The 383,198-nt window shown below is 41.7% G+C and carries 355 protein-coding genes, 6 tRNA genes, 5 pseudogenes and 2 riboswitches; of the genes and pseudogenes, 288 read left to right on the top strand and 78 right to left on the bottom strand.

What is annotated here, in order from left to right; all coding sequences use genetic code 11:
- Positions 1-367: 367 nt before the first annotated feature.
- The 8 genes from ACYP5M_RS15860 to dnaA all read right to left on the bottom strand — a co-directional run bounded on the left by ACYP5M_RS15860 (position 368) and on the right by dnaA (position 10,817).
- Positions 368-1,378: an HD-GYP domain-containing protein gene (locus ACYP5M_RS15860; protein WP_459735242.1), complete on the bottom strand. Its 1,011-nt coding sequence runs from the start codon at positions 1,376-1,378 to the stop codon at positions 368-370.
- A gap of 261 nt (positions 1,379-1,639) precedes the next feature.
- Positions 1,640-4,192, bottom strand: coding sequence for a DNA gyrase subunit A (gene gyrA / locus ACYP5M_RS15855; protein WP_459735238.1), 2,553 nt, complete (start codon positions 4,190-4,192; stop codon positions 1,640-1,642).
- Between the two features lie 97 nt (positions 4,193-4,289).
- Positions 4,290-6,215 carry a DNA topoisomerase (ATP-hydrolyzing) subunit B gene (gene gyrB, locus ACYP5M_RS15850; RefSeq protein ID WP_063577547.1) on the bottom strand — a complete coding sequence of 642 codons (1,926 nt, stop codon included), beginning with the start codon at positions 6,213-6,215 and terminating at the stop codon, positions 4,290-4,292.
- Positions 6,216-6,289: 74 nt separating this feature from the next.
- Positions 6,290-6,553 (bottom strand): extracellular matrix regulator RemB, encoded by a 264-nt coding sequence (gene remB / locus ACYP5M_RS15845; RefSeq protein ID WP_101223983.1) that lies wholly within the window; start codon positions 6,551-6,553, stop codon positions 6,290-6,292.
- A 12-nt stretch (positions 6,554-6,565) separates the two neighbouring features.
- Complete coding sequence (gene recF, locus ACYP5M_RS15840; RefSeq protein ID WP_048687943.1) at positions 6,566-7,684, bottom strand: DNA replication/repair protein RecF; 1,119 nt, start codon at positions 7,682-7,684, stop codon at positions 6,566-6,568.
- 21 nt (positions 7,685-7,705) lie between these two features.
- A complete protein-coding gene (gene yaaA / locus ACYP5M_RS15835) occupies positions 7,706-7,918 on the bottom strand; it encodes a S4 domain-containing protein YaaA (protein WP_034316192.1) in 213 nt (70 codons plus the stop codon).
- Positions 7,919-8,138: 220 nt separating this feature from the next.
- Positions 8,139-9,275, bottom strand: coding sequence for a DNA polymerase III subunit beta (dnaN, locus tag ACYP5M_RS15830; RefSeq protein WP_101223982.1), 1,137 nt, complete (start codon positions 9,273-9,275; stop codon positions 8,139-8,141).
- Positions 9,276-9,467: 192 nt separating this feature from the next.
- A complete protein-coding gene (gene dnaA, locus ACYP5M_RS15825) occupies positions 9,468-10,817 on the bottom strand; it encodes a chromosomal replication initiator protein DnaA (RefSeq protein WP_057914144.1) in 1,350 nt (449 codons plus the stop codon).
- Positions 10,818-11,749: 932 nt separating this feature from the next.
- Between dnaA and rpmH the strand changes: the two genes are divergently transcribed.
- The 11 genes from rpmH (at position 11,750) to ACYP5M_RS15770 (ending at position 22,145) form a co-directional block, all read left to right on the top strand.
- Positions 11,750-11,884: a 50S ribosomal protein L34 gene (rpmH, locus tag ACYP5M_RS15820; protein ID WP_034316183.1), complete on the top strand. Its 135-nt coding sequence runs from the start codon at positions 11,750-11,752 to the stop codon at positions 11,882-11,884.
- A gap of 80 nt (positions 11,885-11,964) precedes the next feature.
- Positions 11,965-12,321 (top strand): ribonuclease P protein component, encoded by a 357-nt coding sequence (gene rnpA, locus ACYP5M_RS15815; RefSeq protein ID WP_101223981.1) that lies wholly within the window; start codon positions 11,965-11,967, stop codon positions 12,319-12,321.
- Between the two features lie 175 nt (positions 12,322-12,496).
- Entirely contained in the window at positions 12,497-13,285 is a 789-nt protein-coding gene (gene spoIIIJ, locus ACYP5M_RS15810) for a YidC family membrane integrase SpoIIIJ (protein WP_048687953.1), read from the top strand.
- Positions 13,282-13,902, top strand: a complete 621-nt coding sequence (gene jag, locus ACYP5M_RS15805) for an RNA-binding cell elongation regulator Jag/EloR (protein ID WP_101223980.1) — start codon at positions 13,282-13,284, stop codon at positions 13,900-13,902. Before spoIIIJ ends, jag begins: the two co-directional genes overlap by 4 nt.
- Before the next feature lie 331 nt (positions 13,903-14,233).
- The gene (gene mnmE / locus ACYP5M_RS15800; protein WP_101223979.1) at positions 14,234-15,619 is read left to right on the top strand and encodes a tRNA uridine-5-carboxymethylaminomethyl(34) synthesis GTPase MnmE; all 1,386 of its coding nucleotides are present in this window, start codon (positions 14,234-14,236) and stop codon (positions 15,617-15,619) included.
- 21 nt (positions 15,620-15,640) lie between these two features.
- Positions 15,641-17,527, top strand: a complete 1,887-nt coding sequence (gene mnmG / locus ACYP5M_RS15795; protein ID WP_101223978.1) for a tRNA uridine-5-carboxymethylaminomethyl(34) synthesis enzyme MnmG — start codon at positions 15,641-15,643, stop codon at positions 17,525-17,527.
- Positions 17,528-17,557: 30 nt separating this feature from the next.
- Positions 17,558-18,274: a 16S rRNA (guanine(527)-N(7))-methyltransferase RsmG gene (gene rsmG / locus ACYP5M_RS15790; RefSeq protein ID WP_101223977.1), complete on the top strand. Its 717-nt coding sequence runs from the start codon at positions 17,558-17,560 to the stop codon at positions 18,272-18,274.
- A 378-nt stretch (positions 18,275-18,652) separates the two neighbouring features.
- Positions 18,653-19,513, top strand: a complete 861-nt coding sequence (gene noc / locus ACYP5M_RS15785) for a nucleoid occlusion protein (RefSeq protein ID WP_076368506.1) — start codon at positions 18,653-18,655, stop codon at positions 19,511-19,513.
- Between the two features lie 262 nt (positions 19,514-19,775).
- On the top strand, positions 19,776-20,537 hold the full coding sequence (locus ACYP5M_RS15780; protein WP_034316249.1) for a ParA family protein: 762 nt from the start codon (positions 19,776-19,778) through the stop codon (positions 20,535-20,537).
- A complete protein-coding gene (locus ACYP5M_RS15775) occupies positions 20,530-21,390 on the top strand; it encodes a ParB/RepB/Spo0J family partition protein (protein WP_101223975.1) in 861 nt (286 codons plus the stop codon). The genes ACYP5M_RS15780 and ACYP5M_RS15775 overlap by 8 nt, the downstream gene beginning before the upstream one ends.
- A gap of 53 nt (positions 21,391-21,443) precedes the next feature.
- Positions 21,444-22,145, top strand: a complete 702-nt coding sequence (locus ACYP5M_RS15770; protein ID WP_427573207.1) for a DUF554 domain-containing protein — start codon at positions 21,444-21,446, stop codon at positions 22,143-22,145.
- Between the two features lie 54 nt (positions 22,146-22,199).
- Here ACYP5M_RS15770 and yyaC read toward each other — a convergent pair whose 3' ends face one another.
- On the bottom strand, positions 22,200-22,835 hold the full coding sequence (gene yyaC, locus ACYP5M_RS15765; protein ID WP_402943058.1) for a spore protease YyaC: 636 nt from the start codon (positions 22,833-22,835) through the stop codon (positions 22,200-22,202).
- A 391-nt stretch (positions 22,836-23,226) separates the two neighbouring features.
- On the opposite strand from yyaC, the gene ACYP5M_RS15760 reads away from it, so the two are divergent.
- From ACYP5M_RS15760 to rlmN, 25 genes are all read left to right on the top strand, one after another.
- Entirely contained in the window at positions 23,227-24,063 is an 837-nt protein-coding gene (locus ACYP5M_RS15760; protein ID WP_101223972.1) for a mechanosensitive ion channel family protein, read from the top strand.
- A gap of 20 nt (positions 24,064-24,083) precedes the next feature.
- Positions 24,084-24,281, top strand: coding sequence for a DUF951 domain-containing protein (locus ACYP5M_RS15755; RefSeq protein WP_034316158.1), 198 nt, complete (start codon positions 24,084-24,086; stop codon positions 24,279-24,281).
- A 167-nt stretch (positions 24,282-24,448) separates the two neighbouring features.
- Positions 24,449-25,549, top strand: a complete 1,101-nt coding sequence (ychF, locus tag ACYP5M_RS15750) for a redox-regulated ATPase YchF (RefSeq protein ID WP_034316156.1) — start codon at positions 24,449-24,451, stop codon at positions 25,547-25,549.
- Between the two features lie 193 nt (positions 25,550-25,742).
- Positions 25,743-26,027: a 30S ribosomal protein S6 gene (gene rpsF / locus ACYP5M_RS15745; RefSeq protein WP_034316153.1), complete on the top strand. Its 285-nt coding sequence runs from the start codon at positions 25,743-25,745 to the stop codon at positions 26,025-26,027.
- 68 nt (positions 26,028-26,095) lie between these two features.
- Entirely contained in the window at positions 26,096-26,620 is a 525-nt protein-coding gene (ssb, locus tag ACYP5M_RS15740) for a single-stranded DNA-binding protein (protein ID WP_057278276.1), read from the top strand.
- A gap of 48 nt (positions 26,621-26,668) precedes the next feature.
- Positions 26,669-26,908: a 30S ribosomal protein S18 gene (gene rpsR, locus ACYP5M_RS15735; protein WP_053348323.1), complete on the top strand. Its 240-nt coding sequence runs from the start codon at positions 26,669-26,671 to the stop codon at positions 26,906-26,908.
- A gap of 237 nt (positions 26,909-27,145) precedes the next feature.
- Positions 27,146-28,093 (top strand): YybS family protein, encoded by a 948-nt coding sequence (locus ACYP5M_RS15730; protein WP_434168228.1) that lies wholly within the window; start codon positions 27,146-27,148, stop codon positions 28,091-28,093.
- Positions 28,094-28,134: 41 nt separating this feature from the next.
- Entirely contained in the window at positions 28,135-30,105 is a 1,971-nt protein-coding gene (locus ACYP5M_RS15725; protein WP_063595549.1) for a DHH family phosphoesterase, read from the top strand.
- Positions 30,102-30,551, top strand: coding sequence for a 50S ribosomal protein L9 (gene rplI, locus ACYP5M_RS15720; RefSeq protein ID WP_101223970.1), 450 nt, complete (start codon positions 30,102-30,104; stop codon positions 30,549-30,551). Before ACYP5M_RS15725 ends, rplI begins: the two co-directional genes overlap by 4 nt.
- A gap of 140 nt (positions 30,552-30,691) precedes the next feature.
- Positions 30,692-32,056 (top strand): replicative DNA helicase, encoded by a 1,365-nt coding sequence (gene dnaB, locus ACYP5M_RS15715; protein WP_034316139.1) that lies wholly within the window; start codon positions 30,692-30,694, stop codon positions 32,054-32,056.
- 279 nt (positions 32,057-32,335) lie between these two features.
- Complete coding sequence (locus ACYP5M_RS15710; protein WP_076368493.1) at positions 32,336-33,628, top strand: adenylosuccinate synthase; 1,293 nt, start codon at positions 32,336-32,338, stop codon at positions 33,626-33,628.
- A gap of 275 nt (positions 33,629-33,903) precedes the next feature.
- A tRNA-Lys gene (locus ACYP5M_RS15705) sits at positions 33,904-33,979 on the top strand.
- 8 nt (positions 33,980-33,987) lie between these two features.
- Positions 33,988-34,059 (top strand) — tRNA-Glu (locus tag ACYP5M_RS15700).
- Positions 34,060-34,082: 23 nt separating this feature from the next.
- Positions 34,083-34,158, top strand: a tRNA-Asp gene (locus ACYP5M_RS15695).
- A 29-nt stretch (positions 34,159-34,187) separates the two neighbouring features.
- Positions 34,188-34,260, top strand: a tRNA-Phe gene (locus tag ACYP5M_RS15690).
- Between the two features lie 412 nt (positions 34,261-34,672).
- Positions 34,673-36,091: a peptidoglycan DD-metalloendopeptidase family protein gene (locus ACYP5M_RS15685; RefSeq protein WP_459735237.1), complete on the top strand. Its 1,419-nt coding sequence runs from the start codon at positions 34,673-34,675 to the stop codon at positions 36,089-36,091.
- Between the two features lie 281 nt (positions 36,092-36,372).
- Positions 36,373-37,080, top strand: a complete 708-nt coding sequence (gene yycF / locus ACYP5M_RS15680; RefSeq protein ID WP_034316131.1) for a response regulator YycF — start codon at positions 36,373-36,375, stop codon at positions 37,078-37,080.
- 5 nt (positions 37,081-37,085) lie between these two features.
- Positions 37,086-38,918: a cell wall metabolism sensor histidine kinase WalK gene (gene walK, locus ACYP5M_RS15675; RefSeq protein ID WP_434168226.1), complete on the top strand. Its 1,833-nt coding sequence runs from the start codon at positions 37,086-37,088 to the stop codon at positions 38,916-38,918.
- Positions 38,915-40,246, top strand: a complete 1,332-nt coding sequence (locus tag ACYP5M_RS15670; protein ID WP_377394638.1) for a YycH family regulatory protein — start codon at positions 38,915-38,917, stop codon at positions 40,244-40,246. Before walK ends, ACYP5M_RS15670 begins: the two co-directional genes overlap by 4 nt.
- A complete protein-coding gene (locus ACYP5M_RS15665) occupies positions 40,233-41,030 on the top strand; it encodes a two-component system regulatory protein YycI (RefSeq protein WP_101223965.1) in 798 nt (265 codons plus the stop codon). Before ACYP5M_RS15670 ends, ACYP5M_RS15665 begins: the two co-directional genes overlap by 14 nt.
- 6 nt (positions 41,031-41,036) lie before the next feature.
- Positions 41,037-41,831, top strand: a complete 795-nt coding sequence (locus ACYP5M_RS15660) for an MBL fold metallo-hydrolase (protein ID WP_076368488.1) — start codon at positions 41,037-41,039, stop codon at positions 41,829-41,831.
- Between the two features lie 272 nt (positions 41,832-42,103).
- A complete protein-coding gene (locus ACYP5M_RS15655) occupies positions 42,104-43,324 on the top strand; it encodes a S1C family serine protease (RefSeq protein ID WP_434168225.1) in 1,221 nt (406 codons plus the stop codon).
- A gap of 176 nt (positions 43,325-43,500) precedes the next feature.
- Positions 43,501-43,662, top strand: a complete 162-nt coding sequence (locus tag ACYP5M_RS15650) for a CxxH/CxxC protein (protein WP_101223962.1) — start codon at positions 43,501-43,503, stop codon at positions 43,660-43,662.
- Between the two features lie 362 nt (positions 43,663-44,024).
- Positions 44,025-44,504 (top strand): 23S rRNA (pseudouridine(1915)-N(3))-methyltransferase RlmH, encoded by a 480-nt coding sequence (gene rlmH, locus ACYP5M_RS15645; RefSeq protein ID WP_101223961.1) that lies wholly within the window; start codon positions 44,025-44,027, stop codon positions 44,502-44,504.
- A 79-nt stretch (positions 44,505-44,583) separates the two neighbouring features.
- Positions 44,584-45,651 carry a dual-specificity RNA methyltransferase RlmN gene (gene rlmN, locus ACYP5M_RS15640; protein ID WP_101223960.1) on the top strand — a complete coding sequence of 356 codons (1,068 nt, stop codon included), beginning with the start codon at positions 44,584-44,586 and terminating at the stop codon, positions 45,649-45,651.
- A gap of 61 nt (positions 45,652-45,712) precedes the next feature.
- Here rlmN and ACYP5M_RS15635 read toward each other — a convergent pair whose 3' ends face one another.
- Positions 45,713-46,045, bottom strand: coding sequence for a heme oxygenase (locus ACYP5M_RS15635; protein WP_230176032.1), 333 nt, complete (start codon positions 46,043-46,045; stop codon positions 45,713-45,715).
- Positions 46,046-46,338: 293 nt separating this feature from the next.
- Between ACYP5M_RS15635 and ACYP5M_RS15630 the strand changes: the two genes are divergently transcribed.
- Together ACYP5M_RS15630 and ACYP5M_RS15625 are read left to right on the top strand one after the other, a co-directional pair.
- Complete coding sequence (locus ACYP5M_RS15630) at positions 46,339-47,787, top strand: DEAD/DEAH box helicase (RefSeq protein ID WP_452445202.1); 1,449 nt, start codon at positions 46,339-46,341, stop codon at positions 47,785-47,787.
- 337 nt (positions 47,788-48,124) lie between these two features.
- Entirely contained in the window at positions 48,125-50,194 is a 2,070-nt protein-coding gene (locus tag ACYP5M_RS15625; RefSeq protein WP_459735236.1) for a catalase, read from the top strand.
- Positions 50,195-50,253: 59 nt separating this feature from the next.
- Here the strand turns inward: ACYP5M_RS15625 and pepT are convergent, their stop codons facing one another.
- The 5 genes from pepT to ACYP5M_RS15600 all read right to left on the bottom strand — a co-directional run bounded on the left by pepT (position 50,254) and on the right by ACYP5M_RS15600 (position 56,590).
- Positions 50,254-51,489, bottom strand: a complete 1,236-nt coding sequence (gene pepT / locus ACYP5M_RS15620) for a peptidase T (protein WP_459735241.1) — start codon at positions 51,487-51,489, stop codon at positions 50,254-50,256.
- Between the two features lie 141 nt (positions 51,490-51,630).
- On the bottom strand, positions 51,631-53,094 hold the full coding sequence (locus ACYP5M_RS15615) for an alpha-amylase (RefSeq protein WP_101223956.1): 1,464 nt from the start codon (positions 53,092-53,094) through the stop codon (positions 51,631-51,633).
- A 293-nt stretch (positions 53,095-53,387) separates the two neighbouring features.
- The gene (locus ACYP5M_RS15610; RefSeq protein WP_459735235.1) at positions 53,388-55,109 is read right to left on the bottom strand and encodes a CotH kinase family protein; all 1,722 of its coding nucleotides are present in this window, start codon (positions 55,107-55,109) and stop codon (positions 53,388-53,390) included.
- A gap of 69 nt (positions 55,110-55,178) precedes the next feature.
- The gene (locus ACYP5M_RS15605; protein ID WP_459735234.1) at positions 55,179-55,874 is read right to left on the bottom strand and encodes a DUF4956 domain-containing protein; all 696 of its coding nucleotides are present in this window, start codon (positions 55,872-55,874) and stop codon (positions 55,179-55,181) included.
- 32 nt (positions 55,875-55,906) lie between these two features.
- Positions 55,907-56,590, bottom strand: a complete 684-nt coding sequence (locus ACYP5M_RS15600; protein ID WP_459735233.1) for a polyphosphate polymerase domain-containing protein — start codon at positions 56,588-56,590, stop codon at positions 55,907-55,909.
- 256 nt (positions 56,591-56,846) lie between these two features.
- On the opposite strand from ACYP5M_RS15600, the gene ACYP5M_RS15595 reads away from it, so the two are divergent.
- The 12 genes from ACYP5M_RS15595 to rbsB all read left to right on the top strand — a co-directional run bounded on the left by ACYP5M_RS15595 (position 56,847) and on the right by rbsB (position 71,415).
- Positions 56,847-58,199: an aspartate aminotransferase family protein gene (locus tag ACYP5M_RS15595; protein ID WP_101223952.1), complete on the top strand. Its 1,353-nt coding sequence runs from the start codon at positions 56,847-56,849 to the stop codon at positions 58,197-58,199.
- Between the two features lie 7 nt (positions 58,200-58,206).
- On the top strand, positions 58,207-59,715 hold the full coding sequence (locus ACYP5M_RS15590; protein WP_434168220.1) for a pyridoxal phosphate-dependent decarboxylase family protein: 1,509 nt from the start codon (positions 58,207-58,209) through the stop codon (positions 59,713-59,715).
- Positions 59,716-59,717: 2 nt separating this feature from the next.
- On the top strand, positions 59,718-61,520 hold the full coding sequence (locus ACYP5M_RS15585) for an IucA/IucC family protein (protein ID WP_434168219.1): 1,803 nt from the start codon (positions 59,718-59,720) through the stop codon (positions 61,518-61,520).
- Positions 61,510-62,094, top strand: a complete 585-nt coding sequence (locus ACYP5M_RS15580; protein WP_459735232.1) for a GNAT family N-acetyltransferase — start codon at positions 61,510-61,512, stop codon at positions 62,092-62,094. Before ACYP5M_RS15585 ends, ACYP5M_RS15580 begins: the two co-directional genes overlap by 11 nt.
- Entirely contained in the window at positions 62,069-63,397 is a 1,329-nt protein-coding gene (locus ACYP5M_RS15575; protein WP_260358840.1) for a lysine N(6)-hydroxylase/L-ornithine N(5)-oxygenase family protein, read from the top strand. Before ACYP5M_RS15580 ends, ACYP5M_RS15575 begins: the two co-directional genes overlap by 26 nt.
- A 22-nt stretch (positions 63,398-63,419) precedes the next feature.
- Positions 63,420-65,231, top strand: a complete 1,812-nt coding sequence (locus ACYP5M_RS15570) for an IucA/IucC family protein (RefSeq protein WP_459735231.1) — start codon at positions 63,420-63,422, stop codon at positions 65,229-65,231.
- Positions 65,232-65,776: 545 nt separating this feature from the next.
- Entirely contained in the window at positions 65,777-66,763 is a 987-nt protein-coding gene (locus ACYP5M_RS15565; protein ID WP_202190609.1) for a LacI family DNA-binding transcriptional regulator, read from the top strand.
- Positions 66,760-67,644: a ribokinase gene (gene rbsK / locus ACYP5M_RS15560; RefSeq protein WP_459735230.1), complete on the top strand. Its 885-nt coding sequence runs from the start codon at positions 66,760-66,762 to the stop codon at positions 67,642-67,644. The genes ACYP5M_RS15565 and rbsK overlap by 4 nt, the downstream gene beginning before the upstream one ends.
- Entirely contained in the window at positions 67,641-68,033 is a 393-nt protein-coding gene (gene rbsD, locus ACYP5M_RS15555) for a D-ribose pyranase (protein ID WP_063234273.1), read from the top strand. The genes rbsK and rbsD overlap by 4 nt, the downstream gene beginning before the upstream one ends.
- Before the next feature lie 18 nt (positions 68,034-68,051).
- Positions 68,052-69,533 carry a sugar ABC transporter ATP-binding protein gene (locus ACYP5M_RS15550; RefSeq protein ID WP_434168217.1) on the top strand — a complete coding sequence of 494 codons (1,482 nt, stop codon included), beginning with the start codon at positions 68,052-68,054 and terminating at the stop codon, positions 69,531-69,533.
- 1 nt (position 69,534) lies between these two features.
- The gene (locus ACYP5M_RS15545) at positions 69,535-70,479 is read left to right on the top strand and encodes an ABC transporter permease (protein ID WP_101223945.1); all 945 of its coding nucleotides are present in this window, start codon (positions 69,535-69,537) and stop codon (positions 70,477-70,479) included.
- A 15-nt stretch (positions 70,480-70,494) separates the two neighbouring features.
- Positions 70,495-71,415, top strand: a complete 921-nt coding sequence (gene rbsB, locus ACYP5M_RS15540; protein WP_230176045.1) for a ribose ABC transporter substrate-binding protein RbsB — start codon at positions 70,495-70,497, stop codon at positions 71,413-71,415.
- 183 nt (positions 71,416-71,598) lie between these two features.
- Here the strand turns inward: rbsB and gdhA are convergent, their stop codons facing one another.
- Entirely contained in the window at positions 71,599-72,981 is a 1,383-nt protein-coding gene (gdhA, locus tag ACYP5M_RS15535; RefSeq protein WP_434168216.1) for an NADP-specific glutamate dehydrogenase, read from the bottom strand.
- Between the two features lie 160 nt (positions 72,982-73,141).
- Here gdhA and ACYP5M_RS15530 point away from each other — a divergent pair, with 160 nt between their 5' ends.
- The 3 genes from ACYP5M_RS15530 (at position 73,142) to ACYP5M_RS15520 (ending at position 76,762) form a co-directional block, all read left to right on the top strand.
- Positions 73,142-74,047: a LysR family transcriptional regulator gene (locus tag ACYP5M_RS15530; protein ID WP_434168215.1), complete on the top strand. Its 906-nt coding sequence runs from the start codon at positions 73,142-73,144 to the stop codon at positions 74,045-74,047.
- A gap of 411 nt (positions 74,048-74,458) precedes the next feature.
- Positions 74,459-75,451, top strand: coding sequence for a PTS transporter subunit IIC (locus tag ACYP5M_RS15525; protein ID WP_101224027.1), 993 nt, complete (start codon positions 74,459-74,461; stop codon positions 75,449-75,451).
- A gap of 111 nt (positions 75,452-75,562) precedes the next feature.
- Entirely contained in the window at positions 75,563-76,762 is a 1,200-nt protein-coding gene (locus ACYP5M_RS15520) for a class I SAM-dependent rRNA methyltransferase (RefSeq protein ID WP_459735229.1), read from the top strand.
- A gap of 85 nt (positions 76,763-76,847) precedes the next feature.
- Here ACYP5M_RS15520 and ACYP5M_RS15515 read toward each other — a convergent pair whose 3' ends face one another.
- Entirely contained in the window at positions 76,848-77,519 is a 672-nt protein-coding gene (locus tag ACYP5M_RS15515) for a lysoplasmalogenase (RefSeq protein ID WP_434168213.1), read from the bottom strand.
- Positions 77,520-77,633: 114 nt separating this feature from the next.
- Positions 77,634-78,902: a dicarboxylate/amino acid:cation symporter gene (locus ACYP5M_RS15510; protein WP_434168212.1), complete on the bottom strand. Its 1,269-nt coding sequence runs from the start codon at positions 78,900-78,902 to the stop codon at positions 77,634-77,636.
- Between the two features lie 166 nt (positions 78,903-79,068).
- Here ACYP5M_RS15510 and ACYP5M_RS15505 point away from each other — a divergent pair, with 166 nt between their 5' ends.
- The 3 genes from ACYP5M_RS15505 to ACYP5M_RS15495 all read left to right on the top strand — a co-directional run bounded on the left by ACYP5M_RS15505 (position 79,069) and on the right by ACYP5M_RS15495 (position 81,373).
- Positions 79,069-79,875, top strand: coding sequence for an alpha/beta fold hydrolase (locus ACYP5M_RS15505; RefSeq protein WP_434168211.1), 807 nt, complete (start codon positions 79,069-79,071; stop codon positions 79,873-79,875).
- Positions 79,876-80,151: 276 nt separating this feature from the next.
- Entirely contained in the window at positions 80,152-80,907 is a 756-nt protein-coding gene (locus tag ACYP5M_RS15500) for a threonine/serine exporter family protein (RefSeq protein ID WP_230176051.1), read from the top strand.
- A gap of 16 nt (positions 80,908-80,923) precedes the next feature.
- Positions 80,924-81,373: a threonine/serine exporter family protein gene (locus ACYP5M_RS15495; RefSeq protein ID WP_170973997.1), complete on the top strand. Its 450-nt coding sequence runs from the start codon at positions 80,924-80,926 to the stop codon at positions 81,371-81,373.
- A gap of 107 nt (positions 81,374-81,480) precedes the next feature.
- On the opposite strand, the gene ACYP5M_RS15490 is transcribed toward ACYP5M_RS15495, so the two are convergent.
- The gene (locus ACYP5M_RS15490) at positions 81,481-83,019 is read right to left on the bottom strand and encodes a solute symporter family protein (RefSeq protein WP_101223936.1); all 1,539 of its coding nucleotides are present in this window, start codon (positions 83,017-83,019) and stop codon (positions 81,481-81,483) included.
- 13 nt (positions 83,020-83,032) lie between these two features.
- Entirely contained in the window at positions 83,033-83,353 is a 321-nt protein-coding gene (locus tag ACYP5M_RS15485; protein WP_434169746.1) for a DUF485 domain-containing protein, read from the bottom strand.
- Positions 83,354-83,626: 273 nt separating this feature from the next.
- Here ACYP5M_RS15485 and ACYP5M_RS15480 point away from each other — a divergent pair, with 273 nt between their 5' ends.
- The 9 genes from ACYP5M_RS15480 (at position 83,627) to ACYP5M_RS15440 (ending at position 92,491) form a co-directional block, all read left to right on the top strand.
- Positions 83,627-84,595 (top strand): efflux RND transporter periplasmic adaptor subunit, encoded by a 969-nt coding sequence (locus tag ACYP5M_RS15480; RefSeq protein ID WP_101223935.1) that lies wholly within the window; start codon positions 83,627-83,629, stop codon positions 84,593-84,595.
- Between the two features lies 1 nt (position 84,596).
- Complete coding sequence (locus tag ACYP5M_RS15475) at positions 84,597-85,337, top strand: ABC transporter ATP-binding protein (protein WP_101223934.1); 741 nt, start codon at positions 84,597-84,599, stop codon at positions 85,335-85,337.
- The gene (locus tag ACYP5M_RS15470) at positions 85,264-86,454 is read left to right on the top strand and encodes an ABC transporter permease (protein WP_434168210.1); all 1,191 of its coding nucleotides are present in this window, start codon (positions 85,264-85,266) and stop codon (positions 86,452-86,454) included. The genes ACYP5M_RS15475 and ACYP5M_RS15470 overlap by 74 nt, the downstream gene beginning before the upstream one ends.
- 110 nt (positions 86,455-86,564) lie before the next feature.
- Complete coding sequence (locus ACYP5M_RS15465; RefSeq protein ID WP_101223933.1) at positions 86,565-87,236, top strand: response regulator transcription factor; 672 nt, start codon at positions 86,565-86,567, stop codon at positions 87,234-87,236.
- A 10-nt stretch (positions 87,237-87,246) separates the two neighbouring features.
- Positions 87,247-88,485 (top strand): sensor histidine kinase, encoded by a 1,239-nt coding sequence (locus ACYP5M_RS15460; RefSeq protein WP_459735228.1) that lies wholly within the window; start codon positions 87,247-87,249, stop codon positions 88,483-88,485.
- 125 nt (positions 88,486-88,610) lie between these two features.
- Complete coding sequence (locus ACYP5M_RS15455) at positions 88,611-89,060, top strand: hypothetical protein (protein ID WP_459735227.1); 450 nt, start codon at positions 88,611-88,613, stop codon at positions 89,058-89,060.
- Positions 89,061-89,324: 264 nt separating this feature from the next.
- Positions 89,325-90,509: a NupC/NupG family nucleoside CNT transporter gene (locus ACYP5M_RS15450; protein ID WP_101223930.1), complete on the top strand. Its 1,185-nt coding sequence runs from the start codon at positions 89,325-89,327 to the stop codon at positions 90,507-90,509.
- Positions 90,510-90,654: 145 nt separating this feature from the next.
- A complete protein-coding gene (msrB, locus tag ACYP5M_RS15445) occupies positions 90,655-91,614 on the top strand; it encodes a peptide-methionine (R)-S-oxide reductase MsrB (protein WP_434168207.1) in 960 nt (319 codons plus the stop codon).
- A 22-nt stretch (positions 91,615-91,636) separates the two neighbouring features.
- Complete coding sequence (locus ACYP5M_RS15440) at positions 91,637-92,491, top strand: STAS domain-containing protein (RefSeq protein WP_434168206.1); 855 nt, start codon at positions 91,637-91,639, stop codon at positions 92,489-92,491.
- A gap of 64 nt (positions 92,492-92,555) precedes the next feature.
- On the opposite strand, the gene ACYP5M_RS15435 is transcribed toward ACYP5M_RS15440, so the two are convergent.
- The 6 genes and pseudogenes from ACYP5M_RS15435 to ACYP5M_RS15410 form a co-directional block, all read right to left on the bottom strand.
- Positions 92,556-94,208 carry a glutamine--tRNA ligase/YqeY domain fusion protein gene (locus tag ACYP5M_RS15435; RefSeq protein ID WP_459735226.1) on the bottom strand — a complete coding sequence of 551 codons (1,653 nt, stop codon included), beginning with the start codon at positions 94,206-94,208 and terminating at the stop codon, positions 92,556-92,558.
- Between the two features lie 299 nt (positions 94,209-94,507).
- Complete coding sequence (locus ACYP5M_RS15430) at positions 94,508-95,248, bottom strand: amino acid ABC transporter ATP-binding protein (protein ID WP_095390614.1); 741 nt, start codon at positions 95,246-95,248, stop codon at positions 94,508-94,510.
- Between the two features lie 11 nt (positions 95,249-95,259).
- Complete coding sequence (locus ACYP5M_RS15425) at positions 95,260-95,925, bottom strand: amino acid ABC transporter permease (RefSeq protein WP_048685680.1); 666 nt, start codon at positions 95,923-95,925, stop codon at positions 95,260-95,262.
- A gap of 26 nt (positions 95,926-95,951) precedes the next feature.
- The gene (locus tag ACYP5M_RS15420; RefSeq protein WP_230176058.1) at positions 95,952-96,731 is read right to left on the bottom strand and encodes a transporter substrate-binding domain-containing protein; all 780 of its coding nucleotides are present in this window, start codon (positions 96,729-96,731) and stop codon (positions 95,952-95,954) included.
- Positions 96,732-97,870: 1,139 nt separating this feature from the next.
- A pseudogene (locus ACYP5M_RS15415) lies at positions 97,871-98,139 on the bottom strand (DUF3969 family protein).
- Between the two features lie 425 nt (positions 98,140-98,564).
- Complete coding sequence (locus ACYP5M_RS15410; protein ID WP_459735225.1) at positions 98,565-99,317, bottom strand: hypothetical protein; 753 nt, start codon at positions 99,315-99,317, stop codon at positions 98,565-98,567.
- A 684-nt stretch (positions 99,318-100,001) separates the two neighbouring features.
- Here ACYP5M_RS15410 and purU point away from each other — a divergent pair.
- On the top strand, positions 100,002-100,901 hold the full coding sequence (gene purU, locus ACYP5M_RS15405) for a formyltetrahydrofolate deformylase (protein WP_260358827.1): 900 nt from the start codon (positions 100,002-100,004) through the stop codon (positions 100,899-100,901).
- Positions 100,902-100,960: 59 nt separating this feature from the next.
- Here the strand turns inward: purU and ACYP5M_RS15400 are convergent, their stop codons facing one another.
- The 3 genes from ACYP5M_RS15400 to ACYP5M_RS15390 all read right to left on the bottom strand — a co-directional run bounded on the left by ACYP5M_RS15400 (position 100,961) and on the right by ACYP5M_RS15390 (position 103,588).
- Positions 100,961-101,623: an SIMPL domain-containing protein gene (locus tag ACYP5M_RS15400; RefSeq protein ID WP_452445197.1), complete on the bottom strand. Its 663-nt coding sequence runs from the start codon at positions 101,621-101,623 to the stop codon at positions 100,961-100,963.
- 138 nt (positions 101,624-101,761) lie between these two features.
- The gene (locus ACYP5M_RS15395) at positions 101,762-101,956 is read right to left on the bottom strand and encodes a YwbE family protein (RefSeq protein ID WP_260358825.1); all 195 of its coding nucleotides are present in this window, start codon (positions 101,954-101,956) and stop codon (positions 101,762-101,764) included.
- Positions 101,957-102,067: 111 nt separating this feature from the next.
- The gene (locus ACYP5M_RS15390) at positions 102,068-103,588 is read right to left on the bottom strand and encodes an FAD-dependent oxidoreductase (RefSeq protein ID WP_459735224.1); all 1,521 of its coding nucleotides are present in this window, start codon (positions 103,586-103,588) and stop codon (positions 102,068-102,070) included.
- 364 nt (positions 103,589-103,952) lie between these two features.
- Between ACYP5M_RS15390 and ACYP5M_RS15385 the strand changes: the two are divergent.
- Positions 103,953-104,265: pseudogene (locus tag ACYP5M_RS15385) on the top strand (ParM/StbA family protein); the annotation flags it as partial.
- Positions 104,266-104,357: 92 nt separating this feature from the next.
- Here the strand turns inward: ACYP5M_RS15385 and ACYP5M_RS15380 are convergent.
- Positions 104,358-104,672, bottom strand: a complete 315-nt coding sequence (locus ACYP5M_RS15380) for an FAD-dependent oxidoreductase (protein ID WP_434168199.1) — start codon at positions 104,670-104,672, stop codon at positions 104,358-104,360.
- 341 nt (positions 104,673-105,013) lie between these two features.
- On the opposite strand from ACYP5M_RS15380, the gene ACYP5M_RS15375 reads away from it, so the two are divergent.
- The 12 genes from ACYP5M_RS15375 to ACYP5M_RS15320 all read left to right on the top strand — a co-directional run bounded on the left by ACYP5M_RS15375 (position 105,014) and on the right by ACYP5M_RS15320 (position 118,089).
- Positions 105,014-106,207, top strand: a complete 1,194-nt coding sequence (locus ACYP5M_RS15375; protein ID WP_048680510.1) for a ParM/StbA family protein — start codon at positions 105,014-105,016, stop codon at positions 106,205-106,207.
- Between the two features lie 8 nt (positions 106,208-106,215).
- Entirely contained in the window at positions 106,216-106,758 is a 543-nt protein-coding gene (locus ACYP5M_RS15370; protein WP_452445195.1) for a hypothetical protein, read from the top strand.
- 473 nt (positions 106,759-107,231) lie between these two features.
- Entirely contained in the window at positions 107,232-108,950 is a 1,719-nt protein-coding gene (locus ACYP5M_RS15365) for a right-handed parallel beta-helix repeat-containing protein (RefSeq protein WP_434168197.1), read from the top strand.
- A gap of 166 nt (positions 108,951-109,116) precedes the next feature.
- A complete protein-coding gene (locus ACYP5M_RS15360; protein ID WP_434168196.1) occupies positions 109,117-110,289 on the top strand; it encodes a glycosyltransferase family 4 protein in 1,173 nt (390 codons plus the stop codon).
- A 99-nt stretch (positions 110,290-110,388) separates the two neighbouring features.
- Positions 110,389-111,513 carry a DegT/DnrJ/EryC1/StrS family aminotransferase gene (locus ACYP5M_RS15355; protein ID WP_230176061.1) on the top strand — a complete coding sequence of 375 codons (1,125 nt, stop codon included), beginning with the start codon at positions 110,389-110,391 and terminating at the stop codon, positions 111,511-111,513.
- Positions 111,503-112,480 carry a Gfo/Idh/MocA family protein gene (locus tag ACYP5M_RS15350; protein ID WP_434168195.1) on the top strand — a complete coding sequence of 326 codons (978 nt, stop codon included), beginning with the start codon at positions 111,503-111,505 and terminating at the stop codon, positions 112,478-112,480. Before ACYP5M_RS15355 ends, ACYP5M_RS15350 begins: the two co-directional genes overlap by 11 nt.
- Positions 112,480-113,106: a PIG-L deacetylase family protein gene (locus tag ACYP5M_RS15345; RefSeq protein WP_459735223.1), complete on the top strand. Its 627-nt coding sequence runs from the start codon at positions 112,480-112,482 to the stop codon at positions 113,104-113,106. Before ACYP5M_RS15350 ends, ACYP5M_RS15345 begins: the two co-directional genes overlap by 1 nt.
- Positions 113,107-113,838 carry a WbqC family protein gene (locus tag ACYP5M_RS15340; RefSeq protein ID WP_434168193.1) on the top strand — a complete coding sequence of 244 codons (732 nt, stop codon included), beginning with the start codon at positions 113,107-113,109 and terminating at the stop codon, positions 113,836-113,838. It begins immediately after the preceding gene.
- 34 nt (positions 113,839-113,872) lie between these two features.
- Complete coding sequence (locus tag ACYP5M_RS15335) at positions 113,873-115,144, top strand: oligosaccharide flippase family protein (RefSeq protein WP_459735222.1); 1,272 nt, start codon at positions 113,873-113,875, stop codon at positions 115,142-115,144.
- The gene (locus tag ACYP5M_RS15330; protein WP_459735221.1) at positions 115,141-116,424 is read left to right on the top strand and encodes a hypothetical protein; all 1,284 of its coding nucleotides are present in this window, start codon (positions 115,141-115,143) and stop codon (positions 116,422-116,424) included. Before ACYP5M_RS15335 ends, ACYP5M_RS15330 begins: the two co-directional genes overlap by 4 nt.
- Complete coding sequence (locus tag ACYP5M_RS15325; protein ID WP_459735220.1) at positions 116,421-117,542, top strand: glycosyltransferase family protein; 1,122 nt, start codon at positions 116,421-116,423, stop codon at positions 117,540-117,542. The genes ACYP5M_RS15330 and ACYP5M_RS15325 overlap by 4 nt, the downstream gene beginning before the upstream one ends.
- A 10-nt stretch (positions 117,543-117,552) precedes the next feature.
- On the top strand, positions 117,553-118,089 hold the full coding sequence (locus tag ACYP5M_RS15320) for a serine O-acetyltransferase (protein WP_402943184.1): 537 nt from the start codon (positions 117,553-117,555) through the stop codon (positions 118,087-118,089).
- Positions 118,090-118,173: 84 nt separating this feature from the next.
- Here the strand turns inward: ACYP5M_RS15320 and ACYP5M_RS15315 are convergent, their stop codons facing one another.
- Positions 118,174-119,466: an NCS2 family permease gene (locus tag ACYP5M_RS15315; RefSeq protein WP_101223911.1), complete on the bottom strand. Its 1,293-nt coding sequence runs from the start codon at positions 119,464-119,466 to the stop codon at positions 118,174-118,176.
- A gap of 295 nt (positions 119,467-119,761) precedes the next feature.
- Between ACYP5M_RS15315 and ACYP5M_RS15310 the strand changes: the two genes are divergently transcribed.
- From ACYP5M_RS15310 to ACYP5M_RS15300, 3 genes are read left to right on the top strand one after another with little or no spacing between them, the layout of a single operon-like run.
- Positions 119,762-121,411: a DEAD/DEAH box helicase gene (locus ACYP5M_RS15310; protein ID WP_459735219.1), complete on the top strand. Its 1,650-nt coding sequence runs from the start codon at positions 119,762-119,764 to the stop codon at positions 121,409-121,411.
- A 15-nt stretch (positions 121,412-121,426) separates the two neighbouring features.
- Positions 121,427-122,335 carry a phosphotransferase gene (locus tag ACYP5M_RS15305; protein WP_459735218.1) on the top strand — a complete coding sequence of 303 codons (909 nt, stop codon included), beginning with the start codon at positions 121,427-121,429 and terminating at the stop codon, positions 122,333-122,335.
- Between the two features lie 33 nt (positions 122,336-122,368).
- Positions 122,369-123,556 (top strand): class I SAM-dependent methyltransferase, encoded by a 1,188-nt coding sequence (locus ACYP5M_RS15300; protein ID WP_459735217.1) that lies wholly within the window; start codon positions 122,369-122,371, stop codon positions 123,554-123,556.
- Between the two features lie 107 nt (positions 123,557-123,663).
- Here the strand turns inward: ACYP5M_RS15300 and ACYP5M_RS15295 are convergent, their stop codons facing one another.
- Positions 123,664-125,214, bottom strand: coding sequence for an ABC-F family ATP-binding cassette domain-containing protein (locus tag ACYP5M_RS15295; protein ID WP_034316019.1), 1,551 nt, complete (start codon positions 125,212-125,214; stop codon positions 123,664-123,666).
- A gap of 233 nt (positions 125,215-125,447) precedes the next feature.
- Here ACYP5M_RS15295 and ACYP5M_RS15290 point away from each other — a divergent pair, with 233 nt between their 5' ends.
- Positions 125,448-127,640, top strand: coding sequence for a DNA topoisomerase III (locus tag ACYP5M_RS15290; RefSeq protein WP_459735216.1), 2,193 nt, complete (start codon positions 125,448-125,450; stop codon positions 127,638-127,640).
- Positions 127,641-128,537: 897 nt separating this feature from the next.
- Positions 128,538-130,526, top strand: a complete 1,989-nt coding sequence (locus ACYP5M_RS15285; RefSeq protein ID WP_459735215.1) for an acyltransferase family protein — start codon at positions 128,538-128,540, stop codon at positions 130,524-130,526.
- A 189-nt stretch (positions 130,527-130,715) separates the two neighbouring features.
- On the opposite strand, the gene ACYP5M_RS15280 is transcribed toward ACYP5M_RS15285, so the two are convergent.
- Positions 130,716-130,789: transfer RNA gene (locus tag ACYP5M_RS15280), tRNA-Arg, on the bottom strand.
- A 229-nt stretch (positions 130,790-131,018) separates the two neighbouring features.
- On the opposite strand from ACYP5M_RS15280, the gene ACYP5M_RS15275 reads away from it, so the two are divergent.
- From ACYP5M_RS15275 to ACYP5M_RS15165, 23 genes are all read left to right on the top strand, one after another.
- Positions 131,019-131,867 carry a polysaccharide deacetylase family protein gene (locus ACYP5M_RS15275; RefSeq protein WP_459735240.1) on the top strand — a complete coding sequence of 283 codons (849 nt, stop codon included), beginning with the start codon at positions 131,019-131,021 and terminating at the stop codon, positions 131,865-131,867.
- An 86-nt stretch (positions 131,868-131,953) separates the two neighbouring features.
- A riboswitch (cobalamin riboswitch) is annotated at positions 131,954-132,128 on the top strand.
- Between the two features lie 163 nt (positions 132,129-132,291).
- Positions 132,292-133,257 carry an ABC transporter substrate-binding protein gene (locus ACYP5M_RS15270; RefSeq protein ID WP_459735214.1) on the top strand — a complete coding sequence of 322 codons (966 nt, stop codon included), beginning with the start codon at positions 132,292-132,294 and terminating at the stop codon, positions 133,255-133,257.
- Positions 133,220-134,275, top strand: a complete 1,056-nt coding sequence (locus ACYP5M_RS15265) for a FecCD family ABC transporter permease (protein ID WP_402943207.1) — start codon at positions 133,220-133,222, stop codon at positions 134,273-134,275. Before ACYP5M_RS15270 ends, ACYP5M_RS15265 begins: the two co-directional genes overlap by 38 nt.
- 6 nt (positions 134,276-134,281) lie before the next feature.
- Complete coding sequence (locus ACYP5M_RS15260) at positions 134,282-135,754, top strand: heme ABC transporter ATP-binding protein (protein WP_459735213.1); 1,473 nt, start codon at positions 134,282-134,284, stop codon at positions 135,752-135,754.
- A complete protein-coding gene (gene cbiB / locus ACYP5M_RS15255; protein ID WP_459735212.1) occupies positions 135,751-136,716 on the top strand; it encodes an adenosylcobinamide-phosphate synthase CbiB in 966 nt (321 codons plus the stop codon). Before ACYP5M_RS15260 ends, cbiB begins: the two co-directional genes overlap by 4 nt.
- Positions 136,691-137,764: a threonine-phosphate decarboxylase CobD gene (gene cobD, locus ACYP5M_RS15250; RefSeq protein ID WP_459735211.1), complete on the top strand. Its 1,074-nt coding sequence runs from the start codon at positions 136,691-136,693 to the stop codon at positions 137,762-137,764. Before cbiB ends, cobD begins: the two co-directional genes overlap by 26 nt.
- Positions 137,737-138,312: a bifunctional adenosylcobinamide kinase/adenosylcobinamide-phosphate guanylyltransferase gene (locus tag ACYP5M_RS15245; protein WP_459735210.1), complete on the top strand. Its 576-nt coding sequence runs from the start codon at positions 137,737-137,739 to the stop codon at positions 138,310-138,312. Before cobD ends, ACYP5M_RS15245 begins: the two co-directional genes overlap by 28 nt.
- A complete protein-coding gene (gene cobS / locus ACYP5M_RS15240; RefSeq protein WP_459735209.1) occupies positions 138,309-139,100 on the top strand; it encodes an adenosylcobinamide-GDP ribazoletransferase in 792 nt (263 codons plus the stop codon). The genes ACYP5M_RS15245 and cobS overlap by 4 nt, the downstream gene beginning before the upstream one ends.
- The gene (locus ACYP5M_RS15235; protein WP_427573338.1) at positions 139,058-139,675 is read left to right on the top strand and encodes a histidine phosphatase family protein; all 618 of its coding nucleotides are present in this window, start codon (positions 139,058-139,060) and stop codon (positions 139,673-139,675) included. Before cobS ends, ACYP5M_RS15235 begins: the two co-directional genes overlap by 43 nt.
- Positions 139,591-140,055: a bifunctional adenosylcobinamide kinase/adenosylcobinamide-phosphate guanylyltransferase gene (locus tag ACYP5M_RS15230; protein WP_459735208.1), complete on the top strand. Its 465-nt coding sequence runs from the start codon at positions 139,591-139,593 to the stop codon at positions 140,053-140,055. Before ACYP5M_RS15235 ends, ACYP5M_RS15230 begins: the two co-directional genes overlap by 85 nt.
- A gap of 14 nt (positions 140,056-140,069) precedes the next feature.
- On the top strand, positions 140,070-140,654 hold the full coding sequence (locus tag ACYP5M_RS15225) for a cob(I)yrinic acid a,c-diamide adenosyltransferase (protein ID WP_101223890.1): 585 nt from the start codon (positions 140,070-140,072) through the stop codon (positions 140,652-140,654).
- 2 nt (positions 140,655-140,656) lie between these two features.
- A complete protein-coding gene (locus ACYP5M_RS15220) occupies positions 140,657-141,151 on the top strand; it encodes an ECF transporter S component (RefSeq protein ID WP_101223889.1) in 495 nt (164 codons plus the stop codon).
- On the top strand, positions 141,148-141,846 hold the full coding sequence (locus tag ACYP5M_RS15215) for an ATP-binding protein (protein ID WP_459735207.1): 699 nt from the start codon (positions 141,148-141,150) through the stop codon (positions 141,844-141,846). Before ACYP5M_RS15220 ends, ACYP5M_RS15215 begins: the two co-directional genes overlap by 4 nt.
- A gap of 7 nt (positions 141,847-141,853) precedes the next feature.
- A complete protein-coding gene (locus ACYP5M_RS15210; RefSeq protein WP_459735206.1) occupies positions 141,854-142,102 on the top strand; it encodes a GntT/GntP/DsdX family permease in 249 nt (82 codons plus the stop codon).
- 27 nt (positions 142,103-142,129) lie between these two features.
- Positions 142,130-142,258 carry a hypothetical protein gene (locus tag ACYP5M_RS15205; protein ID WP_434168174.1) on the top strand — a complete coding sequence of 43 codons (129 nt, stop codon included), beginning with the start codon at positions 142,130-142,132 and terminating at the stop codon, positions 142,256-142,258.
- Positions 142,255-142,380: a hypothetical protein gene (locus tag ACYP5M_RS15200; protein ID WP_459735205.1), complete on the top strand. Its 126-nt coding sequence runs from the start codon at positions 142,255-142,257 to the stop codon at positions 142,378-142,380. Before ACYP5M_RS15205 ends, ACYP5M_RS15200 begins: the two co-directional genes overlap by 4 nt.
- A gap of 190 nt (positions 142,381-142,570) precedes the next feature.
- Positions 142,571-144,115, top strand: coding sequence for a gluconokinase (gene gntK / locus ACYP5M_RS15195; RefSeq protein ID WP_230176087.1), 1,545 nt, complete (start codon positions 142,571-142,573; stop codon positions 144,113-144,115).
- A gap of 97 nt (positions 144,116-144,212) precedes the next feature.
- Positions 144,213-144,689, top strand: a complete 477-nt coding sequence (gene ybaK, locus ACYP5M_RS15190) for a Cys-tRNA(Pro) deacylase (RefSeq protein ID WP_101223884.1) — start codon at positions 144,213-144,215, stop codon at positions 144,687-144,689.
- Between the two features lie 89 nt (positions 144,690-144,778).
- Positions 144,779-145,897, top strand: coding sequence for a PRK06851 family protein (locus tag ACYP5M_RS15185; protein WP_101223883.1), 1,119 nt, complete (start codon positions 144,779-144,781; stop codon positions 145,895-145,897).
- A 165-nt stretch (positions 145,898-146,062) separates the two neighbouring features.
- A complete protein-coding gene (locus ACYP5M_RS15180; RefSeq protein WP_459735204.1) occupies positions 146,063-146,929 on the top strand; it encodes a Cof-type HAD-IIB family hydrolase in 867 nt (288 codons plus the stop codon).
- 27 nt (positions 146,930-146,956) lie between these two features.
- Entirely contained in the window at positions 146,957-148,045 is a 1,089-nt protein-coding gene (locus ACYP5M_RS15175) for a PQQ-dependent sugar dehydrogenase (protein ID WP_459735203.1), read from the top strand.
- Between the two features lie 286 nt (positions 148,046-148,331).
- Positions 148,332-148,751 carry a MarR family winged helix-turn-helix transcriptional regulator gene (locus ACYP5M_RS15170; RefSeq protein ID WP_252279258.1) on the top strand — a complete coding sequence of 140 codons (420 nt, stop codon included), beginning with the start codon at positions 148,332-148,334 and terminating at the stop codon, positions 148,749-148,751.
- A gap of 18 nt (positions 148,752-148,769) precedes the next feature.
- Positions 148,770-149,975, top strand: a complete 1,206-nt coding sequence (locus ACYP5M_RS15165) for an MFS transporter (protein ID WP_101223881.1) — start codon at positions 148,770-148,772, stop codon at positions 149,973-149,975.
- Positions 149,976-150,124: 149 nt separating this feature from the next.
- Here the strand turns inward: ACYP5M_RS15165 and bshB2 are convergent, their stop codons facing one another.
- From bshB2 to pdxK, 3 genes are all read right to left on the bottom strand, one after another.
- A complete protein-coding gene (bshB2, locus tag ACYP5M_RS15160) occupies positions 150,125-150,790 on the bottom strand; it encodes a bacillithiol biosynthesis deacetylase BshB2 (protein WP_101223880.1) in 666 nt (221 codons plus the stop codon).
- A 97-nt stretch (positions 150,791-150,887) separates the two neighbouring features.
- Positions 150,888-151,235, bottom strand: a complete 348-nt coding sequence (locus tag ACYP5M_RS15155; RefSeq protein ID WP_096339115.1) for a YojF family protein — start codon at positions 151,233-151,235, stop codon at positions 150,888-150,890.
- A 124-nt stretch (positions 151,236-151,359) separates the two neighbouring features.
- Positions 151,360-152,187 carry a pyridoxine/pyridoxal/pyridoxamine kinase gene (gene pdxK / locus ACYP5M_RS15150; RefSeq protein ID WP_230176092.1) on the bottom strand — a complete coding sequence of 276 codons (828 nt, stop codon included), beginning with the start codon at positions 152,185-152,187 and terminating at the stop codon, positions 151,360-151,362.
- Positions 152,188-152,557: 370 nt separating this feature from the next.
- Between pdxK and mobA the strand changes: the two genes are divergently transcribed.
- From mobA to ACYP5M_RS15130, 4 genes are read left to right on the top strand one after another with little or no spacing between them, the layout of a single operon-like run.
- On the top strand, positions 152,558-153,193 hold the full coding sequence (mobA, locus tag ACYP5M_RS15145) for a molybdenum cofactor guanylyltransferase (protein ID WP_459735202.1): 636 nt from the start codon (positions 152,558-152,560) through the stop codon (positions 153,191-153,193).
- Positions 153,183-153,647, top strand: coding sequence for a molybdenum cofactor biosynthesis protein MoaE (locus tag ACYP5M_RS15140; protein WP_427573370.1), 465 nt, complete (start codon positions 153,183-153,185; stop codon positions 153,645-153,647). The genes mobA and ACYP5M_RS15140 overlap by 11 nt, the downstream gene beginning before the upstream one ends.
- Positions 153,640-153,873 (top strand): molybdopterin converting factor subunit 1, encoded by a 234-nt coding sequence (moaD, locus tag ACYP5M_RS15135; RefSeq protein WP_101223877.1) that lies wholly within the window; start codon positions 153,640-153,642, stop codon positions 153,871-153,873. The genes ACYP5M_RS15140 and moaD overlap by 8 nt, the downstream gene beginning before the upstream one ends.
- A gap of 24 nt (positions 153,874-153,897) precedes the next feature.
- A complete protein-coding gene (locus ACYP5M_RS15130) occupies positions 153,898-154,917 on the top strand; it encodes a MoeB/ThiF family adenylyltransferase (protein ID WP_230176094.1) in 1,020 nt (339 codons plus the stop codon).
- 62 nt (positions 154,918-154,979) lie between these two features.
- Here ACYP5M_RS15130 and ACYP5M_RS15125 read toward each other — a convergent pair whose 3' ends face one another.
- The gene (locus ACYP5M_RS15125) at positions 154,980-155,327 is read right to left on the bottom strand and encodes a YflT domain-containing protein (RefSeq protein ID WP_053536921.1); all 348 of its coding nucleotides are present in this window, start codon (positions 155,325-155,327) and stop codon (positions 154,980-154,982) included.
- 135 nt (positions 155,328-155,462) lie between these two features.
- A complete protein-coding gene (locus ACYP5M_RS15120; RefSeq protein ID WP_459735201.1) occupies positions 155,463-156,896 on the bottom strand; it encodes a phospholipase D family protein in 1,434 nt (477 codons plus the stop codon).
- Between the two features lie 151 nt (positions 156,897-157,047).
- Here ACYP5M_RS15120 and ACYP5M_RS15115 point away from each other — a divergent pair, with 151 nt between their 5' ends.
- The 3 genes from ACYP5M_RS15115 to ACYP5M_RS15105 all read left to right on the top strand — a co-directional run bounded on the left by ACYP5M_RS15115 (position 157,048) and on the right by ACYP5M_RS15105 (position 158,648).
- A complete protein-coding gene (locus ACYP5M_RS15115; protein ID WP_459735200.1) occupies positions 157,048-157,728 on the top strand; it encodes a uracil-DNA glycosylase in 681 nt (226 codons plus the stop codon).
- A 270-nt stretch (positions 157,729-157,998) separates the two neighbouring features.
- Positions 157,999-158,256 (top strand): YwdI family protein, encoded by a 258-nt coding sequence (locus ACYP5M_RS15110; RefSeq protein ID WP_076368544.1) that lies wholly within the window; start codon positions 157,999-158,001, stop codon positions 158,254-158,256.
- Positions 158,257-158,279: 23 nt separating this feature from the next.
- On the top strand, positions 158,280-158,648 hold the full coding sequence (locus ACYP5M_RS15105; protein ID WP_098370223.1) for a DUF423 domain-containing protein: 369 nt from the start codon (positions 158,280-158,282) through the stop codon (positions 158,646-158,648).
- 108 nt (positions 158,649-158,756) lie between these two features.
- Here ACYP5M_RS15105 and gerQ read toward each other — a convergent pair whose 3' ends face one another.
- Entirely contained in the window at positions 158,757-159,272 is a 516-nt protein-coding gene (gene gerQ, locus ACYP5M_RS15100; RefSeq protein WP_434168165.1) for a spore coat protein GerQ, read from the bottom strand.
- Positions 159,273-159,683: 411 nt separating this feature from the next.
- Positions 159,684-160,433, bottom strand: a complete 750-nt coding sequence (hemQ, locus tag ACYP5M_RS15095) for a hydrogen peroxide-dependent heme synthase (RefSeq protein ID WP_101223873.1) — start codon at positions 160,431-160,433, stop codon at positions 159,684-159,686.
- Positions 160,434-160,687: 254 nt separating this feature from the next.
- Here hemQ and pta point away from each other — a divergent pair, with 254 nt between their 5' ends.
- Genes pta through ACYP5M_RS15080 form a run of 3 tightly spaced genes read left to right on the top strand, consistent with a single transcriptional unit; the run spans position 160,688 to position 162,733 of the window.
- Positions 160,688-161,674 carry a phosphate acetyltransferase gene (pta, locus tag ACYP5M_RS15090; protein WP_434168164.1) on the top strand — a complete coding sequence of 329 codons (987 nt, stop codon included), beginning with the start codon at positions 160,688-160,690 and terminating at the stop codon, positions 161,672-161,674.
- Positions 161,675-161,709: 35 nt separating this feature from the next.
- Entirely contained in the window at positions 161,710-162,558 is an 849-nt protein-coding gene (locus tag ACYP5M_RS15085) for a lipoate--protein ligase family protein (RefSeq protein WP_101223871.1), read from the top strand.
- A 1-nt stretch (position 162,559) separates the two neighbouring features.
- Positions 162,560-162,733 (top strand): hypothetical protein, encoded by a 174-nt coding sequence (locus ACYP5M_RS15080; RefSeq protein ID WP_434168163.1) that lies wholly within the window; start codon positions 162,560-162,562, stop codon positions 162,731-162,733.
- A 62-nt stretch (positions 162,734-162,795) separates the two neighbouring features.
- On the opposite strand, the pseudogene ACYP5M_RS15075 reads toward ACYP5M_RS15080, so the two are convergent.
- Both ACYP5M_RS15075 and ACYP5M_RS15070 read right to left on the bottom strand, forming a co-directional pair.
- A pseudogene (locus tag ACYP5M_RS15075) lies at positions 162,796-163,095 on the bottom strand (hypothetical protein); the annotation flags it as partial.
- Between the two features lie 167 nt (positions 163,096-163,262).
- Positions 163,263-163,542 (bottom strand): annotated as a pseudogene (locus ACYP5M_RS15070) (RsfA family transcriptional regulator); the annotation flags it as partial.
- A gap of 269 nt (positions 163,543-163,811) precedes the next feature.
- Here ACYP5M_RS15070 and ACYP5M_RS15065 point away from each other — a divergent pair.
- The 3 genes from ACYP5M_RS15065 (at position 163,812) to ACYP5M_RS15055 (ending at position 166,119) form a co-directional block, all read left to right on the top strand.
- Complete coding sequence (locus ACYP5M_RS15065) at positions 163,812-164,033, top strand: YuzB family protein (RefSeq protein ID WP_048683566.1); 222 nt, start codon at positions 163,812-163,814, stop codon at positions 164,031-164,033.
- Between the two features lie 236 nt (positions 164,034-164,269).
- Positions 164,270-165,577 (top strand): HD domain-containing protein, encoded by a 1,308-nt coding sequence (locus tag ACYP5M_RS15060; RefSeq protein WP_101223869.1) that lies wholly within the window; start codon positions 164,270-164,272, stop codon positions 165,575-165,577.
- Positions 165,578-165,609: 32 nt separating this feature from the next.
- Entirely contained in the window at positions 165,610-166,119 is a 510-nt protein-coding gene (locus ACYP5M_RS15055; RefSeq protein WP_098185024.1) for a YwgA family protein, read from the top strand.
- Between the two features lie 29 nt (positions 166,120-166,148).
- Here ACYP5M_RS15055 and ACYP5M_RS15050 read toward each other — a convergent pair whose 3' ends face one another.
- Entirely contained in the window at positions 166,149-166,334 is a 186-nt protein-coding gene (locus ACYP5M_RS15050; protein WP_034315897.1) for a 2-hydroxymuconate tautomerase, read from the bottom strand.
- Positions 166,335-166,474: 140 nt separating this feature from the next.
- Between ACYP5M_RS15050 and ACYP5M_RS15045 the strand changes: the two genes are divergently transcribed.
- Complete coding sequence (locus tag ACYP5M_RS15045) at positions 166,475-167,149, top strand: site-2 protease family protein (RefSeq protein ID WP_289314278.1); 675 nt, start codon at positions 166,475-166,477, stop codon at positions 167,147-167,149.
- A gap of 38 nt (positions 167,150-167,187) precedes the next feature.
- Positions 167,188-167,697 carry a YwhD family protein gene (locus ACYP5M_RS15040; protein WP_434168160.1) on the top strand — a complete coding sequence of 170 codons (510 nt, stop codon included), beginning with the start codon at positions 167,188-167,190 and terminating at the stop codon, positions 167,695-167,697.
- Between the two features lie 150 nt (positions 167,698-167,847).
- Here ACYP5M_RS15040 and ACYP5M_RS15035 read toward each other — a convergent pair whose 3' ends face one another.
- Entirely contained in the window at positions 167,848-169,917 is a 2,070-nt protein-coding gene (locus ACYP5M_RS15035) for a transglycosylase domain-containing protein (protein WP_459735199.1), read from the bottom strand.
- A gap of 207 nt (positions 169,918-170,124) precedes the next feature.
- Here ACYP5M_RS15035 and speE point away from each other — a divergent pair, with 207 nt between their 5' ends.
- The 4 genes from speE (at position 170,125) to argS (ending at position 174,240) form a co-directional block, all read left to right on the top strand.
- Positions 170,125-170,952 (top strand): spermidine synthase, encoded by an 828-nt coding sequence (gene speE, locus ACYP5M_RS15030; protein ID WP_101223866.1) that lies wholly within the window; start codon positions 170,125-170,127, stop codon positions 170,950-170,952.
- Between the two features lie 14 nt (positions 170,953-170,966).
- The gene (gene speB / locus ACYP5M_RS15025) at positions 170,967-171,845 is read left to right on the top strand and encodes an agmatinase (RefSeq protein WP_101223865.1); all 879 of its coding nucleotides are present in this window, start codon (positions 170,967-170,969) and stop codon (positions 171,843-171,845) included.
- A gap of 280 nt (positions 171,846-172,125) precedes the next feature.
- Positions 172,126-172,566, top strand: a complete 441-nt coding sequence (locus ACYP5M_RS15020) for a YwiB family protein (RefSeq protein ID WP_434168158.1) — start codon at positions 172,126-172,128, stop codon at positions 172,564-172,566.
- Positions 172,567-172,569: 3 nt separating this feature from the next.
- Entirely contained in the window at positions 172,570-174,240 is a 1,671-nt protein-coding gene (gene argS, locus ACYP5M_RS15015; RefSeq protein WP_101223863.1) for an arginine--tRNA ligase, read from the top strand.
- Between the two features lie 49 nt (positions 174,241-174,289).
- On the opposite strand, the gene uvsE is transcribed toward argS, so the two are convergent.
- A complete protein-coding gene (gene uvsE / locus ACYP5M_RS15010) occupies positions 174,290-175,243 on the bottom strand; it encodes a UV DNA damage repair endonuclease UvsE (protein ID WP_101223862.1) in 954 nt (317 codons plus the stop codon).
- A gap of 29 nt (positions 175,244-175,272) precedes the next feature.
- Positions 175,273-176,475 carry a cardiolipin synthase gene (gene cls / locus ACYP5M_RS15005; RefSeq protein WP_459735198.1) on the bottom strand — a complete coding sequence of 401 codons (1,203 nt, stop codon included), beginning with the start codon at positions 176,473-176,475 and terminating at the stop codon, positions 175,273-175,275.
- Positions 176,476-176,768: 293 nt separating this feature from the next.
- On the opposite strand from cls, the gene ACYP5M_RS15000 reads away from it, so the two are divergent.
- From ACYP5M_RS15000 to ACYP5M_RS14955, 10 genes are all read left to right on the top strand, one after another.
- Positions 176,769-178,898: a (Fe-S)-binding protein gene (locus tag ACYP5M_RS15000; protein WP_101224012.1), complete on the top strand. Its 2,130-nt coding sequence runs from the start codon at positions 176,769-176,771 to the stop codon at positions 178,896-178,898.
- Between the two features lie 200 nt (positions 178,899-179,098).
- Positions 179,099-180,289: an acetyl-CoA C-acetyltransferase gene (locus ACYP5M_RS14995; protein WP_402943295.1), complete on the top strand. Its 1,191-nt coding sequence runs from the start codon at positions 179,099-179,101 to the stop codon at positions 180,287-180,289.
- Positions 180,290-180,325: 36 nt separating this feature from the next.
- Positions 180,326-181,177 carry a 3-hydroxybutyryl-CoA dehydrogenase gene (locus ACYP5M_RS14990; RefSeq protein ID WP_434168156.1) on the top strand — a complete coding sequence of 284 codons (852 nt, stop codon included), beginning with the start codon at positions 180,326-180,328 and terminating at the stop codon, positions 181,175-181,177.
- Between the two features lie 34 nt (positions 181,178-181,211).
- A complete protein-coding gene (locus ACYP5M_RS14985) occupies positions 181,212-182,348 on the top strand; it encodes an acyl-CoA dehydrogenase (RefSeq protein WP_434168155.1) in 1,137 nt (378 codons plus the stop codon).
- A 27-nt stretch (positions 182,349-182,375) separates the two neighbouring features.
- Positions 182,376-183,515: an acyl-CoA dehydrogenase gene (locus ACYP5M_RS14980; RefSeq protein WP_101223858.1), complete on the top strand. Its 1,140-nt coding sequence runs from the start codon at positions 182,376-182,378 to the stop codon at positions 183,513-183,515.
- A 112-nt stretch (positions 183,516-183,627) separates the two neighbouring features.
- The gene (locus ACYP5M_RS14975; protein WP_101223857.1) at positions 183,628-184,278 is read left to right on the top strand and encodes a TetR/AcrR family transcriptional regulator; all 651 of its coding nucleotides are present in this window, start codon (positions 183,628-183,630) and stop codon (positions 184,276-184,278) included.
- Positions 184,279-184,289: 11 nt separating this feature from the next.
- Positions 184,290-187,556, top strand: a complete 3,267-nt coding sequence (gene icmF / locus ACYP5M_RS14970; protein WP_434168154.1) for a fused isobutyryl-CoA mutase/GTPase IcmF — start codon at positions 184,290-184,292, stop codon at positions 187,554-187,556.
- A gap of 137 nt (positions 187,557-187,693) precedes the next feature.
- Positions 187,694-187,855, top strand: coding sequence for a hypothetical protein (locus ACYP5M_RS14965; protein ID WP_157831069.1), 162 nt, complete (start codon positions 187,694-187,696; stop codon positions 187,853-187,855).
- 210 nt (positions 187,856-188,065) lie between these two features.
- Positions 188,066-188,656, top strand: a complete 591-nt coding sequence (gene rpoE, locus ACYP5M_RS14960; RefSeq protein WP_402943309.1) for a DNA-directed RNA polymerase subunit delta — start codon at positions 188,066-188,068, stop codon at positions 188,654-188,656.
- A gap of 402 nt (positions 188,657-189,058) precedes the next feature.
- The gene (locus ACYP5M_RS14955) at positions 189,059-190,666 is read left to right on the top strand and encodes a CTP synthase (RefSeq protein ID WP_101223854.1); all 1,608 of its coding nucleotides are present in this window, start codon (positions 189,059-189,061) and stop codon (positions 190,664-190,666) included.
- Positions 190,667-190,713: 47 nt separating this feature from the next.
- Here ACYP5M_RS14955 and ACYP5M_RS14950 read toward each other — a convergent pair whose 3' ends face one another.
- Positions 190,714-191,241: a DUF2529 domain-containing protein gene (locus ACYP5M_RS14950; protein WP_434168153.1), complete on the bottom strand. Its 528-nt coding sequence runs from the start codon at positions 191,239-191,241 to the stop codon at positions 190,714-190,716.
- Positions 191,242-191,541: 300 nt separating this feature from the next.
- On the opposite strand from ACYP5M_RS14950, the gene ACYP5M_RS14945 reads away from it, so the two are divergent.
- The 15 genes from ACYP5M_RS14945 to ACYP5M_RS14875 all read left to right on the top strand — a co-directional run bounded on the left by ACYP5M_RS14945 (position 191,542) and on the right by ACYP5M_RS14875 (position 205,487).
- Complete coding sequence (locus ACYP5M_RS14945; protein ID WP_101223852.1) at positions 191,542-191,913, top strand: response regulator; 372 nt, start codon at positions 191,542-191,544, stop codon at positions 191,911-191,913.
- 246 nt (positions 191,914-192,159) lie between these two features.
- On the top strand, positions 192,160-193,017 hold the full coding sequence (locus ACYP5M_RS14940) for a class II fructose-bisphosphate aldolase (RefSeq protein ID WP_101223851.1): 858 nt from the start codon (positions 192,160-192,162) through the stop codon (positions 193,015-193,017).
- Between the two features lie 172 nt (positions 193,018-193,189).
- Complete coding sequence (gene fsa, locus ACYP5M_RS14935) at positions 193,190-193,840, top strand: fructose-6-phosphate aldolase (RefSeq protein ID WP_063234171.1); 651 nt, start codon at positions 193,190-193,192, stop codon at positions 193,838-193,840.
- 209 nt (positions 193,841-194,049) lie between these two features.
- Entirely contained in the window at positions 194,050-195,333 is a 1,284-nt protein-coding gene (locus ACYP5M_RS14930) for a UDP-N-acetylglucosamine 1-carboxyvinyltransferase (RefSeq protein WP_101223850.1), read from the top strand.
- Positions 195,334-195,432: 99 nt separating this feature from the next.
- On the top strand, positions 195,433-196,395 hold the full coding sequence (gene glpX, locus ACYP5M_RS14925; RefSeq protein WP_101223849.1) for a class II fructose-bisphosphatase: 963 nt from the start codon (positions 195,433-195,435) through the stop codon (positions 196,393-196,395).
- A gap of 318 nt (positions 196,396-196,713) precedes the next feature.
- Positions 196,714-198,003, top strand: coding sequence for a transcription termination factor Rho (rho, locus tag ACYP5M_RS14920; RefSeq protein ID WP_034315849.1), 1,290 nt, complete (start codon positions 196,714-196,716; stop codon positions 198,001-198,003).
- A gap of 149 nt (positions 198,004-198,152) precedes the next feature.
- Positions 198,153-198,353: a 50S ribosomal protein L31 gene (gene rpmE, locus ACYP5M_RS14915; RefSeq protein WP_034315847.1), complete on the top strand. Its 201-nt coding sequence runs from the start codon at positions 198,153-198,155 to the stop codon at positions 198,351-198,353.
- A gap of 138 nt (positions 198,354-198,491) precedes the next feature.
- Positions 198,492-199,097, top strand: a complete 606-nt coding sequence (locus tag ACYP5M_RS14910) for a thymidine kinase (protein ID WP_101223848.1) — start codon at positions 198,492-198,494, stop codon at positions 199,095-199,097.
- Positions 199,098-199,286: 189 nt separating this feature from the next.
- On the top strand, positions 199,287-199,742 hold the full coding sequence (locus tag ACYP5M_RS14905) for a hypothetical protein (RefSeq protein ID WP_101223847.1): 456 nt from the start codon (positions 199,287-199,289) through the stop codon (positions 199,740-199,742).
- A 160-nt stretch (positions 199,743-199,902) separates the two neighbouring features.
- Positions 199,903-200,973, top strand: a complete 1,071-nt coding sequence (prfA, locus tag ACYP5M_RS14900) for a peptide chain release factor 1 (protein WP_101223846.1) — start codon at positions 199,903-199,905, stop codon at positions 200,971-200,973.
- Complete coding sequence (gene prmC, locus ACYP5M_RS14895; protein WP_434168152.1) at positions 200,966-201,835, top strand: peptide chain release factor N(5)-glutamine methyltransferase; 870 nt, start codon at positions 200,966-200,968, stop codon at positions 201,833-201,835. The genes prfA and prmC overlap by 8 nt, the downstream gene beginning before the upstream one ends.
- Before the next feature lie 150 nt (positions 201,836-201,985).
- Complete coding sequence (gene spoIIR, locus ACYP5M_RS14890) at positions 201,986-202,918, top strand: stage II sporulation protein R (protein WP_434168151.1); 933 nt, start codon at positions 201,986-201,988, stop codon at positions 202,916-202,918.
- Positions 202,919-203,207: 289 nt separating this feature from the next.
- A complete protein-coding gene (locus ACYP5M_RS14885) occupies positions 203,208-204,257 on the top strand; it encodes an L-threonylcarbamoyladenylate synthase (RefSeq protein ID WP_459735197.1) in 1,050 nt (349 codons plus the stop codon).
- Positions 204,258-204,332: 75 nt separating this feature from the next.
- Positions 204,333-204,899, top strand: a complete 567-nt coding sequence (locus tag ACYP5M_RS14880; protein WP_434168149.1) for a manganese efflux pump MntP — start codon at positions 204,333-204,335, stop codon at positions 204,897-204,899.
- Between the two features lie 144 nt (positions 204,900-205,043).
- The gene (locus ACYP5M_RS14875; RefSeq protein ID WP_260358793.1) at positions 205,044-205,487 is read left to right on the top strand and encodes a low molecular weight protein arginine phosphatase; all 444 of its coding nucleotides are present in this window, start codon (positions 205,044-205,046) and stop codon (positions 205,485-205,487) included.
- Positions 205,488-205,526: 39 nt separating this feature from the next.
- Here the strand turns inward: ACYP5M_RS14875 and ACYP5M_RS14870 are convergent, their stop codons facing one another.
- Positions 205,527-205,715 carry a hypothetical protein gene (locus ACYP5M_RS14870; protein ID WP_459735196.1) on the bottom strand — a complete coding sequence of 63 codons (189 nt, stop codon included), beginning with the start codon at positions 205,713-205,715 and terminating at the stop codon, positions 205,527-205,529.
- Between the two features lie 145 nt (positions 205,716-205,860).
- Here ACYP5M_RS14870 and rpiB point away from each other — a divergent pair, with 145 nt between their 5' ends.
- From rpiB to spoIID, 30 genes are all read left to right on the top strand, one after another.
- Positions 205,861-206,307, top strand: coding sequence for a ribose 5-phosphate isomerase B (gene rpiB, locus ACYP5M_RS14865; RefSeq protein ID WP_101223842.1), 447 nt, complete (start codon positions 205,861-205,863; stop codon positions 206,305-206,307).
- Between the two features lie 69 nt (positions 206,308-206,376).
- The gene (locus ACYP5M_RS14860) at positions 206,377-206,970 is read left to right on the top strand and encodes a TIGR01440 family protein (RefSeq protein WP_101223841.1); all 594 of its coding nucleotides are present in this window, start codon (positions 206,377-206,379) and stop codon (positions 206,968-206,970) included.
- A gap of 370 nt (positions 206,971-207,340) precedes the next feature.
- The gene (locus ACYP5M_RS14855) at positions 207,341-208,582 is read left to right on the top strand and encodes a serine hydroxymethyltransferase (protein WP_434168148.1); all 1,242 of its coding nucleotides are present in this window, start codon (positions 207,341-207,343) and stop codon (positions 208,580-208,582) included.
- Positions 208,583-208,819: 237 nt separating this feature from the next.
- Positions 208,820-209,449, top strand: coding sequence for a uracil phosphoribosyltransferase (gene upp / locus ACYP5M_RS14850; protein WP_101223839.1), 630 nt, complete (start codon positions 208,820-208,822; stop codon positions 209,447-209,449).
- Between the two features lie 23 nt (positions 209,450-209,472).
- Entirely contained in the window at positions 209,473-210,615 is a 1,143-nt protein-coding gene (gene wecB / locus ACYP5M_RS14845; RefSeq protein ID WP_434168147.1) for a non-hydrolyzing UDP-N-acetylglucosamine 2-epimerase, read from the top strand.
- Positions 210,616-210,698: 83 nt separating this feature from the next.
- Positions 210,699-212,927: a S8 family serine peptidase gene (locus ACYP5M_RS14840; protein ID WP_434168146.1), complete on the top strand. Its 2,229-nt coding sequence runs from the start codon at positions 210,699-210,701 to the stop codon at positions 212,925-212,927.
- A gap of 459 nt (positions 212,928-213,386) precedes the next feature.
- A complete protein-coding gene (locus ACYP5M_RS14835; RefSeq protein ID WP_101223836.1) occupies positions 213,387-213,755 on the top strand; it encodes an ATP synthase subunit I in 369 nt (122 codons plus the stop codon).
- 22 nt (positions 213,756-213,777) lie between these two features.
- A complete protein-coding gene (gene atpB, locus ACYP5M_RS14830) occupies positions 213,778-214,473 on the top strand; it encodes a F0F1 ATP synthase subunit A (RefSeq protein WP_137017338.1) in 696 nt (231 codons plus the stop codon).
- A 64-nt stretch (positions 214,474-214,537) separates the two neighbouring features.
- The gene (gene atpE, locus ACYP5M_RS14825) at positions 214,538-214,762 is read left to right on the top strand and encodes a F0F1 ATP synthase subunit C (protein WP_048685857.1); all 225 of its coding nucleotides are present in this window, start codon (positions 214,538-214,540) and stop codon (positions 214,760-214,762) included.
- Positions 214,763-214,929: 167 nt separating this feature from the next.
- Positions 214,930-215,451, top strand: a complete 522-nt coding sequence (atpF, locus tag ACYP5M_RS14820; protein WP_048685855.1) for a F0F1 ATP synthase subunit B — start codon at positions 214,930-214,932, stop codon at positions 215,449-215,451.
- A complete protein-coding gene (locus ACYP5M_RS14815; protein WP_434168145.1) occupies positions 215,448-215,984 on the top strand; it encodes a F0F1 ATP synthase subunit delta in 537 nt (178 codons plus the stop codon). The genes atpF and ACYP5M_RS14815 overlap by 4 nt, the downstream gene beginning before the upstream one ends.
- Positions 215,985-216,008: 24 nt before the next feature.
- Complete coding sequence (gene atpA, locus ACYP5M_RS14810; protein ID WP_048685849.1) at positions 216,009-217,517, top strand: F0F1 ATP synthase subunit alpha; 1,509 nt, start codon at positions 216,009-216,011, stop codon at positions 217,515-217,517.
- Between the two features lie 37 nt (positions 217,518-217,554).
- The gene (locus ACYP5M_RS14805; RefSeq protein WP_101223833.1) at positions 217,555-218,415 is read left to right on the top strand and encodes a F0F1 ATP synthase subunit gamma; all 861 of its coding nucleotides are present in this window, start codon (positions 217,555-217,557) and stop codon (positions 218,413-218,415) included.
- An 87-nt stretch (positions 218,416-218,502) separates the two neighbouring features.
- Positions 218,503-219,900 carry a F0F1 ATP synthase subunit beta gene (gene atpD / locus ACYP5M_RS14800; RefSeq protein WP_101223832.1) on the top strand — a complete coding sequence of 466 codons (1,398 nt, stop codon included), beginning with the start codon at positions 218,503-218,505 and terminating at the stop codon, positions 219,898-219,900.
- 25 nt (positions 219,901-219,925) lie between these two features.
- Complete coding sequence (locus ACYP5M_RS14795; RefSeq protein ID WP_048685840.1) at positions 219,926-220,327, top strand: F0F1 ATP synthase subunit epsilon; 402 nt, start codon at positions 219,926-219,928, stop codon at positions 220,325-220,327.
- Positions 220,328-220,672: 345 nt separating this feature from the next.
- Positions 220,673-221,047: an NADH-quinone oxidoreductase subunit A gene (locus ACYP5M_RS14790; RefSeq protein ID WP_076368347.1), complete on the top strand. Its 375-nt coding sequence runs from the start codon at positions 220,673-220,675 to the stop codon at positions 221,045-221,047.
- Positions 221,048-221,073: 26 nt separating this feature from the next.
- Positions 221,074-221,550: a NuoB/complex I 20 kDa subunit family protein gene (locus ACYP5M_RS14785; protein ID WP_170946902.1), complete on the top strand. Its 477-nt coding sequence runs from the start codon at positions 221,074-221,076 to the stop codon at positions 221,548-221,550.
- Complete coding sequence (locus ACYP5M_RS14780; RefSeq protein ID WP_452444703.1) at positions 221,551-222,807, top strand: NADH-quinone oxidoreductase subunit C; 1,257 nt, start codon at positions 221,551-221,553, stop codon at positions 222,805-222,807.
- Positions 222,808-222,812: 5 nt separating this feature from the next.
- Positions 222,813-223,910, top strand: coding sequence for an NADH-quinone oxidoreductase subunit D (locus tag ACYP5M_RS14775; protein ID WP_048685832.1), 1,098 nt, complete (start codon positions 222,813-222,815; stop codon positions 223,908-223,910).
- Entirely contained in the window at positions 223,911-224,918 is a 1,008-nt protein-coding gene (nuoH, locus tag ACYP5M_RS14770; RefSeq protein WP_427573438.1) for an NADH-quinone oxidoreductase subunit NuoH, read from the top strand.
- A gap of 33 nt (positions 224,919-224,951) precedes the next feature.
- Positions 224,952-225,371, top strand: a complete 420-nt coding sequence (gene nuoI / locus ACYP5M_RS14765; protein ID WP_101223827.1) for an NADH-quinone oxidoreductase subunit NuoI — start codon at positions 224,952-224,954, stop codon at positions 225,369-225,371.
- Positions 225,368-225,886: an NADH-quinone oxidoreductase subunit J gene (locus ACYP5M_RS14760; RefSeq protein WP_101223826.1), complete on the top strand. Its 519-nt coding sequence runs from the start codon at positions 225,368-225,370 to the stop codon at positions 225,884-225,886. Before nuoI ends, ACYP5M_RS14760 begins: the two co-directional genes overlap by 4 nt.
- Entirely contained in the window at positions 225,883-226,197 is a 315-nt protein-coding gene (gene nuoK / locus ACYP5M_RS14755; RefSeq protein ID WP_459735195.1) for an NADH-quinone oxidoreductase subunit NuoK, read from the top strand. The genes ACYP5M_RS14760 and nuoK overlap by 4 nt, the downstream gene beginning before the upstream one ends.
- A 34-nt stretch (positions 226,198-226,231) precedes the next feature.
- Positions 226,232-228,103, top strand: a complete 1,872-nt coding sequence (gene nuoL, locus ACYP5M_RS14750) for an NADH-quinone oxidoreductase subunit L (protein WP_459735194.1) — start codon at positions 226,232-226,234, stop codon at positions 228,101-228,103.
- Positions 228,100-229,623, top strand: coding sequence for an NADH-quinone oxidoreductase subunit M (locus ACYP5M_RS14745; RefSeq protein ID WP_434168141.1), 1,524 nt, complete (start codon positions 228,100-228,102; stop codon positions 229,621-229,623). Before nuoL ends, ACYP5M_RS14745 begins: the two co-directional genes overlap by 4 nt.
- A 3-nt stretch (positions 229,624-229,626) precedes the next feature.
- On the top strand, positions 229,627-231,153 hold the full coding sequence (nuoN, locus tag ACYP5M_RS14740) for an NADH-quinone oxidoreductase subunit NuoN (protein WP_434168140.1): 1,527 nt from the start codon (positions 229,627-229,629) through the stop codon (positions 231,151-231,153).
- A 149-nt stretch (positions 231,154-231,302) separates the two neighbouring features.
- On the top strand, positions 231,303-231,545 hold the full coding sequence (locus ACYP5M_RS14735; protein WP_101223821.1) for a DUF1146 family protein: 243 nt from the start codon (positions 231,303-231,305) through the stop codon (positions 231,543-231,545).
- Positions 231,546-231,703: 158 nt separating this feature from the next.
- Positions 231,704-232,453 carry a YwmB family TATA-box binding protein gene (locus ACYP5M_RS14730; RefSeq protein WP_230176119.1) on the top strand — a complete coding sequence of 250 codons (750 nt, stop codon included), beginning with the start codon at positions 231,704-231,706 and terminating at the stop codon, positions 232,451-232,453.
- A 32-nt stretch (positions 232,454-232,485) separates the two neighbouring features.
- Positions 232,486-233,787: a UDP-N-acetylglucosamine 1-carboxyvinyltransferase gene (gene murA, locus ACYP5M_RS14725; protein WP_098371638.1), complete on the top strand. Its 1,302-nt coding sequence runs from the start codon at positions 232,486-232,488 to the stop codon at positions 233,785-233,787.
- Between the two features lie 202 nt (positions 233,788-233,989).
- Entirely contained in the window at positions 233,990-235,027 is a 1,038-nt protein-coding gene (gene spoIID / locus ACYP5M_RS14720; protein ID WP_230176120.1) for a stage II sporulation protein D, read from the top strand.
- Positions 235,028-235,046: 19 nt separating this feature from the next.
- Here the strand turns inward: spoIID and ACYP5M_RS14715 are convergent, their stop codons facing one another.
- On the bottom strand, positions 235,047-235,472 hold the full coding sequence (locus ACYP5M_RS14715) for a VanZ family protein (protein WP_101223818.1): 426 nt from the start codon (positions 235,470-235,472) through the stop codon (positions 235,047-235,049).
- A gap of 152 nt (positions 235,473-235,624) precedes the next feature.
- Between ACYP5M_RS14715 and ACYP5M_RS14710 the strand changes: the two genes are divergently transcribed.
- The 8 genes from ACYP5M_RS14710 to ACYP5M_RS14675 all read left to right on the top strand — a co-directional run bounded on the left by ACYP5M_RS14710 (position 235,625) and on the right by ACYP5M_RS14675 (position 242,193).
- Positions 235,625-236,602, top strand: coding sequence for a peptidoglycan DD-metalloendopeptidase family protein (locus tag ACYP5M_RS14710; protein WP_434168139.1), 978 nt, complete (start codon positions 235,625-235,627; stop codon positions 236,600-236,602).
- 435 nt (positions 236,603-237,037) lie between these two features.
- Positions 237,038-237,310 carry a sporulation transcriptional regulator SpoIIID gene (spoIIID, locus tag ACYP5M_RS14705; RefSeq protein WP_034315767.1) on the top strand — a complete coding sequence of 91 codons (273 nt, stop codon included), beginning with the start codon at positions 237,038-237,040 and terminating at the stop codon, positions 237,308-237,310.
- A gap of 307 nt (positions 237,311-237,617) precedes the next feature.
- Positions 237,618-238,619 (top strand): rod shape-determining protein, encoded by a 1,002-nt coding sequence (mreB, locus tag ACYP5M_RS14700; RefSeq protein ID WP_101223816.1) that lies wholly within the window; start codon positions 237,618-237,620, stop codon positions 238,617-238,619.
- A 278-nt stretch (positions 238,620-238,897) separates the two neighbouring features.
- A complete protein-coding gene (locus tag ACYP5M_RS14695; RefSeq protein ID WP_434168138.1) occupies positions 238,898-239,737 on the top strand; it encodes a flagellar hook-basal body protein in 840 nt (279 codons plus the stop codon).
- Positions 239,738-239,790: 53 nt separating this feature from the next.
- Positions 239,791-240,633, top strand: coding sequence for a flagellar hook-basal body protein (locus tag ACYP5M_RS14690; protein WP_434168137.1), 843 nt, complete (start codon positions 239,791-239,793; stop codon positions 240,631-240,633).
- A gap of 163 nt (positions 240,634-240,796) precedes the next feature.
- On the top strand, positions 240,797-241,051 hold the full coding sequence (locus ACYP5M_RS14685; protein ID WP_101223813.1) for a DNA-directed RNA polymerase subunit beta: 255 nt from the start codon (positions 240,797-240,799) through the stop codon (positions 241,049-241,051).
- Between the two features lie 129 nt (positions 241,052-241,180).
- Positions 241,181-241,609: a 3-hydroxyacyl-ACP dehydratase FabZ gene (gene fabZ / locus ACYP5M_RS14680; protein WP_230176123.1), complete on the top strand. Its 429-nt coding sequence runs from the start codon at positions 241,181-241,183 to the stop codon at positions 241,607-241,609.
- A 296-nt stretch (positions 241,610-241,905) separates the two neighbouring features.
- Positions 241,906-242,193 carry a hypothetical protein gene (locus ACYP5M_RS14675; protein ID WP_434168136.1) on the top strand — a complete coding sequence of 96 codons (288 nt, stop codon included), beginning with the start codon at positions 241,906-241,908 and terminating at the stop codon, positions 242,191-242,193.
- A 114-nt stretch (positions 242,194-242,307) separates the two neighbouring features.
- Here ACYP5M_RS14675 and ACYP5M_RS14670 read toward each other — a convergent pair whose 3' ends face one another.
- Positions 242,308-242,742 (bottom strand): YwpF family protein, encoded by a 435-nt coding sequence (locus ACYP5M_RS14670; protein ID WP_101223810.1) that lies wholly within the window; start codon positions 242,740-242,742, stop codon positions 242,308-242,310.
- Between the two features lie 360 nt (positions 242,743-243,102).
- Between ACYP5M_RS14670 and ssb (ACYP5M_RS14665) the strand changes: the two genes are divergently transcribed.
- From ssb (ACYP5M_RS14665) to ACYP5M_RS14625, 9 genes are all read left to right on the top strand, one after another.
- Complete coding sequence (gene ssb, locus ACYP5M_RS14665) at positions 243,103-243,465, top strand: single-stranded DNA-binding protein (RefSeq protein WP_101223809.1); 363 nt, start codon at positions 243,103-243,105, stop codon at positions 243,463-243,465.
- Positions 243,466-243,933: 468 nt separating this feature from the next.
- The gene (locus ACYP5M_RS14660; RefSeq protein ID WP_157831068.1) at positions 243,934-244,938 is read left to right on the top strand and encodes an ABC transporter ATP-binding protein; all 1,005 of its coding nucleotides are present in this window, start codon (positions 243,934-243,936) and stop codon (positions 244,936-244,938) included.
- Positions 244,919-245,887 carry an ABC transporter ATP-binding protein gene (locus ACYP5M_RS14655; RefSeq protein ID WP_402943378.1) on the top strand — a complete coding sequence of 323 codons (969 nt, stop codon included), beginning with the start codon at positions 244,919-244,921 and terminating at the stop codon, positions 245,885-245,887. The genes ACYP5M_RS14660 and ACYP5M_RS14655 overlap by 20 nt, the downstream gene beginning before the upstream one ends.
- 42 nt (positions 245,888-245,929) lie before the next feature.
- On the top strand, positions 245,930-247,546 hold the full coding sequence (locus tag ACYP5M_RS14650; RefSeq protein ID WP_101223806.1) for an ABC transporter substrate-binding protein: 1,617 nt from the start codon (positions 245,930-245,932) through the stop codon (positions 247,544-247,546).
- Positions 247,547-247,661: 115 nt separating this feature from the next.
- On the top strand, positions 247,662-248,666 hold the full coding sequence (locus ACYP5M_RS14645) for an ABC transporter permease (RefSeq protein WP_434168134.1): 1,005 nt from the start codon (positions 247,662-247,664) through the stop codon (positions 248,664-248,666).
- Between the two features lie 12 nt (positions 248,667-248,678).
- Positions 248,679-249,581 (top strand): ABC transporter permease, encoded by a 903-nt coding sequence (locus tag ACYP5M_RS14640; RefSeq protein ID WP_101223804.1) that lies wholly within the window; start codon positions 248,679-248,681, stop codon positions 249,579-249,581.
- Positions 249,582-249,787: 206 nt separating this feature from the next.
- A complete protein-coding gene (locus tag ACYP5M_RS14635; protein WP_459735193.1) occupies positions 249,788-253,525 on the top strand; it encodes a S8 family serine peptidase in 3,738 nt (1,245 codons plus the stop codon).
- 317 nt (positions 253,526-253,842) lie between these two features.
- Positions 253,843-253,998 carry a hypothetical protein gene (locus tag ACYP5M_RS14630; protein WP_434168132.1) on the top strand — a complete coding sequence of 52 codons (156 nt, stop codon included), beginning with the start codon at positions 253,843-253,845 and terminating at the stop codon, positions 253,996-253,998.
- Positions 253,999-254,277: 279 nt separating this feature from the next.
- A complete protein-coding gene (locus ACYP5M_RS14625; RefSeq protein ID WP_402943391.1) occupies positions 254,278-254,694 on the top strand; it encodes a hypothetical protein in 417 nt (138 codons plus the stop codon).
- 133 nt (positions 254,695-254,827) lie between these two features.
- Here the strand turns inward: ACYP5M_RS14625 and ACYP5M_RS14620 are convergent, their stop codons facing one another.
- Positions 254,828-256,273: an aminotransferase-like domain-containing protein gene (locus tag ACYP5M_RS14620; RefSeq protein ID WP_434168131.1), complete on the bottom strand. Its 1,446-nt coding sequence runs from the start codon at positions 256,271-256,273 to the stop codon at positions 254,828-254,830.
- Positions 256,274-256,397: 124 nt separating this feature from the next.
- Here ACYP5M_RS14620 and ACYP5M_RS14615 point away from each other — a divergent pair, with 124 nt between their 5' ends.
- Positions 256,398-257,006, top strand: coding sequence for a LysE/ArgO family amino acid transporter (locus ACYP5M_RS14615; RefSeq protein WP_459735192.1), 609 nt, complete (start codon positions 256,398-256,400; stop codon positions 257,004-257,006).
- Positions 257,007-257,164: 158 nt separating this feature from the next.
- Here the strand turns inward: ACYP5M_RS14615 and ACYP5M_RS14610 are convergent, their stop codons facing one another.
- The 3 genes from ACYP5M_RS14610 to ACYP5M_RS14600 all read right to left on the bottom strand — a co-directional run bounded on the left by ACYP5M_RS14610 (position 257,165) and on the right by ACYP5M_RS14600 (position 263,348).
- A complete protein-coding gene (locus ACYP5M_RS14610; RefSeq protein ID WP_452444696.1) occupies positions 257,165-260,137 on the bottom strand; it encodes a DEAD/DEAH box helicase in 2,973 nt (990 codons plus the stop codon).
- On the bottom strand, positions 260,130-261,755 hold the full coding sequence (locus ACYP5M_RS14605) for a hypothetical protein (protein WP_459735191.1): 1,626 nt from the start codon (positions 261,753-261,755) through the stop codon (positions 260,130-260,132). The genes ACYP5M_RS14610 and ACYP5M_RS14605 overlap by 8 nt, the downstream gene beginning before the upstream one ends.
- A 699-nt stretch (positions 261,756-262,454) precedes the next feature.
- Entirely contained in the window at positions 262,455-263,348 is an 894-nt protein-coding gene (locus ACYP5M_RS14600) for a helix-turn-helix domain-containing protein (protein ID WP_101223796.1), read from the bottom strand.
- A gap of 548 nt (positions 263,349-263,896) precedes the next feature.
- Here ACYP5M_RS14600 and ACYP5M_RS14595 point away from each other — a divergent pair.
- A complete protein-coding gene (locus ACYP5M_RS14595; protein ID WP_101223795.1) occupies positions 263,897-264,214 on the top strand; it encodes a hypothetical protein in 318 nt (105 codons plus the stop codon).
- Between the two features lie 28 nt (positions 264,215-264,242).
- Here ACYP5M_RS14595 and ACYP5M_RS14590 read toward each other — a convergent pair whose 3' ends face one another.
- Positions 264,243-264,386 carry a hypothetical protein gene (locus tag ACYP5M_RS14590; protein WP_157831067.1) on the bottom strand — a complete coding sequence of 48 codons (144 nt, stop codon included), beginning with the start codon at positions 264,384-264,386 and terminating at the stop codon, positions 264,243-264,245.
- Positions 264,387-264,845: 459 nt separating this feature from the next.
- Here ACYP5M_RS14590 and ACYP5M_RS14585 point away from each other — a divergent pair, with 459 nt between their 5' ends.
- From ACYP5M_RS14585 to ACYP5M_RS14575, 3 genes are all read left to right on the top strand, one after another.
- Complete coding sequence (locus tag ACYP5M_RS14585; RefSeq protein ID WP_230176132.1) at positions 264,846-266,282, top strand: magnesium transporter CorA family protein; 1,437 nt, start codon at positions 264,846-264,848, stop codon at positions 266,280-266,282.
- A gap of 371 nt (positions 266,283-266,653) precedes the next feature.
- Positions 266,654-268,660 (top strand): penicillin-binding transpeptidase domain-containing protein, encoded by a 2,007-nt coding sequence (locus ACYP5M_RS14580; protein WP_452444694.1) that lies wholly within the window; start codon positions 266,654-266,656, stop codon positions 268,658-268,660.
- 257 nt (positions 268,661-268,917) lie between these two features.
- Positions 268,918-270,987: a SpoIID/LytB domain-containing protein gene (locus ACYP5M_RS14575; RefSeq protein ID WP_459735190.1), complete on the top strand. Its 2,070-nt coding sequence runs from the start codon at positions 268,918-268,920 to the stop codon at positions 270,985-270,987.
- Positions 270,988-271,048: 61 nt separating this feature from the next.
- Here ACYP5M_RS14575 and ACYP5M_RS14570 read toward each other — a convergent pair whose 3' ends face one another.
- Both ACYP5M_RS14570 and ACYP5M_RS14565 read right to left on the bottom strand, forming a co-directional pair.
- Entirely contained in the window at positions 271,049-271,279 is a 231-nt protein-coding gene (locus ACYP5M_RS14570) for a hypothetical protein (protein ID WP_434168125.1), read from the bottom strand.
- Positions 271,280-271,382: 103 nt separating this feature from the next.
- Positions 271,383-272,798, bottom strand: a complete 1,416-nt coding sequence (locus ACYP5M_RS14565) for an alkaline phosphatase (RefSeq protein WP_434168124.1) — start codon at positions 272,796-272,798, stop codon at positions 271,383-271,385.
- A 256-nt stretch (positions 272,799-273,054) separates the two neighbouring features.
- Between ACYP5M_RS14565 and secA (ACYP5M_RS14560) the strand changes: the two genes are divergently transcribed.
- The 4 genes from secA (ACYP5M_RS14560) (at position 273,055) to ACYP5M_RS14545 (ending at position 277,920) form a co-directional block, all read left to right on the top strand.
- Positions 273,055-275,430, top strand: coding sequence for a preprotein translocase subunit SecA (secA, locus tag ACYP5M_RS14560; protein ID WP_434168123.1), 2,376 nt, complete (start codon positions 273,055-273,057; stop codon positions 275,428-275,430).
- On the top strand, positions 275,430-275,879 hold the full coding sequence (locus tag ACYP5M_RS14555; protein WP_434169742.1) for an SLAP domain-containing protein: 450 nt from the start codon (positions 275,430-275,432) through the stop codon (positions 275,877-275,879). The genes secA (ACYP5M_RS14560) and ACYP5M_RS14555 overlap by 1 nt, the downstream gene beginning before the upstream one ends.
- A 12-nt stretch (positions 275,880-275,891) precedes the next feature.
- Entirely contained in the window at positions 275,892-276,047 is a 156-nt protein-coding gene (locus ACYP5M_RS14550; protein ID WP_434168122.1) for a hypothetical protein, read from the top strand.
- Between the two features lie 76 nt (positions 276,048-276,123).
- Complete coding sequence (locus ACYP5M_RS14545) at positions 276,124-277,920, top strand: LTA synthase family protein (RefSeq protein ID WP_434168121.1); 1,797 nt, start codon at positions 276,124-276,126, stop codon at positions 277,918-277,920.
- A gap of 21 nt (positions 277,921-277,941) precedes the next feature.
- On the opposite strand, the gene ACYP5M_RS14540 is transcribed toward ACYP5M_RS14545, so the two are convergent.
- From ACYP5M_RS14540 to tagD, 4 genes are all read right to left on the bottom strand, one after another.
- Entirely contained in the window at positions 277,942-278,868 is a 927-nt protein-coding gene (locus tag ACYP5M_RS14540) for an LCP family glycopolymer transferase (RefSeq protein ID WP_459735189.1), read from the bottom strand.
- A gap of 285 nt (positions 278,869-279,153) precedes the next feature.
- Complete coding sequence (locus tag ACYP5M_RS14535) at positions 279,154-280,194, bottom strand: C40 family peptidase (RefSeq protein WP_101223785.1); 1,041 nt, start codon at positions 280,192-280,194, stop codon at positions 279,154-279,156.
- A gap of 280 nt (positions 280,195-280,474) precedes the next feature.
- Positions 280,475-281,638: a CDP-glycerol glycerophosphotransferase family protein gene (locus ACYP5M_RS14530; protein WP_459735188.1), complete on the bottom strand. Its 1,164-nt coding sequence runs from the start codon at positions 281,636-281,638 to the stop codon at positions 280,475-280,477.
- Positions 281,631-282,029, bottom strand: coding sequence for a glycerol-3-phosphate cytidylyltransferase (gene tagD / locus ACYP5M_RS14525; protein WP_057278149.1), 399 nt, complete (start codon positions 282,027-282,029; stop codon positions 281,631-281,633). The genes ACYP5M_RS14530 and tagD overlap by 8 nt, the downstream gene beginning before the upstream one ends.
- Positions 282,030-282,980: 951 nt before the next feature.
- Between tagD and ACYP5M_RS14520 the strand changes: the two genes are divergently transcribed.
- The 5 genes and pseudogenes from ACYP5M_RS14520 (at position 282,981) to tagH (ending at position 290,912) form a co-directional block, all read left to right on the top strand.
- On the top strand, positions 282,981-286,310 hold the full coding sequence (locus tag ACYP5M_RS14520) for a CDP-glycerol glycerophosphotransferase family protein (RefSeq protein WP_452444687.1): 3,330 nt from the start codon (positions 282,981-282,983) through the stop codon (positions 286,308-286,310).
- 102 nt (positions 286,311-286,412) lie between these two features.
- Positions 286,413-287,951, top strand: a complete 1,539-nt coding sequence (locus ACYP5M_RS14515) for a glycosyltransferase family 2 protein (protein ID WP_459735187.1) — start codon at positions 286,413-286,415, stop codon at positions 287,949-287,951.
- Positions 287,952-288,090: 139 nt separating this feature from the next.
- A pseudogene (locus ACYP5M_RS14510) lies at positions 288,091-289,296 on the top strand (CDP-glycerol glycerophosphotransferase family protein); the annotation flags it as partial.
- A 3-nt stretch (positions 289,297-289,299) separates the two neighbouring features.
- Entirely contained in the window at positions 289,300-290,097 is a 798-nt protein-coding gene (locus tag ACYP5M_RS14505) for an ABC transporter permease (protein WP_101223780.1), read from the top strand.
- Positions 290,098-290,114: 17 nt separating this feature from the next.
- Positions 290,115-290,912, top strand: a complete 798-nt coding sequence (gene tagH / locus ACYP5M_RS14500) for a teichoic acids export ABC transporter ATP-binding subunit TagH (RefSeq protein WP_101223779.1) — start codon at positions 290,115-290,117, stop codon at positions 290,910-290,912.
- Positions 290,913-290,949: 37 nt separating this feature from the next.
- On the opposite strand, the gene ACYP5M_RS14495 is transcribed toward tagH, so the two are convergent.
- The 3 genes from ACYP5M_RS14495 to ACYP5M_RS14485 are packed head-to-tail and all read right to left on the bottom strand — an operon-like array spanning position 290,950 to position 295,102.
- The gene (locus ACYP5M_RS14495; RefSeq protein WP_101223778.1) at positions 290,950-292,116 is read right to left on the bottom strand and encodes a glycosyltransferase family 4 protein; all 1,167 of its coding nucleotides are present in this window, start codon (positions 292,114-292,116) and stop codon (positions 290,950-290,952) included.
- 24 nt (positions 292,117-292,140) lie between these two features.
- Complete coding sequence (murJ, locus tag ACYP5M_RS14490) at positions 292,141-293,667, bottom strand: murein biosynthesis integral membrane protein MurJ (RefSeq protein WP_434168117.1); 1,527 nt, start codon at positions 293,665-293,667, stop codon at positions 292,141-292,143.
- Positions 293,668-293,671: 4 nt separating this feature from the next.
- Positions 293,672-295,102, bottom strand: a complete 1,431-nt coding sequence (locus ACYP5M_RS14485; protein WP_434168116.1) for an O-antigen ligase family protein — start codon at positions 295,100-295,102, stop codon at positions 293,672-293,674.
- A 111-nt stretch (positions 295,103-295,213) separates the two neighbouring features.
- On the opposite strand from ACYP5M_RS14485, the gene ACYP5M_RS14480 reads away from it, so the two are divergent.
- The 3 genes from ACYP5M_RS14480 to ACYP5M_RS14470 all read left to right on the top strand — a co-directional run bounded on the left by ACYP5M_RS14480 (position 295,214) and on the right by ACYP5M_RS14470 (position 298,277).
- Positions 295,214-295,957 (top strand): WecB/TagA/CpsF family glycosyltransferase, encoded by a 744-nt coding sequence (locus tag ACYP5M_RS14480; protein WP_434168115.1) that lies wholly within the window; start codon positions 295,214-295,216, stop codon positions 295,955-295,957.
- 18 nt (positions 295,958-295,975) lie between these two features.
- Entirely contained in the window at positions 295,976-297,079 is a 1,104-nt protein-coding gene (locus ACYP5M_RS14475; protein WP_230176141.1) for a glycosyltransferase family 4 protein, read from the top strand.
- Between the two features lie 88 nt (positions 297,080-297,167).
- Complete coding sequence (locus ACYP5M_RS14470; protein WP_452444717.1) at positions 297,168-298,277, top strand: glycosyltransferase family 4 protein; 1,110 nt, start codon at positions 297,168-297,170, stop codon at positions 298,275-298,277.
- A gap of 164 nt (positions 298,278-298,441) precedes the next feature.
- Here ACYP5M_RS14470 and ACYP5M_RS14465 read toward each other — a convergent pair whose 3' ends face one another.
- Together ACYP5M_RS14465 and ACYP5M_RS14460 are read right to left on the bottom strand one after the other, a co-directional pair.
- On the bottom strand, positions 298,442-299,464 hold the full coding sequence (locus tag ACYP5M_RS14465; RefSeq protein ID WP_101223773.1) for an LCP family protein: 1,023 nt from the start codon (positions 299,462-299,464) through the stop codon (positions 298,442-298,444).
- Between the two features lie 178 nt (positions 299,465-299,642).
- Complete coding sequence (locus ACYP5M_RS14460; RefSeq protein WP_402943445.1) at positions 299,643-300,278, bottom strand: YigZ family protein; 636 nt, start codon at positions 300,276-300,278, stop codon at positions 299,643-299,645.
- Between the two features lie 615 nt (positions 300,279-300,893).
- On the opposite strand from ACYP5M_RS14460, the gene ACYP5M_RS14455 reads away from it, so the two are divergent.
- The 14 genes from ACYP5M_RS14455 to ACYP5M_RS14390 all read left to right on the top strand — a co-directional run bounded on the left by ACYP5M_RS14455 (position 300,894) and on the right by ACYP5M_RS14390 (position 312,732).
- Positions 300,894-302,036 carry a sensor histidine kinase gene (locus tag ACYP5M_RS14455; protein WP_101223771.1) on the top strand — a complete coding sequence of 381 codons (1,143 nt, stop codon included), beginning with the start codon at positions 300,894-300,896 and terminating at the stop codon, positions 302,034-302,036.
- Between the two features lie 47 nt (positions 302,037-302,083).
- On the top strand, positions 302,084-302,767 hold the full coding sequence (locus ACYP5M_RS14450) for a response regulator (RefSeq protein ID WP_101223770.1): 684 nt from the start codon (positions 302,084-302,086) through the stop codon (positions 302,765-302,767).
- Positions 302,768-302,960: 193 nt separating this feature from the next.
- Positions 302,961-303,803, top strand: coding sequence for a DegV family protein (locus tag ACYP5M_RS14445; protein WP_452444685.1), 843 nt, complete (start codon positions 302,961-302,963; stop codon positions 303,801-303,803).
- Positions 303,804-303,929: 126 nt separating this feature from the next.
- Entirely contained in the window at positions 303,930-305,321 is a 1,392-nt protein-coding gene (locus ACYP5M_RS14440) for a DEAD/DEAH box helicase (RefSeq protein ID WP_452444716.1), read from the top strand.
- Positions 305,314-306,006 carry a ComF family protein gene (locus ACYP5M_RS14435; RefSeq protein WP_452444684.1) on the top strand — a complete coding sequence of 231 codons (693 nt, stop codon included), beginning with the start codon at positions 305,314-305,316 and terminating at the stop codon, positions 306,004-306,006. The genes ACYP5M_RS14440 and ACYP5M_RS14435 overlap by 8 nt, the downstream gene beginning before the upstream one ends.
- Positions 306,007-306,104: 98 nt before the next feature.
- The gene (locus ACYP5M_RS14430; RefSeq protein ID WP_230176145.1) at positions 306,105-306,524 is read left to right on the top strand and encodes a TIGR03826 family flagellar region protein; all 420 of its coding nucleotides are present in this window, start codon (positions 306,105-306,107) and stop codon (positions 306,522-306,524) included.
- A gap of 219 nt (positions 306,525-306,743) precedes the next feature.
- The gene (flgM, locus tag ACYP5M_RS14425) at positions 306,744-307,007 is read left to right on the top strand and encodes a flagellar biosynthesis anti-sigma factor FlgM (protein WP_230176146.1); all 264 of its coding nucleotides are present in this window, start codon (positions 306,744-306,746) and stop codon (positions 307,005-307,007) included.
- Between the two features lie 76 nt (positions 307,008-307,083).
- Positions 307,084-307,572: a flagellar protein FlgN gene (locus ACYP5M_RS14420; protein ID WP_452444683.1), complete on the top strand. Its 489-nt coding sequence runs from the start codon at positions 307,084-307,086 to the stop codon at positions 307,570-307,572.
- Positions 307,573-307,602: 30 nt separating this feature from the next.
- Positions 307,603-309,162, top strand: coding sequence for a flagellar hook-associated protein FlgK (flgK, locus tag ACYP5M_RS14415; RefSeq protein WP_452444682.1), 1,560 nt, complete (start codon positions 307,603-307,605; stop codon positions 309,160-309,162).
- A gap of 15 nt (positions 309,163-309,177) precedes the next feature.
- The gene (gene flgL / locus ACYP5M_RS14410) at positions 309,178-310,056 is read left to right on the top strand and encodes a flagellar hook-associated protein FlgL (RefSeq protein ID WP_452444681.1); all 879 of its coding nucleotides are present in this window, start codon (positions 309,178-309,180) and stop codon (positions 310,054-310,056) included.
- Between the two features lie 44 nt (positions 310,057-310,100).
- Complete coding sequence (locus ACYP5M_RS14405; RefSeq protein ID WP_101223761.1) at positions 310,101-310,676, top strand: DUF6470 family protein; 576 nt, start codon at positions 310,101-310,103, stop codon at positions 310,674-310,676.
- An 11-nt stretch (positions 310,677-310,687) separates the two neighbouring features.
- The gene (gene fliW, locus ACYP5M_RS14400) at positions 310,688-311,143 is read left to right on the top strand and encodes a flagellar assembly protein FliW (RefSeq protein ID WP_452444680.1); all 456 of its coding nucleotides are present in this window, start codon (positions 310,688-310,690) and stop codon (positions 311,141-311,143) included.
- Complete coding sequence (gene csrA / locus ACYP5M_RS14395; protein WP_260358761.1) at positions 311,131-311,364, top strand: carbon storage regulator CsrA; 234 nt, start codon at positions 311,131-311,133, stop codon at positions 311,362-311,364. The genes fliW and csrA overlap by 13 nt, the downstream gene beginning before the upstream one ends.
- Positions 311,365-311,502: 138 nt before the next feature.
- On the top strand, positions 311,503-312,732 hold the full coding sequence (locus ACYP5M_RS14390) for a flagellin N-terminal helical domain-containing protein (protein WP_459735186.1): 1,230 nt from the start codon (positions 311,503-311,505) through the stop codon (positions 312,730-312,732).
- 486 nt (positions 312,733-313,218) lie between these two features.
- Here the strand turns inward: ACYP5M_RS14390 and ACYP5M_RS14385 are convergent, their stop codons facing one another.
- Positions 313,219-314,031: a DNA endonuclease gene (locus tag ACYP5M_RS14385; protein ID WP_459735239.1), complete on the bottom strand. Its 813-nt coding sequence runs from the start codon at positions 314,029-314,031 to the stop codon at positions 313,219-313,221.
- A gap of 207 nt (positions 314,032-314,238) precedes the next feature.
- Here ACYP5M_RS14385 and flaG point away from each other — a divergent pair, with 207 nt between their 5' ends.
- From flaG to ACYP5M_RS14350, 7 genes are all read left to right on the top strand, one after another.
- A complete protein-coding gene (flaG, locus tag ACYP5M_RS14380) occupies positions 314,239-314,601 on the top strand; it encodes a flagellar protein FlaG (protein ID WP_459735185.1) in 363 nt (120 codons plus the stop codon).
- 14 nt (positions 314,602-314,615) lie between these two features.
- Complete coding sequence (locus ACYP5M_RS14375) at positions 314,616-316,127, top strand: flagellar hook-associated protein 2 (RefSeq protein ID WP_452444677.1); 1,512 nt, start codon at positions 314,616-314,618, stop codon at positions 316,125-316,127.
- A gap of 24 nt (positions 316,128-316,151) precedes the next feature.
- Positions 316,152-316,553: a flagellar export chaperone FliS gene (gene fliS / locus ACYP5M_RS14370; RefSeq protein ID WP_452444676.1), complete on the top strand. Its 402-nt coding sequence runs from the start codon at positions 316,152-316,154 to the stop codon at positions 316,551-316,553.
- The gene (locus tag ACYP5M_RS14365; RefSeq protein WP_230176151.1) at positions 316,553-316,897 is read left to right on the top strand and encodes a flagellar protein FliT; all 345 of its coding nucleotides are present in this window, start codon (positions 316,553-316,555) and stop codon (positions 316,895-316,897) included. Before fliS ends, ACYP5M_RS14365 begins: the two co-directional genes overlap by 1 nt.
- Before the next feature lie 253 nt (positions 316,898-317,150).
- Entirely contained in the window at positions 317,151-317,708 is a 558-nt protein-coding gene (gene hpf / locus ACYP5M_RS14360) for a ribosome hibernation-promoting factor, HPF/YfiA family (protein ID WP_137016562.1), read from the top strand.
- A gap of 297 nt (positions 317,709-318,005) precedes the next feature.
- Positions 318,006-318,203, top strand: coding sequence for a hypothetical protein (locus ACYP5M_RS14355; protein ID WP_157831063.1), 198 nt, complete (start codon positions 318,006-318,008; stop codon positions 318,201-318,203).
- A gap of 163 nt (positions 318,204-318,366) precedes the next feature.
- A riboswitch (cyclic di-GMP riboswitch) is annotated at positions 318,367-318,452 on the top strand.
- 31 nt (positions 318,453-318,483) lie between these two features.
- A complete protein-coding gene (locus ACYP5M_RS14350) occupies positions 318,484-318,624 on the top strand; it encodes an anti-repressor SinI family protein (protein WP_452444675.1) in 141 nt (46 codons plus the stop codon).
- Positions 318,625-318,772: 148 nt separating this feature from the next.
- Here ACYP5M_RS14350 and ACYP5M_RS14345 read toward each other — a convergent pair whose 3' ends face one another.
- Entirely contained in the window at positions 318,773-319,096 is a 324-nt protein-coding gene (locus tag ACYP5M_RS14345) for a helix-turn-helix domain-containing protein (protein ID WP_063233922.1), read from the bottom strand.
- Positions 319,097-319,516: 420 nt separating this feature from the next.
- On the opposite strand from ACYP5M_RS14345, the gene secA (ACYP5M_RS14340) reads away from it, so the two are divergent.
- The 9 genes from secA (ACYP5M_RS14340) (at position 319,517) to ACYP5M_RS14300 (ending at position 331,028) form a co-directional block, all read left to right on the top strand.
- A complete protein-coding gene (secA, locus tag ACYP5M_RS14340) occupies positions 319,517-322,030 on the top strand; it encodes a preprotein translocase subunit SecA (protein ID WP_459735184.1) in 2,514 nt (837 codons plus the stop codon).
- A gap of 171 nt (positions 322,031-322,201) precedes the next feature.
- Positions 322,202-323,300 (top strand): peptide chain release factor 2 gene (gene prfB, locus ACYP5M_RS14335; RefSeq protein WP_230176154.1). Its coding sequence is split into 2 segments (ribosomal slippage): positions 322,202-322,264 and positions 322,266-323,300, totalling 1,098 coding nucleotides; the frame shifts between segments, so codons are not numbered across the junction.
- Between the two features lie 156 nt (positions 323,301-323,456).
- Positions 323,457-324,320, top strand: coding sequence for a YitT family protein (locus tag ACYP5M_RS14330; RefSeq protein ID WP_434168100.1), 864 nt, complete (start codon positions 323,457-323,459; stop codon positions 324,318-324,320).
- A gap of 49 nt (positions 324,321-324,369) precedes the next feature.
- Positions 324,370-324,711 carry a cytochrome c551 gene (gene cccB, locus ACYP5M_RS14325; protein ID WP_434168099.1) on the top strand — a complete coding sequence of 114 codons (342 nt, stop codon included), beginning with the start codon at positions 324,370-324,372 and terminating at the stop codon, positions 324,709-324,711.
- Positions 324,712-325,004: 293 nt separating this feature from the next.
- Positions 325,005-325,691, top strand: coding sequence for a cell division ATP-binding protein FtsE (gene ftsE, locus ACYP5M_RS14320; RefSeq protein WP_061141190.1), 687 nt, complete (start codon positions 325,005-325,007; stop codon positions 325,689-325,691).
- Positions 325,681-326,574, top strand: coding sequence for a permease-like cell division protein FtsX (ftsX, locus tag ACYP5M_RS14315; RefSeq protein ID WP_434168098.1), 894 nt, complete (start codon positions 325,681-325,683; stop codon positions 326,572-326,574). Before ftsE ends, ftsX begins: the two co-directional genes overlap by 11 nt.
- A 94-nt stretch (positions 326,575-326,668) precedes the next feature.
- Entirely contained in the window at positions 326,669-328,057 is a 1,389-nt protein-coding gene (locus ACYP5M_RS14310; RefSeq protein ID WP_434168097.1) for a murein hydrolase activator EnvC family protein, read from the top strand.
- Between the two features lie 141 nt (positions 328,058-328,198).
- Positions 328,199-329,623 (top strand): S41 family peptidase, encoded by a 1,425-nt coding sequence (locus ACYP5M_RS14305; protein ID WP_434168096.1) that lies wholly within the window; start codon positions 328,199-328,201, stop codon positions 329,621-329,623.
- 211 nt (positions 329,624-329,834) lie between these two features.
- The gene (locus ACYP5M_RS14300; RefSeq protein WP_260358756.1) at positions 329,835-331,028 is read left to right on the top strand and encodes a PDZ domain-containing protein; all 1,194 of its coding nucleotides are present in this window, start codon (positions 329,835-329,837) and stop codon (positions 331,026-331,028) included.
- A 168-nt stretch (positions 331,029-331,196) separates the two neighbouring features.
- On the opposite strand, the gene ACYP5M_RS14295 is transcribed toward ACYP5M_RS14300, so the two are convergent.
- Positions 331,197-332,186, bottom strand: a complete 990-nt coding sequence (locus ACYP5M_RS14295) for an ABC transporter substrate-binding protein (RefSeq protein ID WP_434168095.1) — start codon at positions 332,184-332,186, stop codon at positions 331,197-331,199.
- Positions 332,187-332,626: 440 nt separating this feature from the next.
- Complete coding sequence (locus tag ACYP5M_RS14290) at positions 332,627-333,616, bottom strand: ABC transporter substrate-binding protein (protein ID WP_434168094.1); 990 nt, start codon at positions 333,614-333,616, stop codon at positions 332,627-332,629.
- 180 nt (positions 333,617-333,796) lie between these two features.
- Here ACYP5M_RS14290 and ACYP5M_RS14285 point away from each other — a divergent pair, with 180 nt between their 5' ends.
- Positions 333,797-334,801: a FecCD family ABC transporter permease gene (locus ACYP5M_RS14285; RefSeq protein ID WP_452444673.1), complete on the top strand. Its 1,005-nt coding sequence runs from the start codon at positions 333,797-333,799 to the stop codon at positions 334,799-334,801.
- Entirely contained in the window at positions 334,798-335,853 is a 1,056-nt protein-coding gene (locus ACYP5M_RS14280; protein WP_101223743.1) for a FecCD family ABC transporter permease, read from the top strand. The genes ACYP5M_RS14285 and ACYP5M_RS14280 overlap by 4 nt, the downstream gene beginning before the upstream one ends.
- 55 nt (positions 335,854-335,908) lie before the next feature.
- Here the strand turns inward: ACYP5M_RS14280 and ACYP5M_RS14275 are convergent, their stop codons facing one another.
- Together ACYP5M_RS14275 and ACYP5M_RS14270 are read right to left on the bottom strand one after the other, a co-directional pair.
- Positions 335,909-336,442 (bottom strand): YceI family protein, encoded by a 534-nt coding sequence (locus ACYP5M_RS14275; RefSeq protein ID WP_101223742.1) that lies wholly within the window; start codon positions 336,440-336,442, stop codon positions 335,909-335,911.
- A 195-nt stretch (positions 336,443-336,637) separates the two neighbouring features.
- On the bottom strand, positions 336,638-338,860 hold the full coding sequence (locus tag ACYP5M_RS14270) for an MMPL family transporter (RefSeq protein WP_434168093.1): 2,223 nt from the start codon (positions 338,858-338,860) through the stop codon (positions 336,638-336,640).
- A gap of 260 nt (positions 338,861-339,120) precedes the next feature.
- On the opposite strand from ACYP5M_RS14270, the gene ACYP5M_RS14265 reads away from it, so the two are divergent.
- From ACYP5M_RS14265 to ACYP5M_RS14220, 10 genes are all read left to right on the top strand, one after another.
- A complete protein-coding gene (locus ACYP5M_RS14265; RefSeq protein ID WP_434168091.1) occupies positions 339,121-340,698 on the top strand; it encodes a catalase in 1,578 nt (525 codons plus the stop codon).
- 190 nt (positions 340,699-340,888) lie between these two features.
- Positions 340,889-341,119, top strand: coding sequence for a CsbA family protein (locus ACYP5M_RS14260; RefSeq protein WP_101223739.1), 231 nt, complete (start codon positions 340,889-340,891; stop codon positions 341,117-341,119).
- Positions 341,120-341,337: 218 nt separating this feature from the next.
- Positions 341,338-343,323 (top strand): excinuclease ABC subunit UvrB, encoded by a 1,986-nt coding sequence (gene uvrB / locus ACYP5M_RS14255; protein ID WP_101224004.1) that lies wholly within the window; start codon positions 341,338-341,340, stop codon positions 343,321-343,323.
- A gap of 6 nt (positions 343,324-343,329) precedes the next feature.
- Positions 343,330-346,209: an excinuclease ABC subunit UvrA gene (gene uvrA / locus ACYP5M_RS14250; protein ID WP_101223738.1), complete on the top strand. Its 2,880-nt coding sequence runs from the start codon at positions 343,330-343,332 to the stop codon at positions 346,207-346,209.
- Positions 346,210-346,710: 501 nt separating this feature from the next.
- Positions 346,711-347,811 (top strand): DUF4097 family beta strand repeat-containing protein, encoded by a 1,101-nt coding sequence (locus tag ACYP5M_RS14245; protein ID WP_402943519.1) that lies wholly within the window; start codon positions 346,711-346,713, stop codon positions 347,809-347,811.
- 551 nt (positions 347,812-348,362) lie between these two features.
- On the top strand, positions 348,363-349,298 hold the full coding sequence (hprK, locus tag ACYP5M_RS14240) for an HPr(Ser) kinase/phosphatase (protein ID WP_101223736.1): 936 nt from the start codon (positions 348,363-348,365) through the stop codon (positions 349,296-349,298).
- Between the two features lie 26 nt (positions 349,299-349,324).
- Positions 349,325-350,137: a prolipoprotein diacylglyceryl transferase gene (lgt, locus tag ACYP5M_RS14235; RefSeq protein WP_434168090.1), complete on the top strand. Its 813-nt coding sequence runs from the start codon at positions 349,325-349,327 to the stop codon at positions 350,135-350,137.
- Positions 350,138-350,164: 27 nt separating this feature from the next.
- Complete coding sequence (locus ACYP5M_RS14230; RefSeq protein ID WP_459735183.1) at positions 350,165-351,109, top strand: nucleoside recognition domain-containing protein; 945 nt, start codon at positions 350,165-350,167, stop codon at positions 351,107-351,109.
- The gene (gene ppaX, locus ACYP5M_RS14225) at positions 351,099-351,767 is read left to right on the top strand and encodes a pyrophosphatase PpaX (protein WP_434168089.1); all 669 of its coding nucleotides are present in this window, start codon (positions 351,099-351,101) and stop codon (positions 351,765-351,767) included. Before ACYP5M_RS14230 ends, ppaX begins: the two co-directional genes overlap by 11 nt.
- Positions 351,764-352,282 (top strand): acyltransferase, encoded by a 519-nt coding sequence (locus ACYP5M_RS14220; protein WP_434168088.1) that lies wholly within the window; start codon positions 351,764-351,766, stop codon positions 352,280-352,282. Before ppaX ends, ACYP5M_RS14220 begins: the two co-directional genes overlap by 4 nt.
- Before the next feature lie 35 nt (positions 352,283-352,317).
- On the opposite strand, the gene ACYP5M_RS14215 is transcribed toward ACYP5M_RS14220, so the two are convergent.
- The 3 genes from ACYP5M_RS14215 to ACYP5M_RS14205 form a co-directional block, all read right to left on the bottom strand.
- Positions 352,318-352,461, bottom strand: coding sequence for a hypothetical protein (locus tag ACYP5M_RS14215; protein WP_434168087.1), 144 nt, complete (start codon positions 352,459-352,461; stop codon positions 352,318-352,320).
- A 63-nt stretch (positions 352,462-352,524) separates the two neighbouring features.
- Positions 352,525-353,166 (bottom strand): class D sortase, encoded by a 642-nt coding sequence (locus tag ACYP5M_RS14210; protein ID WP_452444672.1) that lies wholly within the window; start codon positions 353,164-353,166, stop codon positions 352,525-352,527.
- Between the two features lies 1 nt (position 353,167).
- A complete protein-coding gene (locus tag ACYP5M_RS14205; RefSeq protein ID WP_434168085.1) occupies positions 353,168-354,226 on the bottom strand; it encodes a processed acidic surface protein in 1,059 nt (352 codons plus the stop codon).
- A 487-nt stretch (positions 354,227-354,713) separates the two neighbouring features.
- Here ACYP5M_RS14205 and ACYP5M_RS14200 point away from each other — a divergent pair, with 487 nt between their 5' ends.
- The 15 genes from ACYP5M_RS14200 to ACYP5M_RS14130 all read left to right on the top strand — a co-directional run bounded on the left by ACYP5M_RS14200 (position 354,714) and on the right by ACYP5M_RS14130 (position 368,511).
- Positions 354,714-355,898, top strand: a complete 1,185-nt coding sequence (locus ACYP5M_RS14200; RefSeq protein WP_101223729.1) for an ATP phosphoribosyltransferase regulatory subunit — start codon at positions 354,714-354,716, stop codon at positions 355,896-355,898.
- Positions 355,891-356,520 (top strand): ATP phosphoribosyltransferase, encoded by a 630-nt coding sequence (hisG, locus tag ACYP5M_RS14195; RefSeq protein ID WP_034311625.1) that lies wholly within the window; start codon positions 355,891-355,893, stop codon positions 356,518-356,520. The genes ACYP5M_RS14200 and hisG overlap by 8 nt, the downstream gene beginning before the upstream one ends.
- 26 nt (positions 356,521-356,546) lie before the next feature.
- Positions 356,547-357,827, top strand: a complete 1,281-nt coding sequence (gene hisD / locus ACYP5M_RS14190) for a histidinol dehydrogenase (RefSeq protein WP_260358751.1) — start codon at positions 356,547-356,549, stop codon at positions 357,825-357,827.
- Positions 357,828-357,927: 100 nt separating this feature from the next.
- Positions 357,928-358,515: an imidazoleglycerol-phosphate dehydratase HisB gene (hisB, locus tag ACYP5M_RS14185; RefSeq protein WP_063233950.1), complete on the top strand. Its 588-nt coding sequence runs from the start codon at positions 357,928-357,930 to the stop codon at positions 358,513-358,515.
- A 2-nt stretch (positions 358,516-358,517) separates the two neighbouring features.
- The gene (hisH, locus tag ACYP5M_RS14180) at positions 358,518-359,150 is read left to right on the top strand and encodes an imidazole glycerol phosphate synthase subunit HisH (RefSeq protein ID WP_137016666.1); all 633 of its coding nucleotides are present in this window, start codon (positions 358,518-358,520) and stop codon (positions 359,148-359,150) included.
- Positions 359,147-359,881, top strand: a complete 735-nt coding sequence (gene hisA / locus ACYP5M_RS14175; RefSeq protein WP_101223726.1) for a 1-(5-phosphoribosyl)-5-[(5-phosphoribosylamino)methylideneamino]imidazole-4-carboxamide isomerase — start codon at positions 359,147-359,149, stop codon at positions 359,879-359,881. Before hisH ends, hisA begins: the two co-directional genes overlap by 4 nt.
- The gene (gene hisF / locus ACYP5M_RS14170; protein WP_434168084.1) at positions 359,882-360,640 is read left to right on the top strand and encodes an imidazole glycerol phosphate synthase subunit HisF; all 759 of its coding nucleotides are present in this window, start codon (positions 359,882-359,884) and stop codon (positions 360,638-360,640) included. It begins immediately after the preceding gene.
- Positions 360,637-361,293, top strand: coding sequence for a bifunctional phosphoribosyl-AMP cyclohydrolase/phosphoribosyl-ATP diphosphatase HisIE (hisIE, locus tag ACYP5M_RS14165; RefSeq protein ID WP_101223724.1), 657 nt, complete (start codon positions 360,637-360,639; stop codon positions 361,291-361,293). Before hisF ends, hisIE begins: the two co-directional genes overlap by 4 nt.
- 429 nt (positions 361,294-361,722) lie before the next feature.
- Complete coding sequence (locus ACYP5M_RS14160) at positions 361,723-363,225, top strand: tetratricopeptide repeat protein (protein WP_101223722.1); 1,503 nt, start codon at positions 361,723-361,725, stop codon at positions 363,223-363,225.
- Between the two features lie 103 nt (positions 363,226-363,328).
- Positions 363,329-364,276 carry a thioredoxin-disulfide reductase gene (gene trxB, locus ACYP5M_RS14155; RefSeq protein ID WP_434168083.1) on the top strand — a complete coding sequence of 316 codons (948 nt, stop codon included), beginning with the start codon at positions 363,329-363,331 and terminating at the stop codon, positions 364,274-364,276.
- Between the two features lie 556 nt (positions 364,277-364,832).
- Complete coding sequence (locus tag ACYP5M_RS14150) at positions 364,833-365,291, top strand: NUDIX hydrolase (RefSeq protein WP_101223721.1); 459 nt, start codon at positions 364,833-364,835, stop codon at positions 365,289-365,291.
- Between the two features lie 45 nt (positions 365,292-365,336).
- Complete coding sequence (rapZ, locus tag ACYP5M_RS14145; protein ID WP_101223720.1) at positions 365,337-366,236, top strand: RNase adapter RapZ; 900 nt, start codon at positions 365,337-365,339, stop codon at positions 366,234-366,236.
- Positions 366,226-367,212: a gluconeogenesis factor YvcK family protein gene (locus ACYP5M_RS14140; RefSeq protein WP_101223719.1), complete on the top strand. Its 987-nt coding sequence runs from the start codon at positions 366,226-366,228 to the stop codon at positions 367,210-367,212. Before rapZ ends, ACYP5M_RS14140 begins: the two co-directional genes overlap by 11 nt.
- 67 nt (positions 367,213-367,279) lie before the next feature.
- Entirely contained in the window at positions 367,280-368,233 is a 954-nt protein-coding gene (whiA, locus tag ACYP5M_RS14135; protein WP_101223718.1) for a DNA-binding protein WhiA, read from the top strand.
- A 20-nt stretch (positions 368,234-368,253) separates the two neighbouring features.
- Positions 368,254-368,511 carry an HPr family phosphocarrier protein gene (locus ACYP5M_RS14130; RefSeq protein WP_101223717.1) on the top strand — a complete coding sequence of 86 codons (258 nt, stop codon included), beginning with the start codon at positions 368,254-368,256 and terminating at the stop codon, positions 368,509-368,511.
- A gap of 96 nt (positions 368,512-368,607) precedes the next feature.
- Here ACYP5M_RS14130 and clpP read toward each other — a convergent pair whose 3' ends face one another.
- Entirely contained in the window at positions 368,608-369,216 is a 609-nt protein-coding gene (gene clpP / locus ACYP5M_RS14125; protein ID WP_063233960.1) for an ATP-dependent Clp endopeptidase proteolytic subunit ClpP, read from the bottom strand.
- A 289-nt stretch (positions 369,217-369,505) separates the two neighbouring features.
- On the opposite strand from clpP, the gene ACYP5M_RS14120 reads away from it, so the two are divergent.
- From ACYP5M_RS14120 to ACYP5M_RS14050, 15 genes are all read left to right on the top strand, one after another.
- Positions 369,506-369,577, top strand: a tRNA-Arg gene (locus ACYP5M_RS14120).
- A 316-nt stretch (positions 369,578-369,893) separates the two neighbouring features.
- Positions 369,894-371,231 carry an RNA polymerase factor sigma-54 gene (rpoN, locus tag ACYP5M_RS14115; protein WP_434168082.1) on the top strand — a complete coding sequence of 446 codons (1,338 nt, stop codon included), beginning with the start codon at positions 369,894-369,896 and terminating at the stop codon, positions 371,229-371,231.
- Between the two features lie 9 nt (positions 371,232-371,240).
- A complete protein-coding gene (locus ACYP5M_RS14110; RefSeq protein ID WP_397315546.1) occupies positions 371,241-371,489 on the top strand; it encodes a glutaredoxin family protein in 249 nt (82 codons plus the stop codon).
- Positions 371,490-371,628: 139 nt separating this feature from the next.
- Complete coding sequence (locus ACYP5M_RS14105) at positions 371,629-372,663, top strand: sugar-binding transcriptional regulator (RefSeq protein ID WP_101223715.1); 1,035 nt, start codon at positions 371,629-371,631, stop codon at positions 372,661-372,663.
- Between the two features lie 31 nt (positions 372,664-372,694).
- A complete protein-coding gene (gene gap, locus ACYP5M_RS14100) occupies positions 372,695-373,702 on the top strand; it encodes a type I glyceraldehyde-3-phosphate dehydrogenase (RefSeq protein WP_207438313.1) in 1,008 nt (335 codons plus the stop codon).
- A 246-nt stretch (positions 373,703-373,948) separates the two neighbouring features.
- On the top strand, positions 373,949-375,133 hold the full coding sequence (locus ACYP5M_RS14095) for a phosphoglycerate kinase (RefSeq protein ID WP_230176168.1): 1,185 nt from the start codon (positions 373,949-373,951) through the stop codon (positions 375,131-375,133).
- A gap of 45 nt (positions 375,134-375,178) precedes the next feature.
- A complete protein-coding gene (gene tpiA / locus ACYP5M_RS14090) occupies positions 375,179-375,940 on the top strand; it encodes a triose-phosphate isomerase (protein ID WP_434168081.1) in 762 nt (253 codons plus the stop codon).
- A complete protein-coding gene (gene gpmI, locus ACYP5M_RS14085) occupies positions 375,933-377,468 on the top strand; it encodes a 2,3-bisphosphoglycerate-independent phosphoglycerate mutase (protein ID WP_230176169.1) in 1,536 nt (511 codons plus the stop codon). The genes tpiA and gpmI overlap by 8 nt, the downstream gene beginning before the upstream one ends.
- Before the next feature lie 30 nt (positions 377,469-377,498).
- Complete coding sequence (eno, locus tag ACYP5M_RS14080) at positions 377,499-378,794, top strand: phosphopyruvate hydratase (RefSeq protein WP_034309992.1); 1,296 nt, start codon at positions 377,499-377,501, stop codon at positions 378,792-378,794.
- A gap of 331 nt (positions 378,795-379,125) precedes the next feature.
- Complete coding sequence (locus ACYP5M_RS14075; protein WP_434168080.1) at positions 379,126-379,515, top strand: hypothetical protein; 390 nt, start codon at positions 379,126-379,128, stop codon at positions 379,513-379,515.
- 111 nt (positions 379,516-379,626) lie between these two features.
- Positions 379,627-379,953, top strand: coding sequence for a hypothetical protein (locus ACYP5M_RS14070; RefSeq protein ID WP_459735182.1), 327 nt, complete (start codon positions 379,627-379,629; stop codon positions 379,951-379,953).
- Between the two features lie 20 nt (positions 379,954-379,973).
- The gene (locus ACYP5M_RS14065; RefSeq protein WP_101223709.1) at positions 379,974-380,168 is read left to right on the top strand and encodes a hypothetical protein; all 195 of its coding nucleotides are present in this window, start codon (positions 379,974-379,976) and stop codon (positions 380,166-380,168) included.
- 59 nt (positions 380,169-380,227) lie between these two features.
- Complete coding sequence (locus ACYP5M_RS14060) at positions 380,228-380,407, top strand: hypothetical protein (RefSeq protein WP_141992828.1); 180 nt, start codon at positions 380,228-380,230, stop codon at positions 380,405-380,407.
- Entirely contained in the window at positions 380,404-380,568 is a 165-nt protein-coding gene (locus ACYP5M_RS14055; protein ID WP_157831060.1) for a hypothetical protein, read from the top strand. The genes ACYP5M_RS14060 and ACYP5M_RS14055 overlap by 4 nt, the downstream gene beginning before the upstream one ends.
- 59 nt (positions 380,569-380,627) lie before the next feature.
- Positions 380,628-380,939 carry a hypothetical protein gene (locus tag ACYP5M_RS14050; protein WP_459735181.1) on the top strand — a complete coding sequence of 104 codons (312 nt, stop codon included), beginning with the start codon at positions 380,628-380,630 and terminating at the stop codon, positions 380,937-380,939.
- A gap of 311 nt (positions 380,940-381,250) precedes the next feature.
- Here ACYP5M_RS14050 and ACYP5M_RS14045 read toward each other — a convergent pair whose 3' ends face one another.
- On the bottom strand, positions 381,251-382,081 hold the full coding sequence (locus ACYP5M_RS14045) for a M15 family metallopeptidase (RefSeq protein ID WP_459735180.1): 831 nt from the start codon (positions 382,079-382,081) through the stop codon (positions 381,251-381,253).
- 56 nt (positions 382,082-382,137) lie between these two features.
- Positions 382,138-382,680 carry a hypothetical protein gene (locus ACYP5M_RS14040; RefSeq protein WP_101223706.1) on the bottom strand — a complete coding sequence of 181 codons (543 nt, stop codon included), beginning with the start codon at positions 382,678-382,680 and terminating at the stop codon, positions 382,138-382,140.
- 177 nt (positions 382,681-382,857) lie between these two features.
- Here ACYP5M_RS14040 and secG point away from each other — a divergent pair, with 177 nt between their 5' ends.
- Positions 382,858-383,091, top strand: coding sequence for a preprotein translocase subunit SecG (gene secG, locus ACYP5M_RS14035; protein WP_034309999.1), 234 nt, complete (start codon positions 382,858-382,860; stop codon positions 383,089-383,091).
- Positions 383,092-383,198 lie beyond the last annotated feature (107 nt).

Here is a 383,198-nt window from a genome sequence, read left to right as displayed (position 1 = left end):
TTGCTTTTTTGATAGTGTGTGCTCACTTAAAATTTAACGTTGGCGCTTTGTTTTGTTCAGTTTTCAAAGAGCAATTTATCGTCGTTCGTTTGGAAACGACTTTAATAATATATCAACTATATTATTTTTTGTCAACAACTTTTTTTCTTTCGCTGTCGACTTAGTTATTATATCTAGTATCAGGAATAAAAGCAATAGTTATTTTAAAATAAATAATATACATGAATTCATAGATTTCAAATCCTATGACTGTACACCTAATCAAGAAGAAAAAGCATACATTTTAAGAGTAAACTTTTTCTTTGAACTTTATAGTATTTCTTCTATATATAATTCACGATTAATCCCTAAATTGATTATTTGTCCACTATCCATCACCTTTATGACCGGTTTTGTTTTTCGAGACGGCATCAATAAAAATGATTTCAGCGATGAATCCATTGTTCAGTTTGACCATGCTTCCTATGGAAAAATTAGCGAAGCTTGATAACAAGGTTTTAACTACCCCAATATCGAATTTACCAAAGTCATCATGTAAGATCATCTCCAATACCTTAAACGGTGATTGTTTCTTTCTATATGTCCTTTCGGAAGTCATGGCGTAAAATACATCTGCAACAGCAATGATTTTTGAGAATAGATTCATGGGCTTTGTTTTCAATCTTTTGGGATAACCCGTTCCATCTAACCTTCCATGATGCTCTAGAACGGCTAACTTCACACTATCCTTTATGCTTGAACTATCTTTAATCATCTTATAGCTAAAAATAGGATGAGCATGTATCTCCTCATAATCATCCGCTGTCAGGCTTTCCGTTTTATTTAATAACCTTGGTGACAGCTTTGCCATCCCGCAATCTGCCAGACATCCGCCAATTGCCGCTTGGTAGACATCAGCCATATTGCATTTCATTTTATATGCAATATATCCTCCTATCAATCCAATGGAAATGGCATGATGATATACATATTCTTCTTTAGTGCAATAGTGGTGCAGCATCAAAATGTTTCCTGGTTCCTCTAAAGCCTTATAAATAAGGGGAATCATGATTAAACGAATCATGGCCACCTCGACTTTACTGCCCGCCTGCCAATTTTTAAATAATCGTTTATATGTTTCTACTGACTTAAGATACAAATCCGTAAAATCCAATGACTCTTCGATTTCATCCAATTCTGGATCCATTACTTCTTTCGGCAGAAATTTCTTTCCATCAATCAAAGTTTTTTCAACGCTTACCACTGTTATTAAAAAGGCTTGCAAAGCCTCAATCAATCGCTTGGTCAATATTGTTTTTTCATACATAATGGGGTGGTTCGAAAGACCTCTAATTTCTTTCGAGAGGATGCAGCCTTCAATTAAATAGCGAGTTTTCACTAGCAAAACGTTTCACCTCGGTAGTATTAATGAGTATCATTTTACTTGAAAAACATGGTAAAAACTATCTTTATTATGATTAAATACCTAAAAAAATTCAATTTATTAGCAAGATTATGCGAAACTAAAGAGTCTTTTTACCCATATTATCATTTTGAAATCCGCTAATGCGCAAAAAAAAGACCCAGCTTAATTGCTGGGTCTACAGTTTTTTTACGGTCTTCAGAATTAAAATTCCGAACCCCTTTTTTTATGAAAAGATTATTCTTCCGTATCTTTTTCAGTTTCTTCATTTTCTTCAATTACGGTAGGTTCAGGATCAGAATCCGGATCTAGAGTCGTGACCGTTTCTATTTCCAGGTCTTTTTCTTCTTCTTCTTCCCTTCCTACGATGGCAACCGTCGAAACATATTCATTATCTGCGGATTCGAGTCGGATGAGCTTAACACCCTGTGTATTACGGCCCGTTTTAGAAATGCCTTCGACTTCCATTCGGATCAATACACCAGCTGCTGTAATCAGCATTAAATCTTCCTCTACACCCGTAACTGTTTTCACAGCTATAAGTTCACCATTTTTCTCAGTGACATTACATGTTTTTATTCCTTTTCCTCCACGGCTTTGAATACGGTATTCTTCCGCAGAGGTCCGTTTTCCATAGCCGTTTTTCGTAACGATCAGGACTTCTTCATCATCTTCAAGAATTTCCATTCCGACAACTTCATCATTCGTCCCTAAGGAAATCCCTTTTACTCCCGCTGCAGTACGTCCCATTGTCCGTACATCCGTCTCAGGGAAACGAATCATCATACCGGACTTCGTTCCAATTATGATCTGTTTCTCTCCATTCGTAAGTCGGACAGAGATCAATTCATCATCTTCACGTAAACCAAGGGCAATTAAACCGTTATTACGGATATTTGCAAAAGACGATAAAGGTGTACGCTTTGATATCCCATGTCTGGTCGTAAAGAATAAATACCAATCGTCCGCAAATTCCTTCACAGGTATGATTGCATTGACCCACTCGCCTTTATCGACTTCCAACAGGTTGATAAGCGGCAATCCTTTTGCCGTCCTGCCATATTCAGGTATTTCATATCCTTTTGAACGATAGACTTTACCTTTGTTGGTGAAGAATAATAGAGTGTCATGAGTCGAAGTGGTTAACAAGTGACCGACAAAGTCATCTGTATTCGTGCCCATACCCTGTATTCCGCGCCCCCCGCGTTTTTGACTGCGGTATGTGGTTGCAGGCAAGCGTTTAATATAACCGTTATGCGTAAGTGTCACGATTATATTTTCCTCTGGGATTAAATCTTCATCTTCCAGGCTTTCAAAGCCGGCTAATGTGATTTCAGTTCTCCGTTTATCATCAAAACGTTCTTTAATTTCAAGAAGTTCTTCACGGATAATTTCAAGAACCTTTTCCTCATCAGCAAGAATTGCTTTATATTCTGCAATTATAGCCATTAATGCCTGATATTCATCTTCAATTTTTTCACGTTCCAGACCTGTCAAGCGCTGTAAACGCATATCCAGGATAGCTTGCGCCTGTTTTTCGGAAAGTGAGAATTGTGTCATTAAGCCTTCACGGGCAATATCTGTCGTTTGGGAACTGCGGATCAACGAGATGACTGCGTCCAAATTATCAAGTGCAATACGCAAACCTTCTAAAATATGGGCACGGGCCTCCGCTTTCCGCAGTTCAAATTCAGTCCTGCGACGTATGACTACCTGCTGATGCTCCAAGTAGTAGCGTAGGCATTGTTTTAAATTCAGCACCTTTGGCTGACCGTCCACCAAAGCAAGCAGATTGATTCCGAAGGTGGTCTGCATCGCGGTATGCTTATACAGGTTGTTTAAAAGGACATTCGCATTAACATCCTTTCGAAGCTCCATGACAATACGCATGCCATTGCGATCCGATTCATCGCGTAAGTCGGTGATGCCTTCGATTTTCTTATCTCGGGCAAGTTCTGCAATTTTTTCAATCAATCTTGCTTTATTCACTTGATAAGGGATTTCCTTAACAAGGATTACCTGTTTACCATTCGGTTTCTCTTCAATCTCGACTTTCGCCCGTTGAATGATTGACCCTTTACCGGTTTCATAGGCCTTTCTGATTCCGCTTCTCCCTAAAATCAAACCGGCTGTCGGAAAGTCCGGACCAGGAATATATTCCATCAACTCTGGAATTGTAATTTCAGGATTCTTACTTAAAGCCAATACGCCGTCAATTACCTCACCTAATTGATGGGGCGGAATATTGGTTGCCATTCCTACCGCTATTCCTGATGAACCATTCACCAACAAGTTCGGGAACCGGGCAGGCATGACGGCTGGTTCTCTTTCTGAACCATCGTAGTTATCCTGGAAATTGACCGTATCTTTATTTAAATCGCGGAGTAACTCCATCGAGATTTTAGACATTCTCGCTTCGGTGTACCTCATTGCGGCAGCTTGGTCACCATCGACCGAACCGAAATTCCCATGTCCATCTACAAGCATATAGCGATAGTTAAAAGGCTGCGCCATCCGTACCATCGTTTCATATACTGCCGAATCACCATGCGGGTGATATTTACCGATGACTTCCCCGACAATACGGGCTGATTTCTTAAATGGTTTATCCGAAGTCATTCCAAGATCGTTCATTGCATAAAGAATTCTTCGGTGTACCGGTTTCAAACCGTCCCTTACATCAGGCAAAGCCCGCGACACGATAACGCTCATCGCATAATCCAAAAACGATGTCCGCATCTCGGTACTTATATTTATTTCTTTTACACCTGATCTTTCATTTTCTGACATGGAGCCAACCTCCTATTAAAAGCTTATACTCTCATTTAAATTTAACTGTTCGTGCACTATGTAAAGAACAGGATGTAAAAAGCATCCTGTCAAAAAATCAGATATCAAGATTTTTTACATAAATTGCATTTTCTTCAATGAAGTTACGTCGCGGCTCGACCTTGTCGCCCATCAGCATCTCGAAAGTTTCATCTGCCTCGGCAGCATCTTTCAAACTGACTTGAAGCAGCGTTCTCGTTTCTGGGTTCATGGTCGTTTCCCACAATTGCTCCGGATTCATTTCCCCCAGCCCTTTATAACGCTGCAGGTTAGGCTTTGGAGTACTTGGCAAACTTGCCATGATTTCTTCAAGCTCGCGGTCATTATAAGCATAATCCACTTTTTTCCCTTGCTGAATCTTGAAAAGTGGCGGCTGAGCAATATATATATATCCATACTCGATGATTTTTCGCATATACCGGTAGAAGAATGTCAACATCAGTGTTCTGATATGGGCACCATCCACATCCGCATCGGTCATGATAACAATTTTATGGTATCTGGCTTTTTCAGTATTGAATTCATCACCAATGCCTGTTCCAAGTGCTGTGATGATCGTACCTATTTCTTCATTATGCAGGATTCTGTCCAATCGCGCTTTTTCAACATTCAGGATTTTACCCCTTAGCGGCAAGATAGCTTGGAAATGGCGGTCCCGCCCTTGTTTTGCCGATCCTCCCGCAGAGTTTCCTTCAACGATGTATAATTCGCTGATACTCGGGTCCTTAGAAGAACAATCTGCCAATTTACCTGGTAGATTGGATACTTCCAAAGCACTTTTCCTCCGGGTCAATTCACGTGCTTTCTTCGCAGCCATTCGGGCTCTCGCTGCCATTTGCCCTTTATCTACTATTTTTCGGGCCACGGCAGGATTTTCGTATAAGAAGGCATCAAGTCGTTCCGAAAGAATGGAATCAGTAACCGTTCTTACCTCAGAGTTTCCGAGTTTGGTTTTCGTCTGACCTTCAAATTGCGGATCAGGATGCTTAATCGAAATGATTGCCGTTAAACCTTCCCGGACATCTTCACCTGAGAAATTGGCATCCGCTTCTTTTAAAAGACCATTTTTCCGTGCATAATCATTGATGACACGGGTCAAAGCAGTCTTGAATCCCGATTCATGTGTACCGCCTTCATAGGTATGAATATTATTGGCAAAAGAAAAGACATTGCTGATATAGCTGTCATTATATTGCAAAGCCAATTCAACGGAAATTCCATCTTTCTCGCCTTCCATGAAAATCGGTTCCTCATGCAATACCTCTTTAGAACGGTTCAAATGCTCAACATAAGATTTGATACCGCCCTCATAGTGGAACTCCCTGATTTTTTCTTCTTCTTCACGTTTATCTTCAATGATCAGCTTCAACCCTTTATTCAGGAATGCAAGCTCACGGATTCGTGTGGCTAATGTATCAAAGTCATATTCCAAGGTATCCGTGAAGATTTCACCATCAGGAATGAAGTGTACAGTCGTTCCGGTATGATCGGTTTCCCCGATGATTTTCAAATCTTCCTTTGGGATACCGCGGTTAAATTGCTGATAATGGATTTTACCTTCACGATGAACGTAAACTTCCAATACCGTGGATAAGGCATTAACTACTGATGCCCCCACACCATGCAGACCGCCGGAGACCTTATAACCTCCGCCGCCAAATTTACCGCCCGCATGAAGGACCGTCATGATTACTTCTACAGCTGGGCGTCCCATTTTTTCATGGATCCCCACTGGAATTCCCCGACCATTATCGACTACGGTTATGCTATTGTCTTCTTCGATCGTCACTTTGATTTCCGTACAGAAACCAGCCAGTGCCTCATCAATACTATTATCGACAATTTCCCAAACAAGATGGTGAAGTCCTTTTGCAGAGGTAGTGCCGATATACATCCCCGGACGTTTACGAACTGCTTCTAAGCCTTCTAAAACCTGTATCTGATTCTCATCGTATGCCTGAGCTTGTACTTCTTTTTGTTCCATTGTCATACGTATCACCTACACTTTTCTTTTGGCATTTATCAATTTTCAGGAGTAATTATACGTTTAGCTACAATTCAAAGAATATCTATATCATCGATTAAGAGCGATGGCTGCAGTGAACGCTTTTTCAAAGTGGACGACGCAAGCGGTGAATAATATACCTGTTTGTCCGTCACTACAATCGATTTAACCGAGTTTTTTGCTAAATGGTAAGTTACATCAGACTTTTTCTCCAAAAATTCACTCATGATTGGAGAGGCCTGAAGCAGCTTCTTATCTAAAATGGCTATGACATCGTCCGTTTTCACAAGAATGTCTTCACCAATATGGAGATACATACATTCACCTCATCATTTAACCTTTTTTATACTTCCTTGACTAACATAAAAGGTGGACGCTTCTCTTAGGGTTTGATGATCGATTCCATCAACGGAGGGTGTCGTCACGAATGTTTGCACTTTCCCTTGTATTGTATTCAGTAAATGGGATTGGCGGAAATCGTCAAGTTCCGATAACACATCATCCAATAATAAAATGGGATACTCGCCGATTTCTTCATGGATCAGCTCAATTTCGGCAAGTTTCAAAGACAGGGCCGTCGTTCGCTGTTGTCCTTGTGAACCGTATGTCTGGACATCCCGGTCATTCACAAAAAAAACCAGGTCGTCACGATGAGGACCTACCAGTGTTACACCCCGTTCAATTTCCCTTGTTTTTATTTTATCAAATTTTTCTGTGTATACTTCTATCATTTTCGTCAAATCCATAGATTCTGATACATCAAGCGACGGTTTATATTGGATTTTCAATACTTCTAGATTTCTGGAGATCCCCGAATGAATCGGCTCTGCCCATTGCTGGAGCTTTAAAAGAAACTCGTATCTTCTTTCGACAATTTTCGCTGCATACTGAATAAATTGATCGGTCAGCACGTCAAGCATCGTCGTATCCGTTTGTTTTCGGGTCTGCAGAAGCTTTAAGTAATGATTTCTTTGTTGAAGTATTTTATGATATTGGCTCATATCATGAAGGTATACGGGAGAAACCTGGCCAATTTCCATATCTATAAAACGGCGTCTGACTAGAGGACTTCCCTTTACAAGGTTTAGATCCTCAGGCGCAAACATGACCACATTCATATTTCCGACATATTGACTTAACTTTCTTTGTTCAATATGGTTGCACTTCGCCTTTTTCCCTTTTTTTGAAATGGTCAGCTCAAGTGGTATTGAGGTATTTCTCTTTCTAACTCTTCCCTCTATTTTAGCATACTCTTCATCCCAGCGAATAAGTTCTTTATCATTTGAGGTGCGATGAGATTTTGCCATTGCTAAAACAAAAATAGATTCCATGACATTTGTTTTTCCTTGAGCATTTTCGCCGAGGATTACATTGACTTTATTCTCAAAAGTCAGATTCAATTCGGTATAGTTGCGGTAATTTTTCAAACTTATATTTTCAATATACATATTCCGCTCTTCCCTTATGTTTTAGCTTGTAATTGTGTAGGTGCCAAATCCAGGAATCTCTATTTTATCACCTGATCTTAATTTTCTGCCTCTTCTCACGTCTAATTCGCCATTAATGTAAACCTCGTATTCACTTAAGAACCATTTCGCCATTCCGCCGCTTTGGATTAAATCGGCCAATTTCAGGAATTGTCCAAGCGTAATATATTCAGTATTGATTTTTATGGAGTCCATTTCATGCCTCACTCATTTCTAAGTAGTCTTTAATATTTCATTTTACTAAATTAATCCCATTAAGACAAAGTATAGCTTTTTCAGTTCTTATTTTTAGCGATTCACCGTTCCGTACAGCATTAAAAAAACGACAAGAACCCTTTGGAAACCTATGTTTAAATATAAAAAAATTAAAGACCTGCTATACAAGCCTTTAATTTTTTTGAAATATTATTTTAGCTTAATAAGTTCTTACTGGGAGAATTAATTGCAGCATGGAATCATCATGTAGCGGACGAATGACAAACGGACGCATTGCCCCTGTGAAATTAATTTTTATATCGGAACCTTCCAATGCCTTTAGAGCATCCATTACAAATTTGGCACTGAATGAGATTTTCAGGTCTTCACCTTCAATGGCTTCTGCCTGAACCTCTTCAATTACTTTACCAATTTCAGGAGTATTGGAAGAGACTTCGATGATACGACCTTCCAGGGTTGTCAATTTGACGACATTATTTCTTCCTTCTCTCGCCAATAAAGAAGCCCTGTCGATCGCTTGCAGGAAATCCTTGGTGTGAACAGTCACATCGGTTTTGCTATCTGATGGAATCAAGCGTGATGTATCAGGGTAATTCCCTTCAAGAAGTCTTGAGAAGAATAATAAATTTTCAGCTTTGAAAAGTACTTGGTTTTCGGTAATGACGATTTCAATGAGTTCGTTTGTATCATCAAGGATCTTACTTAACTCATTCAAACTTTTACCTGGGATGACAACGCTATAGGTCCCGTTAATTTTATTTTCTATTTTGGCTGTCCTCATTGCAAGCCTATGACTATCTGTTGCAATACAGGTCAATTCGTCATCTTGAACCTTCAAGTTTACACCTGTTAAGATGGGGCGTGTTTCTGACGTGGACACTGCAAAGCCAGTTTGTCTGATAAGGGTCTTTAAAAGGTCCGTTGGAAGTTTGAAAATATTTTCTTCTTCAATGATCGGAAGATGTGGATATTCCTCAGGATCCAGTCCATTTAGATTAAACTCAGCTTTTCCAGAGCGAATAATCGTTTGGAAGTTGTTCTCCACTTCAATTTCTACAGTATCCATCGGCAGCTTTTTGACAATTTCACTGAAAAAACGGGCATTCAGGACAATACCGCCGCTGCTTTTAACTTCAACGATTTCATCTCCGTCAACCTCAGCCGGAATGAATGATTGGATGGAGATATCAGAATCACTTCCTGTTAGAGTGACACCCTCACTAGTAACGCTTATTTTTATCCCCGTTAGAATCGGAATCGTCGTCCTTGATGTGACTGCTTTCATTACTTCTTGGACACTATGAACTAATCGATCTCTTTGGATTATAAATCTCATGTTTCATCCTCCAATTTTTTATTGCCGAATAGGCATATTTATTAATAATTTTTATTAAAAAAGATAGTAGTAATAGTAGTAGGTCCTGTTGATATGTGGATAAGTCCACTCAACCTAAGGAAAAACAGTCTATCCACATGTGGACAGACTGTGTGTAAGTAGTCGTCAGTTATTCACATTATCCAGAATCCATTATACCCTCAGCTGGTCCTGGATTTCTTTAACCTGACGTTGAAGCTGGGTGTCCGTTTGCATGAGTTTGGAGATTTTTTCATGCGCATGGATAACGGTCGTATGATCGCGACCTCCAAATTCATCACCTATCTTGGGCAGGGATGAGTCCGTCAACTCCCTGGAAAGATACATGGCGATCTGTCTCGGAAAGGCCACGGATTTAGTCCGTTTTTTCGCCTTGAAATCCTCAAGTTTGACACTATAATGTTCACCGACCGTTTTCTGGATTTCCAAGATGGTGATTATTTTAGGTTTTGAGCTAGGGATGATATCTTTTAATGCTTCAGCTGCCAAATCGGCATTTATATCCTTATTAATCAATGAAGAATAAGCGACGACACGAATAAGTGCTCCCTCAAGCTCACGAATATTGGAATCGATTTGATTGGCGATATAGAGCATGACTTCGTTCGGGATATCAAGACCCTCAGCTTTTGCCTTTTTACGCAATATGGCAATCCGCGTTTCTAGATCAGGTGGCGTGATATCCGTGATCAAGCCCCACTCAAACCTTGAACGGAGGCGATCCTCTAGTGTAGGTATCTCTTTTGGCGGGCGGTCACTCGAGATGACGATTTGTTTGCTTTCTTCATGCAACGCATTGAATGTATGGAAAAACTCTTCTTGAGTTTGTTCTTTTCCCGCAAGGAATTGAATATCATCAATTAATAAAACATCCACGCTTCGATATCTATCACGGAATTCCCCAGCTTTATTGTCCCGGATCGAGTTGATGAATTCATTCGTGAACTTTTCAGACGATAAATAAACGACCTTCGCATTCGGATTATGCTCTAGAACATAATGCCCGATTGCATGCATTAAATGAGTTTTTCCAAGGCCGACGCCCCCGTAAATGAATAAGGGATTATAGGCTTTGGCCGGAGCTTCTGCGACAGCGAGAGACGCGGCATGGGCAAAACGATTGCCGGAGCCGATGACAAATGTATCGAATGTATTTTTCGCATTAAGCATATGCTGTGGAAATGCAGCATGCTCTTTATCCTGCTTTTTTATCTTTTTAGGCTGAACAGGAACGGTAAAATCATCATCTTCTTGATTGGGGGGAATGATGAATTTTGCTTCCAATTCCTCACCGGTAAGTTCAAACAATACATCGGAAATAAGATGGGAATAGCGTTCTTCAAGCCAATCCCTGGCAAATTCATTGGGAGCGGTGACTGTTAAAGTATCACCTTGCAGTAAATAGGCCTTGGTTGATTTAAGCCAAGTCTCAAAGCTTGGTTTACTGATTTTTTTTTCGATTTTTCCGAGCGCCTGGTTCCAGAGGCTATCGATGTTATCCAAACTTATCCCTCCTTTGCAAAATATTTTTAATAATTGTATCTAAATGTATAGGCACAAATAAACTCATCGATTGCCGTCTTTATATTAATTTTGACAGCAAAGGTTCGGTGAGCTGTATTAAGGGATTTTTGTGTTGTGTAATGAAGTGCCTAAAAACTATATCTTGCGCTGTACAACCTTTGTACAGACTACATCTGGTGAGCCAGAGTAGATTTGAATGTTTATTCATCAACAGGTATTTTAAGAAATATATAATAAAGAAGAAAAAAGGGTTTTCGACAATATCCACCATCTGTGGACAGATTAATATACACAGGTCGGATAAACTATCCACAAGTTATTCACAGTCTGTGGATAAACCTTACCTGTTGATAAAGTTATTCAGAGTGAAAACACAAATATAATATCAGAAATTCAGGCGTCTTGCAATGGGTTAGAAAACTTTATCCACAACTTACCGAGCTTGTGGGAAAAACTTTTCCACAGGCCATTGTTATGTGCAAAAGTCCATGAAATGGGATGTGGATAGAAAAAAACATGTCGAAATTTATCCACAGACCGTGATTATCGGCTGAACTAATTTGTTTTGAACGAAGTTGTTCAAGCCGAAAGTACTGCATGGGACAGATCGAAAGATGATTCACGTCCATTCTTATTATTTGTCGAATGTTGTTTCGATCAAGGAAGGATTCATTGCGAATCTCATATTTGTGCTCATGGATAAAATGATGGAAATTTGCCTTTCCCCAAAAATTTCTATATCAGTTCGGAGCAAAATCATTTACAATAGGCTAGGTAGTAAAAAAAGGCCAACTGGACATTGAGCATTAAAAAAGAAATATTTTTATGGATGAGGTTGACAAGTAGAAACCTCCATCTATATAATTGTAAAGACTGTCTTTAACTGTTATTCCTCAGGGAGGTGTCATATAATGAAAAGAACTTATCAACCGAATAACCGCAAACATAGTAAAGTTCACGGTTTCCGTGCACGTATGAGCACGAAAAACGGACGTAGAGTAATCGCTGCACGTCGCCGTAAGGGCAGAAAAGTATTATCTGCATAGACCACTGAAAAGTCTCAGTGGTCTTTTTTCGCAAAATAAGGGATTTACTGAGACTCAATTCATGTAATGAAGGTGTAAAAATGAAAAAAAAGTTAAGGATTAAGAAAGAGGACGAATTTCAGCTTGTGTTTAAAAAAGGTGAATCTTCTGCTAATCGGCAATTCGTTGTCTATGTCCTTGAAAAGCCAGGTCAGGATTATTTTCGGATCGGCCTTTCAGTCAGTAAAAAAATCGGGAACGCCGTTGTAAGGAACCAAATCAAAAGATACATACGGCAAGCGTTTTTAGAATTGAAAGAAGATATAGAAGAGGGTAAGGATTATATTGTGATTGCTCGAAAACCAGCGGCGGAGATGGACTTTAGCCAGGTGAAAAGCAGCTTGATCCATGTCCTTAAACGTTCTAAATCACTAAACTTTAAAATGAAAAAACAATAAAGTCCCCTTAATATCGAATAAGCACTCCTCGGATCATGTGGTTACTTGAGAAAGATGACATAGAAAATCCCGATTGTAACTGTGGAAAAAGTGGATTACTTTTCCTTGAAATCTTCTATCAAACAGTTCACAATTGTTTCAAAAAAGATTGATTGAAGTTAGGAGGAAATTACGGTTGAAAAAACGAATATTACTCATTATTGGACTAGCCTCGATAATGATGTTGTTAGCAGGGTGTACGGAAATTAAAGAACCTATTACTGCGGATAGTGAAGGTTTTTGGAATTCATACATTGTCTATCCATTATCAGCCCTGATCATCTGGCTTTCTGAAGCATTTGGCGAGAACTATGGTTTGGGAATCATCGGTGTTACACTAATCATTCGCTTAGCGTTACTTCCATTAATGATTAAACAGGTGAAAAGCTCGAAAGCCATGCAGGCCATTCAGCCTGAAATGAAAGAACTTCAAGCAAAATACAGCTCAAAAGATGCTGCCACACAACAAAAACTACAGCAAGAAACAATGGCTCTATTTTCAAAATATAATGTGAATCCATTGGCGGGATGTTTGCCGATATTGGTGCAAATGCCGATTTTGATCGGATTTTACCATGCAATCAGCCGTACGGAAGAAATTGCTTTACATAGTTTTCTTTGGTTTGATTTAGGTTCCCCGGATCCTTATTATATTTTACCGGTCGTTGCAGGTATCACGACTTTCATCCAGCAAAAGATGTCCATGGTAGGAATGAACTCCAATCCACAAATGGCGGCACAAATGACGATGATGCTTTACATCATGCCAATCATGATTGTTGTATTTGCTATTAATTTCCCCGCTGCTCTTTCTCTTTACTGGGTAGTTGGTAACATTTTTGGTATCGTTCAAACATATTTCATCAAAGGTCCGGATCTTAGAAAAGCAGCTGCGGAAAACGCGGGAGGGGCAAAGAAAAAGTGAAAAAAGTGACTGCTACAGGACAATCTGTCGAAGAAGCAGTAAATTTAGCTTTAGCTCAATTGAACAGCACTAAGGATCGCGTGGAGATTGAAATAGAAGATGAAGGCAAAAAAGGATTTTTTGGTTTATTTGGTGCAAGGAAGGCAATCGTCCATGTGACGTTGCCTCCGGATCCCATTGAAGAGACACTGGGATTTTTGAAGAATGTCAGCGTGGAAATGGGAGTCAATGCACAAATTGATGTCACCCGTAAAGGTAAGAATGTAACATTCCATTTATCAGGTGATAAAATTGCCTTATTGATTGGAAAAAGGGGTCAAACACTAAATTCACTTCAGTATTTAGCACAGCTGGTAGCAAATCGATATTCGAAGCAGTTTTTGAATATTACTGTAGATGCAGAAGATTATCGAAATCGCCGCAATGACACCTTAATCCAATTGGCCGAAAGAATGGCAAATAAAGCCTTGAAAACAGGTAAAGCTGTTTCACTTGAGCCGATGCCATCCTATGAACGAAAGGTCATCCATAATGCTCTCCTGGATTATCCAAAAATAAAAACGACTTCGAGTGGGACGGAACCATATCGCCACTTAGTCATTACTCCACTTAAATGAACCTTCTGCTTTTAAGCAGGGGTTCTTTTTTTAGGCCTGCTATCAATGTGTGTCGAATATTTTTTTACAAAGTATCAATTCAACAATAAGTGACATATTTCTTTATATATTCTTGATCCGTAAAGGGATGCGGACGATATTTGTTATTCACATGTGGATAAGTTAAAATGGATGTTACAGAATATGGATTAATGGCATGTGGATAACTCTCGAGAGGAAGGAGTATCTACTTTTTTTCATCTATATACTATGGTATTGTAGTAATTTAGGGATTCGACGATTTTGTTATCAGAATAAAAAATAGAAACATCAATATATAAGAGGTGAAAGCATGGAATTCGATACAATCACCGCTATCTCTACTCCCTTAGGGGAAGGGGCAATCGCCATCGTTAGGATCAGCGGTGATGAGGCCATAGAAATAGCCGACAGGATCTTTAAAGGGCCAGGTGGTAAAGGATTGCTTGATGTGAAATCACACACGATTCATTATGGCCACCTTATCCAGCCTAAAACAGGTGAAATCATAGAGGAAGTCATGGTTTCGGTCATGATGGGTCCAAAGACATTTACAAGGGAAGATGTAGTTGAAATAAATTGTCACGGTGGAATCGTTTCGGTCAATCGGGTATTGCAGCTCATTCTCTCACAAGGTGCTCGTTTAGCGGAACCTGGTGAATTCACGAAACGGGCTTTTTTGAATGGCAGGATCGATCTTTCGCAAGCTGAGGCCGTTATGGATTTAATCCGCGCTAAAACGGATAAAGCGATGAATGTTGCATTAGGTCAAATGGAAGGCCGGCTTTCGAAATTAATCCAAAACCTGCGACAAGAAATTTTACAGACCCTCGCACAAGTCGAGGTTAATATAGATTATCCGGAATATGATGATGTCGAAGAAATGACGCATCGTTTATTTTTGGAAAAGGGCAGTTATGTGAAGAATGAAATAGAGAAGCTGCTTCACACGGCCCAACAGGGCAAGATACTTAGGGATGGGCTTGCGACCGTTATCATAGGGCGCCCTAATGTCGGAAAATCTTCTTTGCTTAACAGCTTAGTTCATGAAAATAAAGCGATTGTCACTGATATTCCAGGTACAACACGTGACGTAATTGAAGAGTATGTCAATGTTCGCGGTGTACCGCTTAAACTTGTCGATACAGCAGGAATTCGCGAAACGGAAGATATTGTTGAACGAATTGGAGTTGAACGGTCTCGTGCAGTATTAAAAGAGGCTGATTTAATATTGCTTGTATTGAACTATTCGGATGATTTCACTGCCGAAGATGAGAAACTGTTTCAAGCGGTTGAGGGTATGGATGTTATCGTTATCATCAATAAAACAGACCTTCCACAAAAAATCGATATGGCAAAGGTTAAGGAAAAGGCGGCATCCCATAAAGTTGTTTCCACCTCATTACTAGAGGATCGAGGAGTCGATGAATTGGAAGAAGCCATCGCTTCTTTATTTTTTGAAGGTTCTTTAGAAACGGGAGATCTGACGTATGTTTCCAATGCCAGGCATATAGCTTTGCTTGGACAGGCATTACAGTCTATTGAAGATGCAATCGATGCTATTGAAATGGGTACGCCGGTTGATTTGGTTCAAATCGATTTCACGAAAGCCTGGGAGCTACTTGGAGAAATCATTGGCGAAAGCGTTCAGGATAATTTGATCAACCAATTGTTCTCTCAATTTTGTTTAGGAAAATAAGCGTAAAAGGAGGAAAAGGATATGCAATACGAAGCAGGTAGCTATGATGTCATTGTTATTGGTGCCGGTCATGCTGGCAGTGAGGCAGGCCTTGCAGCTGCAAGAGTAGGAGCTAAAACGTTGATGATCACCATTAACTTGGATATGGTCGCCTTTATGCCATGCAATCCCTCCGTTGGCGGGCCGGCAAAAGGGATAGTCGTTAGGGAAATTGACGCTTTAGGCGGTGAAATGGGAAGAAATATCGACAAGACCCATATTCAAATGAGGATGCTCAATACGGCAAAAGGTCCGGCTGTTCGTGCGCTGCGGGCGCAGGCAGATAAATTTCTCTATCAACAAGAAATGAAAAAGACGATAGAAGACCAAGAAAATTTGACATTGATTCAAGGAATGGTAGAGGAATTAATTGTTGAAAACGACGTATGTACGGGTGTCATCACTAAAACAGGCGCGGTTTACCGTGCGAAAACAGTCGTAATCACGACGGGAACATATTTACGCGGTGAAATCATTTTAGGGGAATTGAAATATTCAAGCGGCCCAAATAATCAGCAGCCTTCCATCAGGCTTTCTGAGCATTTAGAGCAGTTAGGATTTGACTTGGTCCGTTTTAAAACAGGAACGCCGCCACGTGTGAATAGCTCTTCCATAGATTACAGCAAAACGGAAATTCAGCCTGGCGATGAAGTGCCACGCGCATTTTCTTATGAAACGACAAAGTTCATAACGGATCAATTGCCATGCTGGTTAACGTACACGAATGAGGGGACACATCAGCTCATTGATGAAAATCTGCACCGTTCGCCAATGTATTCCGGAATGATAAAAGGAACCGGACCGCGTTATTGTCCATCGATAGAAGATAAAGTCGTTCGTTTTAATGATAAACCACGGCATCAGATCTTCCTGGAGCCTGAAGGCCGTAATACAAAGGAAGTTTATGTGCAAGGTTTATCCACCAGTCTGCCTGAAGATGTACAAGTGAAAATCCTGCAAACAATTCCAGGACTTGAAAAGGCGGAAATGATGCGTGCTGGATATGCAATTGAATATGATGCTATCGTTCCTACGCAGCTATGGCCCACACTTGAAACGAAGAAAATCAAAAATCTGTATACTGCTGGCCAAATTAACGGGACATCCGGCTACGAGGAAGCAGCAGGACAAGGGTTGATGGCCGGTATTAATGCAGGATTGAATGCAATGGGTAAAGAAGAACTGATTTTAAGCCGTTCGGATGCCTATATTGGTGTTCTCATTGATGATCTTGTGACGAAAGGTACGAATGAACCATACCGTTTGCTGACTTCACGTGCAGAATACCGTTTATTATTGCGCCATGATAATGCCGATTTACGCTTAACGGAAATTGGATTCAATATCGGGATGATCAAAGAAGAACGCTACAATCGTTTCCTTATGAAAAAAGAAGCGGTTGAAATGGAAAAGGAACGACTGAAAACAAACTTCATCAAACCGACCAAAGAGGTTCAAGAAGTCATTACTGCAAGCGGCGGCAGTGAGTTGAAGGATGGAATCCGTGCCTCCGATTTATTGAAACGGCCTGAAATGGATTATTCCCACATTCAGAAGTTGGCGCCAAGTGATGTCGAACTGAGCGATGAAGTGACGGAACAGGTCGAAATCCAGATCAAGTATGAAGGATATATCGAAAAATCCTTGCAGCAAGTCGATCGCCTGAAAAAAATGGAGAATAAAAAGATTCCAGAGAATATCGATTATGATGCAATTTCTGGTCTTGCAACGGAAGCACGTCAAAAATTAAAGCAGGTCCACCCGCTATCAGTAGCTCAGGCTTCAAGAATTTCAGGTGTGAATCCCGCTGATGTTTCCATTTTGCTTGTTTATTTGGAACAAGGTAAGATCGCCAGAGTATCTCAGTAATGGAAATACCCGAAAAGGATTGAAGCAGACATGAATATTGAACAGTTCCAACAAGCACTGCTGGAGAAAGGAATCGAGCTTTCTCCTCAACAGCTTGATCAGTTTGACACTTATTATCGATTATTGGTGGAATGGAACGAAAAGATGAACTTAACAGCCATCACTGATAAAGAAGAAGTTTATCTGAAGCATTTTTATGATTCAATCAGTGCAGCCTTCTATTTTGACTTTAATAAATCATATCGAATTTGCGATGTTGGGGCTGGAGCTGGATTTCCGAGTATTCCATTGAAGATTTGTTTCCCTGATATCCACGTCTCGATTGTGGATTCCTTGAATAAGCGAATTTCTTTTTTGAATCACCTTGCGGATTCCTTGCAATTAAAGGGAGTTTCCTTCTATCATGACCGGGCTGAAACCTTCGCCCAAAAACCGGAGCATCGCGAATCCTATGATATTGTCATGGCGAGGGCGGTAGCCAGGATGTCCGTTTTAAGTGAACTATGTTTGCCGCTTGTTAAACCGGATGGGACTTTCATTGCCATGAAAGCGGCTAGTGCACAAGATGAAATGGACACTGGGAAGAAGGCCATTTTTACGTTAGGCGGAGAAATCGAAGAAATTCATCCTTTCACATTGCCAGAGGAAAATAGTGAAAGAAACATCATTACTGTAAAAAAAGTGAAGAAGACTCCTAAAAAGTACCCGAGAAAACCAGGGACACCAAATAAACAGCCTATTGAATAATCCTTGAAAGAGGAGTATGTTTTCATAGTAAGCGCAGATGATTCAGATATATGGCTGGTACTTGCCCTTATTTTCTTTTACTATAAATGTATGAACTTATTATTTTCACTCAATACTGCATTTGCTAGCAAAAAGACATTTAGGTACATGTTAAAACGTGTGCCCTGTGCTGGCTGATTCAGGGAAATAGTCTAGGGCATGCCGGCCGATATTCATAATAACCGGCCTTCCATTCCTCATTATTGCCTTGATGGCGCCAGTCGACATGTTTTTTACAGTGAAGGGCAATATGTATAACCATGTCGGGAAATGTATGCAGGACTTGTCCTATAAATAGAGAATATGTTATTTGGGAGTTTTAAAAGGTGGTGTAGGAAGATGAAGCATCCTTTTTCGCGGTTCTTTGGGTTTGGCGAAAAAGAAGAAGAGCAACTAGAGATGGAGACACCTAGCAATAATAATGAAGAGATAAGAAAAATTTCCATTTCTGATATTGTGCCTAATCGATTTCAACCAAGGACCGTTTTTAATGACGATAAAATTGCTGAATTGGCTCAAACGATTCATACTCATGGGATCATTCAACCAATTGTAGTAAGGGCTTATGGTCAGGGAAAATATGAAATCATTGCAGGTGAGCGACGTTTCCGGGCCATGCAAAAGCTTGGCTGGGAATTGGCACCTGCTATAATCAAGGATTTCACCGATACAGAAACGGCTTCCGTCGCGCTGATAGAAAACCTTCAGCGTGAAGAACTGACACCGATTGAAGAAGCTTTGGCTTACGGAAAACTATTGGAGCTGCATAGTTTAACCCAAGAAGCTCTGGCACAAAGACTGGGAATAGGTCAATCTACCGTGGCGAATAAGCTTCGGCTGCTTAAGCTGCCACAGGAGGTTCAGGATGCACTTCTTCAAAAGCAAATTACGGAACGCCATGCCCGCTCGTTGATACCGTTAAAGAGTCCTGAAAAGCAGCTTAAACTGCTTTTGGAAATCATCGAAAAAGGGTTGAACGTCAAGCAGACCGAAGAGCAGGTCGTCAAGCTCCTGACGGGTACTGTGCAGAAGCCGAAACCTAAGCGAAAAGCGTTTAGTAAAGACATGAGGATTGCCGTGAATACCATACGCCAATCACTCAATATGGTTACAGACAATGGAATAAATTTGGATGCAGAGGAAGAAGAATTCGAGGAGTATTATCAGTTCACGATTAAAATACCCAAGAAAAAAACTTGATTCCCTATCCTTAGCCCGCTTGGTAGTCTTCGATTACCAAGCTTTTTTATTTCTCTCCAAAACTGGCATTTTCCTCCTTGAAAACATTCAACTTTCCCCGGATTTTTAATGCTTTTAAGTGTATTTGAAATTTTAAGAGGAATTTCAGAAAACGATTTCTTCCAGTAACATTCATGATAAAATAGAAAGAAATAAATGGATTTACGGTACAAATCAATAGATTTATATAGCGTGATGAAGATAGTTGAAAGCAGGTGAATTCGTGGGGAAGATTCTCGCCATTGCCAATCAAAAGGGCGGTGTTGGAAAAACGACAACTTCTGTCAGTCTAAGTGCTTGTCTTGCATATATAGGACAGAAAGTCTTAATGGTCGATATTGACCCGCAGGGAAATGCGACAAGCGGTGCAGGTATCGACAAGGCAGATGTGGAACAATGTATTTATGATGTATTGGTTGATGATGTCGAGGCCAGTACCGTTATCATGGAAACAAAGGTAGAAAACCTATATGCCATACCTGCGACAATTCAACTTGCAGGTGCAGAAATTGAACTGGTTCCAACCATCTCAAGGGAAGTCCGATTAAAAAGGGCATTAGAAGAGGTGCAAAGCCAATATGATTACATTGTGATTGACTGCCCTCCGTCATTGGGGTTGCTTACGCTTAATGCCTTAACGGCTGCTGATGCAGTTTTGATTCCGGTACAATGTGAATATTATGCATTGGAAGGTTTGAGTCAGCTGTTGAATACGGTCCGCCTCGTCCAAAAGCATTTGAACCATGATTTGAAAATCGAGGGTGTGCTTTTGACGATGTTGGATGCAAGAACAAATCTAGGTCTCCAGGTCATAGAAGAAGTAAAAAAATACTTTCAGGATAAAGTCTATCAAACCATCATTCCCCGCAATGTCCGTTTGAGTGAGGCACCGAGCCATGGAGAACCGATAATTATATATGATCCAAAGTCACGTGGGGCGGAGGTCTATCTAGAACTGGCAAAGGAAGTGGTATCAAATGGCTAAAGGACTTGGCAAAGGACTTAACGCACTTTTCAACAGTGGGGAGATCAGTAAAGATGAAATCGTGCGCGAAATCAAAGTAAGGGAATTAAGGCCAAATCCTTATCAGCCCCGAAAGAGCTTTCGGCTTGAAGCTATAGAGGAATTAAAGCAATCCATCATGGAACACGGGATATTACAGCCGATTATTGCCCGGGAAAGCATTAAGGGCTATGAAATCGTGGCTGGGGAAAGGCGTTACCGTGCTGCCAAGGAAGCAGGTTTAAAGACAGTTCCGGTCGTTGTGAGGAAATTGAGCGAACAGCAGATGATGGAACTGGCGATTTTGGAAAACCTGCAACGGGAGGATTTGAATCCGATCGAGGAAGCCGTCGCTTACCAAACACTTCTTGAAAAATTGGAATTTACCCAGGAGCAGTTGGCCAATCGGCTGGGTAAAAGCAGGCCCCATATAGCAAACCATGTTAGATTACTTTCTTTGCCTGAAGGGATTAGGAGATATATCTCCGATGGGGAAATTTCCATGGGCCATGGACGGGCATTGCTAGGTTTAAAGAAAAAAGAGTTGCTTAAGCCGGTAGTGGATAAAATCCTCAAAGAAGGTATGAATGTCAGACAGCTAGAGCAATATATACATCAATTGAATGATACCGTTTCACGTGAAACCAAAACTAAGAAACAAGAGAAAAAAGATATATTCATAAAGCAACGGGAGACAAGTCTGCGTGAAAGACTAGGAACGAGCGTAACGATAAAACAAAGCAAGAAAAAAGGAAAAATAGAAATAGAATTCTTTTCAAAAGAAGATTTAGAGAGAATTTTGAACTTGATCGATCAAGAGAACCTTTCCTCTTAGATTGCCTTTATGAAAAGATCGTGACGACTTATGCAGAAAATTAGGTGGATGAGATGGTATTATTAGGGGCCTTGGTGAATGGTGCCTGCATTTTAATCGGTTCGATTTTAGGAAGGTTTTTACAACATATACCTGAAAAGATAAAAGAAACGGTCATGAGCGGCATTGGTTTGGCTGTCATGGTCTTAGGTTTACAGATGGGGTTTAAAAGCGATAATTTCCTTGTTGTCATTTTAAGTATTGTCGGAGGGGCTGTCCTAGGTGAATGGTTGAATCTTGAGGGTAGGCTTAATTCTTTAGGCAATTGGCTTGAACGCAGAATGAAAGCGAAGGAAGGAACTTCGATATCCCAGGGGTTTGTAACGGCTACACTCATATTTGGCATTGGGGCGATGGCCATTATTGGTGCCCTGGATAGCGGCATCCGGAATGATCATGACGTTTTGATAACAAAAGCGATCATCGATGGATTTACAGCATTGGTCCTCGCCAGCACGCTCGGCATAGGTGTACTTTTTTCAGCATTTCCGATTATTCTATATGAGGGGTTAATGGCGATTTTTTCAAGGCAGATCAATACGATGGTCCCAACTGCTTTAATGGATTCCTTCATATTGGAAATGACGGCAACTGGGGGAGTCATGATTTTGGCAATTGGTTTGAATATTATCGGTGTTACCAAAATAAGGGTGGCGAATCTGCTTCCAGGCATAATGATCACCGCCATTCTGGTTACTTTCATGTATTATGTATAAAAAAGAAGGAAGGGGATGACCCCTTCCTTCTTTTTTATCATAAGCAAAAATCCATCAAAGGGTTTTTTCTTGCTTGAATGACCATGTGAAAGGAGTGATGGTAGGTTTTATTGGATAATGATTTTGTGCTTCATGAATTCCCTCGGCAATGGTTTTGGCCATTTTTAGCACGAGATTAAGACGAGTGTTCTGCAAGACCATGAACTCCATGAATCCACTTACATTCACGATTCCTGTAATATGGGCATTTCCAACGGAAGGAAGATCTTTATTGACCCCAGCACCTGGCTTCACTGGTCCCTGGCCGATTTGAACTATGCCGACGCTTTTCATTTTCCCTAAGCAAGCATCGATTCCGACTATAAATGGATTGGTATGCATCTTTTTGATTTCATTTAATTTTTCCTGTAAATTCATCGCATGTATAGGGTCATCCAGAGTACCATAAACATGGAATGAAGAAGAGCTGTTTTCAGCTTTTTCACTAAGCAGAGTGCCAACAAGTGGTCCGAGTGAATCGCCTGTGGAACGGTCTGTGCCTATACAGACGATGACGATTGGTTGGAGCTTTCCGGTAGGTAGGAGGTTGATCAATTCCTGGGAAATTTGTTTGGGTGCATCCGTATCTTCATGCAGGATGCGACTCAATCTATTTTTATTATTATTAAATAGACTAGAATTCAGATTCATCGGCTCAACTCCTTTACTTTATTTGGTATTACAGTATACGGATAAAAAGGGGAAAATATACGGTATTTAACATAATGGATGAGGGAATTTTTTGTAGAACATGCAAACAGGTGAAGGGGATATGAATCGACGTTCTTCCTCTACCAATTGCTTTCATTTATACTTTCTAGTAAATAATTACTTGAATATTTGGGGAAAAACTTCTAATTCTTTTACCTATATACCCATAATTTTTTTGTACAGAAACCATTATTTATTGATAAAATAGAGAAAATCTCTCTAATTCATGGTTATCTCCATGCATGAAGGGTAGAGGAATACGTCTATATGGGAAAAATCATATATAAGATATAATAGTTTTGCAGTTATTTGCATTAAGCAGGAGGAAAATATGGATCGCATTTATGATAGCGTTACAAAAGAGATATTGGATGAAAAGATATGGCTGCTGATGGGCGAGGGCATTATTAAAATCTTCCTTGTTCTGTTGTTATCGCGTATTATTATTACAATAGGAAAGACTATTCTGAATAAATTTTTCAAAGCTCGTTTAAGAAGTCCAATTCGGGTATCGGAGCGCAGGGAAGCGACACTCATTAAATTGCTGGAAAATATCATTACTTATGTCATCAATTTCATTGCCTTGTTGATGATTCTGGAGATTTTTGGACTTCATGTGATGCCATTACTCGCTGGTGCTGGTGTTCTCGGTTTGGCCATTGGATTTGGCGCACAAAGTTTGGTCAAGGATATAATTACCGGGTTTTTCGTTATTTTTGAAGATCATTTCTCGGTTGGGGATTATATTAAAATCAATACTTTTGAAGGGGAAGTCATTGAAATCGGGCTTCGTACAACAAAAATCAAAAGCAGTGCAGGTGAATTACACTTCATACCTAACGGCAGCATCATCCAGGTCACGAATTATTCGATTTTAAACAGTATGGCTGTTGTTGATGTGACCATACCTAATGATGGATCGGTCGAGCGTGCCGAGAAGGTGCTGATTGATCTTTTAAACAGTATGGAAGGCAGATACGAAGCCCTGGTCAAAGCACCAGAATTTTTGGGAATTGAAAAAATCAGTCCTGAAGAAATCGTCTTTCGGGTTAAAGCGGAAACGAAGCCGATGCATCACATCGAAATCAGCAGGATATTAAGAAATGAAATAAGTGCTGCGCTTGATTCAAGTGGGATTAAATCTACGTACAATGGCAGCGAGTCATAGGAGTTAGGGGGCTCATGGTTATGGAAGAAAAGGAATTTGCACTTAAGGATATTGTGGAAATGAAGAAACCACATCCGTGTGGAGTGAATAAGTGGAGAATTATACGGCTCGGTATGGATATCCGGATAAAATGTGAAGGGTGCGGTCATAGCGTGATGCTGCCCCGACGTGAATTCGCAAAGAAAATGAAAAAAGTTCTGCAAAAGCATGAGGAGTGATCATGCTTTTTTTTGGGGAGTGAAAGTAGTCCTGCGTTTCTCATGATTTACTTGTCTTTTTAGGAAGCGAAATCTATAATTGGGAAAGGTTTAGGTTATTGGATGGTCTTATAGAAGATCAGTTCTTTTCCCATATGTACGAATCATCTTGAAGGAGTGAAATATAAATGGCTTTAACAGCTGGTATAGTCGGTTTGCCTAACGTAGGTAAATCCACTTTATTTAATGCAATTACTCAGGCAGGTGCGGAATCTGCCAACTATCCTTTCTGTACGATCGACCCTAATGTCGGGATCGTGGAAGTCCCAGATCACCGTCTGCAAAAATTGACTGAATTGGTTAAACCGAAAAAAACGGTTCCGACAGCATTTGAATTCACGGATATCGCCGGTATTGTAAAAGGAGCAAGTAAAGGAGAAGGATTGGGTAATAAATTCCTTTCCCATATCCGTCAAGTTGATGCCATTTGTCAAGTCGTCCGTTGTTTTGCAGACGATAACATTACCCATGTTTCCGGAAAAGTAAATCCAATCGATGATATTGAAGTCATCAACCTTGAATTGATCCTTGCCGATTTGGAATCTGTTGTCAAACGCATCGACCGTGTCGGAAAAATGGCCAAGCAAAAAGATAAAGCCGCTGTTGCAGAACATGAAATCCTTGTGGCTTTAAAAGAAGCACTGGAAGATGAAAAGCCTGCACGTTCCGTTGAGTTTACTGAAGAGCAGCAAAAAATCGTGAAGGGCATGCATTTACTTACGGCGAAGCCGACGCTTTACGTAGCGAACGTGAGCGAAGATGAAGTGGCGAATGCTGACGATAATGAATATGTACAGCAAGTTCGTGAATATGCTGCGAAGGAAAATGCCGAAGTAATCGTGATTTGTGCCAAAATCGAAGAAGAAATTGCAGAGCTTGAAGGTGAAGAAAAGGAAATGTTCCTATCTGAACTTGGCATCGAGGAGTCAGGTCTTGATCAGTTGATCCGTGCTTCTTATAATCTGCTTGGATTGGCAACATACTTTACAGCTGGTGTACAGGAAGTGCGTGCTTGGACATTCCGAAAAGGAATGAAGGCCCCTCAATGTGCAGGCGTCATTCACACGGACTTCGAACGTGGTTTCATCCGTGCCGAAACGGTTTCTTATACCGATTTACTTGAAGCGGGCAGTCATGGTGCTGCAAAAGAAGCGGGTAAAGTCCGTTTGGAAGGAAAAGAATACATCGTTAACGATGGCGATGTTATCCATTTCCGTTTTAACGTTTAAGATTCAAAGACCCTACCGTTCCATATGTAGGGTCTTTTTTGCGATTTGAATCATCAGATTACAATTAATTGTAATAAGTCGAACCGTTCGTTGCAAAGCCTCTTTAACTATGCTATAATTTTATCTTGTGAGTAATTATAAATAATTGCTCCTTGCCCAATTGGGCCGCTTAGACCAAAAGGAGGTGACAGTGATGAGAAAATACGAAATTATGTATATCATCCGTCCAAACATTGAGGAAGAAGCTAAAAAAGCTTTAGTTGAACGTTTCAACACAATCCTTTCTGATAATGGTGCGGAAGTAGAAGCAAAAGAATGGGGTAAACGCCGTCTTGCATACGAAATCAATGATTTCCGTGATGGTTACTACATGCTTCTTAAAGTTAACGCTGAAAGTGCTGCGATTCAAGAATTCGATCGTCTTGCTAAAATCAGTGAAGACATTATTCGCCACATGGCTACTAGAGAAGAAGTTTAATTCAATATTTATATAAATTCTAATCTTGTTTCACATGAAACAAGCTTGAAACCTAGGGGTTGATTCTGATGATGAATCGCGTAGTTTTGGTAGGACGCTTAACTAAAGATCCTGAATTACGATATACACCTAATGGGGTTCCCGTAGCTACCTTTACTTTGGCTGTGAACCGTAGTTTTACGAATCAGCAGGGTGAACGTGAAGCGGATTTCATTAACTGTGTAGTTTGGCGTAAACCGGCAGAAAATGTAGCTAACTTCTTGAAAAAGGGCAGTTTAGCTGGCGTGGATGGACGTGTCCAAACACGTAATTATGAAGGACAAGACGGCAAACGCGTATATGTGACGGAGATTCTGGCTGAGAGCGTTCAATTCCTTGAACCACGAAGCAGTTCAGCGGGTGAAAGAAATGAAGGCGGTTCTTACGGTGGAGGTCAAAGAAGTTATGGTAATAACGGAAATGACAACAATTCGTATGGACAAAATCCTAATCAGAATCAACGGAGCAATAACAACTACACTCGTGTAGATGATGATCCATTTGCAAATGACGGTAAGACAATCGACATTTCAGATGACGATCTTCCGTTTTAAACAGCCGTTTAAAATGAAAATTCAAAAAAGCAGGGAGGGAAATATATTATGGCAATGGGTGGACGTAAAGGACGCGGTAAGCGTAAAAAGGTTTGTTATTTCACATCTAACGGAATCACTAAAATTGATTACAAAGATACAGATCTTCTTAAAAAATTCGTCTCAGAACGCGGTAAAATTTTACCACGTCGTGTAACTGGCACAAGCGCTAAATATCAACGTAAATTAACGATTGCTATTAAACGCTCACGTACTATGGCATTACTACCATACGTATCTGGTGAATAATAAATTGGCACATTGAGGAGTTATCCTTAATGTGCCTTTTTTATAAGTTATCGCTTATGCCTGAAAACTGCTGAATTGCGGTTTTTTTTATTTCAGAAGGAAGTTATCCGCGCGTTTTCCTCAGAAAAAATAATCATATCCTAAAAAAGAATGTGATGTTTGAAATATCCTGGCCGTAACGGATACAATATAAAGATGGAGATAAAGACATCAATAATAACAGGGGGTGAAATAAAGATGAATAGCGGGAGACGAATTGCCGAGGGCGGAGCACTTCTGGCACTATATTGCATTTTATTGTTCATCACCATTCAAATCCCACTATTGGGTATTTTCACTACTTTCTTTTTACCCATTCCATTCATACTGGTCACAATCAAACAAAAGTTATCGTGGAGCCTTGGTTACTTATTTGTAGCCTCACTATTGTCGATCCTCATCGGGACGATATTGTCTGTTCCGCTGACCTTGCTCATGGGGGCGACGGGAATTGCGATCGGCTATTTTTTGAAAAAGGACAAACCGATGGCACCTATGTTCATAAGCGCAGTCCTTGTCTTTCTGGGGGGCATTTTATTAATGTATGCAGCTTCAGTTTTGATTACGGATGTTAATTACATAGAAGAATCGATGAACATTCTTGAGGGGTCCATTGAAAATTCAATCGGCATCATGGATTCTTTTGGACAGGCACCGACGGAACAAGTCAAAAAGCGGATGTATGAATCAATCGATATGATGAACACCCTGATGCCAAGTTTGTTCGTCTTGATGTCCGTCATCATGGTTTTATTGATTTTCCTTGCGGCGCACCCCATTGTGAAGAGATTCAGTGATAAGGCGTTAAAATGGCCACATTTTCGAGATCTGCGACTCCCGAAAAGCCTTTTATGGTATTATTTAATTACGATGCTTCTTGCTCTTTTTGTGAATACGGACAAGAACAGTTTTGTATATATGGCCATAACGAACCTATTTTTCATACTGCAGTTCTTCATATTATTACAAGGGTATTCCCTGATATTCTATATTGCTCATGTTAAGTCATGGGTTAAGGCCATACCTGTTTTAATCGTGGTTTTTTCTTTGCTTCTGCCGATTCCGATTATTACGACGGCCGTCCGGTTTTTAGGTATAATAGATTTAGGATTTCCATTTAGGGAGACAATCAAGAAAAAGGAATAGAAGACTTTTTTGTAAAACAGATGCTTTTAGGAGCTGAAACTATGCCATCTTATTTGAAAGAATACTCGATTAAGTCCCCATTATATGGGGTGCTCGCCGCGGTCGTTTTACTATTGGGCGTCCTGGCTTATTATAATTGGGTTATTGCACTTGTTGGATTATTGATTCTTGCTGGTTTATTTTATTTAACATTAAGAATGGTAGAAAAAAAGCAACGGAAGACAGAAGAGTATATAACGACTTTATCTTACCGTTTAAAGAAGGTAGGCGAAGAAGCGTTATTGGAAATGCCGATTGGGATCATGCTCTTTAATGAGGATTATTACATTGAATGGACCAATCCATTCCTGGCATCCTGTTTTAGTGAAGACTCCTTGGCAGGAAGATCGCTATACGATGTTGCGGACTCGATAGTACCGTTAATCAAGCAAGAGATCGAGACAGAGACACTTACGCTCCACGATCGGAAATTCAAGGTGGTCCATAAGCGTGATGAAAGGCTTCTTTACTTTTTTGATGTGACGGAGCAAGTGGAAATCGAGAAATTATATGAAGATGAGCGAACGGCAATTGCGATCATTCTTCTTGATAACTATGATGATTTAACCCAGGGTATGGATGATCAGCGTAAAAGCAGCATTAATAGCTTGGTTACCTCACTTCTTGATAAATGGGCAAGGGATAATGGCGTTTTCTTTAAACGGGTTTCCTCGGAACGATTCATCGCTGTCTTTAATGAGCATATCCTTCAGCAGCTTGAAAAGGGGAAATTCTCGATTTTGGATGAAATCAGGGAAACGACGGCCAAGCAAAATGTGCCATTGACCTTGAGCATCGGTGTCGGCTCGGCCGTGTCATCCTTGCCGGAACTAGGTACGCTTGCACAGTCCAGCTTGGATCTCGCTTTAGGACGTGGCGGTGACCAGGTAGCCATAAAGCAAGCGAATGGAAAAGTGAAATTTTATGGCGGCAAAACCAATCCGATGGAAAAACGCACGAGGGTCCGTGCCCGTGTTATTTCGCATGCATTGAAGGATATAGTACTTGATAGCGATAAAGTCATTGTCATGGGCCATAAAAACCCGGATATGGACGCAATCGGTTCAGCGATCGGCATCTTGAAGGTTGCCCAAATGAATGAACGTGAAGGCTATATTGTCATCAACACCCAGCAGCTCGATAGCAGCGTCCTTCGTTTAATGGAAGAGATCAAAAATAAAGAAGAGTTGTATGCCCGGTTCATAACACCTGATGATGCATTTGAAATGATTACGGATGAGACGCTGCTGGTTGTGGTTGATACGCATAAACCTTCCATGGTAATTGAAGAGCGGCTATTGAATAGGATCGATAAGGTTGTGGTCATCGATCATCATCGCCGGGGTGAGGAGTTCATCAAGAACTCATTGCTCGTCTATATGGAGCCATATGCGTCTTCAACCGCAGAACTTGTGACCGAACTGCTTGAATATCAGCCGAAACGCTCAAAGATTGATATGCTGGAGTCGACGGCGCTTCTTGCGGGTATCATCGTCGATACGAAAAGCTTCACCTTGAGAACGGGTTCACGCACTTTCGATGCCGCCTCTTATCTAAGGGCGCATGGGGCTGATACGGTACTTGTCCAGAAATTCTTAAAAGAAGACGTGGACACTTATATCAAACGTTCGAAGCTCATTGAAGAAGTCATCTTTTATAAAAAGGGAATTGCCATTGCAGCGGCAAAAACCGATCAGGTTCATAATCAGGTGCTCATCGCTCAGGCTGCGGATACCCTATTGACCATGGATGGCGTTGTCGCTTCCTTTGTAATGGCTAAGCGATCTGATGATACAGTTGGCATAAGTGCGCGCTCTCTCGGTGATATCAATGTACAGGTGATCATGGAAATGTTGAATGGAGGCGGACATCTAACAAATGCCGCCACCCAGCAGGTATGCTCCATTGATGAGGCCGAAAGTCGATTGAAAGCAGCTATTGATGAATATTTAGAAGGGGGACATAAAGAATGAAAGTGATATTTCTTAAAGACGTAAAAGGTAAAGGGAAAAAAGGGGAAGTTAAAAATGTTGCAGATGGTTATGCACATAATTTCCTGCTTAAACAAGGATTGGCGGTTGAAGCAAATAATTCAAATGTAAAAACTTTGGAAGCCCAGAAAAATAAAGAAGAATCACTTGCAGCAGAAGAGCTGCAGCAAGCTGAAGAATTGAAAGTGCAGCTGGAGAAGTTAACGGTTGAACTATCAGCCAAAGCCGGTGAGGGCGGGCGTTTATTCGGTTCAATCACGACTAAACAAATTGCCTCCGAGCTTCAGAAAAAACACGGTATCAAGATTGATAAACGTAAAATGGAGCTTGCTGATGGCATCCGTTCTTTAGGGCATACAAAGCTTCCAGTTAAGCTTCATCCTGAGGTCACTGCGACACTGACTGTGCATGTGAAAGAAATTAACTAATTTTAGCTGTTTCATATCTGTGAAAAATTGATAAAATAGAGATAGACGAAAAATGTGATTGGGCATGTTGTCCTTTCACTTTTTTCTTTTTTACTAGAAACATATAAAAGGTATCCTCTTAGATTGGGAGGTTTTAAGATATGATAGAACAATTTCAGGATAGGATTCCACCTCAAAATATAGAAGCCGAACAGGCTGTACTGGGAGCCATTTTTCTAGAGCCCTCTTCATTGACCGTTACATCGGAAGTTTTGATTCCGGAAGACTTTTACAGAAGCTCTCATCAAAAGATTTTTAATGTGATGCTTAAATTGAATGACGAAGGAAAAGCTGTCGATTTGATTACGGTGACAGAGGAACTGGCTGCGACAAAAAACCTTGAAGAAGTTGGCGGTGTTTCTTATTTAAGTGAATTGGCCGGATCGGTGCCTACCGCCGCCAATATTGAATATTATGCCCGCATCGTCGAGGAGAAGTCATTGCTGCGTCGTTTGATCAGGACAGCGACCAACATCGCTCAGGAAGGCTACAGTCGCGAGGACGAGGTCGAGGAGCTGCTCGGGGAAGCAGAAAAAACGATCATGGAAGTGGCCCAGCGTAAAAATTCCGGGTCTTTTCAAAATATTAAAGATGTATTGGTTGCGACTTACGATAACATAGAAATTTTGACTACCCGTAAAGGGGATGTCACGGGAATACCGACAGGGTTTGCTGAACTGGATCGAATGACAGCAGGGTTCCAACGTAATGACCTCATTATAGTGGGTGCCCGTCCTTCGGTTGGTAAAACCGCTTTTGCATTGAATATCGCTCAAAACGTTGCGACCAAAACGGAGGAGAATGTAGCGATTTTCAGTCTTGAAATGGGTGCAGAGCAGCTCGTTATGCGTATGCTCTGTGCTGAAGGGAATATCAACGCTCAGAATTTACGGACAGGTTCCTTAACTGATGAGGATTGGCGTAAACTGACGATGGCGATGGGAAGCTTGTCGAATGCCGGCATTTATATCGATGATACGCCAGGTGTGAGGATTGGTGAAATCCGTTCAAAATGCCGTCGTTTGAAGCAGGAACATGGCCTTGGCATGATATTGATCGATTACCTGCAATTAATTCAAGGAGATGGTCGTTCAGGCGACAATCGTCAGCAAGAGGTATCCGAGATTTCACGTTCACTCAAAGCGCTCGCTCGTGAACTTAAAGTGCCCGTCATCGCCCTTTCCCAGCTATCGCGGGGAGTGGAGCAGCGTCAGGATAAGCGCCCGATGATGTCTGATATCCGGGAATCCGGGAGTATCGAGCAAGATGCGGATATCGTCGCATTCTTATACCGTGATGATTATTATGATAAAGAATCCGAGAACAAAAATATCATTGAAATCATTATAGCGAAACAGCGTAATGGTCCAGTTGGCACGGTTTCGCTTGCATTCGTGAAAGAATATAATAAATTCGTTAACCTTGAACGCCGCTTCGATGATGATTCGATGTCTCCCGGCGCATAGAAAACTGCCTGCCATTATGCAATGGCGGGCTTTCTCTGTTTCGGGAAAAAGAAAGTGCGTTATGATAATAGAAAAAGAAATCAGAGGGTACAATAATGTTTGACAATCCAAAAAAACCGGAAAGAAATTTCTCATATTTACGAACAAAGAATTTTTTAAAAAGTGTATTGTTCGGATTTTGTATTGACTTCCAGTTTGGATTATTGATAAAATAGGTTTGTTTGATAAGAACCGGTTAATGATCGGTATTACGTGAACCTTTGGAGGTGCTTTATTCAGATGTCATCAGTTGTAGTAGTCGGTACACAATGGGGAGACGAAGGTAAAGGTAAAATAACAGATTTTCTATCCCAGAATGCGGAAGCCATCGCTCGTTATCAAGGTGGGAATAATGCAGGACATACAATAAAATTTAACGGCGTTACCTATAAACTGCATTTAATTCCGTCAGGGATTTTTTATAGTGATAAGATTTGTGTCATTGGAAATGGTATGGTGGTTGATCCAAAAGCTCTTGTAGAGGAGCTTGCTTATTTACATAGCCATGGGGTGAGTACGGATAATCTTCGTATCTCGAACCGTGCACATGTCATTCTTCCTTACCATATCAAATTGGATGAAGTCGAAGAAGACCGTAAAGGCGCCAACAAAATTGGAACGACTAAAAAGGGAATCGGCCCTGCATATATGGACAAAGCTGCTCGTAACGGAATCCGCATGGCAGACCTTTTGGACCGTGAAATTTTCGAGGAAAAATTGTCTCAAAATCTTGTCGAAAAAAACCGTATGTTTGAACGTTTCTATGAAACGGAAGGTTTCAAAATCGAAGATATCTTGGAAGAATACTATGAGTACGGACAACAAGTGCAGAAATATGTTTGTGATACATCCGTTGTATTGAATGACGCACTTGATGAAGGAAAACGGGTATTATTCGAAGGCGCACAAGGTGTTATGCTTGATATCGATCAAGGAACATACCCATTTGTCACTTCATCTAACCCGGTTGCAGGTGGAGTTACGATCGGTTCTGGTGTAGGTCCTACGAAAATCAACCATGTGGTTGGAGTATGTAAAGCATATACAAGCCGTGTGGGCGATGGTCCTTTCCCTACAGAATTACATGATGAAGTCGGCAACCAAATCCGGGAAATTGGCCGGGAATATGGTACAACTACAGGCAGACCACGCCGTGTAGGCTGGTTTGACGCTGTTGTCGTTCGCCATGCTCGCCGTGTCAGCGGGATTACCGATTTATCATTGAACTCTATTGACGTATTATCAGGTCTTGATACGGTCAAAATTTGTGTGGCTTATGACTACAAAGGCGAGATCATTCATGAGGTTCCAGCGACTTTGAAAGCGATTGGCGAATGTAAACCAGTCTATGAAGAGCTGCCAGGCTGGTCAGAAGACATCACAGGCTGCAAATCATTGGATGAGCTTCCAGAGAACGCTCGCCATTATGTAGAGCGCGTATCTCAATTGGTAGGCATTCCTTTGACCACTTTCTCTGTCGGTCCTGACCGCAACCAAACTAATGTCGTGAGAAGCCCTTGGCGTCTAGCGTAATTCATGAAAAAGGAGCTGGCTTTTTTTGCCGGCTCTTCTTTCGTTATTAAGATCAATGCATCATCTGTCACGTTCGGGAGGTCCAGGATACCGAATGAATGGATTAAACTGTAGGGAAAATGAAAAAGATAAGAAAAAAAATTTTTTATTTCAAAAAACTATTGCCTAAACTATACTAACCATGATATTATCAAAAGCGTCGTCACAATAGAACAAGCCATTAACAAGCTGCAGATGTTAAGTTCACATCATGCAAAGAAACATTTCATTAGAACGAGCCATTAGCTCAGTTGGTAGAGCATCTGACTTTTAATCAGAGGGTCGAAGGTTCGAATCCTTCATGGCTCACCATTTTTTCCGGCCCATTGGTCAAGCGGTTAAGACACCGCCCTTTCACGGCGGTAACACGGGTTCGAATCCCGTATGGGTCACTTCTTTATATAAATGCTTTACTGGTCCCGTGGTGTAGCGGTTAACATGCCTGCCTGTCACGCAGGAGATCGCGGGTTCGATTCCCGTCGGGACCGCCATTTTATTTTTATACTAAAATAGAATATTTGGCTCAGTAGCTCAGTCGGTAGAGCAAAGGACTGAAAATCCTTGTGTCGGCGGTTCGATTCCGTCCTGAGCCATCCTTTAATAAACGCCTTTCCTTTAGGGCGTTTTTTTGTTTTGCATTCAGATGTATTTTGAATGAAATACTGTTAATGGATTGTTAACGTTTTGTAACATACCAATTTAGACCAATTCGTCATATAAACCGCTTTTAGCCTTGCTGGGCTTAGGTCCACTCCCTTTTCTGCAGTTTATTGAAACTTTCCCATTACCATATTTATTGGTACATGTTGTCACCATTTATACAGTTCTATTACATTATGAAGTCTGTTTCTTGTTTTTTTTCTTAATATGGTAGAGTTATGAGTGATAAAAAATCATTATAGCAATCAGTCATGAGCATGTTGATATTTAAAATGGACTAATAAAACTCGAAATAAATTTGATTAGTTTCTTAATTGGTGACTGAGCCGTTAAGGAGGACAATATATGTTTAGCTCAAAAGGTAAGGGGATCATCCTGTTGATGGTTTCCGTCATTTTAGTGCTTGCAGGAAATCGGGCAACTGCTGCTGGGCTACCGGAAACTGCAACCATACAGCATGTTTATCTTAACGATGAGTTCGTCGGAAGTGTCACGGATGAAACGGAGATCGAAAAGATCGTAGCCGATAAAGTAGAAGAAGCACAGGAAGACTATCCTGACTTTACATTCGATAAGGAGGCACAGCTGACTTTTGTACCTGAAGAGGTATTCGATGAAGAGGTAAAAGAGGATCAGGCTGTTAAGGGAATTCAAGATCAGTTGAATGTGAAGGCAGAGGCGTATGAAATCGACATAGATAATCAGGCGGTCGCTTATGTTGCGTCAAAGGAAGATGCCGAGGACGTTCTGGAGAAAATCACTTTATTATATGTAGATGAAGAGGAATACGCTGAATACGAATCAGGTAAAAAAGAAAGTGAAAAAGATTTGGATCCGTTAAAAGAGTCAGGAAGTAGAATTCTGGACATCGAATTTTCACTTCCAGTTACGTCTATAAAGACAATGGTATATCCAGACGAAATCAAGAGCGTCGATGAAACCCTCTCCATGATAGAAGAAGGAAAGGAAGAAACGACAATCTATGAGGCTAAGGAAGATGAAGATCTTGAAGCCATTGCCACTAGGCATGATATGGACCTGGATCAACTGCTGGAGCTGAATCCGGGACAGGATGAGAACAAAGATGTTAAAGAGGGCGAACGTCTCTATGTGACCCAGCGTACCCCCTATTTGAACGTAATGGTAGAAAGAGAAGTATTTAAGGAAGAGAGAATTCCTTTTCAAAAGAAAGTGAAGGAGGATGACGAACTCCTTAAGGGCGAGATCATTACTGAACAAATAGGGAATGAGGGAATTCTTGCGTTCACCTATAATGTATCTGAAACAAACGGAAAGAAAATCAGTGAAACGATCGTAAAAAAAGAAGTCACGGAAAAAGCCAAAACAGAAATCACCAGAAAAGGCACCAAGGTCATTCCTTCACAGGGAAGCGGTACATATTCATGGCCTGCAGATGGGGGCTATATTTCCAGTAAGCAGGGCCAGCGATGGGGGAAACTTCATAAAGGTATTGATATTGCCCGGCCAACCACCAGGACAATAACGGCAGCAGATCATGGGATAATCGAAACTGCAGGAAACTCCGGAGGATATGGAAATAAGATAACGATCAATCATAATAATGGATATAAGACAGTGTATGCCCATTTGGATTCAATAGATGTAAAAGCAGGACAAAAGATTGAAAAAGGCATGAAAATCGGCATGATGGGTTCAACAGGGCACTCGACTGGTGTCCACCTCCATTTTGAAATATATAAAAATGGGTCTCTCGTTAATCCGCTAAACTTTATAAGTCAGTAACCGGTGGAAGTCTTCGAAAAATATTCGAAGACTTCTTCTGCTTCATAAATAGATGAGAATAATAGGAAAAAGGTGATTTAATGCCTATAAAATGATAAAGTAGAATAGAGACAATTTGCTTTCATTTCCGGTGTTCAGCCCCTTTTATTGGGTATATATATGTAAGTTTGCTGAACTAGGTTGCGAAGATTGGTGCAAGCAGAAGGAAAAGTGAATAAGGTCCCGGATAAGGACACGGTTTTTAATAGATTCAGTTCAGTTATTAAAAAGGAGATAAGTACATGGATAAAAAGATTCTGGTAGTGGATGACGAAAAGCCAATTGCTGATATATTACAATTCAATCTAAAAAAAGAAGGCTATGAAGTTTTTTGTGCTTATGATGGCAATGAAGCCCTCAAAATGGTAGAAGAACGGCAACCTGATTTGATTTTACTTGATATCATGCTGCCGCAGCGCGATGGGATGGAAGTTTGCAGGGAAGTAAGGAAGAAGTATGAAACGCCGATCATCATGTTAACGGCAAAAGATTCAGAGATAGATAAGGTCTTAGGATTGGAGCTTGGTGCAGACGACTATGTGACAAAGCCATTTAGTACCCGGGAAATAATTGCCCGCGTTAAGGCGAACCTAAGACGTCAGCAAGCTGTTCCGGTTCCCGATCAAGAAAATGAACCGAAGGAAATTACGATAGGAACGCTCACAATCCATCCGGATGCCTATGTGGTTTCCAAACGGGGCGATACGATTGAATTGACGCATCGCGAATTTGAGTTGCTTCATTACTTAGCGAAGCACATCGGTCAGGTCATGACAAGGGAGCATTTATTGCAAACCGTGTGGGGCTATGATTATTTCGGGGATGTGAGGACGGTCGATGTAACGGTCAGACGTCTTCGTGAGAAGATTGAAGACAATCCAAGCCATCCTGGCTGGATTGTAACTAGAAGAGGGGTCGGTTATTACCTGCGTAACCCTGAACAGGAGTAGTTTCTATGAAAAAGGTTGGTTTTTTTCGCTCAATCCATTTTAAATTTGTTCTGATTTATGTTTTGCTCATTTTCGTAGCAATGCAAATAATCGGGGTATATTTTGTTGGGGAATTGGAAGAAAATCTTGTTGGGAACTTTACGAAATCGATAAAAGGCCACGTTAACCTGCTTACCTACAGCATTGGTGAAGAAATGGAAAAAGAGAGGGGAGAGGAAGATCCAACCCTCGAAGAAGCGATTGATACGATATTGAGAGACCGGGATAATTCATCGAATGATATTTCGGAAGTACGTGTCATCGACACCCGCAGCAGACGCGTGATCGGAACTTCAGCCCCAGGTAACCAGGATATTGTAGGGAAGAAGACAACAGAGGTCCTTATTAAGAATACGCTCATTTATGGAAAAGAAGATAATGATATATTCCGGGATAAGAAAACAGGCAGACGGCTCTGGGTCCTTTCGACACCCGTTGAAGCAAATGGGGAGGTCATTGGCGCCGTCTATGTAATAGCTGAGATGGAAAATGTCTTTGAGCAGATGGATGAAATCAATAGCATCTTCATGACGGGTACGGCCATCGCCTTAGTCATTACGGCCATCTTGGGGATCCTGCTCGCACGAACGATCACTAGGCCAATGTCTGATATGAGAAAACAGGCACTGGTGATGGCGAAAGGGAATTTCTCCAGAAAAGTCAGGGTATATGGCGATGATGAAATTGGCCAGCTTGCCGTCACTTTCAATAATTTGACCAAAAAGCTTCAAGAGTCGCAATCAAGTACAGAAGGAGAGCGGCGTAAGCTATCATCTGTACTTGCCAATATGACGGATGGCGTAATTTCAACGGACAGGCGCGGTCGGGTGAACTTGATTAATGAACCGGCGGCACAATTATTGAATGTCTCGCGTGAAACCGTCATGAATCAACCGATCATTGAGGTTTTGGGTCTTGAAGAAGAGTATAAATTTGAGGATTTACTGGAAGAGCGAGAGTCCGTAATACTTGATTACAGCAAAAAAAACCGGCCTTTCATTTTGAGGGGGAACTTTTCGGTCATTCAAAAGGAAACGGGATTCGTTAATGGTTTGATTACTGTTTTGCATGATATAACAGAGCAGGAAAAAATCGAGAGTGAACGCAGGGAATTTGTTGCCAATGTATCACATGAATTGCGAACTCCTCTAACGACGATGAGAAGTTACCTGGAGGCATTGGCTGAAGGTGCATGGAAGGACGAGGAGATCGCTCCATCCTTTTTAAGTGTTACCCAAAATGAAACGGAGCGGATGATCAGGCTTGTTAATGATCTGTTACAGCTTTCGAAAATGGACAGTAAAGATTACAGGCTTAAAACAGGCTGGGTGAATTTCAATAAATTCTATGACCACATCATCGATCGTTTTGAAATGACGAAAAATGATGACATCACGTTTAAGCGTGATTTGCCGAAGGAAGCTTATTTTGTGGATATTGATGAAGATAAAATTACCCAGGTTCTCTATAATGTAATCTCCAACTCATTAAAGTACTCACCTGAAGGGGGTCAAGTGACTTTCCGCGTCAGGGCATCTGATGGCTTTATCATTGTGAGCATTACAGATCAAGGAGTGGGTATCCCGAAAAACGTCATTGATAAAATTTTCGACCGCTTCTACCGTGTGGATAAAGCAAGGGCCCGTAACTTAGGCGGGACAGGGCTTGGTTTAGCGATTGCAAAAGAGATGGTCGTGGCGCATGGCGGGAAAATATGGGCGGAAAGTGTGGATGGAAAAGGAACTACCGTGTTCTTTACACTTCCTTACGAACAGGAAGAAGAGGATGATTGGTCATGAATTTTGAACGTGCAAAAAGTATCATACTGATTATTTTGGTTGGGACAAGCATTTTTTTGACATGGAGCATTTGGACTTACGAGCCTGAATATGATCCATTTGAACAATCGTCGGAATTTATAAAGATTAAAAGCGATGTCCAGATTGTCAGTGATGTCATTAAACCAGTCAGTATCCTTTTCCATGGTAATGGGCAGCATTTCCAGACTTCCAATCCGGCAGAAATGAATGAAATGGAAAAAGAATTTACGCAATGGCGTTTCAGAGGCTTAAAAGAGGTATCCGTAAACAGGCTGCAAAGGAAATTTGATGATTTTGTCCATGAAGATGGGTCGATTGAAATCGAATTTTCCGATGATATACCCATCGCTCTTTATAAAACGGTATTGAATATTACGGATAAGGAAGTGCCTGAATTTTCATTTGACCGAATCATCATTAAACAAAAGGATATCAGCGGAAATGAATCTGCCGTTTATTTTGTTTCCTACGATAAAGAGAAGATTTATCAAGGCATGGTGAACTCTAAAAAACTTAGGAATTTCATGGATTCATTTTATAGGGATTCCTACGATAAGCACCCTGAATACACGGCCGAAACGATAAACAGCAAAAGGACGCTGTTCGTCCCGGAAAATCCAGTGGAGATCAACAGACTTGAGTATTATATTGACTATTTGGATATTGGAAACTTGAAAAATGCATTATTTAATTATCCGAAGTTCGTACGCCAGGAATCCGTTTCGGTCGGTGAGGAATACACGGATGGAACAAGACTAATGACGGTCAATAAAGAGAATTACTTAATTTCTTATATCAATCCGGCACAAAAGAGCAAGTTTATCGGCAGTTCCAGTGACCTTCTGCAAAAAAGCATCGATTTCATCAATGATCATGCTGGTTGGGAAGATAACAATTACCGCTTTGCCTACATGTCTGAGATTGAACAACGAGTGGTATTCCGCTTGTTCGTGAATGGTTATCCAACCTTCAATGATTACGGAATGACTGAAATCGAGCAAATTTGGGGGAAAGAAGAAATTTATAGCTATGACCGCCCGTACTTTTCACTTGACTCAGTCCTCCCGTCAGAAGGAGCCGCAGTGACCTTAGCAAGCGGAAAAGAAGTATTGAAACAGCTGAAATCGAAAGATAATATCGATTTCAAAAGCGTGGAGGACATCTCGATTGGTTATAGATTGAATAAATCCCTCGATTCCAAACTTGTGACTCTAGTTACACTAGAACCCACTTGGTATTATCGTGTAGGCGATAAATGGTTTATTGTGCCTTTTGAAGAAGGAGGCGATCAAAGTGGATTGGAATAATACAAAGTCGATATTCATCATGGTTTTCTTCATTTTGAATATTTTTCTTCTTTATCAATTCCTGGAAAAGATTAATGACTCCCAATTAGAAAGCTTTACGGAGCCTCTTACGGATGAACTTTTGAAAGAAGATGAGATTTCAATAGAAACCCCACTTCCGAAACAAAAGTTGAAGGATCAATTCCTGATAGCCCAAAGCAAGACCTTCGAGAAGAAAGATATACAGCACCTAAAGAATCAAAAAGCAAAAATCATCGATGATAAGAACCTTGTGGGTACATTTAAGATACCGGTTGGCATGAAAGCGGAAATTAATGCTGCAGACGTGGATATATTCCTGAAGGAGTATATATTAAATGGAAGTGAGTATCATTTTTGGAGCTATGATGAAATCAGCCAGACCATAATCTGCTATCAGGTGGCAGATAAAAAGATGTTTTATAATAATAGTAAGGGGAAGGTCACTTTATATCTGAACAAGAAGGGTGAAATCGTCTCCTATGAACAGATGTATTTAGAGGGGATCGAAAAATTCAACAAACCTAAAGAATTGGTATCTGCTTTAACTGCTATTGGAGAATTGTATGATAATGGTGATATCGCCCCCAAAAGCAAAGTCACGAATGTAAAATTAGGTTTTTACAATTCGCTGCAGACGACATCTGTGTCACATTTACTTGTGCCAACATGGTGGGTGGTCATTGATGACGAAACGGATCTCTTCGTGAACGCTTTTGATGGAGAGGTCATTGAATTGAATACAGAAGAAAAAATACTGGAGTGAGTATAGATGACAATGCATTTTAGTGTTCTCGCAAGCGGGAGTACAGGAAATGCCTTTTTCGTGGAAACGGAGGATCAATCATTCCTTGTCGATGCCGGCTTAAGCGGTAAAGCCCTGGAAGCGTTGTTTCAGGATATAGGCCGTGATATGTCAAAGCTATCCGGTATCCTTGTTACCCATGAACACAGCGACCATATTAAAGGTCTTGGCGTGGTTGCCAGAAAACATAAACTCCCGATATATGCGAATGCAAAAACATGGAATGCCATGGATCGATCAATCGGTGAAATTGCAACCGAACAAAAATTCACATTTGAAATGGAACAGGTCAAAACATTCGGCAGCCTTGATATAGAATCTTTTGGCGTTTCACATGATGCGGCAGAGCCGATGTTTTACGTCTTTCATCATGAAGATAAAAAACTTGTGGTCATTACCGATACAGGGTACGTAAGTGATCGGATGAAAGGAATCATTTCTAATGCCGATGCATATGTATTTGAAAGTAACCATGATGTGTCCATGCTGAGGATGGGAAAATATCCATGGAGCATCAAGCGCCGAATTTTAAGTGATGTCGGACATGTTTGTAATGAAGACGCCGCCCTAGCCATGAGTGAAGTGGCTGGTGATAAGACCAAGCGGATTTACTTGGCCCACTTAAGCCTAGATAACAATATGAAGGATCTAGCAAGAATGTCGGTGGAACAAACGTTAAAGACAAAGGGGATCATTGTCGGGGAACAGTTTTCCTTATATGATACTGACCCGAAAAGACCAACGGAACTTGTTACATTATAAAATATAAGGAATGGATGAGGGATACCTTGTTCATTCCTTTTTATTTTTAATAATTTCGAATCGTAAGTTACGAATCGGATTAAAAGGGGTATCGTTTGGTTAGAACTGTATAGGTAAAAGGTGAATGGCTGTATATTAGTCAATTTTAAGTTTCCCTTAAATAAAAGCATGCATTTTTTTAGAAAAATTTCGGTAATTGAGTATAATTGAGGGAGGATACCAAACAATAGAATTGCTATAATTCATTCCTAAAATGAGAGGATGGGGCGGTCTTGGGTTATTATGATCAGAATGATGAGAACCAAAATAAACGGAAAAAGAGCCATACGAGCTATTTTCTAGCAGGCTTGGGGGGCGCCATTATCGGGGCCTTACTTATTTTATTAGCCTTTCCGGGAAGTGGACTGTTAAATAACGATGATAACGAAATTACAACGGAAAAATCAACGGGAAGTGAGTCCACGGAGCAGGCTCAGCAAAACCTTACTGTTGATGTAACAAGTGCCGTCACCAATGCCGTTGATAAAGCCAGCGACGCAGTGGTCGGCATCACTAACATTCAGGAAACGAACTTCTGGGGTCAAGGGAACAACGCCGAGGACAGTTCGGCAGAAGCCGGCACAGGTTCGGGAGTCGTCTACAAAAAAGATGGCGGCAAGGCCTATATCGTCACGAATAATCACGTCATTGAAGGCGCTAATGAACTGGAAGTGACATTAAGTGATGGCACTAAATTGCCAGCTGAATTACAAGGCAGTGACCCATGGACAGATTTAGCCGTCATTGTCGTGAATGGTGATAAAATCAAAACCATTGCAGAATTCGGAAAATCCGGCAAATTGAAACCTGGTGAGCCCGTAATTGCCATTGGTAACCCATTAGGCCTTCAATTCTCTGGATCGATCACACAAGGGATCATCTCCGGTTTGGAGCGCACGATAGAGGTGGATATCAATGAGGACGGCCAAGTGGATTGGAATGCGGAGGTCATTCAGACTGATGCAGCGATTAATCCTGGTAACAGCGGGGGGGCACTCGTTAATATGTCAGGGCAGGTCATCGGAATAAATTCGATGAAGATTGCAGAAAATGCAGTGGAAGGAATCGGTCTTTCCATCCCAATCGATTCAGTTATCCCGATTATTAATGATATAGAGGAATTTGGTGAAGTGAAACGTGCTTTCTTGGGTGTGAACTTGGCATCTGTAGAAGAAATTTCCCAATACCATCAACAAAATACATTAAAGCTGCCAAGGAAAGTTACATTTGGCGTTGCGATAACAGGCGTTCAAAGCAACTCACCAGCATCCAAAGCAGGATTGAAGGAATTTGACGTCGTAGTTGGAATGGATAATGAAAAAATCCATGATGTCGTGGAATTAAGAAAATACCTTTACAATGAAAAACAAATCGGTGATAAAGTTAAAATCACTTATTACCGTGACGGAAAGAAAGAGACTACGGAAGTCACGCTTTCAAGCAGCGAAATTTAAAGCATAAAAGGACAGGGGGCAGAAAATGCCTGCTGTCCTTTCTATTTCCTTGCGCTTTTCTTATTTTTTGTTACGATTACCTGTGGATATATCCTGAAATTAAGAATCTCAAGTAACTTGTGGATAATTGGGAATGGAAGTACTGGGAATAATGAAGAGGAAAGGAGACATGAAAGATGAAATTATATTGCTGTCAGGAACACGTGGACATGGCGCTGGATGAAGTGGTATACGAATGTGAAACCTATCCTGTTTTAACGCTGGTTTCCGAAGAAAACCAGTTATCAACAACCTGTGAATATTGTCGAAACGTGGCAATATATCTAGTAGGGAACTAATATTCCCATACAAGATGTGGATAGATTTTGTGGATATGTGGATAACTTTTGTGGATAACATGTTTGTAACCTGTTCTTAACATTTTCCGAAGAATAAACTGGAGGGTTGAATTGTTTAAATCAAGCTTTTGGTTGTACGAATAATCTACCATAAATCCAAACTAAGTCCAGCCCAATTTCTTCAATATACATTAAAAAATAATGAAAGTTACCGTTGCCGCTTTCAGGGGCAGCGGTTTTTATTTTTTAAAAAATTGGAAAGGATATGCTTGTTTTGCTTATAGGTCACTGTAAGGTATGATAATAGGTAGGCAAATCCAACAATTGATAGTAAAAACATTAATGAAAGCTAGAGGATATATATGAAAATAACGATTATTACTGTTGGCAAGCTAAAGGAAAAATACTTAAAGCAAGGAATTGCTGAATATACAAAAAGGTTAAGCGCCTATGCTAATATAGAACTTGTCGAAGTACCGGATGAAAAAGCTCCGGAGAACCTGAGTGCAGCGGACATGGACATTGTAAAGCAAAAAGAGGGTGAACGAATCCTGGCGAAAGTCAGCCCGGACACCTACGTAATAACGCTTGAGATCAGTGGAAAACAGCTTACTTCAGAGCAGCTGGCCACTCATATGGATCAGCTTGCCACCTATGGAAAGAGCAAAATTGCTTTTATCATTGGCGGGTCGCTTGGGCTTGGCACCGAGGTGTTATCAAGAAGTGATTATGCCCTTTCCTTCTCGAAAATGACCTTTCCTCATCAATTAATGAAACTGGTTCTAGTGGAGCAGATATATCGGGCTTTTCGGATAAATAGAAATGAACCGTATCATAAATAAGAACTGATTCCGGGGGAATTCCCCGTAAGGTTAAAGAGTTAACATTTTAAATTTTAATGTAATGAAAAGAGGGTAACGAATGAATAAAGAGTCCATTTATGGTTTAACATTCGAACAATTGACAGCATGGCTTTTGGACCATGGCCATAAAAAATTCAGAGCTTCCCAAGTCTGGGAGTGGCTTTATAGAACACGTGTGACGAATTTCTCTGAGATGACAGATGTTAATAAAGACTGCATAAAATTACTTGAAGAGCATTTTGTCATCCAGACTTTGACTGAGCACGTTAAGCAAGAATCAGCAGATGGTACGATCAAGTTTCTGTTTAAATTACAGGATGGAAACCTTATCGAAACGGTTATGATGAGACATAAATACGGAATTTCAGTTTGTGTCACCACCCAAGTGGGCTGCAATATTGGCTGCAGTTTCTGTGCCAGTGGATTATTGGCCAAAAGCCGTGATTTATCCAGCGGGGAAATAGTGGAACAAATCATGAACGTTCAACTGCATCTGGATAAATTGGAACAAGGGGATGTTGTAAGCCATGTAGTTGTAATGGGTATTGGCGAACCGTTCGATAACTTTGAAAATATGATAGACTTTTTGAAGGTGCTCATGGACCATAAGGGTCTTGCCATCGCGGCTAGGCGCATTACTGTTTCGACGAGCGGTCTTGCCAATAAGATTTATGAATTCACCGATACCCAATTACAGGTGAATCTGGCCATCTCATTGCATGCGCCGAACAATGAACTCAGGACACGAATCATGAAAATAAATCGAGGTATTCCGATAGAAAAGTTGATGAAATCTCTTGATTATTATTTAGAGAAAACGAATAGGAGAATTACGATTGAATATATCCTATTGAAAGATGTCAATGACCACCAAGAAGAAGCCGAGCAACTCGCCAATCTACTTGAGGACAAAAAACATCGCCTCTATGTCAATCTGATCCCATATAATCCTGTAGATGAGCATAGTCAATACCAAAGAAGTGAAAAAGAGTCCGTTCTCTCGTTTTATGATACGCTGAAAAAGAGAGGCGTAAATTGTAAAATTCGCCAAGAACATGGAACGGATATTGATGCGGCTTGCGGTCAGCTTAGAAGCAAACAAATCAAGAAGGCTGAAGCTAAGTAAATCCATTAAGATAAAACAAAAAGAGGTCGCATATTTTGCGGCCTCTTTTGGCGTGATTTCATTATTTGGCTATTTCCTTTACCGAGGCGACTTCATACGTTGTAAGCTCGCTGCCTAGAATTGGAGATTCTTTTTTTGCATCACCGGAACCAGGTTCAGGCCGTTTATGTGCAGCTTTGAATGCATCGCTATTTCTCCAAGCAGTAAAGTTATCAAGGTTTTCCCAATACATATTAACGCTCAGTTCATCGTAATCCGACAAATTCTGCGTTAATAATACTTCAACTTTTACGAAGCCTTCCATAGTATCAAGTGGACCTGGTGCAGTAAATCCTGGGGCCATGACTGCGCCCATCCCTTTTTTGACTCTGATTCTATTCGTTACGATTATCATAAATCAGCTCTCCTCTTGGACTTCGGTTAGAATCTACACCCTATTTTCCGCAATTTCATACATATTTTAGCATATTGAAAGAAGCAGGGTCCATTTTGATTAACTCGGATCATGAGATCCTGATGACCCTTGTTTTAATGAAGACGGACGCTACATTATATTGAAATAAGGTAATTGGATTTGGATATTACAAGGTTTATCGATGCATATCGCGTATAATAGAACTCTGTATAAGGAAATTACGATTATGGAAACAATAAGGCAACATACTAAACAACAAAAGAGGCTGTTATATGAATGAATTGAGTTTTACTGATTATACATTAAGCGATGAAATTGTAAGGGCATTAGAAAGCTTGGGATATCAACATCCAACCGAGGTGCAGCGTGAAGTGATTCCAGTGGCGCTGAAAAGGCGTGATCTTGTCGTTAAATCACAAACGGGAAGCGGCAAGACCGCTTCATTCGGCATACCGATCTGCGAAATGGTCGATTGGGAGGAGAATAAGCCTCAGGCACTTATTTTAACACCGACACGTGAGCTTGCCGTGCAGGTTAAAGAGGATATCACGAATATTGGCAGATTTAAGAGGATAAAGGCTACTGCGGTTTATGGAAAACATCCATTCGCACTCCAAAAAGCGGAATTGAAACAAAAAAGCCATGTAGTCGTTGGAACCCCGGGACGTGTTCTGGATCATATCGAAAAAGGGACATTCGCCTTGGAACGCTTAACTCATTTAGTTATTGATGAAGCGGATGAAATGCTGAATATGGGCTTCATTGAACAAGTGGAAGCCATTATTAAAGAGCTTCCGAAAGATAGAGTAACCATGCTGTTCTCTGCTACGTTACCTGAGAGTATAAAAAAGCTATGCAAGCAATATATGAAAGATCCTTTGGATATTGAAATCAAAGCAAAGGGATTAACGACGGAGAAAATTGAACATGCTCTTATTGAAGTGAAGGAAGATGATAAGTTTTCCCTGCTTAGGGACGTCACCATCACGGAAAACCCCGATAGCTGCATCATTTTCTGCCGGACAAAAGACAGGGTGGACCAAGTATGTGAACAACTGCTGGAGCTGGAATATCCGTGTGATATGATTCACGGCGGCATGCTTCAGGAAGATCGCCTTGCAGTGATGAATGAATTCAGAAGAGGTGAATTCCGCTATTTGGTTGCGACAGATGTTGCTGCACGTGGAATTGACATCGACAATATAACCCATGTGATTAACTATGACCTGCCATTGGAAAAGGAAAGTTACGTACATCGGACTGGAAGAACGGGCCGTGCCGGCAAAAAAGGAAAGGCCATTACTTTTGTGACGCCGTACGAAGATAAATTCCTTGCTGAAATCCAAGGATATATCGGTTTTGAAATCCCTAAGATGGCTGTTCCTTCAAAAGAGGAAGTCTCCAATAAAAAAATGGAATTCGAAGCGAAATTGGAAGCTCGTCCAAAGATCAAAAAAGATAAAAGCGAACAATTGAATAAACAAATCATGAAGCTGTATTTTAATGGCGGCAAGAAAAAGAAACTCAGGGCTGTGGATTTTGTCGGAACCATCGCTAAGATTGATGGAGTGAATGCAGAGGACATCGGGATCATTACGATTCAGGACAATGTTTCTTATGTGGAAATATTGAATGAAAAGGGACCGCTTGTCTTGAAAGTGATGAAAAATACGAAAGTAAAAGGCAAACTTTTGAAGGTTTCAGAGGCCTTTAAGAACTAAAGGGTGTTGAATGTAAGAAGCGGGAAGACCAAAGTCGGTCTTCCCGCTTCTTTTTATTCAAAACTGGGGACAGGAAGAATTCGACCTATCTAAGACATAATTCGACCTACCCCGGGAAGAATTCGACCTACCTCCAGAATAATCCGACCCACGCCAAAATGATCCGTCCAGGAATAATAACCTTTGTTTAATGAGGTAGTTAAGATTCTTTTTCTGAATTCTGTTTATCCATCAAAACAGAGTGGTATATGAGGAAGGATAATGCAGTTATTATGAATCAATAAATACATACAACACGATTTAATCTGAATTCATAGACATGGAGGGATTGAGTGGGATGACGAAAGCAAATGAAAGCGGAAGAATCGATGAGCAAAGTAAGCAGCGGCAGTTGGATCAATATCGAGTGGACGATAATGGGGAAAAGATGACGACTAACCAAGGTTTGCGTGTTTCTGAGGATGAGCATTCTTTGAAAGCGGGAACCCGTGGTCCAACTTTGATGGAGGATTTTCATTTTCGTGAAAAAATGACTAATTTTGACCATGAGCGTATTCCTGAGCGGATTGTCCATGCGCGGGGATCTGGTGCACATGGATATTTCCAGGTATATGAACCGATGACCGAATATACAAAAGCCAAGTTTCTTCAAGACCCTTCAGTCAAGACACCAGTATTCGTTCGTTACTCCACTGTGGCAGGTTCCCGAGGTTCGGCAGACTCGGTCCGTGATGTAAGGGGATTCTCTACAAAGTTTTATACGGAGGAAGGAAACTATGATTTGGTCGGAAATAATATTCCGGTATTTTTTATCCAGGATGCCATTAAGTTCCCGGATTTAATTCATGCGGTTAAACCGGAGCCTCATAATGAAATACCTCAGGCCGCGTCTGCCCATGATACTTTTTGGGATTTCGTAGCCAACAATGAAGAAACGGCACATATGGTCATGTGGCATCTATCTGATAGGGCCATACCGAGAAGTTTCCGGATGATGGAAGGGTTTGGTGTCCACACATTCCGTTTTGTAAATGAGCAGGGCGTGGCCCATTTCGTAAAATTCCATTGGAAGCCTGTACTGGGAGTTAAATCCCTTGTCTGGGATGAGGCACAGAAAATTGCAGGGAAGAATCCTGATTTTCACCGCCAAGATTTGTGGGAAGCGATAGATACCGGAAATTATCCTGAATTTGAATTTGGCGTCCAAATGATTAAGGAAGAAGATGAATTCAAATTTGACTTTGATATCCTTGATCCTACTAAACTATGGCCGGAAGAACAAATCCCGGTTAAAATAATCGGAAAAATGGTTTTGAACCAAAATACGGATAACTTTTTTGCAGAGACGGAACAGATAGCTTTCCATCCGGGGCATGTTGTACCTGGTATTGACTTTTCAAATGATCCGCTGCTTCAGGGACGTTTATTCTCATACACCGATACCCAGCTATCCCGATTGGGAGGACCGAACTTCCATGAGCTTCCGATTAATAGGTCGGTTGCCCCCGTTCATAATAATCAGCGCGATGGCATGCACAGAATGTCAATAAATCCAGGGCCGGTCAGCTACCACAAAAATTCCCTTGCAGGCAACTCTCCTGAACCTGCTTCGGAAGAGGAAGGCGGCTATGCACATTACCAGGAAAAAGTCGATGGCAGAAAGGTCCGGCAGCGCAGTGAAAGCTTCAAGGATCATTACAGCCAGGCTAAACTATTTTGGAATAGCATGACGGAAGTGGAGAAGGAGCATATTATACAGGCTTTCCACTTTGAAGTGGGAAAAGTGAAAAATAAGGACGTTCAGCAGCAAATTGTCGAGATGTTCAGCAATGTAGATGTCGAACTGGCCAAAACGATCGCTATTGGAGTGGGCGTGAAGCCTCCATCCAACAAAAGTGAGGTCAAAATGGACTTGGCTTCTCCAGCTTTAAGCCAGGAGCAAATGAAAGTGAACACGGCCGCAACAAGAAAAGTGGCAATCCTGGCCGCAGATGGTTTCAACGGGCCGGAGGTTGATCAAGTCTTGGAATCATTTAAATCTGCAGGTATAACGGCTGAAATCATCAGCATTAATCGTGGATTGATTACAAGTTCTGAAGGACAGCAGGTCGAGGTGAATCAGACATTCCTGACAGCCGATTCGGTACTTTTCGATGCTGTATATGTGGCAGGAGGCCAGGAGAGTGTCGATGCCTTAAAGGCGTCCAAGGAACCCATTTACTTTGTTGATGAAGCCTACAATCATTTCAAAGCGATTGGAGCGGGAAAAGAAGGAGCCGAGATCTTATCGAAGGCAGGCATCGTTTCCAATGATCCAGCCGGAGGCATTGTAGCTATTACGGATAAAAATAGTGGTTATGCCTTTATCGAGGCAATTGCCAAGCACCGTCACTGGACACGCGCTTAATATTGAATCAAAACCCCCAGACTTGGAGTCTGGGGGTTTTTCAATAAACAGGTATCATGCTACTTTGCCTTTTCTTCAAAAAGCGATGCAATGCCAACGATAACCTTAGTGGCCAGTATCATATTATCGACGGAAATAAATTCATATTTGCCATGAAAGTTCTCCCCGCCCGTAAAGATGTTGGGTGTTGGCAGTCCCATATAAGATAATTGAGAACCGTCCGTACCACCGCGTATTGGTGAGATTTTCGGTTTTATATCGAGTTTCTCCATTGCTTTATGGGCAATATCCACGATTTCCTTAACGGGCTCAATTTTTTCCTTCATGTTGAAGTATTGGTCGTGTAATTCAAGCTGGATCCGGTTTTGCCCATATTTTTCTTTTAAATCCTCGCTTACTTTTGTTATATATTCCTTGCGGTCATTAAATTTTTGGCGGTCGAAATCCCTGATGATGTAAGAAAGCTTGGTCTCTTCCACATCACCGTGAAATGAAAGCAGATGATAAAATCCTTCGTAACCCTCCGTATATTCCGGTGCTTCCGCCACTGGGAGCCTATTATGGAATTCCATTGCGATTTTGGCTGAATTGACCATTTTTCCTTTAGCCGTACCAGGGTGAATATTCGTCCCTTTGATCAGGATTTTGGCCGATGCTGCATTGAAGCTTTCATATTCAAGTTCTCCAAGTGGGCCGCCGTCCACGGTGTAGGCAAATTGGGCACCAAAAGCATCTACATCAAACTTATGGGGTCCCCTTCCGATTTCCTCATCGGGAGTAAAAGCAACACGGATTTTTCCATGCTTGATTTCCGGATGCTGAATCAAGTAATCCATGGCAGTCATGATTTCGGCAATTCCAGCCTTATTATCTGCTCCCAACAGGGTTGTCCCATCCGTCGTAATCAAGGTATGCCCTTTATAGTTCTTAAGCGAAGGAAAATCATCAGGTGAAAGAATGACATCCAATTTTTCATGTAAAGTAAGATCTTTGCCATCATAGTTGTCAACGATTTGCGGTTTTACATCTTTTCCAGTGAAATCCGTTGCTGTATCGACATGGGCCAAGAAACCGATTGTCGGGACATCCTTATTTGAATTGGCTGGCAAGGTTGCCATGACATAGCCGTTCCCATCAATTGTCACATCCTTCATCCCAATGGATTGAAGTTCCTTGACCAGTGCATTTGCCAAGGTCAGCTGTCCGGGTGTAGAAGGGCATGAGGGATTTTCCTCATTCGATTGGGTATCCACTTTCACATAAGAAGTGAATCTTTCAATGATTTCATTTTTCACTTTTCCTTCAACTCCTTTTTCCCTTATCTTACCATGATTGACCGTAATGGAAAAATTATCTTTTTCCAAATCTTCTTGGGTGGTGTAATCAGCAAAGAACAGCATATCTGCAAAAGACATGCCGTTCCTTGCTATCTCTTTTTAGAGTGGATTATTCAAGGCCCATACGGATACGCTTTTTCCATGAACGGGGAATGTCGCGAACCCATCTTCTTCAATGGTGATGTGGTCATCTCTATGATAGGTTAAATCACTCCAGATTTCACCAGCCCGATGTTCACCGACGAACATCCTTTTTTCACTGTTGTGATCTCCATTAGAGATAATGACCGCACACCCCGAGCCTTCTAGCTCTTCAACTCCGTGCCGGACCCAGCCTATTGTATTTGGATCATCAAAGTAATCGGTTTGTTCTCCGTAAGCTTTTTCATACCTAGCGAATAATAGGCGATCCAGGATATCCTTTTTCCCAGGCACCGGAGAAGGTCCGCCGATTCCATAATAGTCTCCGTAAAAGACACACGGATAACCGCAAAGTCTAAGCAAGGTAAGTGCATATGCCGATGGCTTGAACCAGTCCTTTACCCAAGACTCCAGTGATTCATGAGGCTGGGAGTCATGGTTATCGACAAAAGTGACAGCCTCTGCTGGATTGGTTTGGACGAGGGTATCATCAAAGATGGTTGAGAGGTCGAAGTCTGTTCCTGCGTTTGAGGCCTCATGAAATTTATAATGCAGGGAAACATCGAACAAGTTGAGGTCATGATTGGTTTGCTCTAAGTAAGTTTGACAGGCTTTAACGTCCGCCTTCCAAAATTCGCCGACCATGAAAAAATGTTCCTTTGTATAAGGAATGAGTTCTTGGAGAAATTCGTTGATGAATTCATAATCGATATGTTTAACGGCGTCCAAACGAAAACCATCACACTTTAACGTATCAACCATCCATTTTCCCCAGCTAATCATTTCCTTACGAACTTCCGGCAGGCTGTAATCGATGTTGGCAAACATTAAATAATCGTAGTTTCCGAATTCATCGATGACATGCTTATTCCAGTGCTTATTTTCGCCTGTGATGCGAAATACACCCATTTTGTCGTTTTCGGCATCATAGTCTGTACCATTGAAATGAGTATGGTTCCACTTAAAGTCAGAGTATTTATTTTTACGTCCCGGAAAATCGAATTTGGTCCAGCCTTCCATTTCGAATGGTTCTGAAATATCTTCCATACGGTTGTCTGGATTGACTTCAATCACCTCAAATTTTTCGGTTCCGTCAGCTCCTGCCTTATGGTTCATGACTAAATCGATATAAACGCAAAGTCCGTAGTTATGACAGGTGGCTATTGCTTGCAGCAATTCATCTTTGGTTCCGTATTTGGTACGAACGGTTCCTTTTTGGTCAAATTCCCCCAAATCATAACCGTCATATATTCCATATCCATTATCCCCAACGGATTGCCCTTTGGTGACTGGCGGAAGCCAAACGCAGTCAATTCCTATATCCTTCAACTTTGAGGCTGAATATTTCAATCTTTCCCAATGAGAACCATCTGCCTCAAGATGCCACTCAAAAAATTGCATCATCGTATGATTTCTTTTCATCCGTTCCCCCCCTGACACCGACCTGTTTTTAACAAAAGTGAAACTAATGCGATCGGATAAAGTAATAATGGAAATCTTTACCCACTAAAATCAAATGATAAACAAGTGAACAATCCTCAGGATAGAGGTTCATTTACCTCTCTATTTTACTATTTTATACCAAATAAGGGTATTTTATATTGATTAGTAGCTAAAAATAATTCAAATGTGGAGGAATAACCCGGAGAATGCCTATACGCCATTCAAAAAAGGTATCCCGAATTTTAGGGATACCTCAGTTTTTCGTAAGTCTATTATCCTTTTTTACCTCTTCGTTTAAAGAAGTGGGCGAAAGCCATTGCACCTAATAGTAAGATTAGAAGCACGGAAGATAGAATGATCGTATCTTTTGATGAGGCGCTGTTACCTGCCCCCTTTTGGGCCATGTTCCCGGTTAAACCAGGAGGTGCACCATTCCCGCCCCGGTCCATGTCCGGTGGCTGCATCGCAGCCCCATTCTCGCCGCCCATGTTTGGCGGTTGCTGGCCTGCATTTGCGTCATCGCCGATATTAGGAGCTCCGCCGCCCATACTGCTTTCTGTCTCGGCTTTCACGACCAGATCTCCTGAAAGCTGTGCCAATATTGATTCAGCACGTTTGACAGCGAAGTCAACCAGGGTTTCCTCGCCTGACGTTGCTTCTGTATACTCGTCCATAGTATAAAACTTGGTCGGGTCCTTTTTCACATATGATGTGATCAATTTAGTAATTTCAGTGGTCATTGCTGTCATATTTTCTTCAGAGAAAAAATCTGTGGCAATGTCATTTAGATAATCATAATATTTTTCACGGTACTTGTCGTTGGAAAGCAGGGCATTCAATAAAGGGCGCTCTTCAAGGGTTGTACCTGAAACAGGCTCGGTAATGCTGAAGTTGATATTACTTTCATTCATGAAATTTGAGCTCATATCCATCATTCCGCCACCGTTCATATTCGGTGCCCCTCCAAGGGATTCCTTGTCATCCTGCTTAGCGGCATCGGCGTTACCCTCAGCAGCCGTTCCATTTTTTTGGTCAGCGGTTTCTTGATCAGAGTCGCCCGCCAGTCGCCCGCCGCCTCCGGAATAACCGCCAAATGACATATTATAGTCCCAGGGCAATATCGAAAAGACCCCGTTCTCTTCATACAGGTAGTAATTGTGCTTTTTATCTCCTTGATAGTGATCGAGGTTGACAAGGGCAGTATTGGCTGCGAAATAGCGCAGCATCTCATCGACATCCAGGACTTCCTCCAGATTCCCGCCATTATTGATGGCATCGAGCATTTTGATCATGGAGGATTGGTCCGAATTATCGTTTGTTTTCAAGTTTAATCCTGTGTAGTCATCAATGTCTTCGCTGATCCACTTTAAATCGCTTCCCGTACCATCCGGATAATAGAGATCGCCTGTGCCATCAGTGAAGTTGGTATTTAGAAAGGTTTCTTCTATAGCTTCCACCCCTAGATAAAGGCCCCATTCCTTTCCGTTGATGGTCACGTACATATAGGAATGTCCTGGAGTCGCTATGTCCATCTTATCCATTAATTCATAGGAAAGGTATTCTCTCATATAGGTTGGATCACTGTAATTATTGTTTAGGGCCAACTTCTTCAGGCCGTGAAAATCTTGATCTTCCTGATAATAATCAAAGTCTATCTTCCAGCTGTAACGATCGGAATCTCCCATTTGAACAACGGAATTCAAGGAAAGGTTTCCCTTGGTGCGAAATCCCACGTTTTTAACCGTCTCCCCATCTATCGTTACATCGGCATTAACGATTTCCTTTTCAGTGGGGTTATCCAGGATGGAATCCAAATCCTCATCAGCCAATGTTATATCCACGGTTGTCACCTTACTTTGATCAAATACAGATTCTGTATAAGTATTTCCTTTAGTGGCTTTTTCAACTTGAAGATTGGGAAGGAAGAACATCACTGCTATAAAAATCATTATCAATAATCCAATGGTCGCTACAACATATCTTGTTTTTAACATGCCTTGGCTCCTTCCTCCTGTAGTCTTATATAGAGGGGTGGGCATGGATATTTATGTCCGCCATCTATCTTAAGCTGTGAAGTTGCCATCATAACTTAACATGATGGCAGAGTGAACGCTGTTCATGTCCTTGACTTGATTAATGAATTCGGCATTATTATCTTTTAATCGAATTTCATATGTCACTTCGAGGTTATTATCCGCCATGACGGATTTCGATTTGACGGAATGCTTTTTCACCTTGTTGGCTATCATTTCTTCCAACGTTTTTTCAATTGAAGCATCTGAATATTTAACGATTAATAAAAATGGATTTTCAACAGTGATCCGATTGGCAAATATGAGCATGACGATACCTATTAAGATGGCACCGATAATAACCAGCGGAATTAGTCCTGCCCCGCATAAAATCCCGGAGGCCGCTGCCCAGAATAGGAAGACCAAATCCATGGGATCTTTGATAGGCGTTCTGAATCGTACGATTGAGAGTGCACCGACCATACCAAGGGAGATAACGATATTCGTTGAGATGCCCATGATGATCAAAGCCGTGGCCATTGTCATGATGATGAGGGATATATTGAAATTGTGTGAGTACATCACACCTGAAAAGGTCTTCTTATAAATGACGTAAATGAACAACCCGATGGCAAATGCCAACAGTAATCCAATTAGGGAGTCAATGATTGAAAAGCTCTCGGTCTTGTCCAAAAAGCTTGATTTGAAAATATCATTAAAGGTGGTGCTAGTTGTCGTCGTATCCATTTACTATTCCTCCAAATATTATGTTTGCTCAATCAGCCGTATCTTCTGCTTAGTTGGTATTTTGAAAAAGCCGTTTTTCTAGTATCGATGATGGATAACAATTGTTTGATGATATCCGGAAGAAATTCGTCAAACTTTATTTCCAGGATGACACAATTCGGGTCTAAAGCATCAACCACGATTAATTCGGGATTCAGGAAGTCCGTATCCCGATAGCTCGTTTTCACATTACTGTCAAAGGTGACCCGCACATTTCCGTACTCATAGATGAATACCTCCCTTTCATAGTCAACGACGGTTGTCGGCTTGATTTGGAAAAGGGTCATTTGAACGTATAAGTCCCTGAGTATATCCCTTGAATCTTCGGACATCCAATCTATATCCCCAGAACGGATCCGTTCGTATTCCTCGGCAGAAAGCCTGCACTTCTGTTTATAGGTAAGGTTATTCCGCTTACTCTTTTTTTCTAGATTGATGAAATCGGTATTGTGATCATAAAGTCTAGCCCTGAACTTATCCCTGTGATAGAATCCTTCTGTTTTTTGCCGCAGGATTTTATTGTCAGAGTTATCGAAATAGACACTTCGAATTAAATATTTCCCATCCAGCCCATGCGGATCAAGCCTCATGAAGTTTTGCAGATTTTTTCTTAATAAATGACAATCCGCCTTGGTGATTGCATGTTTGAGCTCCCGCCTTCCCTTTAAACCATTCATTGTTGTTCCTCCCTTTCCTTGATTTTTGACTGCATTCAGCTTATAAACAGAATCTTAATAAAACCTTAACAACATTTTTATATTCAATAGATTAATAGAGAATAGGCCCCAGTTTTAACCTTTTCTTAATTTTATTGGAATTTACTAGAAGAAAAATGAGTGAATTTACTCATTGAGAATAATTATCATTATCATTAGAATAAGGTCCATGATAATGATAATTATTCTCAATTAATTCAATACATGGAGGTTCACTATGGTAACGAATATGCTTACAAAAAATGATCAACTACTGGAACAACAAAATACAAGGGAATCAAATGCCCGATCTTACCCTAGAAGATTACCCATGGCGATCGATCAAGCGGAGGGAATTTACCTAACGGACATGGATGGAAAACGATATATTGATTTTCTTGCCGGGGCTGGAACATTAGCGCTCGGACACAATCATCCGGCTGTGCTTGAAGCAATGGAAAAAGTTCTTAAGGATAAGCGTCCTTTACATACATTGGACTTTACGACGCCGATCAAAGAGCAGTTCGTCGATGAAATTTTTGAATGCCTGCCTGAGGAATTCAGGAAAAATGCAAAAATTCAATTCTGTGGTCCTACTGGCGGAGATGCCATTGAGGCAGCACTTAAACTGGTTAAAACAGCGACAGGCAATAGAAGCATATTATCCTTCCAAGGAGCTTACCACGGGGCAACGCATGCAACGATGTCAATCAGCGGCAATACAAAGCCAAAGGAAAAAATACAAGGGTTGATGCCGGATGTACAATTCCTGCCATATCCCTATCAATATCGCTGTCCCTTTGGAATAGGCGGAGAAGAAAGCCATAAAATCAGCAGCCAGTATATCGAAAATCTATTGAACGATCCCGAATCAGGATTATTGGCGCCTGCCGGAATGATTTTGGAGGCAGTACAAGGCGAGGGAGGTTCCATTCCAGCTCCAATTCCATGGCTTAAGGAAATCAGGAGAATAACGAAAGAGAAGGGCATTCCGCTAATCATCGACGAAGTTCAATCAGGTATCGGCCGTACAGGGAAAATGTTTGCGTTTGAACATGCAGGTATCGTTCCGGATGTTCTTGTACTATCCAAAGCAATAGGCGGAAGTCTTCCATTATCGGTGGTTATTTATAACAAAGAGCTGGATTTATGGTCTCCAGGTGCCCATATCGGTACATTCCGCGGAAATCAAATGGCGATGGCAGCGGGAACAGCAACTTTAAAATACATGAAAGAGACGAATCTTGTGGAGCATGCCGCTAAAATGGGAGAAATCTTAAAGGATATTCTTAAAGATTTGCAAAAAGATATTCCGCAGATCGGGGATGTCAGGGGCCGGGGATTAATGATCGGTGTGGAAATGATCAATCATGAAGAACCGCAAAATGCGAATGGGAGCCATCCTGCTGATTCGCAACTTGCCAGTGCCATTCAACAGGAATGTTTTCAAAGAGGGTTGATTCTCGAAGTTGGCGGCAGACATGGAAGTGTAGTGAGGTTCTTGCCTCCATTGATCGTTACGGAATCCCAGCTTCGCGAGGCCACTGCAATTTTTGAACAAGCTGTTCGTGCAGCTGTTGCAAGAGGGTGAATGATCAATGATCGAAATGATAAATAAAACGGATTTTGCCTATTCTCGATTTTTCCTGAATAACGAAGAAGGCTTCAATAACTACAGCCAGTCATTAAACATCATTGAAAAAAAGCTGACCAGCTTTTTAAACGGGAATAATTCACCATACTCTGGGAAAAAACCCTATGAAATCGAAGCAAGATTAAACGAGCTGACACTCGCTTCTCCAAAAGGGAAGACACTTGAAGCGGTAGCGGATGAGCTGGAAGAGTTTGTTATTAATGACAGCATCAATGTACATAGCCCTGCTTGTATCGGACATTTGCATTGCCCGACATTAATACCTGCGGTGGCTGCCGAAATGATTATCGGTACGTTGAATCAATCCATGGATTCATGGGACCAAAGCTCGGCGGCAACCTTCGTTGAAGAGCGTTTAATAGATTGGCTTTGCAGTCAGGTAGGGTTGCCGGAACAAGCGGATGGGATTTTCACAAGCGGTGGAACCCAATCTAATTATATGGGCCTGCTATTGGCTAGGGACGCTTATTGTAAGAAATTCTGGGGTGTTGACGTTCAACAGCATGGCTTGCCGGTCGAGGCGAAAAAATTGCGGATCTTATGCTCCGAGGCTGCCCACTTTACGGTTCGTAAATCAGCGGCACAGCTGGGGCTTGGTGAACAGGCCGTAATCACGATTAAAACGGATTCAAATCACCGTCTGTCCGTAGCTGAATTAAATCAACAGCTGCTGCATTTAGAGGAACAGGGTTTACTGCCATTTGCCATCGTTGCAACTTGTGGAACAACGGATTTTGGTTCAATCGATCCGTTACACGAATTGTCCGAAGCTGCAAGGAAGAGTGGGATATGGCTGCATGTCGATGCCGCATATGGAGGCGCGATGATTTTAAGTAAGGATTACAAAGAGTTAATCAGCGGAATTGAACGGGCGGACTCGATTACGGTCGATTTTCACAAATTATTCTATCAACCCATCAGTTGCGGTGCTTTTCTTGTCTCTGACAGCAACTCATTTCAATATATCCAGCATCACGCCGATTACTTGAATCCACAGGAAGATGAAGCGGAGGGCATGGTTCACTTAGTCAATAAATCGGTTCAAACGACGAGAAGGTTCGACGCACTGAAACTCTGGATGTCATTGAAGGTCGTTGGACTGGATGCCTTTGCCGAAATGATCGACTATACTTGTCACCTTGCACGTGAAGTGGCTGTGAAGATCGATAAAGAGGAAGGGTTCACAGTATTGAATAAAGAACCTGAATTGAATGCGGTTGTATTCCGTTATAATCCCGAAGGAGAAAGTGAACAGTTAGTAAATCTATTAAATAAACAGATTCAGCAAGAATTACTGAAAAGCGGACGTGCATTTTTAGCAAAAACACGTTTTGAAGGCCAGGTATATTTAAAAATGACACTATTGAATCCAATGACGAGGCTTGAACACATAGAGGAAATTTTAGACGAAATTCGAGTATTAGGTGAAATGTTCAAGATGATGGAGGAATGAATATGAATGGTAAGCAAATAGCTGAAAGGGCGACGATGCAAAGCTTTCTGAATTGTTATTTCCGGGAAACCGGAAATTGCAGTTTAGAAGAAACGAAAAACTGGCCGAATTTGGAGGGATCCATTTCGGATTCATTAATGGTCAGTAAGCTCATATCCCAAGATATTGAATTGCTTGTTCCGCTTAAATATTGGTCGGAAACGGGGCGTCATATTTTTAACTTCCCGATTTACTATCAAATGGCATCCAAACAAGTGCATGAATTAGATTACGTGACAATGGTCTCGATTGTTTCTAAAGAATTATTGAATGAGCAGGGCCGGACGGATAGTGAAGATGAATTGATGCTGCGCGTAATCCTAAGCAGCCAAAATATTCAACGGTATGTTGAAGCCAGGACGGAAGACGTTGATGCACTTCAAAGTCCTGAATTCACCTACATCGAAGCAGAGCAGTCTCTATTATTCGGGCACCTGTTCCACCCGACACCGAAAAGCAAGCAGGGAATTTCAGAAAAAGATGAATGGATCTATTCACCAGAATTAAAAGGGGAGTTTCAGCTGCACTACTTCCTGGCAGAACCCTCAATTGTCATCCAGGATTCCAGTGAAGTCACATCGGCAAGTGAGATCATTAAACAGGAATTAGCCGGTGACCTAGAGATTTCCAGTGAATTCCGAAGAACTTATTGCCAAAAGGAAAGCCAATATATCATCATCCCGGCACACCCGCTCCAGGCAAAAGTGCTTATCGAAAAAGAAGAGGTCAAGAGGCTACTCGAGCAAGGGACACTAGTTTATGCCGGACCGCTTGGAAAAAAATTCACGGCCACCTCTTCATTTAGAACGGTATATAGTCCGACATCGAAATATATGTACAAATTTTCCGTTCCGGTTAAAATCACGAATTCTTTACGTGCAAATCTGCAAAAAGAATTGGATCGTGGTGTCGAAATTGCAAAATTAATAGATTCTAAAGTGGGCGACGATCTAAAAGAACGGCACCCCTCCTTCCGTATCATCAAGGACCCTGCTTACCTAACGATCAAAACAACCGAGGAAGAATCAGGATTCGATGTTGATATTCGGGAAAACCCTTTTTATGAAAACGATAAACAAGCAATCCTGATTGCCGGCTTATGTCAGGATAATGCCTATGGTGCCCCATCAAGACTTGGAGCGATCATCCGCAAATTATCAGCTGATGAAAACCGCAGTACTGAAGAAGTGAGTAAGGATTGGTTCAAAACCTATCTGTCAACGACATTGAAACCGATGCTTTGGCTATTTGAAGAGTATGGAATTGTTTTGGAGGCCCATCAACAAAATTCCATCATTCAGCTTCAAGATGGGTATCCAGCCACTTTTTATTATCGTGATAATCAAGGGTATTACTACTGTGAGTCCAAAGTGGACAGGCTGCTGAAGATCTTGCCTGAACTAAGTGAAAAAAGCTTCACGATTTGTTCTGATGAAGTCGCTGAAGAAAGACTTCAATACTATTTCTTCTTTAATCACTTATTAGGCCTGATCAATAATTTTGGTACGGAAGGATTAGTATCAGAAAAAACACTGTTACAGCTCGTTCAGGAACAACTGGAAACATTCAGTACGGAAAGCGGAGATGAAGGTTTGAATCGAGTTGTTTCAAAATTGCTTCATGCCCGGGAATTATCTTGTAAGGCTAATTTACTGACACGTTTTCATGATATGGATGAGCTTGTCGGTTCACTTGAGACACAATCCGTTTATACGACGATTGATAATCCGTTCGCACAGGGGGTTATGGCCGTCCATGAAAAATAGTTATGAAGAAATGCTTAAGGACTGTAATCAGCAGCTTTCATTTGTCAAAGTTGAATTTGAGAGGGATTTGGATACATTGCATAAATGGATGCATGAAGATCATGTGATACCCTACTGGAATTTGAATTTCACAAAAGAAAAATTCGCTGTTCATTTAAAAAAGGCATTGGCTGATACACACCAAACACTCTATTTAGGCTGTCTGGACTCCATTCCCATGAGCTATTGGGAATCGTATTGGGTAAAAGGCGATATCATCGAAGATTATTATGAATCCGAAGAGGGAGATCAAGGCATTCATTTACTCATTGGTGATTCGGATTACCTTGGAAAAGGACTGGCTTTGCCGTTTTTACGTGCAATGGTGAAATTCCAACTACTGACTTCAACAACAAACAAAGTGATGGCAGAACCGGATATCAGGAATGCAAAGATGATTCATTTATTTGAAAAATGCGGGTTTACCCCAATTAAAGAAATTAAGCTCCCAGATAAAACGGCATTGCTAATGTCATGTACACGGGAGAATTTCGAGAGGAAGTGGAACTATGGAGAAGCAACAATCTATCTATGACCTGGTAGGGATAGGGATAGGTCCCTTTAATCTTGGACTTGCGGCCCTTTTGGAGAAAACCCCGGAGTTGAATGCCGTCTTTTTTGAGAAAAAGCGGGAATTTAATTGGCATGAAGGGATGCTGTTGGAAGGGACAACTCTGCAGGTACCGTTCTTTGCCGATCTGGTTAGCATGGCAGATGTGACAAGTCCATATAGTTACCTGAATTATTTACAGCAGCATGATCGGCTTTATCATTTCTACTTCCTTGAAAAATTCTTGATTCCACGAAAAGAATATAACGATTATTGCCGCTGGGCTGCCCATCAACTTGATAGCTGCCGTTTTGGAAAAGCGGTGGAGGCGGTTGAATATATAGGGGATCAAGATGAACCCTGCTATCAAATCAGTGTAAGGGATGCACAATCACAAAAGATCGAAGTCTATTATAGCCGTCATGTAGTCATGGGAATTGGCAGCGCCCCGACTGTTCCATCGGCTTTTCATCCATATATGGGAGAGAGCATCCTGCATTCGGCCGATTATTTACGGAATAAAGAAAATATCTTAAAGAAAAAATCCGTAACGGTTGTCGGATCTGGACAAAGTGCAGCCGAGGTCTTTCTGGATCTGCTTAATGAGCAGGAGGAAAATGGCTACCAGCTAAACTGGTATACAAGATCCAAGGGATTTTTCCCTATGGAATATTCAAAACTCGGATTGGAATATTTCACGCCGGATTACCTTGATTTCTTTTATCGGCTGCCTCAGGAAAAAAAGGATGAAATCCTGCCAAAACAGGATTTATTGTATAAAGGCATCAGCGCCACTACAATCGCAGCAATTTTTGACAAGATGTATGAAAAATCGATTGGAAATGCGGAACTGTCCATTGAACTTCGGGCAATGACCGAAGTTGCAGCGGTTACCCCTGCTGAAAATGGCTGGGAATTGAAATGCCGACAGTGGGTAGAAGATAGCGAATTTGATGTGGATACAGAGGCGATCGTTTTTGGGACGGGCTATAAATCAACCCTTCCGGCATTCCTTGAAACCATGGAGGACCATTTAGTCCGCGATGACTTGGGTCGACTTGCAATAACGAAAGACTATCGGGTAGGAATGGCCATCTCTACACCGAATCATCTTTTTATTCAAAATGGCGAGATACATACACATGGTGTGGGTGCACCGGATCTAGGCTTAGGAGCATTCCGAAATTCTATTATCATCAATCAATTGGCAGGTAAAGAAGTTTATCCATCCGAGCCAAAGGGTGCATTTCAGTCATTCCGTGTAAAAACACCCGTCATGGCTTACTAAGAGAAGGGAAGGGAGAATTTATATGCAGTTCATAAATGAAGTGGAACAGGCAGTTTCAGAAAAAAATTGGTCGATAGTAAACCAAAACCTGCTGGCCAAGATGATTTCTGAGTATATGTATGAAGATATGATCCATCCAGCTGTCCTGAACGAAAATACAGCAGGAAACTTATATGAGTTAAAGATAAATAAGGGGAAATCTTATCGGTTTTTGGCGAGGCCCCGTCTTTTTGACAGCTACGAAGTACAGGCTGAGTCGATCCAGGTATGTGAAACGGAAGGCTTTACACAGGCCAAGGATGCCATTCAATTCATTTTGGACATCCAGCCGTTAATTGGGATGACTGCAGAAACAACAGGACATTTAATCAAAGAATTCCATCATACGCTGCTTGCGGATCTCCAACTGCTTTCCAAACCTGAACAGGATGCGGATGATTTAGTCGAACTGGATTATGCATTACTTGAAGGAGAAATGAGCGGTCACCCTTGGATTGCTTATAACAAGGGAAGAATCGGTTTCGGTTATGATGATTATTTGCAGTTCGCTCCAGAAAACCAGAAGGAAGTTCAGTTATCTTGGATTGCCGTCCATAAAACGAGGGGTGAATTCAATTCAGTCGAAACGTTATCTTATAAGCAATTGATGGAGAATGAACTGGATGGGGAAACCCAAAAATCATTTGCAAAGATATTGACGGAAAAAGGGCTGAACGCAGAAAACTATTACTACCTCCCTGTTCATGAATGGCAGTGGAAGAATGTAATCATCCAAAACTTTACCGATGACCTGGCTAAAGGGCTGATCGTAGCTTTGGGAAATGGTCCCGATAAGTATTTGCCGCAACAATCCATCCGGACATTTGTTAATGTATCGAACAAGGATAAAAACCATGTCAAGCTGCCAATGAGCATTTTAAATACGCTAGTCTACCGTGGATTGCCAGCTGAACGCACAGTCATTGCCCCAAAAATCACAGCGTATATAAAGAACATTTATGAAAATGACTCATTCTTGAAAGAACAATGCAAAGTAGTGCTTCCTGGTGAAGTGGCCAGTTTAAATGTTGATCACCCGTATTATTCCAAGCTAGAGAATGTACCGTATCAATATTTAGAGATGCTTGGGGGGATTTGGAGAGAAAGTATTTACAGTTATATGGAGGAAGGCGAAAAGCCCATTACGCTTGCATCCCTTTTACATGTGGACAGCAAAGGTAAACCATATGTGGAAAGCCTTATTGAAAAATCGGGATTGACTGCAGAAGCCTGGACAGCTCAATTATTCGACGTCATCCTATCACCATTACTACATTTTATCTATCAATATGGATTGGTCTTCTCACCGCATGGTCAAAATACCATATTAGTTTTGAAGGATTACAAGCCTCACCGTTTGGCCATCAAGGATTTTGTAGATGATGTAAACGTCAGTGATCAGCCGCTTCCTGAATTAAGCAGCCTTCCTGATGATTTAAGGAAAGTACTAAGAAGTGAGACTCCCGAGGGGCTTGTTCAATTCATTTTCACGGGACTATTCATCTGTCATTTCCGATACTTGTCAACACTTCTGATGAAGAGGTCCCTTTTGGATGAGAATGCTTTCTGGGAAGGCGTCGCCCTAACAATCCTGACACATCAGAAAAAATTCCCTATGTTACAGGATCGTTTCGATACATTCAATTTCTTTGCGCCAAAATTAACAAAACTCTGCCTGAATAGAAATCGGATGCTTCAATATGGGTATAGCGATGGTGAAGACCGTCCACATGCATCTGAGTTTGGGCAAGTGAATAATGCCCTTTATGAAAAGTTACCTGCAAAAACGCTATAAAGTTAAACTGGCTCAGACTTTTGAGCCAGTTTTCTTATGGGGTTTATCAATTTGACCGTTGATTTCCGCTCAAGGCACTCGCTTTCCGCGGGCGGTCAGGGAGCCTCCTCGGCTTACGCCTGTGGGGTCTTCCCTAGACACGCTTTTCCCGCAGGAGTCTCGTACCTTCCACTCCAATCAACTTTGTTATTAAATTTAGATAGAATCCATATCTAAGGAGTTGAAGATGTTAATTTGTGTTCCGACCACCTTTCCACAGTATTATTATGGCCCTTACAATTTGACCGTTGATTTCCGCTCAAGGCACTCGCTTTCCGCGGGCGGTCAGGGAGCCTCCTCGGCTTGCGCCTCCTAGACATGCTTTTCCCGCAGGAGTCTCGTACCTTCCGCTCCAATCAACTTAGCTTTAACGGTTAGGTAGAACTGTTGTCTTCGATTTTGGGTCAAATTCCCAAAAAAATATCTTTGGAAGAGGGCTTGCCGTGCATTTAAATTGGTGATAAGCTATGTGTAAACGGTTACACAAAATTATTGAGGGTGATATATTGGCAACTATTCGGGATGTGGCAAAGGAAGCTGGGGTTTCTGTGGCAACGGTTTCCAGAGTTATGAATGGCAGTGGTTATGCACATGAGGACACAAAAAAGGTAGTCATGGCAGCTGTTGAGAAATTAAATTATAAACCGAATGAAGTGGCAAGATCCCTCTACAAACGTAAATCCAAATTGGTTGGTTTGATTTTGCCGGACATTACGAATCCTTTCTTCCCAGAAATGGCTAGAGGTGTGGAGGATTATCTTCAGCAATTTGGTTATCGGTTAATTTTTGGAAATAGTGATGAAAAGAGAGATAAAGAAATAGAATATATCGACACATTCCTGCAAAATAATGTAGTGGGCATGATTGCTTCAACTAGTGAAGAAGCCAATGAAAATTTCGATAATCTGGATATTCCAGTTGTCCTTCTCGACCGTACAGCAGAGAAATTACCAGCTGTTTATTCCGATCAAAAGACAGGCGGTAAGCTGGCAGCACGCGTATTGCTGGATAGAGGCAGTACGAATATCGTCCTCATTAGGGGGCCAGTCGAAATAAAGCCTGTTTATGAACGGTACATGGCAGCATACGAAGAATTGAAACAAGCAAAAGTTAACGTGCAAGTCATGGATTCATCCCTAACTCTTCAAGGCGGCCAAACTTGCGTGAAGCAGCTGTTCGAGCAATATCCGGAAACGGATGGAATCATAGCTTGTAATGATATTGTTGCAGCCGCCGCACTTCAAGAGATTTTAAAACGGGGAATACGGATACCGGAAGACATACAATTGATCGGCTATGATGATATCGCCTTCACAGCGTTATTGCACCCGCCGTTATCTACAATTAGGCAGCCAGCCTATGAGATGGGGGCACAAGCCGCGGAAATGCTAATTAAAAGGATCAATCAAGAAAAATTGGAAGTAACACATGAAAAGCTCCCTGTTTCTTTTGTGGAGAGACAAACAACGAGAAGGAAGGCGGAGAAGACATGATTAGAATTGCTGTAGTGGGAAGTTCCTCAATGGACTTAGTTGTGACATCAGCCAAGCGGCCAATGGCTGGTGAAACGGTTTTAGGGGAGTCATTTATCACGGTTCCTGGAGGAAAGGGAGCCAACCAGGCTGTTGCAGCGGCACGTCTTGGTGCAGAAGTGTCGATGGTTGGATGTGTAGGAGATGATGTGTATGGAGAGATCATCTTAGATAACCTGAAAAAAAATCATGTAAACACGAAGTATGTGGAACCGGTTACAGGTTCCGCTTCAGGGACAGCACACATTACCCTTTCGGAAGGTGATAACAGCATTATTGTCGTAAAGGGTGCGAATGATTTCATTACTCCTGAATATGTACAAAAGGCGAAAAAGGTAATAGAGGAATCGGATATCGTGTTGGTTCAGCAGGAAATACCTGAGGAAACGGTGGAATATCTGGCTGAGTTGTGCAGCACGCTTCAAAAGAGATTACTTTTGAACCCAGCTCCCGCCCGCAAGCTAAGTGAGGCTGTCATTCAACAGGCATCATTCCTTACTCCAAATGAACATGAATTCGAAATACTATTCAATGGGAGAGATAGAACAGAAGTCTTGACTGAGCATCCCAATAAATTATTCATTACCGAAGGAAAAAATGGCGTCCGTTATTTTGACGGACATGAAGAAAAGGTTGTTCCAAGCTTTGAAGTGGAAGCGGTGGATACGACAGGCGCAGGGGATACATTCAATGCTGCCTTTGCCGTGGCTGTTGCAGAAGGAAAAAGTTTTGACGAATGTTTGGTATTCGCGAACCGGGTAGCATCCATTTCCGTGACGAAGTTAGGAGCCCAAGGCGGCATGCCGCAAAGGATAGAGGTCGAGAGGGGCTTTGAAGCATGAAACGTCAAGGAATCATCAATAGTTCAATAGCCAAGGTCCTGGTTGACCTTGGTCATACCGATTATATTGTCGTAGGTGATGCCGGGCTGCCGGTGCCACCTGGAGTTTGTAAGATAGACTTAGCATTGACACCTGGAACACCATCATTTCAAGATGTCGTCCGGGCAATTCACGAAGATATGGTTGTTGAAAAAGTTATCGCTGCCACAGAAGTGAAGGTTAAAAACCCGGAACAGCATCAATATATGGAGCAGCAATTCGGAGCAGCGATTGAATATGTTTCCCATGAGGATTTTAAAAGGCTGACAAGCAACGCAAAAGCAATAATCCGGACCGGGGAGACGACGCCATATTCAAATTGCATATTGCAGTCTGGAGTATTCTTTTAAAGAAATGAGATGATGAGCATGCAAATCGAAATGCACAATATTTATAAAGCATTTGGTCAAAACAAGGTATTGGAAGGTGTTCATTTTTCTTTAGAGGCTGGGGAAGTACATGCGCTAATGGGAGAAAATGGTGCGGGGAAATCAACCTTGATGAACATTTTGACCGGGCTGCATAAACAAGATCAAGGAACGATCAAGATTAACGGTAAAGAAACCTCATTCAAGGATTCAAAGGAAGCGGAAGAGGCGGGAATGGCCTTTATCCGTCAGGAATTGAATATTTGGCCAGAAATGACCGTGCTGGAGAATCTATTTATCGGCAGGGAAATGGTGAATGCCTTCGGTGTACTGAAGACGAAACAAATGAAAGCGCGTGCAAACGAGATTTTTAAAACACTTAATATTTCCCTTCCTTTTGATAAGGAAGCCGGATTTTGTTCTGTCGGGGAACAGCAAATGATTGAAATTGCCAAGGCGCTCATGACGGATGCCGAAGTCATCATCATGGACGAGCCCACAGCAGCTTTAACTGATAGGGAAATAGAGAAGCTCTTTGAAGTGATGAAGGGTCTTACCAAAAAGGGTGTATCGCTTGTTTATATTTCTCATCGGATGGAAGAAATATTCGCCATTTGTGACAGGATCACCGTAATGCGTGACGGAAAAACCGTCGATACGAAAAGAATTTCAGATACAAATTTCGATGAAGTCGTTCAAAAAATGGTAGGGCGGGAGCTGGAGGATCGTTTTCCTCATCGTGAAGCGAACCTTGGCGACATAGTCCTTGATGTAAAAGGTTTAACTAAAAAGGGGCTTTTTGAAGATATCCATTTCGCGGTTCGCCAAGGTGAGATTGTCGGTGTCGCCGGATTGATGGGAGCAGGAAGAACAGAAATAATGCGTGCCCTTTTTGGTGTCGACCAAATAGACAGGGGTGAAATCGCCATTGAAGGCAAGAAGGTTTCCATACGAAAACCAACGGATGCAGTTCGACACGGCCTGGCTTTCATTACGGAAAATCGTAAAGAAGAGGGATTGATCCTGGACTTTTCCGTAAGGGAAAATATCGGCTTGCCGAATCTCAAAAGTTTTGCTCCTAACGGAATCGTAAAAACGGAAGATGAGATGAACTTTGCCGAAATGATGATTAAGCGGCTTCATGTAAAGACATCTTCTGCTGAAACGGTAATCGGCAATCTATCCGGAGGAAATCAACAGAAGGTGGTAATAGCCAAATGGATCGGGACTTCCCCTAAAGTTTTAATTATGGATGAACCGACCAGAGGCATAGATGTTGGCGCAAAACGTGAAATTTACGAGTTGATGAATGAATTGACGGAGCGAGGCATCGCCATCATCATGGTTTCGTCAGAGCTTCCGGAAGTCATTGGAATGAGTGATAGAATCCTTGTCGTTCACGAAGGTGAGATTGCTGGGGAATTGTTAAAGCAGGAAGCGACGCAAGAAAAAATTATGGCATTGGCGACAGGAGGGAACTAGGATGAAACTTGAGGCTACAGGGAAAAGCGGGATTTGGCAGAAATTCGGTCCTTTACTCGCCCTGGTACTTTTATTTATCGTAATAACCGTTTTAAATCCATCATTCATGGAACCGAATAATATATTGAATTTATTGCGTCAAACCTCCATCAATGCACTTATTGCATTTGGAATGACCTTTATCATATTGACAGGTGGCATCGACTTGTCCGTCGGTTCCATTTTAGCTCTATCCAGCGCACTTATGGCTGGTATGATGGTCTCGGGATTAGATCCGATTTTAGCAATATTAGTAGGCATTCTACTAGGTGCAATAATGGGTGTAATCAATGGGATACTCGTTTCAAAGGGAAAAATGGCACCATTCATCGTGACACTGGCCACCATGACGATTTTCCGGGGATTAACGCTTGTGTATACGGATGGAAAGCCGATTACCGGAATTGGCGATTCCGTTATGTTCCAGATGCTTGGGAGAGGTTACTTCCTTGGAGTGCCAGTACCGGCCGTTGTGATGGTCATCGCTTTCTTAATCCTGTGGTTCCTGCTTCATAAAACATCCTTTGGCCGTAAAACTTATGCCATTGGAGGAAATGAAAGGGCTTCCCGTATTTCGGGGATTAAAGTTGACCGAGTCAAGGTGGCCATCTATGGTCTGGCCGGTACGATGGCGGCCATTGCCGGTGCCATTTTGACATCCCGTCTGAATTCGGCACAGCCGACGGCAGGCCAATCCTATGAAATGGATGCCATCGCAGCCGTGGTGCTGGGCGGAACGAGCCTTTCAGGCGGTAAAGGTCGGTTGTTCGGAACGCTGGTCGGTGTCCTGATCATCGGTACCTTGAATAACGGCATGAATTTACTTGGTGTATCCTCTTTTTACCAGCAAGTGGTGAAAGGTGCAGTTATATTAATCGCGGTCTTACTTGACCGTAAAAAATCATAAGAAGAGGTGTAATCAATGAAAAAATTAGTATCGATCATCATGGTTCTTTCTTTAATGGTCTTGGCTGCCTGTTCAATGGATTCTGGTCTAACAGATGATAAAAAGGAAAAGAAAGACTCCATGAAAGACGTGAAAGTCGGAGTCAGCATCTCTACTTTAAACAATCCATTCTTCGTTTCCTTAAAAGATGGTATTGAAAAAGAAGCAAAAGAAAAAGGCATGAAAGTCACAGTTGTTGACGCCCAAGATGATACGGCAAAACAAATCAGCGGAATTGAAGATCTAATCCTTCAAAAGGTTGATGTCCTTCTTGTGAATCCTACTGACTCTGCGGCAATATCTTCAGCCGTTCAATCAGCTAATGAAGCGGGCATTCCCGTTATCACGATTGACCGCTCTTCAGACGAAGGGGATATTGAAACGTTCATCGCTTCCGACAATGTGGCTGGCGGGGAAATGGCTGCAGAATATCTAGTTAAGGAACTTGGCGAAAAAGCGAAAGTAGTGGAACTTGAAGGGGTATCCGGTGCATCTGCAACTCGTGAACGCGGGAAAGGTTTCCACAATATTGCGGACAAGCAGTTAGATGTCCAGACAAGCCAAACGGCGGAATTCGACCGGACAAAAGGGCTTAACGTCATGGAAAATATCCTGCAAGGCAATAAAGACATCCAAGCGGTATTCGCCCATAATGATGAAATGGCACTAGGAGCCATTGAAGCAATCAAGGCAGCTGGAAAAGACATCATCGTGGTTGGTTTTGACGGAAATGATGATGCATTGAAAGCAGTTGAAAACGGTGAACTAAAAGCTACAATCGCCCAACAACCGGCACTTATCGGTGAAGAAGCGGTTAATGCGGCTGAAAAAATCTTAAAAGGCGACAAAGTGGATGACACAATATCCGTTCCATTGAAATTGGTCACCAAAGAATGATTGTCAAACAAACAATGAGGGTGCCGGAACTTTTCCGGCACTCCTTTTTTAATTCCATTGATGTTATCTGATTGTGGATATTCAGCTTGAATTGATATGAATGAGAGAGTATAAGAAAGTGAGATCCTTCTTTTACAAAAGTAAGGCGGCCCATGTCGGACCGCCTCCTAAATCAACTGATTGCTAGAGTATACCTTGAGTCAGCATCGCATCCGCCACTTTAAGGAATCCGGCAATATTGGCCCCAACAACTAAGTTGCCAGGCTCACCATATGCTTCTGCAGCCTCTACACTGTTTTTATAGATGTTTTTCATGATTTCATGCAGCTTGGCATCGACTTCTTCGAAAGTCCAAGGCATCCTGGCGCTGTTTTGGGCCATTTCGAGTGCAGACACGGCTACACCGCCAGCATTGGCCGCTTTTGCTGGTCCAAAAAGGATGCCGTTATTAAGGAATACATCAATGGCCTCAAGGGTTGAAGGCATATTAGCACCCTCACCGACCGCCTTCACATTATTTTTGACCAGTAGTTTTGCTGCTTCTTCATCGATTTCATTTTGTGTGGCACAAGGCAGTGCGATGTCGCATGGTACAGACCAAATACCGTAGCTCCCTTCATGATATACAGCTTCCGGATGCGCATCGACATATTCACTCAAGCGTTTTCGTTCCACTTCTTTTAACCGTTTAACTGTATCCAGGTTAAGACCATTTTCATCATATATGTAGCCATTTGAATCGCTGCATGCAACCACTTTTGCGCCTAGCTGTGTAGCTTTTTCAATGGCATAAATGGATACATTGCCAGATCCGGAAATAACGGCAGTGCTGCCATGGAATTGTAACCCTTTGTCATTGAGCATCTCCTCGACGAAGTAAACCGTTCCATATCCAGTCGCTTCTGTACGGGCCAAGCTTCCTCCGTAACTTATACCTTTACCAGTTAGAACACCGGCATGGTAGCTGCCTTGCATCTTTTTATATTGACCGAACAGGTATCCAATCTCTCTTGCACCGACTCCGATGTCACCAGCTGGTACGTCTGTATCAGGGCCGATATAGCGAGATAGTTCCGACATGAAGCTTTGGCAAAAACGCATGATTTCTGCGTCCGATTTTCCTTTTGGATCGAAGTCCGACCCGCCTTTTCCCCCGCCGATCGGCTGGCCAGTAAGAGAGTTTTTAAAGATTTGCTCGAAACCAAGAAACTTTATGATGCTGGAATTGACAGTGGGATGGAATCGGAGACCGCCTTTGAATGGTCCGATTGCACTGTTGAATTGCACACGAAAACCACGGTTTACTTGAACATTGCCCAGGTCATCAACCCAAGAAACACGGAAGGTGATCATTCTTTCGGGTTCAACCAGCCTCTCCAATATCCCGCTTTTCATATATTCAGGATGTTTTGCAAAAACAGGGATCAGTGAAAGGAATATCTCCTTTACGGCTTGATGGAACTCATTTTCGTGAGGATTACGCTCCTTTACCTGTGCGTATACTTGACTTACAAACTCTTTGGCAACTTGTAATTCCTCATGCTCGACTTCTTGTGAAGTGGTCATTGTTCTCTCTCCCTTAAGGTAATATAGTAGTTTTAAAATACTAATTGAATAAGATATCGGTTTTTATATGATACTTTCATGATATAATTTAAAAATAAAACAAACAATCTGAATATTAGATAAGTAGCATGCTGTTTTGATATGGAAGAGGGAGCTTAGAGTGGAATTAAGGCAAATCGAATATTTCATTGAAGTGGCAAAGCGTGAACATATGACGGAAGCAGCAGTGAACTTGCATGTTGCCCAGTCAGCTGTCAGTCGTCAAATCTACAATTTAGAAGAAGAATTAGGCGTGCCACTATTTATCAGGGATGGCCGAAAGATTAGATTGACGCCTATCGGACATACCTTTTTAGCGAATATGGAGCAAGCTATGGATATAATCGATCGTGCCAAACGTGAGATGGCTGAAAGCCTGCACCCAGAAAAAGGGACAATCCGGATTGGCTTTCCCAGCAGTTTAGCTTCTTATGTATTGCCAAGGGTCATTTCCGACTTCAGGGAAAGTTATCCGCAGGCAAAATTCACATTGAAACAAGGTTCATATCGATACCTGATAGATTCGGTAATAAAAGGTAACATTAACATGGCCTTGATCGGTCCTCTGCCGATGAATGAAAAGAAAATCAAAGGTGAAACGCTATTTATTGAGAAGTTAGTTGCCCTTTTACCAGAGAGTCATCCTTTGGCCTTGAAGAAATCACTACACTTGAATGAGCTTCAAGGAAACCCGTTCATCTTATCTCCAAAGGGTTATGTATTAAGGGATCTCGTTATGAAAGCTTGCAAACTGCATGGCTTTGAACCGGAAGTGGCATTTGAAGGAAAAGATACTGATGCCATAAAAGGCCTGGTGGCAGCAGGTCTGGGTATAACCTTGATACCTGAGATTTCCTTAGTCGATAGCTTGCCGCGTTTTACGGTTAAATTGCCGCTGGAGGAACCTTCTGTTACCAGGGCTGTAGGTGTCATCGTTCCAACTGATAGGGAACTGATGCCCACGGAGAAATTGTTTTACCAATATTTGAAGGAAACTTTTGCTAAATTGGAAGGTTTTCAAAAATAGGATGGGTATCTATTAGAAAAGTCATAAATCCAGCTAATGGGAGAATCCTTAATCGGGTTCTTTTTTTTTTGTCGCAAATGTACCGAAATATCTCCATATAGACATCTTAAAATGGGGATAAATTATTTTGGAATAATAAATCATTAGTTTTTATTGAATAGTAATGTGTTAAATCTTTATTTTTGAAAGCGCTTTTATTTTTTTAGAATAAAAATATCACTTACATTATCAGAAAATTCATGTTATTATACGAACAGACATTAGCAGACATTTAGGCAGCGGTACGATATACTTGATAGGCTTTTTTAATGAAGACCTTTATTTTTTTTTTCGTTTTTCCTAAATTGAATATTCAGATAATTAATAAGGAGTGGAGATAAAGTGAGCAGGAAAGAATACATCAGCGATCGAATGTACAAGGCATCAACAGGGATAGCCAACGCAGTCTTGGTTACATTAGGGATCGGGTTATTGTTTGAATCCATAGGGGGCTATTTAGGCTGGGAGGTCTTCATGGCAATAGGCGGGGCTGCCAAGGTCTTGCTAGCGCCAGCTTTAGGAGCAGGTATCGCATATCAGCTCGGAGGAAATTCATTAATTATCTTTAGTGCCATGGCTTCAAGTGCTGTTGGAGGTGCTGCCATTCACAGAACTGCTGAGGGTGCCTTCACGATTGTAACGGGTCAGCCACTAAGTGCTGTCTTGGCGGCAGTGATTGCAACATATATAGGTAAGCGCCTTATCGGCAAAACGAAGTTGGACATCATGGCCATCCCAATGGGCGCTGTTCTGGTCGGTGGAGTTTCTGGATATGGCCTGGCTCTTGTCACCACTCCGCTCCTAACATGGATAAGCAGTCAAACCACCGCTGCGGTCGAGGGTTCTCCCTTAATCGGTTCCATGGTCATAGCCTTGGTATGGAGCATTTTATTGATGACACCGGCGTCTTCCGCTGCACTGGCGATCGCCCTGCAATTAGATCCCGTTTCCAGTGCTGCAGCTCTAATCGGATGTACCGTTCAGTTTGTCGGGTTCACTGTCATGTCTTATAAAGATAATGATATGGGCGGGTTCCTGGCACAGATGGTCGTTACACCAAAAGTCCAATTTCCTAACTTGATCAAAAAGCCATTATATGTAATTCCTCCTTTTGTGGCGGCAATCATCTGTGCGCCTATCGCTACCCTGGCATTCGATTTTCAAGTGCCGTATGAGCTTGGAGGCATGGGGTTAAGTTCAATGATTGCCCCGATTGCCATCATAACTGGTCAGGGGCTGTACACGTTCTTGGTTTATGTGGCAGTGGGTATGGTATTGCCAGCTGTAATCACACTTGCCTTGCATCGGGTATTGAAGATGATGGGTAAAGTTAAGCCAGGCGATCTTCATTTGGAAGTTTCATAATCAAAGTTTTCTTAAGAAACCAGCCTGGTTAAGGAACCGGGCTGGTTTTTATTTATAAAGGGATTAGGGTAAAATGGGGAGGAAAGCAATTGCATAGATAGGATGATATAGATGGTAAAAGAAATCGATATAAAAGTGAAAGCTAAGTTCGTGAGTAAAATCGCCAAGGGTTTTCCCTTGATTGTTAAAGAGTCGATAGCCAACCTTAATGACCTTCAGGAAGAGGGGTCCTTGGTGCGTTTGGTGGATGAAAACAACCGCTTTCTGGCAAAAGGTTATTATGGTAAACAGAATAAGGGCTATGGCTGGGTATTGACCCGAAGAGAAAATGAAAAGATCGATCAATCCTTCTTCAACGGCAAAATCCAGGCAGCATATGAATTCCGAAAGTCTTTTTTTGAAGATGGGGAGACTACAGCTTTCCGCTTGTTTAATGGGGAAGGTGATGGAATTGGCGGTTTAATCATTGATCATTATGATGGTCACTATGTCATTAGCTGGTATAGCAAAGGGATATATTCCTTTAAGGACTACATCATTAAGGCATTGCAGGAAACGGTCGAGGTCAAATCGATTTATCAGAAGAAACGCTTTGATACAAAGGGGCAGTACGTGGATGAAGACGATTTTGTCATGGGCGAACAGCCGGCATTTCCGCTTCTTGTAAAGGAGAATGGAGTCCATTTTGCTGTTTATCTGAATGATGGGGCAATGGTCGGTGTCTTCCTTGATCAACGCGATGTCAGAAGGAAAATCCGGGATGAATACGCAAAAGGGAAAACCGTGTTGAATATGTTCTCCTATACGGGAGCATTCTCCGTGTTTGCCGCTTTAGGCGGTGCTGTTAAAACAACTAGTGTCGACCTGGCGAATCGCAGTTTACCAAAGACGATCGAGCAGTTCAGTGTGAATGGAATAGATCCCGAAGCTCACAATATCGTGGTGATGGATGTTTTCAAGTATTTTAAATATGCAGTGAAGAAGGCTTTGAAATTTGAAATGGTCATCCTCGATCCGCCCAGCTTTGCCAAATCGAAGAAGTTTACTTTCAGTGCCGGGAAAGACTATGCCAATCTATTGAAGGATACCATTTCCATTACGGAAGACAATGGGATCATTATCGCCTCAACTAATTGCAGTACGTTTGACATGAAAAAATTCAAGAGCTTCATTGATGTTGCTTTTAAGGAAATGAATGGAAAATATGAGATCATGGAAGAATTCTCATTACCGGCTGATTTTAAAACGATAAGGGAATATAAGGAAGGGGATTATTTAAAAGTAGTCTTCATTAAGAAAATTAAAGGTTAAATAAAGGCGTCACAGTTCAAGCAGGGCTGTGAACGCCTTTTTTTGTAATATAAATGTTTCATGTGGAACGATTGGACATTCAGATTCACTGGATAGGCCGTTCACTTTTCAAACCTTTCGATAAATGAAAGGAAGGTTTCATGCGAATGCTGTTAGCGATGCAAAACTGGGCTGCATAGTAGGTAAGCATGATAATTGGGCCAGAATAGGCAACATCATCGATAAATTTGTTCCAAGATAAAATGGAGTCGGAAATCACGAATAGGACCCCGCCGATGATTGCGGCCGTATTTCCGGTCATAAATGCCGCCCAGCCCATGAGGGAGATGACCGTTACATAACAGATCACAGGGATGATGAGGTTATGTTCACCTTTTTCAATTAACGAATGTACAATTTCACGGCTAATCCAAGTGGAGTAAATGCTAATCGGAACAATCGTCGCAAATCGGAGCCATGAAAAGTTCCATAGTCCAAAGAATGCCGTAATATAGAAAAGGTGGCCGATCAAGAAGGCGGAAAGCCCGATGACGAACCAAATCAACAAACCATCTCCAAGCATGCAAAAGAATAAACCAAGAAAGATTAAGGATTGGTAACGATCCCGTCTTCTCACATTTGTCCGGGCGTAGAGCAAAATCAATAACATGGGGAGTATCTTGAACAGTATTTTGATGATCAAAGGCTCTTCCGGTATAAGAAAAATATATGCTAGTCCCGTGATAAGGATTGCGGCAGGTAGGCATTTCATTAACATTCCATTCCCTCCTTCAATCTTTAATTCTATGTAAGGGGAAGGAACCCCTTGTCAAAAGTCGTGAAAATGAAAAAACTGGCTCCTGTTTAACCAGGAGCCAGTCAGTTATAAGAATCATACAGCTGAGTTTTCTTTAACGAAAGTTTGTTTTAACCAGTTTTTCCCCTCAACAAGCCTTGTGACAAGCATGGCACAAACCGTGTTTCCTGTTGAGTTAAGCAGTGTAGCGGGAGCATCGATGATTGTTGATATAACGGCAATGATAGGCAGGACTTCCACAGGGAAGCCGAAAACACTAAGAATCAGCATTTCCCCAATCATGCCGCCTCCAGGAATGGCACCCATAACAGCTCCAACCAAAAAGGCAACAGCAAGTATACTTAAAATGCTTGAAATACTTGTCATATCCTTTCCAAATAAGCTGAATAGGAAAACGATTTTCAATACCCCGCCGAATACCGAACCATCTTTATGAGTGTTGGCTCCGAGTGGGATGACAGTCTCCGCTATATCCTTAGGCACGCCCATTTTCTTGACCGATTCCAGATTGACTGGAATGGAAGCGGCACTAGAACAAGTGGCGATGGCTGTAATGGATGGTGTCAGGGCATTTTTCCAAAATAACTTAACTCCATCTTTCCCGCCTGCGATAAAGGCATACAAAGTGAAGAAGCCAAAATAATAAATCAAGGCCAAGACTAGATAAAGAATGAAAGTGCGAGCATAGCCTTCTAAAATCTGCGGCCCAAGCTGCCCGATAATCGCCGCAAAATAAGCACCAAGTCCAATTGGAGCATAGTACATCACGATTTTGACGACCTTCATCATGACAGCTGTACCCGCTGTCAAAAACTCAGTAATCGGTCTTGCTTTCTCACCGACCAGTGCAGTGGAAAGTCCGATTAGTACTGAGAAAACGATAAGCTGAAGCATATTGCTTCTGGAGAACAGTTCTGGGAAATCGGAAACGGTTACCGTGTTGACCAGTTGACTGAAGAAAGATACTTCTTCTATGGTCTCTTCAGGGGAACTGTTTTCCATCAGTTCTTTAATGGCTGTCGTATCTGTGCCTTCCAACGGATTGACAATGGTTGTCCCAATAAATCCAATGACGGCAGCCAAAGCGGCTGTTGTCAGGAATACGAGAACGATACTTCCCATGATTTTTCCGAGACGCTTCATTCCGCTCATATTGGCAATCGCTGAAGCAATGCTGAAAAATACCAATGGCACGATGATCGTGAACATCAGATTTAAGAATAAGTCCCCTAGAGGCTGTATGATCGAGGTTTTATCCCCGAAAACTACACCCGCTATCCCGCCGATAATAATGGCAGTGAGCAGTATTAAAGAGGATCGATAGTTTTTGATAAAACTCTTCATTAAAATTCCGTCCTTTCAGGATGAAGATATCAATAAAAATATACTTCATTATCAACTCTAAAATCAGGTTTGACAATATATTTTTATAGGAAGGAATGTTAAAAGAAGAAATGCAATAAATAATAATGGGGAATGAATGGTGAAAATATCAAGAAGGAGGGATAGAATGGCATTTATTGAGGTGGAAGAAGGCGTTCGGTTATTTTATGAAGAAAAGGGACATGGGAAACCGATTATCTTTATCCATGGTGTGTGGATGAGCAGCCGGTTCTTTAAAAGGCAGCTTCCGTACTTTTCAGAAAAATATAGAACGATCTTACTTGATTTAAGAAGCCATGGCCAGTCAAATCATGTACATTACGGAAATACGGTCTCCGTTTATGCAAAAGATCTTCATGCGTTCATAGTTGAACTGGGATTAAGGGATGTCATACTTGTAGGCTGGTCGATGGGGGCATTTGTCGTCTGGGAGTATCTTAAGCAATTCGGTGAGGAAAATATTCATTCAACCGTGATTGTGGATGAATTGGCATCTGATTTCAAGTGGCCCGATTTCAAGATCGGCGCATTTGATATGGATACGTTGATTGCCTTCATGACTGAAATACAAACGAATCGTTCCTCGTTTTTGCAAAGCTTCCTTGCTTCCATGTTCAACAATGAATTAACTGCAGAGGATGCAAGCTGGATGCTTAAGGAAGTGACCAAAATGCCGGAATCCATCGCCAGTAGCATTCTATTTGACCAATCGATTGTGGACTATCGTGAATTCTTGCCAGAAATCAATATTCCGACACTACTCTGTTTTGGAAGGCATGAAAAAGTCATTCCTGTAGCTGCAGGCGAACATTTGCATAAAAACATTCCTAACTCCAAACTAGTAATCTTTGAAGATAGTTGTCATTGTCCATTTATGGAAGAAAGCGATTTGTTTAATGAAACAGTGAATTGCTTCATTCAAAAGGGAGTATAGCCGTACAGGATAGGAAAAGGGGGATGCAGTGCCTGCATTCCTTTTAATTATGAATATAATTGAATTTTCTTTTAACTAAACGGTTTTGGCAGGAAATAAAGGGAATACTGGTACTAAGAAAGATAGTAGTGAAGGTTAATGGAATTGATAAATTAAATAGGTAATATTTTTATATCCTTTTCACAGGAATTGGGCTATTATGAGGTGGATTTAAATTGGTGTGATCGTTATCTGTTATTGAGAGAAACTCATGCAGGAAGTGATGGAGAGGATAAAATGGATGATCGTTTACCATACAATGAAATTATAGATGTATGTTTACTTGCGGGAAAAATCATGCTTCAGAACGGAGCGGAAACATCAAGGGTGGAAGATACGATGGTTAGGATCGCTGCAGCGTTTGGGTGCGGTGAATCACACAGTTTTTCGACCCCTACTGGAATTATTTTTTCGCTGGATGGCATGCATCCAGCTTCAAAATTGATCCGAGTTTCCCAACGATCTACAGATTTACATAAGGTAACGCTGGTTAACAGTATATCCCGAAGCATTTCCAGCAAGGAAATGACACCCGAGGAAGCATATTTACGGTTAAAACAAATCGAAAAGGCCGGGATGGGGTATCCCATGTGGGTACAGGTCTTTGCTGCATTTATAGCGAGCGGCTGCTTTTTAATCATGTTCCAAGGACAGTGGAGTGATTTCATCTGGTCCTGTATAGCTGGAGGAATGGGATTCTCTTGCCTGCTTTATTTGCACTGGTTACTGGAAGTTCGTTTCTTTGCTGAATTCATCGCCTCTTTAGTCGTAGGATTAGTAGCTATGTTCTTTGTCCAGATTGGAGTTGGAAGTCATCTGGACACGATAATCATTGGAGCGGTGATGCCGCTTGTGCCAGGGCTGTTAATTACGAATGCAGCCAGGGATTTAATTGCAGGGCATTTGGTTTCGGGTCTATCCAAGGGTGCGGATGCAGGTTTGACTGCTTTAGCCATTGGGGCAGGAATATCGGCTGCGTTTGTTTTCTTATGATTTTAGGGGAGGAAGAATGATGATTGCACAGCTTATTACCAGTTTCATTGCCTCAGCCGCCTTTGGAGTCATCTTCAATGTACCAAAAAATTCATTGTTTCAATGTGGTTTCGTAGGGATGTTGGGGTGGATCTTATACTTTGCTTTGGTTGAAAATGAGATAAACAGCATCATTGCAACTTTAGCGGCTGCATTTATCGTTGCGGTCATCAGCCAGTATTTTGCTAAGAGGTATAAAACGCCGATTACGATTTTCAATGTATCGGGAATCATCCCCCTAGTGCCTGGAGGTTTGTCATATGATGCGATGAAGCATTTTGTCGGAAATGATTTTTATGTCGCCGTTCAGCTGGCGGCCAAGGTCTTCATGCTGGCTGGTGCCATTGCGATGGGGCTGATCTTTGCAGAAGTCATGAACCAGTTAGTAACTAAGTACAATAGAAGGAAGTTAAGATTGAGAAGCTAGCGGGAATATTCCTGATGAATATGTTCTGAATAAAAAGAAAGGAGAGCAGGTCGAACACCCTGATCTCCTTTCTTTTTTTGATATTTTAAAATAATAATAAATCTAGCTTATATGGGATCTTTCATCCCAGTGTTAGCAGTGACCAAGATTTCGTCGTATTTTTTGGCATCAGCTTTCTTGCTTGACAGAAGTGTTCCGGCGATGGCTGCGATAAAACCAATCGGGATGGAGATGATGCCTGGATTGGCAAGCGGGAATAATGGCTCCCCAACGAATATTGCCGCTCCCTCTACCGGTGACCAGACATTGGGACTTAGGAATACAAGCAATAAAGAACTGACCAGTCCAACTATCATGCCCGTGACAGCCCCGGCAGTGTTAAAACGTTTCCAGAATACCGTGAAGACAATGATTGGCAGATTGGCACTGGCAGCGACGGCAAAGGCAAGTGAAACAAGGAAGGCGACATTCATGTTTTGGGCAAATAAGGCAAGGATGATGGAAAGGACGGATACTCCGATGGATGCCCAACGAGCTGCAACGACTTGTTCCTTGTCAGTGGCTTGGCCTTTCCGGATGATGTGGCCATAGAAGTCATGGGCAAAAGCAGATGCTGCCGATAGGACGAGACCTGCTACAACCGCTAAAATGGTTGCGAAAGCAACAGCAGAGACGAAGGCGAACAGGAAGTCACCCCCAATAGCTTCGGCAAGTAGCGGAGCAGCCATATTACCGGCTGCATTCGCGGCTATGATTTTGTCGTATCCAACAAAAGCTGCCGCTCCAAAGCCGAGGAAAATGGTCATTATATAAAAGATGCCAATGATCCACGTGGCATATACTACGGACTTACGGGCTGTGATGGCGTCTTTCACTGTAAAGAAACGGATGAGAATGTGAGGCAGTCCAGCTGTACCGAGTACAAGCGCTAAATTAAGGGATAAAGTATCCAAAGGATCCTTGAATTTGTTACCTGGGTTGAGGAAATCCCCGCCCAAAGGAGTGGCTGTTTTCATTTGCTTGAACATCTCGATCACGCTAAAGTCGAATTTCGCCAACACGATGATGGAGATGATGAATGTACCTGCCATCAATAAAACGGCTTTAACGATTTGGACCCAACTGGTGGCCGTCATACCGCCAAATACGACATAGACGGTCATTAAAATACCTACAATGATGACGGAGTAAAGATAATCAATTCCAAGTAAGAGTTTTATAAGTGCACCTGCACCGACTAATTGGGCGATCATATAAAAGGTTGAAATCGAAATGGTGTTAAGGGCAGCAACCCCGCGTACTTTCTTTTCATTGAAACGGGCAGCGATCATGTCCGCCAATGTATACTTGCCAAGGTTACGGAGCGGTTCGGCCACGATATAAAGAACGACCAGATACGCAACGAGAAAACCTATGCTATAGAAAAAACCATCAAATCCGGAGAGTGCGACCATGCCAGCTATCCCCAAAAATGAGGCGGCGGACATATAATCTCCCGCAATGGCCCAGCCATTCTGCCAGCCAGTAAGGCTGCTGTCAGCCGTATAAAAGTCCGCGGTCGTTTTGGTGCGCCGTGAAGCAAAATAGGTAATGACCAATGTTAGTCCGACAATGATTAGAAATAAAATAAAAGCAAGTATATTCATTGTGAATTCACCTTTATCCTTTCGCTTCTTTAACGATTTTTTCTACTAATCGGTCAAATGTCGCAGCTTTTTTGGAATAGAGGATGCATAATGTCCAGGTCATGATAAATTGAGCGAAGGCAAAGATCCAGGCCCAGCTGATTGCCCCGAAAGCATAGGAGTTAAGAACTTTAGAATAGGAAGTTAGTATGGGTAGGGTGAAATAAAAGACCATGAAAAAGATGGATAGCGGGACGATGAAATTGCGTTTTTTCCTTAAGAGTTCTTGAAAAGATTGTGATTGGACGATCTTGGTGTAGTCCGTGGAAGCGCTTACCTCGGTTTCCTTAGCGATTGAATCGTTTGATGCCAAGTTGGTTCCCCCTTCATCATCATTGATTTGGTTTTCATTACCAATTTCCGATAACAGTATCAGTATATATTTTTCAGAATATATTGTAAATTTAAATGCTGAAAATAAACCATTTTTCGTTCGACATAGTTTTTTATTGTTACGTACAAGCAAAAGCTGCTTGCTGATTGATATCAAACACATGGCCATTAAGGAAAAGTTAAGCTTCTTTCACGATACTGGTTTCAATGAAGGAAATCTGAAAGGAGAAAAGTGATGAAAAAGTTGATAATGATAGGCACGGTTTTAGTTCTTGCGATTGGTGGATGCGTTTGGTTTTTCATGAAGGACAATGCTGAGCCTGTAATTGCAAAGTCGGTGACGGCTACAGTTGAAAAGGGAGATCTTGAAGTTCAAATAAGCGGTTCCGGATCGGTCGCCGCAATCAATAGTGAGGACATCACTTCCTCGGTAACGGATGAAGTGGATGAAGTCCTTGTAGCGAAGAATGAATTGGTTGAGAAAGGCGATGAACTCATTACCTTCACGGATGGAAGTGACCCGATAACGGCACCATTCGATGGTACCGTGACAACATTGGATGTAGAAGAAGGAGATCGCGTATCAAGCAGTGAAGTGGTGGCACATGTTACGGATTATAAAAAATTGAAAACCACGATCAGTGTTGATGAATTGGATGTTCCAAGTGTTAAAAAAGGACAAACAGTTGAAATTAAAGCCAGTGCTTTTGAAGATGAAACGTTTACGGGTGAAGTGACCAGTGTAGCAAAGGAAGGTACATATGAGAATGGAGTTTCTACGTTCGATGTCACTATCAAAATTGACAAACCCGGCGATATAAAAATTGGGATGTCGACTGAGGTGAGCATTTTGACGAATAGTGTAAAAGATGCTTTATATGTTCCGATTGAAGCAGTCCAAATTGAAGGTGAAGAGAAATATGTGAATATACAACAATCCGGTACAACTGAAGGAGCTGCCAGTACAAAAAAAGTGGTTGAGACTGGGATCAGCAACGATAAGTATATTGAAATAACTTCGGGTCTTGAAGAGGGACAGTTCGTTTCCTTGCCCATCACCATCAATGAAAGCTCCACTGGCAGTGGCGGCGAAGGAATGAGGGGAGGCCAAGGAGGCGAAATAAGAATGCAGAGCGGCAGCGGAGTTCCGAGCGGCGGGATGCCAAGCGGTGGCGGAATGCCGAGTGGCAAGGGAGGTCAGTAAAATGGCGAAACCCATCATAAAAATTAAGAACATGTCTAAATCTTATGAATTAGGCGGTGAAACGGTCAACGCCCTTCAAGATGTCTGTCTTACAATCGATAAAGGCGATTTCATTTCAATCATCGGTCCTTCCGGATCAGGGAAATCGACGTTCATGAATATGATTGGCTGCCTTGACAAGCCTGACATAGGTGAATATCTTCTCGATGGAAAAGAAGTGGAAAAGATGAAGGATAATGAGCTGGCTGCCATTCGTAATATTAAAATCGGATTTATCTTTCAAAATTTCAACCTGTTGGCAAAACTGACAGCGTTGGAGAATGTCGAACTTCCCCTGGTTTATAGAGGGGCAAGCGTGAAGGAAAGAAGGGAAGTGGCCAATGCATGCCTTGATATGGTCGGCCTGAGTGACCGGAAGAATCACCTGCCGACCCAACTGTCGGGTGGACAGCAGCAAAGAGTTGCGATTGCAAGGGCACTTGCCGGTAACCCTCCCGTTTTATTGGCGGATGAGCCGACGGGGGCACTTGATAGTAAAACGAGTAAAGAAGTGCTGCAGATGCTGAAAGAATTGAACGGAAAGGGACAAACAATCATTCTTATAACCCATGACTTGGAAGTTGCTAAAGAAGCGACTCGTGTCGTCCGGATACAGGATGGTCAGCTATTTGAAAACGGAGGTGATTGGATTGAACCTGAGCGAATCTATGAAGATGGCTATACGCAGTATCAAAACCAATAAAGTCAGAGCATTTTTAACCATGCTTGGGATCATAATTGGAGTTGCCTCCGTAATCGTCCTTGTTTCGATTGGGCAGGGTTCCTCACAGTCCGTTCAGGATGAGATCAATAGCCTGGGAACGAACCTGATAACGGTAAGTGTCACGGATACCGACTCCGTGGAGCTGACGGATGATACAATTGAACAGTTTAAAGAGCTGAACGGGATATCGGAAGTGGCGCCTGTGGTCACTGGACGCGTTTATGCTAAGAATGGAGAAGCTACGGCACAGGTTTCAATGACCGGTGCAACTTCATCCTACTTATCAGTCAGGGATCTGGAGCTCAGTCAAGGCCGGTTTTTGACGGATATGGAAACGGAATTACGCTCCAAGGTCGTTGTCCTGGGATCAGATACAGCCGCCACGCTTTTTGAAAATCAAAAAGCCGTGGACCAGAACGTTCTCATCGGCGGCGTTTCTTATCGCGTGATCGGTGTGCTGAAATCTGTAGGCACCTCAATGGGATCGAGCGGGGATGATGTAATCATTGCCCCGATCACCACTGCCGAAAGGGCTACAGGCAGCACGACAATCGGAACCGTCTATTTAAAAGCGGAGAACGAGAATATCATAGATAGGGCGATGTACCAGGTACAAGGTACGATGACCACATCATTCCCGGAACAGAGTGATAACTATTCGGTGTCCAATCAAGAAGATCTGATGGATACAATGAGCTCCGTGTCGGACACGTTCACACTCATGCTTGGCGGTATTGCGAGTATTTCGTTACTGGTAGGCGGAATCGGGATCATGAATATCATGCTGGTTTCCGTCTCGGAGAGGACGAAGGAAATCGGGATTAGAAAAGCAATTGGGGCAAATCGGAAATCGATCCTTCTTCAGTTTTTAATTGAAGCGATGGTCTTGAGCTGCTTCGGAGGACTGTTGGGAGTTGGAATTGGCTTGGGAATCGCAAAATTGATTTCAGCTTTTTCAAGCTTAACGATTAGTTATTCATGGTCGGTGACATTGTTTGCCTTCTTATTCTCCATTTTAATCGGGATAATATTTGGTGTATTTCCTGCCAATAAGGCATCCAGGTTAAATCCAATTCAAGCACTGCGTCACGAATGAACATACAATTTGAGAGAAAGCAGGCGATTAAAAGCCCGCTTTCTTTTGCATATGAAAAAGGATAAAATCAACATATATATCACAATTGAAGCGGCTGGGAGGTACCCTGAATGAAGGTTTTGGTGGTAGAGGATAATGTTTCATTATTAGAATCGATCCGACAGATTCTGACTGATGAATATGAAGTCGATACAGCAGACAATGGGGAAGATGGGCTATTCATGGCTCAGCAAAGTATATACGATATCATCATTTTGGATGTAATGCTTCCGGGAATCGATGGATTTGAAATCGTACGGAAAATCAGGGACGCAAAAATCGATACAAGTGTCTTGTTTTTGACGGCAAAAGATGCTCTTGAGGATCGTGTCAAAGGATTGGAAATGGGTGGCGATGATTATTTAGTCAAGCCGTTCCAGGCACCGGAACTTAAGGCCAGGATTCGTGCCCTGCTTCGAAGGAGCGGCATTATATCGCTTGCGCAGCATGTAAAATACCGTGGTATTGAACTGCTGGAAAAGGAAAAGGATATTTTAGTTGATGGAAAGGTCATTAAAATGACCTTGAAACAGTTTGAATTACTGGAGTACCTAATTCAAAATAATGGGAAAATATTGACCCGTGAGCAAATTTTCGACCGTATTTGGGGGTTTGATTCAGATACGACGATTGCCATTGTCGAAGTGTTCATCCATCACCTTAGAAAAAAATTGGAACCTTTCAATTATCATAAAGATATTCAAACCGTACGCGGTATTGGTTATATGCTAAAACAACCATAAGGGGATCATTATGTTCCAAAAAACACGGCTTCAACTAACATTATTGAATTCTATCGTCTTTATTGTCTTAATAGCCATATTAAGCAGAACGATTTATTTCTATACGGAAGACCAGATCTATAAGGATGTAAATGATTCACTTATAAAGGATTACAGGGATTTCAATAATGGCGGCATGCCAGGCGGACGTCCGCAAGGTGAGTTTCTCTTAGGTCCGGGGCCAAGTGTCATCGTTTGGGGACCGGATGATACGATCATTGAGCCAAGACTGAGTGTAGACAATTTTTTTAAGGTCAATGAACAACAATTTTTCCCTAAAACATTTGATGACATTGAAGAAATATCAGTGAATGGATACACGTATCGGGCCCTTTCCACCCAGGTCGATACGGGGTATGGAGAGATGGCCGTACAATTCATCAGGAATGTGGATACAGAAAAGGAAATGCTCGATCGCTTGCTGCTCATATTGTTTGTTGGTGGAGGAATTGGAAGTCTAGTGGCGGTTGGCGCAGGCTATCTTCTGGCAGGACGGGCTTTGATCCCGGTCAAGAAATCCTGGGATCAGCAGCAGCAGTTTGTCTCGGATGCTTCGCATGAAATTAGAACGCCTCTTGCTGTCATTCAATCGCGGGCTGATTTGCTGTTTCAATCACCGAACGCGACAATCGAGGAAAAAGCCGTTGATATATCCATCATTTCGAAAGAAGTCCGGCGATTGAATAAGCTTGTAAACGGACTTTTGACCTTGACCAGAACGGATTCAAATCAAATGGAGGTTAAGAAATCAAACTTTTTCCTTGATGACTTACTTATGGATATCGTGGAACAGTATACGGATATAGCATCTTTTCAAGAAAAATCAATCATTAGCCATGCTCCCGAACAGGTGGTGTTTCATGGTGATAAAGAGAGAATTCATCAGCTGTTGGTGATATTGGTGGATAATGCCATGAAATTCACCGAGGAAGGCGGGAAGATTTCCCTATCCTGCATCAAGAATGCTTCTTCCATCATTCTTACTGTGGAGGATAATGGAAAAGGCATTCCGCAGGAAGATCTCCCCTTGATTTTTAACCGTTTTTATCAAGTGGAGCAATCCCGTTCAGCAAATGAAGGCTCAGGCTTAGGTCTATCCATAGCCAAATGGATTGTAAACACACATCAAGGGAACATCAAGGTTACGAGTGAACTGAATGAACGCACCCGTTTCGAAATCACTTTTCCGAGAAATCAAAGGAAAAATTAATCCGCCTTAAGAAGTCATCCAATAGTAAAAGACCCTTAATTTTTTCCTTGTTGCTTAAGGAAAAGTTAAGGGTCTTTTTAGATAATCATCTTATAAATACAGTTATTTTCGGAGGGGAATCATTAATGAAAAGACTTGGCAAGTTACACTTTTTGGTTGGAATATTGGCTTCTATCCTTTTAATGGCCCAAGCAGTCATCGGGATCATGATGTATGTGGATGGCAGCGGCACTGAACCCATGAACCGACAGGCGGTGATGGGTCAGCCTGCCGATCGCAACACAACAGAAACGGATGATACGGAAGAATCGGCTAATAGCAGTACGGCGACCGATGATTCATCTACGGAAACGGCATCTAATGATACGCAGGGCACTCCACAAGGAGGGCCAAATGGTTCCGGGACTCCAGGGGAGATGCCAAGCGGTGGCGGTTTCCAAGGCAGAGACTCTTTTGCAGGGAAATTCATCGACTTTTACCAGGGGGCAGGTGGCTTGGCCGCATCCATCATCATCTTTGTAATTGGAGGCGCTGGATTAACGACAACCATGATATCCAGAAAAACAGCTGCCTAAATAGTCGAAACTATTTAAGGAAAGAGAAGGTTCCCTTCGATGGGGAGCCTTCTTTTTTAATTCACGAAACGCTTATTGTCACTAATTGTTATTTTAAAAAGGGAAATAATAATTGCACTTAAAAAAATATTAGTTTAATATAGACTTCTGGAGAGGTACGTACATGTATTTTGGATGAAAGAGAAAACGTTTGCATAAATTTTTTGAGGGTATCCTACTATTAATGCACGAACATTAAATTCACCCTTAGTGGAGGCAGAATATATGAAATTTCTGATTGCAATTTTAGGACTGCTTATTGTTTTTGGACTAGCTATCTTAGCCAGCAGTGACCGGAAGAAAGTTAAAATTAAACCGATCATCCTCATGGTGGTCATTCAGCTTATTTTAACTTATTTATTATTAAACACGAAGTTTGGCTTAGTGATCATCAATTCGATTGCCGATGGTTTCGGAAAACTCTTAGAATGGGCAAATGAAGGGATAACCTTTGTATTTGGCGGGATTGTGAACGAAGGAGCGTCGCCTTTCTTTTTAAATGTCCTTCTTCCTATCGTATTCATCTCAGCATTAATCGGGATTTTACAGCACTTCAAGATCCTTCCGTTCATCATGAAGTGGATTGGATTCCTTCTAAGTAAGGTGAATGGAATGGGTAAATTGGAATCTTACAATGCGGTAGCATCAGCAATAGTGGGCCAATCCGAGGTTTTCATAACCTTGAAAAAACAACTCGGTGCCATTCCGCCATCTCGCATGTATACGCTTTGTGCATCAGCGATGTCAACTGTATCGATGTCGATCGTCGGCGCATATATGACGATGATTGAACCAAAGTACGTTGTGACGGCAATTGTTATTAACATGTTTGGTGGATTTATCATCGCATCCATTATCAATCCTTATACCGTAACGGATGAAGAGGATATTCTCCCTGTTGAAGAAGGGGCAGAGAAGCAGTCTTTCTTCGAAATGCTTGGGGAATATATCATGGATGGATTTAAAGTTGCTATCACTGTAGCAGCGATGTTAATTGGTTTCGTTGCATTAATCGCAGGGATCAATAGCTTATTCGACATGATTTTCGGCATCAGCTTCCAAGACATCATGGGGTATATCTTTGCACCGTTTGCCTTTATCATGGGTATACCGATTTCCGAGACCGTGACTGCTGGCGGAATCATGGCGACGAAACTGGTAACCAATGAATTCGTTGCCATGCTGAGCTTAGGGGACGCATCAGCAGCCTTGAGTGAAAGAACGATAGGGATCGTTTCGGTTTTCTTGGTTTCATTCGCCAATTTCTCATCAATTGGAATCATTGCCGGTGCAGTCAAAGGACTTCATGAAAAACAGGGAAATGTTGTAGCCCGTTTCGGCTTGAAGCTGCTTTACGGTGCGACTCTTGTCAGCATCCTATCAGCGATCATTGTAAGTGTGATACTTTAAATAACGAATCTAAAATAAAAGGGCACTTGGGTTTACTCCTAAGTGCCTCTTTTATATTTGTACAGCAAAGATACAATATTTTGAAGGTGTTTGGCTTGCTGGTATATAATACATAAAATGACAGGCGTGAAAGGGGAGTTTTAGCATGACGATGGATGGAAAAGAAACGGCTATCTTTGCAGGAGGCTGCTTTTGGTGCATGGTTGCTCCCTTTGATGAAATGGATGGTATTATTTCAGTGACATCGGGTTATACAGGCGGTAAATTTGCCGCACCTAGTTATAAACAAGTGATTACCGGTTCGACCGATCATGTTGAAGCGGTTCAAGTGGTATTCGATCCATCAATCATTTCATATAAAACCTTATTGGAGATATTCTGGCATCAAATTGATCCTACGGATGACGAGGGGCAGTTCTCGGATAGGGGAAAGCAATACAAAGCAGCCATTTTCTATCTTAATGAATTTCAGAAACAGGAGGCAGAACAATCGAAGGAAGACTTAATGATGAGCGGGCGGTTTAAGAAACCTATTGTTACGGGTATTCTACCATCGGGGAATTTTTACGCCGCTGAGGAGTATCATCAAGAGTTCTATCGAAAAAATCAATTTCGCTATGCATTATATCGTAAAGGCTCAGGACGGGATGCTTTCATTAAAGAAAATTGGCCAAAGGATAATGCACACCTTAGAAAAACCTTAACGGAGAGTCAGTTTCATGTCACCCAGGAAAATGGCACGGAGCCGCCTTTCGATAATGCCTATTGGGATCACTTTGAAGAAGGCATCTATGTGGATGTCGTTTCTGGGGAGCCTCTATTCAGTTCGCGGAATAAGTATGATAGCGGCTGTGGGTGGCCTAGCTTCACGAAGCCCATCATGTCGGCAAGTGTCAATGAAAAAATCGATCTCAGCCACCGAATGACCCGGACCGAGGTGCGCAGCAAGGACGCCGATTCCCACCTTGGACATGTTTTTCCTGATGGCCCAAGCCCTAAAGGCACAAGATATTGCATAAACTCTGCGGCCCTTCGATTCATTCCTAGAAATGAAATGGAGAAAGAGGGATATGGTGACTTATTATTACTTTTTAAAATGAAATAACTAGGGAGATAGGGGAACACAAATGGATAAAATAGATGAAAATTTATATCAATATATCCTTGATAACTCGTCGAAGATTACGGAAAACTGGCTGGCTTTAAGGGAAAAGCAGTCTGGATCCATCTATTCAATGGATTCTAATGAGGAAATCGAAAAGCTGCTTAGGGAACAGAATACATTGACGATCAAGACAGTGACCAGTGCTTTGCTTGAAGATAAAACTGCCTTTATTGAAACGATGGAGCAGTGGGCCACACTTGTCGCGAAGAGCAGGGTTGAATCTGACACCCCTATTTACGAAGTGTTGGAAGCGCTTAATAAGGTTCGCGAAACATATTGGGCCTTCATCACTGATTATATGCTCATGGATACGAAGATAACGAAGGATACAATCATCCGGTGGAGCCGGCTTATTAATCGTGCCTTCGATCAATTGAACCGTGAGTTCACAGAGCAGTATTACCTTTTGACAAAAGAACGACTCCTTGCTCAACAGGAGCTGATTAATGAACTGGGCGCACCTGTCATTCCCATTGTTGATGCCATTGCGGTATTGCCGTTAATCGGTGAAATCGATACCTATCGGGCAAAGGAAATATTGAATGGGACTCCAAGCAAATGCATTAGCAAAAATATCACACACTTATTCATCGATTTATCGGGGGTCTCCCTTTTGGATACGATGGTTGCCCAACAGATCTATCAATTGATAAGTACCCTGAACCTGTTAGGCATTCAATCGACCATTTCCGGGATTCGTCCTGAAGTGGCCCAGACATCGATTCAGTTAGGTCTTGATTTTAGTCAGGTTTCGACACATAGTACTCTTAAACAGGCTCTTTCCAAGCAAGGGATCAAACTTTACGAGAAAAAATGATATAAGGGTGCAGAAAATGAAAAAGAACCAGATCCCGCTAGGAATCTGGTTCTTTTTCGTGATTCTATAACTTGAATGAACTTTTCAACCCGACGATTTGGTTGAAGACCAAGTGATCGGCCGCAGTGAGTTTTGAATCAACATTATAATAGCCATGCCTGAAGAATTGGAATTTATCCTGAGGCTTAACATCTTTCATGTTAGGCTCGACAAATCCTTGTAAAATTTCTATAGAATCAGGGTTTACCCGGTCCAGGAATGATTTTTCTTCCTCTTCATCATTTTCCTTATCCAGGATTAAAGGCTGATAGTTGCGGAATTCCGCTGAAACGGCTTGTGAAGCTTCTACCCAGTGCAATGTACCTTTTACTTTACGGCCAGTGAAACCCGATCCGCTTTTCGTTTCAATATCGTATGTGCAGCGAAGTTCAATGACGTTACCGGCATCGTCTTTTATCACTTCTTCACATTTAATGAAATAAGCATGTTTCAAACGAACTTCATTGCCCGGGAAAAGTCGGAAATACTTTTTCGGCGGGTTTTCCATGAAATCGTCCTGTTCGATATATATTTCACGTGAAAACGGGATTTGGCGTGTGCCCATTTCCGGAACTTCCGGATTGACCTCAGCATCCAGCCATTCTATCTCGCCCTCCGGATAGTTGGTGATGACCACTTTAAGCGGGTTCAGGATGGCCATAGTCCGTGGAGCCTTCAGCTTCAAGTCTTCCCGCACGAAATGATCAAGCATTTGAGAGTCCACGACACCGCTTGTTTTGGCGACGCCTATCTCTTGGCAGAATGCACGAATCGCTTCTGGTGTATACCCGCGTCTCCGCAAGCCTGAAACAGTAGGCATCCTCGGGTCGTCCCAGCCGTCCACGAAGCCCTCATCGACAAGCTGCTTCAGTTTACGCTTGCTCATTACTGTATTGGTCAGGTTAAGACGGCCAAATTCATATTGTTTTGGCTTGCTTTCCATTTCACAATTCTCAACGATCCAGTCATAAAGAGGGCGTTGATCTTCGAACTCAAGGGTACAAATGGAGTGTGTGACTCCCTCGATGGCATCTTCAATTGGGTGGGCAAAGGCATACATTGGGTAGATGCACCATTTGTTGCCGGTATTATGGTGTTCAGTATGGGAGATACGGTATATGACGGGATCACGCAAATTAATGTTAGGTGAGCTCATATCGATTTTTGCACGCAATACTTTTTTGCCGTTTTCGAATTCGCCGCTGCGCATCTTTTCAAATAGTTCAAGATTTTCCTCGACGGTTCTATTTCGGTAGGGGCTGTCTTTCCCCGGCTCTGTCAGCGTTCCGCGATATTCACGGATTTGGTCGGCATTAAGGTCGTCCACATATGCCAGTCCTTTTTTGATGAGCAGCACAGCTCTTTTATACATTTCATCAAAATAGTCGGAAGCGAAGAAAAGGTTATCCCAGTCGTAACCGAGCCATTTTACATCTTCCTTTATGGAGTTAACAAACTCAATATCCTCTTTCAACGGATTCGTATCATCGAAACGAAGGTTAGTTTTCCCATTGAAATCATCAGCCACCCCAAAATTCAAAATGATTGATTTGGCATGTCCGATATGTAAATATCCGTTCGGCTCGGGAGGGAAGCGGGTGATGACATGATCATGTTTTCCGGACTCTAGGTCATCTTTTATAATATTTTTAATAAAATTCGAAGAGTTATTTTCCAACTGAATTCGACCTCTTTCATTTATATACTTCTTTTAATTTTACCTGTATATATACCATAAATACAGATATTTTTCCATGTTCAAGCCGGAATCAGGGTTTATCTGAAACAATTCATCAAGTATTTAGTTTGTACAATCGGAGCCGAAATATCCCTGAAACTTTAATCAGGTAATTTAGGGAACTACCTAACTGGATATTAAGGAAACCAATAAATCCTTTTTCATTCAAAAAAAGCAATACAGGAATTCACGCCTGTATTGCTTATAATCTCGCTAGCAGACAGATTTTAGAATTGAAATCAAAAGACTGTCGTTTGCAAAAATTCTTTTGTACGCTCTTCCTTTGGATTGGTGAAGAATTCTTTTGGCGGTCCGCTTTCGACAACCCTACCATTATGCATGAAGACAATCCAATCCCCGACTTCACGTGCAAAGCTCATTTCATGTGTAACGACTACCATTGTCATCCCTTCCAAGGCAAGTTCCTTCATCGTGGCAAGAACTTCACCGACAAGTTCGGGATCCAGAGCCGAGGTGGGCTCATCAAAGAGCAGGATATCAGGTTTCATGGCAAGGGCGCGGGCTATGGCAACACGCTGTTTCTGGCCACCTGAGAGCTTGCTTGGATAGACATCCGCTTTATCTGATAAACCGACTTTTGCAAGCAATGCCTTTGCTTCTTCAATCGCTTGGGCCTTAGGGACCTTTTTGACGTGTGTCGGTGCTTCGATGACATTCTCCAGTACGGTCATATGAGGAAAGAGGTAGAAATGCTGAAATACCATTCCGACTTTTTCGCGGATTTTATTAATATCATGGGTACCCGGATTGATTTCCGTTCCTTCAATGAGGATTTGGCCGCTGTCTTTCTTCTCTAAATAATTCAAACAGCGGAGTAGGGTGCTTTTTCCGGAACCGCTTGGTCCGATCAGACAGACAACATCGCTATCGAGTACCTTCATATCAATATCTTTAAGTACATGCAGATTTCCATACGATTTATTTAAATTCCTTATCCGAATCATTTCTTTTTGTTCCATTTCAATTCCCCCTATCGATCACTAATGGACAGTTTCTTTTCGAATAAATTGACGATAATGGTCAGGAATGCCACTAGAATCAAGTAGTAGACCGCTACAATCAATAAATAAGTCATTTCATCGAAATTATTCGAGCCTAACGTAGTCGCCACATTAAACAGCTCATTCATGGATATGAAGGCTGCAAGTGATGAATCCTTCAGTCCGATGATGAATTGGTTGCCAAGCGGCGGCAATGCGCGGCGGAAGGCTTGAGGCAAGATGATCCTCCTTAAGGTGAGCGAATTGCTCATGCCAAGGGAGCGTCCGGCCTCCATTTGGCCTTTGTCGATGGATTGAATCGTCCCACGTAAAATCTCTGAGATATACGCTCCATTATGGAAGGCCAGGGCAAGTGACGCCGCCCAGAAGTCCGGCAGTAAGAAGAGATTGCTGATACCGAAATAGAGTATGAATATCTGTACGATTAAAGGTGTTCCACGTACCAGGAATACATATGTATCTGAAATCCATGCAAGAATTTTTATATTGGATATTTTTAAAAGTGCAAATAGCAAACCGATGACGATACCTACCAATATGGAGACTACCGTCAGTTCCAATGTGAGGAGCATGGCTCGGATGAATACGTCCGAGGAGCTAAATAATGTATCAAAAAAATGTGAAAAACTTGGCAATGTAATGACTCCCTTTCTATCAATCTTTATTCAGGCTTAGTTGTGATGTCCTCACCGAAGTATTTTTTGCTGATTTTCGCAAGAGTTCCATCTTCCCGAAGGTTTTCAAGTGCTTCGTTGATGCGTGCAAGCAGCTGAGGGTTGTCGTTAGGCAGTACGATGGCCTGCTCGCTTCGTTCGATCAATTGCCTTCCTTCGATGTCGAAACCTTCCTTGGTCGCTTCCTTGCCGGTTACGAAGTCGGTGATGACGGCATCATGACGCCCTCCGCTCAATGCTTTCAGGGCGGTGATATCACTGTCATAGGTTTTTACATTGGTTGTATATTTTTCTGCTGTGGTTGCGTACGTAGAGCCTTTAGAAGCCGCAACTTCCTTACCCTTTAAATCTTCAACCGTTTTAATATCACTATCCGAACGGACAAAAATTTGAGGACCTGAATAGTAATAAGGGGTAGAGAAGGCAACATGTTTACTTCGTTGTTCATTGATTGTATGACTGGCAACCGCGGCATCTGCCCGACCGGTTTTAACACCTTCCACGATACCTTTGAACTTTATCCGTTTAGGCACTGGCTCTAGGTCGAGTTCCTTTGCAATTGCATCGCCAACTTCAATATCGAACCCGGTTACGGTCATGTCATCATTGACATAACTGAATGGCTTGAATTCACCTGAAGCAGCGAAAACAAACTGGTCCTCATTGATCAGCTTACTCCCGTCCTCCAGCTGGTCCTTTTCAGCACAGCCGGACAGAAGACCAAGAACAGCCAGAATGGATACAATGAATGTAACTGATGATTTCATGATAATTTCATTTCCCCCTTTGAAAAAAACTAATAGAATGGTCTATACCCTTATAAGGCAGTGAATAACCTTATTAACTAGGAAAAATAAAAACTGAAATAAAAATGGTTGTCCAGATCATGCCGACATTTCATTCAAGAATCCCCCTTAACTATGCATTTCATAAAGGTTCTCGGCCTTTGCCTTCATTTCCTTTAAATTCACCAGTTATTTATTGGAAGAATGATAGCGCCTATTAATAGAGGGTGGGAACTAATGGTATCTTTTCAATTCCATATAGGTAATTTCTATTTCAATATAAAAAAGCCGACCGTGATCAGGCCGACTTTTCCGCGATTAAAACCTATGAAATATGACTAGAGGATACCTTTATCAAATGGAAACTCCATTTGATTTTGCAAGTGTTACAAAGTAGAACTAGTGACTCTTGGAATAAAAGACCCTCATTTCATATCATCACTTTCTCTTTATTTACTCAAAAATGAAACCCATTGTTCCAAAGTAGGAATGTATAACAAGTTCCTCTTATATACGATTAAATTATTACAATTCAATTTTCATTAATAAAAGATATGTAGGCTGAATTAAAAGCTGATGCTTCATTTAAATCCCATGTATCAAGTTCAAAAGAAGGAAGAATAAAAGATTTGAAGTAAGAGGTGATTTCATATGTTTAGCAGTTCGAATCAAGCAATATATGAGCCAGATTATATTTCTCTACTGTTACTGCTTTTAGGAATTGTTTATGTGATCTACTTCGGATTAACTATCGTTAAAATCAAATTAGATACACTAGCTATAAGTACCCTGGCTATTTCCCTTCTAACTTATTTACTAGTTGGATTTTATATGGCAGGCTTTGGCTTTATATTGATGAGGAAACCCCGAACAACCTAGTATTTGAGAAATACGGATTCCCGGATTTAATTTTATTGGCGTTCCCTTATATCTTTTTATCTCTAGCGGCAAGTTTAGGTGAAAAAAACAAAATAAATAATAAATAAAAAATCATCTCTAAACTGAGACACATTTACCATTTATTCCTTAGAATTCAAATAATTTAAAGGGTCCACTAGTTGTTTTCATAACAATATCGAGTTTGGTATTAAATAATATTTACACATCCAACAAATGTTCTGTTAATTGAAATTGCCTTTTCCGCTCGCAGATAAAGTATTGACTTGTATATCTTCAATCTTATTAGTAATTGTTTCAGGTATTATTGAAAGTATATCTTCTAATTCCGTTCCCTGATGTATTAAATCAACAAAATGGGATCTAAATTATATTCACTTAATAAATCTATAACATAAGGACTGAAAATTAGTTTTTCACCTTCATCTGTAATTATTTGTTTCTTTAACCCAGTTGTTATTCCCAAGATTAACAAAAGTATAGCTTTCTCCATATGTTCTTTCTCTTTAGTTTTTAATTTTAAGGTAACCATTTTATTTTTTCACACTCCATCCTTGTTTTAACGTCAAACACTAAACCTGATTTACTTTGGAAATATAGTTTAATTTTCATGATTAATGAAGTTTTCATATAAAAATTAAACTTATTCCAAAAGTAACACGCGTAAAGTCTTTTAGAGTTTCAATAATTGTAATTACTATTTTACTAGGCATAGCGATACTTGTAATGGGAGATTATTTGCAAAAAAAAAAGAATGAGCAGCTAATTTTAGCGGCTTATCCCAATTTGTCACATTTAAAACTTATTCTTATCTTTTGAATCTTCTTGCAATTTTAAAAAGAAGAAAGCCTATTAAAGTTATTATAACTATTGTTATTAAAGCTCCTATTGGACTAAAGGTTTTCATATTATTTCTCCTTAGAATGCATATAAGTTGAAGGACCCACTAGTTGTTTTAACTTCTACATAAGCATCAGTGTATGTGTATACTACAGCAATTGCACTATATTTTACAGTCTTATCCATTGCCCATGATGTTTTTTTTGTGGTTGTGCTACTTTGTGCGGAACCACTATAAACTATGCCTACGTAAGTTCCGCTTTTTCCTAGTACGCCATAAGCAACATTTGTTACAGCAGTTTTTATTCCTTTAACTTTTGAACTTCCGGCAGGAATCGTAGCTTTAAGGTTTCCTCGATAACTATGATTTAATACATTTATATTTGTATAAACTTTTCCAGTGAATTTAACAGTGACACCATATTTTGATTTTGATTTACTAAAAGATTGGCTATTTGTATTACCAAATTTCAGTGAAATTGGTTGAATTAAGTTAGTTGGTTGGACGGCAATGTCCTCCGTTTCGTTTGTACTTGAAGCATAAGCTCTTATAAACTCTGTATCTTCCAATGAAAAGGGTTCATTTATATTATATTTTGAATTAATTTCTTTAAATCTATCAATGATTTGTTCGTCTGATAAATTTTTATTAATTTTAAATTTAATTTCCTTAATTTCAATCGGGTCTAATGATGTTGGTTGTCTTTCAACTGGCTTTTCCTCCGTTACAGTTGAGTTACCCTCAGCTGCAAATACATGAGATGGGAGTAGAGCGGCTCCTAAAACTAGAATCAAGGATAAAAATAGTAAAGATTTCATTTTTTGTATCATTGTTATTTCTCCCTCCATTTAGTTTGTGTATTCTATGTTAAATGAAAAGAGAGACGTGCATTTCTCAAAATTGAAATCAAATGTTTTAACACTGAAACAACCAAAAGATTACGTGATTTCGAATCTCTTAAGAAAACAGCCATTTAGTTTTTAATTTTAAAGTAGCCATATCTTATTTTCCCCACTCCATCATTGTTTTGTTTTAACGTCAAATAGGAATTAGTTTAAATTGGAAAGAATAATATCCACTGTGCTTCCGGAATATGTATAGCTCAGAATAAGAGAGGTTGTAATAATGCTGCCTGCAAGTGGTTGGATAGTTTTTTAATATTGCCTAAAATCATCCCAAACGTAACATAAGAAATGATTTTTAGAGTTTCAATATATAAATAATTTATTTCATTATTGGAACTTTATTAATTTCTATTAAATATAAACACCAATTTTTTTTACAGGATAAAGATGTTATAGATAGGATATTAAGGTACAAATCCTTGTAACCAAAAATTTTTAAATATGTTTGTACTTATTCCTACTGTGTAATCTGTGTATGTTGGAATAAAAGTGGAATGTTTCGAATCGTCGTGGCTACCAACAAAATCCCGAATTGATTGACTGACTTTAATTTTTGCCATGAATTGAAGTATAATATAGCAAAATAGAAGAAGGGCAGTTGGGAAAATGGTGAGCAACTTTGTGCAAGAGCAGTTACAGGAATTTCGCGAAAGAAATCAAGATAGAGGCCGTTTGATTATAAAATGTCCGGACCAGCCGGGAATTGTTTCGACAGTTACGGCTTTTCTTAAAGAATATGATGCAAATATTGTTGAATTGAGTCAGTATTCGATGAATCCTGAGGGCGGTACCTTTTTCACCAGGATCGAGTTCGATTGTCCAGGATTGAAGGATAAGGCAGCGGATATGCAACTGGCATTCCAGGAAGTTTCGACAGCATTCTCGATGCAATGGACATTTAACCATGTCAGTGATTTGAAGAGAACGGCCATCTTTGTTTCCAAGGAGCCTCATTGCCTTTTGGAATTGCTATGGGAGTGGCAAAGCGGGGATTTATTGGCTGACATTGCGCTAGTCATCAGCAACCATGAAGATACGAGGGAAATTGTCGAATCGATGGGCATCCCGTTTTATTACATTCCTGCCAATAAGGATATACGCAAGGAAGTGGAGACTAAACAGCTTGGACTTCTGGAAGAATTCAAGGTGGACCTTATTGTATTGGCCAGGTATATGCAGATATTGACGCCGGACTTCGTAGCGGCCCATCCGAACAGAATCATCAATATCCATCATTCATTTTTACCTGCCTTCATTGGAGCACGGCCTTATGAACGAGCTTATGACAGAGGTGTTAAGCTGATTGGGGCGACTTCCCATTATGTGACGAATGATTTGGATGAAGGTCCAATCATCGAGCAGGATATCGAACGGGTGGACCATCGTGATTCTGCCGCGGATATGAAGAAAATCGGTCGTTCAGCTGAACGCAGGGTGCTGGCCCGTGCCGTTAAATGGCATTTGGAGGACCGCGTCATTGTTCATGAAAATAAAACGGTAGTCTTTTAAAATGAAAAACCCCCCTTTGGGTTGCCAAGGGGGGTTTTTAGGATGGAATTTAGTGAGTGTTAGTACGTGTATTCCACCCTTACTGAGGCAGTGATGTTCAGTTCACCAGGCTGAATCGGGGTAGTCGTCGCCATTTTTGAAAAGGTACTTGTTTGATAAAGCATTGGGGTTGCCGTTTCGGATAGCTCTTCAACCTTATTAGGAACTGGGTTCAATGAGATTCCCAGTGTTCGAGCCATGGAGAGTGCTTTTTCATATGCATTTTTTAAGGCGAGAGAAAGTGCCTGGTTATAGTATGCATCTGGATTTGATAAAGAGAAGCGGATGCTGGTGATTGAATTGGCGCCGCTTCTGACGGCCGTGTCGATTATGCTGCCTATTTTCTCGATGTCGGACGTTTGGGCTTGTATGATGTGCTGGACTTTATAGTTCTTGAACAATTCCTTTCCGTCAATATAATCATATTGTGGATCGATTCTGTAATCACTCGTTTTCAATTGCTCTTCGGGAATGCCTGCGGATTTAAGTGATGCGATGACATTTGCGATTGCTTGGGAATTGGCTTGCTGGGCCTTTTGCGGATCCTTATCCTCTGTTATGACTCCAAGGGTGATCGTGGCTTGATCCGGAGCAGCAGATAGCGTCTCTGAGCCGGAAACTTTCAATGTATGATCATCATTGCGGTAATAATCCCTTTCGGGGGCATTGTATTCTTGATTCATTTTGACACCAGCCTTTATAAGAGATAATCTCACCCCTATTGTACGAATTATGAACGGGAAACATGATTGAAATATCCCCATCGTCATTAATTCGTTCGAATGATCATAAAAAAACACTCGGCCAAGACCGAGTGCGCATTACTTATGAATGACTTGAACCCTGCCAACCTGCCCATCAGTCAACCTTACTTTAATTCCATGAGGGTGAGTGCTGGAGTTGGTTAAAATATCCTTTACAGTGCCGCTTGTCAGTTTTCCGGTGCGTTGATCTGCTTTAAGTACAATGTCCACAGAGGCACCTGGGGTAACATCTTTCCGGTTTTTACCGTTCATGTTCAATTCAATCCTTTTCAGAGTTATTTGCAACCATTCAATCATGCAGTAACTTCAGTATAAGGAAAACGACGGGCCCAGTCGACTTTTAGATAAAATCACAATTGGCACTTAGCGAATTTTTTTCAATGGTTCGACAGCAGGGCCATTCAACACTTCACCAGCGATGGAGTAGCGGGAGCCATGACATGGGCAATCCCAAGTACGGTCGCCGCTATTCCAGGCAACTTCACACCCCATGTGTGTACATGTGGAATCAACGATATGAAGCTGGCCATCATGATCACGGTAACACCCAGCTTTGTCTCCATCCACCTTCACGATTGCTCCTTCATCAATTCCTAAGTCTTCCGGCGTTTTTTGAATGACGGCCAATTTGCCTTTAATCAGATGCTTCGCCACATCAGCATTATCTTGGACTATATTCTTCACGCCTTTTAAACGGGCAGGATCATACAATTCCGCATACCTGTTATCTATTTGCAAAATCCGGTCAGTTAAGATCTTGGCGGCAATCGATCCATTCGTCATTCCCCATTTCGCATAGCCGGTAGCTATCAGGACGTTTTGTTGGTTGGCTGTCACTGGACCGACGAAGGGGATATTATCCGGTGTCACGATATCCTGTGCCGACCAGCGGTAGGGAATGTCCTTCACATCGAAATACTGGGAACTGAAGTCCTTCAGTGCTTCATAATGCTCGATCGTCGAGATTCCCTGGCCTGTCTTATGGCCATCTCCGCCAACAAGTATAAGTTTTTCCCCATTGTCCAATTCCGTATAGCGAAGGGAGCGGCTAGGGCTGTCTGCACTGTAATACATCCCGCCTGGATACTCCTGTTCAGTCCTGATGCCAAGCACATAGGACCTACTTACATGAACACGGGCAAAGTATAAGCCCTTTTCATCATTGAAAGGGAAGTGGGAGGCCACGATAACCTGATTGCTTTTGATTGTATGTCCATTATCGGTCAGAACGGTCGGTGGATCGCCGTCTTCAATTTTCATTGCCGTTGTACGTTCATAAATGGTGCCTCCTGCATCGAGAATTGTCGAAATGAGGGCCGTTAAATATTTTAATGGGTGAAACTGTGCTTGATCTTTCATTATCACAGCAGCTGTACATGGAATGGAGAAAGGGATATTCTCCGCATAATCCCCCCGAATGCCAAGTTTTTGATAGGCTCTCAGTTCTTTTTGGATTTTGCTTAGATATTCGTCCGTATTTGCGTACACATAGGCATCCTGTGCTGTCAAATTACATTCAATGGATTGTTCTTCTACCAAGTCTTTAATCAGCTTCATTCCATCTGTATTGGCTTCATAATAAAGTTTGGCATTCTCTTCACCATGGTCAGTGATCAGCTGGTCGTAAATCAGGCCATGTTGGGCCGTGATTTTTGCTGTAGTGTGTCCTGTCGTTCCAGTAAGGATTTCGCCTGCTTCAATCAGTGTGACTTTAACACCTTGTTTAGCTAGTAGGTAAGCAGATGTGATTCCGGTAATTCCGCCGCCTACTATTAAGACATCAGTGGTTAAATCTGTATCTAATTTAGAAAAAGTAGGGAATGTCAACGCACTGCGCCAATAAGGTTCCGGAAATCGGGGAAGGTCTGTATTTTTTTCAGTCATTTGAATACCTCCATACAGTTCATTAGTGAATCGTCCATTTATTACCATACCCAAATCCGCTATTTATACGCTTATTTTTGTAAGAAGAAAGACTAAAAAAATACATTATTTGGTTTGTTTACAATTATGTATACATGTAAACAAAAATAGATGGTTTGTACACAAATATGTATATATGTTTACAAGTACGTACACATGGCTATATATAAGGTGTATACATGTTTGTTCCTAATGTGTACAAAAATGAATACAATTCGACAAATGAAAATAAAGCTACAGCTTATGTAGCATCGACTAATATAGAAATCTCTTCTATCGAGAGTGCTCCACCTAATTTTTTCTATGAAAAAGGGGGTGTTTTTAGATGAGTTCTAGAATCGCAGCAGTAGACGTAGGAAATGATGCAATTAAAACTATTTTTGGAAAGCTAGAGCCTAAAACTATATATACCAAATGTCATTGCAAAAGACATGAAGATCGGCCAGTCATAGGAATCGAAGAACTCGATGAAAAAAACCTTGGAAGGGATACATAATAGAGTCCATTCACCAGCATTGCAAGACAATAATGCCATTAATCGTGTCGGAAATTTAGCGACAAAAAGTGATAACCCAACAGAACTAGATTTGGGGAGCAGTAACTCAGAGGAGGACCAAACATTAGTATTTGCGTATACATAAGCATCTTGTACATTCAATAGAATGTTCTTCTATCAAACCTTTTGATAGCTCCGTTCCTTCAGTGTTGGCCTCATATAGTATAGTCTGGACTATTCCTCACTGTGATCAGTAATAAATTGGTCGTAAATCAAGCCGTGCTGGACCGTGATTTTTGCGGTTGTGTGGCCTGTTGTTCCATTAAGGGTCTCATCTGCCTCAGTGAATGTGGCTTTCACACCTTGCTTGGCTAATAGATAAGCTGAAGTGATACCCGTAATTCCGCCATTAACAATTAAGACATCAGTTGTTATATCTGTTTCTAGCTTAGAAAACGAAGGAAGGATAAAGTGCTGCGCCAATATGGCTACGGATATTGAGGAAGTTCTGTGTTTTTTCGGTGATTTTAATATCTTCCTACGTTTCATTAGTGGTTTGACCAATTTATTACCATGATCAAATTCTTCTTTTTACGCTTTCTTTTATATGAAGAAGATTATTAAAAGTTAGTTTTTTTGTTTGTTTGCAATATCGTATACATGTAAACAAAAATAGTTGGTTTGTACACAAAAAAGTAAACACGTTTACAAATGAGTACACATGGCTATATATAACGTGTGTACATATTTGTTCCTAATGTGTACACAAATGAATACAATTCGACAAATAAAGCTACAACTTATGAAGCATTGACTAATATAGAAACCTTTTCTATGCTTAATAGAGTGCTCCACCTAAATTTTTTTATGAAAAAGGGGATGTTTTTTAGATGAGTTCTAGAATCGCAGCAATAGACGTAGGAAATGATGCAATTAAAGCTATTTTTGGAAAGCTAGAGTCTGAACTATATATACCAAATGTCATTGCAAAAGACATTGAAGATCGTCCGGTCATAGGAATCGAAGAACTCGATGAAAAAAACCCATTGGAAGGGTTACATATTAGAGTCCATTCACCAGCATTGCAAGACAATAATGCCATTTATCGTGTCGGAAATTTAGCGACAAAAAGTGATAACCCAACAGAACTAGATTTGGGGAGCAGTAAATCAGAGGAAGACCAAACATTAGTCATGCTTTTTGCGGCTATTGCATTGGATGCTGCCAAGCAAGGGAATAATGATAAGTTCAAAAAAGTAAATAACGTTGTCGAAGCGAATTATACGCTTGGAACAGGTCTACCTCTTCGGGAAGTTAAGGAAGGGAAAGATGTTGGGTACCGTTCGAAGCTACTGGGATCCGTTCACCAAGTAGAATTTTTAATTACACCTAAATACCAAGGTATTAAGGTTAATATCAAATTTGATGAAGTGAAAGTCTATCCAGAGGGCTTCGCCGCATACATTAATTTAGTCATGGACAATGATTTGAATATCATTAACCGTGAATTAATAGATAGAAGAATTCTCATTCAAGATATTGGCGGACTATCGACAGATATCGCGGTCATTAAAAACCGTAAAGTTGACGATGATAAGGCGCAAGGATTCAATCTAGGAGTAGCTGAGGCTCTTGAATCTATTCGTGAAGAAATCAGAAAAAAACACGGTGTCGAGCTGGATAGCAGACGAGATGTCGTTGAAATCATCACGAAGAAAAACGATCGTAACCATATTATGGTTCGCGGAAGCCGGACAAGCGTCCATGATATCGTCGACCGGATTTTAGGAGAACTTGCCAAAAAGCAATATCGCCATCTGCGCAACGTATGGCAGAAAAACTCGCAAACGGAAATCTGCTATTTTGTTGGCGGAGGTTCGATTGTCTTGAAAGATTACCTGAAAACGCTCAATCAGAATTTTGATGGCTACAATATCGACTTTTTTGAAGATGAACGGGAAAGCGTTTGGATGATGGCCAACGCCTATTATAAATTGATTTCGGATTTTAATCGCCGGAATTCAAAGGAACAGCAGCAATCCCACCAAAAGAAGAAAGAACAAAGATCAGGTGCTGTTAAATAGGTGAGAGAATGAAAAAAACAGCTTCTTCTGAAATCAAAAGAGGACAAGCCATCACTTTTCGTATCCCTTCAGATGTATCAGATTATACGTTAAGGCAGCTGCAGAAATTGAAGGAAACGGAAAGAAGGAATTTTTCCAGTAAAATTGCCGAGTATGTTCTCGATGGAATCGGACAATCGACCCATCAGGAACGGGAAATGATTGCCCTGCCCATGCCGAACAAGCTTAGCAAATCTCAGCGTGACTGGCTCAAGCATTCCCACTCAGAAGCTATGCTTGGAACGATTATGTACCATCTTTTATCCGATCCTTTACGCGCAACAGCCTTGCTAGCCTCATTAGACAGCAATGTAATTAATGAGGAGATTTATTTGCAGGATGAGCCCGAAGAACAGGATAATGAAGTGGTGCAGGTAGAAATATCTAAGAAAAATTTGGATGACTTTGATTGGAGTTTGGAAAAAACCACTCAACAAGTGGAGGAACCAGAACCTGAAGAGGAAAATCTTGATGATCTTCTTGGTGATTTTCTCGATCAAATGAACCAGTGAGTGAACATATAGGAGGATATCCGGCGACAAGTCGGATATCCTCCTTTTTCTTTGCGGGGGTTATGAGGAATGAAACATAAAAAAGAATATATCAAGCTGCAGCCTTTTCCCGGCAAACATCGGGGAAAGGCTTTTTCTGTCGAATGACGAGTCCCCCAAGTAACACCGGACACATTCCTCCTCTTTTCAATAGTGGCGCAAGGAGGTTTGTTTTCCCATTACAATCCGGTTTACCCCTGAGCTATTGAAGGTTTTTTGTATGGGGAAATTGTCGAATGAACTATACGTTTAAGCGACTGTTCCAAGATTAAAACATCTTATGTTGATTTTGAGAAACTCACATCTCAAATCCCTTGTAACATTAGATAGGCACCACTCTTTTCTAGGTCGACTAGGGTGTCGTGTCTGGTTTCTGCCCTGGAAAATGCAAAACAACTGTAGAAAAAATGAATAAAAGACATAGGAGTATTCAGATGAAACGATTATATGAAATAACAGGAATATTTACTGTGTTTATCGTGGCGCTCTTCTCCCTTCAATCAACTGCAGTCGGGGCAAACGAGATCTGCAGTCCCACAACGGGCACCGCGATTCAGTTATTGGACAATAAAGGGGAGTTAAAACAAACGCTGTCACTAGACGCAAACCATTCCGGCACATCGATCCGGACGATCCTTAATAATGCCATTACAAAGGTTTCCGCCTATCCGCAAGATGTATCGAATGGGAAAAGGGGAACGGTCCGTTTGTCAAAAGGCCAGTTTACGGCGAGTGCCTTTATTGCAATGAAAGAAGGGGTCATTTTAGAAGGGACGGTTGAGAACGATCGCCCCGTCACGACAATGTGTACCCAGCCCTCAAGCAATTCTGTCACGATTAAAATCATGGTGAGCCATACTGGTGTCAAAAACCTGATACTAGAAGGAAAACGAAGGACGGAAGACCCCAAAACTGGGAAACCGAGAAATTATTTTGAAGCAAGGAACAGGGGCATTGAGGTCACTGCAATCGATCAATCCAAATCCACGGCGGATTTGGTGTCTGTCTATTCGGCTGTGAATGATTTGCACAGGCTTCAAAATATCCTGATCGAGGATGTTCAAATTTCCGGGTATGAGGGATATGGCATTTACTTAGAACATGTGAATGGAGTCATGATTAAAGGGTCTGATTCAAGAAAAAGAAACAAAATGGCCATAAAGGATATTGGATATGCAGGCATCGGCGGTTATTCCGCGAGTAACGTGACTGTAAGGCATGCGACGGTGAGAAACCTTGGGCCCGGGGAGACGGTGGGCAATACCAAACAAAGCTATGGCATCGCCTTTAGTCACCGGAAAGACAGTGCCGGAGATGCAATGACTCAATCAAAGTTCCAGCGAAGTGACACAATCGCAGTCGAGGGGAATGTGGTGGCGAACAACCCTGGATGGGAAGGGATTGACACCCATTCAGGCCAAAATGTTTCCTTCACGAATAATGTCATCTTAAACACGCGTTTTCCAATCATTGTCGGCGGAATGGATTACAAGGGAGGAGCTATCTCAGCTTACCCACCCGGCAATATTACGATTGAGGGGAATAGAATCAATTCTTTTAATGATTATGCGTATTACGATATAGGTAAAAATGCAACAGTCAGCGAACGGGGCATTACAGTCAACGGAACGCAATACCATGATCTTACTGAAACAAAGATGGGCTTCCTGCAAAAGGTCGTGATTAAAGGCAATTATGTGAATGATATCCGGGCTGCTGTCGAGGAATGGGGAGGCATCAGTATTCATGTGACCAAAAATGCCCTTATTGAAAGCAATATCATTGAAAATAGCCTCAACAATGGGATCGCGATGCTTAGCTCCAACAAGTTCACCAAAATCAAAGGAAACATCATAAACCAAATTCATAAATCCGATGAAAAGTTCATTTCAGCGGGCATTGGTATCAGAGGGTCGCATAATAACGGCAGCCCTACAAATGACTATGCCATCACCTCTTTGAACATGAAAAACAACGTCATTGAAGGGGATAACAGATTTACCGAAGTTGGGCATGAAATCCATGTACATGATAAAACGGTTTATAACCGCCTGGATGACTGGATTGCCATCTCGGCATTCCTTGATTGGAACAAACCTAATGTGAAAAACATCATGGAAGATGGTGAAACACATCTGAATTATCTAGAGTAAGGGAGGGCTGTACAAGATGCTAGTGGGTTTCAAAGTTAAAACGCCTCATTCTAAAAAAGGGACATGCCTCACCTATATTAAGTGTTACATTTGTTTTCTGGGGTGAAGCAAAGCATTACTCTGTAAGTCAAATTGAATCACAGTGGGTAAAAGAGGAAGTGGAAAAGTGAAGATTCTTTATTTGCATCAATATTTCAATACCGATAAAGGCAGTACCCGATCTTATGAAATAGCTAAATTTTTAGTCTCTAAAAATAATAAAGTCACCATCATCACCGGGAATTCCATAGATTCGCGAGAGGGAATAAAGATAATCTCAACCAAAACTAAATATAAACAAGAATATAGTTACCTGAAAAGATTACTATCGTTTGTTCATTATATGTATAAAAGTTTTTTTATTGGGGTGAAGGAGAAGGAGGTAGACGTTGTTTATGCTTCCTCGACCCCTTTGACAATTGGATTGATAGGTATGCTTCTTGCAAAGGTGAAGCGCAGCGAATTTGTTTTTGAAGTAAGGGATTTATGGCCAGATATACCTATTGAGCTGGGAATCATCAGACATGAATGGTTAAAGGGAATTTTATTGAAGCTAGAAAGCATGATTTATTCTTCAGCTGATAAAATCATCGTGCTTTCGCCTGGAATGAAAGAAGATTTATTGAGAAAAGGAGTCAAACGGGAAAAAATTGCTACGGTTACTAACTTTGCGGATATAAACTATTTTTCTCGAATTCGTTCCGAAGATAAAGAAGAGGCATTGGATAAATTAGGTTTAAAAGCGAAGTTTATCTGTTTATATGCAGGCACATTAGGATTTATCAATAATATCGATTATATTTTACAGCTTGCCGAAAAGACGGATGACCCCGATATTGTCTATCTAATTGTAGGTGATGGAAAGGAAAAAGAACGCTTAATTCAAGTGAAAGAGAGCAAAAGATTAAACAACGTCATTTTCTTGGATCAGGTATCTAAAAAAGAAGCGTACTTATTAATGGCCATATCTCATATTGGTCTGTGTTTTGTACGTGATAATGAAATATTGGATAGGAATAGTCAAAATAAACTTTTTGATTTTTGGGCAGCCGGAAAACCAACATTAATAAACTATAAAGGCTGGCAGCATGAGGTCATGACAAAATATGATGCAGGTCACGGTTTTGAATATAGTGAAGAATCACAGATGATAGAGTATGTAAAAGCAATGAAAAATGACAAACGAATGTATCTGAAAATACAAGAAAATATAAAGCGTTTAACCCTGAATTATGAGAAAACCAAATTGATTTCAAAACTGGAGCGAACACTGTCGGAATTGGTTGTTAATGATCATTGAATATTCATGAACAATGGGTCATACAGAATTTGATATATTTGTCTGCATCTCACTTAAGGTCTATTGAAAGATCTAATTTTGGAAAAAGGATGGAGTTCCATGGAGACTATCGTAAATACAAAGCCAGTGATAACAGGTTGGGTAAAACGGGAATACCTTAAGAACATCGAGCGGATTTTGGATTCTGGCAGGTTAATTTTAGGTGAGTATACTCGGAAATTTGAAGAAAGCGTCAGACAATACAGTGATTCTAAGTATGCTGTCGCACTTTCCAGTGCAACGGCCGCCATTGAAATTATTTTAAAATATCTAGATGTTGAAGGAAAAGAAGTGATCATGCCAAGCAATACGTTCATTTCTCCAGTATATGCGGTGAAAAATGCGAAAGGAAGGGTCGTTCTTTGTGACATTAATTTAGAGGATTTCAATTTGGATTTAAATAGCCTGAAGAACGCCGTGACTCCTAAAACGAAAGTTGTCCTAATTACGTATATTGCCGGAAGGATTCCTGATAACATCTTTGAGATTAAAGAGTTTTGTGATGAGAATGATCTTTATCTAATCGAAGATGCTTCACATGCTTTTGGTGCCACTATAAATGGATATAAAGCAGGCACAATTGGATTTGCTGGGGTTTTTTCAATGTACCCCACTAAAATTGTTACAAGTGCAACAGGCGGTGTCATTACATCGGATGATATAGATTTAATCAAATACTGTGAGTTGTTAAGGCACCATGGGAATGAAAATGGTGCAGTCAATCAAGTATTATCCGGTGACATGCTTCTTAGTGAATTTAATGCATTGCTTGGTTATCTGCAAGTTCAGGAAGCTTATGGGATGATTCAGGTCAGGCAGGAAATCTTCAGTTTCTATCAAGAAAACTTGAATGAGATTTTTCATGAACACGGTCTTTACTTCCAAGCTTCATCTGACCATAATATATCTTCATTTTATAAAATAATCGTCATGTCTAAAAGCAAAGAGCAATGCGAAACATTTAAAAAGCATTTAAACGAGTGTCATATAAGCACCGGGCATTGTTATGGGGTCCCATTACATTTACAGCCCACATTGCTAGAGGAATATCCCCTTGCGTCTCTCCCGAATGCCGATAGATTTCGTGAATCTCATTTCACGTTGCCATGTCACTTGGATTTGTCAGATGAGGATCTGAAATACATTGTAGCGAAATGTAAACAGGCAGTGGAACATGGCGATTAAAAATAGGATTGGAGTGGTGGGGTCAGGTCCAATAAGCTGTGCCATGATTGATGCCATTAATGAAAGTTCAAATGGAGAGGTGATGGGAATTTGGGGGAGAAGATTTCATTTTGCCAAGGAGCTTGCAAAAGAAAAAGGAGTTTCTAAAGTTTATGGATCCCTGAATGAAGTGTTTGAAGATGATGAGCTGGATACTGTTTATATAGCCACTCCAAATGCTTCCCATTATGATCAAGCGATGGCTGCCATTGAGCATGGAAAGAACGTTATTGTGGAGAAAACGGCATTCATGACAGCCGATCAGGCCAACCGAGTTTTCGATGCTGCAGAAAAACAAAATGTTTTTGTGTTTGAGGCGGTTAGATCCATTTATGAACCCAACTTTCAAATTTTAAAGAAAGCTATTAAAAAGTTAGGGAAGATCCATGGGGCAACCCTAAAGTACCAAAACTATTCCAAGCAGTATTCGGCCTTATTAAAAGGGGAGAAAGCTCCACTTTTCGATGATAATCATGGTGGCGGGACATTAAGAACGATTGGAATTTATCCTATTTATGCGGCCATCCAATTATTTGGTGTTCCCGTTAAAAGTTATTATTTTAAACAACTGATCGTAAAAAACATTGATTTAGGCGGTACGTGCATCTTTGAATATGAAGATTTTAATATAACGATGTTGATTTCAAAAATTAACTTAACGAATGATTCAATATCGGAAATTTACGGAGAGAACGGAACCTTGCGTTTTCACTCGTTATACGATATCCGCACAATAAGTTACCGCAGTATCATTAATGACAATGAAGATACGATAAGTGAACCTATCAGTGATAACAGTTTGCATTATGAAATCACTGAATTTTCAGAATGGGTTTTAAAGAAAAATGTAACGGCCTACATGGAACAAAAGAACATTACGCTTAAAGCGATATCTATCATTGAACAAGCTTTAAATGGAGGAACATGATGAAAAAAATATTGCTAGTAACAGCACACCCGGATGATGCCGAAATTAGTATGGGCGGTACCGTTCGTAAGCTGTTGAACCAAGGACATTACATTATCAACATCATATTTTCCATCCCTTCGAATATCGAGGTCAGGAAAAAAGAGGCAATGGAGTCATCAAAGAATTTCGGATATGAGGTACAGTTTTCTAAGTACTGTGAGGGTAATAACGTTGAGGATATCCCTCTCCATAAATTAATAAAAGAGCTCGACGATATCATCGAAAAGATGGAACCAGACGAAATCTACACACATTGGATGAATGATAGTCATCAAGATCATCAAAAGTTATCAAAGGTGGTAAGAAGCTGTTTCAGGAAAAAACAATTTACACTATATGAATTCGAACAAATCAACCAAAATAATAACATCGCTGCCAATCAATTTCACCCGAATATTTATAGTGATATTACAGATTTCATGGAAGATAAAAAACGTATGATTACCGTGTTCCAATCACAGCTAACCGGGTATATGGGGCATTATTTAGTGAATGCGGAGCATATCGGCAGTTGGAGGGGTTCCCAAGTGAATTGTAAATACGCGGAGACATTCCTATTAATTTTTTCAAAAGAGGTTTTGTAGGTGGAAAAAAAGAAGATAGTCACAATTCACCAGCCCAATTTCCTGCCCTGGATTGGTTTGATTCATAAGGTTTTCCAATCGGACGTTTTTATATATTTGGCCGATGTGAAATACTCTTCAAGTAATTTTCAAAATAAAACATATATTCTAGGTGCTGATGGAAAAGAGTCAAGGCTAACTGTACCGCTTCAAAAAAAGCCTGAAATGTTACATGAAAAATTAATCAGTTATCATACCCCGAATCAAAAATGGAAAAGGAATCATTTGAAGCAAATATCCGAAGTTTATAAAAAAACTCGGCACTTTCAAGATTTCTTCCCGTTGTTGGATGAAGCATATCAAAAAGAACACGCTTTGTTAGTCGATTTAAATATTCATTTATTTGAATTGATTTTAAAATATTTAAATTATGAAGGAGAAACACACCTTTCCAATGATTTTAACACTTCCTTTGGAAAAACAGAGAGATTAGTCAGCTTAGTTAAGCAAACCGGAGGTACATGCTATTTAAGCGGGAAAAGCGGAAAGGATTATTTGGAAGAAGAATTGTTTCATAATGAAGGTATTGAAGTCGTTTATCAAAAGTTCATACATCCCGTGTATTATGTGAAAAATGAAAAAGAATGTGTAAAAAATTTATCGATTCTAGATTGGATCATGCACTATCCGGCGGATCAAATAAAAGAAACGTTAACGGAAGATAATGTAGGCAAATCAGAACAATTTAAATGAGTATATAAAATAGAGATGTGGCGTGGTTGAAAATATGAAAATAAAAAATGAATTTATGAATAAAATCCTTTTATTATTAACAGGGAATTCACTTGCACAGCTTATTCTATTCGCAAGTTCCCCCATACTGACAAGAATATATACACCAGAAGATTTTGGTGTGTTTTCAACCTATACGTCACTTTTGGCCATTCTCATGTCATTTTCATCTCTTTGTTTAGAAAAGGCGATTCCTTTAGAAAAAAAACATAGTAATACGGTTCACTTGATGTACATTAGCATGTTTACGATTGCCGTCGTTTGTATCCTGAATATAGGTTTAGGCTTCCTTAATCTATCATTATTTCGATTATACGGTATAGAAGCTTCGATAATGAATGACTTTTTGCTTTCAATGGGCCTGTTTTTTGCTGGAATCTATCAAGTGATGAGTTACTGGATGTTAAAAGAAGATAAGTTTAAAGGGTTAACTCACTCTAAACTGCTTCAATCGATTAGCAATGTAATAAGTCAGTTCTCACTTATATCCATTAATCATCAAGGAATAGGTTTAATAGCGGGAGATATGATTGGACGGGGAATAACCCTTGTGTACATTTGGCGATATTTCTTAAAGCGAATGCATTGGCCAAAAGTGAACTATAGGAGAATCGGTTATTTGCTTAAAAAATATGAGAAATTCGCCAAATACTCCACATGGTCAACCCTCTTAAGTTCCTTATCTATGCAAATCATATTTTTGTTATTGATGCGTCTATACGGACCTGACGTGACAGGGCATTTTTCCATGGCTACAAAAACGATCGGTTTACCCATTAGTTTGTTGGGAGCGAGTATTTCGACAGTATTCTATGCCGAAGTGGCAAAAAGCATTTCAAATGAACCGGGAAGAGTTTTACATTTGTATAAGAGCATTATTACTAAAACGGCCATGTTAGGTGTGCCGATAATGGTAATTTTGGCATGGATGGCACCCGGTCTCTTCAGCTTTGTTTTTGGAGGCGAGTGGCGTGTTTCCGGTGAATATGTGACATTGATGTCTTTTATGTTTTTAAGTCAAGTGATTGTCATGCCAGTTTCCCAAATATTGTTTTTAATCAAAAAACAACGGACTCAGCTCTTATGGGATGTTTCAAGGCTGTTACTGTCTTCTATTGGAGTACTGGTCATATTCATTTCAGGGGGTTCAGCTGAAACAGCCATTTTATACTTTAGCATTTGTATGGGGGCCAGCTACTACTTTTTTGCTCTCCTTGGCTATAGGGCGATACATTCCATAGATCGAGAGGATAATCTAATAAAATGAAGCTGATTCAACTGGGTCTGGTAGGATTATACGTCTGGTTACTGGATATATCCTACGTTTACTTTATTTCCCCTGAATATGCTTATATGGGGTATATATATCGGCAACATCCAAGTGCAGTCATGATAGTAATTTCCATGTTTTTTATTATATTGCCAGCCATATTCATAAAAAAGGAACTGGATAAGCCGTCGGAACTCGTTTTCTGGATTTTGTATTTTATTGTCTATATACCGGTAGTATGGGTTCCGAACTATTTATTTACGCTGCAGCCTGATTTTATATATACGAATGTTCTTTTGTTTTTTTGTTTACTTATCATTGGAAATGTAAATAGATTGCCAGCCATGAAGATTACACCTCCTAATGTTAATCTCGGTCTATTAAAAATCATTTTTGTTATAACATTATTGATTTTTTTTCTTTACATCTTCAAAGTTTCGGGCGGAATTAGTCTAAAACCTCCTATAAATTCCGAGGATATCTATGATAAGCGAATGGCCTTTCGAACGAAACTAACCCCTCTTGCAGGCTATATTATACAGTGGCTTGCAAAAGTATGTAATCCATTAATCGTGACCATTGGCTTATGCAATAAAAAATATACCTATGTGGTTATCGGACTAGGGCTGCAATACCTTTTGTACACCGTCAATGGCTTGAAGTCCACTCTTTTATCGACTGGATTATTAATCATTGTATTCATTGCTTTTCGGAAGAAGGGAAGGGATTTTTCCATACTTTTTTGTATAAGTCTTTGTTCGCTGTTAGGCATCAGCATTTTTCTTGATTTTATCCTTGATCAGGCATATTTTTCTAATTTATTTGCCAGAAGGATGATCATCACACCGGGCTTGCTGACAACCTATTATGTAGACTTCTTTTCAACTCATCCAAAAGCCTTGCTGTCGTATAGCATTTTAGAAAAATTCATAGATCCTGTTTATGACAAGAGTCCGCCATATATTATCGGTACAGAGTACTTTGGCCGACCTGAAATGGCTGCCAATGCCAATATGTTCGCCGATGCTTTTGCTAATTTCGGTTATATTGGATTCTTGGTTTATACAGTGATCTTGGCAGCGATATTATGGTTTTATGATAGCTTGACGCAAAATGAAAAGTGGCAAGGTGTCGGCATAATCCTGTTTGTTGTACCTGCATGGTGTTTAGCGGATACTGCGCTTACAACAACGTTTGTGACAGGCGGGATGTTTTTTACTTTCGTTATCATGTATTTATTGTTAGGGTCAGATTTACAAAAGGGAGATAACAGATGAAGTTATTTTATAATATTAGTTCGGTGCACCCATGGAATGATACGAGGATTTATTTTCGGCAAGCCTTTTCTTTTGGAGAAACAGGAATGTACAAGGTGAAGCATATAGCGATTGAAAGTGACCTAATCCCTGATCATATACCTGCAAATATAGAAGTTGAACTGTTGCCTAAGAAATCCAGGAAAGGGCGTATGTTAAATTGGACTGCCCTGTACCGGAAGATTAAGAAGGATAAACCTGATGTGATTCAGTTTCATGATCCGGAGCTGCTGATTTTAATGAGCTTCATAAGGAGAATTCCCCGTTATCATCCAGTCATTGTTTATGACATGCATGAAAATGTACCAAAGGTCCTTATGAGAAAAAAAATACCCGGAATTGCATTGAGTATATATCGTCATTTGGAGAAACGATTGCTAAGTGCATGCAGCGGGGTCGTGTTTGCAGAAATGACGTATAAAGAGGATTATCAGTTCTTAACTTGTCCAACAACAGATGTTTACAATTACCCGAAAATTCCCGAAATGAAAGAAAACAAAGGAAAAGAAGATGTTTTCACCTTTATCTACCTAGGAAGCATCTCTGATATACGTGGCGGGGAAACCATGCTGATTCTTGCAAAAAGATTAGTAGAATTAAAGAAAGTGTTTCATATGAAGATCATTGGAACGGGCAGTGAAGGATACATCGAAAAATTGAAAACTTTCATCCTGGACAACGGCTTGGAAGATTATATCAGTCTAGAGGGTGTAATGGCCTTTGATAAAGCATTCGAATCCATCCAGAAAGCACATGCAGGCATGGCATTTTTAGTTCCTGATCCTAATTTCATGGGTGGTAAAACAACAAAGTGTTTTGAATATATGGCCGCTGGCATTCCATTTATGGTTTCTGATTTTCTTATTCAAGATGTAATGGATAAATGGAACTGTGGAGTGTCGGCCGATGTAGCAAACATGGATGATATGGTTCAAAAAGCGGTTTATTTACTGGAATCCCCTGAGGAATCCGCAAACATGGGGAAACGAGGAAAAGCTGCATATAGACAAGAATATAATTGGGAGAATGAAAAGGAAAAACTACTATCTCTGTTTGATGAATTAAATTCATGCTCCTAGGAGGTTTGCTATGGGATTATTTAAATGGATAAATAAATTGGCATTTATTAGTAACTGGGGGAGATTGGGCGGAATCCATGGAATAATCGTCATGTTTGTTTACCGGATAGGCAATATAATTTACTATAAAGTGAACGTTCCAATCTTAAAACAAGTATTATGGATTTTGTACCGCATGATAGATTTGTTAATTATAAGACTCTTCATGAACTGTGAATTTCCTGCGCAATCTCAAATAGGAAAAAAATTGCATCTCCCACATGGAGCTAAAGGCATTATAATAAATCCGTTTACTAAAATAGGGGATCATGTTACAATATTGCATCAAGTAACGTTCGGGCAAAGTAAAGAAATCAGAAAAGCTCCTGAGGTTTGTGATTATGCATATATTGGAGTGGGCGCTAAAATATTGGGCGGCATCCGAATTGGCACGAATTCGAAAGTGGGGGCAAATGCAGTTGTTTTGACATCCGTTCCCGATAATTGCACGGCGGTTGGGGTGCCAAGTGTGATTAAAGGTAAGCAGAAAGAAAACGTTATAAAATAATTGCACGTAAACAAATAAAGGAGTGTTCAATTAGCCTAATTGAACACTCCTTTTTATTATCCCATGGTGCCCTTCATGAGATGATCAAGCCAGGAAAATCAGTTGATAAAGAAATAGGGCAGCAAACATGTACACGAACGGATGCACTTCACGGAATTTGCCTCTTGCCATTTTTAAAATGGGGTAGGCGATGAATCCGAGTGCTATCCCGTTGGCGATGCTTGATGTCAAAGGCATGGCGACAATGACCAAAAAGGCTGGGAATGATTCATCAAAGTGTGTCCAGTCAATTTCATTAATGCTCTTAATCATCATGCTTCCCACGATGATCAAGCTAGGTGCCGTGATTGCCGCTACATTTGAGACAGCTCCTATCAATGGACTGAAGAAGGCTGTTATCAAGAAAAGGATGGCCACTACCAAAGCGGTTAAACCTGTCTTGCCGCCCGCTCCTACACCAGCTGATGATTCAACCGAGGCAGCGGTCGGGCTTGTACCGAACATGGCACCGACAGTAGTGCCGACGGAATCTGCAAAGAAGGCACTGCCGGATTTTTCAAGCTTGTTCTCCTTCAGCAATCCAGCTTGACGGACAATTCCTAATAAAGCACCGGTCGTATCAAATAGCATTACAAGCAATATGGAGAAGACGACGCCATATAGCCCGTAGTTAATGACATCGGCGATAGATGTGATGGGATTGGCGACTATAATGCCTTCAGGTAATGAAGGGGTGGAAACCAGGCCGTTAATTTCCAATTGGCCTGTAAAGAAAGCGATTATGGCAGTCACGATCATTCCGATGAATATCGCTCCCTGCACATTGCGAACGATCAGTACGATCGTTATGACCAAACCAACCAATGTAAGCGCCACGCTGGGATCCCTGAAGCTTCCAAGGGTAACCAGGTTGGATTCATGCTGTGTGACGACACCTGACAAACGCAGTCCGATGAAGGTGATGAAAAGCCCGATTCCGGCACTGATAGCATGTTTCAAGTTATTTGGTATGGCCTCGATCAATTTTGAACGGAAAGAGGTTAGGGATAAAAGGATAAAGATGATGCCTGTAACAAAGACTGCAGAGAAAGCAACTGTGTATGAGATATCATGGGTTCCCAATACCGAGTATGCAAAATAAGCATTCAATCCCATTGCCGGTGCTATGACAATTGGGTAATTGGCTAAAAGGGCCATGCATAGGGTACCGACTATTATTGCGATTATGGTTGCTGTGAATGCCTGGTCGAATGGAACACCGGCATCAGAAAGGATCATGGGGTTTACAACGATGATATAAGCCAGTGTTAAAAAGGTTGTAAGCCCCGCAAGTACTTCCGTCTTAATATTTGAATTCCGTTCTTTTAATTTAAACATGCGGTCACTCCTTTTTTCTATGCAAAAAATCCTTGCAAAAATCTACAAGGAGGAGATGCTTACCCTTTTTCAAGTAAGTAGCTCGATGAAAATAAATCTTATAAATTATATTAGAAAAATAACTAAAGTACAATAGCATGAAAAATTTTAAGGTACAGGTTTTCTCGAAAATAGATAATGATATACTAACAAATAGCTTAGACTAAGGATAATGACATGAAGTGAAAGAAGCTGTTACCATTAAAGTGGATTTATCAGTCAATTAAATGAAGAAATTCAGAAAGTAGGCCCATACATGACAGAATTCATCGACCTTGGCGTCAGCCCGGCGATTAATAACATATTAAAGCAAATAGGAATATCCGCCCCTACCCCGATTCAGGAGAAATCGATACCAGATATCCTTGCTGGAAGGGATGTCATCGCGAAGGCGCAGACGGGAACGGGGAAGACTTTGGCATTTTTGCTGCCAATCTTGGAAAAGGCCGATCCCGCCGCATCCCACATACAATCATTGATCGTCACGCCAACCAGGGAATTGGCTTTGCAAATCACTGCTGAATTGAAAAAATTCGCTGATGAAATCGAGGGACTTCAAGTGCTTGCAGTTTATGGCGGACAGGATGTCGAGCAGCAAATGAAAAAGCTGACAAGAAACATCTCCGTGGTGGTCGCCACGCCAGGAAGGTTATTAGATCATTTACGAAGAGGCACCATTGATCTCTCACAAACTCAAACACTTGTGCTTGATGAAGCTGATCAAATGCTTCATATTGGGTTTTTACCAGAAGTGGAAGAGATCATGGGACAGCTTCCAGATGAGCGCCAAACGCTGCTCTTTTCAGCAACGATGCCTGAACAGGTGCATCAATTGGCAAAACGCTACATGACTAAACCATTAACTGCCGCTGTGAAGGCAGAGCAAGTAACGGTCGAGAAAATCAGGCAGCTTGTCATCGAGACGACCGATCGTGCCAAACAATCTTCATTAATCAACATGATCAAAGAAGAACAGCCATACCTTGCGATCATATTTTGCCGTACAAAACGGCGTGTTTCGGTTTTGAATGATGCCCTGAAGGCAGCTGGATTCAATTCTGAAGAGCTTCATGGTGACCTTTCACAGGCAAAGCGGGAACGTGTGATGAAAAACTTCAGAGACGCAAAGCTTCAATATTTAGTGGCAACGGACGTTGCTGCACGAGGGCTTGATGTAGAAGGCGTGACCCATGTGTTTAATTATGATGTTCCCGAGGATGCAGAAAGTTACATCCACCGAATTGGCCGGACGGGCAGAGCGGGTGAGAACGGCTTGGCTGTAACCTTCATAGCAACGAAGGATCTTCAGCTTTTAAGCGATATTGAAAAAGGGATATCCATGAAAATCGAAAGAAGGACGATTGAAGGAGTGAAAATGTTCCAACCCGATGAGGTGAGGCAAAAAAGGAAGCGTCATGATGACTCTTCCGATGAGGGTACCCGCCGCCCGCGTTCGGGAGGGGGAAGGAAACATCGGGAACGGATAGATACGAGAGGACCGAATCGGGGCAGTCACCGTTCTGTAAATCAAGCGGACAATCGTGAAGTCGAGAGGGAGAAACCACGTGGAGGCCGGATGGAAAACAGCCGCGGGCCTATACGTGAGGATTCACGGGGAGTTCGTTCGGAAAACGGCCGCGGACCTATACGTGAGGATTCACGGGGAGTTCGTTCGGAAAACGGCCGCGGACCTATACGTGAGGATTCACGGGGAGGCCGTTCGGAAAACAGCCGTGGACTAAGGCGAGAGAATCCGCGGAGTGGCCGCTCGGAAGACAGCCGTGGACAAAAGCGTGACAATCCACGAGGAGGTCAAAGAGACGGCCGTAGATCAACTAGTACACAAGGGGCGAGTAATCGCAGAGGTGGATCTGGCAGCAGCCCCAATAGAGGGAGAAACCGGTAAAAGGGGGAGACGGGAGTGAACAAGCCTTGGTTGGCAGAATATCCAGTTTCTCTGGATCTGGCAGGGAAATTGATCATGCTGCAGTTTCCGGAAATTGAGTTGAAAGAAATCAAGCAACTTGGGGAGGGTTTCGATAACACGGTCATACAAATCAATGGGCAATTTGTATTCCGTTTTCCCCGCCGCCCTATTGCAGTTACGTTGATTCAAGTGGAAAATCAGCTTTTGCCTTCCATTGCAGGCACTTTTCCGCTTGCTATCCCTGAACCAATCTTTTTTGGGAAACCAAGCACTTTGTATCCTTATCCTTTTACCGGTTATAAAATGGTGAAGGGACACTTGCCTGTAGAAGGAACAAAAGCAAATAAGGTCGAATCGGCAAAAAGATTTGCCCGCTTTTTGAAGGTTCTTCACAGTATCCCTGTCGAAAGGGCTATGCGTTTAGGTGTGCAGCCTGATGGGATGATGAGGCTTGATGTACCCTATCGAAAGAAATCACTTATGGAAAATGTCTCGAATCTAATAAACCTAGGATACTTTGAACAGGCGCATGCAGTTAAGGATTTTGTTGAAACCTTACGTGAATTGGACGTTCAGCATCCGATTTCACTCGTTCACGGAGACATTCATATCCGGAATGTTTTACTTGATGACGAAGGCGTTCTCGCAGGTGTTATTGATTGGGGAGATGTTCATATCGGGAATCCAGCCATTGATTTCTCCTTTTTATACAGTTATTTCCCAAAAGAGGTGCGCAGGGTTTTTTTTGAAATCTATGGTGAAATCGAAAAGGAAACAGAAAGCCTAGCCCGGTTCAGAGCCATATATATGCTTGTTACATTACTCGTTTATGGCATAGATCGCCACGATGAAGAGCTGATTGCCATTACGAGTACCGGTTTGGAATTTGCTATAGAAGAATAATTGTCATGCTCTTTTGATGTTTAGGAGGTACATATGAAGGCAAGTTATTATCAAACAATCACATTAATGGCGAACATATTGGATCAAGCTAATATTCCCTACCAATATTCAGGTCGATCTGCTCTTTTCGTACAAGGAGTGGATATCGATGAATATAAGAAAATCGACATGGATGTACAATGGGATGTCTTTAATGAGGCTTTGGATCTTTTTTCCGAATACGCGCCAACAAAGCCTGAAAGAAGTCCTGAGACTGCATTCTTTCTAATGGATGTCGAGGGGATTTCTGTCACTGTTCGCTGCCGGTTTAACACGACCATTAAAACGGACCCTTATCGTTTATCCATAAAGATGGGGGATATGGAGGTTTGGTGCAGGTCGTTATACAGTTATTTATACGAAGAAGAAATGAGAAAGTTCAGTGCCGAGATTCATGCTTACTTATCAGCCGAGCAGAAGGGGTTCACAGCGGAAAATGAACAGGCGTGGAACCAGAATAATTATTTAGCGCTTGTCAATCGTTATGGAGATCCCGTTGAATTGGCATCAAAAATCAAACAGAACCCAAAATGGAGACTGCACCCTTTTTATAAATATATGGGGGAAATATCCGGCAAAAAAATCACTCATTTGATGGGATCGAACGGTGTTAAGGCAGTTGCACTGGCCATATTGGGAGCAGAAGTGAAAGTCGTTGATTTTTCCCAGGAAAACGCAATGTTTGCAAATAAGCTGGCAAGTGGCGCCAAAGTCTCCATCGAGTATATAGTTTCGGATGTCCTTTCGCTATCATCCGAGCATGAATCGGGGAATCAGGATTTGGTTTTAATGGAGCTCGGTGTACTTCATTACTTAATAGATCTGCAGCCGTTATTTGAAAAAATTAAAATGATGCTGAAACCTGGAGGCCGATTCGTACTGCATGAATTTCACCCGATTTCAACAAAGCTCATTACTTCAAATGGTAAAAAACACAAAGTCACAGGCAACTATTTCGCTCCGGCAATCGAAAATAATGAGGTCGCTTTTTCGAAGCATATGCCGGATGAGGAAAAAGGGAGCCTTTCAAGAGTTGTACAGCGTAAATGGACAATCGGGGAACTTATAACGTCAATAGGTCAATCAGGGCTCGTTATTAAAGTGCTCGAGGAAGAACCGAATCATAAAATCCATGATATTGGGCTTCCGAAAACATATACCTTGGTGGCGGAACGAGTTTAAGCTGCATGATGAGGAAATGAAAGCTGACTGAAGGAGCCTTTTCAGTCAGCTTTTTTATTTATTCCTTAATAAAGAGGATGCCGCTTCTGCGACATCCCCGAAAAAGATTAATTTTGGGCCGACCACTCTTCTACATCCCATACTTTGGTAACCCAATCTTCATAGAAATCAGGTTCATGGCATACGAGGACAATCGTTCCTTTATACTCTTTCAATGCACGTTTCAGTTCTTCTTTTGCAACGACATCCAAATGGTTCGTCGGTTCATCGAATAACAGCCAATTGCTTTCGGTAAGCATGAGTTTACATAGGCGCACTTTAGCTTGTTCTCCACCGCTTAGATGGCTCATCGGACGTGTAATGTGCTCATTTTTCAAACCGACACGGGCAAGAATCGCACGTACCTGCGGTTGGTCCAGATGCGGAAATGCATTCCATACTTCATCGATCGGCGTCGTATCGCCTGCTTTCACTTCTTGTTCAAAATACGAAGAAAAAAGGAAATCGCCAAGTGATCTTTTACCGCCTAGAGGATCGATTTTACCCAAAATCGTTTTTAATAGAGTGGATTTACCAACTCCGTTACAGCCGACCACGGCAATTTTTTCTCCCCGCTCGATGGTCATGGACAACTTCGGAAGCAATGGGCGGTCATATCCGATTTCTAGATCTTCACCTTCAAAGACATAACGGCTGCTCGCACGTGACTCTTTAAAGTCAAAGGTAGGTTTCATTGCAGTTTCCGGACGATCGATGCGTTCCATGCGATTCAATTGCTTTTGACGGCTCTTTGCCCGTCCGGTCGTTGAATAGCGTGCTTTATTCTTTGCAATGAAATCTTCTTGCTTTTTAATGAATTCGCGCTGTTTTTCATAGGCGTTAATATGTTGGTTTTTATTCAATTCAGCCAGCTCAAGGAATTTTTCATAAGTTGCCGTGTAACGGGTCAATTTAGAAAATTCAAGATGGAAGATGACGTCGACGACGCCGTTCATGAACTCGGTATCATGCGAAATTAATAAGAATGCATTAGGATATTCCTTTAAGTAGCTGCTCAGCCAGCGGATATGCTCCACATCCAAGTAGTTCGTCGGTTCATCAAGGAGCAGTACTTCAGGCTGTTCCAAAAGTAGCTTGGCTAGTAAAACCTTTGTCCGTTGTCCGCCGCTTAGGGCAGAGACATCACGGTCCAAACCTATTGCATCCAACCCTAAACCGCGTGCCGCTTCTTCAATTTTAATATCCAGATTGTAAAAACCGCCGGCTTCCAGCTTGTCCTGGATTTCACCCATTTGTTCCAAGAGTTCTTCAAGTTCCTCCGGAGTGGCAGTACCCATTTTCTCTGTAACTTCATTCAGTGCTTTTTCCTGCTCGAATAAAGGTAAGTATGCATCCCGTAAGACGTCGCGAATCGATTTACCTTTTGAAAGTATCGTATGTTGATCAAGATAGCCATATTCGACACCAGGTGTCCATTCGACCCGTCCATCATCATGGATAAGTTGCCCTGTAATGATATTCATCATCGTTGATTTCCCGACACCATTTGCCCCGACCAGACCAACATGTTCGCCGGCCATCAGGCGGAACGAGACATCCTTGAATAAGGTACGGTCGCCAAAGCTGTGTGCTAATTTATCTATAGAAAGTAAGCTCATTTTATATTGAACCTCCCAATTAATTTGAAAAAATCCCTACGTTTCATCATACTAAAATCTGCACGGGAATGCTATCTAATCTATTAATTTACATATATGTGGGTACAGGGAGCCCCTCGAAGGGTAATCCTTAATGTGAACCAATGGATCCAATGCCATGCCGTGCATTATCGCCCTGTCTTAAATTATATGAGATAATGGAGGAACCAGTTTAAAAGCGAAAGGATGTTATTATGAGTAAAACAGTCGTACTGGCCGAGAAACCTTCGGTCGGCAGAGATATAGCAAAAGTACTGAATTGCGGGAAAAAGGGTAATGGCTTTTTTGAAGGAGATCAGTATATCGTCACTTGGGCACTAGGTCATTTGGTCACCCATGCAGATCCGGAATCTTATGATGAAAAATATAAAACTTGGCGCCTTGAGGACCTGCCCATGCTGCCGCCTGCTTTGAAATTGGTCGTGATCAAGCAATCAGGCAAACAATTTCAATCGGTTAAAACACAATTAAATCGCAATGATGTCAAGGATGTCATCATTGCAACGGATGCAGGCCGTGAAGGGGAACTTGTTGCACGCTGGATTCTCGAAAAAGCGAATGTGAAGAAGCCGGTCAAACGGCTTTGGATTTCCTCTGTAACGGATAAAGCGATCAAAGATGGATTCAAAAATCTGAAGGATGGCAAGGAGTATGAAAACCTATTTGCCTCTGCTGTAGCAAGGGCGGAAGCGGACTGGATCGTTGGGATGAACGCGACACGTGCCCTAACAACGAAGCATAATGCCCAGTTATCCTGCGGGAGGGTCCAAACGCCGACACTTGCGATGATTGCAAAAAAAGAAGAGGAAATAAAACAGTTCCAGCCTAAGAAATTTTATGGCGTTTCGGCAATTGCAGAATCCAATTTGCGCCTGATCTGGCAAGATGCCCAATCAAAAGATATCCGCACATTCGATAAAACCAAGGCAGAAGAGGTTCTTGCAGCCGTTAAGGGGAAAAGTGCAGAAGTGGTTGAAGTGAACAAGGCACATAAGAAAAGTTTTGCCCCTTCATTATATGATCTAACAGAACTTCAACGGGACGCCAATAAGAAATTCGGCTATTCGGCGAAAGAGACGTTATCGATCATGCAGCGCTTATATGAAAGCCATAAGGTCTTGACTTATCCAAGGACGGATTCACGCTTTTTATCAACGGATTTGGTTGATACGCTAAAAGAAAGATTACAGGCTGTAAGCATTAAACCATATGCCCAGTATGCATCTAGGATTCTGCGCAGCCCGATTAAAACCAATAAATCGTTCGTGGACGATAGCAAGGTTTCTGATCACCATGCAATCATCCCCACTGAGCAAACGCCGCTGCCGGGAAAACTGAGCGACAAAGAATTGAAAATCTATGATTTGGTCGTTAAAAGGTTCCTTGCTGTATTGATGCCGCCTTTTGAATATGAACAAACGACCATCACCGCAAAAATGGGGCAGGAAACGTTCATGGCAAAAGGGAAGGTCGTCCTGAAATCAGGATGGAAGGAAGTCTATGATCACCAATTCGATGAGGAAGAAGCTAAGGATGGCCTTGCTGAGCAACTGCTTCCGAATGTTCAAAAAGGTGACAGTTTAACCATTTCAACTGTGAAACAAACAGAGGGTGAAACGAAACCGCCGGAACCATTCAATGAAGGGTCGCTTCTTTCGGCGATGGAGAATCCTGCACGTTTCATGGCAGGGGAAAGCAAAGAGCTCATTAAGACTCTTGGTGAAACTGGCGGGATTGGAACTGTGGCAACGCGGGCTGACGTTATTGAAAAATTGTTCAATAGCTTCCTGATCGAGAAGAGAGGAAAGGGCCTTCATGTCACCTCGAAAGGAAAACAACTTCTTCAATTGGCACCTGAAGACTTGCAATCTCCAGCTTTGACAGCCCAATGGGAGCAAAAGTTAAATGCGATAGCAAAAGGGAAGCTTCCAAAACAGGCCTTCATCGGCGATATGCGCGCTTATGCCAAAAATATCGTTTTTGAAATCAAAAATAGTGACCAAAAATTCAAGCATGATAACGTGTCAGGAACGAAATGCCCTGATTGCGGCAAGCTGATGCTAGAAGTGAATAGTAAAAAGGGTAAAATGCTCGTCTGCCAAGATCGTGAATGCGGCCACAAAAAAAGTGTTTCACGTGTAACAAATGCCAGATGCCCACAATGTCACAAAAAGATGGAAATGCGCGGTCAAGGAGAAGCACAGACATTCACCTGTAAATGCGGTTTTCACGAAAAACTTTCTTCTTACAATAAACGAAAAGGGCAAAATAAGAATCAAAAAGTATCCAAAAATGAAGTATCCAATTATATAAAAAAGCAAAATAAAGAAGAGCCGATCAATACTGCATTGGCGGATGCCTTGGCAAAACTGAAATTCGATAAATAAAAGAAAGAGTCCTTCACTTTTAGTTCCAAGGTGAAGGGCTCTTTTTTATGGAGTTAATTGCATGGCGGTATGGGGAAATTTCCTTGTCGGCAGGCCCGTCTTTCCAGACAACAAGGTTGTAGCTTTATGAACGCAAAATTGATATAAAAGAAAAAGACGGCAGAAAGGGATGGAGCGCTCGCTCCATCCCTTTCCATATATCGCTGCATCTGTTAAATTTCATTCAGTACGGTGCCATGTAATTCATATTCAAGTGTTTTGTCAGTGTGTGTGTTTATCCGAATCTACTCGTATGAGCGTACTGAATGGCTTCTGATCACCCGGACTGAAAATTGCTTCATCATTCTCTGGATTCCATAGGCTGTAAATACTCATGATCGTATCCTCCTCCTTTGGATGAGAAGACTAGTAATTCCCATATTTGATTATCATCCAACTCTTCAATTGATTCTAACGCTGATCACCGGGACTAAACACCGCTGCGTCATTCTCTTTGTTCCATTGGCTTCTGATTGTACTCATCATGCACTATCATCTCCTTTGGTGAGAATGTCTTACAGTATTTATATACCCGGATGGGACAGGATAAAACATATATTTTTAAAAAAACATGATTATGTTTTTAAATAACAAGTTGTAACATGACGAGTTTGCGTCTGCTTCCAAATATCCATAATGCCCCATGGTGGACTGACGTTTTTTCATAAAGTAACGTTCTGCTGTAGGCTTCGTGCCCAGGCAACGACATTTTCTGTAAGGGGCCTTGGTTGAAAAGTTGGAAAAAAAATCCGTACTTGTGAAAATTAAAGAACCTTTTCTACTATGTTGACAAATCATTATTGTAAAGTGATATAATTTTAAATTGTATGCATGACAAAAGGTAGGAGATAGAATCAAATGAATCAAAAATTAATTAATACTGAGAGTAAGTTCAGACCCGAAATCGAAGGGTTACGTGTTGTTGCCGCACTGCTGGTGGCGGTTTATCATATATGGCTTAATCGTGTTTCTGGCGGGGTTGATGTATTCTTTGTAATTTCAGGTTTTCTTATTACTACTTCAATTGTTTCCACAATTAATCGAACAGGGGAATTTCGTTTTCTTCCATATGTCACAAAATTAATGAAAAGATTACTTCCTTCTGTATTTTTTATTCTTGCAATTGTTCTGGTTTTAAGTTGGTTTTTATTACCTAAATCAATTTTAGATAAAACTATACATGAAGTATTTGCTTCCATGTTTTTCTATCAAAACTGGCAACTGGCTTTTTCGAGCACGGATTATTTAGATTCCAGTCAAATGAAAACACCTGTTGAACACTTTTGGGCTTTGTCTATACAAGGACAATTTTATATAATTTGGTTTTTATTATTCACTTTGATCTTATTTTTAATAAAAAAATATAAATTAACTAAAGTTAAAACATTAATTAATACGATTTTAGGAATATTATTTGTTTCTTCTTTTATATACTCCATATATTTAACTTCTGTCAATCAGCCATGGGCTTATTTCATAACGATGACACGTGTGTGGGAATTTGCTTTAGGCAGTTTGCTCTGTATCAATTTATCATTAATTAAGGTAAATAAATATATAGCAACAGTGATAGGGTGGCTTGGGTTAATCGGTTTAATTTTAACGGGAATAGTTTTCAATGTATCTGAAATGTTTCCGGGTTATATTGCCTTATGGCCAATGACCTGCGCATTATTCATTGTTTTGTCTGGTACACGCGATACAAAATATGGTGTCAAACGCTTTTTAGGTTCACCTGTAATGGTGAAGCTAGGTGGAATCGCTTTTGGTATCTACTTGTGGCATTGGGTATTATTGGAGTTCTATCGTTATAATGTCCAAGAAACTCCAGGATTCATCGTCGGAACTCTTATTATCATTTCATCAATTGCCCTTTCTTTTTTAATGACTCGATATATAGAAGAACCAATCCGAAGCTCAAAGGACAATAAATTTTCATTCAAGAGACTCGGGATAATGGGCAGTGTGAATGTACTCTTGATTGCATCTCTTTTAATTGGAGTATATATAGATAAAAATAGGCTGGAAAATAATATAAACGATAAAAATTATCCAGGAGCGTTAGCTGTAAAAAACCCTGATGATATACCTGATCAGGAACCAATTCCATCATATTCTGAAGTCTTTGATGATTTACCACAAGCGCATTTGGACGGCAGTAACCAAGGGTTGAAGGAAAGTGACTTGAAAATTGGGGAATATGGCGAAACTGAAAATTACGATGCTACAATTGCCCTGATCGGCAGTTCCCATTCAGAGCATTGGTTAGGTGCCATATTAGAAGCAACAAAAGATGATAATTATCGTGTATTGAATATGACCCGTTCAGGTACACGTTTTTCAACAGGTTATACGGATGATGATTTGAAAGGTATCTGGGTCAATAATGTTCTCGATTATCTAAAGGATGCAGATGTAGATCTTGTCATTTCTCACGCCACAGCTTCTGATACGCCTAATAATAAAATACAACAACAGATGGTTGATCAGCTGCAGTATGTTAAAGATGAATATGGTATTGAAGTGTTAGCGGTTCGTGATGATCCAAGATATAGTTTTAATGTACTGGAATCATTAGAAACACATGGAATAGAAGAAACAACAAAAAAAATGAATTCAGTAGATAATCAGAAAGACGAAAGCTTTTGGAGACAATTTGAAAAAGAGAATAAATCATTGCATAAAATTGACTTAACAGATTACTTTAAAGTGAACGGTGAATTTCAGCCCATTATTGGTAATGTTATAATTTACCGGGACAATAGACATTTAACGAATACTTATTCTGAAAGTTTCGGACCTATTTTTGAAGAAAAAATCAACGAGATAGGCTTAGATAGAAAGTAAGTATAGCTAAAGGGAATTTTGTTTGGGTCTATTGGTTATCTTGATATAAAAAATCTGAGTTCTGTGTTTTACAGGGCTCGGATTTTTTTATATGAACTTGTGATTAACTTTGTCTAACCGCCCCATAAATCACAGAAAAAACCCTGTTACTACGCGGAAGAACCGCATTGTAACAGGGTTTTTAGTTAGCGTCCCAGATAGGAATCGAACCTACGACCTACAGCTTAGGAGGCTGTCGCTCTATCCTGCTGAGCTACTGGGACATATAAAAAAGTCGACGACTTATTTATTATATTTCTTATAGGCAAACTTTTCAAGCTAATAGCACATACTTATTAAAAAAAATCCTCATAAATGCTTAACAGGTCACTAAGCTCTCGTCTTTCCCTTTTTTTCATTTAATGGAATACTTTATTAATCACTAGTTTTCTGGTACTATTTTACTATAAAAAAATTAGGAGAATGATAGTGGGGAAATATAGAGTGTTAAGGATGGTTGCAATGCTGGGGATTTTGATTTTACCTGCATGCTCACAAGAGATTTTAGAAGGTATAGGCACAAAAACAGCTGCACCGATTGCGGAAGATGACATCGAAGTGGTCGAAGCGGCGGATAATGGGGCAGGGCAGGAATTGGAGGGCCAGATCGATACGGGAGACTGGATAACGGCCGAGTCCGCCGTCCAGCTTCCGATCTTGATGTATCACAGCATTTCTGAAGGTAATCGCCTTCGGGTTCCAAGTGAGGAATTCCGGTCACAGATGGTTTGGCTTCGGGAGAATGGCTACTATACATTATCTCCTGAAGAGGCATTCCTCGTTTTAACCGAGAATCGGATGCCAAGTGAGAAGTGTGTCTGGCTTACTTTTGATGATGGCTATACAGATAACTTCACGGAGGCATTCCCGATATTAAAAGAAAATGATATGAAAGCAACTGTCTTCATGATCGGGAAGTCCATTGATAAAGGTCATCACCTGACTGAAAATCAAATGATGGAGATGAGCAGGAATGGGATTTCAATCGAAAGCCATACTATCAACCATTTGGAGCTGAACCGCATGACGGCAGAGCAGCAAGAAGCTGAAATGGTCCAGTCTAAGAAGCTATTCGACCGTATTCTCGACCAGGACACGACAGTGCTTTCCTACCCGGTTGGCCGGTATAACGAAGAGACTCTCAGGCTGTCAGATGAAGCCGGATACAAGATGGCAGTCACTACCGAACCTGGGGGAGCTTCAAGGGAACAAGGGATGCATGCCCTGCATCGAGTTCGGATTTCACCCGGTTTATCAGTCGATGGGTTTGCGTCATTGATTGAAAATGCTTCAAATCATTGAGTGTGGAAGGGTCATTTCGAACCTGTTCAGAAAAATCATATAATAATCGATTCTTACATGGTGTATAATGAAGGCAATGAAAATTATATACATATGAACGATTTGGTGTCGTAATGACTTAAAAGGGAAGCTGGTGAAATGCCAGCGCGGTCCCGCCACTGTATATGGGAGCTGACGGCTGTGTACCACTGTATGAAATATGGGAAGGTGCCGTTGACGATGACCATGAGCCAGGAGACCTGCCAAAATTCGTACACCTGTAACCTACGCGGATGGGAAGGTGTGTGGCAGACCCTAAGAAGTCCGTAATGATATTGTTGCCATACAAGCACCTTCCGTTTAACGGGAGGTGCTTTTGTTTTGGGGGCATCTTCCGAGATTATTGGGTGAAAGAAATTAAATAAAAAGATTGTGGGGAATGAAAATGAAGAAAATTTTTGGTCTGATATTGTTGATGTTGCTTACTGCAGGCATGATGGTCGGCTGCAGTGGAGCTACTGATGAAGGAAAAGAACAGCAGCAAACGAAACATGCTCAACACAAAACTTTCCCGATTACGATTAAAGATGCAACTGGGGAAAAAGTAACGATAGAAGAAAAACCGAAGAAAATCGTTTCGTTAATACCAAGTAATACGGAAGTGGTCTTTGCACTTGGTTTGGGTAAAAAGGTCATTGGTGTTTCCGATAATGATAATTACCCGGAAGAAACGAAAGAAATTGAAAAAGTTGGCGGAATGGAAATGAACACGGAGCTGATTGTCTCCATGAAGCCTGACCTTGTTCTTGCCCATGCATCAAGTGCCCATAATTCGAATGAGGGTTTACAGCAGCTAAAGGATGCTGGAATAGATGTCCTCGTAGTCAATGATGCACAAAGCTTTGACCAAGTCTATGAGTCTATTGAAATGATTGGACAGGCAACGGGTGAACATGACAAGGCAAACGAAATCGTTGCGGATATGAAAACGAAGCTCAAGGATATCGAGGAAAAAGCCAAATCCGTAAAGGAAGAGGATAGGAAGACCGTTTTAGTGGAAGTTTCGCCTTCACCGGAAATATACACACCGGGAAAAAATACTTTCATGAATGAGATGCTTACTATTATTTCAGCGGATAATGCTGCTGCTGAATTGGACGGTTGGGCAAAGATTGATGAAGAGTCGATGATTGCTGCAAATCCTGATGTCATCATTACAACTTATGGTTATTATACGAAAGATTCAGCAAATGAAGTGAAGGGCCGAAAAGGATGGCAAGACGTAAATGCTGTTAAGAATAACAAAGTCTTTGATGTCCATTCTGACTTGGTGACCCGTTCCGGTCCACGCTTGATAGAGGGAGTAGAGGAACTTGCCAAATCAGTCTATCCGAACCAATTTAACAACTAAATGGACGTTTGCCTATTTGATTGCGTTTTTAATTTTGTTATTCGCAATGACGGTAGGCATTTCCTTTGGTTCGGTGTCAGTACCGATTCCCGTACTTTTACAAATAATCGGCAAGGAGATCTTTCATTTGCCGATTTCCGCTGATCCGGATGTGATGCTGACGAATATCGTGATGAACATCCGCTTGCCGCGTGTGTTGCTTGCGGGGTTGGTCGGGGCATCGCTGGCGATTGCGGGTGCGGCATTTCAGGGGCTGCTCCGGAACCCGCTCGCTGATCCTTACACATTAGGTATTTCATCAGGAGCATCGGTCGGCGCCGTATTGACAATATTCTTGAATATATCACTGCCGTTCATCGGTTTATACACTCTTCCGGCATTGAGCATTTTATGCTCAGTGCTCACGATGCTCTGCGTATTGACTTTTGCAAAAAAAATGGATCGATCGATGAAAGTGGAAACGATCATTTTAACGGGAATCATTTTCAGCTCGTTTTTAAGTGCCTTCATTTCATTGATGATTGCGCTGACGGGTGATGAATTAAGACAAATCATCGGCTGGCTGATGGGAAGCGTTTCAATGCGCGGATGGAATTATATTGCAATCATTTTGCCATTTTTTATCATTGGTTCGTTGATCTTGATCATGAATACAAGTGAATTGAATGCGATGACTTTCGGGGAAGACCGGGCAAAACACTTAGGTGTGAATGTTAAGCGGCGGAAAATGTGGATCTTGATAGCCGGTTCGACATTGACGGGGGCGGCGGTAGCCGTTTCAGGGGCGATTGGCTTTGTAGGGTTGGTCATTCCTCATTTTGTCCGAAAGATATGGGGACCTGATCATAAACATTTGCTTCCGCTGTCATTGCTGATAGGAAGCGGATTTTTAATTTTGGCAGACTTTGTAGCACGGACGGTCATTGCCCCATCGGAACTGCCGATCGGGGTGATTACCTCACTTATCGGGGCACCTGCATTTGCGCTGATTTTATTAAAGAGACGGAGAGAAGGGTAAAAACGAATGCTTGAAGTTAAAGGATTAACAGGTGGATATGACAACAAAGCTGTTTTGGACTCTGTCTCTTTTGATGTACATAAAGGAGAATTATTCGGGATTCTTGGTCCTAATGGAAGCGGAAAAACGACGCTCTTAGGTATGCTTAGCGGGGTGCTCGATTATAAGGGCGGAAGCGTACGGATAAGAGGTAGGGATTTGAAGGATTATTCGTCAAAACAACTTGCACAGGTCATTGCTGTGCTCCCTCAACATTCCTCATTAGCTTTCTCCTATACAGTTAAAGAGACAGTCTCGCTTGGGCGATATGCCCATCAATCAGGTTGGTTCCATAGTTGGTCCGCAGATGATGAAGCGATTGTTCAACGGGTTATGGAACAAACGGGCGTAGCCGATTTTCAGGATCTGCATTTTGAACGATTATCAGGAGGGGAGAGGCAGCGGGTTCTGCTGGCACAGGCACTTGCCCAAGAACCTGAAATTCTTTTTTTGGATGAACCTACGAATCACTTGGATCTTTCCTATCAAAAAGACCTTCTTGATTTAATGAGGAAAATGGCAAAAGAGCAGAACTTGACCGTTATTTCAATTTTCCATGACCTGAATTTGGCTGGGTTATATTGTGATCGGCTGATGTTGCTTGAGAAAGGGAAAATTCAGGTTGTTGATGTGCCGAATGAAGTGCTTCAACAGGAACGGATTCAGGGGGTATATCATACGACGATCGAAAAACATCCACATCCCGCCCTTCCGAAACCGCAGATGTTCATCGTTCCGGAAAAGTATGGCCATGATACTATTGCATTGGAAATTGATGAATCCTATCTGACAGTCGGACCTGAGATGATTCAATTGGATTCGCCGATCCCGCTTAGAACGATGTCTTCCGGAGTGACTGGTTCGGGGACGGGCTGGCATAAATATTTTGTGAATAGGCACGTACATCATGGATATGACTGCGAGGATCATCATGTTGAAATGGCCGAGTATTTAAAGGCTCATGGTTTTGAACCTCAGGAGACAGTAGGGATGATGACAGCTGTCTTTCTCGATACGGTTGCTTTCAAGCTTTTAAGAGCTGAAGATTTCTCTGTTTTCATTATCGTGACGGCTGGTGTAGGAAATGCCATCGACGCTTCTTTAGCTGACCGGCATTCTTGGAGTTTCGCTCCGGGAACGATAAATACATGGATATTCGTAAATGGTCATTTGGCAGAAGAGGCTTTCGTCCACAGCATAGTTACTGCTACCGAGGCAAAAGTAAAAGCCCTTCATGATTTGCATGTACTGGATAAGCTGACAAATACATGTGCAACAGGAACGTCGACTGACAGCATTTTAATTGCGGCTGCGCAAAGAGGGGCAAAGCTTCAATATGCAGGCACCATTACTCCGTTAGGGAAGCTGATCAGTCGCGGTGTATATGATTGTACAGTGGAAGCATTAAAGAATAATCGGAAACGGATTGAGGATTTATGATCTATCATCATCTTTTTGCGGTTACGCTGGCATTTTTCCTTGATCTATTAATCGGTGATCCGCCAAATTGGCCGCATCCAGTCAAATGGATAGGAACGATGATAAGCAAGCTGGATCTGGCATTCAATAAAGGGGCATATAAGAAACGGAATGGACTCTTCATGTTGATCATCGTCTTATCGGCGGTGTTATTGATTACGGGTCTTACCGTCTATTTGGCTTATCTAATCCATCCGCTTGCAGGTATCCTTTGGGAAGCTGCTGTCATTTCAACTACGATAGCTCAGAAGGGCTTGAAGCAAGCTGGGATGGATGTTTGCCTTCCGCTTAATGAACGCGATTTTCCTGAAGCGAGACTAAAGCTTTCCTATATCGTGGGCCGTGATACGGCTGATCTTGATGAATCCGAAATCGTCAGGGGCACCGTGGAAACTGTAGCGGAAAATACCAGCGATGGGATTACAGCCCCAATGTTTTGGGCAGCTATTGGCGGTGCGCCGCTCGCTATGGTGTATAGGGCGATTAATACATGCGATTCCATGGTAGGGTACAAAAATGATAAATATGGGCAATTCGGCTGGGCTTCAGCCAAGCTCGATGATATCGTGAATTGGATTCCCAGCCGCCTCACCGGTTTCCTGATGTTACTGAGCTCAAAGTCCCGCTATCATGGATTTGGTGCTAGATGGAAGATATTATTCAATGACGCAAAAAAACATCCAAGCCCGAATAGCGGATGGTGTGAAGCAGGCGTTGCTGCGATTTTGGGAATACAGCTTGGAGGCCGTAATATGTACAAAGGAATTGTTTCCGACCGTGCGAGGATGGGAGTTCCGCTTGTTCGATTGGAAGCAAAACATATACCAAAAACGATTACCATCATGCATCGGTCATCTTTTCTATTTCTGCTGATGCTATGGCTAGGGGGGCTTATTCTTGACATTACCTTCTCATGGCTCTAATCCTCATTATCTTTATGAAGCGCTGAAAATCGAGATGCCTGAAGGGGTTCTCGACTTCAGTGCTAACATCAACCCATTGGGTCCGCCTTTACGCATAAAGGAACAGTGGGCTGGATTTTTCGAAGGAATCCTTCAATACCCAGATCCGCATGCCATTGAACTGACAAAATCCATTGCGAAAAAAGAAGCTCTTCCTGAGCAATCCGTTTTGATGGGGAACGGTGGTGCTGAAATAATCATGCTGGTAGCGAACGGATTAGCCAATCAAAGGGTGCTGATCATTCAGCCGGCATTTGCGGAATATGCTGAAGCTTGTTTGGCGGCAGGATGTAAGGTCGATTTCCACCAGCTTGATGCTCCTGAGTGGCAATTGGACTTGGAGCGATTGATTCCCCGATTACCCGAATATGATGCAATTTTCTTATGTACGCCTAATAATCCGACGGGTGTTTCATTTAAGCGGGATGCAGTCAGGGAATTGATCATGGAATGCCAAAAAGCGGATTGCCTGGTTGTATTGGATGAGGCTTTTTATGATTTTACGGAAGATGCTTTTAGTTATGCTTCTTTAATCAATGCATTTCCACATTTACTCATTCTAAGATCAATGACTAAAATCTTTGCAATCCCGGGTTTGAGACTAGGCTACTTGCTTGCGGCACCTGACATCATAAAACGGGTAAGAAACTATAAGCCGCATTGGAGCGTCAACAACGTGGCGCTTGAAGTGGGGAAAATCTGTCTTGCGGAAGAAGCCTATATGAGAAAAACAAGAGACTATATTGCATGGCAAAAGCAAAAACTATTCCGGTTTTATGAGGAGCAGGGGTTGGATGTCTCCGCTAGCACAGTCAATTTTTATTTGGTGAAGGATGAATCTCTATCCCTTTTCCCCTTTTTGCTGAAAAAAGGAATCGTGCCGCGCCATACCAATAATTTTCCGGGTTTGGACGGAGTGTGGCTTCGGTTTGCAGTGAAGAGTGAACATGATAACGAAGCACTGATGGAGGGGGTAAGACAGTGGAGAAAGCAAGGCTCTGTTTTATAACCGGGGGTGTCCGTTCCGGAAAAAGCAGCTTCGCAGAAAGAAAAGCCTTGGAGTATGCACTCCAGATGGATGGAAACTTGCATTACCTCGCCTGCGGCCGTGTCAGTGATGTTGAGATGGGTGAACGGATCCTTAGGCATCGGAAAGATAGAGAAAGCAGCCCGATTGCTTGGAAGACCTCTGAATACGCAACGGATATTACAAGAATAGAGGCTCACATTGATCATGATTCCATAATTCTGCTCGATTGTCTGACAACCCTGCTTGATAACGAGCTATTCGGCCCTGGCATTCCGCTTGAAGAAGAATTCTTAAATAGCGTTTTTTCAAAAATAATAACCGGGATCAATGAGATTAGAAAACAATCCAATTGTTTAATTGTCGTGAGCAATGAATTGGTGCAGGAGCCGATTTTCCAGGATGATTTCCTCCATTTATACGGAAAAACACTGGGCCTGCTTCATCAAACGATCGTCGGGCAGGCCGATGAAGCCTATCTTGTCGAAGCGGGAATTCCATTGCGGAAGAAAGGGTGCATGGAGGAATGAGCGGAGTGGTCGGATTTTTAATTAACCTGCAGTTCTTTACGGTCTTTCCAATAAAGAAGCAGCTTCCGATGGAGAAGAAATATATTCACCGTGCCATTCAAACCTTTCCATTAGTAGGTCTTTTGCTAGGCTTGATATTGGGCGGTGTTTTGTATGCACTAGTGGAATGGACCCCATTGTCATCGCTTGCGATTGCCTTTTTCCTCTGGTTTTTGGCGATGGCATTAACGGGTGGTTTGCATCTTGATGGCTGGATCGATGCAAGTGATGCTTTTTTTTCCTATCAGGATAAAGAGCGGCGTTTGGAAATCATGAAGGATTCCAGGACAGGTGCCTTCGGTGTCATCTCCGTCATAGTCCTATTGGCCGCCCGGTTTCTATTTATCTATGAAATTGTCGAAAGGATAAATGAATGGACATACTTCTTGATCATAGCCCTTCCGCTCTTAAGTAAATGTGTGATGGGTTATTTACTCATCCAGATGCCGCTGGCTAAAAAAGAGGGGCTCGGCGCTTTTTTTCAAAGTGCAGTAACGAAAAGCAGTTTGCCCATTTATTGGCTATATCTCCTTGTAAGTCTGGCGATTGCCTGGACAATCGATTTTAAGCTTGTCACCTTATTTTTCATCATGTGCCTGGCTGCAATGATTTTCCTGGTTTATATAAAACGTAAAGTCATCAGTTGGTTCGGTGGGATAACGGGGGATGTGCTGGGGGCGTCCGTGGAAGGGGTTGAGCTTTGGTTATGGCTGATATTGTGGCTATTACACTACTTCGCCATGGGCTGACAGTAGCAAATGAGCGAAGGGCCTATTTAGGCTGGACGGATTCTCCATTAAGTACCGAAGGAGAAAAGGAAATATTGGACTTAAGGGGTTCTTACCCACAGTATGAAAAAATTCACAGCAGCGATTTGCCCCGCTGTGTGGAAACTGCACGACTTCTGTTTCCAGATGCAGTTCCGATCAAAAACCCTTCGTTCCGTGAGATGAACTTCGGCTATTGGGAAGGACGGACGTATCATGAGTTGAAGGCAGATGGAGATTATCTTAATTGGCTGGAACGTCCCATGGAGGCACTGGTGCCTGGGGGTGAAAGTTATCCGGCATTTTCCGAGCGTGTTAATAAGGGCTGGAACGAATTGATTGCCTGTAAGGAGAGCCGGTTTGCCATATTGACGCATGGAGGGGTAATCCGTGATTTATTGGTTCGCTATGCCCCGCAGGAGAAGTCTTTTTTTGATTGGAGGATTTCCCATGGCAGGGGATATGAGCTGATATGGGAAGACCGGAACAGCTTAAGGAGGGGAGAACGCTGCACTTTGTTACAGGAGGCGCCTATAATGGCAAAACTAAATGGGTAAAGCAATTGTATGGTTTGGAAAATGATGTCCTTTGGCTATCCGGTTATCGAAAAGAAGAGCCGGAAATGATTGATTTTCAAGGCAAGACTGTTGTATTGCAAGGGTTGGATGCATGGATTCAACAAGATGCAGAAAAGATGGATTCTAATTCGATTCGAAAAAAATGGAAGGAAATCATGGCTGATTGGCGAATATGGGAGAAAGAAAGAGATGACCGTAACTGCATTGTGATCGGTTCAGATATCACCAAAGGCATAGTGCCGATGGAAGCAAGAGATCGCAGATGGCGCGATGCCTGCGGATGGGTCTTTCAAGATGTAGCATCCGTATCAAGGCGCGTTGATATCATCTGGTATGGAATTGACCAGCGAATAAAGTAGAGGAGGTAATTGGGATGAAAATTTATACACGTACAGGGGATAAGGGCCAAACAAGCGTAATCGGAGGTCGGCTTGACAAGGATGACATCCGTGTCGAGTCTTATGGTACGGTTGATGAAGTTAATAGCTATATCGGTCTAGCGGTGACAGAATTGGATCCAGCGATATTTAAGGATATACTGGCCGACCTAGAGAAAATCCAGCATGAGTTGTTTGACTGCGGCGGTGATTTGGCAACCGTTTCCGAGAAGGCCCCACAAAAGCTGACGGATGAGGCCATTACCTATTTGGAAGAACGGATAGATGCCTTCATACTTGAAGCGCCGGAATTGGAAAAGTTTATCCTGCCTGGCGGCTCAAAAGCGGCTGCAACCATTCATATTGCCCGAACCGTTACAAGAAGGGCAGAACGATTGGTCGTTTCATTGATCAAGTCGGGTGCGGCTGTTTCACCATTATCACTTCAATATTTAAATCGTTTGTCGGATTACTTCTTTGCTGTTGCACGTGTGATCAATTTCCGTGTTGGTGTGAAAGATGTGGAATATATCCGCAGCGCAAATGTGTTCCGTGGAGGGAAAAGAAAGGAAAAAGAGTAAACATGGACGTAAGAAAAATTAGTGCAACCGCTATATTCATTGCCTTATCGGCAGTAGGGGCAATGATTAAAATCCCTTCACCGATAGGGAGCATCGCTTTGGATAGTTTTCCGGCCCTTTTGGCTGCTGTCATACTTGGCCCGGTATCGGGGGCTATAGTAGCTGGGCTTGGTCATATCATTTCAGCGTTCATCGGCGGCATGCCGCTTGGGCCATTCCACTTTTTGATCATGGTCGAAATGGCAGTCCTGGTATGGATGTTTGGCATTTTATATATACACGGAAAAAAAGTAGGCGCATTTTTCCTCTTCTTTATCGGTAATGCCTTCGTTTTAGCCCTGCCTTTCGCATTTCTGATCAGCCCTGGTTTTTACACGTTATTGGTTCCGGGATTAACGGCAGCGACTGCGGTAAATGTAGTATTGGCTGCCCTTTTACTGCCACGCTTGGAGCCTGTTTTGAAAAAGATGCTTTTTAAAGATGGATTCGTAGAATGAGTGATTCGTTGATTTTGCCATTTTCAGAATCAGATTCATTGATTGTTTCTAGTGATAATAGCGGCGGTATCGGGCTGAAGGAAAAGGACCTTGTCCATGTCCCTTATGAGGTCGTTGGCTATTATTCCTTTCGGGTTGCCGTCATGGAGTGTTTGGGAGTTGGCGGAAGACCCGTATCCGTCGTTCTAAATAATTTCTGCGGTGATGAAGCCTGGGGGGACTTGACCAGGGGTGTCAAAAAGGGGCTGGGTGAATTGGGAATGGAGGACCTTCCGATTACTGGCAGCACAGAAAGTAATATGCCGCTTCTTCAATCAGCACTTGGTCTTATGGTGATTGGTAAGCGAGTGAACGAACGTGTTAAAAAGCAGCATCCTTCACGGAAAATCGCTTTGATCGGCAGGCCGCTCGTTGGAGAAGAAGTAATGGAACAGCAAGATTGGGTCGCGCCATTATCTTTATATAAAAGCCTATGTGAAATGGAAGACGTTCAGGCACTTCCGGTCGGCTCAAAAGGGATAGCATATGAATGGAAGCACCTGGATCAAAGTGGTGAAGGTGTTTCTGTGCATATAAGTGATAAAGTCGATATCGAAAAATCATCAGGACCATCCACCTGCTTCCTCATTGCCTATCCTGAACATATGGAGAAAGAAATCAAGCACATATCCGGTCCTCTTTTCATTGGAGAATGATGTTCTCATGACTGAATCAGGCGTCGAGTTTAGTTCTCAAATGAACGGGTTCGATGCTTTTTTCATTAAGATCTTACTTTTATTGATTGTTAGCCATAACAATGGTTTGCTCTTGATCGTTATCATAGCCAAGGCGAAATGGTCCGCACTTATTGCGTTACTTCTCGCTTCCATCATTTTAGGGATTATCGCAGGTATGGATATTCGGGATGTTGCAGATGCTGTTCAGATAGGGATAGGTAATACTCTTCGTTAGTTGGCACTCATTTTCGGTTTAGGTAACATGCTTGGAAAGATGATGGCAATGCCGGTCTTTTTATTGTTGATCGAGGCTTTTGGTGCTTTGTTTGCAGAAGATTCATATGAATTGCTTGGAATGCCTTCATTGGAAAGGCAATCATCGCCCCCATGATTTCTGTGGCATTAGGATGCGCTAGAGGTTTTAATAAAGAAGAACTAATCCAATTCATGTCCGCCTGCCTCGTCCCAACTGCGTCCATCATCTTGGTTATCGGGGCGTGCAGTGCATTTTAAATTGTATTGATCACGAGCGGGGTGGATGAAGCCGTTGCAGCTTATGATCCATGTCGCTAAAGATTTAGTTTGACAGGCGCACAAATGTTAAAGTCTTGTACGGTTATGGAAACGATTATATCAGTCGTTTCACTTATCCTAATCTTACTATTGAATTCAATTGTTTAAGAGAAAGGAGCATGTTGTAAATATGGGGCATTCAGGTTATATGATGGGGATAGATATTGGTACGACGAGTACGAAGGTTGTTCTTTTTTCAAAAGGGGGGGAGGTTGTCCAATCTTGTTCGAGGGGATATCCTCTACACAGTCCAACCCCTTCCGTGGCGGAACAAGATCCCGAAGAAATTTATAAAGCGGTCATCATTGCTATAGGCGAGGTTATGATTGCAAGCGGGATAGAAAAGCAAGAACTGGGCTTGATATCGTTCAGTTCGGCGATGCATAGCTTGATCGCCATGGGTAAAGACGGCAGACCGCTGACAAATAGCATTACATGGGCTGATAATCGAAGTGTTGCCTATGCGAAGAAACTGAAGGCTTCGGAACAGGGGATGCAATTGTATCACAGGACCGGAACACCCATTCACCCGATGTCCCCAATCACGAAAATAATGTGGTTAAAAAATGAGCATCCCGGGATTTTTAACGAAACGGACAAATTTATAGGAATTAAAGAATACATCATCTATAAATTTTTCAATGAGTATGTGATGGATTATTCACTCGCTTCTGCAACGGGCATGTTCAACATGAATGACCTGAAGTGGGATGAAGAGGCACTCACCATTGCTGGAATTGGGGCTGAAAAGCTGCCGATGCTTGTCCCTACAACGCATATCCTCTCAGGCATAAGTGAGGAATTAGCTGCAAAAATGAATATTCAGGCTGGTACCCCGTTTGTGATTGGCGCGAGTGATGGTGTGCTTGCCAACTTAGGGCAAAACGCAATCAAGCCAGGCGTTCTGGCAGTGACAATCGGAACGAGCGGTGCGGTAAGAACCGTCAGTGACCGACCGCTTACCGATCCGAAAGGCAGGACATTCTGCTATGCCCTTACTGAGAATCATTGGGTAATCGGCGGACCGGTCAACAATGGGGGAATCACCTTCCGATGGGCACGCGATCAATTGGGCCGTGTGGAAATCGAAAAAGCGAAGGCTTCGGGACAGGACTCCTATGAGATTCTGACGGATATGGCTTCCAATATTGCACCTGGTTCTGATGGGTTGATATTCCATCCGTATATGGCAGGGGAACGGGCACCATTATGGAGTGCCGATGCAAGGGGCTCCTTCTTCGGACTGGCGCTTCATCACACTCGTGACCATATGGTCCGGGCAGTGCTGGAGGGTGTGATGTATAACTTGTACAGTGTCCTTCTTGCTGTTAAGGAATTGACGGGTGCCCCCGAGAAGATCCATGCAAGCGGCGGATTTGTCCGCTCAAAGCTCTGGCGCCAAATCATGGCTGACATATTCAATCAAAACGTGACAATTCCTGAAAGCTTCGAGAGTTCAAGCTTAGGTGCAGCCGTTCTTGGATTATATGCTTTAGGCGAAATCCAAAGCCTTGATGAGGTTGAAGGTATGGTTGGTGAAACGAATGAACTTATCCCGATCGAAGAGAACGTTAAAGTATATGAAGAATTAATGTCGATTTATCTATCCGTGAGCAGGCAATTGGAAGGCGACTACAAGAGAATCGCTGATTTCCAAAGACGTCATTTAGAATGATCTTTAGGGAAAGCACAGATGCATCAGGCACTGTGCTTTTCTTTTTGCCTGATAATTAAAATGGTAAGATGGAAGAAAACGATAAGGGGAATTTTCAATGGGAGCCAGTAAAACGAATGCAATGCGAATTCTTGATAACAAACGTATAGAGTATGGCATGATGAGTTATGATGCCCGCGACGGAAAAATCGATGGGATCACTGTTGCGGACAAAATTGGAAAAGCGCCAGAAACCGTTTTTAAAACGCTTGTTACCCATAACGGACCGCAGCAGCTTTACGTATTTGTCATTCCTGTAGCCACCGAACTGGACTTGAAAAAAGCAGCGAAGGCCGCAGGTGCAAAAAAAATTGAAATGCTTGCGGTTAAAGATCTGCAAAAATACACAGGGTACATTCGGGGAGGCTGTTCCCCGATCGGAATGAAAAAGCAATACCCGACCTTTATTGACGAAAGTGCAGCAAACCTGCCTGAAATCATCGTAAGCGGAGGAAAGATCGGTACACAGATCGTGTTAAAACCGTCAGAATTCCTGGAGGTCACACAAGCGGAATCTGCTGCCCTAATAAAATAGACTGTTAACCTGTAGGCATTCACCTATTAGTTCATTTCTGCATACGCTGTCTTGAAGATCACATCTGTATTGTGAGGGAGAGTGTGAAAGTGACAGGAAAAGAGATGCATTATTTCGCAGGAGGCAATACGGCTAAAGGTTTTTATAGTTTATATGATTCCAATTTGGCAGGTCTGGAAAGATTGTTCATTTTAAAAGGCGGACCTGGTTCCGGTAAATCGACCATTATGAAAAAAATCGGCCAAGAATGGCTGGATAAAGACTATGACATCGAGTATTTACATTGTTCGTCCGATAATGATTCCATTGATGGAGTGATCATTCCCGCTTTGAAAATCGGACTCGTGGATGGGACCGCGCCGCATGTGATTGAGCCGAAGGCACCTGGGGCCATTGAGGAATATGTCAATCTAGGGGCTGCCTGGAATTCCCAGCAGCTGGCTTCTGAAAGAGCGGCCATCATTAGATTGACGAATGCGAGAAGCAAGAGTTTCGAGAAGGCATATGCCCTATTTGCTGAAGCATTGAAGATACATGATGAATGGGAAGACATTTATAAAGCAAATATTGATTTCGCTAAATTGAATGGGTTGACCAATAAATTGATAGAAGGCTTTTATAGAGATATAACCCTTAATAAGAAGTCAGATGTTCGTCACCGATTCTTAGGGGCAGCTACACCAAAAGGTGCAGTTGATTTCATCCCCAATATTACTGAGGGAATACAAAAACGATACTTTTTAAAGGGACGTCCAGGTTCCGGTAAATCAACGATGCTGAAGAAGATTGCAAAGGCTGCGGAGCAAAGGGGCTTTGATGTGGAAGTATATCATTGCGGATTCGATCCTCATAGCTTGGACATGGTAATCGTCCGGGAGGTAGGGATTGCCATTTTTGACAGCACATCACCGCATGAATATTTCCCGAGTTGTGAAGGTGATGAAATCATAGATATATATAAAACAGCTATCCTGCCTGGAACAGATGAAATTTATGCCGATCAGATAAAGGATGTTTCCACCAGGTACCGGACAAAAATGAATGAAGCGACAGCAAATCTGGCTAAGGCGAAAGAGCTGCATGACGAACTTGAAAAGATTTATGTAAAAGCAATGGACTTTACAGCCATCGATGACATTCAAAGAGACATCCAAGAACAGATCATTGAACGGGCACAAGATGTCGATAGCCAAACGATTCTGCATTAAGAAAACAAACTGCACCTATTTTAATTAGGTGCAGTTTATTTATATACATAAGACTATTTTTTAACGACGGAAGTCACACAAGAATAGATACGGGTTTGTTAAACGTGTTTATCCACGTCCTTTCGGTTAAAATAGGGATTATATTGAAAAAAGGAGCCGGTTGAATTGATAAAGACGATTGCGATTGATATGGACGGAACATTGTTAAACAAAATGCAAAAGGTCAGTGAGGAAAATAAACACGCTATCCAGAGGGCGCAAAGTGAGGGAGTGGAAGTGATCATTGCTACTGGAAGATCTTATGTGGAAGCAAGGTTCGCTTTAGATGAAGCAGGCATCGTATGCCCTGTCATTTGTGTAAATGGTGCTGCGCTCTTCACGGAGGATGGAAATATTGCCGCTTCCAATCCAATGTCAGCTGCCACTGCTAAAATGGTCGCTGGATTCCTCGAAGAACAAGGGATTTATTTCGAAATATATACGAGTCAGGGAATTTATTCTAAAGACTATGAAAACGCAATATCTGTTTTGGTTGATGTATTCGTTACAGCCAATCCGGACATTGACCCTGAGAATATGCGGAAATATGCGGAGGAGCGTTTACAGCTTGGACAGGTAACTTCCATTCCCGATTATTCCGAGTTATTCAGCCGTTCGAATGAGGAATATTATAAAATTCTCAGCTTCTCAAAGGATTTAAATTTATTAAATGAAATTGCTTCGAAATTGGAAGGACAGGGAGTTACAGTCACTTCATCGGGACGTGAAAATGTGGAAATCATGAGTGAAACGGCTCAAAAAGGTACGGCACTTGAAACATATGTGAATGGAAAATCCGGATCGATGCAGGAAACGATGGCTATTGGGGATAATTATAATGATGTATCCATGTTTGAACGGGTAGGTTTGTCTGTCGCAATGGGAAATGCCCCGCTCGAAATAAAAAAACTGTGTGATGAAGTAACAGGCAAGAATGATGAATCCGGTGTAGCGGAGGCCATTTTAAAGGTACTTAAACAGTCAGCCTATTAAACTCATGAATCGAAGGGAGAAAGACTTTTGAAAAAATTGCTCTTATTTTTCCTTATGGCTGCATTGATTTTAACTGGTTGTAACATGAATGATGATGACACTGAAACCGAGCCGAATCCTGAAAAGGAAGTGACGGGCACTTTAGGCGAAAATCCGGATGTGCTGGTAACGAACTTGCATGCCCCATGGTCGATTCAGAAGAATGGGGACACAATGTATGTTTCGGAGCGGACGGGAACTATCGTTGAATGGGACAAGGGTAAGATGACACGGCAAAAGGTCAACCTAAAAAAGACATTGTCGTCAAAAGCGGAAGCTGGGTTGCTTGGATTTTTATTAGCTCCCGATTTCTCTAAGAGAGGTAAAGCTTTCGCTTATTATACGTATGAAGAAGGCGGGAATCCCATCAATCGAATCGTCATTTTAGAAAAAAATGATGATGTGTGGCAGGAGATGGAAACCTTAATCGACGGAATACCAAGCGGGGACTTCCACCATGGCGGCAGGATCAAGATTGGTCCGGATGATAAGCTATATGCAACGACAGGTGATGCAAGAAGGGCTGAGATCGCACAGGACACAGATTCTTTAGGCGGGAAAATTCAGCGCATGAACCTGGATGGCACCATTCCGAACGATAATCCTTTCGCGAATTCATACGTCTATTCATACGGTCACCGCAATCCACAAGGCCTTGCTTGGGATGAAGCAGGACAGTTGTATGAAAGTGAGCATGGAGATTCGGCTCACGATGAATTAAATAAAATTGATCCGGGTAAGAACTATGGCTGGCCTGAGATACAGGGCGATGAGCAAAAAGCTGATATGGTAAAACCATTGATTCATTCCGGTGAAAATACATGGGCTCCTTCTGGCATGGCCTATTTTGACGGAAAGCTCTATTTTGCAGCCTTAAGGGGCGAAGCGCTTAAAAGTTATGATGTAAAAAGCGGAAAACTGACTAATATCATTACGGGCTCAGGAAGGATACGCGATGTATTCGTTGATGAAAAATCTCTTTATTTCATAAGCAACAATACGGACGGCCGAGGAAATCCTGATGAAAAGGATGATAAGCTTTATCGTTTGCCGCTATCTCAGTTAAATATGCCTTGATGTAATCAATCAGGAGAAAAGAAGCATATAAAAGGAAACCTCGCTAATAGCGGGGTTTCCTTTTTGGTTTATGTCCTATAAAATCACGAGTAAAAGCGCGAAACTCTTGAGTAAAAGCCCCAAATTCACGAGTATTTCCTCCAAACTCTCAAATAATAGCCCCAACCTCCTGAAAAGAGGTTTTTTCACAGTGTGTCTACGATTATTTTCGTTCCTCCGAAGGCTAGACATTTTTACTGAATAGGTGTATAGTTACCTAGGTAACTACTTTACAGGAGGAATACCTTTGTCCTTTCAAAATGGTTTTTTTCATCATAACTTACAATTTTCAAGGTCATTTACGAAAAAGTTAAATGAACAATTGGCCAAGGTTGATCTTTATCATTCCCAATGGTCGATTGTATATTATCTGAGTCAGTTCGGCTGTTCTACGCTTGTTGAAATAAGCACTTATTTAGATGTGGAGAAACCGACGGTAACCAGGACGGTAAACCGATTGGAAGAACTTGAGTTGATTGAACAAGTTCCTGGAAAAGATAAACGGGAACGGAGAATACAGTTAACGGAGTCAGGTTTAAGGACTTATCAAGAGGCCAAAAAGGTAGTTGAGGAATTTGAACTTCAATTATTGAGCGGTTTGGCTGAAGAAGACCGGGAGGCAACGTTACGAACGTTGATTTTCCTGAAGGAAAAATTAAAACAATAGTAAGGAAGAAGGATTGAAATGAATCAAAAACCGAAATTGTGGACGAAAGACTTTCTGATTGTTTCGTCTGCGAACTTTTTTCTATTTTTAACTTTTTATGTCTTGATGGTGACATTGACCATTTATACGATGGATAATTTTCATGCTTCGCAAGCACAAGCAGGGCTTGCTTCAAGTATCTTTGTTCTCGGTGCTGTGCTTGTCAGACCGATTGCAGGGAAAAAAATTGACAAGATCGGCCGCAGAAAGATGTTGCTTGGCTCGTTGGTGCTATTCCTGATTGCGTCCATTGGCTATTTCCTGGTGAATGGTTTATCCCTCTTATTGATCGATCGGCTTATTCACGGTTTTGCTTTTGGCCTTGCCACTACGGCAACTGGAACGATTGCTGCAGATATCATTCCGAATGAAAGACGCGGGGAAGGCACAGGTTACTTTGCCATGAGTACAAACTTGGCAATGGCTTTCGGTCCGTTTATTGGATTGCTGATAACACAGCATTTCAGTTATTCCATCATTTTCTATGCAGCCTCTTTATTTGCCGCGTTTTCTTTAGTTGCATCGTTATTCATGAATGTGCCTGAAGGGGAAAAGGTCGGAGCTTCACCACAAAAAGGATTTAAAATCAGTGATTACTTTGAAAAAAGGGCACTTCCCATTGCCGTTTTTATCGGATTTGCCGGATTTACCTATTCGAGCATCTTGTCCTATTTAACGTCTTTTGCAAAGGAAATGGATTTAATGGATGCGGCTAGCTTTTTCTTTGTCGTATTTGCTGTATTCCTTTTGGCGTCCCGTCCGTTTACAGGCCGGATGTTTGATGTGAAGGGGGAAAATGCAGTTATTTACCCATCGCTCTTGCTATTTGCCATCGGTATGGTCATCTTGAGCCAATCCCATCATGGTATCACGCTTCTGATTGCCGGCGCCTTTATCGGAGTGGGTTATGGTACTTTCCAATCTAGCAGTCAAGCGATTTCCATCAAGGAAGCCCCCTCAAATCGGATGGGATTAGCCACATCCACATTTTTTACAATGTATGACTTCGGTATTGGTGTGGGCCCGTTCCTATTGGGATTCCTTATTCCATATACAGGGTTCAAAGGGTTATTCATAGGAATGTCTATCTTTGCGTTCATACTTATTGGCATTTATTACTTGGCGCATGGAAAAAAAGCCTCGGCAAGAGTGAAAATGCAGCATGAGGAACGCTTGTCTGCTTAATTTTTTGAATATGATTGTATAAAATGAAGAATTTTGGGGATGCTTATATTATAATTGATTTTCCAAAGTATCCCCCTTTTCTCCGCCTGTATCCCACAGGCGTTTTTTTTATGCCATAAACAAAGAAAACCGCCATATTGGCGGTTTCTTTAAAACTTATAGGTCCATAATCTTTCTTTGCGGATCCAGTCTAGAAAATCGGCATCCTGATTTTCGAATTTTTCTTTCCAATCGATCACCATTGCCTGAGTTTGCGAACGGTGGGCAGTGAATGTGGCTACCTTTTTTTCTTCGACGGCAGAGATATCATGAATGATGTCAGGTTGCCCTAATTCGTCAATGCAGTTATTCGAGAAGGCGACACAATGAAGTTTAGGCCTCTCTTTCGCTTCCATTCTTTCAACGGCCCGCACCACAGCCCGTGCTGTCGCTTCATGGTCAGGATGGACACTGTATCCTGGGTAAAACGTAATGATCAATGAAGGATTCAATTCATTGATGGCATCGGTAAATAATGAAGTCAGCTTTTCATCATCTTCGAATTCAATTGTCTTATCACGCAATCCAAGCATGCGTAAATCTTGGATGCCAATCGCATTTGCTGCATCGATTAATTCCTTTTTACGAATTTTAGGGAGCGATTCCCTTGTTGCAAATGGAGGGTTTCCTAAATTACGTCCCATTTCTCCTAAAGTTAAGCATAAATAGGTGACAGGAGTGCCCGCTTCTCTATGAAGGGCAAGCGTTCCGGAGACCGAGAAGGCTTCATCATCGGGATGTGGGAATATAACTAATACATGGCGTTCTTTTTCCAAGGTATATTTCTCCTTCCGTTCTACTTACAGTGAGTATGGTTATCGGTAAATGGGAGTTTTCATCGGAATTATATGATATATTTCAAGCAAGTTGCCATCATTCAAAAGGAGTGGGACTGAGCTGCATGGAGACAGCAAGCTTTCCGGAAAAATCAAGGCCTGCCAATAGCAATCTTCCTTGTTCATCCATTTCGAAGTGGTTAACGCCTTCTGCATATACCCAGCCAATATTGAGCTTCAAGCCGATGCGGTAGGGTCCATCCCCAACTATCTTCCCATGTTCATACTGTATAAGAGCATTACGAATATAAGCGCCTGCCGAAAAGAAAGCTTCATCTACATGAGTGGCATAGGCACCATTTGTCGTTTCAAGGTGAAGATATACATCTTGTCCTGCGAAAGAATCAATGGCATTTTGCACCTCTGTACGGTCTATAGGTTTCATACTATAATTTCCTCCTTAACTGGGCGGCTAGATAAGCTTTTCCTTCTTTCTATTTTACTAAATAAAAACGAAAAAAGCGAAAAAGGCCGCTCGATGAATTTGAGCGGCCATTAAACTTGATGTTTTATTTTTGTGTTTTTTCAGCGATTCCATATTTATGGTATGCACCATGATTGACAGGTCCAACATAGTCATTCATCTTCCAAGAATGGCGAACGGCCTCGGTGATGAAGTCTTTAGCAATGAGGATAGCCTCACGCGGGCTTTTACCTTCAGCCAATTGAGCTGCAATGGCTGCTGAAGATGAACAGCCGGCACCATGTGTATTGGTCGTTTCGATTTTTTCTGATTCAAGGATTTCAAATTCAGTTCCGTCATATAAAAGGTCAATGGCTTTATCATGATCCAGCTTATTACCGCCTTTGATCAAGACATATTTTGCACCAAGTTCATGAATCTTTTTGGCTGCAGCCCTCATATCGTCAATCGTCTTGATAGGCGCAGTTCCCGCTAACTGAGCGGCCTCGAACAGGTTTGGCGTGACTACAGTTGCACGTGGAACAAGCAGTTCGCGCAGAGCTACAGCCGTTTCAGGGTGCAATACTTCATCTTCACCTTTACATACCATAACTGGATCGATTACGACCTTGTCCAGCTTCAACTCGTCTATTTTACGGGCAACAAGTTCAATGATTTCCACTGATCCAAGCATTCCCGTTTTCATGGCATCGATGCCGATTGATAGAATCGTTTCGATTTGGGCTTCTAAAACCTCGACCGGTGTAGGGAATACATTATGGGACCAGCCATTCTTTGGATCCATCGTCACGATTGTCGTTAAAGCGGACATACCGTAAACGCCGAATTCTTGGAATGTCTTTAAATCTGCTTGAAGACCCGCACCGCCGCTCGAATCCGATCCGGCAACTGTCATAGCTCTTTTCATAGTCATTATGTGACCTCCTCAGGAGAATTAGATTTCGATATTATCAGCATACCAGTTTATATGCTATTTTTAGAATATACCAAAATTTCTTTTATGTAAAACTTAGTTTTCACCTTAATATGAGTACCTTAAGAAAGGTAATGGAATGGCCACGCATGAGTCATTTTTTCAGACATGGAATTCAGAAAATAAAATGGGTGGGTGGCCTGCTTTTTAGCTTTTGATCCTACTTTCCATCTTTTGATATGCAAAGCAAAGTTTGTGAAGGTGTCATTATTTTCAAAGTTGATTTAAAATATTTAAATATAGTGGATACATTTAGTATAGCTTTACCGTTCGATGCTGGATTAAACCTAAAAAAGGGAGGGTGATTTCTATGGAATGGACAATGTTGCTTTTAGCTGGTGGGAAATCAAGCCGTATGGGCGTGAATAAGGCCCTGTTGACCATAGGCGGCATTGTGAACATTTCAAGAGTGGCATCCGAATTGAAAAAGGTGTCAGAAAACATTATGGTCATTACGAATACAGTTGAAGAATATCGTTTTCTGCAGCTGCCGCTAATTCCGGATTTACATAAAGATCTAGGACCTCTTGGCGGATTGCATGCAGGGTTGACCTCATCGGAAACGGAGCTTCAGTTCCTTGCAGCCTGTGATATGCCGTTTGTGAGTGCAGATGCCATAAAGGATATCATTTCCCATTATGAACCTGAATTCGATGCAGTCATTCCAGAAATAAATGGCAGGCTCCAGCCGCTTTTTGCTGTTTACCATAAAAGGTGTCTTCCTGTACTGACGGACTGTTTATTAAAACATGAATTGAAAATGAGACTATTTTTGGAAAAAATTTCGGTGAAAATCATGAAAGAAACCGAATTTAAGTTATATCGCGAGAATCCTGAACATTTTCACTACCTTTTTTTCAATATGAATACGATGGAAGATTATCAAGAGGCAGGTTATATTGATCGAACTGAATTATATATAAAGGATGGTAGACATGAATTATAATATTTCAAAAGAGCCGATTGTCATCCAGGAAGTGATTGATAAAGTAGTCAGTCGAAATGCGGGTGCCGTCACGACCTTTATTGGTACGGTGAGGGAAATGACGAAAGGAAAAAAGACTCTCTTCCTAATATACGAAGCGTATGAACCGATGGCCATCAAGAAATTGGAGCAAATCGGATCAGAGATCAAGGAGCGTTGGCCTGATGCAGAAGCGGCTATCACCCATCGTGTAGGTAAACTTGAAATCACGGATATCGCAGTGGTTATTGCCGTTAGTACGCCACATCGGAATGATGCATATGAGGCAAACAGGTATGCGATTGAAAGAATTAAAGAAATCGTCCCGATTTGGAAAAAGGAACACTGGGAAGATGGGGAGACATGGGTCGGAAACCAGTTGGAAACCGTTCCATATCCAACGGGGAAACCTGAAGAGGAGGATATTGATGATTAATGTACTTTTATTTGCCCAATTGAAAGATGAGCTAGGTAAAGAGACTGTTACTATAGAAGGAAATGGAATGAGTGTAGCCCAGCTAAAAGGAAAAATGAAGGTGGATTTTCAATTGGAAGGTCTTGAAACCGTGATGACAGCGGTCAATGAAGAATTTGCCGATGATGACACAATTCTATCTGATGGAGATACTGTAGCTTTCATTCCGCCAGTAAGTGGAGGCTAAAGCATTTGGAAGGGAGGGCTCACGGTGAAAGAGCGATTTTCAAGGCAGACTTTATTCGCCCCCATTGGTGAAGGGGGCCAATTGAAAATTATGAAGAAGCATGTATTGCTTCTTGGTGCAGGGGCTTTGGGATCTGCTAATGCCGAGGCCCTTACTCGTGCAGGAGTAGGGAAGCTTACCATTGTCGACAGGGATTATGTCGAGACCAGTAATTTACAGCGCCAACAAATGTATACGGAACGGGATGTCGAGGAGAAACTGCCAAAGGCAGAAGCGGCAAAGCGTCATTTATTTGATATCAATCATGAAGTTGAAGTGAATGCCATCATCATGGACGCAACAGCCCAGAACCTCGAGCAGCTGCTTGGTGATGTTGATTTGATCATGGATGCAACCGATAATTTTGAGACACGGATGATAATTAATGATTTATCACAAAAGCTTCATATACCATGGATTTATGGGGCATGTGTGGGGAGTGTGGGGATGACTTTGACGATCCTTCCCGGACAGACACCATGTTTGCACTGTTTGCTGAAAGCGATCCCCATTCAAGGTATGACCTGTGACACAGGAGGAATCATATCACCAGCAGTAACGATGGTAGTGGCACACCAAACTGCCGAAGCTTTGAAAATCCTTGTAGAAGATTGGGAATCTGTACGGCCTGCACTTGTTTCTTTTGATCTGTGGAGAAATCAATACCAAACCGTTAAATTGACAAAAGCGAAAAAGAAAGATTGTCTCTCATGCGGGGAGCAGAGGACATATCCCTTTTTAACAATGGAGAATGCAACGAAAACGGCTGTTCTTTGCGGGAGGGATACTGTACAGGTAAGACCGCCAAAACCTTTGAAACTGCAACTCGAGAAATTAGCCAAGGATCTGGACGGCAGCGGCTATTTGGTGAAATTCAATCCATTTCTTCTCTCTTGTGAAAAAGCTGGGGAGCGTATCGTCATTTTCAAGGATGGACGGGCGTTGATACACGGTACGAAGGACATGGTCCATGCAAAGGCCACGTACCAAAGCATCCTGGGATAATGATTATAAAAAACGAGGCCACAGGTTTTGGGGCCTCGTTTTTTATGAATTCATATAGGGTTTTAGTGTGTAACCCCGTCTTTATTGTCTTGTTTGGAAGCGACGATGACTACTTTTCCTTCGTCAAGAACTTCCTCGTAACGTTCTGCCTCCATATCACTAAGGCCAAGGTTGCTCATTCGATTACGAAGTTCATCTCCGCGTGATTTAAAGAGATTTCCGACGGTATCAAGGAAACCTTGTTCCTTCATGCCTACACCTTCTGTATTTGTATTCTCGGTAAGGTGTTTTGAACGGGTTTTATCATGGGCAAACAAATATACATCGTCTTTCGTATAACCTGATGTAACTAATTCATCGATTTTTTCCTTTGCTTGTAAACCGTTTTCTACTACATGTACTTGATACATATAAACTCCTCCTTGAATTTCAGTGAGATTCTCTTGAAAATAGGTAAATGGAATCTTGCTTATTACAGTTGCTGATTGGCTATAGTAGTATATAACCTTGTTTGGGCACTGATAAACATTTTTATCGAAGAATATTTAGTAAGTGGTGAAGCGGAATACCTTTTGAATGCGGTAGGTCAGGTATTTGAAGACAGGCAGTTTCTTTTGGTATTCACTGTAATCCACCGTGTAGGTTCCGTCTTGATTTGTCCAAAGTCTTTGAAAATAGCTATCGACATCCTTGGAAACGCCGGCATCATTTGGAGCATGGATTTCAACATTCGCTTCAAGATTATAGTCATCTAGATTGCGGGAGGTATAATTAGCCGATCCTCCCAGGATAACCGTTTCATTAGCCTTTTGGATCATCATCAGCTTTGTATGGAACTGTTCTTTATCTGTTTTGTACCAGCGGATCGAGATGTTTTCATCGCCCAATTTTTCAAATTCGGCGGCAACCGGAAGATTGGGAAGCCCGATTTTTTCACTTCCGAATGCGTTTTGATTCGGATCCAATATCATTTCAATCTTCACACCCCGTTTAGCTGCATCCGTTAATGCCTCGACAACCTCGCGATCGGCAATGTAGAACATGGCAAGATGGATCTTGTCCCCCTTTTTTGCATCCTTAATTGCCTTAAGGACATGTTTATTGATTTTTCCTTCCGTTAGCAGTTGTACCGATATCGGTCCTTTATCTGCCGATGTCCCTTTGAACTCAGGAAATGACTTTGGTCCTCCCGAGAATTTCGAAGCGGCTTCTTCTGCGTTAACAAAATCGCCGATGATATTCCCTTCCATCTGGAACGCAATATTGGAATGGAATCCACTTGCGTCATGAGGATTGGCAGATGAGATAATGGCCGTTTTTTCAGTAGCGACCACTTTTCTGTGATTGGCTTTGATATTCATCAATCTAAGATAAGAACGTAAGGTGACCTTTGGTGCGCTTTTAGCCATTGGATTCACAATCCAGCCTTTCCCGCTTTCACCGAACCATTGGAAAAATGTCCGATACACACCTGAATAGAGAGGATTCGGATCCCGGAGGCGGTCTAAGTTGGTAACAATGACATCAATTCCATTTTTCTTCATCGTTTCCAATGCCTCTAACTGGTAGGCATTATAGGAAGTATTCACTTCATCAGTAATGAATATAACCTGGAGGTCCGGTTTCTTTTTCTTCTGTTCAACCAGATTATCCTTCAGAGTCTCGGTTAACTTCGGGAAGTTTATCTTTTCATCATAAAAAGCATTAAACAAAAACATATCGATTACGATATAAGAATCAGCCTCTTGTATGGCTTGATTTATGGTTTGGAAAATTCGCTGCTCATGTTGCAGATTCCCTTGTTCATCGTGATAGGAAAGGTCATAGATGAAATCGATATCCTCGACATGATGAACCTTCCCTTCATAGGAAATACCATCGGGGAGAGGTTTGTAGCTGTTATAGACGATTACGATTACAATGACAATCAAAATGCTAACAAGGAGATAAAATCGTTTTCTTTTGTACCATTTTTTCATAGGGAATCCTCCAACATGGTAAAATTGCTTGCTAACTTTCTACTTTCCCACTTTTGGGGTATATAGAAACATAAATCGTAATCTATGGAAAAGGCAAGGCGATTAAGTTTGATATAATATAGTTTCAAAAAGTGGAAAGGGGCTGTGGCAGATGGAAAAGCAGTTATTGACAAATGATTGGTGGCCTCTATTGAAAGAGGAATTCAAAAAAGAATATTACCAGGAGCTAAGGGAATTTATAAAGCAAGAGTACAGCCAGCAAGTCATTCATCCTGATCAGGACGATATTTTCAATGCGTTTCACTATACTCCTTATGAAGACGTAAAGGTTGTCATCCTTGGACAGGACCCTTACCATGGCCCTGGTCAAGCGCATGGCCTTAGTTTTTCAGTTAAGCCGGAAGTTCGCATCCCACCCTCTTTAAGAAATATCTTTAAAGAGTTAAACACCGATCTAGGCTATGAGGTTCCGGATAATGGTTACCTTGTTGAATGGGCAAAACGGGGAGTGCTTCTATTGAATACCGTCTTGACTGTGCGTGAGGGGGAGGCGCACTCACACCGCGGAAAAGGATGGGAAATCTTTACGAATCAAGTTATTCGCCTATTGAATGACCGTCCGAAACCGGTTGTATTCATCCTGTGGGGAAAACCTGCTCAAACCAAAATCCCTTTGATTGATGAAACCCGCCATAAAATCATTAAGTCCGTACATCCAAGTCCGCTGTCGGCTTCCCGTGGTTTCTTTGGCACAAAACCTTTTTCCAAAACAAATCAATTGCTGTTGGAAATGGGGGAATCCCCAATTGATTGGAAAATCACGAACCGATGATATGGGCAGGAAAACGAAACGGGTGAATTGTATGGCGTGCAGTCATTTCTATATAACTTGGGATCCCAGTTTTCCAAAGGGCTGCCGTGCTTTTCAATTCAAAACATCAAACCAGCCTTCTCTTGATGTCTTTCATTCCTCAGGACAGCCATGCTTGAAATTTCAAGCCAAGCCAATGAAAAGGTAGGAAATATGCAAGGTGTTTTCTTCTCTGATTTTTGCTATGCTAGTTATGATAGTTTTGACCTGTATATAGACGAGGTGGTAAAGTTGGATATTTCATCAAGACAAATGTTAGATAAAATCGAAGAGCTTGTTTTAAAAGCGAAACAGGCAAATTCAGAGGATAAGGTGCAGGGGTATGTAATCGCCATTAAGTCCCTTTGTGAAGTAATGGTGGATGAAAAAGCAGCGAACATCAGCATGCCGAAGCCAATCACATTGACCCAGCCCGTTATGTCGGCTACACCGAATGTAGAACCGGTTAAAATGGATGAGGCCAATGGGGAGTCCTTGTTCGATTTTTAAATTAGGGAAGGGGAGCGAAATAATTGAAACTGTTCATCATTTTAGGTGCATTGAATGGGTTTATTGCTGTGGCACTAGGTGCATTCGGTGCACACGGGCTGGAAGGGAAAATTCCTGATAAATATTTAGAAACCTGGCAAACCGCTGTTCAATATCAAATGTTCCATGCGGTTGGTTTATTGGTAATCGGAATATTGGCTGGGAAGATTTCAAGTCCGCTGATCAACTGGTCCGGCTGGCTTATGCTAATAGGAATTATCCTGTTTTCCGGAAGCCTATTCGTTCTAAGCGTTACGCAAATCAAAGTCCTAGGGGCCATCACACCGCTTGGCGGGGTTTCATTCTTGGTTGCTTGGGTCTTAATGATCATTGCTGCATATAAATACTTGTAATGAAGGTAGCTGACCTTCTGGGTCAGCTCTTTTTGGGAAAAAGTCATTCCAATATAAGAAGAGCCTCAGAATCAAATAGATTCTGAGGCTCTTCTATATAGGATTTTTTTACCTTGGCGAATAGGTGGTAAGCCCAGTGCCTCCAAATGGATATTCATATTCGATTTCTTCATCAAACGTTATATAATCTAAGTATACCATCGGGATTAAGTATCGTTTTCCCGTTTGAGGATCGCTTATGATTAAGTGATCGCGTCCCGCAGCCTCGATGATTCCTTTGAAGATCTTGGCATTCCATTCCTTGTTGTTTTCAAACGTTGTATAAACAGTGGCCAATTTCCCTTTATTCAAACGCAAGATGTTCTCGATGTACGACTGTTCGACCGGAAGCATGCCAGGTATCTGTGGTCCGGAAGGGGGTTGACCCATCGTCATCGGCACTTGTTGTGGCGTGCCTGCCATAGTGGGCTGTTGTGGCTGGTATGATGGCTGTTGGTATCCTTGCTGTTGGTAACCTTGTTGCTGGTTAGGATTCTGCTGCCTTAGTTCAGGCTCATTATTCTCATAGGGGTAATAAGGGCTTCCTCCGTACGGATAATTACCATAAGGATTATTTTGTGACATTGCATTCCCTCCTAAATTCAAGGTTTAGTTGATGCTGTGGAATTTGGACAATCCGAGAGAGTGGACTGGAAGAAACAGTGCGATTTATAGCGACCGGTAGTATTGTATATGTTTATTGGACAATCCCCGGGTGGCTTAAAAAACCACAATGAATGTTAAGCGATACATAACGGCTGCCGTTCATGATATAAGCCATATCCTCTTGTCGGCTAATTAATAGAAGTAACGTTCCTTCACCTCGCTGGAGTCAGGAATTGCCTTGATCAATTTTCCTGAAGCTGAATGGGACTGTGAAAAAATGAATTCATCACTATTGAAAATGTATGGGATATGGATTGAATTTATTCCAAAGCCGGGAAAAAATAAGGAGGGGACGCAAAAAAAGCCTCCGGAAACCGGAAGCTCTTCGTCTTATACGTATAGGAATGAAGGTACGTTTTCTTCCGGCAGGATATTGCCTACAAAGAAAGAACCAAATGCAGCGTAACGTGCACTCACTTCATCAAAACGCATTTCATAGATTAATTTTTTAAATTGAAGGACATCATCTGCGAATAGTGTTACGCCCCATTCATAATCGTCAAAACCGACAGAACCCGAAATGATTTGTTTCACTTTACCTGCATAACTGCGGCCAATCAAGCCGTGGGAACGCATTAAGCCTTTGCGCTCTTCCATGGAAAGCATATACCAGTTATCATCGCCATCACGACGCTTGTCCATTGGATAGAAGCATACATGTTTCGCTTTTGGAAGTATCGGATAAAGTCTGGAACGGACATGAGGGTTCTGGTATGGATCCTCATCATCTCCGCCAGCTAAGTAATTGCTTAATTCCACGACGGAAACGTATGAATAAGCGGGAATTGTATATTCGGCAAGCTTCGTTTTGTTGAATTCGTTTTCAATTGCATTCAATTCTTCCATGGTTGGGCGGGCAAACATAAGCATGAAGTCCGCTTTCTGACCAACGATTGAATATAGGGCATGGCTGCCTTCATTGTCGCTTTGTGTCATATTCCATTTATCCAGTAAACCTTGGAACTCTGAGATGGCCAATTGGCGTTCGTCACTTGATAACGTTTTCCAAGAAGACCAGTCAATTAGACGGAAATCATGTAAACAATACCAGCCGTCCAGTGTTTGTGCTGCTTCACTCATTACGATCACTCCTAAGTCTTATTATAACTTTAATATAACATAGTTTCAGTATAAGGAAATTTATATCAACCCGCAAACACCATCACTGTTTTCGGCGTTCTGCAAATTTCAGATTTGCGGATTGGGAGGGACCGAAGTGGCTGGAATTTACCTGGCTCCTGGAGTATTCTTAAAAGAAGACGGCAATGGATTTTCATCGAATGGTTAAATATAAAAAAAATGGGGGAAACGTATCTAAAAAGGAGGAATAGCCAATGAGTGATTTATTTGAAATATTGGAATCGAAAATTATGGGGCATAATTTAAAGATCGTTTTTCCAGAAGGGTTGGATGAACGGATTTTGGGAGCGGCAGGCAGGCTTTCCAAAGCTAAACTGGTGACACCTGTATTGATTGGGGATATCGGGTTGATTCAAGAGAAGGCAAAAGATTTAAAGGTCTCCCTTGATGCAATCGAAATATATGATCCGAAGAATTATATCATGATGGATGAAATGGTAGAAGCATTCGTTAAGGTCCGTGATGGTAAAGCGACCGATGTACAAGCACGTGAAATCTTAATGGATGAGAACTATTTCGGAACCATGCTCGTCCAAATGAAACTGGCACATGGAATGGTCAGCGGCGCAACTCATTCGACTGCCGATACGGTTCGGCCCGCCCTAAGGATCATTAAAACAAAGCCAGGCGTCCAAAAAACATCGGGAGTATTCATCATGGTCCGGGATGAAGAAAAATATGTGTTCGCGGATTGTGCCATCAATATAAACCCCGATTCCCAGGACCTGGCTGAAATTGCTATAGAAAGTGCGAAGACTGCACTAATGTTCGACATCGAACCGCGTGTGGCGATGCTGAGCTTTTCGACGAAGGGATCCGCAACATCCCCCGAGACCTTAAAAGTGGTTGATGCTGTCGATTTGGCAAAAGAAATGGACCCTGAAATCATCCTTGATGGGGAATTTCAGTTTGACGCGGCCTTCGTTCCTTCGGTAGCAAGAAAAAAAGCACCGGATTCCCTTATTCAGGGGGATGCGAATGTTTTTATTTTTCCAAGTCTCGAAGCAGGGAACATCAGCTATAAGATGGTACAGCGCTTGGGCGGCTTCGAAGCGGTCGGTCCGATCCTTCAGGGCCTGAATCGTCCGGTGAATGACCTTTCGAGGGGATGCAGTGAAGAGGATGTATATAAACTGGCTGTCATTACAGCGGCACAGGGGTTTGTGGCGCAGTATCAATAGGCAGCTTGAGGATTAAATGTTAGAGGGAGATTCGTATGGGTGAAATAGATTCATTATTAATGCAGCAAGAGTGGAGGATTATTGATCAATCTTCCGTCGGACCTCAGTTTCCTGCTCTGGAGTCCTTTGCGATGGATGATACATTTTGTGCTTCCGTAGGGTCAGGTGAATCAGCGGCCGTAGCCAGAGCGTGGGTACACCACCGAACCATCGTCATGGGTATACAGGATACGAAGTTGCCTTTTCTTAAAAAGGGTTTGGATCATTTAGAAGAACATGGCTTTCAGGCCATCGTGAGGAATTCCGGAGGGCTGGCAGTCGTGCTGGATGAGGGTGTCCTTAATTTGTCGCTCATTTTTCCTGAAAACGAGCGGAAAATTGAAATCAATCGTGGATATGATGCGATGTGGGAGCTTGTCCAATTGATGTTTTCCGATTTCCCAGTCACGATGGAAGCAAGGGAAATCGTCGGTTCCTATTGTCCTGGAAGTTATGATTTAAGTATAAATGGGCAAAAATTTGCCGGTATTTCCCAACGTAGGATCCGCAATGGCGTAGCGGTGCAAATCTATTTGTGTGTCAATGGAAGCGGAGCTGAACGTGCCAGTCTCGTGAAGGGTTTTTATGATGCAGCTAAAGGAAATGCAGAAACCAAATTCGTTTATCCTGATATCGTCCCTTCGGTGATGGCGTCCCTAACTGAATTGTTGGGTGTGCAATTGAGTGTTCAGGACGTGATGCTCAGATTCCTGCATGTATTGAAGGAACATAGCGAAAGGATATTCTCTGACACTCTTTCCGTTCAGGAATGGCCGATGTATGAGGCATACTTGACAAGAGTGGTGGAACGCAATGATAAAGTATTTGATGCATTAAAGGATTAAAATGAACGAAGCCGTTCCATTAAGTCAGGAACGGCTTCGTTCATTTAATACGACTTTAGCATTCACTGAAACTGTAAAAGGACTGGATGATAGGCAGCGGCGTCCAGGGAGATATTATTCCTTCTTTCTTGAAACAATGAAAAAAAGAGCCTTATTGGCTCCCTTTTTCGGATAAACATGGGTGAAACGGCCTTTATCATGTGGTTGATCTATGTAACTTATCCCCACATTATCTTATTACTCGGCCATTTTTTCCAAATTGCCATTCCGGTCCATCTTGAATTTAGTTGCCGGACGTTCCTCTTCCTCTAACAATACCAGCTTTCTTGCTCGATTCATGATATTCATCAAAGTTTCATAATCTTCCTGCATCAAGCCGCTGTTTTGCTCTAGGTGGCTGATTTTATTCTCCAATTCTTCATTTCGCTTTTTCAGCCCTTTAATTTCAAGCTTCAATCTTTCATTTTCGGTTTTTAATACTTCGGCTTGGAGCATGCGGCCGTTCATAGATTCCAAATAGGCGATGACGGTATCAAGGCTCATGGCCGTTTCCAAGGTAACTGGTGTGTGCTGTGTCTTAGGAGCGAGGGCTTCTGCCACAACGAATTCCTCTGCTGCTTCATAATTGGTAATATCGACTTCGGATTTCAACTCTAGTTCCTCTTCTTGTACATGGGGAACCATTATGTCGGAAATCGTTGGGGACGGCGGTGTATAAAGAAGTCGTTTTTTTCCTCCTTGATCTTTTCCAAGGATCCTTTGTCGCTGCTTACGCTGTTTCTTGGCAAGGGAAAGCGCTTTATCATAATTATGCCGGACAACTGCATTCCAGCGGAATCCGCATGCTGCAGAGGTGCGATTCAACTTATCTCCTACCTCTTCAAAAGCATTGAGCTGAGTGCTGCCTTCCCGCACATGGCGCAATACCGTTTCTGCCAAAAGCAAATCATCTTCTTCTGTCCAGGCGTCTTGACGAACCTTCATTTCTACATACTCCCTTTCTGGTAATTTTTTAAATAAATAACTATATAAAATATCGTGTGGCAGTGATTTATGGAGTGTTCTACTAGCATTTTGGACAAAATATGGATTTTTTATACAAAAAGGTTAAAAGGATACTAGTTTTTTGATTATTTACATGCTTTTCACATCATCCAGCCCTCTTGATATTCATAAGTAGAAACGGTAAAATACCCTTTAGTCGTATAAATGGATGAAAAATAGTTTGTCATGGAAAGGATGGTGACCGGAGGATGTCCAATGAATTCAGAGTGTGCGATGACTGCTTGGCGGTAAACATTAAAACGTTGATCCCGCGTCTTGAAAAGCTTGATCCCGACGCGAAAATTGAAGTGGGCTGTCAATCCTATTGCGGTCCTGGCAGAAAGAAGTCTTTTGCCTTTGTAAATAACCGTCCAGTTGCTGCACCGACAGAAGACGAGTTACTAGATAAAATCAATAAAAAACTAAAGTAGGATCCATGATATATAGTTAGAGTGGATTGTTTGCTTATGATAAATGAAACAAGTAATCATCACCCAGATTCGACACACTGCGGTGATTTTTTATTTCTTTAATTTCAAGACAAAATCGGACTGAAACTTCCGTTTTCTTACAAAATGACCCCTCTTACTAGCAAGGTGGAAGTTAGGGTTTTTTGTCAAAACACGCTATAATGAGTGCATCGAGATTACGAAAAAGAGGGTAGTTCATGGAATATTCCGGTGAAAAATTACAAGAAGAAAAAGTATTCAAGGACCCGGTGCACCGATATATACATGTTCGCGACCGGGTTATATGGGATTTAATAGGGACGAAGGAATTTCAGCGTCTTCGAAGGATCAAACAGCTGGGAACGACTTATTTAACCTTTCATGGTGCGGAACATAGTCGGCTTAGCCATTCGCTTGGAGTATACGAGATTGTTCGGAGAATCGTGGATGATGTTTTCGAGGGCAGACCCGAATGGAAACCTGAGGAACGGTTACTATCCTTGTGCGCAGCACTTCTGCATGATTTGGGTCATGGTCCTTTCTCTCATTCTTTTGAAAAAGTGTTTGACCTGGATCATGAGCAATTCACGAGGCAGATAATCCTCGGCGATACGGAAGTTAATAGGATCCTCCTTAGGGTTGGACGTGATTTTCCTAAGAAAGTGGCAGAAGTCATAGCGAAAACCTATAAAGGCAAATTAGTAGTCAGCCTGATTTCAAGTCAGATCGATGCTGATAGAATGGACTATTTACAGCGTGATGCTTACTTCACTGGCGTGAGTTATGGACATTTCGATATGGAAAGGCTTTTGCGTGTAATGAGGCCAAGGGAAGAACATGCCGTCATAAAACAAAGCGGGATGCATGCGGTTGAGGATTATATCATGAGCCGATACCAAATGTATTGGCAGGTTTATTTCCATCCAGTTACGAGAAGTGCGGAGGTCATACTTACCAAGATTCTACATAGAGCGAAACATTTATATGAATCCGGTTATGAGTTTGCACAAGAACCACACCATTTTTATTCATTGTTCAGGGGAGAAGTGACTTTAACTGACTACTTGAAAATGGATGAATCGGTGATGCTCTATTATTTCGAAGCATGGGAAGACGAAAACGATGCGATTTTAAAAGATTTATGCACTCGCTTCGTTAACCGTAAACTATTTAAATATGTGGAATTCCATCCATCGAACAGTCAAATGAACAGGTTGATGGAGTTAAGGACGCTATTCAAGAAGGCGGGCATTGATCCGGATTATTATCTCGTCGTCGATTCTTCATCAGATCTGCCGTATGATTTTTACCGGCCAGGTGAGGAAGAGGAGAGATTGCCGATTCACTTGCTGAAAAATAATGGCGAAATTCGTGAATTATCGCGTGAATCCGAAATTGTCGATGCAATTTCAGGGAAAAGAAGAACGGATCATAAGTTGTATTACCCAGCGGATTTATTGCGTGATGAATCTACGAAGAAAAATATAAAAAAACAGATTCGTAAGCTTTTGGAGCTATCGGATTAAAGTGGTACATTTTTGGTGAGGAGTGACGAGCCTTGTTTAAGGATCATGCAAACATTATCAATGCAATTTCTACTGCCGGTGAAATCTCGGGTCGGAAAAAATTACAAAAGATCGTTTATATCGCGAAGAAGCTGTCCTTCCCATTTCATGAAAAGTTTCAGTTTCACTTTTACGGACCATATTCGGAGGAGTTGACCTTACGGATTGAAGAGCTCTGCGAAATGGGCTACTTGAATGAAGTAAGGGAAAAAAAAGCAGGCTATTATCAATATTGTTATTCGATAACGGATGCAGGCCGGGATTTCCTATCCATCCAGGAAGTGGAGATGCCTGCTCTTGAGGCATGCTTACAGGATATGAACGAACAGAATGCCAGGTTTTTGGAGCTGGTTTCAACGGTATTATACTTCGACACGCTTGAAAAAGAGGAAGTCACCGAGAAAATTTTCACGCTGAAAAGCAAACAAAAATATACGCTTGAAGAAATTGATGAGGCATATGAATATATTGAGCAGCTAAAAACAAAAGCTAAGCCGAATTGATGGCTTAGCTTTTCCCCATTATGTAAAACTTATAAATCGCTTTTACGGACACCGGCTACTGCTAAATGATTTTTTGACATTTCTTCAATGAAAATCGTCACGGCTTCAGCTGGTGCTCCAGTTGTTTCCGTAACGGCTGCAGTCACCTTTTCGACTAAAGCCTTTTTTTGTTCGTCTGTACGGCCTTCAAGCATTTTGACTGTTACATATGGCATCTATTTTTCCCCCCTTCCTATCTTATCTTGTAGTGTTTCACAATGGAAAAAGAATTGCAAGACACGGAAGTCAGAGTTTTTTCACTTCTTGAACTTTTGATGTATACTAACGGTATTAAACAATGGGGGAGAAGCTATCGATGCAATTCTTGGAGCAAATAGAACGGTTTTTGGTTTATCCTTTGGAAAAGCTTCCATATGTCATTGTGTCACTGTTAATCGCATTTACGGTTCATGAATTTTCCCATGCCTATGTAGCCTATAAGTTCGGTGACCCGACTGCAAAGAATGAAGGAAGAGTCACATTGAATCCGATTTCGCATTTGGATCCAATCGGAACTCTGTTGATATTGATAGCCGGATTTGGTTGGGCGAGACCCGTACCGGTTAATCGTTTTCATTTCAAGAATCCAAAATTGGCAGGGGTGCTCGTCTCTTTTGCCGGTCCGTTCAGTAATTTGCTTGTTGCAATTTTGGGGTACTTGATTTTTTATGGGTTGCTGGCGGCAGGCGTTGGACCTGATTTACCGTTCTTCGTTCAGCCATTCTTCGAGGTGCTCATCAACTTGAATATCCTTTTGTTTGTATTTAATCTGTTACCGCTGCCGCCGCTCGATGGTTATAGGATCGTACAGGATCTTGTTTCAGCTGACTTGCGGGCAAAAATGACCCAGTATGAACAATATGGCTCACTGATTTTTTTGATTCTGATCATCACACCGCTGAGCAAGTATACAATTGGCCCGATTTTGAACAATGTTGTACCATTGGTAGGCGACGTCCTGAGTCGGTTCTTTACACTTTTGCTTTTTTAAACGATAGGAAATGACAAACCATTAAGGGGGATATAAGCATGGATGAACAACCAAAGAAAAAGGTAGGCTTCAATATTATAAAAAACGACCCAACAGAAGGTCATGGCGGATATGGAGCAGGGGTATTAACGCTCGATAATATTTCCCCGGTCATCATCGATGTGGATGCAGGTGAAGCAGAGGTCGATATCGGCGCGATGCATGCAAGAAGTGCAGTGGAAAAAGGGATCAAGTTTTTAAAGACTAAAGAGGAGGTCCCGAATGCCAAACCTTACTGGCTTGTTTGGGTGACCATTGAAGCCACTCAAAATGGCCCGCACTATGCAGGTGTGACAGCATGTGAAATGATGGTTGACAGGTCAATTAGACGCGGTTACAAATCGCTCCCGGAGCATGTTAACCGGATGGATAAATCGCTAAAGCGAAAAATCATCGTCGAGGACATGGACGATAAATCAAAGCTTGTGCTTGCAGACTTCCTGAAAAATCATGATGCAGGAATGTGGGAGCGTTCTTCAGATCTGCTGAAGGAGTCATTGACGGTTTGAAACTCGATTAATGGGTGAAATGTTAAGTTTAGTGAAAAATGCACTTGTAGGAAAGCGATAAAATCAGTAAACTTAAAGACAGCAGTTTAGTCACTGTGGAACTAGGACAGAAAAACCCCCGAAGCCGATGCCGGCTTCGGGGGTTTTTCGTTATCCCCAAGGTTTTAAGACTTTTTTGTACCATGGGGCCTTTTTATGTTCTTCTTCTTTTGGGGCATGTTTCGGATTCTCGCCCTTAAAGTGCTCGGCACAGTATTCGATAGGTTCGGTCCCTTTAACATAATAAGTCAATCTTGATGCAGGACAGTCCTTTGTGGCCAATTTTCCGCTAACGGGGTTCACGTTTACCCCGATTACGTTTTTGGTTTCCTTAAACGATTTTGCCGGTTTTCCTTGCAGGCCCCTTTCCATATAGGAAGCCCAAATTTTCTTTGCATAGCCTTTTTCAGCAGGGATCTCGATTTTTTTACCTTGATCATATCCAGTCCATACCCCTGCTACAAGCTCCGGTGTGTAACCGATCATCCAGCTATCAGTCGGAGTGGAGCCTGATTTGCCGGCATATGGGCGGGACAGCTGGGAAGTGATGGTGCTGCCGGTCACTTTCGTATAGCCATTTAAGGTTTCATCGAAAACCCCTGTAAGCATCTGGGTCATGACAAATGCCTTATCCTCATCCAAAATCTGTTCCGGTTTATCATTTTCATCAAAAATCACTTCACCTTTTTGATTTTCAACCTTTTTGATAAACACGGGTTCAACCTTCTTGCCGCCGTTAGCCAGAATGCTGTATGCGTTCACCATTTCAATCGCCCTTACACCTGACGTACCGAGTGCCAGGGAAGGAACCGCATCCATCTTTGCCGTGATGCCGAAACGGTGCGCGGTATCGACCAATGTCTGTTCCCCAAGGAACAAGTGCGTTTTTACGGCGAAGATATTATCGGAAAGAGCAATGGCCTGAGCCATCGTGATTTCGCCCTCCGCATATTGATGGTTGTAATTATGCGGTGTGTAAGATGAGTGACCATCATCGAAAGAAAATGTAGTTGTCTCGCTTTTTAAGGTGGTGGACGGTGTGAAACCATTCTCCAGAGCTGAATAGTATAGCAAGGGCTTCATGGTTGAACCAGGCTGGCGAACGGCCTGTGTTGCCCGATTGAATGGCGACTCGGAGTAATCTTTCCCTCCGACCAGCGCACGGACCTCCCCGGTATCCGGATCCATTGCCACTATCGAGGCTTGAATGCCTGAAGACTTGGGTATGGTATTGGAAAGAACTTCTTCGGCAGCGTCCTGCTGGGTTTCGTCCAGTGTTGTATAGACCTTAAGCCCGCCAAGCTCGATCGTCCTGTCATCTAAATGAAGCTGAGTTTTTAAAGCCTGCTTGACGGCATCCTGGAAATAGGGAGCGGTCTTCTTGGTGACCGTTCCGTGTTCTCCCTTTAATGTAAGGGATGTTTGCAGCGCTTCCGTGATATCCTTTCCTGAAACATAGTTCTTGCTTTTCATGGCTTGCAGGACGATTCTCTGCCTTGATTTGGCTTTTTCAAAGTTATCCAATGGAGAATAGTTTGACGGCCCTTTTGGTATTCCGGCCAGCATGCTAGCTTCAGGAAGGGTCAAATCCTTGGCATCCTTGCCAAAGTAATATTGGCTTGCAGCTTGAGCTCCATAGGCACCATGGCCATAATAAATCGTATTTAAATAGCCTTCTAGAATTTCCTTTTTGGAGTAGTTCATTTCTAAACGTATCGTATAAAAGGCCTCATTAAATTTACGCGACCACGTTTTGTCATGCCCAAGAAACAGGTTCCTGGCATACTGCTGGGTAATGGTGCTCGCACCCTGGACTTTGGACATTGCCTTAATATCAGCAAGGATGGCTCCGCCGATCCGCTTTATATCAAATCCATTATGTGTGTAAAATTGACGGTCCTCAACGGCTACAGTCGCTTTGATGAGCTCTGGTGAAATCGACTCCATTCCGGCCCAATAACGTTTCTGGCCATTATCGGTTTCACCGATCACATTTCCATTATCGCTATAATAGAGAGTGGACTGCGGCACGACCAAAGGAGGCGGACCTAATATTTTTGCATAAATCAGTAAAGAGAGAAGCAATACAAAGAGTATTGTGAGCCCGATTGTGGCAAGGATAATGAAGGCCCGTACATATTTAGTTGTCCTTTTAAATCGTTCGCTTGGAATCAATTCCATTGCTTTCACCTCTCTTATCACGTAAGAATCTAGTATCTATTACTATTATGGAAAAAAAAGAAAATTTTAAACATAAGAACTGCATTTAAGAAATTTATCTTGCAATTCTGCTAGATTCGTCTATAATTTTTCTAGCTAATGACTATACCGATTTTGGGGAACCTATAAGGTGACTGACAATATGAAATGGAAAAGGAGCGTTAATAAATGAGCATTTGGTTTACTGAAAAACAAACAGAGAATTTTGGTATTACGATGAAAGTGAATCGTACTTTACATACGGAGCAAACTGAGTTTCAAAAGCTGGATATGATTGAAACGGAAGAGTGGGGCAATATGCTGTTGCTGGATGACATGGTAATGACTTCACAGCGTGATGAATTCGTGTACCATGAAATGGTAGCCCATGTTCCTTTATTTACCCATCCTAATCCAGAAAACGTTTTGGTTGTAGGAGGAGGGGACGGAGGAGTTATCCGTGAAATCCTAAAACACCCAAGCGTAAAAAAAGCTACATTGGTGGATATCGATGGGAAAGTTATCGAATACTCAAAGAAATTCCTGCCTGAAATCGCAGGCATGCTTGAAGATCCGCGTGTAGACGTACAAGTTGGGGATGGCTTCATGCACATCGCCAAAAGTGAAAATGAATATGACGTGATCATGGTTGACTCGACTGAACCAGTCGGACCTGCTGTCAATTTATTCACTAAAGGTTTTTATGCCGGGATTTCCAAGGCTTTGAAAGAAGACGGGATTTTTGTGGCACAATCCGACAATCCTTGGTTTAAAGCGGACTTAATTCGTGATGTACAACGTGATGTAAAAGAAATATTTCCAATCACCAGCTTGTATTTAGCGAATATCCCGACGTACCCAAGCGGCCTTTGGGCGTTCACGATCGGATCGAAAAAATATAATCCATTAGAAGTGACTGAAGATCGTTTCCATGAATTAGAAACGAAATATTATACAAAAGAACTTCATAAAGCAGCTTTCGTTCTGCCTAAATTCGTTCAAGATTTAGTGAAATAAGGGAGGCATGGACCATGAAATTCGATGAAGCCTATTCAGGCAATGTATTCATTAAAAGCCATCCTGTTTTTGAGGAATCGGAAGCTGTGCTATACGGCATGCCGATGGACTGGACGGTAAGCTTCCGTCCGGGTTCCCGCTTCGGCCCTACCCGAATTCGTGAAGTTTCGATTGGTTTGGAAGAGTACAGCCCGTATTTAGATCGTGAATTAGAAGAAGTTAAATTCTTTGATGCCGGGGATATACCATTACCATTCGGCAATCCGCAGCGCAGTATCGATATGATTGAAAAATATGTCGACAGCTTGTTGGATGCAGGTAAGTTCCCAATAGGTATGGGAGGGGAACATCTTGTAACATGGCCTGTCATCAAAGCCATGTTCAAAAAGTATCCCGATATGGCCATCATCCATATGGATGCCCATACAGATTTACGTGAGGATTATGAAGGAGAGCCGCTTTCCCATGCGTCCATCATCCGTAAATCCGCAGAACTTATCGGCCCGAAAAATGTATACTCTTTCGGCATTCGTTCCGGTTTGAAGGAAGAATTCCAATGGGCAAAAGAAAATGGCATGCACATCTCTAAATTTGAAGTTCTTGAACCTTTGAAAGAAGTACTGCCGCAGTTAGCTGGCCGTCCTGTATATGTGACGATCGACATCGATGTTCTTGATCCTGCGCACGCGCCGGGAACAGGCACCGTAGATTGTGGAGGCATCACCTCCAAAGAGCTTTTAGCTTCGATTCATGAGATAGCACGGTCTGAAATTAATGTAGTCGGCTGCGATTTAGTAGAAGTGGCACCGATTTATGATCCATCCGAGCAAACTGCGAACACTGCGAGCAAGCTGATTCGCGAAATGATTTTAGGTTGGGTTCAAAAAGGTTAATGGATGTAAGACCTGACTTGACTGTTCCTGTTTTTTGGCGGGAATGGTCTTTTTTTATCCATTCAGGAAAAGAATTTTACATCTGATGGACTCTATTTGAATAATTCCGCCCCGATGAGTCATTATTGTGTTAAATTCAAATGAATTGCAACAACATGATTTCGACAGTTTATCCTCACTTTTTTTGATTTACACTTTATTTTCCGCTCCAAGTTGAAACTTCCTTGAAGAATATTTATACTTATAAAGTTAAGAACGACATGATGAAGGAAGTGTAGCTTTGACTCTTCATGATATAGATAAGCAAGCGATTAAAGTGTCTTTACAGACAAAAATCAAGCACGGCTCAGAAACGGAAACGTATGAGCTGGTCACATTTGGTACAAAAATGTATAAAGGTGCAGATTTATATTTGCAATATAAAGAGGAAAATGAAGCCGGTCAAACACAAACGACCATCAAGCACAAACTGGATGAAACGATCCTGCTTAGAAATGGTGCCATTAAAATGAGGCAGCTTTTCCGCCTAAAGGAAGCGACAAATGGACATTACGAAAGTATATATGGCAGGTTAGGGTTACGGACGACAGCGAAGAAGATACATCATCAATGGGATGAGCAGACCAAACAAGGGAAACTCGTCCTTAAATATACGTTACATATGCAGGGAAGCGAACCCGGTCAATATGAGATGACGATTTCCTACAAGGAGGAAGCATAGCGAATGAATATAGTAAAAGAGGTACAGGAAAAACTGAAAGAAGAGATTAAAGCGGCAGTCATTAAAGCTGGTTTAGCAACGGAAGAGCAGATTCCAAATGTTGTATTGGAGCTGCCAAGAGATAAGACACATGGAGATTATTCCACGAATATGGCCATGCAATTAACGAAGATTGCAAGGAAAGCACCAAAGATGATAGCAGAGGCAATCATCGAAAACTTTGACAACTCAAAAGCATCCATCGAAAAAATTGAAATTGCAGGACCAGGTTTCATCAACTTCTACATGAATAATGCCTATTTGACAGAATTGGTTCCGGTCATTTTGAAAGTGGATGAAGCATATGGGGAAAGTGACTTTGGAAAAGGGGAAAAAATCCAAGTGGAGTTCGTTTCCGCGAATCCAACCGGTGATCTCCATCTTGGTCATGCACGTGGTGCAGCAGTAGGTGATACGCTATGTAATATCCTCTCTAAAGCAGGTTACGATGTTTCACGTGAATACTATATCAATGATGCAGGAAACCAAATCAATAATTTGGCCATTTCCATAGAAGCCCGCTATTTTCAGGCACTTGGCCTCGAAAAGGATATGCCTGAGGGCGGTTATCATGGCGAAGATATCATTGGCATCGGTAAGACGCTTGCAAGTGAATATGGGGATAAATATGTAAATGCCGATGAGAAGGAACGTTTTGAATTTTTCCGTGAGTATGGCTTGAAATACGAAATGGAAAAACTGAAAACGGACTTGGGTAATTTCCGTGTCGGTTTTGATGTATGGTACTCCGAAACATCCCTCTATCAAGACGGTAAAATTGATGAAGCACTTAAAGTGTTGAGGGAAAGGGGCCATGTTTACGAGGAAGATGGTGCTACATGGTTTCGCTCTACGGAATTAGGCGATGATAAAGACCGGGTGCTTATTAAACAGGATGGGTCTTACACATATCTGACACCGGATATTGCTTATCACCGTAATAAATTGGAACGCGGCTTTGAAACACTGATCAATATCTGGGGTGCAGATCACCACGGCTATATCCCGCGTATGAAAGCGGCTATCGAAGCATTAGGGTACAATAGAGAGCAGCTTGAAGTCGAAATCATCCAGCTTGTACACCTGTACAAGGATGGCGAGAAAATGAAGATGAGCAAGCGTACAGGTAAAGCAGTTACGATGCGTGACCTTATTGATGAAGTAGGTCTGGATGCAACACGGTATTTCTTTGCGATGAGAAGTGCGGATACTCATATGGACTTCGACTTGGATCTTGCGGTCTCACAATCCAATGAAAACCCGGTTTATTATGCACAGTATGCCCACGCCCGTATTTCCAGCATTTTGCGCCAAGGTGTGGAACAAGGGATCAGCTATGAAGGAGTAACTGATTTCTCTGCCCTATCTACTGAAAAAGAAGTGGAACTTTTGAAGAAATTAGGAGAATTCCCGCAGGCAATAGCGGAAGCAGCCGAAAAAAGGATGCCTCACCGCATGACGAATTATATATATGACCTGGCTTCTACATTCCACAGTTTCTATAATGCAGATAAGGTTCTGGATGTTGAAGAGATGGAAAGAAGTAAGGCACGTCTAGGACTGGTCAAATCCGTCCAAATTACTTTAAAGAATGCATTGGCCATCATCGGGGTTTCGGCACCGGAAAAAATGTAATGGAAAAAGCGGCTGTTTCTTGCGAAACAGCCGCTTTTTTTTAGGTTAATTAACACTCGACGGCACCGCCGCTCACCCTTTTTACACCACGAACCTTAGCTATATCTTCAATCAGCTGCAGCATCGCCCGGTCCTTCATCTTGGCCTCGATCATGAAATCAACGTCCTGTCCAAGATCCTTAAGCACTTTAAAGAGGGGCATGATGAACTCCAAATCGATATAATCTGCATGTGAGCGAAATTCACCTGCCGATTTTGGGGAGGAAATATGAATCTTTGGTACCGCCCCTGCCTGACTCCAAGTGGTGAACACCTCGGTGAGCAGCTCGTTAAGCGGCTCATCTGAAAGGTTTGCGAGATGATGGTGGTAATCGAATACAAGTGGGATACCCTCCCTCTTACATACACCCAGGGTTTCAGATGCTGTATAGGTTTTATCATCATTCTCCAAAGTCATTCTTTCCTTGACGTGCATAGGCAGCGATTTAAGGTTGTCATGAACCCTTACAAGGGCGGACTCTTTATCACCATAAGCTCCACCGACATGGATATTGATGAAAGAGGTGTCCGCTATGCCCATTGCATCAAGCATTTTATAATGGAACTCCATATCTTTTACGGCATTTTGTGTAATCTCGGGTTTTGGGCTGGTAAATAGCGTAAACTGATTCGGATGAAAGCTGAGCCTCATCTTGTGTGCAGTGGCCCAATCGCCAAGCTGTTTCCACTCTTTTTTAAAAGGAGTAACGAAATCCCATTCTATTTCGGGGTGTGTGGCTAAAGGAACAATGGAACTGGACATCCGGTATATTTCAATTTGGTGTGCCGTGTTATATTGAAGGACCCTTAAGGTATTTTCAATGTTCTGCCTGGTCACATCCAGGAGTTTTTCCTTTCCTTTTTCTGGGCCAAGTGTGCTATATCTCTTGAAAGTAAGTGTCTTAGCCGGAGAAGCTTCCCATAAACAGGTGGCATTGGATACGAATCCAAATCTAATTTTCATTATATTTTTTCTCCTTGAGCAACAGGTTGTCAAAGAAAAGGAGAAAGGATGGAAGCCAGCGATTCTTTTGCTGAACGGACTACATTCATGCTGGAAAGCTCGTCCCCGTTTAGCGGCTTGGATTCGGCCAGGTCCACTGCCAATTCCTTTTCTACATCTTTTATAAATGTCCGGTCAAATATGATGCAGTTTATTTCACTATTTAAAAAACAACTGCGTTTATCAAAATTAGCCGTACCGATATCACACATGATATCATCAATCAGAATCACTTTAGAATGGTAGAACCCTCTTTGAAATTGCATGATTTCAGCCCCGTCTTTTATTAGTACCCGGAAATAGGGAAAAGAAGCTTCCTTGACAAGGGCATGGTCTGAAATTTCAGGTACGATGATCGTAACGGAAACATTGCGTGCAAGAGCTTCCCTTAATTCTTGAAATAAAGTTTCACTGGGAATGAAGTATGGAGTCCCGATAATGATTTTCTTAGTGGCTTGACGAATCATGTGTGTCAATGACTGTTCAAGATCACTGCCATTCGTGACGAAAACCTGATGAGCCTGCGTCCCGGGAGTCAATGTCGGGAAATAGGCAGGTGCTCCTCTGTAATCCTCATTTGTATCATAGAACCAATCCGAAAGAAAGACTTCCTGAAGGTCCTTTACACCCTCACCGGTCATTTTTAAATGGTAATCTCTCCATGGGTTCAGCTTCTCCCCCTGGTTTATATACTCCTTACCGATATTAAAGCCGCCAAGATAGCCAATTTTTCCGTCTATCACCGTAATCTTACGGTGGTTTCTTTTTTGTATTGTATAGAAAAGGAAGGGGAGCTTTGGTTTAAAGCTGAAAGAAAAATGAACACCGCTTTCAGTCAGCTCCTGAATGGTTTGACGGGACATCTTTTTACTTCCTATCCAATCGACTAAAAGCCGCACTTCCACGCCCGCTTCCGCTTTTGACTGCAGTAACTTCAAAAAGTCCTTACTGAATTTATCATTTTTTACTATATAAAAAAGGATATGGATGGAATCCTGAGCTTGCCTGACTTCCTCAATATAATCTTCAAACAGGATTTTCCCTGATGTGAATACAGTCATTTCGCTTTTCCGAGGCGGATATTTAATGTTGGTTGCGTGCTTCAAATAACGCTTATGCCCTACCTTAAGATCAACCCAGCACCAAGAGAAGATCAATAAAAATATAGAGGCAATCGTAGTGATTATCTTCAAAAAAAATCCCCCCTAAATGATTATATTTAGTTTGGCTCTAATTCCCTGTCAGTAACCATTAAAAAGCGGAGAAAGGGTCCTCATTTTTTCAGAATGAAGAAGGGTAATACACAGAATTGTCGAATTATATAATCAAGTAACCGAAAAATTAAATTGATTTAGAAAGAAAAAAGTTGACTGAATGCTCATTCATTATATAATGGAGTTAATCAAATTTCAGAAAAATGCCAAATTTCCCATAATGGTTCCTGGCATTTTACAATTTACTAAAGAGGGGGAAAGACTGCATGGAAATGAATGGCCTACTGTGGATCAACTTAGTTGCATTCCTGCTTGTAACCGCTTACGCCGCCGGTTTATTTGTCTATTTGATAAAGACTCGTATAGCTTATATAAAACTTGGCAAAAAAGTGGAATTCGATAACCGTGTGAAAGATCGTCTTGTTAAAATTGGGGTTTATGTATTTGGACAGAAGAAGCTCTTTAAAGATAAAAAGAGCGGGATCATTCATGCCTTGTTATTTTATGGTTTCATCTTAGTGCAATTTGGCGCACTTGACTTTTTCGTTAAAGGCTTAAGACCGGGGTGGCATTTACCGTTTGGCCCTGTTTATCCGGCCTTTACTTTCTTCCAGGAAATTGTGACGCTTACCGTTCTTGTTGCAATCCTATGGGCGGCATACCGTCGTTATGTCGAAAAGCTCGTTCGCTTGAAAAGGGATTTCAAAGCAGGCCTGGTTGTCATCTTCATTACCGGAATCATGATTACCGTATTGCTGGGAAATGGAATGGGAATGATCTGGCATGGACACGATGCAACTTGGTCAGAGCCAGTCGCATCAAGCATCGCTTTCCTATTCGGCTGGATGGGGACAACAGCGGCAACCGTCGTTTTTTATGTAGCTTGGTGGCTGCATTTACTGATCATATTATCTTTCCTTGTTTATATCCCGCAATCTAAGCACGCTCACTTGATTGCCGGTCCGATAAATGTATTCCTGAATCGCCTGGACAATCCCGGGAAATTGAAACCGGTAGATTTGGAAGAAGAGATTCTCGACAAAGAAGGAAATCAATATTATGGTGCCAAATATATCGAAGACTTGACGCAATATCAAATGGTGGACCTCTATGCCTGTGTGGAGTGCGGGCGCTGTACGAATATGTGCCCTGCTACAGGTACCGGTAAAATGCTGTCACCGATGGATATCATAATCAAGATGCGTGACCATTTAACAAATACAGGCGCTGCCGTTACTACGAAGCAGCCATGGGTGCCATCTTTTGTTTTTGGGAATACGAAAGGAAATAAGATCGCTTTGGCTGGTGCCGCGCAGGGGGCGCAGGAATCAGCTGCAGCAACAGAAGCTTACAGTCCGAGCCTGATTGGCGAAGTCATTACGGAAGAAGAACTTTGGGCTTGTACCACATGCCGGAACTGTGAAGATCAATGCCCGGTAATGAATGAACATGTTGACAAAATCATCGATATGCGCCGTTATCTAGTGTTGACGGAAGGCAGACTTGATCCTGATGCGCAACGTGCCATGACGAATATTGAGCGTCAAGGGAACCCGTGGGGACTGAATCGTAAAGAGAGAGAAGATTGGCGAAGCCTTCGGGAAGATGTCAGCGTCCCAACCGTAAAGGAATTAAAAAAGGCAGACGAAGAATTCGAGTATTTATTTTGGGTGGGTTCAATGGGGTCGTATGATAACCGGAGCCAGAAGATTGCCCTTTCCTTTGCTAAATTGTTGAATGAAGCAGGCGTTAAATTTGCAATTCTCGGAAATAAGGAGAAAAACTCAGGGGATACTCCGCGTCGATTGGGTAATGAGTTTGTTTTCCAGGAGCTTGCAATGAAAAATATAGAAGAATTCCAGAAGAATGAAATCAGGAAAATCGTTACGATTGATCCGCATGCATACAATATCTTTAAGAATGAGTATCCGGATTTTGGCTTGGAAGCTGAAGTGTATCACCATACTGAATTGTTAGCCAAACTTGTCAGTGAAGGCAGGTTGGTCCCTCAGTATCCTGTTAATGAGACGATTACATTCCACGATTCCTGTTACTTGGGAAGGTACAATGAAGTTTACAGCCCGCCGCGTGAAATCTTGCAATCCATTGCTGGTGTGAAACTTATTGAAATGGAGCGTAACCGTGAAAAGGGTATGTGCTGTGGAGCAGGAGGCGGTTTGATGTGGATGGAAGAGGAAACAGGAAATCGCATTAATGTGGCCCGTACCGAACAAGCTCTGGCCGTCAGTCCAACAGTGATCAGTTCAGGATGTCCTTATTGCCTGACCATGCTATCCGATGGGACGAAAGCAAAAGAGGTTGAGGAAAATGTTAAAACGTATGATGTAGCAGAACTGCTCGAAAAAGCGGTCATTGGTGAAAACAAATCGATTGCCTCTTAATTTAAATTGAATTGCCTGCTTCTTTTATAAAAGATGAAACAAAAGGGAGCAGGCAATTTTTTTCAATATTTATAAACTAAATATTTTCATTTTTGAGAAAAATGTGTAATATATTATAATATTAAGCGCTTACAAAACTATTTTTTTAACTCCAAATTGAGCGAGCGTTCAATCAATGTTACTTATAGGGGGAAATAATGATGGCGAAAACAGTGATTATTAGCGGTGTGAGAACACCTTTTGGTAAATTTGGCGGTGGCCTTAGCAGTTTGACGGCATCACAACTTGGTGGAATAGCAATCAAAGAGGCACTTGTTCGGGCAGGGATTGAAGGCAGCCAAGTAGATGAGGTCATCATGGGGAATGTGCTTCAGGCTGGCCAAGGCCAAATACCGTCCCGCCAGGCAGCCCGCCATGCTGGATTGCCATGGGAAGTGAAAACGGAAACCATTAATAAAGTATGCGCATCAGGACTTCGCAGTGTGACATTGGCTGATCAGATCATTCGTTTAGGTGAAGAAGAAATCATTGTTGCAGGCGGAATGGAATCGATGAGCAATGCTCCTTATATCCTTCCGAAAGCAAGGTGGGGCCTAAGGATGGGTGATGGAGAGCTTAAGGATACGATGATTTCGGATGGACTTAGCTGCAGCTTTACGGGCGTGCATATGGGGACTTACGGAAACAGTACTGCCGAGGACCTTGAAATCACCCGTGAGGAACAGGATAGCTGGGCTTACGAAAGTCATCAAAAAGCGATAAAAGCAATCGATGGCGGTATCCTTGCAGAAGAAATCATTTCCGTACAGGTGCCTGTGCGGAAAGGCGAGCCAATTACCGTTGAACATGATGAAGCCCCAAGAAAAGATACCTCTGCCGGGAAGTTAGCTAAATTAGGTCCAGCTTTCAGTAATGAGGGGACCATTACGGCAGGTAATGCACCAGGTGTCAATGATGGGGCAGGTGCACTCGTATTGATGAGTGAGGAACGTGCGGAAAAGGAAGGGAAAACGCCTTTTGCCTATATTTTAGCTCATGCAGAAGTGGCAGTGGAAGCAAAGGACTTCCCTAAAACGCCAGGTTTGGTCATAAATGAACTCCTGAAGAAGACAGGTAAATCGATAGAGGAAATTGATTTGTTTGAAGTGAACGAAGCATTTGCTGCGGTTGCGCTGGCCAGTGGGAAAATTGCCAACATCGAGCCGGGAAAAGTGAATGTAAACGGAGGGGCTGTAGCATTAGGTCACCCGATCGGGGCGAGTGGTGCCCGCATAATCATTACGCTGATGCATGAACTGAAACGCCGCGGAGGGGGATTGGGCATCGCAGCGATCTGCAGTGGCGGCGGTCAGGGAGATGCCATTTTAATTGAAGTGCCTAAGCAAGGATAATAGTTTCATAGATAGATACATGAGGAGGGAATTTTCATGGGCATTCAAAAAGTGATGGTCATTGGTGCTGGACAGATGGGATCTGGCATTGCCCAGGTCTGTGCAATGAGCGGTTATGAAGTTCTTTTACATGATTTAAAAGATGAATATGTAGAAAAGGGGTTAGGGACAATTACCAAGAACCTTTCCCGGCAGGTTGAAAAAGGAAAAATGGAAGCTGAAGAAAAAGGTGCAATCCTTTCCCGGCTGACTTCATCGACGGATTTAAATAATGCGGCTGTGGTGGATTTAGTGATTGAAGCTGCAGTTGAAAACATGGAAATAAAAACAAAAATATTCGCCGATTTGGATGAAATCACGCCACAACACGTCATTCTTGCATCCAATACTTCTTCGCTTCCGATTACCGAGATAGCCGCTGCCACGAAAAGGCCGGAAAAGGTAATTGGCATGCACTTTATGAACCCCGTTCCAGTCATGAAGCTGGTTGAGATCATCCGTGGCCTGGCTACAGCGGATGAGGTTTATAAAGAAGTTGAAGAGATGGCTGAATCCTTGAACAAGGTACCGGTGGAAGTTAATGATTTTCCAGGTTTTGTAGCGAACCGGATTTTGATGCCGATGATCAATGAGGCCATCTATACCCTTTATGAAGGCGTCGCCACTAAAGAGGCGATTGACGACGTGATGAAGCTGGGAATGAACCATCCGATGGGCCCGCTTACGCTAGCTGACTTCATTGGACTGGACACATGCCTTTATATAATGGAAACGCTTCACCAAGGTCTCGGAGACGATAAATACCGACCGTGTCCGCTGTTAAGGAAATATGTAAAGGCTGGATGGCTAGGCAAGAAATCAGGACGGGGCTTTTACGAATATAACTAATCTTAGAAAGATGTGCAGCTAGGGAGGGATAAGGATGGATTTCAAGTTTACAGAAGAACAGGAAATGATGCGGAAAATGGTAAGCGCTTTTGCGGAGAATGAGATTACCCCTCATATCGAGGCAATGGAAACAGGCGTGTTTCCAAAAACGATTCTGCAAAAAATGGGTAAGCTTGGTTTGATGGGAATCCCGATTTCAGAAGAATACGGTGGCGCGGGTATGGACTTCATGTCTTATATCATCGCCATCAATGAGATTTCCAAAGTTAGTCCAACTCTCGGTGTCATACTGTCCGTTCATACTTCTGTTGGAACAAATCCAATCGTTTATTTTGGAACGGAAGAGCAGAAGCGGAAGTATGTGCCTAAGTTAGCCGCTGGTATATATTTAGGCGCCTTTTGCTTGACTGAGCAAAGCTCAGGTTCCGATGCTGCGAGTTTGAAATCGAAGGCAGTGGCAGTAAAGGAAGACGGAAGATATCGAATAAATGGGTCCAAGGTTTTTATCACCAATGGCGGGGAAGCGGATGTATTCATTGTTTTTGCTTCAACCGACCCTCAGAAGGGAAGCAAGGGAATCTCTGCTTTTATTGTAGAAAAAGGGACGCCAGGCTTAATCATCGGTAAAGATGAACGTAAAATGGGCCTTCATGGCTCGAGCACCGTACAGGTGACGTTCGAGGATATGAAAGTGCCTGCAGCCAATCTCCTTGGAAAAGAAGGAGAAGGCTTTAAGATCGCAATGGCCAACTTGGATGCTGGAAGGATAGGCATTGCTGCTCAAGCGCTGGGAATTGCAGAAGGCGCCATGGAACATGCTGTCAAATATGCAAAAGACAGAGTTCAATTCGGCAAACCTATTGCAGCACAACAGGGGATTGGTTTCAAGCTTGCTGAAATGGCAACGAGTATAGAAGCTTCAAGGTTACTTGTCTATCGAGCGGCGTATTTACGCTCACAGGGATTGAAGTGCGGTAAAGAGGCGGCAATGGCTAAGCTATTCGCTTCGAGGACGGCTGTTGATGTGGCGATAGAAGCAGTCCAGGTGTTCGGAGGCTATGGATACACGACGGAATATCCTGTCGAACGCTATTTCAGGGATGCAAAGGTAACTGAAATTTATGAGGGTACCAGCGAAATACAGAGGATGGTCATCAGTAAGAATCTCTAATTCACGAAATGCTTAGGAGGCATAGACATGCAATTTAAACTAACGGAAGAACATGAAATGATCAGGAAAATGGTGCGCGATTTTGCCCAGAATGAAGTGGCTCCGACAGCTGCCGAGAGGGATGAAGAAGAACGATTCGACCGTGAAATCTTCGATAAAATGGCCGAACTTGGATTGACTGGGATTCCTTGGCCTGAGGAATACGGCGGTATTGGAAGTGATTATTTAGCGTATTGCATAGCGATTGAGGAACTTTCCCGCGTTTGCGCTTCCACTGGGGTGACTTTATCAGCCCATACTTCCCTTGCAGGATGGCCAATATATAAGTTTGGATCTGAAGAGCAAAAACAAAAATACCTTCGTCCAATGGCACAGGGTGAAAAAATCGGTGCATATGGGCTGACCGAGCCTAGCTCAGGCTCTGATGCAGGCGGTATGAGAACGACTGCTAAGCTTGTAGGTGATGAATATATTATCAGCGGTTCAAAAATCTTCATTACGAACGGCGGGATTGCGGATACATATGTCGTCTTTGCATTGACGGATCCAGAATCCAAACAAAAAGGAACGAGTGCCTTTATCGTTGAAAAGGACTTCCCGGGTTTTAGTGTCGGCAAAAAAGAGAAGAAGCTTGGAATCCGTTCATCACCGACCACGGAAATCATTTTTGATGAATGCCGAGTGCCTAAAGAAAATCTCCTTGGAAAAGAAGGAGAGGGCTTTAAAATAGCGATGATGACGCTAGATGGCGGCCGTAATGGGATTGCAGCCCAGGCAGTGGGCATAGCCCAAGGTGCATTGGATGCCGCAGTTGATTATGCAAAAGAGCGCGTCCAATTCGGCAAGCCGATTTCTGCACAGCAAGGAATCGGTTTTAAATTGGCGGATATGGCAACGGGTGTTGAAGCTTCAAGGCTATTAACCTATCAGGCTGCCTGGTTGGAATCAGTGGGCCTTCCTTATGGAAAAGAGTCGGCCATGTCCAAACTTTTTGCTGGAGATACAGCCATGAAAGTGACGACAGAAGCAGTGCAGGTCTTTGGAGGTTATGGATATACAAAGGATTATCCTGTAGAACGGTATATGCGTGATGCGAAAATCACCCAAATCTATGAAGGTACACAGGAAATTCAAAAGCTGGTCATCTCACGGATGATTACTAAATAGGATTGAAATTGAGGTTTTCCGATGAGGCATTGCCTTTACCGGAATTCCCTTTTCAATTTCTTTAGAATGTCTTTGGCAATTAAATGATGGGCTTTTTAAAAGGAGTTTGAAAATGGAAAAAAGAGAGGTTCTTGCATCTGTAAAGGATGAACGCCTGGTTGAAAAAAGGCGTACACAAATGATTAAAGGGGCGGTGACCCTTTTTAAGGAAAAGGGATTTCATCGTACGACTACCAGGGAAATTGCCAAAGCGGCCGGCTTTAGTATCGGCACGTTATACGAGTATATCCGAACAAAGGAAGATATATTATATCTCGTTTGCGACTTTATCTACGATGAAGTACAGGAAAAGCTTCAGAAAGAAATAGATCAGAGCGATGGGACACTTGAAAGCTTGAAGCTTACGATCGCCTATTTTTATAAAGTGATGGATGATATGCAGGACGAAGTGCTGGTCATGTATCAAGAGGTGAAGGCACTGACGAAAGATGCTTTACCTTATGTATTGAATAAAGAACTTCGGATGGTCGGCATGTTTGAAAAGGTGATTACGAAATGTGTTGAGAATGGGGAGCTATCGTTGACGGCAAAACAAATAAGCCTTGTTTCTCATAATATTTTCGTTCAGGGACAAATGTGGAGTTTTAGAAGATGGGCTTTACACAAAGAGTATACGCTTCAAGAATATGTTGAACTGCAGACGCAATTATTGATTCAAAATATATCGCTTCAGAAAAATACTGAGTTAAATTCGTTTCAATAAGGAGGAGCTCAATGGGTACAGTTGAGGTGTATAAACCGAAGAACCATATTAGATTCGTTACTGCTTCGAGTTTATTTGATGGACATGATGCATCTATCAATATTATGAGGAGAATCCTTCAGTCCAGCGGTGCAGAAGTCATTCATCTAGGTCATAATCGTTCGGTGGAAGAGATCGTGAATGCGGCCATCCAGGAAGATGTTCAAGGCATAGCCATGTCATCTTACCAAGGCGGACATGTGGAATATTTTAAATATATGTATGACCTGCTGAAGGAAAAGGGAGCCGGGCACATTCGTATTTTTGCCGGCGGCGGCGGGGTCATCATCCCAAGGGAAATTAAAGAACTCCATGATTATGGGATAGCCCGGATCTTTTCTCCTGATGAAGGGCGGGAATATGGGCTTCAAGGAATGATAAACGTATTGATGGAGGAGTGTGATTTCTCGACAGTCAAACCATCTTTACAGGAACGTTTTGATGAATTGGTTGCTGGGGGAACAAATGCCATTGCCCAATTCATTACCTTTGCCGAAAACAGACTCGATGCTTCACAGGAATCAGCGGCAGCGGTTGAGAGTCTTTTTGAGCAGATCAAGACTTCCGAAAAGAAGGTTCCTGTTCTAGGGATTACGGGAACTGGCGGTGCTGGAAAAAGTTCATTGACTGATGAATTGATACGAAGGTTCATTAACGAAATACCAGACGAGAGAGTTGCCATTTTATCTGTAGACCCGACCAAACAGAAAACGGGCGGTGCCCTGCTTGGTGACAGGATTAGAATGAACTCGATTTTTTCAGAGCGTGTTTATATGCGGAGCCTGGCCACGCGTCATTCAAAAAGTGAGTTGTCTTTGGCGATAAAAGATGCCATTTCAGTCGTGAAGGCAGCTGGCTTCGATTTAATCATCGTTGAAACGAGCGGAATTGGTCAGGGAGATGCAGAAATTGCTGAGATATGCGATGTATCCATGTATGTAATGACGAGTGAATTCGGAGCACCTTCGCAACTTGAAAAAATCGATATGATTGATTATGCAGACTTGATAGTCATTAACAAATACGAGCGCAAAGGCTCAGAGGATGCAAAAAACCAAGTTCAAAAGCAATACCAAAGAAGCCGTACACTTTTCGATCAAGATCCATCTGAAATGCCGGTATACGGTACCATCGCTTCTCAATTCAATGATCCAGGCACCAATGCATTATTCGCTGCACTGATTGAAAAGCTTAATGAAAAATCAGGGACGGTTTGGAGTACCGCCTTTTCGAAGGAAGCGGATGTTTACAAGCAAAATGTCATCATCCCTACTGACCGTCGGTATTATTTACGTGAAATCAGTGATACGGTCAGATCTTATCATAAGCGTGCGGCTGAACAAGTACGTATTGCCCGCAGGCTTTTCCAGCTTGAAGGAGCAATTGAAGCAATTAAGGAAAATGATAACAACGAAGATATGGTGGCTTCTTTAGAAAAACTGAAAAAGGAAACCGCTTCGAATTTATCACCTGAATCTAAAAAAATACTTTCTGGATGGATGGAATTAAAAGAAAAGTATGCAGGAGAGCAGTTTGTAACGAAAGTCAGGGATAAAGAAATCGTCACAAAGCTGAAAACTAAAAGTTTATCAGGTTTAATGATTCCGAGAGTGTCACTGCCTAAATATGTGGATTATGGAGAGATCTTAGGATGGGTATTCCGAGAGAACGTTCCGGGCTTCTTTCCTTACACAGCGGGAGTCTTTCCATTCAAGCGTGAAGGAGAGGACCCGAAGCGGCAATTTGCCGGTGAAGGATCACCCGACCGAACCAACAGGCGTTTTCATTATTTGTCAAAGGATGATAATGCAAAACGGCTAAGTACGGCTTTCGATTCGGTAACTTTATATGGCGAGGATCCCGATCACCGGCCTGATATCTATGGAAAGGTAGGGGAAAGCGGAGTCAGCATCTGTACGTTGGATGACATGAAAAAGCTGTATGCAGGCTTTGACCTTTGCCACCCCTCAACCTCTGTATCGATGACCATCAATGGACCGGCACCAATCATTTTGGCCATGTACATGAATACGGCAGTCGATCAGCAGATTCAACGGAAAGAAGAAGAGTTAGGCCGTCCCCTTACGGACGCAGAAGCTGAAGAAGTGCAGGCTTATACCCTTCAAACGGTACGCGGAACTGTTCAAGCGGATATTCTGAAAGAGGACCAAGGCCAGAATACTTGCATCTTCTCTACGGAATTTGCTTTAAGGCTAATGGGGGACATTCAAGCATATTTCATTGATCGAAAAGTCAGGAACTACTACTCTGTATCCATTTCCGGCTATCACATTGCAGAAGCGGGTGCCAATCCCATTTCACAGCTTGCTTTTACATTAGCGAATGGCTTTACTTACATCGAATATTATTTAAGTCGCGGAATGAATATTGATGACTTTGCCCCGAATTTGTCGTTCTTCTTCTCAAATGGGCTCGACCCGGAATATACGGTTATCGGGAGAGTGGCAAGAAGGATTTGGGCTACGGTCATGCGGGATAAATATGGTGCGAACGACCGCAGCCAGAAGCTCAAATACCATATACAGACTTCAGGGCGCTCACTTCATGCGCAAGAAATTGATTTCAATGATATCAGAACGACACTTCAGGCTTTAATGGCGCTGCAGGACAACTGTAATTCCTTGCATACTAATGCGTACGATGAAGCCATCACGACGCCTACTGAAGAGTCCGTGCGCCGGGCAATGGCCATACAAATGATCATTACAAAGGAGCATGGGCTCTCAAAAAATGAAAACCCGATGCAAGGAGCCTTCATCGTAGAGGAATTGACGGATCTCGTTGAAGAGGCCGTACTGCAAGAGTTCGATCGCATCAATGATCGGGGCGGTGTGCTGGGTGCAATGGAGACGCAGTATCAGCGCGGGAAAATCCAGGATGAATCGATGCATTACGAAATGAAAAAGCATACGGGAGAATTGCCGATCATCGGTGTCAACACGTATTTGAATCCAAATCCTCCTTCCGAAGAAGCGGTGAACAGCATGGAAATTGCCCGTGCAACAAAGGAAGAAAAGGAAGGGCAAATCATAAATCTCCGGGCATTCCAAGAAAGAAATAAGGAGTTCACGGATGAGGCGCTAACTAAACTGAAATTGGCAGCCATGAATGGGGAAAATATCTTTGCTGAACTCATGAACTGCGTCAGAGTGGCCAGTCTTGGTCAGATAACGAGGGCGCTATATGATGTAGGCGGTCAATATCGAAGGAATATGTAAACTGAGAAGGGGCTCCGAACGTTTAGGGGCCTCTTTTTTAAATAATTTCCGCATTTTTTAACAAAATGAAGATTTTACCTTATAATTATTTGGAAAAGGGGCAAAAATGAAGAATCAGCCCTATTGGAGTTGAGAAAATGAACCTGAAAATGATTGGATCGATCATAGGGTACATTCTTGCCATCATTATTTTATTTGAGCTGTATGAGCATCAATTGGGTGCCATCTCTTTTTTTATCCTGACTATTGTCTTTTTTACGGCAGCCTATCGACAGAAATCGAAAAAGGAAAGTGAATGATTTTTAGCTTTTGGTTTCCTGAATGATAGACAATAAGGTAAATCTGTGAAAGTATCAGATAGAACTAGCATAAACCCATTTAGATTGTTTATAATGGAGTATATGTCTAGCAGGAATTGTCGTTATTTTATCGAACTACTGTTTTAGATTATTTTTTTATGTGAAAAAACACGGAATTCAGTGTTTGAATAGAGAAGGGAAGTGCGGAATTTGAGTTTAAAACAATACTCAAAAGAGCAGTTATTGGAAATGTCCTTAATAGAGATGGCATATGATTTGTTAGTGGAAAGAAATGAACCGATTCCATTTAAAGACTTAATAAGTGAATTAGCTTCGCTGCACCATTTATCTAAAGCGGAAGTGGAAAAGAAAATTGCACAATTCTATACGGATTTAAATGTGGATGGCCGCTTCACTTCACTTGGGGACAACCGCTGGGGATTGAAAACATGGTACCCGGTTGACCAAATCGAGGAAGAAGTCGTACATGTTGTAAAACCTAAAAAGAAAAAGAAAGCCAAAAAGGCTGCTGCCGTTATCGACGATTTCGATGAACTTGAAGACGAAGATCTTGACTTTGAAGAAGATATCGATGATCTGGACGAGGATGAAGATGATGACGATGATGATATTCTAGGTTCTCCAGTCATCGACGAAGTGCTTTTGGATGATGACGTGGATGATGACGATGATCTGGAAGAAGAAATAATCGAAGATGATGCATTTGTCCTGGAAGATGATGAGGACGAAGACGAAGATGAAGATGACTTGGATGACTTGGATGAAGAGGCTGAGAAATAAATAATCGCCCTTGACTTTTTGAGGCGAAATTTGTAGAATCATTTTTGGGCTCCTTAAAAAAGGACACAATGATTAAATTATATCGCTCCCTTACTTTTATTGTAAGCGGAGCGTTTTTGTTTTTAATGATGGAATGAATAAATGACATCATTTTTTTATTTTTAAAAATGATTTCTCGTAGAATTGTAAAAACTATAGAGAACATATTTTTGTTTACTGTCATTTAAGGAAATTTATTCTTGTTCATGTATCCTGCATGACTCTCACTAAAGACCTTTAAGTGATTAATGGTTTGTACTGGTTTACGATTTTTTAGCTTTTAACCGCTCATGTGGCGGAAGATTTGATTCAGTTCCGATTAAGAACAGAATTGGAAGAAAACATTCTATAGGAGGATATAAAATGACAAAATATATTTTTGTGACAGGTGGAGTAGTTTCTTCCTTGGGAAAAGGGATAACGGCCGCTTCTTTAGGTAGATTATTAAAAAATAGGGGATTGAATGTTACGATCCAGAAGTTTGACCCTTATATTAACTTGGATCCAGGTACGATGAGTCCATACCAACACGGTGAAGTGTTTGTAACGGATGATGGTGCTGAAACGGATTTGGATTTGGGGCACTATGAGCGTTTCATTGATATCAACCTTGGCAAACACAGCAATGTGACTACGGGCAGAATTTATTCAACGGTCCTGAGAAAAGAACGCCGTGGCGATTATCTAGGTGGAACAGTTCAAGTCATTCCGCATATCACGAATGAAATTAAAGAACGGGTTTTCCGTTCAGGCAATGAAACGAATGCCGATATAGTCATCACTGAAATCGGCGGTACTGTAGGGGATATCGAGTCTCTTCCATTCCTTGAGGCGATTCGCCAAATCAAGAGTGATATCGGAATCAATAATGTTATGTATATCCACTGTACACTGGTTCCTTACATCAAAGCTGCTGGTGAAATGAAAACAAAACCGACACAGCATAGTGTAAAAGAATTACGCAGTCTAGGCATTCAGCCGAATATCATCGTTGCACGTACAGAAAGTCCAATTTCACAAGATATGAAGGATAAAATTGCTTTATTCTGCGATATCGATAAAAATTCCGTTATAGAATGTCTTGATGCGGATACTCTTTACTCCATCCCACTTGCGCTTCAAGCACAAAATATGGACCAAATCGTTTGTGATCACTTGCAATTGGACTGCGGCGAAGCGGATATGGAAGATTGGAAGGAACTAGTCAAAAAGGTTACTTCTTTATCAAAGAAAACAAAAATCGCTTTAGTCGGAAAATATGTTGAATTGCAAGATGCTTATCTTTCTGTAGTGGAAGCACTTAAGCATGCAGGTTACGCATTTGATGCAGATGTTGAAATCGACTGGGTGAATTCCGAAGATGTAACAAAAGAAAATGTTGCTGAACTTCTGCAAGATGCAGATGGAATCCTTGTTCCAGGCGGTTTTGGAGATCGTGGAATCGAAGGGAAAATTGCTGCTACCGAATTTGCCCGCACTACGAAAAAACCATTCTTCGGAATTTGCTTAGGCATGCAGTTGGCGTCAATTGAGTATGCTCGCAACGTCCTGGGATTGCCAGAAGCTCATTCAGCTGAAATTAATGAAGATACTCCAGATCCAATCATCGATCTTCTTCCTGAACAGAAGGATGTAGAAGATTTGGGCGGTACACTGCGTCTTGGTCTGTATCCATGTAAGCTTATCGAAGGAACTAAAGCATACGAAGCGTATAATGACGAGGTTGTTTATGAGCGTCACCGTCACCGTTATGAATTCAATAACCACTACCGTCAAGCAATGGAAGAGGCAGGATTCATCTTCTCTGGTACTAGTCCGGATGGCCGTCTAGTTGAAATCGTTGAATTGAAGGATCATCCTTGGTTTGTGGCTTCTCAATTCCATCCGGAATTCACGTCACGTCCTAACCGTCCGCAGCCGCTATTCCGTGATTTTGTCGGCATGTCTTTAAAGCGCAGCGAAAAACTTTAATAAACAAAAAAACAGCCCAATGTGGCTGTTTTTTTTTAGATGAATAATCATTCTTCTTCATACTCTTTTATGATTTCTTCAAGAGTGAATTTAATCCCATAATAAGCGAAAAGAGCGGCAATGAGGGTAGGATACCCATATCGATTTCCGGTTTCATCAGGAATCAAGCCCCGTTGGATACGTAAATCAATATGAACGTCTGCCAACTCCAAAAGAGAATCCCCTTCAGAAGGGACGGATGTAGAAACCGCAACAAATGGGATATCCTTTTCCTTGAGTTGTTTTGCCAGCAACAATGCTTCTGCATCATCCGAATGGCGGCTGAATATGAGAAACCGATCTTCCCTGGAAATAGTTTCTCCTGATTCATATCTTTTTACCTTCGGAAAGGGTTCTGCCCCATCCAAAGCCTCGGCAGTGACACCCTGCATTTCACCAAAACCGTGAATGTACACCGCACCGTCCCCAACCGCAGCCTGAGCCAGCAAGCGTCCGGCATCCTCCATTTCAAAGGCTTCATTTTCAATCATTTTCTTAAATATACCGCTTATCTGTGTCGAAAAAATTTTTAACATGGTCAGGGACTCCTTTAAAAAATAATATACCCATTATAAAGGACTTTCCTTTGCAATGACAGGTTTCTGGGATTTTGATCCGGAAGGTCCGAATTTACTAAATCGGTCGAAAAAACAAAAAAATTAAAATTCCTCTTAGCCATACAGCAGGAATTTTGTTACAATTATCGAATATGAACAATAAATGCGTTGGACCTAAAAGTCATATGACGCAATCTATGTAACTACCCTTTTTCGGGTAATATGGCCTTATAGGCCAGTATATTTAATGGATGAATCGGGAAGGGGAGAGGTGATAAAATGCCAGGGAAAATATTGATTGTTGATGATCAGTTCGGGATTCGTATTTTATTGAACGAGGTTTTACATAAAGAAGGGTATGAAACATTTCAAGCCGCTAATGGAATTCAAGCCTTGGATGTGCTAAATAATCATTCACCTGATCTTGTATTGCTGGATATGAAGATTCCGGGAATGGATGGCATTGAGATCTTGAAAAGAATGAAAGTCGTCGATCCGGACATCCGGGTCATAATCATGACGGCATATGGTGAACTTGATATGATTCAAGAAGCAAAGGATTTAGGTGCTATGACACACTTTGCAAAGCCGTTTGATATTGATGATATTAGAAAAGCGGTTCGTGAATACTTACCGATTCAATCAAGTTAAATGTCTTGAAAATTTAATATTACTGATGGAGTAATTGCTGCGGCTATCTTTTTTTAGATGGGCCGTGTTTTTTTGGAATAAAATTTGAGGCTCGGTATAGTGTATTTGTTGCTGTTTTTTTGATGTATTGATATGCTAAAAGAGGAGAGATATTCTGATTTATAAGCGTATGCTACTTTCGTTTTAGGGAATATCTAGAAAGAATTAACTTTAAAATAATAACATCCACTAGTAGGAGGAAATCAAATGCCTTTAGTTTCTATGAAAGATATGCTGAATAAAGCCCTTGATGAAAAATATGCAGTAGGTCAATTCAATATCAACAACCTTGAATGGACTCAAGCTATTCTAGCTGCTGCAGAACAAGAAAAATCTCCAGTCATCCTTGGTGTTTCCGAAGGTGCTGCCCGCCATATGGGTGGTTTTAAAACGACTGTGATGATGGTTCAAGGATTGTTGGAAGACATGAAAATCACTGTTCCTGTGGCCATTCACCTTGACCATGGTTCAAGTTATGATAAATGTAAGGAAGCTATCGAAGCCGGATTCACTTCAGTAATGATCGATGCTTCACATCATCCGATCGAAGAAAATATCGAAACAACCAAGAAGGTTGTCGAATTCGCTCACGCACGGAATGTTTCTGTTGAAGCGGAAGTGGGCACGGTTGGCGGACAAGAAGATGATGTAATTGCTGATGGAGTCGTATATGCAGACCCTCAAGAATGCGAACAGTTGGTTAAAGAAACAAATGTCGACTGCTTTGCTCCAGCTTTGGGATCCGTTCACGGACCATACAAAGGTGAACCTAACCTTGGGTATAAAGAAATGGAAGAAGTGCGTGATTTAACGAAAAAACCTCTTGTTCTTCATGGTGGTACAGGCATCCCTACGAAAGATATCCAAAAAGCGATTTCGCTTGGAACATCAAAAATCAATGTGAATACGGAAAACCAAATTGTATTCACAAAAGCGGTTCGTGAAATTCTGAATAACGATACTGAAGTGTACGATCCTCGTAAATACATCGTTCCTGGCCGTGAAGCGATTAAAGAAACTGTCATCGGCAAAATTCGTGAATTCGGTTCAAACGGCAAAGCATAATAAGGGTTCCATCCCTTTAAATGTAAGATGATAAAGGCAATATTCCCATTGGGGGGCTCCCCCCTAATGGTTTCTTTTAGATGCAGGGCTGAATCCGGGCTCTATTTTTAGAACAATTAGAATTCAGATGCATATAGGAAAATAAAAATCGATTACATACGGAGGCTATTTTATGAAATTCTTTATAGATACAGCAAACATGGAAGAAATCAAACAAGCGCATGAACTTGGCGTTTTAGCAGGTGTTACGACTAACCCATCCCTTGTTGCTAGGGAAAAGGGAGTTTCTTTCCATGATCGGCTAAAAGAAATCACAAGCCTTGTTAAGGAATCCGTTTCTGCTGAAGTCATTGCGCTTGATTTTGAAGGAATGATGGCTGAAGCCAAGGAACTAGTTGCGATTGCACCGAATATCACGATTAAAGTGCCAATGACTCCGGACGGCCTGAAGGCTGTTTCAGCACTTACAAAACAAGGTGTCAAAACAAACGTCACCCTTATTTTCAGTGCAAACCAAGCATTATTGGCAGCTAGGGCAGGAGCAACTTATGTATCGCCATTTTTAGGTCGCTTGGATGACATCGGCCAAAATGGTTTGGATCTAATTTCGGATATTGCTGACATTTTTGCGATCCATGATATCAATGCCGAAATCATCGCAGCTTCCATCCGCCATCCGATGCATATTACTGAAGCGGCTCTTAAAGGGGCGCATATTGCAACGATCCCTTATAAAGTTTTAATACAATTATTCCACCACCCATTAACGGATAAAGGAATTGAAGCTTTTTTGAACGATTGGAATTCACGTACTGAAGCATAATGCCTTGCCGCTAAGTCGCTATAGATTGCACCGTTTAAATAAAATTAACATAAATTAGAAATTTTTCTCTTTTTTTTACATGAATTTTCTACTTTTGTGTAAACTAAAGAACTAGATAGTAAATGTTGTCGGATTATGCAATTTTCTTGTGGTAAAATATTACTTTTTGGAAGTAGCTTCTAAGTGCTTAGCGTGGAAGGGAGTTTATTATGGAAAAACTTAAAATTGCCGGTGGCTATCCTCTAAAGGGAAGCATTCGTGTCAGTGGAGCAAAAAATAGTGCGGTCGCCCTTATTCCTGCAACAATTTTAGCGGACTCTCCCGTAACGATTGAAGGCCTGCCTGATATCTCGGATGTACAGATGCTGAAAGCGTTAATGGAGGAGATTGGCGGCGAGGTATCCTTTGATGAAGGAGAAATGACAGTCAACCCCAGCAGGATGATTTCAATGCCTCTTCCCAATGGAAGGGTCAAGAAGTTACGTGCCTCTTATTATTTAATGGGGGCAATGCTTGGTAAATTCAAAAAGGCAGTGATCGGCTTGCCTGGTGGCTGCCATTTAGGACCTCGCCCGATAGATCAGCATATTAAGGGGTTTGAAGCACTGGGCGCACAGGTGACGAATGAACAAGGAGCCATTTACCTTAGGGCGGACGAGCTAAGGGGAGCACGCATATATTTGGATGTCGTTAGTGTAGGGGCAACGATCAATATCATGCTTGCCGCCGTTTTGGCCAAAGGCCGCACTGTGATAGAAAATGCTGCGAAAGAACCTGAAATCATCGATGTTGCCACATTGTTGACCAATATGGGAGCGAAAATAAAGGGTGCAGGGACGGATATCATTCGTATTGATGGTGTGGAAAGTTTGCACGGGTGCAAGCATACGATCATACCGGATCGGATTGAAGCCGGCACTTTCATGATTCTAGCGGCTGCTGTCGGAGAAGGAATTCTGATTGATAATGTCATTCCCCAGCATTTGGAGTCATTGACTTCCAAGTTGAGGGAAATGGGGATTAATATTGAAGCGGGTGATGACCAGATATTTGTCTCACCGGGAGAACAATATAAATCCGTTGATATCAAGACATTGGTTTACCCTGGATTCCCAACGGATCTTCAGCAACCTTTCACTTCCCTCTTAACAAAAGCAACCGGTTCTAGCATGGTCACCGATACGATATACGGGGCCCGCTTTAAGCATATTGATGAACTGCGACGCATGAATGCGAAGATAAAGGTCGAGGGCAGAGCGGGCATCGTCGATGGTCCTGTCCAACTTCATGGGGCAAAAGTGAAGGCAAGCGATTTACGTGCCGGAGCGGCTCTTGTAATAGCCGGTTTAATGGCTGAAGGGATTACAGAAGTGACCGGGCTTGAACATATAGATCGCGGATATAGCCATCTTGTTGAAAAACTTTCAGGTTTGGGAGCAACGATTTGGCGTGAAGAAATGACGCAAGAAGAAGTGGAGCAGCTTAAAAGCTGATCCCTTTTCTTGTTACCTCATTGTGTTACTATATATGATATAATGTGTTATACTAATATATAAATAAATCATGCTAGTGTACATGAGGGGGAACCGGAAATGGAAAGAAGTTTATCGATGGAGCTTGTCCGCGTAACAGAAGCGGCGGCACTGAATTCAGCTCGTTGGATGGGAAGAGGAAAGAAAGACGAAGCAGATGATGCAGCAACAACTGCAATGCGGGATGTTTTCAATACTATTCCCATGCAAGGAACGGTTGTAATCGGTGAAGGGGAAATGGATGAAGCGCCAATGCTTTATATTGGCGAAAAACTTGGTACCGGTCTTGGGCCAATGGTGGATGTTGCGGTTGATCCATTAGAAGGAACGAACATCGTTGCATCCGGCGGCTGGAATGCATTGGCTGTATTGGCGATAGCCGATAAGGGGAACTTGCTTCATGCCCCGGATATGTATATGGATAAAATAGCTGTCGGACCAGAGGCTGTCGGTCAGATTGATATCAATGCCTCCGTGTTGGACAACCTGAAAGCGGTAGCCAAGGCAAAAAATAAAGATATCCAAGACGTGGTTGCAACAGTATTGAACCGCGATCGTCATTCGAAGATCATTCATGAACTTCGTGAGGCAGGGGCACGTATCAAGTTGATCAACGATGGAGATGTAGCGGGAGCCATAAATACGGCCTTCGATCTTACCGGTGTTGACATCTTATTCGGATCTGGCGGAGCTCCAGAAGGAGTTATTGCAGCCGTTGCCCTGAAATGCCTTGGAGGGGAAATTCAAGGCAAGCTCATTCCTCAAAGTGATGAAGAAGTGGAGCGCTGTGGAAAAATGGGCCTTGAATTAGGAAGAGTCCTCAGAATGGAAGACCTTGTTCGCGGAGATGATGCAATTTTTGCAGCAACAGGTGTGACAGATGGAGAGCTTTTACGCGGCGTACAATTCAAAGGGCATTACGGCGAAACACAATCCGTAGTCATGCGTGCTAAATCTGGTACAGTTCGTTTCATTGATGGTCGTCACAGTCTTAAGATTAAACCGAATGGTTTGATTGACTGATAGCGTTTTTTAGAAAAATCACTTTTAAAAAGCGAGCGGTTTCATCGCTCGCTTTCTCTTTTAAAAAATTTAAGTTGAATAATTAAAATAAAAAAAGTAAAATAAAGCTTGGTCTACTATTAATAATTTAGAATCTGCCCTTTCACTCCAAACTTCAAGAAGCCTTCAATTAATTTTCTTCTTTACATGTAAAAATGTATCATCCTTTCTAAGAAAACTCTGGTCGGGTACATGGATTGCGGTTTTTCTTCCATCTAACAAACCATTTCTTTTTCAGTATGGGTGAAAACGTTTAATTAATAAAAGTGTGGTGTCATAATGAATTTAACTATTTCTAATTTAGAAAACATGAAACTAAAGGATCTCTATGAGCACGCGCGTGAATATAAAGTTTCCTATTACAGCAAACTTTCAAAAAAGGAACTTATTTTCGCTATCCTGAAAGCACAAGCTGAGCAGGATGGTCTCCTATTCATGGAGGGCGTTTTAGAAATCATCCCTTCAGAGGGCTTCGGTTTCCTGCGTCCAATTAATTATTCTCCAAGCTCGGAGGATATTTATATTTCTGCTTCACAGATCCGCAGATTCGATTTGCGGAATGGAGATAAAGTGTCCGGTAAGGTAAGGCCGCCAAAAGAAAACGAGCGCTATTATGGATTACTGCATGTTGAAGCAGTCAATGGCGATAATCCGGAATCAGCAAAAGAGCGTGTCCACTTTCCAGGTCTAACACCGCTGTATCCAAACAGGCAAATTAAACTGGAAACGACACCGAAGAACTTATCAACCAGGATTATGGATGTCCTGGCACCGGTAGGTTTTGGACAGCGTGGGCTAATCGTCGCACCGCCAAAAGCCGGTAAAACGATGCTCATCAAGGAAATTGCCAATGCAATAACCACAAACCATCCCGAATCGGAATTGATCGTGCTGTTGATTGATGAACGCCCGGAAGAAGTGACTGACATTGAACGGTCCGTTGCTGGGGACGTGGTAAGTTCAACGTTTGATGAAGTGCCGGAAAACCATATCAAGGTGGCTGAGCTAGTGTTAGAACGAGCGATGCGCCTTGTGGAGCATAAACGTGATGTCATCATTTTAATGGACAGCATCACTCGACTTGCCCGAGCTTACAACCTTGTCATTCCGCCGAGCGGACGTACACTATCAGGGGGTATTGACCCCGCTGCATTCCACCGTCCAAAACGCTTTTTCGGTGCGGCGAGGAATATTGAGGAAGGCGGCAGCCTGACGATCCTTGCTACAGCATTGGTAGATACGGGTTCAAGAATGGACGATGTCATTTATGAAGAATTTAAAGGTACGGGTAATATGGAGCTGCATTTAGATCGTGCCCTTGCCGAAAGACGCATCTTCCCGGCAATCGATATTCGCCGCTCAGGCACTCGTAAAGAAGAATTGTTAATTCCGAAAGATCGCCTGGATAAACTATGGGCCATCAGGAAAACAATGTCGGATTCGCCTGATTTCTCGGAGAAATTCCTTCGCCGTCTAAAACAGACAAAGGGTAATGAAGAATTTTTCAGTAAGCTGGATGAAGAGATGTCAGAAATGAAAAAGGGGCCGGCGAGCGTAAAACGTTCTTAAACCCTGTAAGAAACAAACAGTTGCACAACTAGTCTTAAGTTGTTATAATGAGTTCATGTGTTTTTACAATAAATGTGAGGGTGTTTTTCCCTCAACTTGAAGTATATAACTCTGTTTCGAATGATTCAGGGCATAAGGAGCTGAAAAGAATGAAAACTGGAATTCATCCAAATTATAAGCTTTCAAAAGTAATTTGCTCTTGCGGAAACACTTTTGAAACTGGTTCAGTTAAAGAAGAGATCAAAGTTGAGACTTGTTCAGAATGCCATCCATTCTACACTGGTCGTCAAAAATTCGCTGAAGCTGGCGGACGTGTTGATCGTTTCAACAAAAAATACGGTATTAAATAAGCCGGACTTTTTAAAAAACAGGCAAGTATTTTTCTTGCCTGTTTTTTCTTTTCCATAAACAAGTAAGAATTTATATAAAGCCGGGTCGACTTCAATTATGGCCAAGGGATCGACAGGTGGAAGGGAGTAGCTGTTTCCATGTATGTAATGAAACAAACAGGCTGGATCGAGCTTATTTGCGGAAGCATGTTTTCGGGTAAATCCGAGGAATTGATTAAACGAGTCAGCCGTGCTCAATTTGCTAAAGAGCAAATAGCTGTATTTAAACCAGCTATTGATAATCGCTATGCGGAAGAGGCTGTCGTATCACACAATGGCTCTTCTGTGATGGCAAAACCGATTGCCCATTCAACGGATATTTTTAAGTATTTGGACAAGCCCCTGGATATTATTGCAATAGATGAAGTGCAATTTTTTGATCATGAAATTATCGGGGTTGCCCAGCATCTTGCGGACAGCGGTTATCGAGTGATTATGGCTGGACTCGATCAAGATTTCCGAGGTGAACCATTCGGTCCTATGCCTGTTCTATTATCGCTGGCAGAATCGGTGACTAAGCTGCAGGCTGTGTGTGAAGTGTGCGGATCACCTGCAAGCAGGACGCAGCGCTTGATAGATGGGGAGCCGGCCTCCTATGATGAGCCGATCATCCTTGTGGGTGCATCGGAATCATATGAGCCCCGCTGCCGCCATCATCACGAAGTTCCGGGTAAGCAGCCTGTTGGGATTAAAGAACGTATTTGAATGCTGGTGCCCTATGATCCAATGTGGTCGTAGGGTGCTTTTTTTTTGTTGGGAATAATAATAAAGGGTGGACTTATTCAAGTGGTATGACCAATACATGGAAGCGAAATAAAAGATAAATATTGCCCCATTTTGGGTAGGCTAACGAGGAAATGTTCTTCTTAACCAGTCAAAATGGAGGGAAAAAATATGAAATCAAAACTGCTTATCATGACAGCCTTTTTACTTGCTGCACTAACGGCATGCGGTCAAAATGACAATGCGATAAATAATGATTCGGAATATGGGGATCAATCCCGGGATGGCAAGGATTTTGTTGGCAATGGTTTAAAACGTGTATCCAATAATGATTGGGACAATGAAGCGGAACGGCCGTCAGATCAAATCCTCAATACACCGCATCATACATCCAATAATTCACCATCCATGGGGCAGCAAATTGATGATATCCGAGGGGCCATTGAATCGGAAACCAATTATGAGGCGGGCTCCGTTTGGTTTAATGGAAATACCATACATGTTACGGTCCATGATAAAGGCAAAATCAAGACGGAAAAAGAGAGACATAAGGAAATGCAGCGAATACAAGGCATTATAAACAGGGCTGTGCCTCAATATAATATAGATGTAAAATTAAAGAAATAACGACATTTTTGAATCCTCTTTGACGTTGATTATTCACCTATACTATAATTAACCTAGAAGTGAACTGAGCTGGGGCACTGAACTACTTATTTATAGTTAGAAAAGATGGATTACTTCCAATTCGTTTCAGATGTTTTGGAAAATTTATGAGGTGAATAATTTGTTTGATCGATTGCAAGCAGTAGAAGATAGATATGAAAGATTGAATGAGCTATTAAGTGACCCGGAGATCATTAATGACTCCAAGAAGCTAAGGGAATATTCTAAGGAGCAATCCAGCATACAAGAGACTGCTTCGACTTATAAAGAATATAAAGCGGTTCGTGAGCAACTCCAGGAAGCGAAGGCGATGCTTGAGGAGAAGCTTGATGCGGAAATGCGTGAAATGGTAAAAGAAGAGATCAATGAACTTGAAGATACCATACAAGGCCTTGAGGATAAACTGAAAATATTGCTTATTCCGAAGGACCCTAACGATGATAAAAACGTAATCATGGAGATCCGCGGAGCGGCAGGCGGAGATGAGGCAGCCTTATTTGCTGGTAGTCTATACCGCATGTATAGTCGTTTTGCCGAGGTGCAGGGTTGGCGGACTGAAGTCATTGAAGCAAGTCCTACAGGGCTTGGCGGCTATAAGGAAATCATATTCATGATTAATGGCAATGGCGCTTATTCAAAATTGAAGTTCGAAAATGGAGCACATCGCGTTCAGCGAGTACCTGAAACTGAATCAGGCGGACGGATTCATACATCTACAGCCACGGTTGCCGTTTTACCCGAAGCTGAGGAAGTGGAAGTTGAAATTCATGATAAGGATATTCGTGTCGATACCTTTGCATCGAGCGGTCCTGGAGGGCAAAGTGTCAATACGACAATGTCAGCGGTGCGCTTGACTCATATTCCGACGAATACGGTTGTATCCTGTCAAGATGAAAAATCACAAATCAAGAACAAAGAAAAAGCAATGAAGGTTTTGCGTGCCAGGGTGTACGATAAAATCCAACGCGAAGTACAGGCGGAGTATGATCAAAATAGGAAGCTTGCTGTTGGAACGGGCGATCGATCTGAACGGATTCGCACTTATAACTTCCCACAAAACCGCGTTACCGATCACCGAATTGGTTTAACGATTCAAAAGCTGGATCAAATCATGGAAGGTAAGCTGGATGAAGTGGTTGATGCATTAATCATGGAAGACCAATCTTCAAGGCTGGAAAATGCAGATGAGTAATTCTGCCGTGAAAGTGTTTGAAGCCCTTAAATGGGCTTCTTCTTTTTTAAAGGAAAATGATCGTGATGCCAATGCTGGGGAAATCCTGTTACAGCACTTTTTAAACCAAACTCGCTCCCAAATGCTGGCCAACCTTCATGATGAGCTTAGTGAAGCGGATTTTGGGCAATTTAAGGCCGCTATTGAGCTGCATGCTGAGGGGACGCCAATCCAATATATAATCGGCAGTGAAGAATTTTATGGACGGACCTTCTTTGTTAATGAAGAAGTGCTCATACCGAGACCTGAAACAGAAGAATTGATTTATTATACATTACGTAAACTCCCAGCCATTTTTATGGAGGGACAGAAGCTTCATTTAGCTGATATTGGGACCGGCAGCGGCGCAATCGCCATAACGATGAAACTTGAAAAATCAAACCTGTTGGTGACGGCCACGGACATAGCGGAAACGTCACTTGAGGTGGCGAGGAAAAATGCAGAATCACTTGGTGCCGAAGTTCAGTTCATGCAAGGTGATTTGCTTTTGCCTTTCTTGAACATGAACCAGAAGGTGGACATCCTTTTATCGAATCCGCCATATATACCAGATGATGATCATAAATCCATGTCAGTAGTCGTGACAGGACATGAACCGCATCGTGCATTATTTGCCGGTATCGATGGGCTGGATTTTTACCGCCGCTTTATGGAGCAGTTACCTTTGATCATGAAGGTGCCTGGACTGATCGGTTTTGAAGTGGGCACTGGACAGGGTGAGGCGGTTGTCGATTTATTGAAGCGAACCTTTCCTGCCGCAGAAGTATCCATTGTAAATGACATAAATGAAAAAGATCGAATGGTCTTTGCTGCATTAAAGTGATCCGTCTCCTTCCGTGAGGCGGATTTTTTTATGGGCACCACCCTCATTATCCTTTGGAATCTATATTTCCAGCTATCAACTTTTTTTATTTTTACTAGTTTAAGATAGCTTGAAAATGGTGAGACTAATTCATGTGAGGGGGCGAAGGCGATGAAAACAAAACATTTAGCCATTATCTATCTATTAATCTTAACTATAGGAACGATCGTAAGTATATATATGCCTAAAGCGGAGATGGTCGGTGCAGAAGATACGAAGGTGATCCCGGATGAGGCGATTCGTCTGCGGATACTTGCTAATAGTGATGCAGAAAAGGATCAAGCGGTTAAACGTCTTATTAGGGATGAGGTAAATGAAGATATCACAAAGTGGGTCGAGGAGCTTACTTCTTTGGATGAAGCGAGGGATGTGATCACCTCGCATCTACCGGATATCCAGGCGACAGCTGAGGCAGTTATAAAGGAACAGGGTTTGGAGCAGTCAGTAAAAGTCGATTTTGGACAAGCGGAATTTCCGACAAAACTCTACGGGCAGTATTTATATCCGGCAGGGGATTATGAAGCGGTGATTATCACACTTGGTGAAGGGGAAGGCGCTAATTGGTGGTGTGTTCTATTTCCGCCATTATGTTTCTTGGATTTTTCAAATGGGACGGCTGTAAGTCAAAGTCCGATTGTCGAGGAAGAAGATGAAGGATCCCTGACTTCGGATGGGAAAGCGTATGCAGCAACGAATGAAGAGAGTGAACCTGTTGCAGAGGGAGAAACTGAAGTAGTGTTGGCTGAAAAAGAAAAAGGGCCCGAGGAAGAAGTTGAAGAAGAGGTAATGGAGGAGAGTGTAAAAGAGGAAGTAACGGAAGAAACGGTAAAAGAAGAGGTTGCTGAGCAAGAGGTAAAAGAAGAAGTGATGGCAGTAAAAGATAAGGAACAAGTGGCGGAGGAAGTCAATGATGGGAGTGTTGAAGATAACAAGGTTGAAATTGCGGCATCCAATGAACAAGGTCAGCGATTATATGAAGGGGAAAAGGAGCCTGAGGTGGAAGTGAAGTCCTTGTTTGCAGAAATCTTCAATGATCTATTTTAAAAAGGGGGCAGCGGCCCTTTTTTTTACTTTCAGATAATTATAAAAACATATCCACAGGGTTATTAACAAAAAATCAAAAAAATCTGTCATTAATCTTTAATATCCACAAACTTATCCACGGATTCGATATGGTTATCCCCAATTTGTGGATAACACTTGAATTATGTGTATACTTCTTTTATACTTTCAAAGTATCTTTTAAGTGAAATTAGTACGTTAAATTGAAAATATCCTTCATATTAAAGCGATTATATAAAATAAGAAATGTTAAAAGGCGATGATGTTCAAAATGAAAACGAAAATTTGGTCAGTGGATAAAAATGTGGATAATTTACAAAGTTATCCCCAGATTACACAATCAGCTGAATTATTAAAGGCTAACCAAGTGGTTGCTTTTCCTACAGAGACTGTTTATGGACTAGGTGCGAATGCCAAAAATGACGAGGCGGTCAAAAAAGTGTTCGAAGCAAAAGGGCGTCCGAGTGATAATCCTTTAATCGTTCATATAGCCTCTGAAGAGCAGCTGTCAGGTATTGTAGAAGAGATTCCGGAACAGGCCAGGAAGCTAATGGCAGAATTTTGGCCGGGTCCTTTGACTTTGATCATGAAACGAAAACCGGGCCAGCTATCAAATGTTGTGACAGCTGGATTGGAAACGGTGGCTGTCAGGATGCCGGATCACCAGGTTGCCCTCGGCCTTATTCGTGCGAGTGATTTGCCCATTGCGGCTCCAAGTGCAAATACTTCTGGGAAACCGAGTCCCACTTCAGCTAAACATGTTGAAGCTGACTTAATGGGCCGGATTGCAGGCATAGTCGATGGCGGGACTACCGGTGTGGGCGTAGAATCCACAGTACTTGATTGCACTGTTGAAATTCCTGTTATATTAAGGCCCGGCGGAGTGACCCTGGAACAGCTGGAAGCTGTGATAGGGGAAGTCCGGCAAGATGTCGCTTTGAAGAATCAGGAAACGGCGCCAAAAGCCCCGGGCATGAAATATACCCACTATGCTCCGAAGGCCCCTCTATATTTAGTCAAGGGTAATCAAGCTTTCCTTCAGAAGCTTGTGGATGAGAAAAGAAGTGACGGGTTAAAGGTGGGCATCATAACTGCTTATGAACATCAACAGGATTATAAGGCCGATTATGTGGTCGTCCCAGGTTCATTAGCTGATTTACATACTGTTGCGACAGGCTTATATGATGCTTTAAGACAGTTTGATGAGCTGGAGGTCGATGTCATTTTTAGTGAAATGTTTCCTGACCATGGAATAGGAGCAGCGGTCATGAACCGGCTTGAGAAGGCTGCAGGTCATCAAATCATCAAGGAACATGTGTAATAAGGACTGATTTATTCTTCTATTTCTTTTCGGACATGCATAACATGTAGTAGGCACGTCCGAGGGAGGATTGGAATGAATACATTTGCTGGAGAAATCATCACCTTATTGCTAATGGCATTCGCGTTGGGAATGGATGCCTTTTCAGTCGGCCTTGGAATGGGAATGTTTAAGCTAAGGTTGAGGCAAATTCTTTTTATAGGGCTGACAGTTGGCTTTTTTCATATTTGGATGCCCTTGCTTGGAATGGGGGCAGGCCGTTTCATTTCAGAAAAATTCGGGACCTTCGCTACATACGCCGGCGGTCTATTGTTGGTCATTCTTGGTATACAGATGTTTATCCCTGGTAAAAAGGATGGAGCTGGTATCAGGGAAAATAAGATGCTGGCTCCTGTCGGGAAAGGTCTATTCATTTTTGCTTTAGGGGTAAGCCTGGACAGCTTCTCGGTAGGATTGACCCTGGGGATCTACGGTGCAAAAACGATTTTAACCATTCTCTGCTTTGGGTTTGCTGCCACCCTATTAACGTGGGCAGGGCTTTTGCTGGGTAGAAAAATTCAGGGTTTGCTAGGCGTGTATAGTGAGATTCTTGGCGGAAGCATTCTATGTGCGTTTGGATTGAAATTATTGTTCTCTTTTTGAGCCGCTTGACTTCATATCTATCCTTCCTCAACTGTTCCGATTACCGGGGCGGTTTTATTTTTTCCTAAGACATGTTGAGAGTGATTTTTTTGACTATAATAAACGGGCGATAGCTTATAATGAATAAAAAAGGAGGCATCATAAATGATCCGTGTATTATTTGTATGTACAGGCAACACATGCAGAAGCCCGATGGCAGAAGCGATATTGAAAAATAAGAATATTGCGGGCGTTGAAGTGAAGTCCGCTGGCGTGTATGCTTCATCAGGCCAGGATGCTTCAACGCATGCAAAAAATGTATTGGTTGAAAATGATATAGTGCATAATCATCATTCAACGCCTTTATCCGAGAAGGAAATGGAATGGGCGACTCATATTTTCACCATGACGGAAGGGCATAAATCGGTCATTACCCGTGCATATCCCCAGATGGCCGATAAGACTTTTACTTTAAAAGAATTCATTATTGATGATAATTATGATAAGGACATAATAGATCCGTTTGGCGGTTCTGAAGGCATTTATCGGGAAACGTTCAGGGAGCTGCAGGAATTAATTGAAGAATTAGTCTTAAGGCTTAAAAAGTAAACAAAGTACATAATGTGGTCGCTGCAGTAAAAGATATTACTAAGCTTGTTGACCGTCAATTGGAAAGTGTACGATCGAGGCAGCACAAGAAGTTGATGATATTGCAGAAGAAACATCTGCTGGAGCGGAAGAAGTGACAGCTGACAAGCGAACAAGCTCATAGTCATGGGAAATGTTAAAAATCGGCAATGGAATTAAAGTGCAAGCGGAAAAGTTAAACAGGATCATTACCCGCTTCACTCTTGACATTTTACAGCAGGAAACCCAAGGCGGTTTCCTGCTTCTTTGAGGGGGAAAAAGGATGGACATCCTTTATCTTTTCATAATTTTGTGACACAATAAAATCAATTGAAAAAGCTAGAGGAGGATTATGATGAAAGTTGCGATTGCTTCTGATCATGGTGGTATACATATCCGTGAAGAAATAAAGAATTTAATGAATGAGTTACAGATTCCATTTGAGGACTTTGGCTGTGAATGCACTACTTCGGTGGATTATCCTGATTATGCCTTGCCGGTTGCTGAAAAAGTGGCACGCGGTGAGTTCGATCGGGGCATTTTAATCTGTGGAACTGGAATTGGAATGAGCATCGCTGCTAATAAGGTCAAAGGAATTAGATGTGCGTTGGTTCATGATGTCTATAGTGCGAAGTTGACCCGCCAGCATAATGATACCAATATGTTAGCGATGGGGGAACGTGTCATTGGCCCGGGTCTGGCCAGGGAAATTGCACAAACATGGCTGACTTCGGAATTTGAAGGCGGACGTCATCAAAACAGGATCGGTAAAATTGCGGAGTATGAAGGTAAACAAAGCTAATTTTTATGGTTTTTGGAGAGACCCCTTTTCTTTTGATAGCAAGTTTTCTTTTTGAAAGGATGCGTTTTCATGATAAGTGATGCTACATTTTCAAATGAGCTAGAGATATGGGAAAACCAGTTTCGGGAGCTTTTACATGAGTTTCAAGAACAGACGGCTTTAAAAGAGAAACAGCTACTGGTAATCGGCTGCAGTACAAGTGAAGTGATCGGGAAAAGGATCGGTACTGAAGGGACGCTCGATGTTGCAGGGATGATTTTTTCCGTAGTGAGGGATTTTCAAGTGAAAACGGGTGTTCAGGTTGCATATCAATGTTGTGAGCATCTTAACAGGGCGTTGGTTTTGCAAAGGGAAACCGCGATTCGATATGATTATGAAGAAGTTTCGGTTGTACCTGTAAGAACAGCTGGGGGATCGATGGCGACGTACGCCTATCAGCAATGGAAAGATGCTGTCGTCGTTGAACATATTAAAGCGGATGCGGGGATAGACATTGGGGACACCTTCATTGGCATGCATCTGAAGCATGTGGCGGTTCCAATCCGCTCTGCCATTAAAGAAATAGGGCATGCACATGTGACCATGGCCAAAACCCGCCCGAAACTGATTGGCGGGGAACGGGCCGTTTATCAGGACATCTCTGAAAACAAGAGTTGTACTTAAGGTAAGTGAGACAGCATTTCTCGGATGGGGAATGCTGTTTTTTAATAGAATCTGTTCAAAATCGTAAAGCTAAAGCTAAGGTTCACAAGAAAAATCTCTATTTGGGAGTGCTAATAGAATGGAGATTTCGCTCGTTAAATATAGGGTGAAAGGGCTATTTACCATGATTTTGATGTCAAATACGAACATTTTTAAATGAAAAAACATTTAATGTTCGATAAAATTAGACTATCACTTCTAAATTAGACATGTTAAAATGGAGTAGAATTTTCTAATAATTATTGGTAAGGCTTTTTCATGCTTTTTTGAAGGCATGTTGCACATAAATACTAAAAAGCGAATCACGCACAATTTGAGGAGGAATTACGGAATGAATCGTTTAGCAAAGCAAGATGAGCAAGTGTTTAACGCAATTCAACTGGAATTAGGGCGTCAAAGAAGTAAAATTGAGCTTATTGCTTCTGAAAACTTCGTGAGTGAAGCTGTCATGGAAGCACAAGGGTCGGTCTTAACTAATAAGTATGCAGAAGGATACCCTGGAAAACGTTACTATGGCGGATGTGAGTATGTAGACATCGTTGAAGATCTAGCACGTGAGCGTGCGAAAGAAATTTTCGGCGGGGAGTATGTGAACGTACAGCCGCACTCTGGAGCTCAAGCCAATATGGCCGTTTACTTTACAGTGCTTCAAACCGGCGACACAGTGCTTGGAATGAACCTTTCGCATGGAGGTCATTTAACACATGGAAGCCCAGTTAACTTCAGTGGTGTTAACTACAACTTCGTTGAATATGGTGTAGACGAAAAAGATCACCGTATCGATTACAATGATGTTTTGGAAAAAGCGCGTCAGCACAAACCGAAATTGATCGTAGCGGGTGCAAGTGCATACCCACGGGAAATTGATTTCAAGCGATTCCGCGAAATTGCAGATGAAGTCGGTGCTTATTTAATGGTCGATATGGCACATATCGCAGGTTTGGTTGCGGCTGGTTTACACCAAAGCCCAATTCCTTATGCTGACTTTGTAACGACAACTACTCATAAAACACTTCGCGGACCACGCGGCGGAATGATCATCTGTAAAGAAGAATTCGGTAAGAAGATCGATAAATCCATCTTCCCTGGAATTCAAGGCGGTCCATTGATGCATGTTATATCAGCTAAGGCTGTTGCATTCGGAGAAGCGCTTCAAGATGATTTTAAAGTGTATGCACAACAAATCATCGACAATGCTAAACGTTTGGGCGAAGGTTTGAAGAAAGAAGGGTTCACACTTGTTTCTGATGGAACGGACAATCACTTGATTCTTCTTGATGTTCGCTCTACTGGGTTAACGGGAAAAATCGCAGAGCATGTTTTGGATGAAATCGGTATTACCGTTAACAAAAATGCGATTCCTTATGACCCGGAAAAACCATTCGTTACAAGTGGTATTCGTATTGGGACTGCGGCAGTGACATCACGTGGCTTCGGATTGGAAGACATGGATGAAATAGCTGCAATCATCGGACTTGTTTTGAAAAATAATGAGGACGCAGCTAAACTTGAAGAAGCAAAACAGCGTGTTGAAACATTAGCGAACAAATTTGAATTATATCCTTCATTGTAATATTCTTGAGCCGCTTCCTTCTAAAGGGAGCGGTTTTTTTATACTTTATGGGAGTCAGTATGTGAGAAGAATCCGAATAGTGAAAATAGGTCTGACATCTAAACCTTTATTGAAGATTGAATCGTTTTTCTGTAAAATAGGTTGAAGTGAATTTAAAAAGACACGAAAATTTTTCTATTCGATTAGGGAAATCATAAAAAAGCGCAAAACTAAGCAATGGAATTGGAGAGATGCTAAATGGGAAAAGTTTATGTTTTCGATCACCCGTTAATTCAACACAAATTAGCCTATATACGTGATATAAATACAGGAACAAAAGAATTCCGTGAACTAGTGGATGAAGTCGCTTCATTGATGGCATTTGAAATCACGAGGGATATGCCGCTCGAAGAGGTGGAAATCCAAACGCCTGTAAGCACGGCGAAAGTGAAAATGCTTTCTGGTAAAAAAGTGGGAATCGTCCCGATTTTACGTGCAGGCATCGGGATGGTGGACGGAATCATTAAGCTGATTCCTGCTGCAAAGGTCGGACATGTTGGCCTTTACCGTGATCCTGAAACTTTGAAACCTGTTGAATATTATGCGAAAATGCCAAGTGATTTGGCAGAAAGGGAATGCATTGTCGTTGACCCGATGTTAGCCACTGGCGGATCAGCCATCGAAGCGATCCATTCCATTAAAAAGCGCGGTGCAGTGAATATTAAATTCATGTGTTTGATTGCAGCTCCAGAGGGTGTGGACGCATTAAAAGAAGCCCATCCAGATGTTGATATTTATATTGCTGGCCTTGACGAAAAACTGAATGAACATGGTTATATCGTTCCAGGTCTTGGAGACGCAGGAGATCGTTTATTCGGCACAAAATAAGGAAAGAAGCTGAGGTGTCACGAATGAACAAACCGATAAAAGTCATGACCATTTTCGGGACGAGACCAGAAGCTGTCAAAATGGCTCCCTTAGTACTCGAATTTCAAAAACACCCAGAACATTTCAAGCCGATCGTTGCTGTTACGGCTCAGCATCGTCAAATGTTAGATCAAGTTCTCGAACTATTTTCCATTCAGCCGGATTATGACTTGGACATAATGAAGGAAAGGCAAACGCTTGCTGACATTACAACAAGGGCATTAAATGGTCTTGATTCCGTAATGAAGGAAGCTAAGCCTGATATTGTTCTTGTACATGGAGATACAACCACAACGTTCGTCGCAAGTCTGGCTGCCTTTTATAATCAGATTGTCATTGGGCATGTAGAAGCAGGGCTGCGCACCTGGAATAAGTATTCCCCTTATCCGGAAGAGATGAATCGACAGCTTACCGGTACGCTGGCGGATTTGCATTTTGCACCGACTTCGAAGGCGGAGGAGAATCTGCTTAATGAAAACAAGAAGGATAATATTTTCGTGACGGGAAATACGGCAACCGATGCTTTGAAAACGACTGTACGGTCCACTTATTCACATCCGGTTTTAAATGGACTTGGAGAAGACAGGCTCATTTTGCTTACCGCCCATCGCAGGGAAAATCTAGGTGAACCCATGAGGAATATCTTCAGGGCCGTGAAGAAAATCATTGCTGAGCATGATGATGTTCAAGTGGTATATCCGGTCCATTTAAATCCTCTTGTTCAGGAATTGGCGAACGAAATTCTCGGCGACGATCCGCGGGTTCATTTGATCGAGCCGCTGGATGTTCTGGATTTCCATAACTTCGCTTCAAGAGCCTATCTGATTTTGACTGATTCTGGAGGAATCCAGGAAGAGGCACCGTCACTTGGTGTACCTGTCCTGGTTTTAAGGGATACGACGGAACGTCCTGAGGGGATTGCGGCTGGAACCTTAAGGTTGGCGGGTACTGATGAACAAACCATTTATAATTTGGCACATGAATTACTCACGGATCAAGAGGTGCATGAAAAAATGTCCAAAGCTTCAAATCCATATGGGGACGGAAACGCTTCGGTCCGCATAGCTGAAGCCATCCGTTACTATTTTAAGCAAATAAATATGCCACCAACTAGATTTGACTCATAAAAAAGGAAAAGCCATGCGCTTTTCCTTTTTTTATTTGCATACTCCAAGGTTGTTGAGAAAAGATAACTGCTAAGGGGATGATTATGTTGGGAAAGAAAACGTTTCTAGTGTTTGTTTTCCTTTTTGTATTTATTTATCAAAATGAAAAGGGATTGGCATCCGTCATTCTGCCGCCTTTACCAAAACTATCAGAATCTAAGGAAGTAACAGTTGTTGTCACGATGGATAAGGCGTTTCAACGGGAAAAGATCGAAAAACTGCTTGAAAAATACCCATCCCTTCAATTACGGAATGTTTATTCGGTTGCCCTGAATGGATTTTCCCTTCACGGGAAGATGAATGAGATAGAACAACTTAAAAAGGAGGACGAAATCCAGGCTGTAACGGAAGTATCCGTTTATCAAGCCGTGTTGGATGAAAGTGTCCCGTACATAGGAGGAGGCAGGGTCAGGGGTTTCTTTGATAAGGAGAATCACCGGATAACCGGGAAAGGGGTAAAAGTAGGGATAATCGATACTGGCATTGATTATACACATCCAGATTTGCAACGAGCATATAAAGGTGGCAAGGATCTGGTTGATGGTGATGAAGACCCGATGGAAACCAAAAATCAAGGCGACCTGAATACATTACACGGTACTCATGTGGCAGGCATCATTGCAGCCAATGGAAAAATGAAAGGTGTCGCACCAGAGGCGGAGATATATGCATATCGAGCTTTGGGACCAGGTGGAGCAGGAGATACGGATCAAGTCTTGACGGCTATTGAGTCAGCCATGAAGGATAAGGTGGATGTATTGAACCTCTCTCTTGGCAATAACGTCAATGGCCCTGATTTGCCTATCTCCCTTGCATTGAATAAGGCTGTGGAAAGCGGAATAGTTGCCGTGACATCAAATGGGAATTCCGGTCCGGCTGTATGGACCGTCGGCTCACCCGGAACAGCGGAAAAAGCGATTTCCGTTGGGGCATCGACTCCTCCCTTAAGGGTTCCGTATATGATTTACGGACTTGGATCGAAAAAGCATCAATCGCATTTAACCTTGTTTCAAGGCTCTAAAAAATGGAACCTGACGTTTTCCGAGGATGTCATATATGGGGGACTGGGTAATGAAAAGGACCTGAAACATGTTCGGGATAAGATTGTTTTGATGGAACGAGGCACACTTACCTTCCAGCAGAAAGTATCCAATGCAGAAAAGGCAGGTGCAAAGGGGGTAATTGTTTATAATAATACGAGCGGTACCTTTACTGGAAGCTTGGAAAAGGAAATGAACATCCCAGCTGCTTCTATTAATAGAAGAGATGGAATGCAGCTTAAGCAAATCATGGAGCAAGGGCAAAGCAAAACCGTTCAATTTGTTTATAAGAACGAGCAGGATAGGCTCGCTGATTTTAGCTCAAGGGGACCGGTAACTGTATCATGGGGAATAAAGCCTGACGTATTGGCACCGGGAGTGGAAATTGAAAGCACCGTTCCTAAAGGATATATGTCCTTGGATGGAACAAGTATGTCCGCACCGCATGTTGCAGGAGCAGTCGCGTTAATCCTGCAAAAACACCCGGATTGGACTCCTGATCAAGTGAAATCTGCATTGATGAGCACTTCAAAGCCATTGAGGAAATCTGCAAATCAATTTTATCACACATATGAACAGGGGGCTGGACGCATTCAGGTCGACGAAGCATTAAAAGCGGACACGCTCTTGAATCCTAGCTCATTGTCCTTTGGAATGTACACAAAGAAAGAAGGAATTGAAGAGCATCATGAAACGATAGTCATAGAAAATACCGGAACGAAAATGAGGAAGTACTCTTTTATGGTCCCATTAAAAGAGACAGGGCTCACTTGGGAATTGCCGAAATCCCTTACATTAAATCCAAAGGAAAAGAAACAGATTAAAGTGGGACTGCAGGTCAACCCAGCCGAGCTTAAAAAGGGAGTCTTTGATGGATACCTCATAATAATGGAAGGAACCAAAAGAATATCACTTCCTTATTTATATGTAAAAGAAGAGCCTGATTATCCAAGGGTAATGGGATTTGATTTTGGCCAAGGGGACCAGGCTGGCACATATCGATACGAAATGTACCTTCCGCGGGGGGCTGAAGAATTCGGTATTGCCCTATATGAGGAGGATAGCTTGAAATTCGCTGGATATTTGGATTGGTCGAGATCGGCACCTTCCGGTTTGATCAAAAAAGATGTATTGAAAAAGGACTTGCCGCCTAAAGGAGTGTATAAAGCGATAATATTTGCGAGAAGGGGCGGAAGGGAAGATCGGATAGAAAAGACGTTACTTATTGAGTGAACAGAGGACAATAAGTAAAATAAAACGGATGTCAATAGAAGAAAAAAGATAATTTGTGAACAATTCGTTAATAATTACAAACCTGTGACAAATTTCACTAACCACTCATTGACATTGATTCTAGCCTATTGTATGCTAACAAAGGATGTAAAATGAGAGGGTTTTCAGTAGCCCGGCATGCAGATTTTTACAGCATGAAATGTTTTCTATCCTCCACCAAATTCAACCGCGAGGATGCAACTTGCGTCAAATGATTTGCCGGCTAAAATGGCTATGACTTTGATGTCAGCGATTCTTTCTCAAATAGTCGGATCAGTTTTGTTCGGTATCTTCATTTACTTGTCAGAACCTAAGATTCGAACCGCTGCTATTAGTAATTGGCCTTCTTTGTGGACTTGCTATGTTTACAAGCAATGCTTCATTCAGTACGAAAATATTTCTCAGGAGATTAAATGAAAAATGCCAGAAATGAAAATCATGTTCAACAGGCAGAGTAAATATATAATTTTTCTTCTGGCGGTTTATGTTGTTGGATGGGGACTTACGAGTTATCAAGCCGTTTTTGCTGGGCTTATACTGGGTACGGGTTTGAGTTTATACAATTTATGGCTGATCAATCAGAAAATGAAAAAGTTCAGTCAGGCGCTCGATGAAGGAAAGAAAACTAAATCTCTTGGGACGATGACTCGAATGGCATCCGCAGGTCTAGCGGTACTCATTGCATTGGAATTTCCGGAGCATTTTCATCTGATAAGTGTTGTATGGGGATTAATGACAGCTTATATTGTCATTTTTATAGATTTTTTCATCCAATTAATACGTCGATAGCGGGGAAGAGAGGTGAATATAGTTGAATCATGAAGCACCCTTACAAGAATTTATGGGTCTTACCTTTAACTTGAGTAACGTCCTAATGATTACAGTTGCCAGCCTAGTTGTGTTCATACTTGCTGTGCTTGGTACACGTAAGCTTGCAATGAAGCCAACTGGCATGCAGAATTTCATGGAATGGATTATGGATTTCGTTAAGGGTATTATTAATAGTAACATGGACTGGAGAACAGGTGGTCAGTTTCAACTGCTTGGTATGACTTTGCTGATGTACATTTTTGTGTCCAATATGCTAGGTCTTCCGTTTGCAATTAGTTACGATGGTGTGCTTTGGTGGAAATCACCAACAGCCGACCCAGTTATCACATTGACTCTTGCAGTCATGGTTTTAGGTTTAACGCATTATTATGCTATAAAAATGAAAGGCGCCAAGGGTTACTTTAAAGCTTATAAAAACCCAATGACACTTGTAGAGGAATTTACAAACTCCTTGACACTTGGTCTGCGTCTATATGGTAACATTTATGCTGGTGAAGTTTTGCTTAGTCTATTAGCGGGATCTCTAGCATTTAGTGGAGCTGCCGGATTTATTGGTGCAATTGTGCCTACATTAGTATGGCAAGGCTATAGTATTTTCGTCGGTAGTATCCAAGCGTTTATCTTTGTCACGTTAACAATGGTTTATCTGTCTCATAAAGTCAGTGACGACCATTAATTATAAGTTCATTTAGAACTAAAAAAATAATAAATTTTGATACAATCTAAGGAGGATATTTATAATGACAGGTTCAGTAGGTCTTCTTGCAGCAGCAATTGCAATTGGTTTAGCAGCACTAGGTGCAGGTATTGGTAATGGTCTTATCGTTTCAAGAACAGTAGAAGGTATCGCTCGTCAACCAGAAGCTCGCGGTATGCTTCAAACAACAATGTTCATCGGGGTAGGTTTAGTTGAGGCGATGCCTATCATCGCGGTAGTAATTGCGTTTATGGTATATGGTGGTTAATAGAACCTTCAAAAAGTTCAAAAATGGCGAAGTTCGTTCCATGTGAACCTTCGCCTTTCCTTTATGTCCACAATCCTGTTTTTATACAGTTTAAGAGCATAGTTTTCTAAAGTTCATATATAATGAACGCTTTAAGAAGTGAAACTCGTGAAGGGAGTGAACCAAGCGTGTTAACAAGCAGCTTTGTACTTGGGTCAACGTCTCATGGCTTTAATGGCGGAGACATGTTATACCAATTAGTAATGTTTATCATTTTGTTAGCGTTGCTGAAGAAATTTGCATGGGGTCCTCTAATGGGCATCATGACTCAACGTGAAGAACATGTTGCAAATGAAATTCAAGCAGCTGAAGCTAGCAGACAAGAAGCACTTAAATATTTAGAAGAACAACGTGAAATCGTAAAACAATCTCGCACTGAAGCGGGACAACTTATAGAAAACGCGAAACTTCAAGGTGAAGCACAGCGTGAAGAAATCGTGAATCAAGCACGTCTTGAAGCAGAACGCGTCAAAGAAACAGCTAAGCGCGAAATCGTACAGGAAAAAGAAAAAGCCATTACGGCATTACGCGAGCAAGTGGCATCTTTATCCGTACTTATTGCTTCTAAAGTAATAGAAAAAGAATTATCCGAAGCAGATCAAGAGCAATTGATTAATGACTACATTCAAGAGGCAGGAGAAGGGAAATGAGCGATATAACAGTAGCAAAGCGTTATGCCGTTGCCCTTTTCCAAATTGCGAAAGAGCAAAATCTCATTAACCAACTTGAAGAAGAGCTTCGCATAGTGAATGAAGTTTTTACAAAAGATAATGAGCTATTAAGCTTTCTGGCTCATCCTAAAATGACTAAAGATGCAAAAGCCGCTTTGATTGCAAATGCATTTGCAAGCCTTTCTTCTTCCGTTCAAAACACTGTGATGTTAATGGTGGAGCGTCATCGTACAGATGAAGTGACAGCAATGGCACAAGAGTTCATTGAACTTGCGAATGAAGAAAACTCAGTAGCTGATGCAACGGTCTATACAGTACGTCCATTGACTGAAACGGAAGTGGAAGCTGTGTCTTCATCTTTTGCAGCGAAAATAGGCAAAAGAAATTTACGCATTACTAATATTACGGATAGCAATATCCTTGGCGGCATCAAATTACAAATCGGTAACCGCATTTATGACGGGACGATTAGCGGTAAGTTAGATCGCCTTAGCAAACAACTATTAGGTTAATATTCACAGATAGGGGTGAAATTCATGAGCATCAAAGCTGAAGAAATCAGTGCGCTGATTAAAAAGCAGATTGAAAACTATCAGTCGGAAATTAAAGTAAGCGATGTTGGTACGGTTATCACTGTTGGTGATGGTATCGCACGCGTTCATGGTTTAGATAATGCAATGTCTGGGGAGCTCCTAGAATTTTCCAATGGTTCAATGGGATTAGCACAAAACCTTGAGCAAAATAACGTGGGTGTTGTTATTCTTGGACCATTCAGAGACATTAAAGAAGGCAGTGAAGTACGCCGTACTGGCCGCATCATGGAAGTGCCAGTTGGAGAAGAATTAATCGGACGTGTCGTGAATCCGCTTGGACAGCCTTTAGATGGCCTAGGCCCGATCGCTACGACAAAAACTCGTCCAATCGAAAGCCCTGCAACAGGTGTAATGGACCGTAAATCGGTACATGAACCTTTACAAACAGGTATTAAAGCAATCGATGCATTAGTTCCAATCGGTCGTGGACAACGTGAGTTGATCATTGGTGACCGTCAAACTGGTAAAACATCAGTTGCGATCGATACAATTCTTAACCAAGCTGACCAAGATATGATCTGTATCTATGTGGCTATCGGTCAAAAAGAATCTACGGTTCGTGGAACTGTTGAAACGCTACGTAAAAATGGTGCTTTGGATTACACAATCGTTGTATCTGCATCAGCTTCTCAACCAGCACCACTTTTATACCTAGCTCCATATGCTGGTGTGACTATGGGTGAAGAGTTCATGTTCGCTGGCAAGCACGTTCTTGTGGTTTACGATGATCTTTCTAAGCAAGCATCTGCATACCGTGAACTTTCCTTGCTACTTCGCCGTCCTCCAGGTCGTGAAGCATTCCCAGGGGATGTATTCTACTTGCACTCCCGTTTACTTGAGCGTGCAGCAAAATTGAATGACACTTTAGGTGCCGGTTCGATCACTGCGCTTCCGTTTGTTGAAACACAAGCAGGCGACATCTCTGCTTACATTCCAACAAACGTAATTTCCATCACTGATGGACAAATCTTCTTGCAATCCGATTTGTTCTTCTCAGGTGTACGTCCTGCGATTAACGCTGGTCTATCCGTATCCCGTGTTGGTGGATCTGCACAAATTAAAGCGATGAAAAAAGTTGCCGGTACATTACGTCTTGACTTGGCTTCATACCGTGAATTGGAGGCATTCTCTCAATTCGGTTCTGATTTGGATGCTGCTACACAAGCAAAACTTAACCGTGGTGCCCGTACAGTTGAAGTCCTTAAGCAAGATCTAAACAAACCGATCAAAGTAGAAAAACAAGTCATGATTTTCTATGCATTGACTAAAGGTCATTTAGATGATATTCCAGTATCGGATATCCTTCGTTTTGAAGAAGAGTACTATGTGTTCCTAGATCGTTCTCATCCGGAATTATTAGATCACATTCGCACAACAAAAGGTCTTCCTGAAGACGCTGCTATCGTTGCTGCAATTAACGAATTCAAAAAGAACTTCGTTATTTCTGAATAATAAGGTCTAACTAATTTATAAAGGGTGGTGAGAATGAATGGCCTCTTTACGCGATATTAAGTCTCGGATTACTTCAACGAAAAAGACGAGTCAAATTACAAAAGCGATGCAGATGGTATCTGCTTCTAAAATGAACCGTGCAGAAGCTAATGCTAAAGCATATGTTCCATATATGGAAAAAATTCAAGAAGTGGTATCTAGTATTGCGAACGGAAGCACGGATGCATCTCATCCAATGCTTACTTCACGTCCAGTTAAGAAAACCGGTTACTTGGTAATCACATCGGACCGTGGATTGGCTGGGGCTTACAATAGTAGCATCCTTCGCCACGTTCATAAAACTATTCTTGAACGCCATAAATCCAATGATGAGTTCGTCATTATCGCAATCGGAAGGGTTGGCCGTGATTTCTTTGTCAGCCGTAACATGCACGTAGAGCTTGAAGTAATTGGGGTTCCTGATCAGCCGTCTTTCGCTGACATTAGCTCCCTTGCAAAATCGACAGTGAATTTATATCTGAATGAGCTGTGTGATGAGCTTTATATGTACTATAACCATTATGTCAGCCCAATCCAGCAGGATGTAACGGAAAAGCAAGTCCTTCCGTTAGCTGACTTCAATACTTCCAATGCAACATTGACTTCTTATGAATTTGAACCGAATGCAGAAGAAATTCTTGAGGTATTACTGCCTCAATACGCAGAAAGTTTGATTTATGGTGCTTTATTAGATGGTAAAGCAAGTGAGCACTCTGCACGTATGACTGCAATGAAAAATGCGACCGATAATGCAAAAGAGTTGATTGACTCACTTTCATTACAATATAACCGTGCACGTCAGGCAGCGATCACTCAAGAAATTACAGAGATTGTCGGCGGTGCAGCAGCTTTAGAATAAAATCATTAAAGGGGCGGTCGGCCCGGACGAAGCTTGGCCGTTCCATAAACTCGATAGTCGTTATAAGCAACGTTAGGAGGGAAAACGATGAATATAGGACGCGTTACTCAAGTTATGGGTCCGGTTGTTGACGTGAAATTCGAAGACGGACAACTTCCTAAGATCTATAACGCGTTAAGAATCGAAAATACAGCGTCTGGTACAGGACTAACTCTTGAAGTGGCCCTTCAACTAGGTGATAATACAGTTCGTACTGTAGCAATGTCTTCCACTGATGGTTTAACTCGTGGTGCAGAGACTGTTGATACAGGAGCTCCAATTTCAGTACCTGTAGGTGAAGTTACTCTAGGTCGTGTTTTCAACGTATTAGGGGAAAACATTGACCTATTTGAACCACTTACAGCAGAGGTGCGTCGTGATCCAATTCACAGACAAGCACCAACTTTCGAGGAATTATCAACATCAGTTGAAATTCTTGAAACGGGTATTAAAGTAGTAGATTTACTTGCACCTTACATCAAAGGTGGTAAGATCGGTCTCTTCGGTGGAGCCGGTGTTGGTAAAACTGTACTTATTCAAGAACTTATCAATAACATCGCACAAGAGCACGGCGGTATCTCGGTATTCGCTGGTGTAGGTGAGCGTACTCGTGAAGGGAATGACCTTTTCTACGAGATGACTGATTCTGGTGTTATTAAGAAAACGGCGATGGTATTCGGACAAATGAACGAGCCACCAGGTGCACGTATGCGTGTTGCCCTAAGCGGTTTGACAATGGCTGAATATTTCCGTGACGAACAAGGACAAGATGTTCTTTTCTTCATCGATAACATCTTCCGTTTCACACAAGCAGGTTCTGAGGTTTCCGCCCTACTAGGACGTATGCCTTCAGCGGTTGGTTACCAACCAACGCTTGCTACTGAAATGGGTCAATTACAAGAACGTATCACTTCAACAAATAAAGGTTCTGTTACATCCATTCAAGCGATCTATGTACCTGCCGATGACTATACGGATCCGGCTCCAGCTACAACTTTCGCTCACTTGGATGCTACAACTAACCTTGAGCGTAAGCTTTCTGAAATGGGTATTTACCCTGCAGTTGATCCATTGGCGTCTTCTTCTCGTGCCCTTAGCCCAGAAGTCGTTGGCGCTGAGCACTATAAAGTTGCTCGTCAAGTGCAATCAACTTTACAGAAATATAAAGAACTTCAAGATATTATTGCCATCTTGGGTATGGACGAACTAAGCGAAGACGAAAAAGTAATCGTTGCCCGTGCTCGTAGAATTCAAAACTTCTTGTCACAAAACTTCCACGTGGCTGAACAATTCACTGGTCAAAAAGGATCTTATGTACCAGTTAAAGAAACAGTCCAAGGATTCAAAGATATCCTAGCTGGAAAATATGACGAACTTCCTGAAGATGCTTTCCGTCTAGTTGGCCGCATCGAAGAAGTTATTGCTAAAGCAAAAGAAATGGCTTAATTAAAGGGACCTAGGAGGGAATGAAATGAAGACCATTAAAGTCAATGTTGTTACTCCCGATGGCCCAGTATATGATGCAGAAGTTGAAATGGTAAGCACTAAAGCTAAAAGCGGTGAGCTGGGAATCATGGCTGGACACGTTCCAACTGTAGCCCCGCTTACCATTGGTGCTGTCCGTCTTAAAAATGGAAGCAACACAGACTATGTAGCTGTAAATGGTGGCTTCTTAGAAGTTCGCCCTGATGTGGTAACCATTTTGGCTCAATCTGCTGAAAGAGCTGAAACTATCGATCTTGCACGTGCTCAAGCAGCAAAAGCCCGTGCTGAACAAAGATTGCAGAACAATGATGGATCAAATGATGCCAAAAGAGCTAATTTAGCGCTTAAACGTGCCATCAACCGAATCCAAATTGCAGAAATGCGATAACTTTAATTGATGAAAACACCTGATCGAGCCATTCGTGGTAAGATTAGGTGTTTTTTTTTACCAAAAGGTTTTTGAGGATAGTAATTTTAATAAAAAAGGTTGTAGGATGAAAAAAAAGTCGAATTATAGAGTAAAGTATTTTCCATTTTAATCCTTAACTCGTCGACATGCTTTTAGCCTAATGTTATAATGTATACGCTTACAATTATTGCTTCATACCCCCTCCTTTCACGTTGCTTCTAAAAGAATGTCACCCTGCATAATATTTAAAAGGTATCCAAAAAGAAGACAAGCAAATCTAAATTGAACCCATTTAACATGATTTATCCATAAAGGGAGATGAACATGGGACAGCTGCATATTTACCAAAATAATTATTTAATTGTATTTGTTTTCCTTTGTCTCGGCATTTTATTGCCTGTGATTGCTTTATTTCTTGGTAGACTGCTAAGGCCTTATAAACCGACAGATATGAAATATACGACTTATGAAAGTGGAATCGAACCTTTTCAGGATTCGAGGGTTCAATTCAATGTCAGGTATTATCTTTTCGGATTGATGTTCGTCATATTTGATGTGGAAACGGTTTTTCTTTACCCATGGGCGGTCGCTTATGATGAACTCGGACTGTTTGCATTGATTGAAATGCTGTTTTTCGTCCTGATCCTTATGCTAGGGCTAATCTACGCTTGGAAAAAGAAGGTGTTAAAGTGGAATTGAAATTGGATGAACTTACCCCCGCAGAAATGGAAGAAATGCGACACAGTATTTTTTTATCCACACTTGAACAAATAAAAGGCTGGGCTAGAAGTAACTCACTCTGGCCAATGACTTTCGGTTTGGCATGCTGTGCAATTGAAATGATGGGTGTCGGCTCATCACATTATGATTTGGACCGATTCGGTTCATTTTTTCGGACATCACCCAGGCAATCGGATGTCATGATTGTTTCAGGAACTGTAACGAAAAAAATGGCTCCAATAATAAGTAGATTATATGAACAAATGCCAGAACCTAAATGGGTAATTGCAATGGGATCCTGTGCAACTGCTGGGGGGCCTTATGTTCACTCATACTCAGTGGTCAAAGGGGTAGATCAAATTGTACCTGTCGATGTATATATACCGGGTTGTCCCCCAAACCCAGCCGCACTTATTTATGGAATCAATAAGTTAAAAGAAAAAATCCGTTACGAGGCGAAAACCGGAAAGCGGGTGATATAGATGAGTGAAAAGGAAGACTTAGCGAAACAGAAGGCAGCGGCAGCGGCCAAGGCGAAGGCTGTAGCTTTGGCCCGAAAACAGGCGAAAGCTGAAAGTGCGGATGCAGAAGATGAAACGGATATTGCGAAGCAAAAGGCAGCGGCAGCGGCCAAAGCGAAGGCTGTAGCTTTGGCCCGAAAGCGGGCGAAAGATGAAGCTGCGGAGAAGCCGGAAGATGAAATGGATATAGCGAAGCAAAAGGCGGCGGCAGCGGCCAAGGCGAAAGCGGCAGCATTGGCCCGAAAGCGGGCGAAAGAAGAAGCTGCGGAGAAGCCGGAAGATGAAATGGATATAGCGAAGCAAAAGGTGGCAGCGGCGGCCAAAGCGAAAGCAGCAGCATTGGCCCGAAAACAGGCGAAAGAGGATGCGACTGAAAAACCGGAAGGCGAAATGGATGTAGCGAAGCAAAAGGCGGCGGCAGCGGCCAAGGCGAAAGCGGCAGCATTGGCCCGAAAACAGGCGAAAGCTGAAAGTGCGGAGAAGCCGGAAGATGAAATGGATATAGCGAAGCAAAAGGCGGCAGCGGCGGCCAAGGCGAAAGCAGCAGCATTGGCCCGAAAACGGTCGAAAGAGGATGCGACTGAAAAACCGGAAGGCGAAATGGATGTAGCGAAGCAAAAGGCAGCGGCAGCGGCCAAGGCGAAGGCAGAAGCGGCGGCCAAAGCGAAAGCTGCTGCTGCTGCAAAGAACAGGACTGCTGTAAAGGAAAGTGAAGAAGTTATCATCCCTAACGAGCTTTCCCCAAATCAGTCAAAACTCGATCAAATTGTTTCTGCTATTGAAAGCCATTTAGGACAAGGGGCATTATTAGAGCACTATATTAATAGATTATCAAAAGATGTACCCACTTTAGTGGCTAATCCGGATACATATTTCTCAATAGCAAAATTTATGCGATACGATGAACAGCTTGACTTTTCGTATTTATCGGAACTTCATGGTACGGATTTTGAATCCCATATGGAAATTTATGTACATTTACATTCATTTAAAATGAACCAATCAGTTGCCTTGAAAGTGAAGCTTGATAGGGAATCTCCCGTTATTCCATCTTTGGTCTCATTATGGTCAGGAGCAAATTGGCCAGAATGTGAGGCATATGATTTATTAGGGATTAACTTTTATGAACACCCTGATCTAAAACGGATTTTACTTGGTGATGATTGGAAAGGGTATCCCCTTAGAAAAGATTATCAGCCTTATGATGTGGAGGTGTAAGCCCAATGTTAAGGACGGAAGAAATGCTTCTCAATGTCGGGCCGCAGCATCCGAGTACACATGGTGTTTTTCGGCTTGTCATCAAGATTGACGGTGAAATTATAAAAGAGGCTACACCTGTTATTGGGTATCTGCATCGCGGTACGGAAAAATTAGCGGAAAATCTGCAATATACACAAATAATCCCATATACCGATCGGCTCGATTATCTAGCGGCAATGACAAATAATTATGTGCTTTGCCATGCTGTTGAGACAATGATGGGGGTGGAGATCCCCGAAAGGGCAGAATATTTGCGGGTTATCGCAATGGAATTGGGCAGAGTTGCAAGCCACCTTGTCTGGTGGGGTACATACTTGCTGGATATAGGTGCGACGAGCCCTTTCCTATACGCCTTTCGAGAACGTGAAATGATCGTTAATTTATTGACTGAATTGTCAGGGGCACGCCTTACATTCAATTATATGCGTGTTGGAGGCGTGAAATGGGATGCTCCTGAAGATTGGATTGCGAAGGTTGCCGAGTTTGTCCCTTATATGAGGGAGCAGCTTGCCGGTTACCATGAGCTTGTGACAGGGAATGAAATCTTTGTTAATCGGGTTAAGGGGGTGGGCATCTATACGAAGGAAGAAGCCCTGCAGTATTCGCTTAGCGGTGCCAACTTAAGATGTACAGGTGTGAAATGGGATTTACGAAAAAATGAGCCATATTCCATTTACGACAGGTTCACATTTGATGTTCCTACAAGGGAAGAGGGTGATGCCTTTTCTCGCTATCACTGTAGAATGGAAGAAATCGAGGAATCACTGAAAATCATCGAGCAGGCGGTTGAGCAATTTCCAGAAGGGCCAGTCCTTGCAAAGGTCCCCAAAATAATAAAGGTTCCTAAGGGTGAAGCATTTGTCAGAATTGAATCACCAAGAGGGGAAATCGGCTGTTATATCGCGAGTGAAGGGAAAAAGGAGCCATACCGTTTGAAATTTCGCAGACCTTCATTTTATAATCTGCAAATTCTTCCGAAATTATTGGAAGGGGAAAATATGGCGAACTTGATAACGATATTAGGTGCAATCGATATCGTTTTAGGGGAGGTGGATGGATAAATGATCAAGGACCTTCTCCACTCCGCTCCAAGCCTGCTGAATTTTGGCATTTTTTTTGGTTTGGCAGTCCTGCTCCTGTTCGTCGTATTAGGGTTTGTAACCTATGGAATCCTTTCAGAGCGAAAAATCATGGGATTCATGCAGATGCGTGTCGGCCCAAACCAAATTGGGGGGAAATGGGGTCTCTTGCAGACCGTTGCCGATGTTTTGAAACTTCTGATCAAGGAAGATACGATACCCAAAAAAGCTGATAAGCCGTTATATATTTTAGCTCCGGTAATTGCTTTTGCTCCTGCTTTCATGGTCCTTGCCACCTTGCCGTTCACCGATGCCTTCCAATTTGCGGATATAGGTGTCGGACTGCTTTATTATATGGCGATTTCCGGCATATCGACCATCGGCATCGTCACTGCGGGTTGGGCATCCAATAATAAATATTCTTTGATTGGCGGGATGAGGGCAGCCGCGCAAATGATATCTTATGAAATCCCATTGGTGATGTCACTAGTGGGAATCGTCCTCCTAACAGGCAGTTTAAACTTGAATGATATAGTTGCAGCCCAGGAAAGGGTTTGGTTCATTTTTCTTCAGCCGATTGCGTTCATCGTGTTTTTCATTGCATCGGTTGCCGAGTTGAACAGGGTTCCTTTTGACCTTCCGGAAGCGGAATCCGAACTTGTTGCAGGCTATCATGTTGAATACTCTGGATTTCGCTGGGCCTTCTTTATGTTATCTGAATATGTGTATATGTTTGCAATGGCAACGCTAACCACTGTATTATTTTTAGGGGGATGGAATTCTATTCCGTTTTTGGATTTTATTCCGGCAGCCATCTGGTTCGGTCTGAAGTTCAGTGCCGTATTCTATGTATTGGTCTGGATTCGTGTAACCTTTCCTCGTATAAGGGCCGATCAATTGATGGAATTCGGATGGAAGGTGCTGCTTCCGGTTGCATTGGCTAATATATTTTTGACGGCACTTATAAAAGAATTGATTAACCTTTTTTAGAAACTTAAGCTGGTCGGAAAGCGAGGGATTTATATGCTTGGTTTAGCAAAAGGTTTAACCTATACATTAAAGAACTTGACGAGGAAAAAAGTGACCTATGACTACCCGAATGAGCCGCTTCCACTTCCTGACCGATTCCGCGGAATCCAGAAATTCTATCCTGAAAAATGTATTGTATGCAATCAGTGCGTGACGATTTGCCCAACGGATTGTATTCAATTAACAGGTAAGAAGCATCCGGACCCGTCGAAAAAAGGGAAAATCATCGATACGTATGACATCAATTTCGAGATTTGCATTTTATGTGATTTATGTACGGAGGTCTGCCCTACAGAAGCAATCGTGATGACGAATCAATTCGAGCTGGCCGAATATAGCCGTGATCATCTATTTAAAAATCTGGAGTGGCTGGATGAAAATGATGAAAATGTCCGGAAGGTGAATAAAGTATGAGTTTGTCGGGTGAATTAATTGCCTTCATTGGTTTGGCACTCGTCTCGATAGTAGGCGGGGTGCTGCTGATTACCTTAACAAAAGTGGTGCACATGGTAATTGCACTTGTTTTTACTTTCTTGGGCATTGCAGGCATTTATATGTTGCTTTCGGCCGAGTTTGTCGCCATTGTTCAAATCCTTATTTATTCAGGGGCTATTACGATCGTGATGCTATTCGGGATTATGCTGACAAAACACCAAGAAAATGATGCACCCGCTAAAGGGGGCTGGGGAAATTTCTCCTTGCTGGCGGCGATTGCTGGATTTGCCGTGGCGGTGTATCTGGGGATTTATAATCTTGATATACCTGTACAGCCAACGGCCTTGCATGAGGAAAATACAAAGCAAATAGGAATCGAACTTTTTTCAAAATATGTAATTCCATTTGAAGTGATGTCGGTACTCCTGCTTGTTGCTTTAGTCGGTGCCATCGTATTGGCTAAAAAAGATGATGAGGAGGGAGATCGATCATGACGGGAGTTCCCTTGTCGGCTTACCTTGTATTGGCACTCGTTTTATTTTGTATGGGGCTGTATGGTGCCTTGACGAAAAGAAATGCGGTCATTGTTTTGATTTCAATCGAGCTGATGCTGAACGCTGCAAATATCAATTTAGTTGCCTTCAGTAAATTGGGGGTAACACCATCCATTACGGGTCAAGTTTTTTCCTTATTCACGATTACGATCGCTGCGGCCGAGGCGGCTGTAGGGCTGGCTATACTAATGTCCCTTTATCGCAATCGGAAGACGGTCAATGTCGATGAAATGGAAATTATGAAGAATTGAAGGTTTATATAAATGAAGAAGGGGATTTGATACGATGATGGAGTACGCATGGCTCATACCGGTCTTTCCACTCGTCACGTTTCTGGTTCTGCTTCTATCAGGCGGGCGGTTGCGGGAACGAGGGGCATTTATAGGAATAATATGTACATTGGCTTCGTTTGTTTTATCGTTGCTCGTCCTGATGGAACGATTTAAAGAACCTACTTATAATATATCGATAGATTGGCTTTCCTTCGGGGGGACGCAACTTTCAGCTGGATTCGAAATCAATCAGCTTAATGCCTTGATGCTTGTGGTCGTTTCCCTTGTCAGCCTGCTTGTCCAGATATATTCGAAGGGGTATATGAAGGGTGAAGTGCGATTCTCCATTTTTTATGCTTATCTGGGCTTCTTCACCTTTGCCATGCTTGGACTTGTCATGGCACCCAATTTATTACAACTTTATATCTTCTGGGAATTGGTCGGGGTGGGTTCTTTCCTGCTCATTGGGTTTTACTTTTATAAACATGAAGCTAAGGCTGCAGCGAAGAAGGCATTCATCATGACCAGGATTGGGGATGTAGGGCTCTTAATCGGCATCATTCTGCTATTCTGGGAAACAGGCAGCTTTGAATATGGAGAGATCTTTCAAGCCGTTCAATCGGGCATGATATCAAGCGGAAAACTGACTTTAATCGCTATTTTGATTTTTATCGGAGCGGTTGGGAAGTCTGGACAATTTCCTCTTCACACGTGGCTTCCGGATGCAATGGAAGGACCGACTCCGGTTTCCGCATTGATACACGCAGCAACCATGGTTGCTGCAGGGGTTTACCTGGTGGCGGCCATGTTTCCGCTATTCATGGCAAGTTTTGCTGCGATGCAGGTCGTAGCGATAACAGGTGGAATTACAGCCATATTCGCCGCAAGCATTGCCATCGTGCAAAAGGATGTTAAGCGTGTATTGGCATATTCGACAATCTCTCAGCTTGGCTTTATGATGCTTGCTTTGGGTACTTCGGGATATGTGGCCGGGGTGTTCCATTTAATGACCCATGCCTTTTTTAAAGCATTGCTGTTTTTGGCAGCAGGCAGTGTTATTCACGCTATACATACACAGGATATGGAAAAGATGGGCGGCCTATGGGGTAAGTTGAATTGGACTGGGCCGCTGTTCTTGACTGGCACGTTGGCGATATCGGGGTTTCCGTTACTCTCAGGTTTTTTCAGTAAAGATGAAATTCTAATGGCAGCCTGGGAGAATGGTAGTTATATATTGTTTGGTCTAGCGGTGGTTACCTCCTTTTTAACTGCTTTTTATATGTTCCGGCTGTTTTTCATGATGTTTGCAGGCGATTCGCGCAGTCAAGTAAAACAGGTCAAGGAATCACCTTCCATCATGCTAATTCCCATGCTCGCATTGGCTTTGTTTGCTGTAATCGGCGGGTATATCCAAACACCGTGGTTTGGAACTTTCCTTGGGGAGTGGCTTGTGGAGGGAAATGAAGCTGCTCTAGGCGCCAGCCATAGTGAGGGACCCGTTTGGATAATGTTGCTGGCCGTGCTTGTATCGCTGGCCGGGATATACCTTGCTTATATGATATACGCTAAAAAGAAGTTACCTCGGGACTGGCTTGTCAAAGAAAACTCCGGGGTATATCGGGTTTTGGAAAATAAGTATTATATTGATGAGATTTACTATTACACTGCAGGCTATGCAGTCAAGGGCTTTAGTATATTCCTATCTTATATGGAAAGGTTCATTGTCGGCGGCCTGGTTTCCACTGTAACAAGTTCGATAGAAGGATTAGGAAAAATAGGGTCTAAACTGCAAACAGGACAGGTACAGCAATATGGCATGATAGCCTTTCTGGGACTTGCGGTACTGTTGGTGATTTTTGCAGTAACTGGGGGGTATCTAAGATGAATGTCTATTTGCTCTCGCTTTTAGTGTTTTCACCGCTGCTGGGCATAGTGATGGTTGCCCTCATGCCGAAAAAAGAGGGAAGGACGATTAAACAATTTGGCTTTTTCGGAACACTGCCTCCTCTTTTCATATCGTTCTTTCTATGCAGTCAATATTATTCGGGTGTGGGCCTATCCTTATTTGACATTAAGTTGAATTGGATCAGGTTTGGGAATTTGGAGATGTATGATCCCAAGCTCTTCACGGTTGACTTTGAGTTGGGGCTGGATGGATTAAGTCTCATCTTCATATTACTGACAACAATCATTTCAACACTGGCCGCAATCGCATCCATTAATATAAAAAAGGAATGGAAAGGGTATTATTTGTTATTTTTGATCCTGGAGATTGGGATGCTCGGTGTCTTCACCGCAGAAAATTTAATCCTTTTTTTCATCTTTTTTGAAATGACTTTGATTCCTGCTTTCTTTTTAATTGGCAGATGGGGCTTCCTGGAGAGGGAGAAAGCTTCTTATAGTTTTCTGATTTATAATGGCATTGGTTCGGCTGTTTTATTAGTGGCTATTTTGATTTTGTTTGCCAGGACGGGTACGACCAACATTGCAGCATTGACACAGATGATGACAATGGGCGGTGTTTCACTTTTTGCACCAATATCCGGTTCGATGAAATATGGTTTATGTCTCGCCTTTCTCGTAGCATTTGCGATAAAGCTGCCCGTCTTTCCCTTTCACAGCTGGATGGTGCGGGTCCATGCAGAAGCACCTCCATCCATAGTCATGATACATGCGGGTGTCCTATTGAAAATAGGGGCGTACGGAATCATCCGGTTTGGAATGGGGATATTTCCTGAACAATATAAAAGCTTGGCCTTTACCATTGTCCTATTTGGGGTCCTCAGTTTTTTATATGGTGCATTTCTAGCTTTGGTACAAACGGATTTCAAGCTCGTTTTAGCCTACTCATCAATCTCACATATGGGTATCGTCATGATGGGGCTGGGAGCCTTGAATGAAGCGGGCATTCAGGGAGCTATTTTTCAAGTCATCTCACACGGGCTAATTGCTGCTTTGTTGTTTTTCTTGGTGGGAGTGTTGTATGAGCGTACGGGAACCACGATGCTTCCTAAGCTTGGGGGGCTGGCCAAGTCGATGCCGATTTTTTCAGGGTTTATGTTAGCTTGCGGGATGGCTTCACTCGGTTTGCCTGGCATGTCGGGCTTCATCAGTGAATTCATGGTATTTCTTGGCTTATTCAAGAGTCAGCCGTTGCTAGCGGCAATTGGGGTGATCGGGCTGGTTTTAACAGCTGTTTATGTATTGAGGGCGGTCATGCAGATGACTTTCGGGAAAAATGATAGTTTGATAGAAAAAGAGAAATGGGACCTAAGGGGCTGGGAGTTTTTTCCCGCGTTGGTTCTTCTCGCTTTGATAATATCTGTTGGGGTATACCCAAATTTGTTAGGCGGGCCTCTTCAAGGAACGATTGAAGCCATGATGCTTGCTCTAGGGGGGCGATGAAGGATGGATTGGAACACGATGCTTTCTTATGATTGGGGAGCGATGATGCCAGAATTCATCATCCTTGGAACAACCATGATTCTTTCGATATTGGATTTATTCTGGCCAAAGCACTTTAATCGGAGAAAACTGGCATGGCTCGCGCTAACCGGAATCATTTTGGCATGTTTGTCACTGATTAGCCTGCTATCCTTTGAGACAGTCAGTATCTTATCCGATACGTTTCGTTTGGATTCATTTGCAAAAGCTTTTAAGCTGCTGCTGTTATTAGGAGCGGCCCTAATCATCCTTCTGGCTGAAGGATATGAACCGCAAGAGGGGCTGCGGGAGCACCGGGGGGAATTTTATTATCTGTTCCTGACCGCTTTGCTTGGAGCGATGGTCATGTCCTCAAGCGGTGATTTGATAACGCTGTTCGTTGGACTGGAACTGCTTTCACTTTCATCTTATATATTGGTCGGAATACGCAAGCATGATCGGAAGTCCAACGAAGCGTCCATGAAGTATGTAATAAACGGAGGCATTTCCACAGCGATCACTTTATTTGGGATGAGCTATTTATATGGAGTGACCGGTTCCGTCAATCTAGGCGAAATGAGCCGGACGATGGCTGCGATGACGGACGGACAGCTGCAATACATCATGGGTCTCGCTTTCTTCATGGTGTTTGTAGGTATAGCCTTCAAGATAGCTGCCGCTCCATTTCATATGTGGGCGCCGGATGTGTACGAGGGGGCACCGACACCGGTCGCAGCCTTCTTGAGTGTAATTTCGAAAATGGCGGGTTTCGTCATCATCCTGCGCATTTTTCTCTCATTGTTCCTAACAGCTTCCGGTGATACGTTCGGAGCGCTCGACTTTTTGGAAAAAAATAATATCTATATAGCTTCGTTGGCGGGCCTGACGATCATCATTGGAAATGTGGTTGCGTTAAGGCAGCAAAATTTAAAACGATTATTCGCTTATTCAAGCATCGCCCATGCGGGTTACCTGCTTGTAGCGGTGGCCACATTGGGCGGGGGATATTTTCTCCTGGATACTGTCTGGTTTTACCTGATGGCTTATGTATTAATGAATATCGGTATATTCGCAGTCATTCAGCTTCTATCCAGCCAAAGTGGGTCAGAAGATATTAGCATTCTTGCAGGAATGGGGAGGAAATCACCTTATCTTGCCATGGCATTCACCGTATTTATCCTGTCGCTTGCTGGAATCCCCGGTACGACAGGTTTCATTGGCAAACTTAATATTTTTCTTGGAACATTCATAACGGAGCCTGGACATTTTGTCCTTGCGGGAATCATGATTGCAGGTACCATTGTATCCTATGTGTATTATTTCGGCTTATTGGTTCAGGTCTTTTTCCGACCGGTTCATTCAGAGAAGGTCATTAAAATCCGTCCGGGTCTTTACATTGTGTTGATCATTTGCGTAATAGGCACCATACTTTTCGGGGTGGCGCCCAATATTGCCTTTGATTTTATTCATGATCAATTTGGCGAATTTACAGACTTTATTTCAAGTAAATGATATAATGCCTGTATCAGAGGCTTGTTCCATTGGATCAAGCCTCTATTTACAGTTTTAAAAAGATATTTTGCAATTCTTCCTTTTAAATTCCAAATATGAAGGGGTTTTGTGTTAGAATAGAATTCGGGTGTCTTTTAGGAGGTATGTACATGTTTTCAGCAATGGGACAGCAGGCTTTAACAGGAATAATTGCACACTTGTTTTTCATCGCAGTTACCTGGTGGGCTCTCCAGGCATTACATTTTGATAAAATATTAAGATCCAATTCTGTCATCAAGGCAAGGGTTTTATATATTTTATTAACGGTTGCCATCGGTTCAGTTGTAAGTAATTTCTTCCTCGACTACCTGGGATTTGCAAATCAACTTCCGTATATGTTTAGTAATGACTGATATGCTGTAAGAATTTTCTTATAGCAAAATATGATTCTACTCTTGTATTCGCTTTTGCTTCCTGCCAGTATAAGGGGAAGTTGTCACCAATTGTCGGAAAACTCGAAGTATGATCTCTCTCCTTATGGAAAGAATGTGTAAAAGGGGAGGGATTTAACATGTTTAATTTAAACAAAAAAATGTTATCATACATAGTATTTCTCGGTTTGATGGTGATTTTAATAGGGAATAGTACGATTGTGGCAGAAAGCAAACCAGATATAGTTAAATTGGTGGGACTGTTACAAAAAGATAAAGATTTAGACATAGGCGATTGGTCTGTACTCACTAGAGAAATAAATAAAGAGATTACAACTAAACAAGAGTTTGAAAACGAAGTTACAGCTTTAAAACGAAAATACCCTCAATTTCAATGGCACCGGAAAGATGATGCTTCCGGCTGGAAGGCAGAGGCGTTAACTTACAATGTCGATTCAGGTCTGACCGAGTCTATCAAAATAATGACAACGGAAGAGAAATTTGATAAAGTTACCTATGTTATTTACGAAGTGGAGGGGAAAAAGTGGAAGAAAGCCAATGCGGCATTTTTTACTGCTACGTTCCAAAACAGGGTGAATGACCTATTTATAGGAACTCCTTCAATTTTTTCTTGTATTAAAGGGTCTATCAATGATAATATGGATTCGGTTTTAAGCTCTAAAACTGAAGACCTGTTAGATATGTTCCAAGCAAGGGAAATTGAGAGTGTGCATGAAACAAACTTTACATCTATATCTGCACATTCAACATTGTTTAAACAACCTTTGACAAAAGAAAAATTAAATTTGCAGTTTGGGCTACGGACAGAAGGATTGGGTGACCGAACGAACTTTGTAGTTGGCACACCAATCATAACGTTTGAATATTAATATAGAGAAAATGGACGCGGAGGGGAATACTTTTGGAAAAAATCATCGTCCGCGGCGGAAAAAGGCTTAGCGGGACAGTTAAAGTAGAAGGTGCTAAAAACGCCGTTTTGCCAGTTATCGCTGCAACATTATTAGCAAGTGATGGGAAAAGTATCATTAAAGATGTTCCTACGCTCTCCGATGTATATACAATCAATGAAGTATTGCGCAACTTAAATGCAGATGTTGCCTTTCATGACAATCAAGTAACTGTAGATGCATCAAGAGAGTTATTAGAAGAAGCACCATTTGAATATGTACGCAAAATGAGAGCTTCCGTTTTAGTGATGGGCTCATTACTAGCAAGGAATGGCCGGGCCCGCGTTGCTCTTCCTGGTGGCTGTGCCATCGGATCACGTCCTATCGACCAGCATTTAAAGGGCTTTGAAGCGATGGGAGCAAAAGTGAAGGTCGGCAATGGTTTCATTGATGCCGAGGTTGAAGGCAGACTTAAGGGTGCAAGAGTGTATCTTGACTTCCCGAGTGTGGGTGCCACTGAAAACATCATGATGGCAGCAACACTTGCTGAAGGTATAACTATTCTTGAAAATGTGGCCAAAGAGCCTGAAATTGTAGATCTTGCGAATCTCCTTAATAAAATGGGTGCCAAAGTCAGAGGTGCCGGTACTGGTACGATGAGAATCGAAGGTGTCGATAAATTATATGGCACTGAACATACGATTATACCTGACCGTATCGAAGCTGGTACATTCATGACTGCGGCCGCTCTTACTGGCGGAAATGTTCTTGTTCAAGGAGCTGTACCTGAACACCTTACTTCCCTTATTGCCAAAATGGAGGAAATGGGTGTTGAAATTCTTGAAGAAGAAGATGGATTACGCGTTATCGGTCCAAAAACCTTGAAGGCCATTGATATCAAAACAATGCCACATCCTGGTTTCCCGACTGATATGCAATCGCAAATGATGGCATTACTACTTCGTGCTGAAGGAACAAGCATGATTACGGAGACCGTTTTCGAAAACCGTTTTATGCATGTTGAAGAATTCCGTCGCATGAATGCCAATATTAAAATAGAAGGTCGTTCCGTTATCGTTAACGGACCAACTAACATTCAAGGTGCTGAAGTAGCTGCAACAGATTTACGTGCCGCGGCAGCGCTCATCCTGACTGGATTGGTTGCAGATGGCATTACACGTGTTACAGAATTGAAGCATCTTGACAGAGGGTACGTGAATTTCCATGGTAAATTGGCATCTCTAGGTGCTGATGTGGAACGTATTAACGAAGATGTACCTGCTGAAACAAAAAAAATCGCAGATTTAAACGCATAAGTTAGCTTATGAAACCATTCACGTTCGAGTCATTGAACCGTGAATGGTTTTTTTTGTCTTGTTCCTGGTTCATCGCCTACAGTTAAATAGTTGTCGTTTTTCTATTCATAAAAGCTTGTCCTTCGACATACATTTGTTATGTAAAGATACCTGCTGAATGCGATTTACGGCAGAGAAAACAAGTGTAGGGAGGCTCAGGAATTTGAAAGCAATCAAACCGATGATCGTACTATTCATAGCAGTAGCATTCGTAATTATCATGATTCCAGCAGTGCTTGTGCTTCCATTTTCAAATGAAAAGACAAGTGGGCAATTGACCGAAGAGTTGGAAAAGAAAGTGAAGAATGAGGGTAAAGAGGTAGCTGCAAATGAAATGAGTTCCGTAGAAGTTGCCGTTTACCGCACATCTGCAAAAAAGATTGAAAAACTGCCGATTGAATCGTACTTGACTGGTGTGGTTGCAGCTGAAATGCCAGCAGATTTTGAAGAAGAAGCGCTGAAGGCACAAGCATTGACAGCGAGAACCTACATTGTCAATCAGCTCATAAGCGAAAGTCGATTAGGCTTGCCTGAAGGTGCCGATGTAAGCGATACGGTCATGCACCAAGTTTATAAGAATAATGATGAGCTGAAAAAACAGTGGGGCTCTGATTATAAATCGAAGATGCAAAAAATCAACAAGGCTATAAAGGAAACGGCTGGTCAAATCTTAACCTATGAAGGAAAACCGATTACTGCCACTTTTTTTTCGACCAGCAATGGCTATACGGAGAATTCAGAGGACTATTGGCAAGCTGAATTTCCCTATTTAAAAAGTGTATCCAGTCCATGGGATAAAGAAGAATCACCAAAATTTTATAATAAAGTTGTTGTCGATACTGCAGATTTTGAAAAAAAGCTGGGTGTAAGTCTTTCTTCGGGAACATCTATAGGGACTGTCATTGAAAGAACATCGGGTAATCGCGTAGGTGTAGTGGAAATCGGAGGAAAGAAAATGACAGGAAAACAGATTCGTGAGAAGCTCGGGCTGACATCGTCCGATTTTGACTGGGAGCGTCAAGGCAACCAGATTGTCATCACGACAAAAGGATCCGGACACGGAGTTGGAATGAGCCAGTACGGTGCTAATGGCATGGCCAGGGAAGGAAAAACCTATGAAGACATCGTTAAATATTATTATAAAGGCGTCAAAGTTCAGTCTTCAAGTAAGTGGCTGAATACGATGACGGCAAAAAAATGAGAGATGGGGATCCCATCTCTCATTTTTTTTCGTTTAATTTTTCTATAATCGTCAAAAAGCCCCGTTTACGCTTGAAATAATGATATTGGACATGAAAATAGACTGCAGCCACTCCAATGATATCCTTAATGACATCTATTAAGGTAGAGGAGCGGTATGGGACGAAAGATTGGTGGTATTCATCAATAACACCGTAAAGGCAAGCTACAAGGGCAGCCAACAGGCTTAAACCTGCTTTCATTTTTTGGTTTGCGGCAAGGGCCGAAACTAATAATATATACAAAAGGGCAAATTCGACCAGATGAAGTGCCTCTTTGATAAATCGGTCAATTGAGGATGAGGGAAGATCAAGAATCATATCATCGGGGTTGCTCGACATTATCCAAATGGCAATCATATATAGGAAAGGCAATAACGTTAACACAAGTTTAAAAGCTTTTTTCATGATTTAAACATCCTTCAACAGTAAGATATCAAACATTTTACCATTCTGCGAATAAAATCGGTTTCATTTCCACAAAATAAATCTAAAAAAATTTTTTCCTGAATGTATATAATCTTGGCAAAATGTTCAGAATGATTGCTGAGGTGATTAATATGAGAGAGGAAGAAAAGAAACCAACTTCCACAATCCGACGTATACTAAAACAACGTTGGGCATTATCAGCAATCTATATCGCAAGTGCAGCCATAATCTTAGCCGCGGCCTTCTTATTACAAAATAGTTTTAATGATTCAGCTAAAGATGGCAATGAGGAATCAGCTGAAACAGGAAAAAACTATGGTGAGCCTTCTGTAGAGGTTAATAGTAATCTTGAGACAATCAAGATGCCTGTAGCCAATGCAGATAAAACGGTTATCAAGAAACAGTTTTATGATGTGAATGCGGATGAAAAGGCACAAGAAGAAGCATTGGTTTTCTACAACAATAGATATGAGCAAAATAAAGGTATAGACATTGCAATGGAAGATGGAAAGTCTTTCGATGTAAAAGCTTCCTTAAGTGGAAATGTAACGAAAGTTCAAGACGATGCGTTGCTTGGAAATTTAGTTGAAGTTGAGCATGAAGATGGTGTCGTTACCCGTTATCAATCTGTTAAAGACATTAAGGTTGCAGTCGGTGACAAAGTGAAACAAGGACAAGCAATTGCTACAGCTGGAAAAAGCCAAATCAATGAAGAGGCTGGCGTACATGTCCACTTCGAAATCAGAAAAGATAACATTGCGTTAAACCCACTTGATTTTGTTGATAAACAAGCTTCTGCGATCCAATCGGCAACTGAAGCCGAGGGCAGTGAACTTGAAAATTCAGGTAATAAAGAAGAAACACCTGCAGTCGAAGGATCTGAAGCTGATAAAGAAGAAACGCCTGCAGTCGAAGAGTCTGAAACTGGCACAGAAGAAGCTCCTGCAGTCGAAGAGTCTGAAACTGGCACAGAAGAAACTCCTGCAGTTGACGAATCTGAAGAGGGCACTGATTTAGAGAATGGCACTGATGAGGAAGGCTCTGTCCCTGGTGAAGATACAACTGAAGAAAGCGATTCCTTAAAAGATTCGTTAAATCAATCTAATTAAAATTAAGATTTTTAATAAAATCAAAACAAAAACCTAGAACGTTACGAATGACAACAACTGAAAATTTGGTAAAAGGAAGCCGTTCACTTTGAACGGCTTCCTTTTTTTCTTTCGAGGAAATATTGGACAATATGCTGAAACCTTTGAATTTCTGACAAATTTCTCGGGAAATAATTTGCTCTTAAGGAAAAGAAACAGATGAAAATCATAAATAAATCCAAACCTCCTGTCCCATTAGGCATATATTCTTAACCAAGCTAATAAGATGTTATAAACCATGCAAAGAGAGTGTTTGAGGTGAGGAATCGTTTATTACAAATTATCTAATAGGTGAATAATTCTATCTTTCATTGTTTATAGGGCAGCGGTATTCGATTCGAAAAATACGAATCTCATTTCACACTTCTCACATCCAATTTGGGGAGGTCGAGTGGTGTGCACGATTACATCAAAGAAAGAACTATCAAGATAGGAAAGTATATCGTGGAAACTAGAAAAACAGTCCGCGTCATTGCAAAAGAGTTCGGGGTCTCTAAAAGCACAGTGCATAAAGACTTAACTGAGAGGCTGCCAGAAATTAATCCTGATTTGGCTAACGAAGTGAAGGATATATTGGATTATCATAAATCCATTCGTCACCTTAGAGGCGGAGAAGCGACAAAATTAAAATATAAACGTTCTGAAAGAGAAGAAGAAATCGTTAAATGATACTTGAATCATTCCGGCAATTGGAAGTGAATCGGGCAATCGGGTAATGAATGAGGGGACATGAAAGTGAGTGTCAGCTCTTTTCTCAACCTTGTTGCGGTTCCGTGCCGGGATTTTTTTATGGGTAAATAAGGAAATGTAGTACATAAGGCACCGGATTTTTTTACATATTGGCAAATTAGGAAATAATAGTCTATATTAGTGTTTATTTATAATTCATACTTACTTGTGTCAATGCAATATGGTAAAATAAACAATTAGGACAGAAGTAGGTTATATGTGAGGATATTCAAGGAGGATTTAAGAAATGTTTGCTAGAGATATTGGGATAGACCTTGGAACAGCCAATGTTCTTATACATGTCAAAGGTAAAGGAATTGTGTTAAATGAGCCTTCGGTAGTTGCGATTGATAAGAATACGAACCGTGTTCTTGCCGTCGGTGAGGAAGCTCGTAAAATGGTAGGCCGTACTCCAGGAAACATCATCGCAATCCGACCTTTAAAAGACGGTGTCATTGCGGATTTTGATGTAACAGAATCGATGCTTAAGCATTTTATCAATACATTGAATGTGAAAGGCTTCCTTTCAAAGCCTAGAATTTTAATCTGCTGCCCGACCAACATAACAAGTGTCGAACAAAAGGCGATTAAAGAGGCTGCCGAAAAAAGCGGTGGAAAGAAAGTATTCCTTGAAGAAGAACCAAAAGTGGCTGCAATCGGTGCCGGCATGGATATTTTTCAACCAAGCGGCAATATGGTCGTGGACATTGGCGGAGGTACAACGGATATTGCCGTTCTTTCAATGGGGGATATCGTTACATCTTCTTCTATCAAAATGGCCGGTGACAAATTCGATAATGAAATTTTAAATTATGTCAAACGGAAGTATAAGCTCCTCATTGGTGAACGTACAGCGGAAAACATTAAAATCCAGGTTGCGACCGTCTTCCCTGGATCTCGTAATGAAGTCATCGATATCCGTGGGCGCGATATGGTATCGGGATTGCCTAGAACCATTTCGGTCAATTCAGAAGAAATTGAGGAGGCTCTCCGCGAGCAGGTTTCCATCATTGTACAAGCTGCAAAAAGCGTACTTGAGCGGACGCCGCCAGAACTTTCTGCTGATATCATCGACCGCGGCGTCATTTTAACAGGCGGGGGAGCATTGCTTCACGGGATTGATTTACTTCTTGCCGAAGAGCTTAAGGTCCCAGTACTCGTTGCCGAGCAGCCAATGGATTGTGTAGCAATCGGAACCGGTATCATGCTTGATAATATGGATAAATTGCCACGGCACAAGTTCAACTAAAAAGCGGATGGAAATCCGCATCATAAGATAGGGGTCTAAGGTTCAGACAAACGTGAGGCATAGTGAAAGTCGTGCAGTTCTAGTACTGATGAGCAATAGGCCCTCTTCTTTTAGTCGAAAATTTAACACCATTCCTTTAAATTTGACCTTGCCTACGATATAGACAAATTCTTCTGCCTAATGCTTTTCCCTTTCCTTAACATACTGATGTTCATGTCCGATAAGATAGATATGAGAAATCGAACGGAATAAGTTATGTAGATTGAGGAGTGAAGAAGATGTTAAGAGGTTTTTATACGGCTGCTTCCGGGATGCTTACACAGCAAAGGCGCACAGAATTGCTCACAAACAATATGTCCAATGCGAATACAACAGGGTATAAAGCGGATCAAATGAGCGTAAGGTCTTTTCCGGAAATGCTCATAAGCAACATAGGTGGTAAAACGGTTCCTACGGAGAACAAATTGAACATGACTAACTTATCCCAGGTTGGAGGGCTCAGTACGGGTGTTTACGTACAGGAGGCGAATCCTTTATTTACCCAGGGTACATTGGAGGAAACTCAGCTTAATACGGATATTTCCTTAGTTGATGACAATCTGCCGATCAATGTAGAAACGGGTCGGCAAGGATCGGTGTTTTTTACTGTCCAGGATGGGGATGGTGCTATCCGTTATACGCGTAACGGCAGTTTCACCCTGGATGGGCAAGGTTATCTGACCACGCCTTCGGGTCATTATGTATTGAACGAAAATAATGAAAAGATCAAGCTTGATAGCGATCAGTTCACAGTAGCGGAAAACGGTGTTATTTTAGAAGGAAATGTTCAAACCGCACGTATGGGCATCGGTTATTCGAATGCTCCGTCATTAGAGCTCATGAAGGATGGGGAAGGCCTATATAAGGCTGTGAATGATGGGGATTTACCTAGCGCATACGTGGCTGCAGATGTCGGTTTTTCTACTAAGCAAGGCTTTCTTGAAGGCTCCAATGTTGACCAATCGAGAACGATGACAGAAATGATGTCGGCATACCGCTCTTTTGAAGCGAATCAGAAGGTTCTTCAAGCCTATGATAAAAGTTTGGATAAAGCAGTCAATGAGGTTGGCAGGCTTTAATTGAACAGTAGAAAAAATGATTTTGGAAATTTGAACATGTAAGGGGAAAAACCATGAATCGGACGATGATGACGGCGACGAATACGCTGAGCCAACTTCAAAGTAAAATCGATCATATAAGTAATAATATCGCGAATGTGGACACGACTGCCTACAAAAAGACCCAAACGAGCTTCAATGACTTATTGACACAGAGTTTCAATAATCAACCGAGTGAGACCAAGGAAAAAGGAAGGTTGACCACACCGGGCATCCGGCAGGGAACAGGTGCCAAGATAAGCCAATCTCAATTGGTGCTTTCACAGGGACCCTTAAAGACGACGGATCGCAACCTTGATGCTGCATTCACCCGTGAGGACCAATTCTTCACAGTAAGCGTTCAGGGTGAAAATGGGGTCAATACAAGGCTAACAAGGGATGGTGCCTTTTATTTATCTCCTAATGGTAACGACCAAATGTTGCTCGTTACCTCTGCAGGACATAAAGTCCTTGATGAAAATGGTGAACCGATCCTCATTGAGGGAAATATTAAAGACATTAAGATTTCGGAAACTGGTTTATTGATAGTGGATACAGAAGAATATGGAAAACGTAGTTTTGGTCTCGGGATCGTCTCGGTAAAAAACCCCCAATTTCTTGACCGCTTAGGCGGAAATTTACTTGGTATGCCCGAAAACTTCAATGCCTTGGGTGTTACTGAAGACGATATCATGACTGCGCTAACAGGGGATTCCCGTAACCAGGCAGCAGTTCAACAAGGCACTCTGGAGTCCTCGAATGTCGATCTTTCCAAAGAAATGACGGATCTAATCAATGTTCAGCGGTCTTACCAATTTCAATCCCGAGCGGTAACGATGGCTGATCAAATGAGCGGATTAGTCAATGGAATACGTTAAGGTATCTGGTAAATAAAATGTCTCCCTGCGGAATTAGAGCAAATCGGTTATAATGAATTCATAACAAAGGAAATCATCGTGCCGATCATTTTGCATAGCTGCTGAATTTCTGATAGTGAAAATCAGTCGGCGAGTTTTCTTAAAAGGAGCTTTCACATTCTATATGGAACAAAATCGTGTAATGAGACAACAAATTGAAGAAGAGATAAAGGAAGTTGAGGCGAAACCGAATCGAAGAGTCAAGGTCCGTCTTTTACCGATTTGGCTTCGTTTACTCATTGTTATCGGATTGATTTTCATTGCTGTATTATCCGGGGCACTATTAGGATACAGTGTGATTGGTGGAGGACATGCAATGGATGTTTTCCAAAAATCCACATGGACCCATATTATTGATATAGTGAACAAGGGCGCGTAGTTCCATGTTTTTTTTGAAGTAGTTGCTGTCGTTATCGGATTTATATTACATGGCAACTACGCCTCTGTCTTCATGACAGGGGCGAGTTTACGTTATGTTTGAAATATTTAAGTCATAGGAGGAACAAGTATGCTTGACATCACACAAATAAAGGAAATTATTCCGCATCGTTACCCATTCTTATTAGTCGACCGTATCATTGAAATAGATGAAGGGAAAAGAGCGGTAGGATTGAAGAATGTCACAGCAAATGAAGAATTCTTTAATGGCCATTTCCCCGATTATCCAGTTATGCCTGGAGTTTTGATTGTAGAGGCATTAGCGCAAGTTGGCGCTGTAGCCGTTTTAAAACAGGAAGAATACAAAGGGCGGCTTGCATTTTTCGCTGGGATAGATAATTGCCGCTTTAAAAAGCAAGTAAAACCAGGTGATCAGCTGCGTCTGGAAGTGGAAATAGTGCGTATGAGAGGTTCAATGGGTAAAGGGAAAGCAGTGGCAACGGTAGATGGAGAAACAGCATGTGAAGCCGATATCATGTTTGCTTTTGGTGACAAATAGGATTCATTTTACGCGAAAGGGAAATGGGGTATTTTAACTATATATTTCAAATTTCAAAAATGGTTTAAGGAATCGTGAAGCGGTGTATATAAATAGCGCCGCATGCTTTTTTAAAGCAAGCGCGGTTTTAAGAACTATCTATCTCCCTTTGAATGCCGGACATTTTTATGTCCGGCATTTTTTAATGATTAAATTCAAATTAGAGGATTTTCTTTTTAAATTTAAAATAGGACGCAAGTTATTTTCACATTCGGGCAAAATAACTAATGATAAAGAAAGAAGGGAGGTTGCCAAAAATGATGAAGAAAATTTTTGCACTAATTGGGGGATCTTTATTATCTATTATGTTCCTTGCTGGATGTGGAACGGATAATGATGACAACAACAATCCCGCTCCAGAAGAAGATAACAACATCATTGAAGATGATAACAACAACGATAACGATGATGGCATGCTTGATAACGACAACAATAACGATGATGACATCCTTGAAAACGACGATAATAACAACGATAATAACGTCGATAATGATGCCGATGACTTGATTGAAGACGCTGAGAAAAAAGGCGACAACAATAAGTAATTAGCACGGAATGGCAAAGACTGGCTTAGGTAAGAAGAGGATTAATATCCTTCTTCAGCTAAGTCAGTCTTTTTATATGCATTCGTTTAGGGGATGGGAATTAAAGGAAGGTTTTTATTTATTGGTTGCTAATTTAGGCTTTGAGCGGATTTTTTGCTTGAACTCATTTATTAATTCATCGCCGACGAGACCTTTTTGAACCAAATCTTCAAGAAGAAGTTCTGCATATTTGCTCCGTGTTTTTTGGATGTGACCAACGAATAGAAGGCTATAATGGCTGCCGACTTTTCTTATTGTGCGTAGTACAGTGTGAAACAAAGCCGGTTCATTATCCTTGTTGGTAATGACGGCCTGGATATACACCTCTCCGTTTATATCGGGAAGTGAAGGTTCAAGCTCTTTGAAATGATTTTCATCTACAAAGGCTTCCAGTAACCACGATCTAGCGTCGTTTTCTTTATTTATAATCAATCCATCTGTTAATACAATATCAATCAAGTTAAAATTTTCAGTTACAATTTGCAACGAGATCAATTTAAATGATTTCATCTAATTCCTCCGTTTCTTGCAAGAAAGAGCTGTAATTACCTCTCTTAAACGTAAATTTTGAAATAGTACATATCGATAAATCCTTTTAAAGGTAATTATATCATACTAAAAAAAAGTTCCTTAATGAAATGAATACCCAACATTTGTCTAAATTATGAAGGATAGAATAAAAATTTGCAAAATATTTAATTTTGTTAACTATTCGTTTTTCACCTAATTTTAATCAATAAAAAATGGTTTTGCATCATTTCAAACGGTTTTTTATGAAGAAAAATGGTGTATTAAGGCTATTTCCTTCATTTTTTAATCGATGGAAGAAAGAGTATGATAAAAGCATATTAAAGAGGAAGGAGTGAAAAAATGATTAACCAAGTTACCCTCGTCGGCAGGCTTACGAAGGATCCCGAATTAAGACACACACCTGATGGCAAGGCTGTTTCCAATATCACTTTAGCAGTCAACCGGAACTTTCGTAATACTGTCGGTAACTATGAGGCAGACTTTGTACAGTGTATCATATGGAAAAAGTCTGCTGAAAATACTGCTCAATATTGTAAAAAAGGTGCCATAATCGGCATAACTGGCAGAATACAAACAAGGAGATATGAAAATCAGGAGGGTAAATATGTATATGTAACTGAAGTGGTCGCCGAGAGGGTTCAATTCATTGGGTCTAAACAAAATGATGTTAAGCCCAAGGAATTTGAACATATTGGTTTATAGTTTTGGGCATGACGACAGGACAGAAGCAAGATTGTTATGCCGTAGTGGAAAAAACATTAGTGAGATATATATTCCTTCAATAATAGGAACGATCAATTTTATGCTTAAAATATAGGGAACAAAAAAAGTATTTATATGACCATAATGAAAAATAACTGTACAGAATTTCAACACTATTTATAAAATTCATTTTCATCAATTCATTCCCCCTAAGCTAATATAGCCTCTTCCTCGGCTGGAAACCCCGATTTACCCTCAATAAAATCGATTTATCTGTTTCCCCTCTTGTAATGACTGTAAATTTGCAGTCATTTTTTTTGTGCCAAAAAGTGCGTAAATAGGAAAATATAAAAAAATAATTCTGTTAAATTAGAATTTTTAGAAAATATATTGTAATATTTTAATTTTGATGCAATAATAAACCCAATAATATAATTGGAAAAAAAGTTATATATAGGAAGTGATTTGATGGACGAACCAATTATTAAGGTGAATGGGCTGCAAACCAGTTTTCGTACGGACGATGGGGTGATCCCTGTCGTGAATTCAATCGATTTTCATGTCAATCCTGGTGAGGTTTTAGGGATAGTGGGAGAATCGGGGTGCGGAAAAAGCGTTACTTCTCTGTCCATCATGGGTCTCGTTTCTTCACCGGCTGGTAAGGTGGAGGGAGAAATCCTTTTTAAAGGAGAGAACATCGCAAATGCCTCTGAAGCGAAAATGAGAAAAATTCGCGGGAATGATATAGCGATGATATTTCAGGAACCGATGACAAGCTTGAATCCCGTGTTCACTATTGGCGAGCAGTTGGTTGAGACGCTTCGGATACATAAAAAATGGAACAAAAAACAGGCCCGCCAAAGAGCGGTGGAAATGTTGAAGCTGGTTGGGCTTGGCCGTGCCGAGGAATTGCTCGATGAATATCCTCATCAGCTTTCAGGCGGAATGAGACAAAGGGTCATGATAGCAATGGCCATGATCTGTGAGCCGAAACTCCTAATAGCCGATGAACCGACAACGGCTTTGGATGTGACGATCCAGGCACAAATTCTAGAATTAATGAAGAATTTAAATAAAGAAACAGACACGGCAATCATGATGATTACCCATGATCTTGGGGTAGTTGCGCAAATGTGTGAACGTGTCATTGTCATGTATGCCGGCAAGGTAATAGAGGAAGGAAATGTGCAAACGATTTTCCAAAATCCTAAGCACCCTTATACGGTCGGTTTACTACAATCGATTCCGGATATGCGAATAAAGAAAGAGCGCCTTTACTCAATACCTGGTAATGTGCCAAAACCTGGGACAAGTAACCTCGGGTGCCAGTTTGCCCCTCGATGCTCACATGCCATGGAGCAATGTATAAATGAGACCCCGTCTCTATTGAAATTCGATGAGGGTCAGCATGTTCGCTGCTGGCTGTATGAAGATGGGAAAGGAGCTGCCTTGCATGAGTCAAACATTGGTTAAGGTAGAAAACCTAAAGAAGCATTTTCCGATTAAAGGAGGGGTTCTGGGAAAGACCATTGGAGAGGTCAAGGCAGTTGATGGTTTGTCTTTTTCCATATATAAAGGGGAAACTTTAGGCCTTGTCGGTGAAAGCGGTTGCGGAAAGTCGACGACGGGAAGATTATTGCTTCGATTGCTTGAGCCAAGTGAGGGTAATGTTTATTTTGAAGGAAAGGACCTGACGGCTTTATCTGCCGGTGAAATGAGAAAGATGCGCCGTGAAATGCAGATGGTCTTTCAGGACCCATTCGCTTCTCTCAATCCCAGGCATACAATTGAAAAAATATTGGAAGAACCGCTCATCGTTCATGGGGTTAAAGATAAAAAGGCACGAAAATCCCGTGTACAGGAACTTCTTAGGGTTGTTGGCTTAAGCAGTTACCATGCTAAAAGGTATCCTCATCAATTCAGCGGGGGCCAGCGGCAGCGTATTGGCATCGCGAGGGCACTTGCAGTCAACCCTAAACTGATCATTGCAGATGAGCCGGTATCTGCACTGGATGTGTCGATTCAGGCCCAGGTCTTGAATCTGTTGCAGGATTTGCAGGAAGATTTTGATTTGACCTACTTGTTCATTGCCCATGATCTTGGGGTGGTAAGGCATATCTCCGACCGTGTCGGCGTCATGTATCTTGGACATATAGTTGAATTGACGGAAAGTGAAGGACTTTATGAAGATCCGCTTCACCCATATACGCAGGCTTTATTATCAGCGGTGCCGATCCCGGATGTGGAATACAAGGGGGATAGGGTAATCCTGCAGGGAGATGTTCCAAGCCCATCAAACCCGCCCGGCGGCTGTCCATTCCATACGAGATGTCCGAAGGCGATGGAAGAATGCAAAACGGACAAGCCAATTCTGAATGAACATAAACCTGGTCACTACGTTGCTTGTCATTTATACAATTGACACGACGTATACATAAATTCGCAAATAATAAGGGGGAAGAATATGAAGAAAACATGGGCATTATTGCTGACTGGTATCCTTGCTCTTTCACTAGCGCTTGCGGGATGCTCCTCGTCTACATCAAAAGAGAAAGATGATGGTAAAGGGGGATCGAGTGAAGCGAAGGGCGGCGTATTGATATACGGTAAAGGCGGAGACGCTGTCGGTCTTGACCCAGCCATCGTAACCGATGGTGAATCATTCATCGTCACACAGCAGATCTTTGAAACGCTTGTGAAATATGGGGAAGATGATACGGAAATCAATCCGGGTCTTGCAGAATCATGGGAAGTGTCCGATGACGCAAAAACATACACATTCAAATTGAAAACCGGAATCAAGTTCCATGATGGTACGGATTTCAATGCAGATGCTGTCGTAAAAAACTTTCAACGTTGGGCACAAAGTAAGGATGAGGGTAAATTTGCGTACTATGCCTCCATGTTCGGAGGATTTGAAGGTGATGAAGGCCATGTTATCAAAGAAGTAAAAGCGATCGATGCCAGCACGGTGGAATTCACTTTGAACCGTCCGCAGGCGCCGTTCCTGAAAAACCTTGCCATGCCTACATTTGCAATAGCCAGTCCGGCTGGAATTGAAAAAGAGGGTGACGATTTCACTAAAAATCCATCTGGTACAGGTCCTTTCAAATTCAAATCATGGAAACCTGGCGATACGATTGAAGTGGTGAAAAACGATGACTATTGGCAAGATGGACTGCCAAAACTTGATGGTATCACGTTTAAGGTCATTAAAGATAACTCTGCGCGTTTAAATGCTGCAATCAAAGGTGAAATCGACCTGATGGACGGGTTGAACCCAAGTGATATCAGTAAAGTTACAGGAGATGAAAACCTGCAAATATTCGAACGTGCATCCATGAATGTCGGGTACTTTGCTTTCAATGTTGAGAAGGCACCATTCGACAAGAAAGAAGTGCGTCAAGCCATCTCGCATTTGATCAATAAAAAGGAAATCATTGATAATTTTTATGAAGGCACAGCAGAGCCTGCCAAGAATCCTATGCCGCCATCCGTTTCTGGCTACAATGACAAAGTCGAAGACTATGATTACGATGTAGAAAAAGCGAAGGAACTGCTGAAAAAAGCTGGACTTGAAGACGGATTTAAAATGGACCTATGGGCAATGCCGGTACCGCGCCCATATATGCCAGATGGTCAAAAAGTGGCTGAAGCCATTCAAGCAAGCCTAAAACAAGTCGGCATCGAAGCGAATATCGTTTCATACGAATGGGCTGCATATTTAGAGAAAGTGCAGGCCGGTGAAGCCCAATCCTTCATGATGGGCTGGACAGGCGATAATGGGGATGCGGATAACTTCCTTTATACATTATTGGATAAAGATAATATCGGCTCCAACAACTATGCCCGTTACGCTAACGAAGAAGTCCATAAACTGCTGATCGAAGCTCAGTCCACGGCAGATGAAGCCAAGCGTAATGAGTTGTATGGAAAAGCCCAGGAAATCATTCATGATGAAGCTCCATGGGTTCCGCTTGTACATTCTTTACCGCAGTTAGCCGGATCTAAGACGGTCAAAGGGTTTGTTCCACACCCAACTGGTTCACAATCCCTTGTTAATGTTTCTCTAGAAAATTAACCGTACGAACCGGGTAGTATGGAGTCTTGCATGCTTCCCGGTTTTGTTATGGAATGCATTTCAAAATGATCGAGGGCGCTTTTAAGGCCCCTTATTTAAAAGGCGGGTGATTGTTTTGTTTTCCTATACCGTACGACGTTTAGGATCTCTCATTCCAGTGTTACTAGGAATGGCGTTTATTGTATTCATGATGATCCGGGCTATTCCAGGAAATCCAGCACAGGTAATTTTAGGGCAGCAAGCAACGGAAGAGGCAGTCGCTGCAATGACAAAGGAACTTGGTCTGGATAAACCTTGGTTCATTCAATTTTGGGATTACTTATCAGGCCTGTTAAAGGGAGACCTGGGTGTTTCCTTAAAAACGAATAGTCCGGTTTCCGAAGAAATTGGGCCATACCTCATGGCTACGATAGAACTGGCCTTGATCGCCATGATCATCGCCGTGGTCATAGGCGTTAATGCAGGGATTATATCAGCTTGGTTCCAAAACTCATGGTTTGATTATGTCGCCATGGTGATTGCGTTGATTGGTTTGTCCATGCCTATTTTCTGGCTGGGATTAATGGAACAATATATCATTTCAATTCAATGGGATTTACTTCCGACGACAGGGCGGGACAATATCAGGGATCCCGTTGATGCCATAACCGGACTGTATTTGATAGATACACTCATGGCGGGCAGGGTGGATCAGTTTTTCGAAGTGATAAAACATCTCATCTTGCCGGGAATTGCGCTGGCGACCATTCCGATGGCCATTATTGCAAGGATGACACGTTCTTCCATGCTGGAAGTTATGAGATCGGATTTCATTCGTACGGCTCGTGCTAAAGGAATGAGAATGTTTTGGGTTGTTTACAAGCATTCCTTTAAGAATGCCCTGATTCCAGTGGTGACGGTTATCGGACTGCAAACAGGATTACTTTTAGGCGGCGCCATATTGACGGAAAACATTTTTGGGTGGCCAGGTATCGGTACATATATTTATGATGCAATCCTATCTCGGGATTATCCGGTGATACAGTCCGGAATTCTCGTCATCGCCTTTTTGTTTGTCATGATCAATCTAGTTGTGGACTTGTTGTATGCAGCGATCGATCCTAGGATTAAGTATAAATAGGGAGGGAAACTCATGCCTGAAATAGCAACGAATACTTCGCCAATCCTTCCTCCAAAAGAGGCAGAGGAAAAAGTCATCTCTCCCTGGAAGGAAGGCTGGAAAAGTTTTAAGAAAAATAAGGTAGCCCTTGTGGGTCTGGGGATTGTTTCATTTTTCATCCTAATCGCCATCTTCGCACCCGTTATAGCACCTTATTCATTTGAGGGGCAAAAGCTAAGTGATAAACATTTGGCCCCGTCTGCGGAGCATTGGTTCGGAACGGATGAATTTGGCCGGGATATTTTGAGCAGGGTCATTTATGGCTCGCGCATATCAATAGGGGTCGGCTTTTTATCTGTTGCCGGATCTGTTGTGGTCGGGTCTTTTTTAGGAATCATTGCCGGTTATTACGGCAGGTGGATAGATACGATCATATCGAGGATCTTTGATATTATTCTGGCCTTTCCAAGTATCTTGCTTGCCATTGCTGTCGTTGCCGTTTTGGGGCCCTCCCTTCGCAACGCACTTATCGCCATAGCCATCGTCAATGTCCCGATATTCGGCCGGCTTTTACGTTCACGGGTCTTAACGGTGAAAGAAGAGGAATATGTAACGGCTGCAAAGGCAATTGGAATGGGGGATGGCCGCATTCTCCTTCACCACGTCCTTCCGAATAGCCTTGCACCGATTATCGTTCAAGGTACGTTAGCGATTGCAACTGCCATAATTGAGTGTGCAGCACTCGGCTTTCTCGGTCTTGGTGCACAGCCGCCAGCACCAGAGTGGGGGAAAATGCTCGCCGATTCCAGGGCGTTCATCATTCAAGCACCATGGACGGTTCTTTTCCCTGGGCTTGCAATCATGCTTACGGTACTCGGCTTTAACCTAATGGGGGATGGGCTGCGCGATGCTTTGGATCCAAGAATGAAAAACTAGAAGTTAAAGGGTGATGTTAGATTAACATCACCATCTTTTTGTCGTTTATCTGTAAATCTATCAAAATATGAAAAATAATAACAAAATCCTAGTTCGGAATAGGAAAATAGTGACTATTATCTCTTAAAATCACCCCAAAAGTTGTGATACTTTTATACTCAGTAAGAATATTCCAAAAATTGCTTATTTTAGAGGAGGAAAGTTCATTGATTAAACGTAGCTTGTCCATTCTAGCAATCTTTCTATTAGTATTTACTGCAAGCGTTTCCGCAGCCAAGCTCCCAGACCCCCCGGCAGGTTCGGGCGGTGCAGGTAAGAAGAATCAGGAAAGTATTATAAAGCTGAAGAAAAATGATTTGGATAAGAAATACAAAAGCAATGAGAAGGTCAGGGTCATCGTAGAGATGAAGGAAGCCCCGGCAATAGAAACAGCTTCGAAGGAAGGGAAACTTTTTAAACAGTTATCGAAAAATAAGAAACAACAATTAAAGTCCGAAAAGCTAGCTAATCAGAAGAAATTGAAAAAAAAGGTGAAAGAGAAAAAAATAGCTTTCAAGGAGCTTGAAAGTTTTACGACAGTCGTCAATGGGTTCAGCGGTGAACTTCAGTATGGTGAAATCAAAAAGGTGGAAGCCATGCCGGAAGTTGCTGAAGTACATATTGCGAATGAATATGAACGTCCTGTAGAAAAACCCGAAATGCTTTATAGTAAAGAACTAGTCCAAGCCCAGGAAGCTTGGCGGGAATATGGATATAAAGGGGAAGGGATGGTCGTCGGGATTATCGATACTGGAATCGACCCATCTCACCGTGATATGGTCCTGAATAATGATAATAAGGCAGAACTGACTGAAAATGAAATTAGCGGAATGAAGGAATCTAACCATCTATTAGGCAATTATTATACGGCGAAGGTTCCTTATGGATACAATTACATGGATGAAAATGAAGAAATCCTTGATCTTGGTGAAGGGGCGTCAATGCATGGAATGCATGTAGCAGGTACAGCCGGTGCCAATGGAGATGAAGAGAATGGCGGCATTAAAGGGGTTGCTCCTGAAGCCCAGCTGCTTGCTTTAAAGGTCTTCGGGAATGATCCCGACATGCAGACAACATGGGGCGATATATATATCAAGGCAATTGACGATGCCATCATCCTTGGGGCGGATGTGTTGAATATGAGCCTTGGCTCCACTGCAGGTTTTGTATCTGCAGAAGATCCGGAGCAGCAGGCGGTATCCAGGGCTGTTGATAATGGGATCCTCATGTCGATTTCAGCAGGAAACTCAGCACATTTTGGAAATGGATTTGCAAACCCATCAGCGTCGAACCCGGATATTGGCGTTTCAGGTTCACCTGGACTTGCATACGATTCTGTACAAGTGGCGTCGGTAGAGAATAACTATATGGATTTGGATGCAGCGACTTATGATATAAATGGACAAGTAGGGAAAGCCCCGTTCATGTCGGCTTCAAGCGTACATCCCAATACTTTAAAGGAAAAAACACATGACTTGGTGGCTGCAGGTCTTGGGACGCCAGAGGAGCTTTCCAAAGTGGATGTTAAAGGCAAGTTCGCCCTCATCGAACGCGGCACGCTTTCTTTTATAGAAAAGGCGCAAAATGCCCAGGCAGCAGGTGCGACAGGAGTCATTATTTACAATAATGCTGACGGATATATTTCCATGGCCACAGATCCAAGCATCACCATTCCCCAGCTGTTCATGTTGAAATCGGATGGTGCAAAGCTGAAAGCGGCCTTAACGGATGGAGAAAAGGTGAAGATTACCTTTAATGGTGATAAAACAAAAGCTGTAAATCCAGAAGCAGGGAAAATGAGCTCATTCAGTTCATGGGGAGTCGCACCAAACCTGGATTTTAAACCGGAAATCACTGCTCCGGGAGGACAAATTTATTCGACGCTGAACAACGATGAATATGGAATGATGAGTGGTACTTCGATGGCGGCACCACATGTTTCCGGCGGCTCGGCACTTGTTCTTGAAAGAGTGGATAAAGAATTTAAATTAAATGGTTCTGCCCGGGCAAATTTAGCGAAGAACCTGATGATGAATACTTCAAAACCACTAGCGGATCAAGGTGTCGTCAATAAAGCCCTTGACTGGGAAAACCCTTACTCGCCTCGCAGGCAGGGAGCCGGGGTCATGCAGCTGCAATCCGCATTGTCCACACCTGCTGTCGTGACCGAGGCATTCACGAAAGAAGCGAAGGTTGCAATGAAGGAGATTGGCAATAAGTTCGCCTTTACTTTAAAGGTTGAAAACTTCAGCAACAAAGCGGTCAAGTATGATGTAAAAGGTAATATCCAAACAGACTATGCAATCCAGGGACAACTCGGTTATACCGCTAACGAACTGGAAGCACAGGAAATTAAGAACGCTTCGATTAAAATCAATAATAAAAGCACAAATAAGATTACCGTTCCCGCAAAAAAATCGGTTACATTCGAAGTGAAAGTTGACATATCCGATGCAAAAGTACTCGGTGATGACCTTCAGACTCTTGTAGACATTGACGAGGTCTTTCCAAACGGATATTTTGTTGAAGGGTTCATTTCATTGAAGGATCCAGCCGATACGAATCCGGAACTGAATGTACCGTATGTAGGGTTTAAAGGGGAGTGGGACAAAGCCCCTATCCTGGATGGCACTAAATATGATAAAGAGTCCTTCTATGGCATGGCAGGTGGAGTTTCTACAGCAGGTGAGGATTTCACTTATCTTGGCTATGACCCTGCGGGAAAAACATTCAATGGCAAAAATATTGCGATTTCCCCAAATAATGATGGTGCACAGGATGACTTCGTGCCTGTCCTATCATTCTTAAGGAATGCGAAAAAGGTAGAATACAATATATTGAATGGTGAAAACAAATCAATCCGGAAACTTCGCACAGAGAATAATGTGCGCAAGGACTATTATGATGGCGGACAAGGGACCGCGTACACCCTTGATCCGGTCCGTAAATGGGACGGTAAAATCAATAATGCACTCGCTAAGGATGGGGTCTATTATTTTGAAATCAAAGCGATGATAGATTACGAGGGTGCAAAATGGCAGACGTTTAAAATGCCTATCAAAATCGATACGGTAAAGCCGACAGTCAAAATTTCGAAAAAAGGCAATGTATTAACCATCCAAGGCAAGGATAATTTGAATGGTTCAGGACTTGCTTATTACGATGTACAAGTCGATGGAGCATCCATCATGGAAGAGCCGCTCCCGGCGAGTGCGAAGCAATTCACTTTACCTGATGTAAAAGGGGAAAAGGTTCAGGTTGTGGCAATTGACTATGCAGGTAATGAAAAAACGGCTGAAACTGAATTAGCCAGTGATTCAGCTCCAATCGATAATCATGCACCAGCTGTAAAGATCAAGAGTCCTGAAGCCTTGAGCGTGAACAATAAAAATAAAATCAAAATAACAGGGGAAATTGAAGAAGCGTCGGAAATAAAGGAGTTTAAAATCGACAATAAAACGGTACCTGCAACGTATAACAAGGCGAATAACAAATATGAATTCTCATATGAAAAGAAATTTGAAGAGGGTGTTCAAAGCTTCACTGTTAAAGCAACAGATAAATGGGATAACACGGTTTCCTTTAAACGGACGATTATGGTCGATGCAACAAAGCCAAGTTTAAATGTGAAGGGTGTACCGAAAACTGTGGGAGCCAAAGGGAAAAATCCAAAAGTGGACGTGACAGTGGAAGATAATTTCGATGAAATCCGCCTTTACCTGAACGGAAGCGAAGTATTCTATCATGAATTCAAGGAACCATACAAAATGCGTGCCTATAAGAAGAAGATAGAGGATTTGGAACTGCCGCTTAAAACAGGCAACAATAAGATTGAGTTTAAGGTGACCGATCTTGCAGGAAATGAAATGAAGAAATCCTTTAACATCAATAAAGCAAAAAAATAACGAAAGGAAGCCCTCTTACCCAGGAGGGCTTCAGTTTGTAGACATACTTGATTTGTACCTACAGTTTTTTTGAGGGTTTGTACAATTCGAACATTGGTTGGGATGTAGGGCACTCGCTTTCAGCGGGCGGTCCGCTCTCGGCGCTCGTTGCGCCTTGGACACGCCATTCCCGCATGAGTCTTGTACACCCGCTCCAATCAACTGGAATGTCTTTCAAAATAATACTGTAGGCAAACTTGCCTTCCTTCGTACAAAAAGGGGGTTCCGAATGGACTACCCCGAACCATGACTATAAAAAGAAGACTTGGTTATCCTTCATGAATTTTTACCTTTTAATATGGAATGAAACCACCATTAAATTGAAGAAATTTGCGACACTCCTGCCGAATACCTGGCTAGCCGAGACCCCCACAGACGCTTGCGTCGAGGAGGCTTGGCAGACAGTCGGCGGCGGAAAGGGAGCGGATTTCTGAAATAAACTGGACGTTTTCAAAGAAAAAACTGCGGGCAAACTCGTTCGAATTTGTCTACAGTATGAGCCCTCTTATCCAAGAGGGCTGTTTTTGCATAATAAGCTTTCCTGAGTATGGATTTGATGAATGAATTCTTTAGTAGATTATGGTGTAGTTCCTTGCGTTTTCACCGTGCTAATATGGAAATCTCTTAGTGAGGAAGTTTTTTCATTATCCGGCAGGTATATCGAATAGGATAAAAGAATTAGGTATAAAGGTCTTATTGGAAGGAGGGTATCTATGAATTATAAGAAGAAATCTAGCAATAAAGTAACTAGTATTGCAATTACAGTGAAATTCGAAAGGAGAGGAAGCGACAGGTCATATCTTACAAAACCGAGTTTCTTTGATGCACTTCAGCACGTCCATTCTCCCTTTGAAAAGGATCTCCGCTCTGATTCACCTTATCAGGATTTTCCTCTATGTCAGGAGGTAACCCTTTCTTTTTTTGAAGAAGGTGCTAAAACATCTATTAATTATGACCCCCACCAAGAAAAAATCATCATTGAAGAAAGTTCAGAGACATATCAGCCGAATAAGGGTGAGGCGCTTACTGCAATCCTCGATCATATCATGATCAATCATGGCTATCACCATTCTTTTTTCATCATCCAGCAAAAAGAGAGGAACGTAAAGATGAAAGCTGCTACGCCATGAAATCCCTAACATTTTTAGGCAGGACGTTGTAAGGTATGAGATTTCCGAATAATTAATACGAAAAGTTACTTTACTCAATAAGGATGGAGCTGCCACGGCAGCTCCATTAATGCCTCTCCAATCCTTCAAGATGTCAAACCAACCGCCGAATGATCTTTGAAAGGGTTTGGATGCCATAAGCTAATTGTTCCTCCGAGGCGTATGAATATGAAAGCCGTATATGTGTATGGTTATTTGGTTCGTATATGTATCCCGGATTAAGAAGTATGTTTTCCTTTAACGCTTGCCTGAAAAGGTTTGAATTCACGATTGGTTTACATAATTTTAACCATATATAAAATCCTCCTTGAGGTATTTGCCATTCAGCCAGTCCCTTAAAATATTGATTGAGAAGAGTTAATATAAAATCTCTGCGTCCTATCAACTCATGCCTTAGCCACTCTAAATGCTTTGAATATTGCCCATTTGCTAACCATTCCGCCACAAGGTGCTGGGAAAGTGCACTTGAACCATAATCCATTTGCATTTTAATGTCCGCTAAACGTTCAATCACAGTTATTGGGCCAGCAATCCATCCGATACGCAATCCTGGGCTTAATGTTTTGGACATGCTGCCAATATGCAATACAAGGCCATCTGCATCAAGGGATTTTAATGGAGGCGGTGGTTCATTATCAAACCACAAATCACTATATACGTCATCTTCAATAATCGGGATCTGTTCCTTTTTGCATAGTGATAGGAGGTTAAGTCTTTCTTCTTTTGACCATGTAGTATTCGTTGGATTGTTAAACGTTGGAACAGTATAAAATAGTGACGCTTTCTTCCTTCCGTTGATGTGCTTTATTTGTGTCGGGATACTTTCCCGGCCTTGTATTGATAAACCTACTAAGTGCATGCCCGCAGATTGAAAAGGGTGAACGGAATTTAAATAGGAAGGGGATTCATGTAAAATCATCGATCCCTTTTGAAGTAAACCGACTGATATCAACTGGAGTGCCTGAAGCCCGCCAGAAACGACCATGAGGGAGCTGGGACTCGCGTTGATCCCTTTTGTTTCTAAATAAGCACTTATACATTGACGAAGTCTCTTATCACCCTTGGGTTCGGAATAGCCTAAAGAGTGGGCATCAAAAGAAGTGGATCGCAACGTCTTTTCGATTTGTTTTGCAGGCAATAGATCTGGAGATAGTTCGCCCGTGCCTAATCTGATGATGGCAGTGTCCGTTTCATACTGATTAATGTCCTGAATCGTTTTTAAATTAGGTTCATAGAGTCCATTCCGGACATAGTTTTTCCAGTCGGGCTGTTTGCTTGAGACGAGCACATTCCATGTATTATTGGAAACGAATGTGCCGGACCCAACCTTAGTTTCCAATAATCCATCAGCAATCAACTCATCAATGGCTGTGATGATGGTACTTCGGTTTACCCCAAATGAGTCGGCCAATGAACGTTGTGATGGAAGCTTGGTACTAACTGGCCATTCCCCTCGTGTAATTTGTTGTTTGATCCAATCCACTATTTGCAGGTGAAGTGATTGGTCGGAAGTACGGTTTGGTCTCCATTCGATAAACATACGAAAACCACTCCTTTCATGTTCTGTATTCAATATAAATTGGTTGGTTTGAAAGCCAACCAATTGGATGGTCAATTCCTTTGTTTTTTTCATTATACTGAATTTGAAAGGAGGGGGTATTCGTATGGGGCCATTTTTTCATGGATTATTATTGGCATTGGGGCTGATACTTCCGTTGGGAGTGCAAAATGTATTCATTTTTAATCAAGGAGCAATCCAACCTACAATAAAAAAAGCATTGCCAGCAACGATAACAGCTGCAATTTGTGATACACTGCTCATTTTGTTAGCTATTTTAGGTGTTTCGTTGGTTGTCATGCAATATGATTGGTTGCGCCTTACATTAATCATAATCGGAGTTATATTTTTATTGTATATGGGTTTTCAGATTTGGTTTGCCAAATCGAACTCACAGTCAGGTGCCCAATCCATGCAGATGTCGACCAAAAAACAAATTGTAATTGCTCTATCCGTATCATTACTGAATCCGCATGCAATCTTGGATACGATAGGTGTAATCGGTTCGAGCTCACTTGTTTATTCAGGAAAAGATAAAATGATTTTCACCGCAACGTGCATCTTTGTGTCATGGTGCTGGTTCCATGGATTATGTCTTGCGGGACGATTGCTGAAAAAGGTTGATACATCTGGTAAATTCCTTGGAATATTAAATAAAATTTCTGCAATCATCATTTGGATCACAGCTCTTTATATGGTTAAATCGATTTTTTGATAAAAGACATGCATTTGAACCTGGCCATACCAGGTATTCAATAAAGTTACAGGACGCTTATGTATAAAAAAGGGGAATGCATATCGAATTGCATTCCCCTTTTTTTCCTTATAAGTTAACAACCTGACCTCATTCTTCTTCAAATCGTGAGAGCGGGTTTATTGAAGAGCAACCAGGTCCTTGATTTCCTCTGTGGAAAGTTCGGTGATCCAGTTGTCACTGCTGATGATCTCGTCGTTCAGGGCTTGCTTTTTATCAAGCATCTGGTCGATTTTTTCTTCCAGGGTCCCTGTGCAGATTAGCTTATGAACGTGAACGAAACGCTGTTGCCCAATTCGGTAAGCACGGTCGGTGGCTTGATTTTCAACAGCTGGGTTCCACCAGCGATCATAGTGAATCACGTGGTTTGCTTCTGTAAGATTAAGCCCAGTGCCGCCTGCTTTCAACGAGAGTATGAAAATAGGGAAATCCCCATCCTGGAATCGCGTAATCATTTCATCACGCTGCTTCTTGTTCGCACTCCCGTTCAGGAATGGCACTTCAAAGCCATATCGTTTTTCCAGCAATTCTTTAATCATATTGCCCATCCCGATATATTGTGTGAAAATGAGACAGCTTTCATCCTGTTCGCGGACAGCATCGATAAGCTCGGTCAGCTTCTCGAGTTTGCCAGATCGGTTAGGTGCCTTCATGATGTTTTCCTTTTCCATTTCTTTTAAGTAAAGAGCTGGATGATTGCAAAGCTGCTTTAGCTTATTCAGCATCTGGAGGATGATGCCTTTTCTTTCAAAGGCAGATAGTTGTTCGATATCAGTGAATGTATCTTTAATCAGTTGCTCATACAACGATGCTTGCTCGGTGGTAAGCGGTACGAATTCCTTTTGTTCTTGCTTATCCGGAAGATTAAGAGCGACTTCTTTATCACGCTTTGTACGGCGAAGCAAAAATGGCTGTATCAAACGCTGCAATTCCTTGATTTTATCCTTCTGATCATCACGCTCGATGGTCGCCACATATTTTTCCTGAAACTGACCTAGCGTTCCGAGATAACCTTTGTTGATGAAGTCGAAAATCGCCCATAGCTCACTTAAACGGTTTTCCATCGGCGTACCCGATAGGGCGATATGATGTCTGCCATTTAGCTTGCGGACCGCTTTGGATTGCTTCGTTTGGGCATTCTTGATGTTTTGTGCTTCATCAAGGATAACGCTGCTCCAATGGATGGAGGTCAGTTCAGCCACATCTTGGTGGGTCAGTCCATATGATGTTAAGACAATATCATGATCGGCTGCCAGTTTAGTAAATGCCTCACCTTTAGCACGATTCGATCCGTAGTGTAGGTGAACTTTAAGTGATGGAGCGAATTTTTCCAATTCTTTTTGCCAGTTGCCAAGTACCGATGTCGGGCAGACGATGAGCGCCGATTGTACAGGGACGGATTCAGGGGCAGTGGTAATGACTTCACCCTCATCACTGCTCTCCGCGCTACTATCCTCTTCGACGATGATCGGTTCACTCTTTTGTTCATCCTTGGGCGCAGTGGGCAGCTCTTTACCGACCCTTTCTTTGCCTTTAACATGAAGTAGGTAGGCAATCATCTGGACGGTTTTTCCAAGTCCCATATCGTCGGCTAGACAAGCACCAAAACCATGCTCCCTTAAAAAAAGGAGCCAGCTCATGCCCAGTTTTTGATAGGGGCGTAAATCACCTTGAAGTGCATTAGGGACGGGCAGGATGGATATGTTTTTGGTTTCCCGGAGCCTTCCCACCATTTTACGGAGCTCCTGGTTCAATTCAAATTGAATCCGGAGCATTTCATCGTTTTCAGAATCGGCATCGCCATCTTCATTCACGCCATTCAACAGTTCCTGCTGCAGCAAGTCAGTCAGTTGGATGCCTTTTTCATTCGCTGTTTCCATCAGCTCCTGAATTTGCTTAATGAAAGCAGGGTCAAGCTTGACCCATTGGCCGCGGATGAAGACAAGCCGCCTTTTTTCATTGACGAGCTCCTCGAACTCCGCCTCAGTGAGCTCCTTGCCATTTAATGAGAACCGCCAATCAAAGTCCATTAAAGCTTTTAACCCGACATAAGAAGGGCCGCGGTTCGATTGGCTCTTCACTTTCGCTTTGACCTTCAATGAGGACTCCTTCAAGGCAAGCCACCACGATGGAAGGAGAATTTCGACGCCAAGAAACAGGAGCTTTTCGCTTGCATCGGTCAAGAACTCCCATGCATCCGTTTCTGAAATCTCCCTTTTCAGACGGCCATTCTCCCCAAGCCAGGGCACGACGAGTTGCCAGCGTTTCGTAGCACGCACCACATCACTTGCATACTTATTCCAGCCGCGCGGAAGTTTTTTTCCTGTATATGTTTCAATGATATTCTCATCCCTTTTGGAACGAAGGGTAACATCGAGCATCCAAGGCCCGTTTCCATCTGGAGGCTCAGTTAAACGGAGACCTATAGTGAATGGTTTTGGATCGGGCAGGGTACCGAGCCATTCCTGCCAGCTGTCCTTGTCAAAAAAGGCCTGCAATTCTTCGGGAGAAAGTCGAGTATCCTTTAATGCCCCGACGGCTTCACTCCATTTATGCTGCATGGGTGAATAGTTTTTTAAATACATATTAGCGGCACCGTTATACCACTTTTCGATAAAAGTACGGTTGGTTTCCAGTTCAGGTGAAGGAAGATCCAAAGATATTTCTTCTTCCCAAAAGGAAGGGACGAATTCCTCTTCCACTTCCTCCGGCAGCTTCCAGCCGATGGAGTCCAATTGAAGATTGGTGAAATCCGGTACGGGGATTCCAGCTTCAATGGATTCATGAAGAACGGGAGCTGCTGACAGGCAAAGGGAGGATATCTCGGACCATTCCCATTCTATGAAGGAGTTGAAGCTTTCCCTCGCAAAAAAATTGAGAAGTCCCCAAGCGTCAAGAATGAATACTTGATTTCCATCCACTATATCCGTAGTCATTTTAGTGCCATAAAAGCTTGCGTCATCCCAGTTGAATAACAGCCTGCGTATATAATTCGTGGTGAGGAAGGTATTTTCTTCATTGACGACACCAAGGGCGTAAGTTCCGTTTTCGAGAGCGGCTATTTTGATTTTTAATTTCCCTGGATTAAACATCGATAAGCTTACCCCTTTTTAGTTCTTCTTGGAAAGCGCGAAGCCGTTTGGTCGAATCTGCTACATAAAGTATATAACGTTCGAATACGTCTTCCTTTTTGCTCTTCTTATAGATGGTGCGCATCCTTTTCAAATAACGGACAGCTTGCTTATAAGCAGGCCGATTTTTCAAAGAAACTTTTTCCTGGACCGCATGATAATAAAGCGGCAGGATTAGTTCCGGTTCTTTTGAGACCACTTCTTTGATGGATTCACTGCTGATTAAGTCAATGCTGATTTCTGAGTAAATATGCATCTCCACCCATTTTTTATATTGTCCTTGTTCAAAAAGGAAGTTTGCATAGTTCCAATAGCTGTGCGGAAGGGTGGCCCTGTAAAATTTCTCAAGCAAATCGGTCCGTTTTAATTTATAACAGCTACTGTTAATTAAAGTCGTAAAGGTCCGGACGAAATCTACCCGTTTATAATAATCGGATAAACCGGCAAGGAACTCCTGGACATTATTATTGATGAATTCAATGAAAGGGATAGCCCGTGCCCGGTTGTCGGATTCAGCCAAGAGATTCAGCCAATAAAAAATGTATGGACAGGCTTCGTTCTTCAATTCAGAAAGAAGCCCAATCGCTTGTTTATCATGGTTCTCCAAAAGGGATAGGTGAATCGCTGCGAGGGAATAGGACGTCCTCTCAGTGGTGCCCATATACTTCTCGGGAAGTTCTTTATTGATTCGTTCCAGTTCCTCTTTACGCCATGAGGAGTTGGAGAATAAGTAGCTCCATATCTCCCGGTAAAGGTCGATCTTTTCGTATTCGAGGCCTTCTCCTCCATCCAGCAGTTTAGCTACATCTTCCTTGATGCTAAAAACGAAGGGATCAAAGGCGAAGGGCCTCGCTTGCCTGCTAAGCGGCTGTACCGTTTCATGAAGCTCCTCTGCAAGGTCGACGGCAAGTGCATAAAAGACCCTGATCGTTTGCGTCTCACTTTTATGCAGCTGAATCATTCTCAGTGTCTGCTGCATCGTGCAAAATTGGGTAACGAAATGATAAAGTAATTTCCATTCCCTTTCCATTGGAGCTTTTGAGCTAAGGCGTTTAAAGTAAGTTTGTATGTGATTTTCAATCATATAAGTAGCCTCGCCTATATGAGGCTCCACATGTTCAGCAAATTCATCATTCACGAATTGCTTCCATGATGGATAGCTTTTATCTAAGATGATGGATTTCCCTGCCGCCTGTTTAAGTAATTCACTTGCCGGTTTCACTTGCTGCAGTGCTTGGGCCGTTGAGGTTTTTTTTGGTGCTTTCCAATCGCTCAGCCATTCGGAAACACTAGCGTGTTCAGAATATGCAGAAAAGAAAACGGCCATTTGATGCCGGCAAATGAACCTTGAATCACATGTACAGCTTCCATCCTGAGGGAAGAGCAGATTCAGCCTGGCCTTAAAGCGTGTCACATCCTGTACCTCAGCTGCAATCGTATCCGCCGCTTCTTCTTTAATATCAACGAGCCCCTGACGGTATAACTGGAGCCCTTGATTCACCACATCCGAATCTTCCGGATCCCCGGCCTCCAAAAATTCCGCCAGCCGCTCCCCAACTAACAACAACTCCCGCTCCATACTCTCCTCCTTCAGGGACAAGCCCTGTATACCAAAATTATATTTTTGTATGATCATGAACCATCAGTTCTTTAACTTATCGTAATCCCGCCTGGGCTTATTTCTTTGGGTGCATAAATTACATCCCAGATCGAATGCCGGACTATGGCCGTTCTCTTTACGTTCTAATCCATTTAATCGAACAAACCATCAATGCTTCTAGCCGTATATTCATAAAAACCCTGTAAAAGTCAATATCGTCAAAAATCCCCTTGAATATAAGCGGTTCGGATATAAACAGGAATAACTGGCAATCACTTTAACATGCCTCAAATCCTTCATCCTCATCACGCTTCACAATACCAAGTGATGAGGCAGGAATCTTTTTTAAAATTGCTTTTTTGAAGCATCTCTTTATTATACTTCATTTTGGCTTGGAATTTAAAATGTAGATTAGAGGTTTTGGTAATGATGAGTGTGAGAAATTATATACTCCTGTTGAATGGCTCAATTTGTAGACAAAAGGGGTTCTATATATAAATTTAATACAAAGTAGATTGGAACAATGTGCGAGACTCCTGCGGGGGAAGAGCGTCAAGTGGAGACCCGCAGGCGCATAGGACCCGAGAACGGACCGCCCGCGGAAAGCGAGTGACTGGAGGCATCGAGTTTGTCTATAATTTGGAGCCATTCCCGGGGAAATGGCTCCAAATTATAGAATTAGTTTATTTTCATTTCGTTCTTCCAACTGTCCAGCTTTTTGTTGATGAATGTAACAAAGGTATGGTTTTTTTGTAATTTGAATAGAAACGCAGATTTTTCCAAGTACTCTTTTGCCTCTTCAAAGTTACCTACGAGTTCAAAATTGTATCCTAAATGGTAATGTAAATCCGCTAAAGCATATAATTGATCATGTTCGAGGCACCACTTTATGGCATCTTGGCAGCAGGCAATGGACTCTCCGTATCGGCCAAGGCGTGTTAGCACTCTGCCAAAATTATAGGATAGGCGCGTCTTTAGCGTTTTATCCGTCAAGAAGGGCAGGGCTTTCAAGTGATCTAAAGCTTTCCTTAACAAGGCAAATGCATTTTCGTATTGTTCTTCGGCAACATACATTACACCAAGACTGCTTAGGATTTCAAGCTCCCGTTCCGAATAAATTTTATCGGTCGTATGAGTAATGGAGATGGCCTTATTGATGAATTCTATGGCTTTATCTAAATCTTTATTTTTTTCATATTCGTATATTCCCTTGTGCCAAAGAATCAATTGATGATTCTTTTTATTTTGAAGAAAGAGGGGACTGTTTTCCTCAGCCTTTACAATTTGCTGCATTTCCTCATAATTTCGGGTTCTTCTGGCTATTTTTAATTGATAAATCACTTCTTCCACGTAATCCAGCCTAGGGGTCATTCCAATATCGAAAAAATAGTTTACATCAACGCCTAAACGTTGGGAAATTAAGTAGAGAGTGGATGCATATGGATAGACATCGCCCTTTTCAATCTTACTGATCTGTGCTTGTGTACAAATACCGGTTGCCAACTCTTCCTGGGAAAGCCCGATTTGTTTACGTAGCTCTTTGATCTTTTGTCCAACTGCAAAAAAATCCATTTTGATTCTCCTTAAAATATGCCTAGAGTTATATTTTGTTATGAAAAATCGGTGAAAGCGGTATGTACAGGTCCTGAACGGTTTAAATAGATTCTTTAGTCGAAATATATGACTTTAAGAATTGTGGTTAAATATAACTATAGAATTATTTTCTATTTTAACCAATATTTTTTTAAAAGAAAAGGAGGAATGACCTATGAAAAAAAGTACTAAAGCATTAGTCGTATCTTTTCTTATCATCGCTGCTTTTGTTATTGTCCCAAGCGAATTACCAGGCCTTTACGCAGAACTTCCAGGTTTATATAAATAAATAAATGAAGCTTCTTATCAATCATTCAAGCATCTTCAATTGAAGATGTTTTTTTTATTATTATTAAATGATGATTATTCTTTTGCGCATATTCCTGTAGTTATAATTATCTATGAATGGGGGGTGTAAGGTCCATTTGGTAGGTGTTGAAGAAACGTGAGCGTAGTTTGTAACGCCTATTTCCTTTTAATGCTTTTGTTATAGTGTATATAACAAAACGGAGAGAGGTGTAAGGTTAATGATTGATATTAATATGAAAGTTCAACCCTCTTTTTACGATGATGAATGTGCCATTGTGTTTTCTTTTTATTTTGATAAGGCAACCAGGAAAATTGGTGAAGCTGTGGTGTACACATGCAAAAAATCAGATGATAAAGAATCCAGCCAAGATCATATAGATACAGATGTACAAGAAAAAATCGCTTATCTTAAAGAGTTTTCCATTGTAGATGAATATCAGGCGACCTCGATGAAGAAGATTCAACATTTTTTGAATGTAATCGGTATCAAGAAATGTGTGAAGCACAATCTTCAAGGTAATGAAATCGCATTTTAAAAGATAAAAACTCATGACATCCCACATGTCATGAGTTTTTGCCATTTAAATGACTGTTTTGAGCATTCATTTTCTTTTTAATGAAATCGCTCATTTGTTTCCGCTTACTTGGTTTAGCGTTATTTGTTCTTTCAAAAAATTTAAAATGTTGTTTATTGCTATCGGATTTCATGATGTCTCTCCTTTGCTTTTTTTTATTTACCCATTTTTTTCTTAGTTAAAACGTGATTTTAATGATAAAGGGATGAACAGAAGATCTTGCAAATATTCCTGTAGTTATATTTTCTTCTGTGAATGCCTGCATATAAGGATTTATTAGATGATAATAAGAGGTAAAGCCCAAATATGGAGGAATTTCGTATTTTATCATACTTAAAATAAATGTTAAAATGGTCCGAATATCGGATTTTTCATTAGAAACATCAGTTTCTAGTACCCTAAAGTGAAGAGGGTTGAAGAACTCTTTTCGATGGCCCCCATGCATATGCTTGGGGGATCTTTTTTATTTGGATAATTTGTCCACTTTTTTTCTATAATATGTTTCGTTTTGTTTGTATATACATGGGTAAATATAAGAAACAAGATGAATTAAACCTGTGTTAATCGCAGTTTAATCGGAGGAATATATTTTATGGATGTGAAAGTAAAGAATGATCCGACGAAGCGAACTTTCCAGCAGTACATTTTTCCATTTACGCTTGAAGGAAATAAGATTGAAAAGTTTGTGGAAAAGTTGTTTGAGGACAATTTCGTTTTTTTGAACTTGAAAGATATGGAACAACAAAATCAATTTTACGGTGGCCATAAAGTTTCGCACCGTAAACTGGAAAAGTATTTCATGCCTTACATCGAGCCAATTTTATTTCCGAGTAATGCCAAACAGAAGGAAGGCTTGCGGCGTTTCACGAAAAAACTGGATATTGATTGTACCTTCGAATCACCCTATCTAAATACCCCATTCATTATTAACTCTATCGATATCTTCATATGCCCATTTCATATTGGCATGATGAACCTTCGTGTTACTTTACCTGAAGGGCTTTCACATGATGATGTGCTCTATTTTGGCGATACATTCCGAATCCTTGAACCGATTGCTGATGATGAGGAAAAAACGAAAGTCGGCTGTCGGGAAAATCAGTATGAACAAGTGAAGGATTTCATCTTCAATGAACTATTGCCGCCAATTGAGGAATATATGGATGAAGAACAAGCGGACCCGACCTATTTTGGCAGTTTGCCCTTCTTCATCGATGAAAGGATGTACGTGATCAGTTATACGGCATTCCCTGAGGATCGTGATATATCTAAAAATGACTTATTCCGGATCAGTGAACTGAATGGGTATGACAATGATGGTGAACCATATATAGGTGCATTAAATCCTGATTATATAGAAAAGTATTATCAAGAAAGAGTATATGACAGGTGGGGCAAGGAAACCTATTATGTAACTAGCATGTATCATTTCGCGTGTGTCACGAAAGCGACAGGTAAACTGGAACAGGAACTGGCAAGCGAAATGTATGGCCAGCATTTTTATTCATTGTTGCTTTTCTTCTATTATAAAATCGTACTGCTCAAATTGGCTCATGAACATTCCCAGATAGATGTGGAAAAAGATCAATCGGATACAGAACAGCTGATTTTCATGATCACTCAGTTTTCTGCAAAGTACTTATTCACTGAAGTGAATAGTACGGCAATCGGTAAAGAGCTTTTCAAAAAAACGGATGAAGCCTTCAGGATTGCCCCTCTCTACAGTGAGGTGAAGGAAACACTTTCCTACCTTTATCAAAATCAGGATAAACTGTCTGGGAAAAGAAGTAATTATCTTTTGCAAATACTAACGATTTATACGGTAGTCTCCGGGATATTCGGAATGAATCTATATATTGAAGATTGGAAAGGGAAATTACCATGGAAAGCGTATATGGATTACACCTTATACGAATGGGTAGCTGTCATTGTAACGACAAGCGGTCTCATCATTTCGGCCATCCTGGGCTTTATCTTCCTGAAAAAATGGCTCCAAGAGAAAAAAAGCCGAAAAAAAAGAATGCTCTAGAATCCTGAACATTATGATGACCCAGGCTGTAGGCAAACTCGATGAAGATTGAGTTTGCCTACGTTTTTTAGGGTTTGTACAATTTTGAACGTTGCCTCTAGGCGCTGGTTTTCCCCCTGCGGGTTTCCTTTGTTAGCAGACCCGGCAGAAAGGGAGCTGATTCCTTAAATCAACTTGATCTTTTTTGTGAACTGGGCCTTCATCTATTTTTTCTAAAACAAAAGTCCTGTACATAATGTACAGGACTTTTGTTTTAGAAAATACATGGTTAATTAGAAAAATGAAGAAATTCGGCATGTAAAATCCCCCATTCCCCTAATATTTTGCTAAACTATAGGTATATCATTCTAACTATTCATTAGGAGGAAATCATGAAGAAACTAGCTTTAGTTTCCAGCTTATTGTTGTTGAGCGTATTGTTTCTGGCCGGATGCTCGGATGAGCCAAGCCCGGAAGATCGCTTTGCGGCATACACGAAGCTTTGGAATAAACAGGATTTTGCGAAGATGTACGAGTATCTGTCGCCTGAGACAAAGAAGAAAATCAGTGCGGATGAATTTGCTAAGCGTTATGAGAAAATCTATACGGGCATAGAAGCCGACCAATTAAAGGTGGACTATAAACAGCCAAAAGAAGAGAAAGACCATAAAGATGGGGAAAAGGTAAGCCTTTCATATACCGTTGATATGTCCACTATGGCGGGTGCCGTCAGCTCTGATCATAAAGCGACACTTGTCAAGGAAGGGGAAGGCGAGGAAGAAAATTGGTATATCAAGTGGGATGAAAGCTACATATTCCCTCAATTGAAAGCTGGCGAGAAGGTATCGGTTGAATCGTATCCAGCCATTCGCGGGGAAATTGTCGATAGAAATGAACGCGGCCTTGCCATGAATGGAACGGTTGCAGAAGTGGGAATCGTGCCAGAGAAAATGGCCAATGAATCCGAAACGGTTAAAAAGGTCGCTGGAATCCTTAATATGTCCACCGACGAAGTGAATCAGAAATTAAAACAAACATGGGTAAAGCCAAGCTATTTCGTGCCCATCAAGAAAATGTCAAATGATAATACTGCAACCTTGGAAAAGCTATTAAGCATTGCTGGTGTATCTGTCAATAATACGGAAGAACGCATATATCCATATAAAGAGGCTACTGCCCATCTAATTGGATATGTCGGTGAGGCATCGGCCGAAGATCTGGAGAAATTGAAAGGAAAAGGATATACAGCAAGTGATGTTATTGGCAAACGCGGTCTTGAGGAAGTTTTGGAAGCGCGGCTTAAAGGCAAACCTGGCGGTAAAATCTTTATTAGAGCCGAAGATGGCGAAGAAAAAGTGATTGCTGAAAAGCCTGCTGAAGAGGGAGAAACAATTACATTGACCATCGACGCCGAGCTGCAAAAGGATATCTTCAAACAATATAAGAACGAAGCCGGATCGGCATCGGCAATTGATCCGAAGACAGGCGAAACGCTTGCACTTGTTTCAAGTCCGTCATTCGATCCTAATAAATATATTTTCGGAATAACGAAAGCGGAACAAAAAGCGCTTGAAGAAGACCCGGAAAAACCACTTTTGAACCGTTTCAGTTCGACGTTTGCACCTGGTTCAACCATTAAGGCCATCACTGCGGCAATCGCTTTGAAAAATGGCGTGGATCCGAAAGAGTCGATCAATATTCAAGGGAAAACATGGGCCAAATCAACATGGAAAGATCATTCCATTACAAGGGTTTCGGACCCTGGGGTTCCAATCGATATGGAAAAGGCTTTAATTTATTCAGACAATATTTACTTTGCCCAAAAAGCTCTGGGGCTTGGTAAGGAAAAATTCACAAATGGACTCAAGGCATTCGGATTTGATGAGCCTTTGAATTACGATTATCCGATCAAAGCATCGAGCATCGGTAAGATCGATAGTGAGGGACGTTTGGCTGACGCTGGATATGGTCAAGCGCAAGTCCAAATGAGTACGCTTCATCTCGCCATGACCTATTCAGCCTTTTTGAATGCAGGGAACATCCCGGCACCTTCGTTAATAACAGGTGATAAAATAGAAAAGAAAATATGGAAAGAAAATGCGATATCAGCTGACCAAGCAAATCAGGTCACCAAGATGCTGACACAAGTAGTGGAACATCCTAAGGGAAGCGGACATGGAATAGATGATCTTGGCATCAAAATCGCCGCTAAAACAGGAACTGCTGAAATCAAGGCATCCAAAAATGCGGACGGAACAGAAAATGGCTGGTTCGTTGCCATGGACACAGAAGACCCGGAACTTCTCATGGCATGGATGATTGAAGATGTAAAAGGCCGAGGCGGCAGCCATGTCGTTGTCGATCAAATGAAACCGGTGTTGAAGAAGTATTTGAAGTAAAGAAAAAAGTCACCCATCAGCAAGCATTTACCAAAATAAAAGCAGGACATGGTTTCTTCCATGTCCTGCTTTTATTTTGGTTGTGGATTCCGATTAACAATAAAGCCGGATTTGAAGGATAATGCGGCGTACATACAGAATGTAAAAAGAGAGTTCAGTAACCTACAAGTAAATAGTTTTCTCATGCCAAAAGATTGAACAGGGTTAATTCAAAAGTCTTGAAAAGATAAATAGAAAAGGAATGAGGATGAAGGGGAATGAGAAGTTTAAAGTATTTGTTTATCGCTTTCTTTATCACTTTTTTTGCATTTCCTTCTCATGAAGCAACGGCTGTGGAAGAGAATACAACAATGGAAGTGAAACTGAAGAATTATTTGGGGAATAGAACCAGTGTTAAAATAACGGCAACCGGGGACTACCGTAATTCAGGGGGAGAGATAGTCATCAAGGCGGGTGAAAGTCTGACTCTGAAAGCGGAGTCGGCTGAACTTGCCGTTTACAAAGGTTCTCAGAAAACGGGATCTTATGCTTCCTTTAAGGTAATGCCAGTTAAACCTGAAGCTTCATTGTCCATAAACGGCCGTCCGTATCAAGGCTCAATGACATTTACAGTGGAGGACGGTTACATCCGGCCAATCAATGCTGTTTACATTGAAGATTATCTAAAGGGCGTTGTCCCGCTGGAGATGCCCGCACTATGGCATGCCGAAGCCTTAAAAGCACAGGCGATTGCCGCCCGGACGTATGCACTTCGCCATCAATCGTCAATCATTGATGATACAGTTTCTTACCAAGTATATGGCGGGGCTGCCGGTCATTATCGAACTGATTCAGCCATTGATCAGACAAAGGGCATGGTAATCAAACATGATGGCGAAATAATCGAAGCGTTCTTTTCATCAAGCAATGGAGGGATGACCGAATCGAATTCAAATGTTTGGTCAAGAGGCAACCCTCTTGCATATTTATCTATCAAAAAAGATTTCTATGATTCAAAAACCAATTGGTCGATAACGCTGGACAAGCAGCAAATCGACCTGTCAAAAATGGATTTATCTAAACCTGAAGAATGGTGGACAAGTGTAGAGGAAAAAGATAAAACGGTTGTGCCGAAGCTGAAGGCTTGGCTGACGAATAATGGATATGCGAAGAAAGATATTAAAATAACGGAGATTCCCTTGTTAACTTTTACAGATGAAAAAACGGGAGGTCGGGTTACGAAAGGCTCCATACAAATGAATTTCTATGTAAGGGATCTCGTTGATGATAGGGGAAAACTTTTGCAGCAAACGGTTAAGCTTACTAATGTAGCGGCTTCCAAAATCAGGGGCATGGTGGGGCAAGAGGTGATGAAAAGCTATTTGGTTGACCATTCATCTTCCGATCCTTCCAAAATTGCAATCGAAGGATCAGGATATGGGCATGGGGTCGGACTAAGTCAGTTTGGAGCGAAAAACAGAGCGGAAGCTGGACACTCATATCAAGATATTTTGGGTTTTTATTATCCTGACACAATTATAGAAAAGGAATATGGACCAGGCGCTGGATCTAAAACGGATATTGTTGTAAAGGAAGAACCGAATTCAGTAAACATGAAAGCGAAGACGGATCATTTAAATGATGAGGTTGGAATCACATACTCCCTAAAAGAAGATGCTGTGGTAACTCTCACGATTAAAGATAGGAAAGGTAATGCCTTAGCTAGCCCAGTCCGTGATCAAACAATGAAAAAGGGTACCCATTCAGCTATCTGGAACATAATAGCGGTAAGTAACGGGACATATGAAGCAGAATTATCAGCAATGGAACGAGGCGGGAATGAAGGTTTGGAAACAATGGCGATAAAAATCAGTAGAGATTCGTCGGCACCTAAAATCACGGATGTCAAAACATCGGGTGATTACAGTACAGAGAAAGCGAACATAACGTATTCAATTAATGAAAACGCTAATGTAACGGTGGAAATCAAGAACAGTAAAGGTAAGGTTGTCGGCATCCTTTCTGAAAGGCAGTTCCATAAAGGCAGTCAATCGGCAACCTGGGATTTCAAAAATATGTCCAACGGGATATTTACGGTAAAAATCTCCGCTAAGGATGAGAGTGACAATCAGAAAACCATTTCAACGAAAATCTCGATTAGGAAGACGACGGGAATAGTGAAAGCAAACGAATTATCTATTAAAGAAAGTAGAAATGCAGCTTCTGAAACGATTGGCACTCTTCACAGGGAACAAGCCGTAACGATACTGGCTCAACAAGATGAATGGTATAAAGTGAAAAAGGGAAGCCAAATTGGGTATGTATTAAAAAAGCACATAAAAAAATAAATGAGTAGGACGCCATGTATGGCGTCTTTTTTTGACCTTATAAAGAGTAGAAGCACTACACTTACAAGAAAACAGCACGAATTCGCGAGTAAATCGCAAACTCACGAGTAAAAGCACTAAACTCACGAGTAAAGGGCGCAAACTCACGAGTAAAAGCACCAAACTCACGAGTAAGCGCCTCAAATTCACGAGTAAAAGCACCAAACTCACGAGTAAACGCCTCAAACTCACGAGTAACAGCACTAAACTCACGAGTAAATCGCAGATCAATGAGCAGATTCACCAACCTCATGAGTAAATGCTCCAAAACTTCAAAGAAATACCCCAAAACTTGAGTAAACGCATCTCAAAAGAAAGGTTAATGAGGAAGAAACTTAAAAGAGGATGTAATGATGTCATTCCTCTTTTGTTTTATGCTGCCCGGGTGTGAACGGAACACCGGCGGCTTTTGTGATGATTTTCGAAATATCCGTATTTTCAATGACTCCATCAAAGGCTTCACTGCCTGGACCCGAAGCGAAAACGGGAATCATATTGGCTGTGTGCCCTCCTGTGGAACTGGCCGCCCGTATGCTTCGATCAGCTATACCCGCCTTATAATGCCTGGCGATGGTGCTTCCGATTTCCCAATCTATTTGATGCTGTGGATAGACAAGCGTTTTATTTTTTCTTACGTTATCGATGAATTGATCGACTTCCTGATCCGTAAGGGATATATGTGCATACTTTTTGAATGTGGAAACGACGCTTTCTGGATTGATTTCATTATTTTTATCGAATGTAAGCTGTTTGGACATATATTCAGATGAAACCCTGATTTTTTTTAATGCCGTGATATCCATTGTTTCAGAAGCGGAGGTCCCCATTGTTTCGTGGTCTGCAAGTACAACGATCAACGTATCATTTCGATTTTTTGCCCAATTTACAACCTCTTTCACCGTTTGGTCAAATTCAATCGTTTCTTTCCATATTCCAGTGATATCGGCTGCATGCTCCATATGGTCAATACGCGCACCTTCGGCCATCAAGAAAAATCCCTTATCACCCCGTGATAAAATATCCAACGCTTTGGATGTCATTTCGGTTAGAGATGGCTCTTGAGAATGTAATACTTCTTTATCCAGTTTAAAATTCATATAGGTAGGGTGAAATAACCCTAAAAGTTTTTCCGGTTTATTTATGGAACTAAGTTCTTCTTTAGTCGTCGTAATCCCATAGCCAGCTTGTTTAAATTTACCGATTAAATCCTCGCCTTTCTGCTTATCCGCCTCGAAATAGCTGGCACCTCCGCCGAGGATGACGTCGATCCGGTTATCAAAGAGCTGCCTCGCGATATTTGCGCCGCCTGTCCAGCGGTTAGGAACACTTGCACCAAAGGCAGCGGGGGTGGCATCGACTACCATATTGGTTGAGATGATCCCGACTTTTTTTCCATTGTTCTGAAAGGCATCCAATACACTATCGACCTCTGAACCATTGGCATCGACTCCGATCGATTCATTGTTCGTTTTTATACCAGTGGCAATCGCGGATCCTCCTGCTGCCGAGTCAGTGACGTATTTATTGGCGGAATACGTGCGCATCAGGGCAACATGCTCCAGTTTTTCCAAATGCAGTGCACCTGTCTTTCCATATTCCAATTGCCGGGCAATTTCTATCGCCCCTAACCCCATGCCGTCGCCAATCAGCAATATGACATTCTTGGGGGTATTTTTTGATTCTGCTTGAATAGGGGAGCTCATGCAAATAAAACAAATCATAAGAACGCATAATCCAAAGCGATGTGGTTTATGTCTGGATTTTTTATTCATCTGTAATCCTCCATTGGGTGAAAGTCTTCCTATTATTTGTCTAAATCGATAAAAAAACCCCTCCCTGATATTCAGGATGGAGCTAATCTTTTTAGCACTGTTACCGGCAACCAGTCGGTTTTTGCGTAATTTATCTTTCAAAAAAAGAAAGAATTTCTATATAATTACAATATGAAGTTGATAATTTATAAACAGTAAATACTTAACTGATATAATTTCACTAAAGGTCAATTCAAATAATGGGAGAGAGAACCCTATGCTATCCAGTATGAAAAAGTTCTTCAAAGAAGGTTCTAAAGACTTGAAGAGAATTTATAAGTTGGTAGAAGAAGTGAATCGGCTAGAGGGTAAATATGAAAGATATTCAGATCTGGAATTAAGCGGAATGAAGGATAAATTTAAAAGCGTATTGGATGCTGGTGACAATATATTGGATATACAAGCCGAAGCTTTTGCGGTCGTGAGGGAGGCTTCCAAGCGAGTATTGAATCTTAGGCACCATGATGTTCAGATTGCAGGCGGTTTTGTCCTGAGTGAAGGGGGCATTGCACAAATGAATACGGGCGAGGGGAAGACGCTTGTCTCCACTTTGCCTAGCTATTTACATGCACTGTACGGTAATGGTGTGCATATTATTACGGCCAATGAATATTTGGCCAGACGTGATAAAGAGTTGATGGGAAAAATTCTAGAATATCTAGGACTGACGGTTGGTTTGAACATTTCCCAAATGGGGACTTCTGCAAAACGTAATGCGTATGCCGCAGATATCACATATGGGACGGCAACAGAGTTCGGTTTTGATTATTTGCGTGATAATATGGTCTACCGAAAAGAAGACAAGGTTCAAAGAGGACACCGATTTGCCATTGTCGATGAGATTGACAGCATCTTGATTGATGAAGCGAGGACACCATTAATCATTGCGGGCAGGGCAAGCGACGGAACCGAGCTTCACCAGATCACGGCACAAATCATGAAGTCATTTGTAGAAAATGAGGATTACGAGATTTACATCGATTCAAAGTCCGTCTTTTTCACGGATCAAGGGGCTTCCAGGATTGAAGCGGCCTTTGGTATCGACAATCTGTATGGAATGGAGCATCAAGAGCTATTACATAATGTTACACAGGCGCTAAAAGCCCATGCAATCATGAAATTGGATGTCGACTACATTGTCGTCGATGAAAAGATTGCAATCATCGATAAATTCACAGGCAGGGTGATGGAAGGGCGAAGTTTCAGTGAAGGGCTTCATCAAGCGATTGAGGCAAAAGAGGGCTTGGAGATTTCCGAAGAGAATGAAACACAGGCTATGATTACTGTCCAAAATTATTTTCGATTATATCATTCAATGTCTGGGATGACAGGCAGTGCCATGCCATCCAAGTCTGAATTCTGGGAAATATATCAGCTCCCAGTCATTGAAATTCCAACTAATGAGCCTATTATTCGAGTTGATGAGGTTGATTTGATTTATAAAGATGAAACAAGCAAAATCAACAAAATCGTCACGGAAGTAAAACGGATTCATGATGGAGGCAGACCCATTCTGATCGGGACGACCTCCATTGAGCAATCTGAAAAAATTTCGGTTCAACTAGAGAAGGGGAGAATTAAACATCAAATCCTTAATGCGAAGACGGAAGAGGATGAAGCGGAAGTCATCGCGAATGCCGGGCAAAAAAATCAAGTGATGCTGGCTACGAACATGGCTGGTAGAGGAACGGATATAATACTTGGAAATGATGTCAAGGAATTGGGCGGCCTTCATATTATCGGTACGGAGCGACACGAGAGCCGTCGGATCGATATGCAGCTAAGAGGACGTTCCGGCCGGCAGGGTGGTCCTGGTTCAACACAATTCATCATTTCTTTGGAAGATGATTTGTTTGATTACTATGATGAAGAAGAAATCGGACGTTATATCAAGAAAATCAAAACGGATGAAAATGGATTGGTGCTGAGCCCTGCACCCGATAAATTCGTTAAATTGGTTCAGGAAACGGTAGAGCAAATGCATCAATCAAGCCGTTACCATTTATTGAAGTTAGAGCATGCATTAAATGAGCAGAGTAAAATCATCTATGCAATGAGAGATCGTATTCTTGAAATGGAGCCTGAACGGATGTCGGCCATTTTACTTGAATATATCAAAAAATACATTACTCGGCTCACAGTGAAATATTCCCCTGAACATAAGATGGAACCTGATTCCTCTGCCTTAATTGAAGAGCTTTCCCCTGTTTTCCAGGCGTTAGGTTGGCAGGCAAGTGATTTGCAGTATTTAGATGGCCAGATCCAAGGAAAAGCGTTGGATGCTTTTGGTGAATTGGAATCGAGATTGGTGATCTTTCAGGACGATGCAGAATGGGGAAACCAGTTGCGCGCTTTCATGCTGCAGCATATCGATACAAATTGGATGAACCACCTGGATCAAATGAACAGTGTGAAGGAAGGCGTTGGTTTAAGCGGATACGGTCAGCAGGACCCATATACGTTGTTTGAAAAAGAAGCTCGCAATCAATTTAACCTTCTATTAAGTAAAATTGAGTCGGAGATAAGCATCCGCTTTATGGAATATATGAATGGCAATCAGGAAGATGAAGCTGCTTTGGAGGGTGAGGAGTGATGAGTTTATTTGAAAAAAGGGATAATACACAAAAGTTATCAGATCAGGATGACACCGTTAATACTTCCTTGATGTTTCACAAGGGGTGGGAAGTTTCCAAGCAAGAGGAATATGTATATAAATTCCACCATCAAAGGCTTCCTGCATTAAAACCGAACCAAATTTCATTATCCGGCATCAAGCTGACTAGGGTGGAAGATGATGTAATCATAGAGGCTTTTCTACGAAATTCAATAGGAAAAGCTGTCAGTTTTGATATCGTGGATTTACTGTTAGTTGATGGAGATGGAAAATTCCTCGCAAAAAAGGCATTCGATCTTTCAGAGCTTGGTGAGCTTCCAGCACTTTCAAGCATCCCCTGGCGTTTCTTATTCGAGGAAGGGGATATGTTGGTGGAATCGATTCCTGATGAAGGTTGGAAGATTGCTTTCGAATGGAAGAGAAAATAGGGAAGTACCCGCATGAGTCTAGCGTCAACCGGCAGCTATTTTGCCGGAGATCCAAAGCAAAGCCCTCATCCTGTTAGTGATGAAGGCTTTTTGTTTATAAAGGAAGTCATTAGTGCCAAATATTTATGCCGTTTTCTGTGTGCAATTTCTCATAAATGGCAACGCTAAGTAATATTTATAAGTAATCTTCCGCAATCAGGCTTAACTAAGGCTTGGAAATAATGAAGAGGAAAGTGGCAGGAGCATGAAGAATAACCGTAATCAACGATTGAAGGAGAGACTATTTGAGTTATTGTCATTCTCAATCGTGGCCATGCTTTTCATTTATACGAATGATAGGATGGGTAACGATCTTTCTATTGGGATAATTACGATAATCATCGGTGTTGCCGGTTTTATTGTTTATCTGAAGGAATGGATACCGAATCAAATCGTAAAGGGCATCATTTTTTCAGTTTTCCTTCTTTCGATCATGGTCTTTTTCCTTGGGGACATCTGGTTTTACCGTTATTATTCGACACCTATAACATCCTATATGTGGATGCAAAAAAGCAACCTGAATGGGCTTGGTGAAAGTATATTCAGTATGATGGAAATGAAGGATGCAATCTTTCTTCTGGCAGGCATTCCAATTGCTGAGTCTTTTGTGAAGAAAAAATACCCCCTCAAGCATATGGCACTCGTCCCGGCCTTAATATTCCTGATGATAGCAGGTTTGAAGCCGGTCAAGAACATCTTTATCGACAAAGTAGATATAACCAGGCGTTATGAGGCAAATACCTTCTTGCGAAACTGGGGCCCGATCGGTCATCACGCATTGGATACGTATGCCTACTTTACTGACTCGGGAAGGCCTGGAATGTCTTCACAAGAAAAGATGGCCGTTTCTGATTACTTCAATAAAAAGAAAAGAAAGGGAAACGGGCATTCAGGCTCCTTGGAGGGGAAGAATCTCATTATCATCCAGGTGGAATCTTTACAGGCGTTTCCGCTCTTTCAAAGCACTGCCGGGCAGGAGGTCACTCCATTCATGAATGAACTGGCGAAAGGTGGGTTGTACTTCCCCCATGTTTATCCGCAGACGGTATTTGGGAATTCATCTGACGGAGAGCTTATCGTGAATACCGGATTATTTCCTTTAAAGCAGGGTGCGACCTTTTTTCGATTCCCATATAATGATTTTCCGGGTCTTGCTAAGGAATTAAAAAAGTCGGATTATCAAAGTTTTGCTTTCCACGGAGATGAAGAAGACTTTTGGAATAGGCAGCATGCATATCCCTCGCTAGGGTTTGATGACTACCTTTCCATAGAGGATATGTCGCAAGATGAGATGATTTCGATGGGGTTGGGAGACCGCAGTTTCTTCAATCAAAGCTATGATTTCCTAAAAGATAAACAAAATCCCTATTACGCTTTTTTCGTTACATTGACCAGCCATGTACCTTTTTCACTGCCAAAGGAACAGATAACATTGAAGTCTGAAGTTGGAAAAGAGAACAGTTACCTGACTAAATATTTTGAAGCAATTCATTATACAGATTCAGCCATCGGGGATTTCGTAAAGAGGTTGAAGGATGACGGGAAATTGAAAGACAGCGTGATTGTCATTTACGGAGATCATGATGGGCTATTTTTAAAAGATAAACACGAGGTAGAAGCGTATTACGGTAGTAAAATTAGCGATGAAGAGTGGATTGAAAAATATATGCCCATTCCTGTGATCATTTATCAGGAGGATATGAAAGGGAGAACGATTGATAAGGTAGCGGGCCAAATCGATATTTTACCAACTCTATATGATCTGTTCAATATTAAGAGTTCTTCATACTTTGGAGAGAGTATGCTGAATGGCGAAAATGGTGATGCTTTGATATTAAAAGGGGATTATGGTACTCAAATGAAAATAAATGGGGAAGGTAAGGTCGAAGAATTTTCACCTGAAGACCAAAAGGAGATTGATCTGAGTGATCAAGTGATACGCTCTGATTACTTTAAACAAATGAAGGAAGAGAAAAAAGGTGAAAAAAAAGAGGATGACTGATAAAAGCCATCCTCTTTTTTCTTATAATCCCAAATGCGTTTTCACACGATTTTGGGCTTCAAGCTTTGTATCTTCCGGAACGATGTTGTACCAAACGCCATCTACCCGTTGATTGTCACCTTCAAGTGTATATTGTTCAATATTTTTGAGGGATGATTTGTAGTTATTTTGGATGCTCAACATTTCATTGAAACTTAAATTGGTTTCCACGTTTTTACCTAAAGCTTCGAATATATCGTCATAATTGGTAAGTGTCGATAGGCTTGACCCTTTTTTCATGACAGCTTGGATAACCTGGCGTTGCCGCATTTGCCGTCCATAATCCCCGCGGGGATCTTCCTTACGGATTCGGGAATAAATCAAGGCCTCTTTACCATTTAAGTCTATTGTGCCTTTATTGAAAGTATAGCCTTTATAGGCAAGGTCCATATCATTATCGACTGTGACGCCACCAACAGCATTCACAATATCCTGAAAGCCTTCCATATTCATTTTGACGTAATAATCAATCGGAATATCCAAATAGGCTTCCACTGTATTTATCGACATGGCAACTCCGCCATATGCATAGGCATGGTTCATTTTATCATTTATACCTTTACCGATGATCTCTGTACGCGTATCCCTCGGTAAACTCAATAACTCGATCGATTCTTTTTTAGGATTAACCGTCATGACAATCATCGTATCTGATCGACCTGAGTCATTTTCTCTTTCATCCACACCAAGAATCAGCAATGAAAATGGATCTTTGCTCTTGAACTTGATGTCCTCTACCCGTTTATCCGTTTTATGGGCTGTCCCCTGCATAGTGCTGATCGCACCAGCTAATGATTGATAAACTGAAGCGCTATAAACACCTGCGCCAATGAAAAGGATTAAAAGGGTGAAGCCGATTATTTTAAACGTTTTGCGTTTCTTTTTCTTTTTTTTATGTTCGGATCTCATTTTATATTCCTCCCTTAACCATCCCACAAAATGGAAGGTGTGAAAAAGTACCTAGTCGGTATTTTTAACTATACCTTTTTTTTGTCAAAAATAGAATAGTTTCTTTTTGTACTTAGAGTACATATTTACCTTTTTTCATCCAAAAAAACGAAGGATTCCAGAGAAACCGAATTCCTTCGTTAGTACAACATTAGAATGTTTCGTTAATAGTAACCTCTGAAAAGGATGCTATGATTCTTTTACATGAAATTGCCAGACTTCAAGGGAAAGTCTGGCAATTAAATCTTATAGACTTCTATAACCGATGATTTTACTCTTGAAATAAGAGTTTGAAGTAGTACTGATTGTTACTCCCTTGCTTGATGAGGCATGAATGAATTCCCCGCCGCCCAAGTAGATTCCCATATGGCTTATCACTGATTTATTGGAACCCGTTGCAAAGAATATAAGATCGCCGCTTTTCGGTGAAGTAACCTTTTTACCCATATCATAATATGTGGAAGATGAAAGCCTCGGCACGTCATACCCAGCCTTCTTGAATGTATAGTAAATGAATCCGCTGCAATCGAAACCTGATGGGGAGGAACCCGCCCACGAATATGGTGTACCAATTAATTTTTTTGCTTCGGAAACGAGCTTGGCCACTTTGTTCCCCGAACTTGGGGCTTCCACTTTTCCCTCATCGTTTTTATCCGCTGGGGCAGTACTTGCCGATTTACTTAGTTTTAGCTTTTGACCCACTCTGATTAAATCGGACTTTAAAGAGTTGATTGATTTAAGCTGAGTTACAGTCAAGTTGGTTTTTCTGGATATCTTGGAAAGAGTGTCACCTTTTACCACAATGTATGTAGACGAATTGACTGGGGTCTGTGTAACATTGGATGGTTTGGAGCTGCCGGGTAAATCAATGGTAGTGGTAGTGGTTGATTTAGATACGATAAGTTTGTTACCTGCATAAATTCTATCGGATTTTAAGTTATTCAGTTTCATCAATTCAGCAAGTGTAAGGTTATGCTTGTTTGCTATCCTGGTTAAGGTGTCACCTGAAACAATGGTATATGTGGTTTTCTTTGTTTTTTTCACGGAAACTGAAGAAGCATTGGATGTTGTTTTGGAGTTGGGTGTAATTAATTTTTGATTGATTTTCAAAAAGTCTGATTTTAAGTTATTAAGCTGTTTTAAGTCTTTTACCGTCGTATGATGCTTCTGGGCGATTTTACTTAAGTTATCACCGCTTTTGACAGTATATGTACCGGCAAGGGCAGGAGAAACAAAAGTCGAAGATAAAATGGCTAATGTCGAAAATGCGACAACACTTTTTTTCACAATTTTCCACCTCTAATATGTCTTTTTCCCTATTCTAACAAAATAAACAGGTTTAAACATATTACATTTTTGTTACAAGGGGAAAATAGTAGTATTTTACTGGTTTATATTGGCGAACTTTGAGTAATGTAATCTACAATATTTTCTATATTGTGAGTCTTTTTTCACATTGAGGGGTTTTGCGTTTTCTTTTGTAATTATATGTAAAAATAACCCTGTTTTTGGATGCGCATTTCCGTTTAAAAAATGAAAACCCACTTCGTAAAACGAAGTGGGTTTTTTATTTAAAAAGGAAATCAACTAAATTCCTGCTTGAATTTCCTGTGGAGTATTCATTCCATTTTTGGTTAAAGGAAGCGATCTTCAGTAATGAATGATCGGCGGCACGGATTTTCTTTAAGAGCTCTACTGTGGTAGATACCACGGGTCCGGGCATGGAAGAGGAGTAATCCTCCCAGAATCCCCGTTCCTGCACATACTTTTCTAAGTCATATGCAAAGAATATCATGGGTCTTTCCAAGAAAGAGAATTCAAATGGTATCGATGAGTAATCGGTTATTAAAAGATCCGTACTGATAAGCAGTTGGTTAACGTGAAATTCACTATCGACAGGATAAATGAATCCCGGGAATTTATCTTGTAAATCATGCTCTGCTTTAACTGCTGGATGCAGTTTTAGTAATAACGCATAATTTTCGCCCTGAAGTTCCTTGTAGAGCAATTCCAAATCAAGTGCAATCTCTCCGCTGTTCAAACCGTCATTACGGAATGTAGGGGCATACAGCATGATTTTCTTATGCTCAAGTTCTGGATACCTGTCCAGCAAAGAATTGCGGGCATTTCTTTTTGATTCATCATTGAAAAAGAAATCGGTCCGAGGTATCCCTGTCCTTAGGATATGCGATGCCGGCAGTTGAAAACTTTCTTGAAAAATCTCGGCCATTCTCTCTGAACCTGCCGTAACATAATCGAATTTGTTATATACCTCAAAAAATCTTTTCCTTGCACCGGCTGAGCGGTTTTGAATGGAAGGGTCTTTTGCCCCGAATTGCTTAACGGCACCGGCTGCATGCCACACTTGGACACATGTCACTTGCTTTTTGAATGCAATGGCTGAAAGAAAGCCAAAATAATTATCGATGATGATCCATTTTGATGTAGCCAGATGATAAATCGATCGGATCATGGCCATGATATTTTTTGATTCAAACGGAAGGACGATGGTTTCCCCATCGTCCTTAACTTGCATGGAACTGCTCGATTTCATTAAAAATATTTTTTGAACGGAAATGTCCTGCTTGTCCATTTCATCTGCGATATATTGGCAATTGTCCCCGAATGATGTGACAAAGGTCGTTTTGTCATATAAAGGGAAAAGTTTAAAGATAGAGAATAAAACTTTGAAACAAAAAAGATAAATCCCTATCGCGAATTCTTTAGCCATTAGTAACTTGTAAAAGGTCATCTTTAATTTGGGAAGTCGAAATGCCGATAGTTCTTGGAAGGTAGACCACTTCACAAACTTCGGATAATTCATCGAATTGGCCTTTCCAGTCATCGCCCATTACAAAGATATCTACACCTTCACGAACGATGTCTTCCCTCTTTTGTTCCCAATTGTCTTCCGGTATGACTTCATCCACATAGCGGATTGATTCAAGGATCATTTTTCTGTTTTCAAAACTATGATAAGCTTTTTTATCTTTTAAAGCATTGAATTCATCCGTGGAAATGGCAACGATCAGATAATCCCCTAAATCTTTAGCGCGTTTTAATAGATTGATATGACCCCAATGAAGCAAATCAAAGGTTCCGTAAGTGATTACTTTCTTCATCTTTATTCCTCCTTTAAGACTCTTAAACTGTTATTCAATCAAATTAATATATATTTGGTCTATTAGAATATGAAATGGAACAATAAAACAGAATATGAAATGGAACAATAAAACAGGCAACTAGCATTTAAATTTCTGCTTGTTGTTTTCCTATATTTTTAGGCAATGACATTCTCTAACTAATTATAACTTAATAGCTTTACAAATAAACCACAATTTTTTTACAAATAAACCACAATTTTTACATTGATGATTATTGTAAATATTATTTTTTAAGCTAAAATTAAATGTTGACTATTTTGTAGGGCATAATAAGGTGTCTATATGAATGTATGGTTTATACTGAATGGTATTTAAAAATAATTTCTCTTCACTTTACTTAAAGTAAGCTGATGAACGATTGATAAGAAAAATTATTATTCTTGCTGCAATCAGAATAAGCCATTCACAATTTTACCACGTTTAGGAGAGAACAACTAGAGGAGCTTCATTAATCCCTGTTTTCTAATAGTGAAGGTGAAGCGACAGAATTGTATGAAGGACAGATGATGGGCATATATTAGCCATAAATCTATCGCCTAACATTTTTTAAGTATCCAATTAATGAAGTGCAAGTATTGATTTGAAAGCGTTAACTTTGATGTCATGAAGACTTCTTTGCAATTAAGAGAATTGTTTTTGCTATTCCCTTTCCATTCTGGCAACATGGAAGAACGGCAGTACTTCCTTGGAAGTCTTATATTTACGAATTTTTTTAAGTTTTAGTATGTTTGTTTTCGACTATGTACTAACCAATATTGTCTTTTTTGTTCATTAGAGGATTTATAGTAAATATATGGGCAGTTCGCCTGTCTGTTAATGATATTGAGGAAAAACCTAAAAAAGTTTATGATTTTAAAGTACATTGAATGATTCGTTTTTATTTAAATAATTTGTAATAGGTGGTCTAAAATGATTAAAAAGCTTCTTGGAAAAGGGAAAGCAAAAAAAACTCCTAAAATTAAGCTGAAACAAGTTCTGACCATTGCGCAAGAGAAAGATACACTGTTGATAAAAGGTGAATTTTCAATAGAACATTATTGCGCAAAAGAACTATGGTTATATTCTAGGGATTACGAAGATCAAAAAATAAAAATAGCTGAGTCGGTGAGTTCATCTAAATTTGAGTTTAAAGTAGATTTGAAAGATTTAATGCGGAAATTAGACGGTGATGAACCGACTGTTTATGACTGTTATATAAAGGTTTCCGTTCCAGTTGAAAAGCTGAGCAAAAAAGCGATACTTAGTATCGAGCATAAAGCTGAATATGTAGAAGAGAACGAACAGGTTAATATCGAATATCCAATTCGTCTAGGGCGTTTCCAGGAAACGCACATGAACAATTTGAGTATTTATAACTATGAAGATAAACAAAGTATATTCTCTATAACAAATAAAGGGAATTTATCTCTTTACTTCAATAAAACCCCTAAAATTTCGATTAAGTCTCAAATTGAAAAAATCAAAAGCAAATCGAAGGCCATGCAAATTAATGGTCAAATTTTCACCAAGCATTCAAGGATCATAAAAGGTGAGGGCCTTGTAAAAGGAAGACAAAGTGACAAAGAATATCAGGCAAATATCTCTTTTATTCATAATAAGGAAATGAATATTAAGAAATATGGACTGAATCGTTATATATATGATTTGAGAGTGGATTTAGAACAATTAGTCAGTGCGGATTTGGAAGATGATGTATATGACATTTACATGAAATTACATTTGCATGATCAGGAAGAGCCGAAAATGGTACGCGTCGGAAGACCAACCACCAGAACTAAATTATTTACTAAAGAGACCGATGTCAGCTCGAATAATGGAGTTGCTATCGTCAATCCATACTATACCTTTAAAGCATCCAATTTATCATTGGAAGTGTTTAACTTCTCTACGGAAAGTTATCGATATTTAAAAAGGATGATGGGGTGGAGGCGGTTTTTGGCCTTATTTAAAAAGAAAAAGGATGTCTGGCTAATTGGAGAAAGAACGTATAAAGCCCAGGATACCGGATATCACTTTTTTAAATATATGAGGGAAAATCACCCAGAAAAAGAAGTGTATTATGTAATAGAAGAAAATTCAGTGGAAGCCAAGAACGTCGAGCCCTTTGGAAATATACTTTATTTCAAATCAAAGGATCATATTAAAAAGACTATGGAATCGACCCGTATCATTTCATCACATCATCCGGATTATTTATATCCTTTAAGAACTTCTGAATTTAAAAATCGTGTTAAGGGAGTTAAGGTATTTCTTCAACATGGTGTTATGGGCACGAAGAATATGGTGGCAAACTACGGGAAAAATGCAGTCTCAGGCTTTAGTACGGATGTTTTTCTGGTAAGTTCAGATTTCGAAAAGGATATGATTGTAACAGATTTTGGATACAACGAAAAAGAAGTATTCACGACGGGACTTTCGAGGTTCGACTCGCTGTTCAAGGATGATGTTTTAACTAAGCGGCAATTATTGATCATTCCAACATGGAGAGATTGGATTACATCCGATGAAATCTTTTTGGAAAGCGAGTATTTTGAAAGGTATCAGAAATTAGTGAATCACCCGGTTTTACATGAGTTATCTAAAAACAATGGATTCGAAATCATTTTTTGCCTTCACCCTAATATGCAGAAGTTCACGTCTTATTTCAAGGATGCCCCTGTCAGGGTGATCAGTCAGGGTGAAGTGGATGTCCAAAGATTAATTAAGGAAAGCGCGATTATGATCACGGACTATTCAAGTGTAGCGTTTGATTTTAGTTTCCTGCATAAACCGGTAATTTACTATCAATTTGATAGAGACCGTTTCATAGGGAAAAGACCGTCACATTTGGATTTGGATAACGATCTTCCGGGTGAAATCGTTGATGAATTGGATGAATTGTTAGGTGTATTAGCCGAATATGCCAACACTGATTTTGTCATGAAGAAAAAGTATATGGATAAGGCCAATCGTTTTATTAAATATCGCGATGTCCATTCTAATTCAAGGATATTCGAAGTGATTCAAAATGCAGAAAAAGATCAAAATTCAATAATTAAATTATATAACCATCCGATATCGAAACTCATTATGAATCGGTTCAGGAAAAGTGATAAGTATTTCCCTGTCATGAAAAAGGTTTATAAAATCATGTCCAAGGTTATCCCGGTTGACCGGAACCTTATTCTTTTTGAAAGTGGGATAGGGAAGCAATTCGCCGATAGCCCGAAGTATATTTATGAAGAACTGGTCAAAAGGGATAATAAATATAAAAAAGTTTGGGTGTATAATGGTAATTTACCAATAAAAGGTAAGAACACAAAGCTGATTAAACGCTTAAGTCCGGAATACTATTATTATTTAGCCAAAGCAGGTTATTGGATAAATAATCAAAACTTCCCTACCTATTTAAGCAAAAGGAAGGAAACGACATATATCCAGACTTGGCATGGTACCCCTTTGAAAAAAATGCTATTTGATATAGATAATATTCAGGGAAGAGACGATGGGTACTTAGATCGAGTGCATGGTGCAACGAGAACTTGGGATTATTTAATATCACCAAGTCCATACGCATCCAATGCATTCAGAAGCGCTTTCAAGTATGAAGGGGAAATTTTAGAAACGGGATATCCAAGAAATGATTTGTTTTACAGGGAAGATGCTTCAATGATTTCCAAGTCAGTGATGGAAAAACTGAAGATACCAAAAGGAAAAAAAGTCATCTTATATGCTCCTACATTCCGGGATAATCAAACTTCAAAAAACAATAAATTCATTTTCGAACTGAAATTTGATTTGGAAAGAATGAAGGAAGAATTAGGGGATGAATATATCCTGTTGTTAAGGATGCATGTTGTTATAAGTAATAATCTAAGCATCCCGAGTGAATTTGAGGATTTCGTGATAAATGTATCCAATTATTCAGATATTCAGGAACTTTACCTGATTTCTGATATATTGATCACGGATTATTCTTCAGTAATGTTCGATTTTGCTAATACTGCTCGGCCGATTTTGTACTACACTTATGATTTGGAAGATTACCGAGATAACATCCGTGGATTCTATATGGATTTTGAAAAGGAAGCACCAGGTCCATTTTTAAGTACAACTGAGGAGATTATCGAAACTATTACCAATATCGATGATATAAACATGCAATATAAAGAAAGATATGGTTTATTTAGAGAGAAGTATTGTGGAATAGAGGACGGTAAAGCTACCCGGAGAATCGTGGATAAATTTTTTAATGATTGATTCCTAAAATAAAGGGTATTGTTGCTTAAGTAACTGGTGAATTTGGCTGCCCAAGTCGAAACGTCTATGTTACCTCTAGACATAAAAGGAGAGAGGAATCGTATGAATTTCTTGGTACGTCAAAAAGCGAGGGAACTTTTAAAGAGCGGTAATATTCAATTGAAAAATAGTCCTGTAAGCTTAAGAAATAAATTTTTAGGAAAAGAAAAAAAAGTCACGGTAGTCACTGCTGCATATAATGCTGAAAAATTCATCAGAAAAACGATTGAATCAGTAATCAATCAAACCATCGGTATTGATCAGATTGAATACATCATTATTGATGATTGTTCGACAGATGGCACCAATAAAATCATTCAAGAGTATGCAGCCAAATATAAGAATATCTGTTCAGTTACCCTTCAAGAAAATAATGGGTCACCCGGGACTCCGAGAAACATTGGAATAGAATTGGGAACATCCAAATATATAACTTTTTTAGACGCGGATGACTGGCTTGCACATGATGGATTGGAAAGCCTCTATAACATCCTGGAGGAAACCGGTGATGATTATGTGGTGGGCAAAACGGTAAAAGTAGAATCCGGGTCAGAGAGCGTCATCGGTGAGTTTGCTTCCATTAAAGAAAGAAGAAGCATCACCCCTCTGGATGTTCCGCACTTTTTTTATCATATGGGTCCAACGGCAAGGATGATGAATCTGCCTATGGTTAAAGAAAATGAAATTGGTTTTCCGAATATGAAATTCGGTGAGGATAAATGGTTTTTTACTGATGTTTTCTTTAAAGTTAGAGCAGTATCAACTACTAAAAAACCTATTTATTATGTCAATAGAACGTCTGAAAACCCCTCTTCTTTAACACGTGTCACGAATGTGTTGGACAAAAGGAAAGCGGATATTGAAATAATAAAGTATATTCAATCCAAGGATATTGCCATTGAATTGAAAAAGGTGGCTCTTAACCGGATTTATGAGTACGATATTGTAAAAACGTTCGACAGTCAAACCTTTGTGAAAGCCAAGAATAAAGAAGATTTTATAGAAATATTAAAGGAAGCTGTCGAAACAGCGAAAAACTTGTCATATGACTTCAAGAATGAATTTAAAGTACCTATTTATAAATTGGCACTTGAATTATTCATGGAGGATCGTGTTGATGATTTCATAAAGTTGTTTGAATGGTTAAAGCGAGATTCCAATAAAAAATATCATATAAAAGATGGTTTACCTTATTACGAACTTCCATTTCTGGAAGGTGAATATCGCTTTGTCAGGATACCGATGCTTGCCCGTGCACTGGATTCTTATATTATGGATAATGTCTACCACCAAAGGTTTGAGATTTATGGTGATGATATAAACAACATAGATTCTGTATTGATACGTGATAGGACAAGAATCGACAATGAAATCAATTGCGGAGTTCAAATAGAAGGTAATAGAGGCCATTTCACTGTTTCATTGGATGAAATTGATAAAATGGAAAAGTCCTTATTTACGTTGTTCATTCGCTACAATGATTATCAATTGGTGAATATTAAAAGGATCCTGAAAAATAAGATGACGTATAATAAGAAAAATGTGGAGTTTTATACAACAGTGGCAAATAATTTGGGACTGGCAATAAAGTCTTTGGAGTAGCTGTTAGAAGCACACCAAAAATAAGCTCTCCCTTCTATTGGGCGAGCTTATTTTTAATTCGATTTATTAACATGGTTCACTTATCATTAATCAATAAAAAGGGAGATCGGATATGTCAAATGAAAAAATACAAACCTCAAAGAGACCTTCCTTTCTATCGCTAGTTAAAAATAAGGCTAAAGCAATTATTTTAAGAGGATATAAAATGGCCTTTGCATTGGTGGGGACAGTATTGCCAGTGGACCGGAAGCTGGTTATTTTTGAGAGCTTTTTGGGCAAGCAGTATAGCTGCAATCCCCGGGCGATTTATGAATACTTGCAGAGTAACCATCCTGAATATAAAATGTATTGGAGCGTAGATAAAAGATATACAGCTCATTTCGAAGAGGCAGGCATCCCATATCTCAATCGCTTTTCATTTAGTTGGTTGCTCAAAATGACAAGAGCCCAGTATTGGGTAACGAACAGCAGGCTCCCGCTTTGGATTCCGAAGCCGAAGCACACGATCTATCTGCAAACGTGGCATGGTACTCCATTAAAGAAACTTGCGGCGGATATGAATGAGGTTCATATGCCTGGAACAACGACGGATAAATATAAAGAAAATTTCCATGCCGAATCAAGTAAATGGGATTATTTAATTTCACCGAACGCTTATTCAAGTGAAATTTTTGCACGTGCCTTCAATGTCGATACTGCTAAAATTCTGGAAACCGGTTATCCTCGCAATGATATACTTTACAATGGGAATAATCGTGATACAATCGACTCATTGAAACAGAAGTTGGGTATACCAATAGAGAAAAGGATCGTTTTATATGCACCAACTTGGAGGGACGATGAGTTTTATAGCAAGGGAAAATATAAGTTTGAAATAAAACTCGATCTGAATCGAATGAAACAGGAATTGGGGGAGGAGTATGTCATTTTGCTCCGTCTTCATTACTTGGTTTCCGAGAACTTGGATTTATCGGCGTATCAAGGATTCGCTTATGATTTATCCAGTTACGAAGATATTAGTCATTTGTATCTTATTTCGGATTTATTAATAACTGATTATTCCTCCGTATTCTTTGATTACGCAAATTTACAGCGTCCGATGCTTTTCTATGTATATGATATTGAAAATTACAGGGACAAGCTTCGCGGTTTTTACTTTGATTTCGAAAAGAGTGCACCTGGTTTGTTAGTCAAAACATCTGATGCGGTCATTGATAGTATCAAGACGATGAAATATGAAAATACCAATGATATCAATCATTTTCACGAGCGGTTTTGTGCACTCGAGGATGGCCAGGCTTCACGCCGTGTCGTAGAAAAAGTGTTTTTAGGAAGGTCTGTGTAATTTATGAGTTCAGCTTTGACCGTTTTAAAAGAACAAATCAATAATTTTTATTTGGTAAGGCGTTTATCTGTTTATGAGATGAAAAGTGCCAACAGCAATAACTACCTGGGAGTCTTATGGGAAATCATCAATCCAATGATACAGATTGCGATTTATTGGTTTGTATTCGGATTTATAATCTTAAATCGCGGGGAAAATTTCCTTCCATGGCTGATGGCAGGGATCGTTGTCTGGTTCTTTGTGAATCCTTCGATAACCCAAACGTCCAAATCCGTCTATTCCCGACTGAATATGGTATCCAAGATGAGCTTTCCGATGAGTGTAATTCCATCGTACGTCATCTTTGCCAAGTTGTATCAGCATCTCATGCTGCTGGGAGTCATCATCATCCTATTAGGTTTTACTGGATACCTTCCAACAGTTTATATCATACAACTGCCGTATTATGTTGCCGCGACGGTCTTGCTATTATTTTCAATTGGGTTAATCTCTTCAACATTATCAACCATTATTCGTGACGTTCATAATATAATCGTGTCCTTAATGAAAGTCTTGTTTTATTTAACACCAATCCTTTGGGTATTGGATGCTAAGGAGCACCCTATCATACTAAACATCATGAAGCTGAATCCGCTATATTATATTGTGGAAGGGTATCGGGCTTCATTGTTGGGGGAATCATGGTATCTAATAGCGCATTGGGAATATACCCTTTATTTCTGGGCAGTCGTTATCATCTTATTTTTGATAGGTTCCTCGCTGCATGTCAGGTTTAGAGATCGCTTTGTTGACTTTAAGTAAACTGGAAGTGAGAAAAATTGGAAAAATCGGTAATTGTCAAAGATATAACGAAAAAATATAAATTATATAATAAAAACTCGGAAAAATTATTGGATCTTCTTTTGCCCAAAAGCTATGGGGAAGAGTACTTTGCTCTGAGGAATGTAAGTTTTGAAGCGGAAAAGGGCGATGTAATAGGATTTGTCGGGGTCAACGGGTCAGGTAAGTCCACATTGTCCAATATTATCGCCGGCATCATCCCACCCACGGACGGAAATGTCCAAACTAACGGGAAAACGGCTTTGATTGCCGTTGCATCGGGCCTGAATAATCAGTTGACGGGCAGAGAAAACATAGAACTGAAAATGCTGATGCTCGGATTCGATAAAAATCGGATCAAAGAACTTGAGCCTGAGATCATTGAGTTTTCGGAACTTGGTAAGTTCATTGACCAACCGGTGAAATCCTACTCAAGCGGCATGAAGTCCAGGCTTGGTTTTTCCATTTCCGTGCATATCGATCCAGATATCCTGATTATTGATGAAGCCTTATCAGTCGGGGATAAAAACTTTGCTGAGAAGTGTTTAGAGAAAATGAACGAATTTAAGGCAAAAGGAAAAACGATGTTCTTTGTCAGCCATTCAATCGGTCAGATGAAGAAATTTTGCCAAAAGGCTTTATGGCTTGAATATGGAGAGTTAAAGGCATATGGTGCCATGAACGAAGTAATGCCGCAATATGAAGCATTCTTAAAAGAATATAACGCCATGTCTAAACAAGAACAGAAAAAATACCGTGAAGAACAAATGAAAAGGCGCAGTTCAGCACTGGTATGAAAGTGAAAAGCAGACCCGGGCTACGGGTCTGCTTTTTTTAGTTAAGCACTTTTTCATAAGCTTTCTCAAACCGCTCGGCAGCTGAAAGGTGGGAGTATTCGCTTTCCATTTTATATCTTGCTTTCGCAGCTAAATTTGCTGCATATTCAGGATCATTAAGCAGGTTGGAGATGGCTTGTGCAAGTGCGTCTTCATTTTTTTCCGCTACTAACAGACCATCTTCTCCATCAATGAGAATCTCCTTTAAACCTCCGATTGCACTTGCGATGACGGGTGAGCGGCAACTCATCGCTTCTAAGGCAGAAATGGAAGTCGCTTCTTCCACCCCGTGGGAATGAACGCTTGGGATGAGTACGATGTCCGATGCTTCATAGAGGTTATGCATTTTCTCGAACGGCACTGAACCGAGAAAAAGTACGGAATCTGATATTTTGAGCCTGGCTGCGGTTTCCTCGAGCCGGCTTCGCTGTTCACCCGTCCCTGCATAGACCAATACTGTTTCAGGATGGTTTTCCAGCACCTCCGGCAGAGAAAGAAGCGGGTATATGACACCGTTCTTTTCCGTCATTCTTCTCGGAACGAAAAGCATCTTTTTATGTAGCGGTATTTGAAAGTCCCGGCGAGTTTGCTCCCGCTTTGCGCTTTCGGGTTTGAAAGCAGACACGTCAATGAAGTTCTTGATCGTATCCGCTTCTATATGTGCCAAATGATTGATATAGTCTTTGATCCTTTGATCGACCGTCACTACTTTTGCAGCGGACTGATAAGCTTTCCTTTCTAGTTCGCGAATGATCAAATCTTCTTCACTATCCGGAAGAAGGGCGCCCCTGCTGACTGCCTCGAATGAATAATACCCATGGACGGTTTGCACCGTCGGTATCCCGGATTCGATGGAGGCAAGCGTTGCGAAAATGTCTTGAGCATTAATGACATCATAGTTCTTTTTCAAGGCTTTAATAGATGAAGCCAACAATTTTTGGCGTTGCCGGTCATTGAAAAGCTGGCCGCTACCCTGTTTTACTTTATTTAATAAAAATCCTGGGGCCTGGGCGAGCATTTTCCTCTTGAAAGGGTGTAATTGAGAGAAAGATAAAATGTCCACATTATGGCCCCGTGAAATTAACCCCTTTTTTAACGTAGTGATATGACTCGATAGCCCTCCTTCATGAGGGTAGTTGAAAATCGTTGTGATTAAAATGTCCATAGTGGCACTCCTTCTTCTAATGCATTAATTTGATGATCTGATTCTTTTCAGAGCTTGCAGGCTGCTTACTTTAAAAAGAATGGATAATGCGAGATATAGTCCGAATACTAGCAGCGATATGAACACTAATTCCATGATGATGGGCAACTTTAGGGTAAGCGGGTGGACCCAGAGAGCCATTCCGTAAATGACGGTTCCGATGATGGTAAGCTTGCTGCTTTCCTGAAAAACATCCCTGAAAGCGGCCTTGTCCGCTCTTGCTGTCTTCAGCCATAGGTAGACGAAAAGGTAGAGAGATTGCAGGAGCATGGAAATACCCGATGCTAAAGCGATTCCGCCGACGCCGAGATAACGTGATAGGACCCAGCTGAGCAGGACGTTAAGCAATACGGCAATCAAGCAGGAATACATCGCCACTTTCGTTTTCTTCAAGGCGTAGAAAGCGTTCATCAAATAATCCCTCAGTGCAAAGAATGGGAGGCAGGCAGAATAAAAGACGAATGCCCTATAAGTCATTTCGGTTGCTGAAGCATCGAAAGCCCCGCGTTGGAAAGCCAGAGTGATTAAGCTGTTTCCGCTGATTAACATGACGACCATGAACGGAATCGCTAAAAATAACAGCGATTTCAACCCCTTTAAGGTCAAATTAAGGAAAGATTGATAGCCTATAAGCGCGCGCTCGACGATTGAAGGGTACAATACGGTAATCAGCGGCGTGAGGACAATGCTTAATGGCAGCCAAAGCAGGCGATTGGCATAGTTCAAGGCCGAGACGCTTCCGGTTTCGAGCGAGGTCGCAATAATCCGATCGACGACACTATTCAACTGGATCGCCAAAGCGGCGATAATGATTGGATAAAAGGTGTACAGTGTTTGTGCGATCTGCCGTTTATGAGGCAGGAAAGAGACGATGGGCCGGATACCGTACTGCTTCAATGATGGGTATTGGATAAGGAACTGGCTTGCTGCACCGAGCACAAACCCCCAAGCCAACCCTTCAATCCCAAACGGAGCAGCCAACAATACGGTAGCTGCGATAATTACCGTGTTTTGTGCAGTTGAAGTGAGTGCTGGCAGAATAAAACGCTTATTCGCATTGAGGACCCCCGTCGCCATGTAAGAAAGCGTGAAAAATAGTAAACTTGGCAGCATGATCCGGGTCAGTGACTCCGTCAGGACCAGTTCCGAATCAGAGAAACCCGGGGCCGTCAACACGACGAGCGGCTTTATGAAAATCATGCAGGCAATGGTCAGGATTCCGGCAACCAGCATAAAGAAAGAACCTAAAACACTGATGAATTCATCAGCTTTCAACGGGTTATCCGCCTTCTTTTCCAAGTAAATGGGGATAACGCCGGCCTGAAGACCGCTGCCGATAGCCGTAAAAAGAATGGTTGGTATAAGGCTTGCCACGAAAAAAACATCTGCCATCGATGATGCCCCGAAATAGGCGGCTATGATCGATTCCCGCCCGAATCCGAGGACTTTTCCAATGGCAGCAATAATAGTGACGAGCCCGACCGATTTAATGACATGTGAAAGAGTAGGCATATTTTCAATCCTTTAATATGATGTCCTTCTGTAAACAGAATCCTAAACAACTATAAAATATCAGCGTAAACATTTTATCTTCGAGAATATTGTAGAAAAGTCCTGCTAATAATGCGGCCAACATCAGGCAGATGGTGAACGCTGCCAAAGTGCCATTTTCCGATTTCAGGATTGTACGGCAGGTGAAAAAGATGAATGCAAGAACCGCAAGAAAGCCCAGCACACCAGTTTGCACCAGAATCTGGATATATTGATTATCGGTATACATCCTTTCACCAATTTGATATTCCCGATAAATTGGTGAGGAAAAGGATAGTGTGGCAGAATCTCCGAAGGTTGCTAACCCTGTACCGATTATCGGGTGATCTTTGAAAATCTCAATTCCCTTGATCAGGACATATAACCGGCCCCACTCTGTACTCTGGTGCAGTGTCTTATCAGAGAACATATCTGAAAAACGATTGGAAAGGGCATGTTCGTGTTCAGTAGAGGGGGTGCTGCCGATTATCACATTTTCCATGGGAATCGATGCGGACACCTCCACTTTACTTGATGCAAATAAAGCTGGGTAATAAATAAGAAGCAGGCCGAGACAAAATGCTCCTACAGCATATTTGAAAAATGGTTTATTTCTGGTCCATATCATAAAGACAAGCGCCGCGAACCCGAATGCAATCATCGTGCCCCGTGAATAGGTAAGCAGTAACGTTCCGGAAAACAGGATGGCAGCAAGAAAGACGATCCATTTATATTTTTTCATCGACTGAAATAGAAAGAAACTAAGGAATAACTGAATGCTTAAGAATAAGGCGAATACATTGGGATTGGCAGGTGCTCCATAAATCCTCATCCGGTTTGTCGGCGAAAGATTCCACATTTCCCATGAGTGTGGAAGCAGGATCGTACGAGAAAAGATTTTCTCCACTATGCCATGCAGGCAAAGTAAGATTGTAAATATTAGCATTACCTTCAAAAAGCGAAAGATATCCTTTCTTTCTAGATTTAATTCACCGATAATGTAAAGAAGCAAGAATGTGATAAGCAATGCACGAAGTTCAAATATGATGGGGAGGATTCCCACTCCGTTCATGAGTGCAGCTGCGGCGCCAATTAAACAAAACAACCAAAATGGCGCAGTAAAATGATATTTCGAAAATTGCCATTCGTTCTTTTTGAATCTTTCAATAAGCAAAGAAATGAATAAGGTGAGGATGATCAGGTCACCTGTATAGGTTAAGCCGCTATTCAGTTCCATAAATAAGGGACGGGCAGGGAAATAAATGAATAGAATTAATAACAGGTTTTTTTTATTTATACCGATAAAAACGAGCATCAACGCCGTTGCCAAGTAACCGGCGATAGGGTGAGGCACTGCAGATGGGACGAGCAGGCACAGTAATAGAATGGGTAACGATTGTTTTTCTAGAAACTTCAATTGATTAACCACCTTTGAATCAAAAATCACGTTCTATGATGTGTATGAAAAAATTTCTTGAATAATACCCCACCCTTTAGATGTATAGTACATATGAAAGGCTGAAGTGAAATGACAGAAAAGTTTGTTGAGATACTATCCATACCATTCATTGATAGCAATATGGATGAATTCATGAATGGAATGATATATCCAAGATTGATGAATCAGGAAAAAACGTTTGTCGTTACGGCAAATCCGGAAATAGTTGAGTATGCAAATGAACATCAGGATTATAAAGACATAATTTTATCTGCTGATTACATCACTCCGGATGGCGTTGGTATTATTATGGCCTCTAAATGGCTAAATCAACCTTTACAAGAGCGGATTACAGGATTCGACTTGATGAATGAATTATTTCGGGTCGCTGATGAAAGAGCGCTCAAGGTATACATGCTTGGAGCGGAGGAAAACGTGATTGAAGCGGCGGCCCTGAAAGTAAAAGAACTATACCCGGGTCTCGAGTTGGTCGGATACAATCATGGTTACATTGATATCAAGGATGATACCCTGCCTAAGTCGATAGCGGAACTTGAACCTGACATCATTTTGACTGCATTGGGGTTCCCTAGGCAGGAAAAATGGGTTTCCAGGCACTATGAGTTATTCAATAAAGGGTTATTCATGGGAGTTGGGGGGAGCTTTGATGTACTTGCGGGTAAGGTGAACCGCGCCCCGGTTTTCTGGCAAAAGATGCGTCTTGAATGGTTGTACCGACTTATCCAGCAACCTTCACGGTGGAAACGGATGCTTGCACTGCCAAGATTCGTATTAAAGGTTAGGCGATTGAGGAAATCGGTGCAGCGTTCCTGAACATAAGGAGTGGACTGGATGAGGATCTTGCATTTAAACGCCGGTAATGAAACCGGCGGCGGTATGTTTCATATAATGTCCTTACTGAACCAATTGAATAAAGAGGAGTGTTTGCTTGGTTTATTTGAAGATGGTGAACTTTACCGGCGGGCCATGTCCTCTGGGATACAAACCGAACTTTTCAGGCAACATTCCAAATATGACCTTTCAATTTTGAAACCTTTAAGGGACTTTATCCGTCAAAATAATATAGACATCATCCATACACATGGTCCGCGGGCGAATATATATGGTGCCTTTATAAAGCGCCTCGTTAAATGCCCTTGGCTTCTTACTGTTCACAGTTCACCCCATCATGACTTTTTGGGGCAGGGTGTAAAAGGAAAATTGTTTACGGGCCTTCATGTAAGGTCATTTCAATATGCCGATCATATACTGGCAGTTTCCGACCGCTTTAAGCAGGACTTGATTGACCAAGGAATCCATTCGTCCAAAATAACAAAGATCCTAAACGGAATTGACTTTGAAAAGGAATTGCCTTTCCCATTTCAAAGAGAAGATTTTGGGTTTGGGAAAGACGATTTCATCGTCATCATGCCTGCAAGGCTTGAGCCGGTGAAAGGTCATGAATTTGCTTTAGAAGCATTAAGCGAAGTTGTATCAGAGTTCCCCCATGTAAAGCTGTTGCTTGCAGGGGACGGGAGCAGGAGATCCGCTTTGGAAGAGATGGTCTCGGAAAAGGGATTATCAGATCACGTGCACTTTTTAGGGTATCGTGAAGATTTAGATCGAATCTACCCGTTGGGGGACATCACATTATTGACTTCCTTAAGCGAAAGTTTTCCACTGGTTTTACTTGAAGGAGCAAGATCGGGTCTTCCGGTAATCACAAGTAATGTCGGCGGTGTAAAGGAATTGATTCCCGATCGGGGCAAGGGCTGGATTACGGATATCGGCAATGTCGAACAGCTGAAATTGGCCATCTGCAATGCTTTAGAATTAAAAAAATCCGGCAACCTGACAAAGATAGGGGCGGATTTACAAAAATTTGCAAAAAACAACTTTTCTATAGAGATTTTAGCCAATAACGTATATAATGTTTATTTGAGGATGAAAAATTAAAATAAGCATTTATATATAGGTTTTCTTATAGATCGTTACGGGTATTAGATTTTTAGTTGAATTGAGGTGGTTTTTGATGTCGTTCCTGATGTTAATAGGGGCCTTGTTGGTATCCTTTTTATTATCCATTTTTTTGACTCCTTTTGTCGGAAAGCTGGCCTTTAAATTAGGAGCTACCGATAAACCGAATGAGCGAAAAGTGCATAGTAAAGTTATGCCGCGCATGGGCGGTTTAGCTATATTTTTGAGTTTTTTCATTACTTTCTTGCTTTTCATGAATGATTTTTGGGAGAAGTTGCCCCTCATGAATGATTTTTGGGAGAAGTTGCCCCTCATGAATGATTTTTGGGAGCATTTGCCCCTTCTGGTGGGAGCCCTTGTCATCATTTTGATCGGGATGGCAGATGATATTTTTGAATTAAGAGCTGCACCCAAATTCCTGGGCCAGGTTTTGGCTGCCCTCATTATCGTATTATGGGGCGGTCTTGAAGTGGAATTCATCAATTTGCCGTTCTTTATAGATACACTTGAATTTGGTGTTTTAAGTATACCGATAACCATTTTGTGGATTGTCAGCATCATTAATGCAATTAACCTAATAGATGGACTGGATGGTCTTGCAGGCGGTGTCTCAACGATCGCATTAGTGACAATTGCAACAATGGCCCTTATTAAAGGGGACCTATTTGTTGCTATGGTAGCATTGATCGTGATTGGAAGCACTCTTGGCTTTTTGAAATATAACTTTCATCCGGCAAAGATTTTCATGGGAGATACAGGCGCATTATTCTTAGGTTACATCATTGCCGTTCTGTCCCTGCAAGGGTTTAAAAACGTTACGATGATTTCATTGATCGTACCGATCATCATTTTGGGTGTGCCCATTTCGGATACATTTTTCGCGATTATCCGCAGGGTCGTCAATAAACAGCCAATTTCGGCTGCTGATAAATCCCATTTACATCACTGTTTGATAAACTTGGGATTCACTCATAAGCAGACTGTATTGCTCATTTACGCTTTAGCTGCTTGCTTTGGCTTAGCGGCAATAATCTTTCAATTTGCAACAGTGTGGGGAGCTTTGATACTTGTAACGGGACTCCTGCTGATCATAGAAATTTTTGTGGAGAAAATTGGTTTGGTCAATTCAAACTATCAGCCGTTGCTCAAGATGCTTAACTTTAAAAACAAACCATGATCATTTTGGAAATAGATTACTAGATTAGCTAAATTCGCTAGTGTATATATGAAAAGCCACCAACCGTTTAATGATACGGCTGGTGGCTTTTTTGCTCCTAACTGGAGGGGGCGCAAAGATAGCAAAAAAGGAAACCCCCACTCATAAAGAGTGGGGGTTTCACTTTATTCTTGTATTTGTGATTGAACTGCTTCAGTTTGAGTGGCTTCAGCTGGTCCCAGGTTCAAGTGAGATTGAAGCAACAGCTTAGTGTTTGCTAATGATGTTTCGTTCAGCTGATAATAATAGGTTCCGCTAATGGTAGAATCCTGACCTTCAAGTTTGATGGTTTCAAGATTAAGGCCTTTATCGGTAGTTACATATTTTATGAAACCTCTCATTTGTGAGAATTGAAGGTTCGTTGTCATATTGTCACCGACAGCTTCCATTACGTCCGTATATTTCGTTAGTGATCCAGCCGAGGTTGCTTTGGCGATGATGGCTTTCAGGACTTCCTGCTGACGCTCACCACGTTGGATATCACTGTCCTTTTTACGTGTCCGTGCAAACGCTAATGCTTCTTCACCATTAACGGTCTGTATTCCTTCTTCAAGGTGGATGGCATTCTTCTTGTCATTTGAATCCATTTCATTCAATTCATAAGGTACGTCGACTTCGATACCGTCCAATGAATTCACGACATCGATGAAAGCATTAAAGTTCATGCGAACATAATAATCGACAGGGATATCGAGTAACTCCTCAACGGTGTCCATCGTCGCTTTTGGTCCGCCGGCAGCATGGGCAGCGTTGATTTTTGTGGTTACGCCTTTGGCTGGTACGTACACATAGGAATCACGGGGAATGCTTAGTAGTTTTATAGATTTCTGATCTTTATTGAAAGTGGCCAGAATTAAAGCATCCGAGCGTGAGTTGCCTTTAAAATCACGTTCCTTACTATCATCGATTCCGATGAAAAGAATGGAGAAATTATCTTCGAGCGGGTCGATTGCTGCACTTCGCTTTGCTGATGCTTCCACAGGGTCATAGGAATCATTGAATACATTCTGGGCTTTCATATACAGCGTTGCAGCATAAGTAGAAGCACCCAGACCAAGTACCAGCAGGGGAACAAGCAATAACCAAAGCCTCTTTCGCCTTTTTTTCTTTGTTTTTTTAATTTTATAAACACGCCTAGTAGTAGACATCTTTTTCTTCTCCTTTTAAATAACGAACATCAGACATATATCGCTATTTTTCGAATCCTGCAGTTTATATTTCGTCATTTATTACACCTAATTTTACAATGATTTAATAATTTCGTAAAATAAATATTTCTTTTCAATTATATTACAGCATAAAAAAGGAAAAATATGCAGGAGTATATCAGGAGAATTCCTCTTCCAAATAAAGCATTTCTTCCTCAGTGATGTGGCCTTGGCCATTTGTCAGCTCTGTAATCCAAGCGGTATATGTCTCTTTTTGTGTTTCCTCGACATATACAAGGATATTGACCTGATCAAGGTACTGAATTTCCTTTATTTGATAAATGGAAGATCGCAATTCGTTTTCCAATTTTCCAAGCCAGGTGTAGTCGACGGTTGTCGAAATGACACGCATTAGCTTTCTAATGACCACACCAGTGGAATTTATTCCTTCTGAAGTCGCTTTGCTGTAAGCGCGAATGAGACCGCCAGCACCAAGTTTGATGCCGCCAAAATACCGTGTGACCACAACTGCGGTGTCTTTCAGATCCTTTTTCTTAAGCACTTCTAGGATAGGGACGCCTGCCGTTCCGCTCGGTTCCCCATCGTCGAGGGCTTTTTGGATTTGATTTTGTTCCCCGATCATATAGGCTGAACAATTATGTGTAGCATCTTTGTGCTTTTTCTTGATTTCCTGGATAAAGGCCTGTGCGGCATCTTCGGTTTCAACCCGGGCGATGTGGGAAATAAAACGCGATTTTTCAATGACGATTTCATGTTCGCCGCGACCTGCCACCGTTAAATATTGAGTGAGCATTACTATTCCACCTTCGTACTTCCTATTAGTTGATTTATTATAAGGCTTTGCGGAAAAAGTGGCAATGACGATTCATTTACATACCGCATGTGTAAAGAAACTTTAATATAAGATAAAGCTGTACGTGTTATAATTAATTTCATTGCCTGTTATTGTTATTAGCTGGTCATATATGCTTAAAAGAATAACATTGTAGGAAAAACATGGGTTCTGTGCCATTATCCTGGCTTTACCTTAACGTGTCCTCTCTTTTCAAGGATTTTGCCATTTAATAAATGCATCTGTTTCATATGATAATCAATGGAGCGGAATATCCCATTTGATTGAAAAGGATAATTTGTATTAGGATAATAGAAATGGCTTTCTGCCTTTAAAAGGCAGACTTAATGGCCGGGAATATGAGATGTATAGTAAATATGTACATTTTATGGAAATCATAAAAGGAAATTAACGTATTTTTAAACTTTTTTTGGTACAATATGTTCATGAAGGTTACTTCATACAAAAGTTTCCTGAAATTTAACCATTCATGAAAAAGGAAAAGAACTTTTTTCCATATACATAGTCTTTAAGACAATAAATTGTTTAAGTCTTTTGGTAAGTGGAGGGATCTTAATGTCCATAAAAAAGGTTGATGCTAAAGCATTGGACAAGATCTTAGAAACAATGGTGAGCACTGTTAGTGAAAGTAAGGACGAAGTCTTTGATATCGGCGAACAATGCCGAAAGGATTTCGAGTCATTATCAAAAGAGCTTGATGATGTGAAAATCAGGGTTGCCATTGTGATAACCGACAGCGATGCACTGGATTCAAAAGCCAGGTTTGCTCGAAAAAGGCTTTCAGAAGTCAGTATGCACTTCAACCATTTTTCTGAAGAACAGGTACGCGATGCTTATGAAAGGGCACATAAGCTGCAAGTCGATTTACAAATTAACCGGCAATTGGAGAAAGAGCTCCGTAATCGCCGGGATGAGCTTGAGTTAAGGTTAAGGGGTTTACAGCAGACAATCGATAAAGCGGTGCATCTCGTCTCGCAAATATCGGTAGTACAGAACTATTTGACACAGGATCTTAAATTTGTCGGGGAAGCACTTCAAGAAGCGAAACGCAAACAGGACTTCGGCCTGAAAATAATCGAAGCCCAGGAGCAGGAACGTAAAAAGCTCTCACGTGAAATTCATGATGGGCCGGCGCAAATGCTGGCAAACGTCATGATGCGCTCAGATCTGATAGAACGAGTGCAACGGGAGAGAGGCCCTGATGAAGCGTTAGTTGAAATCCGCAGTTTAAAGGTCATGGTAAGGAATGCTTTATATGAAGTGCGCAGAATCATCTATGACCTTCGTCCTATGGCGCTTGATGATTTAGGACTAGTTCCTACCCTCAGAAAGTACCTGCAAACGACCGAAGACTATAATAATGGCGTGAATCTTAATTTCGTCAATCTTGGGCAGGTCAAAAGGCTTCCTTCCGATATGGAGGTCGCTTTATTCAGGCTGGTTCAAGAGGCAGTACAAAATTCATTGAAGCATGCGGACCCAAAACAGATTCAAGTTAAACTGTCCATTTCCAAGGAGATGGTGACCGTTGTCGTCAAGGATGATGGAAAGGGGTTTGACTCTTCGATTCAAAAAGAAGGTTCATTTGGCTTGGTAGGAATGAGAGAAAGAGTCGAGCTACTGGAAGGTGAAATGACGATAGATTCACAACCAGGGGCAGGCACTTTAGTATTTATACAAATTCCCTACCATATATAAACGATAGAGAATAGACTTTTTAAATAGAAACTAGGAGGAAGAAGCCGTTGAAGACTAGTATCATCATTATCGATGACCATCAGCTTTTCCGTGAAGGCGTAAAGCGCATATTAGATTTTGAATCATCCTTTGATGTTGTTGCCGAGGGTGATGACGGAAGCGAAGCTATGGATCTCGTTGAAACACATAAACCTGATGTTGTTATCATGGATATCAACATGCCGAACATGAATGGGGTCGAAGCGACAAAAATGCTCGTGAACCGTTACCCTGAAACAAAAGTCATCATCCTTTCCATTCATGATGATGAAAACTACGTACAGCACGCATTGAAAACAGGAGCACAAGGCTATCTGTTGAAAGAAATGGACGCGGATGCGTTGATTGATGCTGTGCGAGTAGTAGCTGAAGGCGGATCATACCTTCATCCAAAGGTGACCCATAACTTGGTTAAGGAATATCGCCGATTGGCAGCTGAAGAGGGTGCTGATCGTGATTCCGTACATACAATAGAAATCAGGAGGCCGCTTCACCTATTGACTCGACGCGAATGTGAAGTGCTCCAACTTTTAGCGGATGGTAAAAGCAACCGTGCCATCGGTGAAACTCTTTATATCAGTGAAAAAACAGTCAAGAACCATGTAAGTAACATTCTTCAGAAGATGAATGTGAATGACCGTACACAAGCGGTTGTCCTAGCTATCAAAAACGGCTGGGTAGAAGTGAAGTAATTAAAACGATCGATAAGTCCGGCTCTTCAGATTCCGCAATGCGTGCTGAAGGGCTGGATTTTTTTTGTAGGAAGGATGACTAACTGGATTCATATTTTTGGTAATGGAGAAAGCAATTTAATGCAAAAAAAGGCATTTTCAGATAGAATGGTGAGTATGATATGAAGTAAATTTTTATAAGGATGGTACTATTATGAAAACTGCAGTCGTAACAGATAGCACTGCATATATACCTGAGGAAATACGTGATCGTTTACATATACATATGATGCCGCTTAATGTCATTTTTTCCAATGAAGCTTATCGGGAGGAAGTTGATATCACTGCGGATGAGTTTTATGAGGAAGTAAAGAGGCAGGAGAAATTGCCAACCACTTCACAGCCTCCAATAGGGAAGTTTGTCGAGAAGTTCGAGGAGCTGCAAAAAGACTATGATGATGTTATTTCCATTCATTTATCGAGCGGCATCAGCGGAACGTTTCAAGGAGCGGTATCGGCGGGTGAAATGGTCGATGGAATTAAGGTTCATGCCTTTGATTCGGAGATCAGCTGCATGGTACAGGGGTTTTATGTGATCGAGGCGGCAAAGATGGCACTTGATGGTAAAAGTGCAGAAGAAATCATGGCCAGGCTTGAAGAGATGAAGCCATCGGTCAGGGCATACTTCATGGTAGATGACCTTTCCCATCTGCAGCGCGGGGGACGCTTAAGCAGTGCTCAAGCATTGATTGGCAGTTTGCTTCAAGTGAAGCCGGTTCTCCATTTTGTTGATAAGGTCATCGTCCCATTCGAAAAAATCCGTACAAGAAAAAAAGCGATGAAACGGATTGCCGATTTGCTTGGAGAAGACGCGGCGAGCGGCGAGAAATATAAAGCCGTCATCATTCATGCAAAACGGGAAAGTGAAGCTAAAGACTGGAAAGAGGAACTTGAAGCCCGGTTCCCGAATGTCGAGTTCGACATCAGCTACTTCGGTCCAGTAATCGGAACGCATCTGGGCGAAGGCTCGATGGGGATGGGCTGGTATAAAATTTAAGCTATTTAACGCCTTTCCTAAGTGGAAGGTGTTTTTTTTATGAAGCAAAAGGGAATTCGGGAGTAAAAAGCGAATGATAAGGAGGAGCGTGATATATCAAGAAAAGGAGGTTGCAGTTTGGAAAAAATGAGCATTTCCCCGCCATATTCCCCGGAACTTCAGAACCATCTCACCGGAAAACATCTTTTGGCATTCGAAATCCCCTTCTCTCAAGAACTCCTCGCAGAGCACCTCAAGAATGGGTATGTCTCAGAAACTTGCGGCGTGCAATACGGTAACGGCAGTTATCACTGTGTACGCTGCGGTAACAAAGATCAAACTTTGTTTTATACATTCCCTTGCAAGATTTGCGATCAAGATTGCACTTACTGCCGCTCATGCATCATGATGGGACGGGTCAGTGAATGTGCAAAACTATTTAGGTGGACCGGACCCGGCATTCAGTTTCAGATTCCTGACATAGTGATGTGCTGGGAAGGCACTTTATCGGAAGGTCAACAAACTGCCTCCGACCTTGTCGTTGAAGCTGTAAACGGAAAAGGTGAACTCCTGGTATGGGCTGTATGCGGGGCAGGAAAGACGGAGGTCCTATTCCCGGCGATTGAGGCAGCATTGCATGCCGGGAAACGGATTTGTTTGGCAACACCCCGGACCGATGTCGTTCTCGAACTATCCCCTAGGTTAAAAAAAGCCTTTCCTGCCATTGAGGTCGCGACCCTCTATGCCGGCAGTGGCGATCGACATGGATTTTCGCCACTAACCGTTTCCACGACACATCAGCTTTTCCGTTTTATTGAAGCTTTCGATGTCATCATCGTTGATGAAGTCGATGCGTTTCCCTACTCAATTGATGATTCGCTGCATTATGCGGTCAATAAATCAAAAAAGGTTTCTGCGGCAACCATCTACTTGACCGCCACACCTTCGAAACGGATGCAGCGGCTATACCGCAGCGGCAAATTGAAAGCCGTCATAATACCGGCCCGTTATCATCGTCAGCCAATCCCTGTCCCTGAAATGAAGTGGAGCGGCAATTGGCAAAAAATATTTCTTCAAAAAAAGATTCCCCCAGCAATCATCGGATGGGTAAGTGAACGCCTTGAGCAGAACATCCCCTTCCTCTTGTTTTTTCCAAGCATTGAAGTGATGGAGCAGGTCATTCCGCTGTTTCAAATGCTGTCCCCAAAATTATCGATTGTCCACTCCCGGCACCCTGATCGAAAGGAAATAGTAATGGCATTAAGGAATGGCTTGGTTCCAGGATTACTGACCACGACCATACTGGAACGCGGCGTGACTATTGAGCGGTTGGAGGTAGCCGTGATCGGTGCTGAACATGAAGTGTTTTCTGATAGTGCTCTCGTTCAGATTGCTGGAAGGGTAGGGAGGAGTTTTGCTAATCCTGCAGGGACGATCACCTTTTTTCATTACGGTAAAAGTAAAGCGATGGTCGAGGCGGTTCACCATATTCAAATGATGAATAAAGATGCCAAGATAAGGGGGCTGCTCTATGAATAGATGTCTTGTTTGTGATGAAGGAATGAAGCAGGCATTGACATGGAGGAGCTTGCTTAAGCAGGCCGAGGCAAGAGCAGTCTGCGCAAGATGTGAGGGGAAGCTTAATAGGATTACCGGAGAAACATGTACAATGTGTTCAAGGGAGCTTGGTGGGGTTCATATTACCGGTGACCTCTGTCTGGATTGTTCAAGATGGGAAAGGAATAAGGAATGGAGCGGTTATTTGTCGAAGAACATATCGCTATTTCATTATAATGAATACTTAAAAGATATTATTGCTAAATATAAGTACCGTGGGGATTATGCATTAGCTGAGGTTTTCGTCCCTTTTTTGAAAGAAAGGTTAAAGGACATGGAGTTTGACCTGGTAACGGTCATCCCGCTTAGCCATGAACGGCTTACGGAACGTGGATTCAACCAGGTACAGGCCTTGGCAGACCTTCTTGGAATTCATACGGTTGAGATCTTGACAAGAATCCATACGGAAAAACAATCAAAAAAATCACGTCAAGAGAGAATATCATTACCGCAGGTTTTTCAGGTCATGCAGTTAGATTTGCTTGAGCATAAATCAATTTTGATCATCGATGACATTTACACGACAGGCACCACTCTCAGGCATGCAGCAAAGGCATTGATAACGGCTGGGGCCAAAGAAGTATCATCCATCACCCTGGCTAGGTGAAAAAGCTTATTTTAATAAAACATCCTAAAGTATCGCAGGTATTATTCGATATATACAGTACTGAAGAATATCGCTGTGATGGTGAAGGAGGGTCCTCGATGGAAGTATTCAACTGTCCAAGCTGTAATTCGTTATTCGTTATGACTAAATTCCGTGATGTATGCGATGCCTGTTATAAAGAAGAAGAAGACCAATATGATAAAGTGTATGCATATATTCGCAAGAAAATAAATAGAACGGCGTCCATGATGCAGGTGGTTAAGGAAACCGGCGTTGAAGATACGTTAATTATTAAATTTGTGAGAACAGGAAAGCTTAGAATTTCGCAGTTTCCCAATCTAGGAATTCCATGTGAAAAGTGTGGCGCTAACATCAAGAGCGGAAGGCTATGCGGCAAATGCAGCGATTCATTGCGTACGGATTTGCAGGCATTTGAATATGAGGAAAAGCGCCTGACTGAAATTCAAGGAAATGATAAAAAAAATACGTACTACATGAAGGATGATCAAAAAGGATAAATCATGGAAACATGATGCAGTATTTGTTAAAATATTCGATATTGAGAACAAGATTCGACAATGGGTGTCGAAGGAAAGATTACAAGAAACAATTAAAGAAATCCATTCCTTGTCGATAATAACGATAGGGAGAATAACACATTCCAGAGCCATTTCATGTGTTAAGGAATCGAAACATTATGGGATTTATAAAATCGACCGAAGGAGAGGATCTGGAATATGAAAATCAATAACGTCGGTATGACAGGTGTTAACCCTTATAATCTTCAAGCCAATAAAACAGGGAATATCAAGGAATCCAAGGTCAAATCCTCGGATAAAGTTGAAATTTCTTCAGCGGCAAAAGAAATGCAGCAATCGTCACCGATTCTTGCTGCAAGACAAGCAAGAGTGGATGAACTGAAAATCCAAGTTGAAAAAGGAAATTATAAATTGAATGCACAAGCAACGGCTAAGGGTCTCATCGATTTTTACCGGAAATGAATTTTTAATGAAAAAGCTTGAATGAAGAGGACGGAGCCATTTTCCGTCCTTCATTTATGAGTGAGGAGGCAGCAAAATGTCTGCACGGAACATCATCGGATCGCTTGAAAAATTGATCAAGTTTCATAAAAGCTTCAATCAATTGGCGATAAGAAAAACGGCCATTTTGAAAGCAAATGATACAGAGGCAATCACTGCCCTGCTAATTTCAGAACAAAAACATATTAAAGCGATCAGTCAGACGGATAAGGAAAGAGAAAGGGAAGTCGAGGAATTCCTTTCAGCCAATGGAACGGTGGGACAGCCTGCCTCCATCCATACCGTAACGGAACTGACAGGACCTGAAGAAACGGAAATCCTTGAAAGGCTAAAAGCGGAATTGATTGATGAGGTGGCAAAGCTGAAAGAGCGAAACAGTTTAAATCAGCAATTGATCTATCAGTCCCTTCAATTCATCAATGTCTCTTTGGATATTTTGAGGCCGCAGCACCAGAACCTGAATTATGGGGATTCGGTTGGGAAAACGGCGAAAATCGGCATGGGAATGTTTGATTCCAAAGCTTAATAAGCAGAAAAAAGATGGAGGTGTGAGCAAATGATTTCAACCTTTATGGGTCTTGAGACTGCCAAACGCGGATTATCCACCTCTCAAGGGGCCTTGTATACAACAGGAAATAACGTGGCCAATGCCAATACATTAGGATATTCAAGACAGCGGGTCAACCTGGTCCAGACGTCTGGCTTTCCTACTGTCGGTTTGAACAGCCCGCGCGTTGCCGGCCAAATCGGGACAGGGGTGGCTGCTGAAACGGTTCAGCGGATCCGGGACAGTTTCCTGGACGCACAATACAGGACACAAAGTAATAAAATCGGTTATTACGGGGCCATGAGCGAATCCCTGACGAAAATGGAAGGCGTCATGAACGAGCCGACCGACAGTGGATTAGCCGCCACGATGGAGAAGTTCTGGAATTCGCTGCAGGGGCTGACGGCGAATACGGAAAACTCCGGGGCGCGTGAGGTCGTTGCCTCGACGGGCGTCATGGTCGCGGATACCCTAAACTACTACTATAACTCGCTAACGAATGTTCAAACGGATATTGGAAATCAGGTAAGCGTCAAAGCGAACGAAATCAATACGCTAATCAGCAGTATTGATCAGCTTAACCAACAGATCAGCAAAGTGGAGCCGCATGGATATATCCCCAATGACCTTTATGATAAACGTGATGTACTCGTAGACAATCTCTCACAGCTTGTCAGCATTAAAGTGAATAACGTCATTCCGACGGATTACGGCAGAGCAAGCGATGTGGCCACAGGGCTATACAATATCGAATTGATGAAAGAAGACGGTTCGTCTTTTGTGCCGCCCATCAATCTAGTCAGTGTTAACCAAACCGGGATGGTGGGAACTTCGAAAGTTGAAGTTAGCCATGATAAAACGACAGGTATGGTGGATGGATTGAAGTTTGGTTCGAAAACATTGACGGATTACAATTTCTCGGGAGAACTATCCGGTCTGATCAAAAGCTTTGGCTATAAGAAGGCTGATGGCACGATCGCCGGCGCTTATCCTGATATGCTGAAAAAGCTCGATAATATGACGGCTGCTTTCGTGAATGAATTCAATGCCATCCATAAACAAGGCTATGCCCTGGGTGATGACAGCACTTCCACATTGAACTTCTTTGAAATCGAACCGGGTAAGAGTGCCGCCCAAAGCATCAAGGTGAATGGTGAAATCGTTAAGGATCCCACAAAAATTGCCGCAGGCGGTAAAAGTGGAGGGGCATCCGGTGATAATGAAAACGCCAAACTCCTGGCTGACCTTAAAAAGAAGGCGTTCAGTGAGTACTCGACTAAAGACCAAAACTCCGACGAATTGACGGGTAGCTTCGACACCTATTATTCCGGTATCATCGGAAAGCTTGGTGTGGATTCCCAAAGCGCCCAAAAGAACCTTTCCAACTCTGTCGTGCTTGCTGCCTCAGTCAATCAAAATAGGGAGTCTGTCAGTTCCGTATCCCTTGATGAAGAAATGACTGACATGATCAAATTCCAGCAGGCATACAACGCATCCGCAAGAATGATGACGATGATGGATGAAATGCTCGATAAAATCATAAACGGAATGGGTACAGTTGGCCGATGATAGGAGGAGACGAATATGCGGGTAACGCAATCGATGCTAACCAATAATATGCTGAGCAATTTAAGCAGCAGTTACGAAAAGATGTCCAGGCTGCAAGAGCAGGTTTCCTCTCAAAAGAAGTTCTCCAAGCCTTCCGATAACCCTGTTGCGGCCATGATGGGAATGGGGTACAGGACAAACCTCAATCAAATAGGGCAGTATCAAAGTAACATTGCCGAGGCGACCAATTGGATCGACAGCACGGATGATGCCATTACTGAAAGTGTTTCCGCCCTGCAGCGGATTCGTGAATTAACCGTTCAAGGCAGCAATGGCACGTATGAAGGGGAGCAACTTAAAACAATTACTGAAGAAATTAAACAATTAAAAGAACATCTCATAACTCTAGGCGACACACAGATTGGCGGGAAGTATATCTTTAACGGCCAGGATACGAATGTGAGACCGTCGTCCGTTAAAGATGGGAATGGAAATACCGTGTATGGCACAGGGGACATAAACCTTGAAGTTTTTTCGGGGATTTCCCTTAAAATCAATACGGACGGTTCCAAGATTTTTGGTGATGCACTAGCTGCCGGCGGAAGCATCGACCAGACAATCGAGGCACTCGAAAACGGCGGGGACGTGAGCGACACACTGGAAGGACTTGACGCAACGATAAATACTTTCTTAGGCATGCAGGCACAGGTTGGCGCAAGGCAGAATCGGATTGAGCTGATGACGGACCGTCTCAAGCAGCAGGAGGTTTTTGCCACTGAAATCCTTTCGAAAAATGAGGATGTCGATATCGAAAAGGCGATCATGGATTTGACGACCCAGGAAAGTGTCCATAGTGCTGCTTTAAGCATCGGAGCAAAGATCATGCAGCCGAGTTTATTGGATTTTCTTCGCTAAGCTATTCTTAAATGGATAGCTTTTTTCTATAAGGAGTGTTGATAATGCAGATTCCGCAAATTAGATTGCAAACCACCCCAATGAAGATTGGAGTGAATATAGAACAGCCTGTACAGCAGATCGAACAGAAGGCTGCGGTCCAATCAATCAAACAGCCGCAAGCGATCCTCGAGATTCAAATGACCCCAGGCAAGCTGACGATCGATCAGTCACAAGCAAGGGAAGACATGGATTTGAAAAGCCTTTCAGTAAGAGTCGATGAATTTGCGGAGCAGGGATACCAGGATTGGCTGGCGGGTATGGCAAGACGTGCCCAGCAGGGAACTGAGCTGAGGCATATTGAAAAAGGGGGTAATCCACTCGCTGAACAGGCTAGGCAAAACAGCAAAGGCCCTGAGAAGCAGTTCAATCTCGGCTGGATTCCCTCTCCATTCAGCGTAAAGCTTGACTACCAGCCAGCAGAAGTGAAGGTTGAAGCAACCGCCCAAAAACCGATCATTGATGCTCAAATCAATAGGGTTAACCATACATACACACCAGGTAGTGTGAATGTCGAAATTCTACAAAAAAATGCGCTGGATATAGATTTCATCAATTTAAATCCGGATGAGATAAGGTAGTGAAAACATAGATGATTCTACAAACAAAATTTCATGGCGAACTCGAATTGGCAGAGAAAGAGATTTATGTATTTGAAAGCGGGATACCAGGATTTTTAGAAGAAAAAGAGTTTTGCTTGCTAGCTTTGGATGACACGCCCTTTTTCGTCCTGCAATCGATAGAAACAAAAGAGCTTGCCTTCATTGTGACGAATCCATTTGAGGTGTTTCCTGATTACGAAGTGAAGCTTACGGATGAGGTGTTATCTTCTTTACAAATAGAAACGGAACTGGAAGTCATTACTTTCGTCATTTTAACGATTCAAGACCCTTTCAATGAAACGACGGCGAATCTCCAGGCCCCAATCATCATAAACGGCCCAAAAAAAGTCGGAAAGCAATTCATCATGAATGCTAGTGAATACCGTACAAAGCACAAACTGTTTGAACCTCCAGCGGAACAGGGGGGGAAAGGATGCTCGTTTTGACCAGAAAACCAAATGAAGCGATCATGATTGGGGATGATATCGAAATTACGATCCTGTCCGTCGAGGGGGAACAGATCAAACTGGGGATCAATGCCCCTAAAAACGTCGATATCCATAGGAAGGAAATCTACCTGTCCATTCAGCAGGAAAATAGAAAAGCCTCTAAAACAGAAACTATTTTTCTGGAAGGTATAAATGAGTATTTCAAGAAAAAATCGTAAAATCCGCTAAATATGTTTCCATGCAGGTCGATATTAAGTATACAACGATGGGCAGTGAAATAGGCGGCCGACTTAGTCACTGCCCATCGTAAACAACCACATGGACGTGGGGACTTAAGACTCAAGGAGGAAACAAAAATGATTATCAATCACAATATCTCAGCTCTAAACACGCACCGTCAATTATCAAGTGCAACGAATGCACAATCAAAATCAATGGAGAAACTAGCATCGGGCATGCGCATCAACCGTGCAGGCGATGACGCAGCCGGTCTAGCAATCTCTGAAAAAATGCGTGGACAAATCCGCGGATTGGACCAAGCTTCCCGTAACTCACAGGATGCCATCTCATTGATCCAAACTGCTGAAGGTGCATTAAACGAAACGACTGACATTCTTCAACGTATGCGTGAACTTGCTACACAAGCATCAACGGATACTAATACAACTAGTGACCGTGGAGAAATACAAAAGGAAATGGATTCATTAACATCTGAAATCAACCGTATCGGTAATACTACTGAATTCAATACTCAGAAACTATTGAATGGTTCTAAGGATTCTGATACAAAACTTTCTACTGCTAGCTTGACTGGTTCAGGGGCGGCAGGTGCTGTTACAACTGGCGGTACATTAAGTCTTAAAATCGATGGGAAAGATGTCGATGTTACAATCGGAGATGGTGATGCAGCTGCTGATATAGTGACTGCTATTAATACTGCAGCAAATACTGCACTTGGAACAACTGGTGAAGAGTATGCGTCCCTTGATGGTGATGGTGCTTTAAAGCTTGATACCTTAACTGCTGGCGCTAAAGGTTCCGTTGAAATAGTTGGTGCATCTGCTGGTACTGCTTTAGCTGATTTAAAAATAAGTAGTTCTTCTTCTACGGGTACTGATGCTGGCGCAGGTCTTCAATTCCAAATCGGTGCAAATGAAAACCAAAGTCTGACACTTGAAATCGATGACATGCGTGCTAGTAATCTAGGATTAACTGGTATTGGTGATGGATTCACTGCAACTACAAATGTAAGCAATGGTACAGATTCTAAAGGCGTTGAATCCGGTCTGGATGTTTCTAATGCTAAAAATGCATCTGCAGCAATCACAGTTATTCAATCTGCAATTGACACTGTATCAGCTGAACGTTCTAAACTAGGTGCTAACCAAAACCGATTAGAGCATACGATCAACAACTTAGGTACTTCTTCTGAAAACCTGACTGCTGCTGAATCACGTGTTCGTGATACAGATATGGCTAAGACTATGATGGAGCAAACTAAAAACTCTATCTTGGCGCAAGCATCTCAAGCAATGCTAGCTCAAGCAAATTCCGCACCTCAAGGAGTTTTACAACTTCTGAGGTAAATTTGAAGGGCGTTTTATCCAGTAATGGATAAAATTATGACTGGGTGAATTGCTGGAACTTCCTAAAGCTGCATCAACCACAACGTAACTGGAAACGGTAAGCGTGATGGTCTGAAAATGATGGAGATGACATAATGGATAATCAGCAGCCAAGCTCCTTTGAGGAAACTCTGGAGAAGGTTCAACGACTAGGATATACAGTCTAAGGTGAAAGCTATGGCAATGAAATCCGTAGGGTGGCAAAAGCCATTCGAAGTGCCCAGCCCCTTATAAGATAAGGGTGAAGATATAGTCTGTTCTATGATCGAAAGACATAGTCGCAAAGCAAGCGAACCAACAACCACAAGGAGTTTTACAACTTCTTCGTTAATTTTAGATTACCTGAAAGAGACTCTAGTTTTACTAGAGTCTCTTTTTTTATCGAAAAATATAAAGGATCGGTTAGATTAACATTATTTAGCTCCAAAATACTATCACGTTTTGGCGTTAGTTTAGTTTTTTTATTTCTTGCCATTTATAAGTAACGGACCAATAACTTCTTTTTAGCATCTTTGCAATTTCATTTGTTGTATAACCATTTTCTTTAAGTTGTCTTAGTAATTTAATTTCATCTGGAGAATAGGGTTTAGAGCGATCTGAACTGCTGGTAAGAATCGTGTAATCAGGATACTTAGATTTCCACCTGAGTATTTCTTTTTGATTTCGGAATTCCCAAGAGGTTTTATATAACATGGAAGAACAAGTTTTTGCTACAGGTTCGATTAGTTCGAGGAAACGAAAAGTTTCTTTAACAGAAGTAGTTTTTAGAATATATCCATATCCATCTTTACGAGAGCTCAGCTTTAAGGATAAATGATATGTGGTAAATATATGTTCTTTTAGTTTCTCTAATTCGTCTTTAGGATAACATTGAAGGTAAAGGTAAATATGCGGTGTGAGGTAAATAATTTTTTTATTATGATTTACCCTGTATGAGATGCTTAAAGAGCCATCATCCATGTATAGAATAGTTAGGAAATGTGGTAAAATGCAATGTTTCAATAATGTGAAGGGGAGATGTTTAGTTCCATCATCACTGTAAAAGTGTGGGAATAAATTGGTGAATAATTCTAAAGAAGCGGAACGGACACATTGGCTTGCCGGAGTGATATATAATAATCCATCAAAAAAGGAAATTTTCCATTTTCGATAATCTCCCTGAGATGTGCCGTAGTGCTCCCGGTAGCTGTTGTTCTTTCTCCTGCTATTTTTATAAATTTTCGTGATTTCATCGTCACTTATAATGCTGGCATATAATATATTTTTCTGGATTTCAGTAAGATTAATTATGAAAACCTCCTTATATAAGAGTGTAAGCTCATCTTCTTAATCCCATTTTATAATGTTATCCCCTCCGATAGCGAATGTTTGTTCTCTATTTAATAATAAATCCTTTGTATGTACACTGTAAAGTTCCATTTCGGAACCGATATAAAAAGTAAAGATATCATATTGGGGGCTATTTAGATGCTGGAGAGTTTGTCCACAAATATCCTTTCCTCACAACTTAGAACAGCAATCTCGGAAGGAATCAGTTCATTTTATCAGCGGGAAATGAATACGCTAGCCTATTCGGAGCAAAGTGTGGAATCTACTGATATGCCATCAAAAGAAAATGTGCAGGAAATGGTGGATAGTTTGAACACCTTCCTGAATCCGAAACATACGGCGGTTCGTTTTGAATATCATGAGAAGCTGAATGAGTACTATGTCAAGGTAGTGGATGATGTAACGGATGAGACGATCAGGGAAATTCCCCCGAAGAAGTTATTGGACTTCTATGCGGCAATGACGGAGTTTGTCGGCATAATGGTGGATGAAAAAATATAAGCGGGTGATCAATTTTGGTACGAATCAGTGGTTTAGCAAGCGGGATGGACATTGATGAATTAGTTAAGAGCATGATGCAGGCAGAACGGGTGCCATTGGATAAACTGACACAGAAAAAGCAGTATTCCGAGTGGCAGCGCGATGATTACCGTTCGATAAATACAGCTTTATCAGAATTGGATACGCTCATTCGTGATGGAATTGGGAAGCAGTCTTCCTTCATTAAAAAGAAGGTGACGGTATCGAATCCAGATGCTGTATCAGTGAGAAATGTGAATTCGACCAGTGATTTTTCCGGGAATATAAAAGTGAATGGACTTGCCAAGGCAGCAACCATGACAAGTACAGAAAAAACAGCTGTTACCGACCCCAAAAAGAAACTATCGGAATTGGGAATCACGACTCCTCAAGATATTACGATACTGTCCATCAATAAGGATGGCGGTTTTGATACGGAAGTAAAAGATGGCGCAACAGTGGAAAAACCGTACACTCTTACCCTTAATGCGGACGATACGTTAGAAAGTGTAATAAATAAAATTAATGCAAACTCGGGAGTGACTCTATTTTTCGATGAAACGTCCCAGAAGTTTTCCATCACTGCTAAAAATACAGGTGATATAAAAGATCGGCCTGAAATTGAGTTAGGGAGTACCGGAGATTTCTTCAATGTGCTAAAAATGAGCAGTAACAATGAAGGAACTGGCGGCACAATAGGGGAAAATGCATCGATTACTTATAATGGACTGGACATTTCCCGGCCTTCGAATACGTTTCAGATTAATGGAGCGGAAATAACGGTAAAGCAAAAAACGACGGATACAGTCACATTCTCATCAACAGCTGATGTGGATGCCATCCTGGACACGATCACTCAGTTTGTGAATAAATACAATGATGTCATTAAAAAGGTTCAAGATAAAACGGGTGAAGCTAAATATCGCTCCTTTACCCCGCTTACCTCTGAGCAAAAGAAGGCAATGACCGAGGATGAAGTGAAGCTGTGGGAAGAAAAAGCGAAGAGCGGAACGTTAAAAAGCGATTCGACGTTAAAAAGCCTCCTGATCACAATGAGGTCATCCCTATACACCTCGGTGGATGGGATCACAGGAAAAAACAATCTCAGCAGTTTGGGGATCACCACCACCAAAAATTATTTGGAGGGCGGTAAATTAACGATTGATGAGGACAAGCTCCGGGCAGCCATTAGTGAGGATCCGAATGCGATTTATGATATGTTCATGGCCAATGGGCCAGAAAAGAGCGACAAAGGCCTCGCGCGCCGGTTAAGGGATGATATAGAATCATCAATGAAGGCGATTACTGAAAAAGCCGGAAAGGCCGGATTTGTTAATAACAATTTTACAATCGGAAAATTGGTTGATGGGCTGAATAAGAAGATTTCAACATTTGAGGCAAAGCTAACGAAATTGGAATCGCGCTATTACAACCAGTTCACGGCGATGGAAAAAGCGATTCAAAAGGCAAACAGCCAAAGTGCATCGTTAGCTTCTTATTTTAGTTAAGGTAAGTCGGAAAGGAAGTTAAATATGGCAATAAATAATCCTTATCAATCGTATCAGCAAAATTCAGTCAACACAGCATCCCCGGGAGAGCTTACATTAATGCTTTATAATGGCTGTTTGAAGTTCATCATGCTTGGGAAGAAGGCCATTGAAGCAGGAAATATCGAAGCGAAGAATACGAACATCATCAAGGCGCAAAATATCATCCGCGAATTGATGGTGACGCTGAATATGGATGCGGATGTATCCAAAGCTATGATGAGTCTATATGATTTCATGAACCGGCGTCTGATAGAAGCGAATATGAAAAATGATGTTTCTACCTTGGAAGAAGTGGAGGGCCTTGTTACTGAGTTCCGGAATACTTGGAAGGAAGTAATTCAAATCAATCGGAAAAAACAATTTACCCAAAGCGGTCAAGTGTAATGGTGATTAGGACCTTTCATGATTTGACTGTTGAATTACTTGCCGTTCTGGAAAATCACACGATTACAGAGCGTGATGATAAAATAGAAAGGATCACAAAGCTGATCGATCAGCGAGATGGACTTCTTTCTCGAATCAAACCGCCTTTTACTGCAGAAGAGCAGCAGCTGGGACGTGCAGCACTGTTGCTCAACCAAAAGGTCGATCACTTGCTGAAGCTCCAAAAGCAGGAGATAAAGCGGGATATCCAGGAAATAAACAAGAAGAAACGATCATCTAATAAATACACGAACCCGTATGAAAGTCTATCAGTGGATGGTGTGTTCTATGATAAAAGAAATTGATTATACGACCGTTTGGATTCCAAAAGGTTTTTATGTTAATTATTTTTAAATTTTCTGTAAATAAAATAGGCTTAATTTTTTCTTTATAGCATAGCATTTGATATAATGAAGCTAGGGCAGACATCAACCCCTTTCCAAACCTTCCGACAATTGTTTCATTATTTCGACATATTTCATGATGTGTTTCTAAAAGGAACCGGAGGGGTATTGTAGAATCTAACTGTATAGTCTTAATTTAAGGAGGACTCACTTTATGAATTACAACGTACGCGGTGAAAACATTGAGGTAACTCCAGCAATTCGAGAATACGTCGAAAAGAAAATTGGCAAGTTAGAACGATATTTTAACAATACACCAGATGCAAATGTGTTAGTGAATTTAAAAGTGAACAATAATACATCAAAGGTCGAAGTGACGATTCCCATGCAGAATTTGGTTCTTCGTGCTGAAGAGGAAAATGCGGATATGTATGCTGCCATTGACTTGATCAATGATAAGCTTGAACGCCAAATTCGTAAACATAAAACGAAGGTCAATCGTAAGTTCCGGAACAATCTATCAGCTGCACCAGATGCATTCGCCTTCAATATGGAAGTTGACGAAGTGGTGGATGAATTCGAAGACGATAATGATATTGAAGTGGTCCGCAATAAGCGCTTTGATTTAAAGCCGATGGACAGTGAAGAAGCGATTCTACAAATGAATATGCTTGGTCACAGTTTCTTCGTTTACACGAATGCGGATACTAATACAACGAACGTAGTGTACCGCCGAAAAGATGGACGCTATGGATTGATTGAACCTAGTTAATTATTATTCTAAGATCAAAAGCACAGCCCAGCCTTTGGGTTGTGCTTTTTTAATGCCTGTTGATAGAATTCGTTTGAAAAGGAAAAGAATGATTGCTTCTTTTGTTCTCTATAAAATACAAATCAACGAAAAATCCTTTTGAAGAACAATTATTGTTCTTTATTAAGATAAATAGTCAGTTTTACCTATTTAATAACCCCCTTCTTTTGCACTATACTCAAATTGTAAGTTCTTTAAAAAGAACGGCTGATTTTTTATATAAAACAATTTGATCAAGGTGCAGAGGGGTTGGATTACTTGTATCGAAAGAATTGCCATACTTGCCATAGGGCTTCTTTTAGCAGTGCGGAATATGGAAAGTGGCTTTGCCCGACCTGCGGTGAGGATTTAACTGCGCAAAAAGCCTTGGATGCACTTACAATGGAGAGAATCAATACAAAGCAACGAAATATTAAGAAGAGCAATATTCACTATTATACAAAAAAACGAAAATGAATTAGTCTATGATAAATTACCTGCACTATGAATTTTCTTAATTTTGTAATAATTTGTCGGATAAAAGTTTTTGCATTTAGGTAGATTACCGACATAAAATAGCAATATATGGAGTGGGTATCCGTTATAATATGATTATAAGTAATGTATTTGGTAATAAATACCACGACAAAGGCAAACTTATTGAAAGATGAGGGCGCAAAGGCACAGGTCTAAGGTCCTCGAGACTATGATGGCTGGTCTGCCTGAAATACAAGGAGTATTTTAGGAGGTAGAAGAGGTGGCTAATGTGGAAGTGGATCAAGAATGGGTGAAATTGATTTCAGAAGCAAGGAGCTTGGGTTTCAAAAAGGAGGAAATCAGTGCTTTTTTGAAACGGGAAAGCCTTGAGGTAACATTAGAGGAGAACAATGGAAAATAGCTTACGAAAAAGTTCGAGAACATCCCTATAAACAGTAATTCGATTCATTAGCTGTTTATAGGGTTTATTCTTCCTTGAGATTCTACAAGTCTAGCTTATTCAAACTGTATTCTTCAGGATTATGTAGGTAAACTAGTGTACTACCACTCTACTCTTCTTTATCTTTTCTCCATTTATTAAACTCGATGAATTCCCTGAATTGTTGTTTTGAGACACCCGAATTCATGGCTTCCTCAACGATTTTCATCCAGTCAGTGTCCAAGGTTTCCTTATTTGGTGCATCATAAAGCAGGGCATCAACAGGAATGTTTAGTACGGCGGAGATTTTTTCAAGAAATTGAATAGAAGGATTCGTTTGTAAGTTCCGCTCGAGCGAACTTAAATAAGACTTTGCCACACCCGCTTTATCGGCAAGTTCAGTCATCGACATTTTCTTTTCTTCTCGCAGTTTTTTTACACGTTCACCAATCATCAATACCACCTCGAAACATGTTCTATTTATCTTCCGCTAATAAGTGTCAGTAGCCAATCTTATCATTCAAAACAAGACGACTGTAAGGTTGGATTACCTTGACATGCTATCGCTAGAGAGGACACACAGCATCTAGTGATGGAAGGTTATGGATAATTCTCATTTGCATATGGAATAGTGGGGAGTTAGCAACATATTTTTTATACTTCCTTCTATTTTAACAGTTTTACTCCTCATTTATCCATTGTTTTTCGCAAGAATTGAATTCAGGTCTATACCAGGGAAGTGACATGAAGTTGTACCTCTATGATAGAAGTGGTAAAATTAAGCGTGCATTAGTAATAATAGAAGTGTGTTTCTTCTTACTTATATGAATTTTGTCATTGAACGATCATTACCATAATAGAGGAGCGTTATTGAATGCTTAATATATTAAATAAAGTTTTTGATCCGAATAAGCGAGAAATCAAACGTTTAGAAAAAATCGCCGATCAGGTCGAAGCGCTGGCTGATGAGACGGCGGGGTTATCGGATGAACAGTTGCGTGCCAAAACGGGTGAATTTAAAGAGCGTTATCAAAATGGGGAAACCGTTGATGATTTGCTTGTTGAGGCTTTTGCGGTTGCACGTGAAGGGGCAAAGCGTGCTCTGGGTTTATATCCTTACCGTGTTCAAATCATGGGTGGGGCATCACTTCATGATGGAAATATCTCCGAGATGAAAACAGGGGAAGGTAAAACCTTAACATCCACCATGCCGGTTTATTTAAACGCGCTTACCGGTAAAGGTGTACATGTCGTTACTGTCAATGAATACTTGGCACACCGTGATGCCACCGAGATGGGTGTATTGTATGATTTCCTTGGTTTGACCGTCGGGTTGAATTTGAACAGTCATTCTAAAGAAGAAAAACAGGCGGCGTACAATGCTGACATTACGTATAGTACGAATAATGAGTTAGGTTTTGATTATCTTCGTGACAATATGGTGTTATATAAAGAACAAATGGTACAGCGCCCGCTGCACTTCGCTGTCATTGATGAGGTCGATTCGATTTTGATCGATGAGGCAAGAACGCCATTGATCATTTCCGGCTCCGCACAAAAATCGGCTCAGCTGTATATCCAGGCCAATGCGTTTGTAAAAACCTTGAAAAAAGAAACCGACTACACATATGATGAAAAGACAAAAGGTGTTCAGCTGACGGAAGATGGGATGAATCGAGCTGAAAAAGCGTTTAATATCGATAATTTATTCGATATTAATCACGTTACTTTGAATCATCATATCAATCAGGCGTTAAAGGCACATGTTTCCATGCATTTGGATGTGGATTATGTTGTCCAGGAAGGCGAGATAGTCATCGTTGACCAATTCACTGGCCGTTTGATGAAAGGCCGCCGTTACAGTGAAGGTCTCCACCAAGCGATCGAAGCGAAAGAAGGACTTGAGATTCAAAATGAAAGCATGACTCTTGCGACGATTACATTCCAGAACTATTTCAGGATGTATGAAAAGCTTTCAGGTATGACCGGAACAGCCAAAACGGAAGAAGAAGAATTCCGCAATATTTATAATATGAATGTAATTGCGATCCCGACAAACAGGAATATCATCAGGGACGACAGGGCAGATCTTATATACGCGACAACTGATGGCAAATTCAAGGCTGTTGTGGAAGACATCGCCGAACGCTATACAAAGGGTCAGCCTGTGCTTGTCGGTACGGTTGCCATCGAAACATCTGAAGTCATATCTGCCTATTTATCAAAAAAAGGAATCCCTCACGATGTTTTGAATGCCAAGAACCATGAGCGTGAAGCGGAAATCATTGCGAATGCAGGTAATCAAGGCTCAGTTACGATCGCTACGAACATGGCAGGGCGCGGTACGGATATCAAGCTTGGAGAAGGTGTCAAGGAGCTTGGGGGCCTTGCTGTAATCGGTACGGAACGTCATGAAAGCAGGCGTATAGATAACCAGCTGCGTGGTCGGTCCGGCCGTCAGGGAGATCCAGGGGTCACTCAATTCTATTTATCAATGGAAGATGAATTGATGCGCCGCTTCGGTTCGGATAACATGAAAAACATGATGGCGCGCCTTGGTATGGATGATTCCCAGCCAATTCAAAGCAAAATGGTGACAAGGGCCGTTGAATCCGCACAGAAACGGGTCGAAGGCAATAACTTCGATTCACGTAAGCAATTACTGCAGTATGATGATGTTCTCCGTCAACAACGGGAAATTATCTATAAACAGCGTTTCGATGTCATGGAAAGTGACAACTTACGTGAAATCGTCGAAACGATGATCACGGCATCCATCCAGCGAAATGTTGTCGCGTTTGCACCAATGGGTGATGAGGAAGGCTGGAATTTACAAGGCCTTGTCGATTACCTGAATGGTAACCTATTCAATGAAGGTTCAATCACTTTAGCTGATTTGGAAGGGAAAAATGAATCGGAATTGGTTGAGTTCATTTTAGCAAAAGTGAAAGAAAGCTATGACCAAAAAGAAGAAGAGCTATCTGAAGAACAAATGCGTGAATTCGAAAAAGTAATCGTTCTTCGTGCCGTCGATAGCAAGTGGATGGACCATATTGATGCGATGGAGCAATTGCGCCAAGGGATCCACCTTCGTGCTTATGGCCAGATTGATCCGCTTCGTGAATATCAATCAGAAGGTTTCGCAATGTTTGAAGCGATGATTGCTTCAATGGAAGATGAAGTCGCAAAATACATCATGAAGGCCGAAATCCGAAACAATTTGGAACGTAAGGAAGTCATAAAAGGACAAGCGGTCAATCCGAAGGAAGAAGACGGGGGAAAAGTGAAAAAAGCCCCTGCCCGTAAAAAGGAAGACGTTGGCCGAAACGCGTTATGCCCATGCGGCAGCGGTAAAAAATATAAGAATTGCCATGGCAATTTAGGTTAAAGTTAGGTGTATAATGATTATGGGACGGTTAAGTGTAAGGCTTGCCGCCTCTTTTCATGTTTTGTTTGCATAAAGGTATACATTTGCATATAGTTTGTAGAGGTTTTATTTGTAATGAAGGGAATCCCTCTTCAGGGATTTTTTTTAACATACTTAATGAGGTGAAGAGAAATGGAATTAGCAGAAATTAGAAATGAACTTGAACGGACAGCGCAACGATTAACGGACTTTAGGGGGTCTCTTTGACTTAGATGAAAAAGAGGCACGAATCGCACAGCTAGAAAATGAGATGACACATCCCGATTTTTGGAATGATCAGCAAAAGGCACAAACTGTCATCAATGAAACGAATGGTTTAAAAGAACAAGTCAATCAATTATCCGACCTGAATGAATCATATGAAAATCTGGATTTGACATATGAATTAGTGAAAGAGGAGAACGATCAAGAACTTTTAGCGGAGCTGGAAGAAGAGATCACGGTTCTTGCACAAAAGATGAACGACTTTGAACTTCAACTTTTACTAAGTGAAGAATATGACTCGAAAAATGCCATTCTTGAACTGCATCCTGGTGCAGGCGGAACGGAGTCCCAGGATTGGGGTTCCATGCTGCTGCGCATGTATACAAGATGGGGTGAAAAAAGAGGCTTTAAAGTGGAAACCCTTGATTACCTTCCAGGTGATGAAGCTGGTATCAAGAGTGTCACTTTAATTTTCAAAGGCCATAACGCCTATGGTTATTTGAAAGCGGAAAAAGGGGTACACCGTCTTGTTCGTATTTCTCCTTTCGATTCCTCAGGACGACGCCATACTTCATTCGTTTCATGTGAAGTCATGCCGGAATTCGATGAAACGATCAATATAGAAATACGTACGGAAGATTTGAAAGTCGATACGTACCGGGCAAGTGGTGCAGGTGGTCAGCATATCAATACAACGGACTCGGCAGTCCGGATCACCCATATACCTACGAACACCGTGGTAACGTGCCAAAACGAGAGATCTCAAATCAAAAACAAGGCCCAAGCAATGAATATGCTGAAAGCCAAATTGTATCAACGTGAAATTGAACAGCAACAAGCGGATTTGGATGAAATCCGTGGTGAGCAAAAGGAAATTGGCTGGGGAAGCCAAATTCGTTCTTATGTTTTCCACCCGTATTCCATGGTTAAAGATCACCGTACCAGTGCGGAGACCGGAAACTTGGGAGCAGTCATGGATGGGGATATCGATATGTTCATTGATGCGTACCTGCGTTCAAAATTATAAGATCAGCCAGTCGGACCGGTTTCCCCGGTCCGGCTTTTTTGTGTTTTTTTCTTTTTAACGAATCTTCTGGCTGACATTTACAGGATTGAAAAGGGATGCTCTACCTCGTTCGGCCAATACTAGATAATAATGATGGTTCGAGGAGACTTATGCAAAATGAAGAAAAGATACCGGGAGCAGAAGCACCCTTTAATTCAAAAGTTAACGGAGTATGGATTGGTGATTGTCGGTTCATCCATAATTGCCATTGGTTTTAATGTATTCTTACTGCCTAACCAGGTCGCATCTGGCGGGGTCAGCGGGATTAGCACGATTCTCGATTCAACACTCGGTTGGGAGCCAGCCTACGTCCTTTGGGGTTTTAATATCCCTTTGTTCATTGCAGGGCTTATTATCCTTGGTAGACATTTTGGAGCCAAAAGCTTGATTGGAACCTTATTTCTGCCTTTAGTGGTATTTCTGACAAAGGATTGGGATGCATGGACGAATGATGCATTGCTTGGTTCAATTTGCGGGGGGATGATGGTCGGACTTGGGTTGGGGATCGTCTTTCGCGGGAAGGGTTCCACAGGGGGGACCGATTTGGCGGCACAGATTTTCCATAAGTATACCCATCTGTCATTGGGGACCTGTGTGGCTGTCATTGATGGAATCATCGTTTTAAGCGCTGCCATCGTTTTTGATATTGAAAAGGGGCTTTATGCATTGATTGGATTGTATGTGACAAGCAAGACGATCGACCTCGTCCAGATTGGATTGAACCGTTCGAAGATGTCATTAATTATCACGAATAAAGAAATGGAAGTAAGGGATGCTATCATACATGAGCTGGACCGGGGTGTAACAGGCATATCCGGGTATGGCGGCTATACGGATGTTACTCGTCCAATTTTGATGTGCGTAATAGACCAGTCGGAATTCACCAAATTGAAACAATTGGTGAAACTCGTTGACCCTAAAGCGTTTGTAATTGTAATGGATGCATCGGAGGTACTTGGGGAGGGTTTTAAACTGGATTGAAATTGGTATAATGTTCTTGTGCTGGTATAAATCAGAGGGGGTAAATTCAATGAAAATGAAGTGGTTAGCCTTAGTTTTGGGTACTTCTTTGGCCTTGGCTGCATGCGGTGGAAACGATGATGCTGCAGATAAAGAGCCTGCAAGTGAAAATAATGAAACGACTACGGCAGGTGCCGGTGATGCCGCAAAAATTTATGAAAACAAATGTTCAAGTTGTCATGCAGTGAATCTTGAAGGCGGCGTAGGACCGAATTTAACGAAGGTCGGTTCTAAGCTATCAAAAGCAGACATCGAAAAAGTCATTGCGAATGGTCAGGGCGGAATGCCAAAAGGTATAATCCAGGGCAAGGAAGCGAGCATGGTCGCTGAATGGCTTGCTGATCATAAATAATTATTAATGAAACGTTCTGCTTAGCAGGACGTTTCATTTAGTCTCCTTTAAATCCTCGAACAACTCACATTTAACCCCCTTTTCAAGCAATCAAATCCTGGAATTATTACATAGATGTTGATATATGTCTAACTGAAATGAAACTGTAATATTTTTTATGCTTAATTTGACAAAATATGATGTTATAATGTTTCTGTGCTCAAGTAAGAGAAATTCCTGTCAGATTTCAGTGAAAATTGTCGAAATAGCTGTCGATACATAGTGATAATCCAAGCAAATTAGGTGGTTTTAGAATGATAGAAATGATAGATGTGAAAAAGACATATCCAAATGGTGTAATTGCCATCAATGGAATCAATGTGAAAATAAAGCCAGGCGAGTTCGTTTATGTAGTGGGTCCGAGCGGTGCCGGAAAATCGACCTTCATCAAAATGATGTATAGGGAAGAAAAGCCTACAAGCGGTAATATCTTGGTCAATGGCCTTAGCCTGCCAAGTATCCGTAATTCGAAAGTTCCTCTATTCCGCCGTAATATCGGTATGGTATTCCAAGATTTTAAACTCCTTCAAACATTCACTGCATATGAAAATGTTGCTTTTGCCATGGAAGTTATTGAAAAGGAACCAGAAGAAATCAAAAAGAGAGTCATGGAAGTCCTTGATCTGGTTGGCATTAAACATAAAGCAAGAATGCTGCCCTCCGAGTTATCGGGTGGAGAACAGCAAAGGGTTGCAATAGCCCGTTCTATCGTAAATGATCCCAAGGTAGTCATAGCCGACGAGCCTACAGGTAATCTTGATCCCGAAACATCATGGGAAATCATGAACATATTTGAAGAAATTAATAAACGCGGAACTACACTTGTCATGGCCACTCATAATAGGGACATCGTCAACAATATTAAACGACGTGTCATTGCCATTGAAAGTGGAAAAATAGTTCGCGATGAACATCGAGGTGATTACGGATATGAAATTTAGAACATTGCTCCGTCACTTCCGTGAAAGTTTTAAAAATATTGGCCGTAATGGATGGATGACGTTTGCTTCAGTCAGTGCAGTAACGGTCACTCTAACTTTGGTTGGCGTCTTTTTAGTGCTCATGATGAATTTAAATCATATCGCGGGAAATGTGGAGAAAGATGTCGAAGTTCGTGCACATATTGATAATGCGGCGAATGATGACGATATAAAAACTATCGGTAAGCAAATTATGGAGATGAACGGCATTGAATCAGTGATCTTCTCTCCAAAGGATGAAGAGCTTACGAATTTAATAGATGATTTAGGAGATAATGGCGAGGCGTTTAAACCATTTGAACAGGATAACCCATTAAGGGACGTTTATGTTATCAAAACCAAATCTCCGCAAGATGTCATCAAGGTGGCAAAAGAAATCGAAGGTTTGGAGTATATCCAAAGTGTTAAATATGGACAAGGCTACGTCGAGAAACTATTCAGCTTTGTTAATATTGCTAGAAACATAGGGATCGTACTTATTGTAGGTTTACTATTTACTGCAATGTTCCTGATATCGAATACGATTAAAATTACCATTGTAGCCAGAAGAAAAGAAATTGAGATCATGAGATTGGTAGGAGCAACGAATACGTTCATCCGTTGGCCATTCTTCTTGGAGGGACTGTGGTTGGGAGTCCTCGGTTCCATTATTCCGATAGGTCTGATTGCAGTACTCTACTATAATCTTTATAAATACGCAGCACCGCAGATTACGTTCAAATTCATCGATTTCCTGCCTGCAAATCCGTTTATTTATCAAGTTTCGGCCATCCTCATCGTAATTGGAGCCGTTATCGGTATATGGGGCAGCTTGATGTCCGTCAGGAAGTTCTTGAAAGTATAAAAGTGTATCTTTGCTCGAAAGCCAAAAGAAGACAGACATAAATAGAGAGACGTTACAAGGCACGGATGTAACGGGTTGAAAGGGGAAATGAATCGTGAAAAAAAATATCATTGCCATGAATGCCTCCATCATGATCGGGTTGGGAAGCATTCTAGCGGCACCTTCGGTTTATGCTGAGTCGATTTCGGACTTAGAAAAACAGAAAGAATCCATCCAGGAAAAACGTTCGGGTGTTGAATCGAATATTTCCGACACGGAAAAGAAAATCGATAACCTGCAGGATAAGCAAATGACAGCAGAAGACCAAATCGCTGCCATTGAAGCAAAAATTGCAGAGTCCGCAAAAAAAATCGATGCTAAAAATGCTGAAATTACACAAACGAAAAAAGAAATCGAGGCATTGAAAGAAGAGATTAAAGTATTAAAAGAGCGGATCGCCAAACGTAATGAAGTATTGAAGGAAAGGGCACTTTCTTTCCAGGAGACTGGCGGGGACGTGAACTACCTTGAAGTATTATTCGGATCATCCAGTTTTGGGGATTTAGTTGACCGTGTTGGAGCTGTAGCGACAATCGCTGAAGCGGACCGCGATATTTTAAAGCAGCATGAGCTGGATAAAAAGGATCTGGAAGAAAAGCAAAATGCCGTTGAAACGAAGCTTGCCAGTTTAGAAGTGGCAAAAGCTGAACTATTGGAAATTCAAAAGCAACAAAAACAGCAGAAGCAAGAAAAGGATGCTTTAGTTAAGAAATTAAAGCAACAAACTGAAAAGCATGAACATGAGAAGATGGGTCTAGAGGAAGAAAAAGCGAATCTTGCTGCTCAAGAAAAGGCCATCAAATCGGCCATCAGCTTAGAGCATCAACGTCTAGCCGAATTGGAAGCAGCTCGTAAAAAAGCGGCAGCCGAAGCGAAAAAACGTGCAGAGCAAGAAGCTGCTCAAGCGGCTGCACAAGCAGCATCACAAGCATCCGAATCAAAAAAACAATCCACTTCTTCAGGATATAGTGCAAAAAGCAACAGTTCATCATCATCTTCACAACCTTCGTCTAATGTAAGTCAAGCGCCAGCGCCAGCAGTATCATCGGGCACTTTCACTAGACCAAGTGCAGGATATGTATCTTCAACAATGGGTGAACGTTGGAATAAACAGCATGCTGGCATCGATATCGCTGCTAGCGGAACGGTTCCAGTTGTAGCGGCAGCCGACGGAGTCGTAAGCCGTTCTTACTTCTCAAGTTCATACGGTAACGTCGTCTTCGTTACCCATTCAATCGGCGGTCAGCAATGGACTACTGTGTATGCACACTTAAGTTCTAGACAAGTAGGCGAAGGTGCTGTAGTTGCCAAAGGTCAACAAGTTGGCATCATGGGTAACACAGGACATTCCTTCGGTCAGCATTTACACTTTGAGCTACATAAAGGCGCATGGAATTATAGCAAGTCAAATGCTGTTAATCCATTAGATTATATACCTAATTAATACCCAATATATGAACGAAAAAACAGATCAGGAAAAATTCCTGGTCTGTTTTTTTGTGTAATGTCATCATTTTCTATAAGCATATTTCTTCCATTCCCCTCATATAGTGAAATACATATCAGGTCAGAAATGGGGATAAATATGGTCAAAAAATGGGTACTTCCTCTAGCAATCGTCATGTCACTAGCCATTGGAGCAGTGGGGGGCATATATTGGACAAGCTTTCCGGCTAAGAATGAAGCAAAGGATGAAAGTCAAGAAATAACGAAGGATAAGGAATGGGCAAAAGTGGAACAAGCTTACGGTTTGATCGTAAGTCAGTATGTAGAACAGGTGGACGGCTCCAACCTGGTGGAGGGTGCCATCCAGGGCATGCTGTCAGCGCTGAAAGATCCTTATTCCGTATATATGGACAAGGAGACCGCCAAGCAATTCAATGAAACCCTGGACTCCTCTTTTGAAGGGATCGGGACTGAAATCGGAATGGAAGATGGTAAGGTCATAATTGTTTCTCCTTACAAAGACTCGCCTGCTGAAAAGGCTGGATTAAAGCCGAAAGATCAAATCCTTAAGGTGAATGGTGAAAGTGTAGAAGGTTTGGATCTGTATGAAACACGCCTGAAAATCCGCGGCAAAAAAGGATCTCCCGTCAAAATGGAAATAAAGCGGGCAGGGGTGGACAATCCACTTGAATTCAATATGGTGCGTGCCGAAATTCCGTTGGATACCGTATTTTCATCAATTAAGGAAGTTGCCGGAGAACAAATCGGTTATATCGAGTTGACCACTTTCTCGGAAAATACTGCGTCTGATTTCAAAAAGCAGATGAAAGAGCTCGAAAAGAAGGGAATCAAGGGCTTGGTCATAGATGTACGCGGCAACCCAGGTGGCCTTCTTTCTAGTGTGGAAACGATTCTTGGCGAGTTTATCACAAAAGACAAGCCTTATTTGCAAATTGCAGAAAGAACGGGTGAAAAACAATCGTTTTTTACAAGCCTTAAGAAAGCGAAAAGTTATCCCATTGCCGTCTTGACGGATAAAGGCAGCGCCTCGGCCTCGGAAATCCTAGCCGGCGCGATGCAAGAGGCGGGAGGCTATCCATTGGTTGGCGAGAAGACCTTCGGGAAAGGCACAGTACAGCAAGCTGTACCAATGGGTGATGGCAGTAAGATTAAACTTACATTATATAAGTGGCTGACGCCTTCAGGGAACTGGATCCATAAAAAAGGGATCGAACCGACAATCAAAGTGAAACAACCGGAGTATTTTGATGCCCATCAGCTGGCCATTGAGAAGGTGTTGCAGCGGGATATGAATGATGAACAAATCCAGTATGCCCAAAGCATTCTGAAAGGACTTGGATTTGAGCCGGGCCGTGAGGATGGATATTATGATTGGAGTACAGAAATCGCAGTAAAAGCATTCCAAAAACAATTTGGCCTGGAAGTGACTGGTAAGCTGGACGCTAAAACCGCAGCACATTTGGAATCCGCCATTCTGGAAAAGATCCAGGATGAAGATAATGATATTCAGTTACGCACGGCTTTGAATTATTTAGTGAAATAACTTGATGGCACCGTTCCCTTGGAGCGGTGCCTCTTTTGCATTTGTTTGAGTTCGCCTGCGAACATGGAGGCAGTATAGGGGAAACTTAAGATAAAGCTACTTTTTCTGCATCTTAATAGGCATGGAGGCTACATTTTTGATAGAATAGGAGGTAACTGACCAGAACGAAATTGACAAAATTTTGATTACTTTTGAGGATGGTGGAAAGAAATTGACAACGGATTGGCTGATAGCATGCTTAATGGGATTAGGAAAACTCTTCCTTCATCCTTTGCTTTATGTTTCGATTGCCTATTGTTTATTCATCGGCTATCTTCGCGTTAAACGGGAACGCCATGATTTTAATACGAAGATCTACAGTTTTTCCATGGAGCTGCGTTCCATGTTACCTCAAGGATTGATATGGGGATTGATCCTTTCCTTCCTTACGTTGGCTACTGGACTCGCCATTCCTATGGCGGCGCTGTTCATCATGGCAGTGGTAACGGTCTTGTCCATGCTATCCATGAAAAGGAGGTTTGTTTCCCCCGTTTATACAGTGGGACTCACCTTCTTTATCCTTTTCTTTTTATATGATAGAGATATCAAGCTTACGTTATTTCAGGATGCCTTTAATCAGCTGGATCGGTCCGTATATCCGACACTTGTCATTTTAATAGGGTTATTACTGATTGCTGAAGGGTTTTTGATTGTTGGCAACGGAAGTAAAAAGGTCTCTCCTCAGTTGGAGGTATCCAAGAGGGGGCAGCCGATAGGTGTGTATGTTTCACAGCGGATCTGGCTAATTCCCATGTTCGTTATGGTTCCTGGAGGACAACTTCCAGTGCCTTTCGAATGGTATCCGGTTTTTTCAATCGGGGACATATCCCTGTCGCCGATCGTACTGCCCATTTTAATCGGCTTTAAGCAAAAAGTGCATGGGACGCTCCCAGAACTGGCCATTAGGGCGCAAGGCAAAAAGGTAGGGGCATTGGGAATTGTGATTACGCTTTTGGCGGCAGTTGGCTACTGGTACCCCCCATTGGCAATCATGACGGCTGTATTAGCAATCCTCGGTCGTGAATTTCTGCATTATTCCCAAAAGGCAATGGATCAAAAGCTTCCTTTTTATTTTTCGAAAAGTAAGCTGGGTGTCCAGATCTTAGGCGTTATCCCTCAATCTCCGGCAGATAAAATGGGGTTGCTAAAAGGCGAGGTCATTTCGAAAATAAATGGTGTCGTCGTCAGGGAAGAAGAAGAGTTATACAGGGCGCTCCAAATAAACCGGGCACATTGCAAGCTTGAGGTCATCGATAATAATGAACAGATACGTTTTGTGCAAAGAGCTCTATTTGACGGGGAGCATTACGAATTGGGCCTCTTATTCGTTGACGATCAATTGAAGGAAAGCGGACAAGTGGGTTAATTGTGATTTTTCATAATCACTTGGAATAGCGTCTTAATTCCAGACTAATAATATTTAAAGATACTTTTATTTCGATGAAGAGACAAAACCTCATTGAAATGAATTTGAAAAAAAGAAACGGCCTTTCTCGATTTATATATCGAGAAAGGCCGTTTCTTATTATGAATATTACTTTTCAAGCATTATTTTTTCTATATCATCTAGCATTTTGTTAGCTGCAATAACACCGCCAGCCGTATTCCAAAATGCGTCATTAACCTCATATGCATTTCCTTTTTTCACTGCATCTAGGTTTTTCCAAAGAGGATCATTTGTCATTTCTTTTGCTGTACTTAGGGCTTGTTTGTCACCTTCAGGTGCGTATGTGAAGTAGAAAATAATATCTCCATCCATTTTAGGTATAACTTCTTTTCCTACCTCAATAGCAAAGTTTCCAAGTTTATTATCTGCAGTAAATAGTTCTTTCTGCTGCTCTGCACGTTTAAATCCTAATTGATCCAAAATTGCTCCAGAGAATGTATCTGTGTAATAAATACGTGTTGTTCCAGCCATAAAACGAACTACAGAAACTTCTTGATTTACCTTATCGCCCAGTTTAGTCTTTACATCTTCTGTGTGGGCATCGAATTCAGCAATTACATCGTTCCCTTTTTCTTCAAGGTTTAATGCTTTTGCATATAATTTAAAGTTTCCTTTCCAATCTGCATTAAGTGTTTCTGAAAAAACAGTAGGAGCAATGGCACTTAATTTGTCATATACGGCTTCCTGGCGAACTTTAGTGCCGATAATTAAATCAGGTTTTAATGCTGCAATTTTCTCTAAGTTTACCTCATGCTCAACACCAACAACTTCAACGTCATCCATATCCTCTTTAATATGATCGTACCAAGGATCTCCAGTCCAAGATTGAGCAGCTCCAACTGGTTTTACTCCTAAAGCTAGTAATGCTTCTGTACCTTCATTTGTTAGAACGACGACTCTTTCAGGCTGTTTTTCTAATTTTGTGGTTCCCATTGAATGCTCAATTGTATAGCTTGTATCTTCTTTTTTGTCATCAACCTTGTTTCCCTCTGCTTGATCATTCGAACTTCCGCAAGCTGCTAGTAGGAAGGCTGCAAATAAAGAAATAATAGTAAAAAGTGATCTAATCTTAAACATCTTATGTATTCCTCCTAATTTGAGCAAATGATAATCATTCGCACTTACCAGCATCATCATAAAATGAATATACTTTTATGTCAATATATAATTGAAAATGATTCTCAAAATCATTGGCATATACAAATTGGACGGCGAGCATTACGAATTAGCATACTGTTTGTTGACGATCGATTGAAAGAAAGTGGACAAGCAGGGTAATTGTGATTTTTCATAATCACTTGGAATAGCGTCGTAATTCCATGCTAAAAATTTATTATTCTTGATGTGATCGATATAGAAGAAAATAGTTGCCGAGACGATTTCATGTAGGCTAATAATAATTTCAATAATACTTATACTTCGATGAAGACAAAACCTCAATTGAAATGAATTTGAAAAAATGAAAAGGCCTTTCTCGAATTATATCGAGAAAGGCCTTTTTCAATAGAAATGTATTATTACTTTTCAAGCATGATCTTTTCTATATCTTCAAGCATTTTATTAGCTGCAATTACTCCGCCAGCTGTATTCCATGTTGCGTCGCTAACCTCATGGGCATTTCCATTTTTGACTGCATCAAGGTTTTTCCAAAGTGGATCATTCGTCCATTCTTTTGCTGTGCTTAGGGCTTGTTTGTCGCCTTCAGGAGCGTAAGTGAAGTAGAAGAGAATATCTCCATCCATTTTAGGGATGACTTCTTTCCCAACCTCAATGGCAAGGTTGCCTAATTTATTATCTGCAGTGAAAAGTTCCTTCTGTTGTTCTGCACGTTTAAATCCTAATTGATCGAAAATCACTCCAGAGAATGAATCTGTGTAATAAATACGAGTAGTTCCAGCCATGAAACGAACAATGGAAACTTCTTGATTTACTTTATCACCCAATTTAGCTTTAAGATCTTCTGTGTTTTTATCGAATTCTGCAATTACATCGTTCCCTTTTTCTTCAAGGTTCAAGGCTTTTGCATATAGTTTAAAGTTTTCTTTCCAATCTCCTCTTAACGTTTCCGAGAAAACGGTAGGGGCGATTGCATTTAATTTATCATAAACAGCTTCTTGGCGTATCTTGCTTCCGATAATCAAGTCAGGCTTCAGTGATGCGATTTTCTCTAAATTAACTTCATGTTCAACACCAACAACTTCGACCCCATCCATATCATCTTTAATATGGTCGTACCAAGGGTCACCAAGCCATGATTGAACGGCACCAACAGGTTTAATTCCTAAAGCAAGCAATGCTTCAGTGCCTTCATTTGTTAGAACGACCACTCTTTTAGGTGTTTCTTTTAACTTGGCAGTACCCATGGCATGCTCAATTGTGTAGCTTTTTTCCTCTTTCTTGTCTTCAGCTTTATTTCCATCGGCTTTCTCATCCGAATTCCCGCAAGCTGCTAGAAGGAAGACTGCAAATATTGTAAAAATCGTTAATAATGACTTAAATCTAAACATCTATGTATCCCTCCCAATTTTCCGGCAAATGATAATCATTCGCACTTAACAGCATCATCATAAAATGAATATACTTTTCTGTCAATATATAATTGAAAATGATTCTCAAATTCGTTGACATAATCCTGTTTAGACCAGTAAAATATTACTATACAAACGTGATTGGAAAGGTAACTGGATATGTTATTAAAAAATTCATGGCAGAAATGGATGGGGCTGTTCATTACCATTCTTTTGCTGCTATTTTTACTGTGCTCAAGCATTGTATACGGTTATACAGATACAACGTGGAAAATGGCCATCGATGCTTTTACCGATTTCAATGGGACGAACGAACACATTGTCATTCAATCAGTCAGACTTCCGCGGGCCCTGATAGCTTCGGCAATCGGTGCAAGTTTGGCCATTTCCGGGGTGTTAATGCAAACGCTAACTAAAAACCCCCTCGCATCTCCAGATATATTCGGGGTCAACGCCGGGGCGGGATTGGCGGTTGTAACAGGTGTCACCGTTTTTGGAATAAGTAATCTTCAAGTATTCACATGGCTGTCATTCATAGGGGCGGCCATAGCCGCGATAAGCATATATCTGATTGGAAGCATGGGACGAGGCGGCTTGACACCTATGAAGCTGACATTGGCTGGTGCAGCCATGACGGCCATGGTAGCTTCACTTACACAAGGTCTTCTTGTTTCTAATGAGGCTCTTTTAGAGCAAGTCCTATTCTGGCTTGCCGGATCCGTCTCCGGTAGAAGTCTGGACAATTTAGTTGCTGTCCTGCCTTATCTTGTCGTAGGCTGGGGCCTTGCCTTGATCATGTCCGGTAAAATGAATGTGTTGTCCATGGGTGAGGATGTTGCAAAAGGTCTTGGATTGAATATAGTTTTCCTTAAGCTGGTTCTGGGGCTGGCAATCATCCTTCTCGCTGGCGGATCAGTGGCGGTTGCGGGTCCGATTGGCTTTATAGGAATCGTCGTTCCACATCTTACCCGTTCTATAGTAGGCATCGATCATCGCTGGCTGATTCCCTTCTCTGGACTTTTCGGGGCGGTGCTTTTGATTGCGGCCGATGTCATATCCAGGTATATCCTGATGCCTCGAGAGGTTCCGGTCGGAGTCATGACAGCCATAATAGGGACCCCATTCTTTATTTATATAGCTAGAAAGGGGTTCAGCGGTCGATGAAGTCATATAAGAGCTTTCGTTTGTTTAATGAAAAAATATCATTCTTGATGGATAAAAAAGCTATGATCGTGATTTTCATATTATTTGTAGTCACTTCACTAGTGTTTGTGATCAGTACTGGCGTGGGTGAAATGAATATAAATCCGCTAAGTGTCCTCCAGGTCCTTTTCGGAGGGGGAACGGAGAGCGATCGGCTTATCATCCAATCTTTCCGCCTGCCTAGAATAATTGTTGCCCTGTTGGTGGGGATGGGCCTCGCTGTTGCTGGCGGAATCCTTCAAGGGATGATTCGGAATCCACTTGCTTCGCCTGATATCTTGGGGATAACGGGAGGAGCGACAGTGGCGGTCGTTGGATTCTTGGCCATTTTTAGTGATAAGAATCATTCATTAACGGTGAGCATCAATTGGCTGCCGTTAGCTGCGTTCATTGGGGCGACAGTCGTCGCCTTACTTGTTTATTCATTAGCCTGGAAAAATGGAGTTCCCCCGATCAGGCTTGTGTTGATCGGAATTGGGGTGATGGCCTTAATGAAGGCACTCACTACGATGATGATGATTCTTGGTCCAGTCTATCAAGCGAGCCAGGCCAACCTTTGGATCACGGGGTCAGTGTCTAACTCCACCTGGAATAATATCGCTGTTCTGGCACCATGGACGATTCTATTCCTATTAATCGCCTTCCTGTATGCCAGAAATATTAATTTACAGGAGCTTGGCGATGACCTTGCAACGGGTCTTGGGGGACATGTCCAAAAACAACGGTTTACATTATTGATGATCAGTACGGCCTTGATTGGGGGTTCCACAGCTTTTGCTGGAGGAATAGGCTTTGTTGGATTAATGGCCCCACACATGGCCAGAAGGCTTGTTGGTTCTAGTTTTGGAGTGTTACTGCCCACTTCAGCTTTGCTTGGCGGCATCCTGGTTATGGTGGCGGATTTGATTGGACGGACCCTATTCTCACCTTTGGAAATACCGGCTGGTGTCTTCACAGCGAGCATCGGGGCACCATACTTCATTTATTTACTTTATAAAACGAGGAATTCGTAACACCGGTAAATGTAGAAAGAAGCAGCCATCCCTAGGATGGCTGCTTCTTTATTAATTAAGCTTCTTTTGCAACTTCGATTTCGATGGTAAGCGTGATTTGATCGCCGATCAGTACGCCGCCTGTTTCTAAAGCTGCGTTATAGGTTAAACCATAATCACTGCGTTTGACTTTACCTTTTCCGCTAAAGCCTGCTTTTTCATTTCCCCATGGATCTTTTCCTTGGCCTTCGAAGGTGATGCTGAAAGTTTCTTCTTGTGTGATTCCATTAAGAGTCACATTTCCAGTTACATCGTATTCATCTTCATCCGTTTTCACAATTTTTGTTGATTTGAATGTTAATGTAGGGTTTTTTTCTACATCAAAGAAGTCAGCGGAACGCAAGTGATTATCCCGGTCTGCATTGCGTGTGTCAATACTGGCCACATCAACGGTAAAATCGATCTCTGCAGTTGTTAGATCCAATGGGTTTGCTAGAATGTTTGCTTCGAACTTATTAAAACTTCCTTTTACTTTAGCGATCATCATATGTTTTACGGAAAATTCAATAGCACTGTGAGTCGGGTCGACTGTCCATTTTGTATTGGTCATGATAATTCCTCCTAATTATTAATCTTGAATTTATATATCTTTAATTTGAGATATCTTAACTTAATGTAATTATAAGAGGTGGAAGCAATAGTGTCAACTGAAAGTTTTCCTTAATTTTGAAAACATGAAAAACCCTGTGCATTTATGAGGCACAGGGTTTTTCATTATGAAGAAAAGTAAAGCTGACTACCTTAATTAATTGGCATGATCTTTCTCTTCTTGATCGGTCACTTTACTTGGCCAAAAGGCATGGCGGCCAAGCAGGGCGGTAATCGCAGGAACAAGGAACGGGCGCACAATGAATGTGTCCATTAACACACCAAGAGCAGTAATGAGCCCGAATTGAACCAATACTTGAATCGGAAGTGTGGCTAGAACGGAAAAAGTGGCTGCCAAGATTATTCCGGCAGAAGTGATGACACCGCTAGTTTCGGCAACGCCTTTTCTGATGGCCTGCTTGATTGGCATCGTTTCTTTCTTACGCCAAATGCTTGAAACCATGAAAATGTTATAGTCTTCTCCAAGTGCAACAAGGAATACGAAAGAATAAAGTGGAATCGTCCCCTCTATGGCATCGACACCCATGAAATAGTGCAGGATTATCCAACCTAAGCCCATAGCGGCAAAGAATGAGAGAATCACTGTCCCCATTAAATACACCATGGCTGTCACAGATCGCAAGTAGGCTAAAAGGAGTAAGGAAATCAGGACGATGATGATCGGGATGATCATGAATTCATCTGCCTTTACGGTATCCCTTTTATCGAATTGCGTCGCAGTTTGCCCGCCAATCCAAACCTTATCTTCGACGGAAGATATATTGGCGGCCTTCAATTCTTTCTCCGCAATTGTGCGGATTTCCGGAATGGAATCAATTGCCTCGATATCATATGGGTTGATGTTGAATTTGACCTCATAGGATTGCAGATCTTCATTGGATTTACTTGTGACTGGATCGGCCACACTTTCAACAATATTCATCCCTTCTAATGTCGGCGCTAAATCGATATCTTCACCATTCGTGTCTACAACCACTGTGGCTGGTGCCAGTTCACCCGGTGAGTACGAGTCGGAAATGACAGAATAGCCTTCACGGGAGTTCATATCTTCAGGAAAGGAAGAGAGAATATCATATGAATATTTTATTTGTGAAGAATATCCAGCTAATACACTGAAGATGATCAAGCATGTAAGAATGACGGTCCATGGCTTGGTTGTGACGATATGACCAATCCAGTTACCGATGCGGCCTTCTTTATGCTTTTTGACGGCTTTTCCCTTTTTCTTAGCCCGTATTTCTTCCATTTCTGGTGTACGCGGAACGATTGGGTAGAAGGAAGCCCTTCCGAATACAGAAAGCAATGCCGGTACAAGTGTTAAAGCTGCCAGCATCATAATTAAAATGGACAAGCTGAATGGTACAGCGAAACGGTGGTAGGCTCCGTATTTCGCTACAAGCAATGTTAGCAGCGAGATGACGATCGTAAGGCCGCTCATCGCAATGGCGCCTGATGAATCTTTAAATGCGGCGATCATGGCTTTCCGTTTGCTTTCATGATTTCTTAATTCACTTCTGTAGTGAGAAATTAAAAATAGACAATAATCCGTTCCGGCACCGAATAATAATACGGTCATGATCGAAATGGCCTGTGAATCGACTGTAATCCAACCATGATCTGCCATGAATCCAAGGATCGGGCTTGTGACAATATAGGCGAAGCCTACTCCGATTAAAGGGATGATGGCTAAAAGCGGGGAACGGTAAATGAGTAATAATACGACAAGTACAAGTATTACGGTCGCTAATAGCAATTTGAAATCAGCACCTGAAAATAATCCTGTTGCATCGACGGATATCCCTACAGGGCCTGTCACTCGAAGTGATAATTCATCTGAATCTGTAGGGACCTTGAATGGGTCAGATCCAATGCGTTCCGAAACTATTTCATTAATGCTCTCAAGATTTTTTTCAAGAATTTCAGTCTCGGTCTTTTCTTTAAAGAAAAGCGGCTGTACGAAAGTCGTTCCATCTTCTGAAACCGAGCCTTGAAGAGCAGGCAACGGAATTTCATGAAGCGGCGGTAAAAAAGACTGCTGTGTCAAAGGGTTATCTGTCAATTCCTTGGAAAGGTACTGGATTTCGGCCAAGTCGGCCTCTGTCAGTCCACCTTCCCGATGCCATGTAAGCAGGGCAGGTATTCCAGAGGAATTTGGAAACTCTTCTTTAATAAGTTCATCAGCCACGACGGAAGGTGAGTCTTCAGGCAAGTCGGCGGCATTATTTGCTGTTCGATCATTAACGGCAGGCAATGTGATGGTTAATCCAATTGCTGCAATTATCCATACAGCAATGACAACCCAACGACTGATTTTTCCTGTCATCATCCTGCCAAGTTTTCCTAATATTGATTCGTCCAATGAAGGCACCCCGCTTTTTGATTTTTTTATCCTTAGTTCATTATAATGGTGTGCTGTTGACATATACAAAAATGGGTATGCTCACTCCAACTGCTAAATGCTTCAAGTCGTTAATGGCATGAAAATCTGCTCATCGATATATAGGGGAAAAGTACTTATTTACTAATTTCAATTAAATTTTGAAGATTGAAGAGTTAAATATAGGAGATGGGGGAAAGTATAGTAGTATTGTGGCTTTTATTAACAAGGGAGGGATTTTTTTGTCTGATAAATCAAAAAAAACAAATGATGAATCGAAAGAAACATTAACGAACAGGCAAGGGCACCCGGTAACGAATAACCAGAGTATTAGAACTGTAGGGAACAGAGGACCTAGTACACTTGAGAACTATGATTTCCTGGAAAAGATCAGCCACTTCGATAGGGAGCGTATCCCTGAACGGGTTGTGCATGCCCGCGGTGCAGGTGCGCATGGTTATTTCGTTCCGACCGGTAAGGCGGGGGACGAGCCGATTTCAAAATATACGAGAGCGAAGGTTTTTCAGGAAGAAGGTAAAAAAACCCCGGTATTCGTGAGATTTTCATCTGTTATTCATGGAGGGACGTCCCCGGAAACGTTACGTGACCCAAGGGGATTTGCCGTTAAATTTTATACGGAAGACGGAAACTGGGATCTTGTAGGCAATAACCTGAAAATTTTCTTTATCCGTGATGCCATGAAATTCCCGGATTTGATTCATGCCTTCAAACCGGATCCGGTCACGAATATTCAGGACGGCAGGAGGATTTTCGATTTTTGCTCGAGTTCGCCTGAAACATTCCATATGGTTACCTTTGTGTTTTCCCCATGGGGCATTCCAGCTAACTATCGCATGATGCAAGGATCAGGGGTCAATACTTATAAATGGGTGAATGAGGAAGGGAAAGCAGTGCTTGTCAAGTATCATTGGGAACCGAAACAAGGGATCAAGAACCTGACACAGCAAGAGGCCAATGAAATTCAAGCTACGAATTTCAATCATGCCACACAGGATCTTTATGAAGCGATCGAACGCGGGGACTATCCTGAATGGGATCTCAACGTACAAATCATGAGTGATGATGATCATCCTGAGTTGGATTTCGATCCGCTGGATGATACGAAGATCTGGCCGAAAGATGAGTTCCCTTGGCTGCATGTCGGTACGATGGTATTGAATAGAAACCCTGAAGACTATTTCACTGAAGTCGAACAGGCTGCATTCGGCACAGGTGTCCTAGTGGATGGACTGGACTTTTCTGATGACAAGATGTTACAGGGACGTACATTCTCTTATTCCGATACACAGCGTCACCGTGTTGGCGCGAATTATCTGCAATTGCCGATCAATGCTCCGAAAAAACGAACAGCCACGAATCAGACTGGCGGACAGATGCAATATGAAGTTGGCAGAGGCAGCCAAAGCCCCCACATCAACTACGAACCATCAACTGTCGGCGGCTTGAAAGAAGCCAAGCAGACGGGCAAGGAGCATACACCTATGGTGGAAGGGAAACTTGTTCGTGAGACAATCGATCGTCAAAATAATACGAAACAGGCCGGGGAAACATTCCGTGAATTCGAGGATTGGGAAAAGGACGATTTAATTTCCAATTTAGTGGCGGCATTGGCTCCTGCCGACAAGCGCATTCAGGAAAAAATGATAGCACTTGCCGAAGAGGCCGATGAAGAGTATGGCCGCAGATTGAAAGAGGGACTGGCCTCGGCTTCTGAACATACGGAATCTTCAAAACCACTGGGCGGGACGGATAACCCTGAGGATGCCGTTAGTAAAGGACATGAAGCGGATCCATATTGATGGGACTAAAAAAGAGGCAAACTTCCCTATAAAGGGGTTTGCCTCTTTTTTTAATGGGCATAATTGATGGAAGTGTGGAAGGTTCTTCTGATGATGCCTTGAAAATCAAGTGGGAAATTGATTGGCAAAAAACTTGATAATCATTTAAACTGAAACTACTCTATTTTTCTCTTATAAAGGAGATGAAAAAATGATTAAATTTCTTTCTGCCCTTTTCCTTCCTTGTCTACTCGTCATGCTATTTTCAAGGGTCACCTATAACAATGTCGTGGGCCTTGTTTTAACTGTTGCCTTGATTACAGCTTCCGCATATAAAGGTTATACGCATACAAACTTATTGATCATCGTCGATGCCTTATCCCTAACAGTGGGATTTTGGTTATCAAAAAGAATGATGAAACGTACATCCAAGAGCGCCTGACACAAAAGGTGCTTTTTTTGTACCCAAACTTGTAATTCCCCTCAACACATCATGAAGTCCATAAAACAAAAATAGAATGGATGTTCGCTTATTGCTGGTTTGTTTTAAGGCTATTGTGGTAGAATGTGTATATATGCTTTATCAAACCGGAATAAATAGAAGGGATATAGTTATGTCCCGTTTTCATATAAAAATATTTCAATAGGAGGCTATGCTTGGTGAAGGATAAGTTTGAGTTAGTCTCAAAATACTCTCCTCAAGGAGATCAGCCGGCAGCAATTGAAATGCTGGTCGAAGGGATTAAGGAAGGCAAGGAAATGCAGACGTTATTGGGGGCAACGGGGACAGGGAAAACGTTCACCGTTTCCAATGTGATTCAAAGAATCAATAAACCGACTCTTGTCATTGCCCACAATAAAACGTTGGCAGGGCAGCTTTATAGTGAGTTCAAAGAGTTCTTCCCTAATAATGCCGTTGAGTACTTCGTTAGCTATTATGATTACTACCAGCCAGAGGCTTATGTTCCATCCACGGATACATTCATCGAGAAAGATGCAAGCATCAATGATGAAATCGATAAACTGCGTCACTCGGCAACCTCGTCTTTGTTCGAAAGGAAAGATGTCATCATCATTGCCAGTGTTTCGTGCATATATGGACTCGGTTCTCCTGAAGAGTACCGGGAGATGGTCGTTTCCCTCCGAACAGGCATGGAGATAGACCGGAATGCCTTGCTGCACAGACTCGTGGATATTCAATATGAACGTAATGATATTGCTTTCCAACGGGGGACCTTCCGCGTTCGCGGCGACGTGGTCGAAATTTTCCCGGCCTCACGTGATGAACATTGCGTACGGGTCGAGTTTTTCGGGGATGAGATTGACCGTATTCGTGAAGTCGATGCCCTGACTGGCGAAATTACCGGTGAACGGGATCATATCGCCATTTTCCCGGCTTCCCACTTCGTAACCCGCGAAGAGAAAATGCGGATAGCCATTCAAAATATCGAAACGGAACTGGAAGAACGATTGAAGGAATTAAGGGAAGATGAAAAACTCCTTGAAGCGCAGCGCTTGGAGCAGCGGACCCGTTATGATTTGGAAATGATGCGTGAAATGGGCTTTTGTTCAGGGATCGAGAACTATTCCCGCCATTTGACGCTTCGTCCCTCAGGTGCGACACCATACACTTTAATAGATTACTTTCCAGAGGATTTCCTATTGGTCGTGGATGAATCACACGTAACCCTCTCGCAAATCCGCGGAATGTTCAATGGAGATCAGGCGCGTAAGCAAGTGCTCGTCGATCATGGCTTCCGTCTGCCGTCTGCGAAAGATAACCGCCCGCTAAGATTTGAGGAATTTGAAAAAAAGGTCCATCAATCCATATTCGTTTCGGCAACTCCGGGACCATATGAACTCGAACATACCCCGGAAATGGTTCAGCAGATCATCCGTCCTACCGGATTGCTGGATCCGACGGTGGAAGTGCGGCCGATTGAAGGGCAAATAGATGACTTGATCGGTGAAATTCAGGAACGCGTCAAAAAGAACGAGCGTGTGCTCATAACGACCTTGACGAAAAAGATGTCTGAGGATTTAACTGATTATTTAAAGGAAATCGGCATCAAGGTCCAATATCTTCATTCGGAAGTGAAGACCTTGGAAAGGATAGAAATCATCCGGGAACTTCGAATGGGCAAATATGATGTTCTAGTTGGAATCAATCTTTTAAGGGAAGGCCTCGATATTCCGGAAGTGTCGTTAGTGACCATTCTGGATGCCGATAAAGAAGGGTTCCTTCGCTCGGAACGTTCGCTTATTCAAACGATGGGCCGTGCAGCCCGTAATGCGAACGGCCACGTCATCATGTATGCAGACCGAATCACGAATTCGATGGAACTTGCCATCAATGAAACGAGGCGGCGCCGTGAAATCCAGGAAAATTATAATAAAGAGCATGGAATATTGCCTCAAACCATTCAAAAGGATATCCGCGACTCCATAAGGGCGACTCATGTTGCCGAAGAAGGCGAAGAGTATAAGGAAGACCTTGCACCAAGCCTCGCGAAGCTTCCTAAAAAAGAGCGTTTAAAAGTGATGGCAAGCATGGAAAAAGAAATGAAGGAAGCGGCAAAGGCACTGGACTTCGAGCGAGCTGCCGAGCTGCGTGATTTATTACTAGAGTTAAAAGCGGAAGGGTGACGAAACATGGCAATGGATAAAATTGTGATAAAAGGCGCCAGGGCCAACAATTTAAAGAATATTGATATCACGATACCGAGAGACAAACTTGTTGTGCTGACCGGATTATCCGGATCTGGAAAGTCTTCCTTGGCTTTTGATACGATTTATGCAGAAGGGCAAAGACGTTATGTGGAATCACTTTCCGCTTATGCTCGTCAATTCTTAGGCCAAGTGGATAAACCGGATGTCGATGCGATAGAAGGTTTGTCACCAGCCATTTCCATAGACCAGAAAACGACCAGTCGAAATCCTCGTTCAACCGTAGGGACTGTTACGGAGATCTATGATTATTTAAGGCTGTTATTTGCACGGGTCGGCAGGCCGACCTGTCCCATCCATAATATAGAAATCACCTCACAAACGATAGAGCAAATGGTGGACCGCATTCTTGATTACCCTGAGCGAACCAAGCTTCAAGTATTGGCACCGCTAGTCTCAGGCAGAAAAGGGACACATGCGAAAGTTTTGGAGGAAGTTAAGAAACAAGGATATGTCCGCATTCGTGTGAACGGGGAAATGCATGACCTCAGCGATGAGATCACTCTCGAAAAAAATAAAAAACATTCGATTGAAGTCATCATAGACCGGATCGTCATAAAAGAGGGTATCATGGCCAGGCTTGCAGATTCATTGGAAAGTGCTTTGCAGCTTGGCGAAGGTAAAGTCATCATTGACGTCATGGGTGAGGAAGAGCTGCTGTTCAGTGAACATCATGCTTGTCCATACTGCGGATTTTCGATTGAAGAGTTAGAGCCTAGAATGTTTTCCTTCAATAGCCCGTTTGGGGCCTGCCCGGATTGTGATGGCTTGGGGGCAAGGCTGGAGGTGGACCGTGATCTGGTCATCCCGAATAACGAATTAAGCCTCCGTCAACATGCAATTGCGCCATGGGAGCCGACTAGTTCTCAATATTACCCTCAGCTCCTTGAAGCGGTGGCAAACCATTATGGGATAGATATGGATGTGCCCGTTAAGGATTTACCGGAAGAGAAGATGGATAAGGTCTTGCTTGGTTCAGGCAAAGATAAGATATATTTCCGTTATAAAAATGATTTTGGAAGAGTGCAAGAAGGATATATTCCTTTTGAAGGAGTTTTAAGAAACATCGAAAGGCGCTTCAAGGAGACGAGTTCTGACTTTATTCGTGAGCAAATGCAGAAATACATGTCAGAACATCACTGTCCAACCTGTAAGGGTCATCGATTGAAAAAAGAGAGTCTTTCCGTGCTCATTCAAGGGGTCCATATTAGTGAAACGACAGCTTTATCAGTGGAGGATGCGTTAGTATTTTTCGATGAGCTTGATTTGACTGAAAAAGAAGCTGCAATTGCGAGATTGATTTTACGTGAAATTCGTGAGCGGCTCGGTTTCCTGGCTAATGTAGGTTTGGAATATTTGACGTTGAGCAGGGCAGCGGGAACTTTATCAGGCGGTGAAGCGCAGCGTATAAGATTGGCGACGCAGATCGGTTCCCGATTGACGGGAGTCCTATATATTTTGGATGAACCTTCAATAGGGCTGCATCAGAGGGATAACGATCGATTGATCGAAACATTGAAGAATATGCGCGAAATCGGGAACACCCTCATTGTTGTCGAGCACGATGAAGATACGATGATTGCTGCGGATTATTTGATCGATGTTGGTCCTGGAGCAGGAGCGCATGGAGGGGAAATAGTGGCCGCTGGAACTCCGGAAGAGGTCATGAATAATCCTAAATCCTTAACGGGGCAATATTTAGCAGGGAAGAAATTCATTCCATTGCCATTGGAACGCCGGAAAAATGATGGCCGTGTCATTGAAATAAAAGGTGCCAAGGAAAACAATTTGAAAAACGTTAATGTGAAATTCCCGCTTGGGGTCTTTACAGCCGTAACGGGAGTCTCCGGATCAGGGAAAAGTACATTGGTGAATGAGATCCTCCATAAGTCATTGGCTCAAAAACTGAATCGGGCAAAAGCCAGACCAGGTGATTTCCGTGAAATCAAGGGAATTGAGCATTTAGATAAAGTCATTGATATTGACCAATCACCTATCGGCAGAACCCCACGATCGAATCCAGCTACCTATACGGGTGTATTCGATGATGTTCGTGACGTGTTTGCCTCGACTAATGAAGCGAAGATCCGCGGTTATAAAAAAGGAAGGTTCAGTTTCAATGTTAAGGGCGGCCGCTGTGAAGCATGCCGTGGTGATGGGATTATCAAGATTGAAATGCATTTTCTCCCAGATGTCTATGTTCCATGTGAAATCTGTCATGGTAAAAGGTATAACCGGGAAACACTTGAAGTGAAATATAAAGGAAAAAACATATCCGACATTCTCGATATGACAGTCGAGGAAGGCGTTAGTTTCTTTGAAAATATCCCAAAAATCAAACGGAAGCTGCAAACGATTTATGATGTTGGTTTGGGTTATATCAAGCTTGGACAGCCTGCCACCACTTTATCAGGCGGTGAAGCGCAAAGGGTGAAACTTGCTTCCGAATTGCATCGCAGATCCACTGGGCGCTCCTTCTATATCTTGGATGAACCAACTACCGGTCTACATGTCCACGATATAGCAAGGCTGCTCCAGGTTCTGCAGCGGCTGGTTGACAATGGGGATACCGTTTTGGTGATCGAGCATAATCTGGATGTCATCAAGACGGCGGACCACATTATTGACCTGGGACCTGAAGGCGGAGATAAGGGCGGTACGATCGTCACTTACGGAACACCTGAAAAAATATGTGAAGTTTCCGAATCGTACACGGGAAAATACTTAAAACCTGTACTTACCCGTGATCAAATCCGCATGGAAAATTGGATTGAAGAAAAAGAAACTGAGCATGAACATGCTTAAAAGAAGCCGGTTGGCGAGTTTCAGTTTATCCACTAAAGGGGGTTCGGAAAACGTATCTTTTCATCAAATGGATGTCCGAACCAACTGACCCAAAGCAGTTCAATTCCTTATGTATGGATTTCTAGCTTAATTTTTTAAACGAAGTTGATTGTAGAGGAAGGTGCGAGACTCCTGCGGGAAAAGCACGTGCCTGGATCGGAAATCAACCTGAATTGTAAAAGTAATAATAAAACTGCAGGCAAACTCGTTTTCTTCGAATTTGTCTACAGTCAGGAACAAGCCATCAGGCTTGTTTTTTTGTAGAAAAATGACAGTGTGCATTTAATCAATCATTTGATTAAAGAATGGGAAAACAAGATATTTCCGGGGAAATCATACATCTTCCTTTTCGGAAATTGTCATTTTCCTTTGTCGAAAGATGGGAAAAACGGTATTTATGAAACTTTTTAGATATCTAGGCGTATGTATGAATAAAATGGTAGAAGAAAGCGAGGAATGTTCATGCAGGAGGAAAGAAAGAAGATTTTAGAAATGATTCAGGATGGAAAGTTATCGGCGGAAGAAGCCTTGGGCCTTTTGGAAGAATTAGAAAAAGCCAGTCAGGAAAGTGAAGCTAAAGAGCAAAAATTGCAAAACGAATTATCGACGGTAGTCGTGGATAAGAAAAGTGAAGGAAGCACTCAGGATACGTTTAAAAAGAATATCCAGTCATCGAAAGAAAAGATTATTGATTTCGTTGAAAGTGCTTTTAAGAAAATCAAAGAAACGGATCTTGATTTCAATTTCGGGAAGTCTGTGGAGGTCAGTCATATTTTTCAGCATGAACATGATTTCTTGGATGAGGTTGATGTAGATATAGCAAATGGGAAAATAAAAATCGCCGCATGGGACCATGATGATGTTCGGGTTGAATGCCAAGCTAAGGTATACCGTGTGGAAGAAATAGAAGAAGCCAGGAAAAACTTTTTGGAAGAAGTCGATTTCACGATTGAAAATGGAAAATTGAAGTTCAAGGTTCGTGAAAAATCCATAAAGGTTGATACAATCATGTACATTCCAAGGAAGGAATATGAGGACATCCATGTAAGGATGTTCAATGGCGCAATCACGACTGAATCACTGAAATCAGAGAAGCTTAAAGCGAAAACGGCAAATGGTGCCATTCATATCATGCAGGGTACGGGTGATTTCTGTGAGCTTGAAACAGGTAATGGGATGATCACCATTTCAGATACCAACTTTAATGACTTGGAAGCCGAGACCCTGAATGGAGCGATTAATGCTGCTGGATACTTCAAGAAATTGGATGTCCAAACGTTCAATGGGGAAATCATCTGTACGAATTCAGGGATGGATTGCGATTCGATCCATGCAAAGTCAGTCACTGGAAAAGTCCAGTTGACCCTGCCGCCAGGTAAGGCGATCGAAGGAGAATTGAAGTCAAATTTAGGAAGCTTTAATGTAACTTTGGAAGGGATGACAATCATCGAAGAGAAAAGTGATGTGGTTCAGAAGGTCCTTAAGTTTAAGACGGTTAAAGAAGAGGTTCCTGTGCTTCATGTTTTTGCAGAAACCAAAACTGCAGCGATAACGGTTTCCTGAAGAAAGGGAAAGGCCGTTGATACCACTGGTGGCTCAAACTGTAGGCAAACTCGATGGAAAACGAGTTTGCCTGCAGTTTTTTTATGGCTTGTTCTAAATTTAATAACAAGATTGATTGGAGAGGAAGGTACGAGATTCCTGCGTGAAAAGCGCGACTAGGTGAAACCCCGCAGGAGCAAGCCGAGGAGGCTCCACGACCGCCCGCGGAAAGCGAGTTTCTTGAGCGGAAATCAACATCCAATTTGTATCGGAACCATACCTAAGGAGTTGCTTTGGAGTTGGTTCGGGAACATCATTTGATGAAAGATACGTTTCAGATCCCTTTTGTCTGCAAAGTGAGCCTGCCAATATAAATTGGCTGGCTTTCTTTTATTTTGATGTAAGGATTCATGTATGTTCCTCTCATCTCTTTCCAGTTCACTTGGCCCATCCGGGTGGAGTGAATAAAAAAACAATAAATCGATAATGCTTTGTTTGGTTATTAACAGAAAAATGCTAAAATAGAAAAAGTATCTCAAAAAATAGCATCACTCCAAAAGGAGGAAAGATATATGGCAAAAGTCCGTACAAAGGATATAGTAGAAGCGTTCGGTCTAGAACTTATCAGTGGGGAAGAAGGAATTAACAGACCGATCGTCACGAGTGATTTATCTCGTCCCGGACTTGAAATAGCCGGTTTTTTTGATTATTATCCCGCAGATCGAGTACAGCTTTTAGGTATGACGGAGATGTCCTTTTTTAATCGGCTGAATGAACCGGATCGAGTACAGAGGATGGAAGAGTTATGCAGGGACTTTACTCCAGGCATCATCATTACGCGTGGTCAGGAAGTGCCGATAGAATTGATCGAAGCGTCTGAGCGGGAATCCGTTCCTGTGATGAGATCTAATATGAAGACAACAAGGTTATACAGCCGTCTGACCAATTTCCTGGAAAGCAGGTTGGCACCAACTACTGCTGTTCATGGTGTTTTGGTGGATATCTATGGGTTAGGTGTGTTGATCACCGGGAAAAGCGGCGTCGGTAAAAGTGAGACAGCCCTGGAATTAGTGAAACGGGGTCATCGTCTCGTAGCCGATGACTGCGTCGAAATCAGGCAGGAAGACCAAGATACGCTGGTCGGGAATGCCCCGGATTTAATCGAACATCTTCTAGAAATAAGAGGATTGGGAATCATTAATGTAATGACACTTTTCGGAGCTGGCGCAGTCCGCAGCAATAAAAAGATCTCAATCGTCATCAATCTGGAACTATGGGAAAAAAACAAGCAGTATGACCGGGTTGGCCTTGATGAAGAAAAAATGAAAATCATTGATACGGAAGTGACGAAAATTACCGTACCTGTCCGTCCAGGGCGAAATTTATCTGTCATCATTGAAGTGGCAGCCATGAATTACCGCCTGAAGCGAATGGGAGTAAATGCAGCGGAACAGTTTTCAGATCGCTTGAACCACGCAATTGCAGATCCGGAACATGATGAATTTTAAAAGGTTATAAGAAAAGAGGGGACAAAATGGAACAAGGAATTCAGCCGCTGAATCCAATAGCGATAGATCTAGGTCCCATCCAGGTACATTGGTATGGACTCATCATCGGTTTCGGTGTGTTATTGGGTCTTATAATCGCTTTAAGGGAATCTGAGCGAAGAGGTCTTGATAAGGAAATTTTTACTGACATGATTTTGTTTGCTGTCCCAATCGCGATCATAAGTGCCCGTATTTATTATGTGATCTTTCAATGGGAGTACTATTCACAAAACCCGGGAGATATCATTAAAATATGGAATGGCGGAATCGCCATACATGGTGCGTTGATTGGGTCGGTACTGACTGCAATCGTGTTTGCCAAGGTCAAGAAAGTGTCATTTTGGAAGCTGGCGGATATTGCTGCACCGAGCTTATTGTTGGGGCAGGCGATTGGCCGTTGGGGTAATTTCATGAATCAGGAAGCGCATGGGGGAGAAATAACAAGGTCATTCCTTGAAAATATGCATTTGCCTGAATTCATCATAAATCAAATGTACATAAACGGTACGTATTATCACCCGACCTTTTTGTATGAATCGATTTGGAATATCCTCGGTGTCATTATTCTCTTAAGTTTACGTAAAGTGAACTTGCGCAGGGGGGAACTGTTTTTAACCTATGTAATATGGTATTCCATCGGACGTTATTACATTGAAGGATTGCGGACGGACAGTTTGATGCTGACGGATTCACTGCGTATCGCACAAGTGATCTCGATTGTATTGGTAGCTGTAGCCATCGCTTTGGTGGTCTATAGAAGGGTCCGCGGGCATGCAGACAAAAGATATTTAGATGCATAGGTAATATGTGTAAAGGGAGAGGGCATAGTGATAGTAGATTCGGTTAAAAAGGGACTTCTTTCAGGCTTGAATACAACCTGGTCTTTGGGGAAAGTGATATTTCCGGTTACTCTGATCGTCACTGTGCTTCAATATACGCCTGTATTGCCATTCATCATCAACTTGATAGCGCCTTTGATGAATCTCATCGGTCTTCCAGGGGATGCTGCAATTCCTCTTGTATTAGGGAATTTCCTGAATTTATACGCAGCGATTGCTGGCATATTAACGCTTGATTTGACTGTGAAAGAAGTTTTTATCATCGCTATGATGCTATCTTTTTCACATAATTTATTGATTGAGTCAGGTGTTGCGATGAAAACCGGTGTCAAGCTGTGGGTCATCCTAACAGTACGGATCGGGCTTGCGGTTTTGTCCGCGGTCGTCATCAATCTTGTTTGGCAGGGCGGATCTGAAATGGCCCAGGGAACGGCTATCGGGGAGGCTGCAGAGATTAACGGAGCGGGAGCGATCCTTTTGCATGGGGTCATCCAGGCCCTTTCAGGAATTGGCCAGCTGGCGGTCATCGTTATTCCGCTCATGGTGGCTGTTCAAATCATGAAAGATTTAAAGTGGCTGGAAGCCTTCTCGAAAGCCCTTGCACCCTTCATGAAGGTCCTGGGGATGAAGCCGAATGCTTCCATGCCTTTCGTTACAGGCCTGACTCTCGGTTTGGCATATGGGGCAGGGGTGATGATTCAAGCGGCTAAAGAGGATAATGTTTCGAAGAAGGATATGACGATTGCATTCATCTTTTTAGTTGCCTGCCATGCTGTTGTAGAAGATACATTGATTTTTATTCCGCTGGGGATTCCGGTCTTGCCGTTATTACTTATTCGGATACTCACTGCCATTGTTTTAACGATGGCCGTTGCGTATATATGGAATCGGGCTGACAGGGTACAGAGAAAGGAAGCTGTATATGAACAGTAACATAAATACATTATTATTTGATCTTGACGGGACGTTGATCAATACAAATGAATTGATCATCGCCTCATTTACAGAAACGTTAAACCACTTTTGTCCTGGAAAGTTCAATCGGGAAGATATCATTCCATTTATCGGACCGACTTTGGTCGATACTTTCTCTTCCATTGATCCAAAACGAGTGGATGAAATGATCGCTTACTATCGGGAGCATAATTGGAGGAACCATGATTTGCTTGTCACACAATTTGACGGTGTGTTCGAAACCGTTCAAACATTGAAGCAGAGCGGCTATAAATTGGCAGTCGTTACGACAAAGAAGCGTGATGTCGTCGAAAAGGGCCTGCGTTTAAGCAAACTGGATCAATTCTTTGATGTGGTGGTCACACTGGATGAGGTGGAAAAAGCAAAGCCGGATCCAGAGCCTTTGGTAAAAGCTTTAAATCAACTCGGTTCGGTTCCTGAAGAGGCGATCATGATTGGGGACAGTTATCATGATATTCTGGGAGGGAAGAACACAGGTACAAAAACGGCAGGGGTCTCATGGTCCATTAAAGGCCGTGAATTCCTGGAAAGCTATCACCCTGATTATATGCTTGAGCATATGGCGGATTTATTGAATATCGTTGAGGTTGAAAAGCTCACGGAGGCTAGAAAATGAGACGCACGTCCCGCTATCAAGTTGAAGGGGCTAATTCACTATGGCATGTATATAAGACCGTTCCGTTCTGGAAAGTCGTCAAGAATTTTGTGGTGATACAGCTAGCGCGCTATACGCCTTTTCTGGGCATGAAGAATTGGCTGTACAGGACTTTTTTACATATGAAAGTCGGAAAGCATACTTCGTTTGCCTTGATGGTCATGCCCGATGTGATGTTTCCGGAAAAAATATCAGTTGGAAGAAATACTGTCATTGGCTATAATACGACGATTCTTGCACATGAATATTTGATTCAGGAATATCGTTTAGGAGATGTAGTCATTGGGGATGAAGTATTGATTGGAGCCAATTCGACCATTCTTCCAGGACTTTCAATCGGAAATGGGGCGATTGTCTCTGCAGGTACGCTTGTCCATAAGGATGTTCCAGAGGGAGCTTTCGTCGGGGGAAATCCAATGAAAATCATATATACCAAAGAAGAAATGCTTGAGAGGGAGCAGCAAACTTCCTTGTGAAAAAAGGACTTGCCCATATATGCGGCAGGTCCTTTTTAATGGCATTTTGGGTATAACGGAGTCAGTTCATTCTTTAGATGCTTCATGACTTCGTTGATTGATATATATTCCTGGTTCACCGTAGCTTCATACGTTTCTTTTAAAACTCGAAAAAACCTTTCCTGTGCCTGTTTATCCATATTGAGCTTGTCCTCCTATCATCTATTTATCAAGAGGGGGCTGAACAACTTCAGCCCCATATCTCATTTAACTATTTCCGATTTCAATAAATCGGCAACCAATACGTACCGTTCCGGTGCACTACCAATATATGAAAAAGGATAGCAGGTTGTTACTGTAAGTGTGGCTTTAGGCTTGGGAACGATCACGGTACGGTCATCTGCATCGACGATACGAACCTTCCTCACTTTATATGTAAATGAACCGGCTTCTGTCTTGGCAATCAGCAAGTCGCCTTCGCCGACTTCACCTAGATCTCTGAAAATTGTATCTCGGTGCCCGGATAAAACGGAATTATCCTTTTCACCTGGGAGGACGGAGCCTGCATAATGACCGACGCCCTTTTCAAGTTCATCTTCGTCCGTTCCGTGATAAATTGGGAGTGTTGCCTCAATTGTTGGAATATAAAGCTGACCCATCAAATCTCCTGTCTCCGGCCGTTCTTCATATAGTTCAAGCCCATCGGGAATATTTGCCTTCGTCTTCGGTTCGGGGAGCTTAGCTGTAGCTTCCGTTGTGGCAGATTCATTCCATTTATACAGGGCATAGCCTTTTAACAGTGTATAGGCGTTTGTCGTTGTAAAATAAAAACCTAAGGTTAAAAAGCAAACAGCAGTGACAAGTAACCATTTTTTCTTATGCCTGGATTGCCTATTTTTACTCATCTTAATTAGTGAGTCTTGCTTTTCTAATTAATCCGAAAGCGATACCCATCAACACTAAACCGATTAAAGCACCGAATAAGTAATGACCGGCCGTTTTAGGAAGCACTCCGCCTTTTTCCGTTTTGTGTTCAGGTTTTGCGGGTTTCTTCTTTTCTTTTTGTACCTCAGCCACTTTAGAAATGACCTCGGTGGACTGTTTAATGTCATTACCGGTTTCTTTCACTAAATCGGAACCGATCATTTTACCTGTCAATATAAAATCGAGCAAAAAATTGCCGTTTAAATCATAAATCGAAACTAGTAAACTAGCATTCGTTATTTCCTTAAGCTGGAATAAAGCCTCAAGGGATAGGTTTGTTGTGACACCATCCTGAATTAAGGCGAATTTGAATTGAATTTGCAGCAAGCTTTGAAGATCATTATAAATAGAAAGCAATTCAGCCACTTGTTCTGCAGACAATTCATCAATTGTTTCGAAATTATCAAGTTGATTCATTCTATCGGAGATCGCCATTAAACGAGCTTCAAAAGAAGGGTCTTCGATGATAGGCAAGAGATGATTCATGAATCTGTCGAGCTCTTCGTCTTTTAGACCGATATCAGTAAAGAGGCCATCCATTAAATCGATGATCTCTTCCTCATCATAATCCATCGCGTCCTCATCATAATCCATTTCTAAATCGATGATATCCTCAATGTCGTAAATGAAATGGAAGGTATCGATGATGGAATCTCCCTCTTCCAGTTCACCGTATTCTATTAATAATTCCGTTAGTTCAGCTTCTGTCATTTCATATTGTTTAAGTAGATTCTGTAAGGTCTCAGGAGTGACGGCCGGTCCTAATGTATCACGCAACTCTTCTACCGATTTCAGTTCATTCAATGTTAAGTCGTAATAGGATAAATACTCTTCCAATTCTTCTTGTGTCATTCTAACTTCAGAAAGGTATTCATTAAGCTCATCCTGGTTGATCTTAGTTGCGGCAAAACCCATCGTCCCGCTTGAACCCAGTGAAAAAAGAACGATTAGAGCCACAAAAAATGAAAAATATTTCTTCATTCCCATTTCCCCCTAAAATTTTATAATATTACCAAACTCCTAAATATTATAAAGCAGCTATACCAAAAGATATACATTAATAACAATGAATGGCTAAAGATAGGGAGAAACATCTAGGTAAAAAGGTGCAACTCCCTGAGTTTGGACTTAAACCGATCATGAAGAATATTAAAGACAGCTGTAGTTTGAAGTAATGGAATTAGGCATATTTTCCTTGACGTAAGATGGGAGCGAGAGTAAACTATTAGTAACTTCAACCTGCTACCATATTAGCGAACTAAAGTGATTTAATAGATTATTGTGAGTATTAATATGATTATGTCATTTTATTTGATACTATTTTTATATGTTATCCGAAATTTGGATTTAAGCGTGAAACCTTGGAATGATAAAGAGATAAACAAAATAAGGAATGGATGCATCGGTTTGTGCCTACAGGCGGACCGATTGGATATAGATAGTAATCAATTCAAAAGGATGTGCAGTCGTGACAAAGCCATTTATGTTTGAAAAACCGTTAGGCATGAGAGATACATTGCCGGTACTGTATGAAACGAAGGTGTTGGCCAGAAATAAAATGAGTGATGAAATCAAGAAGTGGGGCTATCAATTTATTGAAACGCCTGCTTTGGAATATTATGAAACAATTGGCGAGGCTTCGGCAATATTGGATCAACAGTTGTTTAAACTTCTCGATTCCCAGGGGCATACGCTCGTACTCCGTCCCGAGATGACAGCCCCCATTGCACGGGTGGCAGCATCCAAACTGTTAAAACAGCAAATTCCGCTTCGCCTGGCCTATTCCGCGAATGTATACCGGGCACAGCAGCGTGAAGGAGGCAGGCCGGCAGAATTCGAACAGATTGGTATTGAGTGCATTGGAAATAAGTCTATAAGTGCCGATGCTGAAATGATTGCCCTGCTTGCGGATGCTCTAAAGGCTGCCGGGCTTCAGGAATTTAAAATTTCCATTGGGCATATTGGATTTCTGCAAGAATTTTTCTTGAGCATTCTAGGTACGGAGGAAAGAGCCTCTATATTAAGGAAGTTTTTGTATGAAAAGAATTATGTTGGTTATCGCGAGCATGTTAAATCACTGCCGCTTTCATCCATTGATAAGCAACGGCTTATCGAATTCACCTCATTAAGGGGCAGTGAAGGGACCCTGATGAAGGCGCTGGGGTTGGTTGAAAATAATAAAGGGCAGGATTCTTTGGCTGAACTGAAGGAATTGTCTGCGCAGCTGAAAGAATTTGGCGTTGAACAATATGTGAGCTTTGACTTAACATTGGTCAGTCATATGAGCTATTACACAGGAACTTTATTTGAAGTGTATGCCGGACAAGTCGGTTCGCCAATCGGCAATGGCGGCCGGTATGATAATCTGCTTGAGAAGTTCGGCTGGAATGCTTCGGCCACAGGTTTTGCAATCCGGGTGGATCGTCTTGCAGAAGCTCTTGGGGAGCCGATCCAGCCTGTCGCGCCAGAATGTATTTTATATAGTCCCGAACGAAGATTGGAAGCCATTGAATTTGCAAGAATTAAACGCACCGAAGGAAAATTGGTAACGATTCAGGATATTACGGTCGTCCAAAATGTCGATGCCTTTACACGGACATTTTCTGAAGTTCATTTATTCGTAGGGAATGGGGGGTATGGAAAAGATGAATAATAGCTTTTTAACGATTGCCATGCCGAAAGGAAGAATCTTTGAAGAAGCGGCAGAGCTATTAAGAAGGGCCGGTTTTCGTCTCCCTCCCGAGTTTGATGATTCCCGGAAATTGATCCTTGAAGTGGAAGAGGAAAATCTGCGGTTCATTTTAGCTAAACCGATGGATGTCGTAACCTATGTGGAACACGGCGTCGCTGACATTGGAATTGCAGGAAAGGATGTCATGTTAGAGGAAGAACGTGATGTCTATGAGTTACTAGATTTGAAAATCAGTGCCTGCTATTTAGCTGTAGCTGGACTGCCTGGTACGAAGATAAGTGACATCGCCCCTAAAATTGCCAGTAAATATCCGAATGTTGCCTCCAGTTATTTTCGCGAGCAGGGGGAGCAAGTCGAGATTATAAAGTTGAATGGGTCTATTGAGTTAGCACCGTTAATAGGTTTGGCTGAACGAATCGTCGATATCGTTTCTACGGGGAGGACATTGAAGGAAAACGGTCTTGTGGAATATGCGAAAATTGCCAATGTGACTTCGAGGCTGGTGGCAAACCCTGTCAGCTATCGAATTAAAGAAGCAAGGATTACCGAAATCGTGGAACGGCTAGCAGAAATTATTGAATAGTAAAGAATAGCTAATGAGGTGAAGGTATGAAAATAGAACGGTTTGCTGAAGGGATTTCACTGAAACGCTCGGTTGATGCAGGTACTGCCGATCAAAGAAAAGCGGTTCAGGATATTATTTATGATGTCAGGAAAAGCGGAAACGCCGCTTTACATACCTATACCGAACGTTTCGATGGTGTCAGTGCAGGGGAATTACTTGTATCGGAACAGGAAATGGAAGAAGCGACAGCATCTTTAACTGCTGAGCAGCTTGATATTATACAAGAAGCCGCGAATAATATCCGAATGTTTCACGAGAAACAAATTCGAAATTCATGGTTTACGACTGATGATACGGGAACGATGCTAGGACAAAAATTGACACCTCTTGATGCTGTAGGTGTTTATGTACCTGGAGGCACAGCAGCCTATCCTTCGTCAGTACTGATGAATGCGTTGCCTGCGAAGGCCGCGGGGGTGGAAAGGATCGTTATGGTGTCTCCGCCAGGGAAGGATGGAAAATTATCGCCAGCGGTTTTGGCAGCTGCCAAAATTGCCGGGGTGAAGGAAATCTATAAAGTTGGAGGGGCACAGGCAATAGCTGCTCTCGCTTATGGGACGGAAACGATTAAGAAAGTGGATAAAATAGTGGGTCCGGGAAATATATATGTGGCGTTAGCGAAGCGGGAAGTATTTGGAGATGTCGCCATTGATATGATAGCAGGTCCAAGTGAAATAGCGATATTGGCGGACGAAACCGCCATCGCTGCAGAAGTTGCGGCAGACTTGCTGTCACAGGCGGAGCATGATGCCCGTGCTTGCAGTGTTTTGGTGACGACGTCAACGACTCTTGCAGAAGAAGTGGCCGCAGAAGTGACCAAGCAGGTGGCGTTACTTCCACGCCATGATATTGCTGCAGCATCAATAAGGGATTATGGAAGAATCGTTGTATGCGGGAATATGGCGGAAGCTGTTGAAGCGATTAATGAACTTGCACCGGAACATTTGGAAATTGTGGCCCATGATGCACTTGAAATCATGTCTAAAATCCGTCATGCCGGAGCAATCTTCATTGGCCGATTTAGTTCGGAGCCCGTCGGTGATTACTTTGCAGGTCCCAATCATGTGCTGCCTACCAATGGAACCGCCCGTTTTTCCAGTCCGCTTAATGTGGATGATTTCCAAAAGAAATCAAGCATCATCATGTATAGTGAAACGGCCTTCCGCAAAAATGCAGAAAAAATCGCAGCATTTGCCCGAATGGAAGGACTTGAGGCTCACGCCCGTGCCATTGAATCACGTGGTGTGAATGAATCCGGTAAATAGTCCTGAAATATTAAAATACGCGAAATCATTGATATAAAGACTTTTGACATGCTTTTACATCTTGGGAAAAGGGGTCTTACCCCGTTGAGGAGGAGTTGTAATGGAACGTTTTGCTAGTGTGGAGCGAAAGACGAATGAAACGGAAATAAGTTTGAAGTTTGGTGTGGATGGGGAAGGTAATTCCTCCATTAAGACGGGCGTTCCGTTTATGACGCATATGCTTGATTTGTTCACGAAACACGGGAAGTTTGATTTGACCGTAGATGCAAACGGAGATACAGATGTCGATGATCACCATACAACTGAAGATATTGGCATTTGCTTAGGTCAGACGTTATTGGAGGCCCTTGGGGACAAGCGCGGGATAAAGCGTTACGGAAATGCTTTCGTACCCATGGATGAAGCACTCGCCCAGGTTGTCATCGATTTAAGCAATCGTCCGCACCTAGAGTTCCGGGCTGAGTTTCCTTCGCAAAAGGTGGGTACTTTCGATACTGAACTCGTGCACGAGTTTCTTTGGAAATTCGCTCTTGAAGCCAGGATGAACCTGCATGTAGTCGTTCATTACGGTCACAACACACATCATATGATCGAAGCAATATTCAAAGCGCTGGGACGTGCATTGGATGAAGCTACGACTATCGATCCACGTGTCAAAGGCATCCCTTCGACGAAAGGAATGTTGTAAAAATGATCGGAATCGTCGATTATGGCATGGGGAATTTATTTTCTGTAAGTAAAGGGCTTGAACGCCTTGGTGCCGATTCATTCATTTCCGATGACCCAAAAGAACTTTCAAAGTCGAAAGGAATCATACTTCCCGGCGTTGGATCTTTCAGGGATGCAATGAGCCTCTTGGAAAAACAAAAGCTGGATGAATTCCTGCGGGAATATGTAGCCGATGGAGGTTATCTATTAGGGATCTGCCTTGGTATGCAGCTTCTCTTTGATGAAAGTGAGGAAAATGGACCGGCTAAAGGATTATCCCTCATCCCGGGAAAAGTCGTTCGTTTTAAGGGAGTGGATGCGAATGACCAGGTTTATAAAGTGCCGCACATGGGCTGGAATCGTCTTGAATTCAAACACGCTTCACCAGTGAATGAGGGGCTGGAAGAGGAGCATGTTTATTTCGTCCATTCCTACTACGTCGATACCGATGAATCATTCGTCACTGCTTCGGCAAGGTATGATGTGGAAGTGCCTGCGATCGTCGGTAAAGGGAATGTGTTCGGCATGCAGTTCCATCCGGAAAAAAGCGGGAAGATGGGCATGTCACTGTTAAAAAATTATCTGTCATTAGTAGAAGGGAAGGAAGAAGCATGAGCAACTTTACTATTTACCCGGCGATTGATATGCGTGGAGGCAAATGCGTCCGCTTAATCCAGGGAGATTACAATCAGGAAACCGTTTATGGCGATTCCCCCTTTGATATGGCAAAAAGCTTTGCGGACCAAGGAGCCGATTGGATACATATGGTCGACCTTGACGGAGCTAAAGAGGGAGTGCGCATCAATGATTCATACGTAATCAAAGCTGCAAGTGAGTTAGGGGCCCGCATTCAAATCGGCGGCGGCATCCGTACGGAACATGATATAGCCCATTACCTGGATAATGGTGTGGAACGTGTCATTCTTGGCAGCACGGCCGTTTCAGACCCTGATTTCACTAAAGATATGATTAGGAAATATGGAAGCCATATCGCAATCGGGATCGATGCGAAGGATGGCAGGGTTGCCACTCATGGTTGGCTTCAAACGTCTGGGACCCTTGCGATAGATCTTGGTAAATTACTGGCCGATGCTGGTGCAGAGACATTTATCGTGACTGATATCGCGACGGATGGGATGCTTTCAGGTCCGAATGTGAAAGGTATATTGGCCATGGCGGAGGCAACCGGTAAAAACGTTATCGCTTCGGGCGGCATTAGTTCACTTGAAGACCTTATCACCCTCAAAGAGTATGAAGCCCAAGGCATTGCAGGGGCAATCATTGGCAAGGCGCTTTATACCAATCGCTTTACTGTAGAAGAAGCACTAGAAAAGGTGCGTGGTTAAATGCTCACTAAACGAATTATTCCATGTCTCGATGTAAAGGATGGGCGGGTAGTCAAAGGGATACAATTTGTTTCCCTTAGGGATGCAGGAGACCCGGTCGAACTTGCAGCCTTTTACGACCAAGAAGGTGCCGATGAGCTTGTCTTCCTGGATATTTCCGCATCACATGAAGGCAGGGAAACGATTGTCGACGTCGTTCAAGCGGTAGCGGGCAGTCTGGCAATCCCGTTCACGGTGGGCGGCGGCATTAATTCATTGGCGGATATGAAGAAGATCTTACGAGCTGGAGCCGATAAGGTTTCCTTAAATACAGCAGCCATTCTGCGCCCTGATTTAATTAATGAAGGTGCTGATTACTTTGGTTCCCAATGTATCGTGGTCGCCATAGACGCCCGATATGAAGAAGGGCTTGGCTCATGGCGCGTATATACCCACGGCGGCCGGAAACCGACTGAATGGGAAGTGATCGATTGGGCGAAGGAAGCTGTGTCCCGAGGTGCAGGTGAAATACTATTGACAAGCATGGATTGTGACGGCGAGAAACAAGGGTTTAATATCGCTTTGACAAAAGCGGTATCTGAAGCCGTTTCGGTGCCGGTCATCGCCTCAGGCGGGGCGGGCAACGCTGGGCATTTCCAGGAAGCCTTCCAAGAAGGTAAAGCCGACGCAGCATTAGCCGCATCGATTTTTCATTATAAAGAAACATCCGTCAAAGAAGTAAAAGCGTTTCTCAAACAACAAGGAGTGGTTGTACGATGAATCTTGAAACTATTAAATACGACGAAAAAGGCCTGATACCGGCAATTATTCAAGATGCAGGAACCGGCGAAGTGCTGACACTTGCTTATATGAATCAAGAATCACTGCAATTGTCGATTGAAAAAGGTGAAACGGTTTTCTTCAGCCGTTCGCGCAATGAATTATGGCATAAAGGAGCAACCAGCGGTAATACCCAGAAAATCATCGAAATGAAGTATGACTGCGATCAAGATGCATTGGTCGTTCGGGTCGTTCCTGCAGGACCTGCGTGCCATACAGGGGCAACAAGCTGTTTTAGCGAAACGATTTATCAAAACGGTGAAGCCGGACAAGACGTGAAGGCGAATGTGACTTTCTTGACGGAATTGGAAAAATTGATTGAAAGAAGAAAATCGGAAATGCCTGAGGGTTCATATACTACCTATCTATTCGAAAAGGGCGTTGATAAGATCCTGAAAAAAGTCGGTGAAGAAGCGGCAGAAGTGATCATTGCTGCTAAGAACCGCGATGCAGAGGAACTTTCGATGGAAAGTGCCGATCTCCTCTATCACTTATTCGTTCTTCTTCAGGAGCAGGAGTTGCCTTTCCAAGCAGTGCTTGATGTATTGAAGGCTAGACATGCCGATAAGGATGAACCGAAAGAAACTGAATGAATGGTGAGTGCCCTCCGTCAAGGAGGGCTCAGACTGAAGACAAACTCGATGAAAGTCAAGTTTCTCTTCAGTTTTTTTATGGCTTGTACAATTTGGACGTTGATTATCGATCCAGGCACCCGCTTTTCCCGCCGGAGTCTCGCACAACCGCCCCAATCAACTTTTGCTACAAACTTTTGGTAGAAACCATATCTGAGATTTCAAGGTGTTGCTTTGTTCGGGAACATGAAAGAGATATTTCCCAACCCCTTTTGTGTGTATTTACGACAACGAGATCAATCCTGGCTCCCCATTTGACTAGGAATATACCTCAATTTTTTCTTGAAGAAAGCATGGTGATTCCCTTTTTCCATTTTCTTGAATTGTTCGGCAAATTTACTCCAATATGTTATAATACTATGGTTAATCAACTTGAAGATGGAGGATTACATGAGTAAAGACTCTAAATTTGGCCAACAGGCAAAAATTCTAACTTTTCACCCAACAGGTGAGTATTATTTCACCAAGGGTTTAAAAGCTTATCATAGACGAGAACTACCTAAATCAAAAAAATACCTGGAACGTGCGCTGGAACTTGAACCCGCTGAACCGATGATAGCCTGTCAATTGGCAATCACTTGCTCGGAAATCGGAGAATATAATTATTCAAACAACCTCTTGGAAAACATCTTGGATGTGATGGATCCCTATATGTCGGAATGTCATTACTTCCTGGCGAATAATTATGCCCACTTAGGCATGTTCAAGGAGGCTTATCGTCACGCCAGTGCTTATCTTGATAAAGAAGAAGACGGGGAGTTCAGCGATGACGCAGAGGACCTGCTTGAACTGATAACTTTTGAGTCGGATGAGTCAGAAGAAAATCCCTTTAAGCATGATGGGCTCATTACCAAACAGGAACAAGCCCGTGAGTACCTTGAATCAGGCAATTTTCCAAAGGCAATCGAAGTATTGAAAGAGACGATTGCCGAGTACGAGGATTACTGGTCCGCTTATAATAACCTGGCACTTGCCTATTTCTATCTTGGTCAAGTAAATGACGCCTTTGCAACACTTGATGAGGTACTTGAAAAAAGTCCAGGAAACCTGCATGCGCTTTGTAACCTTGTTGTTTTTCATCATTATCAACAAGATGAAGAGAAGGTTGAAGAGCTCATACACATGCTGGAGAAAATTAGGCCGATGCTATCCGAACATCGTTTCAAGCTTGGAGCGACCTTCGCTTTGATAGGAAACTATGCTTCTGCATATAAATGGTTGAAAGTACTGCAAAGGCAAGGGTTCGAGGGAGATGGAACCTTCTACTATTGGTTAACCATTTCCGCTTACCACCTAGGCCATGATCAGGCTGCCAAAAAGGCATGGAAAAAGGTCGTGGAAATGAACCCGGAAAAGGAAGGCATGGAGCCTTGGGGAGATATGAATGCAACTTCAGATGGTTTTGAACATCATTTTCCTTCTATTATAAAAAGGCTGGAAAGTGAATTCATTGAAGAAAGGCTGTTTGCCATTTTCCTTCTGAAACATTCGGTTCATAAACAGAAGCTATTGAAAAACCAGGTCCTCAACCTTAATCAGAATTTCACTGATTTGGAACGTGATTATGCTGAACTTGTTCAAGCTCCTGCTAAAGATCGTCAATTAACACCGATTGATTTTGCCGATCGCACAGCTGAGTTATTATATCAGCATTTCCAACCGATACAATTAAATGAAGCCGGGCTGTATTTAATGTGGTTTTCCGTCTTCATCGAAGCGGTGAAATCAGAGCAAAAGCTAAATAATCCAGCAGGATGGGCATCAGCGGTGGAGTACGTGTGGAATCAGCTTAAAAATGAGAAGGCGAGCAAACAGGCAATCGCAGACAAACATTTCATATCCGTGTCCACCTTATCAAAGTACGTAAAGTTGGTTCAAACCCTGCTTGGATGAGCAGATATTTGGACGAAAAATTATTTGTTATATAGGATAATAGGTAGGGAACACTAACCGTAGTGAAGGTTCCATTTGTAATGGAATATGGAGGAGTGAAAACATGTCTGAAAAAATTTATGACGTTGTTATTATTGGAGCTGGTCCTGCAGGGATGACGGCGGCTGTCTATACATCACGTGCGAACCTTTCAACATTGATGTTAGAACGCGGAGTACCGGGCGGGCAAATGGCCAATACAGAGGAAGTTGAAAATTATCCTGGATTCGACACTATACTCGGACCTGAACTTTCAACGAAAATGTTTGACCATGCAAAGAAATTTGGTGCGGAGTATGCCTATGGGGATGTTAAGGAAATCATCGACGGTGAAGAGTATAAAACGATCAAAGCCGGTTCCAAGGAATTCAAGGCACGTTCAATCATCATTTCATCTGGTGCCGAATATAAGAAAATCGGTGTTCCCGGCGAAAAAGAATTGGGCGGCCGCGGTGTATCGTATTGTGCAGTTTGTGATGGTGCATTCTTCAAGCAAAAGGAACTATTCGTTATCGGCGGCGGAGACTCTGCTGTTGAAGAGGGTGTGTACTTAACCCGCTTTGCTTCAAAAGTGACGATCGTTCACAGACGTGAAGAACTTCGTGCTCAAAAGATTCTTCAAGATCGTGCATTTGCCAATGAGAAAATAAACTTCATCTGGAATCACACTTTGAAGGAAATCAATGAAAAAGGCGGCAAAGTCGGCGGTGTCACACTAGTTTCCACTGAAAACGGGGAAGAGACAGTGATGGACGCAGACGGTGTATTCATTTATATCGGAATGCTTCCGCTAACTAAACCATTTGAGAACTTGGGCATTTTGAATTCCACAGGCTATATTGAAACGAATGACCGGATGGAAACACGCGTCCCTGGTATTTTTGCTGCTGGTGATGTTCGTGAAAAAACATTGCGCCAAATCGTTACAGCTACAGGCGATGGAAGCATTGCCGCTCAATCCGCTCAGCATTTTGTTGAGGAACTTCAAGAAAAATTGCAGCCTAAGGCTTGATTTCACTAGAATATACAATCGTAATTCCGTTTTAACGATGTTGTAACACGCGTGAAATAATGATTGGGTATAGTATGGATAGAAGTTGACCCCCTTTAATTATAAACGTTTAAGGACACAGATTAAGTTTCTGTGTCCTTTTTTTTTGTTTCCTGCTTTAAGACTAAATCTTTAGTTCCAATTTTTAGGATGTGCCAAATGATTTTTAATGAGAAGTAAGTCCGCCCTTTGCATTTAGGCAGCGAAAGTGGAGAAGAATAGGAGTTAAGCAGGATAAAGGCTTATCTACGTGATTCCTTGGGAATGAATATTCCCCCAATGCAGGAAGTTTACTTTATTGTTAGCTCATTTCAAAAATAGTATAATGTTAAGATATACTAAACATATATATATCTTTCATAAAGGTAAGAAGATGAAAAATACAACTTGTTTGAACTATTAGCATTTGTAAATCGCCAAATGGATATCTAGCGGCGGTTTAAGGATATAAACTGAATCTCTTCAACACGGGGGTGAAGGTTTCTATAGTCGAGCAGAGCCAATTGAGGTGAAGAACGTGCAACGTGTCACAAACTGTGTATTGATCAAGGATAATCAAATCCTCTTATTGAAAAAGCCTAGACGCGGATGGTGGGTAGCTCCAGGCGGAAAGATGGAGCCTGGGGAATCTGTACGCGATGCTTGTATTAGGGAATATCGTGAAGAAACGGGCGTTTATTTAAAAAACCCTTCCATCAAAGGTATTTTCACCTTCATTATGAAGGACGGAGATAAGGTATTGTCGGAATGGATGATGTTCACTTTCTTTGCAACGGATTCCGATGGTGTAAATGTTGATGTTTGTGAAGAAGGGGAACTTAGCTGGCATCCGGTCGAAGATGTTAAAAAGCTGATGATGGCTGAAGGTGATTTTCACATCCTGGACTATATGGTTCATGGAACTGGGATCATTTATGGAACCTTTACCTATACACCTGAGTTTAAACTACTTTCTTACCGATTGGATCCAGGTTAATTTTCACATATAAAAAAGATTGCTATACATGGGGGCGGAGAAACTATGAGTACAGGGCAGATCAGTGAAACGCAATTGGTCATCATTACCGGAATGTCCGGAGCGGGTAAGACAGTGGCGGTTCAAAGTTTTGAAGACCTCGGCTTTTTTTGCGTCGATAATTTGCCGCCCACGCTATTGCCAAAGTTTTTGGAGTTAATGAAGGACTCAGGGAATAAGATGAATAAAGTGGCTCTTGTCATGGATTTGAGGGGTAGGGAGTTTTTTGATTCCTTATTTCTTGCACTGGATAATTTAACGGATTCAGCTGCAGTATCACCAAGAATCCTTTTTCTTGAAGCTGATGACGATTCCTTGGTCCGAAGATATAAGGAAACGAGAAGGACCCATCCGCTTGCTCCATTAGGCCGGCCATTGGAAGGCATTAAAATGGAGCGGGAACTATTGGACGAATTGAAGGGAAGGGCCCAGCTGATCTTTAATACTTCCCAACTGAAACCGCGCGAATTGAGGGAGAAAATCGCATCGGAGTTTTCTGCCGATAAAAGTGTCGGTTTTACAGTCAATGTCATGTCGTTCGGGTTCAAGCATGGTCTACCCATAGATGCCGACCTTGTGTTTGATGTACGCTTCCTGCCAAATCCATATTATATTGACCATATGAGGCCAAGGACTGGCTTGGAACAGGAAGTGTCGAGTTACGTTTTAAAATGGAGTGAGACGCAAAAATTCTTGGAAAAAGTGACCGATTTGCTTGCGTTCATGCTTCCATATTATAAACGTGAAGGAAAAGCACAGCTTGTTGTTGCGATAGGGTGTACAGGCGGTCAGCACCGTTCTGTAGCATTGACGGAGTATATTTCAAACCACTTCAAGAAGGATTACAGGGTTCAAGTATCACATCGCGATATCGAAAAAAGTAAGGGGAAAGCAGATGTTAGATAAAAAGAAACAACCTAAGGTTGTGATCATTGGAGGGGGAACCGGCCTTCCCGTTTTGTTGAGAGGGTTAAAGAAGCATCCGGTTGATATAACGGCAATCGTAACGGTAGCTGATGATGGTGGAAGTTCAGGCCGCCTTCGCGAGGATATGGATATTCCCGCTCCGGGTGACATTCGTAACGTGCTGGCTGCGTTATCGGATGTAGAGCCCCTTGTTGAACAAATGTTTCAACATCGCTTTCAGAGTAAAAATGAGTTGTCCGGGCATTCGCTGGGGAATTTGATACTGGCGGCAATGACCTCGCTGACCGGGGATTTCGTCCATGCGATCCAGGAAATGAGTAAATTTCTTAATGTCCGCGGTAAAGTGCTTCCGGCGGCCAACCAAAGTGTGGTTCTCCATGCGGAGATGGAGGACGGAACGATTGTTACAGGCGAATCCAAGATCCCCTTCTCAGGAAAGAAAATAAAAAAAGTATTTCTGTCTCCTCATCATATAAAGCCGCTCAGTGAAACTCTCCAGGAAATCAAACAGGCAGATCTTATTGTCATAGGTCCAGGGAGTCTATATACTAGCATTCTGCCTAACTTACTTGTTCCTGGTTTAGGAGAAGAGGTTGCCCGTTCGAAGGCGAAGAAGGTGTACATTTGCAATTTGATGACACAAGCCGGAGAGACGCTGGATTATAGCGCGAGCGATCATATAAAAGCGATATATGACCATATGGGAAATGCATATATTGACAGGATACTTGTTAATAATGAGGAAATACCAACCGAAATTCAGCAACGCTATCAAGCTGAATATGCTAAACCGGTCATGTATGATGTGGAAAGCTTAAAAATGATGGGGCTTGAAATCATACAAGAACGCATTTTCAGCTATGAAGGGAATGTAATACGCCATGACACGAAAAAAGTGGCGGATTTGCTCTATAATATGCTTGTAAATGAAACAAAAAGCCACATTGCACCGTAGATATAAGCGGGGACGGTTTTTTGATTGATAAAAATAGATTACCTGCGTTCGATTGGGGGTGAAATGGATGTCTTTTGCTTCAGAAACGAAAAAAGAGCTTACTACATTAGAGGGAAAGGATTGCTGCGGTAAAGCGGAATTGTGTGCGCTTATCCGGATGAACGGATCCCTTTCATTTTCTAATCGGAAGCTTGTTGTGGATATTCAAACTGAGAATGCTGCGATTGCCAGAAGGATTTATACGCTGCTGAAAAAAAGTTATGAGGTTCAGGTCGAGCTGTTGGTCCGTAAAAAGATGAAGCTTAAAAAGAATAATGTATATATTGTCAGGATGTCATCTGGAGGGCAGCGGGTTTTAACCGATTTGGAAATTTTAGGCGATGGCTTTGAAATTCTCCATGCTATATCCGATACTATTGTTGGGAAGAAATGCTGTAAGCGTTCTTACCTAAGAGGTGCATTTCTTGCGGGAGGTTCGGTGAATAATCCGGAAACGTCTTCCTATCACCTTGAAATTTTCTCACTTTATAAAGAGCACAATGATGCCCTTTGTGAGCTAATGAATAAGTTTGGCTTGAAGGCCAAAACTCTTGAACGCAAGAAAGGGTATATCATTTATTTGAAAGAAGCCGAAAAGATTGCCGAGTTTTTAAGTATAGTTGGCGCCCATTCAGCTTTATTAAGGTTCGAAGATGTAAGGATCGTCCGTGATATGCGTAATTCAGTGAATCGGCTTGTGAATTGTGAAACAGCCAATTTGAACAAAACGATTGGGGCCTCATTACGCCAGGTTGAAAATATCCATTATATCGAGGATACGGTGGGATTAGGCATTTTACCGGATAAGCTTCGGGAAATTGCGGAGCTTAGGATTGCGTTTCAGGATATAACCTTAAAGGAACTTGGGGAAATGGTTTCTGGGGGAACAATCAGTAAATCCGGGATTAATCACCGATTACGTAAGATTGATGAAATAGCTGACAGGCTCCGTGGGGGAGAGGCTATTGCTGCGAAAAAATAAAGCTAACAGGGGAGATCAAGATGGTGGAAAAACAAGTTGAGGTAAAATTGAAAACGGGTTTGCAGGCGCGGCCGGCAGCTCTTTTTGTACAAGAAGCTAACCGCTTTCATTCAGATGTTTTTCTTGAAAAAGAAGGAAAGAAAGTGAACGCAAAAAGTATAATGGGGTTAATGAGCCTTGCCATCAGTTCTGGCGTGACCGTGAAGTTAATCGTCGAAGGACGCGATGAAAAAGAAGCGTTAGAGGCATTGGAAGAGTTTGTTCAGCAAGAGGGTTAAAAGAAAAGGATGCTTAAAAGAGCATCCTTTTTTTTCATTATGCAAAAAAGCTCCGGAAGTCGCTAAAGGCGTTCTCCGGAGCCGGTTGTTGCATGATTATTTAGAGTCTTTTTTATCATCAAGGATGCTGCGAGTGATGACTTTGTCGATCAAGCCATATTCAAGAGCTCTTTCGGAAGTCATGAAGTTATCACGTTCCGTATCTCTTTGAAGGACTTCAATAGGTTGACCAGTACGTTCTGCCAAGATTTGGTTCAGTTTATCTTTCAAGTGAAGGATACGGCGGGCAGCAATTTCAATCTCCGTAGCTTGTCCTTGAGCTCCTCCAAGTGGTTGGTGAATCATGACCTCACTGTTTGGCAACGCATAACGTTTGCCTTTTTCACCAGCGGCCAATAGGAAAGCACCCATGGAAGCGGCCATACCGATGCATACTGTGGATACATTAGGTTTGATATATTGCATAGTATCGTAAATGGCCATACCGGAAGTGATGCTTCCGCCAGGGCTGTTGATGTATAGAGTGATATCTTTTTCAGGATTTTCCGCTTCTAAAAATAGTAATTGAGCAACAATGGAGTTGGAAACATTATCGTCAATTGCACTTCCTAGCATAATGATCCGGTCTTTTAATAAACGGGAGTAAATATCGTAGGCACGCTCCCCACGACTTGTTTGTTCGATAACTGTAGGAATTAAATTCATGTTCATTTCCTCCTTCGATTAAGAGAATCATTTAAATTCTTTATGTATGTATGATACACTTTTTGGTCAATTTAGGTCAAACAAAACAAACCCTATAATGGATAATTTGTTCGACAATTTTCTGGCTAAGGCTCCTTTCCGATAGATTACTTTATATATTATGCCGCACAGGGATGAATTTCCACATTACCCATAATACCCAAATGACGAAGTTTTAAACCTGATAACCCTTGCAAAGGAAGGGAATCTATCATATAATGAAGTCTGTTGAAAAAATATTTTCTATTACGCCCTCGTAGTGCAACGGATAGAACGCAAGCCTCCGAAGCTTGAAATGCAGGTTCGATTCCTGCCGAGGGCATTACCAATCTTCTACTTAATAAAGTGGGGGATTTTTTATTGGTCATTTTTAAGAGGGGCCCTAAAATTTTTGGCGAATTCACTCGATTTCCGTAATATTCCATCGGATCCTGTAATGTAAGCCCTGTCTTGAAAATATACGCGCACACTATTGAAAAATGGTGATTTTTCAATAAAAGTAGTTGTTTAATTTGCATTTCTAACATATAGTATTTAAAACAAATAAACTATTCAGAAAAAAACGTAAGCGTTTTCATGGGTTTTTGTGTAGAATTTTCTCCTGATAATGTAAAATGGAGTGGGGGAGGGATGAATCGATGAGTATGAATATGAAAGCAGGACTTTTTCAACAGCAAACATTAAAGATGGCAATGACGCAGGAGCTTATGCAAGCTATTACATTGCTGCAATATTCCTCGCAGGAGCTATCGGCTTTTTTAGAAAATAAAATGGTGGAGAATCCATTACTGTCCATAGATCAGCCAACATCGGCTTTATTTCAGCCAACTTTTGACCGGAAAAAGGGAAAACGGACTCTTAAGAATACGTATGATGCCAACTATTGGATTGAACAGATCAGTGAAGATACTATATCGCTTGAACAGCATATCATGTCCCAGGTGAATCACCAGCAACTTACCGGTGAGCAGCAGAAGGCGTTGCTGCTATTAATTCATAACCTTGATGAAAACGGTTACTTGAGGACTGAGCTGGATGACATATGTATCCCTGGTATATCTCGGATAGTTTTGGAAGAAAGCCTCACAATTTTACAGGAACTCGAGCCGCATGGAATTGGAGCGAGAAATCTTCAAGAGTGCCTTTTGCTTCAGGTGCAAGCAGAAGGGGTGAACCTGCTTGCAGAATCGATCATAGAAAACCATTTCCTCGATTTTGCTGAAAAGCGCTGGAAAGACCTAAGTAAGAAAATCGGTGTTACAATGAAGGAGATTCAAGAAGTATTTGATTATGTCCAGACATTGAACCCGCGACCCGCATCACTCTTTTTTCAGGAAAAACCTTCTTATATAGTGCCGGATGTGGTCGTGGAAGTTCGGGATGGTATGCTGCTTGTCGGGAATTATGATGGTAACACACCTAATCTTAATGTGGATAAAGGGTATTTAAACCGTATGAAGAGCCATAAGGATCAGGGGGTTCAACGGTTTATCCAGGATAAGTGGCAGGAATACCAATGGATATCCAGAGGGATCCAACAGAGGAAAGAAACTATATTGAAGGTCATTCAGTGCATCGTCGATAAACAGCCGGCGTGCTTTCATCATGGCCTGAACTATTTGAAACCGATGACGATGAAGGAAATCGCCGACGAACTTGGTATACATGAGTCCACAGTAAGCCGGGCGGTCAAAGGGAAATACGTGCAGACACCATTTGGCACGATAGAGATGAGGATATTTTTCACTACTTCTTTACAGTCAGTCGGCCTTGATGAGGATATGTCGGGCATGCAGGCAAAAAAGAGCCTTCAGGCAGCCATCAATGGGGAAAATAAACAAAAGCCGCTCTCGGATCAGGACCTGGCAGAACGGTTGAAAGAAGAGCATGGAATTATCCTGGCACGCCGAACCGTTGCCAAGTACCGGGAACAATTAGGGATCCCTTCTTCATCTAAACGAAAAAGATATGATTGAAAAGGATGAGTGGTTTTGGAATCAAATGCGTTTGTTTTATATAGTAGGGATAAATGCCCGTTATGCGATAAAGCCAAGCAAGTGCTTGAAGAAGTGAAAGAGGAATCAGGCATAGGCTATAAAGAAATCGATATCCACACCGATGATGATTTGCTTGAGAAATTCGGGCTGATGATCCCTGTCGTTGAATGGAAAGATGATATCGTTCAATTCGGAAACGTTGATAAATCAGCTCTAAATAGGCTTTTGGAAAAATAATTTTTCAAATCATTTGAAGAAACATTCCGTTCCTGCTAGAATAAAATATGTAGCAGGAATATTTTTTTGTTTTAAGTGGGACAGAAAATGACTACGCGGGACATTATACGTCCAACTTAACTTTTTAGGAGTTTTAAATATGCGTACATTACTCGAGGTACAAAGAAAATTATTACCAGATTTCCTTTTGGTTATGCAAAAAAGATATGATATCCTGCGTTATATCAAAATGATGCAGCCGGTTGGAAGGCGCAGTCTGTCCGTGAGCCTTAATTTGACGGAGCGGACGCTCAGAGGCGAGGTTGATTTTCTGAAAAGTCAGAACCTGGTTAACATATTCAGCTCTGGCATGACGCTGACTGATGAAGGGATTGAAATCCTGGATAAGTTAGAAGGAATAATGCGTGAAGTAATGGGTATAGACATAATGGAACGGCAATTGCAGGATTTATTGCAAGTGGATGAGGTCATTATTGTCTCAGGAAATTGTGATGAGACCCCATGGGTGAAAAAAGAATTGGGTAAAGCTTGTGCAATCCGTATGAAACGAGAATGGAACTCAAAGAATATCATTGCGGTTACTGGCGGATCGACAATGGCCGAAGTGGCTGATTCGCTGTCACCTGATGAAGCGTCGAAGAAATTGACATTTGTCCCGGCCCGCGGGGGAATTGGTGAAGCAGTGCAGAATCAGGCCAATACGATTGTCGAAAAAATGGCCCAGAAGGCACAGGCCTCATACAGAGTATTGTATGTACCCGATCAATTAAGCGGTGAGGTTTATGCTTCATTTCAGAAGGAACCTGCAATTAAAGAAGTGATTTCCCAAATCAAATCTGCCGATATGATCATTCATGGAATCGGTGATGCCATGGCGATGGCAGAAAGAAGAAATTCTTCGCCAGAAATGTTAAAGAAGCTGTTAGATGGAAATGCTGTAGGAGAGGCATTCGGTTATTATTACGATGAAAACGGTAAAGTTGTTCATAAAGTTTTGACAGTCGGCATCCAGTTAGATGATCTTAGCCCTGAAAAGCGAGTGATAACTGTGGCAGGTGGTAAAACTAAAGCAAAGGCTATCCGTTCCTACATGAAAGGCGCACCTTCATCAACCGTTTTAATCACGGATGAAGCGGCGGCACAAGAGTTAATTCAGGGGAATTACACCCCTTAATATATTTGCGAACTTAAAGGAGGAATTTTTCATGGCAGTAAAAGTTGGTATTAATGGTTTTGGACGTATTGGACGTAATGTATTTCGTGCAGCATTGAGTAATCCTGGGGTAGAGATTGTTGCTATTAACGACTTAACGGATGCTAATATGTTAGCACACCTTCTTCAATACGATACAATTCATGGATCTCTTAATGAAAAAGTAACAGTTGATGGGGATTACCTTGTTGTTGATGGTCATAAAGTCAAAGTATTGGCTGAACGTGACCCTGCACAATTAGCATGGGGTGAACTAGGAGTAGAAGTAGTAGTAGAATCTACAGGACGTTTCACGAAACGTTCAGATGCAGCTAAGCATTTAGAAGCTGGCGCGAAAAAAGTAATCATCTCTGCTCCTGCATCTGATGAAGATATCACAATCGTCATGGGTGTAAACGAAGATAAATATGATGCAGCTAACCACCATGTAATCTCTAATGCTTCTTGTACAACGAACTGCTTAGCTCCATTTGCTAAAGTGCTTCACGAACAATTCGGAATCAAACGCGGTATGATGACTACTGTTCACTCTTATACAAATGATCAGCAAATCCTTGATTTGCCACATAAAGATTACCGCCGTGCACGTGCAGCTGCGGAGAATATCATTCCTACAACAACTGGGGCAGCAAAAGCTGTTGCACTTGTCCTTCCTGAACTTAAAGGGAAATTGAATGGTATGGCAATGCGCGTACCTACTCCAAACGTGTCTGTTGTCGACCTTGTTGCAGAACTTGAAAAAGACACAACAGTTGAAGAAGTTAATGCAGCATTCAAAAAGGCTTCTGAAGGTGAATTAAAAGGAATCCTTGAGTACAGCGAACTTCCGCTAGTATCAACTGATTATAACGGTAACCCATCATCATCTACAATCGATGCCCTTTCCACAATGGTAATGGAAGGAAACATGGTTAAAGTATTATCTTGGTATGATAATGAAACAGGATATTCAAGCCGTGTTGTTGATTTGATCGACTATTTGGCTAAAAAAGGATTGTAATTAGAATAATAAAAAACCTCACCAAGGTGAGGTTTTTTTTATCACACCTCTAAAAAAACTTGGCAGAAGATGATATTATTAGTAAGTCATTAATCAGTCAAGCGTTTACATTTCTTGTTTTTGGATAATTTCCTGGAAACCGACTATAATGAAAAAGAGAAAAGGGGAGTTGGGAAATTTACCCTCTCCCTTTTTGGCTAAAAGAATCAAAAATATGATAACAATATCTAAGGAGGTTCTTGGATTATGAATAAAAAGTCGATTAAAGATATTGAATTAAAGGGGAAACGCGTATTTTGCCGTGTTGATTTCAACGTGCCGATGCAGGACGGAAAGATTTCGGATGATACGAGAATCAAGGCTGCACTGCCGACGATTTCCTATTTGACAGAACAAGGCGCAAAAGTCATCTTAGCCAGCCACCTTGGCCGTCCTAAAGGACAAGTCGTAGAAGAATTGCGTCTAGCACCTGTTGCGGAAAGACTAAGCGAACTTAGTGGCAAGGATGTGCAAAAGGCAGAAGAAGCATACGGTGAGACCGTTCAATCAATAATTGATAACATGCAAGATGGCGAGATCTTGTTGTTGGAAAACGTTCGTTTCTATCCAGGAGAAGAGAAGAACGATCAAGAATTGGCGAAGTCATTTGCTGCACTTGCTGATGTTTATGTTAACGATGCATTCGGAGCTGCGCATCGTGCACATGCTTCAACTGAAGGAATAGCGCACCATCTCCCAGCCGTTGCCGGATTGCTGATGGAAAAAGAGCTTTCAGTACTTGGAAAAGCCCTATCCAACCCAGAACGTCCTTTTACAGCTATAATTGGCGGAGCAAAAGTAAAGGATAAGATAGGCGTTATCGAAAACCTTTTGGAAAAAGTCGATCACTTGATCATTGGTGGTGGATTGGGTTATACATTCATTAAAGCGCAAGGTCATGAAATCGGTAATTCTTTATTGGAAGAAGACAAAATAGAATTGGCCAAATCTTTCATCGAAAGTGCAAAAGAAAAAGGCGTAAAACTTCATTTGCCTATCGATGCAGTCGTAACTGCTGAATTTTCACCTGATGCAGAGACGGATAATGTCGATATCGATGCAATTCCAAAGGATAAAATGGCTCTTGATATCGGACCAAAAACAAGCGAATTATTTGCGGATGTAATCAAAAGTTCCAAGCTTGTCATTTGGAATGGACCAATGGGTGTATTCGAGTTCGATAAATTTGCGAATGGAACGAAAACCGTTGCTAAAGCCTTGGCGGAAGCAAAAGATACGTACAGCATTGTAGGCGGAGGGGATTCAGCCGCAGCCGCAGAAAAGTTTGGCTTGGCAGAAAAGATGTCCCATATTTCAACTGGCGGCGGTGCATCTCTTGAGTTCATGGAAGGCAAAGAGTTGCCTGGCGTTGTGGCCTTGAACGATAAATAAGACTGACCGTTACATATTTCAACTTTAGAAGGGATGAGAAACCAAATGCGTAAACCGATTATTGCAGGAAACTGGAAAATGAATAAAACACTATCTGAAGCGACTGCCTTTTTAGAAGAAGTGAGCAATTTGATTCCGAAGCAAGATGTAATCGATACGGTTGTATGTGCTCCAGCTTTATTTTTGGATCAGCTGGTTCAAGCAGCAAAAGGAACTGATGTGAAGATCGGGGCGCAGAACATGCACTTTGAAGAAAGCGGTGCTTTCACAGGAGAAATCAGCCCGATCGCATTGGCTGATCTTGGTGTATCCTACGTCATACTTGGTCATTCCGAACGCCGTGAAATGTTCAACGAAACGGATGAAGCCGTTAATAAAAAAGCTCATTCCGCTTTTGCCCACGGATTGACCCCAATCGTTTGCTGCGGTGAAACATTAGAGCAAAGGGAAGCTGGCGAAACGAATGATTTCGTAGGCAGCCAGATAGAAAAAGGCCTTGCAGGATTATCTGACGATCAATTGAAACAAGCCGTTATTGCTTATGAGCCGATTTGGGCAATTGGAACAGGAAAATCGTCATCTGCTCAAGATGCTAATGAAGTTTGTTCGCATATCCGCTCGGTTGTTGCCGACAAATTTTCAAATGAAGCAGCTGCAGCCATCCGCATTCAATACGGTGGCAGTGTAAAACCTGAGAATATTAAAGAGTACATGGCACAACCTGATATAGACGGTGCGTTGGTTGGCGGTGCAAGCTTGAAATCCGATTCATTTTTACAATTGCTGGAGGCTGGTCACTATGAGTAAGTCGCCTGTGGCACTTATCATCTTAGACGGTTTTGGCTGCCGTAACGAGGAAAAGGGAAATGCTGTTTTTCATGCGAAAAAACCGAACTTTGACCGTTTTTGGGAACAGTATCCGCATTCCCATTTAACTGCAAGCGGGGAAGCGGTCGGCTTGCCTGCCGGTCAAATGGGGAACTCGGAAGTGGGGCATTTGAATATCGGGGCAGGACGGATCGTTTATCAAAGTCTGACCCGTGTGAACCTGGCTATCCGTGAAGGTGAGTTTGCCAAAAACCCAACTTTGATCGATGCCATGAGCCATGCCAAGAAAAAAGGCACGGACCTTCATCTTTTCGGTCTACTTTCAGATGGCGGCGTGCACAGTCATATCGATCATATGTATGCCCTGCTGAAATTGGCCGCTAAAGAAGGAGTTAAAAATGTATATGTACATGCATTTTTAGATGGTCGTGATGTCGGGCCGAAAACGGCGCAAGGTTATATTAAGGAAGCGGAAGCGAAAATGAAGGAAATCGGTGTTGGACAGTTTGCGACCATATCCGGAAGATATTATTCGATGGACCGTGATAAGCGCTGGGAACGTGTGGAGAAATCCTACCGTTCGATGGTGTATGGTGATGGCCCTGCTTACTCTTCCGCGATGGAATGTGTCGAGGATTCCTACGAACATGGTATTTTTGACGAGTTCGTGATACCTTCAGTCATAACGGCGGAAGACGGTAAACCGGTGGCAACGATTAAAGATGATGATGCCGTAATCTTTTATAACTTCCGTCCAGACCGGGCGATCCAGATTTCCAATACGTTCACCAATGAGGATTTTCGCTCATTTGACCGCGGTCCTGGACATCCGAAGCATCTCCATTTTGTCTGCTTGACACATTTTTCAGAAACAGTTGACGGATATGTTGCATTTAATCCGACAAATCTTGATAATACATTAGGGGAAGTACTTTCCCAAAACCAGCTTACCCAGCTTCGTATCGCTGAAACTGAGAAATATCCGCATGTGACATTTTTCATGAGCGGCGGACGTGAAGAGAAGTTTCCTGGTGAAGAGAGGATTTTAATTAATTCTCCGAAAGTCGCTACATATGATTTAAAACCTGAAATGAGTGCTTATGAAGTTACGGATGCATTGGTGGAACAAATTGAGGCTGATCGTTTTGATGCCATTCTCTTGAATTTTGCCAATCCGGACATGGTTGGTCATTCAGGGATGCTTGAGCCCACCATTAAAGCGATTGAAACAGTGGATGAATGCCTAGGCAGGATTGTCGATTTAATCGTCTCAAAAGGCGGTACGGCAATCATCACCGCTGACCATGGGAATGCTGATGAAGTCGTAACGCTTGAAGGCAACCCGATGACAGCCCATACTACGAATCCCGTGCCTGTCATTATCACTAAAAATCAGGTAACATTAAGAACAGGTGGTATCCTAGGTGATTTAGCTCCAACGATGCTTGATTTGCTTGGAGTCGAAAAACCTGTTGAAATGACAGGGAAATCCCTATTATCTAAATAAAATTGTGAATAGGAAAAGGAGAGATTTATAATGCCGTACATCGAACATGTATATGCACGCGAAGTGCTAGATTCCCGTGGTAATCCAACAATAGAAGTAGAAATCCAAACAGAGTCCGGATACTTCGGACGTGCAATCGTACCATCAGGTGCTTCAACAGGAGAACACGAAGCGGTTGAGCTTCGTGACGGAGATAAATCTCGCTACCTGGGTAAAGGGGTACAAAAAGCAGTCGATAATGTAAATGATATCATTGCTGAAGCTGTCATCGGTTTGGATGTTACGAACCAAGCAGGACTTGACCTCACTATGATTGAATTGGATGGCACTGAAAACAAAGGAAACCTGGGAGCTAATGCAATCCTTGGCGTATCAATGGCTGCTGCCCATGCCGCTGCGGAATTTTCAGGTTTACCATTGTATCGTTACCTTGGAGGGTTCAATGCGAAACAACTTCCTACTCCAATGATGAACATCATTAACGGCGGATCACATGCCGATAACAATGTTGACTTCCAGGAATTCATGATTCTTCCTGTAGGTGCTCCTAGCTTCAAAGAAGCAGTTCGCATGGGTGCAGAAGTATTCCATGCCTTGAAATCTGTCCTTTCTGCCAAAGGCCTGAATACGGCAGTCGGCGATGAAGGCGGCTTCGCGCCAAACCTTGGTTCAAACCGTGAAGCGCTTCAAGTCATCATTGAGGCAATTGAAAAAGCTGGCTACAAAGCAGGCGAAGATATCTACCTTGGCATGGACGTAGCTTCATCTGAATTCTATAACAAAGAAACAGGCAAATATGATCTTGCTGGCGAAGGCCGCAATGGTGTTACATCAGAAGAAATGGTAGCTTTCTATGAAGAGCTAGTGAATGAATTCCCTATTATCTCCATCGAGGACGGCCTGGATGAAAATGACTGGGATGGCCACAAACTTTTAACGGAACGCATCGGTTCTAAAGTTCAGCTTGTTGGTGACGATCTTTTCGTAACGAACACGAAAAAATTGGCTGAAGGCATCGAAAAAGGCATCGGCAACTCCATCCTGATCAAAGTGAACCAAATTGGTACACTGACTGAAACGTTTGATGCAATCGAAATGGCAAAACGCGCAGGCTACACTGCAGTCGTTTCCCACCGTTCCGGTGAAACGGAAGATGCAACGATCGCTGATATCGCCGTTGCAACAAACGCAGGACAAATCAAAACTGGTTCCATGTCCCGTACAGACCGTATCGCTAAATACAACCAACTTCTTCGCATCGAAGACCAGCTTGGTGACTTGGCTGTATACGGCGGCTTGAAATCTTTCTATAACCTGAAGAAGTAATTATCAAGCATAAAATACGTCCGAACTTTGTCATACAAGGCACTTTTGGACACTTTGAGTTATGTAGTACATCAACTCGAACTTAGCAATACAAATGTTTAGTATCAACCCCTGATTTATAAGTGAGTGATATCGCTTATGAATTGGGGGTTTTTGCGTGTTAATACAGGACTTGTTGAAAGAATTTACATTTGACTTACAAATTAAAAATTATTCCAAGCGAACTATCGAGACCTACAATTACAAAATGGTATGGCCTATTGGATATTGATATTGCTAAAGATATTGACGATAAGGTCAACTTGTTAAAAGAGGAATTGGGAATTGGATATTGGATAGCCAAAAAAGGCAATCACCAAACTCCAAGGAGTTTATAAAAAAACACAAGGAAATCCACGCATATTATGGCATTCGCTTTAAATATGATGCTTACTGTGCTTATTTAACGAAAACTGAAAGTAAAGTTCGTGAAAGCCTAGAGCTGCCTAAAACTCAAGATGATGCAAAACTTGTGTTCGATATTGTGGCTAGAAAATATAATTTGCAATTAGCAGAAAGGCGACAAATCAACGGTTTCGGTAAAGTGGACAGAGCAATACATCAAGCAAAGATAGATGGAAAGTATGTCCCACTAGCCACGCTTGTTTATGATTACATGGTAGATGGTCATGAGCTGGATGTTAAAAACACAGACGAAAAATCTTATATGCCAAACTTTTAGACCGTTCCAATAGGAATGGTCTTTTTTAGATTGACAGCATAATTTTGGTACTTCATACTTCTATAGTAATAGATGTAACGGAATATTTAGTTAATTAAGAGGACGAAAGCCATGAAACCAGAAATCTTATCAACAGCCATCGAAACGCTAACAGGATTGTTTTTCCGTAACAATAATGAAGGAACTGACTTTCTTGCCAAACGCACATTGGACCATTATATAAACGACCTTGATTTGCTTGGTGATATCAACTCTGTAGCTGTGGAAATTGATAAACAGCGAGCGTGGGCTCTCATTCCCAAGCTACGATTATTTGACAGCAAGAGCGCTGATGAAATCGAAGTTGCTTTAGTTGGGGTGGGATATACCGATGCTGAAATTATTGCCAGTGACATAGTATTTGAGGAGTGGAAAAAATCTCAAAAGCACTGCCAATGATTTTAAAAGGAGGAATACCGATGTGGGGACGATACCTTTGGAAACTCCGATTGTTATTGACCATTCCATATTTGTTATTTGCGATATTAATGTTTTCGTCCATTGGCAACGATAAGGATTATGGTTATTATTGGATGGCGTTTGTGGTCTATGCGATTGTTTCAAATATCATCCTTCATAAAATGGAAAAGAAAGAAAAGATGGAAAAGGAATGAATTTAAGGAGGTAAGCACTTTTACCTCCTTTGCCAATTTCATAAATGGAGGTGGATATTATGGGGCTCAAGAACATTTACAAAAAATCATTGTCTATGGCTCTGGTACGGGCTGGACATGACATTCATCATACTATGCCCAATCGAAACAACAAAAAATACCAAGTGTTTGTTTTCATCCATACCGATGAATTAATAAAAGATTTACTGGAGTTAACCAAACGGGAGGTGAGACAATGACTGAACGTTTCTCTATCGCTATTATAATCTCCTGTGTAGCTGTAGTAATGGGCATACTGATTGATTTAGGAATGCTGTATATTGCATTCATACTTCTCGTAATTTGTGTATTGGCTGTTCTTCCCGTCAAGTGGTTTCGTGATTGGTTATGGAGTGACTAAAATATGCTGGTTGTACATCAATTGATATAAAAATTCAAAAATTGGGAGGTATGTCACCAATGAAAAAATACATAAATATAGTTGGAGCATTGGGCTTAATCGTTTTGATTATGGCAATGCCATTTTTCTACACAACCATTTTTTTGGGTAGTTTTATCTTGGACCCAACACCGCATACGAATCCTCAGCCTGGCCATGAAGACCACAATACAACAAAAATTTGGGAGGGTATGTCAAAAGAGGAATATCGGAAAATTAAATACGTAGAAGAACATAAATATAAATATGAAAATGAAGAACCTGCATTCAACCCAGATGAATCATCAAGTTTCAACCTATTTGAAGTTGAAAATAAAAACGATGAATATTGAAGGACCCCGCCAATTATGCGGAGTCCTTTTTTCGTTGCTTAAATATGCAATGCTCCAAAATTAGGTTTCGTTCTTTCAGTCGTTGAAATCCATTCACCCAATTATTTTGGGATTCTGACGAGAAGATGGATTCTGCACAGTAATTTCTTTTCACCTCCCATACAATGTGAGAATACACATTGTATGGGAGGTTTTTTTGCTTATAAAGTTAGCCGGCCAGTCACTGATTCCGGCTTGGTCCAGGGCTGAAAAAGGATTTAATCAAACGTTTGATTAATATAAAAAAAGGTGCCGCATCCGGGCACCTTTTTTTATTTACTCGATACAGCTTCCACTGGTACGGCATTATAGTATTCTTCTAATGTAATCTTCGCTTCAAAGATTTCAGTTGCGGTAGCGACACCAACATAACGGATGTGCCATGGTTCGTATTTATAACCTGTGATGTTTTCCTTGCCTTCAGGGTAGCGAATGATAAATCCGTATTCATGTGCATGTTCAGCAAGCCAGGCAGCTTCATTCGTATCACCGAAGCAGTCTTGGGCAGCGCATGCCCCATCGTGGGTCGTGACATCAATCGCCAGGCCCGTTTCATGCTCGCTTGTCCCAGGCATTGCACTGTAGGTTTTCGCCTTTTCTTCCCCGTCCTTAGCCACATAGTTATTAAAGACCTCGATCTGTCTTTGGTGAGAGCGATAAGCGGAAACGCCGGCAAAGTGCATGTTTTCTTTTTCGGCAGCCTGGAACATTACTTCAAGTGCCTTTCCCGCTTCCTCTCGCATCATTCTTTTTTCAATTTTATCTTGAAAGATGAAATCCACTTTTGGGTAGATGAGGTCAGCAGGTTTGTAATCTTCAGGCAGGCTGTATTGTTTATTGACAAGTACAGGAATGCCTTCCGGATGGGCTAATGTCTGAAGGCCAGCCTGTCCGGGTTTAGCCGTTTCATCAACTTCCACCTGGCGTTGGGCCGATTCTTTTGAATCATTATTTTTGTCGGTTTCTGTCTCCGTCTCCGTATTCTGGGAGCTCGGTTGTTCTTCTTTTTGCTCTTTTTCATGCTCGCTTGTCAGGTCGGATGAACAGCCAGCCATTAGAATGAAAGATGATAGAGCAGTTGCTGCAAATATAGGTTTTAACATATGAAAGGCCCCTTGCTTTTAATATAAGTTTCCAATAAAAGTAGTTTTGAAAAAAATTATCGGGATAAGTAATCCCTTGTTAATTCACTTTGATATTTATCAAGAAATAAGCCAATCCAGACGACCATCAATAAAAATGGATAATCGTTACGGACTGCGGTTTCCACAACGGGATCAGACCAAAAGCTCGAAAGGAAACCCGATGACATCCTGATTGTCTCGAATGTGACAAGGGCGTGAAGCGATAACCAAAGAATCGTAAGGGTATTGGTCCCAAACCCAATGACCGCCGCTATGACGCTCAGCAAGGCGGCTGCTGCCCCGATCAGGAGGACATTGAAGCTTGATTGGAAAAAGTCAGTACCGCTATTGGAAAGTCCATTATAAATAATAGCAGTAAAATAAACGGTTGTCGTGATATATGCAGCAAATAATAAGTATCGATTTCCGTGATACTTTGCCAGCAGCAATAAAAGCGGTGATAGGATGATTAAAAGGACACTGATAAAATTGCTTCCGCCTGTCCATAAAGAATAGCCGGCAACCGCCGAGAATAGGATGGTCAGGAGATCAAGAATCCGGAGTATGGACTTAAACATGTTGACACCTCTTTCTCTATTTATGCAAATTATCTCAAACTTTGATTCAAAAAGAAAATAAATGACTATGGATTTTTAGGAATTCTTACCATCATAGTATAACAAAGATTGTGGATACTTATTGGGTGTGGTAAAGTTAAAGTAATTGTTTATTGGTTCTTCAGGAGGTGTAATTGCATGCATGCATTTCTCATAACGCTTTTAGTGATTGTCAGTATCGCCCTCATTGTGACGGTATTGCTTCAATCAGGTAAGAGTGCAGGTTTATCAGGTGCGATTGCCGGCGGTGCTGAGCAGTTATTCGGAAAGCAAAAGGCACGCGGTTTGGACCTGGTTTTACATCGTGCGACAATAGTATTGGCGATTTTATTCTTTGCTTTAACTTTACTAGTTGCATACTTTGATGTGTAATGGATCAAAAATGAGTCTAGCTAAATAGCTAGACTTTTTTCTTTGCACAATAGTTACATGAATAGATATAGTGATTTTAGTACTTAATTATAGGATAGGGATGTTTT

The sequence above is a fragment of the Peribacillus sp. N1 genome, assembly GCF_054600815.1.
Note: the sequence above shows the minus strand (reverse complement) of the source record. Positions and strands in the feature narration are given on the sequence as shown.

Excerpts from the sequence above, each read along its gene's own strand:
- ACYP5M_RS15420 (WP_230176058.1), bottom strand. The coding sequence starts at position 96,731 with ATGAAATCATCAGTTACATTCATTGTATCCATTCTGGCTGTTCTTGGT.
- ACYP5M_RS15625 (WP_459735236.1), top strand. The coding sequence starts at position 48,125 with ATGACGAAAGCAAATGAAAGCGGAAGAATCGATGAGCAAAGTAAGCAG.
- ACYP5M_RS14330 (WP_434168100.1), top strand. The coding sequence starts at position 323,457 with ATGAAGAAAAGATACCGGGAGCAGAAGCACCCTTTAATTCAAAAGTTA.
- ACYP5M_RS15475 (WP_101223934.1), top strand. The coding sequence starts at position 84,597 with ATGGCGAAACCCATCATAAAAATTAAGAACATGTCTAAATCTTATGAA.
- ACYP5M_RS14990 (WP_434168156.1), top strand. The coding sequence starts at position 180,326 with ATGGGCATTCAAAAAGTGATGGTCATTGGTGCTGGACAGATGGGATCT.
- pta (WP_434168164.1), top strand. The coding sequence starts at position 160,688 with ATGAGTGATTTATTTGAAATATTGGAATCGAAAATTATGGGGCATAAT.
- ACYP5M_RS15585 (WP_434168219.1), top strand. The coding sequence starts at position 59,718 with ATGAATGGTAAGCAAATAGCTGAAAGGGCGACGATGCAAAGCTTTCTG.
- nuoN (WP_434168140.1), top strand. The coding sequence starts at position 229,627 with ATGGATTGGAACACGATGCTTTCTTATGATTGGGGAGCGATGATGCCA.
- rbsK (WP_459735230.1), top strand. The coding sequence starts at position 66,760 with ATGATTAGAATTGCTGTAGTGGGAAGTTCCTCAATGGACTTAGTTGTG.
- ACYP5M_RS15770 (WP_427573207.1), top strand. The coding sequence starts at position 21,444 with ATGGTATTATTAGGGGCCTTGGTGAATGGTGCCTGCATTTTAATCGGT.
- rapZ (WP_101223720.1), top strand. The coding sequence starts at position 365,337 with ATGAGTACAGGGCAGATCAGTGAAACGCAATTGGTCATCATTACCGGA.
- ACYP5M_RS14205 (WP_434168085.1), bottom strand. The coding sequence starts at position 354,226 with ATGAAGAAATATTTTTCATTTTTTGTGGCTCTAATCGTTCTTTTTTCA.
- ACYP5M_RS14480 (WP_434168115.1), top strand. The coding sequence starts at position 295,214 with ATGACAGAAAAGTTTGTTGAGATACTATCCATACCATTCATTGATAGC.
- ACYP5M_RS14795 (WP_048685840.1), top strand. The coding sequence starts at position 219,926 with ATGAAGACCATTAAAGTCAATGTTGTTACTCCCGATGGCCCAGTATAT.
- ACYP5M_RS15525 (WP_101224027.1), top strand. The coding sequence starts at position 74,459 with ATGTACAAGGCATCAACAGGGATAGCCAACGCAGTCTTGGTTACATTA.
- rpoN (WP_434168082.1), top strand. The coding sequence starts at position 369,894 with ATGAGTATGAATATGAAAGCAGGACTTTTTCAACAGCAAACATTAAAG.
- ACYP5M_RS14855 (WP_434168148.1), top strand. The coding sequence starts at position 207,341 with ATGAATCGTTTAGCAAAGCAAGATGAGCAAGTGTTTAACGCAATTCAA.
- rho (WP_034315849.1), top strand. The coding sequence starts at position 196,714 with ATGAATTTAACTATTTCTAATTTAGAAAACATGAAACTAAAGGATCTC.
- ACYP5M_RS14985 (WP_434168155.1), top strand. The coding sequence starts at position 181,212 with ATGGATTTCAAGTTTACAGAAGAACAGGAAATGATGCGGAAAATGGTA.
- ACYP5M_RS15050 (WP_034315897.1), bottom strand. The coding sequence starts at position 166,334 with ATGCCATATGTAACAGTCAAAATGCTTGAAGGCCGTACAGACGAACAA.
- ACYP5M_RS15140 (WP_427573370.1), top strand. The coding sequence starts at position 153,183 with ATGAATTATAATATTTCAAAAGAGCCGATTGTCATCCAGGAAGTGATT.
- flgM (WP_230176146.1), top strand. The coding sequence starts at position 306,744 with ATGAAAATCAATAACGTCGGTATGACAGGTGTTAACCCTTATAATCTT.
- ACYP5M_RS15755 (WP_034316158.1), top strand. The coding sequence starts at position 24,084 with ATGGAAGAAAAGGAATTTGCACTTAAGGATATTGTGGAAATGAAGAAA.
- atpE (WP_048685857.1), top strand. The coding sequence starts at position 214,538 with ATGACAGGTTCAGTAGGTCTTCTTGCAGCAGCAATTGCAATTGGTTTA.
- cccB (WP_434168099.1), top strand. The coding sequence starts at position 324,370 with ATGAAAATGAAGTGGTTAGCCTTAGTTTTGGGTACTTCTTTGGCCTTG.
- ACYP5M_RS15270 (WP_459735214.1), top strand. The coding sequence starts at position 132,292 with ATGAAGAAAATTTTTGGTCTGATATTGTTGATGTTGCTTACTGCAGGC.
- ACYP5M_RS15650 (WP_101223962.1), top strand. The coding sequence starts at position 43,501 with ATGAAATTATATTGCTGTCAGGAACACGTGGACATGGCGCTGGATGAA.
- ACYP5M_RS15355 (WP_230176061.1), top strand. The coding sequence starts at position 110,389 with ATGGAGACTATCGTAAATACAAAGCCAGTGATAACAGGTTGGGTAAAA.
- ACYP5M_RS15455 (WP_459735227.1), top strand. The coding sequence starts at position 88,611 with ATGAAAAGACTTGGCAAGTTACACTTTTTGGTTGGAATATTGGCTTCT.
- ACYP5M_RS15040 (WP_434168160.1), top strand. The coding sequence starts at position 167,188 with ATGGATGAACAACCAAAGAAAAAGGTAGGCTTCAATATTATAAAAAAC.
- speB (WP_101223865.1), top strand. The coding sequence starts at position 170,967 with ATGAAATTCGATGAAGCCTATTCAGGCAATGTATTCATTAAAAGCCAT.
- ACYP5M_RS15035 (WP_459735199.1), bottom strand. The coding sequence starts at position 169,917 with ATGGAATTGATTCCAAGCGAACGATTTAAAAGGACAACTAAATATGTA.
- hpf (WP_137016562.1), top strand. The coding sequence starts at position 317,151 with ATGAATTACAACGTACGCGGTGAAAACATTGAGGTAACTCCAGCAATT.
- ACYP5M_RS14785 (WP_170946902.1), top strand. The coding sequence starts at position 221,074 with ATGGAAGAAATGCGACACAGTATTTTTTTATCCACACTTGAACAAATA.
- ACYP5M_RS14735 (WP_101223821.1), top strand. The coding sequence starts at position 231,303 with ATGTTTTCAGCAATGGGACAGCAGGCTTTAACAGGAATAATTGCACAC.
- ACYP5M_RS15400 (WP_452445197.1), bottom strand. The coding sequence starts at position 101,623 with ATGAATCAAGAATACAATGCCCCCGAAAGGGATTATTACCGCAATGAT.
- ACYP5M_RS14600 (WP_101223796.1), bottom strand. The coding sequence starts at position 263,348 with ATGGATTTTTTTGCAGTTGGACAAAAGATCAAAGAGCTACGTAAACAA.
- ACYP5M_RS14455 (WP_101223771.1), top strand. The coding sequence starts at position 300,894 with ATGTCCATAAAAAAGGTTGATGCTAAAGCATTGGACAAGATCTTAGAA.
- ACYP5M_RS15410 (WP_459735225.1), bottom strand. The coding sequence starts at position 99,317 with ATGATACAAAAAATGAAATCTTTACTATTTTTATCCTTGATTCTAGTT.
- hemQ (WP_101223873.1), bottom strand. The coding sequence starts at position 160,433 with ATGAGTGAAGCAGCACAAACACTGGACGGCTGGTATTGTTTACATGAT.
- ACYP5M_RS14285 (WP_452444673.1), top strand. The coding sequence starts at position 333,797 with ATGTTATTAAAAAATTCATGGCAGAAATGGATGGGGCTGTTCATTACC.
- nuoI (WP_101223827.1), top strand. The coding sequence starts at position 224,952 with ATGCTTGGTTTAGCAAAAGGTTTAACCTATACATTAAAGAACTTGACG.
- ACYP5M_RS15060 (WP_101223869.1), top strand. The coding sequence starts at position 164,270 with ATGGAATATTCCGGTGAAAAATTACAAGAAGAAAAAGTATTCAAGGAC.
- ACYP5M_RS14625 (WP_402943391.1), top strand. The coding sequence starts at position 254,278 with ATGAATTATAAGAAGAAATCTAGCAATAAAGTAACTAGTATTGCAATT.
- ACYP5M_RS15220 (WP_101223889.1), top strand. The coding sequence starts at position 140,657 with ATGGACGTAAGAAAAATTAGTGCAACCGCTATATTCATTGCCTTATCG.
- upp (WP_101223839.1), top strand. The coding sequence starts at position 208,820 with ATGGGAAAAGTTTATGTTTTCGATCACCCGTTAATTCAACACAAATTA.
- dnaB (WP_034316139.1), top strand. The coding sequence starts at position 30,692 with ATGATAGAACAATTTCAGGATAGGATTCCACCTCAAAATATAGAAGCC.
- ACYP5M_RS15440 (WP_434168206.1), top strand. The coding sequence starts at position 91,637 with ATGGATAAAATAGATGAAAATTTATATCAATATATCCTTGATAACTCG.
- ACYP5M_RS14545 (WP_434168121.1), top strand. The coding sequence starts at position 276,124 with ATGAAGAATAACCGTAATCAACGATTGAAGGAGAGACTATTTGAGTTA.
- ACYP5M_RS15335 (WP_459735222.1), top strand. The coding sequence starts at position 113,873 with ATGAAAATAAAAAATGAATTTATGAATAAAATCCTTTTATTATTAACA.
- cbiB (WP_459735212.1), top strand. The coding sequence starts at position 135,751 with ATGATCTATCATCATCTTTTTGCGGTTACGCTGGCATTTTTCCTTGAT.
- ACYP5M_RS14640 (WP_101223804.1), top strand. The coding sequence starts at position 248,679 with ATGCCTGAAATAGCAACGAATACTTCGCCAATCCTTCCTCCAAAAGAG.
- speE (WP_101223866.1), top strand. The coding sequence starts at position 170,125 with ATGAGCATTTGGTTTACTGAAAAACAAACAGAGAATTTTGGTATTACG.
- ACYP5M_RS15430 (WP_095390614.1), bottom strand. The coding sequence starts at position 95,248 with ATGGAACAAAAAGAAATGATTCGGATAAGGAATTTAAATAAATCGTAT.
- ACYP5M_RS14875 (WP_260358793.1), top strand. The coding sequence starts at position 205,044 with ATGATCCGTGTATTATTTGTATGTACAGGCAACACATGCAGAAGCCCG.
- pdxK (WP_230176092.1), bottom strand. The coding sequence starts at position 152,187 with ATGACTATGAAAAGAGCTATGACAGTTGCCGGATCGGATTCGAGCGGC.
- rpmE (WP_034315847.1), top strand. The coding sequence starts at position 198,153 with ATGAAAACTGGAATTCATCCAAATTATAAGCTTTCAAAAGTAATTTGC.
- ppaX (WP_434168089.1), top strand. The coding sequence starts at position 351,099 with ATGAACAGTAACATAAATACATTATTATTTGATCTTGACGGGACGTTG.
- ACYP5M_RS14245 (WP_402943519.1), top strand. The coding sequence starts at position 346,711 with ATGCAGGAGGAAAGAAAGAAGATTTTAGAAATGATTCAGGATGGAAAG.
- ACYP5M_RS14945 (WP_101223852.1), top strand. The coding sequence starts at position 191,542 with ATGCCAGGGAAAATATTGATTGTTGATGATCAGTTCGGGATTCGTATT.
- ACYP5M_RS14835 (WP_101223836.1), top strand. The coding sequence starts at position 213,387 with ATGCCAGAAATGAAAATCATGTTCAACAGGCAGAGTAAATATATAATT.
- ACYP5M_RS15450 (WP_101223930.1), top strand. The coding sequence starts at position 89,325 with ATGAAATTTCTGATTGCAATTTTAGGACTGCTTATTGTTTTTGGACTA.
- ACYP5M_RS15320 (WP_402943184.1), top strand. The coding sequence starts at position 117,553 with ATGGGATTATTTAAATGGATAAATAAATTGGCATTTATTAGTAACTGG.
- ACYP5M_RS15310 (WP_459735219.1), top strand. The coding sequence starts at position 119,762 with ATGACAGAATTCATCGACCTTGGCGTCAGCCCGGCGATTAATAACATA.
- ACYP5M_RS14445 (WP_452444685.1), top strand. The coding sequence starts at position 302,961 with ATGAAAACTGCAGTCGTAACAGATAGCACTGCATATATACCTGAGGAA.
- ACYP5M_RS15165 (WP_101223881.1), top strand. The coding sequence starts at position 148,770 with ATGAATCAAAAACCGAAATTGTGGACGAAAGACTTTCTGATTGTTTCG.
- ACYP5M_RS15315 (WP_101223911.1), bottom strand. The coding sequence starts at position 119,466 with ATGTTTAAATTAAAAGAACGGAATTCAAATATTAAGACGGAAGTACTT.
- ACYP5M_RS15580 (WP_459735232.1), top strand. The coding sequence starts at position 61,510 with ATGAAAAATAGTTATGAAGAAATGCTTAAGGACTGTAATCAGCAGCTT.
- ACYP5M_RS15330 (WP_459735221.1), top strand. The coding sequence starts at position 115,141 with ATGAAGCTGATTCAACTGGGTCTGGTAGGATTATACGTCTGGTTACTG.
- ACYP5M_RS14685 (WP_101223813.1), top strand. The coding sequence starts at position 240,797 with ATGGAACAAAATCGTGTAATGAGACAACAAATTGAAGAAGAGATAAAG.
- gap (WP_207438313.1), top strand. The coding sequence starts at position 372,695 with ATGGCAGTAAAAGTTGGTATTAATGGTTTTGGACGTATTGGACGTAAT.
- fliW (WP_452444680.1), top strand. The coding sequence starts at position 310,688 with ATGATTCTACAAACAAAATTTCATGGCGAACTCGAATTGGCAGAGAAA.
- ACYP5M_RS15205 (WP_434168174.1), top strand. The coding sequence starts at position 142,130 with ATGCTTGGAAAGATGATGGCAATGCCGGTCTTTTTATTGTTGATCGAG.
- ACYP5M_RS14295 (WP_434168095.1), bottom strand. The coding sequence starts at position 332,186 with ATGTTTAAGATTAGATCACTTTTTACTATTATTTCTTTATTTGCAGCC.
- whiA (WP_101223718.1), top strand. The coding sequence starts at position 367,280 with ATGTCTTTTGCTTCAGAAACGAAAAAAGAGCTTACTACATTAGAGGGA.
- ACYP5M_RS14070 (WP_459735182.1), top strand. The coding sequence starts at position 379,627 with ATGAAACCAGAAATCTTATCAACAGCCATCGAAACGCTAACAGGATTG.
- hisA (WP_101223726.1), top strand. The coding sequence starts at position 359,147 with ATGAGCAACTTTACTATTTACCCGGCGATTGATATGCGTGGAGGCAAA.
- ACYP5M_RS15275 (WP_459735240.1), top strand. The coding sequence starts at position 131,019 with ATGGTTGCAATGCTGGGGATTTTGATTTTACCTGCATGCTCACAAGAG.
- ACYP5M_RS15670 (WP_377394638.1), top strand. The coding sequence starts at position 38,915 with ATGAATTTTGAACGTGCAAAAAGTATCATACTGATTATTTTGGTTGGG.
- ACYP5M_RS14540 (WP_459735189.1), bottom strand. The coding sequence starts at position 278,868 with ATGAGATCCGAACATAAAAAAAAGAAAAAGAAACGCAAAACGTTTAAA.
- ACYP5M_RS14460 (WP_402943445.1), bottom strand. The coding sequence starts at position 300,278 with ATGCTCACTCAATATTTAACGGTGGCAGGTCGCGGCGAACATGAAATC.
- ACYP5M_RS14775 (WP_048685832.1), top strand. The coding sequence starts at position 222,813 with ATGTTAAGGACGGAAGAAATGCTTCTCAATGTCGGGCCGCAGCATCCG.
- ACYP5M_RS15370 (WP_452445195.1), top strand. The coding sequence starts at position 106,216 with ATGAAAAAAACAGCTTCTTCTGAAATCAAAAGAGGACAAGCCATCACT.
- ACYP5M_RS14575 (WP_459735190.1), top strand. The coding sequence starts at position 268,918 with ATGAGAAGTTTAAAGTATTTGTTTATCGCTTTCTTTATCACTTTTTTT.
- icmF (WP_434168154.1), top strand. The coding sequence starts at position 184,290 with ATGGGTACAGTTGAGGTGTATAAACCGAAGAACCATATTAGATTCGTT.
- ACYP5M_RS14805 (WP_101223833.1), top strand. The coding sequence starts at position 217,555 with ATGGCCTCTTTACGCGATATTAAGTCTCGGATTACTTCAACGAAAAAG.
- ACYP5M_RS15575 (WP_260358840.1), top strand. The coding sequence starts at position 62,069 with ATGGAGAAGCAACAATCTATCTATGACCTGGTAGGGATAGGGATAGGT.
- csrA (WP_260358761.1), top strand. The coding sequence starts at position 311,131 with ATGCTCGTTTTGACCAGAAAACCAAATGAAGCGATCATGATTGGGGAT.
- nuoK (WP_459735195.1), top strand. The coding sequence starts at position 225,883 with ATGACGGGAGTTCCCTTGTCGGCTTACCTTGTATTGGCACTCGTTTTA.
- ACYP5M_RS14710 (WP_434168139.1), top strand. The coding sequence starts at position 235,625 with ATGAGAGAGGAAGAAAAGAAACCAACTTCCACAATCCGACGTATACTA.
- rsmG (WP_101223977.1), top strand. The coding sequence starts at position 17,558 with ATGAATATTGAACAGTTCCAACAAGCACTGCTGGAGAAAGGAATCGAG.
- tpiA (WP_434168081.1), top strand. The coding sequence starts at position 375,179 with ATGCGTAAACCGATTATTGCAGGAAACTGGAAAATGAATAAAACACTA.
- hprK (WP_101223736.1), top strand. The coding sequence starts at position 348,363 with ATGGCAAAAGTCCGTACAAAGGATATAGTAGAAGCGTTCGGTCTAGAA.
- ACYP5M_RS15775 (WP_101223975.1), top strand. The coding sequence starts at position 20,530 with ATGGCTAAAGGACTTGGCAAAGGACTTAACGCACTTTTCAACAGTGGG.
- ACYP5M_RS15515 (WP_434168213.1), bottom strand. The coding sequence starts at position 77,519 with ATGTTAATGAAATGCCTACCTGCCGCAATCCTTATCACGGGACTAGCA.
- ACYP5M_RS15325 (WP_459735220.1), top strand. The coding sequence starts at position 116,421 with ATGAAGTTATTTTATAATATTAGTTCGGTGCACCCATGGAATGATACG.
- argS (WP_101223863.1), top strand. The coding sequence starts at position 172,570 with ATGAATATAGTAAAAGAGGTACAGGAAAAACTGAAAGAAGAGATTAAA.
- hisB (WP_063233950.1), top strand. The coding sequence starts at position 357,928 with ATGGAACGTTTTGCTAGTGTGGAGCGAAAGACGAATGAAACGGAAATA.
- ACYP5M_RS14465 (WP_101223773.1), bottom strand. The coding sequence starts at position 299,464 with ATGTCTACTACTAGGCGTGTTTATAAAATTAAAAAAACAAAGAAAAAA.
- ssb (WP_057278276.1), top strand. The coding sequence starts at position 26,096 with ATGATGAATCGCGTAGTTTTGGTAGGACGCTTAACTAAAGATCCTGAA.
- ACYP5M_RS14050 (WP_459735181.1), top strand. The coding sequence starts at position 380,628 with ATGAAAAAATACATAAATATAGTTGGAGCATTGGGCTTAATCGTTTTG.
- ACYP5M_RS15615 (WP_101223956.1), bottom strand. The coding sequence starts at position 53,094 with ATGAAAAGAAATCATACGATGATGCAATTTTTTGAGTGGCATCTTGAG.
- ACYP5M_RS14280 (WP_101223743.1), top strand. The coding sequence starts at position 334,798 with ATGAAGTCATATAAGAGCTTTCGTTTGTTTAATGAAAAAATATCATTC.
- ybaK (WP_101223884.1), top strand. The coding sequence starts at position 144,213 with ATGGGAGCCAGTAAAACGAATGCAATGCGAATTCTTGATAACAAACGT.
- ACYP5M_RS14715 (WP_101223818.1), bottom strand. The coding sequence starts at position 235,472 with ATGAAAAAAGCTTTTAAACTTGTGTTAACGTTATTGCCTTTCCTATAT.
- nuoL (WP_459735194.1), top strand. The coding sequence starts at position 226,232 with ATGATGGAGTACGCATGGCTCATACCGGTCTTTCCACTCGTCACGTTT.
- ACYP5M_RS15230 (WP_459735208.1), top strand. The coding sequence starts at position 139,591 with ATGGGAAGACCGGAACAGCTTAAGGAGGGGAGAACGCTGCACTTTGTT.
- ACYP5M_RS15490 (WP_101223936.1), bottom strand. The coding sequence starts at position 83,019 with ATGAATATACTTGCTTTTATTTTATTTCTAATCATTGTCGGACTAACA.
- ACYP5M_RS14440 (WP_452444716.1), top strand. The coding sequence starts at position 303,930 with ATGAGCATTTCCCCGCCATATTCCCCGGAACTTCAGAACCATCTCACC.
- msrB (WP_434168207.1), top strand. The coding sequence starts at position 90,655 with ATGACGATGGATGGAAAAGAAACGGCTATCTTTGCAGGAGGCTGCTTT.
- ACYP5M_RS14390 (WP_459735186.1), top strand. The coding sequence starts at position 311,503 with ATGATTATCAATCACAATATCTCAGCTCTAAACACGCACCGTCAATTA.
- ACYP5M_RS14055 (WP_157831060.1), top strand. The coding sequence starts at position 380,404 with ATGACTGAACGTTTCTCTATCGCTATTATAATCTCCTGTGTAGCTGTA.
- ACYP5M_RS14570 (WP_434168125.1), bottom strand. The coding sequence starts at position 271,279 with ATGAGGTTGGTGAATCTGCTCATTGATCTGCGATTTACTCGTGAGTTT.
- ACYP5M_RS15500 (WP_230176051.1), top strand. The coding sequence starts at position 80,152 with ATGGATGATCGTTTACCATACAATGAAATTATAGATGTATGTTTACTT.
- ACYP5M_RS14420 (WP_452444683.1), top strand. The coding sequence starts at position 307,084 with ATGTCTGCACGGAACATCATCGGATCGCTTGAAAAATTGATCAAGTTT.
- rpmH (WP_034316183.1), top strand. The coding sequence starts at position 11,750 with ATGAAAAGAACTTATCAACCGAATAACCGCAAACATAGTAAAGTTCAC.
- murJ (WP_434168117.1), bottom strand. The coding sequence starts at position 293,667 with ATGCCTACTCTTTCACATGTCATTAAATCGGTCGGGCTCGTCACTATT.
- ACYP5M_RS15200 (WP_459735205.1), top strand. The coding sequence starts at position 142,255 with ATGATTTCTGTGGCATTAGGATGCGCTAGAGGTTTTAATAAAGAAGAA.
- ACYP5M_RS14730 (WP_230176119.1), top strand. The coding sequence starts at position 231,704 with ATGTTTAATTTAAACAAAAAAATGTTATCATACATAGTATTTCTCGGT.
- trxB (WP_434168083.1), top strand. The coding sequence starts at position 363,329 with ATGTCTGAAAAAATTTATGACGTTGTTATTATTGGAGCTGGTCCTGCA.
- ACYP5M_RS15350 (WP_434168195.1), top strand. The coding sequence starts at position 111,503 with ATGGCGATTAAAAATAGGATTGGAGTGGTGGGGTCAGGTCCAATAAGC.
- prmC (WP_434168152.1), top strand. The coding sequence starts at position 200,966 with ATGAGTAATTCTGCCGTGAAAGTGTTTGAAGCCCTTAAATGGGCTTCT.
- gdhA (WP_434168216.1), bottom strand. The coding sequence starts at position 72,981 with ATGACCACTTCACAAGAAGTCGAGCATGAGGAATTACAAGTTGCCAAA.
- ACYP5M_RS14655 (WP_402943378.1), top strand. The coding sequence starts at position 244,919 with ATGAGTCAAACATTGGTTAAGGTAGAAAACCTAAAGAAGCATTTTCCG.
- ACYP5M_RS14430 (WP_230176145.1), top strand. The coding sequence starts at position 306,105 with ATGGAAGTATTCAACTGTCCAAGCTGTAATTCGTTATTCGTTATGACT.
- uvsE (WP_101223862.1), bottom strand. The coding sequence starts at position 175,243 with ATGAAAATTAGATTTGGATTCGTATCCAATGCCACCTGTTTATGGGAA.
- ACYP5M_RS14905 (WP_101223847.1), top strand. The coding sequence starts at position 199,287 with ATGAAATCAAAACTGCTTATCATGACAGCCTTTTTACTTGCTGCACTA.
- rlmN (WP_101223960.1), top strand. The coding sequence starts at position 44,584 with ATGAATAAAGAGTCCATTTATGGTTTAACATTCGAACAATTGACAGCA.
- walK (WP_434168226.1), top strand. The coding sequence starts at position 37,086 with ATGAAAAAGGTTGGTTTTTTTCGCTCAATCCATTTTAAATTTGTTCTG.
- gntK (WP_230176087.1), top strand. The coding sequence starts at position 142,571 with ATGGGGCATTCAGGTTATATGATGGGGATAGATATTGGTACGACGAGT.
- ACYP5M_RS14860 (WP_101223841.1), top strand. The coding sequence starts at position 206,377 with ATGATAAGTGATGCTACATTTTCAAATGAGCTAGAGATATGGGAAAAC.
- mnmE (WP_101223979.1), top strand. The coding sequence starts at position 14,234 with ATGGAATTCGATACAATCACCGCTATCTCTACTCCCTTAGGGGAAGGG.
- ACYP5M_RS14650 (WP_101223806.1), top strand. The coding sequence starts at position 245,930 with ATGAAGAAAACATGGGCATTATTGCTGACTGGTATCCTTGCTCTTTCA.
- recF (WP_048687943.1), bottom strand. The coding sequence starts at position 7,684 with ATGTATATTGAAAATATAAGTTTGAAAAATTACCGCAACTATACCGAA.
- flaG (WP_459735185.1), top strand. The coding sequence starts at position 314,239 with ATGCTGGAGAGTTTGTCCACAAATATCCTTTCCTCACAACTTAGAACA.
- ACYP5M_RS15660 (WP_076368488.1), top strand. The coding sequence starts at position 41,037 with ATGACAATGCATTTTAGTGTTCTCGCAAGCGGGAGTACAGGAAATGCC.
- rpiB (WP_101223842.1), top strand. The coding sequence starts at position 205,861 with ATGAAAGTTGCGATTGCTTCTGATCATGGTGGTATACATATCCGTGAA.
- ACYP5M_RS15605 (WP_459735234.1), bottom strand. The coding sequence starts at position 55,874 with ATGGATACGACGACAACTAGCACCACCTTTAATGATATTTTCAAATCA.
- ACYP5M_RS15365 (WP_434168197.1), top strand. The coding sequence starts at position 107,232 with ATGAAACGATTATATGAAATAACAGGAATATTTACTGTGTTTATCGTG.
- yycF (WP_034316131.1), top strand. The coding sequence starts at position 36,373 with ATGGATAAAAAGATTCTGGTAGTGGATGACGAAAAGCCAATTGCTGAT.
- gyrB (WP_063577547.1), bottom strand. The coding sequence starts at position 6,215 with ATGGAACAAAAAGAAGTACAAGCTCAGGCATACGATGAGAATCAGATA.
- ACYP5M_RS14580 (WP_452444694.1), top strand. The coding sequence starts at position 266,654 with ATGAAGAAACTAGCTTTAGTTTCCAGCTTATTGTTGTTGAGCGTATTG.
- ACYP5M_RS14595 (WP_101223795.1), top strand. The coding sequence starts at position 263,897 with ATGATTGATATTAATATGAAAGTTCAACCCTCTTTTTACGATGATGAA.
- rnpA (WP_101223981.1), top strand. The coding sequence starts at position 11,965 with ATGAAAAAAAAGTTAAGGATTAAGAAAGAGGACGAATTTCAGCTTGTG.
- clpP (WP_063233960.1), bottom strand. The coding sequence starts at position 369,216 with ATGAATTTAATTCCTACAGTTATCGAACAAACAAGTCGTGGGGAGCGT.
- ACYP5M_RS14345 (WP_063233922.1), bottom strand. The coding sequence starts at position 319,096 with ATGATTGGTGAACGTGTAAAAAAACTGCGAGAAGAAAAGAAAATGTCG.
- ACYP5M_RS15000 (WP_101224012.1), top strand. The coding sequence starts at position 176,769 with ATGAATGGCCTACTGTGGATCAACTTAGTTGCATTCCTGCTTGTAACC.
- ACYP5M_RS14210 (WP_452444672.1), bottom strand. The coding sequence starts at position 353,166 with ATGAGTAAAAATAGGCAATCCAGGCATAAGAAAAAATGGTTACTTGTC.
- ACYP5M_RS15085 (WP_101223871.1), top strand. The coding sequence starts at position 161,710 with ATGGGTGAAATAGATTCATTATTAATGCAGCAAGAGTGGAGGATTATT.
- ACYP5M_RS14470 (WP_452444717.1), top strand. The coding sequence starts at position 297,168 with ATGTTAATAGGGGCCTTGTTGGTATCCTTTTTATTATCCATTTTTTTG.
- dnaN (WP_101223982.1), bottom strand. The coding sequence starts at position 9,275 with ATGAGATTTATAATCCAAAGAGATCGATTAGTTCATAGTGTCCAAGAA.
- ACYP5M_RS15300 (WP_459735217.1), top strand. The coding sequence starts at position 122,369 with ATGAAGGCAAGTTATTATCAAACAATCACATTAATGGCGAACATATTG.
- ACYP5M_RS15120 (WP_459735201.1), bottom strand. The coding sequence starts at position 156,896 with ATGAAAAAATGGTACAAAAGAAAACGATTTTATCTCCTTGTTAGCATT.
- cobS (WP_459735209.1), top strand. The coding sequence starts at position 138,309 with ATGAGCGGAGTGGTCGGATTTTTAATTAACCTGCAGTTCTTTACGGTC.
- glpX (WP_101223849.1), top strand. The coding sequence starts at position 195,433 with ATGGAAAGAAGTTTATCGATGGAGCTTGTCCGCGTAACAGAAGCGGCG.
- mobA (WP_459735202.1), top strand. The coding sequence starts at position 152,558 with ATGGAATGGACAATGTTGCTTTTAGCTGGTGGGAAATCAAGCCGTATG.
- ACYP5M_RS14780 (WP_452444703.1), top strand. The coding sequence starts at position 221,551 with ATGAGTGAAAAGGAAGACTTAGCGAAACAGAAGGCAGCGGCAGCGGCC.
- nuoH (WP_427573438.1), top strand. The coding sequence starts at position 223,911 with ATGATCAAGGACCTTCTCCACTCCGCTCCAAGCCTGCTGAATTTTGGC.
- fliS (WP_452444676.1), top strand. The coding sequence starts at position 316,152 with ATGGCAATAAATAATCCTTATCAATCGTATCAGCAAAATTCAGTCAAC.
- ACYP5M_RS14660 (WP_157831068.1), top strand. The coding sequence starts at position 243,934 with ATGGACGAACCAATTATTAAGGTGAATGGGCTGCAAACCAGTTTTCGT.
- ACYP5M_RS14520 (WP_452444687.1), top strand. The coding sequence starts at position 282,981 with ATGATTAAAAAGCTTCTTGGAAAAGGGAAAGCAAAAAAAACTCCTAAA.
- moaD (WP_101223877.1), top strand. The coding sequence starts at position 153,640 with ATGATTAATGTACTTTTATTTGCCCAATTGAAAGATGAGCTAGGTAAA.
- ACYP5M_RS14695 (WP_434168138.1), top strand. The coding sequence starts at position 238,898 with ATGTTAAGAGGTTTTTATACGGCTGCTTCCGGGATGCTTACACAGCAA.
- atpA (WP_048685849.1), top strand. The coding sequence starts at position 216,009 with ATGAGCATCAAAGCTGAAGAAATCAGTGCGCTGATTAAAAAGCAGATT.
- ACYP5M_RS15080 (WP_434168163.1), top strand. The coding sequence starts at position 162,560 with ATGAACGAAGCCGTTCCATTAAGTCAGGAACGGCTTCGTTCATTTAAT.
- ssb (WP_101223809.1), top strand. The coding sequence starts at position 243,103 with ATGATTAACCAAGTTACCCTCGTCGGCAGGCTTACGAAGGATCCCGAA.
- ACYP5M_RS14130 (WP_101223717.1), top strand. The coding sequence starts at position 368,254 with ATGGTGGAAAAACAAGTTGAGGTAAAATTGAAAACGGGTTTGCAGGCG.
- secA (WP_434168123.1), top strand. The coding sequence starts at position 273,055 with ATGCTATCCAGTATGAAAAAGTTCTTCAAAGAAGGTTCTAAAGACTTG.
- ftsX (WP_434168098.1), top strand. The coding sequence starts at position 325,681 with ATGAAATTTAGAACATTGCTCCGTCACTTCCGTGAAAGTTTTAAAAAT.
- ACYP5M_RS14065 (WP_101223709.1), top strand. The coding sequence starts at position 379,974 with ATGTGGGGACGATACCTTTGGAAACTCCGATTGTTATTGACCATTCCA.
- ACYP5M_RS14220 (WP_434168088.1), top strand. The coding sequence starts at position 351,764 with ATGAGACGCACGTCCCGCTATCAAGTTGAAGGGGCTAATTCACTATGG.
- rpsR (WP_053348323.1), top strand. The coding sequence starts at position 26,669 with ATGGCAATGGGTGGACGTAAAGGACGCGGTAAGCGTAAAAAGGTTTGT.
- ACYP5M_RS15285 (WP_459735215.1), top strand. The coding sequence starts at position 128,538 with ATGAATCAAAAATTAATTAATACTGAGAGTAAGTTCAGACCCGAAATC.
- rplI (WP_101223970.1), top strand. The coding sequence starts at position 30,102 with ATGAAAGTGATATTTCTTAAAGACGTAAAAGGTAAAGGGAAAAAAGGG.
- ACYP5M_RS15730 (WP_434168228.1), top strand. The coding sequence starts at position 27,146 with ATGAATAGCGGGAGACGAATTGCCGAGGGCGGAGCACTTCTGGCACTA.
- ACYP5M_RS15630 (WP_452445202.1), top strand. The coding sequence starts at position 46,339 with ATGAATGAATTGAGTTTTACTGATTATACATTAAGCGATGAAATTGTA.
- ACYP5M_RS15225 (WP_101223890.1), top strand. The coding sequence starts at position 140,070 with ATGAAAATTTATACACGTACAGGGGATAAGGGCCAAACAAGCGTAATC.
- mnmG (WP_101223978.1), top strand. The coding sequence starts at position 15,641 with ATGCAATACGAAGCAGGTAGCTATGATGTCATTGTTATTGGTGCCGGT.
- ACYP5M_RS14790 (WP_076368347.1), top strand. The coding sequence starts at position 220,673 with ATGGGACAGCTGCATATTTACCAAAATAATTATTTAATTGTATTTGTT.
- ACYP5M_RS14105 (WP_101223715.1), top strand. The coding sequence starts at position 371,629 with ATGCGTACATTACTCGAGGTACAAAGAAAATTATTACCAGATTTCCTT.
- ACYP5M_RS14095 (WP_230176168.1), top strand. The coding sequence starts at position 373,949 with ATGAATAAAAAGTCGATTAAAGATATTGAATTAAAGGGGAAACGCGTA.
- hisG (WP_034311625.1), top strand. The coding sequence starts at position 355,891 with ATGAATAATAGCTTTTTAACGATTGCCATGCCGAAAGGAAGAATCTTT.
- ACYP5M_RS14940 (WP_101223851.1), top strand. The coding sequence starts at position 192,160 with ATGCCTTTAGTTTCTATGAAAGATATGCTGAATAAAGCCCTTGATGAA.
- ACYP5M_RS14965 (WP_157831069.1), top strand. The coding sequence starts at position 187,694 with ATGAACCTGAAAATGATTGGATCGATCATAGGGTACATTCTTGCCATC.
- hisIE (WP_101223724.1), top strand. The coding sequence starts at position 360,637 with ATGAATCTTGAAACTATTAAATACGACGAAAAAGGCCTGATACCGGCA.
- ACYP5M_RS14565 (WP_434168124.1), bottom strand. The coding sequence starts at position 272,798 with ATGAATAAAAAATCCAGACATAAACCACATCGCTTTGGATTATGCGTT.
- ACYP5M_RS14140 (WP_101223719.1), top strand. The coding sequence starts at position 366,226 with ATGTTAGATAAAAAGAAACAACCTAAGGTTGTGATCATTGGAGGGGGA.
- ACYP5M_RS15480 (WP_101223935.1), top strand. The coding sequence starts at position 83,627 with ATGAAAAAGTTGATAATGATAGGCACGGTTTTAGTTCTTGCGATTGGT.
- gyrA (WP_459735238.1), bottom strand. The coding sequence starts at position 4,192 with ATGTCAGAAAATGAAAGATCAGGTGTAAAAGAAATAAATATAAGTACC.
- ACYP5M_RS14995 (WP_402943295.1), top strand. The coding sequence starts at position 179,099 with ATGGCGAAAACAGTGATTATTAGCGGTGTGAGAACACCTTTTGGTAAA.
- ACYP5M_RS14290 (WP_434168094.1), bottom strand. The coding sequence starts at position 333,616 with ATGTTTAGATTTAAGTCATTATTAACGATTTTTACAATATTTGCAGTC.
- ACYP5M_RS15460 (WP_459735228.1), top strand. The coding sequence starts at position 87,247 with ATGTTCCAAAAAACACGGCTTCAACTAACATTATTGAATTCTATCGTC.
- ACYP5M_RS14590 (WP_157831067.1), bottom strand. The coding sequence starts at position 264,386 with ATGAAATCCGATAGCAATAAACAACATTTTAAATTTTTTGAAAGAACA.
- ACYP5M_RS14670 (WP_101223810.1), bottom strand. The coding sequence starts at position 242,742 with ATGAAATCATTTAAATTGATCTCGTTGCAAATTGTAACTGAAAATTTT.
- ACYP5M_RS15380 (WP_434168199.1), bottom strand. The coding sequence starts at position 104,672 with ATGAAACGTAGGAAGATATTAAAATCACCGAAAAAACACAGAACTTCC.
- fsa (WP_063234171.1), top strand. The coding sequence starts at position 193,190 with ATGAAATTCTTTATAGATACAGCAAACATGGAAGAAATCAAACAAGCG.
- ACYP5M_RS15210 (WP_459735206.1), top strand. The coding sequence starts at position 141,854 with ATGACTGAATCAGGCGTCGAGTTTAGTTCTCAAATGAACGGGTTCGAT.
- ACYP5M_RS14505 (WP_101223780.1), top strand. The coding sequence starts at position 289,300 with ATGAGTTCAGCTTTGACCGTTTTAAAAGAACAAATCAATAATTTTTAT.
- lgt (WP_434168090.1), top strand. The coding sequence starts at position 349,325 with ATGGAACAAGGAATTCAGCCGCTGAATCCAATAGCGATAGATCTAGGT.
- ACYP5M_RS14045 (WP_459735180.1), bottom strand. The coding sequence starts at position 382,081 with ATGTTAAAACCTATATTTGCAGCAACTGCTCTATCATCTTTCATTCTA.
- ACYP5M_RS15260 (WP_459735213.1), top strand. The coding sequence starts at position 134,282 with ATGCTTGAAGTTAAAGGATTAACAGGTGGATATGACAACAAAGCTGTT.
- ACYP5M_RS14620 (WP_434168131.1), bottom strand. The coding sequence starts at position 256,273 with ATGTTTATCGAATGGAGACCAAACCGTACTTCCGACCAATCACTTCAC.
- ACYP5M_RS14955 (WP_101223854.1), top strand. The coding sequence starts at position 189,059 with ATGACAAAATATATTTTTGTGACAGGTGGAGTAGTTTCTTCCTTGGGA.
- eno (WP_034309992.1), top strand. The coding sequence starts at position 377,499 with ATGCCGTACATCGAACATGTATATGCACGCGAAGTGCTAGATTCCCGT.
- ACYP5M_RS14885 (WP_459735197.1), top strand. The coding sequence starts at position 203,208 with ATGAAAACGAAAATTTGGTCAGTGGATAAAAATGTGGATAATTTACAA.
- secG (WP_034309999.1), top strand. The coding sequence starts at position 382,858 with ATGCATGCATTTCTCATAACGCTTTTAGTGATTGTCAGTATCGCCCTC.
- ACYP5M_RS15685 (WP_459735237.1), top strand. The coding sequence starts at position 34,673 with ATGTTTAGCTCAAAAGGTAAGGGGATCATCCTGTTGATGGTTTCCGTC.
- ACYP5M_RS14515 (WP_459735187.1), top strand. The coding sequence starts at position 286,413 with ATGAATTTCTTGGTACGTCAAAAAGCGAGGGAACTTTTAAAGAGCGGT.
- ACYP5M_RS15495 (WP_170973997.1), top strand. The coding sequence starts at position 80,924 with ATGATGATTGCACAGCTTATTACCAGTTTCATTGCCTCAGCCGCCTTT.
- ACYP5M_RS14870 (WP_459735196.1), bottom strand. The coding sequence starts at position 205,715 with ATGATCCTGTTTAACTTTTCCGCTTGCACTTTAATTCCATTGCCGATT.
- gerQ (WP_434168165.1), bottom strand. The coding sequence starts at position 159,272 with ATGTCACAAAATAATCCTTATGGTAATTATCCGTACGGAGGAAGCCCT.
- noc (WP_076368506.1), top strand. The coding sequence starts at position 18,653 with ATGAAGCATCCTTTTTCGCGGTTCTTTGGGTTTGGCGAAAAAGAAGAA.
- ACYP5M_RS15610 (WP_459735235.1), bottom strand. The coding sequence starts at position 55,109 with ATGTTAAAAACAAGATATGTTGTAGCGACCATTGGATTATTGATAATG.
- yaaA (WP_034316192.1), bottom strand. The coding sequence starts at position 7,918 with ATGGACTCCATAAAAATCAATACTGAATATATTACGCTTGGACAATTC.
- ACYP5M_RS15235 (WP_427573338.1), top strand. The coding sequence starts at position 139,058 with ATGGCTGATATTGTGGCTATTACACTACTTCGCCATGGGCTGACAGTA.
- ACYP5M_RS14975 (WP_101223857.1), top strand. The coding sequence starts at position 183,628 with ATGGAAAAAAGAGAGGTTCTTGCATCTGTAAAGGATGAACGCCTGGTT.
- ACYP5M_RS15375 (WP_048680510.1), top strand. The coding sequence starts at position 105,014 with ATGAGTTCTAGAATCGCAGCAATAGACGTAGGAAATGATGCAATTAAA.
- gpmI (WP_230176169.1), top strand. The coding sequence starts at position 375,933 with ATGAGTAAGTCGCCTGTGGCACTTATCATCTTAGACGGTTTTGGCTGC.
- ACYP5M_RS15725 (WP_063595549.1), top strand. The coding sequence starts at position 28,135 with ATGCCATCTTATTTGAAAGAATACTCGATTAAGTCCCCATTATATGGG.
- ACYP5M_RS15045 (WP_289314278.1), top strand. The coding sequence starts at position 166,475 with ATGCAATTCTTGGAGCAAATAGAACGGTTTTTGGTTTATCCTTTGGAA.
- ACYP5M_RS15215 (WP_459735207.1), top strand. The coding sequence starts at position 141,148 with ATGAGTGATTCGTTGATTTTGCCATTTTCAGAATCAGATTCATTGATT.
- ACYP5M_RS14530 (WP_459735188.1), bottom strand. The coding sequence starts at position 281,638 with ATGGCTAAAGAATTCGCGATAGGGATTTATCTTTTTTGTTTCAAAGTT.
- ACYP5M_RS15590 (WP_434168220.1), top strand. The coding sequence starts at position 58,207 with ATGATCGAAATGATAAATAAAACGGATTTTGCCTATTCTCGATTTTTC.
- ACYP5M_RS14980 (WP_101223858.1), top strand. The coding sequence starts at position 182,376 with ATGCAATTTAAACTAACGGAAGAACATGAAATGATCAGGAAAATGGTG.
- ACYP5M_RS15395 (WP_260358825.1), bottom strand. The coding sequence starts at position 101,956 with ATGAACGGTAAAAACCGGAAAGATGTTACCCCAGGTGCCTCTGTGGAC.
- mreB (WP_101223816.1), top strand. The coding sequence starts at position 237,618 with ATGTTTGCTAGAGATATTGGGATAGACCTTGGAACAGCCAATGTTCTT.
- ACYP5M_RS14585 (WP_230176132.1), top strand. The coding sequence starts at position 264,846 with ATGGATGTGAAAGTAAAGAATGATCCGACGAAGCGAACTTTCCAGCAG.
- hisD (WP_260358751.1), top strand. The coding sequence starts at position 356,547 with ATGAAAATAGAACGGTTTGCTGAAGGGATTTCACTGAAACGCTCGGTT.
- ACYP5M_RS14910 (WP_101223848.1), top strand. The coding sequence starts at position 198,492 with ATGTATGTAATGAAACAAACAGGCTGGATCGAGCTTATTTGCGGAAGC.
- ACYP5M_RS14760 (WP_101223826.1), top strand. The coding sequence starts at position 225,368 with ATGAGTTTGTCGGGTGAATTAATTGCCTTCATTGGTTTGGCACTCGTC.
- ACYP5M_RS14745 (WP_434168141.1), top strand. The coding sequence starts at position 228,100 with ATGAATGTCTATTTGCTCTCGCTTTTAGTGTTTTCACCGCTGCTGGGC.
- ACYP5M_RS14930 (WP_101223850.1), top strand. The coding sequence starts at position 194,050 with ATGGAAAAACTTAAAATTGCCGGTGGCTATCCTCTAAAGGGAAGCATT.
- rbsD (WP_063234273.1), top strand. The coding sequence starts at position 67,641 with ATGAAACGTCAAGGAATCATCAATAGTTCAATAGCCAAGGTCCTGGTT.
- ACYP5M_RS14160 (WP_101223722.1), top strand. The coding sequence starts at position 361,723 with ATGAGTAAAGACTCTAAATTTGGCCAACAGGCAAAAATTCTAACTTTT.
- ACYP5M_RS14950 (WP_434168153.1), bottom strand. The coding sequence starts at position 191,241 with ATGTTAAAAATTTTTTCGACACAGATAAGCGGTATATTTAAGAAAATG.
- ACYP5M_RS15125 (WP_053536921.1), bottom strand. The coding sequence starts at position 155,327 with ATGTATCAAGTACATGTAGTAGAAAACGGTTTACAAGCAAAGGAAAAA.
- ychF (WP_034316156.1), top strand. The coding sequence starts at position 24,449 with ATGGCTTTAACAGCTGGTATAGTCGGTTTGCCTAACGTAGGTAAATCC.
- ACYP5M_RS15545 (WP_101223945.1), top strand. The coding sequence starts at position 69,535 with ATGAAACTTGAGGCTACAGGGAAAAGCGGGATTTGGCAGAAATTCGGT.
- flgK (WP_452444682.1), top strand. The coding sequence starts at position 307,603 with ATGATTTCAACCTTTATGGGTCTTGAGACTGCCAAACGCGGATTATCC.
- rpsF (WP_034316153.1), top strand. The coding sequence starts at position 25,743 with ATGAGAAAATACGAAATTATGTATATCATCCGTCCAAACATTGAGGAA.
- remB (WP_101223983.1), bottom strand. The coding sequence starts at position 6,553 with ATGTATCTCCATATTGGTGAAGACATTCTTGTGAAAACGGACGATGTC.
- ACYP5M_RS14880 (WP_434168149.1), top strand. The coding sequence starts at position 204,333 with ATGAATACATTTGCTGGAGAAATCATCACCTTATTGCTAATGGCATTC.
- ACYP5M_RS14305 (WP_434168096.1), top strand. The coding sequence starts at position 328,199 with ATGGTCAAAAAATGGGTACTTCCTCTAGCAATCGTCATGTCACTAGCC.
- ACYP5M_RS14690 (WP_434168137.1), top strand. The coding sequence starts at position 239,791 with ATGAATCGGACGATGATGACGGCGACGAATACGCTGAGCCAACTTCAA.
- ACYP5M_RS15635 (WP_230176032.1), bottom strand. The coding sequence starts at position 46,045 with ATGATAATCGTAACGAATAGAATCAGAGTCAAAAAAGGGATGGGCGCA.
- ACYP5M_RS15345 (WP_459735223.1), top strand. The coding sequence starts at position 112,480 with ATGAAAAAAATATTGCTAGTAACAGCACACCCGGATGATGCCGAAATT.
- ACYP5M_RS14475 (WP_230176141.1), top strand. The coding sequence starts at position 295,976 with ATGAGGATCTTGCATTTAAACGCCGGTAATGAAACCGGCGGCGGTATG.
- hisF (WP_434168084.1), top strand. The coding sequence starts at position 359,882 with ATGCTCACTAAACGAATTATTCCATGTCTCGATGTAAAGGATGGGCGG.
- ACYP5M_RS15760 (WP_101223972.1), top strand. The coding sequence starts at position 23,227 with ATGGATCGCATTTATGATAGCGTTACAAAAGAGATATTGGATGAAAAG.
- atpD (WP_101223832.1), top strand. The coding sequence starts at position 218,503 with ATGAATATAGGACGCGTTACTCAAGTTATGGGTCCGGTTGTTGACGTG.
- ACYP5M_RS15390 (WP_459735224.1), bottom strand. The coding sequence starts at position 103,588 with ATGACTGAAAAAAATACAGACCTTCCCCGATTTCCGGAACCTTATTGG.
- ACYP5M_RS14610 (WP_452444696.1), bottom strand. The coding sequence starts at position 260,137 with ATGTTTAATCCAGGGAAATTAAAAATCAAAATAGCCGCTCTCGAAAAC.
- ACYP5M_RS14435 (WP_452444684.1), top strand. The coding sequence starts at position 305,314 with ATGAATAGATGTCTTGTTTGTGATGAAGGAATGAAGCAGGCATTGACA.
- uvrA (WP_101223738.1), top strand. The coding sequence starts at position 343,330 with ATGGCAATGGATAAAATTGTGATAAAAGGCGCCAGGGCCAACAATTTA.
- ACYP5M_RS15295 (WP_034316019.1), bottom strand. The coding sequence starts at position 125,214 with ATGAGCTTACTTTCTATAGATAAATTAGCACACAGCTTTGGCGACCGT.
- ftsE (WP_061141190.1), top strand. The coding sequence starts at position 325,005 with ATGATAGAAATGATAGATGTGAAAAAGACATATCCAAATGGTGTAATT.
- ACYP5M_RS14815 (WP_434168145.1), top strand. The coding sequence starts at position 215,448 with ATGAGCGATATAACAGTAGCAAAGCGTTATGCCGTTGCCCTTTTCCAA.
- ACYP5M_RS14675 (WP_434168136.1), top strand. The coding sequence starts at position 241,906 with ATGATGAAGAAAATTTTTGCACTAATTGGGGGATCTTTATTATCTATT.
- ACYP5M_RS15595 (WP_101223952.1), top strand. The coding sequence starts at position 56,847 with ATGGTAACGAATATGCTTACAAAAAATGATCAACTACTGGAACAACAA.
- rbsB (WP_230176045.1), top strand. The coding sequence starts at position 70,495 with ATGAAAAAATTAGTATCGATCATCATGGTTCTTTCTTTAATGGTCTTG.
- ACYP5M_RS15510 (WP_434168212.1), bottom strand. The coding sequence starts at position 78,902 with ATGAAGAGTTTTATCAAAAACTATCGATCCTCTTTAATACTGCTCACT.
- rlmH (WP_101223961.1), top strand. The coding sequence starts at position 44,025 with ATGAAAATAACGATTATTACTGTTGGCAAGCTAAAGGAAAAATACTTA.
- ACYP5M_RS14555 (WP_434169742.1), top strand. The coding sequence starts at position 275,430 with ATGAGTTTATTTGAAAAAAGGGATAATACACAAAAGTTATCAGATCAG.
- ACYP5M_RS14550 (WP_434168122.1), top strand. The coding sequence starts at position 275,892 with ATGAGTCTAGCGTCAACCGGCAGCTATTTTGCCGGAGATCCAAAGCAA.
- tagD (WP_057278149.1), bottom strand. The coding sequence starts at position 282,029 with ATGAAGAAAGTAATCACTTACGGAACCTTTGATTTGCTTCATTGGGGT.
- ACYP5M_RS14260 (WP_101223739.1), top strand. The coding sequence starts at position 340,889 with ATGATTAAATTTCTTTCTGCCCTTTTCCTTCCTTGTCTACTCGTCATG.
- ACYP5M_RS15550 (WP_434168217.1), top strand. The coding sequence starts at position 68,052 with ATGCAAATCGAAATGCACAATATTTATAAAGCATTTGGTCAAAACAAG.
- ACYP5M_RS15710 (WP_076368493.1), top strand. The coding sequence starts at position 32,336 with ATGTCATCAGTTGTAGTAGTCGGTACACAATGGGGAGACGAAGGTAAA.
- ACYP5M_RS15520 (WP_459735229.1), top strand. The coding sequence starts at position 75,563 with ATGGTAAAAGAAATCGATATAAAAGTGAAAGCTAAGTTCGTGAGTAAA.
- fabZ (WP_230176123.1), top strand. The coding sequence starts at position 241,181 with ATGCTTGACATCACACAAATAAAGGAAATTATTCCGCATCGTTACCCA.
- ACYP5M_RS15290 (WP_459735216.1), top strand. The coding sequence starts at position 125,448 with ATGAGTAAAACAGTCGTACTGGCCGAGAAACCTTCGGTCGGCAGAGAT.
- ACYP5M_RS14275 (WP_101223742.1), bottom strand. The coding sequence starts at position 336,442 with ATGACCAATACAAAATGGACAGTCGACCCGACTCACAGTGCTATTGAA.
- ACYP5M_RS14060 (WP_141992828.1), top strand. The coding sequence starts at position 380,228 with ATGGGGCTCAAGAACATTTACAAAAAATCATTGTCTATGGCTCTGGTA.
- flgL (WP_452444681.1), top strand. The coding sequence starts at position 309,178 with ATGCGGGTAACGCAATCGATGCTAACCAATAATATGCTGAGCAATTTA.
- ACYP5M_RS15600 (WP_459735233.1), bottom strand. The coding sequence starts at position 56,590 with ATGAATGGTTTAAAGGGAAGGCGGGAGCTCAAACATGCAATCACCAAG.
- ACYP5M_RS15505 (WP_434168211.1), top strand. The coding sequence starts at position 79,069 with ATGGCATTTATTGAGGTGGAAGAAGGCGTTCGGTTATTTTATGAAGAA.
- ACYP5M_RS14615 (WP_459735192.1), top strand. The coding sequence starts at position 256,398 with ATGGGGCCATTTTTTCATGGATTATTATTGGCATTGGGGCTGATACTT.
- hisH (WP_137016666.1), top strand. The coding sequence starts at position 358,518 with ATGATCGGAATCGTCGATTATGGCATGGGGAATTTATTTTCTGTAAGT.
- ACYP5M_RS14495 (WP_101223778.1), bottom strand. The coding sequence starts at position 292,116 with ATGGACATTTTAATCACAACGATTTTCAACTACCCTCATGAAGGAGGG.
- ACYP5M_RS15570 (WP_459735231.1), top strand. The coding sequence starts at position 63,420 with ATGCAGTTCATAAATGAAGTGGAACAGGCAGTTTCAGAAAAAAATTGG.
- ACYP5M_RS15115 (WP_459735200.1), top strand. The coding sequence starts at position 157,048 with ATGGAAAAGCAGTTATTGACAAATGATTGGTGGCCTCTATTGAAAGAG.
- secA (WP_459735184.1), top strand. The coding sequence starts at position 319,517 with ATGCTTAATATATTAAATAAAGTTTTTGATCCGAATAAGCGAGAAATC.
- ACYP5M_RS15465 (WP_101223933.1), top strand. The coding sequence starts at position 86,565 with ATGAAGGTTTTGGTGGTAGAGGATAATGTTTCATTATTAGAATCGATC.
- ACYP5M_RS14405 (WP_101223761.1), top strand. The coding sequence starts at position 310,101 with ATGCAGATTCCGCAAATTAGATTGCAAACCACCCCAATGAAGATTGGA.
- ACYP5M_RS14365 (WP_230176151.1), top strand. The coding sequence starts at position 316,553 with ATGGTGATTAGGACCTTTCATGATTTGACTGTTGAATTACTTGCCGTT.
- ACYP5M_RS14215 (WP_434168087.1), bottom strand. The coding sequence starts at position 352,461 with ATGGATAAACAGGCACAGGAAAGGTTTTTTCGAGTTTTAAAAGAAACG.
- yyaC (WP_402943058.1), bottom strand. The coding sequence starts at position 22,835 with ATGAATCTGAATTCTAGTCTATTTAATAATAATAAAAATAGATTGAGT.
- ACYP5M_RS14605 (WP_459735191.1), bottom strand. The coding sequence starts at position 261,755 with ATGGAGCGGGAGTTGTTGTTAGTTGGGGAGCGGCTGGCGGAATTTTTG.
- ACYP5M_RS14630 (WP_434168132.1), top strand. The coding sequence starts at position 253,843 with ATGAATTTTTACCTTTTAATATGGAATGAAACCACCATTAAATTGAAG.
- ACYP5M_RS14840 (WP_434168146.1), top strand. The coding sequence starts at position 210,699 with ATGTTGGGAAAGAAAACGTTTCTAGTGTTTGTTTTCCTTTTTGTATTT.
- spoIIR (WP_434168151.1), top strand. The coding sequence starts at position 201,986 with ATGAAAACAAAACATTTAGCCATTATCTATCTATTAATCTTAACTATA.
- ACYP5M_RS15065 (WP_048683566.1), top strand. The coding sequence starts at position 163,812 with ATGTCCAATGAATTCAGAGTGTGCGATGACTGCTTGGCGGTAAACATT.
- ACYP5M_RS14040 (WP_101223706.1), bottom strand. The coding sequence starts at position 382,680 with ATGTTTAAGTCCATACTCCGGATTCTTGATCTCCTGACCATCCTATTC.
- ACYP5M_RS15155 (WP_096339115.1), bottom strand. The coding sequence starts at position 151,235 with ATGAAACCTATAGACCGTACAGAGGTGCAAAATGCCATTGATTCTTTC.
- wecB (WP_434168147.1), top strand. The coding sequence starts at position 209,473 with ATGAACAAACCGATAAAAGTCATGACCATTTTCGGGACGAGACCAGAA.